Here is a 461373-nt window from a genome sequence, read left to right as displayed (position 1 = left end):
TGTAAATTCAGTTAGTAAGAATGGTATGTCTACTAAATATGCTCGTAAAGGATTAGTATTATCTTTCTTTGCAAAGCCAGACGTAAGTTATTATGGCGGTAGTGAAGAAGAATACATTAGGATTTGTGAACCTTTAGGGGCGGCAAGTGTTGCCGGTACTTCCTATGCTGCACCTTGGATTGCAAGAAAATTATCCTATTTAATTGATGTATTAGGGCTTAACAGGGAAGTCGCAAAAGCTATGATTATTGATGCAGCGAGAGGTTGGGATGAAAAACCAACTCCTGAAGAAGTTGCCTTATATGGGCATGGAATTGTACCCATTCATATAAATGAAATTATTCAAACAAAAGATGATGAAATAAAATTTGTGGTATCAGATATTAGTGAAAAATGGAATACTTATAATTATGATTTTCCTGTTCCTCTAAAGGATAATAAGTACCCCTATATTGCAAAGGCTACAATGTGCTATTTTCCACTGTGTGATAGATTGCAGGGGGTGGACTATACAAATACGGAATTGAATTTGCACTTTGGTCGAATAGGAGATGATAAAAAAATTAAGGATATTAAAGGTGATAAACAGAATACAGAAGACACATTAGATGGAGAAAGAAATTATCTTGTGGAAGGTGAAGCAAGAAAGCAGTTTAGAAAATGGGATAATGTAAAGTATATTGCAGAGAGTGCTACAAAAAGAATGATACCAAAAGATTCTTATAGAAATAAGAATTGGGGCATGGAAATAAAAACAAATAACCGATTAGCTCCTCAAGATGGCGTAGGAGTTAGGTTTGGTGTTGTTGTAACACTCAAAGAAATGAATGGAGTTAATAGAATTGATGAATTTATCAGAAGTTGTACATTGAATGGTTGGCTAGTAAATGTAATTGATATTGTTAATAGAGTAGATATTCACCAAAAAGTGAATGAAGAAATTGAGTGGGAGTAATAATGAAAGTGTGGGGATATAAGTGTTAGAAAATATAGGAACTAATTTGATTAGCAGTGGAATTTGGTTTTTGATTGGTATATTTGCAGCTAATTATAGAAGAATAGGGTTGTTTGTAAAATCGTTGATACATTGGAGCGAAGATATTAGGTTTAGTATTGCGTATTTATATAAAATAAAAATAGATGATAAATATCTTTTAATTAAGGGAAGTAAAATAGAACAACTGCAACCTGTTGGTGGAGTATATAAGGTTTGTAGTTCGTTTAGTACTATTGAAAGGAAATTGAATATTATTTTTGAAAATGAACGAGGTTTTTATGAAAAAGAAGATTTAAGATTTTGTATAAAAGGAAAAAATATTAGCAAAGTTCTAAATTGGTTTGATAGTAGAAAAAATAGGGAAGTGGCGGTATATAGAGAGTTTTATGAAGAAATTATAAAAAATAACATATTGCCTATAGAAGTCTTAAGTAGCATGAGAATAGAGTTTTTAAAGCAAATAAAACCTAAAATGGCTTATTCTAAGCATTTTAAAAAGAATGAGATATTATTATTTGATATTTACGAGATTCATTTACCAGATGAATATACTGATATGATACGTAAATATGTAAAAGAAGAGAATGATTTAATTAAGCTTGTAGATAGAGAAGACATTGAAAAGGAATGTGTTGATATAAGAGGAAAATCATTTAAAATAGGAGCTCATTCGCAATATATTATTTAATAAGAGAGGGGGAATAAAATGAAAAAATTTGAAATGTCGAAGGAGATAAAAGAGCTTATTAATGAAATTGATGTTTCTGAATCAAATTACGAAAAAGCATCAAACAGGTATAAGGCAATTGCAAACTATATAAAAGAATCTGACCTAGCAGAATATAGTCCGGATATTTACTTACAAGGTTCTATTAAATTAGGAACAGCAATTAAACCTCTTACTGAAGACGGGGCGTATGATATAGATATTGTTTGTAATATGACGAAAAAAAGAAGAAATCACCAGACTCAAAGAGAATTAAAAGACGAACTTGGAAAAGTAGTTAAAAATTACTCGTTAAAGCATAGTATGGAAAATTTTCCAAAAGAAAGCAATAGGTGTTGGACATTAAATTATGTAGATGAATCAAATTTTCATATAGATATTTTACCTGCTGTTCCTTGGAATGATACGGATGATGGAAATATTGCAATTTCAGATAAAAGAAGTGATAACTATGATGATATAACATTTGACTGGGAAGTTAGTAGTCCTAAAGTATATTCCGATTGGTTCAAAAAACAAAGCGATTTTCAAATTATAAAAGAATCCTATGCTAAACGATTTTATGCAAATATAGAAGAAATTCCAGATTATAAAATAAAAACTCCATTACAAAGAATTGTGCAATTATTAAAGAGACATGCAGAAGTTATGTTTGAAGATGATATGGAACAAAAACCGTCTTCCATTATAATTACTACTTTGGTTGCAAAAATTTATCCTGAAAGTATGATTATTAGTGATGATTTTAAAACATTATTATTGAATGTAGTCAAAAATCTTTTGAGTGGAGTTGAATATGAAAATGAAAATCCTTGTATTTATAATCCGGTTAATAGAAAAGAAAAATTATCTTTGAAATGGGATAAGGATGGAAAATACTTTGAAAATTTTTTGAAGTGGTATGATCAACTTAAAGTTGACTTTAGCATAGATAATAAAGCAATGTCTTTAAATGAGAGTTTGTTTTATATGCAGAGAAGTTTGCGTAAAAATACTAATGAAATTGGAATCTCGTTAAATTCTTTAAGTTATCATCAAAAACCTAAATGGAAATTATCAAGTATTGCTAAGACTAACGTAGAGATAAAAGCATATTACAGTTGGCGTGGTTTCAGATTTAAGCAAATAAAAAGTGGTGAAGCTTTGAATAAAAAAGGAAAACTTAGATTTGAAGTCAATGCACTTACACTTAATATAAAAGACTATGATATATACTGGCAAATAACCAATACTGGTTACGAAGCAATAAATGCGAATTGCTTAAGAGGAGACTTTTATAATTCTAAGCTTGAACAAGGAAAAAGAATAAGAACAGAAGAAACTTGCTATGTAGGTAGACATTATGTTGAGGCGTATTTGGTAAAAAATGGTATTTGTTATGGGAAAAGTAAACCTTTTGAAGTTAATATAATTGATGGTATTACTTTTGAGTGGTTTAATACCAAAAAACTCGGAGGGTAGTGTATGTCTGATACAATTATATATTGGTTATGGTAAAAACAATACCTGAAGATATTATTAAGGGACTAATAGCATCATTTGTAATTTTACTTATAATAAAACTTGTTAACAAAGTTAAATTTTTAAATTTTAAATTGCAATATGAAATTGAACAGTATCCAAATCTACAATTCTATTAACTTCTTCAAGAAAGACATCCAAGGGGGTTCTATAATTTAGAAGCTTGCGTGGCAAATTATTACACCATTGAAGTGTTCGTTGAATTGTTTCCTCTGAAACGGCTTTTATTGGCATTCCTTTCGGTATACATCTACGAAGTAAACCATTATGCCTTTCGTTTGATCCACGTTCCCAAGCAGAATAAGGTCTAGCAAAATAAATAGACAAGGTTTCATTTTCTAAATTAGATATCTCTGAAAACTCTAAACCGTTATCTGCAGTTATTGTTTTACATAAGCAAGCTAGATTAACATCTTTAAACGTATTTAACCATGCATGCAGTGTTTCTTTTACATCAGTAGCACGCGCTGAGGGACATCGTAAAGCCACATACAATCTGCTTTTACGCTCAAGTAAAGAGATTAAAATATGGTCTGTCTTATCTTTTGTTCCACGGACGGTATCTAATTCCCAATGTCCGAATTCCTCGCGCGTTTCAATAGTAGGATCGCGAAGTTCTATGGATTTACCAAGTTCTCGCTTATGTTTTCTAGAAATAGATTTTCGTTGGGAACGCCGTACTACCAATGGTAAATCAATTGCTTTTATACCTAATACACCTTTGTGAAGATAGTTATATAAAGTTTTAGTACAAACCATTTCATTACGCACAAACAACCCCTTATGTTTAGCATATCCAACAGCAGCATCAAATGACCAACGATCAGCTAGAGTCTTGCTTTCAATCTAATTTATAAAAGATTCTATAGCACCAATTCTCATGGTATTAAAGGAGCCAACACGTTGTCATTCATATGTTGCTTGTCCAGAATCAGCTAAATATACAAGTTGAGATTTACCATGTCGAATTTGAATTACAGTACCACGTTTTAATTCTGTATAAATAGTTGTTCTAGAACGGCCCAGTGCACGTGAAATTGCAGCAATACTATCTCCTAGAACGATTCTCTTTTCTAAATAAAATCGTTCTTCGAAGTTTAAGTGTTTGTTTGTGTGTAATGTCGTGTTATGATTATTGTAGTCCATAGTGATTACCTCGGTTATATTTTGATTAGTCACCTAAATCATAACACAAGGTTCACTATGGATTTTTTATGTGTTCAATTTCATTCTACAATTAAGCAAAAAAATAAATATCTGATATTATCCAAAAAAGTGGTTGAAGTTTTTAATATCCATAAAGAGCAACAGGAGCATATTGAAAAAGCCATTTTTTCAGTTTTAAGAAACTATAGTGAGGAGGACCTTCAAATGGTTATGAAACTGACGGATGATGTTGAACAGGTATGGCGAGAATTACCGTGGTAAAAATCACGGTAATTTTAAAAACACATTGTTAATAGCATTAACAAAAAGAGGAAGATATGACTATACAAATTGAACTTATCTCAGAGTCTGAGTTAGCAGACGAATCTTTCAATATTGTCATCAATGGCTTAAAACCAAGAGAAACATATCGAGTCGAGATGTACCTAACTGATTATTATTGTATCAATGCTCCCATGCTTTTAGCTCATGATGTTTTATGGAGATCAACAGGGACTTTTGTATCAGATAAGAATGGCATTATTGATATTTCACAAACTCCATCTTGTTCTGGCTCTTATGAAGGCATTTCAACAATGGGACTATTTTTTAATGCTAAGCCCTTGACCAATAAGAAAAAGAAACTCCCAAGTTCTCTTTCTAAAATTCCTTTACTGGATCAATTTTTTGTGAAAATCAAAATTATGCAAGGAAATACTGTTATTGCAGAGAGAACCTTCTCAAGACGTTACATGAGTTCGCAAATTAGTCATCAAGATATTTACGGGGAACATTTTCAAGGGAGACTATTTTATGATAAAAAGTCACTAAAAGCACCGGCATTGATTATTGTGAGCGGTAGTGAAGGAAGAATTGAAAAGGCACAGAATATGGCTCAGCTTCTATCTTCCAGAGGTTATATTTGCTTAGCAGTTGCCTACTTTGGTTTAGAGGGGTTACCAAAACATTTGGAACGTATTCCTTTAGAGTGCCTTGTGGGAGCAAAGGATTATCTACGTCAGCATCCTCAAGTAGATAGTGAAAGCATTGGAATCTATGGACGGTCTAAGGGAGCAGAATTCGTTTTAGCTGAGGAGAGCCTTTTTAATGACGTTCAATGCTTGGTACTAAATTCCCCCTCTGATGTGGTGTATGAAGGAATAAAAGGAAAATGGAACTCTCATACTTCCTCTTGGACGCATTTGCAAAAAGAACTTTCCTATCAAAAGTTTCGACTTAGAGATTATCTGTTCAGTAAACTTTTTAGAAAAACCTTCCCTAAAGATTGCTCTGCTAGAATAGATGTTGGTCAAATTCATTCACCAATCTTATTGCTCGGAAGTACTGTTGATGAAATATGGGATGCTTCGTCAGCAATTGATGATATTGTCTCCCATTATAAAGGACACTACATTATATTTAAAAAATATCATGAAACAGGTCACATGTTGACGGTGGCCTATCAACCAAATCATCGTTATCGAAAAGATTGGCGTTTACTGATGAAAGAGAGCAAGGATTCTTGGTTGGCTACGATTCATTTTTTTGATAGGCATTTGAAGAAGCAATAAAAATAGATTATAAATATGCTATAATAGTCCTAACTAAGATAAAAACACAGTTCTGGTTGGTAGTCCAGACGTAGGCAAGCCTATCAGTAACCTTCCTCCTTGGTTGTCCATTCTTAGGGATAGATTTAAGGAGGTGCTGTCGTGGAAACAATTTCAATTAGATTGACAGTTTATTTTGAAGATGGATTTTGGCATGGATTGTTTGAACAAGCGTATCAGGAAACTTATCAAGTTTGTCGTGTGACATTTGGTCAGGAACCGAAAGATGATGAAATTCTTGAGATTTTACAAACTCAGTTTGCTCGCTTATCTTTTAGTTCAGAGTCAACAGTCAAACAGTATGTGAAGATTAAGAATCCGAAACGCCTACAACGTGTTGTAAAGAAGCAGGTAAAGCAGAAAGTTTCTTCTAAGTCGAAAGAACTATTGCAGTTGCAGTATGAGGAAAGGAAAAAGATTTCAAAACATCAATCTAGTGTCCAAAAGCAATTCCTCAAACAAGAGAAATTTGAACGCAAGCAGCAAAAACGTAGAGAGAAGCACAAAGGTCACTAGTGACTTTCTCTTTCATAAAATAGAACAGCTCTTTTCGTATAAAAAGAGCTGTTTTTACTTGTACGCCGAATAGGCATAACTAAATCCCCAGTTAAACTGGGGTCAGTAAAAATTCTTAGAGAAAAGGAAAGAACCTCCTAGTGCTAGAATGGAGTTGGTCTGGCAACCACAACATTTCAACATAGGAGGTTCACTGTCAATGAATGACGTAAAAAGCTTATCACATAGTAAATGGAGATGTAAATATCATATTGTTTTTGCTCCAAAATATAGAAGATAAATAATTTATGGTCGGATAAAAGCTGATGTAGGTAAAATTCTAAGAGATTTATGTAAGAGAAAAAATGTAGAAATTATCGAGGCAGAATGCTGTCCAGATCATATCCATATGCTAGTAACGATTCCACCACATTTAAGTATATCGAGTTTTATGGGATATTTAAAAAGCAAAAGTAGCCTCATGATATTCGATAGACACGCAAATTTAAAATATACGTATGGAAATAGACATTTCTGGTGTAGAGGATATTATGTGGATACGGTGGGACGATATGAAGGAGCGATAAAAAGTATGTTCGCAATCAACTACAAGAGGATATAGCACAAGATACATTAAACTTTAAAGAATATACCGACCCGTTTACGGGTGAGCCAGTAAAATAGGCAAAATAAAAGCCCCCGAGTAGGGGGTAGCCAGTGGTAATAGAGTGGTTGTCAGATCATTCTATGCCCTCTTTAGAGGGCCACCATTAGAGAAAGACCCTTATAGGGTCAGAGCAAACCACCCGTTCTACGGGTGGTTATGATTGTGTTGGAAATTCCTTTTGTATATGATGAATTGCAATAAGTAATGCGACAAAATTAAATCAATTTTTTAATCTCATGTTTAAACATGTCAAATGGTGTTTTAAACCTAAGGCATTTTCTAGGTCGATTATTAATCAGCACTAGTGCTTCTGTTAGTTTATCTAGTGTTACTTTAGCTAAATCGGTTTTCTTAGGAAAAAGCTCTCGAAGTAAACCATTACTATTTTCATTAGAGCCACGTTGCCATGCTGCATAGGCATCAGCAAAATACATTGGTATCCCAAACTCGTTTTCAACCTGTTCAAAGCACGCAAATTCTTTACCACGGTCCACTGTAAAGGTTTTAAGTAATTTACTTGTTAATGTGTTGTATAGGGAACTAATAGCTAAAAACATAGAATCCTTAGTTCGGTCATCCATTTTTATTGCTACATAAAATCGAGTTTTACGTTCAACAAATGTAGCTAAACAACCTTTACTTTGACCTCTAGAAGACACCATTGTATCTAGTTCCCAATGACCAAAAGTCTTACGGTTTTCAACTTCTTGAGGTCGGTCCTTAATGGTCTTTTTCACATTGAACCGTCCACGTTTTTCTTGTGTACCAGGCTTTTTGCCTTTCCGGCGAAGTACTGTTTCTGTTACAGCAAGAAAACCACGATGGATCCAAGAATAAATTGTTTTAAAGCTTAGAACTCCAACTAATTCAGCACCAACTATTTCTTCTGGAGACCAAGTTTGTTGTAACCTGGATTCAATTAAAGCCGCTAATTGAGGTGTTAACTTTGTTGGTCTGCCTTTATTAGCAGACTCACTAATTGCTAATTGTTGTGCTTTAATCGCAGAATATTCACCTTCAACGCGATTTAATTCTCTTGCTACAGTAGAATGGTGAACCCCGATTAAGCTAGCAATCCTACGAACAGAGTATCCTTCTCTTCGTAAAACTTCTATTTGACTTCGTTTTTCTATGGTAAGATGTATATAGCTCATATTAGAGACCTCCGTGTCATGTAGTTGTGGTTATTTACATTTTACACGAGATCTCCAATATGAGTCTTTTTATTTGTCGCAATATATTTTACAATTCATCAAATAAATAAAAATACACTATTTTAAGTATAGCATTGGAATATGTATCTGAATATTATCATGTTATGAATGCTACTTATATTAATATGAATTTTACTAATGGGTATGGAGTGATATGTAAGTAGGTTAAAGAGTTTAATTCATCTTTTATTGATTATGTGTTTTTCTAATATATTTGAGGTGATTACTATGGCAGTGTCTAATATGAGAGCTACATTACTATATCCAATAGAAGTAGTGTGGGATACAGTGACGAATCTAAAGGATTTTTCCTGGAGAAGTGATTTAAAAGATGTAAGAATTATAGATGAGAATAACTTTATAGAGATTACCAAGAATGGAGTTGAAACTTATTTTAGAATTACAGAATGTATTAAATACCAGTCATGGATATTTGAGATAGAAAATAAAAATATTAAGGGGGCTTGGGTCGGAAAGTTCTATGTGGAGGATGATAAAACGATTCTAGATTTTACAGAAACTGTTGTCTCTAAAAAACTAATATTTAAGCCATTTATAAGTTTGTATTTGAAACGACAACAAAAAATATATTTTAGAGATTTAAAAGCAAAACTGAATTGTGAAGAGTTTGAAGCTGTTAGATAATATTTATAAGATTAGTTTTATCAAAATAGAAGGTGGTGCGTTTTGTGGCTGAGATTAGATTTGAAAATCTTCGAAAGCTATTAAAGAGCATGATAGAAAAGTGATAAAGAGACTATCTGTCTATTTTCTAAGCGTCATGGTAAATAGACTATCTGTGGAATGCAATTTTTAAATGTGCATGGATTAAAATTTATTAATGTTCTTGTTATTTCGTTATGAAAAAGATAAATTGAGATTTTAGAATTGTATTTGGTATATGATAGCCTTTCGCTTATACGAGGGGCTTTTACTATACACTCATACTTATAAATATAATATAATGTAATTAGTGATAATCATTTAAAAAATATAGTTCATGGGAGAGATATATGATACAGTTAAAAGATTTAGGTACGTTTGAATCTGTGCCTAAAATAGTGACGGATATTATTGAGGGTAATCTACCTGCACTTGTGTCGGCGTTAGCGGCTGGTTGGGATATTCATGAAGTCATAGAAATTGATGAATATAGTGAGCATACACCTTTAGAATTAGCTCTTGTCATGTGTTGCTTGCCAAGTATTCAATGGTTAGTAGAACATGGTGCTAATCTTAATGATGAAGAAAATCCAAGTTTCTTATTAGCGGTACAGTATGGTAATAAAGAGAGTATAGACTATGTTGTGGCTCATGGTGCTAATATTCACGCTTTGAACCGTGTGAAAGTAGATGCTTTTCAAGCTGCTTTATATGGCAAGAAATATGAGAACCTACAAATTATTCATGACTTAGGTCATACGGTACAGAAGTATGGCGGTAAAGCTTTCAGAAATATCATTACAGATAGAAATTATGAGGTTCTAGATTTCTTTATTCATAATGGTGTAGATATTAATTACAATAAGCCTGATTCTGTATATCCCTTTAAGCCAACCCCATTGTGCGTTGCGGCTCGTTATGTGGATTTACAGATGTGCAAATACTTGGTAGAACATAATGCTGACGTTACCATCACAGAAAAGGATGGTATGCGTCCCTATAGCATTGCCGTTGAAAAAGGCGATATGGAAATGGCAGAGTATTTTAAATCCTTAGAGCCTACGGAGTTCCATGATATACAGAATAAAATAGATCAGTTAAAGCCATTTAAATTACCAAAAGCATTAGTGAATTTTTTAGAAGGTGAACATCTTTACTTTGAATTACCAGACTCCGATTTTATATCTATAGAGTTCTTCCCACTTATTGATACAATTCCATTTAAATTAGGTCGCCGTAATCTATTGCGTTTATCTAAAGAACTAGGCGAGTATAACGATTGGCAAATTGTATGGGACACTAAAACTAAGAAGATAAGTTGCTATGATATAGAACATCAAGAGTTACGAGAACTTTGTAAATTTGATGAATTTATGGCGGATATGTCAGGTCAATTAGAAACCTTATTTTAGTCTATATTGTAAAGGAGAGGCGATACATATGACGACAGATTCATTTGAGAAAACATATACAAATTGGTCAATTGATATAGGTACCTATAAATATGAAGGTATTACACTGAATGAAGTTGAGCAAAATCTATATGCTATTCAGGATCAAGAGCAAGATTTTGTGATTGTATCCCCATCAAATAAAATCTCAATAGATAATAAACAGTATAACTTTGTACAAGTTTGCTGTGATGAAGATACTGATTTATTACATATAGAACTTAGTGTAACTAATGATGGCGAGCAGGGCGCTATCATATATGGTAAAAATGAATTGGGCCATCAAGAGGTATTACAGATAATAGAAGATTTTATTGCACATCATAAGGTTCCAGCATTAGATAGCTGGGAAATCGTGTTAGATTTAAGACATAATACGGAAAGCTAGTAAAGGATATTGAAAATGACTAATCCAAGATTTGTATTATTTTGCCGTAGATGGCTGATATATTCTTAATGTTTTCCCCATTATGACGTATATGTGGAGCATATCATGTTATACAGACCGAATAACCTCTTATATAAGTATATTCGCTATCGATTTAGACGGATTCAGATTCAATACAATATGGTATATGATGTAACACCAGAGGAAGAAGATGCGATTTGCCGTGAGCTATTAAAAAAGAGAGCGAAGATATTGATTCCAGTTGGTATATTATATTGTCTGATCTTTGCTGTAAGTTTTGTTTGGCTATTAGGAACTAGTGAAGAATTAAACTCCTTAATGCAATGGGAGATAAAAGTCTTTGACTATGTCACACCAATTTTAAATACCATTGATTTTAAATGGTATGCATATTCCCTTGACTTATTGAGAGTAGCACTTATTTTAGCCCCTATAGCGATTATAAATGTATCTCCTTATATCATTTTTTCCTATATGGTTGATACCATTTTGATACGACGCAGGGTAAAAGCTTTAATTAAAGAATATTACAGTGATGAGAAACCATTTGGTTAAAATAATCTATTAACTAGGAGCGAGTATTATGAGTAATCTAAAAGACTTTGATTGGACCGGATTTTGGAACGATGTTGATTATGCATTTGAATCCTATATAGGTAAACCTGTTACCGATAAGGATATTAAAGATGCTGAAACTGAGCTAGGCTATACATTACCTGCAGCATATATTGAATTACTTAACAATCATAATGGCGGTGTATTGAATAAGAACTGCTTTATTAATAATGATGGTGAGTGTGTATATGTGACAGGCATATATGGCATTGATAGAGATAAAAAGAAATCTATTTTTGGAGAATTTGGCAACGAATTTTGGATGTCTAAATGGGAATATCCTCCTATTGGTGTCGTGGTGGCGGATACGATTTCTGGCGGTCACGATATGATTTTTCTCGATTATCGTGAGTGTGGTCCTACAGATGAGCCTAAGGTAGTCCGAGTAGACCAAGAAGGGGATTACTCTATCACTCTTTTAGCAGATAGTTTTGGGGATTTTATTAAGCAATTATATATAAGCATAGAAGACATTACGGATGAAGAGTTTCAAGCGTTAAGTGATGAGGATAAGGTAAAACTTATTAATGAACAAGAGGACCTAGATATTGATCGTGCTATGGAACTTTTAACTAATATAGGCATCGATAATTTATCTCCTATATTGTTAAGTACCTTAGGACGTATCTACAACAATAATGACCGTGCAGCAGAGGCTGTTGAGTTATTTGAACGTATTGATGAGTCTTACCGTGATTGGTCTTGGTATTATCGTAAGGGTTATGCGCATGCCTCTTTAGCACATGGTGAAAGTTATCATTCTGAACATGTGCAGCAAGCTTTACAGTTAATTGAAACTGCTATGAAAAAGACAAAAGAAGCACACTTAGAAAAACAATTGAGCTGGTGCTGTGAAGTGGTAGAATATATTTTATCTTTTATAAAGCCAAGTGAGTATGAAAAGGATTATCCTATGATTTTTGAAACGATTAAAACGTTCGTTAATAAGAGCCAAAATGCTGAAATTAATAAACTTGACGCAGAGCAACTTGAAATATCAGAGGATAACTATCCTTCTTACAGTGCAGTGCATTGGGTATTCAATAAAAAATCATATACTAAAGAGAATTTTTCTAAAGAGTTTAATCAAATATTAGAGGAGTATGCTGAGTATGGCGCTAAGGAAAGTGCATTAGCGCTATTAGAAGAGCCTGAAATTTTAGTGACTTATGAAGCATGGATAGAAAGTGAAAATCAGCTTCATAATAATGAACGTTTAAACGGTGAAGAGTTACTAGAAGAAGAAAAAGAAGATAACATGTGGCAAGTAGAAATCATGGCCCATATTACTGCTGATAATGGTAAATATTTTACGGGAGAAGAACTTACCTTTAAGTTACAAAATTTAATGGCCAATAAAGAATTAGGCGATCATATATTCTATGAAGGCATAGAATACGAGGGACATGAGTGCGAGGGACATGGCCTCATCGATAATGAAGATGGTATCCCTGTCTTTTATGTATGTTGTGGCAGCTAAGTAAATAACCCATCTTATAAATCAATCACCATTAAGTAAAGTTTATTGTTTTGTGTGTTGGTTAATATTACTACTTTAGAATGATTTCATATACATATTAATTGGGATGAAGGGATGCGTATTGTATGTCGTTAAGTGTTGAACGTTTTTTATCTTTTTCTGAAGAGGCGCAATTACAAACTATTAAAGATCTTAATGATATAGGACAAGAGGAGCTGATTATTGAGACATTAACTGGTGTGGGCATCGAGAATCTACCTGTACCTTTATTAGGTGAGCTTGGTAGAGCGTATAACAATAATGATAAACCGGAAGAAGCTATCAAGGTATTAAACTCTATAGATGAAGAGTATAGAGATGCTGTGTGGTATTATCGCTGTGCTTACTCCTATGGCGCTATTGTTTCTAATAATCATGAGGTTTATACATCCAATAATATGCAACATATGCTAGCACTTGTAGATAATGGTATACGCCTAGCTGTTAGTGAGAATCGAAATAATATAACAGGATATTTTTTTGAGATTATTGATATGTGTTATATGCAGATAGATTTTGAAAGGTGTGAGTCTGATTACCCAGAATTGTGTTCTGCTTATAGTAAATACGTAGCCGAAAAACAGAAGAATAGGAGAGGTGTATCTCAGCATCGGACTATAACTGTTGAAGAAATTAAAGAAACTGATGATATGTGGACTATTAATGAACCTGCATATTGGACCATAAATATTTATGGCTCTTATGATGATTATATAGAAACATCTAAAGAGTTTACATTAGAGCAACGATATCTTAATGCAATATGTTGGTATTTTGCTGAGGTCAATAATGGTGGTCATCACCAGTTTTTCTATAACTCTACAGGTATCGTATGGGAAGATACTTTAGTGGGGTTGCGTCTATTCAATATGAAAGAGTTGGCAGATAATTTCCAATCAGTACTAGATTTCTTTGGTGGTACTGTACCATTTGATAGAGCGGAACGATGGTACTTATTACAACAATCTGAGAATAATCCAGAATTCTTTGATTTTCTCGATGAAAAAGATGATGCAGTATATACATATGATGGTATCTTTGAAGATGTATTTGTACATGAGAACCCTCATTTATTTGTATTTGATGGAACCTATACGATTCCAAACTAATTTTGGAGATATATTTAGCTAGATATAATAGATACTTTCATTATGCTAGTTACTTTCACAAAGAATAACCGATGTATTAGAGGTATTACATGTTAGATAAACAAGGCGTATATGATTGTTTGCGTGACCATCATATCGATTTTGAAATTACAGATCACGCACCATTATTTAGTATGGACGATAAGCCAAATGTGCAGTTGCCATATCCTGATTGGGATGCGAAGAATTTATTTATACGAGATCATAAACGAGAGCATTACTATTTAATTACTGTTCGTGGATCAAAGCGTGTAGATTTAAAACAATTTCGTAAGGACCACAAACTTAAAAAAATTTCCTTTGGTTCTGAAGAAGAACTATGGGATATATTGAAGATTAAACCAGGTCACGTATCTCCATTTTGCTTGCTCCATGATGAGGACCGTAAGGTCCATTATTATATTGATGCGGACTACGAAAATAATGTAATCGGCATACATCCGAACCAAAATGATGCGACTGTGTGGCTTCAAGGCAAAGAACTAGTTAAACTTATTGAAGAGCATGGTACAACTATTGAATATATAACAATATAAGCTTAACATCCTATTTGTTGGAACTAATATTACTCAATATAGTTTTAATAGATAGGATGTTTTTATATGCAAAAGGACTCATAATCTTTTATAATAATGTAAAAGCATTTGTTATATAAGAGGTTTTATATGAAAGTTAAATTGATTCAACCACGTATGTTGAAGCGTCCTATGGATACAGATTTAAAAATACGTATGTCCCCACATTTAGGGTTATTAACTGTGGCTAATATTATTCGGCATGAGTGTGAGGTCACAATTGAAAATGAAAATATTAGAGAACTAGATTTTAATGATGTACCTGATTTAGTAGGTATTGCGGTGACTGTTGATGTATTGCCTAGAGCAATTGAAATTGCAGCTATATATAGAAAGAAAGGGGCTAAGGTGATTGCTGGTGGTATACATATTACGACAGCATTCGATACCGTACCTAAGGAGGCATTTGATAGTCTTTGTATAGGTTTCGCAGAAAATACATGGCCTCAAATTATAGAAGATGCTAAACATGGTCGGTTGCAATCTCAATATGTTTCTGCGCCTTTAGAATCTGGAGATGATATTGCATCACCTGCATATGACTTGATAGATAAGACCGATTACTTATGGTATAACGTTGTTTCTACTAGTAGAAGTTGTCCTCATAAGTGCGATTTTTGCTATAATAGCTCTGGAACACACCAATATATTAATCGCAATATAGAGGATGTGTTGGGAGATATCAAACGATTAGGTACAAAACATATTATGTTTATTGATGATAATTTTATTGGTAATATTTCTTGGACTAAACAGTTTTTAGAACGTATTAAACCTTTGAAGTTAAACTGGAATGCAGCGGTTACTATGAAAATAGGGCAACACCCTGAATTGATGGATTTAATGAAAGAAACTGGTTGTCAGAGTTTATTTATTGGTTTTGAAAGTATCAGCCCTCAATCTTTATCTAGCGTTCATAAAATGCAGAATAATCGTGAAGAGTTTGAACGACTTATTAACGAATTACATAAGCGTGGTATTATGGTTAATGCTAGCTTTGTATTTGGCTTAGATGGAGATACACCAGAGACTTTTAAAAATACGTTAGATTGGATTATTAGCCAGAAAATTGATACAATTACATCACATATTGTCACACCATACCCAGGTACTGAATTCTACAAGAGAATGGAAGCTCAAAATAGAATTTTTGATTATGATTTATCAAAATATAATACGTCTCACGTAGTTGTATCACCGTTAGGTATGTCTAAAGAAGAATTAGAAAAAGGCTATCTTTGGATCTATAAAGAGTTATATTCCATAAAAAATATATTTCGTCGCTTGCCTAAAACTATCAGTACAATACCAGCATATCTAACTTTTAATTTCTTTTACCGTAGATTTGGACAATTTACATCAAGAGTATGTGAGTTGTTAACTTATAAGCGTATTGGTTTGTTTGCCGAGAAGTTATCAAGATATATGTAAAGGAGTATATATGAATAAAAATTTATTAAAACGTATTGTACTAACATCTGCTATTGCCGTATTAGGTGTAAGTACATCTTTTGCAGCTCTTGTTATGGAACGGGATCAATCTGTAGATACAGCACCTAGCGTAGGTATGTATCGTTTCGAAGTACCTGTAGAGTTACAAGGCACTTATAATAGTGCAGGTGTAGCTAATCTGACAGCATCTATGGAAAAAGAACCTAATACATTGTCCATGAATGTGGCGCATGTAAAAGGTAATCCTTCGGAGTCTTATGTAGTTGAAATCTATAAAGATTTAGCTGCTATTGAAACACATCGCAAATCTGACCATTATCAAACATTTGTTAATGAAGTCGGTTCTAAATTAACAAATCGTAAGATGTACGATGTGCAGTCTGTACTTTTATTTGAAAAGAAAGAAGCATTATCCATTGTAAATGATGGTAAGGCAGTAGTGACCTTAACTGAGTTTACTGTTGATAGCAATGAAATCGATACGGTACAACGACAATATCAACTAGATATGGAACGTGCCGTTCGAGATGATGCGGGTTATAAAGCTGGTTATGTGCTTCGTGAAAGAAACGCAAAAAATCGCTGGTACGTCATTCAGATCTATAGCGATCAGGAAGCCCTTACTAAACACTTGAACAGTCCAGGCTATCGCTTTATGATGAGCCAAATCCAAGGCAGTCTACAAGGGGTTACTACTAAAGTATTAGATGGGGATATCCTCGTTAACCATGGTGGACAAGCTTTTGTAAGACCTTAGTTTTTGATACAATACTAATCAGTAAAGTTACTGCTAGCATATTAAGTGCTAGCAGTTTTTTGCTATATAATAGGTTATAATCTAGTTAATTCTATTCAGGAGTTATATATGACACAGCAAGAACGATTACGTTATATTTTAGAGGGATTAGTAGCAGAATATAAAGAGAAACATAACGAACATATAGATATTCCAGTAAATGAAGAAGAACAATTTACTCTATTTAGAGCACTATGTAATATTCGTCCTGCAGGAGCCATGCCCGCTGAGTGGATGAAGGTAGAGGATGAATATTTAAATACATTGGCTCATGAAAAAGGCATCGTTACGATTAATGATATGGAAGAACGAGAACCACAAATTTATTTGTGGCAAGGTGATATAACGCGTCTAGCGGTAAAGGCTATAGTCAATGCAGCTAATGAGCAGTTTCTCGGTTGTTTTCTACCGAATCACAAATGTATTGATAATGCCATTCATACTTTTGCTGGTATTGAGTTACGTATGGCCTGTGCTAGGATGACTGAGTATATGGATATGCCTGAAAAGACAGGTGTAGCTCGTATGACCTATGGTTTTAATTTACCTGCCAGTCATGTTATCCATACGGTAGGGCCTATTGTTTATGATACTGTTACAGACTTAGAAAAAGAACAATTGTCATCGTGCTATAGATCTTGCTTGGAGCTAGCTAATGCTTATAGTTTGAAGTCCATTGCATTTTGCTGCATTTCTACAGGTGAGTTTAGATTTCCTAATGAATTGGCGGCCCAAATTGCTATCGATACGGTACGTAGGTATTTAAAAGAAACAAATAGTAAAATCCAAGTGGTATTTAACGTATTTAAGGATATAGATTATGACATCTACAACAAATTATTGGGATAATATAGAACGTGTAAAAGAATTTTTGAATACTGCTGATGCGGTACTCGTTGGTATCGGGGCAGGTATGTCTACTGCAGCGGGTCTGACCTATAGTGGTGAGCGTTTTCATAAATACTTTGATGACTTTCACAAAAAGTATGGTATTACAGATATGTATTCTGGTGGATTCTATTCATTTGAAAGCATGGAAGAATATTGGGCATGGTGGAGCCGTCATATCTACTATAATCGCTATGATATTTCAGCAGGTGAACCTTATATTCGGTTGATGGAGTTGTTACAAAATAAGAATTACTTTGTGATTACCACTAATGTAGATCATCAAATGCAATTTGCTGGAGTGGATAAAAATAGATTTTATTACATGCAAGGTGATTATGGCTTGTGGCAATGCTCTAAGCCATGTCATCAAAAGACTTATGATAATGAAGAACAAGTGCGTCGTATGGTGAAAGAACAAAAGGATATGAAAATTCCCACAGAATTAATTCCTCACTGTCCTAGATGTGGCGAACTAATGACGATGAATTTACGGGTCGACGGTGCCTTTGTGCAAGACGAAGGTTGGTATGCGGCTCAAAAACGATATGCAAGTTTTATAGAGAATTATAAAGATAAGAAAACTGTATTGTTAGAACTTGGTGTTGGCTATAATACGCCGATGATTATCAAATATCCATTTATGCGGATGGCACATGACAATATAGACACACTATATGTACCAGTTAATATTGAAAAACAATCGATTCCATTTGATATTCAGCAAAATACAGTATCATTTAATAATGACATACAAAAGGTATTGAATGATTTGTTATCTTAAGAAGGAGTTAATGTACTATGAATTATAAATACACCTATGAAAGCCCATTAGGAACTATGGTTATGCTTGGTACATTATCATACTTAACAGATTTATTTTTTATTGATGAAGCTCATGCACCTAGTTATGATGATGCGGAGTATATAGAGCAACTAACAGGTCCATTTGAAGTAACAATTATGTGGCTAAATCAATACTTTAATGGTAAAAATCCCTTTATTACACCTCCTATCCAGTTAGAAGGTACTGAGTTCCGTAAATCCGTATGGTCTATATTACAGACAATTCCTTATGGTGAAACTACAACATATGGAGATATTGGTAAACAAATTGCACAGCAACAAGGTAAAGAGAAATTTTCTGCTCAAGCCGTAGGAGGGGCTGTAGGGCATAATCCAATTTCTATCATCGTTCCTTGTCACCGTGTTATTGGTAGTAATGGCCAGTTAACAGGATATGCAGGGGGCATTGAACGCAAGAAATATATGCTAGACCTAGAGTCGGAGCATAAATAAAGTAATAGTAAATATAAAACATAGATAATAATAAAAGAGATTACTTCTATGTATAGTTAGACATATATAGAAGTAATCTTTTTTTGTGTTTAGATATATTTAGTTGTAATGTAAATAGATATCGTAATAATTAGAATATGAGCAAATACAATACTTTTACAATGTACTTATTTTAAATAAATTTGTTTTCTAAGGTACCAATACCGCTTATGGAAACTGTAACAATATCTCCTGGTTTTAACCAAGAATACTTACTTTCATTTTTACCTAATACTACACCACTAGGCGTACCTGTAAAGATAATGTCACCTTCTTGGAGTGTCATATATGTTGATAAGAAGGCAATAATGTTATAAGGCTTAAAAATCATTTGTTCTAGCTTTGCTTGTTGACGTATTTCACCATTTACTGTTGTCGTAATAGTAGCACTTTCAAAGTCAAAATCATCAGGAGATACAATATTAGGACCAATAGGAGCAAAGTGATCAAGCGATTTGCCAAGGATCCATTGAGAACCTCTAAACTGTAATGTACGGGCACATACGTCGTTACCAATGGTATAGCCTAAGATATGTTCCATTGCCTTTTCAGGAGATATGTTTTTACCAGATTTACCGATGATGATAACTAATTCTCCTTCATAATCGTAATGGAAAGTTTCGTCTTCAATAGTAATTGTATCATGATTACCTGCAAGAGCATTTGATGTTTTCATAAAGATTTCTGGAAAATCATGTGTAGCTAGACTAGTTTCAGCAATATGATCAGCATAGTTAAGGCCGATACAAATGATACTTTTAGGATTAGGAATTAAAAAATTTTTATTTTCGTTCATAATAGGGACCTCTAGTAAAATAAGATAATGTATATCTGAAATTATTATAATATAAATAGGGCGGTAGCTATACTGTAAAAAACAATTTTTATATTCAACGATAGTATAGCTAGGGGCCTATTTGATAATATACATATCTATTAATATGTTACCTATATATAGATGATATATCTTAATAGATACTATATCTGTATATATAATTTATCATCTCTATAGAATCTATTGAAAATACAAGATGATAGTGATAAGATTAAGTGTATATCAATATAAATGGAGGTTATTGTTATGAGCAAGAATATCGATTGGGATAATCTCGGTTTTGGTTATGTAGAAACCGACTACCGTTATTTGACTACATATAAAGATGGTAAATGGGACGAAGGTGGTCTAATTACTGATGCTAACGTTGTCCTTAATGAATGTGCTGGTGTATTCCAATACGCTCAAACTGTTTTTGAAGGTTTGAAAGCATACTATACAAAAGATGGTCACATCGTATGCTTCCGTCCAGATTTGAATGCAGAACGTTTGAATCAATCCTGTGAACGCCTTGTAATGCCTACATTACCTGAAGGTCGTTTCCTCGAAGCTGTAAAAGAAGTTGTAAAAGCAAATAAAGACTTTGTTCCTCCATATGGTCATGGTGCAAGCCTTTATATTCGTCCTTACATGATGGGTACAAACTCCGTTATCGGTGTAAAACCTGCTGATGAATATCAATTCCGTGTGTTTACAACACCAGTAGGCCCTTACTTTAAAGGTGGTGCTAAACCAATCAAAATTCGTATTACTGATTTTGATCGTGCAGCTCCTCATGGTACTGGCCATATTAAAGCTGGTTTGAATTATGCTATGAGTTTGTATGCTATCACTGATGCTCATAATGAAGGCTATGCAGAAAATATGTATCTTGATGCGGCTACTCGTACACATGTAGAAGAAACTGGTGGTGCTAACTTCATCTTTATTACTAAAGATGGTAAATTAGTTACACCTAAATCTGATAGTATCTTGCCATCCATTACACGTCGTTCTTTGATGTATGTAGCAGAACACTACCTTGGTATGACTGTAGAACATCGTCCTGTTCATAAAGATGAATTAAAAGACTTTGCTGAAATTGGTCTTTGTGGTACAGCGGCTGTTATTTCTCCAGTAGGTCAAATCGATACTCCAGAAGGCACTATTAATGTTCCTGCTGGCATGGATGATATGGGTCCTATCACTAAAAAATTATATGACACATTACTTGGCATTCAACATGGTGAAATCGAAGCTCCTGAAGGCTGGGTAGTTAAAATTTGCTAATTATTTAACTATGCAAATATGATTTAATTATGCAAACATGAAAGTATATAAAAACGGCATCTACCGTATGATAGATGCCGTTTTTTATTCTGCTAAAGATATTAGTAAACTAATGATTTTGATTGATAAATATTCTAGCTATATTTAGTTAGCGTTTGCTCTACTATGCACTTTAGCCATAAATTTTTCGTTGTTAATGACAAAGCGTTCATGTGTACCACGACCGATAATACCAATGCCATCAGAAGCTTCGATATCGAATGTGATTTTGCGACCTTCTACGGCGCTTACAATAGCTTTTGCTGTTACTGTTGCACCAAGTGGAGTAGGGGCTTCATGGGTGATGGATAAAGCAATACCTACAGTGCCTTCACCTTCTTCTAAGTATGGTTGTACTGCTGCTTGAGCCGCTTCTTCCATTAAAGCGCACATGGCTGGTGTGGCAAAGACATCTAAAGAACCAGATTTCATTGTTTTAGCAATATTAGATTCTGTAACTGTTACAGTAGCCGTAGCTGTTTGACCTGCTGATACCATATTATACCTTCTTTCATTAAGAAAATTCTCGTTATAATAGTATTATACATCTTTCGATAATTTTTATGCTAATGTAATGATACATATTTTATAGATATATGTATACACCTCTAATGCTATATCGGTTATCAATTTTAAATATATTAAAAAAGCTATTCAAATTAAAGAAATGTAACTAGTTATAACTGTTCTATAGAATACGTGATATAATGAAGCTAGTCTTTTTTATACGAGGTATATATGAGTAAAAGAAATTTAAAACCTTCTGGTGAAGGTTGGGTACAGTTAATAGCAGGCATAGGTTTTATTGTTTTATTAATTATTATAAATATTGTAGATCCTACATTTTATCCGACCATGTGGCACTTAGCAACAAGTGGCTCTATGGAAGAGGTAGCGGAGTATATTCAAAGTTTTGGCCCTATGGCCATGTTGGTGAGTATGGTCCTCGATATTTTTGTTAACGCCGTAGGCTTTTTACCGTCAATTTTCATATCTACAGCTAATGGTTTAGTATTTGGTATGTGGCCAGGGATTATTATTTCTTGGTTGGCTGAAACAATTGGTGTAGTCATTAGCTTTTATATTATGCGTTACTTCTTACGTGATACAGCGGACAAGTTGATTGCTAAGAGTACGGTATTGATGAAAGTAGATGATTTTTCCGGTAAAAATGGTTTTGTGGTCATGTTATTTGCACGATCCTTACCGTATTTTCCATCTGGAGTCATTACCGCCTTAGGGGCCATTAGTAAAATCAAACCTAGAGATTATATATTGGCAAACTTGATTGGTAAATTTCCATCTACGGCTTTAGAAGTAGCTATTGGTACAGATATTGTAAATTTCCAAGAAAATATGGGACGATTAGGAATTATTGTTCTTGTTGCAGGTGTTGTATACTTCATTCTTTGGAAAGTATATAAGAACTATATTAATAAGAAAAATGCGGAACAAGAGCATGATCCTAATGCGTAATATAAAGTCTAATTAGGTAAGCCATTACAAAATAACTAATTAACTATAGGCTGCTTACGTTTTAATAATGTAATATTCTTAATTCTTGATGTTAGTAATATTTTCTACTTAGAAGTGTTTTCTACATAGTATATATGAAAGAGGCGATAGTATGAGCTTTTCTCTTCCTGAACGTGTAACCTTAAAAGGTCCTAATTTTATTCGTGAAGTATTTGAACGTGGTGTAGGCGTGGAAGGCTTTATTAGCTTTGGTATTGGTAATCCTGCGCCAGAAGCGATACCGGTAGAGGTCATCGAAAGGGCTTTTGATGAAGTTGTGCATTCTAATCCTATGAGCCTTTTACAATATGGTCCAATGCAAGGTGATGCACATTTAGCAGAACTTACGTTAGAACGTTTAGTACAAACTCATAAGATGAATTCGGAAGGACAAGGTCTCATTATTTCCAATGGTGCAGGTCAATTATTAGGTCTTGTACCAATTACAGTTTTAGAACCAGGCGATGAAGTGTATATGGATGAATTTACTTTCACCAGTGCTATTAACTCTGTGCGCAACATGGGCGGTAAAGCAATAGGTATTAAAACTGACGAGTACGGTATGATTCCGGGTGAGTTAGAAAAAGCGGCTCAATCTGGTAAAGGTAAATATATTTATCTAATTCCCAACTTCCAGAATCCAACAGGCATTACTATGCCTTTAGAGCGCCGTAAGGAGATTTATGCTATTGCATCTAAATATGATTTATTTATCTATGAAGATGATCCATATGGTGAAATTCGTTTCGCCGGAGAATATATTCCAACGTTCAAATCCTTCGACACAGAAGATCGTGTTCTGTATGCAGGTTCTTATTCTAAAACATTATCTGCAGGCTTGCGTGTAGGCTTCTTATTTGGCCCAACTAAAGTTATTGAAGCTATCCAAGCATTAAAAAATAATACGGCCGGTCAAATGCCATTAGTAACTCAAAAGGTGGTAGCGAAGGTTCTTGATACCATTGATTACGATGCTCATTTAGATAATGTACGAAAAGTATATAAAATGAAATGTGAAGCTTTACTTAACGCTTTTAAAAAGTATGCGAGTTCTAAAGTTCATTTGACACAACCTACAGGTGGTATGTTTGCATGGATGACGATGCCTGAGGATGTAGATTGTGATGTATTCTTTGAAACTTGTATGGACCGCAATGTTGGGATTATTAAATGTGGTGCCTTTGCAGCAGATGGAGCAGGAGCAGGTCATGCATTTCGTTTGAGCTATACGGTACCAACAGTAGAGGAAATTACAAAGGGGATGGAAATTCTCGGCGGGTTAACTAAAGAATTTTGTGGTGAGTAATATATTGATAATTTTTGATATAACGTGATACAATGTAGGCGTAGATACATTGTGTTTACCATATAAAAAAGTTTTTAATATAGATGTGAGGTATAGCCTCAAAGAAAGTAGGTGTTTACTATGGGTTGTGGTAGCAGCAGTGATTGTGGCGGATGCCCATCTCAATCTTCTGGTTGCGGTGGTGGCGCGTCTCAACAACCTCAAGATCTTACAGCTCAATTACACGAGCTTAGTTCTGTTAAACATGTAATTGGTGTAGTATCTGGCAAAGGTGGCGTAGGTAAATCCTCCGTTACCAGCTTGATGGCCATTACAATGGCGCGTAAAGGTTACAAAGTAGGTATCCTCGATGCGGATATTACAGGTCCTTCTATTCCTAAGATGTTTGGCATTAAGGAAAAGGCATATGCTGACGAAATCGGTATGTATCCTGTAAAATCTAAAGGCGGTATTGACGTTATGTCTGTTAACCTCCTTTTGGAAAACGATACAGATCCTGTTTTATGGCGTGGTCCTATTTTAGGTAATGTAGTAAAACAATTTTATACAGATGTTATTTGGAAAGACATCGATTATTTATTTGTTGATATGCCACCGGGAACAGGTGACGTAGCGATTACTGTATATCAATCCTTGAAATTGGACGGTATTATTATCGTTACATCTCCTCAAGACTTGGTATCCATGATTGTTGAAAAAGCAGTTAAAATGGCTGATTTAATGCAAGTGCCTATTATTGGTGTGGTGGAAAACTACTCTTACTTCCATTGCCCAGATAACGGTAAGGATTATCAAATTTTTGGTGAAAGCCACATCGAAGAAATCCTTCAAAAATACGGTCTATTATTGTTGAACCGTTTACCAATTGACCCAACTATTGCAAACCTTTGCGATAAAGGTGATATTGAGTCTATCGAAAAAACAAATTTAGAGGACGTATCTCTACCTGAATAGGATTCATATGATGATGAAAGCTGTGTATTTATAAATGCACAGCTTTTTATCACATCTTTTTATGGTGAATTATGTTATATTTATGGTAGGAAGATAGAATTATATCTTTAATTCTCTTACTACAGATATGCTGAACATAGTTAGTATAGATTTTTATTTTTCTTAACATGATACTATAGGGTGTATTGGCATATATTGGTTTAATTTTAATGTTTTCCTATGTAGGATGTATGTGTATGAAAAAACTATTGAACTGGATCATTCCAGCAGCCTTTGGTTTAGGTCTGTGGTTTGTTCCAACTCCAGAGGGATTAACTCCTCAGTCATGGCATTTATTTGCAATCTTTGTAGCTACTATCGTAGGCTTCATTACTCAGCCGTTACCGATTGGTGGCGTATCTATCGTTGTTATTACTGTTGCTGCATTGACAGGCACATTAAAGATTAGTGAAGGTATTTCAGGTTTTGCTAACTCTGCAATCTGGCTAATTGTAGGTGCTTTCTTATTCTCTCGTGGCTTTATTAAAACTGGTTTGGGGAAACGTATTGCTTATAATTTGATTTCTGCTTTTGGTAGTAGCTCCTTGCGTTTGGCCTATGCATTGGCTTTGTCTGATTTGATTTTAGCTCCCGCAACACCATCTAACACAGCTCGTGTAGGCGGTGTAATCATGCCAATTACAACTAGCTTAGCAAAAGCTTTCGGTTCTGAACCACAAGATGGACCTCGTAAAATTGGTTCTTTCTTGATGCAATCAATTTACCAAGTAAATACGATTACATCTGCGATGTTCCAAACATCCATGGCTGGTAATACATTGGTTGCAGCATTAGCGCTTCAATCTTTTGGTATTGGTATTACATGGGGCGACTGGGCTATGGCAGCTATCGTACCTGGTATTATTGCATTGATTATTATGCCGTATTTCATTTATAAAGTATATCCACCGGAAATCAAAGATGCTCGTGAAGCTCAACAAATGATTCGTGAAGAGTTAAAAGGTCTTGGCAAGATTTCTTTCCAAGAATGGGTAATGCTTGGCGTATTTATTTTAGCATTAGTATTGTGGGCTACGTCTCAATTTACAAAACTTGATGCTACAACTGTTGCATTCTTAGGTATTTCTATTTTACTTGCTACAGGCGTTCTAATTTGGGACGATGTTAAGAGTGAAAAGGGTGCTTGGGATACATTGGTTTGGATGGGTACATTGATGGGCTTTGCCGGATTCCTTTCCAAATTGGGCTTTATCAAATGGGCTACAGTTCAAGTGGGTGGTTATATTCCAGAAGGCTCTTGGGTAATTGCCTTTGTTGTAGCTGTTCTTGTTAATACATATGCTCACTATGTATTTGCATCCTTAACAGCGCATATTTCTGCGATGTTCGTAGCATTCTCTGCAATCGCTATTTCTGCAGGTGCCCCACCTATGTTGACATTGTTGATGATTGCATTCACATCTAACTTGTGTATGTCTTTGACTCACTATGCAGCAGGTCCATCTCCAGTAATCTTTAATACTGGTTATGTTCCTCAAAATATATGGTGGAAACTTGGTTTCTTCACATCTGTAATCAACTTAATTATCTTCATGGGTCTTGGCTCTGTATGGATGAAGTTGATTGGTATGTGGTAAAATTTAGTACTGACAATTTTATAGGATTGTAATGGCATGTACTTTAAACCTATTAGACTTAGTGTACTATGCATTTACATCGTATATAAAAAGCCGTCCCGATAGGGGCGGCTTTTTGTGATAAAATATGAGTAGTTAATAGATAATTAATGTAAATATTGTAAAATAATATACATAATAAATTATTCAAGCTAATTGTACAAATTTTATATGATTTGTGCATAGGAGGGATCTATGAAGTTTGATAATGAACAATTATTAAAGTATATTGGCGCTTGTACATCTCCGTATCACACAGTAGATACAAGTTTACAAATGCTATTGGACTCAGGATTTACAGAGCTCAGTTTAGAAGATGAGTGGCAGTTAGACTCTGGTTCTTATGTAGTTAACGTGTTCGGCACCACCTTATTTGCCTTTCATATAGGGAAGAAACCAGAACATACATTACGTATTGCGTCGGCTCATACAGATTTTCCTGCTATTCGTGTTAAACCAAACCCTATAACCTCTATGAAAGGATACACAAAGTTAAATGTAGAAATGTATGGCGGTCTTATAGAAAATACATGGCTTGATCGTCCATTAGGTGCAGCAGGTACGGTTGTGTTAAAAGGAAAAAATGCCTTTGACGTAGATTCTGTTCTAGTCGATACAAAACGGCCTATCGCTATTGTTCCAAACCTAGCTATTCATATGAATCGCTCTGTTAATGATGGGGTTAAACTAAATCGTCAAAAAGAAATGCTTCCTATATTGATGATGGAACGTAATAATGAAGATAATCCTACAAAACCTTTAAATAATAGAAATAATCCAAGTTTATTTTCAGAATCAGATACTCAATACGATGAGTGGACAAAGTTTTTAGCTGATGAAGTAGATTGCGATCCTTCCGAAATATTATCTTATGAAATGACTTTATATCCTACGGAACAAGGCTGTGTACTCGGTACGGAAGGTGATTTCATTAGCTCACCTCGTTTAGATAATTTAACATCTTGCTTTAGTGTATTATCTGGTATTATTCAAGCCAAAAAAATGAATGTTAATGGTGTTCGCTGTGCTATACTCTTTGATAACGAAGAGGTGGGCAGTCGTACGAAACAAGGTGGGGCTGGCATGATATTACCAAATCTCGTTAAACGCGTGTATGACGCATTAGGATATTCTAATCAAGAGATGGACAGCTTTATCTCTAAAGGCTTTATGATTTCCTCCGATGTAGCACACGGATTACACCCAAACTATCCAGAGAAAAATGACATTACGAATATTCCTGTACTTAATAAAGGGCTATCCCTTAAGATTGCATGTAGCCAATCTTACGCTGGGGATGCTAAGGCCATTGCTATCGTTAAAGGCCTTTGTGAAGAAGCGGATGCACAGTATCAGATTTATGTAAATCGTTCGGATATTCCAGGTGGATCTACAGTAGGTTCCATTTCATCAGCTATGTTACCAATGCGTACTATTGATGTAGGCTTGCCTCTTTTAGCAATGCATTCAGCTAGAGAATTGATGGGGGCAGCTGATCAAGAGCAATTAAATCGATTAATGAATCATTTTCTAGGTGGTAAGTAATATAAAATGGAATTTATTCGATGTGCATTATTGAAAGACATATGATTTTTTGTAATGAACAGTAAAAAATATATTTTATACTTTCATAATTGGTATAATCCTTTAAATATAATGAAAATATTGTATAATAAGTATATATTATTATGAATATAAAACCTCATCATAAATTTTGATGAGGCTTTCCTCAATATTGATTTATCTATAAGTATAGGAAATATTCATATATTAATAAAAATGAAAGCTGATAGTTCACATTTGTGGAAGCTAGTAGGAGGCAATACATGAGAAAAATTAAATCCGTATTGGTTGCCAACCGTGGAGAAATTGCGATCCGCGTGTTCCGTGCATGTAATGAAATGGGGATTAAAACTGTAGCCATTTACTCTAAAGAGGATACATTATCCTTACACCGTAACCAAGCCGATGAAGCCTATCTCGTAGGGGACGGTAAAAAACCAGTTGACGCATATCTTGATATTGAAGATATCATCCGTATTGCAAAAGAACATGACATCGATGCTATCCATCCAGGTTATGGCTTTTTATCTGAAAATGAAGGCTTTGCTCGTCGTTGTGAAGAAGAAGGAATTATCTTTATCGGGCCTAAAATCAAGCATTTGAATATGTTTGGTGATAAAGTAAATGCTCGTGAGCAAGCTAAATTAGCAAAAATTCCGATGATCCCAGGTTCTGATGGAGCTTTAAAAGATTATACTCAACTAGAAGAATTTGCTGATACACATGGGTTTCCATTGATGATTAAAGCCGTTAATGGCGGCGGCGGTCGTGGTATGCGTGAAGTTCATCATAAAGAAGATCTTAGAGATGCATATGATCGTGCTAAGTCTGAAGCAAAAGCTGCGTTTGGTGATGATGATGTATATGTAGAAAAACTTATTGTAGAGCCTAAACATATTGAAGTTCAAATCTTAGGTGATGAACATGGTAATGTAGTTCATTTGCATGAACGTGATTGCTCTGTTCAACGTCGTCACCAAAAAGTAGTTGAAATGGCGCCAGCCTTTGCGTTATCATTAGAAACTCGTAAAGCTGTATGTGATGCTGCCGTTAAAATCATGAAAAATGTTGGCTACGTGAATGCAGGTACTGTAGAATTTTTGGTAACTGCTGATGGTAGCTTCTACTTTATCGAAGTTAATCCACGTATTCAAGTAGAGCATACTGTAACAGAAATGATTACAGATATTGACATTGTTCATGCTCAAATTAGAATCGCTGAAGGCTTTAGTTTACATAGCCCTGAAGTAGGTATTCCTGAGCAGGATAAAATTCCTTGTAAAGGCACTGCTATCCAATGTCGTATTACCACAGAAGATCCTAAAAACAACTTTATGCCTGATACCGGTAAAATCTTAGCGTACCGTAGCTCTGGTGGTTTTGGTATCCGTCTTGATTCTGGTAATGCTTTTACAGGTGCCGTTGTAACACCTTACTATGACTCCTTGCTTGTGAAAGCGACAGCATTTGGTCCTAACAACGAAGAAACTATTCGTAAAATGCTTCGTTGCTTAAAAGAGTTCCGTATTCGCGGTGTAAAAACAAATATTCACTTCTTGATTAATGTATTGGAACATCCTGAATTCCAAAGTGGTTCTTACAATGTAAACTTCATTGAAGAACATCCTGAATTATTCGAATTGAAACCAGATCGTGACCGTGGTACTAAATTATTACGTTACATTGCTGATGTTACAATTAATGGCTATTCTGGTGCAGGGGCTCAAGAGGTTCCTGACTTTGAACCGATTCAAATGCCATCTACTTTGGATGTAAGTCCAGCATCTGGTACAAAACAAAAATTTGATGAACTTGGACCAGATAAATTCAGTAAATGGTTATCGGAACAAAAACAAGTATTCTTCACTGATACCACTTGGCGTGATGCCCATCAATCCTTGTTTGCTACACGTCTTCGTACAATCGATATGGCTCGCGTAGCTGGTCATGCTGCAAAAGGTGTACCTAACTTATTCTCCTTAGAATGTTGGGGGGGTGCTACTTTTGACGTATCATACCGATTCTTACATGAAGATCCGTGGGAGCGTTTGCGCATGTTCCGTCGTGAAGTGCCAAATACATTGCTTCAAATGCTTCTTCGTGGTGCAAATGCCGTAGGTTACACATCGTATCCAGACAACGTAGTTCGTCAATTCATTCAACGGGCTGCTGCTAATGGTATTGATGTATTCCGCGTATTTGATAGCTTGAATAGTCTTGATAATATGCATGTTGCTATCGATGAAGTGCGTGCACAAAATAAAATAGCTGAAGTTGCATTGTGCTATACTGGCGATATCCTTGATGGTGCTCGTACAAAATACAACTTGGTCTATTATGTAAATATGGCAAAAGAGCTTGAAAAAGCTGGTGCCAATATTATTGCCATTAAAGATATGGCCGGCCTTTTAAAACCACAAGCTTCTTATAACTTGGTATCTGCCTTGAAAGATGCTGTCTCTGTTCCAATTCACTTGCATACTCATGAAGGCTCCGGTAACTCTATCTATACATATGGCCGCGCTGTAGATGCTGGTGTTGATGTAATCGACTTAGCATACTCAGCATTTGCTAATGGTACTTCTCAACCTAGCATGAATTCCATGTACTATGCATTGTCTGGTCATGAACGTCAACCAGAAATGAACATTGATTACATGGAAGAAATGTCTCATTATTTTGGTAGTATCAGACCATATTACAAAGGTGTAGATAAAGCAGAAGCATATCCTAATACTGAAGTATATCAACATGAAATGCCAGGTGGACAATACTCTAACTTGCAACAACAAGCTAAAATGGTAGGGCTTGGTGATCGTTGGACAGATATTAAGAAAATGTACCACCAAGTAAACATGATGTTTGGTGATATCATTAAAGTTACACCATCCTCTAAAGTGGTAGGGGATATGACATTGTACATGGTACAAAACAACTTAACTGAAAAAGATATCTACGAAAAAGGCGATGTATTGGATTTCCCTCAATCCGTAGTTGAATTCTTTGAAGGACGTCTTGGTACTCCATATCAAGGCTTCCCTGAAAAATTACAAAAAATCATCTTGAAAGGTGCTCGCCCAATCACAGTTCGCCCTGGTGCTGTATTACCTCCAACAGATTTTGAACATATTCGTCATGAATTAAGCGAAATGGGAGCCCAAACAACTGATGAAGATATTAGTGCATATTGCTTGTATCCTAAGGTTTACCAAGATTACAATAAATTTGTAAAAGACTTTGGTGATGTATCTGTATTAGATACTCCAACATTCTTCTTTGGTATGAAACGGGGCGAAGAAATTCAAGTAACCATTGAAAAAGGTAAAACACTGATTATCAAGATGAATGGTTTCTCTGAACCTGATGAAGATGGTAATCGCATCGTATTGTTCGAGTTTAATGGTCAACCTCGTAGCATTAAGGTTCATGATAAACATGCTAAGACAACTGGTGTTGTTCGTCGCAAAGCGGATGAATCTAACCCTGGTGAAATTGGTGCTACATTGTCTGGTTCCGTTGTTAAGATCCTTATTAAGAATGGTCAATCTGTAACTAAAGGTGAACCATTGATCGTTACAGAAGCAATGAAAATGGAAACAACAATTACAGCTCCTATCGACGGTATCGTAGAAGAAATCCTTGTACGTGAAGGTAGCCGTATCGAATCTGGTGACTGCTTGCTTCGTATTGAAGATGCTTTAAAACGATAAGCTAACAATCATTTAAAATTAAAAATATTATTTCTCAAATATTTCATAAAATGAAAAATTGAAGAATAATGGAAGAATCCCTAGGAAATCCTAGGGATTCTTTGTATTTTCAAGGGTTTCATGGTACTATATATAGTAGAGAAAATGGGCGTATTATACGTTATTTCAGAATGATTAGTAGAAAAGGAGTAGTAACAGATGAGATGTCCTTATTGCCAACACACAGACACGAAGGTAACAGACTCTAGAACGACTGATGAAGGAAATAGTATTCGCCGTCGCCGTGAATGTATTAATTGTGGCCGTCGCTTTACTACCTATGAAATTATAGAAGAAGTACCACTCATGGTATTGAAGAAAAATGGACGACGTGAATTATTTGACCGTGGTAAATTATTGAATGGTCTATTGCGCTCTTGTGACAAGCGTACAGTTCCTATGTCCGTGATGGAGCAAGTAGTTAATGATGTAGAGCGCGATATTCGGAATGAAATTAACCAAGAGGTTACAACTGATCGCATTGGTGAGCTCGTGTTACAACAACTGAAAGACATAGATCAAGTTGCATATGTTCGTTTTGCCAGTGTATATCGTAAGTTTGATAATATTGATAGCTTTATGGAAGAGTTAAAGGCTCTGAAGAAGTTAGATGCTAAAAAGCCGAAACGCAAACCTGTCGTAGAAGAATAATGGATTTTGTATTACTGATTGGTTATACATGGTTTTGAAATTAGCGATGCGTGAGGCTTTATGATAGATTTACATTGCGATACGATGATGCAACTGCTAGATCATCCTGATAGTGGTGATTTATATCGTAATACTTGGAAAATAGATATAGAAAAATTACAAAAGGCTCATAGCAAGATACAAGACTTTGCGCTCTTTATTAATATTGGTGAAACGAATGATCCTTATGGTCGCTATGAAGAGATGCGTAATTTGTGTGTATCACAAATTCATCACTATGGAGAGCACATACAGCATGTGCTCTCTTATCAAGATATAGAGTCTGTATACAAGTCTGGTAAGATTGGGGCGCTCATGTCTATTGAAGAAGGTGGCGTACTACGTGGCGATTTGAATAAACTTAACCAAGCTTACCAAGATGGGGTTAGACTTATAACACTAACGTGGAATTATCCGAATGGTCTTGGCGAGCCACATTGTGGTGAGCAGCATAAACAATTAACATCTAAAGGTGTTGAATTCGTTGAGGCTATGCAAGATTTAGGGATGATCGTTGACTGCTCACATCTCAATGATGCTGGTACAGAGCAACTAGGAGATATTCTAGATGTTCCTTTTATAGCTTCCCATTCAAATGCACGGGAAGTTAGGGCTCATACGCGAAATTTGCCGGATAATCTTATTAGACTTATCGCTAATAAGGGCGGTATTATAGGACTTAATTTTGCACAGAATTTTCTCGGTACATCGCCAATTAGTCGCATTGAAGATATTGTAAAGCACGGTCTATATCTCATCGACAAGGGCGGTGAAGAGGTAGTGGCGTTGGGAACTGATTTTGATGGGATTCCACCAGATACAGAGATTGCAGATATGTCCCAAATAAGTCGTCTTTATGATGCATTTATAGAGGCAGGCTTATCTGTGGAACAGTGTGAAAAGTTGTTCTGGAAAAATGCAGATAGACTACTAAAGGAGATTTTATAATGACTGATTTAAATCCAATCATTGCTGATCGTTTTACTGAGCATCTCGAAGTGTTTGGTAAGACGATGGAACATATGGATACCATTCAAGAAATCGGATATCGCTGTAAGACAGCGATCGATAATGGTAATAAAATTTTATTCTGTGGTAATGGTGGTTCTGCTGCGGACTCTCAACATTTAGCGGCAGAATTAATCGGTCGTTTCAAAAAAGAACGCCGTTCTTTTGCGGCTGTTGCATTAACGACAGATACATCCGCTTTAACAGCTATTGCCAATGATTATGATTTTGATGCTGTTTTTGCTCGTCAAGTGGAGGGCTTAGGCCGTACAGGTGATGTTCTTATCGGTATTTCCACCTCTGGGAATTCCAAGAATGTTGTGAAAGCGGCTGAAATGGCTCGCTCTATTGGTATGCATACCATTGCTTTCACCGGTGAAGGTGGTGGCAAATTAGCTGAACTATGTGATATTACATTGGCGATTCCCAGTAATGTGACGGCACGCATTCAAGAAATGCATATCTTAGCTGGCCACATTATGTGTGAAATCATTGAAGAAGATTACTAACCACTAGGTTATTAGATATAGGTACATACTATTTCAAACAAAGGTTTTTTATAAATAAGAAGACATGTATATTTGGGTAAGGAATAGGTGGATTATGATAAATACTACCATTAATCAATTTTTAACAAAACAACTACCGAACTTAAAGATTGCCGTTGTAGGTGATGTAATGGTAGATCGTTATGTTTTTGGTGATGTAAGTCGTATTTCTCCAGAAGCACCGGTTCCTGTAAACCGCGTGTCCAATATGAAAGAGGTCCTTGGTGGAGCTGGTAATGTTGCATCTAATTTGTCTAATTTAGACTGTAAGGTGTATCTTGGTGCATTAGCAGGTAATGATGACCATGGCCGTTTATTACAACATTTACTTGATACTGATAAAATCGATACGACTGGTTTAATCACTAGTGATGACCGCTCTACTATTACTAAGATGCGCATCTTAGGTGATCGTCAACAGATGATGCGTCTTGATTTTGAAACGATTACAGATCTAACGTACCAAGAAGAGCAACAACTATCTAGTTGGCTTGAAAATCTATGTAAAGTTGGTATTGATGGTATTGTCGTATCCGATTATGGTAAAGGCGTTTGTACGCCTACCTTTTTGAAGACAATCTTTAGTTTGGCCAAGGAATATGGTGTGCAAACCATTGTAGATCCTAAGGGGGCAGACTGGTCTAAATACAATGGTGCTACATGTATTACACCGAATGTGAAAGAACTCGGTGAATGTGTAGGCCGTAAATTAGAAAATGATGATGCTACTATCGTAGAGGCTGCTAAGTCTGTACTCGCTACTGTAGATTTAGATTATATTGTAGCTACGCGCTCTGCAAAAGGGATTACGGTTATTGCAAAGGATGGTCGTACATGGCATAATCCTGCTACTCAACAAGAAGTATTTGATGTGAGTGGTGCAGGAGATACCGTTGTATCCATGATGATGACCTGTCTTGCAAGTGGTTTGTCGATGCGTTTAGCCTTGCATATCGCCAATGGTGCAGCGGGTATTGTAGTATCTAAGGTTGGTACGTATCCAATACATCGTTCTGAGCTATTAGACTTATGGCATTTCTATAAACATAGTATTCAATCTAAACCATTATATACAAAGGAAGAAATGAAAGAACTCGTTTCACAATGGCAAAGCAAAGGTGAGACAGTAGTGTTCACAAATGGTTGTTTTGACATTCTTCATCGTGGACATATCACGTATTTACAAGAAGCTGCACAACTGGGGGATCATTTAATCATTGGATTAAATTCTGATTCATCTGTTCGACGCTTAAAAGGGAAAACACGGCCCATCGTAAGTGAAGAGGATAGAGCGGCCTTGTTGAGTGCGCTGCGATGCATCGATGGGGTTGTGTTATTCGAAGAAAATACGCCGGCTGAATTACTAGCGTACTTACGTCCCAATATTCTTGTTAAGGGCGGAGATTACAAAATAGAAGATATTATAGGACGGGAGTCCGTTGACAATGTAGAGGTTCTTTCGTTTAAAGAAGGTTACTCTACATCAGATATTGTAGGGAAAATAGCCACTATGGCTAAGGAGGGCGAATTATGATTATCGTAACAGGTGGTGCTGGTTTTATTGGCAGTAATATTGTGAAAGCACTGAATGATCGTGGTCGTACAGATATTCTCATCGTTGATGATCTTACAGATGGTCGTAAGATTCGCAATATTCAAAATTTAGAATTTCTAGATTACATCGATTGTGATGATTTTGATTGTGCTATTGCTGATGGTACATTTGATGTAGGCCCGATTGAAGTCGTATTCCACGAAGGCGCTTGTGCAGATACGATGGAATATAATGGCAAATATATGATGAAGAACAACTATGAAGGTTCTAAAAATCTATTCCATTATTGCCAAGACCGCCGTATTCCATTCATCTATGCATCCTCTGCATCCACATATGGTAATGGTACAAATGGTTTCGTAGAAAAGCCCGAAGCTGAAGAAGCACTTAACCCATATGCGTATTCTAAATTGTTATTCGACCGTTATGTACGTAAATATGAAGGTGAATATACAGCTCAAGTTGTAGGTTTACGTTACTTTAACGTATACGGTCCTAACGAAGCTCATAAAGATAAAATGGCTTCTTTAGTACGTCAAATGTTCTACAAAAATAAAGAAACAGGTATTATTAATCTCTTTGAAGGTACAGATGGCTACGAAGATGGTGGTCAAACACGTGACTTTATTTATGTAAAAGACGTAGTTAATGTAAACTTCTATTTCTGGGAGCATCCTGAAATCTCTGGTACTTTTAACTGTGGTACAGGTAATGCTCATAGCTTTAACCAATTCATGCAAGCTGTTATCGACTACAATGGTCAAGGCAAAATTGAATATGTGCCATTCCCAGAGGTGTTAAAGGGTAAATACCAAAGCTTTACAGAGGCTGATACTACTAAATTGTTAGCCGCTGGCTATGACAAAGGGTTCCATAAAATGGAAGATGCCGTTAAAGAATATTGTGAACTATTAGATAATAACGAAGGATATTTACGCTAATGCGCAAGGTATTATTTTTAGATCGCGATGGTGTTATTAATAAGGATGTTAGTTATCTATACAAAATCAGCGATTTAGAGTGGGTAGATGGTGCAAAAGAGGCCCTTGCTTATGCTCATAGTAAGGGCTATGATCTCATTGTCGTGACAAATCAGAGTGGTGTAGCTCGTGGTTATTATAAAGAATCTGATGTTCAGATTTTACATGACTATATGGCTCATGAACTAGATCGCAGTGGAGCACCGATTTTACATTTCTATTATTGCCCACATCATAAAGAAGGTATTGTTCCTCTCTATGCAGTAGAATGTGAATGTAGAAAGCCTAAACCTGGCATGATTAAGCAAGCTATTAAGGATTATGATGTAAATATATCAGATAGTTTTCTTATCGGTGATAGTCAGCGTGATGTTGATGCAGCTGAGGCTGCTGGCATTAAGGGGTACCTATTTAAAGGCTCTAATCTATTGGATTTCATTAAAACAATAATTTAATCATTTATTCCATTTAGTTTATTTCGGAAGAATATATTTGGGTTTGTTGTGTTGTATTTGGGGAGGCTTTATGAAAGATTACAAGAATATACTCATCATCAAGATGAGTTCCTTAGGTGATGTAATTCACGCATTGCCTACCTTGTACGCTGTGCGCAAGAATTGGCCTAATGCGCGTATTACATGGGCTATTCATGAGCAATTCGCTAGCCTCTTACCTGGTACACCATGGGTTGATGACGTGATTATCATTGACAAAAAACAACTAAAGAAGCCTACGTATTTATATCAATTGCGCAAGGAGCTACATAGTCGTCATTTTGATATGACCTTAGACCTTCAATGCATCGCGAAAAGTGCTATTGTTTCTTTATTATCTGGTGCCCCTGAAAAATATGGCTACTGGGAGCTTCGTGAGGGCAGTAATCTTGTTAATAAAGCATTAGTAGGTGAGCATAAATACGACCATGTTATCGAACGGTATCTTGATACTGTACGTGTACTTGGTGGTGAGGTAGAGGAGATTGAATTTCCTATGCCAGCTTACGTTGAGGCTGAGAAATCCATAAAACAAAAGTTGAAATGCCATGGTGTAGATGATGAATATATTGTAGTTGTACCAGGGGCACGATGGATTGTTAAGGAGTGGCCACTTCTAAATTTTGGAGAACTTTGTATTCGTTTATGTGAATCTGGTAAGAAGGTTGTTATTGCCGGTGCTCCTGATGATGTAGATAAAGGTGCTTTCATAGAAAATTATGTAAAACATAAGAATCTCATCAATTTAGTGGGATCTACAACCATGCCTGAACTCATTGAGTTGATTCGTCATTGTCAGATTTTTATTAGTGCCGATACGGGACCATTGCATATTGCAAATGCTTTGAAGCGTCCTTTGATTGCCATGTTTGGTACAACATCACCTAAGCGTACAGGTCCTTATGGTGGTAGTCATGTACATCTCATTATTTCACCTACTTCTAAGGCTACACCTGAGCAACCACTAGTAGATGATCCAGATTGTATGGCACAAATTCCTGTAGACGCGGTATGGTCAGTGTATGAACAAGTACTTGGAAAGGAACTATAATGGAACTAGATTATAAGCGCATTGTGGTAACCTTTTTAATGCATTTAGGCGATGTTATATTAACGACTCCGTTTTTAGAAGTGCTTCGCAAAGCGGCTCCTCATAGTCATATTACGTATGTAATAGATGAAAAATTACAACAAGTAATGGAATATAATCCAAATATTGATGAACTTATTGTTGTAGATAAAAAAGGGCGCCATAATAGCATCTCAGGTCTCAATGAAGTGGCTCGTGAAATCAATGCTAAGGGAAAACCTGACATTGTCATTAATTTGCATCCTAATGAGCGTACTTCATATTTAGCATGGAAGATTCATGCACCTATTACAACTGGTATGAGCCATTTCCTCTTTAGACCATTCATGACAAAGTATACGCGCTTAGATCGTAAAACTCGTCATGCTGCGGATATGTACATTAATGTACTAGAGCAATTAGGTGTAACAGATACTTCTAACTCTGGTTTACATATTGAAATCTGTGAAGAATGGCGTCGTCAGGCTCGAGAGTTTTATTCTAGTCATGGATTAACTGATACTGATATACTCATTGGATTTAATATCGGTAGCGCCGTTCCTGAGAAACGTTGGCCAGCTGAACGATTTGCGCATGTAGCAGATTACTTTGGTCGTTTAGGTTATAAGACGGTTTTCTTTGGCGGACCTATGGACCTTGAAATGGTGCAGCCTGTAGTAGAACAAATGGAAACAAAGCCTATTGTGGCTACCGGAAAATTCCAGTTAGGTCCTTTGGCAGCGGCTATGAGCCGTTGTAATCTATTAATTACTAATGACTCTGGACCAATGCATGTAGGAATCAGTCAAGGTGTGCCAATTGTGGCACTGTATGGTCCATCAAATCCATTCTTTTATGGACCTTATCAAGCTCATGCTATCGTTTTAGAAACGATGGATTCTTATGAGATTGGTAAAAGCATGAAAAAAATTATTAAAGAAGGAAATTATAAAGGTTTATCTGTAATTTCTGAAGAACAGGTTATTAAAGCAGCGGAAACATTGCTTTTAGAATCGAAATAAACGTATGAACTATATTGTATTTGATTTAGAATGGAACCAACCCTATAGCAATGACATTAGCTTTATGAAGCGCACAAAAATGCCGTTGACAGGGGAAATCATTCAAATCGGAGCGGTAAAACTGAATGAAAAGATGGACATTATAGATCATTTTACGATGTTCATCAAACCTCAATATCTGCCACGGATGCATAAACATGTGCGCGAGTTGACAGGGATAACCACCCATGAGCTCAATCATGGTGTGCCATTCAAGACGGCTATGCAGTACTTTCAAAAATGGTGTGGTGATGAATATATGCTGCTTTCTTGGGGATCAGACGATATTCTTATCCTTCGAGAAAATCTTATGCTTCATAAGATGAAAGCATTATCTTATGATCAATGGGTAGATGCGCAAATGATTTATTCTTATCAACGCTATGGAACAAGTCAACAGTATTCTGTGGCGCATGCTATGGAGGATCTCAATATATCGACGGAGCATTTATCTGCTCATAATGCCTTGCATGATGCAGTTTTTACAGCTCACATTTGTCAGACTTTAGATATTGCACAAGGAATTCTGCATTATGATCTAATTCGCAAGGAAAGTAGTAATCCTTTCCTATATCCTCCTATTCTTACCTTTTTTATGTATGAAAATTTTTCTGAGAAAAAACGTATTGTTCATGATAGAAGAGTACGTATGTCCTTCTGTCCGTACTGTCAAACACGTTTAGAAACGACAAGACCTGAACGATTACAAGGGGATAAGTACCTAGCCATTGGAGTATGTCCTAAACATGGCGATTTTGCGGTGCAACTTAAAGTTGGAAAGTATACGATTAAGTCCGGCAGTAGTAAATTCTATGTTACTAAGGTACTGACCCATTGTACGGATGAAATTCGTTCTCTATATACTCAGAAGTCTGAAATCAATCGCGAAAAAGAGCGAAAATATTTAGAGTATCGTAAGGCGGAACAAGAAAAAGTCCGCCAAAAATAGTTATGTAAATTCAAGTTCGTTTTCTGAACTGTACTATATATTAGGATATGAACTTTTAGAAAGGATAGATTATGGAACGTAAATATGCATGGCATAATTATGATGATGCCACTATGGAAAAGGTATATGCTTTAAGTGATACATATCGTCAATTTTTAGATAATGGTAAAACAGAACGTGAATGCGTTGTGCAAGCTGTAGAATTTGCAGAAGCAAAGGGCTATGTAAATCTAAATGACATTATTAAAAGCAATACGTCAATTAAAGCTGGTGATAAGATTTATTACACACATATGGATAAATCTATTGCTTTATTTAATATTGGTACTGATGATATTGAATTGGGTATGAATATTTTAGGTGCTCATATTGATTCTCCACGCATCGATGTAAAGCAAAATCCACAATATGAGGATAGTAATTTAGTATTTTGGGATACTCATTATTATGGAGGTATTAAAAAATATCATTGGGTAGCTATGCCTCTTGCTATTCATGGCGTTGTGGTAAAAACAGATGGTACTCGTATCAATATTAATATTGGTGATAAGGAAAGCGATCCTGTATTCTGTATTACTGACTTGTTGCCTCATTTGGGACAAGAACAAATGCAAAAAAATGCAGCTAAAGTAATTGAAGGGGAAGCTCTTGATTTACTCATCGGTAGCCGTCCAGTTAAAGACGAAGAAAAAGAAGGGGTTACTAAATTTATTAATAGCCTTCTTGAAAAAGAGTATGGATTTATTGAACGTGACTTATTGTCTGCAGAACTAGAAATTGTACCAGCTGGTAAAGCACGTGATATGGGCTTTGATCGTTCCATGGTAATGGCGTATGGCCAAGATGATCGCGTGTGTGCCTACACATCCTTGGTAGCAATGCTTGAAGTGGATAATGTAAAGCGTACTACTTGTTGCTTACTTGTAGATAAAGAGGAAATTGGTTCTGTAGGTGCTACAGGTATGCAATCACGCTTCTTTGAAAATGCAGTGGCTGAAATTTTAACACTTATGGGTAAACCTAATTCTGTAAGTGTACGTCGTACGTTGGAGAAATCTCGTATGTTATCCTCCGATGTAAGTGCAGGCTATGATCCGCTTTATGCATCGGCGTATGAAAAGAAAAATGCTTCTTACCTTGGTATGGGTGTAGTATTTAATAAATTTACTGGCTCTCGTGGTAAAGCTGGTTCTAATGATGCGAATGCTGAGTATATGGGCTTTATCCGTCGTGTCATGGAATCTAACAATGTAACATACCAAACAGCAGAGCTCGGTAAGGTTGATTTAGGTGGTGGTGGCACCATTGCGTACATCATGGCTCTTTATGGTATGAATGTCATCGACTGTGGTGTAGCCGTTCTTAGCATGCATGCTCCTTGGGAGGTTACATCTAAGGCTGATATTTACGAGGCTAAACAATGCTATGTGGCGTTCTTAAATGCAGCTGATGAATCAATCTAAGATAATGGGGCTTTCACCAATGGTAAAAGTCCATTCTTTGTGAGGTGTATATGAAGCAAACAGAATTAGGCGCAGCTATAGAGTCTGCGAAAGGAGAGGCTACAGAGGTCAAGACTGTAAAGGTAGATATTTTTGACATCCCTGAAACGAAGGTTGAAGAATATATTTCTAATCGTGAAGAGGTAGCAGAAGCAGCAGCGCAGGTTATGAAATCATACTGTGTTACTGTAAAACGTGAAACCTTAGATCCTGAAGAAGGGGAAGCAGTGGTTGGTTACTATATAACGGGTGAAATTCTAATGTGCGTCATATTGGATCCATTTGAAGTGCCTGTTATGAAGGTAGCTCTCGACAAAGGGACTCTTAAGGACTATATTTTGGCAGCTAATGATCTAACAGAAGACATGTTAGCGTCTCTTGAAAAGTAAAAGGATTTCGTATCTTAATGTGTTCTATAAATGGACAAATGTAAAATACTTTAACCTGCTACATTGATGTAGTAAAGAAATTTGTTTATAATAGATGTATTATAGTCATTGCAGATAGGAAGGAAATCCCCATGAACTTGAAAAAAGGTATTGCCCTAGCGCTCACGGCGGCAGCATTGTTGGCGTTTACAGGCTGTGGCTCAAATGGAACTACATCGAATGGTGAATATAAAGTTGGTGTTGTACAGCTGGTAGAACATCCTGCACTAGATGCGGCAAATAAGGGCTTTGTTGATGCGCTAAAAGAAAAAGGTTTGGCAGAAAAGATTACTTTTGATCAACAAAATGCGCAAGCTGATCAATCTAATTTGAATAGTATTGCACAGCGTTTCGTATCCGATCGGAAAAACTTGATTTTAGCAATAGCTACGCCAGCGGCTCAATCCATGGCGAATGCAACTCATGATATTCCAATCTTAGGTACAGCAATTACTGATTACGAGGCAGCTAAACTTGTTAAATCCAATCAAAAACCTGGTGGTAATGTATCTGGTACGTCTGACATGAATCCAGTAGAGCAACAAGTAGATCTAATTTTACGAGTAATGCCAAATGCGAAAACAATTGGTACTATCTATAGCTCAAGCGAAGTAAACTCTCAAATTCAAGTGGAGAAGATGAAAGCTTATGCAGCTACAAAGGGTATTAAAGTTGAAGAAGTTACAGTTTCCAATGTAAACGATATTCAACAAGCGGCACAAAACCTAGTATCTCAACGTGTGGATGCAGTTTATGTGCCAACAGATAATGTGGTAGCTTCTGCGATGAGCAATCTTGTAGCTATTACCGATCCAGCAAAAATTCCTGTGTTTGGCGGTGAAGATAACCACGTAAAAGGTGGGGCAGTTATGTCCTTGTCTGTAGATTACTACAAACTTGGTTACCAGACTGGTTTGATGGCAGCTAAAATTCTAACTGGCGAAGCTAAAGTTGAAGATATGCCTATCGAAATGCAGAAAGAATTTAAATTAGTTGTGGGAAAAGATAAATTAGAAAAATTGGGCATCACCTTACCAGAGGATTTGATGAACAAGGCGACTATGATTTAATACATAACTGGTAAGGAGTTATACATGAACTGGAAAAAAAGTATTGCAGTGGCACTTAGTGCCATCGCTGTTATGGCAATGGTAGTTGGTTGTGGTTCCAATACTGCAACTAATGACCAAAAGAAAATTGGTATTATTCAATTAGTAGAACATCCATCTCTTGATGCTGCTAATAAAGGTTTCGTAGATGGTTTAGCAGCTAAAGGATATAAGGATGGTCAAAACATTAAAATTGACCAACAAAATGCACAGGCCGATCAATCTAATCTAAATAGTATTGCACAACGTTTCGTGTCTGATAAAAAAGATTTAGTATTAGCTATTGCAACGCCTGCGGCTCAGACGATGGCAAATGCTTCTCATGACATGCCAATCATGGGTACAGCTATTACAGATTACGTGACAGCTAAACTCGTTCAATCTAACGAACACCCTGGTGGTAATGTATCTGGTACATCTGATATGACACCTGTTGAAAAAGAGGTTGATCTTATCATAGCATTAGTACCGAATGTAAAGCGTATTGGTGCCATTTATACATCCTCTGAGATCAACTCCCAATTGCAAGTTGAAAAAATGAAAGCGTATGCTGCTACAAAAGGTATTACTGTTGTAGAGGCAACTGTTTCCAATGTAAATGATATCCAACAAGCTGCTACAAATCTTGTTAACCAAGATGTACAAGCTATCTATACGCCAACAGATAATGTATTGGCATCTGCTATGGCTAACTTAGCACAAATTACAGATGCTGCTAAAATTCCAGTATTTGCTGCCGATGAAGGTATGACAATGACTGGTGGTGTAGCAACTTATTCTGTTGATTACTATCAATTGGGTTATCAAACAGGTTTAATGGCTGCTAAAGTTCTTGCAGGAGAAGCAAAAATTGCAGACTTAGCTATTGAGACACAAAAAGAGATTAAGTTAACTGTTAACGAAGAACGTGCTAAAAAATTAGGTATTACGATTCCTGAAGCTCTTCGTAAAGATATGAAACAATAGAGGAGAATTTGATGTTAGATTTAGTGGTAGGCACCATAACCACAGGCCTTTTATGGTCTTTGTTAGCGGTCGGTGTATTCATAACCTTCCGCGTATTAGATGTGGCTGACTTAACCGTGGAAGGTACGTTCCCAATGGGGGCAGCCATTTCTGCTATTTTAATTACAAGTGGTATGAATCCAATCCTTTCCATTTTACTTGCCGGTGTGGGTGGTATGATAGCCGGTGCTGTAACAGGTTGGATTCATACAAAATTAAAAATTCCTGCATTATTGGCCGGTATTTTGACAATGATTGCATTGTACTCTGTAAACCTTCACATCATGGGCAAAGCTAATGTATCTTTGCTTCGAATGGATACAATTTATACGATTCTTGGTGGATTTTTCTATACGCCGAATATGTGGTCTGCAGCCATCGTAGGTATTATCGTTGCTGTAGTAGTATGCTTGCTCTTATTTTGGTTCTTCGGTACCGAAATTGGTACAGCCTTACGTGCTACAGGTGTTAACCCTCAAATGATTCGCGCTCAAGGCGTAAATACTGATAATATGATCGTTCTTGGCCTTTTGATTTCCAATGGTTTTGTTGGTATGTCTGGGGCTCTTATCGGTCAATTCCAAGGCTTTGCTGATGTAGGTATGGGGATTGGTACCATCGTTATTGGTTTGGCTTCTGTAATTATCGGTGAAGTAGTGTTTGGTACGAAATCCTTCGTACGTAGTCTCATCGCCGTAGTACTTGGTTCTATTGTATATCGTATCGTTATTGCTGCAGTTCTCTACATGGGTATGCCACCAAACGATTTGAAATTATTCACTGCAATTCTTGTTGCCATCGCGCTTTCCTTACCTACATTGAAAGCAAAATGGTTGGCTCGTTAAGGAGGACACTATGTTAGAAGTAAAAAATATGGTAAAAACCTTCTTTAAGGGCACAATTAATGAAAAGACTGCATTACAAGGCATTAATCTTCGTCTAGAAGAGGGTGATTTTTGTACTGTCATTGGTGGTAATGGTGCTGGTAAAAGTACTTTGTTAAACTCCATTGCTGGTGTATTTCCAGTAGATGAAGGATCCATTGCAATTAATGAGATTGATGTGACAAAAATGCCAGAATACAAACGTGCTAAATACATTGGTCGTGTATTCCAAGACCCTATGGTTGGTACTGCTGGTAATATGCAAATCGAGGAAAACTTGATTCTTGCTATGCGCCGTGGTAAAAGCTTAGGTCTTAAATGGGCTTTCAAAGATAGTGAACAAGCATTTTTCAAGGAACGGCTTGCATTATTAGGCTTAGGCCTTGAAGATCGTTTATCTGCTCGTATGGGCCTACTATCTGGTGGTCAACGTCAATCTATTACATTGTTAATGGCTACCATGCTTCGTCCAGAACTCTTATTGCTAGATGAGCATACGGCGGCACTTGACCCTAAAACTGCAGAAAATGTATTGCAACTAACTGATAAACTCGTTGCAGAACATAATCTAACAACTCTTATGATTACCCATAATATGCGTGATGCATTGCGATTTGGTAATCGCCTCATCATGATGGACGCTGGTCGAATCATCTACGATGTAAAAGGGGAAGAAAAGAAACAATTAACTGTTGCGGACTTACTTCAAAAGTTCGAGGTAGCTGGTGAAAATGCACTGAGCGACCGCATGGTGCTAGGTGCTAAATAATAGAAGGAAGTTCTAATCTATCTTTTGTTCAATTACTGTATTTTTGCTTTACAAGATAGGGCAGATACTGTATACTAAATTAGGTCGTAAGACATATCGTAAGCGAAGTATTCGATTCTCCAACGGTTACTTAAGCTTATCGGGATTATAATTTTTTAGGAGGTAACATTAATGTTAACTACAGAAGCTAAATTAGCAGTAATTAAAGAATACGCTACTCATGAAGGTGACACTGGTTCTCCAGAAGTACAAGTTGCGATTTTAACAAGTCGCATTCAATACTTAACTGAACACTTGAAAGAGCACAAAAAAGACCATCATTCCCGTCGTGGTTTGTTGAAATTGGTTGGTCAACGCCGTAACATGCTTGACTACCTTCGTCGTAAAGATATCGAACGTTACCGTTCCCTTATCGAACGCCTTGGTCTTCGTAAATAATAAAATTAGCCGTCCTAAAGGACGGCTTTTTTATTTTGAATTGGCTATTTAGCTTTAATTGATATATAATTAGAAGGTATACATATAAGAAGATTTTTAGGAGGAATAGGAATGGAACAATTCCAAATGGACCTAGCTGGTCGTACTCTTACGATTGAGACTGGGGAACTTGCAAAACAAGCTGGCGGTGCCGTAATGGTTGGCTATGGCGATACTCGTGTACTCGTTACTGCTACAGGTTCTAAAGAGGCGAAGGATATCGACTTCTTCCCACTTACAGTAGACTATGAAGAAAAAATGTATGCTGTTGGTCGTTTACCAGGGGGGTTCATTAAACGTGAAGCACGTCCACCTGAGTCTGCGATTTTGAATAGCCGCTTGATTGACCGTCCTATTCGTCCATTATTTAATAAAGGTGTACGTAACGAAGTACACGTAGTAGCAACAGTTATGTCTGTGGACCAAGATTGTGATCCAGCCATTTGTGGTATGATTGGTGCTTCTGCGGCATTGTCTATTTCTGATGTTCCTTGGAATGGTCCTATTGCAGGCGTTCGTATGGGACGTATCAATGGTGAATTTGTTGTAAATCCAACGAAAGCACAATTAGAAGAAACAGATCTTAATATCGTTGTAGCTGGTACTAAAGATGCTATCCTCATGGTTGAAGGTGGCGCTGAAGAAGTACCGGAAGATATCATTCTTGAAGTTATCATGGCAGCTCACGAAGAAATCAAAAAAATCGTAGCATTCCAAGAAGATATGACTGCAAAAGTAGGTAAGGAAAAACGCGTATTTGAATGTAAAGATGTTCCTGCTGAAATTAGTGATGCAGTTCGTGCCTATGGTCATGATAAACTTGATGCTGCAGTTCGTTGTGCAGATAAACAACAACGTGATGCACAAGAAAATGAAGTACGTGCAGATGTATTAGCTCACTTTGAAGAGATCTACCCAGATAACTTGGCTGATGTAAATAAAGCATTTGATGCAATGACAAAAGAAATCGTGCGTCATATGATTACTGTTGAAAAAATCCGTCCAGATGGCCGTCAACTTGATGAAGTTCGTCCAATCTCTTGCCGTACAGGCGTATTACCACGTACACATGGCTCTGGCTTGTTTACACGTGGTCAAACTCAAGTGTTGAATGTCACAACAGTAGCGCCTTTATCCGAAAAACAAACCATTGATGGCCTTGGTGTTGAAACTGAAAAACGTTATATTCATCATTATAATTTCCCATCTTTCTCCGTAGGGGAGACTCGTTCTTCCCGTGGCCCTGGGCGTCGTGAAATCGGTCATGGTGCATTGGCTGAACGCGCGTTGGTGCCTGTGATTCCGAGCGAGGCAGACTTCCCATATGCGTTGCGTTTAGTATCTGAAGTATTGGAATCAAATGGTTCTAGCTCCATGGCTTCCGTATGTGGTTCTACATTGTCTTTGATGGATGCTGGTGTACCTATTAAAGCTCCTGTAGCAGGTATTGCTATGGGTCTTGTAACTCAAGGGGAACATTATACAATTTTAACTGACATTCAAGGCATGGAAGATGCTCTTGGAGATATGGACTTTAAAGTTGCTGGTACAGCTAAAGGCGTAACAGCAATTCAAATGGATATCAAGATTTCCGGATTATCCCGTGAAATCCTTCAAGAAGCATTAGAACAAGCTCACAAAGGCCGCATACATATCATGGGTATCATGCTTGATACAATTGCTGAACCACGTCAAGAAATGTCTCAATACGCTCCACGTATTATTACAATGAAAATTGATCCTGATAAGATCCGTGACGTAATCGGTTCTGGCGGTAAAGTAATCCGCAGTATCATCGAAGAAACAGGCGCTAAAATTGACATTGAAGATGATGGTACAGTATTTATCGCTTCTGTAGAACAAGAAGGGGCTGCGAAAGCTCAAGAAATCATCACTAACCTTACTAAAGAGGTTGAAGTAGGTGAAGTATACCTTGGTAAAGTAACTCGTTTAATGGCCTTTGGCGCATTCGTAGAGGTATTACCAGGTAAAGAAGGTCTTGTACATATTTCCAAACTTGCAAAAGAACGCGTTGAAAATGTAGAAGACGTAGTAAGTGTAGGGGATGAAATCATGGTAAAAGTTATCGAGATCGATAAACAAGGCCGTGTAAACTTGTCCCGTAAAGATTGTTTAAAATAAGAGGTGTTACATGGATATTCGTGGCTTTGAAGTAGTTTCTGCTTTTGAAGAACAAGATATCAACTTACCAACACGTAAAACAACTGAAAGCGCAGGTTATGATATTGAATGTGCTGAAGCTGTTACATTAGAACCAGGCCAAGTAGTGCTCGTTCCGACAGGTATTAAAGCTTTCATGGCATACGATGAATACCTTGCCATTCATATTCGTTCTAGTATGGCTATTAAACGCCATCTAGCACTTGTGAATAGCACAGGTATCATTGATAGTGATTACTACAACAATGAGGACAACGAAGGTCATATTATGATTGCCCTTCTAAACTTTGGCAAAGAACCAGTTACCCTTGAAAAAGGCGAACGCGTTGCTCAAGGTATATTCTCTAAATACCTTATTACAAACGATGATGACGCTACAGGTGTAAGAACTGGTGGCATTGGAAGCACCGGGACTATGTAAATAATTTATGCTTTAGTATAAATTAGTAAAAGCCGCTCAACTTTGTTGGGCGGTTTTTGTGTGTTTATTTCTCTCCTCAGCTGTAATTATTATCAATAATACTATATAATATTTATTATAGTTAGTAGAACAATTCGGGAGGCTTTATGAAACAGGAGTCAAAACAAAAAAAGAATGTAGGTACATCAGTTATGGGGAATGACATTGAGACTACACAAAATACTATGCACGTATTGGATGAGAATAAGGTTCTTAAAAAGAGTTATGAAGATGTAGTATATATTTCTCAACCTTTTGGGGCAACCTCGTTGAACACATTAGCAGCGCGAGCTTTGTTATTTGGATTAAATCCTGTATCTTTAAAAAAGGCGCGTGTCCTTGAGCTTGGATGTTCGTTTGGTGGAAATATTATTTCTCAAGCTTTATACTATCCTGAAGCGTCTTTTACGGGTATTGATTTATCGTCTTCCCAGATTAAGATGGGAAATGAACTGATTGCGTCGATGGGACTTACCAATATACATTTGATTGAGAAGGATATTCTGGATATTGATGAATCGTTCGGTATTTTTGACTATATTATTGTACATGGTATTTGGTCCTGGGTTCCGGATGTGGTAAAAGATAAAATTCTATCTATCTGTAATAAGAATTTATCCGATAACGGTGTAGCTTATGTATCGTATAATACCTATCCTGGATGGAAACGATTAGAGCAGTATCGAGAAATCATGCAATATGCAGAGCAAAAAGAGTTAGAGCTACCGTTGATGGAGAGGACTTTATATACGAAGAATATATTGAAACTTGTAGCTGATACGATGGGGATGGATAATCGGATAAGTCAAAAAGCGAGCTATAAAATTGATAATATCCAAAATGTGTTAAGCTCTAACGATTATTATGTGGCCCATGAATATTTAGAACCTTTTAATGATCCTGTATATGTACATGAATTTATAAAACGTGCCAATGACCAAGGTTGTGCCTATATAGGGGATGTATTTCTTTCACGATCTTTCATAAGTTGGTTACCGGAGGATATTCACGATAATATAGCTCAATTGGCAAATGATGATTATATTGCAAAAGAGCAATATTATGATTACATTTATGATACGCAGTTTAGAATGTCCCTGTTAACGAAAAATAAACATACTAAAAAAATTGTTCGTAATGAACGAGTTAGTATAGATGTATTATCAAAATTATATTATTGCAGCGTTGTCAATACTGGTATTCCTTCTAATATGACGGATAGTATCCATATTGCTATTAAAGAGGTTATGGATCGAGGGGATATATTTACTGTTCAGGATATAGTAGATCATATACATAGAAAGTTGCCTGGTTATACTATCGAAATGGACAGAGTTTATTCTCGTTTACTATATTTGATTATTGTAGATAATCTCGATATGTACGCCGAACCATATGAAAGAGTTGCTTTCGAAGATAATAAGGTGTATATACCTCAACGTTTTATAGATTTTATTTCTACTATAGTAGAAAAAGAAGGCAGCTCCTATATTGGTATAGGAGACATGTACAATAAAGTACAACAAGATATAGATAATGGATTTCTCTTTGTAATAAAGCAAATGGTGGAGCCTACAACAAGAGAAAAGATTCTTGCTATTATGGATGACAATATTACAGTTCAGCGTCATACGCGGGATAATATTGATTTTATTGTTCCTAATAAAGTGTATTTAGAGGAAATTTTACAACGTATAAGAATGCTCGGGTTTTTACATAGAATAGAAGATTAGAGGTATATATGGCAATTAGTAAGGAAATTCAGAAATCCAGCGAAATGAAATTTAATGGTAAGTTGATTCAAGTTACCTATGATATAGCCGATGTGAACGGAAAGGATGCATGGCGTGAGGTTGTGCATCATCCAGGTGCTACAGCGATTGTGGCAGTCACAGGGGATAATAAGATTGTTATGGAACGTCAATTTAGATATGCTTTGCAACAGACGCTACTGGAGGTACCAGCAGGAAAATTGGATCCAAATGAAGAACCGATTGTTTGTGCTAAACGGGAGCTTGCTGAGGAAACCGGCTATCGTGCAGCTCAATGGATTTCGTTAGGGACAATTGCTACGAGTCCTGGTTTCTGCAATGAAGTATTACATTTATATCTTGCGAAGGACCTTACCATGGGGGAAACTAATTGGGATCCTGATGAATATGTAGAGTTAGAATACTACACATTGCCAGAACTATTGGAGGCTATCAAGAATGAGACTATTAAGGATAGCAAATCTTTGGCGGCCCTCATGCTTGCTATGCCATATCTTAAGTAATTTTTAGAAATATTATCTCTCAATATATTATGTATTTTATTAATTCATATTGATGATTTTAATTGTAATATGTTACAAAGTATTTTTACATTATATGAGTAACTAATCTTATATAGATTTAGGAGTACATATGTATAATCGAATTATTCTACTAGTAATGGACAGTGTCGGTGTAGGGCATGCAGCCGATGCGATTAAATTTGGCGATGAAGGTTCGAATACATTAGGACATATCGAAGCTGTAGTAGGACCTATTCGCTGTCCAAATTTAAAATCTCTAGGTTTAGCTAATATTGCTGATATATCAGCGTTTGATGAGCCTGTAATTGGTGCTTATGGTCGTATGTCTGAAACGAGTACTGGCAAAGACACGACAAGTGGTCATTGGGAGATGATGGGGCATCCTGTAACGGTGCCATTTCCGACATTTTATGATGGATTTCCGAAGGAACTGATGGATGCTTTCACAAAAGAAACGGGTTATGGATTTCTTGGTAATGAGGTAGCCTCTGGAACAGAAATTATTGAACGCCTCGGAGAAGAACATATAAGAACTGGTAAGCCAATCGTATATACATCGGCGGATTCGGTTTTTCAAATTGCTGCGCATGAGGATATCATTCCCTTAGAAGATTTGTATCGCATGTGTCAAATTACACGCGATAAGGTATGTGTCGGTGATTATTATGTGGGGCGTATTATAGCTCGGCCTTTTATTGGTACACCAGGTCATTTTGTACGTACCTCAAATCGTCATGATTACAGTCGTATGCCTGAAAAGAAAATGGTGCAACAAGAGTTACAAGACGCAAATATTCCAACAGTGGCAGTTGGCAAAATCGGCGATATTTATGCTCATGTTGGCTGGGATGCATCATATCCGACAAAGTCTAACGCGCATGGTATGAACGTAGTTCCTTATCTATTGGGCCAAAGCTTTGCACGGGGGTTCATGATGGTCAACCTTGTTGAATTTGATAGTCTGTACGGTCATCGGCGTAATGTAGAAGGGTATAAGCGTGCTATTGAAGACTTTGATTACCAATTAGGTGGTTTGTTGGACTTGCTTAAAGATGACGATTTACTTCTCATCACCGCAGATCATGGGAATGATCCGACTTGGAAGGGTACAGATCATACGAGAGAGATGGTGCCTTTGCTCGCTTATAGTCCAAGTATGAGTCATTCAGTAGCTTTGGGTGATAGACACAGTTTTGCGGACATAGGTGAAACAGTATTACAAAACTTTGGATTGAAACAATGGGGGATTGGGACTTCATTTTTAGATTCCCTGAAGGGATAAATCTAGAATTTATATTTATTTAGAGTTGAATAGATTTACATTATTGATTTTATAAATGATTACATATGCGAAATACCGCAGTATATATTTACTTTAATTGAGTTAAATACATACTGCGGTATTTTTTTATAGAGTAGATTTTAATAAAGAACAGGAAATTCTTACTTATATGTGGAAATATATAAGTATAGGAGAATACGCCCATGATTGTAAGTACGAGAGGAGGAATTATTATGAGAGAACAAGTTCAAGGTAGTGTATGGGACAAAGTATTCAAAATATCAGAACGAGGCTCATCCGTATCGAGAGAGTTATTTGCGGGGGCCACTACATTTCTTTGCGTTTCTTATGTATTAGCTGTAAATCCTGCTATTCTTGGCGCTGCCGGTATGGATGTAGGCGCCGTATTCACGGCAACGGCTGTTAGTGCTATCATTATGACATTATTGCTAGCTTTGTATAGCAATATGCCATTCGCCGGCTTATCCGGTATGGGTATCAATGCATTTTTTGCTTACACTATTGTGGTCCAAATGGGACATAGCTTTGCCTTTGCGTTAACGGCTCAATTAATCGCAGGTTTAGCATTTTTACTAATCGCAGTTACACCGTTAAAAGAATATCTGTTTAATGCCATACCTCATACAATTAAATTGGCTGTAACAGCGGGTATCGGCTTGTTTATCGCTCTCATTGGTCTTAGTAGTGCTGGGCTTATTGTCAGCAATCCTGCTACTATTGTGAGCATTGGGGACTTACAGGCACCATCTAGCTTGATATCCATTTTGGGAATCATATTAATCGCCGTTTTTATGGGACGCAATGTAAAAGGAGGAATATTTCTAGCCGTTATCATTGCTGCGGTTGTTGGGTTCTTCTGTGGAATTACAAAGTTGCCGTCGACGATATTTTCTATGCCACCATCGTTGGCACCGATTTGGTTTCATTATGATATGAGCGAACTTTTATCTGTAGATATGGTATTTGTGGCCTTTACGTTCTTGTTCGTTAATTTATTTAATGTAGTGGGCGTATTGATTGGTCTTACGAATCAAGCCGAAGTGCCTCAAGATAAACAGTTGGGTGTACAAAGCTCTTGTATGAAAGTATCTGCATTAGGCACTATCATAGGTAGCGCACTAGGTACATCTCCTCATATCGTAGCTGTTGAATCGGCAGCGGGTATCGCAGAGGGCGGCCGCACGGGCTTGACTGCTTTAACTATTGCGGGACTCTTTATAGCATCTTTATTCCTGGCACCGTTACTCATGGTTATTCCTGTGGCGGCTACAGCGCCGGTACTCATCGTGGTAGGTCTATTTATGATGGCATCCGTTAAGGACATCGATTTCGGTGATATTTCGGAAGGACTACCGGCATTTTTGACCATTATCATGATGCCATTTGCTTACTCCATAGGTGTGGGGATCGAATGGGGTCTCATCAGTTATGTATTGATTAAGGTTTTGACTGGAAAATATCGAGATGTTTCCGGTGTCATGTATTTCTTGGCGCTCATTTTCATTTTGAAAGAAACCTATATGTAAGGAGGATCCTTATATGATACAATTTAATGCAAAAATTTCTCGACAAGCACAGGGGTTGGATAAGGCTCCTGTCGTATTGAAGGGGGCATCTGTTTTAAATGTATTCACCGATGAATGGGTAAAAGCGGATATTGCGATTCATGATGACACGATTATAGGTGTAGGAACATATACAGGTGAAACAGAATATGATTACAGCGGTAAATATATTGTGCCCGGATTTATAGACAGCCATCTCCATCTGGAATCCACCTTGGTGAATCCGAAAGAACTCGTATTTGAGGCCTCTCAAGTGGGAACGTTAGGATTTATTGTAGACCCTCATGAAGCCGGTAATGTAGCGGGTATTGCCGGTGTTGAGTACATGATCAATGAAACTGCGTCGGCTCAAGGTGATGTATATGTTATGGCTCCATCCTGTGTGCCTGCTGTACCAGGTGAAGATAATGGCGCTATTTTAGATGGCGATATGTTACATAAGCTACAAGCTAATCTACGTATCTTAGGATTAGGTGAAGTCATGGACTGTTATAGTGTTATCAATAGTGATCCTTACATGATGAAAAAGTTAGATTACTTTAAAGATACAATTATGGATGGACATATTATTGGACTTTCACCAGAGCAAATAGCAAGCTATCGTTTGGCAGGCATTACTACAAATCACGAATGTATTTCCTACGAAGAAGCAAAAGAGCAAGTTAAAAATGGGATTTATGTATGGATTCGTGAGGGCAGTGCGGCTCATAATCTAGACTCCATTGTGAAAGGGCTTGTAGAAGAGCAAGGAAATACGGAGCGTTATGGTTTCTGTACAGATGATAAGCATATTGAGGATATTCGTTCAGAAGGCCATATTAGCTATAATATTCGTCGTTCGATTGAATTGGGACTGACACCAATCCAAGCTTATAAAATGGCCTCCACTCATCCGGCAGCATGTTACGGATTAAAAGATTTAGGTGCTATTGCTCCCGGCTATAGTGCTAATCTTGTAATCCTCAATGATGAGCAACGCGTAGATATTCACGAAGTGTTTTATAAAGGAAAGCCGATTGAACGCGTTCTTATGAGAGAAGAGAAGGTTGTACCATCTGAATTACTCCATACGATTAATATAGGTACTTTCACAAAGGAAAAATTAGATGTTTCTATTGAAGGTCCACAAGCGATTATTAATATCGTACCTGGGCAAATAGTTACACAAAAAACTGTTGAAGAGGTTCCTGTTGAAAATGGACTGTTCAAGCCTAATGCTGAGTACAATAAAATTACTTGTATCGAGCGGTATAAAGCATCTGGTAGAAATGGTGTCGGTATTTTGAAAGGCTTCAATTTAAAAAATGGTGCTATTGCGTCATCCTTTGCACATGATTCACATAATCTGATTGTTGTTGGCGACAACGATGCAGATATGATGGTTGCTATTGAGCGTATTCGCGAAATTGGCGGCGGATATGTCATTGCTAGTGAAGGCAAAGTAGTAGAGGAACTAGCTCTTGAAGTAATGGGCTTAATCACAAATCGACCTCACGAAGAAGTAGATGCAAAAGTGGCTAAGATGAAAGATATTGCTTACGGTATGGGCGTGCCGAAAGGCCTAGATCCTTTTATTAATTTGAGTTTCCTTGCATTAACTGTAATTCCAGAAATTAGAATTACTACTACAGGTGTGATGGAGTTCTAGTGTTAAGTTTAATGAAAAGCTAATATAAAAAGGGGCTGTAACAGAATGTGGTTTTACTACATTCTAGTTGCAGTCCCTTTTGCTTTTATCCTTAAAACAGGATGAGTTTATTTAATTATAGCAAGCCTTGATTTTCCATCATATCTTTAATATCAAGTATGGTAGACTTACATACCACATCATAATCTAATGAACCAAGGAAGTCTGCAAATTTAGTGTCATCTTCATTTTTACAGTTTCCATATGGAATTTTACCAAATTTTTGATATGGCTCTAGAATGCGATTTCGTCTGTGCTTCCACGTATTATAATAAGGACCTTTGAATTTAGTCATAAAACCATTGCTATCGACTAATACAAAGCCTTCAGATTTATGGAATGAATTTAGCTCCTCATTTATAATGCCTTGGAGCTCCTCCATGGTAGAAACTTGTTGAACTGTTTTAACAATGGAAATCAAGTCAGTGTCATATTTTTGTAAAATTGTATAAAGTTCAGTTAATTTTTCTCTAGAGAATGGGACATCTATATGCTTACCATTTACGTCTAGCGTATTTTGAATTAAATCGAGTACATAGAGATGGTCTTGGTCGTATTTAATGATATGAGTATCCTCTTGGCTAATGACTTCAAATATTATAGAACAATTATTACGTGCTAATAAATCTTTGATTTCTGTTTGTAAGCCTTCAGGCAATCTATGGAATAGGTTTTTAAATAAATCCACATGTATGCTCTCTGTTGTAGATTTAGAGGCAAATACGAATTCTTCGTTGATAACGCCAAGAATGGCAAGGTAACCATTTTCTTTAGTTCGAATTTCGACTGGGAAAGAGAGGGTATTAGCTAAATTATCTAACTCTGTTTCTGGGCGTTCACCAAGATTAAAGAATTTATTATAACTACGTAATTTCACATCTCCTGTAATTCGATCCACAAATAATCCACGAGCTTGTATTGTACTTTCATTCCATAATCGTTTATGAAATACACGAGAGGTAAAGTTCAAGGAATATAGGTTGGGGGAACACTGTTTTACTTTTACTAATTTTGAATTGCCAATAATATTAATATCTTCGTTCTGTGTGAAGATGATGTGTTGTGTCATATTTTGGAATTCATGGCGCATATAATCTTTATCATATACATCGTTTTTTATTCCATTTTTTATGAAAGTATTTGCTGTAATATCGATGTATTTTAGCTCTCCACCAAACTCAACTTCTCCTTCTAAACAGAAGGAGTACTTTCCATCTGGAACGCCACGATGACCGTGAATTTGAATGAAGTCCTGACACATGCCTTGTTCGTAATTAGTATCGTAAATATTAGCGATATTTGTTTCGTAAGCTCCAAAACCATTAATAAATGTTGAGGTGGCTATGAAGGTCATATTAGGCACATAGGAGAGGCCACCATGGGAAACTAAATATTTTTTGCCATGGAAGCTGAATGGATAACATTGACGAAGTGATTTATAAAAGAGTCGTAGTTCTCGTTGGAGTGATTCTACTTCTTTTTTCGTCATATCTTTTACGATAGGTGCTACCACATCTTTCATAAAGCGTTTGGAACGATCTAAATTTGTATGGAATGCAAAGTTTGCAATATGTCGCTCGTGATTACCTTCTAACATAATTGTATTAGGTAATGTGCTGAGACGCATCATTTCGTACATCATTTCTTTGTTTTCAATACCGCGTTCTAAATAGTCACCGCAGAAGATGTATAATGTCTTTTCATCCCATGGTGTAATAGCTTGTTGTAATGCGGTGTAGCAACCGTGAATATCACCGATAATACGTACTCGATTATATTTATTTGTTAGATTAGCCGTGAAGTAATTGTTAATTTCATCAATAGAGTTAATTCTTTTGCAAAAGTTTGGTAATGTGCTTGTTTTAATCGTTTTGTACATATAATGAATAACTTGCTCTGGCACACGTTTGTAATCGGTGCGTGCCGCATTACGGGCCAAGCAATCCTCTAAGGATGTATTAGGTTCATAGTAATATACAGTATATTTATATTTGTTAAGCAATTCTTTGTAAGCATTAATAGCTTTAGAGGTAGTGTGAGTAGCATCTAAGACAACAAAGTCGCCATTGCTCATTCGTTTTTCTAAACAATCTAGTAGGAGCTTCCATGTTGGACCATTATCCTCTTGTGAAATATACCAGCCGTTCTCACCAAGGGAAGGGCTACGTAAAAGCATACGGAAATGATCGGCTTCAAGGGTGTAAGCCTCAAGATTGTTGTCACGAATCCACTGAGACTTACCACTAGCAGGAGCACCACGCATTAATAATAGTGTTCTCATAGTAATAGTCCTCTAATCTGCCCATAGGGCGTAATAAAATATAACTGTATAACAAACGAAAAATTTTTTTATGACTAAATAGAAAAAAGGCATAAAAAAACAGTCTCAACGGATAACCGAGAGACTGTCTTGCTTGCTTTTAAAATTATAAAGCGTTTACTTTAGCTGCAAGGTTAGATTTTTTGCGAGCTGCAGTGTTTTTATGAAGTACACCTTTGGAGGCTGCTTTATCAATTACGCTAGTAGCATGAACAAGTGCTTGTTTTGCTTCTTCTACTGCGCCTGCTTGAACAGCTTCAACGGTTTTACGAGCTGCTGTACGAATTTGAGATTTTACAGCGGCATTTTTCGCACGACGTTCAGCATCCGTTTTTACGCTTCTAATACTGGATTTAATATTTGGCAATTGAGTCACCTCCTTAAAAATCGTTTCTTATACCTGAATGATTATATCATACCAAATATTGATACGCAAGGACTTTTCAGCCCAATATTTTCCTTAATGACATGATTTGTAAAACATTTTCTACTGTTTATTAACAAAAGTATATATGTGGTTTTTAAAATCAAATTACTTACTCATTTTCTAGTGTAACAATATATTAATTTTTATTTATGAAAGTTAAAAGGGTCCTTATGTTATAATGAAGAATAGAATTAAGTGAGGTGTCTTATGAAAAAATTAATGATTATAGATGGCAGCAGTTTGTTATTTCGTGCATTTTTTGCATTACCACCGTTGAAATCCGCTCTGGGAACGCCAACGAATGCAGTATATGGTTTCTTAACAATGCTCATTAAATTGTATGAAGAGATTAATCCTGACTATATTGCCGTAGCTTTTGATAAAGGGCGTCAAACATTCCGAACAGAAATGTATAGCGAGTATAAAGGAAATCGTCCAGATGCACCTGAGGATTTACGTCCGCAGTTTAGTTTAATTCAAGATGTATTAAAAGCATTAGGCATTTGTGTCATCGAAGAAGAAGGTTTTGAAGGGGATGATATTCTCGGATCTTTAAGCAAGAAGTTTGGAGCCCCTGATATGGCTGTTCAAATTATTACAGGAGACCGCGATAATTTACAGCTTGTAACAGAACATAGCCATGTGTTCTTAACTAAAAAAGGTATTTCTGATATGTTAGAGGTTACTCTAGATAATATGGAAGAACTTTATGGCTATGGTCCTGATAAGGTTATCGAAATGAAGGCTCTTATGGGTGACTCTTCCGATAATATTCCAGGTGTACCAGGCGTAGGTGAGAAAACAGCGCTTAAATTAATTACCGAATACGGCAATCTTGAATCTGTATATGATCATATTGAAGATATTTCTGGTAAGAAATTAAAAGAGCGCCTTGTAGAGAATAAAGAGTTAGCCTTCTTGTCTCGTGAGTTGGCTACAATAAAAACAGACATGGAGTTATCTTATAAAGTAGAAGATTTTGTACAAAACTTTCATGCCTCTGAAGTACAACCGTTATTTGAAACTTTAGGTTTTACTAAATTAACACCTCGCATTGCACAAGTAATGGGGTGTGAGGAAGTAGCTCTTGGTGATCCAGGTTCTTTATTTGCACAACAAGAAGAGATTTCTTTAGATGATTTAGCGGATGCTAAATCATTAACCGCTGATTTTTATAAAGATAAAACGGTAGCAGTACATGTTATATTAGATGGTAAAACTCCATTTAGAACGGTAACGAATGCTTATCTATCTAATGGAGATACTATTGTAAAAACAGACGATACTAAAGCTGTTTTAGCTGTATTACAAGGTGCCAAAGCCATCGTTACAACTCAGACCAAGGAGATTATCGAAGCCTTTGGTGCAGATGTGCCCGCTGAAATTTCTTTATTTAATGCTGATAAAACTGCTCGCGTTTACGATATGTCGCTCATTGCGTATTTATTAGATCCTACACGTACTAATTATGGATATCTATATCTAACTGAGCGTTTCTCTGTACCTAGCATTGCTAGCGGTAGTGTAGACGTAGAATGCGTGTCCATGGTGAAAGCATTACTCGCTATGAATGAAGTTGCCTGTGAGTCTGCGCGCCGTGAAGAGTTATGGTCTTTATATGAGACAATTGAGTTACCTTTGATTCATACCTTAGTTGTGATGGAGAAAAATGGTATCTATATCGATACAGAGAAGTTGGCGGAAACAACGGCTCGCTTTAAAGAGGAACTAGCTCAAGTACAAGAAGAGATTTATGAACTAGCCGGAGAAACTTTCAATATTAATTCACCTAAACAATTGGGTGTAATCTTGTTTGAAAAGTTGAATCTGCCAATCATCAAGAAAACTAAGACTGGCTATTCTACAGATGCGGAAGTATTGGATATGCTTCGTCATGAAAGTCCGATTGTTGAAAAAATCTTGGCATACCGTTCTGTTGCTAAATTGGTATCTACCTATTGTGAAGGATTGGCAGTTCTTATCAATGATAAGACACATCGTATTCATACAACTTTCAATCAAATGGTTACAGCTACAGGTCGTTTGAGCTCATCTGATCCGAACTTGCAAAATATTCCGGTTCGCACCGAAAAAGGCCGTGAAATTCGCGCTTTATTTTATCCAGGTACTGGATATGATACATTGGTGAGTGCCGATTACTCTCAAATTGAGTTGCGCATCTTAGCTCATTTGTCTGGCGACGAAGCGTTGATTAAAGCCTTTGTGGAAGGTAAGGATATTCACCGATTTACGGCGGCAGAGGTGCTTGGTAAATCTCAAGATGAGGTAACTAGCGAAGAACGTTCCCATGCGAAGGCTATTAACTTCGGTATTATCTACGGCATTTCTGACTTTGGTTTATCTCGTGACCTTGGTATTACACGAGGTGAAGCTAAAAACTATATTGATCTTTATTTTAGCCGTTATCCTAAGGTTAAAGAGTATATGGATCGAATGGTTCAAGAGGCTCATGAAACTGGCAAAGTTCGCACTATGTTTGGTCGTCAACGCGAGTTACCTGATATTAATAGTCGTAACTTTAACCGTCGTTCCTTTGCTGAGCGGACCGCAATGAATACGCCAATTCAAGGTACCGCCGCAGACATCATTAAGTTAGCTATGAACCAAGTAGAGCAAAAGTTAGAAGAACAAAACTTTACGTCTCGACTCTTATTACAAGTGCATGACGAACTAGTACTTGAAGTGGTGAACTCTGAATTAGAAGCTATAGAAGAGTTACTACGTAGTACAATGCAGTCTGTTGTAGAGTTACAAGTGCCTCTTATTGTAGACGTACACCATGCAGAAAACTGGGCATTAGTAAAGTAATATGTATTTATAATTAATAGAAGGTATATATGTTTAAAATTGGCTTAACTGGTGGCATTGCATCGGGCAAAAGTACAGTTCTTACATATTTTAAGGATAAAGGTATACCATATATCGATGCTGATATTGTGGCTCGTGAAGTTGTTGAACCTGGTACAAAGGGTTTAGAAGCAGTTGTAGATGCATTTGGAACCGATGTATTGCACGATGATAGGACATTAAACCGAGAAGCATTAGGAGCTATTGTCTTTCACAATGCAAAAAAGCGCCAACAATTGAATGGTTGTTTAAAGGAGCATATTCAAAATCGAATTATGGAACTTACAGCTCATTATGAGGAGCTACATACACCAGTTTTACTCTATGATATCCCCTTACTTATCGAGGGAGAATGGTATACCATGATGGACGAGGTGTGGCTCGTATATGTGAATGAGTCGACTCAAATTGAGCGCTTAATGAGCCGCAATGGATTGACTGAGGAGGAGGCATTGGCTCGTATTAATAGTCAAATGCGTCTTGAGGATAAACGGTCTTACGCGGATGTAATCATTGATAATAATGGTACACCTCTGGATTTAAAGGAACAATTAGATATCATTTGGAATGAGCGTATCGAATCAGTTTTATAAGAACTTCAATGATAGTCATTTTATGTGTCAAAATTGGTATATAAAAATTACTATTAAATGGTATAATAAGCCCATAAAACTTCGTATAATATTAACCTAGTATTTTGTTATATTTTATATCTTGGTGACTATGTATAGTTTCTATATAGAAAGGGGGATATATGAAACGTGCAACGGCAACAGCACTATCTTGTGTCGTACTAGGATGGTTTTATTTTACATATCTAGATGACCATTTGGCGCGTCAGATTGCGTATCCCTTTAACTATAAAGAGGAAGTTATAGCTGCAGCTGAGAAAGAGCAGGTACCTCCATCTTTGGTAGCTAGTGTTATCTTAGCAGAAAGCAAGTATAAAAACACAGCGGAGTCTGAAACGGGGGCTCTTGGATTGATGCAACTCATGCCAGATACGGCACGGTGGGTGGCACAGCAAGTGGGGCATGGTAACTATACAGATCGTCAACTTAAAGAGCCTACTATAAATATTGAGTTAGGTACATGGTATTTAGGTCACTTGTTAAAGGAATTTAATGGTGATCAGGTGTTAGCATTAGCTGCTTACAATGCTGGTCGTGGTCATGTGGAATCGTGGCTTCGTGAAAATAACTGGAATGGAATGGTCGATACGATTCCGTTTCCTGAGACCCGTAGCTATGTAAAGGCGGTCTTACAGTATCAAGAAAGATATGAGGCGTTATATGGAAACAATTATTGAAGCTTGTAAAGCCTTAGACTATTCTTGGTTACCTCAAACTGTTGACGGCTTTACGTTAGTTACATCTACTGAAAGTGACTATACAATATTAGCTAATCGTATTAGTGATGGTGAAGACGTATTAAAGGTACCTATTTTCCATTATCAAAATGAATTGGGGTGGCGTTGGTCTGCTTTATATGATAAAGAGGTAGAGGACTATACAGTACATATAGAGATGCCACTATTTTCGTTTGTAGACATTTCCTTTGTGCGAGCCGATTTAGAGTCTTTTTGGACAGGGCTACAAGAACGATGTGTAAAAGGGTTAACCAATATGTTAATAGAACCTGCTAATAATTTTACTTTTACTTATCGTCGCCGAGGGATTCCTGAATGGGACTTCTCACAAGTTATGCCTGAGGAGTTAGAAGGTTTTGTACGCGATATTGATCCAGCCCATGCGATTCGCATGATTAATGGGTCTTTTATCATCGGCGAATACCACAAGATGGATGAGTGTACAGGCTTACTATTGTATTATAATGAATTGCGTGATGAATACTTTGCGGAACTTCGCTATAAAAGCTATCCAGAAATCGACCATCATTTAGATGCAAAAAATCTAGATGATTTAGCAGTGCTATTGCGTGAGCATTTAGGTGCTATACTAAAAGGCTTGAATGAGCGCATTGATTAAAGTTTGGATAGATTTAACTATGCTATTTTTTGTCATTTTTTGTTTTTATAGAATGACTTATGTGGGATTGGTTTCTTTAATACCCATTCAAAAGCGTAGAATTTGTATATACACAGCAAATGTGATATACTATATATGACTTTTATATAATCTTTTAAAAGAGTGGGCTTATGTCCACTCTTTCATTTATGATTAGCTCAATTTTAGAGTATTTAGAATCAAGAGATATATACAAGATGTAGTAAGTAAGGAGGCGATGGCTATGAAAAGAGAAGCAGTGGAGGAGTTTGTATCCTCTGTAGTTGAAGGTATTATAGCCGGCACCGATATGGAACTCGTCGATGTAGACTATGTACGTGAACGGGATTGGTATTTACGTGTCTACCTTGATAAACCAGGTGGTGTAGATTTGGATGACTGTCAGTTGGTGAGCGAAAAATTAAGTGCTGTCCTCGACGAAAAGGATCCAATTACGGAAAATTATTTATTGGAGGTATCTTCTCCTGGCCTTGATCGAGTTCTAAAGAAAGATAAGGATTTAGTTCGGTATAATGGCCGTGATGTAGATATTCAGTTGTTTAAGCCTGTTAATGGCAGTAAACAATTTACTGGTGCATTACAAGGTTTTACGGACACATCTATCGACTTTACTATTAATGGTGAAAGCATAACATTTGAACGTTCTGCTATTGCACAAATTCGATTACATCTTGATTTTTAATATATGGAGGCATACGAGTGAGTCAAGAATTAATTCAAGCGGTAATGGTGCTTACAAAACAAAAAGGTTTTGCTCCTGAGGTTATTTTTGAATCCTTAGAGGCTGCATTACTGCAAGCATATCGCAAAGAACCAACATCTAATCCAGATGCGTACGTTGTGATTGACCGCGAAACAGGTGTTTATAAAGTAATGGCCAAAAAACAAGTTGTGGAAACTGTTGAATTGCCTGAAACAGAAATTAGCTTGTTGGATGCTCGCAAAAAAGATAAGCGTTTTGAGATTGGTGATGTAGTAGAAGTTGATGTAACTCCTGCTAACTTTGGTCGTAGTGCTGCCCATACTGCAAAACAAATGCTTATTCAACGTTTGAAAGAGGCTGAGCGCAGTGTAGTATATGAGGAATACTACAGTCGTGAAGGTGATATCATCACTGGTGTTATTACACGTGTCGAAGGTAAAAATGTGTTTATCGACCTTGGTAAAACAGAAGCAATTTTACCTCCAACAGAGCAAATTGCTACTGAAACATACCGTGAAGGGGATCGTATTAAATGCTATATCGTAGAGGTTAAGAAAACTACGAAAGGCCCTCAAATTATGATTTCTCGTACACATCCAGGTCTATTAAAACGTCTATTTGAATTAGAGGTTCCAGAAATCTTTGAAGGCGTAGTAGAGCTTAAGTCTGTAGCTCGTGAACCGGGGATGCGTTCTAAAATCGCCGTATATAGTCGTGATGAAAATATTGATCCTGTAGGTGCTTGCGTAGGTCCTAAAGGGCAACGTGTACAACATATTGTTGATGAATTACACGATGAAAAAATAGACATTGTTAAATGGGATGAAGATCCAGCAATTTATATTGCTAACTCCTTAAGCCCTGCGAAGGTTGTATCGGTAGATGTAAGCGAAGAAGAAAAAGCTTCTTATGTAGTCGTACCTGATTATCAATTATCTTTAGCTATTGGTAAGGCTGGTCAAAATGCTCGTTTAGCTGCTAAGTTGACTAACTGGAAAATTGATATTAAAAGCGAAACTCAAGCTGCTGAAGAACCTTTCACAGGTTTTGGCAATGCTGAGGATGGTGAATAGTCATGAAACCAAAATCCCAACCTATGCGTACTTGCGTAGGATGTGGTGAACCTAAGGCAAAACGAGAGTTGATTCGCGTAGCCTTGAGTCCAGACGGCAATATCACTATTGATCGCAGCGGTAAAGCACCAGGACGTGGAGCTTATTTATGTGAGTCTATGTCGTGTTTTGAGCAGGCTTATAAGGCAAAACGATTAGAACGATCATTAAAACATAGTGTATCTAAAGAGATATACGAAGCATTACAACGTGATTTACAAGAGAATGAGTAATCACTGATATACATGAATGAAGATAAAATTTTGAATCTCTTAGGCTTAGCACAACGAGCAGGAAAAGTTATTTCTGGTGATTTTATCGTAGAAAAAGCTATAAAGAGAAAGGAACCGAAATTGGTACTTCTCGCTGGTGACTGTGCAGCCAATAATGAAAAGAAATATACTCAATTAGCAGAAACCCATCACATTCCACTTCACAGTATTGCCAATAAAGAGGCTTTAGGAACGGCCATTGGTAAGGAAGTTAGGGTAGTAGTTGCCGTACTAGATGATGGATTTGCAAAGGCATTACTTAAAGAGATTGATCGATAATAAGGGGGTATGTAGATGTCCAAAAAGCGCGTTCATGAAATCGCCAAAGAGTTCGGCGTAGAAAGTAAGCAGGTCATTTCTATCTTGCAACAAAATAATATCAATGTTACGAAAGCAGTTAATTCTGTAGATGATTCAGGTTATGAAATTGTAAAAAAACAATTAGGTAAAAAATCTGAAGCTCCTAAAGTAGCACAAAAAATAGAAAAAAAGGTAGAACAAAAGTCTGCTCCTGCAGCTCATAAACAAGAAGTTGCGTCACATAAACAACATCCAAATCGTTCTAACGAACAGAAAAAAGATAAACATAAACAATCTGGTCAAAAACAAGACGATCAATCTAAACAAAAGGACCATAAAAAAGGCAATGTACGTCATGTACAAATCTCTGAGCCTACACGCAAATCCGATGGTAACCAACATGGTGGAGACCGCGCTAACAATCGCCCTAATAATACCCGCAATAATGATAACCGTAATAACGTTCGTTCTAATGATGCGCGTAATAATGATAATCGCAACAACGATAATCGTAATAACGACAACCGCAATAACGATAACCGCAATTCTAATAATGATCGCCGTAACAAGAAAAATAAAAAAGGTGGCAATAACCGCCCTCAATCCTTGTTATCTACATCTATGCAAAAAAAGAAGAATCGCGTAAAACATCGTAACGAGCAGTACTTACAGCAAAAAGCAGAAGCTGAACGTAAAGCTGAAGCAGCAATTGCTACAGAAATTGAATTGAGCGGTCCTTTAACTGTTAAAGAATTAGCTGAAAAAATGGGTCGTGAAGTATCTGAAATCATCAAGAAATTGATGCTTTTAGGTGTTATGGCCAGCATTAACCAAGAGGTTGATGTAGATACAGCTACTATTGTAGCTGAAGAGTTCGGTGTAACTGTAACTGAAGTAGAACCAGAAGAAGATCCTACAGATGTTATCGAAATTGAAGATGCACCAGAAACGTTAAAACCACGTCCTCCTGTAGTAACTATTATGGGTCACGTTGACCATGGTAAAACATCTTTGTTGGACGTAATTCGTCAAACTAATGTAACAGCTGGCGAAGCTGGTGGTATCACTCAACATATCGGTGCGTACCAAGTTCGCTACAAGGATAATAAAATCACATTCCTTGACACACCTGGTCATGAAGCGTTTACTGCTATGCGTTTACGTGGTGCAAAATCTACAGATATCGCAGTTCTCGTAGTAGCTGCTGACGATGGAGTAATGCCACAAACTATCGAGGCCATTAATCATGCGAAGTCTGCAGATGTACCTATTATTGTAGCCATCAACAAAATGGATAAACCAGGTGCTAACCCAGACCATGTTAAACAACAATTGTCTGAACATGGTCTTTTACCAGAAGAATGGGGCGGCGATGTCATCATGGTTCCTGTATCTGCTAAACAAAAACAAGGTATTGATGACTTACTTGAAAATATTTTGCTTGTAGCAGAGGTTATGGAATTGAAAGCGAACCCTAACCGTAAGGCATATGGCGTAGTTATCGAGGCTCAACTTGATAAAGGTCGTGGTGCTGTATGTACTGTCTTGGTACAAAAAGGTTCTCTTCGTGTAGGTGATACAGTACTTGCTGGTACTGCATACGGTAAAGTACGTGCCATGACAAATGAGCGCGGTGAAAAAGTAAAAGTTGCTCGTCCGTCTATGCCGGTAGAAATTTTGGGCTTCTCCGAAGTTCCACAAGCCGGTGAAATTATAAATGGTATGGATGACAACGAAGCACGTGCAATTGCTGAAAAACGTATTGCTAAGCAACGGGTTCAAGAATTGCAAGCTACACATAAAGTTACATTAGATGATATTTTCAACCAAATTCAACAAGGCGAGTTGAAGGATCTTAATATTATCATCAAAGCCGATGTTCAAGGTTCTGTAGAAGCATTGCGTCAATCTTTAGAAGGCATCAAAAACCCTGAGGTTCGTATTGTTATTGTTCATGCTGCAGTAGGTGCCATTAATGAATCGGATATCATGTTGGCATCTGCATCTAATGCGATTGTAATGGGCTTTAATGTACGCCCTGATGCTAATGTTCGACGTGCAGCGGAACAAGAAAAGGTTGACTTGCGTACATATCGTGTAATTTATGATGCTATCAATGACGTTGAATCTGCTATGCGCGGTATGTTGGCGCCTCAATTTAAAGAGGTTGTCGTAGGTCGTGCAGAAGTGCGTCAGGTTATTTCCACACCAAAGGCTATTGTAGCTGGCTCTTATGTAACAGAAGGTCGTATTACTAACGACTCTGAAGTTCGTTTAATTCGTGACGGCATCGTTGTATTTGAAGGTAAGGTTGATTCTTTACGTCGATTTAAAGATGAAGTTAAGGAAGTTAAAACATCCTTTGAATGTGGTATCTCCTTAGAAGGATACCGCGACATCAAGGAAGGCGACGTTATTGAAGCTTACTTGATGGAAGAAATTGCACCTCAATTATAGGAGGTTTATATGAGTGATGTTCGTGTCAGAAAATTACAAGAATTTATCAAACAAGAGGTAAGTCAAATGTTGATGCGCGGATTGAAAGATCCGCGTATCGGCTTCACTACTATTACCGATGTTCATGTAACAGGTGATTTACGTGAAGCTACGATTTATGTCTCCTTGTTTGGTTCCGATAAGGAAAAAGAAGATACCCTTATCGCATTAAAGCATGCAGCAGGTCATATTCGTACAGAGCTTGGTAAAGTACTTAAATTACGCCATATTCCTTCCATCACCTTTGATAAGGATACGTCTTTAGACTATAGCATGCATATTGAATCCCTTTTGAATGAAATCAAAAAGGATGAAGAAATAAATTAACAAAAAGGATACAGAACATGAGTAAGATTACTATTAATCAATTACATATGGCTCTGTGTGAAGCTAATTCTATTATGCTAACCGTCCATATTAGACCTGATGGTGATGCTATTGGGTCCATGGTAGCCTTTTACGAAGCCCTTGTAGGACAAGGTAAAACTGTATATATGGTAGTGGATGATGTAGTTCCTGAGAAGTACACATTCTTACGATATACGGACCACATTCATGATGTAGCGTATTTTGAAACTAATCCAGTTGATATTGATATGCTTATGGTTTTGGATGCTAGCACGTATGAGCGAATTGGCAAAGTAGGTGCACTTTGGAGTGCACCTATTTTTAATATAGATCACCATATTTCTAATACAGAATTCGCGGACCATCTATATTTAAAGCCTGACTTTGCTGCTACTGGTGAAATTGTTACCGACTTATGTACAAAATGGAATTGGCCTATCACTGAATCTATGGGTACTGCATTATATATGGCGATTGCTACAGATTGTGGTTTCTTTAAATTTAGCAATACTACAGCAAATACTCTTGAGATGGCTGCCAAATGTGTAGCTGCAGGGGCTAGACCAAATGTTATTTCTGAAACCATAGAAGTCGTATCTGCCAGTCGTTTAGAATTAACAAAACAAGTTATGCAAACTATCGAGTTTTACAAGAATGATACGATTGCTACCATCGAGTTGAATCGTGAGGCTATGACTATTCTTGGCGATGATACAGATGGTTTTGTAGATATTATTAGAAATGTTGATACTGTAGACGTGGCAATTTTATTAAAAGCAGAAGCTGATGATATAACACGTGTAAGTTTACGTTCCAAAGGTATTGATGTGAACGTTGTAGCAAGCCATTTTGGTGGTGGTGGTCATATTCGTGCTGCAGGTTGCACTATTAATCTACCATTAGAAGAGGCAAAACAAGCTCTCATTGAGGTAATTTAATAATGGATGGGATATTACCATTTTTAAAACCACCTGGCATTACAAGCCATGATGCCGTTGCTATTTGTCGTCGTATTCTAAAGGAAAAGCGCATTGGTCATAGCGGTACATTGGATCCTATGGCTTATGGTGTATTGCCTGTGTTTCTTGGTAAGGCTACGCGCCTTATAGAATACACGGATGAATTTGATAAAACCTATGTAGCAGAATGTAAATTGGGTACTTTTACAGATACTGAAGATAGCTCAGGACAACCTGTATTGCCAGATAATGATATGCTATTGCGAGATGGTATTGTATTGAATCGAGCTATTCAATCTACAGAAATCTCGACAACGATGGTTAAACCAGGCTTTGAAGAATTGGTTAGTATTTTGAGAAAATTTGCTGGCGTTCAGGACCAAAGGCCGTCTAAGTATTCTGCCATTAAAGTAAATGGTATTCGAGCTTATGAATATGCTCGTAAAGGTATTCCTGTAGAGCTACCATTACGTCAAATTCATATTAAAAATATTGAGCTCATTGCTTATGGATTCCCTTTTTTCACGGTTCGTGTGACATGCTCAGGGGGGACTTATATTCGCTCGTTATTACGCGATATTTGTATTGCTTTAGGTATTCCTGGCGCTATGACTTCTTTGGCACGTACTCAAGTAGGCCCTTTTGATATCGGCTCTGCTAAGATGGCCGAAGAATTGATGCTACATGGTGAAAGTCTGTTGTTGCCAACAGATACGGCTGTTTCTCATCTTTCAAAAGTAACTGTAAATAGTGTACAATTAAGAATGATGATAGAAGGCAAGCAGTTACCGATTGGTAAAGAATTTGCTTTCACAGAAATAGGTCAGCTCTATAGAGCTTATGGACCGAATGGTTTTATTGGTATTATGAAACGAAACAACCACACATTAAAAGTGGAAAAAAATATTTTTATTGAAGGATAAGTATGAAGCAACTACATTCGTTTGATGAACTACGTCAAATCAAAGATACAAAAGTATATGCCCTTGGTACCTTTGATGGCATTCATCGAGGTCATCAACGAGTTATACATAAGGCTGTTGAAGAGGCTATATCAGTCGATGGGGTTAGTATCATCATTACCTTCGAGCATCATCCATTGACTATATTACATCCAGAACGAGTACCTAAACGAGTGATTCAAGAAGAGATTATGGATACTGTGCTAGAAGAACTCAAAGTTGACTATATTTTGCGGTTACCTATGACTGAAGCATTATTAAAAATGACTGCAGATGAATTCTTACATGAACTCTGCAATGATATGAATGTGGAAGCTATTGTAATCGGTGAGAACTTTACATTTGGTGCAAAGGGGCTTGGTAATCCAGAATATATGAAACAAGTGGTAGCGGATAAGAATATACGAGTTCTTGTACAGCCTTTATTACCTTGTGATGGTAGTAGTACACCTATTTCTAGTACAGAAATTAGAAAAGCTATTCATGAAGGGCATTTGGAGGATGCAAATCATTGGCTAGGTAGGCCATTCCAGTTTAAAGGAACTGTGATTAAAGGTGATCAACGGGGACGCACATTAGGATTTCCTACATTAAATCTATTACTTCCTAATGAAATGGCTACACCTCCAGACGGAGTCTATGCTAATCGTGTATGTATTGATGGTATTTGGTATGATGGGGTAGGCAATATTGGAGATAATCCAACCTTTAGAAATCAGTACCATAGATGTGAAGTACACGTTTTTAACTTTGACCAAGATATATATGGAAAAGAAGTAATTGTACAGTTCATTTCTTATATTAGAGGGGAAGTTAAATTTAATAATTTACAAGATCTTATCGATCAAATGAAGGTAGATGAAGAACAGGCTCTAGCTATTTTGGCTAATGCATAAAAGGGGGTTCTCATGGATATTAAAGAAGCTCGAAAACAGATAGATAGTATTGATTCTGTATTAGTTACGGAGTTTGAGAAGCGACTCACACTGATTAAAGAAATTGGTAAATATAAGGATGAACATCACTTACCACTTATTGATGAAGAACGGGATGAAAGTATCATTGCTTTACATACTCAAAATTGTAAAGATAAAGTTTTAGCACCTTATGTTGAAAATTATATAAAAACCGTCGTTTCTATGAGTAATGAGTTCTTAAAGGAGCATATGCATAAGCATATTTTTCTCATTGGTATGCCTGGCGCAGGTAAAACTACTGTTGGTAAGGTTCTAGCAAAAGAGTTAGGCCGCGACTTTTTCGATCTAGACCAAACGATTCAAGACAAGGTAGGTAAATCCGTTCAAAATATTTATATTTACGATGGTAAAGATGCTTTCAGTGAATATGAATATAGTACAATCAAAGAATTAATTCACAATAAACCATCTGTCATTGCTACAGGTGGCGGCACTGTTACCTATGATAAAACTGTTAAATTGATGCGCAATAATGGTCTTGTTGTATTTGTTAACCGCGATGTAAATCATATTTTAGATGATTTGGATCTAGAGATTCGTCCGCTTGTAAAAGAAAGTATCGAATATATTTTTAATGTATATGAAGAACGTTATCCTTTATATGAAGAAGTAGCACATATTAAAATTGGTAACGAAGGCAGTATTACCGATGCAGTGCAAGAAATTATTGAAGCTTTGCCGAATACGGAGAAATAATGGACGCCATACGAGGATTTGTATACCGAACTATATATGAGAATACACAACGTACATATTGCGTGTTTATCCTAAAAGATTATAATGAGGAATACATTACTTGTACTGGCAAATTTGAGTCTCCTAAAGAAGGGGAAGACATCGAAGTACGGGGCCGCTATGTAGAACATGAAAAGTACGGCCGCCAATTTGATGCGAGCAGTGTTGAAAAGTTAAAACCTGATAATATGGGTGCTGCCAAGACTTATTTGTTGAATCTAGGAATAAAAGGTTTTGGTGAAAAATCCGTAGAGAAGGTACTAGAATATTTCGGTATTCGTATTTTAGAAATTTTACGGGAAGAACGTCCAGAAGAGATTAAAGATGTTCCAGGTCTCCGAAAGAGTGTTAAGGATGAGCTATTCAATACCTTACTTGGCGAAGGTATTTTATCTGATTTAAATCATTTTTTTGAAAGTCATCACATTTCATCGAAATGGAGTCGTATTGTATATACCTATTATGGTGTGCAGTCTGTCGCAGTTATAGAGGATAATCCTTATACATTATTACGTGTAGCACCGGATATGCTTTTTGGTACGGCCGATACACTAGCAGAGCATCTTGGTATTAATGGTAGTGATACACGCCGTTTAGAGGCTGGTTTAGAATGGATTCTACGTAGTCTAGATAATCAAGGTCATACATGTTTACCAGTAGACCAACTTATCGGTCGACTTGACGATTTATTACAAACTGATGTAGATGATATTGCGAACTTTATTGAAAGCCTGCTGGAACAAGGTGCACTGTATAGTACGTATTATGAAGATATCTTATATATCTATCCGCCAGAGATGTATGTTTCTGAAGTGGAAGGTGTCCACTATACTCGTGAGTTTCTATTAGAAGCTGATCCAATAGCATTAGATATTTCTAGTTTTATTGAAAAGTTTGAACGAGACAACTACATTATCTTTGGTGATGCTCAAAAAGAAGCTATACAGCTCTCATTTTTTGAAAAGTTTTCTCTTATAACTGGTGGTCCTGGTACAGGTAAAACAACTATCATCAAGGCACTAGTAAAAGGTTTCCAACTCGGTGGATTGGGGCGCATTATACTTTGTGCTCCTACGGGACGTGCTGCAAAGCGTCTGACCGAGGCCACTGAGTTTGAAGCTACTACAATTCATCGTCTATTGGTACCTGTTCAAGGTAGTGACTCCTATGACTTTACAAAGAATGAAGATGATCCTCTAGATATAGATGTTATTATCATCGATGAAGCATCTATGCTTAATGTGCGTTTATTCTATTCTTTGATGGCTGCTATTCCAAAGGAAGCCCATGTCATTATTGTGGGTGACGTAGATCAATTACCACCTATAGGTGCTGGGTTCGTATTAAAAGATTTATTAGATAGTGATTGTGTGCCCTATACACGACTTAATCAGATTTATCGTCAAAGCTCTGGTAATACTATCGTTGAAAGTGCTTACGCAATTAACCGTGGTGAAATGCCTAACCTGGAAGGTGTGAGCGAAGAGTTTTCTTTTATTCCTGTTAAATCTTATGATATGATGATGAAAGCCATCATTGATGTATATAAACGTGAACAAGAGACGATAGAGGATGAATTAGATATTCAAATTATTTCTCCTATGCGCCGTGGTGAAGCAGGTAGTACATTGATTTCACAATATGTACAACAAGCCGTAAACCCTCCAGACAGCTATAAGGGAGAAGTTCGTGTCAATGGTATTACGTATCGCGTTGGGGATAAGGTTATTCAAATTCTCAATGATTATGAGTTAGAAGTGTTTAATGGCGAAATTGGCGTTATCTATGCTATTACGCGGACCGATATTTGTATCCGATTTATCCATAAAGAGGTCCGTCTACCTATCGATGAAGCACATATGATTATGCCTGCTTATGCTATTACAGTTCATAAGAGTCAAGGTAGTGAGTATGGTGTAGTTATTATTCCATTTGTTCCACGTTATGGTGGTATGTTACAACGTAATTTGTTGTATACTGCTGTTACACGGGCAAAGCGTAAAGTAATCATCGTTGGTACTACGAGCGCAGTTGAACGTGCTGTGCGTACTGTTAATGCCGATGAACGTTACACATTGTTTAAAGAACGACTACAAGGGAGATGTGATTCGTAATGAGTCTTTGGGATTTCCTATTTCCACCTGTATGCCCTCACTGTGGTGCTCCTGTGGCAACACAAGGGGATTGGTGTAAAGCTTGTTTTACAGATCTATTACATATTCGTCATGTACCACATAAATTTTTACACTATGTAGATGATGTATGTGTGTTGGCCGAATATCGTGGTGGTCTAAAGTCTATGATTTACGATGTAAAATTTAATGAAAAAAAGGAGCAGTCCAAAGGGGCCGCTCCTTTTTTAGTATCGTACAACTTTTACATGAAATATAATGAGTCTAATATTGTGAATAGTAATTGTAAAATTATGTATGATTATATTGTTCCTGTACCGTCTAGCGAAAAGAAAAAAGCTAAGAGAGGATATAATCAAGTAGATTTATTCTTTTTTGAATGGGCTCATTCTTTATGGGAAATAGATAGAAAAAACTTTAAATGGTTAGATTGTATATACAAGTTTGATACTTCTCGAGATATGTGGGGATTAACAAATAAAGAAAGACATCAAAATATTGATGATGCCTTTGTTATATGTGCTGATTATAAGGATATTGATTTTACCAATAAGAATATATTAATTGTTGATGATATATATACTACAGGTGCCACAATTGAAGCTGTAGCAAAAGTCTTACAAAAGCATAAAGCGCTACGCGTTGATGCCCTTACGCTGGCTAGTGGTAGTTTCTAATCTTTATTACTAAATGTAGGAATATAATATTTGATTTCATATTAGCCAAGTACATCAATAAATGCTTTGACAACATCTGGATCAAAAAGGGAACCAGACGCACTAAAGAGTTCTTCTTTTGCTTTAGCTTTTGTTTTCGCCCAAAATTCAGTAGAAGGATTAACTGTTGTATCATAGTAATCTGCTACAGCAATAATTCGAGCTCCCAATGGAATATTCGCACCACGTAAATGTTTAGGATAACCAGAGCCATCCCATTTTTCATGATGGTAACGAATATAAGGCAAAATTTGTTGGCAGCAAGGATAGTTTTCAATCATATTGGCACCACTTGCAGCATGTTGTTTATACTTAGACATTTCTTGCTTATTAAGATATGGAGATTTTTGGATTAATGCATTAGGAACCATTAATAGACCCACGTCATGAAGTAAAGCTGCGTGACGAATCTGTTCAATTTCATTTAATGGTAAACCCATTTTAGCTGCGATGCTAACAGCATAGTTTGAAACCTGAATAGAATGTGTATAGAGATGATAGCTTTTCATTTGTATCATCTGTAAAAGTTGTGCGCTTATGGCTTCTAAACTGTCTTTCTCCAGTTCATACAAACCTGATGGTTGCATCAATGATAACATAAACATAATAAACCCCTCTAACTAACAAACTGAACATATGGTACAACCCCTCGTACTTATGTTCATATCGTACAACTTTAGGCCGTTCTAATTTAACAGTATACAAATTATACACCATAAATAATTTTTTGTGTATGATACGTATGTTCTTACAAATATGTTGTATTCATATTTGGCATACAAAAACTAATTGACAATTTAAGAATCCACTAGATATGGTACTTAAAAAATGTGATTTTAGAAATATTAAAATATTATGAAGAATATTTTAGGTTTTCTATTCCAATTTTCTATACATCAACAAATAGGGGTTGCAAAATTTATTCTCATTGTTCTAAGAATTATGCGATAATATGTTTGGTAAAAATTATGTTTGGCTACTTAACTATATAATCAAAAATTTTTTAAAATAATAGTAAAACTAGACATGAATACTGTTATTCTTTATAATACGTCTATACGGGTCTGTGGTTGAAAGTCGAGGCTAGTCGCAGGCAAAACGATCCACATAAGCAGCCCAAAGGGTTGTGAGCATGGTGCGGCTTAGGTGTAAGTCCTGCCGATAAAATCGAGAGAGGTAGTAGTGGGGAGTCTTGGACTTATGAGCGAACCTTCCAGCAGGCGAGTGTGGGGGCAAAGACCAGGTCAGCCGTATAGGGGCACATGAGGCTTTTCTCATGTGCTTTTTTTATACAGTTGTATATTATAAAATCTATAGAAAACCACTAACTATGGGAAAGTTTTTATACATAACCGTAATATTTATACAAACAATGTATAAAATTAAAATATAAATATAGCGATTTTGCGATTGTATCTAAAATTATATACAAAATTATTGACATAATTATACTGAATCTATATACTATTATAAAGTAGTAGTAAGTTAAAATAATGAGGTTGATAATATGTTAAATAGCAAAGTAAAAAAAATAATTCTTGGCGGTTGTATGTTAGTGATGGCGGCTTCTTTAGTTGGTGGATGTGGTTCCTCTAATCAACTTACATCTAATAAACTTGTCGTTGGCACTAATGCTACATTTGTTCCATTTGAGTTTAAAGATGAAAAAACTCAAGATTATACAGGTTTTGATATTGAATTGATTCGTGCGATCGGTAAACGTATTAATAAAGATGTGGAGCTAAAAAATGTAGCTTTTGATGCTTTGATTCCAGCTTTGAACACACATGATATTGATGTTGCTGCATCTGGTATGACTATTACAAAAGCAAGAAGTGAAAAAGTATTATTTTCTTCTCCTTATTATGAAAATGCCTTAGCAGTAGTATATAAAGATGGAACGGCTATGAATTCTCTTGATGACTTAAAGGGTAAAAAAATTGCAGCCCAATTAGGTACTACTGGTGCAGATTTAGCTCATAAAATTGAAGGTACTACTGTAAAAGAATTTGACCATAGTAATGAAGCTTTGTTAGAATTACAGAATGGTGGAGTAGATGCAACTGTAATCGATTTACCTGTAGCTCAATATTACAGTACTAAGCATCCTGACCAACATATTAAATTTATGGCATATCCAAATACTAAAGAATATTTGGGCTTAGCAATTAATAAAGATAACAAAGCATTGCAAGAAGAAATCAATAAAGCAATTGCTGATATGAAGGCTGATGGTGAATTTAATACATTATATAAAAAATGGTTTAATGTAGATGCACCTGCTGATATGCCAGTAGTTTTAGAATTTAAATAATAGGAGAGATTATGAGTTTTAATTGGGGGTTAATTGCGGATAATTTACCGCTCTTGTTACAAGGTGCTTTAGTGACTGTAGAAATTACAGCCATGTCTGTAGGTTGTGGCTTTTTTATCGGTCTTTTAGTATCTTTAGCAAATTTATCTAAATTTAGATTAGTTAGATTGCTTGCAAAATGTTATGTAGATATCATTCGTGGTACACCATTACTGGTGCAAATTTTCCTAATCTATTTTGCCTTGCCTATGATTACAGGTCAACGGATTGATCCATATATTGCGGCTGTTACCGCATGTAGTATTAACTCTGGTGCTTATGTATCTGAAATTTTTCGTGCGGGTATTCAATCTATTGATAAAGGTCAAATGGAGGCCGGTCGTTCTCTTGGTTTAACTTGGGGACAAACCATGCGTTACATCATTATGCCTCAAGCTTTTAAAGCAATTATTCCTCCTTTAGGGAACGAATTTATTGCCATGTTGAAAGATTCCTCTTTAGTTTCTGTTATCGGTTTCGAGGAGTTGACACGTCGTGGTCAATTAATCATTGCTAAAACCTATGCATCCTTTGAAATCTGGGGTACGGTTGCTGTGATTTACCTTATTATGACAGTGACTATCTCACAATTAGTTGGATATCTTGAAAGGAAATATAGCATTAAATGATTAAATTAGAAAATGTACATAAATCTTTTGGTAAAAATGAAGTACTAAAAGGTATTAATTTACATATTGAACAAGGTCAAGTAGTTGTAATCATCGGCCCTTCTGGTTCTGGTAAAAGTACGGTACTGCGCACTATGAACTATTTAGAGGAACCTACATCTGGTAAGGTTATCGTAGATGGCATGGATCTTTCTGATAAGAAAAAGTTAAATGACGTTCGTGCTGAAGTAGGAATGGTATTCCAAAACTTTAATTTGTTCCCGCATATGACGGTTATGGAAAACCTTACCTTAGCTCAAACTAAGGTTCGTAAAACATCTATGGAAGAGGCTAAGAAGATAGGTCAAGCTTTACTTGATCGAGTAGGCTTGGCGGATAAAGCCAATGCATACCCTGATTCTTTGTCAGGCGGTCAAAAGCAGCGTGTTGCTATTGCTCGCGCTTTAGCTATGAAACCAAAAGTAATGCTTTTTGATGAACCTACTTCAGCTCTTGATCCTGAAATGGTTAGTGAAGTGCTAGATGTTATGAAGTCTTTAGCTGAGGAAGGTATGACGATGGTCATCGTTACTCATGAAATGGGCTTTGCGAAAAAGGTAGCGGATAGAGTGTTATTTGTTGATGGTGGCTTGATTTTAGAAGATAATACACCTGAACGCGTATTTGATGCACCTACCAATGAAAGAACAAAATCATTCTTAGATAAAATTTTGTTAGATTAAATAATATAATCATAACCACCCGTAGAACGGGTGGTTTGCCCTGACCCTATAAGGGTCTTTCTCTAGTGGTGGCCCTCTAAAGAGGGCATTGAATGATCTGACAACCACTCTATTACCACTGGCTGCCCCCTACTCGGGGGCTTTTATTTTGCCTATTTTACCGGCTCACCCGTAAACGGGTCGGTATATTCTTTAAAGTTTAATGTATCTTGTGCTATATCTTCTTGTAACTGATTGCGAATATACTCTTTTATCGCTCCTTCATATCTTCCCACCGTATCCACATAATATCCTCTACACCAAAAATGTCTATTTCCATACTTATATTTTAAATTTGCGTGTTTATCGAATATCATGAGGCTACTTTTGCTTTTTAAATATCCCATAAAACTTGATACGCTTAAATGTGGTGGAATTGTTACTAGCATATGTATATGATCCGGACAGCATTCTGCCTCGATAATTTCTACATTTTTTCTCTTACATAAATCTCTTAGAATTTTACCTACATCAGCTTTTATCCGACCATAAATTATTTGCCTTCTATACTTTGGAGCAAAAACAATATGATATTTACATCTCCATTTACTATGTGATAAGCTTTTTACGTCATTCATTGACATTGAACCTCCTATGTTGAAATGTTGTGGTTGCCAGACCAACTCCATTTTAGCACTAGGAGGTTCTTTCCTTTTCTCTAAGAAATTTTACTGACCCCCAGTTTAACTGGGGGTTTAGTCATGCCTATTCGGCGTACAATTATAGGAAGCAAATTCTAGAATTAGAAATTGCTTCCTGTTTTTTTACATTAAATTTAACCTATCAATTTATATTAATTTTTATTATATATGTATAGCTTAATATCTATTAATATATTTGATAACTTTTAGACTGAATTTATTAATTATAAAGAGTTTGTATAAAGCTTTACAGGGTAGATTAATCTGAAAAACACGATTATTGCTATAAATATTTGTGATATAACAATAATTTATACAGTCATTTTTAAAAATAATAATTTTTAATTCACATATTTTTATGATTATAAAAATATACAATTAATTTATAGGGCGTATATAATTATTTATAACATGTATAGATATAGGGATTGTTAAGATTTACAGCAAATGATATTCTTGTTTCTGGTGTTTGTATATTCATTAAAAATGTAAATATTGTTGTTTGATATTTTATACATGCTGTGTTATGATACACATATAGAGCAAGACAGCAAGACAATATATATATTTTTAGGAGGATGTTACCATGTTAGGTAAAGTAAAATGGTTCAGCGCAGAAAAAGGTTATGGTTTTATTGAACGTGAAGACGGTAGCGATGTATTTGTACACTACTCTGCAATCCAAGACGAAGGTTTCAAATCTTTGACTGAAGGTCAAAATGTAGAATTTGAGATTGTTGATGGAAACCGTGGACCTCAAGCCGCTAACGTTGTTAAAGCGTAACTACATACCAAAAAAATTATAAAACAATATATAATTGGACCCCGATAGTATATACTATCGGGGTTTTTGGATTTTCTATATACATTTTATACATAATTCTACAAAAAATATAAAATTTTTACATAAAAAAGAAGGAGTTTTACAGTTGGATGTAGAAATACTAAATATAACACGAGAGATAAGGTTATATAATACCACACACTCGCATCTCGTGGATGATTTTTAGAAAGGGTGTTGACTTATGAAAGTAGCAATTAGAGGAAAAAACATTGAAGTGACAGATGCCTTAAGAGCATATATCGAAAAAAGATTGAGTAAATTGACTCGTTACTTCGATGATGAGTTAAATGCACAAGCGGTTTTATCCGTTGTAAAAGATAAATCTACAATTGAACTTACATGCTTTGTTGATAAAATCGTTCTTCGTGGTGTGGAAACCAACGATGATATGTACGCAGCTATTGATTTAGTAGTGGATAAAATTGTTCGCCAAATCCATAAGTATAAAACTCGTTTGGCTAAACGTTTCAAAAAACAAGAAGCTTTCCATCCTGAAGCTTTGGCAACTCCTGTGGAAGAAGAAACTATTGAAGTTGTAAAACGCAAACATTTTGTTGTGCGTCCTATGGATGTTGAAGAAGCGATTTTACAAATGAATCTTATTGGTCATGATTTCTTTATGTTCTTCAATGCTGAAACTGAATCGATGAACGTTGTATATCGTAGACATGATGGTTTCTATGGTTTGATCGAGCCAGAACTTCAATAATATATAATGTCGGCTGAACTTAATCCTAACTCCTTTCTACTTTAAATCAGCCGATTATTATATTAAGGTGGATGACTTAAAATAGTCATCCACCTTTTTTGCCAAAATAATATTATAAATAATCTTGAAATGCCTTGAATTCTTTGACTATTCAAGGCTTTTTCGTTATAATAAGTTAGATAAAATAATGTAAGATGTCCCGTAGAGGAGTGATTTGTTTGTTAAGCTTTTTACAAAGGCTATTAGGCAATAATAACGCAAAAGAAATTAAAAAAATGCGTGCTATTGCAGATCATATTAATGAAATTGAACCTAATTATATTAAATTAAGTGATGCTAACTTAGTGGCAAAAACTGATGAGTTTAAACGTCGTTTGCAAAAAGGGGAAACGTTAGACGACCTATTGCCAGAAGCATTCGCTGTAGTTCGTGAAGCATCTAAACGCGTTTTAGGCATGCGTCATTTCGATGTACAGTTAATGGGGGGCATTTGCCTTCATAATGGTAATATCGCGGAGATGCGTACTGGTGAAGGTAAAACATTAGTAGCTACATTGCCCGTATATTTGAATGCATTGACCGGTAAGGGTGTACACGTTGTAACAGTAAATGATTATTTGGCGACTCGTGATAGCGAGCAAATGGGACGTTTATATAATTTCTTAGGACTTTCCACGGGTCTTATTGTGGCTAATCTTGACTTTAATCAACGTAAAGAAGCCTATGCGTGTGATATTACATATGGTACAAATAATGAGTTTGGTTTTGACTATTTACGCGATAACATGGTAACCGATGTTGTTCAAATGGTACAACGACCATTGAATTATGCCATTGTGGATGAAGTAGACTCCATTCTTATTGATGAAGCAAGAACACCATTAATTATCTCAGGCCCTGGTCAACGTTCCACTGATAATTATTATAAATTGGCTAAAATTGTTCCTCACCTTATAAAAGATGAAGACTATGTTATCGATGAAAAACAAAAAACTATTGCCCCTACAGATTCTGGTATCGCAAAGGTTGAAAAAATGCTTGGTGTTGAAAACCTATATGATGCAGAAAATATCGAGTTGAATCATTTGCTTGGTGCTTCTTTGCGTGCCTATGCTATGATGCATCGTGATACAGACTATGTGGTTAAAGATGGTGAAGTTGTTATCGTCGATGAATTTACGGGCCGTTTGATGTTTGGACGCCGTTACTCTGATGGTTTGCATCAGGCTATTGAGGCTAAAGAAGGTTTGAAAGTTGAACGCGAAAGCCAAACCTTAGCATCTGTTACATTCCAGAACTATTTCCGTATGTATGATAAATTATCAGGCATGACAGGTACTGCTAAAACAGAGGAAAAAGAATTTATTGATATTTATGGATTAGAGGTTATACCAATTCCACCAAATAAGCCTTTAATCCGGATGGATTTGCCTGATCAAATTTTTAAAACTAAAGCTGCTAAATATCGTGCTGTAGTACGAAATGCAGTAGAACGCCACCAAATAGGGCAACCTATTCTGATTGGTACTACATCTATTACACAGTCTGAAGAACTTTCAGACATGTTGTTGCGTGCAGGTGTACCTCATAAAGTATTGAATGCTAAACATCATGAACAAGAAGCAGAAATCGTTGCAGCTGCTGGACAAATGGGAATGGTAACAATCGCTACTAATATGGCTGGTCGCGGTACAGATATTACTCTTGGAGAAGGTGTGCCAGAACTAGGTGGTTTAGCAATTTTGGGGACAGAACGCCATGAAAGCCGACGTATCGATAATCAATTACGTGGCCGTGCTGGTCGTCAAGGGGATCCTGGTTCTTCTCAATTCTTCTTATCATTAGAAGATGACTTAATGCGTATCTTTGGTGCTGACAATATTACAGGTATCATGGATAAACTTGGTATGGAAGAGGATGAACCTATCGAGCATTCTTTGATTACTAAATCTATTGAACGTGCTCAAAAGAAAGTAGAGGATCATAACTATAACATTCGTAAATATGTACTCGAGTATGATGATGTTATGAATCAACAACGTGAAGTATTATACGAACAACGACGTCGTATTTTACGTAACGAATCCTTGCGTGAAACAATTAATGAAATGATTGACAAGCTTGTTACCGAATCTGTAGATGCTTATGCTGATGAAAAGCTCTATCCAGAAGAATGGGATTATGAAGGTCTCTATAAACATTTAAGTCAATATTTCTTAACAGAGGAGATTATGTCTTCTCAAGATATGGAAGAATATAGTCGTCAAGACTTATTAGAACGCTTATTAGAAATTGCTCATGAAGAGTATCAAGATCGCGTTGATATGCTTGGAGAGGCTATGTTTAGTCAACTTGAAAAGGCGATTATGTTGCGCGTTGTTGATAATAAATGGATGGAACATTTGGATAATATGGATATGCTACGAGAAGGTATTGGCCTCCGTGCATATGGTCAAAAGAATCCGTTGGTAGAATATAAGTTTGAAGCTTTCGATATGTTCCAAAACATGATTGCAGCTATTCAAGATGAGACAATCATGGCATTATATAAAATTCGTGCACAATTGATTCAAGAAATCGAAGAACCAGTTGATCACTTAGAAGGTGCACAATCCCATCATGAAGATGTGTTGGAGCCACAAAACATAGATTAAGATTTGTGAATGGCACGTTGCTCAAAGGGATTTCCACTGGGCAACGGCCATTTTTCTATTTTGTTAAGGTAATAGTTTATTGATGTAATAGGCTAATTAACTAAAGGTGGTGAACATAAATTGTTAGAAGATTTAAAACCGATTATTTCTAATCTAGAAGAACGTATTTATGGGATGAGGGATTCACTTTAACATCGCTCAGAAGGAAGACCGAATATTTACACTTGATGTACAGATGAGTGATCCTACATTTTGGGATAATCCAGATAAAGCTCGTGAGATTTCTCAAGAGGCCACACAACTAAAAAATGCTGTAGAAAGCTATAAGCAACTTGTTAGTGATATTGAAGATGCTAATATGATGCTTGAAATGGCTATAGATGAAGATGACCTCTCCATGGAGAGTGAAATCAAGGAATATGTTAAGCAAATAGAAGAAACCTTGGAAAAGCAAGAAGTACTTTTATTGTTAAGTGGTGAATATGATGCAAATAATGCTATTTTAACATTTCATGCTGGTGCTGGTGGGACGGAGGCACAAGATTGGTGTTCTATGTTAATTCGCATGTACTTGCGCTGGGCTGAAAAATCTGGCTTCTCCATCGAGTTAATGGATGAACAACCTGGTGATGAAGCAGGGATAAAATCTGCTACATTCCTTGTTAAAGGTGAAAATGCCTTTGGTTACTTGAAGTCTGAGAAAGGTGTGCATCGTCTCGTTCGTATTTCACCATTTGATGCCGCGGCTCGACGTCATACATCATTTGCTGCTGTCGATGTAATGCCTGAAATCGATGATACTGTAGAAATTAATATCGATATGAAAGACGTTCAAGTTGATACATATCGTGCTAGTGGCGCTGGTGGTCAGCATATTAATAAAACCGATTCTGCTGTTCGTATGACCCATAAGCCAACAGGTATTGTAGTACAATGCCAAACACAACGTTCTCAAATGCAGAATAGAGAACAAGCTTTACGTTTGTTACGGGCGAAACTATTTGAGTTAGAGCTCGAAAAGCAAGCTGAACTTAAAGAACAGATTGGAGGTACCTACCAAGCAATTGAGTGGGGGAGTCAAATTCGTTCCTATGTATTCCATCCATATAATCTTGTTAAGGATCATCGTACTAGTGTAGAAACTGGTAATGTTCAAGCTGTTATGGATGGCAACTTAGACCCATTTATCGAAGGTTTCTTAAAAAAAGAGGCTAACTTAACAATTTAGGAGATACTATGAAAAAGTTTTTACTATTCCTATTAGTACTAATTATTGCTCTTGTAGTGGCATCCCAATTTTTATTACCATCTTTTATTGGCTCTCGTATTGAAAGTCAATTAAATGAAACATTGAAACCAACGGCTCAAACAGTAAATGTTGAGGCTCAACCTGCTTTCAAAATTTTATATGGTGAGGTGGATCGTGTTTATGGCACTTTGGAGAATATTAAACTGGGTAAATTGAATTTTGCTAGCTTCCGATTTGATGCTAAACAAATTTTTGTTAATCCAATTTCTTTATTAGCTAGTCAACAAATTGATATCGTTAGTGTTGGGAATGCTAGTATTGATGGGACTATTAATAAAGCTGATTTAGGGACTTTCTTAAGTAATGAAGCAGGTAGTGATATTCAAGACGTACAAGTTGACATTAGTAAAGATAATATCAGCCTAACCGGTAAAATGAATGTAGGCATGGTGTTTAAAGGGGATGTTAAATTAGATGGGAATTTAGAGTTAAAGGGCAATACATTATTGTTTTCACCTAAAAAGTTCACCATAAATGGTGCTACAATTCCTGGTATGACATCTAATGTGTTAGAAAGTACTCAAATTTATGACTTTAACAATTTTCCAATTCCTGTAAAAGCGGAAAGTTTAACTGTTGATAATGGTGAAATTCTCATTAAAGTTAAACCTGTACTCAACTAGAAAGGATTTGTCGTGAATCATCGGAACGCACAAAAAAGTAAGTACTCATGGATTCTTATACTTTGTATTATTATAGGTCTTTTATCTTCCTTATACTTAGTATTTGAACGCCATCAGATTGAGAAATCTCAAAATCATATTGAAAATATTGTAGACTATGATGCAGTTTTACGAGCCAGCGCCTTTGAAAAGCGTAGTCAACAAGAAGCTTTTGATGCATTACGTAATGCTGGTGTGACTGCTTTTGCTATTTATGATCGCACGTTAGAAAAAGCAAAAGATGCGGGCCAAGTTAAAGTATTAAGCTCTGAAGAGATGGACTCTGTTCGTGTTAATGGCGCTGCGATTAAACCTGGGGCGACTTATGTGGCATTAATTTCAGGTAAAGAAGGTTATTATAAAGAAATTCGAGAGGATTTATACCACCGTATTGGCAAGGACAAGGTGAAAGAGCTTAATACAAGTATTGGTCCTGTTCTTGAATTGTATGGTGCAACAGCAGATAGCTATGCAAAGATGAATCTTGGTATTTCAAAGTTGCAAGCACAAGAGGTTGTAGATCGTGGTTTCAATGTTATCGTTCGTCCAACAAACTATAGAAACGTAACATCTGAAGATATTCAATATGTATTTAAACGACTTGAAGGCATTCCTCATGTAACAGGGATGATTTTTGCTGGTAAAGAAGCTCTAGGTGCACCTAATTTAACGGATGAAACATTAGCATTACTAAATAAAAACCATATTCCACTAGTTGGTATCGAAGCTGTAAATCAGTTGCAGTATGAGCCACAACAAGGTTTCTTGGAAATGGCGGCCAAAAATAATTATAGTGTAGGTCGTGTGTATACTATCGCTAAAGAGGAGTTAAAGAAAATTACCCCTGAAGAAGCGGCACAACGCTTTTACATTAGTGATATAGAGCGAAATATTCGTTTTAACTTGTTTCCGATGTATGAAACAGGTATAAATAATGAAACTGTATTACAGACTACAATCAACTATATTAACATAGCTACAGAGAAATTGGCTGTAAAAGGTTATGAATTTGGTCCAGCGGATATTTATCCTGCTTATACACCAAATCCATTATTAGTAGTTATTACAATGATCGGGGCTATAGCACTTTTTGTATATGTTCTACAAATGATGTTACCAATGTCTAAGCATACGCAACTTGTGGCCTTTTTTGGAATTTCTTTGGCATCCATTGTTGTATTTATTCTTACAAGTGGTACCTTAATTACTCAAATATGGGCTCTATCTAGTGCTATTATGGCTCCTGTAGGTGCTATGATACGCTTGATGGAAGAGTGGCGCCGTTATGATGGTGCACGTCCATTAGGTGCCATTAAGTCTACGATTCTTGCCTTATTATATCTTGTAATTGCTGCATTATTTGCTGCTATTGGCGGAATGTATATCGCATCTTTATTGGGCAATACGAAATTCTTTATGGAGTTTGCTCTCTTTAGAGGTGTTAAGTTGACCTTTGTTCTGCCAATTATTTTAGTTATTATTGCGTACCTTCAACGATTCCCATTGTGGAACGGCCGCATGATTAATTCCAAAGAAGAAGCGAAAACATTTGTAGTGGAATTCTTAACTATGGATGTTAAATTATATGTATTCTTTATAATAGCAGCACTTGGTGGTGCAGTATGGGTATTTGTTGGCCGTAGTGGACACACTGCAGGTGTTCCTGTACCAGGCTTTGAACTTATGCTACGTCGTTTTCTTGAAAATACAATGTATGCGAGACCGCGTGAAAAAGAGTTCATTATTGGTCATCCTGCTTTAATGCTAGCTACCTTTGCGTTCATGCGTAAGTGGCCTACAGTAATTCATTTCTTGTTAACTCTAGCTGGTGTTATTGGCATTGCTTCGATGGTTGAAACCTTCTGTCATCTTAGAACGCCAGTGTTCATGTCCATCATGCGTGGTTATGATGGTTTGTTAATTGGCGCCCTTTTTGGAGTGCTTCTTATCATCGCAGTACGGTTTATGATGTACGTAACACAATGGTTCCAAGCTAGGGAGGTTGACCATGAGTAATATTGTTATCTCTGGTTATTATGGCTTTGGTAATGCTGGTGATGAGGCCATGCTTTGTGCTATTATCGATGCTATTCGTAAAGAAGAGGCTGATGCACATATTACTGTAATTTCTGGTAATCCTAAAGAGACTAGTAAAAAGCATAATATTAATGCTGTAGGTACATTCTCTGCATTGGGTATCTTAAAAGCAATTGCTCATTCGGATCTTGTTATTAGTGGTGGTGGTAGTTTATTACAAGATGCTACTAGTATTCGCAATACTTACTATTACTTAAGTATTATGGCGTTAGCAAAGTTGCTTGGGAAAAAAGTAATGCTATACTCCCAAGGTATTGGTCCTTTAAATCGTTCATCAACACGTCGTGCCGTTGGATTTGTATTGCGTTTTGTAGATACTATTACAGTTAGAGATTCTATTTCAAAGGATGAACTAGTTTCTTTGGGAATTGAAGATGTAGAAGTTACTGCAGATGCGGTATTGGCCATGCAACCAGCAGATCTTTCAATTGGCTCTCATATTCTGAAAGGATATATTTCTAAAATATCTGAAGCAGATGAACAACGTAAACGAATTGGTGTAGCGGTTCGTAGTTGGAAAGAGGATACTGAGTATAGAGAATCCTTAGCTAATGTATTGAGCAGATTACAAGAACAAGATAATGTGGAAATTATCTTTATTCCTATGTCACATCCTGAGGATACAAAAGAGGCTAAGATCATTGCCAGCTATATGCCGAATGGCGCTATTGTGCTAGAAGGTCCGTTCTCTACAGAGCAACAAGTGTCATTATCTGGAAATGTGGACCTCATGATTGGTATACGTCTTCACGCTTTAGTTTTTAGTTCTTTAATGGGAAAACCAGTTATTGGTATTTCCTATGATCCTAAAATTACAAGCTTTTTACATATGATTGGTCAAGAGCCTATTGGCACAATGACTCATTTGCGTGAAGAAGCCTTATATCAATGGTGTCATAAATTGTTGAATTCTCGTGAGGAGTATCAAGCATCTTATGACCGCATTGAATCATTGCGTGTAGATTCCCAACGCAATGCAGAAATTGCTATTTCATTACTTAAAGATTATTAATATATTGGATTTTATCCAGAAAGTGAGGTCTCTATGGCTACATTAACACAAGATGTTAAACAATTAGTTCAAGAGAAGGCAAAAGCTATTCGCGTTGGTATTGTACAGTCTGTAACGGCAGCGAAATCCGGTCACCCAGGTGGTTCATTATCTATCGCCGATGTGATGGCCTTGTTGTACTATGTTGAGATGAATGTAGATCCAGCAAATCCAAAAGCTCCTAATAGAGATCGTTTTGTCCTTTCTAAAGGTCATGCAGCGCCTGCACTATACGCTACATTGGCTGAAAAAGGTTATTTCCCTAAAGAAGAACTCTTGAACTTACGTAAAATTAATCATATGTTACAAGGCCATCCTGATATGAAACACACACCAGGTGTAGATATGTCTACAGGTTCTTTAGGACAAGGCATTTCTGCGGCTTGTGGTATGGCATTGGCAGGCAAAATTGATAATGCAGATTACCGTGTATACTCTATTCTTGGTGATGGTGAGCTTGAAGAAGGTCAAGTGTGGGAAGCTGCAATGTTTGCTGGCTTTTATAAACTGAATAATTTGACAGCTTTTGTCGATTTTAACGGTCTTCAAATTGATGGTGATATTACTAAAGTTCTTTCTCCATTACCAATTCCAGAAAAGTTCAAAGCTTTCAATTGGAATGTTATTGAAGTTAATGGTCATGACCTTGATGAGCTTCATAATGCTATTGAAACTGCGAAAGCTTTCACAGAAGGCCCAACATGTATTATCATGCATACTGTAAAGGGTAAAGGCGTTGAAGAGATGGAAGGTCAAGCAGGCTGGCATGGTAAAGCACCAAGTGAAGAGCAAGGTGTAGCCTTTGTTAATGAAATTATGGGGGTGCAATAATGGGTAAAGCAACACGTGAAGCATATGGTAATGCGCTAGCTCGCATTGGTAAAGAGAATACTAATATTATCGTACTAGATGCGGATTTATCCAAATCTACTAAAACAGATACATTTAAAGCTGTGTGCCCGGAACGTTTCTTTAACGTAGGTATTGCAGAGCAAAACTTGATTTCTGTTGGTGCTGGACTTGCAGCGGCAGGTAAGATTCCATTTGTATCATCTTTCTCCATGTTTGCTACAGGACGTGCATTTGAACAAATTCGCAATGCTGTATGCTATCCTAAATTAAACGTGAAAGTATGTGCTACACATGCGGGCATTACTGTTGGTGAGGATGGTGCAACGCACCAAAGTTTAGAGGATATTTCCTGTATGCGTACATTGCCAAATATGACTGTAGTGGTGCCTGCTGATGAGCGTGAAACAGAGGCTGTTATCGAATGGGCTGCATCTTATAACGGCCCAGTATACGTTCGTTTGGGGCGTGCTGGTGTAGATGATGTAACAACAGAAGGCTACTCATTTGTGCCAGGTAAATCTACTATTTTGGTAGATGGTTCTGATGTTACAATTATTGCTTGTGGTGCATTAGTTGGACCTGCTGTAGAGGCATCTAAAACTTTATCTGAATCTAATATATCTGCACGTGTTATTAATATGGCATCTATTAAACCTATTGATGCTGAAGCAATTATAAAAGCCGCTGCGGAAACTGGTGCTATCGTTACAGCTGAAGAACATAATATTATTGGTGGCCTCGGTTCTGCTGTATCTGAAGTAGTAGTATCTAATAAGCCTGTACCTATGGAATTCGTTGGTGTCCAAGATACATTTGGGGAGAGTGGAACACCAAAAGAACTAATGGCAAAGTATGGCTTAACTGCCAATGATATTGTAGAAGCCGTAAAACGTGTAATCGCTCGTAAATAATCAAAGGGGATCCCATGATTGAATTTAAGAATGTTAGTAAAGTCTATGATAATGGTTCTGTTGCATTAGACGATGTGTGTTTAACCATTAACGATGGTGAATTTGTTCTCGTTTGTGGTCACAGTGGTGCAGGGAAATCAACATTATTTAAGTTATTAACACATGAGGTAGTGCCAGATGCTGGTACTGTCATTGTTGATGACTTTGATGTTACGCGTATGAAGCGCAGTAAAATTCCTAAATTGCGGAGAAAGCTTGGCGTTGTATTCCAAGACTTCCGATTATTGCCTAATAAAACGGTAGCAGAGAATATTGCTTTTGCTCTTGAAGTTATTGAAGAAAAACCAAAAATTATTAAAGAAAAGGTGAGTCATGTATTAGACCTTGTTGGTTTATCTGAGAAGGCTAATGATTTACCAGAGGATCTTTCTGGCGGGGAACAACAACGTGTTGCTATTGCGCGTGCAATTGTTAATCGCCCAACAGTATTAATTGCTGATGAACCTACTGGTAACCTTGATCCTGATACTAGTAAGGATATTGTTGAATTGTTTAAGCATATTAACAATTTCGGCACTACCGTTATTATGGTTACCCATAATATGGATCTTGTTTCATACTTGAATAAACGCGTTATTCGTTTAAAAGACGGCCGTGTTCAAAGTGATAATATGAGAGGTGCAGAAATTAATGAAGCCTAGAACGATAAAATACTATTTTAAAGAAGCACTGAAGTCTATGAAACGTAATGGACTTATGACATTAGCGTCCATTTCTACAGTGGCTTTATCCTTATTTATGCTCGGTGTATTCCTTTGTGGTGTCATTAATTTGAATAACATGGCATCCAGTCTAGAAAATCAAGTACAGTTAAGTATTTACTTAAAGGATGGCTTAACAACTGATCAAATTATGGCAGTAGGAAAGCAAATTAAGGCTATACCTAACTTAAAGCATTTAGAATTTGTTAATAAAGAGCAAGCTATGAAGGAGTTCAAAGAACGCCTTGGTGATCAGCAACAATTGGTGAATGCTTTAGGTGATGTAAATCCGTTGCCTAACTCATATGTGTTAACCTTTGATAATCCTAGCGATGTAAAAGCAACTGCAAAATTAGCTACGACATTCCAAGGCGTAGAAAGTACACACTATGGTCAAGATATTGTAGAAGAGCTTTTCCGCATTACGCAAGTAATTCGTATTGGTGGGATTGTATTGATTGCTTTCCTAGCAGCTGCAACACTATTCATCATTTCAAATACAATTCGGTTGACTGTATTCGCACGTCGTAAAGAAATTGCAATCATGAAATATGTAGGTGCTACTAATGGATTTATTCGTTGGCCATTTTTGATTGAAGGCATGTTGTTAGGCTTAATTGGTGCTATCATTGCCGTTCTTTGCGTTGGTGAATTTTATCACTTCATCACAATGGAAGTTTCTGAATCATTAGCATTCTTCCCTTTAGTACCAATGTTCCCATTCTTCTATGATGTAGCCCTTTATATCTTAGGTGGCGGCATAGTAGTAGGTGCTATTGGTAGTACTATTTCTTTGAAACAATACATGAAGGTGTAATGTTTATGAATAATAGTATATTTAAATCTCGCTTCGTAGCGGCAATTTTGACTGGTATAGTGGTATTGGGAACACCATTATACATCGTTGCAGAGGACGAAGATTTAACAAATCAACTTGATTCAATTCAACAACAAGTTAATCAACAAAATGCTAAAAAGGCAGATGCTGAAACTGTAATAGTCAGTGTATCCGAACAGTTACGTCAAATCGAAGAACAATTACGTCAGGCTCAGCAACAATTGGATTCTATTCAACAACAACGTATAGCTGTTGAAAATGATATTACAGTGAATGAAAAATTACTTGCTGAAGCACAAAAGCGACTAGAAGGGCGAGAAGCCGTATTTTATAAGCGTGTACGTGATATTTATATTAATGGTCGTTTAAGTTACTTAGATGTAGTTATTGGATCTAAAGATTTTACAGACTTTGCTAATCGTTTAGAAATTTTAAAACGAATTATTGATTCTGATATTAAATTAATTGAGGAAATCAAAAAAGAGCGCGCTGAAATAGCGGCTCGAAAGCAAGCACTAGAACAGTCTCGCGCAAAACTAGTTGAGCTTGAAAAAGCAGCTGCGGCAAAACGAGCTGAAATAGAGCAAAAGAAGAAAGAACGTGAGGTAGTTCTTCAAAAGGCTCAAAATGATCGTGCTACAGCAATGCAAGCAGTAGAAGAATTAAATGCATCTTCTGCACAGATTACAGCGTTATTGAAAGCACGTCAAGCAGAGCGTGCCGCTGCTCGTGCTGCAGCAGCGGCTCAACAATCTTCACCAACTTACTCTTGGGTACAAGGGTCTGGTCAACTTGGGTGGCCTGTAAGTGGTGAAATTACCTCTCCATATGGCTATCGTACACATCCGATTTGGGGCACTACAATTTATCATTCTGGCATTGATATTGGTGTTGATGAAGGTACACCTGTTCATGCTGCAGATGGTGGTACTGTTGCTTGGTCGGGTTGGATGGGTGGCTATGGTTATGCCGTAGTTATCGATCATGGTAATGGCATGTCTACTCTTTATGGACATAATTCTGAACTTGCTGTCTCTGAAGGGCAAGATGTAGGTAAGGGTCAAGTTATTGCCTATGCTGGTAGCACAGGTAATAGTACAGGGCCACATGTACATTTTGAAGTTCGTATAAGTGGGGATCCTGTGGATCCTATGGGATATTTATAATATGAAATTTGATACACGTACAGTGTTATGGAGTCTATTGAAATATATAGGCTCTGGCATTGTTATTATGTGGCTTACATTTTGGTATCTTTCCGGTTCATTCTGGGGGCTACCAAGATTATTTATAGCCTATTATACTGCGAGTCAAGTTTTTATGACACCTATGGCTAAAACTACCCTTTATGATGGTATGCTAAAGGGGTTAATTGACTCTTTGGGAGAACCGCATAGTGTTTATTTAAATGCAGAAGAATATAAATCTATGAAAATGCAAACATCTGCAACATATGCTGGTGTTGGTATGGTCCTTGGTACTGATGATAAAGGTCTATATGCAGTTAGCGTAATGGAAGACCAACCAGCTTTTAAAGCTGGAATTAAACCTGGAGACCACATTATTGCTATCGATGGACAATCCACTACTGAAATTCCGGTAGAGGAAGCATCTTCTCGTATTCGTGGCGAAGCTGGTACTACTGTATCTCTAGATATTGAACGTAATGGTGAAAAGTTGCATTTTGATATCACTCGTGAATCCATAGTTTTGCCTACTGTTAAAAGTAAAATGCTTACTAGCACAGTTGGATATATTCGTATTAGTCAGTTTGCAGAAAATACCGCAGAAGATTTTGCCACTCAATATAAAGAGCTTCAATCTCAAGGTATGAAGGCTCTTGTCTTGGACCTACGAGATAATCCAGGCGGTTTATTATCTACTACTGAAAAGATATCTAACTATATTATGCCTCCAGGTACACTCGTAACAGTACAAAATCGATCAGGTAAAAAGGATACTTATAAGTCAGATGGACCTGATGTAGCTATGCCATTGGTTGTTTTAGTTAATAAGGGCTCTGCTAGTGCATCAGAAATCATAGCAGGGGCTGTTCAAGATCGTAAATTAGGCACTATCGTAGGTACTAATACATATGGTAAAGGTACCGTTCAAACTATTTTCCCTAGTTTAGATGATGAAGGAATTAAAGTAACTATTGCTAAGTACCACACGCCAAGTGATCGTGTTATTGATGGAACAGGTATTAAACCTGATGTAGAAATCGATTTACCAAAAGGTGTACATCCATCTAGTACATTAGATGATATTCAAATTAAAAAAGCATTAGAGCTATTACAGCAATAATGCATAGGAGTTAAATTATGTTTATAGATAGAGCGCGCGTCTTTGTTAAAGCTGGTGACGGTGGGGATGGTATGTCCAGCTTCCGTCGAGAAAAATACGTTCCAAATGGCGGCCCTAGTGGTGGTGATGGTGGTAAAGGTGCGGATGTTGTTTTTAAAGCTGACAAGAATATTAATACGCTTGTAGACTTTAGATATAAACGTCAGTTTAAGGCACCAGCTGGCGGTAATGGTGAAAGCTCTAATAAGCACGGTCGAGGTTCCGATCCTCTTATCATTCCAGTTCCATTGGGTACAGTAATTAAAGATGAGGAAACAGGAAAAATCTTTTGCGATCTTGTCAACGATGGCGATACCTTTGTTATTGCCAAAGGTGGTCGTGGCGGCCGTGGCAATGCTCGATTCCAAACTAGTGCTAACCGTGCACCAACCTTTGCAGAAAAGGGTGAACCTGGTGAAGAATTCTGGTTACAATTAGAGCTTAAAGTATTAGCTGATGTAGGTTTATTAGGTTATCCATCTGTTGGTAAATCTAGTATTTTGCGAAAAGTATCTAAAGCTCAACCAGAGGTGGCAGCATATCACTTTACTACACTAACACCAGTACTTGGGGTAGTTACAATTTCTGGAGATCGTAGCTTTGTTTTGGCCGATATTCCGGGCCTTATTGAAGGGGCTAGTGAAGGTGTAGGTTTAGGTCACAATTTTCTACGTCATGTTGAACGTACGAATATTTTAATTCATGTTCTAGATGTATCTGGTATGGAAGGCCGAGACCCTAAGGTCGACTTTGATGCGATTAATGAAGAGTTACGTAAATACTCTGAAAAATTGGCTAATAAGAAACAAATTGTAGCTCTCAATAAGATCGATATGGTCTTTGATGACACGACGATTCCCGAAACAAAAAAATATTTTGAAGATAAAGGCTATGAAGTATTTCTCATTAACGCCTTAAGTGGTGAAGGTTTGTCAGAGCTTATGGAACGAGCTTACTACTATGTAGAAAACTACGAACCAGAGCCTGAAGCAAATGATGACACAGTTGTATACGAAGCAAAACAAGATGTAGAATTTGTCATTACTCGTGGTGATGATGCTGCTTTCTACATTACTGGTAAACGTATTGAACGATTAGTAGCTATGACAAATCTTGACGATGATCAATCTCTTCGTAGATTTCAACGCATTTGGCGCTTTATGGAGCTTGATGCAAAATTGAAGGAAAAAGGCTGTAAAGACGGTGATGAAGTTGTAATCGGCGATCAGCGCTTTACTTTCCAAGAGTAGGAGTAATAATGACAGGAAAACAAAAACGGTATTTACGTTCATTGGCGGCTACAATACCACCGGTTGTCCAAATTGGTAAAAATGGTTTAGAGGATAGCGTTATAGATAGTGCTCGTGCAGCGATTACAGCACGTGAGCTTATTAAGGTTAAATTACATAATAATAGTCCTGAAGATAAGACAATTTTTCAAGACTTAGCAGATATGCTTGGCGCTGAACTAGTTCAAGTGATTGGTTTTAATGGTGTTTTATATAAAGCTAAAAAAGAACCTAAAATCATTTTGCCAAAATAATTTTATATCTAGTAGATCATAAAAATTTGTATACATCGTAGTTAAGAATTTCAACCTTAGGAGGTTAGTCTATGCGCAGCGCCATCGTTAATGCAAAACGAATTGTAGTCAAAGTTGGTAGCAGTACGCTTTGTTACACTAACGGACATTTAAATTTGGAGCGTATTGAAAGATTAGTGCGCCAATTATCAGATTTGGCTAACCAAGGTAAAGAGATTATTCTTGTTTCCTCTGGTGCTACTGGTGCAGGTCTTGCCCCTTTAGGCTTTAAAGAAAAGCCTAGAGATCTCGTATTAAAACAAGCAGCTGCTGCAGTAGGTCAAGGTATTCTCATTCATATGTACGAGCGCATGTTTCGAGAATATGGTCGAACCGTAGGGCAAATTCTTTTAACGAAAGAGGATAGTACTGGACGACATAGTTATCTTAACTTGCGTAATACATTACATACTTTATTGCAACTTAACGTTATTCCTATTATTAATGAAAATGACGTGGTTGCTATCGAAGAATTTAAAATCGGTGATAACGATACATTATCTGCTACTGTTGCAGGTATTGTAGATGCAGATTTACTTATCATTTTGTCAGATATTGAAGGCTTATATACAGCTAACCCAGCCACTAATCCAGATGCTACTTTGATAGAAACTGTTTCTGAAATTAACGATGAAACCTATGCTATTGCAGGTGGTGCTGGTTCTAATATGGGAACGGGTGGTATGTATACAAAAATTAAAGCTGCTCATATGGCAACAAATTCTGGTGTACCAATGGTTATTACCTCAGGTGAAGTAGAGGATTCTGTTCGTCGTGTATGTAAGGGTGAACAAATTGGGACACTCTTTGAAGCCCATGATGCAAGTTTATCTGGTAAACATCATTGGTTAGCTTTTGGTAAACGATTAAAAGGCTCCATTACGATTGATGACGGGTGTGCTCGCGCTGTTTTAGATAAGGGTGCTAGCATTCTGCCCGCTGGTATTATTGAAGTAGAGGGGACTTTTGGACCTGGTGATACAATTTCCATTTATCATGATCATAAGGAAATTGGTCGTGGACTTATTAATTATAGTATTGATGATATGAAGGCGATTAAAGGTCACAATACAAATGATATAGCCGAGATTCTGGGTATTAATACGACCTATGATGAGGCTGTACATCGTAATAATCTAGTTTTATTACACTGAGGAAATCCTATGAACCAGTATGAAAAAATTTGTAAAGATATGGGCCAGAGAGCTAAAACGGCATCTTTTGAATTAGCCCAACTCGACCAAGAAACTTTAGATTCTGCATTGTTAGCAATTGCTGATGCTGTAGAAGCACAAACAGATGAAATTATGGCGGCTAATGAGTTAGACCTAGAAAAATCTGTTGACTATAATTTACCTCGAACTATGATAGATCGATTGACTTTGACACCTAGTCGCATTGCTTTAATGGCAGAAGGGGTGCGTCAAGTGGCTGCTCTTGAAAGTCCTGTAGGTTCCATTATAGAAACAATCACTCGTCCTAATGGTTTGATTATTGAAAAGCGATCCGTACCTTTTGGTGTAATTGGTATTATCTTTGAAGCCCGTCCTAATGTAACCATAGATGCAGGTGTTCTTTGTTTAAAGACAGCAAATGCTACAATTTTACGAGGTGGTAAGGAGGCATTTCACACGAATCAAATCATCGTGTCTATCATGCGGAATACCTTAGAGTCGTTAGGTATTAATGGTGACTCTATTCAACTCGTTGAGGTGCTTGATCGAGATCTGGTTGGAGTACTTTTACAACAACGGGAATATATTGATGTAATCATTCCACGTGGGGGTGCTGGACTTATTCGTCGTGTTGTAGAAGATAGTAGTATCCCTGTTATTGAAACTGGTAGCGGTGTATGTCATACCTTTGTTGATGAATTTGCTGATTTAGAGATGGCTTTAGAAATTGCAGTCAATGCTAAAGTCCAACGTCCATCTGTATGTAACTCTATGGAAACCTTACTAGTTCATCAAGCTGTGGCTAGAGAGTTTTTACCACGCCTTAATATAGCACTACTAGAATATGGTGTTCGTATTCATGGTGATGAGGCTGTAGCTCAATATATGGTAAATACAATTCCTCTAACAGAAGAGTCTTTCAGCACAGAATACAATGATATGGACTTAAATGTGCGTATCGTTGAAAATCTTGAAGAAGCTATTGATCATGTGAATCGGTATACTACACATCACTCTGAGGCTATTATCACAGATGAACCTATGCGTGCTAATGTGTTTATGAATTTAGTGGATTGCTCTACTGTGTATCATAATGCATCTACACGTTTTACAGATGGCTTTGAGTTTGGCTTTGGTGCTGAGATTGGCATTAGTACACAAAAACTCCATGCTCGAGGTCCTATGGGGTTACAGGCTCTAACATCTTATAAATATTTTGTATTTGGAGAAGGCCAAGTACGGACGTGAAGAAATTATATTATTTTTTAAGGGCATACTATAGATACATTCAAACACCAAAGGGACGATATGAATGGATATCCTATATAAAAGCATTGCTCATATTCATCATTATTTGTGTCATTGTCATTAAGGGAGTGACCACATTATGGTAGATAAACGTCGTATAGGTATAATTGGTGGAACATTTAATCCCATTCATTTAGGTCATCTAATGATTGCAGAGGTGGCTTGTGAAAGCTTTAATTTAGAAAAGGTTATCTTTGTACCTGCTCGTATTCCACCACATAAGCAACATGATGTGATTGATAGTCATCATCGCTATGCTATGACGGCGGCCGCAGTTTCGGATAATCCAACTTTTGAAATTTCTGATGTAGAGATGCGCCGAGAAGGCCCTTCGTATACCGTTGATACGATTCAATATTTTAAAAAACTATATGGTCCTACTGTTGAATTTTACTTTATTGCAGGGACTGATACTATTCGTGCATTACCGACTTGGAAATTTATAGATGAACTTATAGATGAGGTTCATTTTATTGGAGCTACTAGGCCAGATGGATCAAGTGCTATTGATTCTACTTTGGATGAGTTAGGATCTAAAGCACGTGAAAAAATACATGTTATGGAAGTGCCTGAAATGAAATTGTCTGCTACGTATTTACGAGAGCGCTTACGGTCTGGAAAGACCGTTCGTTATATGTTGCCTAAATGTGTAGTGGATTATATAGAAGAAAACCATATATATGGGAAGGAATAAATGATGTTATCGTTTGATGAAATACAACATAGGGTAAGCCAATGGATGGGGAAAAAACGTTTTAAGCATACTCTAGGTGTTGTTGAATCCGCAACTCAGTTGGCTAAACTTTATAATGTTGATGTAGAAAAAGCACGATTAGCGGCATTGCTACATGATTGTGCTAAAGAAATGCCTTTGAAAGAGATGCAAGATTTGGTGAAGGAGAATAATTACAAAGCTGATGAAAAATTATTAGCCAATGGTAATCTTTTACATGGATTAGCAGGTATGATTCGAGCTAAACTTGAGTTCTCTATAACCGATTCAGAGATTTTAGAAGCTATTCGTGTTCATACAACTGGTAAGGTGGGAATGTCTAAATTAGATAAAGTTATATTCTTAGCAGATTATATTGAACCCAATCGTGATTTTCCAGGTGTTGATGAACTTCGAAATGTGGCTAAAAAAGATCTAAATAAGGCTGTATTGCTTGGTTTTGACAATACTATTAACCACCTTATTGAGCAACATCTTTCAATTTATCCTTTGACCATTCTTGGTCGTAATGATGTATTAAAATCTTGTAAATAATGGAGTTTTTATATGGACGAACGTGAACGTGCAAGAGCTCGCCGACGTAGAAAAAGACGTCAACAAAAGCCATCTGTGAAGTGGCCTAGAGTTATTTTGGCTATTGTTGTAGTTTTCACTTTGCTCGGTGGGATAGGGTATGGCATATATAGTGGTGTATCTTATGCATATAGAGCAATTGTAGGAACTACTGAAGCTACTGAAGCCGTGACAGATAGTGGAAATAAACAGGACGCAAATACTGTATCAGTAGAGCAAAAAGGCTTAGATAAACCTTTATATATTTTGGTTATCGGCACTGATGACAATAATCCTAGTCAAGGTGATAGTCTATTCCTATTATCTGTAAACCTTGATCAAAAAACGATGGACGTTATCGGCATTCCAAGTAATAGTAAAATCGATAATCGTGATCAAACCGATGCGACTATGTTAAATAGTATTTATGAAAAAGGAGGCATTGAACTTACTAAAGCTGTTATTGAGGATATGTTCCATATTTCAATCCCGTACTATGTAGTAGTTAATCAAACTGCCTTCAAGAAAACTAATGATGTGTTAGGAAATCAGCAAATTTATGTAGAACAACCGATGGAACATATTGATGCAGAAGGCAATATAGATATTGATTTGCGACGTGGTTACCAAACTTTAGATAGTAATAATGCCTTAGCGTATTTACGATATTCAGATCCTAAACACGATACCTTTACTCGTGTGCAACGACAAGAAAGATTCCTAAAATTGTGGGTGGAACAAGAACATAATGCATTTTTCTTAACAAATGCATGGCATATTTGGCGTATTTGGGATCATTATGATAGTAATATTTCTACTTTAGATGCTATTAAGTTGGTATACAATGCGAGCAAAATTAATAAGGAAGAAATTCATTTCTATATTCTTCCTGGAGAAAAAGAGCTTATAGGTGAAACGACTTATTGGAAGGTAAACCCTACGGAAGCTCAACGTTTAGTAGGGATAACAATGGGTAATTTGCCAGCTAATGAAATGACACAATTTATATCTGCACCAACTAATAGTACGTCGAAGGTTGCACCTGAATCAGAACATAATGGTGGCACTATTACAAAGCCAACAGAACCTGGTGAGGAGAGCGGTAGTAAGCGATAAGATAAGAGGCTAAATAATGAAAAAGAAAGAAGATATTAAACAAATCGTATTAGAGCTTGCACAAGCTGCATTTGATAAAAAGGGGAGAGATATTGAGATTCTTGATTTAGAAGGAATTTCTATGTTAGGCGACTATTTCTTAATTGTTAGTGCAAATAATAGTAAGCAATCTCAAAGTATTGCTGATGAAATGGAAGATAAAGCAGCCGAATTAGGTATAACAGTACAGCATAGAGAAGGTTATCGTGAAGGTGAATGGATCTTATTGGATTTTGGCGATATAATTTGTCATGTCTTTGGTGGTGATGAATTGCGTGAATTCTACAGTCTAGAAGAATTGTGGAATGATGCTGGTCGAGTTCCATTTGAAGGAGTATAATATGGCTACAGAATTGTTGGAAAATACAATTGCCACATTAAAAGTGTTGCGTACTAGTGATCAAGGTGCTTTTTTAGATGGTCAAACTGGCAATACTAATGATGATATATTGCTTCATAAAGATCAACAAATTGCTCCTGTGGCTATCGGAGATGAAGTCGAGGTTTTTTTATATCGAGATCCAAAAGGTCGTTTAACTGCCTCTATGCGTCTACCAGCCATGAAGGTTGGCCAAATTGGTTATGTTGAGGTTATCAATACTACAAATTTTGGTTGTTTTGTTGAGGTAGGTACAGAACGTGGTATCTTTATGCCTCATGCGGAGATGCGTGGTAGACCTCAGGTAGGTGAAAAAGTATGGGTTCGTCTATATACTGATAAATCCGGTCGTTTGGCGGTATCCATGGATGTAGATGATGAAATGCGTCGTGCTTCTAAAGCTGCAACAGAAGCTATGGTAGGACAACTTGTAAAGGGGGCAATCTATAATTTAACTAGTGAGGGGGCTTTTTTTATTACCCCTGAGCGTTGGATTGCCTTTTTGCATCGTTCCGAAATGACGAGAAAGTTAAAAGTAGGGGAAATGATTGAAGGCCGTATTACTTTCAAACGTGATGATGGTCGCGTTAATGTCTCTATGCGTCCTACAAAGGAAAAGGCTCTTGTTTCAGATGGAGATATTATCATGGGGTACCTGTTAAATCGTGGGGGTAAGATGCCTTATAGTGATGAATCTTCTGCTATGTTGATTAAAGATAAATTTAACATTAGCAAATCTGCCTTCAAACGTGCTTTGGGGCATTTAATGAAAGAGAAAAAGATTGTTCAAGAGGAGGGGTGGACATTACTTACCGACATAGGTCGGCAGTGGACACCGCCTGCTAATAATGAGTCCCAAGATGAGGAATAAAGTCAATGAAAATAGTCATTGTAGGTGCTGGTAAGGTTGGTTATTCATTAGCACAACGACTTATTCAAGATGATCATGATGTATATGTCATCGACCGTTCTCCAGAACGCATTCATAATCTTGAAAATACGTTAGATGTTAGTCTAGTTCTAGGGAATGGCAGTGATGTTCAATTATTGAATGAAATCGATATGTCTGATGTTGGTATGTTTATTGCTGTTACTGATTCAGATGAGGTTAATATGCTATCCTGTTCGGTAGCAAAAATAAAAGGTGTTCCTACGACTATTGCACGCGTTCGCGATAATAGTGTGGCGGAACATATGGATGAGGAGATACGAGCTCAATTAGGTGTTGATCTCTTCATCAATCCTGAAATGGTTACAGCTCAAGAGTTATTACGAATTTTAGAAACACCATCAGCTATAGATGTTGAGGAGTTCGGACAGGGTGCTGTGCGCCTTATGGAATTCAAATTGAATAATGAATTTCCTCTATTAGGACAGCCATTAAAAGAGATTCGCTTTCCTGAAGGTGTTCTGTTAGTTGGTATTTTACGCTATGGTGAAATGATTATTCCTCATGGTGAAAGTCGATTACAGGCTGATGATAGTGTATTTTTCCTAGGTTTGAAAGAGTCCGTTTCTGAAGTGGAGAACCTTTGGTTCCATAATTATAATACATTCTATAAACGGGCTGTCATTATTGGGGCAGGTCTCTTAGGTCGGAACTTAACTGTATTACTAGAAAAAGCTGGTTTTTCTGTGAAGGTTATTGAAAAAGACTTTGACCGTTGTGAGAACCTGGCAAATCAAGTGGATAAAGCTATGGTTATCAATGGAGATGGCACTGATTTTGATTTGCTTGAAGCTGAGGAAATTGCTGATAGTGATGTAATTATTGCTCTAACTGATGACGATAAACTTAATTTACTAGTAGCACTCGTAGGTAAGCATATGGGCATCCCAAAAACCGTTGTTCGTGTGGGACGGCCAGAATATATTATGCTGATGGAGCAAGTAGGTATTGACGTTGTATTTTCTCCACGTTTATTAACAGCAAGTCAAATTTTGCGCTTTGTACGAAGTGGAGAAGGGGTTGTATCTATTTCCACCTTTGAAGGTGGTAAAGCCGAATCTATCGAAATTGAAATTACCAATGAATCGCCTGTGGCAGGTAAACAATTGAAAGATATACGTTTACCTGGGAAGGCCTTAGTAGGTGTAATTTTACGGGAAAATGAAGCTATCGTACCTCGTGGTAATACTCAAATTTTAGATGGTGATCATATCGTTCTCTTTACATTACCTGAATCGGTAAGCAAATTGCTTAAATATCTTACTTAGTAAGGAGGGGCTATGCGAATTCAAATCGTTATGTCCTTAGTGGGTCGACTACTCTATATATTTGGGGTTTTTACTTTAATCCCTTTTATATACAGTGTTGTATTTGAAACTGCATATTGGTCATTCCTTATAACTACAAGCCTTTCTTTAGTTTTGGGGACGCTTTTATCTTATTACGGTTGTGAAAGTCAAAGCTTTAGTATTCGTGATGGGTTCTTAGTTGTATCCTCTACTTGGATATTCACGGTTATTTTGGGGGCTTTACCTTTTTTGGGGAGTGGCATATTGACTAATGTTTTTGATGCTTTATTTGAAGCCACTTCGGGTATTACTGCAACTGGTGCAACTATTATTTATAGTGTTGATGCGTTACCAAACACATTTGTATTGTGGCGTGGTCTTATGCACTGGGTTGGAGGGATGGGGATCATCGTCCTTATCTTATCATTTTTAAAGAATTTAGGAGCAGATGCAGCACATTTCTTTAATGCAGAGGCATCTGTACCAAAGCCTGGCGTTGTAATGCCACGTATTCAATCAATGGCCACCAAGCTTTGGCAGTTGTATATTGCCTTTACTGCTCTTTGCTTTCTTATGCTGTGGGCTGGCGGCATTGAACCTTTTGATGCGTTAAACTATGCCTTTTCTATTATTGCCACAGGTGGATTTGCACCGACATCAGCAGGGGCTTTTATTTATGAACAAAGTAATTATATTTGTTTCGTATTTATATTCTTTATGTTTCTTGCTGGTGGCAATTTCTCTGTGTATTACAATGCACTTCAAAAAGGAATTCGCGTTTTAATTAATGATTTTGAAACACGTATGTACTGGCTTGTAGTGTTTATTGGTATTGCTATTGTATCAATATCTCTAGCATTACAATCTAGCTATTCTAGTCCTTTAGAGATTGTTAGAAATGCTGCCTTTAATTTAGTTTCGCTTCAAACTGGTAGTGGTTTTGCTATTAGTGATTATGATTTGTGGCCTGCTGCAGCACAGATGATGTTATTTATTTGTACATTTTTTGGTGGTTGTAGTGGTTCTACAACGGGCGGTGTAAAAATTATACGACTTATTATTTTGATTAAGAGTTCTATAATTTATCTGCGAAAATCAATTCATCCTGATATGGTTCAAGTAGTACGTATTAATGGCAAACCGATGCCTACTAAATGGATCCAGATGACACATCAATTTTTATTTTTATATTTAATGATTTATGTGATATCTGTTTTTCTAATGACTTGTACTGGTCTTAATACATATGATTCTATGCAAGTGGTTACGGCCTTTCTTAGCAATGTAGGACTAGGGTTTGGTGGCTTTGGTCCTACTGATTCCTTTAATGTTATGCCGGATACTGCTAAATGTATTGCTATTGTAGACATGTTACTAGGTCGTTTGGAGTTATTTACGATTTTAGTTATGCTTCACCCTCAGTTTTGGGAAGGGTATTTTATTAAAAAAGAGGTTCCTAAACGATATCGTATTCTATAGGAGGGCGGGAACTATATGGAAGTTATAAAACGTCCTCTAGGGCTTTATAAAGCAAATTGTTATGTGCTTATCAAAGAGGGAAAATCTATAATTATTGATCCGGGCTTTCATTGTAACCATATTATTGATATGGTTGCAGATTCTGAACCCATAGCAGTTTTATTGACACATGGTCATTGTGATCATGTGTCAGCCTTGGATGAAGTGTGTACACATTATAATATTCCCGCTTATTTACATCCTTTAGATCAAGAGTTGTTACAGTTAATTCGACGGAGACCAAGTGTATATAAGAAAAAAATGTATACACATTGTAATGATTTAGTAGAGGGGCAATTAAATTTAGATCCTTTTGATATATTAGTTCATCATACACCTGGGCATAGTGCGGGATCGGTTTGTTTAGAAATTGAAGGGTATCTATTTACTGGTGATACCTTATTTAAGCAAAATGTGGGAAATACAGATAATTATAAAAGTGATCCAGCTGATTTGATTAAGAGTTTGAAATATCTTTTAACTTTGTCCAAGGATTTGATTGTTGAGCCAGGACATAGGGAATCTACCATATTAAAAAATGAGGAAGAATTTATTAAAAATATTGTAGTATAGTGTTGACAAAAGTCCTGATAACCGATATACTAAGCAAGTACTTTGGTTACGGCCCCGTGGTGTAGCGGTTAACATGTCGCCCTGTCACGGCGAAGATCGTCAGTTCAAATCTGATCGGGGTCGCCATTTATGCCTCGGTAGCTCAGTTGGTAGAGCAACGGACTGAAAATCCGTGTGTCGACAGTTCGATTCTGTCCTGAGGCACCATTTATATGCGGGAATAGCTCAGCGGTAGAGCACCGCCTTGCCAAGGCGGGGGTCGCGAGTTCGAATCTCGTTTCCCGCTCCAATTTTATATGGCGGCATAGCCAAGCGGTAAGGCAGAGGTCTGCAAAACCTTTATTCCCCAGTTCGATTCTGGGTGCCGCCTCCACAATCGTTACCCATGCCGGGGTGGCGGAACAGGCAGACGCAACGGACTTAAAATCCGTCGGTTGGAAACAACCGTACCGGTTCGATTCCGGTCCTCGGCACCAATTAAGACTAACTTAGGGTTAGTCTTTTTTCTTATATACAATTAAAACGATTTGTGAAAATTATTACTATAAGTTACGTATAAATATATAAGAGATAGATAAATCTATGAATAAGAAACCTAAGTTATTAATTAGTGAATGCCTATTTGGTGTACCTTGTCGATATGATGGCAAAGACAATTATATAGAAACGATAGAGGCTCTAAAGGAATATTATGAATTAGTACCTGTATGTCCGGAAGTGTTAGGGGGACTTAGTACGCCTCGTGATCCTGCGGAGCGGCAGGGTGAACGTATATGTACTGTTAATGGAGCTGATGTTACCGATGAGTTTGTAAGAGGTGCTCAATTAACAGTTGATATTGCACTAAAATATGGTTGCAAGCAAGCTTTGATGAAGGCGAAAAGTCCTAGCTGTGGATATAAGCGCATTTATGATGGAACTTTTACTAGAACAATGAAAAATGGCCATGGATGTACTGTAGAGGCTCTACTTGAAAAGAATATAACAATTTATACTGAAAATGATATAGAGCTTTTACTTGCAAAAAAAAAGAGATGAGTTTAACTCATCTCTTTTTGATTATATCAAGTTATTTTACTAGTAAAATAACTCAATATAATAGAAAAATAATGGCTACAATATTAATTAAAGACTACTTGTTTGCATTAACAGGATCATTTGCTAATGGTTGTTCACCAAGTAATGTAGTTAAGTTATGTAGATTAAATCGATATTGAGCATTACTAAAATCTCGTGTTGCATCATATCGTTGACTTGGAGCATGCATGAGACCAACTAATGTATCGTATAGCAAATCATTAGTAAAGAATTGATGCTCGTGTTTTGCAAGTACCTCAGCAGTCTGTGGATAGGTTGAGCGATATTGTGGAGATAGGTATACCCAGAATGGAATATGTGTCATAACAAAATCAAATGTATCAGGGTTATGCGATTTGTCTAAACTTTCACCGTGATCGGAGAAATACACCATGGCTTGTAAGTTTAATTTGTCTTTGCCATAATTGTAAATTTGTTGTAATAACCAGTCTGTGTATAATTGGCTGTTAGCATATGCTTCTTGACCATCAGGATACGGACCTTGTTTCCACTTGCTAAATTCATGAGGGTAACGGTCATTGTAATAAATATGACTACCCATAATATGTATAACGATAAAGTTGTTTTTGGTAGGATCTACAGTTTCTAATAATGGCAATAGAGCTTCATCATATCGATCTGAGAATGCATAAGATTCATGGGCCCATTTTGTTGTGTCTGCAGTCTTAGCCATTAATGAAATAGCTGTATCATATTCACCGAATACACCTTGATTGCTAAACCAAGAAGTCGTGTATCCCGCTTTTTTAGCAATATCTAAGATATTGGCTGAATCAAGAAATGGTTTATCATCATATTGATTTCGTTCAGATAGTGCACGCTCCAAGGTTGGTACTGTTTGTACGTACGATGAATAGGCATTATCAAAGAAGACAAAGTCTTTATTGTCCGAACGCATATTGCCTTGCCATGGAGTATCGTCATATGGGAAGTTTGGATTATATACTTTCATATAATCTCGAGAACTAGATTCTCCAATGACTAGAATAATAGTACCAGGTGTTTTGTTCACCGCTGTTTCCTTTGTGTCTAAATTAAAGGAATCAAATACTAAGTGGTGATTATCATTATATTGTTGCATTTGTTTTACATAATCGCCTGCAGCAATCCAGTTCGCCACAATACAGGTTTGTGGGAACAAAAAGAATGGTACATATACTAAAAAAGCTACAAGGGATGCGATAAGCATAGCTGAGCGCATAGGGCGTGTAGTATTTAAGTTTACTACTGCTTTCATCCCTAAGTTAGACCAGTACAATAAATAAGTCCATAAGATAAGACCAATACTTATTGTTATAAGACCAGGTATTCCAGCTGCATTCTTTAAAAAACCAAATGCTTCTTCTGGATTGGTCATATATACGGCTAGCAGACTGGCTGGCGTTAAGCAATGCCAAGTAGTCATGTAATAGCCAATTTGTAAGAATGGTATTAAGCTCAAGATCATGGAAATGATAGCCATGATTAAGGATGTTGTTTTATGGAAGCGATTTGTTTGGTTCAGTAAAAACTGAATGCCTGATAATCCCATGAAAATTAATAAGCCAAATAAAAAATCATTAGCAAATTCATAGAAGTATAATGGCTTCACATAGGACCAATGGAATAAAAGAGGAAAGGTAAGTGCCCATAAGATTCCGACTAGGCCATACCCTAAAAAAGGCCTGTGGAAAACGGTACACCCCATAAAATATTGAAATAAAAAGGTACCTACAATTGTTGGTACAGCTAAAATCGTAATATCCTCTACATCAAGCCCTAAGGTTATGGGCTCATAAATTAAAAATAAGATGATATATAAAACAATACCTATAATACCAAAGCGAAAAATTGGATTTCGCCCAATTTGCCTCACACTCGATGACATAATAAATCCTCTCTAAAAGGAATACACAATAACGTATCTTTTTTTAATATAAAATAATTACAATAATAAAGATAGCAGATGAGTGTAAAAAAAACAATTATTTGAAAGTACTACTATAAATGCTTTATAATTATATAGTTAAAAACATTTTTTCTGAGGATTGGGTTTTATGGGAGATTATAACTACAAGTTGGACGTTTTTGAAGGTCCCCTTGATCTGCTCTTGCATCTCATTGAAAAACATAAAATAGAAATTACCGATATTCCTATCGTTGAAATAACGAGTCAATACTTGGCATATCTAGACAATTGGAACCATTTTGATATTCATTATAGTAGTGAATTTCTTGTTATGGCATCTACCTTATTACAGATTAAATCACGCATGTTATTACCTAAGGCTGAACCTGAGCCTGATGAAGCAGAGGATCCACGTGACGAGTTGGTAGCAAAATTAGTAGAATTTAAGAAAATTAAGGATATTACATCTCTATTAATGGAGCGTACCGCTGTATCTGCGAATATATTTAGTCGTCCTGAAGAAACGAGTGTGCTTGGATTAGATAGTGTATATAATTTGGAACTTTCACAGTTATATCAAATTTTTTATCAAACTATAAAACGGGCTAAAGAGTTACCAGAAGAAGAGACAATTCGTGAGGTAAAGGTTGAAAAGGATACGTATAGTTTAGAGGACATGATTATATCCTTGTCTAGTCGTATACATCGTGGCGAATGTCTATATTTTAGGGAGTTATTAGTAGCAATTGATACGAAAAGTGGTATGGTAACTATCTTTATGGCTGTTTTAGAATTATTAAAACAACAAGTTATGGAAATGCGCTATGAAGATGATGATATTATATTCACTGCTACCTTAGAGAGGGCCGTGTAGAAAGGGGGCCATATGAGCTTACCAACGATGCATTTAGAAGCCGTTTTGTTTTCATCGGCAAAGCCTATATCGATAGATATGTTAGCAGAAGTGTTTGGGCTTTCCACAGAGGCGACACAAAAATATATAGAAGAATTACAACGAGAACTAGAAGAACAGAATCGAGGTATTCGAATACGTATATCTGGAGCTGGTGTTGAATTAGTAAGCGCTGTTGAATGTGCTGATTATGTTGGGCATATTCGTAAAAGAGAAGATAAATTATCTAATGCGGCTATGGAAACATTAGCTGTTATCGCCTATAAGCAGCCTATTACAAAGGCTGAAATCGAAGAGGTGCGCGGTGTAAATAGCGATAAAATTATAAAACAATTATTAACTCGATCTCTTATAGCTGAATTAGGTCATAAGGATACTGTAGGTAGACCGATTCTATATGGCACGACTGATGAATTTTTGAGAAGTGCTGGTGTAGAATCGATAGAAGCCTTACATCAAGAAGTTTCGGAAACAGAAGGATAGCATGGAACGATTACAAAAATATATTGCCAGTTGTGGTATTGCATCACGGCGTAAGGCAGAAGAACTAATTACAGAAGGTAAAGTACAGGTCAATGGTCGCAAGGTAACCGAATTAGGGGTCAAAATTAATCCACAAAAAGATAAGGTTAAGGTTAATGGCCAATTATTGGCTCAAGAGAAACCAGTATATTATTTGTTAAATAAACCAAAGGGTGTCATTACATCTGTGTCTGACCCTCAAGGTCGAGAAACAGTTTTAGATTATATAAAAAATGAAACGAAACGAATTTACCCTATTGGTCGTCTCGATTTATATACAGAAGGTTTGTTACTGCTTACGAATGATGGAGAGTTGGCACAAAATCTAACGCACCCATCTAAAGGCGTGGAAAAGACTTATGAAGTTCGCATCAAAGGTCGTGTTCGCGATGATGATTTACAAATTATTGCAAATGGTGTAGAGCTTGAAGATGGTATAACTGCACCTGCGACAATTGTAGATTTAGGTTTTGATGATCATAATGGTGTACATGAAGTAGAAATTACAATTCATGAAGGTCGTAATCGTCAAGTTCGTCGTATGTTTGAACACTTTGGCTATCGTATTCATAATTTAAAACGTATTGCGTATGCTGGTCTTACTTTAGGTGGTGTGAAACGAGGCGCTTCTCGTCAACTAACAATTCGTGAAGTAAAAGCGCTAAAAGCATTGGGGACAGATAAGGCATGAAGCAAATCATAGTCATTGGCGGTGGTGCGGCAGGTCTAATGGCAGCTGTTATAGCAGGCCGTGAAGGAGCACGCGTCATCTTATTGGAAAAAATGAATATGGTTGGCAAGAAAATGGGCATTACCGGTAAAGGTCGCTGTAATATTACGAATAGTGCAGATATGACCGAATTTATAAAAAATACGCCTGGTAATGGTAAGTTCTTGTACGGTGCCTATGAACGCTTTAGTAATGAAGATCTTCTGGACCTTTTGCATAGCTGGGGGTTAAAAACTAAAGTAGAACGTGGGGGACGAGTGTTTCCTGAATCCGATTCTGCATTAGAAGTTCGCAATATCTTTATGAAAATCCTAAAAAAGTATAATGTTCAAGTTCATTTAAATGAACCTGTTACATCGATTACTGTACAGGAAAATCGTGTAGTTGGTGTTACAACGGATAAGGAACAATATGCTTGTGATGCTGCTATTATTTGTACTGGTGGTGCATCTTATCCATTGACAGGCTCTACTGGTGATGGTTACGTTTTAGCCGAAAAAGTGGGACATACTATTACTGATATTCGTCCATCCTTGGTTCCTATCGTTACAAACGAAACGTGGGTAAAGGAAATTATGGGGCTTAGTCTTCGTAATGTTGAGGTTTCCGTAATTTCTAAAAGTAAGGTACAAGCAAAACAATTTGGGGAAATGATGTTTACTCATTTTGGTCTTACGGGGCCTACAATTTTATCATTAAGTCACACGGTAGGTAAGTTGCTTCGTAAGAAAAATCCTCAAGTTACCATTGAAATTAATCTTAAACCTGCTTTAACTGCAGAAGTATTGGATAAGCGCTTGCAAAAGGATTTTGATTTATACTCTAAAAAACAATTGTCTAATGGGATGAAGGATTTACTACCTGTTAATCTTATTCCCATTGTTATAAAGCTTGCTGAGTTAAATCCGGCTAAACCAATTAATCAAATTACAAAGGAAGAGCGTTTGCGCTTATGCCATGTATTGCAACATATGACAGTAACTGTTAAGGAATTACGACCTGTAGCGGAAGCTATTGTTACAGCAGGTGGTATTTCATTAAAAGAATTTAATCCTAAAACTATGGAGTCTAAATTGATTGGTGGTTTATATGGTGCTGGTGAAGTACTAGACATAGATGCTTTTACAGGAGGCTATAATTTACAAGCTGCCTTTTCCACAGGCTATGTGGCGGCTATGCATGCCGTACACGGTGATAAAGAATAGAGGTTATTATGAACACTAAAAAAATTGCCATTGCTATTGATGGTCCTGCTGGGGCTGGTAAAAGTAGCATTTCTAAAGTAGTGGCCAATGAATTAGGGTATTTATATATCGATACAGGTTCCATGTATCGCGGTGTTACATGGGCAGTTCTTGATAGTCAAATCGATGTTAAGGATCAAGCTGCTGTAGAAGCTTTATTACCTTCTTTAAATTTGACTTTAGAGCCTACTGCAACAGCATGCAAGGTCTATATTAAAGGGAAAGATGTTACATCATTAATTCGCCAGCAGCAAATTAATGATAATGTATCGACTATAGCTTCTTATAAAGGGGTTCGACAATATTTGGTAGAACGCCAACAAGAGATGGCCGCCGTTGGGGGAGTTATATTAGATGGACGTGATATCGGTTCTGTCGTATTACCTAATGCAGAGCTAAAAATTTATTTAACCGCTTCTGTAGATGCGCGTGCAAAACGTAGATGGTTAGAAGTACAAGGTACATCAAACGAGCAAACACTAGATGAAATTAAAAAGAATGTTGTTAGTCGTGATGAAATGGATAAAAATCGTGAAGAGTCTCCACTTGTATGCGTTGAAGATGCAGTAGTTGTAGACTCTAGTAATATGAATTTCGATGAAACTGTGGCATATATATTGAATTTAGTACAGGAGACAATCAATCATGAATAAATTTTCTACCTGGTTATGGCGTACCGCTTTTTGGCTTCGCTATAAGGTAGGGTATGGGTTGAAAGTATATGGTCGCGATAATTTTCCAATGGAAGGGCCTGTTATCGTGGTGCCTAATCATTTAAGTAATAACGATCCCCCTATCTGCGGCTATGCTTTGCCTAGACATGTACACTTTATGGCTAAACAAGAATTATTTGTGAATCCCATTTCACGTTTTTTTTGTACATGGCTTGGTGCATTTCCGTTAAATCGCGGTGCTATTGATAAAGTTGCTATTCGTCATGCCATGGGACTACTTAAAGACAATAAGGTTTTAGGCATATTTGCAGAAGGAAACCGTCAAAAAAGTGGTAAACTTGGTAGATTCCATGATGGTGCAGCATCAATTGCTCTTAGAACAGGTGTTAGCATAGTGCCTGTTGCTATCATTGGCTCTCACAATATGGAACGTAATAAAGTGGCTTGTATTATTGGTAAACCAATCCCAGTTGAAAAAGCTAAAGCGACTCCAGAAGCAATTCAAAAAGTAAATGATAGTGTTAAAAGTGAAATCCAACGAATGATAGATTCTTATCATAACAATTGTATAGAGGAGACTTTATGGAAATAATTTTGGCTGAAAACCATGGTTTTTGCTATGGTGTAAAACGGGCTGTCGAAATGGCAAATGAAGCTGCAAATAGCGATGGTAAAAGCTATACATTAGGACCTATTATTCACAATCCTCAAGTTGTAGGTCGTCTTGAAGATAAAGGGGTAAGCCCTGTTCAAGAAGTGTCTGATATCGCTGAAGGCACAATGATTATTCGCTCTCATGGTGTAGGACCTGCTATTTATGAAGAGGCAGAAGAAAAAGGATTACATGTTGTGGATGCCACATGTCCACATGTAAAAAAGGCACAGCAAGATGCAAAGTCTGTTATAGATGAAGGTATGACTTTGGTGATTTTGGGAGAAAAAAACCATCCTGAGGTCAAAAGCATTAATTTATGGGCAAATAACGAAGGAATAATCATCGAAGATGAAGAATCCGCTCAAAAACTACAAGTTGTGGAAAAAATGGGCGTTGTTGTACAAACAACCTTTTCACAATTCAAATTTAACAGTATAATAGACATATTAGAGAAAAAATCTAAGAATCTTAAGGTTTTCAAAACGATATGCAATGCAACGCAAGAACGACAGAATTCTGCCGTTGATTTAGCACGTAATGTAGATCTTATGATAGTGATAGGCGGTAAGAACAGCGGCAACACAAACCGATTGGCAGAGGTTTGTCGTGACGTTGGATGTACAACGTATCACATTGAAACTTCTACTGAATTACAACTGGAATGGTTTAACCGAGTACAGACGGTAGGAGTAACAGCAGGAGCATCGACTCCCGACTGGATTATTAAGGAGGTCATTGAGACAATGAAAGATTTTGCAGAATTATTAGCAGCCGAAGGTCAAGAAGAATTTAAGAAAGGGAACGTTGTAGAAGGTACAGTAGTTCAAGTCGAAGATGAACGAGCTTATGTATCTTTTGGCTACAAAACTGAAGCCATTTTGAACAGAACTGAAATTTCTTATCCAGCACCAGAATCTGCCAAAGATGTGTTAAAAAATGGTGATGAAATTAAAGCAGTTATCATGAATCACATCAAAGAAGATAATCCTATTTATCTTTCCATGACTCGCTTGGCTAAAGATGAAGATTGGCAATATGTTATCGAAGCACAAGAAAAAGATGAAGCTATCGTATGTAAAGGTATTGATGCTATCCCAGCAGGTTTAGTAGTAACAGTTAAATCTCTTCGTGGTTTCATTCCATTGTCCCAAGGTGATGTTCATTTCGTGAAATCCTTGGACAACTTGGTTGGTACAGAATTTGAAGCTAAAGTACTTGAAATCGATGAAAAGAAAAACCGTTTGGTTCTTTCTCGTCGTGCAGTATTGGAAGTGGAACGTCAAGCTAAATTAGCTGAAGCATTGAAAAATATCAACGTTGGCGAAAACTATAAAGGTATCGTTCGTAAAATTATGCCTTATGGTGCATTCGTAGATATCGGCGGTATTGAAGGTTTACTTCACATTTCCGATATTTCTTGGCAAAAAATCAAAAAAGTGGAAGATGTTCTTTCCGTTGGCCAAGAAATCGAAGTTAAATTACAATCTTTCGACGCTGAAAGCAATAAATTATCCTTGTCCTTAAAAGCTTTATCTAAGAGCCCATGGGACGTTGCTGAAGAAACATTGCATGTTGGCGATGTTATTAAAGGCAAAGTTGTTCGTTTAGTAGCTTACGGTGCATTCGTAGCTGTTAATGACGACATCCAAGGTTTACTTCACATTTCTCAAATTACAAAACAACGTAATGCGAAAGTTGAAGATTACTTGAATCGTGGTCAAGAAGTTGAAGTTAAAATCATTTCTCTTAACAAAGATGAAAAGAAATTGGGTTTGGCTTTGACTGAATTGATGGAATCAAAAGAAACTGCAGAAGACGCTGAATAATTCATTGTCTAATATAAGGCTAGCCAAGGTTTCCTTGGTTAGCCTTTTTGCGTACTTTACTTAGTATATGATAAAATATAGTAATGTATTAGATTAGATAATGAGGTGAAACTATGGCAAAACCATTAGTGGCTGTTGTAGGCCGTCCAAACGTAGGTAAATCTACACTTTTTAATGCCATTGTTAATAAACGTATCTCTATCGTTGAAGATATTCCTGGTGTGACAAGGGACCGTATTTACTTCGATGCAGAGTGGTTAAATCGTGAGTTTACAATGATCGATACTGGTGGTATCGAGTTCATTACTGACAATAGTCATGTTATTCCTAAGATGATGCGACTACAAGCGGAATTAGCAATTGAAGAAGCAGATGTAATTCTATTTGTCGTTGATGGTAAACAAGGTATTGTACCTGCTGATGAAGAGGTCGCAAATATTCTTAGAGCTAGTGGAAAACCTGTTGTACTCGTAGTTAATAAGATTGATAGTGTAAATCAAGAACCGAATATTTATGAATTTTACAATCTTGGTTTGGGGGACCCCATTGGTATTTCCGCTAAAAATCTTATGAATTTAGGTGATCTATTGGATGATACTGTAAAACATTTTCCTCCAGTAGGTACTAATGTAGATGATGAAGATACTATTCATGTTGCTATTATAGGTCGTCCAAATGTGGGTAAATCTTCTTTGACTAACGCATTGTTAGGACAAGATCGTGTAATTGTATCTGATGTAGCAGGTACTACTCGAGACTCTATTGATACGTATTGGACTCATGAGAATCAAAAGTTTGTACTTATTGATACAGCAGGTATGCGTCGTAAGTCTAAAATCGAAGAAGCTGTTGAACGATATAGTATTGTTCGTTCTTTGCGATCAGTAGATCGTGCTGATATTGTAGTTCTTGTACTAGATGCTCAAGATGGTGTTACAGAACAAGATAAAAAAATTGCAGGTTACGCTTACGAAGCGGGTAAAGGCGTAGTCATTGTTGTTAATAAATGGGATCTTGTTGAAAAAGATGATAAAACTACATTGCGTTTTACTGAAGATATTTATGATGAATTAGGTTTCTTGCAGTTTGCACCTATCCTGTTTGCTTCGGCTTTAACTAAGCAACGTATTCATCGATTAGCTGATATGTTGAAGTTCGTATCTGAACAACAATATCGCCGTGTATCTACGGGGACGTTAAACCAATTATTACAAGATGCACAAACTGTAAACCCTGTGCCGTCTCGCAATGGTAGAATTCCAAAAATTTATTATATGACGCAAGCTAGTGTTAAGCCGCCTACATTCATTTTATTTGTAAATGAACCAGAGCTAATTCACTTCTCTTATATGCGTTTCTTAGAGAATCGATTGCGTGAGTCCTTTGGTTTTGAAGGAACACCGATTCGTTTAGTATTACGTGGCAAGAAACGGGATGATGAAGACTAATGGATATTTTGATTATTGTATATGCTGTATTATCATATCTTATCGGTTCGATTCCTAGTGGATTAATTATAGGTAAGTTTTTCTTTAATACAGATGTACGGCAATATGGCTCTAAAAATATTGGCGCTACTAATACATATCGTGTTATAGGTCTTAAAGCAGCCTTACCTGTATTTCTATGTGATGCTTTAAAAGGGGCAGCAGGAGTAGTGCTACTCTCACCCTATGGGTCTATGTTTATGATCTTAGGTGGTATTCTTGGAATGATGGGGCATAACTGGTCTGTTTTTTTGGGCTTTAAAGGTGGTCGTGGCGTTGCTACGGGTTTAGGTGTACTTATTGCTCTTTCACCAATAGTAGCATTGATTTGCTTTTTGGTATGGGGTGTTATCGTATACTTCACTAAACTTGTATCTTTAGGCTCTATCATTGCCGCTGCATTAGTACCAGTACTGATGTATTTCACTGGAGAATCCTTCTGGTTTGTTGGCTTTGGCGGATTAGCAGCTTTGTTTGTCATTGTACGTCACTGGGATAATATTAAGCGTCTACTTGCTGGAAATGAGTTAAAAGTAGAGCGCATTAAAAAGGATTAAAGAATGAATGTTGTTGTTATCGGCTCTGGTAGTTGGGGGACGGCCCTTGCTATTAAATCCGTTTTAGCTGGAAATACTACAACTATATATTGTCGTCGTCCAGAATTTGCAGATAAACTTGCAAAAGACTTAGAGAATAAAGACTATTTACCAGGTGTAAAACTTCCAGAAGAATTACAATATAGTTCTGATTTAGAGGCCTGTATTAGTAATGCCGAAGTGGTATTAATGGTTACTCCTTCTGTACATGTACGTACCAGTTTAGAGGCTATTAAACCGTATGCTCATAAAAATCAAGCCTATATTCTATGTTCAAAAGGTGTAGAACGAACCAGTGGCAAACTTTTGACGACTGTGATGAAAGAGGTTCTTGCTACCATAGGGTGTAATTTAGCGGTTTTGTCTGGACCTAATCATGCAGAAGAGGTTGGTCGCAACTTACCTGCTGCATCTGTGCTGAGTACTGAAAGCCTAGAGGTAGCTACAACATTGCAAAAGGCATTATGTAGTCAAAATTTTAGAATTTATGCAAATACTGATATGATTGGTGTTGAACTAGCAGGAGCCACGAAAAACATCATTGCCCTTGCAGCTGGTATTGCAGATGGTTTAGCTTTAGGGGATAATTGTAAGGCTTTACTATTAACACGTGGTCTTCATGAGATGACTCGCTTTGGGGTGGCCTTAGGGGCCCAAAAAGAAACCTATGCTGGTCTTGCTGGTATGGGGGATTTGATTGCTACTTGTATGAGCCCACATGGTCGTAACCGTGCGGCTGGTCAAAAACTAGCCGAGGGTAAGACTATGGATTTTATTGTTAATCATACTAATATGGTTGTAGAAGGATTTTTCGCAACAGAAATTATTTATACAATGGCTTGTAAACATCAAATTGAAATGCCTATAACGAAGGCTTTATATGAGGTTTTATACGAAAAAAAATCTCCATCCATAGCATTAGCTGAGTTGATGGGGCGTGATATTAAAATTGAAGTATCATAAATAAAAGATACTTTTAATTTGGTTATTTATATACTATAATTAATGAGTATAATCTTGTGAGGGTTGTATGCGAATTATTGGCGGAACTGCTAAGGGACATGCTATAAAAGCACCTAAAGGATTAGATACTAGGCCTACACTTGATCGTGTTCGTGAAAGTGTATTTAATGTATTAGCCAATAAAGGTATATTTGGTTCTGATATACTAGATATATTTTCTGGCACTGGTGCAGTAGCAATTGAAGCCTTAAGTCGTGGTGCAGCACATGCAGTAGCAGTGGACTTTAAAACGGGAAAACTAATTTTAGAGAATGCTAAACATTGTCGTGTGGATGATCGGTTAGAAATTATTCCGAGGAAACTTTCACAATTAAAAAATTATATAGTAGGGCGACAGTTCGATTATATATTTTCTGACCCGCCATATGAAAATGGATTTATACAAGATACCATAGATTTGGTTGTGAACTATGATTTGTTAAAACCTGAAGGTGTTTTATTATTAGAACATCATAAGGATGAGGTTTTTACCTTACCAGAATCATGGGAATGTATAAAAGAACAGAAATTTGGTTATACGTTGGTTTCCTATTTTGTAAAGACAGCCGAAAGGAGCTAAACCTGTGCGTATAGGTGTATGTCCGGGTAGTTTTGACCCAGTTACTAATGGACATGTTGATATTTTTGAACGGGGCAGCCGATTGGTTGATAAATTAATCATTGCTGTCAGCTCAAATCCGAATAAAAATTCCTTATTTTCTATGGAAGAACGGGTTGAGATGATTCGAAATTCTGTCAAACATATTCCTAATGTTGAAATTGATTGTACAGGTGGCTTACTCAATGAGTATGTTAAATCCAAGAATGCTACTATTATTATTCGAGGATTACGTGCATTGAGCGACTTTGAATATGAATTTCAGCGCGCATTATTTGCAAAATATTTGGATGATGACATTGAAACAGTATTTATTATGACAAATAACAAATACTCTTTTGTCAGCTCCACGGGTATTCGTGAACTAGCTAAATTTGGTGGTAAGCTAGATGGTCTTGTTCCGGATGATGTTAAGGAAAAACTTGAAGAACGCTTTAATACGGTCCATAATAAATAGGGGTGAATTGTATGAAAACAGAAAAATTATTAGAAGATTTAGAGGTTCTTATTGAATCTAGCAGCCGTATTCCTATGACTACAAAACGTATGGTTGAGGAAGACGAAATTATGCGTATTATTGATTCTATTCAGGAATCCTTACCTTTGGAACTTGAAGAATCTCGTCGTATTGTAGCAGATAAAGATAAAGTGTTAGCTGATGCTCAACGTCAGGCTGAAACTTTGATTGATCAAGCTAAAGACTACATTGCTAAATTGACAGCTGAAAGTGAACTTGTAAAACAAGCTCAAGAACAAGCGAATCAAATTATTAATGCAGCAAATCAATCCTCTGATGAGTTGAAAGCTAGTTCTATTCAATATGCTGGTGATGTTCTTAAATATGTTGAAAACAACTTGGAAAAAACATTGGAAAGCTTGCGTCAAAATCGTGAAAGTTTGAAACAAACTGAACAACGTACAGAAGAAAACCAATAGTTTAAACAAAGGCTAGATATCATATTATATCTAGCCTCTTTTTTTATATTTAAATTCCATAGAAAACTTAAGATAAGTAATATCAATTTTCAGATCAATATGTAAAAAATAATGTGAGCGAAATAATAAACCAAAAATAAAAGCGAAGGGATACCTTCGCTTTTATCATTCTCTATAGTTTTCTGGCTTTTTCGGCTCCACAATCATAGTTTGATGGGTATTAAAAATAACAAATCCCAAAGGAGATCCAGGTGGCTTTTTGATATTTTTAATGTATGTATAATCTACCGGGACCTTACTAGTATCACGAGCTTTACTGAAGTAGGCTGCATATTGAGCTACTTTAGATAGAATCATATCGTCTGGCTCAACATTGAGTCTTAAAATAAGGTGCGAACCTTGGATATCCTGTGTATGGAACCAAATGTCAGTTGGCTTTGCAAATCGGTGTGTTAAATATTCGTTTTGTTGATTGTTACGACCGATGAATATTTCACCTTCATCAATTGTTAAGTGAATGTAGTTAGATTTGCCAAGCTTGTAAGATAGTGGTTTTTTTGATTTTTTTATGATACCTGCATCCATGCATTCTTTGCGTATTTCTTCTAAGCTTTCACGAGTTGTGGCTAAAGAGATGCTGTACAGAATAGATTGTAAGTATGCTAGTTTTGTAGTACTAGCATTGAGTTGGAACTCGCCACTAACCATACGATTTTTTAGTTTTGTATAAAGCTTATAATACCATTGTGCATTTTCCACAATAGTTAAGTTTGGCTTTAAAGGAATCGTTAACATTTCATTTTCTTCGGAAAGAAGATTTTGTAATTCAATAGAAGGCTCATATTGCACTTGAAGGTGTGCATTTATCATTAGAAGATCACCATATAATTTATAGGTTTCCATTTTCTTAGTATCTTCTAATTCATCTTTGATCTTTTGATGGCGACCTTCTTCCTTTTTGATGGCTGCTGTTAAGATTTTTTCTAACTCTTTATCAGCTGTATAAATTGCCTTTGTATTATGAATAGATTCCTCTAAGGCTTCAGAAATAGTGTTGTATTCTTTTAATACCTTATAGTTATGTAATAAAATACTTGTGTAAGCTTTTTTATTGTTATCGTTGACTAAAGTAAATAAACCTTTGCTATTTTCGAGTTTTACCTTGAGGTCGTACAAGGCTTTAGCAAGTGTATCTAGTTGAGAAGTATCTAAATCAGTTATGATTTCTTCACCACTTAATTTGGAAATATATAAAAGCTCATCCAATAAAGGTTTACCAAAACCGTTAAAGATAGCTCGAATAGATTGCTGCACAGAGCCATTACCAAAGGAAGTAAGTAGATTTTTTATTTCATTATTATCAAAGTCCATTAAACTTACGCGATTAGCATTAGGTGGTAAATCATACTGTATTTTTGGACTAATAATACGTTCACGGTTCATGAGAGGGGAGACGTGAATTAAGGATTCTAAAATAATACCGTCTTGTACGAAGATACAGTTGGAATATTTGCCCATTAATTCAATATAAATATATGTACTCGTAATAGAACCGTCCATTTCTAGTTTATCCGTTTGGATACACATGATACGGTCACCGTTGATTTGTTCCACCTTTACGATGCGGCTACCTTCAATATGCTTTCGTAAGAACATGCAAAGTGAGCTTGGTTCTTTTGGTAGATCTTGAAGTGGTTGGCTAAGATACATTGCTGGTGTGGCACCTACGGTAATAATTAAGTTTTGGTCTTCGTTAAGTGCTCGAACTTTAAATAATAATGTAGTTTTATCTATTTGATATAGTTTTTGTATTTGACCTGTTTGTAGTCGCTCGTTTAATTCTTTAGCGAGTACAGACATGGTAAGTCCGTCTAAATTCATAGTACTCCTTTCAAATATATTTAGAAGTATAGTTTAGTATACCATAGTGTACATATAATTCTTAGTATTTAAACACGGATTGTGTAATTCGTGGTACAATAATAAAAACTACTAAGGAGGATGATTTATGAAAAGTATGACCGGTTTTGGTTCTGGCACAGCAACCAAAGATGGCATTACCTGTACGGTAGAAATTAAGTCCGTAAACGCTCGCTTCTTGGATCTGTTTATTCGTAGTCCAAAACAAATGAATCCTTTTGAAAGTACTATTCGTGGAATGATACAAGATCGTATTACTCGTGGTAAGGTTGAGGTATCAGTTTCTATTTTAGATGCAGGGGAGCGACCTAAAACTTTTACTATTAATAGTGTATTGAGAAAACAAATACAAGAGTTGTTGGTACAAGAAGAATTCTATGATGATTCAAAAAAGGTACCTTTACAAGCTGTAAATTCGATTTCTACCGAATGGGTTCAACAACAAGATACACCAATTGCAGAAGATGTTCTATTAGATATTGTGAAAGAAGCTACGACTCAAGCATTAGATGCTTTAATAGCAATGCGAACTGCGGAAGGTCAACATATCAAGCAGGATTTATTAGATCGTATCGATACACTTGAAAAGATCATTACTAAAATTGACACTAATAAATCTGGTGCTGTAGAAGCATATCGCGAACACATAAAAACTAAAATTCAGGAATATTTAGTTTCTTTAGAAGCGAGTATTAGTGAGGATCGTTTTATACAAGAGATTGCTCTATTAGCTGATAAGACGGATATTACGGAAGAGATTGTCCGATTTACCTCTCATGTGGTACAATTAAGAAATACACTTGCAGATACAAACTCAATCGGTCGTAAGGTCGATTTTATTTTGCAAGAAATGAATCGTGAAGTAAATACAATCGGATCCAAAGCAATGGATTCGATTATTACTGAGCTTGTGGTTCAACTTAAATGTGAGTTAGAGAAAATTAGAGAACAAGTACAGAATGTAGAGTAATAGGAGGTCTATGAATGAGTATTCAATTACTGAATATAGGCTTTGGTAATATGGTATCTGCTAACCGTGTTATGGCTATTATTAGTCCTGAATCCGCCCCTATAAAGCGGATGGTTCAAGATGCTAGAGACAAGGGATTGCTCATTGATGCCACATATGGTCGTAAGACACGTGCTGTATTAGTTATGGATAGTGGTCAAATTGTATTATCTGCAATTCAACCTGAAACCGTAGCACATCGACTTGTGCAACATGATGTGGATGTAGATACAGTGGAATCATAGGAGTGCATATGTCAGACAGAGGATTATTAATCGTTATATCCGGGCCATCTGGCGCAGGTAAGGGTACGATTTGTGCGAATATTCGTAAAGAAATGCCTAATTTAGTTTATTCCGTTTCTATGACAACCCGTGCTCCACGTGTGGGTGAAAAGGAAGGAATTAACTATTTCTTCCGCTCTAAAGAGGAATTTGAGTCTTTACTTAGTGAAGACGCATTCTTAGAATATGCTAAGGTATATGATAATTACTATGGTACTCCAAAACAACATGTAATGGATTTATTAGATGATGGGAAAAGTGTACTATTAGAAATCGATATTCAAGGCGCTATGCAGGTTAAGGAACGTTTTAGCGATGCTGTATTTATTTACATTGTACCGCCGTCACTATCTGAGTTATCTGAACGTTTACATAATCGTGGCACAGATGCTAAAGAAGTCATTGATAAACGATTGTCATTGGCTTGTTCAGAATTGGCCTTAGCTCATCGTTATGACTATATCGTTGTAAATGATGATTTAGCAGAGGCTTCTGAAAAGGTTGCTTCTATCTTGCGAGCTGAGTCTTGTAAGATTAGTCGTAATAAAGAGCAAATTCAATATATTTATAAACAATATCAAGAGTCTAAGGAGAAGTGATAGTATGATGGTAAAACCTCCATTAAAAAAATTGGAAAGCCAAGTAGATAGCAAATATACATTGGTGACTTTAGCGGCTAAACGCGCTCGCGAATTAACAGATGGCGAACCTTGCTTAGCAGAATCTACACATGCGACTGACAAGCCTGTATCTTTGGCATTTTATGAAATTGCTGAAGGTGAAGTGACATATAAACGCACTAAAGAAGGCATTAAATAAAAAATCAATTCCTTGTATCATTGATACAAGGAATTTTTAAAAGGAGAAGAACATGCGCGGAAAACATATCATTGTCGCAGTATCTGCAGGTATTGCAGCGTATAAGGCAATTGAAGTGGTAAGCAGACTTCGTAAAAAAGGGGCTGAAGTAAAGGTTGTAATGACACAAAATGCAACGCATATTGCGTCACCTTTAACATTTGGCGAAATCAGTGGACATCCTGTAGCTCTAGACATGTTTGAACAAGTTCATCAGTGGGATGTAGAACATATTGCACTGGCCACTTGGGCAGATGCATATGTAGTTGTGCCTGCAACAGCAAATGTGATCGGAAAAATTTATGCAGGCATTGCTGATGATATGTTAACTACAACAATTATGGCTACCAAAGCACCTAAGTACCTTTGTCCTGCTATGAATACAGAAATGTATAATAATCCTATTACTCAACGCAATTTAGAAGGATTACGTTCTTTGGGCTACCATATTATGGACCCTGCAGAAGGTTGGTTAGCTTGTGGCATCACTGGTGTAGGACGTTTACCGGAGCCCGAAGCAATTGTGGATTGGCTAGAATCTAAAATGTGCAGCACCAATGAGCTTGAAGGTACTACTATACTTGTTACAGCTGGCGGAACACAGGAGAGTATTGATCCTGTTCGGTATATTGGAAATCGTTCTAGCGGTAAGATGGGATATGCCATTGCAGAACAGGCTGTACGCATGGGGGCTAAAGTGATATTAGTAAGTGCTCCCACATCCTTGCCTATACCAAGTGGCGTAGACTTTATTTCTGTAGATTCTGCGGTATCTATGCAGGAGGCTGTTGAAGCTCGTTATAATGATGTTAATGTAGTTATTATGGCTGCCGCTGTTTCTGATTTTAGAGTCCTTCATAAAGCAGAGCAAAAAATAAAGAAAATGGAGTCTATGACCATAGAACTCGTAAAAAATCCAGATATTCTACAAGGGTTGGGCTCTAAAAAAAATCATCAAATTCTTGTTGGTTTTGCGGCAGAAACAGAACATGTAATCAAGTATGGTCAGGATAAAGTGGCTAGAAAAAATCTAGATATGCTTGTGGCCAATGATGTAAGCAAATCGAATGCAGGTTTTAATGTAGATACGAATGAAGGCTATTTTTTATATCCCGATAAAGAGCCTAAAGAAATGCCTAATATGAAAAAATCTGAACTTGCTCGACATATCCTTAGAGAAGTTATTGATTTAGTAGCAAACAAAGCTGACATAAATTAATTCTTGTGTGTGTTGTTTTAAGAAGGGTGTGTTTTTCTTACATGTTTGCTATACAAAAAGCATATTTAGACGGCTCATTAGGAAAAGGAAAATGGAGTAACAATATTATTGCTGGATTGGTCGTAGGGGTAGTGGCTCTGCCTTTAGCAATGGCCTTTGCTATTGCTAGTGGAGTTACACCGCAAGCGGGCATTTATACGGCAATCATTGCAGGTATATTTGTATCCTTGTTTGGTGGCTCCCCTGTTCAGATTGCGGGCCCTACAGGGGCATTTATCGTTCTATTGAGCAGTATCGTTGTCAATTATGGCTTTGAAGGTTTACAAATTGCGACCATGATGGCAGGGATTATTCTGGTTTTAATGAGCGTTGCAAAGTTAGGGACAGTCATTCGGTTTATACCCACACCTGTTATTATGGGTTTTACAGCAGGTATTGGTGTTACAATTTGGGTAGGGCAATGGCCATATTTCTTTGGATTTCCACCGTTGCCTTATATGGCTCATTTCCATGAAAAATTATGGGCTATGATTCAGTCCTTACCATACTCTGACTTACCTACATTGGGGATTGCGCTCTTAAGCTTAAGTCTACTGTTAGTTTTACCTAAAATCCCATATATTAATAAAGTTCCAGCTCCCATTGTAGCTATGATTGTTGCTACGGTTATTCAAGCTATCTACCAATTTCCTACGGTTTTAACCATTGGTAGTGCATTTGGTGGTATACCTCAAGGTTTGCCAGAATTTTCTATACCAAAATTGAGCTTTGATAAAATCTTATCTTTAATCGGGCCGGCTTTTACAATTGCCATGCTAGGCGCTATTGAATCCTTATTGTCTGCAGTTGTTGCTGATGGTATGAGTGGCACCAAGCATGAATCTAATACTGAATTATTTGGACAAGGATTAGCTAATATATTTGCGCCATTGTTTGGTGGAATTGCATCAACCGGTGCTATTGCGCGAACTGCTACAAATATTCGTCAAGGTGGTAATTCTCCGGTGGCAGGTATTGTTCATGCCATTACATTAGGTGCCATTCTTTTATTTTTAGCCCCATATGCAGTGTATATTCCGTTGGCATCTATGGCAGCCATATTATTTGTAGTAGCCTACAATATGAGTGATGTACCACGTTTTATACGAATGCTTATTCTCGCACCTCGTCCAGATCAAATAATATTATTGCTTACCTTTTTCCTGACTATTTTTACGGATTTAGTAGTAGCTGTAAATGTAGGTGTAGTACTTGCAGTGTTGCAGTTTATGCGCAAAATGGTTAATACAATTGATGTGCATGAAGCAAGTAGTGCCGAATTATCAGCACAGATTAGGCATGAGATTACAATCCATCCAGAAATAATGGTATACACTGTAGAAGGCCCATTATTCTTTGGTGCTATAAGTGCATTTGATAGAGCGTTAAACTCTATACATAAAGATCCTAAATATTTAATCATTCGTTTTGTAAAAGTACCATTTGTAGATTTAACGGGTTTACGTATTTTACGAGGTATTATTGAAGAACTTCAAAAAAGAGGCATAGAAGTTTTGCTTAGTGATGTGAGTTACGATATACGTAGAGAGATGTATAAATCTAATTTCTTGGATATTCTGGGCCGTCATCATATGTATCGTCAGTTTGAAAGTGCCCTTCATAAGGCTGAACATGATTTAGCTTTAAAAGAGGCAAGAGAGGTATAATAATGACTTGCTTTCTCACTGTAAATACACTATAATATTTCTGTAACTCATCAAGAGTAGTGGAGGGATAGGCCCTGTGAAGCTACAGCAACCATTCCAAGCGGAAAAGGTGCTAATTCCTATGACAAATGTCGTTAGATGGGAGGGTCTCTCATGAGTGCATGAGAGACTTTTTTTCGTATTAGGAGGATAAAATGGCTGAAAAACATATGTTTTTTACTTCTGAATCTGTTACTGAAGGCCATCCAGATAAAATAGCTGACCAAATATCTGATGCTGTTTTGGATGCGATTATTGAAAAGGATCCAACTGCTCGTGTGGCTTGTGAAACTTTAGTTACTACTGGTTTAGTTCATGTAGTAGGTGAAATTTCTACTCACACATATGTAGATATTCCTCGCATCGTACGTGATACAATTCGTGAAATTGGTTATACTCGTGCAAAATTTGGTTTTGATTGTGATACTTGTGGTGTACTTGTATCCATCGATGAACAATCTGCGGATATCGCCATGGGTGTTGATGAAGCACTTGAATCAAAAGATGGCAATGGTGAAGTGCTTGATAAAATCGGTGCTGGTGACCAAGGTATGATGTTTGGCTATGCATCTAATGAAACACCTGAACTCATGCCTTTGCCAATTTCCTTGGCACATCGTTTATCTCGTCGACTTACAGAAGTTCGTAAGGATGGGACCTTAACTTACTTACGTCCAGACGGTAAGACTCAAGTTACTGTAGAATATGTTGATGGTAAACCTAAGCGCATTGATACAATTGTTATTTCTACGCAACATAGCCCTGAAGTTACCCAAGAACAAATTAAAGCCGATTTGAAGCGTTATGTAATTGACGCAGCGTTGCCTGCTGAATTCGTTGATGAAAATACTAAATACTTCATCAATCCAACTGGTCGTTTCGTAATTGGAGGACCTCATGGAGATGCTGGTTTAACTGGCCGTAAAATTATTGTAGATACATACGGTGGTATGGCCCGTCATGGTGGCGGTGCATTTTCTGGTAAGGATCCATCTAAGGTGGACCGTTCTGCAGCATACGCAGCGCGTTATGTAGCTAAAAATGTTGTAGCAGCAGGTCTTGCTGATAAATGTGAAGTGCAAGTTGCTTATGCAATTGGGGTTGCTCATCCTGTATCTATTTTAGTTGATACTTTTGGTACAGGTCGCATAGAGGAAACAAAAATTCAAGAGCTTGTTAAAAAACATTTCGACCTTCGTCCAGCAGGAATCATTGAAATGCTTGATTTGTTAAAGCCTCATTATCGCAAAACTGCAGCGTATGGTCACTTTGGTAGAACTGATGTGGATTTACCTTGGGAACGTACAGATAAAGCACAAATTCTAAAAGAAGAAGCTGGCTTATAATACAAAAGGTCTTGGTAGAATTTCTACTGAGACCTTTTATAATAAACGAAAGGAAAAAATGTATGCGCGTAGCACAAGTTATAATTAACAGACCGGCCAAACAACTTCATAAACCTTTGAGCTATTTAATGCCTGAAAAGTTTGGTAATGTCTTACCTGGTACGCGCGTACTCATTCCTTTAGGACATAGTCGTGAAGAAGGCATTCTTATTGGTTACGACGAGTTAGTTGAGCCACCAGAGTTCACTTTACGAAATATTGTGCAAGTATTAGATAGCGAACCTTGGTTTACACCGGAAATGATGGATACGGCCCGCCGTCTAAATGAGTATTATTTATTCTCTTATGGCGATGCATTGCGATTGTTTACAGTGAATAAGACATTAAAATCTTACGAGGCACCAAAGGAAGAATGGTTAGTAGTCATGCCAGAATTTTCGGTGGCACAATTTAGTGAACGAAAAAAGAAGCAACGAGAATTAGCAAAATACTTACTTGAAGTGGGCGGAGCATCTAAGGCATTACTACTAGCTAAAGGCTATTCTCGTATGGTCATTAAACAAGTGAGTGAAGCTAAAGGTATTGTCGTTGAAGCTCGTTTTAAAGCCACAAAAACAACATTTGATGAGCTTTTAACAGAAGAAGTTAATATTCCTCTTACTGAAGCTCAACAAGCTGTATATGGACCAATACAAGATGCAATGAATAGCCATGAACATAAAACCTTTTTACTTCATGGTGTCACTGGTAGTGGTAAGACTCAATTATATTTACGTGCTACAGCAAGATGTATTAGTCAGGATAAGACGGCTATTATTTTAGTACCTGAAATTATATTGACTGATCAAATTGTGAAACGATTTGTAGAAACTTTTGGTGACGAAGTCGTAGTATTTCATAGTAAATTGACGGTACAACAACGGAACAATAATTGGGAGCGTTTGCGCCGTAAGGATAGTCACATTATTATTGGCGCTCGTTCTGCCGTATTTGCGCCAGCTGAGGATATCGGCCTTATTGTGGTCGATGAAGAACATGATCCATCTTATAAACAAGAGGATATGGTTCGGTATCATGCACGTAACGTGGCATTGTGGCGTGCTGAGGCACATGGTTGTCCCGTTATTTTAGGTTCTGCTACACCATCTGTTACTTCGTACTATAAAGCTAAGCAAGGGGAGTATCATTTACTAGAATTGCCAAATCGCATTTTTGAGCAACCTATGCCGAAGGTTACTATAGTAGATATGAAGGAAGAAATTCTTCATGGAAATTACTCCGTTTTTTCTGATGCCATGAGTCGCTTAATTCAACATACATTAGATGAGCATAATCAAATGATTATTCTGTTAAATAGACGCGGTTATAGTACTTTTGTTATGTGCCGGGATTGTGGGGAAACTATTATGTGTCCTCATTGTGATGTAGCTATGGTTTATCACCAAGCTGGTGAAGAATTGCGTTGTCATTATTGTGAACATCATGAACCAATTCCAACTGTTTGTCCCAAATGTAATAGTAAGAGGATTAAGTTTTTTGGTTCAGGCACACAAAAGGTAGAGGAAGAGTTACGTCGTCACTTTAAATCGGCCCGCATTGCTCGTCTTGATCAAGATGTGACAAAAAATAAGCAATTAGCAGAAGATATTTTACATGACTTTGGGGCTCATAAATATGATATTTTGTTGGGAACACAAATGGTATCTAAAGGACATGACTTTAAAGATGTAACAGCTGTTGGTATTTTAACAGCCGATTCAGTTTTGAATATTCCTGTTTATACAGCTTCAGAACGAACTTTTGATTTACTTACTCAAACCTCTGGACGTGCCGGTAGGGGTGAAAAACCGGGTAGCGTTGTAATACAAACATATAATCCTTTAAATTATGCTATAATAAAGAGTAAGGCTCATGATTATATAGGCTTTTACAATGAAGAAATTCAAAACCGTAAAGCTTTAGGATATCCTCCATTTCGCGAAATGATTTATATAGTTGTGCGTCATCAAGATATGAAAACATTAGAGTCTATAGCAAATCGTATTGTCGATGACTTGGAGTCTTATAAAGGAAATCAGGATATTTTGATTAATGGTCCTTATGAAGCGCCTATAAAAAAAGTGCGCGATATGTATCGTTTAGCTATTATGATTCGCGGTACAGATTTAACGAATTTGAAAGAATATATATATAACTCATGGATTTTCACGCAAGAAGGACTGCTGATTGACGTGGATCCCGTGTAGTGTAGGAGTATCAATGGCTGTATTAGATGTTGTGAAAGCAGGTCATCCCGTTTTAAAACAAGTGGCGGAACCTGTAGAACATGTTAATAAAAAACTTAGAGCCCTTATCGATGATATGGCTGAAACTATGTATAAGACTGAAGGGGTTGGTCTTGCAGCACCTCAAGTGGCTGTAGCTAAACGTATTATCGTTGTAGATGACCAATCTGGTAGTGGTCTTATTGCGCTAATTAACCCTGAAATCACTCATGCTGAAGGTTCTCAAGTTGGACCTGAAGGATGCTTAAGTGTGCCAGGATATTTCGGAGATGTGGAACGATTTAATAAAGTCACTGTTAAAGGTATTGATCCACATAATAAGAAGGTAACTATAAAAGCTGAAGGTTTTTTGGCGCGTATTTTCCAACATGAAATTGATCACTTGGAAGGTCATTTGTTTATTGAAAAAGCAACTAACTTACGATTAATTACTGATCATCCAGAGGAGAAAGAAATTGTCTGATAATAAACAATTACGCATCGTTTTTATGGGGACACCAGACTTTTCTGTGCCTACCTTAGAGGCTTTGATTCAAGCTGGTCATTCTATTGTCGGTGTGTATTGCCAGCCTGATAAACAAAAAGGGCGTGGTAAACAAGTTCAAATGCCCCCTGTAAAAGTAGCTGCTTTAGAGCATGACTTGCCTGTATATCAACCAGTCACTTTGCGTGATGAACAAGTGAGAGCCGAATTAGAAGCATTACAACCAGATGTAGTGATTGTTATTGCGTATGGTAAAATATTACCTCCTTGGCTTATTCGATTGCCGCAATATGGTTGTATTAATGTTCATGCCTCTATTTTACCTAGTTATAGAGGCGCTGCGCCAATTCATTATGCAATTCTTAATGGAGACTCTAAAACGGGTGTTACCATAATGCATATGGATGATGGCCTTGATACAGGTGATATCATTGACATTGTGGAGATAGATATTTTACCCGGTGAAACGACAGGACAGTTATTTGAACGTATAGCTGTACTGGGGGGTGAAACTATAGTGCCTGTATTAACTCGTTGGGTTAATGGAGAAATTGTGGCTACACCACAAGATGATTCAATGGCTACACATACTACTAAGATTACAAAGGAAATGGGGCAGATCGACTGGTCTAAGCCGGCTAATGAAATTGCAAATCTCATTAGAGGACTTAATCCAGCACCTGGATGTTATACATATCTCGATGGAAAACGTTTAAAAGTATGGTCTGGAGAAGTGGTTCCCAGTGATACGACTCACTGTTTGATAGATGTCCATGGTAAACATGTACCAATTGCTATATCAGCCACAACTGTGCCTGGTACAATCGTATCTAAAATAGCCGGTTTAGGTGTATTTTGTGGTGATGGAAATATAATTCTATTAACAGAAGTCCAACCAGAAAATAAAAAACGCATTTCTGCAATTGATTTTATAAATGGTCATCAAATAAAGGAAGGTATCGTTTTTGGGGACTCAATATAAGCAGTACGAAACGTATCCGTTATACTTGATTTTATCAACTATTACATGTGCTTTGCTCACAGCAGTACTAGCCTTTCTAATGTATATATTAGAACCAGGACTTTTACAATTGCATCCATTTGCATCAATTATAAGTAGTGTAGTTATATCTATACTTATTGCTATTATATGGATTTTGTGCTTATCTTTAATTGTTGCTAGCACAGGTATTATAAGGTTACATCCTATTGTTTTAAGACTAGCCAATCAGTTTATTTATGGATTATTTCCATTAACTTTGGCGATTGGTAAGGTGAGAGGGGTTACTAAGGATCAACTCCGCCAGTCTATGATTGATTTAATCAATCATTTAGTAATGCTAGATATGTATACGGTAGATCCAGAACGTATATTATTATTAACTCCTCACTGTTTACAAGAAAGTTCGTGTGTTCATAAGGTTACACATGATGTATATAATTGTAAGCAGTGTGGGCGATGCCAGGTTGGTAATTTGTTGCAAGTGGCTAAGGACTATGGTTGTCAATTTATAGTTGTCACTGGAGGCACCTTAGCGCGGATGAAGGTAAAGGAAGCACGCCCAAAAGCTATTGTAGCAATAGCTTGCGAACGAGATTTAGCAAGTGGAATGGCTGATGTATTTCCCATCCCAGTTATTGGGGTATTAAATGAACGTCCTAATGGGCCATGTTGTAATACAACAGTCGATTCTGAACGTGTTCGAGCAGTAGTAGAACAATTGATTGGTAGGAATAGTAATGATAGAGGTAAAGACTAATCAACAACAAAATATTCGATTGCTCGCTGTAAAAGCATTGAGTGAAATTAATCGCAATGGTGCTTATGCAAATATAAAGTTGCAAGAGTATTTACAGAAATATCATCTATCCGATTTAGATCGAAGATTCTTTACTGAACTTGTGTATGGGGTCATTCGTAGAAAAAATTACTTGGATGCTATTATTGTTCACTTTGCAAAGCGACCCTTAAAGAAACTATCTTCTATGGTTGTGGAAATCCTTAGACTTGGTATTTATCAAATTATCTATATGGATAAGGTTCCTGAAAGTGCGGCTGTTAACGAATCTGTTAAACTCGCCAAAAAGCTAACTAGAGGTTTATCTGGTTTTGTAAATGCTGTTTTGCGTTCGGTTTTACGTGAAAGTGATAGCATTTCTATCGGTGAACTAGCTAAGTCCGAAGCTGAAGAAATTTCCTTTATCTACAATCAACCATTATGGCTTGTCAACTTATGGATAAAAGAAATGGGAAAAGATAAGACCGTAGATCTTTGTTCTTGGTTTAATGAACAACCTCGTTTGACGGCTCGCATAAATACAGTGAAAGTATCTATTGAGGATTGTTTAAAAGAATTAGAAGATTTAGATTGGATTGTAGAACAGGATACATATATTCCTGAAGTAGTTTATATTGATGGACATCAAGGTCATTTAGAAAAAGCTAAACCTGTTTTAGAAGGTCATATTACTTTTATGGATAAAGCATCTATGTTAGTAGCCCATGTGGTAGATCCTCAACCAGGAGAGCTTATCTTAGACTGTTGTGCTGCACCAGGTGGCAAGTCTATGCATATGGCAAGTCTTATGAATAATACAGGAGCTATTATGAGTTGTGATATTTACGACCATAAATTAGAACTGATTAATCAAAATGCTGAGCGATTAGGTGTATCTATTATTTCTACTAAGCTTCAAGATGGTCGTTATCTTCCTGATAATTGGAAAGAACAATTTGATCGCGTCTTAGTTGATGCTCCTTGTTCTGGTCTAGGTATATTACAAAAGAAATTAGACATGCGTTGGCGTAAAACAGAGTCTTTACTTATTGAGTTGCCGCCGTTACAACTTGAAATATTAGAAAAAGCTTCTGAAATGGTTAAGGTTAATGGATATTTAGTATATTCCACATGTACTATGAATAGTGGTGAAAATGAAGCTGTTCTAAATAAATTCTTGGCAATTCATAAGAACTTTATCATCGATCCTGTATCATATAAAGGGGCACCACAAGCTATAGATGGTATGATTACAACCTATCCACCGCGAGATCATATGGATGGTTTCTTTATGGCTCGCATGAAACGCTTATCATAATATAAGAAATGGAGCACCATGATAGAATTATTGGGTAAGTCTTTAGAAGAATTACAATCTATCTTTAAGACCCATAATATACAAAAGTTTCGAGCGAAACAGTTAATTGACTATATCTATCATAGATATATTTTTGATTTTGAAGACATGACACAATTTCCGAAAGACTTGCGTCAATGGCTAGGTGATAATTGTGTTATTTCTTTACCTACATTAATTACAGAGTCTATTGCCCCTGATGGAAAGACTCGCAAAATACTTGTAGAGATGTCAGATCAAAGTCGTGTGGAAGCAGTTTTGATGGAGCAACACTATGGGTATTCTGTATGTGTTTCCTCTCAAGTGGGGTGTGCTATGGGATGTGTATTCTGTGCTTCTACACAAGGTGGCTTATACAGAGATTTAACAGTCGCTGAGATTATTGGACAAGTTGTCATATTTGGGGCTCTTACTAAAGAGGAAATACATTCTGTTGTCGTTATGGGCGCAGGGGAGCCGTTACAAAATTATGATAATGTATTACAAGCATTACAACTACTACATGATCCTATGATTTGTAATATTAGTTATCGTAAGATGACGATTTCCACTTGTGGTTGGGTTCCTAATATTTATAAATTAGCTGATGAAGGTTTGCCAATAACCTTAGCACTTTCATTACATGCTACAAATAATGAAGTTCGTCGTAGTATTATGCCCGTTGGGGCACGTTATGAATTGACGGAAGTCTTAGATGCGGTAAAATACTATTATAATACGACACAGCGTCGTGTTACCTTTGAGTATATTCTTATAGATTCTGTAAATGCATCTATGGATGAGGCTCATGCTTTGGGGAAAATCTGTAAAGATTTCCCAAATTGTCATGTTAACTTGATCCCAGTTAATGGCAATGAACATATTGAATTATATAAACCATCTATTACGAATATGAATACATTTAAAGACATCGTCAGTTCCTATGGTGTATCAGTAACGGTACGAAAGGAAATGGGCGATGCAATCCAAGCCGCATGTGGGCAGTTAAAGGCTGCTCATGGTCGGAAAAAGGAGAATCATGAATAATTTTGTTGGTTTAAGTAAAATTGGGCTTGTGCGCCAGCGTAACGAGGACCGTTTCTTCATTGATGGCCATATTTGTGCTGTTACTGATGGCATGGGTGGTTATAGCGGTGGTGAAATTGCAAGTACCTATGCTGTAGATGAAATAAAAGAATATTTGTCCTCCCTTGAAACGATAGGTCAACAAGACTTATGTGATGCTATTATTCACGCTAATCAACGTATTGTAAATCGCGTTGCTTGTGAAGAACGTCTTGCTGGTATGGGTACTACCGCTGTAGTTACAGCTATAAATGGTAATCAACTTTACTGGGCAAGTGTTGGTGATAGTCGTTTGTATGTATATAGAGATGGTCATTTACGACAAATTACTACGGATCATTCTATGGTACAAGAATTATTAACAGCTGGAGAGATTACAAAGGATGAAATGCTAAATCACCCTCAACGGAATTTATTAACTCGCGCAGTTGGTGTTGATGAAATCTTAGAGGTTGATAGTGGCGTAGAATCTATTCTTCCCGGTGATCGTATTTTACTTTGCACTGATGGATTAAGTGGCTATGTATCCGATGATGTAATTGCCTCTGCATTACAATCAACGGATGATGATATGTTGGTTATTGAATCATTGATGGAAGCTGTATATGAAGTCGGAGCAGGAGATAATGTGACCATTGTGGTGGGAACAATCTAATCTAGAAATGGAGAAATAATGAGTACTATGAATATAAAAGGCATACTTCTAGATAACCGCTACCGAATTGTTGATAAAATTGGCGTTGGTGGAATGGCTGATGTATACCTTGGAGAAGATACCTTACTAGGTAGACAAGTAGCAATAAAAGTATTGCATGCTAATTTTGCAAATGATGACGAATTTGTGACTCGATTTAAACGAGAAGCACAAGCGGCAGGTAAATTAAATCATCCAAATATTGTAAATATGTATGATGTAGGTTTTGATCAAAATCTACATTACATTGTCATGGAATATGTAGATGGTGAAACCTTAAAAAAATATATAACTCGTCATGGAAGACTGTCCATAGATGAGGCTGTTAAATTTACTATCGCCATAGCTGAAGGCTTAGAACACGCGCATACAATGGGCATTGTTCATTGTGATATAAAGCCACATAATGTTATTATTACCAATACGGGGCGCGTTAAAGTAACTGACTTTGGTATTGCTCGTGCAATAAATGCAACTAACACAGTTATGTATACGAATTCGATTTTGGGTTCAGCACACTATTTATCACCAGAGCAAGCTAGTGGTAAATCGGTAGACGGCAATACAGATATCTATTCTCTGGGTGTCGTATTGTATGAAATGCTTACAGGTCGTGTACCATTTGAAGGGGAAACGCCAATTGCGGTAGCATTAAAACATGTTCGTGAGAAGGTAGAACCTCCAACACGATATAATCCATCAATTCCTCCGCTTTTAGAAGCTGTTGTTATGAAAGCATTATCTAAAAATCCTGCTGATCGATTTGATTCTATCTCTGATATGATCAGTGATTTGCGATTATCTCAAGGTTTTACGATGGGCAAAACACAACGTCATGAACCATATGACTTTGCTACACAAATGATTCCTGCTGTTGATCCTGAAGCACTTGAAGATCTTAGTACGATTCAAGAAGAACGAAAAGAAGAGGGTAAAAAGAAGAGTATGTTAAGTAATATTGCATCGATTCCACAAAAATACATCGTTCTAGGTGCTGCTGTCATTTTCTTAGTAGCATTTTTAGGTGCTTTCTTAAGCTACGGTAATTTCTGGAGTAATACAACAGTAGATGTACCTAATGTGGTAGGCAAACAAGTTTCTGTAGCAAAAAATATCTTAGAAGATAAACATTTGCGTGTGTCTACAAGTGAAGTCACAAATCCAGATGTGCCAGCTGGTCAAGTTATTTCTCAAACTCCTGGAGCTGGAGAGAAGGTTAAAGAGCAACGAACAATCCATCTTGTGGTTTCTAAAGGTGTAGGCGATATTACGGTGCCAGATTTAACTGATTTAACTGTGGATCAAGCCCGTCAACGACTTAAAGATTTAGGTTTAGTTGTGGGGAAAATAACACAGCAATCTGTAGATGGTAAAAAAGATGGTGTAATCATTGCTCAGAGTCCTTCCGGAGATTCTAAAGTGTCTAAAGGGACAACAATTGATCTCGTTGTAAATAAAGCGAAGGCTAAGAAAGTCAAAGTACCTAATCTTGTTGGTATGACATTAAAAGATGCTCGTGATACATTGAGTAATATTCAACTAGGTGTAAACCAAGTATCTGGATCTGTGGAAGAAAAATCTGTGGTTATAGAGCAAAGCATTAAAGCTGGCGATGAAATTGACGAAGGCTCCACATTAAATCTTACGACTGAGTTCAAAGATGATAAAAAGAAATCTGATAAAAAAGATGGAAACAGTGGTAATAAAACAACTGGTACTATAGATGTTACTGTACCAGCTGGTTCTAAAAATCAAGAACTTAAAATTGTCGTAAAAGATGATGAAGGTTCCGCAGTAATTTATGATGATACCAATAAACCTGGAGATCGTATTGTTCGAAAAGTGTCCGGTGTAGGTAATGTACGTATTGAGGTATACCTCAATGGTGCATTAGTGCAAGAAACTGCATTATAAGAGGTACTATGATTACAGGCATTGTTGTCAAAAATATGAATGGGTACTTTTATGTACAAGATGATACGGGCACCATTCATGAATGTAAGGTTCGTGGCAGACTTAAGAAAGGTCGTTATAGTTTACTTGTGGGTGACCGCGTTACGATTTCGGAGGATGGGTTCGTTGAATCCATCCATGGACGTCATAATTCGATGGTACGTCCAGCAGTAGCTAATATTGACCAAGTTGTATTAGTTGTGGCTGCCCATGAACCAGATATTAATGAGCTATTACTTAATAAAATGCTCGTTATGATTGAACATGCGGATATACCAATCGTGCTATGTATCAATAAATGTGACCTGATGGATTCAGAGACGGAAACTATGGTTGATCTTTATAAATCAATTGGTTATAAGGTTTTGATGACATCCACATATAATATGACAGGCATCGATGATTTACGTCATGTGCTTCAACATAAGGTAACAGCTTTTGCAGGTCCATCTGGTGTTGGTAAGAGTAGTCTTTTAAATGCAGTAGACCCAAAATTCGCCTTCCAGACTGGGGAGGTAAGTGATAAGATTAAACGTGGCAAACACACCACTCGTCACGCTTCTTTATATAGTTTAGATGCAGATTCTTTTATCATGGATACACCTGGATTTAGTGCTATTGAATTTAATGATGTTTCCCTTGAAAGATTGCCTACATTATTCCCAGAATTTGGTGAATATGTTGATACTTGTAAATTTAGTCCTTGCTATCATGAACATGAACCCATTTGTGGGATTAAAGCTGCTCTAGAAGCTGGTCATATTCATCAAGGACGATATGATGCTTATATGTCTATACGTAATGATATAGAAAGTCAACGAAAGAGGTTTTAATATGATAAAAATTGCACCATCTATGCTTTCCGCAAATTTTGCGGTGTTAAGCGAGGAATTAAAATCTATTGAAGCAGCGGGGGCTGATTTATTACATATCGACATCATGGATGGACACTTTGTTCCTAATCTAACCTTTGGTGCTCCCATTGTGAAAGCCATTCGTCCATATACAAAATTACCATTTGATGTGCATTTGATGGTTACTAATCCTGGTGATTATGTAGAAGAATTTGCAAAAATTGGTGTAGAATATTTTACTTTTCATCAAGAAACTGTACCTCATATGCATCGTTTGATTCAACATATCAAGCAGTGTGGGATGAAGGCTGGTGTAGCATTGAATCCTAGTACACCTGTATCTCTACTAGAAGATGTAGCTGCAGATTTAGATATGATTTTAATTATGTCTGTGAATCCAGGATTTGGAGGACAATCTTTTATTAAAAATGCCATAAAAAAAGTTAAACAAGCTAAGATATTGTTAGAAGAAGTAGACAATTCAACGGCAGTCATTGAGGTGGACGGTGGTATTAACGATATTACTTGTGTACCGATTAAAAGAGCGGGGGCTACAGTTTTAGTTGCTGGTTCTGCAGTATTTGGTGCTGAAGATCGTGCAAGTATGATTGAATTCATTCGCAATAATTAAATAAATATTTTCATAATATTCTATAATTCAAATTTGAACATAAGATCGTACATCAATAAGAAAGAGAATGTATTTAAAATAAGGAGTGAGGAATACTTAAAGAATTCCTCACTCCTTGCTTGCTTTTGCCATGATTTTTTGTTAGAATTATTAGGTATGAAAAATATGCACGTCAGTGGACTTCGGTACTGTGCCTAATTTTGGGTGACCCGAAGGATGAAGCGGCGGAGGTTAATTAACAGGAGGTGCCACAATGGCAGTAGTATCAATGAAACAATTATTAGAGGCTGGTGTACACTTTGGTCATCAGACTAGAAGATGGAACCCTAAAATGGCGAAATTCATCTTCACTGAACGCAATGGTATTTATATCATTGATTTGTCTAAAACAGTTAAAAAAGTAGAAGAAGCTTACAATTTCTTGCGTGAAGTTGCTTCCCAAGGCGAAGTAATCTTGTTCGTAGGTACTAAAAAACAAGCTCAAGAAGCTATTAAAGAAGAAGCTATCCGTGCTAACATGTTCTTCGTTAACGAACGTTGGTTGGGCGGTATGTTGACTAATTTCAAAACAATTGAAACTCGTATTAAACGTTTAAAACAATTGGAAGCTATGGCAGAAGACGGTACTTTCGAAGTATTGCCTAAAAAAGAAGTTATCGGTCTTCGTCATGAAATGGATAAATTGGAAAAATACCTTGGCGGTATTAAAGATATGCCTAAAATGCCAGGTGCTCTTTTCGTAGTAGATCCTAAAAAAGAAAAAATCGCTATTGCAGAAGCTAAAAAATTGGGTATTCCTGTAGTTGCAACAGTTGACACTAACTGCGACCCAGACGAAGTTGATTTCCCAATCCCAGCAAATGATGACGCTATTCGCGCTGTTAAATTGTTGGCTGGTAAAATGGCTGACGCTGTTCTTGAAGGTCGTCAAGGCGAATCCTTTGAAGAAGCATTAGATAACATGGTAGCTGATTCCGCAGAAATGGTTCGAGACGGTAAAGCTTAATCGTTGTCGTATTAGCATTTGAAAGATAAATCTATAACATATATAATTGGGGTAAGGACTATATCCTTACCTTAATTAATACTAGGAGGAACAAAATAATGGCAATTACTGCTGCTTTGGTAAAAGAATTGCGCGACATGACTGGCGCAGGTATGATGGACGCTAAAAAAGCATTGGTTGAAACTGACGGTAATATCGATAAAGCGGTTGACCTTCTTCGTGAAAAAGGTTTGGCTGCGGCAGCTAAAAAAGCTGGTCGTATTGCAGCTGAAGGTGTAGTACAATCCTACATTCATGCTGGTGGTCGTATCGGTGTTTTAGTGGAAGTTAACTGTGAAACTGACTTCGTTGCAAAAACTGATGATTTCCAAAATTTAGCACGCGACATCGCAATGCAAATTGCAGCTGTAAATCCTACATACTTGAACCGTGAAGAAGTTCCTACTGAAGTAATTGAACACGAAAAACAAGTATTATTGGAACAAGCTAAAGTAGAAGCTGAAGAAGACGTTAAAGCTGGTCGTAAACCAAAACCTGAAGCTGTTTTAGAAAAAATGGTTGCAGGTCGTATTGAAAAATTCTATAAAGAAAATTGCCTATTAGAACAAGTATTCATTAAAGATGGCGATAAAACTGTTACAGACATCATTAATGAAAGTATTGCAAAAATCGGTGAAAACATCAACGTACGTCGTTTTGTTCGCTATGGTTTAGGTGAAGGCATTGAAAAACGCCAAGATGACTTCGTAGCAGAAGTAATGGCATCTGTTGGTAAATAATTAATAAACAATAAGAGAACACCGTACAGTGTTCTCTTATTTTGCAATAGAGGAGTAAAAATATGGCAAAAAGAAAGTTTCGACGTATTGTTTTAAAGTTGAGTGGTGAAGCATTAGCAGGTGAACAAGGTTTTGGTATTAATCCTGATGTTGTTGAAGAATTTGCAAAAGAAATTGCTGCTTTAGCAAAATCCACTGATTTAGAAATCGCGATTGTTGTTGGTGGCGGTAACCTATGGAGAGGTTTAGCTGGTAGCAATCAAGGTATGGATCGTGCTACTGCTGACTATATGGGGATGCTAGCAACAGTGATGAACTCCTTAGCATTGCAAGATGCATTAGAGCAAGCTGGTGTAGATACACGTGTTCAAACAGCTATTGAAATGCAAGAAATTGCAGAACCTTATATTCGTCGTCGCGCTATTCGTCATTTAGAAAAAAAACGTATCGTTATCTTCGGTGCTGGCCTTGGTAAACCTTACTTCTCTACAGATACAACAGCTGCATTACGGGCCGCTGAAATTGAAGCCGATGCTATTTTAATGGCAAAGAAATTTGCAGATGGCGTATATGATTCTGACCCTAAGACAAATCCTAATGCTGTTAAATTTGATGAATTAACATATAACGAGATTATCACAAAAGAATTAAAAGTAATGGATGCTACATCTACAACTTTATGTAAAGATAACAATATTCCTATTATTGTATTTAGCATGGATATTCCTGGTAATATTACAAAAGCTGCTAAAGGTGAAGAAATAGGGACCATTGTTCGAGGAGAATAATTCATATGGAAATTAAAGAATTGTTACAACAAGCAGAAGACCGCATGAATAAGTCTATTGAGGCTTTAAAACATGAATTCGCATCTATTCGTACAGGCCGTGCTAGTGTAGCACTACTTGATAAAGTAATGGTTGATTACTATGGAAGTCCATCACCCATTAATCAAGTTGCGAATATCTCCGTGCCTGAACCTCGCATGATTGTGATTGCACCTTGGGATAAAACAATGATTGGTGCTATTGAAAAAGCAATTTTACAATCTGATTTAGGTTTGAACCCTGGTAATGATGGTGCACAAATTCGTTTAAGTATTCCTCAATTAACTGAGGAACGTCGTAAAGAAATCGTTAAAGTAGTTCATAAAAAGGCTGAAGATGCAAAAGTTGCAGTGCGCAACATTCGTCGCGATGTAAATGAAGCATTAAAAAAAGAAGAGAAAGCTAAAACGATTACTGAAGATGATGCTAAAGACGGTTTAGATCAAATCCAAAAGCTTACCGATGCTAAAGTTAAGCAAATCGATGAGTTAAAAGTAGTAAAAGAAAAGGACGTATTAGAAGTATAATGTTTGATTCTAATAGCCTTATTGGAATACCATGGCAGCTTGCAAAGTCTCGTTTGCAGGCTGCCCATATTCCTTTTAAGGTAATGATTGGTGGATCCTTTAATCGCTTCTTTGAAATTTCAGATAAAGGATTTTATGTGGCACGTATTACAAAGGTTGATGAGTGCTTACATATACTACTATATAGACCAATGATTGCCAGCGACTTCGGAAATTCTATCGAGGTAGACTATGCTAAAGAAATTATTTAACCGTAAACGTTCTGATACGCCTGTCATTGATCGTAATATAATTCCACAACATGTTGCTATTATTATGGATGGTAATGGACGATGGGCTAAACGCAGAGGCATGCCGCGCTCCATGGGGCATCGTGCTGGTGCAGATGTATTAAAAGAAATTGTTATGGCCGCAGATGAGATCGGAATTAGAGCTCTTACGGTATATGGTTTCTCCACGGAGAACTGGAAACGTCCTGAACAGGAAGTTTCTTTACTTATGTCTCTCATAAAAGAATACTTAAATAATAATGTTAAGTATATGCATGAACATAATGTACGCATTCGATTTATTGGTTTTATTGGAGGGCTTTCAGAAAACCTACAAAAAATCATTCAAGATGCAGAATTATTAACTCAGAATAATACAGGCCTCACATTACAGTTAGCGATTAACTATGGTGGGCGTGATGAAATAGTTAGAACTATCCGCGACATTGTAAAATCCGTTGCGGATGGGGTTATTACAATGGACAAAATTACTGAAGAATATGTAAGTTCTCAATTATTCACTAAAGAGTTTAGTGATGTAGATTTATTAATTCGTCCTAGTAGTGATTTTAGAATTAGTAATTTTTTGTTATGGCAACTAGCGTATGCTGAATTTTGGTTTACCGATTTGCATTGGCCAGATTTTACTAAGGAAACTTTACTTGAAGCTGTGGCGGCATATCAGAAACGAGAACGCCGATTTGGTGGCTTATGTGATGAGGAATAAAAAATGTTAAAAACACGTGTTATTACCGCTGTTATTGGTTTTATTATTGCCTTAGGGGCCATTACATTTGGTGGATTAGTATATGATGTGCTAATTACACTTTTAGCTTTATTAGGGTGGCGTGAGTTTGTATTACTTGGTAAAGCTAAACGTGTTCGGATATCCATTATATGGGGATATATTAGCATTTTATTGCTAATGATTGCTCTTGCATGTCATCAGTATATTATAGCTATAGCTATTTTAGTATTAAGTTTATTTGCCAATTATATGTTGTGTACATTTGGTGAAACTAAGTACTCGATGTCTAGTGTATCCTTTAGTGTATTTGGTTTATTATATATTGGTATGGGTATGACTTCATTACTCTTGATTCGTCATGACTCAATTTACATGGATTTATCAATGCCTTTTGAACTATATAACTGGGGCACTATTACACTTTGGTTATTATTGTTTACTACTTGGGCTAGCGATACCTTTGCATACTTTTCAGGTCGAGCTTTTGGTAAACGTAAAATAGTACCATCCATTAGTCCTAATAAAACACTAGAAGGTTTTATTGGTGGATTTATCGGCTGTATCCTTACAGGTGCAGTATTTTCGTATATCGTTGGCATTCCTTGGTGGATGGGAATCCATGTAGGTATGATTAGCGGTATATTAGCACCATTAGGTGATTTGTTTGAATCAAAGATTAAACGACTATGTAATGTAAAAGATTCTGGTACATTATTACCAGGTCATGGCGGTGTATTGGATCGCTTTGATAGTTTATTATTTGCGGCTCCCATTACATTAGTATATATATTGCTATTTTCGTACTAATTTTATAGAGGTACACTTATGAAATACCTAAGTATTATCGGCAGTACTGGCTCAATCGGTACACAGACGCTTGATGTGGTGTCTCAACATCCAGATCAATTCAAGGTGGTTGCCTTAGTGGCACATCATAATATTGACCTCTTAGAACATCAGATTAAAGAATATAAACCTTTGGTGGCTGGTCTTGTAGATGAAGGTGCTTTTAAAGAATTACAAGCACGCTATACAGGTCCTACAAAATTGATAGGTGGTAAGGAAGCCCTCATTGCAGCAGCTACAATTCAAGAAGCAACAATGATTGTTACTGCTATTGTAGGTGCTGCGGGAATTGAGCCTACAGTGGAAGCTATAAAACAAGGGAAGACTATAGGTCTTGCTAATAAAGAAACTCTTGTTGCTGGAGGTCCATTAATTACGGCTTTAGCTAAAGAACATGGCGTACAAATCCTACCTATCGATAGTGAACATAGTGCTATATTTCAGTGCTTAGAAGGACAGAAACGTGACAATGTTGATTCTTTAATTGTCACTGCTTCTGGTGGACCTTTACGCACATGGGATTCTAGTAAAATTCAAACTGCAACTGCTGCAGATTGTTTGCGACATCCTACCTGGAATATGGGTAATAAAATAACTATAGACTCTGCCTCTTTATTCAATAAAGGCTTAGAGGTAATAGAAGCTCATTGGTTATTTGGTTTTGATTTTGATCATATTGATGTAGTAGTACATCCTCAAAGTATTGTTCATTCTATGATACGTATGAAGGATGGTGCGATATTAGCGCAAATGGGTAATCCAGATATGCGCGAGCCCATTCAATATGCTTTGACGTATCCCAAACGTGAAGTTTTAAGTATGAATCATCTTGATTTTAGTCAAGCACTACAATTGGAGTTTTTACCTCCACGGTATGACGATTTTCCTGCACTTCGACTTGCGTATGAGGTGGGACGTGCTAGTGGATTTAAACCTGCTGTATTTAATGCAGCTAATGAAACGGCAGTATATGCCTTTTTAGAAGATAAAATCGCCTTTGGTGATATTTATAAAGTCGTTACTTTTGTTCTTGAATCTATGGGACCAGAAGATGATTTTACATTAGATAATTTATTATCCATCGATAGATGGGCCCGTGAAAAGGCAACATCGTTGATGTTATAGGAGAATATATGATTACGGCATTAGCCACAATATTTGTATTTGGTTTAATCGTGTTTATTCATGAATTAGGCCATTTTATTACAGCTAAGATGTCAGGTATGCAAGTTGATGAATTTGCTATAGGTTTTGGTCCAGCTATATTTAAAGTACAAAAAGGGGAAACTTTATATTCTATTCGTATAATTCCTCTTGGAGGATTTAATCGTATTGCTGGTATGACACCTGACGAGCCTCTTAATGAGCGCTCCTTTTATAATAAACCTGCGTGGAAAAAATTTATTGTTATTTCTGCAGGGGCTGTATTTAACTTTATATTAGCCATTGTACTTTTCTTTGGCCTAAATGTGACTGTAGGAAATCTTACATATACAAATGAACCTGTAATTGGTAACATTATTGCGGGTAGTTCTGCAGAGCAGGCTCATTTAGAAGCTAACGATAGAATTATTACGATTGATGGTAAAAAAATTAGTACTTGGGATGATATTCGTCCTAGTTTACAAGGCACAGCAAACCATGGTGTAACTGTTGTTGTAGAGCGTGAAGGAAAAACTATAGAGACTACGGTAATACCTAAAATGGAACAAGATAGTCCTAAGATTGGCATCTACCCTAGCTTTACTCGTGAAACTTATAGTATTGGTGAATCTTTGAGCCTTGCTGTTAGTCGGACGGGGCAAACTATTGTTGCTATGGTCAGTGGGATTTATGATATGATTCGTGGCACACAAGCAGCCGAATTATCTGGTCCAGTAGGAATTTCCCAAATGGCAGGTACTATTGCACAATCAGGATTTGCACCACTATTAAGTTTTGCTGCATTCCTTAGTATTAACTTAGGGGTTATTAATCTTTTACCATTACCTGTTTTAGATGGTGGTCACTTGATTATTATCTTGGCGGAAGCTATAACAGGCCGTAGATTACCTGCTAAAGCTCTTATGTATATACAAATGGTTGGGGTTGCCTTAATGGTAGCATTATTCTTATATGTAACAACGCAGGATATTTTCCGTTTACTATAAGACAGATGGGAGATTACAATGATTGTACGTAAACCAACAAATGGTATCTATGTAGGTACAGTTAAAATCGGCGATTATGCACCGGTAAGTATTCAATCTATGATTACTACGGATCCAGTACATACAGAGAAGGCAATTGCAGAAATTAATCATTTAGCAGAGGCTGGTTGTGAACTGGTTCGTGTCGCCGTTCCTACAATGGCATCTGCAAAGGCTTTAAAGGCTGTTAGAGCGGGCATTTCAATTCCTTTGATCGCCGATATTCACTTTGATTATAGATTAGCTTTAGAAGCTATTGAAAATAATGTTGATGGATTGCGCATTAATCCAGGAAATATTGGTGGTGAAGATAAGGTTTTAGCCGTTATTGAAAAGGCAAAACCTAAACAAATCCCAATTCGCATTGGTGTTAATGCAGGCTCTTTACCAAAGCATATTCTCGATGCTCATGGAGGACATCCTACAGCGGATGGTATGGTTGAAACAGCTTTAGAACACGTAAGAATTTTAGAAAAACTCGATTATCGTCAAATGAAATTATCCATTAAAGCCACGGAAGTACCTCTAATGGTGGAAGCATATCGTAAGTTATCTGATAAGATTCCTTATCCGTTACATTTAGGGGTAACAGAAGCTGGTACTATTAAACAAGGCACTATTAAATCTGCTATGGGGATTGGTGCATTATTGCTCGATGGCATTGGTGATACATTACGGGTATCCTTAACTGGAGATCCAATTCACGAAATTGAAGTAGGTAGAAGTATTTTAAGTAGCTTAGGATTAAGAAATTTTGGGGCCACTATGATATCTTGTCCTACATGTGGTCGTTGCCAAGTAAATTTATTTGATATGGCTGGTATTGTAGAAGAACGTCTAGCATCCATAAAAGCGCCTATTAAGGTTGCCGTTATGGGGTGTGTTGTAAATGGTCCGGGGGAAGCGCGTGAGGCCGACTTTGGTATTGCTGGTGGTGATGGTCAAGGTATTATTTTCCGTAAAGGGAAAGTTATTAAGACTGTACCAGAAGCCGAATTAGTAGATACATTGTTTAGAGAAATTGACCAATATTTAGAAAATTTAGATGAGGAGTCTTTATGTTAGCCACTAAATTATATGCACCTACATTGCGTGAGGTTCCATCTGACGCTGATGTAGTAAGCCAACAGCTTATGCTTCGCGCTGGTTTTATGCGTAAAACTGCAAATGGTTTATATAGTTTTTTACCATTAGGTTGGAGAAGTATTAAAAAGATTGAAGCTATTGTACGTGAAGAAATGGATCGTGCTAGTGCTCAAGAAATTATGATGCCAATTTTACAGCCTGCAGAAATTTGGAAAGAGTCTGGCCGTTGGAACGCATATGGCGCAGAAATGATGCGTATCAATGATCGTCATGATAATGAGTTTTGTCTAGGACCAACACATGAAGAGATGATTACAACCCTCGTTAAAAATGAGATTAACTCATATCGTCAATTACCAGTCAACTTATATCAAATTCAAAGTAAATTCCGTGATGAGCGTCGTCCACGTTATGGCTTGATGCGTAGCCGTGAATTCATTATGAAAGATGCTTATTCTTTTGATGTAGATGAAGCGGGTTTAGATGAATCCTATAAATCTATGTACGATGCATATACACGTATTTTTACACGTTGTGGTCTTACATTCCGCCCAGTAGAGGCTGATAGTGGTGCAATCGGTGGTAGTGGTACGCATGAGTTCATGGCCATTGCCGAAGCTGGTGAAGCTGATATCGTATATTGTACTAAGTGTGATTATGCAGCTAACATTGAAATCGGCAAGCCTGGTATCATGAAGCAAGACGAAGAAGTTCTTCATGAGTTATCTGTTGTGGATACACCAAATGCAAGTTCTATTGAAGCTGTGGCAGACATGTTAAATTTACCATTACATAAAACTATCAAAGCGGTAGTATTTTCTATTGATGGTAAAGTGGTATTAGCCATTGTTCGTGGTGACCATGAAGTAAATGAAGTCGCTGTACAACATGCCGTTCTTGGTGCTGTAGAGCCTGAGATGGCCACCCCTGAAGAATTGGAAAAAGTAGGTTTAATAGCTGGTTTCATCAGTCCTATTGGTTTAAAACAAACAGAAGAATTTGCTATTGTTGTTGATGAATCTGTTATGGAAACTTACAATGTTTGTGGTGGTGCTAATAAAAAAGATGCTCACTACGTTAATATCAATCCAAAACGGGACTTTAATGTAGAAGATATTATTGTTGCTCCAATTCGTTTAATCACGAAGGACGATGTGTGTCCTAAATGTGGTGGTGCTTTAGAACATGCTAAAGGCATCGAAGTGGGTCAAGTATTTAAATTGGGTACAAAGTATTCTGAAGCATTACAAGCTACATTCTTAGATCAAAATGGTCGTCCTAATCCAATGATTATGGGTTGCTATGGTATCGGTGTATCTCGTACACTAGCTGCTGCTATTGAGCAATATCACGATGAAAATGGTATTATTTGGCCACGTTCTATCGCTCCATTTGAAGCAGTTATTGTTCCAATTAATGCAAAAGACGAAGCATTAATGTCTACTAGTCAAACTATTTATACTGCATTACAAAATGCTGGTGTAGATGTATTGTTAGATGATCGTAAAGATCGTGCAGGTGTTAAGTTCAAAGATGCTGATTTGATTGGTTATCCACTTCGCATTACAGTAAGTAAAAATACTCTTGAGAATAACGAAGTAGAAATTCAAATCCGTAAGTCTGGAGAAGCTCTTCCATGTGCTATTGATTCTGTATCTGATAAAGTAACAGAATTGCTTCAAAACTTATAATAGAATTGCGATTCTAGTGAATGTTCATTAGGGTCGCAATTTTTCTTTCTAAACTTGAATTAATAGATTAAATAAGTCATAATTAAATGATAGAATATTTGGAATGGAGGTGCTATATGCTTGTAGATTTTCATATGCATTCCATCTTTTCAGATGGTGTTGAAACACCTAAAGATCTATTGCAACATGCCATAGACTGTAATGTATCTATGATGGCTTTAACCGATCATGATGAAATAGACGGCATTCAAGCATTGCGTGCTGCTCAAAAGAAGTTAGATCCTAATGAATCTATTAAAATCGTAAATGGCTGTGAATTTAGTGCTGATTATAAAGATAAGTCAATTCATATTTTAGGATATTGTTTTGATGAAAATAATAAAGATTTAATCGATTTTATTACGTTTTTTAAAGGAAAACGTGAAGAACGTATCGATGAAATTATCCGTCGTTGTAATAATGAAGGATATTATATTACAAAAGAAGAGCTCATTAAACAATTTCCTGATACTAAAGCTTATGGTCGCCCACATATTGGTAAACTTTTAATTGATGGTGGTTATGCCAAGGATATTAATGATGTATTTAAAGGTATTCTTCGAAAAGATAGTCCTTGCTATGTTCCTAAGGTAAAAGTAGAGGTTCCTTATATTATTGATATTATACATAAAGCTGGAGGACTTGCTGTTATGGCTCATCCTAAATTGGTTACTAGTGATGAATATGTGTTGGAAATGTTAAATTATGATTTTGATGGTATGGAGGTATATCACTCAAAGCATAATGATGATGATGTGGAGCGATATAAAGAATTCGCTAAAAAGCATAAGCTATTTATTACTGGTGGTTCTGATTACCATGGTATTGTAGGCAAGAAACCTGATAGATTTGGTGATTACTTAGTATCTGGTAAGGATGTATCAGAATTTATTAGTTTGTTATAAATGACGAGGTAGGCTATGGAAGTCGTTGCTTTTGTAGGTAGTAGTGGCACAGGTAAAAGTCATCGTGCCCTCGTAGTTGCTCATGAAAATAAAATTGAATGTATCATCGATGATGGTATTTTGATTCATGATAATAAAATTGTAGCTGGCTTTTCTGCAAAAAAAGAGTCTAGTCGTTTAAAAGCTGTTCGTCGTGCTATTTTTCAAGACGAAGTACAAGTTAAATCCGTACGAGAACAATTAGATAAGATTAAACCTAATAAGCTTATGATTATCGGCACTTCTGATAATATGGTTAAGAAGATTACTAAAGCTTTAGGCTTACAAGAACCTGATCGATATATTCGTATAGAAGATGTTGCAACACCTAAGGAAATTGAAAAGGCACAACATGCACGTCTTAAAGAGGGTAAACATATAATTCCTGTGCCGACTATGGAATTAAAGCCACACTTTAGGGGGTATTTGATTGATCCAATCAAAACCATGTGGCGCCGCAGGACTTTGAAAAAACAAGATCAAGATACCTTAGGTCAAATTGGTTCTGAAGGATTTGAACGTTCTGTTGTACGGCCTGCTTTTAGCTATTATGGTCGACTCACTTTTGACGATGAAGTAATTATTAAATTGATTAGAAATGGGTTAAAAAAAGTAGCTGGTGTCGATGAGACCAGTATAATTTCTTTTAAAAAAAGCGACAAAGGTCAAAACGGTCTTGTTGTTGATATGGCTGTAGTTATTGAACATGGATATCCTGTTAAACCGTTGATGCAACAGGTACAAAAATCTGTTCGCAATGAAATTGAATATATTACCGGCATGTCTATTGAACGCATGTCCATTAAAGTTAAGAATATTATTGAAACAAAACGTAAGATTGTTAAAGTGTAGGAGTTAGAATGAAGTCTTATTATATTTACACCTATGGTTGTCAAATGAATACCGCCGACTCTGAGCGATTATCGCATCAGCTGGAATCTGTTGGGTATATACCAACAGAGAATGTTGAAACTGCAGATTTAATTCTGCTAAATACTTGTGCAGTGCGTGAAAATGCAGAAACTAAAGTTTATGGGCGTATAGGTGAGCTAAAAAGACTAAAACGTAATAATAAAAACTTGATTATCGCCGTCACAGGATGTATGGCTCAAAAAAATCAAGCAGAAATGTTTAAACGAGCTCCTCATATTGATATTGTATTGGGTACTCATAATATTCAACATATTAACGAGATGATTGAAGAAGTACAACATGGACATACGCATCAAATCAGCGTAGATATGGATAACTCTGTATTGCCTGAATTAGAGGCAAAACCAAATGGCTCTTTTTATGCATGGGTACCTATTATGAATGGCTGTAATAAATTTTGCACCTATTGTATTGTTCCCCATGTACGTGGTAGAGAGATTAGCCGTCCTGTAGAGGCCATTGTTAAAGAGGTTACAGACCTAGGGGTTAAAGGATTTAAAGAGATCACTTTATTGGGGCAAAATGTAAACTCTTATGGCCTAGATTTTAAAGATGGTACAGATTTTGGTACATTAATTGATGCTCTTGATGGTATTCCTGGTATAGAACGTATTCGCTATATGACAAGTCATCCTCAAGATATGAGTAAGTCTATGATTGATGCTCTTGGTAGGTCATCCAATATTGTGACGCATTTACATTTACCTATTCAATCTGGTTCCAATCGTATTTTAAAGAAAATGAATCGTCATTACACGGTAGAGCATTATAAAGAATTACTTTCTTATTGCCGTGAAAAAATAAAAGATGTGGTGGTGACTACGGATATTATTGTAGGTTTCCCAGGAGAAACTGAGGAAGATTTTCAAGCTACATTACAATTATTAAAAGATGTGCGCTATGACATGGCGTATACGTTTATCTACTCTAAGCGATCTGGAACGCCAGCAGCAACTATGGATGATCAAATTCCAGAAGAGATTAAGCGCGTTCGCTTACAAACATTGATGGATGTACAAAATGAAATCTCTTATGAATTAAATAAACCTATGGAAGGACAAGTATTTGATATTATTGTAGAGGGACCAAGTCCTCGTGATGAAGACATGTGGTTCGGTCGTACATCTGGTAATAAAATGGTTTTATTCCCTAAGGATGACTCCCTATCAATTGGTCAAACTGTACCAGCTCATATCGATAAAGCTCAAACATGGGTTTGTTATGGTAGTATTGTAAAATAAACTATTAGAATCAAAAAGAACTCGTCACTATTATGTTAACTCTAAGGTTAGAATTTTTATCTAAAATTAGTTTGCTAAACATGTGGTGGCGATGTTCTTTTTTACCATAGATGCTGATTAGAAATCATATGTGTTATAATAATAAAATAATATAAAAGTTGTATATTGAAGACATTGATAGGTATGAACACCATTTACATTTTGTATTTTTACAAAGAAGGTGTAACTATGAAACTTGATTTAAACGCTGTAGGCGAAACGGCATTATTGACACTATATGCAAGAGCGAAAGATTATGAGTCAGATCAATCTGTATTAAAGGATCAGAAATCCTGGGATATTTTAAAGCATATTGATTATGATTTTGATCAATTTAAAGATGTTAAGATGTCTTATTATGGAATTTTAGGACGAGCAAAAGTAATCGATGAAGAGATACGAAACTTTATATCTCTATATCCAGATTGTATCGTCGTATCATTAGGTGCCGGTTTAGATACTATGTTTTATCGAGTCGACAACGGTTATATTGATTGGTATAATATCGATTTTGCCGGAGTGATTGAAGCACGTACACAATTTTTTGAGCCTCATGAACGAGTCCATAATTTAGTGAGTTCTATAACTGATGAATTGTGGACTAAAAATATTGAGATAAATGGACGAAAACTACTGCTTGTTAGTGAAGGTGTAGTTATGTATCTTACATTGGATGAAATGAAGCAGTTTTTAGGCTTGCTGACTGATTCTTTTGAAGAGTTTACGTTATATCTTGATATGATTTCTCCATATGTGGCGAAACGCACTAAACAACATGATATGCTTAGTAAAATGAATGTTTCTTTTCAGTGGGGAACTAAGGACGGTCATGAAATTGTAGTTATGAATCCTAAGCTTAAACAGACTGGATTGATTAATTTTACAGGAAGTATGTTGTCCTTAGCACCTATTGTTTATAAATTATTATACCCGTTTATATATTTGTTTAATAATCGTATGGGAATATACGAATATAAGCGGAATCTGTGATATGACTCATAATATATGAGGTGAATATGAGTAAAAAGCAAACACCTATGATGGAGCAGTATTTAGATATTAAATCTAGATACTCTGAAGAATTATTGTTCTTTCGATTAGGTGATTTTTATGAATTATTTAATGAGGATGCTTTAGTCGCATCACGTGAACTTAATATTACCTTAACAGGTCGTCCTACAGGAGATGAGGAACGCACACCGATGTGTGGCGTTCCTTTTCATGCGGCTGAAAGCTACATAGAAACGCTTGTAAAAAAAGGATATAAAGTTGCTATCTGTGAACAACTAGAAGATCCTAAAGCAGTTAAAGGCATTGTTAAGCGCGATGTCATTAAAGTTGTTACTCCTGGTACAGTGATGACAGAAAATGGTAACGATGCACGGTCAAATAACTTTTTATCATTATTTTATATGGTAAAAGATACGTGGATTCTTGTGTTTTCTGATGTATCTACAGGGGAAGTTATTTGGCACCGCATTACTGATTGTGAAAAACGCAGTGATATGTACGATGCACTCAGCATGTATAGACCAAGTGAAATCATATTGCCTGAAGGAACGATATTACCGCAAGATATTCAGGATTTTATTGAAAATCAATTTAGTAATGTCGTATTTTCTCCTTTTTCTACATACTATACACAACGTGAAGTAGCTGAAAAAGCTGTAACTCATTTCGGTGATTTAGGCCTTATGGAAGAGGATGTATGGGAAGCATTAGGTTATATGCTTTTATATTTAGAGGATATCATTAAATCTGAAATTTCTCATATCAACTATGTACATCAATTAAGTGTAGGTAATCGCCTTATTCTTGATACATCTTCTTTGCGGCACCTTGAAATTACTCATAATTTACGCGATGGTGGACAAAAAGGTACTTTACTGGATGTACTAGATCGTACGTTGACACCAATGGGGGCACGCCTTTTAAAACAATGGCTTGAAAGTCCATTAACTGATATAAATCAAATACAACGTCGTCAAGCAGCCGTTTCAGAACTTATTACACTCGGTGCTGAACGTTCTCATATTCGTAACTTTTTAGATTGTATTTACGATTTTGAACGCATCGTTGGTCGTGTTGAAACCGGATCTGTGTCTCCCAGAGATTTAACGGCTCTTCGTGAGTCATTAGCAGTTCTACCTGATATTAAGAATGTATTAGGTACATGTTCAAGTCTAGCTTTAACATCTATTAATGAGCGCATGCAAGATCATAAAGATATTTATGACTTATTATGTCGAGCTATTGCAGAGCAACCAGCGTTGACATTAAAAGACGGTCGTGTTATTAAAGATGGATTTAATGCTGATTTAGATGAGCTACGTTCTTTAGCGACTAATAGCGAGCAATGGCTTGCTAAGATGGAAGCGGATATTAAAGAAGCTACAGGGCTTTCAAAAATTAAGACTGGTTATAATAAAGTGTTTGGCTACTATTTCGAGGTATCCCATAGTAAATCAGAACAAGTACCAGACTATTTCATACGAAAACAAACCCTGGCCAATGCTGAACGCTATATTACGCCTGAGTTAAAAGAGTTTGAAATTAAAATTCTCAGCGCAAAAGATAAAATCATCGCTTTAGAGCACGAACTATATCAACAATTGCGTAATGATATTAAACTCGTTATCAAAGATGTGCAAGAAACGGCTCGTGCTCTTGCAGACCTTGATGTATTATGCTCATTAGCATTAGTTGGATACGAAGAAAACTATATTTGTCCAACTATTGTGATGAATGGTCAAATCAATATTCGTGATGGTCGTCATCCAGTTATTGAAAAGTTTTTAAAACGAGAGGTATTTGTACCAAATGATATCGTTCTAAATCATGATGATGAGGAATTCTTACTCATTACAGGCCCTAATATGGCAGGTAAATCTACTTACATGCGTCAAGCGGCTATCTTAATGATTATGGCACAGATTGGTTCCTTTATCCCTGCTCGTGAGGCATCTATCTCACCTGTGGATCGTATTTTTACACGTGTCGGTGCTAGCGACGATATTTCTACTGGTCAAAGCACGTTCATGGTAGAAATGAAAGAGGTAGCGTATATTTTAGAAAATGCTACCCATAATAGTTTAATTATTCTCGATGAAATTGGTCGGGGTACGAGTACCTTTGATGGTTTGAGTATCGCACAAGCCGTAGTGGAACATATTTGTAAGCATATTCATAGCAAGACTTTATTTGCAACGCACTACCATGAATTGATTTGCTTAGAAGAAAGCTATAGTAAATTAAAAAATTATACCGTTGCAGTTAAAGAAAAAGGGAAAGATGTTGCTTTCTTGCGTCGTATCATTAAAGGTGGTGCAGATCGCAGTTATGGTATCCATGTTGCCAGACTGGCGGGCCTACCTAACTCTGTATTAAAACGAGCTGAAGTGATTTTAGAATCCTTGGAAGATCAAAGTCATGATGCAAGTGACTTAAATAATCGAGTTATGGGTGCTCAACTTACTAATGTGGCAAAACCAGCGGTTAAGCAAGTTAGTGATTCTCCACTAGGCAATTTATTTAGCCATTCCGTAGTAGATAGCTTACTGGAAGTCGATGTAATGAGCATGACTCCAATTGAAGCATTAAATAAATTATATGAACTACAAGAGGAGGCTCGTAAAGGAGGCGGGAAATAATGGCAACCATTCACGTATTGGATGAAACGACAATCAATAAGATAGCTGCCGGTGAAGTCGTTGAACGTCCCGCATCAGTTATTAAAGAGCTCATTGAAAACTCTATTGATGCGTCTGCCACTAATATTGAGGTTGAAATTGGTGAAGGCGGTGTGGCCTATATGCGGATTACTGATAATGGTATCGGTATGACGGAGGAAGATGCTCGTTTGGCGATTCTACGTCATGCAACCTCTAAAATTCAACAAGTAGAGGACCTCTTTGATATTGCGTCCCTAGGCTTCCGTGGGGAGGCTTTGGCTAGTATTGCCTCTGTATCTCATTTCTCTTTGACTACTCGTAAAGCAGACTCTGATTTGGGGACTCGTATTACTGTTGATGGCGGCACTTTTACCGATTGCATTCCTTATGGTGCGGCACCTGGTACAACTATCGAAATTAAAGATTTATTTTATAATACGCCGGCTCGTCGTAAATTCTTAAAAACGGAGCGTACAGAAGCCTCTAAAATTCAAGATATTGTAGGGAAATTAGCTCTAAGTAATCCACATATTTCTTTTAAGCTTATCATAGATGATCGGGTAGCTATTATCACACCAGGAAATGGCGATATTAGTGATACTGTAGCTGCGCTATATGGATATAAAACCAAAGATGATATTTTTACTGTTGCTTATGAAAGTGATTCTATCTATATCGATGGCGTAGTGAGTAAGCCCACACTTCTTAAAAGTACAAGGATATGGCAGACCATTATCGTCAATAATCGCGTGATTTCTGATAAAACCATAATGAAGGCTATCGATAATGCATACCATGCACTATTGCCGAAAAATGGTCATCCTTTAGTGGTACTAAATATTACTGTGCCTGCGAGAATGGTTGATATAAACGTACATCCTCGCAAGAGTGAAGTTAAATTCTCAGATGATAAGATTATATTTAAAGCCGTATATCACGGTATCTTAAATGCTTTAAATAATCCACTCCATGAGAGATACGAACGAGAGTCATCATCTTATATGACTGGTACAGTTGCTAACATATCCGATAAATATGGTAATGATATTGCTAGTAATAGTAATAGTGATATTAAGAAGTTTAGTTCTAATAGTACATCCTTAGCTGGTAATACTACTTATGATTCTTATCAAGTACCTACTGTTGTACACGATTCAATGCAGTCTGCTGAACATATAGCAACAGCTATAGATTATGATAAGGTTTTTGGTGGACGCCGTACAAAAGGCTATGAAGTCATGCGCGGTGAAACTTCGCAGTTTGTGGAAAACCTTAAAACAAAGGGGTATACACCACCTGCACCTAAGGCTACTTATGAACAATCCTCTTTTGTAGATAAAAGTTTTGAAGCTGTTCCTACTGCTTACACTAGTTATACTTCGGAAGATGTAGAGAAGTTTAAATCCTTGTCTCACGATATTCGTAACGAAGAGATAGAAGATCGTACAATTCAAAACTCGGGCTTTTTACCAATGGGTCAAGTTGCATCTTGTTATATATTAGCTAAAAAAGGTGATGATCTATATATCATAGATCAACATGCTGCACATGAGCGTGTGCGTTATGATAAGTTGTGTAAGTCTTCTGAATCGATTCCTATGCAATCTATTTTGGTTCCTCAGTATAGTGAGGCCACAGATGATGAAATGAATTTAGTAGAGGAAGAACGAGAAACATTACTTGATCTTGGATTTGATGTAGAGTTAGGTGGTCCTACTAAGATAAAATTAGTAGGGGCTCCAGTAGATTTAGTAGAGTCAAAAGCATTTGAAATTCTGCAATATATATTCTCTTACTTACATGATCATCAACAGCCTACTAAGGCCCAATTACGACATGAAATGTTAGCTTATGCATCTTGTAGAGGGGCCATCAAGGCAGGTCATAATTTAAATATGTATCAAATGACTACCTTAATTGAGGACTTATTTAGTACCGAAAAACCATATGTATGTCCTCATGGTCGTCCTACGATTATCAAATTTACACCTGATGAATTAGGTAAATTATTCTTACGGTCTTAATATGAATATATTAACTACAGCTCAAAAATCTAATGAGGCCATTCAAGAGGAAGCCAAAGCTTTGGCTTCCTCTATGCATATGGCCTATATAAAAAGAGGAAAATTATCTATACCAGCATTATTTAATGCTCATCCATGTGATTTTATTGCTGTTCTTTCTGGTAATGGCTTAACTATTCATTTTCCTGATAATCAGCAACATAGCTTTCATTTATCCATGGCTCAATTACGTATACTACGTTTGCAACGTGGAGAAGGAGATTATTTAATTAATGCTGTTCAGAAAATACTAAGTACTAATGAAATAACTGATAAAGAAGAATTTTCGTTTCTTGATTGTACAATTGGTCTTGGTAGTGACAGTATCGTCGTGAGCTATGCTTTTCTTCAGGCTAAAATAAAAGGTCTAGAAGGTTCTTTACCTATATGGCTTGCTACATCTTATGGTTTAGCTCATTATTCGCATAATGTGAAAAGTGTGACGGACGCATTACGTCGTATTGAGGTAAGTTATGATACCTTTGAAAACTATGTACCTAATCTACCAGATGAAAGTATAGATATTATTTATTTTGATCCTATGTTTGAGGTCCCTGTAGAGGATAGTCCTCAATTTAAACCACTTCGTGGACATACTGTGGAAAGTCGTATTGATGATAAAATTATGGAGGAAGCTATGCGTGTTGCCTCTTATGGTGTTATCATTAAAGAACGACCATTTAGTTCTGTCTTTCAGAAATATCCACCTCACCAATGGGTGGGGGGAAAATATAGCCGTATAGGTTATGGAGTATATATGAAGGAGTTATTGTGAATCCCTTAATAACCATCGTTGGACCTACTGCGGTAGGCAAAACAGATCTTACCTTGGACTTAGCAGAACAGCTACATGCTGAGGTTATTTCTGGTGATGCTTACCAGGTTTATAAACAATTCAATATTGGTACCGCTAAACCATCGGTGGATGAACTTAATCGGGTGAAACATCATCTCATCGATATACTGGAACCCAATGATTCATATTCGGTATCTATTTTTCAAGATCAAGCTAAAGAAATAATTGCAAGATTAAAAGATAGAAATATTCTTCCTATTCTGTCTGGTGGTACAGGACTGTATGTCCAATCATTATTGGAGAACTACAACTTTAATGATGTTAAACCTGACGAATATTTGCGAGCAGAACTTGATGAGCTCTATAGTACAAAAGGTATTGAAGGCTTACGAGACTATGCTTTCACATTAGGTAAAGAGCATAATATAGAGATACAATATAGCGACAAACATCGTTTGTATCGAGCTATTGAGATATTGCATCATGGTGATGTAGATTCGTTGCGAAATCAGACAAAAGATGGTGTATCCTATAAAGGGCCTGTCATCGGTCTCATGAGAGATCGTGATAAATTATATGAACGTATCAATTTACGCGTTGATATGATGTTTGATGTGGGTTTAATTGAAGAGGTGGAACAACTCATAAAATCTGGAGTGAATCCAGATTGCCAAGCTTTTAAAGGTATTGGCTATAAAGAGGTTGTAGACTATATAAATGGCAATATAACATTAGATGAGTGTCGTGACTTAATTAAGAAGAATACACGTCACTTTGCTAAGCGCCAAATTACATGGTATAAACGTATGCCATATATAGAATGGATACATATTGATAGCAATACATCTAAAGATTTTATATTTAATAAAGCTATGGATTTAATCCGTAGAGAAGGATTAGCATGACATTAGAAGAAATACGTAGTAAAGCCCTAGAAATGGCTGAACCAGAATTTAAGAAATTTGAACCTATTGCATTGGCCAATACAAAAAAAGTATTAGAAGCCTTTAAGGAATGCCAAGTATCTGATTATCATTTCACTGGTACTACTGGTTATGGATATAACGACGTAGGGCGTGAGAAATTAGATGAAGTATTTGCCTATGTATTTAAAGGTGAAAAGGCTATCGTTCGTCCTCATTTTGTTTCTGGTACACATGCGTTAGCTACTACATTAATTTCTTTGATGGGAAATGGCTCTAAAGGGACAGAGTTTATCTATGCCGTAGGGGCTCCTTATGATACGATGCAATCTGTTATCGGTGCCGCTCGTGAAGTACGTGGTTCTTTAGTAGAAAAAGGCTTTACCTATACTGAGGTACCATTGAAAGATAATACTTATGATGTTGAAGCTATTGCTAACGCTGTTAACGATAATACGCGGGTAGTAGTCATTCAACGGTCTCGAGGCTATAGCACACGTGAACCTTTATCTATTGCAGATATTAAGGTTATTGTTGATGCTGTAAAAGCTAAAAATTCTAAAACGATTTGTTTCGTAGATAATTGTTACGGTGAATTTACAGAGCTGCAAGAACCATTAGAAGCTGGTGCTGATATTATGGCTGGCTCTCTCATTAAAAATGCAGGTGGCGGTTTAGCACCAACTGGTGGTTATATTGTTGGTAGAGAAAACCTTGTAGAGGATACAGCATATCAATTGACAGCTCCTGGACTTGGCGATCATATGGGTTCATATGCTCCTGGTTATCGCTTGTTCTTCCAAGGTTTATTTATGGCACCTCACGTAGTATTACAAGCTCTTAAAGGTGCTGTATATACGGCTGCTGTAGGTGAGTTACTAGGCTATGATGTATTCCCTAAGGTAAATGCTGATCGCTATGATTTGATTCAAGCCATTAATCTGAAAAATGGGGAAGAAATGGAGCATTTCTGTGTAGGTATGCAAGCCTATTCTCCTGTAGATGCTCACGTACATCCTATTCCTGGGGATATGCCTGGGTACGAAGATAAAATCATCATGGCTGGTGGTACCTTTGTACAAGGTTCCTCTATTGAACTCAGTGCCGATGGTCCTGTACGTCCACCGTATACAATTTTCATGCAGGGTGGCCTAGTGTTTGAACATTCCATGCTTGGTATTTTAGGAGCTGCTGAAGAACTATTAAAACATAGATAATATTTAGAATCTCTTTCTTTTGTGAAAGGGATTCTTTTTATTTCAAATCTTTTCAATATACCTATTTCTAGGCTATAATATAAGTTGCTATAATTTTATAGCAATACTACTCGGACTTTTACACCGAACTAGTGTTTTACACGTCAGGCTTTCACCCTGATTAGTTTTATGATCAAGAGATCATTAAAAGGAGAAAGTATGGAAAAAGTTATCGCTGTAGCTATGAGTGGCGGCGTAGACAGTTCTTTAACTGCTGCAATGCTATTAAAACAAGGCTATAAAGTATTTGGTATTACCCTATGGTTATGGGTGAGTGGTACGCCCTATGATGAGGTGCCTCTTGCCGTAACTGATGCTAAGAAGATGTGTGATTTTCTTGGTATCGAGCATCATGTTATCGATGCTCGTGATGTATTCTACGAAAACGTAGTAGATTACTTTGTAAAAGAATATGCCTATGGTCGTACGCCAAATCCTTGTGTATTTTGTAACAAGAACATCAAGTTTGACTTGATGCTCAATCGTGCTCTTGAATTAGGTGCCACACATATGGTAACTGGTCATTATGCACAAGTAAATTATAATGAAGAAACAGGTCTATATGAGTTACATAAAGGTGTTGATCCTACAAAAGACCAAAGTTATGTTATGTACAATATGAACCAACGTATTTTGAGTCATCTTATGTTCCCATTAGGTGGTCAATGTAAGACTGAAACACGTAAATTAGCTGCTGAATATGATTTGCCAGTCGCTAAAAAACCAGATAGCGTAGATATTTGTTTCTTGCCTCATGGGAACTATCAAAAGCTTGTGGTAGAAGAAATGAAGGGTAAGCCAGAGTCTGGTAATATCGTTACCGAAGATGGTGAGGTATTAGGTAAGCACAACGGCTTATTTAATTATACGATTGGTCAACGTAAAGGCCTTGGTATTGCTTATAAACACCCTTTATATGTTATTGGATTTAATGGGGATCGTAATGAGGTCATCGTGGGTCCTAATGAACGTCTCTTTACAAATCGTATGATTTGTAAGTTCTATAACTTCTTAGATGATACAATTCATAAGGAATTGAAGGCAGAAGGCAAAATTCGCTATGCAGCTAATCCTTCTTCTTGCACAGCACGTATTTTAGATGACGATACAATAGAGGTTATTTTTGAAGAACCACAACGGGCTATTACCCCAGGTCAGTCTGTAGCCTTTTATAATGGCACTCAATTATTGGGAGGTGCTGTTATCGATCGCGTATGTTAGAAAGGAGAATGCAAGTTCTTTGAACTTGTTTACATAGTATGTCAACGAAAAAGATTCGAAACTTCTGTATTATAGCCCATATTGACCATGGTAAATCAACCATTGCCGATAGATTAATTGAATATACTGGTACATTACAAAAACGTGAAATGGAGGCTCAAGTTTTGGACTCCATGGACCTTGAACGTGAACGAGGCATTACTATTAAAGCACAATCTGTTCGCATTTTGTATAAAGCTCAAGACGGTAAAGAATATATTTTGAATCTCATCGATACTCCAGGCCACGTCGATTTCAGCTATGAAGTATCTCGTTCTCTTGCAGCCTGTGAAGGGGCATTACTCGTAGTCGATGCTGCACAAGGTGTGGAAGCACAAACGTTGGCAAATGTATATCTCGCTTTAGAACATGATCTTGAAATCATTCCTGTTATTAACAAGATTGATTTGCCGTCAGCAGATCCTGATCGCGTTAAACAAGAAATTGAAGATATTATTGGTTTAGACGCATCTGATGCTGTATTATGCTCTGCCAAATCAGGTATCGGTATTCCTGATATTTTAGAAGCTATTGTAAATAAAGTTCCTGCACCACCAGATAAATCTGATGAGCCAACAAGAGCTTTGATTTTTGATAGCCGTTTTGACGCGTATAAAGGTGCTATTGCTTATGTCCGCGTAAAAGAAGGGTCTATAAAAGCAAAAGATACAATTCGCATGATGCATGATAAAAAGGACTTTGATGTTACAGAACTCGGTATTTTTACTCCCAATCTTGTACCTGTGCAAGAATTACAATGTGGCTCAGTAGGTTGTATTGCAGCTAGCATCAAAAATGTAAAAGATTGCCATGTAGGCGATACTGTAACATTAGCTAATAATCCTGCAACTGAGCCATTGCCTGGTTATCGTAAGGCTGTATCTATGGTGTACTGTGGCCTTTACCCAACAGAGTCTAAAGACTATGAAAACCTTCGAGATGCATTAGAAAAGTTACAGCTTAATGATGCTGCCTTAGAATATGAAGCAGAAACATCATTGGCATTGGGCTTTGGTTTCCGTTGTGGGTTTCTCGGCCTTTTGCATATGGACGTAATTCAAGAACGTTTAGAACGTGAATATAATTTGACACTTATTACGACGGCTCCATCTGTAAATTACAAAGTGTACAAAACAAATGGGGAAATGCTCGAAGTCGATAATCCTGCTAAATTACCACCTCCAACGGAAATTGATTACATTGAAGAGCCTTATGTAAAGGCTACAACAATTGTACCTAAAGATTTTGTTGGTACTATTATGGAGTTGTCCCAAGATAAACGCGGTGAATATCAATCTATGGAATATTTGGATGAAACACGAGTATCTGTCGTTTATCACTTGCCATTGAGTGAAATCATTTATGATTACTTTGATAAATTAAAATCCGCTACAAAAGGTTATGCATCCCTTGACTACGAATTGATTGGATATAAACAATCTCCAATGGTTAAGATGGATATTCTCTTAAATGGAGATCCTGTGGATGCATTGTCCATTATTGTACACAAAGACCGTGCAGCTGCACGTGGTCGTGCATTAGCTGAGAAATTGAAAGAATTGATTCCTCGTCAAATGTTTGAAATTCCTATTCAAGCGGCGGTAGGTACAAAAATTGTGGCTCGTGAAACTGTAAAAGCTTGGCGTAAGGATGTTTTGGCAAAATGTTACGGTGGCGATATCTCTCGTAAGCGTAAATTACTTGAAAAACAAAAAGCCGGTAAGAAACGTATGAAGTCTGTCGGTTCCGTAGAGATTCCACAAGAAGCATTCATGGCTATTCTCAAGGTTGAGGACTAATAAAATGAAAACAGATTCTGATATTCTGAATCTGTCTACACTGAGGGATATGGGGCTATATGTCCATATCCCTTTTTGTAAACAGAAATGTATGTATTGTGATTTTCCTGCTTACCAAAATTTACAAGATTATTACGAAACCTATGTATATGCTTTAGTTCAAGAAATCGATTTATGGGTCTCTGAACATCCAGAGTCAACATCTAAAGCTATTGATACAATTTATTTTGGTGGAGGTACGCCTACAGAATTATCGATTCAACATCTACAGATGATTCTTGATAAAATCAAAAACACTTTTACAATTACTGACGATTGTCATATGACTATTGAATCGAATCCTGGGGAAGTAAATTTACATTATTTAACGAAATTAGTTAAATTTGGTTTTAATCGTATTAGCTTTGGTGTTCAAACATTTGACGATAAGGCACTTACCATGCTTCATCGCAGTCACAACGGGGAACAGGCAAAACAAGCCGTTTATGATGCTAAAGAGGCGGGCTTTGCTGATATTAATATTGATTTGATTTATGGATTACCAAGACAATCCTTAGACGATATTAAACGTAATTTAGCAGTCGTAGAAGAGTTGCCTATTAATCATATTTCTACTTATGGATTACAAGTAGAAGTGGGGACCTATTTATATCATTTAGTTCAGAAAAATCTTATTTTCATTCCTAGTGAAAGTATAGATGAATCAATGTATGATACAATGATGGCTGGTTTAAAAGAATTGGGTTTTGAACGATATGAGATTTCAAATTTCGCCAAGGCTAATTCCTATAGTCGTCATAATTTAAAATATTGGCACTATATAGATTATTTAGGCTTTGGTGCTGGTGCTCATTCCTTCTATGACGGAGTACGCCGTAGTAATAATCGTAATGTAATGCCCTATATACAATCTGTTGACAGATATATTATGCCTACTATTGATACGGAGACGATTACTTTAGAGCGAGCTCAAGAGGATTTTTCCTTTTTAGCCCTTCGCACTAAATGGGGCCTTGATGAGCAAAAATTCGAAGATAAATTTGGCGTATCTGTCCATGATTTATTTGGTACTGCTTTAGATGATTTAGTTAGTAAAGGTCTATTAGAGTATCAAAATGGAAGTTATCATTTAACCGCTGAAGGTGCCAAGCATGGGAACTATGTATTTAGTCAATTTATTCGTGAGTAATTTCTCACAGTTTCTCAAAATCTAATATGTTAGTATAAATAGGATGATGGTGAATAAGCATGCTAGATTTGAGGAGGAGCGATGAAGACATCTGTAATATTACACGGTTTACATAATGAATTTACTTTAGATCAAATGAAAGCATGCATAGAACTTGCTGAAAAATATGGTGGATCCTTCCGTCATGTTGTAACAGGTATACAAATTACAGGTATTGAAAAAGATGATAAGGAGCAGTTTATTTCTGAATTGCCTGATGGCGTGACCACTGTTATTCATAGAGGTGTTAATTCCTTAATTGCTTGTGTAGGTAAAGGCCATTGTAAAAATGGACAAATGGAAACTAAAGAATTGGCTGATTATGTAGAGAGAAAACATTACGGCCGAAAAACCTCTCACAAGTGCAAAATCGGCATCAGTGGATGTGGACGTAACTGCCCAGATGCAATGGTAAAGGATATTGCCTTTATCGGTACATCTCAAGGTTTTATGTTGGCTGTTGGTGGTAATACAGGCATGAGACCTGAAGCAGGAAAAATTTTAGCAAGAAAACTAACTATTGAGCAATCTAAAAAAGCTGTAGATATTTTGATTGATTGGTATGCTAAATATGGTGAACCTCGTGAACGTATGGGGAAACTGTTAGAGCGTCTTGGCAATCCATTAGAAGGGGTAGAACTATAAATCAATTAGTACATTTTAGTTCTAATTGATTTATAGTTTATAGTCCGTAAATTCTTGGGCCAAAAAAGTATTTTAACTAAGAGTTTATTGACAACTAAATTATTATATATAAACACTTATACTATTTCAGGTTTTAATAATAGAAATTTTATTAGAACTACATATTCTAATCTTTAAATTTTGGGATATGTCATAAATGTAGATAGTATAAGTGTTTTCTTATTGTTGCACTTTGATTTTTTGACTAATTAATCAAAAATATTGATTTGTCTTTTTGACTAAATTGATATTATTTGACTTTTTTGGCATTTTTTAGCTTGACAATTTTTTTTAATATGGTAATATTATACATGCGATTAGCACTCAAAGTTAATGAGTGCTAACAAGAGGTGTCATTATGGATGAAAGAAAACAGCGCATCTTGCGAGTCATAATTGAAGACTATGTTAAGTCCGCAGAACCTGTAGGATCTCGAACAATTGCTAAAAATTATGATCTTGGCATCAGTCCTGCTACGGTGCGGAACGAAATGTCCGATTTAGAGGAATTAGGCTATTTAGAGCAACCTCATACATCGGCTGGACGTATTCCTTCAGCTAAGGGCTATCGCTTATATGTTGATTCTATGCTGAGTCGACAACCTGTTCCATTACAGGATGCTGAAAAAATTGAAATGTTATGGAAGCGTTCCAATGGATCAACGAGTGAACTCTTTCTAAATATGGCTAAACTACTTTCACAGGTAAGTCATAGCATGAGTTTATTCTTAGCACCAGCCCATGATAGAGCATTAATCAAATACATTCATGTATTACCGCTAGATAGTCATCAAGCCATTATGGTAGTTATTACTGAAACAGGAGCACTCGATAATGAGTTGATGTACTTTGGTGAAAGTGTTTCACCAGAGCTTTTACAAAGTCTAGCCATACAATTTAGCAATGCACTACAGAATGTAAGTATTGGTCATGTAACGGCTGAGGCTTTAGGATCTATATTGGTCCATATGGAAGGACCGCAGGGAATTTTATTAATCCTTTCGGAGACATTATTACGAGCTATTAATAAACGTAAGTTGTTCTATTCGGTAGGTACCACAGAGTTGTTAAATCAACCAGAGTTTAAGTCTGTTGAGAAGGTACAACCCTTGCTTTCCTTAGTGGAAGAACAAAATCAATTAGGACAGTTATTAAAAGATGATTCTCCAACACCTGTTAAGGTCAAGATTGGTATTGAGAATGAAACTGAAGCGCTACATTCAATGAGTGTGGTACAAGCTGATTTTACGAATCAAGATCAGCCTATCGGAACTCTTGCTATTCTTGGTCCAACGCGGATGGAATACGGACGTATCATCGGCATGTTGTCCCATATGAAACATATAATGGAAACTATGGTAAAAGAACAAAACAGAAAGGGCAAATAATGGCTGAAGAACAAGACATTAAACAAGAAACAGTGGAGGAAACAGAGGATACTACGAATGTAGAGGAACCAACTGTTGAAAAAACTGAAGAAGCTGTGGCTGATGCTGCTCAAGTGTTAGAAGAACTTAAAGCCGACTTTGATAATCGCTATAAACGGTTACAAGCGGACTTTGAAAATTTCAAACGTCGTACTAACCAGGAAAAAGAGCAACTTGCTGGATATGTAAAAGGGGATGTATTAACGGACCTTCTTCCTGTATTGGATAACTTTGAACGGGCCGTTCAAAGTCCTGCAGAAGGGGAAGCAAAAGTATTCCTCGATGGATTCATTATGATTCATCAAAATTTGATGGCTATGTTATCTAAACATGGTTTAGCTGTTATTGAAGCTATGGGTCAACCATTTGATCCAAATTTCCATCAAGCGATTATGCGTGTACCGTCAGATGAATATGAATCCGATACGGTGTGTGAAGTTTTGCAAACTGGCTATACTGTTGATGGTCGTTGTATACGTCCAGCAATGGTAAAAGTTGTTGAATAGATTATAAAGTTTTAGGAGGTATATATTATGGCAAAGGTAATTGGTATTGATTTAGGGACAACAAACTCTTGTGTTGCTGTTATGGAAGGCGGCGAACCTACGGTTATTACAAATCAAGAAGGTGCACGTACAACTCCTTCCGTTGTTGGGTTTGCAAAAAATGGAGAACGTTTAGTTGGTCAATTGGCTAAACGTCAAGCTGTATCTAACCCAGAAAATACAATCATTTCTATTAAACGTCACATGGGTACAGACTACAAAGTAACTGTAGAAGGTAAATCTTATACTCCTCAAGAAATTTCTGCAATGATTCTTCAAAAAATCAAAGCTGATGCAGAAGCTTACTTGGGCGAACCTGTAAAACAAGCTGTTATTACAGTTCCTGCATACTTTACAGATGCTCAACGTCAAGCTACAAAAGACGCAGGTGCCATTGCAGGTCTTGAAGTACTTCGTATCATCAACGAACCTACAGCAGCTGCTCTTGCATATGGTGTAGATAAAGATGAAGATGGTAAAGTTCTTGTATTTGACCTTGGTGGTGGTACATTCGACGTATCTATCCTTGAACTTGGTGACGGTGTATTTGAAGTATTAGCAACATCTGGTAATAACCACCTTGGTGGGGATGACTTCGACCAACGCATTATGAACTACCTTATTGAAGAGTTCAAAAAAGAAACTGGTATCGATTTATCCAATGATAAATTAGCTGATCAACGTTTAAAAGAAGCTGCTGAAAAAGCAAAAATTGAATTGTCTGGCGTAGCTAGCACAAATATCAACTTGCCATTTATCACAGCTGATGCTACTGGTCCTAAACATTTGGATGTAACATTGACTCGTGCTAAATTTGAAGAATTAACTGCTGATTTGGTACAAGCTACTATAGAACCTACTCGTAAAGCTATGAGTGATGCTGGTTTATCTGCATCCGATATCGATAAAGTATTGTTAGTTGGTGGTTCTAGTCGTATCCCAGCTGTACAAGAAGCTATTAAAAAAGTATTGGGTAAGGAACCAACAAAAAACGTTAACCCTGATGAATGTGTAGCTATCGGTGCTGCTATTCAAGGTGGCGTATTAGTAGGTGAAGTAAAAGACGTATTGTTACTTGACGTAACTCCATTGTCTCTTGGTATCGAAACAATGGGCGGTGTATTCACACGTATTATTGATCGTAATACTACAATTCCTACATCTAAATCTCAAGTATTCTCCACTGCAGCAGATAATCAACCATCTGTAGATATTCATGTATTGCAAGGTGAACGTGAGTTCGCAGCAGATAATAAAACATTGGGTCGTTTCAACTTGGATGGTATCCCAGCTGCTCCTCGTGGGGTTCCTCAAATCGAAGTAACATTTGACATCGATGCTAATGGTATCGTACATGTAAAAGCTAAAGATTTAGGTACTCAAAAGGAACAAAAGATTACTATTACTTCTTCTAGCGGCTTGAAAGAAGAAGAAATTGATCGCATGGTTAAAGAAGCTGAAGCTCATGCAGCGGAAGATAAAGCTAGAAAAGAAGAATTAGATATTAAAAATAATGCGGACTCCCTAGTATATCAAGCTGAGAAAGCATTGAAAGACCTTGAAGGTAAAGGCGACGCTTCTTTGATGAAAGAAGTAGAAGAAGCGAAAGATAAATTGAAAAAATCTATCGAAGCTGGCAATATCGAAGATATCAAAAAAGATAGTGAAGCTTTGGAACAACCATTACATAAATTAGCAGAACAAATGTATGCAGCAGCTCAACAAGCTCAACAAGCAGCTGGCGGTGCTGAACAAGGTCAACAACAAACAAAAGCTGATGACAATGTTGTTGATGCTGATTACACAGTAGTGGATGATGACAAGAAATAAGAAGGGTTGGTAACGAATGGCACGAGATTATTATGACATCCTAGGGGTTAGTAAAAATGCCTCTCAAGATGAAATCAAAAAAGCCTTCCGTAAAAAGGCACGCCAATACCACCCAGATGTAAATAAAGATAATCCAAAGGAAGCGGAAGCAAAGTTTAAAGAAGCTAACGAAGCTTATGAAGTCTTGTCTGATGAAACTAAAAAAGCTCAATATGACCAATTCGGCCACGACGCCTTCAAACAAGGAGGCGGCGCTGGTGCCGGTGGTTTCCAAGGCGGCTTTGGCGGTTTCGGTGGTCAAGCTGGAGGCTTTGGTGATATCTTTGGCGACATTTTTGGTGGCATGTTTGGTGGTGGACGCCAACAACAAGGCCCTCAAAAAGGTAATGACTTGCGTGAAGATATCGATATTTCCTTTGAAGATGCAGCCTTTGGTAAATCTATGGAAATTGAAGTGCATCGTCATGAAGAATGTGATCACTGTCATGGTACTGGTGGTGAACCAGGCTCTCGTGTCGATACTTGTCCAAACTGTCATGGTTCTGGTCAAGAAGCGGTTATTCAAAATACTCCATTTGGACGTATGCAGTCCGTTCGCACTTGTTCCCGCTGTCATGGTACGGGTAAAAGCATTGAAAAACCTTGCTCTAAATGCCGTGGTACTGGCGAAATGTTGGCTAAACGGAAGATTTCCATTAAAATTCCAGCTGGTGTAGATAGCGGATCTCGTTTACGTGTAGCCAATGAAGGGGAACCTGGTATTTTAGGCGGTCCTAAAGGGGATCTCTATGTATATATCTTTGTTCGTCCTCACAAGGAATTTGAACGAAATGGTAATGACGTTATTAGCCGTGTAAATATTAGCTTTGCTCAAGCTGCTCTTGGTGCGACTATACAAGTTAACACTTTAGATGGTAAAGTAGAGTTAAAGATTCCGGAAGGTACTCAAACGGGAACGGCATTCCGCGTAAAGGGCAAAGGTATACCATATTTGCGTAACCCTAACCAAAGGGGTGACCAACACATTGTGGTAACCGTCCAAACGCCTAAGAAGTTGACAGACACTCAACGTGAGCTATTGTTACGCTTTGCAAATGAAAGTAATGAAGATGTAAATAACTTACAAGTGAGCAAAAGTCTCTTTGAAAAAATCAAGGACTGTTTGACTAAATGAACAGCTCATGTGAAGGAATGGTTTGTTCCATCACATTCCCTATAAAGGAGCATATATGCAATGGATAGAAGTATCCATTGTCTGTGAAAGAGTAGCCACCGATGAGGTGACTACTCTTTTTGACGATTATGCAGACAATGGAATTATAGAAGAAGATGTTGAAAATCAGCCTAATTTAATAAAATTAACTATGTATGCTGATATATCACTCGATATGAATATGATTAAGGCGGATTTAGTAAAACGGCTTACTGAGGCCAATATCAAGGTTATATCAATAGATACAGATATTTTTGATGAGTCAACTTGGTTAAACTCTTGGCAACAGTATATTGAACCTACAGAAATTTTACCTAACTTAATCATTAAACCAGCATGGCAGGAATACAATAATGTAGATAATAAAATTATTATTGAAATTGATTCAGATATTTCCTTTGGTACCGGGTCTCATGAGACGACACGGACTTGTGCAGAGCTATTAAAATCCTATAGTAAATCTATGGATCTTGATACAGTTACTTGTTTGGATATTGGTACTGGCACAGGTATTCTTTTATTAGTAGCAGCCCATTTAGGTATTAAAAATTTAGTTGGTATAGATATAGAAGAGTATGCTGCAAATCAAGCTAGAATTAACTGTGAGAATAATCATGTATCTGCTGAAATCATTTGTGGTAATTTGGATAGTGATTTCAATGGTACTGCCCAATTAATTTTAGCTAATCTAACAGTGGATCCCCTTAAAATACTATTACCTCAAATTGGTAAGAAACTGGATGATAGGGGCATTTTGATTATTAGTGGCATTATTGATGATCGTTATGATGAAATCATGCCATATATTGAGGCTCATTGGCATATTATTGAGGAGCGCGTTGCAGGGCCTTGGCATACGTTTGCGCTAGAAAAACGATGAAAAAGATTTTTATTCCTACACCATTAGATGAAATAATAGAATTACCAAAAGATGTAACCCATCATGTACTACATGTATTTCGCCATAATATGGAGAAGCCTATAACTGTAACCGGCAGCGACAATCGTTGTGGTACATATCAAATTACAGCAGAAGTAGATGGTAAAGCTCAAGCAAAACTGATTGAATATGTAGAAGGAAATCTAGCATCGTATCGTACTATTCTAGTTCAATCATTATTAAAAGGTGAAAAGCTAGAATGGGTGTTACAAAAGGCGACGGAGTTAAATGTGGATACAATTTATCTTGTGCCCACAGCTAACTGCGTAGCTAAATATGATGAAAAAAAGCTTCAATCAAAAGTAAATCGTTGGGAAAAAATAATGCTAGAAGCAGCTCAACAATGTGGACGAAATCACTTGCCTACACTAGTAGTAGGAGAGACGCTTTTACAAGCATTAGACATTGAATCTGAGGCGTTGAAATTGGTAGCCTATGAAAATGAAGCAGGTCAGACTATCAAAGATGTACTTAAAACTTTACATTCCGATAAGTCTGTAACTGATGTTTTAATTTGTATAGGTCCTGAAGGGGGCTATCAAGAGAAGGAAATCAATGCTATTATAAAATATGGTGGAAAATCAGTATCGCTGGGAAATACAATTTTACGGGCTGAAACTGCTGCTATTGGATCGTTAGCGATGATTCGATATGAATTAGAATTATAAATTAAATAAGAATAGAGAGGTGCAATGAAAACCGTTGCTTTTACAACCTTAGGGTGTCGCGTAAACCAATATGATACAGATGCCATGAAAGGTTTATTTTTACAAAATAATTACGAAGCGGTAGACTTCGATGAAAAAGCTGATATATATGTAATTAATACCTGTTCTGTAACGAATATGGGGGAAAAGAAATCCCGTCAATTAATCCGCAAGGCAAAGCGTCAAAATGAAGATGCCTATGTTATTGTAACTGGTTGTTATGCTCAGCTTGATCCAGATGCGATTGCCGCTATAGATGGTGTTAATCTCGTTATTGGTACAAATAATCGCTCTAAAATTGTTGAATTAGTAGAGCAATTAGAATCTACAGAACGACAAATTAATGCTGTTCGGGATATCATGAAGGAATCTAACTTCGAGGAAATGCCGTTATATGGTAATGAATCTGACAAAGCTCGTGCGTTCATGAAAATTCAAGAAGGTTGTAATAACTATTGCGCCTTTTGTATCATTCCTTATACTCGAGGAAAATTAAAATCTCGTAAAGTTGATGATATTGTACAAGAGGCAAAACGTTTAGTAGATCATGGATTCCATGAAATCGTATTAACTGGTATACATTTGGGTAATTACGGTGTCGAATTACCAGGTCGTCCAACATTAGCTGATGTGGTAAAAGCTTTATTAGAGATTCCTAATTTATACCGCATTCGTTTCGGGTCCATTGAATCCGTAGAGGTTTCTGATGAGTTAGTAGAATTAATGGCTACCAATAAACGTGTTTGTCCTCATTTACATTTACCATTACAAGCTGGTTCTGATCATGTATTAAAGTTGATGAAACGCCATTATACATTACAAGAATATAAAGATTTAATTACAAGTTTACGTTCTCGTATTAAAGATTTATCAATTACAACTGATATTATTGCTGGTTTCCCTCAAGAAACTGATGAAGACTTCGAAGAAACATTGAATACAGTACGTGAAATTGGATTTACGCACATTCATGCCTTCCCATACTCCATTCGTGAGGGTACACCTGCAGCCACCATGGCGGATCAAGTACCAGAAGCTGTTAAGAAGACTCGTGTAGCACTTTTAAATGGCCTTAGCCAATCTGGTTATGAACGATACGCAAAATCTCGCATTGGTAAGCCTGGTGAGATTCTCATCGAAAAGGAAGAGAATGGATACTATATGGGCTTAACAAATGAATATATAAATGGTAAAGTTAAGTCTGATGGGACACGTAAAATTGGTGATCTCGTTGGTGGAACTGTTGTAGGTTTAGAAGATAATTATTTAATTATTGAGTAAGGAGTTAGATTATGAGTGACTGCATTTTTTGCAAAATTATCAATGGTGAAATTCCGTCTAAAAAAGTGTTAGAAAATGATAAATTCTATGCTTTTTATGATATTCAACCTGTAAAAAAAGTTCATGTATTAATCGTACCTAAAAATCACGTGTCTAATATTGCACATCTTAATGAAAAGAATGCAGATTATGTTGAAGGGTTACTGCCATTTGTTCGTGATGTAGCAAAAGAGCTTGGTATCTCTAAAGATGGATATCGTTTAATTTTTAATACTGGTGAAAAAGCAGGCCAAACTGTATTCCATATGCATGCACACCTTTTAGGTGGAGAAGAAATGGGCTGGCCAGAAGCCTAATTTTGAGTATTATGCATTCTTTTTATAATACTCATTAAAAAACCTATAAAATATACTTGAAAATATTGACAACATCTATACCTATACATATAATATTATATGTGCGTATGTAAATTATCAGCACTTCCCGAGATTATTTTTGGAGGGAGGGATATAGATGTCTGAAATCAAAGTCGGTAAAAACGAAACGCTTGAAAGTGCTCTTCGTCGATTCAAACGCTCCTGCCAAAAAGCGGGTGTTTTGTCTGAAGTAAGAAAACGCGAACACTATGAAAAACCAAGCGTAAAAAGAAAGAAAAAATCTGAAGCAGCAAGAAAACGCAAATTCAGAGCATAAGATGATTACCCTAATTCTGCCTTTTCATGGCTTTATGAAATCCAGAATTAGGGTTTCTTTATTATATACATAAGGAGGAAATATGAGTTTAAAAGATCAATTAAAGGAAGATATGAAAGCAGCTATGAAAGCTCGTGAAGAAGGTAAAACAGCGTTATCTGTAATTCGTATGGTCAATAGTGCCATAAAAAATACAGAAATCAATGACAAAATTGAGTTAGATGATGCTGGCATTCTTGGCATTTTAGCTAAGGAAATGAAAACTCGTCAAGATTCCTTAACAGAATTTGAAAAAGCGGGACGTGAGGACTTAATTAGTCATGTAAAAGAAGAAATGGCTGTATTGCAAAAATACTTACCAGAGCAATTGAAAGAAGATGAAATTCGTACAATTGTACAAGAAGCCATTGCTGCATGTGGTGATAATGTAAATATGGGCAATGTTATGAAACATGTAATGCCAAAAACAAAAGGGCGTGCAGATGGTAAGGTTGTCAATAATATTGTTAAAGAATTACTTGGATAATATATAGTAATATCAACGACCATTCTATATACAGTTATTGATTAAAGTTGATAGTATTGGATGTGTTAGATGTAACTTTAAAAGAATAATGAAATTCTATAGAAAGTTATTGACATATATTTTCAACATATGATAATATGAACTCAATAAAATAATTGGTCAACGAAGACTCCACTTTAGATATATAGATTTATATATTTATTTGTTGGAGTCTTTTTCTTTTGGAGGAACAAATATGTCGACAACTAACGAATTATTATATTACATTCCGGCGGGTCAATATGGGAAAGAAGGCGTTCTTGCATTATTAGAACAACATCCTGAAATCAAGTTCGTATCTCTTGTAGGTATTGACTTAGCAGGTAATGATACTGATGAAAAGATTCCTATGTCAGCATTCTTCGATGACTACGAATCTTTCTTTGAAGGTCGTGCTGTTCAAACAGATGGTTCCTCTGTAGTACTTACAAATATTGCTACATTAAATAATGCTCGTGTAGATATGTGGGGCGATCCAAGTGTAAACTGGTTTGTTGATTACAACTACGAAAATATTGATCCTGTTACAGGCTTACCAACTGGTACACTTCGTATTCCTGCATTCTTGATGCATAACTATCGCTATGTAGATTCTCGTTCTATTTTAAAACGCAGCTGCGACTATGTTCGTGCTGAATTATTGGCTTTGATTAAAGAACATGGCTTACCTGGTATGCCGCATGTGAAAGCTGATGAAGTTGTAGATATCATTTTCACATCTGCAACAGAACTAGAATTCTGGGTAAAAACTCCATCTAGAACAGTTACAAAAAAAGAATTATCCGTATCCCAAAAATTACAAGAACAATACTGGCAACGTACTCATGGTACAGTTCGCACTGCATTAGAACAAGCTGTTGAACGTCTTGATAGATATGGTATGGTTGCTGAAATGGGTCATAAAGAAGTAGGTGGCGTTAAAGCTAAACTTGATGAAGATGGTCATGAAGCAGTTGTATTAGAACAATTAGAAATCGACTGGAAATTCTCAAATAATCCATTACAAACAGCAGATAATGAATTACAAGCTCGTATCATTGTTCGTGAAGTATTCCGTGAAAATGGTCTTGATGTAACATTTAATGCAAAACCAATAATTGGTGTAGCTGGTTCTGGTGAACATACTCATTTTGGTGTTATGGCTAAATTAAAATCTGGTAAAGTTGTTAACTTATTTAGCCCAGAAGATATGCGTAAAGAATCTGCTAGCTCTTTAGGCATTGGTGCAATTATGGGACTTTTAAAACACTATGAAGCCATTAATCCATTCATCAGCTCTACAACAGATTCTTTAAACCGTTTAAAACCTGGGTTTGAAGCGCCAGTATGTATTGTTACATCTTTAGGTACTGATCCATCTGAACCTAGCCGTAACCGTACAATCCTTTGCGGTTTAATTCGAGATATCGATAATCCTATGGCGACACGTTATGAATTGCGTTCTCCAAATCCTTACACCAATACATATACTGCTTTAGCATTGATCTTTATCTCTGCATTTGATGGTATGAAATATGCCATTACATCTGGTAAAACACAAGCTCAATTGGAAGCAGAGCTTTCCAAAGAAGTAGGTGAAACATCTGATTATCTTGCTACAAATCGTGCATACCGTACTGAAAAAGATGTGTTTGATGATTTCACACAAGAAGAACGTAATCAAATGTTTGGTGTTGCTCCAGCTACTGTATGGGAAAACATAAAGGGTTACCAAAATAATCCTGAATTAGTAGAAACATTGGCTCAAGGCAATGCATTTGCTAAAGATTTAATGGACTCCTTTATTGCGTCCATTCTTAAACGTTGGAAACTAGTATTGGCTAATCGCTTAATTCCAAATAATTTGGATACAGTTCGTAGCATGGTTGCAATTCATACTGATAGCCGAAATAGTGTAGATGATAAACGCTTTGCAGAAGTTAATGACTTACGTTTCTACCTTGCTAAAGATAGTGATGATCGTAAATCCTTATTCACTCGTTTAATTGATGCACTTAATGATGGTGAATATGATTTAGCATCCCAATTACAAATTGAAATGAATGATAAAATGGAAGAATTAGAAGCTAAGTACGCTAACTACGCTAAAAATATCTTCTAATAAAATCAATTTATTAATAAAAATGGCCTCTACTACGGTAGAGGCCATTTTTCATTTAGATATATCTAAATGAATTAGATATATTCAAACAAAACGATTCAAATTTTATTCGTTATGTCCAATAAATTTTTCTACTAATACTAAGCTACATACAAGTACAAAAATTGCAACAGACCAAATTAAATTATCAAATGATGATTCATGATTGATAATTAGAAGTCTTACAATTGCAGTTATGCCAATGTATAAAAAGAAGTTAAGCGGAAAGTGGAAGTTATTTTTAAAGTATTTGACGATGAGTGCAATAAACTCAAAGTATAGAAAGAAGGTAATTAGTTCTTCAATCAATAAAGAGTATGTACTATAACCTTGAATATTCGCCCACGTAACATAGACAAGACTAATCAATGTATTAATAAGTGCAATACAAAGTGCAATACCAACGCCTACAAGGGCTATATTTTTTATCGTTAATAATAGTTTAGAAATACGAATCCACATATATAATTCACCTACAATAAAAATCTAAATACTATACTACATAAAAAAGACCGTACACCGTACGGTCTTTTTCGATTACATTGTACTATAATCAAATGAATATTTACAAATTAGATATCAGCTTTAATAGCTTCTAATGCAGCATCGAAGTTAACTGCTTGAGTTACTTCAGGTACATATTCAACATAAGTTACTTTGTTATCTTTGTTGATTACTACAACGCCACGAGTTAAAAGACGAAGCTCTTCAATCAAGAAACCATAGTTTTCACCGAAGGAAGCATCTTTGTGGTCAGACAAAGTAATAACTTTATCTACGCCTGCAGCACCACACCAACGTTTTTGAGCGAATGGTAAGTCCATAGAAATTGTCAATACGACTACATCTTCGGAAAGTGCTGTTGCATCTTGGTTGAACCAACGAGTTTGAGCATCACAAACACCTGTATCAAGGGAAGGAACAACGGAGATAACTTTTACTTTACCTTCGAAGTCTTTTAAAGTTTTAGCTTGCAAGTCATTGCTCAATACAGTGAAGTCTGGAGCTTGTTGACCTACTTTAATTTCTGGGCCAACTAATGTGATAGGGCCACCTGCAAATGTTACTACGCCAGTACGTTTTTCCATGTTGTATTCCTCCTAAGAGTTTTAATTCTAATTATGTAAAATATAATTTCTTTATATGCATAGTATAACATTTACATTACCATAAGTAAACTAAAAAATTCGATATAGTATTAATTAAAAAGATCGTTACGATTGATTACTGTAAAAATTTAAAGAGGCCATTTAACTAATATTAATATTGATGAAATAGAACTACTACTGTAATAAAATATTTAATCTAACTGTTATACGTATAGGTGTATTAATGTATCATAAAAAATGTGTATACTATAAAGAGAAAAGTTAACGTAATAAAATTTGTTGATTTAGCTTTTACAGTATTGATTTAAATTCATTTACAATATAATGATACTAGTAATTATATAGGCAATGATTTTGATTAGACTTAATAGGATATGTTAGAGAGGACCTATGAAACCAATAGATTTATTTATGCAGTTTTTCCGGCGTGAAGGCTGGATTTATGCCATTGGCTTAACTATGTTGATGGCAATTGATGTGGCTTTTTTATTTGTCCCTCAATTTATTGGTAATGCTATAGATACATTGAGCAATAATAAGGAAGGGTTAGTCACTTATATTTTTTATTTCATTTTATTGTTTATTATTATCACTATTTTAAAAGTTATCTCACGTAGAACCCTATTAGGATCTATTCGTCGCATGGAGTATCTTTTTCGTGAGATTTTGTGTAGTAAAGCATTACAAGTAAAAACAACGTACTATGAGGCTAATGGACCTGGTAAGGTTATGGCGCTCATGACTAACGATGTAACATCGCTACGTGTTGCCCTTGGTCTAGGTGTAATGATTATAGTGGATATTATTTTCTATTCCATTGTGGGCTCCATAATTTTAATTCAAAAGATTAATACTGTATTAGCTTTTAAAATTATGACACCTGTATTCTTAATTATTGTGGCTATATTTGTACTAGGCAGAAAGCTACGTATTAAACAACGTAGTGCACAAGCTACTTATAGCGATTTAACAGAGTTTGGACAAGAGTTATTTCAAGGGATGGATGTTATTCGCGCTTTTAATCGTGAAAGCATTATCTCTAATTCTTTTGAAAAAATAAATAAACTTAATTATAAGAAGAATATGGATGTTGCACTACTAGATGCAATATTAACACCGTTGACAAGAATTGCACCCTTTATTTGTATCAGTATTAGTATTTTTATTTGTGGACATTTAGCTGTAGAAGGCAAAATGACTATAGGCGAATTTGTTACCATCAATTCTTTTATCATGTTAATTGTAGGGCCTTTAATAGGCTTTGGGGGACTTATTTCTATTGTACAAAAAGGTCTTGCTTCCTTAGATCGTATTATGGATTTCTTACATTTGCCTACAGAAACAATAGATGATACCGATGAAGTACTGCCGCTTGAGGATATTCATATTCGATACTTAGATTTTACTTATGAAAACTCTAAAGGGCATGCATTATCTCAGTTGACAACGACAATACCAAAAGGTTCTTTTATTGGTTTAGTTGGTAAACCCGGTTCTGGCAAAAGTACATTGTTTAAATTGCTTATTGGATTACAAGAGTGTCCGGAAAAATCTATTTATTTTGGCAGTCAAGATTTAGCTACTGTTTCTTTATCAAAGCTTAGAAACTCAATTGCTTATGTGCCGACACAATCTTACCTATTAAGTACGACCATTGCTGATAATATTAAATTTGGTAAAGATTTATCCATGCATGAAACTGTAGAGTTGGCAGCACAAAAGGCAGACTTATATAGAGATTTAGGCGATTTGTTAAACGATGATTTACATGAGCTTGCTGAAGAAGGTCATGATTTATCAGGTGGACAGAAGCAGCGAATCAATATGGCTCGCGGCTTTTATAAAAATGCGCCATATGTATTACTAGATGATTGTTTTTCCGCTTTAGATGCAGTAACAGTTACAACCATATTAAATTCATTACATAATGTAAAAGATCAGACGATTCTATGTATTTCACAACGATTAGAGGTTGTAGAGAAAGCAGATAAAATACTAGTATTTGATGAGGGGCGTATCGTAGAAGAAGGTACTCATGAAGAATTATTAGGTAACAATGGTTTATACCGTACCTTATATGAAGCGCAGAATGGAGGGGGCCATCATGAAGAAGCGTGATCTAAGAAATGACTGGGCTCTATTCTCCTATATAACTGGCTACATTAAGCCTTATTTAGGTATTCTATTTTTAGCAACGGTTGCGCTCGCAGGAAATTTAGTACTATTACTTTTACGCCCATATTTAACTAAGCAAGTTATCGATCTTGGATTTGCCACTAATGATATCGCTGTTATTGAATACTATGCTTTAATGTATGGCTTTACTATAATTGGTAGTGTATTGTTTATCTTTGTAGAGAATTACTTTTTAAAAAGTTTTGGTCAAAAAATTATCTATAATATTCGTAGTATTATATTCCAAAAGATTCTTAATAAACCACATGATGAGTTCTATAAGTTGCCAATTGGGAATTGGGTAACTCGCATTACTAATGATGTAGAGTCATTACGTACATTATATACAGATGTAATTCTGAATTTGGCAAGTAGCGGTTTAATGATTATTGGTATATTAGGATTTATGTATGCCATTAATGTACCTTTAGCAATAATCATGACAATTTTACTACCTATAATGGGTGGAATTATTTGGGTGTTTCAAAAGTTTTCTCGCAAAGCATTCCGTCAGGTAAGACGTTCTGTAGCTGCTTCTAATGCAAGCATCAAGGAACTGTTAAATTATATTGTAATCGTAAAATCCTATGGTGGCGAAAGAGCAATTGAGGAACGTTATAATACTGTTAATAAAGGTTTCTTAGAAGCAGGTCTTTTTGAGGTTACCACATTTTCTATTTTTAGACCGCTCGTAGATGGTCTATTCTTTGTTGCGTTAATTGTTATTTTTACAACTACGAATTTAATAGACTCCGTAGCTGATGCTGGTACAGTATTTGCCTTTATACAATATATGGACCGATTCTTCCAACCATTAAAGGAAATTGCAGATAAATATAACTCTCTACAAAGCGCATTAGCTGGTGCTGAAAGATTAGTTCCCTTATTAGAGGAAGAAGAGCGTCAGATGGCTAATGAAGTTCCTGATGAATTTAAATATATAGAGACGATTGAATTCGAGCATGTATGGTTTTCCTATGAAAATAACGACGTTTATGCGCTAGAGGACTTTACATTCACTATTAAAGCTGGAGAATTCATAGGTATTGTAGGGCCTTCTGGTAGTGGTAAATCAACACTTTTGTCATTGTTGATGGGAATCTACAAACCAACAAGAGGGGCTATCTATATTAACGGTATAAATATTGCTCAATATGATAGTTCTGTACTTCGTCATTTAATGGGATATGTTTTTCAGCAAGCTTATCTATTTAAGGGTTCCATTAGAGATAATTTAACACTTTTTGATACATCAATTTCTAATGAGGATATGGTCAATGCAGCAAAACAAGTTAACTTGCATTCTATGATTGAACACCTTCCGGAAGGGTATGACACACCGGTTGGTTATTTAGGCTCCTTACTATCTGATGGGCAAAAGCAATTGTTGGCTTTTGGCCGTACCTTGATTAAAAAAACACCTATTCTATTGTTAGATGAAGCAACGGCTAACATTGATAGTCATACGGAGAAGCAAATTCAAGCAAGTATTGAAAATATTCGAGGTAGTAAAACAATTGTAAGTATTGCTCATCGCCTTTCAACAGTAAAAGATGCCAATAAAATAGTGTATATGGAATATGGTAAAATAATAGAAATAGGATCTTTTGATGAACTTATCAACTTAAAAGGGACCTTTTATAATCTCTGGAATAATCAACACAGTGGGAGTTAGTATGGAATGTATCCAATCTAAAGATAATAAGACCATTAAGCGAATTATCTCATTAGGGCAGCGTAAAAATCGCCAAAAATATGGAGAGTACATTGTTGAAGGTATTCGATCTATTCGAGATATTGCAGCTATGGGGGCAGTAAAAACAATTGTTATACGTGAATCTAAAGCGCAAGATAAACATGTATTAGATTTATTAGACTTAGATACTGTTCAATTTGTACCTAAATTTATTGCACAAGATCCAATATTTGATAAGGTGGATAATACCGTAAATGGACAAGGTGTAGTTGCTATTGTATCAAAACCAAAATACGATATGGAAAGCATTCACATTGATGATGGCTTATATATTACATTAGATGGAGTTCAAGATCCTGGCAATCTAGGTACCATAATTCGTACAGCAGTTGCAGCAGGTGTAAAAGGTATATTTTTGATGAAAGGAACTGTGGACCCTTTTAATGACAAGACAGTGCGCAGTACTATGAGCGCCTTACATAAAATACCTTTATATGAGGATATTACCTTATCTCTGTTACATGATATGGTAACTGAGTCTAATATGACTACCTATGTAACTGCTTTAGAACATTCCAATCCTTATCATACTGTACGTTATGCTAAGCGAACTATGCTAGTATTAGGAAACGAAGGGAATGGCGTAACACCAGAGGTTATGAATCTATGTACAAATCGTATTATGATTCCTATGTATGGTGATATGGAATCCTTAAATGTAAGCGTAGCTGCTGCATTATGTATGTATAAAGTACAAGAACAATTGATGCCTTAGTATATATGATAAAAATTTATGACCTTATAAAAAGTCCTCTACTAGTATACAAGTAGAGGGCTTTTGTATTGATTTTTTAGTTGTGTATTTGGTACAATAACATATATCCTTTGTGGGAGAACAAAGTTCTCCCTTTTTTTCATGAAAAGGAAGATAACTATGTCCAAATTAATTGTAAATGCAGACGATTTTGGCCTTCATAGTGCAGTTAATGCTGGTATTATTGATGGTCATCGTAGGGGTATTATTACCAGTACCTCTTTAATGGCAGGAGGAGAAGCTTTTACAGAAGCCGTAAGTATGGCAAAACAAAACCCTAAGTTGGGCATTGGTATTCATATTACCTTGGTAGGTGGGGTGAAACCAGTATGTGATCCATCAGAAGTTTCATCACTTCTCACACCAGAAGGTGTATTTCCAGAGAACTATGTAGAATTTATTAAACGTATTTACTCTGGCAAAATCAATTATAGTGAATTACGTAAAGAGATTCATGGACAAATAGCTCAAATAATGGATACCGGCTTAAGGGTAACTCATATTGATGGACATCAACATATGCATGTTCTACCAACGGTATTGCCAATTGTGATTGAACAGGCAAAATCCTTTGGTATACATGCTATACGTATACCCGATGAGTCTACTGGTTTTATGAATTATATGTATTCCCCAATTCGATTTCTTGGTAAAGTTGGTTTATCAACGGTTGCGGCTAATGCGCGACCAATCATACGAAATAATTGTATGACTACAACCCAATATTTTTGGGGCATGGTAAATGGAGGCCATATAAATCAGAAATCTCTAATGGGTATCCTAAAAGCGGTAAATAAACATTCTGGTACCCATGAATTGATGGTTCACCCAGGTAGTAATAGTAGTATTCTTAGTAAGCTTTATAATTGGGGTTATCATTGGGAAGATGAGTTGCAAGCACTCTGTTCCAGTCATACGCGATTATATATAAGTCAACATGATATAGAGCTCATTAATTATGGAGACTTGGTATGAGTAAAATGATGAAGAGAGGCATCTTTATGTTTCTCTTGTTGTTGGCTGTATCAATTGGTATCATTTACTATACTATTGATTTAGATGCATTGAAAGCCATATCATCTTTTAATAGTATTTCCTTATTATTAGCTGTAGTTGCTTTAGTAGCAGGTATGTATTTTGATGGATTACGACTTCAAAGGCTCGTAAAAATTGGTGGTTACAAGTTATCGATACGAGCAGTGCTACGAGTTATTTTTAGTAATTATTTTATGGCTATGTTGACACCTGGAGCTAGCGGGGGTGCTGTCGCGCAAGTACTGGTGTTGAGAAGTTATGGCGTACCTATATCTAAAGGTACACCGATTGTATTAATACGTACCGTATTTTCCATTATGTTTTTGGTCATTATGCTGCCATTAGTATTCTTACGAGATGCTATTGAAATTCCATATATCTCTCGTGATATGCTTTTGATTTTTGCCGTGCTTGCTGTTATAGCGGCCTTAGTGGGAACTTATATATTACAGACTAAATATATGCGTCAATTTGTCTATAATCTAGCACAACGATTTAAAGCACATAACACTAAAGATTGGCTTTCTAAATTAGAAACATTAAATCAAGGTCTTGGTTTACTTTATAAACAACCTGTCCAATCTTTAATAGTTTTTATTGAATCTGGTTTGAGTTTATTATGCTTATATTGTATTGCACCCGCTTTAATGTATGCTTTCACACCAGATATTCCTATTATCGATATTTTAGATCGCATGATTTTATTAAATCTTATTTTGTATTTTGCACCAACCCCAGGGGGAACAGGCATTGCAGAAGGTCTATTTGTAGTATTATTTAGTGCCTTTGTACCTAATGGAACAGTGGGCATCATCGCTGTAGGATGGCGTGTTGTGGCTGAATATATGCCATTCTTCATCGGTATGTATGCAGTATTAACATTATATGGACGACAATTCGTTGCCCAAGAAACTTCAAGAGAACAATAAGGGAGTGTGCTCTATGTCTAAACCAAAAAAAGATAAATTTTATCTGGTTCAAGAAGATATTTTACCAGAGGCTATAAAAAAGACGATAAAAGTAAAAGAAATTCTAAAACTAGGTGAGGTTAAAACAATTAACGAAGCAGTTGAAAAAATGGATTTAAGTCGATCTGCGTATTATAAATACAAGGATTATGTTTTTCCATTTTTTGAAATTGCTCAAGGGAAAATTGTTAGTATTTATGTTTCTATGTCAAATGAATCTGGTATGTTATCAAGCGTTTTGAAAGCCATTGCTGAACGTAACGGTAGTATTTTAACGATTAATCAAGATATTCCATTACAAGGCATTGCGAATAGTAGCATTTCTTTTGAAACCAAGGATTTACAAGGTTCATTAGAAGATTTATTGCTAGATATTCGCTCTATGAAGGGTATTATCAAGGTAGAAATTTTAGGCCAAGCATAGGCTAATTAAGAGAGTAGGACGATTATGACCACTATAAAAATTGCTTTATTAGGTTTTGGTACTGTTGCACAAGGTACTTTTAACTTATTGCAAGACAATGCTGAATTAATTAAAAATCGTACAGGTGTCAATGTTGAAATTTCAAAAATTTATGTACGAAATCCAGAAAAATATAGTCATATTACATTACCAGAAACAGCTAAATATGTAACTGATATTGATGAAGTGTTAAAAGACGATTCCATCCAAATGGTAGTGGAATTGATGGGTGGTACAAGCTTTGCTAAGGATTGCGTAGAAGGAGCTTTAAAAGCTAAGAAGAATGTGGTAACTGCCAATAAAGACTTATTAGCAGAAGCTGGTCCATACTTATTAGACTTAGCGAGTAAAAATGGGGTAGATTTACGTTTTGAAGCATCTGTTCTAGGTGGTATTCCTATAATCCGCACATTATATGAATCGTTAGCCGGTAATCGTATTACTGAAATCATTGGTATTATGAATGGTACTACAAACTTTATTTTGACTAAAATGTCTGAAGAAGGTTTAAGCTACCAAGATGTATTAAAAGAAGCACAAGATTTAGGATATGCAGAGGCAGATCCTACAGCTGATGTAGAAGGCCTTGATGCAGCTCGTAAATTGGCAATCCTTGCATCTATTAGCTTTAACCGTCGTATTTTCTTTGAAGATGTAACTGTAGAAGGTATTACTTGTATTGATACTGAAGATATAAAATTTGGGAAAGAGTTTGGTTACAATATTAAATTATTAGGTATTGCTAAAGAAACTGCTCAAGGATTATCTTTAAATGTATATCCTGCATTTATTCCTACGACACATCCATTAGCATCTGTTCGAGGATCCTACAATGCAATTTATGTTAAGGGCAATGGTATCGATGATGTCATGCTATATGGTCGTGGTGCAGGTAGCTTACCGACAGGTAGTTCTGTAGTATCTGACATAATGGAAGTGGCAAAGAATGTCTCTTATAATGAAACAGGGCGCTTGAAACCGTTCTATTATGATCAAAAAGATATTTATTCTCCAGGTAAAATCCAATCTAGCTACTACTTGCGTTTAGCAGTGGATAATAAAACAGGTGTTCTAGCAAAAATCTCTGCAAAATTAGCAGAACAAAAAATTTCTGTTTTATCCATCGTTCAACGAAATATGGATCCAGAAACTGCAGTTCTTGCCATTGTTACATCTAAATGCCCAAGATCTTATATTTTAAATCTTATAGACTCTTTTAATAGCTTGCGCTCCGTTAAGGCTGTTAATAGTGTTATTCGTATTATGGAAGCTTAATTATGAATACTGTTCGTGTACAAGTACCTGCCACTAGTGCAAACTGTGGCCCAGGTTTTGATTGCTTAGGATTAGCACTAAATCTTTATAATATATTCAGCTTTACACCAGATGAAAATGCTACAGAATATACATATACTTTTGAAGGTTTTGGTGCAGATATTTTACGCGCTGAAGATCCTAAAAAGAATCTAATTGGTTTCGCTATGGATCAAGTTTTTGCTACTGCTCAAGAACCAATTCGATATGGTCATATAACTTCTGAAACCTTGATTCCTCCCTCTCGTGGACTAGGTAGTAGTAGTACGGCTATAGTAGGGGGACTTTTACTGGCGAACGCATTAGTAAAGCATCCACTTTCAAAAGAAGAGTTACTGGTTATAGCAAATCGTATGGAAGGTCATCCAGATAATGTAGCGCCAGCTATTTACGGAAATTTATGTTGTGCTACAGGTTTAAAAAATAAGGTACTAAACACGGTCATTTCTATTCCTCCGGAGCTACATTTTGCTGTTGTAGTACCAGAAGTCATGGTATCTACTGAGTATGCTCGTTCTGTGCTACCAAATCATATTCCATTCAAAGAAGCTGTACAAAATGTAAGTCATGCTTCATTATTTGTAACAAGCTTAATTACGCATCAATTAAGTAATTTATCTGTTGCCTTAGATGACAACTTGCATGTACCTTATCGTAAGACATTGATTCCTCATTGTGATGAAGTTTTTGAAGCCGCAAAAGTTGCTGGAGCTTACGGTGCAACTATCAGTGGATCGGGTTCTACTCTAATTGCATATGTTGATAAAGCTCATGTACAAGAGGTAGCAAAGGCTATGGGGGCTGTATTCACAGCAAATGAGATTGAAAATAAAATATATTGCTTAGAAGCTGATACAACTGGAGCGTTAATTATATAGTTTATGGTATAATTATAGTGTTAGGCATAGTCCATAACAATAATTGGAGGAAACTATGAACAATATAAAAACAACACTTTTGTTAGCTACGCTAACGGCCATTTTAGTGGTTATTGGTGATATGATTGGCGGCAGAAGCGGTATGATTATGATGTTTGTCATATCCATGGGTATGAATTTTATGTCTTATTGGTACAGCGATAAAATCGTTTTAGCCCAATACAATGCTCAACCTGTTACTGCACAGTCTAATCCAAAACTATATGCAATGGTAGAGAAATTGACTAAAAATGGTAATTTACCAATGCCAAAGGTTTATATCATTCCCAGTGAAGTACCGAATGCATTTGCAACAGGTAGAAATCCTAGTCATGCAGCAGTTGCTGTTACAGAAGGTATCCAACGTCTATTAACTGATGAAGAATTAGAAGGTGTGCTTGCACATGAATTAACACATGTTAAGAATCGAGATACATTGATTAGTACAATTGCAGCTATGATGGCTGGTGCTATTTCTATGATAGCCAATATACTTCAATTCACTGCCATATTTGGGCGCTCCGATGATCGAGAAGGCACTAACCCTTTGGCGCTTCTTGGTACGATCATTATTGCACCTATCGCAGCTGGTCTTATTCAGATGAGTATTTCCCGTACTCGTGAGTTTTTAGCTGATGAGGGAGGCGGAGATATGTGTCGCAACCCATTAGCACTGGCTTCTGCACTTGCAAAAATTGACTACTACTCTAAACATGGTGCATTGCCTAATGCAAGTAATGCTACAGCCCATATGTTTATTATTAACCCTATGATGGGAATTGGTGAAAGCTTGAGCAATCTTTTTAGTACACATCCTCGCACGGAAGAACGTATTCAAAAGTTAAAGAAACAAGCTATGAATCCAAAGTATAAAGAAAAGGTAATATTATAATTAGTATCTACTGGAGGGTATCATGCAAGAAACATTAGTTTTAATTAAACCAGATGCAGTTAAACGTCAATTAAGTGGTGAAATCCTTAGCCGTTATGAACGTAAAGGCCTTGTTATTAAAGCATTAAAACTCTTACAAGTACCTCGTGAATTAGCGGAAGAACACTGTGCAGAACATAAGGAAAAGCCATTCTTTGGTGAATTAGTTGATTTTATTACATCAGGCCCAGTTCTTGCTTTTGTGTTAGCTGGTGAGAACGCAATTGTATCCGTACGTGCTTTAAACGGAGCAACAAATCCTGTAGATGCTGCCCCTGGTAGTATTCGTGGTGACTATGCCCTAACAATGGATGCTAACGTAGTACATGCTTCTGATTCTCCAGAAGCTGCTGCTCGTGAAATTCATCTTTGGTTCCCTGAATACAAATAATCTCAAGGTTGGGATCATTTAGCTTTTATTTCTACATCCATGTATATCTATAGGAGGTAATCATATGGCAAGTAGTGTTTATACAAAAACAGGTGATGCTGGTACAACTGGTTTATACACGGGAGAACGTGTACAGAAATCATCTTTACGCGTAGAAGCTTATGGTACAATCGATGAATTACAAGCTTTTTTAGGATTGGCTCGCGCTTATGCTGAAAATCCACGTGTTGCTGCTGAATTATACGATATTGAGCGAAACTTATGGACATTAATGGCTGATATTGCAAGTTTAAATACTGCTCCGGTAATTACTGAGCAATATGTAAAGCATTTAGAAAAAGTTATTGATCGCTTTGATGCAAAGTTAGAACCTTTATCTAGTTTTGTCATTCCCGGTGAAAAACAATCTTCTGCTTATTTACATGTAGCTAGAACGATTACTCGACGTGCGGAACGCGCTTTATGGCGAGTATTAGACGCTGGTGAAAGTGTTCACGAATCTAATTTAAAATACTTAAATCGTCTATCCGACCTTTGCTTTATCTTGTGTCGTGTAGAGGAAGAACTTGGAGCTGAATAAACAAAAAAAGCTATGTATTTTACATAGCTTTTTGCTCGTTATAGACCTATTGTGAAATTGTTTGGTTTAAAACATCTTGAGGGCTAGGATAGTAAAAGAAGATATGAGGAATTTCATAACGGAATTTTTCTCTTAATAAATTGGCTAATGTTGTTTCAAAGTTTATAATTTTATCAGCGCCGAAATCAAAGTCTTCAACTAATACTAATAGTTGTGCTTCAACTTGCGGTGCATTTTCAGGTAACGCTTCTGGTGGTAGAGGAACATTCACTACTACTCGTGCAGTACCAATATATTTACCTTGTCCGTCATCGATGGCAACACGATATGTATTATCCCATAGCGTAGCCATCATTTTTAGTTTCATATTCATAATTTCCATAGTATCGCTCCTTTGTTATACTTATAATGATACTGAAATTATAAATTCTTGTATAGGTGCATTATGAAATCACAAATTATATTGTGTTCCGGTGGGGCACGCAGTGGAAAAAGTGAATTTGCTGAACGTTTAGCATTGGCTACAAAGGGGCCAAAAGCTTATGTAGCTACGGGCCAAGCTTTTGATGAGGAAATGGTGGATCGCATCAAAAAACATCAAGAGCGACGAGGAAAAATATGGAATAATTTTGAAGTACCTTTACATTTAGCTGATGAATGGGAAAATATCAGTCAATCAGCAGATGTAATTCTTATAGATTGTTTAACCATGTTCACTACCAATCACATGATGGCTTATGGCTCCATTCGTGGTCAAGAAGATGCTAATAGATTAGAACAGACAATACTTTCAGAATTAGACACTTTATTAGACTCGATACAATCATGTGAAGGTAAAACAGTTATATTTGTGACCAATGAAATTGGGTTAGGTATTGTGCCGGATAATAAACTGGCTAGATATTTTAGAGATATTGCTGGTCGTGTGAATCGAGCAGTAGCTTCTGTTGCAGATAAACTCTATTTAACAATTAGTGGTGTTACCATTGAATTGAAATCACAGGAGGTTCATATAAATGGCTAAGAAAATCATGTTTCAAGGAACGAGTTCTAATGTAGGTAAAAGTATTCTTTGTACTGCATTATGCCGTATTTTTTATAGAAAAGGTTTTAAGACCGTTCCTTTTAAAGCACAAAATATGGCCCTCAATTCTTATGTGACAAAATGGGGCGATGAAATTGGCCGTGCTCAAGTCGCTCAAGCCGAAGCCGCTGGTATTGATCCAATTGTTCAAATGAATCCTGTGTTATTAAAACCTACAGGAAATCAATCGTCTCAAGTTGTATTGATGGGGAAACCTGTTGGCGTATATAGTGCCAAAGAATATCATACAAAATATTCACTAACCGCTTTAGATAAGGTTAAAGAATCTATTGATTTCTTAGACTCAAATTTTGATATGATGGTTATCGAAGGTGCCGGTAGTCCTGCAGAAGTTAACTTAAAAGCAAATGATATTGTAAATATGCGTATTGCCAAGATGACTCAAGCTCCAGTTTTTCTCATTGCAGATATTGACCGAGGTGGTGCTATTGCGTCCATTGTTGGTACCTTAGAATTATTAGAACCAGAAGAACGCGATCTTATTAAAGGTATCGTTATCAATAAATTCCGTGGTGATATCAAACTATTAGAACCAGCTCTTACATTTATTGAAGAAAAAACAGGTAAAAAAGTGGTAGGTGTTATTCCTGCCATTGAGAACCTCGATATTGATGAAGAAGATTCTGTTGCATTAGAGAACAAACGCAATAGTGGTACTAAAGATATTCAGGTCGTAGTTATGCAAACACCTAAAATCTCTAATTTTACAGACTTTGATGCACTTAATTATGAGCCAGATGTATCTGTCCGTTTTGTAGGCCCTGGAGATGTTATCGGTACGCCAGATTTAATTATATTACCTGGTTCTAAAAATACATTGGCTGACTTAACATATTTACGTGATACAGGCTTTGCTGATGAAATCAAAAAATTGGCTGCTCAAGGTACACCTATTATCGGTGTTTGTGGCGGTAACCAAATGTTAGGTAAAACTATTTATGATCCGCATCATATGGAAGGTGATATCGAGGAAATTGAAGGACTTGGCCTTGTTGAATCCTCCACGACTATGAAGGCTCAAAAAACTACCCATCAAGTACAATTCAATGTATCTAATTTACAGTTTTTAAATGGTACTTTCAGGGGTGAAAAATTAGTAGGCTATGAAATTCATATGGGGGATACTACGCCACTAGCAGATTCGGTGTCTCGTTGCTTTACAATTACAAGTCGCAGTGAAGAGGCTGTCAATGTTATTGATGGTTTTATTGATGGTAATCATCAAGTAATGGGTACATATATTCACGGTGTATTTGATAATGACGAGTTTAGACGTTTTATTATCAATCAATTACGTGAACGCAAGGGATTACAACCATTAGATGTAGTATTCCATTATTTTGACCATAAAAATGCGGCATATAATCGCTTAGCTGATATTGTGGAGGAACATCTAGATATGGATTATATTATGTCTACCTTGGGATAGTAGAGGAGATATATGGAACATTTAGCAATTTTTCACTGGTTTTCAAAGTATAACTTTGTGTGCATACCAGTTTTAGCATTTTTATTGGATTTAATTATTGGAGATCCCAATAGTAAATATCATCCAGTGGCCATTATTGGACGTATAATATCTTTTTTTGAAGCCGTTCTTTATAAAGACACTGATAATGATACGAAGAAATTGTGGTACGGTGGTATTGCAGTAGGTTTAATTCTTATATCGGTATATATCATAGTATCTTTATTGTTATGGCTAGGTGGAGTAGTAGACGAATGGGTATACTATGCTTTCGAAGTAGTGATCCTCTACATTGCCATTTCTCCACGTTCATTGGCTGGCGCAGGTTTTACCATTAGTCAGTTAATAAAACAAGGTAATATTGTAGATGCTCGCAAACGTTTATCATGGATTGTGGGACGAGATACGGAAGACTTAGATGAAAGCGAAATCACTCGGGCTACAGTAGAAACGATTGCGGAAAATACGGTAGATGGTATTATTGCACCTTTTTTCTTTTTTATTATCGGTGGCCCTATGGGGGCTATTCTTTATAGAACTGCTAATACTATGGATTCTATGTTAGGCTATAAGAATCAAAAGTACTTGTACTTTGGTCGCGTAGCTGCACGCTTTGATGACATATTAAATTGGATTCCTGCCCGAATTACCTTTGTATTATTTGTAATTTCTGCATTCTTTTTACGCTTTGATGCTAAAAAGGCAATAGAAATCGGTTTACGTGATGCAAAAAAACATCCTAGTCCTAATGGGGGGTATGCAGAAGCACCTGTGGCAGGGGCCTTACATATCCGTTTAGGTGGTTACAATCAGTATTTCAAAAAAATGACCTTCCGTGAATATATGGGCGATCCTATTGAAAAGCTAAACCGTAACCATATTACTCGAACAATTTATATGATGTATGTTACGACTATACTAATGGTTATCATTAGTACAGTCATTACCTATGGGATGAATGTATAATGACACCTTTTTTTATAGCACTACAATTTTTAACGCGTTTAAAAATTGTAAATCAAACTGAATGGTCTGTAGAGGACTTTGGTAAATCTGTTGTAGCCTTTCCTTATGTGGGCCTTATTATTGGTCTCATATTAGCTATATTATATGGCGTATTATCGCCATTTATTCCGATTATGCCATTGATGTTAATTATCGTTGTGGCTGAGTTTTTAATAACTGGTGGCCTTCATGCTGATGGTTTGATGGATACAAGCGATGGTTTGTTTTCCGGCCGTGAAAGAGAACGTAAACTAGAAATCATGAAAGATAGTCGTATAGGCTCCTTTGGAGTTGTTGCTTTTGTATTTGTTACACTTTTGAAATGGCAATTATTAGCTTCGATTCCATCGGCTGAATTTATACCTATGGCACTCATTATGATGCCTTTAATGAGCCGTTGGTCTATGGTTTTTAGTATTCGATCCTATCCATATGCTAGAGAACAGGGGATGGGGGCAGCATTTGCTAATTTAGCACCTAAACATGTTATTACTTATAACACCATATCTACGTTCTTTATGCCTATTCTATTACTATTAATCGGTTTAGTATTATATACACTTTTATATGGTGCTTATGCAATTTTTTCAGCACCTGATGTAGGGTATTTAGTAGGATTAGGTGTGTTAGTATATGCTACTATAGGTATTTTCCAAATCAATATTGTTAGCATGATTATTACGTATATTATTAACCGATTATTAAACCGCTATATTGTAAAAGCGTTAGGTGGCACTACTGGTGATACATATGGATTTGTTGTGGAAGTAACTGAAGTATTATTGATATTGGTATATAGCATAATTGTATCTATACAATCAGCTACGGTAGTTAATAATCCAACTATGTTCTAACTCTAAATTTTTGATTTTCAAAGTTTTAATATTTTTAGAACGTATACTTTATTTGATGTGAAAGGAGTTTAATGTGACCTATTATGTAAGAGCCCCAGGTACATGTGGGGAATTTCTACAAGGTTCTATTGATGGTCAGTCATTTTTAGTGACATGTCCAATTAATCGATACTCCTATGCATTGAGTAATGTAATACAACCTTTTTCTAAAGAATTTTGTGCACTTCAACCAAAGTCTGCACAAGCTCGTAAATTAGTACAAGAGTTGGTCCAACAAAAAAATAAAAATCAAATTTGCCCGCCTGTGTATGTAAGATCTGATATTCTACAAGGAAAAGGCATGGCTTCAAGTTCGGCAGATATTTCTGTAACAGCTATGGCTACAGCTTTGGCCATGGACTATGATTTATCATTAAAAGAACTTGAGCAAATTTGTCTATCTGTAGAGCCTACAGATGCCTCTTTTTATCAAGGTGTAACTCAGTTTGATTATATTAAAGGGACTATCTCTAAGCCATTAGGTATGTGCCCACCTTTAAAAATCCTCGTTTTTGACGAAGGCGGTAGCATTGATACAGTTAGCTTTAATAAACAAGCAGATTTACAAAATAAAATTTTAGAAAAAGAATCTATTATACAAGAATCCTTTGATTTGTTTAAACAGGGGCTTACAACGCATGATATAAAGCTTATTGGCCAAGCTGCTACATTGAGTGCCTTTGGCAATCAGCGTATTTTATATAAACCTAATTTATATGACTTTCACGATGTAGGTAATTCTTATAATAGTGTAGGAACAATCATCGCTCATAGCGGAACCATTATGGGACTATTATTCCCCGTTGATTATGGTCGTATTAATGATTGTAAGAATGAGATTTTGCGTAAGTTGCCACAATTATCCTATGTAGATACGGTTGAAACTACGAATGAAGGATTAACTTATATCAAACGATAAAGTATTTCATAGAAAGAGAATAGTATGTCTAAAATACATGGGGGCAATATCTTTCAGTTTGCCCATGAACAACGAATTGAACCATATGAGGTTATTGACTTTAGTGCTAATATCAATCCACTAGGCCCTAGCCAACGTGGCTTATCTGCATTAGAACCTCAATTGCGATATATATCACATTATCCGGATGCTACAAATGATGATATATTAAATGCCATTGCTGATATCTATGGTATGAATAAAAATCAAATTGTAGTTGGCAATGGAGCGGCAGAGCTATTATATGCAATTTGTCGGTTACCTGGCTATACGGGCGCTTTTGTTCCCGCACCAGGTTTTTCTGAATATAAAGCTGCTTTAGAAGCAAGTAGAATTCCAGTACGCGATATTTATTATAGACCACGGGAAGATGAACATGGAAAACCTTATTTTGAGGTTCCTTATTTAGCATTAGAAACTTTTGCAGCCGAGTTAAAAGGGCAAGATGGTCGTATTATTGTATTTCTAGGTAATCCCAATAATCCAGATGGTACGTTACTTGATAAGAACCATATTCGTACTATTGCAAGCATGCTGAAAGATGCTAATAGTTTACTTGTTATAGATGAGTCCTTTATCGATTTTGTTGGTAACGACACATTACAAGATAATGAATACTCCATGCGCTCCCTAGTTAACGAGTTTGATAATATTATCGTGGTTCATTCTTTTACAAAATTCTATGCCGTGCCAGGGCTACGAATTGGTGCTGCTTTCAGCAATCCTCTTATCATTGAGCAACTAAATAGTTTTATTCCAACTTGGTCTGTTAACACATTAGCTCAATCCTATACAGAGGCGGCTTTGAATGATGTAGAGTATGTGAAACGAACAAAACAAGTATTACATGAAGAGCAACTTTTTATGTATAACTCATTAGATACTATAAATGGTATTACTGTATATCCGCCTTCAGCTAATTTTATATTGTTCCACATTGAACAAGAAGGAATAACAGCAGAGTCGATTAATGAAGCGCTTAAAAAATATAATATGATTGTTCGCAACTGTGATTCTTATATGGGATTAAATAATCAATGGGTTCGCGTTGCAATAAAAGATCATGATACTAATGTTAAGTTAGTAGAAAAATTAACAGATATTTTGAAAGTATAGGAAGACTATGAAAACATTGTATATTGTGCGCCATGGTGAAACTGATTGGAACAAAATGGGAAAATACCAAGGCATCACAGATGTTCCACTTAATGAAAATGGTTTAAATCAAGCAAAGGCATGTGGTCAGGCTCTTAAAGATGTTAAATTTGATCGCATATTATCTAGTGATTTGAGTCGTGCTTTAGTTACAGCTGAAGTCATTCGCGGTGAACGTACTACTCCTATTACGGTAGATAAACGCTTACGAGAACTTAATTTTGGTGATTGGGAAGCTATGTTATTTTCAGATATCGAAGATCGTTGGCCTGGTTTGATAGATGAAATGTATTTGCGACCACATCTAGTTAAGGTTCCTAATGGTGAAAGCTTTAAGAATTTACAAGACCGTGCATGGGCAGGTCTAGAGGAATTCATCAATGTTAATAATGAGGAGGAAACACTTCTCATTGCTTGTCATGGTGGAACTATACGAACATTATTGTGTAAATTATTAGATATTTCCATTAGTCATTGTTGGAATTTTAGTCAAGGTAATACAGCAATAAATCGTATATTCTATAATGGCATGGGAGAATTTGATCATAATATTTTAAACTTGCTCAATGATACAGCACACGTAGATGTATTACAAGGTCATGCATAATGCGACTAGATAAATTATTAGCCAATAAAGCTTATGGTAGTCGAAAAGAAGTCCATCAAATCATAAAAGATAGAAGGGTTACCATCAATGGTAGTATAACAACGAAAAAAGATACTCATATTGATATTGATGTTGATATAGTTGCTGTTGATGGTAAGATTGTTAGTACTACTCAACTATATTATGTAAAATTTCATAAGCCAAAGGGCTATGTTACCGCCGTAGAAGATTCTAGTCACCCTGTTGTTATGGATTTACTCCCTCCAGAATTCATAAAAATGGGAGTAGTTCCAGTAGGCAGATTAGATAAGGATACAGAAGGACTTTTACTATTAACTAATGATGGTGTGTGGGGACATTCTATCATCAATGGTAATAAACATGTGCCTAAGGTTTATTACGTAGAATTTGAAGGAACGCTATCTGATGAAGGTATACAACGTATTAAAGAGGGAATTCTTCTTGGAGATGGTACGCAATGTAAACCGGCAGAAATTGAATTTGTATCGTTACATTCAGTACATGTAACAATTGAAGAAGGTAAGTATCATCAAGTTAAGCGCATGATTGGTGCTGCAGGTGGTACTGTAACATATTTGAAACGTCTTACGATTGGTCATATTGATTTAAGTGGCATTGAAGAGGTTGGTTCTGCAATGGAATTGACCGTTGAACAGATAGAGGGCTTTAAAAAATAGCATAAAATTCTATTCAATATAGGTATTTTATGGTAAGATTAATTGTACTTTATAGACTAGGAGCAAGATTATGAATGGATTAAATCTGCTACAACAGTATATTAAAGAGCAAGAATTAACAGGCGTCATTTTAATAAGCCCTATAAATCTACATTATTTTGCAGGCTTTACTGGTACTACAGGCTTTGCTATCATTACTCAAGATAAAGCCTTTATGATTACTGATTTCAGATATACTGAACAAGCAACAAAACAATGTGAAGGGTACACAGTTATTCAATATGAAACAACTGTTATGGATACTCTTGTAGATATATTCAATGAACATCATATTCACGAAGGTTTATTCGGTATAGAAGGCAAACAAATGCCTGTGGATACGTATGAAACTTTATGTGATACATTAGATGAACGCTTTAATTTTACATCTATCAATTTTGCAAAACTACGTGCGGTTAAGCGTGAAGACGAATTAGACTTATTGCGTAAAGCCGCTAAAATTGGTGATGATGCTTTTGCTGCCTTGCTACCACAACTAAAGGTAGAGATGACAGAAAACGAAGCGCGCATTATATTAGAATCAGAAATGTTAAAACGTGGATCAGAGGAACCTTCCTTTGCAACCATTGTTGCTTCTGGTAATCGTTCTAGTATGCCTCATGGTGTAGCCAGTGATAAGGTCATTGAAGCAGGTGATTTTGTTACCTTTGACTTTGGTGCAGTATATAAGGGTTATCATTCTGATATGACTAGAACTATTGTAATGGGGCCTGCCTCTGAATTACAAAAGAAGCTGTATGGTATAGTTTTAGAAGCACAAAAACGTGGCGTAGCTGCAGTTCGGGCTGGTATTACTGGTAAAGAACTTGATGCAGTTTGTCGTGATTATATTAAAGAACATGGATATACCAAGGAATTTAATCATGGTACTGGACATGGCGTAGGTCTTGAGATTCACGAAGAACCAGTAGCCAATACTAAATCCGATACGGTATTTACAGAAAATATGATCATTACGGTAGAACCTGGCATTTATATAACAGGTACTATCGGATTGAGAATAGAGGATAGTGTCATCGTCAAATCTGACGGCTATGAGGTGTTGACACATAGTCCAAAAGAGTTAATTGAAATAGGTATTTAGAAGGAGAAGAGTTAGATGATTTCCAGTAATGATTTTCGTCCAGGTGTAACCGTTGAAATTGACGGTAATGTATGGCAAGTAGTTGATTTCCAACACGTTAAACCAGGTAAAGGTGCTGCATTCGTACGTACTAAAATGAAAAACTTGCAAACTGGTTCTGTAGTTGAGCGTACATTTAATGCAGGTGAAAAAGTGCCTAAAGCACATGTTGATCGTCGTCGTATGCAATACTTATATGAATCTGATGGCTCTTATACATTCATGGATAACGAAACTTATGATCAAGTTGAACTTACCCTTGAACAATTAGGTGATGCTAAAAACTTCCTTCTTGAAAATATGGAAGTATCCATCATGTTCTTCCAAGGTATCGTAATCGGTATTGATTTACCTGTAGCTGTTGAACTTCGCGTAGTTGAAACAGATCCTGGTATCCGTGGCGATACTGCAACTGGTGGTAATAAACCAGCCGTATTAGAAACAGGCTACACTGTAAAAGTACCTCTCTTCATTGAAGTAGATGATGTACTTCGTATTGATACTCGTACAGGACAATACATCGAACGTGCCTAATACTCATTGATATGTATTGGGGCAAGATCTTTTCAAGGAATCTTATTCCCCATATATCGTAACATTTGCACTGTAAGCACTTGTCGTCTATGTAATTATATATAGGGACAGGTGCTTTTTTTGAAAGAGGCCAGTATGACCAAGAAAAATACTGAACTAGAGTCGGGTAAGATTAAGATTAATGATGATGTATATGCTACAATTGTAACAATGACAGCGCTTGACACAAAGGGAATTCATCATATGAGTTCCACCTTTAATGATGGCGTTAACACTTTTTTTAGACGTAAATCCGATCATGAAGGTGTTAAGATATCCTTTAACGATGAAGGAGCAATATCAGTTACACTATATGTGTGCATTCAGTATGGATATCGTATTCCTGATGTTGTTTTACGTCTACAAGAGCGCATTAAAACTGCTTTAGTCTCTTATACAGAAATTGAGGTTCAAACTATTGATGTAGTTGTACAAGACATTATTTTTGATGATTTAGTAACACCTCAACAGCCATAGGAGGTATCTCTATGAGTTCAGATAATCAATTAAATTATGGTTTAGACACGGATACCATTGATATTGCAGATTCTGTCATCATTGATGTAGCAACAAAAACTTTAGGAACCATTCCTGGTATTCATTCTTTAAGCCCACGCTTTTACGATGAGTTGGTAGAGGGTATTACCCATGCTTTTGGTCAGCGTAGCTTACCTGGTATCAATGTAAAGCATCGTAAAGGTTTTATTGAAATTAATATTTATATTAAAGCATTGTATGGATATAATCTCATTGAATTATCGAAACAATTGCAATTAGAAATCAAACAAACCTTAAAAAATATGCTAGATCTTGATCATATTAAGGTTGATGTGCATATTGAAGGTATTGTAAAAGAAAAGGAGCCAGTTTTACATGGTAACTAAGCGAAATCGGCGAGAGGCTCGTCAATACGCATTCCAAATGTTATATGCCAATGAATTTCATACTGATCAAAATGATGTTCAATTTCCCGAAGGAAACATTCATAAAGCAATGGATAAGGCATATGCAAATAGTATTATAGAGGGTGTACTATCAAATGTTGAAGCAATTGATGCTACATTACAGCCATTCTGTAAATCTCGTAAAGTAGCAAATTTAGATAAGGTGGATCGTTCTATCTTACGTATTGCAGTTTGGGAAATGAACAATAAAGTGGAACCTTTAGAGCCATCTATTGCTATTAATGAAGCCATTCAATTAGCTAAAGAGTTTGGCTCTGATGCATCTTATAAATTAATTAATGCAATCTTAGACGCATATAATAAGAGTAAATAATGAAACGATATTACTTAGGCATTGATACGAGTTGTTACACCACAAGTTGTGCCATTGTAGATAGCGACTTTCACATAGTAGGGGAAGCACGTAAAATCTTAGAGGTAAAACTGGGTGAGCGAGGACTACAACAATCAAATATGGTCTTTCAGCATACAAAGGCGTTGCCTAAGTTAATGTCAGAGTTGCCTCAGGTACCAATTAGCGGCATAGGTGTTAGTGGCTTTCCGCGCCGTGAAGAACGCTCTTATATGCCTGCCTTTATGGTCGGGTTAGGACAGGGGCAAACCTTGAGTCATCTTATGAATGTGCCTTTACATATTTTTGCACATCAAGAGAATCATATATTAGCTGCTTTGAGGGATTTAAAAAATATTCCTAATGACCCATTTTTGGCATTACATCTATCAGGTGGCACGACAGAACTATTATATTGCCATTATCAAGGAAACGGTATTTTTGAATCTCATATCGTTGGTGGTTCTAGAGATTTACAAGGGGGACAATATGTTGATCGCATAGGCGTCGCGTTGGGCTTACCATTTCCTGCAGGTAAACATTTAGAGGCATTAGCATTACAAACTACAGAATATGAACCATTGCCATCATCTGTAAAAGACGGATGGATTAGCTTTGCCGGTCCTTGTAGTGCTGCTATGCGGCGTATAAATAACGCTATGAGTGATATAGATAAATCTAAGTTAGCTAGAGCTGTTTTTACTTCCATTGGAAATGCTCTAGAAAAAATGATTACTTATCATACTAAAGAGAAACCTGTACGTGCACTCATTGCTGTAGGTGGTGTGATGAGTAATAGTTTACTTCGTAAGCGGATGGAAACCTATTGTAAACGAAATCATCTCCAATTACATGTGGCGCAACCACAATTCTCTGTTGATAATGCCACAGGTAATGCTTTTGGTGCTGCTTATTTACAAGAATCTAGAGGATAATCGTGAATGTATTAACCATTACACAATTAAACAATCTCATAAAACGTACCTTAGATTGTGAATATCTATTAAAGAATGTATATGTAAGTGGTACCATTATTAATGCAAAACGTCATAGCAGTGGTCATATGTATTTTTCTTTAAAAGATGAGGAATCTGCTATTGATGTGACAATGTGGTCTAGTACCGTCATGCAAAAGGGACTAGCTAATGCCATTCAAAATGGTTTATTAGTAACTGTAAAAGCATCTGTTAACTTTTACAATAAAATGGGCCGTTTAAATCTCATTGCATCAGATATGCAAATAGGTGCTAAAAGTCCGTTACAGCTCGAATTTGACGCTCTAAAACGAGAGTTAACTGCTTTGGGGTACTTTGATGATAGCCATAAAGTAGGTTTACCCTATATGGCGAGTTGCATTGGTATTGTTACATCCCAATCTGGTGCTGTATTACATGATATTCTACATGTTAGTAAACAACGCAATCCACTAGTTCAATTTAAATTGTTTTCCGTTCCTGTACAAGGTAGTACCGCAGGCCCAATTATAGCAAAAGGAATTGCTACGGCAGATGCTGATCCAGATATTGATGTCATCATCGTTGGTCGTGGTGGTGGATCTATGGAGGACTTGTGGTGTTTCAATGATAGAGCTGTTGTAGAGGCAATTTATAATGCTCATACACCGATTATTTCGGCGGTAGGTCATGAAACAGATTACACCTTATGTGATTATGTAGCTGATGTACGTGGTGCTACGCCTAGCCATGCTGCAGAAATGGCAGTACTTCCAATTACTATATTACAAGATCAGTTGACAGAAAAAGAAGAGTATTTACACGAATATATACGCTATACACTACAACAAAAACGTACAGATTTAACATTGCTCTTTAATCGAAAACTTGGCATTCCAGCTCTGCAATTTTTACATAAGCAAAAATCACACTTACAAGAGCTTTCTCAAACTCTAACTAATGCAACTAAAGAACGATGTAATGCAGAGAGACATAGCTTAGCATTATTGGCACAACAGTTAGAGTCACTAAATCCATTACAAATGATGATTAAAGGTTTTGCAAAGGTTGAGCATGATAACAAACCTATTACTTCGGTTGCCCAATTACAACCAAATGACGATATACGAGTTACACTAGCTGATGGTTATATTACTGCTACGGTAAAGGAGGCGCACAAGGATGGCCGCATCACTAAAAAGTTATGAGAAAAAATATAAGGCCTTAGAAGATATTGTTAAGCAATTAGATGATGGGGATATGACCATTTCTGAGCTTTTATCACAATATAAAAAGGGCTTAACTTTGGTAAAAGAATGTGCTGAAATGCTCGATTCTGTTGAAAATGAAGTACAACAAATTATCGAAGAAGTCCGCATCAGCGAATAAGGAGATTCTATGTTCAAAGATTATTTAGCATCTAGCAAACAAAATATTGAACAATGGTTAGGCGAAGTACTTAATAGCCCAAATCAAGAATTTGAACAACTTTATGAATCTATGAATTATAGTTTAATGCAAGGTGGCAAACGAATACGACCTATTTTAACTAAGGCTGTGTTAGAAATGCTTCATAAAGAGCCAGCTGATTATAAGGAATTTCTATGTGCTATGGAGTGTATCCATACGTATTCATTAGTTCATGATGATTTACCAGCTATGGATAATGATGATTATCGCAGAGGTAATTTGACCAATCACAAAGTATACGGTGAGGGACTTGCTATTTTAGCCGGTGATGGGTTATTAACATATGCCTTTCAATTGATGACTTCAAATACAGTTGCTAGTGCACAGCAAAAACTAGATGCTATACAATGTGTTGCTACTGCGGCTGGTCCAGAAGGTATGGTTGGGGGACAAGCCTTTGATTTGCTCAGTGAAGATAAACATATTCCTTTAGAAGAATTAAAGGTTTTACATACTGGTAAAACAGGTGCACTATTTAACGCTTCTGTAGAATTAGGTCTTATTCTTGGATGTGCTAATAATACCACGCGAACATTCCTTATGGAATATTCTAATTGCCTGGGATTATTATTCCAAATTACTGATGATATTTTAGATGTAACCGGTACTATTGAAGAATTAGGGAAAACACCCGGTAGTGATATTCGCCAACATAAATCTACCTATGTATCTTTACTAGGTTTAGAGCAAGCAAAACATCAAGCCTACCTAGTAGGTAGCCAAGCTCATGATGCGTTAAACTTGGTTTCTTATGATACAACTATACTATCAGCATTAATTGATTATCTTTTAGAACGTACGAATTAATGGGTATTACCTGTAGAAGGTATAAACAATGATTGATATATTACCACAAATAGCACATAATTATATCGCACAAGCTGCATTTTGGGGCTGGTTTACGGCTCAAGCTATCAAATTTGTATGGCAACTCTTAAGACATGGTAAATTCCGACCAGAGCGCCTTGTTGGATCTGGTGGTTTTCCAAGTTCACATACATCATTTGTAATTGCTACAACAACAGCGATTTACCTTAAAAATGGTGTAACGGATCTATTTATATTATCCTTAGTATTTTCAATTGTTGTTATGTATGATGCGTCTGGTGTACGATTAGAGGCAGGACGACAAGCTCAAATACTTAATCAAATTGTAGATTATTTTACCAAAAAGAATATACCTGTTGTCATTACACGTAAAGAAGCATTAAAAGAGTTGTTGGGACATACACCTATCGAAGTATTTGGTGGTTTAATTCTCGGTATTCTTGTGGCCTTTATTCAGTTTTATTGTATTTATCATGGTGTAATATGAACAATAAAGAACGATTAGATATACTCCTCGTTAATCGAGGCCTTTTTGAAAGTAGAGAAAAAGCAAAAGCAGCTATTATGGCGGGCCTTATATTTATGGATACTACGCGCATAGATAAAGCAGGCACCAAGATTCCTGCGGATGCTAATATTATTGTAAAAGGCAATACCCTACCTTATGTAAGCCGTGGAGGACTTAAATTAGAAAAGGCTATTCAAACTTACCCTATCGATTTACATGGGGCTGTGATGATTGATATAGGAGCTAGTACAGGTGGTTTTACAGATTGCGCATTACAAAACGGTGCGTCTAAGGTCTTTGCCATCGATGTAGGATATAATCAATTAGCTTGGAAATTACGCCAAGATTCACGTGTAATTAATATGGAGAAGCAAAATATCCGTACTGTTACTGCTGAACAAATAGGTGAACTTGTTGATTTTATTTCTATTGATGTAGCATTTATTTCTTTAGACAAAGTTTTACCAGTAGCTACTAATTTATTAAAAGATACGGGCTCACTTGTGGCCTTAATAAAACCACAATTTGAGGCTGGTAAAGAAAATGTTGGTAAGGGCGGTATAGTGCGAGATAGTGAAATCCATAAAGAAGTATTACATCGTATTCTACATGTTGCGTATGATTGTGGATTGTATACACATGGCTTAACTTTCTCACCAATTAAAGGTATGGAAGGTAATATAGAGTTTTTAGGTTATTTTAAAAAGTACGAAGAAGGGGCCTTAACCATTGATGATACTTTGATTGATACAGTGGTTGCAGAAGCCCATTCATTATAGGAGATTACTATGCGTATCGGATTCTTCCCCAATATGGGGAAAAGCAATATTATGGCAGTTTTAAAAATGGCTGCACATATTTGTAAAGATGAAGGTATCGAAGTATTTTTGCCAGATGATCTCGAATCAGATGCACCTGCACGAGTACTTAAGATTCCTGAAACTCATATTTTAAGTCGCCCAGAAATCTTCAAACAAATAGATATTGCCTTTAGTTTTGGTGGTGATGGTACCATCATCCATCTTGCAAGACAAATTTATCCATATAATGTACCTGTTTGTGGTATTAATCTTGGCGAACTAGGTTTTTTAAATCAAATTGAAATTCATCAAATGCAAAGTCATATTAAACGTATTGCTAATGGTGATTATAATATTGAAAAGCGCGGACATTTATATGCTTATATCGAACGTCATGAGGGTAAAGAGGAAGAACTAGTTCCTATCATTAACGAAATTGTTATCACTCGTGCTGAACCGGCTAAAATGGCTCGAATTAATATGTCCATAAATAATCAACATACGCAAATGTATCCATCGGATGGTTTAATTATTTCCTCTGCTACAGGTTCTACCGGCTATAATCTATCGGCTGGTGGTCCAATCATGAAACCAGATAATCGATCTATCATTGTCACCCCAGTAGCACCACATTTAATTCAAGGTGTAAGCCTTGTTTTAGAGGAACATGATACGATTCAAATTACAATGCCGGAAAGAGAACCACAATTACATATTTGTATTGATGGTACATTTGACTATACTTTTACAAATAAAGAAACCTTACATATAAGCTCTAACCCTGTATATTGTTTATTTGTACGATTCAAGGATCAATGTTTCTTTGGTACACTATTTAAAAAGTTAGCATCTCGTCGAGATGAATTGTTATAACCAAATCTCAAGTGGGGTGGTTTTTTGATTAACATTAACAATGCTGTTCAATTCCAACATTTAATCTGGGATAGATGTATGGAAAATGCCAAAGTGGTAGTAGATGCTACATGTGGTAATGGCCATGATCTTTTATACCTTTCTAAACGGGCACAAAAAGCATGCCATCTATATGGAATTGATATTCAAATGAAAGCTATTAAAACTAGCAAGGAGCTTTTACAATCAAATGATATTGCGCCAGAAGTGAGTTTAACGTTTATTCATGACTCTCATGATTTAGCGGTAGCTCATCAATTAAAGGATGAAGTTATTGATTTAATGATTTTTAACCTAGGATATTTACCTGGAGGAGATCACCAAGTTGTAACAAAACCGCATCAAACCATTGATGCCATAAATGAAGGTTTACACAAACTTTCCAAGTCTGGAGTTATTACAATAGTTGCTTACCCTGGAACAACAGAGGGATTTGAAGAAATGCAGTCTCTTAAATCGTATTTATCAGATTTAGATCAGAAAATATATAATATATGTCATTGGCATCCGATGAACCAAATACATAATCCACCTGAGTTATTTATATTGCAAAAACGATAAAACGAAATATATCTTTATTCATTATGAATAAAACTCATACTCAGTTAGTAAAACCCCCTTTATAGGGGATTTTAATTATACATGTATATTTTTTTATTTTTAAATTATTAATTCCCTATAAATAGATGAACCTTATGAGCTATGAATTTGCACGTTATCAATATATAGAATATTAACAATATTTTAAATATTAATATAATATGCATAAGACGTATAATATATGCGATTTATACCATATATTAATTATGAATATATGGTATAATATTATCAGAAAGATACTATTCTCTTTTATGTGCAAGGTTTAAAAAAGGGAGTTCAAAATGAAACGCTATCGCTATAACAAAATTAAAGAGATCGTGCAGTCCAAGGCGATTGAAACACAAGAGGAATTAGCTGCGGCTTTACTAGAAGAAGGTATTGAAGTTACACAAGCTACAGTTTCTCGTGATATTAAGGAATTAATGTTAATCAAAATTCCTACAGGCGATGGACATTATCGTTATGCATTATCTCCAGAGGAAAATGTAGTTTTATCTCGTAGTCGTATTAACCGACTATTCCAAGATTCTTTGATTAAGGTTGATCACAGTTTAAACCAAGTTGTATTACATACAATCCCTGGTTCTGCTCAATCTGTAGCATTTTCTATCGACCATGCAAAATGGACTGAAATTATTGGTACATTAGCAGGGGACGATACTATTTTGTTAATTGCAAAATCCGACGCTGAAGTTCCAGCAATTTTAGCGAAAATTCAAGATTTAATGAAGGACTAATAATATGTTAACGCAAATGAGCATTCGCAACTTTGCGTTGATTGAGCAAATGAATATTTCATTTAATGATGGCATTACTATCTTTACCGGCGAAACTGGGGCAGGGAAATCCATTCTTATGGATGCCTTTAGTATCCTATTAGGAGAACGCGCAAGTAGCGAGTTTATTCGTCACGGTAAAGATAGTTTTGTTATTGATGGAATATTTGATATTGCTAATCACCAAAGTATTCAAGACCTATTAGAGTCTAAAAATATCATGATAGAAGAAGGCCAGTTAATTCTATCTAGATCCTTTAACCGTAATGGCAAATCTAGTATATTGGCTAATGATCAACCAATACCTTTAAAAGCTTTAAAGGAGATTGGTCAATACTTAGCAGATATTCACGGACAATATAGCAACCAACGTTTACTAGACGCTGATACACATCATGAATATTTAGATACTTTTAATAAAGAAGGAAAAGAAGCCTATAAAGCTTATACTGATGCGTATAAAATGTATAAGCAAGCAAAACAAGATGTAGATCATTTACAAGAAAATATGTCTGAGCGAGCCCGGGAGCTTGATATGCTTAGATACCAAATCGACGAAATTGAAGATGCTGGTCTGAGTGTTGGTGAAGATGTAACTATTGCAGAAGAACTTAAGCGTCTTGACAGTTTTGAACATATCGATAAGGTTTTAGGTTCTTGTTATGATGCCTTTTATAATGGACGTCAACCATTACTTGATACGATTAACTCGATTAAGGTAGAGGTTAATGATCTAGTAAAATATGACAGCGAGTTAAAAGATGTCTCAGAAATGGTGGACTCTGCTTATTTCCAATTAGAAGAAGCTGCACAATCTTTAGATCGTTACAGGGATACTATCAGCTACGATGAAGAGCGTTATAAGTATTGCCAAGACAGAGATACCACAATTTATAGCTTAAAGAAAAAATATGGTGAAACCGTAGAAGATATTCTAGCATACGAAGAAAAGGCGCAATCTCGTTTAGAAGAACTAGAAGGCCTTGTATTTGCTCAAGATGAATTAGAAACTCGTCTTGAAGAAGCAAAAAAGGTAGCAGAAGAAGCGTTAACAGTTTTACACGAGGTACGTCAAAAAAATGCAAAAGATATTGCTACGGCCTTACATCAAGAATTAGTGGATCTAGGGATGCCCAAAGGGGATATTCAATTTCATATTGAAGAGGGGACTGAGTTATCCTCATTAGGTGCAAAGTCTATTGAAATGTTATTCTCTGCGAATAAAGGGGAACAGTTATTACCTCTACATAAAGTAGCATCTGGCGGTGAGTTAGCTCGCATTGCATTAGCCTTTAAATCAGTATTCCGCAGTGACGCTTTTAAAACGATGGTATTTGACGAAATTGACGTTGGTATCAGCGGTGATATAGCACTTAAGGTGGCAGAAAAAATACTTAATTTATCTAGAACAAATCAAGTATTTTGTATTACCCATTTGCCACAAACTGCAAGTATTGCGAAACAACACTATCATCTATCTAAAATCGAGCAAGATGATCGTACAATCTCTACATTAGTAGTCTTAAATGAGGAAGAACGAGTAACACAAATCGCGTCTATGATGTCTGGTAAGGAAATGTCTGCTACAGCACTTGCGGCGGCGAAAGAACTTATTGACCATTTTAATTGACTAAAATCGCATAATTACTTATACTAATAGTATTAAATGAATATGTTGATAGAGGTGCGAGTATTAAGAGTAATCATGAGGAGTAGGCATGCATTGATCCATGATAAAAGGGATGCTTGCCGAAGTTCGATGATTGCGACTCATCGTTCTGGTTGTCTATTTAATAGATAGACAACTGTCATCAATCTTGTATTGGTGGAGTGCTATCATTGAGCTTTTCGTGAGAGTATATATAGCTATATAATCTATAAGGCCAGTGGATGCATCCACTGGCTTTTTTGGAGGTATATATGATTCGAGTAATGGTAAATGGCGCTGGCGGCAAAATGGGTCGTGAAGTGGTCAAAGCAGTACATAACGATCCTGATTTAACATTAGTTGGTGGTATTGATCCGACTAAGGCAGGGGAAGATGTAGGCTCTGTAGCAGGAATCGAACAATTAGGTATCAAAATGAGTGCCTCCATCGATGAGGTATTAGATACAAATAAACCTGATGTGATTGTAGATTTCACTAATCCTGCAGTTATTTATGAAAACGCGAAGAAAATGTTATCCGCTGGTATTCATGTAGTCATCGGTACTACAGGATTGACCGCAGAACAACGTGATGAACTTGATACAATAGGTCGTTCCAATCAAGCGAATTGCTTAGTGGCGCCAAACTTTTCTCTTGGGGCGGTAATGATGATGAAAGTGTCTGCAGAGCTCGCTCCATATTTCCCTAATGTAGAAATTATAGAATTACATCATAATCACAAATACGATGCGCCTTCTGGTACAGCTATTTTAACAGCTAAATTGATTAACGATGCTAAACAAGCTGCTAAGGTAACTGCTGATGAGGATTTGACTCGTGAAAGCTTACCAGGTGCTCGTGGTGCTAAGGTTGACAATGTAACAATTCATAGTGTACGCCTTCCAGGTTATGTGGCTCATCAAGAAGTATTATTTGGTGGTTATGATGAAACATTAACCATACGTCATGATAGCTTAAGCCGTTTATCTTTTATGCCAGGCGTAGTACTAGCATGTAAAAAAATTAGTTCTAAAACTGGCTTAACATACGGTTTAGAACATTATTTATAATATTTGTGCAAGGAGATGTATCAATGAAAAAACCTAATATTGCAATTCTAGGTGCTACTGGTGCAGTAGGTGCTGAATTTATTACACTTATTGAAGAACGTAACTTTCCTTATGAGAACTTAAAACTATTAGCTTCCGCTCGTTCTGCAGGTACAGAACTTACTGTGAATGGTAAAACATATATTGTAGAAGAAGCAAAACCTGAATCTTTTGATAATATTGATATTGCGCTATTCGCAGGTGGCTCTATATCTAAAACATTAGCGCCAGAAGCCGCTAAACGCGGTGCTATTGTAATCGATAACTCTAGTGCATTCCGTATGGATCCTGAAGTTCCACTCGTAGTACCAGAAGTTAACCCAGAAGATATCTTGAAACATAAAGGTATCATTGCAAATCCTAACTGCTCTACAATTATCATGAGTTTAGGATTAAAACCTCTTCATGATATCTCTCCAATTAAACGTGTAGTTGTAAGTACATATCAAGCTGTATCTGGGGCAGGTAAAGAAGGTATTGAAGAACTTGAAAATCAAGTAAAACAATATACTGCAGGCGAAGAAATGACAGCAAATCTGTTACCAACAGGATCTGCTCCTAAACACTATCCTGTAGCATTCAACTTATTGCCACAAATCGATGTATTCTTAGAGAACGATTACACTAAAGAAGAAATGAAGATGGTTCACGAAACACAAAAAATCCTTCATGACGAAACTATTCAAGTAGTTCCTACTACAGTGCGTGTTCCTGTATATCGTTCCCACTCTGAGTCTGTCTTGGTAGAAACAGCGGAGCCTGTATCTGTAGAAGCTTTCAAGGCAGCATGTGAAAAATTCTCTGGTTTACAAGTTAAAGATAATCCTGCTGAACAAATTTACCCTATGCCATTGTATACATCTAATCAAAACGACTGTGAAATTGGTCGTATTCGTAAAGACTTATATAATGACAAAGGTATGAACTTCTGGATTGTAGGGGATCAAATTCGTAAAGGTGCAGCTCTTAACGCGTTGCAAATTGCTGAGTACTTGGTGGAAAAACAAGCATTTTAATCTATCAAGGGGAGGACATATATGAAAACCTTTGGTCGAGTGTTAACAGCTATGGTGACATCCTTTAATAATGATGGAGCCGTAAATATTGAAAATTGTGTTGCTATCGCCAATCATCTGTTAGATAATGGCTCTGATGGTCTTGTGGTTTGTGGTACAACGGGTGAAAACCCAACTATGTCTAGAGACGAAAAATTAGCTCTATTTAATGCGATTGCAAAAGAATGTGGACATAAAGGTTCGATTATTGCCAATGTAGGTAGTAACGATACAATGGCTTCTGCAGAATTTGTAAAGGAAGTTTCTAACATCGATGGTATCGATGGTTTGCTAGTTGTAGTACCTTATTACAATAAACCGAACCAACAAGGTCAATATTTGCATTTTAAAACTATTGCAGAAGCTACTACATTACCAATCATGGTGTATAATGTACCAAGTCGTGTGGGGACAGGTATTTTCCCAACTACCTTAGTTCAACTACATAACGAATATCCACATATTTGTGCTATCAAAGAGGCAAGTGGTAATTTAATGATTGCTTCTGAAATTAAGCGTTTAATGCCTGGAGATGATTTCATGGTATATAGTGGGGACGATGGTCTTACATTACCGATGTTATCTATTGGAGGATGTGGAGTCGTATCTGTAGTATCTCATGTAGCAGGCAAAGATATGAATGCTATGATTCAAGCTTATGAATCTGGCCATAACTACGAAGCGATTCGTATTTATCAAGCTTTATCAGAAATTATAAAAGCGATGTTCATCACCACAAATCCGATTCCTGTTAAATATGCAGCCCGTAAAATTGGCTTACCTGTGGGAAAATTTAATTTACCAATGTGTGAACCAACGGCTGATGAAGCAGCATATATTGATAAAGCATTAGCAGAATATCTAAAATAAAATATCAGTATAAAATAAAAAACCAGTAACTACATTGTAGCTACTGGTTTTTATTTTATACTACAATCTTACTGTTATTTTTGATTAGAGTGACATTATTTGTATTATATTAATTGTATTTTAATGTAAAAATTTATAATTATGGTATAATTTCTCTGGAGATAGTATTTTTAACTATACTCTAGTCTACTGTTAATTCATGATAAACAGACAAATTGTGAAAGTTCGAACCGACCAATATGGCGGGTACATTTAAAACACAAGGAGTTTAGCATGATACTAACAATGTTAAAAGGTAAAATTCACAGAGCTACTGTGACACAAGCAGAGCTTGATTATGTAGGGAGCATTACAATTGATACAGATTTATTGAATGCATCCGGAATACGAGAATATGAACAAGTTCAAATTGTAAATATTAATAATGGAGCACGTTTTAGTACATATACTATTGCCGGAGAAGCAGGTAGTGGTGTTATATGTTTAAATGGTGCTGCTGCACGACATGTGCAAGTACATGATAAGATAATTATCATGTGTTATGCACAGCTTGATGAAAGCGAAGTTGAGAGCCATAATCCTCTCGTTGTATTTGTAGATAATAATAACAAGATAAGTCATATAAAAAACTATGAGAAACATGGTTTATTAGTTGATCAAAAATAATTGTCATTGATCGAATTACAGTAGACTGTATAGGACTATCTTCGTATTTACAATATAACGGAGGAATATAATGGAATTTATAACAACTATCGAAAATGTACGGAATACAGTAAATAGCTGGAGAAAAGAAGGTTACACAATTGGTTTTGTACCAACCATGGGATTCTTACATGAAGGACATGCTGCATTAATAGATCAAGCTAGAAAAAATAACGATAAGGTCATTGTCTCTATATTTGTAAATCCTATTCAATTTGGAGAAAATGAAGACTTGAGTACTTACCCTCGTGATATTAATAGCGATAAAAAGTTATGTGAATCACATGGTGTCGATCTTATTTTTGCTCCAAATCCGGAGGAAATGTACCAAGATAAAAAGGCATTTGTAAACATTGCGGATTTATCTGATACATTGTGTGGTATTCGCAGACCAATTCACTTTAAAGGCGTTTGCACTGTGGTGGCAAAATTCTTTAATATTATTCAACCAACAAATGCGTATTTTGGTGAAAAAGATGCACAGCAATTAGCCATTATACGTAAAATGGTCTTTGATTTAAATTTTCCTGTCAATATTATTGGTGTTCCCATTGTTCGTGAAGAAGATGGTTTAGCAAAATCTTCTCGTAATACATATTTGTCTAGTGAAGAACGGAAAGCCGCTACCATATTGTATAAAGCTATTCAATTGGGAAAACAAACTACACAATATGGTTGCTCTACTAAATGTATCATTGATACTATGACAGACACTATACAAACCGAACCGCTTGCTAAAATAGATTATATTTCAGTTGTTGATGCTAAGACTATGCAACCTGTACAAGAGGTTACTGCCCCAGTATTAGTGGCTATGGCTATATATATTGGTCCTACACGACTTATTGATAACTTCTCATACGATCCAAATTAAGGAGAGAAGTTATGAATCATTTACTTACACTCAACAACGTTCTTTCCAAATACTTAATTTTTACAATCCTAGGCTTTTCATGTATTGCTTATATAGTACCAGAATACTTTACTTGGGCAATCGCTTATACACCTTTTTTACTTGGTATAGCCATGTTTGGAATGGGGCTTACTATTAAGTTTGAAAGCTTATGTAGTATCCTTAGGCATCCAAAAGATATTTGTATTGGTGTACTTGCACAATATACGATAATGCCTCTATTAGCCTGGGGAATTTGCCATATATTCACATTATCACCAGATATTGTTATTGGTGTAATATTAGTAGGTTGTTGTCCTGGCGGGACAGCCAGTAATGTTATAACCTATATTGCCAATGGTGATGTCCCTTTATCTGTAGGAATGACAATTACTTCAACATTAATAGCTCCCATAGTTACACCATTATTAATCTTATATATCGGTGGCGCATGGGTAGATGTTCAAGTACTACCTATGATGATTACTATGGTAAAAGTTATTATTGTGCCAATCTTATTGGGCGCAGTAATCCAATATGTATGTAAATCACATATCAATACTTTAACCAGCATTAGTCCGATCTTCTCTATGATTGCTATTATACTGTTAATAGCAGCCATTATTGCTATCAACAAAGATAAACTATTGATTTCTGGGCTTGAAACACTTATTGTTGTTGGTATACATAATATACTAGGTCTACTACTAGGATTAGGTGTAGGAGCACTGCTTAAATTAAGATATGATAAAACTACAGCGCTAGCAATAGAGGTAGGAATGCAAAATAGTGGTTTAGCCGTAACATTAGCAGCAACAAATTTTGCATTAAATCCATTAGCAACGCTAGTAGGGGCTATTTTTAGTGTATGGCATAATATATCAGGTGCTATTTTTGCTACTCTACGGAGAGAAAATAGTTTACATTAAAAATAAACTTTATACATGCAACAAAAAAAACGGCAACAATATGTTGCCGTTTTTTTTTTGTTGCTTATATTCTATCTCGTACAAGACCGATTACAAGGCCCTCAATATGACAATTATCTACAATGATTGGATCAAAATCATCATTTTCAGGTTGTAAACGAATATGACCATTTTCTTTATAAAAACGTTTTACTGTAGCTTCATCATCAATGCGAGCAACAACAACATCGCCGTTATTAGCAGTATTTTGATGCCGCACGATAAGCATATCACCTTCATACATACCGATATTCATCATAGATTCGCCTTGAACACGTAATAAGAAACAGTCAGAATCACCAGTCAATTGAACTGGCAATGTAAGCGTGGACTCTAGGTTTTCTACTGCAGTAATAGGCATACCTGCTTGTACAGTGCCGATAAGAGGTACTTGTTTAAGTCCAGCACCTAAAAATTCAAAGTTATCAGAGCTAGACGTTTCATTACCGGCTACTGAAATAGACGGTTTAGTATCTTCTAACACAGTAATAGCACGATTTTTATTTGGATCACGTTTAATATAACCAAATTTTTCTAAAGTATTTAAGTGAGATTGAACGGTGGAAGTAGAACTTAGCCCTACATGTGTACAGATTTCACGAACTGTAGGACAACGATATTCATTATGTAATGAATCTTTTATAAATTCTAATATACGGCGCTGTTTTGTATTGATATCTGTAGCAGGGCGTCTCACGATAAACCTCCAAAGCAATCTAATGTAAAAATAATGTTAACATTTCTATGCGTAAAAAATAACTCATATCATACTATATAATAAAAACATAAGGTATTTATTTAACTTATATCCCTATTATAGGAAATTTTGAAAGTTTTTGCAAACATTTGTTCTTAAATGCTTGACCGAACATTCGTTCGTGTGCTATTATAAGCATGTAAACAAACAAATGTTCTCAGATATTATGTTCGATATAAATGTGAGGTATGAGATGAAAAATATATTGATGATGGTAGGAATGTGCTTAACAGTATTATTTGGTTATAATATGTCAAATCCTACAACAGAGGTAAATACACATAATGTACGTGAAGTAAAGGTTCAAGTAGGCGATACGATGTGGGATATTGCAGCACGTACAGCTCATAAAGATATGGATGTTCGTGAAATGGTATATACCATGAAGGAACTTAACAATATTAGTGATTCTGGTGCTCTTGTACCTGGTACGGTTTTAAAAGTACCAACAAAGAAATCTGATAGTCCAGTTAGAGCTTTGGACTATGTGGCTCAAAACTAAATATATATGGGTTATTCCCACACAAAAAGGCAGCTACTCTAATAGAGATAGCTGCCTTTTGTTATCTAAATCGTTTTTCAAAGATCGTTGAAATAGGATTATCTACAAATTTGTTTGCCTCATTAATGTAACGACGAACCATATTTACACTATGATGACGTGTTTGCCTCATAATATTACGTTCTTCAACGCCATAAGCTGCTGCAGTCGTTGCAAAGCCATGACGTAAACTATGGGCGCCATACATGGTCGGATCTAGACCAATAAGAGAAATATATTTTTTTACGATTTCTGAAATCATCTTATCGGATATAGCTGTTTTACGTAAAGACATATTTTTTGTAAACCCTCTAAATACAGGTCCCTCAGTAATACCAGAAGCACGTAACCATTGTTGTAAGGCTCGTACTGCATCTAACGGAGAACCAGATAAATGAGGAATTGCTACTACTGCACCTTGACCCTCTTGGTCGGCCTTAGAGGATGCTACAAAGATTTCAACACCTTGTGGTGAAAATTGAAGATTTTCTACTGTAATAGCCGCAATCTCACTGCGACGGAAGGCACCCATAAAGCCAATCAAAAGAATAGCTTTATCACGCAATAATTGAAGTTCCGGAACATCTAGCTTAGCCATACAGTCTATAATATCTTCAATATCTTCTAATAAAACTGGTGTTTTCCCTTGTTGAAACGTTCCTTTTAACCGTCTAATGCCACGTAAGGCCTGTTTTACAATAGGTGCCATACATGGATTATTTCTTTGACCAGAAGCATTAAAATTTTCAGATATAGCACTTATACGACGTGAAATTGTATTTGCCTTTGCATAATCTGCTAGATCGTTAATATAATTTACTATGGTTTCTGGTGTAGCTGGAAAATAAGATACCTTTTGATAGGTACACCAATCTACAAAATCGTCCCAATCCGATTCGTAAGCATCAACAGTATTCTCGGCCTTAGATAACAATATGCTTTGTTTTGCTTTCATAGACAACTTTGTACTATTCATAAGCGCATCGTTATTGCGCAAATAGAAATGTTTTTGTTGTTTCTTAGACTTTGACATAATTCACCCTTACCCCTAAAATATCAATATAATTGTACCATAGATTAGATCTATATATGCTATAATTAGAGAATATAATAACTTATTCGGGAGAATTTACCAATACATGACGAAGAAATATATATTAGTAGGAACAGTCCTTGTTCTTTTAGGTACAACTGGCTGCTCATACATTCCAACAGAAAACATTTCTTATGGTGTATATTATAATGATACAGATCTATCAAATACACCAAAGAACAAATTACAAGCGCGTTTGCAAGAGTTGAACGATAAGATACCTCAGACTATATCTATCGATATGGGAAATAATAAAAAACAACAAGCTACATATCATGATTTAGGCATTCAATTCGATACAGAGGGTTTGGTAAAAGCTATTTCCACATACGGCTATGAGGATGATATGTGGACAGTACTGTCACATAGATTTAATGGATTATTTTATGGTCATCATTTTAAACCACAATATAAGTTAGACGAAGTAAAGGGGAAAACATATCTCACTGAGTTAGCAAAAACAATAGATACACCTGGTCATGATGCATATCTTACTGTTGAAAATGGACAAGTAGTAATACATCCCGCCAAAGAAGGTAAACGTATTGATATCGATGCCACCCTCAAAAAGCTGAAAGATGATTTACAATCTGGCGATAGTATAAATTCACTTTCTATGGTATTTACTACGCAGAATACAGTAAAAGTTACCGATACTGATCTAAAACCTTTAAATACTGTATTAGCATCTTTCACAACGGAGTATAATCCAGGTAATGAAAGCAGAACACATAATATCCAATTAGCTTCTGATAAGATAAATGGTACACTCATTAAGCCAGGCGCACAATTCTCCTTTAACGATGTTGTAGGCGAACGTACTGCAGAAGCTGGCTATGATGATGCACCTGTTATGATTGATGGCAAATTAGTTCCTGGCATTGGTGGCGGTATTTGCCAAGTAAGTTCTACTATTTTTAATACAGCTTTATTATCCGGAATGAATATTGTTGAACGAACTCCTCACTTTGAACCAGTTGGATATATTCAAGCTGGCAGAGATGCTACTGTAGCTTGGGGCTATTTAGATTTTAAGTTTAGAAATCCATATCAGCATTCTATTTATATCTTAAGCGTTATGAATAATGGAACCTTAACTATTTATATTATTGGTACAGCTCAAGATAAACCAAAAAATGTATCTATCTCTGTAGGCGATTACAGTGAGATTCCTAATAAAACAATAACTAAGGTAGATCCATCTTTAAAAGAAAAAGAGGTACAAGAAGGACATGTAGGCTTGAAAATGAATACATATAGAACCATTACATATGGCAACTGGGTTACTCAAACCGATTCCTTTGAGTCTGTATATGACCCAGTAGATACAATTATTACAATGCCTACTACATCTGAAGCAGCAGTAAAAAAAGGTGACAAAAAGAAAACATAATTATAGTTTTTATGAAATATAGCCTAAACTATTGACCATTAGATATAAATAGTTTAGGCTATAATTTGGGCTGTAAATGAGAAATCATTATAGACGTAAATAAATTAGTATAGATTAATTATTAAAATAAAAAGCATAAGATATTCTCAATAATTATCATTTAGATGAGAGTAGAATAGAAGAGGAATTTATGGACACAATTTTACAATTTGATCACTCTTTAATCTTCTATGTACATGAACATTTTGTATATAGTTTTTTAACACCAATTATGGCATTTATTTCAAAAATCACAAGTAATGGCGCATTATGGATTATAATAGCCTTATTATTAATGCTACAAAAAAAATATCGCGTTTTAGGCGTGGCAATTATTATTGCTTTAGGATTTGTATTTATAATTGGCGACCAAGGTTTAAAACCAAATGTAGCGAGATTAAGACCATTTGTTGATTTTCCAAATGTAACGGTGCCGTTAGAATCTGCACTACCAAAAGCTACAAGCTATTCATTCCCATCAGGTCATAGTTTTGGTTCATTTGCATCATCTATGACCATTTACCTAGGCTTAACTCAAATAGCGCCTCAGAAGCGATATTTAGGGATTTTAGCATTGTTAGGTTCAATAGTAGTAGCGTTCTCTAGAGTTTACTTATTTGCGCATTATCCAACAGATGTATTAACAGGTTTAGTATTAGGGATCATCGTAGGATTTATTGCCTGGAAGTTAGCAAGAATTGGTTGGAACTGGTGGACTAACCGTCATAATGATGTAGAATACGAACCATACACATTTAAACGTAAATAAGCAAAAAACTTGATGAAATAAAGGATTGGGCCATTTAGGCCCAATTTTCTTATATGAATAACTTCCGATAATATATCGTTATCGGAAGTAATTCATATTAAAAATAAAAACTAGCCTATAAGTCTATAAGCTAGTTTATTTTAGTTAATCAAAATAATCAGTAAAAAATTAATTATTTATCATATGAATCTATTTCTTTTATATATTCCGCTAACTCAGGTTCATCAATAGTAACTTTATCAAACTTAGGTTCAATAATTATATTACCGTTATAATCCATTAGGCCATATTTCCCTTTAGATTTATAAACAAATAAAGCTTTATAAAATGATGTTATATCGTCATCATAATGTGGTAATTTAAATAATTTATAACCTGAGTTTGTATCAATTACATATTTTATTTTATCATAAGTTGCTGTAGTAACTTTATTTAATACATAATTAGGCTTTGATGTATCTATACTATCAAAAACATCAGCATAAAATACACCTGAACTAGCATTAAAAATACTATTACCATATGAATCTTTCAAAATAAAGCTACGATCACTTAATCTTTCATAAGAATAGTTATTCGTAGCAACTATAGTTTGATCTAATGAGTCTACAATACCATACCTATTATTTTCATCAGTCACAACAAAGTACTTAAACTCTTTACCTAAATGTTTTATAGATTTATATTTAGGAGGAATAACGATTATATTATCCTTTGTCTTCATACCATATAAAGTATTACCTTTATCATCTACTTCTGAAAATAAATCATAAACATCTGATGGAGCTCTACTATAAAAATTCTCATCAGAATATGAATCACCTCCCGCACCATCATTATTACGTATTTCTATATAATCATTACTGTTAATAAGGTCTATAGCTTCATCAACACTAAGTAAAACACCATTTTCTGTAAGATATTTTGTATAATCATCTATAGTATATAATTTATAAAGATATTTTTTATCTTTTCTAGACCAATATTTGGTAATACTCTCTTTGATACTTCTAATAGGACTATCAATAATTGGATTGCCGCTTACTCTATTATATACATACCAATATTCTCCTTTTTTACCTAATATTATAGTATCACTTAAATCATCATAATCAGTAATAACATCATTAATAGCATATGTACCATCTAAGTTTAATAATTTAAAGCCCCCATTAGTGAAAGCTTTAGCAAATTTATAATAGAACTCATATTCATACCCTACTGGTAAATAGGCTAGTTCAACTAAATTTACATATCGTTTTTGACCATTTTCATAAAATGATCCATATACATAGTTATTATTATATCCTTTTATATACTCCACATGTAAGTTATCATATGGGCCCAATATCCATTGTCCTTTTTCATCAACAATGGTATTGCCAGTTTGGGATTCTAATGTAATATATTCTTTTGCAGCTATTATATTACATGCAACCAATGCTATTGCAAAGCTTAATATAAACTTTCTCATAAAGCACTCCATTACACAACACATCAATAGTTGATTTCATATTAACATATTTATATTCTTTAAATAAACTATACTTTTCATATTCTTAATTATTCTATATGCCAATAAAGTATTATTATTACATAAAATTTATATTGAATTTTTTAGAATCAGATTGTAAAATAGTAATATAAATTATCTGATTTACTCATACTCTTATGGAGGAATTTTATGTGCTGGTGTGATATTGTAAGTAAAGCCAAAATTGGCGGTTTAAAACATTTAGGAAATGGCATGGAGAGTTCTTTAAGATTTCTTGCTGAAATGGTTGTTGGTTTAAGTATTATTCGCGTGTTAGTTAACTGGGTTTTTGGTATCTAATTTCTCAGATGAATATAAACATATTAATAGGCGCTTAGTTATCTAAGCGCCTTATTTTTATATATTTTGATTTATAAAATTAGTTCCTTAACTATACACCCAGTGTATTATTCATATGCTTCGCTACAATCAATGTATTCCATAATAATTTGACAGATTTGACCATCTTTATCAAATGCCCAGTATACTGGATATAAACCATCACCAAATCCAGATTGAATCATCGGTACTGTCAATTCTGTATCAGGAATTGTAAAGTTAATCCAATCACCTTTAGAACGTTGGTATTGTGGATAGGCCATAGCATTTAATTGGAATAAATCACTATAATAGTCATCGTATATATTTTTTTCAGGATAGTTTATATGCCATTGTTCATAAAACTTATTATATGTTTCAATTGTTTGTGCATCTACAATTGTAGCTAAACCCGAATCTACAGGAAATCCAATATAGGTATCTCCATCATCTAAATCGGTTAAGTCCTCTGTCCCTTTTAATGCTAATTCATAGTATACAGGCTCATTGCCACTAAAAACAACTCGACTAGCTACATAACGATACTCATTTGGTTCCATTTCAATTATCTTAGTCTCTAACAAATACGTACCTGGTGTTACCTGTCTAAGATATGTATCTGGTTTGCTTGGCAATGTTACTAGAGGATCACAACACGTAATATAACCTGTTGGAAAATTTACCGTCCACATAGGTAATGTGTGTAACGGAAATCCTTTTAACTCCTTTCGGTTAAATAAATCGTGATATGGTACGGTAGGTTTTAATTTACCTTCAGAACCTAATCTGTTAAAGGTTTGAATCCATTCGCTAGTTAATTTAGATTGTTCCATATTACTCCTCGGCTTCGTATTTACAATGAATATATTCGCCTTCTAATACTTCATAGGCTGCGGTTTTACGAATAATTTGCTTCACTAAGGTATCTAGTTTTGAACCATTAGAATAGTCTGCAGGTGCATAATAACGGATACGATGATGACGCATCATCTTATATACCTTTTCTTTATCCTTCTTAAATGGATCATAAACACCTATAGAATGACCTCCATTAGCGTTCACAAGACTCATACAAGGAATATCTGTATCGCTATCCCCAATATAAATCATGTTACGGAACGGCACACGTTGATTTTCAGGCTTAATGTAATCATTAACACCAGTATCATTAATATCGAGAATTCCTTTTTGAATGCGGAACAAAAATTGTGTCTTATTCGTATAGTTAATGGCTTGTGCGGGCCAAACAGCTACACCTTTATCATCGAACATAAATGCACTGGCATAGATTTTGGTGAAAGCCCCCTCTTTTGCCATTTCAGTGCCTTCGATCATTTCTTTTAAGCCAGACGAAATAATATAATGTTCAATCTTAACGCCTTGTTCTAAGCCATATTGACAAATGCGTTCAAACCAAGTCCGTACCCCTTCGTATAATTCTACTTGATTGCCGTATTCCATGAGCTTATCTTTTGTTACATAGAAATGGCCTACTGCTTCTTGAATCATTTTGTACATATAGGCTAAGTTATTATCCATATCATGTTTTTTAGCCAATTGATTTGATTCATGCCAAAATTGTTTGATTTGCTCTTCGTTATAGCCTACCGATTGAATAAAACCTTGTGCCTGCATATCGTCAGGGGTTAATGTCTTATCAAAGTCATAACACATTGCTAACACGGGCATAGACGAGTCAGGTGATAGTAAATTATCTTTACTATCTTTCTTATACGTTATCATAAATGCACCTCCTTTTAAACTAAACAAAAAATACATTTACACTCTCTTATATTCCTGAGATACCTGCTTGACAACCCCTTTGGTATCTATTTTACACGATAAGTCAATTCATTTAATTTAGTAATTCCTCGTAATTCTCTCTAAAATAAGCTATCCTGTGTTACAGTTTCGTTTATAATCCAGCTCTTTTCCGTACTTTCTTTAATAATTTCTCTTTTTGAAAGTCTTCCAATAAGTAAACTAGAATTTGGATCATGATGTAAACGATTATATCGAACCACCGCTCGATTAGTATTAGCATAACAATAACGACAAAAGTGGCTACAGCTATCGTAGGCACCAATATCACCATGTAAATAACAATTACATTCTGGTCGTGCTGGCGCGCGTTTAGGTGCTTTTAATTTTATATTCCAGGCACTTTCATAACAATCTAAGGTTAAACACCCCTCTGTATCAGCACCAAGCTCTTTAAAGATAACTCCTTCTCCACAGGTTTTAAGATTCATATGATTGGAATGAGCTATGGAAACAAATTCTTTAATGATCTTAGTTTGAATATCTAAACTTGGTCTATATCCTTCTGGAAAATTCTGAACCACCTTATCAAATATATCTAAAAAGCTAACAACAACTGTATCTGTATAACCTTTAAGGGCTTGAGCCATTTTGTAAAAGCTTTCACAATGAAAATCAACGGTATATTCATTAGTTAAAATGATAGGATCATAGCGCCACACCATAGATTGAGAATTAAGCTGTTTAGAAATATGTTTAAATCCTTCTATAACAGACGCATAAGTTGGCACGTAGGGTTCAATATCGGTTCCATAAGGCGTTATAGTCATATGCCAGTATTGTCTGTAATCAACAATTTCATTTAGTAGTGGAATAAACGGTAAAGGATTCTTTGTACAGAATGCAATACCATCTACCACCTCTTGATTAATTGGATACCGTGTCACCTGTAGGGGATTATAAGGGTTACGAACATCTACAAATCCTTCACGTATACGATTGATTAGCCATTGCCCATAAAAAGCAGGAATATCTGTACGTTGTCCAGTCTGTAATATCATAGCCCCTGCCCTTTCAGTAAAATAAAAACATAGGAGTATTATATCATATCTAATAGTAAGTATTTATGGAGTTAATGTGATTTTTGCTGTATAGTTCATTATTATTTTATGGTACTATACATACTATAGAATATGAGGAGAACTAAATTATGAATGATACTTTTGAACGCAACCATCCTATGAAGGATGATAAAGAATTTATTACAGCCTATTGGGCAGATCGATCTCACGATTTTGGCGCTTTACGTGCAAAAGAATTAGAAAGTCCCAAACTAAAATTATGGAGAGAAGAATTAACTTGTCATATATTTGATTCTGATAGATCTTTACGAATATTGGATATTGGATGTGGAGCCGGCTTTTTTAGTATTATACTATCTCAGCTTGGTCATACAGTGCATGGCATTGATATTACACCTAATATGATAGATGAGGCAAATCAACTAGCAGAGTCCCTCGATTGTGATGCAACCTTTTCTGTGATGGATGCAGAGAATCTAGGATTTGATACTAATACCTTTGATATCGTTGTGGCCAGAAATGTAACGTGGAATTTACCCCATCCTGACAAAGCCTATGCCGAATGGTTTCGCGTCATTCGCCCAGGCGGTTTGATTTTAAACTATGATGCGGAACATGCTCGTAATCATCATAATGTACCACAATCTGTTCATCATGCCCATGAACATGTAAGCAACGAATTAAAAGAACGGTGTCATACCATTTATCATATGCTCGACATTTCGTCTTATACACGACCTCAATGGGATAAAGAACTACTTACTAAATTAGGTGCTAGTTCTGTTACCATTGATCTTACTGTAGGTCCGCGCATTTACAATGAGGAAGACGAGTTTTATATTCCTGTACCCATGTTTTTGGTGAAAGCAATTAAATAAATCTATATAGTATATAACACAAAACCCACTCTATGATTATCATGAGTGGGTTTTGTGTTTAGATTAACTGCTAATTACTAAAATATACTTGAGCTTTATCAATCTCTGCCCGTAGTTTTTCTTCATCAATTGTAAGCAGTTCTTTGTCTTTCATAAGAACTTTACCACCCACAATTGTAGTATTTACATCGGAGCTATTAGCAGAGTATACAAGAGCTGCTAAATCATTGTAACGAGGCATCCAGTGCATACCAGATACATCATATAGCACGATATCTGCACGATAGCCTTTATCTAATACACCAAGATCTGTATATCCCAATGCTTTTGCACCTTCTACAGTGCCCATGTTCCATGCGGCTTGAGCAGGAATAGCCTTTGGATCATAAAGACGTGCTTTATGTAATGTTGCTGCAAGACGTACTTCTTCAAGCATATCAGCATTATTATTAGAAGCGGAGCCATCTGTACCAAGACCAACCGTAATACCTTTGGCAATCATTTCAGGTACTGGTGCAATACCGCTAGCTAATTTTAAATTAGATTGTGGGTTATGAGCTACGGCTACATTATTTTCAGACATAATAGCCATATCTTCGTCTGTCACATGAACGCAGTGTGCGGCTAAGGTAGTATTCCAGAATAAACCTAAATCATGCATATGCGCAATTGGTGTCTTACCAGTAGCTTTCATAACAGTCTCCACTTCTCCTTTTGTTTCGGACAAGTGCATATGAATACCACAATTTAATTCATGAGATAAGGCAATCACCTTTTCCATATAATCATCAGGGCAAGTATATGGTGCATGTGGTCCAAGCAATACTTTGATGCGGTCATTATCAAAGCCGTTCCAAGTGCGGAATAAGTCAGCATTTTCAACTAATGCTTGATCTGCTGTTGGGGATACACCGGCTAAGCCACGTGACAATACAGAGCGAATACCTGTTTCTTTTACCACCTCAGCAGTAGTATTCATAAAGAAATACATGTCGCTAAATGTAGTGGTACCAGTGCGCAACATTTCAGCAATACCAAGTTGTGTGCCGTACCGTACATAATCGTCATTTAATTTTGCTTCTGTTGGCCAAATAGCCGTTTCAAGCCATTCCATAAGCTCAAGATCATCTGCATAGTTTCTAAATAGACCCATCGCAATATGAGTATGTGTATTTACAAGACCTGGCGTAGCCAATTGACCTTTACCGTCTAGTACTTCCTTAGCAGAGTCTTTTACCTTTTCAGCTTCACTATCGTTTAAAATAGCTGTAACATAACCATTTTTAATTTCAATGGCATGATTTTTTAGAACCCCCTCATCGGTGAGGACGTCTACATGAGTAATCAATAAATCAGACATAGTCTTCCCTCATAGGTATAACCGAGCCATGATAACTCGGTTATATTTGTTTAATTTGAAAGTTAGTATAGTTTAGATACAAAATGTATTACAGAAACCATTATATTTCAATACAGTATTAGTTTACTTTTGTTAGATAATCGATTTGTTCTTGTGTTAAAGAATCTAAGTCATAGCCCATGGAGTTCAACTTAAGTTTAGCGATTTCCACATCTAATTCATGAGGCAATACGTATACTTTTGGATCCATTTCTTTACCGTTTTTCAAGATATACTCTGCAGCAAGGGCTTGCATAGCAAATGACAAGTCCATAATTTCTGCAGGGTGACCATCGCCAGCTGCAAGGTTTACTAGACGGCCTTCAGCCAATACATAGAGTTTACGACCATCAGACATAGTATAGCCTTCAATATTTTGACGAACTCGTTCGTGGCTTACAGCAAGTTCAGTAAGATCAGAAACGTTCACTTCGCAATCAAAGTGACCAGCATTACATAAGATAGCTTTATCTTTCATCACTTTGTAATGCTCTTTTACAATAACATCTTTACAACCTGTTACAGTACAGAAGATATCCCCAACCTTAGCGGCTTCAATCATAGGCAATACCTTGAAACCATCAAATACAGCCTCTATAGCTTTAATTGGATCTACTTCAGTTACATATACGTGTGCACCAAGGCCTTTTGCACGCATCGCAACGCCTTTACCACACCAGCCATAACCAGCAACAACAACGTTCTTACCTGTTACAGTCAAGTTCGTAGTGCGCATGATACCATCCCAAACGGACTGACCTGTACCATAGCGATTATCGAAAAGATATTTACAGTAAGAGTCATTGACAGCAATCATAGGGAATGTTAATTGTTTAGCGTTCTCTAATGCATATAAACGATGTACACCTGTTGTAGTTTCTTCACTCCCCCCTAACAAACGTTCTTTTGCATCTTGACGTGTAGTATGCAATAGATTTACTAAATCACCACCATCATCAATGATAATATGTGGTTTGTGATCAAGTGCTTTATGGAGGAAGTTAAAATATTCTTCATCAGTACAATCGTACCAAGCATATACAGTAATGCCCATATCTACAAGACCTGCAGCTACATCGTCTTGTGTAGATAACGGATTGGAGCCCGTTACAATTACATCTGCACCACCGCGTTTTAATACAGTCGCAAGGTATGCTGTTTTTGCTTCCAAGTGAACACTAACAACAATTGTTTGGCCTTTGAAAGTTTGTTCTGCTTCAAAACGGTCACCTAATGTGTTTAATGTAGGCATAAAGTTAGAAACCCAATCAATTTTTTTGCGACCTTCTGTTGCTAAATTTATATCTCTAATTAAAGATTGCATAATATCTCCTTTTACTCATACAAGTAGATACAATAAAATAAATAGTTGATAGTAAATCTACTTAGATTTATTGATACTATATAATTTTGTTAATATCGTTGTAGATACTTACTTATATAGATAATATATTGCTTATATAGAATGCTTAATAAGCTAATCATTAAGATAATAGACTATTTAGATTCTACAATCTGGCGTAGCTTACCGATTGACTCTTCATAGTTTGGAGTCAATACTCCCTCTTCGGTGATAATCGCTGTTACAAGTTCATGAGGTGTTACATCGAATGCAGGATTAAGTACATCAATACCACTAGGGGCTGTTTGAACACCGTGTAAAGCGATTACTTCATCATCATTGCGCATCTCAATAGGAATATCTCCACCATTTTCCAGAGTAAAGTCAAATGTACTATAAGGAGCGGCTACATAGAACGGAATATTGTGGAATTTAGCTAGTACAGCCACACCATAGGTACCAATTTTATTGGCTACATCTCCTTTTGTAGTGATGCGGTCAGCACCGACGATAACAGCATCAATTAACCCATGTTGCATCGCATAGGCGGCCATATTATCAGTTTCAAGAGTAATAGGAATACCATCCTCGTGAAGTTCAAAGGCTGTAAGTCGAGCACCTTGTAATAATGGACGTGTTTCATCAGCATATACGCGTTCTAATTGACCGTTTTCATGTAATTTTCGAACAACACCAAGAGCTGTTCCTAGGCCACCTGTAGCTAGTGCACCAGCATTACAATGAGTTAAGATGCGAATATTCTTTTTACCTTCAAATAATGTAGCCCCTGCTTCGGCCATACGTCTATTCAAAGATACATCTTCTTCGTGAATGATAATAGCCTCTTTTGTAATGAGGTCTACTACTTCACTCATTGAGGACATACTGTCAACATTAGTTTTCACAAGAGAAATGACACGATCTACAGCCCAAGCTAAGTTGATTGCTGTAGGGCGAGTTTCTTTTAAGGTCTCACTAAACTCATATAAGTTTGTAAGTTGTTCACTAAATGGCGCCTCTAAACGTCCTGCTTCCATAGCAGCTAAAATGAGACCATAACTAGCAGCTACGCCAATAGCAGGTGCTCCACGAACGCGAAGCATTTTAATAGCTTCGGCCACTTGGCGCCAATCTGTACAGTGAACGTATGTAATTTCAGTAGGCAATTTAGTTTGATCTAATAGTGCCAGCGTATCTTTACGCCATTCAATATTAATCATAACTTCTCCTTCGATGAACTATTGTGTATCATTATGAGTTGATTATAGTTTAAAACCACCATATTCATGCATGCGATTATGAGCATCATAACGAGCATCCACATCGATTGCATCAATAGCTCCTAAGATAAGAGATTTTAGTTGAGCCGCCATATTGCCCATCATTTCTACAACTTCCGCATGTGTCAAAGCAGATTCAGAAATACCTGCTGCATAGTTGGTAATCATAGAGATCGTAGCATATGCCATTTCAGCTTCATTCGCTAAATTTACTTCCGGTACATTTGTCATACCTACTGTATCGCCACCGAGCATGTGGAACATTTTGATTTCTGCAGGAGTCTCAAAACGAGGGCCTTCAGTACATACATAGGTACCGCCATTGTGTATCGTAAGGCCTTGTTCCGTACCTACCTTTTGAAGAATATTACGCAATTCAGGGCAGTATGGATTTGTTACATCAAGATGTGCCACTGGACGGTCCCCACCTTCATAAAACGTAGTGATGCGGTTCTTTGTGAAATCTAAGAATTGATCAGTCAACACAAAATGACCTGGCTTAAAGTTCTCATTTAAAGAACCTACTGCTGTCGTGGAGATAATAAATGTAACGCCTAGTTTTTTGAGGCCCCAAATATTAGCACGATAGTTAATTTTGTGTGGAGGAATTGTATGATCTTTGCCGTGACGAGCTACAAAGATTACAGTTTTCCCGTGGTATGTACCTTGTACATAATCTATTTCACCATATGGTGTCACTAAGGATTCTTCATGAATATTTTCAAAGATGGACGGATCATAAACACCAGTACCACCAATTACGCCAATTGCACTCATTGTGACCTCCTATTATTAATAACTCTATCTTTTATTTTCTCATAGAATAGAAAAACAGGCTATAGGAAAAACCTAGTAGCCTGTATTTTTTCTACATATTATAAAGTTTTTATTGAATTAGACCTTTTGGGATGAACATATTTTGTAACTCTTCACGTGTGAAATGATATTTTTCATTACAATAATGGCAAACAAGCTCTGTTACGTCATCTTCCAAAATAGCATTCTTATCTTCTTCACGTAATGTCATTAGCACACTGGCAAAGCGATCACGACCACAACGGCATTGGAAATGAATTGGTTCATTATATACTTCATTCACAGTTAAACCATCGAGAACGCGTTCCATAAGACCTTTACCATCTGGATTTGCTTTCAAATATTCTGTAATAGGACCAAGTTCATTAATATTCTTTTCTACTTGTGCTAATGCTTCATCTGTAGCATCCGGTAAGGCTTGTACGATAAAACCTCCAGCTACAACTGTATGGTAATCTGGATCTACTAATACACCTAAACTAATCGTAGACGGTACTTGTTCAGATGCATATAAATAATATGCCAAATCCTCTGCCACTTCACCACTTTGAATCGGGCTTGTAGAAGTATAGTCTTGCGCTAACTGCGTGAAACGAGTCACTTGTACTTCCCCATTATGACCTACGGCAGCACCAACATCAAGCTTACCAGCATGCTTTAAAGGTACATCAACATGTGGCTCATCTACATAGCCTCGAACCGTATTATCAGAGAATGCATCTACGTGAACTACACCTAGTGGACCATCACCTTTAATACGAAGACTTACGTTTTCATGGTTTTTAAAATCACCAGCTAATAAAATAGCTCCCGTCATAGCACGACCTAAAGCAGCTGTTGCTACAGGCCATAAATCATGACGTACACGAGCTGTTTCAACTGTATCGGTTGTTACAGCTAAAGACATACGAACCCCTTCTCGGGTTGTAAAACGTTTTATATAATCCATTCTATCATTCCTTATTTCTACTGATTTTATTAAGGTATTACTTTTATATTGCTTATATAGTATATCATGTCAAATATTTAACTTTCAATAATAGAGAATATATGTTCGTCTAGTCTTATTTAAATTTAAAAGAACATATTTTCGATGATATAAAAACACCCAGTACCATAAGATACTGAGTGTTATATATACAATTCTTAGATTTGATCGATAAGGTTAACCATTTCGATTGCACCCATCGCACAATCATAACCTTTATTACCCGCTTTTGTACCTGCGCGTTCGATAGCTTGCTCAATGTTTTCAGTAGTTACTACACCAAACATAACAGGAATACCAGTTTCCAAAGATACATGTGCGATACCTTTAGCTACTTCGTTGCATACATAATCATAATGAGTAGTGGCCCCACGAATAACAGCACCTACACAAATAACTGCATCATAACGACCAGATAAAGCTGCTTTCTTAGCAATCAAAGGAATCTCATAAGCACCTGGAACCCAAATTACTGTAATATCCTCTTGTTTAACATCGTGACGAAGTAAACAATCTTCAGCGCCTCCGATTAATTTAGATGTAATGAACTCGTTGAAACGAGAACCGATAATAGCAAATTTCTTACCAGTACCTAATAAGTTACCTTCTTGAACCATCATTATGTTGACCTCCTCTATTCCATCTAAGGAAATATATATGTAACGACCGAGTTATATGGTGAAAGTTAATTAGTCTTCCAACATATGACCCATTTTTTCTTCTTTTGTTTTTAAATAGCCTGCATTAAATTTATTTGCAGCAATGATGAGTGGTACACGGCTAGTTACATTGATTCCCCAATGTTCTAAGCCATGACGCTTTTCGGGATTGTTAGTTAATAAGCGGATGCTTTTAATACCCAAGAAACGGATAATTTGAGCCGCTAAGGAATATTCACGCATATCTGCAGGGAAGCCTAATTGTTCATTTGCTTCTACTGTATCAAGGCCCTGTTCTTGTAATGCATAGGCTTTAATTTTATTGGTCAAACCAATGCCACGGCCCTCTTGACGCATGTATACTACAACGCCTTTGCCTTCTTTTTCAATAGCACGCAATGCATTGTCTAATTGTTCGCCACAATCACAGCGCTTAGAACCAAATACATCGCCTGTTAAACATTCAGAATGAATACGTACAAGCACATCGCTACAATCTTGAACATTGCCCTTTACGATAGCTAAATGCTCTTTATGATCTAATTCATTTTTAAATACAAAGATATTAAAATCACCAAATTTAGTAGGCAACTTAGAACAAGCACCAAGCTCAACCATATCTTCATGTTGTTTACGATATTCTATAAGTTCTGCTACAGAAGCAATTTTCAAGTCATGCTCCTTAGCAAATTTCATAAGATCTGGCAAACGGGCCATATCGCCATCGTCTTTAGTAATTTCACAAATAACGGCAGCCTCTTGTAACCCTGCTAGGCGACAAAGGTCGATAGATGCCTCAGTATGACCTTGACGTACCAATACGCCACCCTCTTTATATACAAGTGGAAATACGTGACCTGGACGACGGAAATCTTGAGGTTTCGCATTAGGATCTAATAGTTTTTGAATTGTAAAAGCACGCTCTGCAGGAGATACGCCTGTTGTAGTATCTACATGATCCACAGTCACAGTAAAAGCAGTTTCATGGTTATCAGTATTTTTGGTAACCATTGCAGGAATGCCAAGTTTTTCTAACGCTTCGCGGCGCATAGGCGTACATACGATACCGCGAGCGTATTTAACCATGAAGTTAATGTTTTCTTGCGTCGCAAACTCTGCAGCAATGATAAGATCACCTTCGTTTTCACGGCTTTCATCATCAACGATAATAACAGGTTTACCAGTTTTAAGGTCTTGTAAGACTTCATTAATAGAATGTAATTGTTCGCTCATAGGAACGCTCCTTACTTATATAAATCCATTCTCTACTAAGAGGGATTGCATAGATTTTTTAGGCTTTTCTTCGGTAGGTTCACTACCAAGATTCATAAAATGACGAATATATCGTCCAGCAATATCCGTTTCTAAATTGACCTCTGTTCCAATATGAGTAAAACCTAAAATAGTTTCACTCAAAGTGTGAGGAATGATAGAGACGGAAAAACTACTTTCTGTTCGTCGCATAATTGTGAGGCTAATTCCATCGATGGTAATGGAGCCCTTATAGATAACATAATCCATAACGGATTTTGGAGCCTCGATAGTAAAGATAATGGCATTATCCGTTTGTTCACGATTAATAATACGACCTGTACCATCTACATGGCCTGCCACAATGTGACCACCAAATCTACCATTAGCAAGCATAGCTCGCTCTAAGTTGACTGGTTGATGGACTTTCAAATTAGTAAACGTAGTCATCTTAATGGATTCTGGCATCACATCCGCTGTAAATATACTATTGCCAATCGTTGTGGCCGTCAAGCACACCCCATTAACAGCTACGGAATCACCAACTTTTAAATCGCTAAAAATTTTTTCTCCTCGAATTGTTATGGTTAAGGATTTAGGGCCCTTTTTAATGTTCTCGACGCGGCCAATTTCTTCAACGATTCCCGTGAACATAAGCGCCCCTCCTTCCTTGACGATACGCTTCAATGCGAATGTTATTATCTAATACTTTAATCTTGGTGAAAGTTAGTTGTGGCGAAGCCTTTAAACTTTCAAAACCTCGACCTCCTACAGCTGGTGTTGCATCGTTACCACCAATAATGGTATTTCCAATATATGTTACGACCTTATCAAAGTTCTTCGTTTCCACAAAGGAACTGATAATTGCAGATCCACCTTCAACAAGAATAGATGTGTAACCTAGTTCACCTAGTTTTGTAAGAATATCATCGATAGATAATTTCTTAATATCGATAACAACGTCAGTACTCTTACTTTTACGTGTAGAAATAGATTCTACTACGGTAACAATGGCACCTACGTTTTCTAAAGCCTGAATTCGCTCTTTTGGACAACCTTTAGATACTAAGATATGCACCTTGCGATTTTCTACGTCAAAAACCTGACTGGTAGTAGGCGTTCTACCTAGACTATCCAAGATAATTACATCTGGTTGATGAATCGTAATCGGTTCACCAAGTATGCTTTTATCTAATAACGCATCTGATAATTCACTATCCGTTAAACGACAATTTAACTGTGGATTATCTGCCAAAATTGTACCAATTCCAACGAGCATGGCATCATGCGTGGCACGCAACACATGTCCATCACGACGAGAGGACTCATTTGTAATCCATTGAGATTGTCCAGTAGATGTAGCAATTTTCCCATCTAGTGACATAGCACTTTTTAGAGTGACAAAAGGCTTACCTGTCTGTATATAGGTAAAGAAATGCTCATTTAGTTCAGCACATTCATCACTACATACGGGGCAAACAACCTCAATACCTGCTTCACGAAGTAACTCCATTCCTTTTCCAGAAACTAGTGGATTTGGATCCGTACTACCTACTATTACTTTAGCTATACCAGCCTCAATGATACGAAGCGCACAAGGTGGTGTTTTTCCATAATGGGAACATGGCTCTAATGTTACGTATAAAGTAGCACCTTTGGCATTATCACCTGCTTGATTTAGTGCATGCACCTCAGCATGAGCTGTACCAGCTTTATGGTGATAACCTTCACCGATTATTGTATTATCTTTTACCACAACAGCACCAACCAAAGGATTTGGTGAGGTGTGACCTGTGGCTAATTTTGCCAGTTCAATGGCGCGCTTCATATATACTACGTCATCCACCATATCACCTCAATAAAAAAAGGACTATTACATAGTCCTTGGGTCATCATAAATGCGCACAACAAACGTGCCTCGTCTTTTCTCATCCAGACTCTACTGTCGGTATCGGAATTGCACCGATTCATACCAAAAAGGTTCGCGGACTTTACCGCCGGTAAGGAATTTCACCTATCCCCAAAGACTTATCTATTTTGTTTATGAATTAATAGTAACACTTTTATTAATGTTATGCAAGAATAATAGTTTTGTATTGAGAAAGAATATTAAATAATTTAATTAAAATATAATTTTTAGAACACAAATACTAGAACAATATAAATAATAATATATATTTACTTTTAATATAAACATATATAAACTATGTATACAGTAAATAGTAACTTTTATCACATAATTACAAGTTAAACAAGTCTAATATAGTATATATGGTTTGGATAACCATATTTTAATGATAGTAATTATTAAATATAGGTGATAATATGGCAAAAAAACGAATTTCTGATGTACTTATAGAAGTCTTAGCCAATGCGGGCATCGAACGCATTTACGGTATCACTGGAGATAGTCTAAACTCTGTAAATGATAGTTTACGCCGCAATGGTAAAATTGCTTTTGAACATGTACGACATGAAGAAACAGCAGCCTTTGCTGCCGGTGCAGAAGCATCCCTAACTCATAAACTAACTGTATGTGCTGGTAGCTCTGGTCCTGGCAACTTACACTTAATTAATGGTCTCTTCGACTGCCATCGCAATCGTGTTCCAGTATTGGCCATTGCTTCTCACATTCCTCAATCTGAAGTAGGTTTGAACTATTTCCAAGAAACACATCCAGAAAACTTATTTAAAGAATGTTCTTGTTTCTGCGAACTTGTATCCAATCCTAAACAAATGCCGGAAATTCTATTCCGTGCTATGAACGCTGCTGTTGGTAACCAAGATGTTGCTGTTATCGTTCTTCCTGGGGACGTTGCAGTTATGGAAATGGAAATTGATGAATTACCTGTGTGGAACCCACCTCGTTTACCTCATATCGTTCCACAACGAGAAGATATTGAAGAAATGGCGGCTCATTTAGAAACAGGCAAACGTATTACCCTATTCTGTGGTGCCGGCTGTGAAGGTGCTCATGACGAAGTAGTAGAATTAGCAAAACGCTTACAAGCACCGGTTGTACATGCTTTCAGAGGTAAAGAATGGGTTGAATGGGATAATCCATATGATGTAGGTATGACTGGCCTATTAGGCTATACATCTGGCTACCGTGCTATTGAACAATGTGATACATTGGTAATGCTTGGTACAGACTTCCCTTATCGTCCATTCTATCCAGAAAATGCGAAAGTAATACAAGTAGATAGAGATCCTAGTGCTTTAGGTCGTCGCGTACCTCTTACACAAGGTATCATTGGTACTGTAAAAGATACGTTAAAAGAATTATTACCTCTTGTAGGCCAACGTGGTGATACTGAATTTATTGATACTGTACGTAAAGCATATACAAAATTTAGAGCTGATTTAGATAGTTATGCCGTAGCTGAACCAGATGGTGTAGCAATTCACCCTCAATACTTCGTAAATCGCCTCAATAAACTAGCAGCAGAAGACGCAATCTTTACCTTTGACGTAGGTACTCCAGTTATTTGGACTGCTCGTCACTTAAAAACAAATGGTAAACGTCGCATCTTAGGTTCCTATAACCATGGGTCTATGGCGAATGCTATGATGCATGCTATTGGTGCTCAAAATGCATGTCCTAACCGTCAAGTCATCTCCCTCTCTGGTGATGGTGGCTTTACAATGATGATGGGCGAAATGTTAACATTAAAACAACTTAACTTACCAGTTAAAATCTTTGTATTCAATAACGAAGAACTTAGCTTTATCGCTATGGAAATGAAAGCTTCTGGTTATCTAGACTACGCTACAGACTTTGTAAATCCAGATTTCGGTAAACTTGCTGAAGCTGCTGGTATCAAAGGTGTGAGCATTCATAACTCTAGCGAAGTTGATGAAAAAATCATGGAAGCCCTTAACCATAATGGCCCAGTCATCGTTAATGTTCGCGTAGATAAACAAGAACTTGCTATGCCTCCTAAAATTGCATATCAACAAGCTAAGGGCTTCAGCAAATACTTGATCAATGCAATCCTTGATGGCCGTGGTACAGAGCTTAAAGAAATGGCCAAAACAAACTGGATGAAATATAAATCCCTATACTAATATTGCCAATTTACAAAATCTGCCAAAATAAATAAACTGCAAAACTTTCAAAAAGAGGCGTCATCAAATGATGACACCTCTTTTATTGCATAATTTTAATCATATACTGTTATAAAACCTTCAGTCCAGCCCCTTAAATTGAGAGTAATTGTATCAATTCCTAAACAATCTAAACCATATACATTAAATATATCCCAGGTCTTATACCAATCTAATGCTTTCTCTGCATATTCTAAAGTGCTAAATAAACCTATGTATCCAGAACTGGAATAATATGGATCTATATCGTAATCATACCAAACACCATAAATTTTGTTATTTACTATTTCATAGTTAATATCATCACCTATATGAGTACAATCATTTAAATAGTGAGTTTTTATAGAAAAGGAATCATCATTTAACTTAGAAAATCCAGACAATATTTTAGATTCAACTAGAGCCTCTTCAGCTAATGATATATCAGAAAAAAATCCTAATCCAAAATATTCTGTATAAGGTAGCTCTTCATTTTTTTTATAGTGTGCTAAAGCTTCATATATTGGAACTCTCATAATTCACCAACTTACTTTAATATAATAACAAGATAAAAATTACACTTTAATTATTTCTATCTATAATAGTCATCCTCGTAATCCTCTTTATACCGTATCGCATCGACCTCTGATGGAGATAATATATTCCCCTCTTCATCTACATATTCCAGGAATTCATTAAAGTATACACCTGGAATATCTGATTCTTCTAGTACTGGTGTATCCTCAGACTCAATATCCCAAAATTCTAGTTCAACATCGTGATTTTGCACTTCCTCAGTGATGTTAGATTCACTATTATTACCTTCCAAATTTATTTTGGGTTCTTTATAATCATTACAATCCGATGAGTTGATTCCTAAAACTTTTAATACCCCACTTATCATTACATAACACTCCCTTGCACCAATGATATATATTAATTATATTGTAGCAAACTACATAAAAATAAGCACTATATCAACATTTGGTATATAGTGCTTACTTTGTATTTAAGTCTTATCTTATATTTTATTATGCTCCAAACAGTGACATTTGTTCGTCTTCAGGAAGTTCACCACAGCATTTGAGGTCTTTCATAAGATCAATGATGGTATTTGATACTTTACAACGGCGTTGTAAGTCTTTTAGAGATGTAAATGGACGTTCATTTCTTTCCTCGACGATAGCATCAGCCACTGTTTCACCTAGAGAATCAATGGCTAAGAATGGTGGCAATAAAGCGCCATCCTTAATACTAAAGCGTCTAGCTTCGGAATGTTGAATATCTACATTAATAAAACGATAGCCCCGTTGATACATCTCCATAGATACTTCCAAGGCACTCATAAGGTCCTTATCTTTAGGACTGGCAGCACGATCAAGAGCCTTGATACGGTTAAACTCGGTCAATTGTGTTTTGAGGTCCCCTGTCATGATCCGTAAATCGAAGGCTTTCGCACGAATGGAGAAGTAAGCTGCATAAAATGCCAATGGATGATATACCTTAAACCAAGCAATACGGAAAGCCATCATTACGTAAGCTACCGCATGGGCCCGTGGGAATAGATAGGAAATCTTTTTACAAGATTCAATAAACCATTCAGGAATATTATTTTCACGCATTTCTGCTTCAAATTCCGTCGTAGCTTGCCCTTGTTTATTTCGTTTTTCAATACCCTTACCTTTACGAACGTTTTCCATTACGAAGAAACTATGTTTTCTATCCATACCACGATGAATCAAGAAGTTCATTACGTCGTCACGTGTTGAAATGGCTTCATTCAACTTACAAGTACCATTTTTAATGAGATCTTGCGCATTGTCAAGCCATACGTTTGTACCATGTGAAAAGCCAGAAATACGAACTAAATCAGAGAATGTTTGGGGACGAGAGTCTTCAAGCATGCCCCGTACGAATTTCGTGCCACATTCTGGAACAGCCAAGCTAGCTACTTGGTCACCTTGCAATTGCTCAGGTGTTAAACCAATCCCCTCTGTAGAGGAGAACAAGCTTAATGTCTTTGGATCATCAAATGGTATTGTCTTAGCATCGATACCAGTCAAATCCTCTAACATACGAATAATGGTCGGATCATCATGGCCCAGAATATCAAGCTTAGTCATACGACCTTCAATGGAGTGATAATCAAAGTGTGTCGTTAATACGCCACTTTCCTTTTTATTAGCTGGATGTTGAATTGGCGTAAAGTGATGCACATCCATATCTCGAGGACATACCATAATACCACCAGGATGTTGGCCTGTAGTATTCTTCACATTTGTAAAGCCCTTTGCTAAATGTTCAAAAAAACCATTACGAGCTTGAATGTCTCTAATTTCGGCGTACTTTTTAACATAACCAAAAGCAGTTTTATCTGCTATAGTGCCGATTGTACCTGCTTTAAATACATTATCACGGCCAAATAGTTCTTCCGTATATTTGTGAGCTTTTGCTTGGTAATCACCAGAGAAGTTAAGGTCAATATCTGGAACCTTATCACCTTCGAAACCAAGGAAAATAGCAAATGGAATATCGTGACCATTTGTTTGTAAAGCATGACCGCATTCAGGACAGTCTTTACGAGGCAAGTCAAAGCCCCCTGCATATTCACCCTTTTCAAAGAATTCTGAATATTTACAGTTAGGGCATACATAATGAGGCGGTAATGGGTTTACCTCTGTAATCTCAGACATGGTAGCGGCAAAGGATGACCCTACGGAACCACGGGAACCTACGAGATACCCATCATCAAGAGATTTTTTTACCAGCTTATGAGCGATGTAATACAATACGCCGTAACCATTGGAAATAATACAATCCAATTCATAATCGAGACGTTCTTGTACGACACGAGGCAATAGATCACCATAAATAGCCTTCGCATTTCTATAGCACATTTCTGTGAAAGCTTCGTCAGCACCTTCAATCTTAGGTGAATATGTACCATCAGGCACTGGCTTAATATCTTCAATGCTATCATTAATAGCACGTGTATTAGTAACGACTACTTCGTATGCTTTCTCTTCGCTTAAATAAGGGAAGGACGCAAGCATTTCATCTGTAGTACGTAAATGTAAATCTGGCTGTTCGTCTGCATCTGGATAACCACATGCAGTTAACATGATTTCACGATAAATTTTTTCTTCTGGTGTCAGGTAGTGAACGTCACAAGTAGCACATACAGGTTTGTTTAAGGCTTCTCCTAATTCGATAACGGTCTTATTCATATCAATAAGTGCCTGCTCGTCGGGCATGAGACCTTTACGAACCAAAAACGTATTGTTAGTATGTGGTTGAATCTCAAGATAATCGTAGAAGGATGCTACTTCCAAAAGCTCTTCTTTTGTAGCTCCACGAACAATGGATTGCATAAGCTCCCCTGCTTCACAGGCAGAACCGATGATAATACCTTCACGATGTTCTTCAATAACGGAGCGAGGCAAACGCGGACGAACTTTGTAATGTTCAAGGTGAGAAATGGAAATCATTTTATATAAATTACGCAAACCAACCATATTCTTAGCTAATAAAATAATATGGTACCGTTTATCTTTTTCTTTCTTTTTCTTTTTATCTAGTACAGGCTCTTCATCTTTTATTACCGTTTCATCTTCGATGAGGTAACCTTCTACACCATAGATAACTTTAACACCTAACTCCTTACCAAGAGCTTGCGCTTCTGGGAAGGCTTGTACTACGCCATGGTCCGTAATAGCCACCGCAGGATGGCCCCATTTTTTAATTGTTTTAAACAAGTCTTTTACAGATACAAGAGCATCTTTATCACTCATCTTGGTATGTAAGTGGAGTTCCACACGAGAGTCCGGACGATTTTCAGTTCGTTCCACACTAGTAGTTTCTATTGCTTCAATACTGCGAATAGAAAGAATATAATCCTTGTCAAAACGATCATCAAAGCTAACACTACCTTGTACGCGAACCCGTTGTAAGCCTTTTAGTTGTTTTAGTAATTCATCCCCTTCTTCAGGACTGTTCGTAAACTTGATAAATTTAATGCTATTTGTATCATCTACAATGCTGCCGTTAACGATACTTTTACCCGTCTTAGTATCACGTTTATCTAAACCAACAAAGACACCTTCAAAAATTACACTAGGTGTATCCAAGGTGCCCATGATTTTAGATGTGACCCCTTCAATTTTAGGTCCTAAAATCATGCCTTCATCAGTAGGTGCATCCTTTGGTACACGACGAGGATATTTACCATCCCCTTCACTTCCTTTAGCCGTAGATTTTGTAGTTTTTTTAGGTCCAAAGCCTTTGCTTGCTTTAGGTGTACTGCTCACAGATGCGATAGTATCACTACTGCTAGATTCGGCAGCCGTATGATTAGAACGAGACACAACAACTGGACTATTGTTGAAATAGCCTAATTCAATAGCTTCTACAAATGGGGCAAAATCATCTTCGTCTACATCATCATATTCATGTTGTTGGTCATAACCCGCAAAAGACTTGCCTCTAGGTTCTTGATTTTTAGCCTCTTCAGCTTCACGTTGTGCTTCAGCCGCTTCAATCCATTCACCAGCACCACAGCCACCGCCATAATAATAGGTATCTAACCCTTCACCCGTTTCAGTATCTACTTTCCAAGCAAAGCAACAAGCTGTATCTGTATTTGTTGGAATATCATCAAAAGAGATATTTTTTTCCTTATACCATGCAGACAACCTTTCACGTAGACTAAGCAATGTGGAAAATGCAGAGTCTGCTGCTTGAATCGTCACATGTTGGCTATGACAGTTCACATAGAAGGATGATTTCTTATTCTGTTTTGGTACAACACGATAACGTACTTTCATTTTTATCCCTTATACCCACAGTAGGTAATACATAAATCTCTAAATCGCCAAATATCGCCCTTGCTGCTACGGCTATCTAATATAATCTCATAAAGCCCTTTTAATAAAGCTCGCAAGGCCTTAACTGAAATTCTAGGACTTGCTTCGTAAGCTAGCTTAATCGGATATGGTTTAAATGACGAATCATGATCCTTACATAAGTTTTGTATGGCTTGAACAGACATACCCACTTGGCGACATTCGCTAACTAGCAACTGTAAACGTAATTGCCCCTCAATATAGCTCATAGCACGGTCTAATTCTTTATAGCCGAACATAAATGGAAATAGTTCAAGTAATGTATCGATATCTCTTTTTAATAGAGCCTCTTTAAAAGTAAAAATGTTTTTGGCTCCATAGTCACTACCGTTTTCTTCGAGAAATTCTTTGGTAATAACCTTTTCCCCAGTAATCTGTAAAAAATATCGGTCAAACTCAGTTCTCATAAAAGAAACAGGTACCTCTTGCCACAAATCAATGAGATGAGCCACATATTCCTGTGCATCAGGCGTCATTTTAAAGCCGTTAGACGTACAGTACTGACGTATCCACATCACGAGGTCTGCCCCTTCAAGACGCTTACATTGATGATTTGGTATTTTTTCTAAAATCTCTTTATTCTGCTTAATACGTTTATCAATCATATCATGATAAATCAAAACGATAGGATTATCTCCATTATATTCCAAGAGGAGTTCATACAATGGAATCCAAGCATCACTATTTTTGCCACTTTTACGAATGATAGGCAAATTAACTAAACAGAAGACCTTTTGATCGCCAAAAAGTGAATCTTCACATAGTTTTTCACTTATTTTTTGTGGGCCCACCTCATCATCTAATACAGTCACTGGAAGGTCTGGATAGGCACTTAAAAATTTACGTTTTTCTTCTTCAATTAATTGTGGTTCGTCGCCATAGATGAGTTGAATATGTGCCATGTTCCCTCCTTTCACAGATAGATATCTTTAATAAAGCTGTATCCCATTATATACATATGTTCTGATGATGGATCCACATCGCGTAAAGCACCATGAGGACTACTAAACAAAACAGTACTACGCGGTGAAATACGATCAATTTCATGCATTACACTAAATCGACTCGTTATAAATAAAACATTAACCTTATCATTTAATTTTAGATTTTTTTCTCTACTTTGTCCATTATATACGACTATTTGGTTCATACCATTTTTATATATTACCCTTGCCGAACCGTTACTGTGAAAGTACTTAACTTTTACCATTCTAGGATTCATGCCATATGCCCTAATAGTTTGATTAATTAGACTTTCATTAGGCATTGTTTTAATATAATCTGGTGCATCGATTAACAAATATGCCTGTTCATGGTTTGGTGCTATACACAGCAGCACATTACACTGTTTCATAGGAATATAATGGATTAACGTATTCTTGTGATGATGAGTCACATAGTATGAAACACCATAGGCTGCAACCATGCATAATAAGGACATTACTACATATACAGTATACTTCTTCTTATGTGTCAAAAAGTACGTAAACAGACCTAGTAAAGTATAATATACATAAACACAATAAAGATGCATCATACCAAGCCAAAGTAAACTACCACTACTCCCTAAGACATGATTTAAATATAACGATATGCGTAATAGTACATCTATCAAAGACCATGGAAAAGATATAGACATTACATAGCTAATAACAGTGCTTATAAAGATTAAAATGATGGATATATCTAATATAGGTGCTACTATGCAAGCTGCTAATAAACTAGCAATACTAATATAGTGAAAGTAATACAGCTGTAGCGGCAAGATGAGCAACTGTGCTGACACACATAAAACAAGGGGTGTTTTAATCCATTTTGGTAGCCATTGTATCCGTTCATATAGTACCTTCCCCCATATAAGTAAACCATAGGTTGCACCAAAGGATAGTTGAAAGCTTACATCAAACAAAGAAAAAGGATCATATACAAGACATAGTATAGCGCATATACATAAAGCCTGTTTAGCTTGATATAATCGTCCTTTTACATAAGCCATGCACATGAGTATACTCATCATCGTTGCACGTATAACAGGTGCATCTCCACCAACGATACAGCAATATATACAAGCTACTAATATACCTAAAATTAAGCATGTGCGCTTCCCTAATTTAACGAGTCTTCCTAAACCGTAAATTAAGGCTAATAGCAGTGCAATATGTGAGCCAGAGATAGATAAAATATGGATGAGACCCGTATAAGCAAAATCTTTCATTCGCTTTTCCCCTAGCTCACTATAATGACCACCCAAGCATAAGGCTTGTGCTAATACCTTTTGTGGACCATCTAGATTACTAGCAATATTTTTTTCAATAGATTCTCGTATTTGACCACATAAATATAAACTTTTTCCATATAGTTTTTCAGAAAATGTTTCTTTAAAGTGGAATGCTTGTAAATCTTTATTAGTAGCAGATCGATATACACCATCATAGATTCGACCTCTTGTATTAGAGCTCATATATCTGCCTCTAAGATTAATGCGTCCTTCCTCTTCAATGAGAAATAAGCTTTTTGGTGTACCTTCAATTATTGCTTGTTCCCCTAGCCGTATTGTATACTTTGTAGCAGATACCTTTGAGTAAATCTGTAATCGACCCTGTGCCTTAATATAGTCATTTTTAGCAGAATCTTTATAGGGATGTAATCCATGTAACTCTACATTATATTTGTAATATTCCTGTCCATCTAGATTTACTATTTCAGGAGATGATACAACAGTACCTAGATATTCTCCTTCTTGCTGTAAATAGTATGATGTATAGCTACTATAATTAATAATTTGTAAGTCTGTATGATAATAGGATAATCCCATTGCAGCAAAAACTAATATTAATAAATTGGCATATAAACGCCACCTACAATAAGATTGCATTATTTTAATAACAGTTACACCAATAATAGCTAAGGCAATCGCAAAAATATAATGCATTTGACTAAGTACGGGATAATATTTACCATATCCTAATATAGTGCCAATTATTATAGATCCCAATATAGTATGTGCCCATTGGCTATAAGTTATAAATGGCTTTGTATTAACTAAAACTTGAGTATTGAAGATTGATTCCTCAAACGCTCGTTCTGTATTCCTAAATTTAGATTGTAATTTTATCTTTAATCTTCTTAAATACGCCATCACCGATGCCCTTCACCCCCTTGATACCTTCAACGGATGTAAAGGGTCCTTTTTGTGAACGATACTCTTCAATTCTTTTTGCCATAGCGGGTCCTATGCCTGGTAATGCATCAAGATCTTTTGCAGAAGCTGTATTGATATTAATTTTGTTACCGCGCAATAAAACCTCTGGATTACCGTGGAAGTTAAATACTATGTGGATATGATCTCCCGCATTAACCGACTTTGCCATATTGACTGATTCTACATCAGCATAAGGTAATAGCCCACCTGCTAACTGAACTACATCACCTACAGTAGCACTACTTTCAAACTCATATAAACCAGGTGAAACTACGGCGCCCGTAATATAAGCTATAGGTTTGTTGGATGTTTGTTCAACAGTTGATATAGAAGAATTTCCATCTATTGCTCCTTCAACTAAGACAGAATCGCTTTCATCTGTTATAATAGGCCATAGGAAATAAATTCCTACTAAAATACATAGGATTAATATAATTGTCATATATGGCTTCAATTTTACTTTCATAGTGCACCTCCTACTGAAAGAATTCCCTATGAAAAAGTAAACTCCTACCGTTGACTCTATTGGTCACACCAGCAGGAGTTTCATAATTGATGTCGAATATAAGGAGATACAATGAATCAAGAAATATTAAAAAAATATGCACATACCTTGTTAAAATATGGCGTAAATTTACAAGAAGATCAAACTCTTGTTATTTCTGTAGATGTGGAAAACAAAGACTTTGCAGTTATCGTCACAGAAGAAGCATATGAATTAGGTGCCAAAGAGGTTGTCCTCAACTGGAGATGTTCTCCAATCGCTCGTCAACGTTTATTACATGCTAAGGAATCTGTATTAGAAAGACCGGCTAACTGGATACCTGAATTCTACAAGCAATACATCGATGATAAGGCCGCTTTCTTATCTTTGATTAGTGCGAACCCAAAAGCGTTAGAAGGTATTCCAACAAATCGTATTTCACTACAATCTCGTAACTTAAATAAAGCTTTATCCTTCTACCATACAGCGATTATGAACTCCTCTGTTACATGGTGCGTTGCTTCTGTACCAACGGTTCTATGGGCAGATTTACTTGGCTATGAAGGTACAGATGAAGAGAAAATTGAACAACTATGGGCTACCCTATTAAAACTTTGCCGCATTGAAGGTGTAGAACCGAAAGACACATATCGTCATCACATGGCAAAATTGCGTCACCGCTGTGAAGCATTGAATAAATTAGACTTAAAGGCATTGCGTTATACTTGTAAAAATGGTACTGACCTCTTATTAGAATTACCAGAAGGTCATATATGGCTAGGTGGTGAAGAATCTTCAAAGGATGGCACTATTTTTAATGCCAATATTCCTACAGAGGAAGTTTTCTCCGCACCCCAATATAATGGTGTTAATGGTATTGTATACAGCACAAAACCTTTAATTTACCATGGCAATACTATTTCTGATTTCTCCTTTACTTTCAAAGAAGGTAAAATCGTTGATTATACTGCAAAAGAAGGTTATGAAGTATTAAAAGAGTTAATAGAAACCGATGAAGGCTCCCACTACCTCGGCGAAGTTGCTTTGGTGGACCACTTCAGCCCAATTAGCCAATCTAACCAAATTTTCTACGAAACATTGTTTGATGAAAATGCATCCTGCCATTTAGCGATTGGTGCATCTTATCCTACATGCCTCAAAAATAGTGATGGTTTATCTGAAGAAGAATTAAAAGAACGTGGCCTTAACTACTCCTTAACACATGTAGACTTTATGATTGGTCATGAACATATGAATATTAAAGGCTACACTCGTGATGGCCAAAAAGTAGACATTATGATTGATGGCCGTTTACAAGTATAAACATGACTACAGTGTAATCCTACATTGGATGATAGTAAAAACTGTACGTTCAATCTAACGGATCTGGTTGATATCAATTTATAATAGAAAACTACATATAAAAGAGCCCCTATATACGCTTGTATATAGGGGTTCTTATAAGTGGTAAAAAATTATTATATCACAATGTAATATTCAATGTGCGGCCTGTAGATTTGTATTCAATAATGTCTACACCTGCGGTTTTCAACATCCGTTTGGATGCTTTTACTTCTTTTGTATCCTTATAGAGATCATCGCGATAGATAACGGCTTTAATACCACTTTGAATGATGGCTTTCGCACATTCATTACATGGGAAAAGCGTTACATATATTTTAGAGCCCTCTAGAGAACCGCCACGATAATTTAAGATTGCATTGAGTTCGCTATGTACAGTATAGAAATATTTGTTATCATCAGCTGTATCACGTTCCCATGTGAAATCATCATCACTGCAATTCAAAGGCATACCATTATAACCAATGGACAAGATTTTATTATCATTACTAACAATACATGCACCAACTTGTGTATTTGGATCCTTAGAACGTTGTGCTGCCAAAATGGCAACACCCATGAAGTATTCATCCCAGGAAATATAATCGCTACGTTTTGCCATAATTACCTCACTTAAAATAAGCCCCCTTCTACCTATGTAGTTGGGGGCTTACAATATTAAACAAATAGAATATCCTTATTTAACAACGATATTTACAAGTTTACCAGGTACGTAAATAACTTTTACGATATACTTACGTTCTATAAATTCTTGAACACGGCTAGATTCTTTGGCCAATGTTTCTAATTCTTCTTTTGTAATATTTACGGAAACAGTAAGTTTATCACGAACTTTACCATTTACTTGCAAGACTACTTCTACTTCGTCTACAACGAGAGCGGATTCTTCATATACAGGCCATTTTTCTGTGTGAATGGATGTAGTTTCACCCAATTCATGCCACAATTCTTCTGTAATATGAGGCACAAATGGCGCTAAAAGAAGCAATAAGGAATGTGTCAATTCATTAGCTAATGCACTATTGATTGTTTCTACTTTATCCTTATGAGCATACATAGCATTTACAAGTTCCATGATGGCAGAAATCGCTGTATTAAAGTTGAAATTATTATCTAAGTCTTCCGTAACCTTTTTGATAACACGGTGTAATTCACGACGCAATCCGAATTCGTCTTTTGTAAGATCACCAGTTACATTTTTCTTAGACTCTTCGTTGTACGCATCAACAATACGCCATACACGGCCTAAGAAACGATAGGAACCTTCAACACCTTGGTCAGACCAATCAAGGTCACGATCTACAGGAGCTGCAAATAGAATGAACAAGCGAGCAGTATCAGCACCATAGGTATTGATAATTTCTTCAGGAGAAACTACATTACCTTTGGATTTAGACATTTTACTGCCTTCTTTAAGAACCATACCCTGTGTCAACAAGCCACGGAATGGTTCATTTGCATCGATAAGGCCTAAATCGTGAATAACTTTCACAAAGAATCGAGAGTACAATAAATGCAAGATAGCATGTTCAATACCGCCGATGTATTGGTCAACATTCATCCAGTAATTAGCAATTTTTTTATCGAATGAAGCTTGGTCATTTTTAGCATCTGTATAGCGCAAGAAGTACCAAGAGGAATCGATAAATGTGTCCATCGTGTCTGTTTCACGACGTGCAGGGCCACCACACTTAGGACATGTAGTATTTAGGAAGCTTTCAGATGTAGCTAATGGAGATACGGCACCAGATTCAAATTTAACATTCTCTGGCAAGCGTACTGGCAACTCTTCTTCAGGAACGAGTTGTTCACCACATTTTTCACAATATACTACAGGAATTGGCACGCCCCAGTAACGTTGACGAGAAATCAACCAGTCACGAAGGCGGAAGTTTACTTTACCTTCACCAATACCGCGTTCATTAAGAGCAGCTGTAATATTTTTACGAGCCTCTGCAGATGTTTGGCCGTTATAATCGCCAGAGTTAACTAGAATGCCATCTTCATGGTACCATTCTTGCCATTTTTCAAGGCTATATTCTTCGCCTTCACAAGCTACAACCTGTTTAATTGGCAAATCGTATTTATGAGCAAATTCCCAGTCACGTTCATCATGTGCAGGAGAACCCATTACAGCGCCTGTACCGTAGTCTACTAATACATAGTTAGCAATCCAAACCGGTACTTGTTCGCCAGACATAGGGTTTACTGCATAAGAGCCGGTGAACATACCTTCTTTAGGTGCCTCTGTAGATGTACGGTCGATATCGCTCATATTCCGCATACGTGTAATAAAAGCTTCTAATTCAGCTTTATTAGGAGCGTTTTCAATAATGCGTTCTACATATGGATGTTCAGGAGCCAGTACTACATAGCTTACGCCATAAATTGTATCTACACGGGTCGTATACACAGATACACGTTCATTAATAGACGGTACTTCAAAGGAAAACTCCGTACCTTCTGAGCGGCCAATCCAATTCTTTTGCATCAATTTAACGCGTTGTGGCCAGTGATCAAGAGTATCCAAATCAGTTAACAAGCGATCTGCATATTCAGTGATGCGCAAGAACCATTGAGACAAGTCTTTTTTCTCAACTGGGTTATCACAGCGCCAGCAAGCACCATCGATGACTTGTTCGTTTGCCAAAACAGTATGACAAGTTTCACACCAGTTTACTTTAGCTTCTTTTTTGTACGCTAAGCCTTTTTTATAAAATTGTTGGAAGAACCATTGAGTCCATTTATAGTAATCTTCTTTGCAAGTCGCTACTTCACGGTCCCAATCGTAGGACAAACCAAGAGCTTTTTGTTGTAATTTCATGTTCTCGATATTATCAAGAGTCCATGTTTTAGGTGCAATACCATGTTTGATAGCCGCATTTTCAGCAGGCATACCAAAGGAGTCCCAGCCCATTGGATGCAACACGTTGAAGCCCTTCATTTTTTTGAAACGAGCTACTACGTCACCGATGGAATAGTTACGCACGTGACCCATGTGTAAGTTACCAGATGGGTACGGGAACATTTCTAATACATAGTATTTTTCTTTAGATTCATCATATTCTGTTTTAAATGTATGGTTATCTTCCCAATACTGTTGCCACTTTTTTTCAATATCTTGGGCTACATACTTTTCGTTCATGTAGGGGCCTCCTCATATGGTCAACCTCATAGGTTGCCATTTTATAATTAATATTTTTATTTTACTACGTACTGTAAAAGCAGTCAAACACTAGCGTTTTACGACTTGAATAGTTTTTATTAAATCATTTTTAGGGCTTGTATTTTGATCAGAACTATGACTAGTATATAAATCATTTTGCTCTTTAACAGTTTGTTTATTGTGTTCTTTTCTAGCTTTAGCCTCTTCTTCTAAGCGTTTTTTCTCAGCTTTTACTTTTTCAACTTCTTCTTTTGCTTTGCGTTTAGCAGCTTCTTTCTCTTCTTTAGCTTTCCGTTTTGCTTCCGCTTTAGCTGCTTTTTCTTTTTCTTTTTCTTCTAAGCGTAATTTGTATTGTTCAAGCTTTGTTAATGGTTTAGCTTCTTGAACTACAGGTTCAGGAACAACTGCTGTAGGAGATTTAGGAATACCACGTCCTAAGTCTTTTTCTTGAATCATAGTAATCGTAGAAATATCTTCAAACCCTTTACGCCATGCTGCAAACCCACCAAGGTGTAATTCTTTTACCAGATCAAGTTTTAAGCCTAACGATGTATTATCTTCAAACCAAATACGATCTGAACCAGAAGCTGTTGGAATAGATAAATAGTATAACTTTAATCGATCGTCCCAAGTCATTTTATCTCTGTAATTAGCAAAGTAATTACTTGTATTCTTCATAGCCAATGTCTCGCTTTTTGCATAACCATTCGTTTCATGCCATAAGCGCATATAGAATGGTACGCCTAATATTAACTTTTGAGAAGGAACTTCAGATAGCATTCTTTCTGTATGGCTACGGACCCAAGGATAACTTGCAACAGGACCTGCAGTAGTACTCTTAGCCCAAGTTTCGTCATACGCCATAAGAACTACATAATCTACTGTATCTGCCAAAGCTTTACGGTTATACACTAATGACCATTCTGGACTATCAGAATAGCCAGTCACATCGATAGAAGTTTTAATATTATACTGATGTAAATGATTAGACAAATATGCTACAAATGTTGTTAAACGATCACGATCAGCATAATTAATGTTTTCAAAGTCAAAGTTATAACCATCAAACCCATATATATAGGCATATTGAACAAGGTTATGAGCAAATTTCTTCCATACCGATTGATCCGACAAAATACCACTTGTAAAATTAGAGTCAAACCGATTAGTAATTAACGGCCAAATATGATAGCCTTTATCCTTATACGCTTTCACATAATCAATATTTACATTTGAACTTGCTTCTAAACCTAAGCTATGCAATTTAAACCAACTTGGAGAAATAATATTATCACCACTCGTATTGAGTTTTGCCTGATACGGAATTCCCTCTGTTGTCCATGGATCAAAAGCCCAAGCCAATGGTGTTTGCAATGTATAAGGTGCTTTCACCGTAGATGCTTCTGGTGCAGGTCCTAAAATAAGTTGACCATTATTTTTTGTATAACTAACACCCAGCATAGCTGGCTCAGACTCAATATCTACATAGGATATACCATCTTTTTTGGTAATGGGCAATTTAACAGGTTCACCTACGGCTGCAGGATTTAAAATAACCGTATCACCTTGTAATTCACTTTGTGGAATATATACTGTATATGCTGTTTTATATTGATTTGCTTCGTAATGACGTGTAGTAGTGGCTAAAAATTGATCTAATGGTACCAATACCTCTGCTTGTACGATTGTACTAGATAATGCAGACATTACTAAAGCTGTTAATGATTTTATAATAGTAGATTTACGAATCATGTACTCTCCTAATTCTAGGTCCCATACTGGGATACAATACCAATCTCTATATTATACCATATTATATATAGTTCATCTCTTTTCTTGCATGAAGGATATATGTAATTTATAATTTAATTTATGTACTAATAAAAAATTATCACATAAGGAGTTTTGTATGCATCAATATTTATTTTTCATAGGGGACTTCCCTATTAGAGCCTATGGTACCATGTTAGCTTTGGCTATCATTTGTGGTGCCTCTGTTGCCTATGTACTTTTGAAAAAGGATGGCCGCGGTTGGCATGAACACATCATCGACTTTTCCATTACTGTAGCCGTAGCTGGTCTCATCGGTGCTCGTCTATGGGACGTATTCTTCTTTGATTGGGATTATTACGGTAATCATTTATTAGAAATTCCCTTTGTTTGGCAAGGAGGTATGGCCATTCAAGGTGGCGTGGTACTAGGCACAATTGCTGGCTATTGGTATCTTCGTAAAAACAAAATTGACTTTTGGGCTTTTGCCGATTTATTTGCCCCTGCATTGATTTTAGCTCAATCGGTAGGCCGTATGGCAAACCTTTTAAACGGTGATGCTTTCGGTCATCCTACGGGTGGTAATTATGGTATTATCTATCCTGAAAGTACCCTTGCCTATCGCACCTACGGTAATCAGCCGCTTTGGCCTGCCGAAGTATGGGAAGGTCAAATTGATATTCTCATCTTTGTAGCCCTTCTATTATTTGGATCTTTCAAACATGCTAAGGGCCAAGTGTTCGTACTATATGCCATTCTCTATTCTACGGCTCGCTTCTTCTTAGAGTTCTTACGTGGCGATTACGTAAACTTAACGCTAGGTTTAAAATCTGCTCAAATGACGAGTTTAATAGCCATCATTGTAGGTATCTGTGTATTCATTTATCTAGGCTATCTTGAAAAGAAAAATCAAGCTGTTATAGTAGCTACAGAATCAACAACAAAAACTAAAAAACGTAAATAATAAATACAAAAATACTTAACAAAAAAGTCCTACACTCATGGGTTTTACCTATGAATGTAGGACTTTTACTATTTTTTGAAATAAAACTATTTCTTAAAAGGCTATTTCTTATAAATTTTCTTTAGCTTTTAGAGCATCCAGTTCTTCTAAAGCACGATTTGCAATCAGTGCATTTTTTTCTTTTTTCTTGCGTACTTTTTGAGGCCATGGATCCATGATGCCAAAGTTGACATTCATCGGTTGGAAGTTAGAGCCTTCGTAGTTAGAAATATAGTGACTAAGGGAACCGATAGCCGTCGTCTTAGGAAACTCAATAAATGGTTGTTCCTCTAAGTAACGGTCTACTTGTAGGCCTACCATTAGACCACTAGCAGCAGATTCTAAATAACCTTCAACTCCAGTCATTTGACCAGCAAAGAATAAACGCGGTTCCTTTTTAAGCTGGAATGCATGATTCAATAACTCAGGAGAATTGATATACGTATTGCGATGCATAACACCATAACGAATAAAATCGGCATTTTCAAGGCCTGGAATCATACCGAATACACGCTTTTGCTCGCCCCATTTTAAATGAGTTTGAAAGCCTACCAAATTAAACATGGTACCTTCTTTATTCTCCTTACGCAATTGCACAACTGCATAAGATTCCTCATCGGTGCGTTTATCCACTAAGCCCACAGGCTTTAAGGGCCCATAACGCAATGTATCTTCCCCACGGCTCGCCATAATTTCTACGGGCATACAGCCTTCAAAGTAGATTTCCTTTTCAAAATCTTTTGGTTGTACGGCTTCAGCCGTTGTAAGCTCATGCCAGAACGCTTTATATTCTTCTTCGGTCATAGGACAGTTAAGATAATCCGCATCGCCCTTATCATAACGTGAGGCAGCAAAAACTTTATCATAGTTTAAGGATTCAGCCGTTACAATAGGTGCAGCAGCATCGTAGAAGTAAAAGCCTGTTTCACCAGTTAAGGCCTTAATCTTATCTCCTAATGCTTCAGATGTAAGCGGACCAGATGCAAAAATAACAGTTGCTTCTGTAGGAAGTTCAGTGACCTCTTCTAGATGAACTGTAATATTAGGATGACCTTTTACTTTTTTCGTCACCATTTCACTAAATAAATGACGATCAACGGCTAAAGCACCACCTGCAGGAACAGCAGTTGCATCAGCACATTCCATAATGATGGAACCGAGACGACGCATTTCTTCTTTCAAAAGACCTACCGCATTTTCAATATTACCAGCGCGCAACGAGTTACTACATACGAGCTCTGCAAATTGATCTGTTTGGTGCGCAGGAGAACTCTTAACAGGACGCATTTCATATAAGTCTACATGAATGCCTCGGTTAGCAAGCTGCCAAGCTGCTTCGGATCCTGCAAGGCCTGCACCAATAACGATAACATTTTTATGATTCAATTGTAGTTTCCTCTTTTTTAGCTTTGCTAGACTTTTTAGATTCTTTTACAGTTTCTTCACTAGCTTCGCTTTTTTTCTTTCTTGTTTTCTTTGGTGGCCTAGTAGGACAAGTTTCATTGGAACAGAACTTTTTAACTGTACCATTTTTATATGTCTTTTCAACCATTATAGAACCACATGTTTCACAGAAATCATGAGTTGGCTTATCCCATAATGTAAAGTCGCATTGTGGGTATCGATTACAGCCATAGAAAATACGCCCACGACGAGACTTGCGTTCTACGATTTCCCCTTCTTTACATTTAGGACATGTTACACCAGTTCCTACTGTAATAGGTTTAGTATTTTTACATTCCGGGAAGTTAGAACATGCTAAGAACTTACCGTAGCGACCAAATTTATATACCATTGGGCTATTGCAAAGTTCACAGATTTCATCACTTTCCATAGATGCAATTTCAATGCGGTCTACGTCACTTGCATCTTCTAGCTCTTGCGCAAAGACCTCGTAGAAATCAGATAATACTTTTACATACGTATCCTTGCCAGACGCAATAGCATCTAGTTCTTGTTCTAGATCACGGGTAAAGCCAGTATTGATGATTTTTTCAAAGTATGCAATCAAGAAATCTACCACCACAAAGCCTAGCTCTGTAGGCACGAATTGTTTATTCGTATTTTCCACATAGTTACGGCTTACGATAGTATCTAGAATTGGTGCGTATGTACTAGGGCGACCAATGCCGAGTTCTTCTAATGTCTTGATAAGACTCGCCTCGGAGTAACGTGGAGGTGGTTGTGTGAAATGTTGTTCAGGCAATACCTCTACCGTATGGGCAGCATCATTCTTTTTTAAAACAGGTAATTGAGGTACATCCTCTTTTTTTGCATCTTCATAAACGGTACTGAAACCTGGGAAGATAACACGAGAGCCAGTCGCTTTAAATGTATAGTCATCTTTTACATTCAACTCTATCGTTGTGGATTCATTTAGTTGCGGCGCCATTTGGCTAGCCATAAAACGATTCCAAATCAACGTATATAGCTTAAGTTCATCACGACTCAAGAATGGTTCCACCATTTTAGGTGTTAACTCGAGAGATGTAGGACGAATAGCCTCATGCGCATCTTGTGCAGAACCCTTAGAGCCGTACACATTTGGTTTAGACGGATAATAGTCTTCCCCATAATTGCGAAGAATAAAGTCCTTAGCCATAGCTTGCATCTCTTTAGAGATACGCGTAGAGTCTGTACGCATATATGTAATCAAACCTACGTGGCCATAGGAGCCAATTTCTAAACCTTCATATAAATGTTGGGCGATCATCATCGTACGCTTAGCACCAAAGTTCAATTTACGCACGCCGTCTTGTTGCAACGTAGATGTTGTAAACGGAGGTGCCGCTTTACGAGAACGTTTGCGCTTTTCAATATTTGTCACTACTGCATCTTCACCGCCAATAGCATCAACCACGGCTTGTGCATCACTTTCAGTAGTAATATCGATTTTCTCGCCTTTAATATGTGTCAACTCCGCTGTGAAAGATTCTTTTTTAGGTGTTTCAAAATTACCTTTAATGGTCCAATATTCTTGTGGTTCGAAGGCTTGGATTTCGCGCTCTCGTTCACAGATAAGTCGAACTGCTACAGATTGTACACGACCAGCGCTGAGTCCTTTACATACTTTTTTCCAAAGTAATGGACTCAATTTATAACCTACGATACGATCTAATACACGGCGCGCTTGTTGAGCATCTACCATATTCATATCGATGGTACGTGGAGCCTCCAAAGCCTCTGCTACGGCATTTTTAGTGATTTCATTAAACGTAATACGACAGGTAGACTTAGGATCTACATTGAGAATGTACGCTAAGTGCCAAGAAATGGCTTCCCCTTCGCGGTCAGGGTCAGTTGCAAGCAATACGGCGCTGCTTTCATCAGCATAGGAAACGAGTTCATCTATAACCTTTTTACGAGTTACAAGATTGCTGTAGCGCGGTGTAAAGCCATGCTCTATATCGATGCCCATTTGAGATTTAGGCAAGTCTCGTAGATGGCCCATACTTGCTTTTACCACATAGTTAGGACCTAAGAATTTTTCAATTGTTTTAGATTTAGCAGGAGATTCTACAATAACCAAGACTTTGCCGTCCGGATTATATACGCGAGGTTCCCGTTGCTCCGGTGGCACGGAAGTTTGTAGTACAGATTTATCCCGTACAATCCCCATTGGAGTAAGGGCTTCTTTAGTAACCTTACGCTTTATAGTAGTACTCTCTTTCTTAGTATTTTTCTTTTCTGTATCTTTACTAGTACTAGCTGCTTTCGGCTCGCCAATAACGATAGATCGTTTAATGGACAAGTATATCACTCCTAGTCATATTAATATAGCCTCTCGGCGGATGATTCTCTATAGCCCCTTCCATTTCTAATGTTAGTAATAAGGGCTGTAGTTGTTGTAATGGAATACGAGTCGCTTTCAAAATATCACTAACCGTAATACATCGATCATGAGGTATTTCATTCAATATTACACTCCTATCCACATTAAAGCTTAACATAGAGCACCCTTTTCTATCAACACTTTGACTATGATTTCCTATTTGAACGCTAGCTTTTACGCCTTTATTACCTTTATTATTTGTTGGTAAAAGTTTATGTTCACTAGAAAAATATTCCCGCATTGTTAAATGGTATTGTTCAACTATATCCTCATAACCAGTAAGTACATATGCACCATTTTTCATTAAGAATTTATTTCCGTCTGCCGTATGGTCTAATAGATTACATGGTACCACAAATACATCTCGACCTTCACTAACCGCCATATCTGCCGTAATCAAAGAACCACTACTAGACTTGGCCTCCACTACGATAACACCTCTGCATAATCCACTAATGATACGATTCCGTGCTGGGAAATGTTTTGCGGACGGCGGTGTACCTGGCGGGTATTCGGATAGAAGTAACCCATTATTTTGTAACATACGATCAAATAATTTTGCATTTTCTCGAGGATAGGTAATATCTAAACCACAACCCATAACAATGATTCCATACCCCTGACTAGCCAGAAGGCCTTCATGACCATGTGAGTCTATACCACGGGCCCCACCGCTAACAATAATGGTACTGTATTTACCTAATTCTTTGCCGAGCATTCTCGCCACATTCCGGCCATATAAGGAGCAACTCCTTGCTCCAACAATAGCAATGCGATTTAATCGTCCATCTAAGAGTGCCTGATTACCTCTCATAAATAAAATGGCTGGCGGATTGTATATATGATTTAAGATAGACGGAAAGTCTTTGTCTAAAAAGGTAGTAAAATCCATCTGGTATTCGTCTACTTTATGGATAATATAATCTAATTTTTCATCTTTAGCCGATGCTGAAATGGCACGTTTATCAGATGCAGAAATATGTGTATAAGATTTTAAGTTTTCTACATTCTTAATAGCTTGCCACGCATCATAAGGGGATCCAAAATCCTCTATAAATCGCCTTACATATGTGGCTCCAACATTGTATAAGCTTTGTAATCCTGCAATATAAATATTGTCATCGTATCTAATCATATAAACACCTAGTAATTCTTTCTAAGTATATAATCATTAATTTTATATAGAATCAAACAACTACTTTTGGCAAATAAACAACTACTAAATTTATGAGATACTTACTTTATTTGCCAGTTCTAAATAACATTGCTTCAGAAATATGATGTGGTTCTACTTTTGGATTTTCTTCTAAATCAGCAATTGTACGAGCCACCTTTAATATGCGATCAAAAGCTCGCCCACTTAAATGAAAATGGTCAAATATATTGACTAAAACACTCCAAGCCTTATCTGTAATATTGCATAGTTCACTAATTGCCTTATGAGGAACTGCTCCATTCGAATTAAAGTCAAAACCTTCATATCGTTTCTGTTGCATAGCAGTGGCCATGATAACTTGTTGTCTCATACTTTCACTCGTCATATTTGAAGATGATGTATCTAACAGCTGTTCAAGGGTCGGTCTCTCAACGGGAATATGCAAATCAATACGATCCATAATCGGCCCTGATAACCGTTGCTGATAGTTTTTAACCATCGTTTCTGTACAGACACATTCCTTATGAGGATCATGGTAATACCCACAAGGACAAGGATTGGCCGCAAGAATACAAATAAAATTAGCTGGATATATATAATTTCCTTGAGACCGATTTATAGTAATCGTTCTAGACTCTAAAGGCTGTCGTAATGCATCGATTACTTGGTGTTGAAACTCAGGCGCTTCATCCATAAATAATACACCTCCGTGAGCTAATGTTACCTCTCCAGGACGTCCCTGAATTCCTCCACCGACTATACTAGCCAAAGTAGCCGTATGATGAGGATGTCTAAAAGGTCTAGATGTAACTAGCCCATTATCGCCCAGCAAACCTATTACATCTTGTATACGACTCACTTCAACAATTTCATTCCAAGTCATAGGAGGCAATATGGTCGGCAATCGTTCTGCCATCATCGTTTTACCCCCACCTGGAGGCCCTATCATAATACAATGATGATGACCTGCAGCACTAATGAGCATGGCTCGTTTGCCTAACTCTTGACCTTGTACATCGCCAAAATCAACTGTATATAGTTGATTAGTCTTTATAGTTATACTTTCATCCGTAACAGACGTATCAACACAATTATTACTAATCATAGTTACTTGTGATTTACTGATTGTATATAGATTTTCATTGCTTCCGGTTAATGGCATAGACTCTAAAGACCCTGGAATTGATTTATTGGCATTGTGTTTATTTACTTTTTCTTTTTTGATACTTATTTGTTTATTTTTATCAACTACCTTTGGCTTAATTTGTTCCTCTAAAATAGTAATAATTTCTTGTAGTGATGATCCACCATATATGGTTAAATTAGGAATAGACTGTAGCACTTTACCATTTGCAATACTTGTATAAACTGTTGAATAGTTAGCATCTAATCCTGCTAGCGACATAGCTAAAGTCCCAAAGGTTGGTAATAGCGAACCATCTAACGCTAACTCTCCCATAAACAAACTCTTATCAAATAAAGTCGAAATCTTTGCTTTACGCCCCTTTATCTGTCCTGATGCAAGCAGAACCCCTAAAGCGATAGCTAAATCGAGTCCAGCGCTACTTTTACGAATTGTAGCCGGAGCTAAATTGACTACGATGCGTCTCATTGGAAATTCGTATCCACTATTTTTAATGGCCGCTCGTACCCGTTCACGAGCCTCTTTAACCGATTGATTAGGTAGTCCAACGATATCAAAAACCGGCAAACCTTGTGATATATCGACCTCTACAGTAATGATGCATCCATCAATGCCGTGCAAGGTGGCTCCATATAATTTTGCGTACATAAACTGACCTCACTAAAAGCACTGTGGTAAATAATGAATAGAACTTTGAAAGTCTTCGTGTAAATACACCTCTATTACATCAAAGGATATTTCCTTCCAACGGCGCTTTTTTTGATTTAGATCATATAGAAACAACATGGCAGCTCGTTTAATATGCTTTTGTTTTTTCTTGGTAACTGCCTCACGTGCTAGTCCATGTTGCATACCTCGGCGAGCTTTAATTTCAATAAAATGATAGACTAAATCACGTTTAGCAATGATGTCAATTTCTCCTAACCGCGTTCGATAATTTGTATCTACTACTGTAAGTCCTATTTTTTCAATATAGTTAGTGGCTACTCGTTCTCCCCATTTGCCCAGTTCTTTTGAATCGAGTTCATTAAATGCTTTACCAGTACTAATCGTTTTCATATATACCTCCTAATAAGGTGTATCTGCAACAATAACTCATAGAATTTTAATATCTACACTATATTAATCTTTCAACAGGTAATACTTACTTGTAGAGTAAGATACGTAAGATGTAAAAGTAAATACAAAAGAGGTTCCTAATAGTCACATAGGTGACTATTAGGAACCTCTTTACAGTTATGAACTATATGCAATTTATAATGTGATAATACGAATAAAACTAATACAACTATAGGACTTAACTTGATAGTCTAATTATAAAATAAATTTATTATCCATAATAAATACTTAGAAATTACTCAGGTTTAACCCAACGAACGATAGATTTAATAGGTTCAAAGCTCTTTCGATGTAGTGGTGTTACCCCTTGTTGCTCGATAGCTTCTTTATGTAATTCCGTATAGTAACCTTTATGAATACCAAAGCCATAGCCAGGGAACTCATCATCAAGACTCTTCATATATCGATCTCGCGTAACCTTTGCAATGATGGATGCAGCAGCAATATTAGCGCTTTTGCTATCACCTTTAATGATGGATTCAACGGGAATCCTCAAATCAGGCAATTTCATAGCATCGGCTACTACTGCTTCAGCTGGTACGCTGAGCGTACGAATAGCCTCATACATCGCTTGTCGCGTTGCTTCATAAATATTGAGTTCATCAATCTTTTCTGGGCCGTAGGAAATACAGCTAACAGCAACGGCTTCGTCCATGATGATATCATAGAGCGCTTCACGCTTTTCTTCGGTTAGTTTTTTAGAGTCATTAAGGCCTGGAATTAATGTCATAGGTGGCAAGATAACAGCAGCTACCGTGACAGGCCCCGCAATAGGACCACGCCCCACTTCATCAACACCAGCCACATGATAGATACCTTGATCATAGAACATGCCTTCATAGTCATACATACCCATAAGACGTTGCTGTTCTTTTAACTCTTTTTCTTGACGCTTAATATAAGAAGCAGCCAATTTCTGTACAGAACTACGAGTATCCTCTTGAGCAAAAGACAAAATCTCTAAGGCTTGTTCAGTTTCAAAGAGAGCTTTAATATCTGCTACTTTTAACTTAGAAAATACATCCTTATCCATTATGACTCTCCTCACCATCTGCAGGGTAGTACGGTTCTTCATCAACTTGATCGAGAGTAATTGTACCTAACTTAGTATTGCGGTAGTCTTGCAAGATAATACGGCGAGCCTTGTCAAAATCTACAATGCCACCACTTACAAGACAACCTCGACGACGCCCGATGCTTTCAAGAATCGTATCAACATCGGTCATCTCTTCTTCCTTTAATTTATAACGCTCTACCAAAATATTTGGCGTGTTCGTCAATAAGTAATTTAATAGCTGTTTTATAACATGCTCTAAATCATAAACATCATCGGAAATGGCACCTGTCATAGCGAGGCGAGCCGCTGCACGTTGGTCCTCTAATTTTGGCCATAATACACCTGGTGTATCAAGCAATTCAAGATTTTTACCGATTTTAACCCACTGTTGACCACGTGTATGACCTGCCTTATTAGCTGTACGCGTTGCAGCAGAACCAGCTAAAGAGTTAATCAATGTAGATTTACCAACATTAGGAATGCCTAAGATGATAGTCCTAACAGAACGACTGCGAATACCTTTCGCTACCCAACGATCAATGATAGGTTTACTTAGACGTTCTATGGTAGATAATAATTTTTTATTGCCTTTGCCAGATTTAGAATCGATAGCCAATACTGTAATGCCTTGTTTAGTAAAGAATTCAGTCCATTCCTTTGTGGATTTAGGATCAGCTAAGTCAACTTTATTTAACAGTACAATATGTGGTTTTTGACCAACGAGTTCAAGGATTACAGGATTCGCACTAGAGCGAGGAATACGCGCATCTAATAACTCGATAACAACATCTACCTTCTTGATGTACTCTGTAATCATACGAGTAGCTTTCGCCATATGCCCAGGGAACCAATGTACGATAGGTGAATCTGCCATTTTATATCCTTTCTACATACTTTATATACATCTCATAGAGATACTTAGTATATTTTATATTTATCTTTTTACAGCTCTATATTCCTCTATTATAACTCTTTAATTCATAGAATAATAAAATAGAACTATTCATATCTAATCTTAGCAAAAATAAAAGGCTGCCAACGGCAGCCTTTTATGAACATTAGCGTTTTTCGCGAATACGAGCAGCTTTACCAGTAAGGTTACGTAAGTAGTACAATTTAGCACGACGAACAACACCACGACGCATAACTTCGATTTTAGCTAAACGTGGGCTGTGAAGTGGGAATGTACGTTCTACACCTACACCGGATGCAATACGACGAACTGTAAAAGTTTCACGTACGCCACCGTTTTGACGTTTGATTACCAAACCTTCGAACACTTGGATACGTTCACGAGTACCTTCCACTACTTTTACGTGTACGCGAACTGTGTCACCAGCGCGGAAAGTAGGGATGTCTGTACGAAGTTGTTCTTGTTCAAGTACGTTAATAATGTTCATTGTTTCCTCCTGTTTGCAGACATTCAATACCTACACCTTATAGGCAGCGGACTGTCTCAAATTAACAGCAATATAGTATCATAAATCACGTACTGTTAGCAAGTATTTTCTATATTATTTTAATAATCCAAATATTTACGTATTATTTACGCATAATTGGTCGTTTTAACTTACCTAATAAGCGGTATAAATTCTCCTGTTCTTCATCCGATAAATCAGAGAACATTACATTAAGAAATTCGTTATATGTATGTAAAAGAGTTTTGCCTAACCGTTTCCCCTCATATGTTAAAGTAACTACAGATATACGTTTATCCATATAATCAATATGTTTTGTAACATATCCCAATTCAATGAGAATATCTGTCTGCTCCGACACAGTAGCGGGACGCATATTTAGAGCATCTACTAACTGCTTCTGTGATGCTCCTTGAGAACGCATATATAATTCAATAATAATTCTATCACGAGACTTTTCTTTGCCGCTTGGCACCTTACATAAGGCTTTATATAATTCATCATGATTCATAATCATCTATCTCCTCATACAACTTTGTATATTATAAAGTATTCTCCATAGTCTCTAAAAATCCTGCATAAAATTTGCATATTCTTCGTAAAAGCAAAAAAGAGGTACGCACGGTACCTCTTCTCCTGTATATCATTGTAAAAAATTTAACTTTTACTGAAATATGTTATTTTAATGCGCTAATATCGCCGATAATGGCCATTACACTGTATGCTAAACGAACGAGTTGTAAACGGTTAGCTTTAATTGCTTCATCTTTATCCATAACCATTACATCTTCAAAGAATTTGTTGATGGCTGGAACTAAAGTAGCTGGAACTGCCACAACTGCATCATAATCGCCAGCTTCCCAAGCAGCACTACTCGCTTCAGATGCTTTAGTAGCAGCTTCAAACAATGCTTTTTCAGCATCTTCTTTCAACAAATCGCTATTAACACCAGTATATTCCACATCTTTTACAAGATTGTACATACGAGTATAAGCTTGAACAAGTTCAACGTTTTCATCGATGCGGTTAGCTAACAATGCATTTACAAGACCTTCAGCATCAGCAACGGACAATTCGTTGTTGGACAACAACAAGTCAATTACATGATGAGGAACTTCGCGATCAAGGAAGATATTTTTCAAACGAAGTGTGAAGAATTCTTCTACTTGACCAAGCAATTCGTCTTGTTTTTCAGCTGGCACATTAAGTAATTCCATAGATGCTTTGAAAATTGGACGCAAGCTGATATTCCACTCACTACCAAGTAAGATGTTCAATATACCAATAGTTTGACGACGCAATGCATATGGATCTTGAGAGCCTGTAGGAATTAAACCACGGCTGAAAGTAGCAACGATGTTATCTACTTTATCGATAATGGACAATACTTTACCTGCTTCAGTTTGAGGCAATACATCACCTGCAAAACGTGGTAAATATTGTTCGAAAATAGCTTCTGCTACTTCAGGAGATTCACCATCAAGTAAAGCGTATTCTTTACCCATTACACCTTGTAATTCAGTGAACTCTGTAACCATACCTGTTGTAAGGTCAGTTTTAGCGAGCTCTGTAGCACGTTCTAACACAACAGCTGCATCTTCATGTAAACCACATTCTTCACCAAATACACGGCCCAATTTAAGTAAACGTTCAGTTTTATCCGCTAAGTTACCAAGACCTTCTTGGAATACAATTTTAGTTAAACCATCTTGACGGTCGATAAGAGGTTTCTTGCGGTCTTCGTTAAAGAAAAATTTAGCATCATCAAGACGTGCACGCAATACACGTTCATTACCAGCTTGAACCACTTCGATAGAATGATCGGAGCCGTTACGAACTGTTAAGAACATTGGCAACAATTTGCCGTCTTGGTCAACCAATGGGAAGTAGCGTTGATGGTCTTTCATAGGTGTAATGATGGCTGCATCTGGAAGTGCCAAGTAGGATTCTTCGAATCCACCACACAATGCTGTAGGCCATTCAACAAGATAGTTAATTTCTTCTAACAAATCATCATCCCAAACGATGGATGCATTTTTAGAAGCTGCAATGTCATGTAATTGTTTGGAAATCAATTCACGACGTGCGTCTTGATCAACCATAACAAAGTTTTCTTTTAATGTGTCTACATAGGATGATGCATTTTTGATAGTGATTTCATCAGCACCTAAGAATCGATGACCACGTGTTACATTACCAGATTTAACAGTAGCAAATTCTACAGGAATTACTTCTTCATCAAGTAAAGCTACAAGCCAACGTACAGGACGTACGAACTTAGCATCTAAATTACCCCAATGCATGGATTTAGGGAAGTTAAGACCTGTAATCAATTGTGGCAACATGTCTGTGACGATATCTTTTGCAGGTACGCCTGCAGTTTTAGTTTCAGCGTAAATATAGCCGTCTTCTACAACGAGATCAGCTACATCAAGACCTTTACCACGAGCAAAGCCGATAGCTGCTTTTGTTGCATTGCCATCAGCATCATAGGCGATGGATGCAGAAGGACCTTTATGACGTTCGCTGATTTCAGCAGATGTATCAGCAAGACCTTTCACGATAAGAGCCAAACGACGTGGTGTGCCGTATGTTGCGATGCTTTCAAAAGGAAGATGGGCATCATTTAATTTTGTTTCAGCCAATTGTTTCAATTGACCTAAGATATTTGGCATAAAGCCGGCAGGAATTTCTTCTGCACCGATTTCAAATAATAAATCTTTTGCCATCTTATTTATCTCCTTTCAAAAGTGGGAAACCTAATTCTTCGCGTTTAGCAAGGTATTGTTGTGCACAAATACGAGCCAATGCACGTACGCGGCCGATGAAAGCAGTACGTTCGCTGATGGAAATAGCACCACGGGAATCAAGCAAGTTGAATGTGTGGGAACATTTCAATACATAGTCATAAGCTGGTAATACATAACCTGCTTCACAAACGCGTTTTGCTTCTGCTTCGTACATATCAAACAATTTAAAGAGCATATCTGTATCAGCTAATTCAAAGTTGTAAACAGACTGTTCAACTTCGTTAGCATGCCAAACGTCACCGTATGTAACGTTTTCATTCCATTTAAGGTCATATACGTTTTCTACGCCTTGAATGTACATAGCCAAACGTTCTAAACCGTATGTAATTTCTACGGAAACTGGTTTACAGTCGATGGAACCAACTTGTTGGAAATATGTGAATTGAGTTACTTCCATACCATCGAGCCATACTTCCCAACCAAGGCCCCAAGCGCCCAATGTTGGAGATTCCCAGTTATCCTCTACGAAACGGATATCGTGATCTTCAGCATGAATACCAAGAGTTGCCAAGGATTGTAAGTACAATTCTTGGATATTATCTGGAGATGGTTTCACGATAACTTGGAATTGATGATGTTGGAACAAACGATTAGGGTTATCACCATAACGACCGTCTGCTGGACGACGAGAAGGCTCTACATAACATACAGCCCATGGTTCAGGACCAATAGCATGCAAGAATGTAGCAGGGTTCATTGTGCCTGCGCCCTTTTCGATGTCATATGGATTTTGAACGATACAACCTTGATCGCTCCAGAATTTTTGTAGATTTAAAATAATCTCTTGAAATGTCATTGCTGCCTCCACTTTACACAACCGACATAAAATCAACCATTTCGTTACAAACAAAAAAGTCCCTGTAACGAAAAACGTTACAGGGACGAGTATACCCGCGGTTCCACCCTATTTGGCTTGCGCCCTCTTTTTTCTATGTTGGCCTTTACTAACAGATACCTGCGTTCCTGCCAATGCTCTACAGCGCCTTCAACCAAATGTGAGCTTACACCATCCTCACTCGCTAGAGAGGTTTACTACTCTGCTTCATCGCATATATTATAGACAATATTGTAGCAATACAGAGGGATGAATGTCAACACAAGTAAATATATCAACTATATAAGAATGAAATCAAAGATTATTAATAAAACTAATGATTAACATTCTATTACTCGATTTCTTTATAATGTATCAACGAATCAATATCTCTTTCTAAATCTTTTTTCTTCACTAAGCTAAAATCTAAACAATCGATAGCTATATCCATAAATGCAAAGTTAATAGTAAACTCATAGCCTACTGCTGTAGCATAACCTTTATCAACATGTCTATTTTTTATAACACCTCTTGATCGAACGTCTTTAGTCTCTATAGAAATATCTTGAATAAAAAGACTAGATTTACCAGTTTTAAATCTAGGTAAAAAAAGTGTGTTCATTAAATCATTATCTATATTAATTTGAGTACAATACTTAAATTCTAGATAAAATGTCTCTGCCACTAAAACAGCTCTATTACCTAAATCAGTAACTAAAAAGTCCAACATTTGTTCATCAGCATACTGCAATGAAATTAATTCAGATTCTATAATTTGTATTTTATCCATAAATATCCTCAAAAATTTTAACTATTATCTATCAAAATATAAGAAAATATTTTTAATCAAATAAAATATAAAAAATATCAACTTAAAATAATCATTATTGTAAGATTAATATTACAAGTTATTTAATCGCTCAAGTATAAAGATCTCTTTTCTATAAAAATACCTAAAATCAGGAGACTTACCAATCCAAAAATTACTAACTCTATAACGAAGACTATAATTATTTTCAGAGGTAATATTTCTACTATTTTATCTCCAGATTAGAACTCAATATATTATTACACTAAATATATATCCCATAAATATACTCCATAAATATAAATATTAAAGCAAATACTAATACAGCTAAGACAAATAATGCTAAGAAAGTACGAGTCAGAATCCATCCTCTTTTTTCATACTCCGTTAGTGTTCCAGCTTTATTTTTACGCCATAAGATATAAATACCTACCATACCTATTCCAAGCATAAATAGTGCATTAAAGTCCTCAATGAATTTAGGCAAACCAAAATACGATTCTATTAAAATACTGATTAAGAAATAGTTGCCAATTAGTGTTAAAATTGTAACCTTCCGAGTACCCCAAGATTTAATCATATAATAATTAAAACTTAAAAGTAAAAATATATTTACTATTTGTTTTTCCACACGTTTCCCCCTGAGGAAATATTCTAGCCATAAAAAATGTATTCTAATAACATAATTTAGTTAATGCAATACAATCCATAAAATAAACATAACTACAATTATATATATATATAATTTTCAATTACATAGAGAATAAGATAGCCATTAAAAATAACAATATTGTAAAAAAAGAAAATAGGTAATAAGTCCTTTTATTGTCACTATTTTTATAAATTAGTGAAAACAGGTATGTACTAAATGATAGCAATAAAAACTCAATTAGGTATTTAAATTCTTTATTTATAGTATCCAAGAACTTTAAATCCGTAAACATTACAAATAAAAATATGCCAAAACTAATCAATCTATATTTTTCATTTATGTCTTCATTAGATCTTCGGATATATTGAATTACACTATAGGCAAATGCTAAAAATAAGGATATAGTAGCAAAATAATATATAAAGTTCATTGATTTAATTACTCCTCATTTTTACTTCTTCATCCTCCAGAATATTTTCACATGGCTTATTTAGTAAATATACTATCCTCTTTATAAAAGAATCTAATACGATATAACAAATATATAAGCCCTAAAATTGTTACTATCTCGAACATAATTTATTCTCCAAATTAATTTAAGAGCATACTTACCTTAAATTAGTATGATCTAGTAACCCAAGTATCACAATCATATCGTGGTTTTGAGTCCTTCTTAGTTATCTCAGATATAATCTTTCTTTCATCTTCTGAAAATTGATCAATACTGTCTAAAATTATAAGTTCATCCCCATATGCTTTTTGCAAATACTGTAAATTACTATCTGCTGGAGATTCAAATGTTTTACTAAAGCCTTTATGATTTGGAATAATTCGTACTGTTCCATAGGGTAATACGTTAACAACAACTATACCGAAATCACCATTAGAATATATATAGGGAAAATCTGTAGCAAAACCAGTCATATTTTTATTGAGCCCTGTTTGTTTGCCATAATCTACAAGAGAGTTTATAAATATTTGATATTCGTATATTCTAATTCCAACAAAAAGTAGAATAATTACTAGTAACGATAAAACTACTGTACAAGTTATCTTTATAAGCTTTCTAATGGGCATAAAAACTCCTTAATTCTTCTGAGGTAAATACAAAAGGTATATTAGTAACTTTATTATTATAAGGTTGCTTCAATCCTAATTATACTAATTTACAAGTTTTGCTCTAAAGCTAATAAATCTACATTATTATATACTAAAGTCAATAACTTATAGTTTTGATCTATTGAAAATTTTCCTTTAAGGCCACCTGCATCAACAAATGAGTAGGTATTATCATTAATTTTATAGAATTCACTTTCTAAGGGTACAAAATATTTATCTAATGCTAGACCAACTTTCTCTGCCTCTTTTTCAGAGCACTGTAAAGTTTCTTGTACGCGTTTAAAGAATGGTTTGTGTACATTTTCTATTCTGTCTTCTATTGTTTTATTAACTTTCTTATAAGTCTTATATCTATAAATTAGATACAAGATGGCTAGTAGTAAAGCAATATTCTCTTTCATAATCGCCTCTAACATATACTAAATATACTTATATAATATATAAGAACATAGACTTAAATGAATCATTATAGTTATATAAATAAATTGTAAACCACCTACCAAAGATAATCAATTTATCTTCGATAGGTGGTTTATTTTATTCACCCTTAGCAATACGATCTAAGAGTTCAATATAGCTTTGTTTATTTAAGGCTGGTGTAAAGTGGTCTAATACATCTTTAGCGCCCGCTGCATCATCGTATAGTAAGTCTACAATAGTCATAGCCAAGGCTTGTGCTGTTTTAATGTACGCTACATCAGGTACAGAGATTTCATATTCCGCACTGTGTAGTACACCACTGATACAACCAACCCATGGATGGATGACCGGCATTAAGTGAGATACGTCCCCCATGTCTGTACTAGCTGTTATATGTGGGCCTTGGTATACATTGGCTTCACCAAAGATAGGGTTTGAATTTTCTCGTAATAGAGCATTCATACGTTCATCATTACGCATCGGTAAATAGCCTGGTAGGTCATTGATAACACATGTTGCCCCTACTGCATCCCCACCAGCTTTTAAGGCTCTGTTAACACGATGGTTACCATCTACAATAGCTTCAATATTAGAAGCACGCACGTAACTTTCAACTTGAACATAATCAGGCACACAGTTTACCAATGTACCGCCTTGATTAATGATGGGATGGAATCTGAAATAATCGCTTTCTTTGAAAGTTTCACGAATGGAGTTAACCCCCATAACGCCCATCAAAGCAGCATTAAGAGCATTGATGCCTTCATGAGGTGCCTGAGCCGCATGAGCTACCTTACCGTGATATTCAATCAGCTTAGATACAAAACCATTAGAGGTACTACCAAGCCCCATTTCACCAGCTGGAGTTTTGGCTGTCTCCACATGCATTTGCATAGCCATATCGATATCGTCAAAAGCACCTTCATAGATGAGCTGTTGCTTGCCACCCATATACTTAAGTTTGCCTTGCTCACGCAATTTATTGCGGTAATCAATCTCAATCATTTCCTCTGCCGGAACAGCAAATAGCACAACATCGCCTGCTAATTCGTCCATCACTGCTTGTAGGCCTATAGCTACGGCAAACATATTAGTAATTTGCACATTATGACCACAGCAATGAGCAGCCCCTGTTAAATCATCGGCACGAGGATGGCGAGGACAGAGAATGGCATCTAATTCCCCAACCATGGCAACCGTATATTTACTATCTCGGCCTTTCATTCTACCTTTTACACCTGTCAGTGCATGACCTGTAGTATAAGAAATGCCAAGTTCATCAAACATAGCTTGAACCTTTTTAGATGTTTTCACCTCTTTAAAACCTAGCTCAGGTTCAGCCATAATAGATTCTGCTAATTCTCGTAAACGCGGTTGTGCATCAACAATAGCTTTACAAACACGTTGTTTTACTTCTTCCTTTGTCATACGGCTCATAATATCTCCTTTATAAAATCGACCGTATAAAATACGGTCGATCATGGAATCATAATGTATAGATATCTTATAAAATATAAATCTATATGTATATCTTAACATAGTTTAGACATCTAACATTATGATTTAGTATTAAATTAAACCTTCTAAATGAAGTACTAATTGTGCTAATGCTGTTGCACAGATGAAGGTACCTGCTGTTACAGCTAGTGCAACAGGAATAATACGCCAAGATAATCGACGGAATGCACCAAGGTCTTTACCTAAGGATAAACCTGCATAAGCAAGTACAGGTGTTGTTGTTGCAAGGAATGTAACTTGGCTAGTTTTAGCAATAATCCATTCTTGGCCAGGCATACCAGGTAAGGATGCAATAACACCAACTAAAGATACCCAGAATACCATAGGCAATTTATTAGCATATGGCAAGTTAGAGATCAAAGCGCCAATTGTAGCAAGGACTGCCAAGATAGCTACGCCAACTAAACTATCACTAAATAGATGTTTGCCATCCATTACATTACCTACTGCAGTGATGATAGCAGCAATACAGATAACGATGACAAATTGTGTTAATTTTTCGCTTTTACTCATGACTTGCTGCCTCCTCTGCTAAATCTTGTTCACGGGTACGACCTGTAAAGAAGTTGTATGTTTTTTCCATAACAGGTAAAGAAACAAATAGACCAAAGTATACGCCTAGAACGGTAGTTAACAAGTTTGCAGCCCCAGCAAGAGCCATAATTTGTTGTTCATAATCTGGATATACTGCAATGATCGGAGCTGTAGCAGCAGCCATCATACTAGCACTACCTACGCCAGCGCCCATAGCCAATGCCAATGGATGGAACCAACCAGATTGTGCCAACATCCCCGCCAATACTGAAGACCACATAGCGCCAATAAGAACGCCACAAATGTACATGCCCATAACACCACGGCCCTCAGGAGAGCTAAAGCCAAATTTGTCGATAATAATTGCTACGTTCGGCTCACGGTCTACAGAGTAACATGCACCTACTGCTTCTCGACGCATACCTACTAGCAAAGCTACCGGTAAACCGAATACAATAGTACCAAAGAAGTGACCAAGCTCTTGTAATAACAATGCCCAGCCAGCACTTGTAAGAATGCCAAGATTTGGACCGATACCAAGTCCTACTTTTACCATCAAGATCATGACGGCAATACCGATATAATCAGCTGATTTTTCCATCTGTTTAATTGTAAGAATTTTAAACTTAGGAATAGAAATTAATAAGCCTAGAATCAATGTGTACAATAAAGGCAACAATACAACAGGACCTAGTTTTTTTATGCCTATAAATTCAGCGACTACAGTTAATACGAGCGCTAGAAAATGTATTTTGAGATTTCCCAAAAGCTGCATAATGACCTCCTATAAAAATATACTATAAATATTATTTCATTATATATAATCTATATTTATAGAGTCAACATTATATGTATATCTATGTATAAAACTAAACTTTTTTAATTAGAACAATTTTTAATATGCTCTAATTCTCTCATTAAGTAAATATTTAAAACTCTCTTTTAAATAAAATATATTAATTTTACTTTATATAGTTCTTAGAATTCTAATTGAATAAATCATTATAATTATATAGATAAAAATATAAACCACCTACAAAAGATAGGTGGTTTATAAATTAACCTCTAAAATACAATCTAATAATTCAATCTACTGATGTAAATCAAGATTTTACTACAACAGATACACCATCAGGAATGACTGTAATGCTTGCATCTTTACCTTTTAATGTCAAAGCTTTATTCAATGCTTCATCGAATGTATCAGCATGTTGCAAATGCATATCTGTAAGCATCTTAGGATCACATTGGTCTGTTACAACAATAACTGTAAATTGATCTAAAATACGAGCCAAGATTTGCATTTCCCATTGGTCTGGAATTGTTTCATTACGAGGAACCTTAGCAATGCGATCTAGTAATTCACGAGGTGTTTTCGCATTTTTAAGATTTTCGTATAGAGATTCCCCACCATGTCCATCATTACATGCGGCAATCATGATAATAATACCATCTTTTTTACAAGATGCTTCAGCGGCGGTCATACCTTTTACAGCTTGATATACGTTTTGATCTAATGGGTAACCACCATTTGTAGTGATGACGATATCTGCTGGTACAGCTTTTACACTTGCTAATTCAGACACAAAAGCACAACCAGTTTCATGAGCGTCTTCCATATCCCCAGCAAAGGCATTGATAATATGTTTTTCTGCATCAATGACTACATTTAAAATAAATGCTAATTTCGCAGTACGACCAGCATATACCATATCCTTATGAATTGGATTATTTTCGATAATACCTGTACGAGCATAAGGACTGTTAATAAATTCAGCACAGTGATTTGCCATTACAGTCACTTCGGAAGCAATTCCTGGTAATACGCTTTTTCTACCACCAGAGAAACCAGCAAAGAAATGTGGCTCAATAAAACCTTCAGAAATTAATAGCTCAGTTTCTACAGCTAGTTTATTGATAATACACTCCCCACCGGATGGCAATACACCAATTTTTGCCATTTGACTAGCATCGCCAGAAATATGATTTACAATCTTTTCATTCGCTACAATTTCAGGGCCAAATTTATCTACCATTTCTTCGTGAGTAGTAGGACGATGGAAACCAGTTGCCAATAAAATGGTAATATCGATAGATGGATTGGCTTCACGAATACGACGAAGTAGAATTGGCATCGTAATTTTACTAGGTACTGGACGCGTATGGTCACTTGTAATAATGACCATGTTGGATTTCCCCTTAACCAACTCTTCTAATCGTTGGCTACCAATAGGATTATCTAGCGCATGTTCTACTAATGCTTCTTGTGATAGCTCAGCCTTATAAGAATGTGCTTTAGATTCTAATATACCTACTATATTTTGATCAGAAATATTGATATCTACAAAGCCTTTTGAATAGGGTACTTTAAATGTTTTCATGAAAATCACTCCTTAACTAAAAACTACAAAACTATAAATAGATCACTACGACAAATCAATCCTCCTTCTTACCCAATTGTCGTTTAAGGTCTAATAAACTCATATCATTACTCTTAGCAATAGCAGCTAATGAATCATATTCATATTTATTTCTTATTACACCAAAGCCACTGCTTTTTTTGAAAGCAATCGTATTACCTTCCCATTCTATTTCTCCTATAGACCTATTCAAAATATATCGTTCACATCGATAGTATCGAATACCAAGGCTAGTAGTATGCTTGAAAATTAAATTTCGTATGATCTCAATATCTTCAATCTTACATAGAACAGTTAGCATTGTGCCTGGACGTTGTTTTTTCATCATAATCGGTGTTGTAAACACTTCTAGTGCTGGTGAAAGTAGTAACTGTTCTATACAAAAACCAATTTCTTCTGGTGTCATATCGTCGAGATTACAAGACAGTTCAATGATTGAATCTTCTGAATCATTTATCATTTCTACAAAGGCGCGAATACAATTAGGTCTTTCAAATTGTTTAGTACCAAATCCATAAGAAACCATCGTTGGTGTCATAACAGGCATTATACTAAATGATGTACCAAAATACTTTGCTAATGCAGCGCCTGTAGGCGTGCATAACTCACCCTTAATCTGATAATCTGCGTACATTGGAATGCCAGCTAATAACTTTATCGTTGCTGGTGCAGGTACAGGTAGTTCTCCATGAGCACAATGAACAGTTCCAGTGCCTACATGTATAGGCGATATAATAATCTCATCAAACTTCAATTTCTCTAAGAGTACACAAACGGCCACAATATCTGCAATAGCATCGAGCATGCCCAACTCATGGAAATGAATTTGTGTCACTGTCGATTTATGAACCTTGGCCTCCGCTTGAGCTACTAAATGATATACGTTTATAGCATTTTGTTTACAAACATCAGAAATAGATAAACTATTAATTATATTTGTTACCTCCTGTAGACCTCTACCATGAATATGCTTTTCACTATGTACATGGTGCAGAACATGTTCATTATGCGTATGTTTCTCAGTATGTTTGTCGTCTTTATAATGAGTACCATGAAGGTAATAATCATTATGATGATTACTATGATACTGATCATTAGAACTACCTTTATGGTTTTCAGATTCTTCTATACCATTAATGGTAACCACGACGCGATAGCCTTCTACTCCCTTATCTTCTTTAGATATTAGTGAGTAAGTAACATCAGGTATTCCCATTTGATTAAGTTGATTTATCCATGTTTGAGGATTATCTACTAAACCTAGTAATGTAGCGGTCAGCATATCTCCTGCAATGCCCATTTGGCAATCTAAAAATAATCGTTTCATTTATTTTCACCTATATGATTAATCATGTTTGCCGTATAAGCAGCACCAAATCCATTGTCTATATTGACAACTGTTACGCCACTCGCACAGGAATTTAGCATTGATAGTAGCGCAGTAACACCACCGAAGGCTGTTCCATACCCAACACTAGTAGGCACCGCGATGACAGGCACATCCACAAGTCCCCCAACTACACTAGCTAAGGCCCCCTCCATGCCTGCAATGACAACTATAACTTTTGCAGACATAATAGTATTTAGATGTTGTAATAATCGATGAATACCCGCAACGCCTACGTCATAAATTCGATAAACCGTATTACCGTAAAACTCTGCTGTAATAGCACATTCTTCGGCAACCTTATAGTCACTTGTACCACCAGTAATAACTGCTATAGCGGATTCAGTTTTTTGACTTGGAAGATCTCCAATATAACCAATATGAGCAGCATTTATATAGGTCAATTGATGCTGTTCTTGAACCTCTGCAGCCACATTCGGTGCTAAACGTGTAAGCAATATTTGCTCTTGCCCATAAGATAACATAGAGGAGATAATGGCAATTATTTGTTCTGTAGTTTTACCGGCACCATATATAACCTCTGGCACACCTTGTCGTATTTGACGATGAAGATCAATATGCGCAAACCCTAAGTCTTCTATAGGTTTTATTTTTAGCTTTAATAAGGCTGCATCCACATCTACCTGTCCGTTTTTTACTTGCTCTAAAAGAGCTCTAATATTGTCACTCATGAACGCACCTCTAAATCTAATACAACATCATCAAACATAGATTTAAAATATGTGAGGATCTCACTTCTTTTATTAATAACTATAGTTATTTGATTTTCTGGAACTTGGATTTTGGCATTATTTCCCATCAAACGAACCCGAAAATCAGATAATCCTAGCGAGAAAAGATATCCCTCAGCTCGTTCTATATGAATCAAATCATTAAAAGTAATTCGTTGTCCTAATTGAAATCTTGTAGCCAAGCAAGCATAAGATGGTTTATCCCAAGTAAACAAATCAGCTTTATGAGCTAATTTTCGGATCATAGTCTTAGTTAGATTACATTCTCGCAGAGGTGATTTAACAGATAGCTCTGCAATAGCTTTCATTCCTGGTCGATCATCTACATCATCACTAGCATTAGTGCCATCACATAAAATAGTAAAACCATCACGTCTAGCATGTTCACTTATAGTTGAAAACACATGATGTTTACAGTAATAGCATCGATTACTTGGATTACTCGTTATATCGTCATATTCAAGTACATCAATATCTATTATTTTTAAGGGAATATCTATTAATTCTGCGACTTTCTTAGCATCTTCTATTTCAAATTGTGGCACAAATTGAGATTTTACAGTATATGCTTTGCATAAAACTCCAGATTGTTTGGCTGCATATGCTAAATAAGTTGAATCAACACCGCCCGATAGGGCGATTGCAATATTACCAAGACCCATTAAATACTCTACTAAATTCATAACTTGTATAACCTTTATTAATTTTCTATACTCTATAGTATTATTTATAAAAACAAAAATAGAGTCTCAAACAAAGACTCTATCAACACACTTTCTTTTAAATTCAATAAAACAACTTACTTCTGTATGTAGTATATGCTTTTTGATTTAATATTTCTAACGCATAAATAAGATAAATATGTATATATCAAATTGTTTTTTTTCTATATAAGAAAACCACCTACTCCAAAAAGGTTTCTAAGACATTTTTAGGGTGGGTGGTTATTTATTAAGAAAAAAATATTATAAGTTAACTATATTTTCATAATTTCCAAATATATTTGATTTTTATATACTCATTAAAAACTTTACGCTTTGCAACGGCTTACCAATTTCTTGCTCGCAGTATGCAAATAGTAGCTTTTCAAGTTCCTTCCAAATTGTTTTGGGAAATTCTAAAAGCGTATCTTCGCCCCACTGGTAAGCTAGAATCTGAGGTAATGCGGCTTTCACAGAACGAGAAATGCTAAGATTTGTTGTTTCTTTCACCTGCATCCAGAATGGCTCAATTCCGTCTTGATGGTTAAAAGCATTAGCACTAGGGACAACCCCTGCGAGAGATAATAGTTGCCATCCAAGCATTATCGTTCCCAATTGTACATTGCGACGTCGAATTTGCTTGGAATAGTTTACAACAGTATCAAAGACCTTGCGATCTACGTCATACATGGCAAATAACTCTTGAATGAGCTCACTCGCTACTGCTGCATAAACAATATTATCGAGGTTTACATCTAAGGATTCCACCACATAAGAGCCATCAATTTGCGTAACATTTACATATTCCCCATCGGGTACAACTGTAATATACATGGCACTAAATGGACGTAAATAGGAGCTGTTGCGCATCGTCATCATTCGCTTATGTGGAATCGATGCTTTAATAAGCCCCAAGCTAGGCGTAATAAACGTAAATACGGAATACAACTTATACTTTTTTCGACTTATGACGATGGCTGGCGTATTAAAACCACCATTAAGCTTCTTCATTTTCTTCTTCCGTTGGTTCCTCTACTGGTATAGGTGTTACTTTAATGCGAGAGATACGATATCCTTGCATTTGAGTAACTTCAAAGATGTAACCATGAGCATCCACCGTATCACCTACGATTGGTGTACGTTCTAATAAACCAAAGACATAGCCACCTATTGTATCAGAATCAGAATTATCAATTTCAATATTCATAATTTCTTCTACTTCGTCTACGAGGACCTTGCCATCAAACTCGAAGGAACCATCTGCATAGGACATCGTAGCTGGTAAATGCGGCTCATGCTCGTCTTGTATATCTCCAACTAGCTCTTCTATAATATCTTCTAAGCCTACAAGACCTACCATGCCACCATATTCATCTACTACTACAGCTAGATAAATACGGCGCGTTCTCATATATTGCAATAATGTAGATAATTTCATTACCTCTGGAACAGTAAGAATATCTCGTTTAATATTGCGCAAATCCTTACGGGCTTGATTAGGGCGTTCCATTAAATCTTTAATATGAACGAGGCCAATAATGTGGTCCTTATCCTCTACACAGAGTGGATAACGTGTATGTACTTTAGAGCGGATAACCTTCATAGCTTCATCGTAACCATCTTCTACGAATACGCAGTCTACGTCTTGACGAGGCACCATAACCTCTTTCGCCATGCGATCTACGAAATTAAAAACATTATCGATTAACTCAGACTCTACTTGGTCCAGTTGCCCTTCCTCGTGACTTCGAGAAATCATCATGCGAATTTCTTCTTCTGAGTACACAAGGTCAAGCTCTGTTAAATATTTTGTTTTGTAAAAGCCTAAAATAACATTGGAGATTTTACTAGCTATCCAAATAAATGGATACACCAATTTACCTGCAGCCACGACGATACGGCTATAGGTATTTACATATTTTGTAGGGAAGGATAAGCCCAATGCTTTAGGTACAATTTCACCAAAAATTAGGACGATTAAGCTAATTAATAGTAATAGAATAATATCTAACACTAAATGCATCCAAGTACTATGGATATTAAGAACCGCCACTATACGATCAACAATATTATCGAATACAAAAGTACCTGTGCCTGCAAGGGCCAAAATAAAGAATAGAATCAAAAACTGTGTAGTATTTAAAAAATACTCAGGATTTTGATAAAGCTTTAATAAAAATTCTCTATCCTTCTCCAAGAGGATGTCCATATCCTCTACATGTTCTTTACGAAGGCGTGCAAAGGAGAACTTTGCAACCACAAAAAAGTTAATTAAAAAAATACATAACAGACCAAACCCTATGGGTAACAGGCCATCTACACTATCCATCTTTATTCCTTTCATATGAATATGGAAACACTTATTTCTTTTTATTATATCAAATTATTTTCTATAACCAAGTTCAGATAACATACCAGATTTATTTCGCCAATCCTTTTTTACTTTAACCCAAAGGTCCAAGTACACCTTAGTAGCTAACAGCTTTTGAATATCTGCGCGCGCTTCAGCGCCAAGTTGTTTTAACAAAGCACCTTTTTTACCAATAATAATGCCCTTTTGAGAGTCTCTTTCACAGTAGATTGTGGCGCGGATATAGGTAGTACCATCATCACGTGTTTTCATTTCATCTACGTCTACAGCGATAGCATGAGGAATCTCATCTCGTGTAGCTAACAAGATTTTTTCACGAACAATATCGGAAATAATAAGGCGTTCCGGTTGATCCGTAATCATATCTTCTGGGAAATATTGCGGACCTTCCGGCAATGTTTCTTCTAGAACCTTAAGAATTTCAGATAAGTTCTCTTTATCTTTTGCAGAAATAGGAATGACCCCTGCAAAAGGATATGCATCTTGATAAGAAACGATTGCTTCTAAAAGTTCTTCTTTTTTGAGTGTATCAATTTTGTTGACTACCAAAAATACAGGAACTTTTACACGTTTCAATTGTTCAATAATAAAATTATCCCCAGGACCACATTTTTCATTGCCTGCTACGACAAATAAAACAGCTTCCGTTTCTTTTAAGGACTCGATAGCAGCATCTACCATGAATTCGCCTAACTTGTGCTTAGGTTTATGCACACCAGGTGTATCCATAAATACGATTTGTTTGGATTCATCCGTATATACGCAGATGATACGGTTACGCGTTGTTTGAGCCTTATCGGATACGATAGCAATCTTATCGCCAATAAGAGCGTTGATTAAGGTAGATTTACCCACATTAGGGCGTCCTACAACGGCAACAAAGCCTGATTTAAAATGTTCGTTCTTATTCATTATATGGTGCATCCTCCCGCACATAACCCAGATTACCTAGGATAAATTCTTCCTCTGTGCGCATCTCTTTTTTATCTTCCTCGTTCATATGGTCATAGCCTAAGATATGTAAGCAACTGTGAGTCGTTAAATATGCTAATTCCCGTTCAAAACTATGTCCATATTCAATAGCTTGTTCACGGGTACGCTCTAAGGAAATAATCATATCACCAAGTAAGTGATGTTCCTCTTCACTACCTTCGTAATCATCCCCTTCATTGAGGGCAAAAGATAATACATCTGTAGGTCTATCGATGCCTCGATATTCCTTATTAAGCTCGTGAATTTTTGCATTATTGCAGAGTAAAATACTCATTTCATCTTCTTCGAGGCCATATACGCGACTCACTTCATCGCAGACCTTGCGTATAACAGCCTCAATATTAGAATCCTCTTGAATTCCTTCATCATAGCTAATGTGTATATACATGTTTATCCTTTCGCTACATTCTCTTTGGATACTGCGTTAGATTCTGTAGTCTCACCAGCTAACTTACGTTCGTGATATGCATCGTAAGCTTTTACAATACGACCTACTAAATCGTGACGAACAACGTCTTGATCGCTAAAGTACACCATATTAATACCAGGCACATGACGCAATACCTTTTCAGCCTCGCCGAGGCCAGACACAACACGTGGAGGTAAGTCAATTTGTGTCTTATCACCGTTGACTACCATTTTAGAGTTGTTACCTAGACGAGTTAGGAACATTTTCATCTGTTCTGCCGTCGTATTTTGAGCCTCATCGAGAATGACGAAGGCATTTTCCAATGTACGGCCACGCATATACGCTAGTGGTGCTACCTCGATAGTACCACGTTCCATAAAGCGTTGTACTTGCTCGATACCAAACATTTCATGTAATGCATCATAAAGAGGTCTTAAATAAGGATCTACCTTATCCTGTAATTCACCAGGTAGGAAGCCTAACCGTTCACCTGCCTCTACAGCAGGGCGTGTCAAAATAATTTTATCTACATTGCGGTTTTTTAAATAGAATGCAGCTAAAGCTACGGCCAGGAATGTTTTACCTGTACCAGCAGGACCAATACCAAAAGTAATGGTATTTTTTCGGATACTATCTACATAGTATTTTTGACCTTCCGTTTTAGGCGTAATATTTTTACCGCGCATATTAACGGATAAAGTATCCTCAAACATAGTATGTACGGCATCAGCTTTACCATTAGCCACGAGTTTGGCTGCAATACGCACTTGAGACTCAGTTATGGTACTACCTTCACGGTAAAGAAATACTAGTTCTTCTAAAGTGCGATAAAGAGCTTCTACTTGTTTTTCATCACCCTTTATAACTACCGTATCACCACGTGCCACTACATCTGCAGAGATGACTTCAAGCATCATATGCAGATATCGATTATGTTGACCTAGTATGGATTGTGCTAGGTCATATGTAGGAAATGTAAATACTTGTTCGCTCATACAACCTCCTAATCTATAAATTTACGAACTGCTTTACCATTTAGGTAATCACAGAGATCACCTTGATGAGCATCTAGTTCGTCTAGTTTATCATCAATTAAATCTTGTACGCGCCACCAACCCATGGACCAGTTTGTAAAAAGCGTATTATCTTCAGGCGCTCTCCCTACAAGACGCTGTAAAACAATATCAGGGTGTAAATGACGTACAAAATTAACAACCCGATCAGCATATTCTTCCGCACTAATTAAAGTAAACTGCCCCTCTTGATACCACTTGGCCATTAATGTATTTTTTACAATATACAAAGCATGCAGTTTCACTTGATCAACACCGAGTGCAGATAAAATACGAGCCCCTTCGATTGTATCCTTCATTGTATCCCATGGTAAATTAACTATCATATGAGTAGTTATGTTAAATCCATATCGTTTAATCCGTAATACGGCATCAATAAACTGGGCTAAATCATGACCACGATTAATTTTCTCTAATGTATCATAGTTAACCGTTTGAAGACCTAGCTCAATATAGATATCCTTATGAAAGCGATCCCTAATATCAGCTAATATTTCAAGATATTCATCGGCAATACAATCGGGTCTTGTTGCAATAGCAATGCCCACGGCTTCATCGATGCATCCTTGTTCAATATAGTTTTTAAAATCATCAAGATTCAAGTAGGTATTACTAAAGTTTTGGTAATAAGGGATGAACTTCTTTGCTTTATATTTAGGGCCTATGTGAGCAATGTTTTCCTCTAGCTGCATGCGCACCGTCATCCAAGCAGGACGATTTTCGTAGCCTGCGCCGATTTCACCACAAAAGGTACATCCTCCAACACCAGCTGAACCATCTCGGTTTGGACAGGTCAAGGGTAGTGCTACAGGTAATTTATAAACCTTTTCCCCATATGTTTCTTTATAATATTTAGATACCATGCGGTATCGTTTTGGTCTCGTTGTATCGGTCATAACACTCCTATTAAACTAACCAATCATCGCTTATTATGTAATATTTCAACTATCATAAATTCTCTAATCTTTTGATTATAAAAAATTAGATAAACTATTTTTATATTACTAACAAGCCTCTACATCAGGACGTATAAAAGGTTTTACCTCTTTATTTACGTCGATTACAACTGTAAAAGGTACATTTGGTACATTCTCTATACCTAACACTTTAGCCGTATCTTCAGACATAGGCATTTCTACATATTGTTGGCGAATTTTGCGCCACTCTTTAAATGTATAGTTAGGGATATACTGAGATGCAATTTCTTCATTGCGCCAGAATGCTTCCCCTTCTTGTAAAAGTTCTTTTGTCTGTTTTGGTAAACCTACGGCTTCACTGCGGACCTTACCACGATAGCTAACGAGTGTATCATATTGTAATAATTCGGCAGCTACTGTATCACCTTTAGACAAGAAAAAATTGTACAAGAACTCTATTTGATCTATATCTTTCAAATTAATCTTATGATTACCTGCATCGAGCCAAGCCTGTGTCATGTCACAAAAATAGGAAAAGGCATCGTTTTTTGTCTCCACTTTAGAAGAATCATACTTTTTCATAGGTGGTACATGATTAGTTTCTGTATCTTCCCCAGTTATAGATGTATCAGTATGTTCTTTTATAAGCTTACTACCAATATAACCAAACACAGTTCTAAATCGTTCACTATTATAAAAGCGTTCAAAGACATCTTCAAAGTGTTTTAAGAAACGTATATCTCTATAAGGGAGCACGTGAGTACTTAATACCTCATATGGCGCTAAGGGATCACTAATGTATTGATACTCCTCCATACGGCGCACACCAGAACCTTTTAACAGTTTTAAAAATCCAATTTGTAACGCATGTGGCTGTAAACTAAAAAGATCATTAAAGGATAATCCAAACCGCTGTTTATTCTCGTAAGGCAGGCCTACAATTAAATCCATGTGCACATGAGTTCGGCCTGCTTCAATAATAGGGCGAATAGCCTTTTGAATATACGGCCAATCATTATATCGATTAATAGCATCTAAGGTTTTCTTATGTGTACTTTGAACTCCTACCTCAATTTGAATACGGCCTGGTGGTGTTTCACAGAGAATATTTGTTTCCCATTCCGTCATTAGCTCTGGTTCCATTTCTAGATGGAAATTCGTCTCCGTATCGGCATCACGCATTAATTCCATCATAGGTCGATGATGATGTGGCGCACAGTTAAAAGTTCTATCAACAAATTTAACTTGTTTTACCTTATGATCGATAAACCACTGTAGTTCTTTAAAAGTTCTTTCCTGCGGAAAAAAGCGAACTGTATTTTTATTGCCAGATAAACAGTACTGACAAGAGAATGGGCACCCTCGAGAGGATTCATAGTAGATGATTTTATGTTCTAAATCTGTCATATCCTCTTCTACATATGGGAATGGTATAGTACTCAGATCTTTTACCTCCACCGTATCAGTAGAGCCCAGGAGTCGGCCAGAAATGTGTCGACCACGTACGCCAGGAATCTGCTCTTCTAAGCCATCCTTGCCAGCGATTAGTGCACTAATAAGTTGATAAAAAGCTTCTTCCCCCTCACCTTGTACGACATAGTCCACAGCAGCACAACGATTTAAGATTTCATCGGCTGTGAAAGACACCTCCGGCCCACCTAAAATAATTTTAATATCTGGTCGCACAGCTTTCACCATGTCTACTACATGTAAAGTCATCTCAATATTCCAGATATAGCAAGCAAAGCCCAATACATCTATATTGCGCTCTGTAATATCGCTAAGAATATGTAAAACAGGCATATTAATAGTATATTCTACTATATCGTATGCCTGTCCGTGAGCCTGCCCATACGCTTTGAGATAACGCAAAGCCAGAGAAGAATGTATAAATTTTGAGTTTAATGTGGATAAAACTACGTTCATAGGTCCCCTTTAAATCATCGAATGGCTCAGCCACCGTCTAGTCATAATATATGTATTATACCATTAAAAGAGACTAAATATAATAGAAATAATAGCACCCACTAAAATAACAACAGATGCGACAGTGAGAATGATACTGCCAAAGAATACAACAGCAGCCAAAATAATCCCTAAGACAATGAACAATATAATTCGACTAAGCCAGCTTGTACTATTAAAGCTATACACCTTAACTTTCGGTTCATATTGATTGTTTTCATCGTAATATTGTTGCTCGTCATTGATATTGGTTGGCGTTGAATCTACATGGACAGAATCGCCTACCTCTTCAATAGTTACACCATCAAATTCTCGTCTCTCATCATCGGATAATACGCGTGTATTAGGTTCACCAGAATAAGTACTGCGACTATAAGCATCATCTGATTGACCATTTCTATATGTATTTTGATTATTGTTTATATTGTGTTGATCATTCATATGTATTTCCTTTATATGAACAAATACTAATTGATTTTATACAATTTATTATACCATATTTTACCAACATAATGGCAAATAGAAATCCCTTCAGATATAAAGCCATATATCTGAAGGGATTATTTTTTATATTGCTTAATGCTAATATATGTTAACACTCATATCAGTCATTTAAGAATTTTTTAAGTAATTCATTTACCATACCAGGATTAGCTCGGCCTTTAGATTCCTTCATAACTTGACCAACTAAGAAGCCTATAGCCTTACCATTACCACTCTTGAAGTCTGCTACTGGTTGTGGATTATTAGCAATAACTTGCTTAACAATTTCTTCAATAGCACCAGTATCTGTGATTTGAACTAGACCTTCCTCTTTTACAATAGTATCAGCATCCTTGCCGGATTCCCACATGGATACGATAACTTTTTTCGCAATTTTGCCGGAAATTGTACCTTTATCGATAAGAGCAATCATACCAGCCAAGTTTTCAGGATTTACCTTGGATTCAGCAAATGTTAAACCGCTTTCATTAATCATCTTGGACAAGTCACCAAGCATCCAGTTAGCCACAGTTTTAGGATCTGCACCTGCTTTTACAGTAGCATCTAAGAAGTCTGCAGTCTTACGAGATACTGTGAGAATTGTAGCATCCTCACGAGACAAGCCATATTCAGATACAAAGCGTTCAATCTTAGCATCTTGTAATTCTGGCAATGCACGACGTACTTCTTCGATTTTTTCATCTGTAATTACGATTGGTACCAAATCTGGTTCTGGGAAGTAACGGTAATCGTTTTCTTCGTCTTTTTTACGCATTCCAAGCGTGATACCTTGTGCATCATCCCAAGTACGTGTTTCTTGATCTACTTTGCCGCCAGCTTCGATTAACTTAGCTTGACGCAAAGCTTCATATTCAACAACTTTTTGAATTGCAGTTAAAGAGTTAACATTTTTAGTTTCTGTACGTGTACCAAATTCTGTAGTGCCACGTAAACGTACGGATACGTTACAGTCACCACGTAAAGAACCTTCTTCCATACGACCGTCAGATACTTCTAAATATTGCAAAATAGAACGTAATTTTTCAACGTATGCTCTCGCTTCTGCACCGGAACGAATATCTGGTTCAGATACGATTTCAAGAAGAGGTACACCCGTACGGTTGTAGTCAACATTAGAAGATTTAGAGTCGGAAATAGTGTTGCCACTATGAACGAGTTTGCCTGCATCTTCTTCCATATGAATACGGGTAATACCAATGCGTTTAGTTTCACCATTAACCTCAATATCTAAATGACCATTCAAGCAAATTGGTAAATCATATTGAGATGTTTGATAGTTTTTAGGCAAATCAGGATAATAGTAGTTTTTACGGTCAAATTTGTTAAAGTTAAGGATTTCACAATTCAATGCTAAACCTACTTTAATAGCAAATTCTACTACTTGTTTATTTAACACAGGCATTGCACCAGGTAAGCCAAGGCACACTGGGCATACATGTGTATTTTGATCACCGCCGAATTCAGTGGTACAACCACAGAAGATTTTAGACTTAGTCTTAAGCTCTGTATGAACCTCTAAACCAACGACTGTTTCGTATTTACTACTCATATAGAAACCTCCCCAGTTGGTGCTACTAATTGACAGTCTGGACGTGCTTGTTCAAATGTGAAAGCGGCACGTAACAATGTTTCTTCACCCATAGCAGGACCGAGCAATTGCAAGCCAATTGGCAAATTGCTGCTGCTCATACCTGCTGGAATGCTAATACCTGGAATACCTGCAAGGTTTGCTGGTACTGTACAGATATCTTCTAAGTACATTGCCAATGGATCATTTGCTTTTTCACCAAATTTATAAGACGTATTAGGTGCAGTTGGTGTTAAGATCAAATCCACTTTGGAGAATGCTTCATCAAATTCATTTTTAATGAGGCGGCGAACTTTTAATGCTTTCAAATAGTAAGCATCGTAGTAACCAGCACTCAATACATATGTACCTAACAAGATACGACGTTGTACTTCTGGACCAAAGCCTTCTGTACGAGTTTTAGTAGACATTTCTACTAAATTATCCGCCGGTACGCGCATACCATAGCTTACACCGTCATAACGAGCCAAGTTAGAGCTTGCCTCTGCTAATGCGATGATATAATACGCCGATAATGCATATTTAGAGTTAGGCAAGGAAACCTCAACGATTTCAGCACCTAATTTTTTATACGTTTCGATGGCCTCTTCCATAGCTTTGCGAACTTCGCTATTAAGACCTTCGCCAAAGAATTCTTTTGGCACACCGATTTTAAGATTTTGTACATCATTTACAAGAGCTGTAGTGTAATCTACGCGAGCCCCTGGAATCGATGTGGAATCTTTTGCATCGTAACCAGAAATAGCATTCAATACCAATGCAGCATCCGTTACATCCCGTGTAACAGGTCCGATTTGATCTAAAGAAGATGCAAAAGCAATAAGGCCGTAACGGGATACATTACCATAGGTTGGTTTTAAACCTACTACGCCACAGAAAGAGGCTGGTTGACGAATGGAGCCACCTGTATCAGAACCGAGAGCCCAAATTGCAGAACCACTAGAAACAGCAGCTGCACTACCACCAGAAGAACCACCCGGCACACAGTCAATATTCCATGGATTAGTCGTTTTTGCTAATGCAGAATTCTCTGTAGAACCACCCATAGCAAATTCATCCATATTAAGTTTACCAAGGCTAATATAATGATTGTCTTGTAATCGCTCGATAACAGACGCATTATATGGAGGCACAAAGTTTTCTAACATTTTAGACGCACAAGTTGCGGGTTCGTCTTTGATACAAATATTATCTTTAATTGCACCAGGAATACCAGCTAGTGGAGAAATCGCTTCACCTTTAGCAATTGCTTCATCTACAACCTTAGCTATAGTTAAAGCACGGTCATGAGAATCGGACAAGTACGCATGCACAGTCGGTTCCACTTTAGCTTTATGAGCAATAACAGCATTCGTCAATTCAACGGCACTGATTTCTTTATTCACAAGTTTTTTATGTAATTCATGAATTGTCGGCACAGCAAAATCTCCTATTCTTGTACAACACGAGGCACTTTAAAGTACCCATCTTCTGCTTCTGGAGCATTGGATAAAGCTAACTCATGATCAAGGGATGGTTTCTTTTCATCCTCTCTAAATACATTGTGTAAAGGTACAGCATGAGCCATTGGTTCAACACCATCTAGTTCTAATGCATCTAGTTCAGCAACATAGGTCAAGATGTCGGACAACTCTTTTTCTACATGTGCCATATGTTCTTCTTTAACTTCCAAACGTGAAAGCAAGGCGATTTTTTTTATTTCCTCTTGGCTGATTTTCATCGGAACACATCCTTTCATAATTACTTATTATAAAGCATAGATGTATTATTTTCAAAGAAATTACTATACCTGTACAGCGACTTTACGTAGGACGGAGCAAGCAGGTATAGCAATTTCTTTTTTACTAATTAATGCTAATAAAACGGGACCCCATCAAAAATTAAATATCTTCTCCGAGTTCTTTTAATAGCTCTACGAACTCTTCTTCGTTTATCACACGAATACCCAATTCATTTGCTTTAGTGAGTTTACTACCACTATCTTCACCAGCTATAACAAGTGTTGTCTTCTTAGAAACGGAACCAGTAACCTTAGCCCCATGAGCTTCAAGGATTTTACCCGCTTCAGTGCGTCCCATCACCTCAAGCTTGCCTGTGAGAACGACGATTTCGCCTTCCAATTGATTGCCTGCAGCTTCTACTACATCTACAGTCATCTTAAGACCTGCTTGGGTTAAGCCTTCAATAATTGCCACATGTGCTGGATCTTGACGATATTCAATAATGCTATCTGCCATTGTGGGACCGATTTCTTCAACCGCAACTAGCTCATCCTTAGTAATAGTCATGAACCGTTCCATAGATTTGACCACATTAGCTATAGTGGTAGCAGCCTTAGAGCCAATTAAACGGATTCCTAAACCATATAAGACTCGATCCAAACCGCGTGATTTAGAATCATTAATAGCCTTCACCAAATTTTCTGCAGATTTTTTACCCATACGCTCCATTGTAACAAGTTGATCCACAGTTAAGTGATATAAATCAACCACATTTGTAATTAACTTGTTATTAATCAAATTTTCTACGATACTAGGACCAAGGCCATCAATATTCATAGCGTCACGAGAGGCAAAGTGAATAATTTGTTCCTTTTCAATGGCAGGACAATGTTTATTCGTACATCGAACTGCCGCTTCTCCTTCACGACGAACTGCAGGAGATTCACATACAGGACATGTATTAGGAATTGTAAAAGGAATTTCAGAACCATTTCGCTTTTCAGGAACAACACGGATAACCTCCGGAATGATTTCCGCCGCCTTGTGAATGATAACGTGGTCCCCAATACGAATATCCTTTTCATCGATAAAATCTTGGTTGTGTAATGTGACTCGGCTTACGTTCGTACCAGATACAAATACGGATTCAAGCTCACCAGTAGGAGTTAGAACCCCTGTGCGACCTACATTAATGGTAATATCTTTAAGGATTGTTTCCACTTCTTCAGGTGGATACTTGTACGCAGTGGCCCATTTAGGATCCTTTGCAGTGCTACCAAGAACCTCTTGATCATCAAAGCTATTTACCTTAATAACCATTCCATCTGTATCATATGGAAGTTCATGGCGCTTATCACCCCAATAATTAATGGCTTCAATTACTTCATCAATTGTTTTACATACACGATAATGAGGATTTACAGAGAACTTAAAGTTCTCTAAGCTCTTAAGCAATTCCTCTTGGCTATGAATATTGGCTCCCACTTCAGAACCTATAGCATATGCGAAAAATGCTAAATTCCGGTTAGCAGTAATAGCTGGGTCTTGTTGGCGTAAGGAACCTGCTGCAGCATTTCGGGGATTTACAAAGGTTGGGAGACCTTCTTCATCACGCTCTTCATTAATACGTTTAAATTCACTATGAGGCATATATGCTTCACCGCGAACTTCAATAAACTCAGGTGCATTATCTAAAAATAATGGAATAGATTTAATGGTACGTACATTAGCTGTTACATCTTCGCCAATGCGACCATCACCACGCGTAACAGCACGGACAAACATACCATTTTCATAATGTAAATTAACCGCTAAGCCATCGATTTTAAGTTCTACCACATACGCAGAAGGCTTATGGCCAAGTTCCTTTTCTACACGATTTCCAAATGCTCGTACTTCATCAGCATTAAATACATTACTAAGGCTTAACATAGGACGTCCATGAACGACCTTTTCAAAGGAGCCTTCCACCTTCATACCAACCCGTTGTGTTGGAGAAGATGGCACAATATATTCAGGATGAGCTGTTTCTAACTCCACAAGCTCACGATATTTTTTATCATATTCAAAGTCGCTCATAGTAGGAGCATCCTTTACGTAGTATAAGTACTGCGCATGAGTGAGTTCCTGTTGCAACTCTTTAATTCTATCTTTCGGATCCATTTTATATCCTTTTTTACAGAAATATAGCTATTTAAATAATTGTATATGTTCCCCATTTATCCATATACATAATTAGGATAATCATCCCTTTTTAACTGGTGCAAATTTTGCCATTACAACGCGCACACCTTGTGTAGGAAACTCAATGGTCAATTTCATACCAGCACCTTCACCAGTTACGTTGATTACTTTGCCATTCCCCCATTTACTATGAATCGCCGTATCGCCCACCTTCCAGTCAGCAATTACTTCATTGCGTACGATTGGCTTCGTCACGGGGCGGCTAGTAACACTCATATGTTGAGGTACATGACGTTTAATATCATCAGGCACTTTACGCTTAGCACGTAAGCCATCTACTAATTCTTCGGGAATTTCATCGATAAATCGAGATGGTAAATAACTACTAGTACGGCCAAATACTGTTCTAGTAGTGGCATTAGAAATATATAATTCCTTTTCAGCACGCGTAATGCCTACATACGCAAGACGACGTTCCTCTTCAATTTCTTCAGGGTTCATCAAGGTACGACTATGAGGAAATAAACCTTCTTCCAAACCACATAAGAATACGATAGGAAATTCTAGACCCTTTGCGGCATGTAATGTCATCAATGTCACCTTAGACTCTTCTTGCTCAAAAGAATCTACATCATTGACAAGCGCGACTTGCTCTAAAAAGTCCTCTACAGTACCAGATGGATTTGTATCTTGGAAGTCTTTTGCCACAGATAAAAGCTCACCAATATTCTCAGCACGAGCTTGATCCTGTGGGTCTGTACTCTCTTCTAATTGTGCCAAATAACCTGTTCTATCTAGAATAGATTCCAAGATATCTAGTACAGTTCGATTCTCCATTTCAGATACAAGAGTAAAGATGAGAATACCAAATTCTTCTAACTTTTCCTTAGTTTTTCCTTTAATAGAATCAATTAAATGTAATTGCGTAAGCGTCATAAATAAAGATGTACCATTCGCACGAGCATATTCTTGTAGCTTAGCAACCGTAGTGGCCCCAATACTCCGTTTAGGAACATTGATAATACGCAACAAGCTCAAATCATCAAAAGGATTATATAATACACGTAGATATGCTAAAACATCTTTAATTTCCTTACGATCATAGAACTTTGTGCCCCCTACCATCGTATAAGGTAAGGCCCGCTTAATGAGTGCTTCCTCAAGGACACGAGACTGGGCATTTGTACGATATAAAATGGCCATATCCCCATATGGAACATCGTGAATATCATGTTTCTTTGCGATTGTGTCACCGATAAAAGCAGCTTCCTCATGTTCAGATTGAGCCGTAAAATGCTGAATTTTCGCACCTTCCGTCTTATCGGTCCAAAGATTTTTCTCTGGACGTCCCTCATTATTATCGATAACAGCATTGGCTGCATCGAGAATAATTTTAGTTGAGCGATAGTTTTGCTCCAATTTTATAGATGTGCAATTAGGATAATCTTTTTCAAAATCTAAGATGTTTTGAATATCTGCACCACGCCAAGCGTAAATACTTTGGTCAGCATCCCCTACGACGGCAATATTCTTCCAATGTGAAGCTAATAATTTCGCCAATAAATATTGTGCATGGTTCGTATCTTGATACTCGTCAATCATAACATAACGGAAACGATGACTATATTTATCAAGAACAGCTGCATTAGACTGTAATAATTTAACGGCTACTAATAAAAGATCATCAAAGTCTAATGCATTATTCTTGCGCAACTCTCGCTCATAATACTCATAAACATCGGCAACCTTTTGTTGGTAAAAGTCTCGCGCTTGTTTTCTAAAATCAGAAGCAAAAAGCAATTGATTCTTAGCATCTGATATGGTGGCTATCATAGCCCCTACTGGATAGTATTTATCATCCAAATTTAATGCTTTCAATGCGGCCTTAATAACAGCTTGAGAATCAGATGTGTCATAGATAGTAAAATTGCTGTTATACCCTAAGAAACTATCGATTTCAAAGCGTAAAAACTTAGCACAAAAACTATGGAATGTACTGAGCCATATACGATTTGCCACATCGCCAACAAGACCTTCTACACGGCTTTTCATTTCTTTCGCCGCTTTATTGGTGAAAGTAATGGCCAATATTTCATAAGGATTAACACCTTGTGCCAATAAATGTGCAATACGAACCGTTAAGACCTTTGTTTTACCAGATCCAGCACCGGCTAAAATCAATAAAGGGCCTTCCGTATGCTGGACAGCTTGTTGTTGTTCTTTATTTAAACCTGTTAATAATGAATTCATCGGAATACACCTATTGCCCTTACATATACAACATAAACTCCAAATATACATAAATAATCTTTAATAAGCTGTGAAACAAGTATGTATAGTTAAAAGCTAAATTGTTATAACTAAATAAACACATCTATAATAGCAATTACAATATACATGCAATATACTTGAAGCCCTATAAATAGAGAAGAAGAACGTTGCGAGCAACGTTCTTTTTTAGTTTGTATACTATTTCATGGCACCAAGAATTGGTGGTACAATTTGTTTTTTACGAGACATAGTATTAGGTAAGAATACACCATTATCCTTTATTTCTTTTTCAAATGCTTTAGTAACTACGGCCTCTACATCTCCACTAAACAACAATGTAGTACTTTCATCGAGAATATTTGTAATCATGATGTAAGATGCATCATAGTTATTAGCATTGCGAAGCGCTTCTAAGGCTTGTACTAGTTCGCCTTGTTTAGCCAATACATCAGTTGTATCCATAACAGAAATTTGACCGATAGAAATAGTCTTACCTGCTTCAGAGAACTCTTTCATGTCTGTACGAACGATATCATCATTAGTTAAATCAGAAATATCTGCTCCCGCTTTCAACATATCTAGCCCATAGGACTCAATATCTACGCCAGCGATTTCAGCTAATTTATGAGCCATTTCTTTATCTGTTTCTGTACATGTTGGAGAACGGAATAATACAGTATCAGAAATGATAGCAGATAACATCAAACCTGCAATGCCTTTAGGAATTTCTTGATTATTCTCCATGTACAATTTAGTAATGATTGTATTGGAGCAACCAACTGGTTCTAAACGCATGAATACAGGTCCATCAGTTTCAAAATCACCAATACGATGATGATCTACAACACCACACATATTCATGGATTTGTAACCATCAATAATTTGTTTGGATTCATTATGGTCTGTTAAATACAAGTTGCCGCCTTCTGGAGCAAATTCTTCCCAGTTCTTAACGATTTGTGGGTGTTCAAAGCCAAAATGATTCAAAATATATGTTGTTTCTTTGTTAGCTTCACCTGCACAGACTGGAGTTGCTGGTGTTCCCATTTGTGTTAGTAAGTTAGCAAAGGAAATAGCAGAACAAATTGAATCCGTATCAGGGCTTTTATGACCTGCTACATATGTTTTTACATCACTCATAATATACCTCTTTTATATTAATTTCATACTTAATATCGACTTACGTCAATCCGATTTTTAACTATATCATTATAACATAAATCATATAAAAAAACACGCCACTACTAAGTAGTGACGTGTTTTTAACATTCTACAAAATATCTAATGTAAATGATTAGTCGTGATTTTTTTTGCGGTTTGTTAACAAACCAGGTCCAAGTGTTTCAATAATGATAAACAACATTGGAATGATAAAGATACCAAACAATGTAGCTGTTGTCATCCCTGCTACTACTGTAACCCCCATGGAAGTACGTGCACCAGAACCAGCACCAGTAGATACTGCCAATGGTAATACACCAAGAATAAATGCAAAGGATGTCATCAAAATTGGACGCAAACGAATTTTTGCAGCTTCGATAGCGGCATCAACCACGTTCATACCACGCTCGTCAACGCGAATCTTAGCATATTCGATAATCAGAATCGCATTTTTTGCAGCCAAGCCAACCAAGGTTAAAAGACCAATTTGCATATAAATATCATTTGCCAAAGAGTATCTGCCTGTAAAGTTCAATAAGAATGGTACTAAAGAAGCACCAATCATACCAGATGGTACGGAGAACAATACGGCAAATGGAACCTTCCAAGACTCATATAAGGCAGCCAAGATTAAGAATACAAAGACAAGGCCTAAACCTAGAATCAACATAGATTGAGAACCGGCTTTTAACTCTTCACGAGATTGCCCTGCCCAATCATATGTATAACCAGCAGGTAATGTTTTAGCGGCGGCCTCTTTTAATGCATTGATAGCATCACCAGAGGAATATCCTCTAGCTTGAGAACCACCAATTTGTACGGCCATCGCATTATCAAAGCGAGTAATGCTAGATGGTGTACCTGTTTGTTCCTTTGTAATATAGTTAGAAACAGGAACCATTTGGCCATTGCTATTTCTAACAGCTAACATATTAAGCTGATCCGCATTTTGACGATATGCGTCTTCCGCTTGGACTACAACCTTATAGTTTTTACCATAAGTAGTAAAGTCGTTAACTTGAATACTACCATAGAACCCTTGCAAAGTGGTAAAGATATCAGCTAATGCTACACCATCTTGAGCCGCTTTTTCACGATTTACATTAAATTGTAATGTCGGCGTAGATGTATCAAAAGTAGTATAAATAGATTGAATTGCTGGGCTCTTACGAGCTTCCGCAATAAATTCATTAGTACGGTCAGCCATAACTTGTGGACTATCGCCAGCTTTGTTAATGATGTACATACTAAAACCACCAGTAGTACCAAGACCTGGAATAGATGGTGGATTCATAGCAATAACTGTTGCTTCAGGTACACCTTGAGCGGCAAAACCAAAGGTTTGACCAACCATTGCATTGATAGAAGTTGCAGCAGTAGTACGATATTTCCAGTCAGACATAGTAGCAAAAATTACACCCGCACTAGACTTTTGACCACCACCTAAGAGGTCAAAACCAGCGACAGTAAATACTTCTTGGAATAATTGTTCGTCCTTAGGTTTTTCAGGATCATTTTTTTCTTCCAAGAAAGATGCAATTTTTTCAAGTGTAGCCATAGTACGTTCCGACGTAGCACCAGGTGGCTCATTAATAGCAATCATGTAGTAACCACTATCTTCAGCTGGTACGAAAGAAGTTGGTAAGAAGTGAAATACTAAGGCTGTACCACCTGCAAAGACTAGCAATGCAATAACAGTTAAACTCAAACGATGGCTTAAACGCGCTAATTGGATGCCATACCAATTACTGAATCGTTCTAGAGCAGCATTAAACTTATTTAATTGGCGATGTAACCAGTCTTCACGCTCTTTAGATATATGTGGTTTCAACATAGTAGCACATAATGCTGGTGTCAACACAAGCGCGATAATAGCTGAAATTACAACGGAAACGGCAATCGTTAATGCGAACTGTTTGTAAAGGATGCCTGTTATACCACCCATGAAAGCAACTGGTACAAATACAGCAGTCAATACAAAGGCAATACCAATTACTGGTCCTTGCACATTTTCCATCGCTTTAATAGCCGCCTCTTTTGGAGGTAAACCATTATATTTTAACTCATATTCAACAGCTTCTACTACGACGATAGCATCATCAACAACAAGGCCGATAGCCAAAACCATGGCAAAAAGCGTCAAAGTGTTAATAGAGAAATCTAATAAAATGAAAGCGCCAAATGTACCAAGCAAAGATACTGGCACAGCAATCATAGGAATGATTGTGGATCGCCAAGATTGTAAGAACACATATACTACAACTAAAACAAGGAGCAATGCCTCTACAAATGTATGCTCAACCTCATTAATAGATGCACTTACGAATTTAGTATTATCTACAACTACGTTATATTGCATATCTGGTGGGAAGGATTTAGATTGCTCATCTAGAACTTTCTTAACATTAGCAATTGTTTCTAATGCATTAGCATCATTTTGTAGGGAAATAGCAAAACCGGCAACCTCTTTATGAGCAGATTTTGCAATGAAGTCATATCCTTCAGCCCCAATTTGAATACGGGAGACATCTTTTAGATGTAACACCTTACCATTAGTGCTTTTAATAGCAATATTACCAAATTGTTCAGGTGTTACGAGACGTCCATCAATTTTGATAGGATATTGGAATGCTTGTTCACCATTTGTAGGATTTTTCCCTACTGTACCTGCTGCGGCTTGTAAGTTTTGACCTTTAATAGCCGCCGTAACTTCAGAGATAGTAACACCAAGTTTTTGCATCTTTGCAGGATCCAACCAAATGCGCATAGAATAATCAGATCCGAACTCCTGTACAGAACCAACACCCTTAATGGATTTGATAGTATCCATCATATAATTGGTACCATAGTTCTTTAAGAATGTTGCATCATATGTGCCATTTGGTGAACTCAAAGAGAATATAAGTGCCATATCACCAGAAGATTTAGTAGTTGTAACACCTACAGCTTGTACTTCTGAAGGCAATTGTGCAAGTGCTGCTTGAACACGGTTTTGCGTATTAACCGCATCCATATCAGCATCTGTACCTTGATTGAACTGAACAGTCAACGAATAGCTACCGTTACTGGAACTATTAGAAGTCATATAGTCCATATCTTGTACGCCTACAATCTGCGTTTCAATAACACTGGCTACCGTATCATTAACAACTTGAGCAGTTGCACCAGTATAGGCAGTATTAACGCGAACTGTAGGTGGAGAAATTTGTGGATATCGAGCTACCGGAAGGTTCATCATGGAGATAAGCCCTACCAACGTAATAACAATGGCTATTACGATGGCAAAGATAGGTCGATTAATAAAGAATTTCGACACGATCTATCCTCCTTTTATTTTGTAGCTTTCAACTGTTCTTTAGTTAGTAGTTTACCATTTACTTTTACGCCATTCTTCACCTTAGTTAAGCCGTCAACGATGATTGTATCACCAGCAGCCAAACCAGATTTAATGATTGTTTCATTACCTTTAGTACCACCAACCTCTACTGTCTTTTGTTCTACTACACCAGCTGCATTTACAACATAAACAAAGTTTTTGTCCATGATTTGTAAAATAGCACGACTTGGTACAAGGATTGCATTTTTAATCTTTTCACCAGGAGAAACAACAGTGGCATACATATTAGGTAATAATAAATGATTAGGATTTGGGAAGGACGCTTTCAATACAAGCTTACCCGTAGATTGATCTAAACTCTTAGCCGCTTGAACGATAGAACCAAGTTCATTATACGTTTCGCCATCAGCAAGTTTTAATTGAATATTTGGACCATTAGAATCATCCGTTGTAGGATTCTTCATGAAGTCGAGATATTCTTGCTCAGTCATACTAAACTCAACAAAGATTGGGTCAATAGAATCGATTGTAACCAATGTAGTAGAGCCAGCCTGAACGTAAGTGCCTGTATCTACGTCATCCATGCGTAATGTACCAGAATATGGTGCATATACCATTGTATCCCCCATGTTATCTTGAGCAATTTTTACAGATGCTTCATACGCTTCATACATAGCCTTAGCTTGCTCTGTAGCACTACGTTGCGTATCTACACGTTGTTGAGCAATCGCATCTTGTGATGCCAAAGTTTCATAACGTTGAAGATCCACTTCTGCATTTTTCAAGTTTGCATTAGCTTGAGCTGCTTGTGCTTCTGCATTGGCAAGACTCGCTTCATATTGACGGGAATCAATTCGATATAGTGGTTGTCCAGCTACTACTTGTTCGCCACCTTTTACAAACTTCTCAACAATATAGCCACTTACACGAGCATGTACAGCTACAGAGTTTTCCGCAACTACAGTACCAGCAAATGTTTGATCAACTTGTGTATCACTTGCTGTAAGTTTATATGTATTAACATTAATCTCACCAGCTTGCTGTTGATTGTTGCCACACCCTGCAATCATCACAGCAGACATTACGAGAGCTGCTAACATACGGGAATAACGATACTTCATTATCTGTACTCCTTTTCAGAAACTAATCATTCATGTCACATAATTACATAAATATCTTTATATATTTTACAGGATTCTATAGATAAAGTCAATTTTTCTGATACCCCTCTACCTTTGTAGAACATAGATAAAATCTAAATGGATTCATATTCATTGTATACAACAAAAGCGATAAAAATTATTGATTGTAAATATTCAAATATGAACACTTATAACTTTAAAAATATAAAGTTATAAAACACTAGTTTACTTTTTTACTTTCAAATAATACCGTATAACCATTATTATCCACTAAAACCGCTTCATTATTGTTGATCGGCACTAAATGTATCTTATCTTGATATGTATCTAATGTTTTCTGAGCAGTCTCTTCAAATGGATACTCCCCTAAATGAGGCACAACATAATGATCAAATACATTTACACCCGTATAATCATCTAATTCAGATACTATACTTTTATCATCCATTATCTGATTATATTCAATATTTTCAGACATAATAATTGCGCCAGCAGATTCACCAATATAAAATAAGCCTTCTTTGATTCTTTCATAAAGTAGGCCTATAAGATTTTTCTTTTTCAGCTCTTGTAATAGATAAAATGTGTTACCACCAAATATACAGATACATTCAGTCTTTGAAAATTTATCCTTTAAATAATCTTTATCATATTTAGAAATATCAATAATTTCCAATTTATATCCTAAAGATTTTAACATCTCAACACCTTCATCAATATATCCAGTATATGGTTCAACATTTCCAGCAGTAGGAATAAAAACTATTTTATTCGAAATCATTTTTGAAAGATACTTTTTTGTTATATTTTTTGTTCCTGCTAAATATGACATAAGTAAAATTTCCATGCTTTATCACCTCAAAGATTCTTTATTTAAATTAATTTAAAAGTTTTATTATTAATATACAAAAAACCGCCTAAGAATCTACCTAGACGGTTTTAAAACCATTTAATCGGCTGTTCTATATCAATTATAGCCGAATAATCACAAATTTATCTGTAAGCGCAGACTTATTTCTTAAAGTGTACGCTTCTATTTTGGTGGAGATGAGGGGAGTCGAACCCCTGTCCAAGAGTGTTGCCATATAGACTTCTCCGAGTATAGTCTATGATTTAAGTCTCAGGTTGCTATCGCTCACAGACAAGCTACACAACCCCAGTTCATATTGTCTCGCCTAATTCATATGAACAACTAAATTAGACCAGCCTACTGTTTGACGTCCATTCACACTTGGTAGGCACAAGTATGAGGGACGTAGCTTATGCAGCTAATGCAAAATTTTCTTCTGCGTTTAAATGTTTTCCCACCGTTTAACGGCCTCATGGAACGCCGACTCGCTATCTATACCACACGCACCCCTGTCGAAACCTTTACATCCCCGTGCGTCGGTTTAATAATTATAAGCCTATTTGGTATTACTGTCAATTGTATGAAACCTTTACAGTTCAGATATATTCACTCTTCTTAGACTACTCGATTTATCTAATATAGACTAATTAACCAATCAATTTAGGATTCTTTTAATACTGTCTTTATTTAGATATATTATCTACTATCATGAGTCTAATTGCTTCAAAGCATTATGCAGTGATTGGCACACATAATCAATTTGTTCTTTATTATGAGCAGCTGTAACGGTTAAACGAATTCTACTTTCACCAACAGGAACTGTAGGCGGACGTATCGCTGTACCTATAATTCCAGCATTGTATAAATAATTTGATACTGTTAGAGTATCCTCATTACTACCGATAAGTATTGGGAAAATTGGAGTATCATTCGTAGCATATATTCCTATAGAATTTAAGCAATCTGCCATATAGTTCACAGTATTTTGTAGTCGCCTTAAAACAGATGTATCAGACTCAAGAACATATAATGCAGCCAGGGCTGCCCCTATGTCAGCAGGAGATAATGCAGTGGAGAATATAAAGCTACGACTCATATTCACAAGATAATCAATGATGGTGCTATTAGCAGCTACATAGCCGCCAACAGAACCTAACGATTTGCTCAATGTACCTAGCTGAATATCCACTTCTTTTTCAAGACCATAATAAGCAGCCGTTCCATGACCGCTACCAATGGTACCCGTCGCATGAGCATCGTCTACCATAAGTAAAGCATTATACTCACGGCTAAGCTCGTAGAGCTTATCCAATGGAGCTATATCGCCATCCATGCTAAATACACCATCTGTGACAATTAGCTTTCTTGTATTTCGTTCTACTTCTTTCAATAAATACTTTAATTCGTCTACATCACAATGGTTATAAGCCTTTACAGATCCTCTACTCAGTCTACAACCATCTATAATACTAGCATGATTTAAAGCATCGCTAAAAATAATAGTATTCTTATCTGCTATGGCAGAAATGGTTCCTACATTTGCCATGTAACCCGTATTAAATACGAGGGCTTTTTCTGTATTCTTAAATTTTGCTAGTTCTCTTTCAAGATCTGTAAACAAGGGAAATGTACCGGATACTAGACGCGATCCACCTGATCCAGTACCATATTGTTGAGCCCCTTTAATGGCCCCTTCTATTACACGTTCATCAAAAGTAAGCCCTAAATAGTTATTTGATGCCATCATCAAATATTCTTTATCATCTCTTCTAACCCGTACTGCGTCTATAGGGCAATATTCCGTTAATGTGCGCAAATTTAGGTTATTGATTTTATTATCTAATTGCTCTTGGAAGAATTTATACATACAATCACCGCTGAACAAGTACTGGTGCTTTTTCCAAATACTTGATTACACAGTCCACATCAGTATTTGTTTTAACAAAAAATACACGCCCTCCTAGATTAGATCCAAATTCTTTCATGCTAGGAATTCGATGGTAAATATCATTGCAAGCCACATAGCCTACTGTGTAATCAGGATCATCAGACCAACATAATTCACCTACAATCCCTTCAGCAGATTGTACTTTAGAGGCCAATACTAAGGCCTCTCTCATATGTTCATTATCCCCTAGTTTTTCAGAATCAAAGGAGTCCATATGACTCACGCGAACACCACGGTTACCAGAATCTATGCGCTCACCAGAAATTGCGTCAACCAACATAGCACCTCGCATAGATGAATCTAAACCTTCTAATAGATAAATAGCATGTTTAACAGCAGTTTCACTAATATCAGCGCCCTGTAAAAGTTCAACAGCTAATTGATGCGCCTCAGCAACAGTATTAGCAAAATGTTCATTTACTTTTAAGCATTCTATATATGTAATTGTTTCTGAAGGAATCAAGTCCACTGTAATATTGATAAAATCAGCTGTCCCCTTACTATGATGTAGTGCTCGTTCGGCTAAAGACTGAGCGATAGCTCCAACTTGATTTAAGGTCACAATGCGTTCTGCGCCAGAAATATGGTGGCCCCCGTTTTCATGGGGACCACCTTGAGCCGCGCGCATACGCACACTATATAATTCGTCCATTATGATACCTTACCTTTAACTACATTACTTTGAGGTACTTGGTTGTGAATTTTATGGAATACTTTCACAAATACTGGTGCCATAATTACTGTAAAGATCATACCTGGAACTGCGAGAGCTATCATCGGTAATGCAGCCTTACCAACGTATAAAGACAAGGATAATCGCGCTAAAGCAGATGCAATTGGACCAGAAACCATAATACCTATCATGTGATTATGGCAAATCCAAAGGATTAGTCCCACAATGAGCCGGAATTGCATAGCAATCATAACATTTAAAATAGTTTGAGTACCTAATGCTAAGCCTATTAGACTAGATAAACAACCACTTATAATATACTTTTTAAATCCGAATACGGCACATATCGCTACCGCCAACGGGGCTGATAGTTGAAACTCTATACCTGGAATGACATTAGGTATTTTAATAGCCCCTAATACAGTAATCATGGCAGTTAAAATAGCAACCTCTGTAATGTACCGAATGTTCTGATTCATAATATATCTCCTCTACTTAGAAAATGTCAACTACAAACACCTCTTATTGTTTACATTATAAATTCTCACTGTATTTTTATCAACCACTAAAAATAATATAGTTAACAAATATATAAAAAAAGAACCAAGCCATATCGACTTGATTCCTTATGACTCTTAATATTTTTGTTGTTCTTTGATTCGCTTAGCAATATCGCGCTTGGCATCACGTTCCGCCATATCTTGACGCTTGTCATAAAGTTTCTTACCAGTTACTAGACCTACAGTAACCTTTACATAACCGTGACTGAAATGAAAGTTTAGCGGCACTAAAGAAAATCCTTTTTCCTTAACTTGAGCATGTAACTTATTGATTTCAGATTTATGCATCAACAACTTGCGTGTCCGCTCCGGTTCATGGTTAAAACGATTACCTTGTTCATACGGACTGATATGTACACCATACAATAAAATTTCCCCTTTATCTATACGACAAAAGCTGTCCTTAAGATTAAGCTTACCTTGACGAATAGACTTTATTTCAGTTCCTGTTAAAGCAATACCAGCTTCATAGGTTTCATGAATATGAAAATCATGACGCGCCTTACGATTGTCAGCAATAAGCGATGGGCTAGATTTCTTTGCCATATTCTCCTCTATCGTTTACGTTTACTTTTAGATTTTTTAGATTGACTACGTTTTGTAGCTTTATTTGACTTCTTGCGACTCGATTTACCTTTTTTAGATTTTTTACTGAAAGCATCATATCTAGAACGCCCAGCTTTTGAATCATCTCGTTTAGAAGTTTTTCTACCGTTTTTTCGGGATGACTTTCGCCCCTTTAGATTTCCAAAACCATCACGACTAGTAGCATGGTCAGAGCCACTACTCAATTGTTCTTGGATAGCCATCAGATTATCTACTTCACCAAGAACAAAATCGATTTGTTTCTTTTCTACATCGGCTTTTACAAGTGTAACAGTAACCTTTTCACCTAAGTGATAGGTTTTACCTGTCCGCTTACCAACAAGAACAAAATGTTCTTCGTCAAAGAAATAATAATCGTCGTTCATCATGCTAATATGCACGAGACCGTCGATACCATTCTCTAACTCTACGAACATGCCAAAGGAGGTTATGCTCGCAATAGTGCCTTCAAAAACTTCACCTACAAATGGAACCATGTATTGAGTCTTCTTTAGATCCGTAGTTTCTCGTTCTGCCTCGGTTGCCACTTGTTCTTGTATGGAAGAATGTTCCACAGCACCAGCTAAGAAAGCTTCATCTACATCTCGTTTAGAGTATCCACCCTTCCAGTGCATATCCGCTTTTAAAAGTCGATGTACCATCAAATCCGGATAACGTCTAATGGGAGATGTAAAATGCGTATAGCAAGTGGATGCTAACCCAAAATGGCCGACGTTTTCAATGCTATATTTCGCTTGCTGCATAGAACGTAAGGTCATAATTTGAGCCACTTGCTCGATATCTTGTCCCTTCACTACATCAAGGATTTTTTGGAAATCTCGTGGTGTTACACCATCAGCACTAAGGACAAGAGTTTGACCTAAATAATGTAATACCTTTTGGAATAAATCCAATTTTTCTTCACTAGGATGTTCATGAATACGATATACCGATGTACGTTGAGTATCCTTTAAATGCGTAGCTACCGTCTCATTAGCAATGAGCATACATTCTTCGATAAGCCGCTCTGCCATAGTTCGATCGCGTTTTACGATACGCAACGGTGTACCATCGAGATCAAGTAATACCTTATATTCCGAAAAATCAAAGTCTAATGCCCCTCTACGACGACGCATACGATTTAAAATCTTAGAAATTTCTGCTAAGTCACGAAGCATAGGAATAAAATCTACTAAATCGTCAGGAACAATATTTTCCTCTAACGCTTTATAAACTTCTTTATAGCTGCAACGACGTCCTACATGGATAATAGACGGACGAATACGATAATTAACAACTGTACCTGAATCATCAATTTCCATCATACACGTCATAGCATAGCGATCTTCATGGGCATTTAAACTACAAATACCATTCGATAATACCTCTGGTAACATTGGTACTACGCGGTCCACTAAGTAAACTGAAGTCCCCCGCTTGTATGCTTCATTATCAATAGGCTGGCCTGAAGTAACATAATGACTAACATCCGCAATGTGTACGCCTAGTTCATAATTACCATTTGGTAATTTACGACCACTTACAGCATCGTCAAGATCTTTTGCATCTTCTCCATCGATAGTTACCATTTGTAAGTCTCTAAGATCCCACCGCTTCGGATCTTCATGAACAATAGTATCTATCTTCTCACTTGCCTCAATTACCTCTTTAGGGAATGCAAAAGGAATCTTATGATTAGCCATAATACAGTTAATGTCTAGGCCTACATCCCCCTTATAGCCTAAAATTTCTGTTATAATTCCTTCAGGTTTTTTATTGCCTTCAGGCCATTTTGTAATTTTTACTAGTACCTTAGCTCCACTCCGAGCATCTAAAGTATCTTTTAAATCTACAAAAATATCTGTTCCAATACGTTCATCATCTGGTACAACAAAGCCGAAGTGTTGTTGTCTGTCGTAAGTACCAACTATGGTTTCATTAGCACGCTCAATAACATCAACGATGATGCCTTCACGTTTATGCTTTGTATAATCTGATGGTACAATACGAACACGTACCTTATCATTATGCATAGTAGTTCCTTTATTTTGTTCTGCTACATAAATATCTTCATCATTTAGCATAATAACAAATCCATAAGATTTACGATATCCTTTGTAGATACCTTCATATTCTTCATGCTGTTGATCTTCATATCGGTATACATCTGGTCGAGATGAAGTTAATACGCCTTCACGGGCGAGCATTTTCGCAGATCGAATAAACATTTCAAGATCTTTGCCACCTCGAATACGATTATCCATTGCTGCATCCTCAATATGGTATGCATGTGGTTGTATAGATTTATAAAAGTCCAATACCTTCTTCTTCAAATCTGCACCCCCTTATTAGGATGAAAAAAGAAAAAGCCTGCAAAGCAGGCTTTCATCATTAGAATTGATTAATCATTGCCCCTAACACTAAGCTCAACACAGCAAAGATAATCCCCAATATAATCGTACATTTAGATAAGAAAGCATCTAAACCGCGTTGCTTACCACCAAAAGAAGAGTCTGCCGCACCAGAAACAGCACCGCCCATGCCTGCATTTTTGCTATTTTGTGCAACAACTACTACAATTAATAAAATAGATACGATTACTTCTACAATCATTAAGAAATTTGTCACGACTGTCATCCTTCCTGTGATGCTCGATGCGAGCCCAATACACGATGTTCTAAATACTTCTCTAATTTACGTTTTACCCTTTGTAGCGCATTATCAATAGATTTAACACTACGATCTGTGACCTCAGCCATTTCTTGATAGGAACGTCCATCAAGGTATCCTTCCAAGACTTCCCATTCGAGATCACTTAAAATATGACCAATATTGCGCTCAATATCATCTAGTTCCTCTTGACTGATAATGAGGTCTTCAGGATTTGTAATCTTTGTTGAAGATAGCATTTCAATCAATGTACGCTCAGAGTCCTCTGTATACACCGGTTTATTTAAGGATATATAGGAGTTCAAAGGCGCATGTTTTTGTCTTGTAGCCGATTTAATAGCTGTAATAATTTGTCTAGTTATACAAAGTTCCGCAAAGGCTCTAAAAGACGCTAATTTATCATGTTTAAAATCTCGCGTCGCCTTATAGAGTCCAATCATCCCTTCTTGGATGATATCCTCTCGGTCGGCACCTACCAAAAAATAGGAGCGAGCCTTAGCTCTTACAAAGTTCTTATATTTATTAACAATATAATCGATTGCAAACTCATTTTGCTCTTCCTGAGCTATGACCACAACTTGCTCATCGGTCATTTCCTTGAAATTGTAATCGGACTTGCGTGTATGAATCATTTTCATAAGCTCCTCCTTACAATTGAGCGAGAAAAACCAATATATTTATTATACTGGAACGGTATATGATTTTCAACTATCAATGACCTCGACGCAATTTCTCGAGCTTTTCAGCAACTTCAGGAGATAATAAACCTCCCACTTCATTACGACGCACTGAGAATTGATCACGTCTATGTTCATGAGCATATTGAAGTCGTTCTTCTTCCTTAGCAATACGAATCATATTTTGCAACTCACGAGCAGGAATGCGCAACCCGCCAGAGCCTAGAATTTGATTCTGTTCTGCCCCATCGGAGGTTACAACATATACATTAGTATATTTGCCTTTACGTAAAAATACCTCTCGTTCAATAAAGGAATCCGCCGTTTCTCCATCCTCAGTATACACTTCGATAAATCCACTTGTAATAGATTCAATGGAACCTCCAGATTTTGTATACTTACCATCAAATACAAGGATTACTTCGTAACCCTTAAATTTACCATAGTTCAACAATCTATCTCGAAGCTCCATTCTCGCATGTTCTAAAGACTCATGAGCCAATTTTTTCAAATGAGTCCAAGCAAAAATAACATTATAGCCGTCTACAATTAAAATATCTTTTAGCATGATTATTTCGCCTGGCGTTGACGTACCGCCTCATACATAAGAACTGCAGCTGCAACAGATGCATTCAAAGAATTCAAATTTCCATACATAGGAATTGTTACAAGGAAATCACAAGCTTCTTTTACAACGCGACTAATCCCCTTACCTTCATTACCAATGACTATAACCGTAGGAATTGTCATATCTGCTTCATACAAGGTACGATCACCTTCCATATGAGCCCCCATTACCCAAAATCCTTGTTTTTGAAGTTGTTTAATGGTTTGCACTACATTGCCAATTTGTACAAGTGGAATTTGTTCAATAGCTCCAGCAGATGTCTTTGCAACAGTAGCATTAATAGGCGCATTATGTCGTTTAGGAATGAGTACAGCCGTAGCTCCCGCACATTCAGCAGTACGAATGATAGCTCCCATATTATGTGGGTCTTCAACCCCATCCGTTAAGATGAGTAAAGGAACCTCATGTGTCGTTTCTTGTAATACCTCTCCCAATTCTTTAAATTGAACGGCCGATACAAGAGCTATAACCCCTTGATGTGGTACCTCCAAATCGTACTTATTCATCTGTTTAACTGGTGTAGGTCTAACTTCAATTCCTTGAGATTTAGCAAGGCCTACAATATCAGCTAACCCTGTTTTTACCTTATCTTCACTGACCAGAATACGTTGAATAGAACGGCCACTTTTAAGGGCTTCTTTAACCGCATTGCGACCTACAATATAATTATCCATACTACATACCTCGTAGAGTTATAGAAAAGGCTTGCCCCAAGATATGCTGTAAGCGGTCTTCTTGGCGCGTTTCATAAAGAAATCCTAGTACTGCTTCAAAGGCCGTACTACTGCGATATTCTTGAACAGTACTACTTTTAGGCACGTTTACATTACTATTTCTAGCACGGCGTGCAATAGCTTGTTCCTCTTCTGTGAAAGCATCTTCTATTTCTAGCAATACTTTCGCCTGTGATTTAGCACAAATAAATTCAGTAACAATTGTATGCAATACCTGTACCTTTGTGATATTCATTTGCACTACTCGTTCGCGTACATACATGGAGTATACTGCATCGCCGATATAAGCTAGCATAACTGCATCAGCACTTAGGCACTCTTCTATAGTCCGATTACGCAAACGAAGCGGCTCTTCTTCAAGAGCCGTCAGTTTTTTTATCGCTTCATTCTTTAAGAATTGAAATTGTTTAAACTTCACGTTTTTTCCACCGTGCACCTTGAGGGGAGTCCTCAATAGTAATACCAATCTCAGCTAATCGATCGCGAATACAATCAGCTAATGCCCATTGCTTTTGGTCCCGACAAGCTTGACGTACAGAAAGAATAACTTGCATTAATTCTTCGTATTCAGCAGCATTAGCACCCGTATTGCCTTCCCAAGCTTTTTCAAGAACACCAATAACATCTGTCATAAATTTGAAGATTCGTTTCACTTCAGCAATTGCCTCTTGGCAAACAACGCCTTCTCTACTTGTTACAGCTTGATAGTAGATATTAATTTCTTTTGCAAGACCGAACATACTAGAAGTTGCTAGAGCAGTGTTGAAATCATCACTCATAGCATCCTCAAATTCTTCTTCGTATGCTTTCGCTTTTTCTAATAAGCGTTGAGCTTCATCACATGAGCCTGGCTCACATTTTTCAAGGTAAAGAAGGTTTTCAATAGCTGTGCTTAACCGTTCCAAAGATTTATTAGCTTCTTCTAGACGCTCATCAGAGAAATCTAATGGGCTACGGTAATGCGTGCTCAATAAGAAATAACGCAATGCATCAGGACTATATTGTTCTAAAATATCTTTTACCAAGAAGAAATTATTCAAGGACTTAGACATTTTTTCAGAGTTAATAGTGATAAAACCATTGTGCAACCAGTAGCGCACTGCTGGATGTTGACCAGAGCAACCTTCTGATTGAGCAATTTCATTTTCATGATGAGGGAAAATCAAATCGCTACCACCACCGTGGAAGTCAAATTCTGTGCCTAAATATTTTTGGCTCATAGCAGAACATTCAATGTGCCAGCCTGGACGACCATTCCCCCATGGGCTTTCCCAATAAGGTTCACCAGGTTTTGCTGCTTTCCACAAAGCAAAGTCCATAGGATTCTTCTTACGACCATCTACTTCAATACGTGCGCCTGCCTCCATATCGTCTAATGTACGACCAGATAACTCACCGTAATGTTCAAATTTCTCCACACTATAATATACATCGCCATCGAGTTCATAGGCGTAGCCCTTGTCAATCAATGTTTTAATCATAGCAATGATATCATCAATATGCGTAGATACACGTGGATACATATCAGCCCGTTGTACACCTAATGCATCCATTACTTCAAAATAACTATCGATATAACGATTTGCAATGGTATCCCAAGAGACGCCTTCACCATTAGAAGTATTGATGATTTTATCATCCACATCAGTAAAGTTTTGTACATAGGTTACTTTATAGCCTACATGTTTCATATAGCGACGAATTACGTCCCAAGTCACAAAAGGACGAGCATTGCCAATATGAGGATGATTGTATGGTGTGACACCACATACGTACATTTTTGCCTCACCTGGTGTTACAGGATTAAAAACCTCTTTTTGGCGCGTCATAGTATTATAAACAGTAATTTCTCTCATCGTTACCGATGCCTCCAATTTTGTAAAATAAAAAAGACCTCTCATCTCATACAGAGACGATGGTCCGCGGTTCCACTCTGTTAGGTACCAATAGCGATACCCACTCATCGCATAACGGTGCGTCGCCGGACAAACCTACCTATAATCGGAGTGTCAGCTCGTGAATGCATTTCATCTACCTATCCATGAACCCTCCCACCATCGGTTCTCGCTAAAAAGTTAGTTGTAGAGTACTTCTTTCAGTCTCAGCTATTATTATATAATCTATATTTATATATAAAAATATTTTACCAATAAAGCTATAGAATGTCAATATTTACAAGAAAAATCCCCATCTTTCATAGGCAGCTATTCACATATCATACATAGGTATTTTAAATAGCTTAATTAGAAAGATGAGGATATATAATCAGAATATTAAATTACTATTATCATTCATAACAATAGCTTTTATAGCACACAAGTAATAATAATGTCATTACATCAAATCAATTAATATTAAGCATTTTCTAATTTATCTTGATCATCGTGTTTACGGCAAATACCTGCAAAAATAGATCCTGTAAAGTTATGAATGATGGAGAATACTGCACCTGCTACCGCAGCTTGTGGTGTAAAGTGTTTTAGTGCTAAAGATACGGATAATGCAGAATTTTGCATAGCCACTTCGATTTGCATAGCACGACGAGAAGACACATCAATACTGAGAGCTTTACATACAAAGTATGTCACAACATAACCACTCAAATTTTGTACTAAACACGCTACAAAAATAATGAAACCAGTTTCGGCAATTTGCTTTTGGTTAACTGCAGTTACAGCTGCCAAGATAAGCAATACCGCGATAGCTGCAATGGTTGGACATACAGATTTTACAAGTTCAATTTTTGTGCCAATAAAGTAATTCAATACAATCCCCAAAATAATTGGTACTAACACAATTTTTACAATGGATATAAACATTGGCATAAATTGAATTTCAATAGAAGATGTTGCACCAGCATATAATACGACAAATAAAGGCGTTAAAATAGGTGCCAATAATGTGGATACAGTTGTTGCTGATACGGATAAGGGAACATTACCATTTGCAAGGAAGGTCATTACATTAGAAGCAGTACCACCAGGACATGCACCCAACAAGATAAAACCAATCCCAACTTCTGGAGGAAAATTAAATGCTAAGGCTACTAAGAAACCTGCCAATGGCATCCATAAGAATTGGATTACGGATACGAGAATAACCTTCATTGGTTGCTTAAATACATCAATAAAGACTTGAGCCGTTAATGTTAACCCCATCGCAAACATAACAAACTGTAGCATGTAAGCAATATAAGGAGTCATCCAAGAAAATACTGCAGGTAGCATATATGCTAAAACAGCCATCAATAGTACTATCCAGGATAGATAACTATTGAATAAGTGATTAATAGAACGAATAACACTCATAAAAACACTCGCTTTCATAATAAATCAAAATTTAATACGCCGATTATTATAGCATTTCTATAGAATATTAACAACACATACAAAAGGAGTTCACATAACACCTGTTACGTGAACTCCTTTGATTAATTGATCAAATTTATTTTGTTAATGCACCTACATTATCTAAACGATGTAAGCACTTTTCTTTACCAAGTAATGTGACAATATTATTCAAATCTGGACCATGCATTTGACCTGTTAAAGCTACACGAATTGGCATAAATACGAATTTACCTTTTAAAGAGGTTTCTTTCATTACGGCCTTGATTGTTGCTTTTACAACTTCAGGTGTAATTTCATCAAGTTCAGCCAATGCATTCCGGAAAGCGCCGAGAACTGTTGGAGCTGTTTCTTCATTCAATACAGCACGCAATTCTTCTTCATGGTCCTCTTCAAGGAATACTGTTTCGCCCATAAACAAGCCTACATGATCTTTGATTTGAGCACCATAGCTAATATGATCACGGAATGTAGAGCATAATAATGTCAACCAATCAATATCAGCTTGATTCAAGCTATCTGGAGCTAAACCAACCTCTTTCAAATGCGGCAAACAAAGGTGGAATAATTCTTCATCGCTCAAATTCTTCATGTAGTGGAAATTTATATGGTTCAATTTATCAATATCAAACACAGCAGGATTTTTCGCTACCCGATCCATAGAGAAAGCCTGAATTAATTCATCTTGTGTGAAGAATTCTTCTTCACCTTCAGGAGCCCAACCAAGAAGTGCCAAGAAGTTTACAAGTGCTTCTGGCAAGTAGCCTAATTGTTTATATTGTTCAACAGAGGTAGCACCATGACGTTTGGACATTTTCTTGTAATCTTTACCAAGAATCAAAGAAATATGACCAAATGTAGGAATGTCCCACCCAAGCGCTTCGTAAATAGCCATTTGGCGTGGTGTATTAGATAAATGTTCCTCTGCGCGAATAACATGAGTAATGCCCATCATGTGATCGTCCATTACTACCGCAAAGTTATATACAGGAATACCATCGGATTTAACGATAACAAAGTCACCTACACCGTTGGATTCAAAGGATACACGACCACGAACCATATCATCGAAAGTATATGTTTTATTCAAAGGTACACGCAAACGAATTGTAGGTTTACGACCTTCAGCAATGTATTTAGCCTTTGTCTCTTCATCTAAGTGTTCACAATGACCGTTGTATTTTGGTGTTTCCCCACGATCCATTTGATCTTGACGCACCGCATCTAACTCTTCAGGTGTGCAATAACACTCATAAGCTTTACCTTCATCCAATAAACGTTGTGTTACTTCTTTATATAAATCAAGACGTTCTATTTGACGGTAAGGACCATTATTACCACCTACATCAATGCCTTCATCCCAGTTCATGCCAAGCCATTGTAAGGAAGCTTTAATATTCTCTTCACTTTCACGTGTAGAACGAGCTAAATCTGTATCTTCAATGCGCAATACAAATGTGCCTTTTTCCTTACGTGCTAATAACCAGTTAAATAAAGCAGAACGAGCACCACCAATATGGAATGGACCCGTAGGGCTTGGAGCAAAACGAACTTTCATGGAACTCATGATTAAATCTCTCCTTCATATACAGAAACGACAGCTTGTGCAGCAATGCCTTCGCGGCGACCAATAGCCCCTAGCATTTCATTTGTTGTCGCTTTAATACTAATACGATCTAATGGTATCTCTAAAATAGACTGTAAATTAGACTTCATCATATCGATGTGAGGTTTTAATTTAGGTGTCTCAGAAATAACCATAATATCAATATTATAGGCTTGTAACCCACGTTCTTTCAATAAGAAATTTACTTTTTCTAGTAAAAGCATGCTAGAAATCCCTTTATACTGGTCGTCTTCAGGTGGAAAATAGTATCCAATATCCCGTAAACCAGCGGCACCTAGCATGGCATCCATCAATGCATGAATGAGAACATCTGCATCGGAGTGACCATCAGGACCAAGGTCAGACTCGATATGAACACCACCTAAGATACAAGGACGCCCTGCTTTTAATTGATGAATATCATAACCAAATCCAACGCGCATACGCTTATCCTCAATTCCTAAATATCGTTTTGCTACTGCAATATCATTAGGTGTGGTCACCTTAATATTACAATAGTCTCCACTTACTATATGTACAGGCTTACCTAAATACTCGACGAGGGACACATCATCAGTGCCTAAATATTTTTCGTCATGAGCCTTTTGATGGGCCTCTTTAAATAGATCTTTTTGAAAGCCTTGTGGTGTTTGAATTTGGTATAACTCACTGCGTTTCAAGGTTTCTATTACGGTATGCTCTGTATTAACCCGTTTAATCGTATCCGTAGCAGGGACACCTACAGTAGCAGCTCTATATTCTATTGCGGCCCTAACAACAGAATCAAACAGTTTAGTTGATGCTAATGGACGCGCTCCATCATGAACTAGCACAATATTACTATCTTCTGATACAGCTTTGAGACCATATGCCACAGAATCTTGACGTTCTCTTCCACCAAATACTATCTTTACAGGAATATGCAAATCCAACCCTTGAATATGGTTAGACATATATTCTTGTTCGCCTTCAGCTACAACAAGAATAATTTCTTTTAAACCTTCAATCTTTTCTACATTTTGTATGGTACGTTGAATAATAGAATGTCCCCCTAAAGGAATAAATATCTTATTTTCTTTGTATCCCATACGGCGACCAGCACCTGCAGCGAGAACGATACAACTAATTGCCTTGCCCATTTTGTCCTCCATCTACACGAGCAAAAATCATCCGTCCTGCACTCGTTTGTAATATGGATGTAACCATAACCTCTACATTTTGACCAACATAAGGCTTACCATCCTCTACGACAATCATCGTGCCATCGTCGAGATAAGCCACACCTTGGTGTACTTCCTTACCTTCTTTCATGATTTGAACGCGAATCCATTCTCCAGCGATTAGAGCAGGTTTTAATACATTTGCCAATTCATTAAGGTTAAGCACTTCAATACCTTGTACACGAGCCACCTTATTCAAGTTAAAGTCATTAGTCATCAATTTCCACTGCTTATCTAAAGCAAGTCGCATAAGTTTTGAATCAACCTCTACAAGATCATCATAATCATCTTCAACAACTTCTATAGCTACCTTATTGGCATCTTGCATATCCTTCAAAATATCAAGGCCACGTCGACCACGGTTGCGTTTCGTAGCATCCGCAGAGTCAGAAATTACCTGTAACTCATTTAATACAAATAGTGGCACCATAAGAGGGCCTTCAATGAAGCCCGTAGCACATAGTTCTTTGATACGACCGTCAATGATAACTGAAGTATCTAGTAATTTTGGCGTACTAGAGGATTTATCTAATTTATGAGTTGAAAACATTTTAAAACGACTTGTTTTTTTAGTGCTATCTCCTCCCCATTGTTGTACGTAATTATTGTACATTTCGGGGCCTTTACGAGCCATGATTTTAAGTCCACTATATCCAAAAATAGCACTCAAAATTATAGGAATATAAGGTCCTATAATAGGTACTTGATTGAATGCAACACCAATTAGATTTGCAATAATAAACCGATGGTGCCTGCAATCAATTCTTGATTTGGAATATGAGTAAGAATACGCTCTAATCTTTTAGCAATTACTAAACCTTGTTTCAGAATAAATGATGAAATCAGATAACCAATAACAAGGCCTAATAGAGTACCTACGATTAATACTGCAATACGTGCAATTGTTAACGACATGTCCCCAAAAGATTCAAATTGAGAAACCAAATATGGGTCAATAATAGGTGCTAAGCTATCCATTCCCACGTAGGCTGCTGTACCTACTAAAATGGCTATTACATAGCGTAAAATCCGATAAATCATGAAATCACCTCCTAATTATAAAAATACGAGTTGCATCGCCTCTTGTATAGATTTGACACCTTTAATTTTGATAGAACTATCATTATCCTTAATTTGTTTATAGTTGCCTTCAGGAATAATAAACTTTTTAAAACCTAATTTCTTGGCTTCATTTATACGCTGTTCAATGCGAGGAATACTGCGAACATTACCAGTTAAGCCTACTTCACCTAAAATTACCATATCTGTTGGAACGATTCGATTTTTCAGATTTGACACAATGGCAACCGCCATAGATAAATCACAAGCAGGTTCATTTACCTTGAGACCACCGATAACATTTACATACACGTCTTTATTACCTAATGTAAAGCCACAGCGTTTTTCTAAGACTGCTAATAATACGATTAACCGGTTAAGATCATAACCAATCGCCGTACGTCTAGGCATACCAAAAGCCGTAGTAACGACCAAGCTTTGTACCTCTACCAAGATGGGGCGAACCCCTTCAAGGTAAATCATAACAGCACTGCCGCTTTCTTCATCGGAACGCTCGGCTAAAAGAGAAGCAGACGGATTGGACAATTCCTGTAACCCTTCCTCTACCATAGCAAAAATGCCTGTTTCTGATGTAGATCCAAAACGGTTTTTAATGGACCGTAATATACGGAATTGATAAGAACGCTCCCCTTCAAAGTAAAGCACTACATCTACCATATGCTCTAACATACGAGGCCCTGCAATATTGCCTTCCTTTGTTACATGGCCAATGATTACAGTAGGTATATTTCGTTCTTTACAGAAGCGAAGTAGGCGAGATGTGCATTCACGAACTTGACTAACACTGCCTGGCGCAGCATCTATATCTCCAGTATACATAGTTTGTATAGAGTCAATGACTAGTAAGGAAGGAGTCATTGCTTCAGCTTGCTCCAATATATGATCTAGATCAGTATCTGCAATAACTTGTAACCGTTCACTATTAATATGCAGTCGTTCTGCTCGAAGTTTAAGTTGTAACTGAGACTCTTCACCAGATGCATAAAGAACTGCTCCTACTGTATCGGCTACCTTCTGGGATACTTGTAGTAACAGAGTAGATTTACCAATACCAGGATCACCACCTAAAAGCATTAGAGCACCAGGCACTATGCCCCCACCTAATACACGGTCAATTTCACCAAAGGTTGTAGATACGCGTGCAATAGAAGAAATTTCGATATCTGGCAAGGCGGTAGGCTTCGCCGTTTGATTTCCAACACCTCGAGAAGGTGTTCGACTATGTTTAGTTTCTTTAATTATTTCTTCAACTAATGTATTCCATTCTCCACATTGTGGACAACGGCCCATCCACTTAGAGGATTCAGCCCCACAATTTTGACAAAAGAATACAGATTTTGCTTTTGCCATAACACCTCAATACATTTAAAAAGAAAGGTCATGAATGATAACCATTCATGACCTTTTATGCATAATTTTACTACATGGTTAACTATCATCATTTTATAGTATACCATTTAACTTATATTTTTTATATGAAAGGTAGTCATCAACTGTATAATTTGTATTTTTATCATATTGATACAACAAGATCGTTATCCTTTGCATCTGCTTTAATAATTTTACCTTCTTTTGCATCTCCTTTCAAAATAAGATCGGACACTGGGTCCTCAATTAAACGTTGAATAGCACGTTTTAATGGTCGAGCCCCCATTGTGAAATCAGAGCCCTCCTTAACAAGTAAATGCATAGCCTCAGGAGAGATTTCTAATTGTAAATCACGCGCTTCAAGGCGTTTTGTAACATCACTCATCAAGATAGTTACAATTTCTTTTAAGTCCTCTTCTGTTAATGGATGGAATACAATCATTTCATCAATACGGTTTAAAAACTCAGGTCTAAAATGACGTTTCACCGCATCCATTACTGACTTCTTAGCCTCTTTAAACTCAATTTCTTTATTTTCATCTACATTGAAATCAGATTTTTTAGCCGCTAAGAAACCAAGTTCTGGAGAGTTTTTATGTAAAGCTTTAGCACCTAAGTTACTTGTCATAATAATAACTGTATTTCTGAAATCTACAGTTCTTCCTTGACTATCAGTAAGACGACCATCATCAAGAACTTGTAACAAAATATTAAAGAAATCTGCATGTGCCTTTTCCACTTCATCGAGGAGGATAACGCTATATGGTTTGCGACGTACCGCATCTGTTAATTGTCCACCTTCTTCATAGCCTACGTAACCTGGAGGGGCACCGACTAAGCGAGACACAGTATGTTTTTCCATATATTCAGACATATCAAGTCGAATCATAGCAGATTCATCGCCGAACAAGGAGGATGCAAGCGCTCTTGCTAGCTCAGTTTTCCCTACACCAGTTGGCCCAAGGAACAAGAATGAACCAATAGGCCGTTTTGGGTCTTTTAATCCAGCCCTTGCACGGCGTACAGCTTTAGCTACAGCAGTAACAGCCTCATCTTGACCTACTACGCGTTTATGAAGTTCTTCTTCCAAATGTAGTAAGGTTGCAGACTCTTCTTCTGCAATTTTAGCCACTGGAATGCCTGTCCATTGCGCTACTACAGCAGCTATGTCTTCCTCTGTTACTATTAACTTTTGATCGCTTTTTTCTTTAGCAATAGATTTTTTATCACCAATTTCTTTTAATAGTAATTGTTCTTCATCGCGAAGCTTTGCAGCCTTTTCGAAATCTTGAGACGTAACCGCAGCTTCTTTTTCTTTCTTAACTGTATTGAGGCGATCCTCTAATGCTTTAACATCAGGTGCTGAAGAAAATACTTTCATACGAACCTTAGATGCAGCTTCATCGACTACATCGATAGCCTTATCAGGTAAGAATCGATCTGTAATATATCGGCTAGATAAAGACACAGCTGCTGTTAATGCCTCATCTGTAATCTTAGCCTTATGGAAAGCTTCATACCGATCTCTTAATCCCTTTAAAATTTCAAGAGCATCCTCTTCGTTAGGCTCTCCTACTTGAACGGGTTGAAAACGACGCTCTAAAGCAGCATCTTTTTCTATATATTTCTTATATTCATCAAGTGTTGTGGCACCGATAACTTGGAATTCACCTCGTGCCAAAGCAGGCTTTAAGATATTAGCTGCATCCATAGCGCCTTCAGTAGCACCTGCCCCAACCAATGTATGAATTTCATCTATAAAGATAATCATATCATCATGTTGTTGTACTTCATCAATGGCTTTTTTCAACCGTTCTTCAAATTCACCACGGTACTTGGCACCCGCTAACATAGAACCAATACTAAGAGAAATAATGCGTTTATTACGTAAAATCTCCGGTACATTATCAGTCACAATACGCTGTGCCAAGCCTTCGGCAATAGCTGTTTTACCTACACCTGGTTCACCAATAAGAACAGGATTATTTTTAGTTCTACGGCTGAGAATTTGAATGACTCGTTGAATCTCCGTATCGCGGCCAATAACAGGATCAATCTTACCTTGTTTAGCAGACTCATTAAGATCAGTTGCAAAATCTGACAGCTCACCTAAATCATTATTGCTATTTATTCCCTCTTGACCACCATTATTGCTACCTTTATTCGAGCCAAGAATACTACGAATTGCTTCTACTACATCATTACTACGTATATTCATAGCTCGTAAAATAGCAACTGCAACACCGCTACCATCGCTAAGTAGGCCCAATAGAATATGCTCAGTACCAACGTAATTGTGATTCATTTGATTTGCTACTTGAATGGCAAGCTCAAGTACATGTTTAACGCGAGGTGTCATATATATTGACGTTGCCTTTTTATTACCACGTCCTACATGTTCTTCTACAGCTTCAAAAATATCTTCTGTAACAAGGCCAAGCTCTTCTAAAGCTTTAGCTGCTACACCATTTTTAACCTTTGTAAGGCCAATGAGTACGTGTTCAGTACCAACATAGTCATGTCCTAACTCCAAAGCAGCCTCTTGAGCTAACGAAAGAACACGCTGTGCATCGTCTGTAAACCGTTGCATCATAATATCACCTCATCTATCTATGTAAATTGTAATTATTTCTTTTCAAATATATATAAACAATGGTGAAATAACCATTGGAATATCAAAAATATTATTAAACTCTATTAATCTATTATGCTATCTAGTATTAATATTTACTATTTTTTACAAATCTCTTAACGGTAAACTAAGAAAATTATATAAATCAATCTATACAAAATAAATAATCATGCATTAATTATTTATGTATTTATATTAATTTGAAAGTTTTTGACGTATCACCTTTGCACGATAGCTGTCGCGATCGGTATCTGTCAAATTTTCACTACCTAAGTATTTAGAGAGGAAGTTTGGTCTAGTTATAGCAACAAGCTCATTAAAAGTATCTTTACCCCAGAATGGTAATATTTCTAAATCTACACCTAATTGAATGTCGCTAAGCTTACTAAGTGCCTCTTTACCGCTTACACGTCGTGCATATTGTAAAATTCCATAGGATCGCCAAAGTATATCTTCCAAACCTTCTTTATCGTTGTGTAATAAAGATTGCCGAGACTTTCGTTCTTCTGCAATAATTCCTTCTACGATTTTAATCAATTGCTCAATAGTTGCTTCTTCACTAATACCCATCGTTCGTTGATTAGAAATCTGGTAAATACAACCTAAAGCTTCGGAACCTTCCCCATACAACCCTCGTACAGAGTAACCTAGTTGTATTATGTTACGAATGAGTCTCGTAATACGACCAGATAACGTCAATGCGGGTAAATGTAACATAACAGAGGCCCGTAAACCTGTACCCACATTAGTGGGGCAAGCAGTTAAATAACCAAATCGCTCATCAAAGGCATAAGGGTATTTTGCTTCGATAGCTTTATCAATTTGAACCGCATGATTATAAGCTTGTTGCAATTTAAGTCCTGGAGCCATAGATTGAATACGTAAATGATCTTCTTCATTTACCATAATTGCGATAGAAGCATCATCAGATACGATCAAATTACGATACGGTAATTGTTCCTCTAAAGCAGGACTCATTAAATGCTTTTCAACTAAGACAGCACGTTCACATTGACTTAATTGCTCAAGGCTAATATTTGTATATTGGTGCTCATCAGCCTTTTTTAATATTGGCAATAGGCCTCGAGAGATTGTATTCACTTTTTCTAAGGAAACTGTATCTTCACGATTCGTAAACAATATATCATCAAAATTTCTCGCCAATCGTATACGGCTTGAAATTACAATGTGGTCTGTCGCCTCTGTATCCTGACACAGCCACTGACTTAGCGGAGAGTCCAATATAGTATCTAACATAAGAACCTCCTATTCGTTATCACCATCAATGATAACTTCTAGATTTTTAATTTTATCTCTCAAAATTGCAGCTTCTTCAAAGTTTTCAGCTTGAATAGCTGTATCTAATTGACGGCGCAATTGCTTTACTTCATACTTTGCTTTAAAAACATTAGTACCACGACTAGGTATAGTCCCTTCATACTCAGAACTACCTTGTATTCGTTCTAATAATGGATTTATTTCACTATTAAAAGTCTCATAACATTGACCACAGCCAAACTTACCTACCCGATTGAATTCATCATAAGTAATACCACACTGAGGGCATCTCTTAGATTGATGAGCTTTTAATAAGTTATCTGGATACACCATATTCTTAAAAAAATCATTAGTAAAAAAGTTATTATCCCACATATCATTCATAAAAGAACTATAAGGAGATAATTTCCCAGCTTGTTGTAACTCGGTGGCACAAGTACTGCAAAGATGTTGCTCAGTCTTTTGATTATTTATGATATTAGTCATATGGATAGTAGCTTCATTTTTATGGCAATGATCACATAACACAAATCATCACTCCTTCCGCAAAGTGTCCACCATTGATGCATATAATTGACGAACAGCATCATTACGTTCTTCTACGTCTACATTTTCAATTAATGTAGCAAAAGAATTATGCATCAATTGAGCTTCACGACGGGTAATCTTTTCAGATTGTAATAATTGAAATAATGATTGATCTACATCTCGCATATCAATTAATCGTTCTACCGTATTTGGACCTTCATAAATCCGATAAGTTGTAACAGCAGGTAAAGAATCTGAACTTTCTGGGTTAATTTTTTTGATTCGAATATATCCACCCAAGCCACGTCTTGACTCAACATCGAAACCGCGCTCATTAGAAAAACGCGTACTTAATACGTAACTAATTTGGGATGGCGCACAATCTAATTCATCAGCCAATTCATTACGCTTTAAAATTAGCTTTTCTTGTTCTTCACGCATACGGTCTAATATAAATTTTTCTATTTTATCAGCTATCATACTCATAAAAAACACCCCTTTAAAGTTTATTTACTATAGTTTTGACTATTTGTTCTTTAGCATAATTCTATTATATTTGACTTTTTGACTTTAGTCAATATAAAAGTCAAATTTCATAAAAATAACGTTTGACTTTTAATGTATTCTCATATAATTGGACTTAATCCTTAAATCTATGTATAATAAATGAGATATTATTTTCTGAAGGAAGGTGTTGTTATGGCAGAAGCATTAGGACAAGAACTGTTAATTGATTTATATTCCTGCGATGAAGATGCAATCTCATCCGCTACAGCTGTACAAGAAAGTGTAGCAACCGCATTTGATTTAGCTGACCTTGATGTTGATGAAATCAGTTGTCAAGTTATGGACGAGGAGATCGCCCTCCTATCTGTTGCACCAGGCTTTCACTTTACATTGCACACGTATCCTGCTCTAGGCTATGTGGCTGTTGATTTGTATTCTTTTGAGCAATCCTTACCGCTCACATTAATTATGAAAGCGTTGCGTAAATCTTTCAGAGCAGAAAAGGTAAAAGCAACAAGTGTACAACGTGGCGACTTTGGTAACGAGCGCGATATGAAGCCACGTCGCAAAACAAAGATTACTACACTTGGTCGTGTTTCTCGTACACGTATTCAACTCAAACAAACAGGCGGCAAATTGAAAAAACAAAGTGCTAAGGTTATCAAAACATTAGCTAAAAAAAGCGGCCTAAAAAAATAATACAAAGGACTAACCTTATTGGTTAGTCCTTTTATTAGATAGATACAAAAAGGCTAGAGGAAATTCCTCTAGCCTTTTTAAGGTTAATATTTTATTTATAAGAGCTTATCTACGAACCATCATTTCTTCAAGATCGAGAACATCAGCAATTTCATCAACATCATCACAGATGTACTCTGCATCGGCTTCTTTTAGTTCAGCTTCTGTACCATAACCATAAGTAACACCGATAGAAATACAACCAAGTTCGTTAGCCGCCTCTACATCATACTTACGATCGCCTACCATAAAGGCCAAACGACGACCATTTTCATCAGTTAAAGGATTGCCACAAAGTTTAAGAGCTTTTTCAAGAATCTCTTTCTTATGCAATAAACCACTTTCATAATTAGCACCTACAATTACATCAAAGTAAGGTGTTAATTCAAAGTGATCTAAAATATCCTTAGCATAATGCTCAGGCTTTGCTGTAGCAACGGCAATAGTATATTGTTCTGTTTTGCATTTAGCCAACAAGTCTACAATATTCGGATACACTTGATTTTCAAATTTACCGATTGTACCATATCGTTCGCGGAATTTAAAGTACGTTTCTTCCGCTTGGTCAAAGGTCATGCCACAATGCTCTTGAAAAGCATCTACCAATGGTGGTCCTAAAAATAATTGCAATGTTTCTTCATCAGGAACATCATAGCCAAAATGTTCCAATGCAAATTTAATACTTTTAAGAATACCTTCTTGAGAATCTGTTAAAGTTCCATCTAAATCAAATAATATTGTTTTCTTCATATTATTTCTTTAAAGCCTCTTTTAATGTATGCCATGCAAGAACCGCACACTTAACACGCGCTGGCATGTTAGAAATATTTTGCAATGCCATAGCATCTTCTAATTCTTCTAACTCATTTTCATCAGTAATTTCTTTTTTGATCATACCTAAGAAAATTTCTACCAAGCGAAGAGCTTCTTCAACAGATTTACCCTTAATAATATCAATCATCATAGATGCAGACGCTTGACTAATAGCACAACCAGAGCCGGTGTAAGCAGCATCTTTGATAATGCCATCTTCTACGTTGAGTTGTAATGTTAGATCATCACCACAACTAGGGTTATGGCCATGTTCAGAATTTGTAAAATGAGCTAACTCATGTTTATTACGCTTATCTTGGTTATGTTCCAAAATAAGTTCTGTATATAATTGATCCATTTCCATTGATGGTAAATCTCCTAATCTTTAAAACCCATTACTGAACGAACTGTCTTTAATACTTCAAGGAATGCATCTAGATCTTCCTTACGAGTATATAAGTACATGCTTAGACGAGTAGATGCAGATACATTATAGAATGCACCTAATGGTTGTGCACAATGATGTCCAGAACGAACACAAATGCCTTTAGAATCTAAAATTGTAGCTACATCATGAGGATGTACATCATCTACAGTGAACGCGATTACGCCATGTTTTTCCTTAGGATTTTGGGAGCCAATCACGTGAACATGTGGCAATGCAACAATTTTAGGAAGAATATACGCTACTAATTCTTCTTCATAAGCTTCAATAGCATCCATGCCAAAGGATTCTAAATAATCAATTGCGGCGTGCAAAGAAACGGCACCGTCAGCATTTGGTGTACCTGCTTCGAACTTATATGGAAGCTCATTGAATGTAGCAGTTTGTTCTTTTACATATTCAATCATATCCCCACCCAATAGGAAAGGTGGCATAGCTTCTAATAACTCACGTTTACCATAAAGTACACCAATACCTTGAGATGCACACATTTTATGACCAGAGAATACGAAGAAATCACAATCTAATTCTTGAACATCAATTTTTTTATGAGGTGTAGATTGAGCACCATCGAGAACTACTACAGCACCTACGGAATGCGCTTTTTCAGTTAATTCTTTTACAGGGAATTCCATACCAAGCACGTTACTAACATGAGCAAAGGCAACAATTTTAGTGTTCTCATCAATTTTATTGATTTCACCATCTTTTAAGTGCCCATGTTCATCAAGGTACATATATTCTAAGGTTGCCCCTGTTTGTTCTGCTACATATTGCCATGTTACAAGATTGGCATGATGTTCCGCAACAGTAATGACAATCTTGTCACCTTTCTTCACATTATGAAGACCATAGCTATGAGCAATCAAGTTCATAGATTCTGTACTATTACGTGTAAATACAACTTCTTCACGTTCACGAGCATTGATAAATTCAACTACGCGATCACGTGCATTTTCATAGTCTTCAGATGCTTCAATAGCTAAAATATGAGAACCACGATGTGGATTACCATTACGTTGTGTCATATGTTCCACAACACGATCAATTACGGATTGTGGAATTTGTGCAGTAGCACCGCTATCTAAATAGATAACGCGGTGCCCATTATGCTCTTTATGTAGTATAGGAAAGTCTTTGTATGCTTCTGCAATTGGTCTCATAAAAACGCCTCTTTAAATTTTATTACGTACAGCTGCTAACGCTGCTTCTTCAATCGTTTCATCACCAATGCGATCAATAATAGGTCGAATCATAGATTCTACAATGATATGTTTTGCTTCTACTTCACTAAAGCCACGGCTCATGATATAGAACAATTTATTATGATCAATTTGGCCTGCACTCGCTGCATGATTGCCCACTACATTATCTTCTTTACATAATAATAGAGGTAAAGAAACAGATTTTACAGTTGGATCTAACAATAAGCAAGTATCTTCTTCCGCACCTTCAGAAGCTGTTGCACCATGAAGGAAATCAAGAGTACCACGGAAAGATTTTTTAGAATTGCCACTAAGAGCACCTAATGTATGAATATCACTGAAGGATTTTTTACCACCATGACTCATAATCATGGAGATATCAAATTTTTGTTCTTCGTTACCAAGATAAGCAATATCATGAACCATACGAGATTCTTGACCTACTAAATCATGATAGTAGTTCAAAATATTTTCGCTACCACCAAGTTCAATGTTAATGTATTCTACATCTGCTTTATCTTCCAATTTTGTATAACGATGTTCGATATGTTGTACATGTTCAGGTAAAAGATTTACCTTTTTCACTACAACTTTACCGCCTTCTTTTACATCGTATTCATTTAGATAACTAACATTTGTTAAAGCTTCACCAGCGCCAGTTACATAGAATTGTACCTCTAGTTCTGCCCCTTCACCAACGATGAATTGGAAACGGTTAGCTACACGTGCATTAGCATCAATGCGGATGCCTACAACTTCTTTTTCCTTAGCAGGAACATTGATAGCATAACCTTCTGCATTGTCCACCAATGCTTGAACAGCATCCTTATTAGCACCTTCATATTTAGCATTTAACAGTGCTGTTCCTGTAGGCAATGGTGAAAGTATATTTTGATTCGCTTCTACAGCGATGGATTGTACAGATGTATCTTCTCCAGCTAGAGAACTTACAGTATGGTTAACACGCAACCATCTGAATGTCGGTCTAGGGAGTTCATTAAATAATAATTCGCTCATAATTCCTCCTTAACCGATAGAACCTTCTAATTCAAGATTGATTAGATTGTTCATTTCTACAGCATACTCAAGTGGTAATTCTTTGGAGATTGGCTCAACGAAACCACGAACGAGCATTGCACGAGCTTCTTCTTCACTAATACCACGTGTCATGAGATAGAAAATCGCTTCGTCGGAAATACGACCGATTTTAGCTTCATGACCTAAATCTACATTATCGTTTTCTACGATAATAGCTGGAATTGTATCAGATTGAGACTCTGCATCAAGCATCAAGGATTCACAAGATACAGTCGCTTTGGAATGTTCTGCTTTAGGGCCAATTTTCAAAAGGCCACGGTAAATAGCAGCACCACCGGATTTGGAAATAGATTTAGAGTTTACATTACTAGTTGTGTAAGGAGCATTATGAACTACCTTACAACCAGTATCAAGGAATTGTCCTTCGCCAGCAAATGTTACACCTGTGAATTCAGCATGTGCACCTTCACCATTAAGGATACTCATTGGATACAAGCAAGATACTTTGGAACCGAAGGAACCAGATACCCACTCAATAGTACCACCTTTACCAACTACACAACGTTTTGTGTTAAGGTTGTACATGTTTTTGGACCAGTTTTCAATTGTAGAATAACGCAATGTAGCATTATCCTTTACAAACAATTCAACGGCACCGGCATGAAGGTTAGATACGTCGTATTTAGGAGCAGAACAACCTTCGATGAAGTGCAATTTAGCCCCTTCTTCTACGATGATCATAGTATGTTCAAACTGACCAGCACCTGGTGCATTCAAGCGGAAATAGGATTGCAATGGAATCTCTACTTGTACACCTGCTGGAACATATACGAAGGAACCACCAGACCAAACGGCACCATGAAGAGCAGCCCATTTATGATCTGTAGGTGGAATCAATGTCATCCAGTATTTTTTTACGATTTCTTCATGCTCATGAAGCGCAGTTTCGATATCAGTATAGATAACGCCTTGTTTAACAAGATCTTCTTGGATACTGTGGTATACAACTTCAGAGTCATATTGAGCACCAACACCTGCAAGAGATGTTTTTTCCGCTTCTGGAATACCTAAGCGGTCAAAAGTACTTTTAATTTCTTCTGGAACTTCGTCCCAGTTTTCTTTCATATCTACTTTTGGCTTAACATAAGTATGGATATTTGCCATATCTAAGCCAGAAATATCAGGAATCCAATTTGGAATCCCCATGCGATTGTAGATTTCTAAAGATTTCAAACGGAAGTCAAGCATCCATTCAGGTTCATTTTTATTAGACCAAATTTCACGGATAATATCTTCTGTTAAACCAGCATCAGAAATATAAGAATATTCAAAGTCATTCTTAATATCGTAGACACCACGGTCCATATCCGCGACTTGGGTTTTCTTTCTTTCTTCCATTGTGCCTCCTATGCTAATGCTTTGTATGCGTCGTAACCTTTTTCTTCGATTTCACGTACAAGAGAAGCATCACCAGTTTTAACGATCTTACCATTGATCAATACATGAACGAAATCAGGTTTTAATTTTTGCAAGATTTGGTTATGGTGAGTGATGATCAATACAGCATTTTCTTCGTTGTGGAAACGTTGTACACCTTCAGATACGATACGAACTGCATCTACGTCAAGGCCGGAGTCTGTTTCATCAAGAATAGCCAATTTAGGATTTAAAATGGACATTTGAAGAATTTCATTTTTCTTGCGTTCACCACCGGAGAAGCCTTCATTTACATAACGTTGTGCATAAGATACATCGAAGGATAATTCATCCATTTTTTCTTTCAATTCTTTTTTGAAAGATAAAGCACGTACATTTTCACCAGTAATTGTAGATTTCGCAGTACGGATGAAGTTTTCTACTGTAATGCCAGGAATAGAAATTGGATTTTGGAAGGACATAAAGATACCTGCTTTCGCACGATCATTTACTGCATCTTCCGTAATATCTTTACCATCAAAAATAATAGAGCCGCTATCTACAGTATATGTAGTGTTACCCATAATAGCATTAGCAAGTGTAGATTTACCTGCACCATTTGTACCCATTACAACATGGATTTCACCTTTATTAATTGTTAAGTTGATACCTTTTAAGATTTGTTTACCTTCAACGGATACCTTTAAATCTTTTATCTGAAGTAATTCAGCCAAAATGTTCACTCCTTCTCATAATGTATGTATTAATAAGAAACATACAAGCATTATATGTAAAACGTATATATTGACACATATAAAAAGGCGGTACGCACTAACGTGAATACCGCCGTAATTCTCGCCAACTTAGCAAGTATGTGCATAACAATCTATAATCATTATACATTCTTATCTAAATGATAGCAAGATATTCCTACTAAAATATACAGGAATTAAAAGAATATCATATATTACATATATTGATAGGTTTTTATTAATATTCATTCTCATCCTATTCGATTCTCAATATTAAATTATAGGTTAGAGAAATCGAGGGTGCCAAACAAATCATCATATGTTTCAGCACGACGAATTTGTGTAACAGAACCATCTTTATGTAATAACAACTCAGCAGAGCGCAATTTGCCATTATAGTTGAAGCCCATGGAGTGACCATGCGCACCAGCATCATGAATGATGATACGATCGCCAATACCGATTTTTGGCAACTCACGTTGAATAGCAAATTTATCATTGTTTTCACATAAAGAACCAGTTACATCGTACACGTGATCCTTAGGTGCATTTTCTTTACCCATTACAGTAATATGGTGGTAAGAACCATATAAAGCTGGACGCATAAGGTTTGCCATACAGGAATCTAAACCGATGTAGTGACGATAAATATCCTTTTTGTGAATTGCTGTAGAAACTAAGTAACCAAATGGACCTGTAACCATACGGCCACATTCATAAGCCAATGCTACATCACCAAGGCCATTAGCTACTAGAATTCTATTATAGGCCTCTTCTACACCTTTACTAAGTGCATTGAAATCTACTGGTGTTTGTTCTGGTTTATAAGCAACACCTACACCACCGCCAAGATCGATAAACTCAACATTGATGCCTAGTTCATTTTTAATATCTACTGCTAGATTGAAGCAAAGTTCAGCAGTGCCAACTAAGCCATCAATATCAAGCTCGTTAGATACAACCATTGTATGGATACCAAAGTGTTTTACACCTTTAGCTTGCAACTGTTTATAAGCTTCAAGAATCTGTTCACGTGTCATACCATATTTAGCTTCTTCAGGAAGGCCGATAATTGTATTGCCGCCTTCTTTTAAGGAGCCTGGGTTATAACGTACGCAGAATGTATCAGGCAAAGAACCATGATTTTTTTCCAAATATTCAATATGAGTAATATCATCAAGATTGATGATAGCACCTAATTCAAGTGCTTTTTTATATTCCACATATGGTGTGTCATTAGATGTGAACATAATATCATGACCTGTAATACCCACTTTTTCACATAGCATTAACTCTGCTAAGGAAGAACAATCTGCACCAACGCCAAGTTTTTGCAATACACGCATAATATATGGATTTGGTGTCGCTTTTACAGCAAAATATTGTTTGAACCCTTTATTCCAAGAAAATGCATTGATGAATGCTTTCATATTTTCAATGATACCTTCTTCATCATAAATATGAAATGGTGTTGGGTATTGGGCAATAATATTTTCCAATTGTTCGGCTGTAAACGGAACTGTTTTTGTATTCATAATAACCTCGCTATACAAATAAAAGACCCATCAAACGATGAGTCTATTATCCTAATTATTATTTAAATAAAGCTTTATCAAGACTATAGCGGCCTGCGCCAGCGAAGAATAACATAAGAGCACCAAATCCCATTTGAGATGGATAGTCCCAACTAAAGAAACTACCACTAAGATTTAATATCGTTGCTATTGCTAGTGTACCTATAAGTAGCAAAGATCCAATTCTTGTAAATAGACCAAGTACTATAAGTACGCCACCTATCATTTCTGCATATGCTGCCATAGTGCCTAATATTTCATAACCACTAGGTACACCTAATGGTGCCAACATAGCTCCAACTTTATAAAGGCCTTCAGCACCGCTCAAATACTTTAAATATCCATGATAAAACATGGAAATACCAAGTGCCAAACGGTAGATTAAGAGGCCAAAATTAACATAATTAGGTTTACTTTTAAAAATAAAGTTCAACATAGTGATCCTTCTTTCAATTCAAATATAACAAATCGAATAAATTCGATACACTAATTATACTATTAGAGAATAACTATGTCAATAAGACTCACTATTAAATTCTATAGAATTATATCATACATTGTATACAAAATCAATTTTATCGATGTAATCAACATAATCTAGTCACTTTAAATCTGGTCAGCTTGAATATAATAATATCTTATTTAAAATATTACACCCTTACAATAGATTAATTTATTAGTAAAAAATAATCCTAATGAATATGAAAAATGTAATTCACAATTCATTAGGATTATTATATTTCTTATAAAATTAATTCTAAGCAGCTGATTACATCATACCGCCCATACCACCCATTGGAGGCATTGCAGGAACTGCTGCATTTTCATCTACCTTATCAGCTACGATTGTTTCAGTAGTTAATACAAGAGATGCGATAGATGCGGCATTTTGAAGGGCAGAACGAGTAACTTTTGCAGGATCAACAATACCAGCTTTAACCATATCGATGTATTCTTCAGTCAAGGCATTAAAACCTACACCAGCTTCAGTATTTTTAACTTTTTCTACTACTACAGAACCTTCGAGACCTGCGTTGTATGCGATTTGACGAAGTGGTTCTTCTACAGCGCGTTTTACAAGGTTAATACCAGTTTGAACGTCACCAGTAGCTTCCAATGTATTCAATGCAGGGATGATATCGATGAATGTAGTACCACCACCAGCTACAATACCTTCTTCAACAGCTGCACGAGTTGCATTCAATGCATCTTCAATGCGAAGTTTCTTATCTTTCATTTCAACTTCTGTAGCAGCACCTACTTCGATAACTGCAACACCACCGGACAATTTAGCTAGACGTTCTTGTAATTTTTCACGGTCGAAATCAGAAGATGTTTCTTCAACTTGTGCACGGATTTGGTTAACGCGTTTAGCAATTACATCTTTATCACCTGCGCCATCGATGATTGTAGTTTCATCTTTAGTGATGCGAACTTGACGAGCTGTACCAAGATCTTCAAGCTCTACAGAATCAAGCTTGCGACCCATATCTTCAGTAATAACAGTACCGCCTGTTAAGATAGCGATATCTTCAAGCATAGCTTTACGACGATCACCAAAGCCAGGAGCTTTAACAGCTACAGCTTTGAATGTACCACGCAAACGGTTTACTACTAATGTAGCCAATGCTTCCCCTTCTACATCTTCAGCGATAATAAGAAGTTCTTTGCCTACTTTTACTACTTTTTCAAGTGTTGGCAACATATCTGCGATGGCACTGATTTTACGATCAGTGATCAAGATATATGGGTTATCCATAACAGCTTCCATACGATCAGGGTCAGTTACCATATAAGGGGAAATGTAACCACGATCAAATTGCATACCTTCTACTACATTTAATGCAGTTTGCAAACCTTTGGATTCTTCAACAGTAATAACACCGTCATTACCAACCTTTTCCATAGCTTCAGCAATTAAACCACCGATTTCTTCGTCAGCAGCGGATACGCTTGCAACTTGAGCAATTTCAGCTTTACCAGAAACTTTGATGGAGCGTTTTTTAATTTCTTCAACCAAAGTTTTTACTGCTGTTTCAATGCCTTTTTTCAAAATCATTGGGTTTGCACCGGCTGCTACATTGCGCATACCTTCTTGAATCATAGCTTGCGCCAATACTGTTGCGGTAGTAGTACCATCACCTGCTACGTCGTTAGTTTTAGTAGCAACTTCTTTTACTAATTGAGCACCCATGTTTTCAAATGGATCTGGAAGTTCAATATCGCGAGCAATGGTTACACCATCATTTGTAATTGTTGGGGAACCAAATTTTTTATCCAACACAACATTACGACCTTTTGGACCTAATGTAACTTTTACAGCATTTGCTAATTGATCGACGCCACGGCCTAAAGCGCGACGAGCTTCTTCATTAAACAAGATTTCTTTTGCCATATGTATTACCTCCTAAATAGTAACACTATCCAATGTAACGAAATATATGTGCCCTTAGGCAATATAGAATGTATCATCAGTTTTTATAGTCATATAGACTATAAATCAGCGATTATAATACTGCTAAAATATCGCGTTCGCTAATAATCAAATGAGTAGCGCCATCGATTTCTAATTCGCTACCAGCATATTTTGCAAACATAACAGTGTCGCCAACTTTAACTTCTGGAGCTACACGTTGACCATTGTCATATACTTTACCAGCACCTACAGCTACAACTACACCTTCTTGAGGCTTTTCTTTAGCTGTATCAGGAAGGAAGATACCACTTTTAGTTTTTTCTTCTTTTGCTTCTAGACGGATAAGAACGCGGTCAGCTAATGGTTTTAACATATAATGTCACTCCTTTTTACTAGTTAATCTCCATAATTTATTAGCACTCTAACTCATTGAGTGCTAATCACAAGTATTATTATAACCGAAGTTAAAATAATTGCAAGTACTAATTTTGATTTTTTGACTTTTTAGATATTATTTGACTTATTAGACTGTTTAATGATGAGATTACATGTTTCTATAATAGATATTTGTTTATTCATACTTAAAGTGCGGATCCGATTATACGCTTCCACTTCAGATATAGAATATAGTTCCATTAATATACCAGTTCCCTTTTGAATGATTTTACGATCTTCTAATGACTGTTCTAGCTCAGCCATCTTTTCTCGCAACTGAGCATCACTTTTATAGCGACCTAAAGCCATCTCTAAGGTAGGAACTAACTGTTCCTCCCGTACTGGTTTAATTAAATAGCCATATACACCAGAATCTCGAGCCTTATCGATTAAATCTTGCTGGCTATAACTTGTTAATAATACTACAGGTGCTTCATGGTGAAAGCCAATTTGACGTGCAGCCTCAATACCATCTAATTCTGGCATCTTAACATCCATCAATATAATATCTGGCTTATGTTTTTTACAAAGTGCTAAAGCTTCAACACCATTTGTACCTTCTGCAACGACTTCATGACCACAAGACTCAATAATATCTCGTAAATCCATACGTATTAGGGATTCATCATCCACGATTAAAACGCGCATTTATGCCTCCTTTTTCATATATATCGTCACCAATACACCTGTTCCAGTATTTTCTATGGATAAACTTCCTTTTAATTCATGAGTAACTAAATTATTAATAATTGTTAAACCTAACCGTTTATTAGAAGAAACAGAGAAATCACTAGGCAATCCTTTTCCGTTATCTGTAAAAGCCAATTTAATTGTACTACCTGCATCAGTAACTGCTAGATGAACATTTCCACGATTCCCGTCTAACCCATGTTCTAAGCTATTCGTAATCAATTCATTAATTATAAGAGATACATAACTCGCCATATGAGAAGAAATTAGCATATCTTCGCCACTGTAAGTAAAAGTAACCTCTTGATCTTGTCGCACCATACTCATACGCAACAAACGACATAATTCATCGTAAATTGATCGGATACCAATATAATCCTCATCGTAATGAGACACTATATCGTGAACTAGAGCCATGCTCTCGATACGATTAATCCCCTCTTGGAGTGCTTGCTTTACATCTGGCAAGCTAGAGCGTCTCGCCTCCATACGCAATAACCCTGCTACAGTTTGTAAGTTATTTTTTACACGATGATGAACCTCTTTGATAATGGAATTTTTAACCAATAATTCTTGTTGCTGTTTACTTTCACGAGTACAATCATGAAGAACTAAAAAGCACCTCGTTTCATTGCGCCCCATAGCAATAGGAATCATGTGCTGACGAATTACCATATCTTGATAGATTTCTTCATTTGTACGTATACTTCTATCTAATAATACCTGCTGTATAGCGGACATCTTTAAGGTACTGCTAAAAATTGATGAACCTACCAAGCGACGATCAAAGCCTAATACATCTACTAACTTCATAGCTGCATCGTTAGCATACAGTATTTTATAAGTGTCGTCGAAAATAATTAAACCATCAAAATAGGACATAGGTTCGTAAGACACTATTTGTTCATCAATAGCCGTCAGCATAAGACGTTGCATCGTATCAGACAAAAGGTATTCTTGCTCATATTGTTCTGCCTTAATAGATGGTGATAATGTAAAAGATATACCCCCAATAATACGACCTCCGTTGTCTACGATAGGAAAGACATGTTGACGCTGTTTGTCATCTAACCCGATAAGTGGTTGACCATCTTTCATCATAGCATGCCACGTATGACTGCCTTTTAATTGACGTGTAGTAATCCCTTGATCACTGCGTTCTATACATAGCATATCTGCACATTGTTGTGATCTCTCACCTTGTCCTGTCTCTAGTAGGGGTGTAAAAATCTGTATCCTTTGACGAGTTAAAGACTCGCCAAAGGATATGAGTTTACTAATATGCTCAAGTAATGAGGTTTGTAATGGTCCTAATGGTGTTCTATTTAAAATATCTTGACCAATATCCACGATTAATCCTCTTTCCAAGATACGTATCCAATTTCAACACTAGGCTTTGCATTCAATGTTAAATCGCCAAATTTTCCAGCCTGCGCCATATAATAAGCTCGACATCCAATCATGGCAGCATTGTCAGTAGACAATATTTTATGTGGTTTGTAATAAGTAAAGCCTTCTTCTACACACATAGCTTCTAAAGCCTTTTGTAATCCTTTATTAGCTGATACACCGCCAGCAATAGTAATACGACTTTCACCTAAAGTATGTGCGGCATCTTTCGTCTTTTCTACTAACACATCTACGATGGCCTTTTGAAACGATGCAGCCACATCAGCTTGATTGATAGGCTCATTCTTTTGTTGCTTACTATTTAAATAGTTTAAAACTGCGGATTTCAAACCACTAAAGCTAAATTCAAAATTACCTGGTTCACTTAAAGCCTTTGGAAATTCAATAGCCTCTGGATTCCCTTCAACGGCAAGGGCATCGATATGAGGGCCCCCTGGATAAGGGAATCCCATAACCCGTGCAATCTTATCAAAAGCTTCGCCAGCTGCGTCATCTCGTGTTTGACCAAGAACATCAAATTCTTCATATCCTTTTACATGTACTAACATGGTATGACCACCAGATACAACGAGACTTAAAAACGGAGGCTCCAGTTCTGGATTAGCTAAAAAGTTAGCAAAAATATGACCTTCCATATGGTGCACTGGCACCAAGGGAATCCCTGTAGCAAAGGATAACCCTTTTGCAGCAGCTACACCAACTAATAAAGCCCCTACAAGACCTGGCCCATACGTAACACCAATATGATTGATATCTTGTAGAGTCACATTCGCATCACGTAATGCTTGGTCTATAACAGGTATAACTTGTTCTATATGATGACGTGATGCAATTTCAGGTACAACGCCACCAAATTTTCTATGTATTGGTACTTGGCTTGAAATAACATTAGACAAAACGGTGCGCCCGTCCTTAAGGACAGAAGCAGAGGTTTCATCACAGCTACTTTCCAAGGCTAATGTGTATATACTCATTCTATTTCCTCTGAAACGAGAGACATAATATAAGCATCTTCCGTAGGCTCTGAATAATAATCTTTACGAATTCCTTTTACAGAAAATCCTAAATTTCTATACATAGCCAATGCTGCTAAATTAGATATGCGCACCTCTAAGAAAATTTCTTTCATACCTCTCGTAAGACATTCATCTATTAATTGCTTGGTAAGTTTTGATCCATATCCCTTACCTCGTGCGGAAGGAATAATAGCGATATTCGTGATTTGACCTTCATCGTATACAAGCCAAGCACCTGCATATCCAACAATTTTGTTCTCCTCACAAATTACCATATATAATTTATTTGATGCCCCTTCTAACTCAACGAGAACAGATTCTAAACTCCAAGGAACAGAAAAAGACTGTTGTTCAATAGCATAGATAGCTTGAGCATCATCTATTGTAGCCAAACGAATCTCCATTATTCGACTCCCGCTGCCTCAGTAACTATAACTGTAGGATTTTGGTTCAACATTTCAGGATTATCCTTATGGCGTTCTTCCCATAACACTTCTGCTTCTGAGCGTCGAATATAATAAGGAACCATATCCATAGGGTCAGAACTCTCTTCAGAGACTACGAATCTACGGCCAGCCAGTAATAGAGAACTAGCTTTTGGAATACGTTGCGATATATCTAAAATCGTTAAATTTGTATCACTTTCATCTAATAGCTTTTCTATTCGCTTAACGCCATCCCCAAGGAACACTACATGTTCTTCAGATACTCTGAGTTGATCTAATAAATCATTAGCAGCAATGACAAAAGGTTCCTCTTTACAAACCAATTCATTATCATCATATTTGTAGATACCTGCATAAACATGTTTTTTCTGAGCATCGATAATAGTACAAATCGTGCGGTCCGTATAAGCCACATTACGAGCTAAACTATCCATGGTCATTACACCATATAAAGGAATTTGTAAGGCATAAGCCATAGCTTTTGCTGTCCCCATACCAATCCGTAGCCCTGTAAAAGAACCGGGTCCAATGCTAACCATAATCCCTTTTAATTCACTTTTTTCAACTTGACAGGTCCGTAATAACATATCAATATGAGGTACCAACTGCTCAGAATGAGTCAATCCAGCTTGAATGGTCAATTCCCCAATTAGGCAACTTTCATCCATTAAAGCCACACTCGACACAAGTGAGCTCGTCTCAATTCCCAACCACATATGGGCCTCCTATTTCTACTAAATCATCCGCTGTAAGGTAATCACTAACTAATGTAATGGATCGGCTTGTATCATCAATGCGCGTTAAATAAATCCATAGTGTTTCATCAGGAAATTCATGAGGGAATTTATCAGCCCATTCTACAATGGATACGCAATCTTCTGTATACTCATAAAAGCCAATATTTTCCAGTTCACTAATATCTTCCAAGCGATATACGTCAAAATGATATAAATGAGTTCGATTCACATCATAGGTATTCATGATGGCAAAGGTAGGACTTGTAATTTCTTCAGTAACCCCAAAGCCTTTTGCAATTCCTTGCGACAAATGTGTTTTTCCTGTCCCCAAGTCACCAACTAGTGCTATACAAAGAGGATTTCCATTCTGTTTAACCCATGCACCTAATAATTTACCAAATTGTTGTGTATCTTCTACTGTATAAGTCTTTAAATGAACCTGTACCTTATCCTTCATGAAAATGATTATATCCTTTCGCTTCTACAGTCTTAATCGTTTTATCAGGTGTTACCATTTGAACCCGTGGTGGGCCAGATAAAACTTCTCCAATCAACGTAATGCCTGATAGCTTTTCCAATTCCGAAAGTAGTGATTTTGGCGCCGTAAAGACTAACTGAAAGTCTTCTCCACCATACAAAGCATAATCTATTGGATTAGTTTGTAAATGCTTAGCTAATTCGTAAGTCTCCTCGTGTAGAGGGATTACTTGTTCTTCAAATACAATGGAAACATTACTAGCTACAGCGATTTCATTCAATTCACTTCCTAGTCCATCGCTAATATCATTCATACTATGGATACCAAGTCGTCGCAATTTTTGCCCCAATTCAATCTGTGGTTCGGGACGTTGATGCCCCACTTTGGTCATATCATATCCTACTAAATTATATGACAATGCTCCTAAACCTGTAGCTGCATAACCTACATAGTTTGTAACACCTACAACATCTCCTACTTTCGCACCACTTCGCATAACCGCAGTGCCTTTAGGAACCTCTCCGATAATTGTTACAGTCCAAACCATGGGCCCTTCTGTACGTACCGTATCTCCACCCAATATATTGAGTTGATATCGCATACATTGATCTTTAATTCCCCTATAAATTTCATCAAGAATGACTGTATCAACATGGTCTGGTGCGGCTACGGATAATACAATTTGTCTAGGAATGCCACCCATAGCCGCAATATCACTTAAATTAGCCGTCATAAGGCGATACCCTACATCATAGGGCATCATATAGTGAAAGCTAAAATGAACACCTTCCACCATTGTGTCAGTGCTTATCAATTGCTCTGTATTTTGTTCTGCTTTATAAATAGCACAATCATCACCAATACCATACACTACAGTATTAGGATTATATATTGTGTTATCTTGAATTTGGCGAATGAAATTAAATTCCCCTACATCTTTTAATTGCATCTGATCACCTAGTTTCCGTTTATTACTTATTGTATTGTAACATATATAAAAGACAACAAAAATAGCAGATAGTTGATATAACAACTATCTGCTATAAATGTCTTTAAAAGAATTATTTTTTAATTAGATTCGTCATTCTCTTAACAGGTTCTTTAGTATCAAAGGAACCTACAGTTGGCACCTTTTTACCATTATTGACAAATAGAACACCATTAATATTATCAAAGGATGTCAATGTATTTACAATAGCAGCCATTTGTAATTTAACAGTTAAGTCTCCGCCATTACCCTTTACGAATGCATCATTTACTTCAACAGAAGCAATACCATCTTTTACAGTAACAGATGTAATTTCAATATCCTTAGAGAAGACTGGATATTTTTGTGCTCTATCGGCATTTAACATTGCTAAAAGAGCTGCTTTAGGCGTAACTTTATTCGCCTCTATCTCAACGGTAGTTTGTTTTACCCCAGAACCATCCTCTGTAGGAACAAAGAAGGCCATCTTAACCTTTTCTTGAGATACTTTACTTGTTTCTGCATCCTTATTGACTTTCGTCTCTTGCGTAGGTTCACTTTTACCTGTTGTAGGAGCTTGTTCATGTGTACAACCCACTACAAATGCCAGCATACCTACACAGAGAATCGATAGAACTTGTTTACGTAATTTCATCGATTAACCTCCAAAGTAATTAGCAATACCATTTGCAATGCGGTTAGCAAAGTCTTCTTGAGTTTGAGGAGATTGTAGAACACGTTCCTCATTAGGGTTAGAAATAAAACCAAGCTCTACAAGAATTGCAGGCATATTAGAATGTCTCAACACGTATAAGTTACCTTCTTGAATGCCACGATCACCATTGAAACCAGGTGTGTCAGCAATTTGAGATTGTACCTTTTGTGCTAATCGAGCATCGTTACCGGTTTTGCTATAGTAATATGTTGCAATACCACCAACGCTAGGATTATTAAATGCGTTGATATGAACGCTTACAAGAGCATCAGAATTACTACGGTTAGCCACGTTAACACGAGCCCCCAATTCATCAACACCGCTTGCATTAGGGCCATATACATCTACATCAGTAGTACGAGTCATAAGCACTTTAGCACCACGATTTTCTAGAGATTTTTTCAAATACATAGAAATCGGTAGTGTAATGTTTTTCTCTTGTACACCGTGAGGTCCAATAGCACCAGAATCACTACCACCATGTCCTGGGTCAATAGTAATTGTTTTGCCAGATAAACCGCCACTAGTAGAGTATTTACCAGATCCTGTAGGTACATTTTTTGCTGGATGTGCAGATTGAGATGGCTTTTTACCATAGTAAGCAGGCTTAGCTATAGCACCTTTTTTCTGAACATCAACAACGATACGATACGGTTTCTTATTAACCGTATCTTTTTTCAAGGAAAAAACCTTTACATCACTAGTATCAATAGATGAAGGTGTCTTGATTGTTACTTTAACGTCTCTGCCATCTTGTGAAAGTTTAGCAGAGTTAGCAATAGCTGAGTCCATAGAAATGTTCTCTTTAGCCGTCTTTAGCTTTGTATTCTTTAAAGTAACAGTCGTAGTTTTCCCATCTTTGCTAATTGATGCAGATGCCTTTATAGGTGCCGATAAGTCCATAACAATACGAACATATGGTACAGGTGCATCTGTTCTAGTCACCCATCGAGCATCTTCCAAATTAGCTGCCTTTGCTTGAGTCAATAATAAAGGTATCGCCATCAAGACTGCAAGGCACATTAAAAATAGTTTACGCAATACATTCACTCCAATCTAACTGACATACATAGTGTCCAAACCATAGAGATGAGTCGATGATATTTTTATCTATCAAAATCTCATCGTTCCAATCTATCCATAAACTAATGTTAGATTATAAATAGATTATTTCATACAAACATGAAGATTAGTATGCCGATTACACATATTACTATATAAAGACCTTATACAGAATACACAAGAAACAGTTTCATAAAAATAATTTTTTGTATAAGTAATCAAAACTAACGTTCAGTTGTAATTTGCCATTCATTCCCATCCGTACTAATATGAATACGTCCCATCGTATCTGTACGGTAAATAGCAATATTATTTTCCTGTAAGCGACGTAATGTCACATCGTGAGGATGACCATACTTATTATACATGCCATTTGAAATTAATGCACTTTCAGGCTTAATAGATTTCAAAAAATCTTCAGAGCTACTTGTACGAGAACCGTGATGACCTACCTTAAGAATACGAGCAAACAATCTGGAATTCTGCTCTTTTATAAGTTTTTTCTCTTCTTGCCATTCAGCATCACCCGTGAAGAGCATAGAGAATTTACCGAAGATTAATTTACCTACAATAGAATTATTATTAAGATCTGTCTCTCCTTTTTTATCAGTTAAAGGTTCAACCCAAGGAGCATATACTACAAAGACAGCACCATGTCCAAAATCAACTACATCTCCACTTCTCAAAGTAATTCGTTGAATTTTATTTTTCTCAATCCACTTTTCATAAGTTTTGTACATATTATTATCAACGGCAATACCATCATCATATACATGTTCAATAGGCATAGCCTTTGCAATAGCATAGAAACCACCCATATGATCAGCATGAGGATGCGTGATAATAATATTTTTTAACTTTGTTACACCCATAGTTTTAAGTTGAGCTACAATATTTTCACGATGCTCTATGTCACCAGTATCGATCATGCTATACTCATCACCTACCTTAAGTAATATAGCATCCCCCTGACCAATATCTAGCATATATACATCTAGCTTACCTTCAGGGGTAGTCGTTTTAGTATCGATCGAGTAAGTTCCATTAGCGTTAGTAGTTAATTGATTTGCTGCGTTTGCTACATCATTATTTGTGCATCCTGCAATGGCGAAGATAGGAATACATAGTACTAACAAGAAAGCTATAAAGCGTTGTATTCTATTTGTCATTCATAATCTCCCAATAATTCACTAACCACGAAGCCTAAAGAAGCACTGACATCACTCGGAGTATAACCCCAACTCTTTGTTTCATTCAGAATATCTGCACTACGACTATGTACATATACACCGAGAATAGCACTATCTTGTAGTGAATAACCCTGACTTATAAAACCAGCAATTACACCGGTCAGCACATCTCCCATACCACCAGTACCCATGCCCGCATTACCGATAGTATTTACATACACTGTTCCATCAGGTAATGCCACAATTGAAGGAATCCCTTTTAGTACAAGAATAACTTGATGAGCCTTAGCAAATGCTCTAGCCAACGTGATATAATGACGCTCAATCCATTTAATAGGTAAATCAATAAGTCTACTAAATTCACCTAAATGCGGTGTCATGACACAATATGGAAGTTCTCTTTCCACTGTATATGCAGACTCAATATCACCATCTCGCAAAGCATCTTTATTAACACAACCAACATGTCCCAATGCATACAAAGCATCAGCATCTAGTACTAATGCTCCTTCGTAAGCTTCTAAGATATGATCCACTAAATCACAGATTTCACGAGTGCGACCTAAACCAGGTCCCATAGCAACAACTTGACGACAATCAAAAAGTTCTTTATTAGTCTCTGTGGAAGTAACCATCACCTCAGGTATGACACGGCTTTGTACAATCTGTTTAATTATTTTGGGTACAGCTAATGTTACTTTACCAGCACCACTATGAACTGCCGCTTCAGCAGCCAAAATAGGGGCTCCTATCATATCATTTGAACCACCAATAATTAAAGTGTTTCCATTGACACCTTTATGCGCCATTGGGGTACGATAGTTGATAATTTTTTCGGCTAAATCAGAATCAATGGTTATAGTTCTAACACGTTCACCCAGTACCTGCTGCCAAGGAGCACCCAATGGAGCAACCACAGCGGTTCCTCCAACAGCCTTTCCGGGATATAATAACAAACCTTGTTTGATAGCTCCAAAAGTAACAGTATAATCATAGGTCAGTGTGCCTTCTGCTACATGACCAGTAGTAGCATCCAAACCTGCAGGTACATCAATAGCCCACAAATCAAAATTATACTGACTACGCATAGTATCAATATCATTCAATATATCGATGGTCACCTCTCTTAACCTTCCAGTAAAGCCCGTTCCCATGATGCCTTCCACAGCGATGGCTACGTTGGACCAATCATTGAATTCATCATACATATCGATGCTACAGCCCATAGCTTTGCAGCGCTCAATTTGCACTGCAAAAAGATCACTATACTTGTTTATATCTCCTACTAGTACAATTTGTGCTGGTACGCCTTGCTCCATAAAATGGCGAGCCGCTACAAGGCCATCTGCCCCATTATTACCCGTACCACATATAAATAAAACAAAACTATTTATGGAACGGCCATTATTCAAGGAAAATAAATCGTACTCTCCCCATAAGGCATCTACGATACCACGTCCAGCATTTTCCATGAGGATTTCTAAAGAAATTCCTAATTGCTTAGGAACCTCTCGATCTATAAATCGAGCATCTTCTGTAGTTAAAATATTCATCTTATACTCCTTCAAGTATAACTGTACTCATTGCATAATCCTTGCAATGACTAATCGATACATGAATATCAGTATAACCTGATGTTTCGTAAATATCTTTGAAAGTATCTTGTAAACGAATTAAGGGTGCGCCCCATTCATCATGATAAATCTCTATATCTTGCCATGATCCATGCCTCATCCCTGTACCTAAAGCTTTAATAAAAGCCTCTTTTGCAGCATATATACCGGCAAAGGATTCGTAGCATCCTTTATTCCGACTTTTACAATATTCAATCTCATGAATCGTATAAACGCGCGCTTTAAATGAACTTGATTTCTCTATAGCTTGACGTATACGGTCAATCTCTATAATATCATTCCCTAATTTCATAATAGCTCCTAAAATACTCTAATACTATTATTATACACTCATAAAGGGGATTAAAACATAGGTAGTATCTAGACATTTACCGAAAATGGTAGGCTAGACAAACTATATATTTCAACTTTACCTTTGCGATTGACCGCCATATACATTTGACCATTTCGACAATCCATGTCTTCTACTTCCATTCCAGAAGCATAAGGGCTAATATTTTTAACAACTCCCTCTTCATCGACGTATACAAAGGTTGTCAACGTCGTAAATAAAGTATTTCCATTAGTTGCGTAAGCACCGTTATTATTTAAGTTTGTATGATTAGCATCAATTTTATAAGAACGAATACGATTAAAATTGGAGTCGTAATAATTAATTGTCCGTTCAGAGTTTGTTAAAGGCACAATTGATACATATTCATTGCGTACTTTATCATATGCAAAATTAAAAACTTTCTCTTTTAGTTTAATCGGTGCTTCAACAATCATGCTATCCGCTTCAATAGGAGTAAGGTTATATCCATTTACAACAGCATTTGTTGTATAGTAACGATTATTGACAGAATTATAAGTTAAGGTATTCATATGACCTAATAAACTTTTATAACTATACTCATATTTTGCAACAACAGTAAAAGTTTTTGGATTAATTTCATAAATAATTTGCTTCGTATTATCTGAATTAATACAAGCTAAAGCAAAAACGTCTTTTTTGGAATTATAACAAAATCCTTGGCACTGATTTACAGATCCATCTAATGGTATTTCTGCCAAGCGAGATAATGGCAATGGCATCTGTACAGCGCTAACCTGTTGAGTAAGTTTAGGAATATCAAAGATATTTGTAATATAATCAATTACACCTTGATCCATACTGTCACCTCATGAAATTAATAATGTATATTATAGTATATAAATTCATAAATATAAAAATAGGCGGTAAGACAAAAGTCTTACCGCCTAATGTTGGTGCCGGAGGTGGGACTTGAACCCACACGGTGTTACCCGCTTGATTTTGAGTCAAGTGCGTCTGCCATTCCGCCACTCCGGCGTATCGGAACATTTGTTATTATACAGACATCCCTAAGCAATGTCAACATATTTTTTATATTTCATCTAAAATATTTTGAACCCTTTTCATATCCGTATCACATTGTTGTTTCCATGTAAGTGCGACACCTGTAATATAGCCTTTACGGGCAAATTCTACATCTGTAGGAACACTTTCAGCACCATAGTCTAGCTCGCCAGCTAACCAATAATAATCCTGTCCTCTTGAATTAATGCGAGCTTCAATAATATTACTGTAGGTTTGTAAGCCTTGGCTCACCATTTTAAAATGGTCCCAATCACATGTACCACGTAATGGGAAGTTCACATTTAGTAAACCGCTAAACTGGCCCGCCACATAAATTTTCTCAATCAATTCATGTATAAATGGATGCATCTCGTCTCCCCGTTCAACAGAATATCTCTCAACAGATAATGCTAAACCGGGAATACCGTAAAACCCACTTTCCATAGCTGCCGAAACAGTGCCGGAATACAATACATCAGAGCCTAAATTAAATCCATGATTAATTCCAGAAATTACAAGATCTGGCATATCATCAGTCAATAAATAACTGAGACCGAACTTCATGCAATCGGACGGCGTTCCCGTTAGAGCATAAAGGCGAGGATTTTCATCCTCGCCTTTGCAAGCATCTAATTTCAATGGAACCTCGGTTGTCAATGCATGGGATTTAGCACTTTGCTCATTAGCAGGTGCTACAACGGTAATTCTATAATATTGACTTAAATACGATGCAAGATGACGTAAACCATCTGCTAAAATGCCATCGTCATTACACATTAAAATATGCATAGTCACTCCTACAGATTCTATTTTTCATTCTTATTCATATTGCCCATACGTGTTAATTTAACATCATCTAAGCCCACAGCTCTCGTATGGACTGTATGAGACCATACCTTATTATGACGGCGGAACCACCCTAAAATATTTACTGGAATCCAAGAGTAAACAAATAATGGATATAGTAAATAGTAGAACCAAATCTTTGGTGGTACCTTGATTTTCAACAATACAATTAATGGGAATAGATATTGACCAACACCTATAATTGTCCATACAGACATAGGCATAATTTGATACAAAATATTTGTATAAATTGGAGTATACGCATTGATGTAGGATAACACCAAGTATACGGTTGTCAACAATAAGAAATAAGGTTGACTCACTTGGAATATACCATCCAAAATCATAATATTCCCTGTTTTGATACCAATAGCAAATAATTTAGGAATATATCGACCCGCACAGTCAAATTGCCCCTGAGCCCATCGTAAACGCTGTCTGCAAGAAGCCATCATAGTCGTAACCTTTTCATCATATACGATAGCATCATGCCCCCAACAAGTACGGATACCATGAGTCAATAGTTTCATGGAAAATTCCATATCTTCGGTTAAGCTATTGCAATCCCAACCGTATTCGCGAATAATAGATGTACGAATACACATGCCTGTACCACCTAAGGCCGTAGATAATCCAAGACGATATTTTGCTAAATGCCACATATGGTTAACCATCCAAAAGGCTATGGAGAACGTACCGGCTACCCAAGAGTCAGTTGGATTTTTAGAGTTCAAGTAACCTTGAATTACAGACTCACCTTTTTCAAGATGATCATTCATTTCTAACATAAATTGAGGGTGTACTAAATTATCGGCATCAAAAATCAGGAATGCATCATATTTCCGATCCATTTGTTCTACCCGATCAAACATCCACCCCATGGCATAACCTTTACCTATTTCTTGTTTATTTTCACGTACATGTACATTAGCGCCAGCAGCACTTGCTACTTCCGCAGTCTTATCTGTACAGTTATCGGCAACTACAAAAATATCGTATAGATCATCAGGATAATCTAGGCCACGTAAGTTTTTAACTAACTCACCAACAACAGCTTCCTCATTATGAGCGCATACAACGATGGCAAAGGAATTTTTAGGGGTATAATTTTTATGTACTCGCGATCGCCACATACCTACGACAGCGAGTATAAAATAATAAACCGTATAAATTACGATTATTACCTGCATAGGAATCAGTAATAGATCCAGTAGGTAATTCATACTATTCTCCTCCACACATCTATTTACGCACTATATTTAAAGCCCCGTTAATAAGCCCAAACATTACATAGCCAGCAAAAATCATAACGGCCCATGTATGCCAATCATACACGAGACAAGCTATAACAAATATGGCTGTGAGTACAATAGAAAGTTTATTGATATAAATCTCACTTTTACCTTTAAAATCGGGATATTTAACTTCACTAACCATAAGGAGACCTATACCAATCATACAAACTACCAACACAAATTGAGGTACCGATACGCCACACAATACGTAAGTCGCCGCTAAACATCCAGCGGCTGGAATTGGTAAACCTTCAAAATAGCCATGAACTTCGTCAGTTTTAATATTAAATCGCGCTAAACGAAATGCACCAAGCACTGCAAAAGCTAATAGTGGCACATATGCAATCCATCCTAAACCATTTAATTCTTTCATATAAAGCATATAGGCAGGCGCTACACCAAATCCCACTACATCAGACAGAGAATCAAGTTCCCGGCCCATTGGTCCTGCAACGTTTAAAGCTCTTGCTACACGACCATCTAACCCATCTGCTACTAGAGACAATAATATACATATAGCTGCGCAGAAGGTATTATTTGTAGCAGACAACGTAATACCAAGAACACCAAATGCTAAATTTGCACTAGTAAATAAATTTGGAATAATAGATTTATTCATGTCGTAACCTCCCGATAACAGTATCACCGCCTGTAATATGTTGACCTTTTTCCACGAACAACTCTACATCCTTATCCATATAGAGCTCAGTACAGGAACCGAACTTAATCATCCCGTACAACTGACCGCGTTCAAGTACACTATCTAGGTCTGTCCAAGATACGATACGTCTTGCTAAAAGGCCCGCAATTTGCGTTACTAATACGGAAGTACGATCATTTTCAATACAAATAGTATGACGTTCATTTTCAAAACCTACATCATCTTTGAATGCTGGTAGGAAACTACCCATCGTATAGTGACGGTACGTAATTTTACCATCAATAGGCGCACGATTAGCATGCACGTCAAAAACAGATAAGAAAATAGTTACTTTTTTACACTCTTTATGTAAGTAAATATCTTCGTATACATCAGAAATATCCATGATTTTACCGTCCGCTGGGGATAAAATCAAATCTGGATCTTGAGGGATTACACGTTTAGGATTTCTAAAGAAATTGACGAAAAATAATGCCAGAATAAATGAAATAATCGCAATTACATAATGTCCTAAATATCCTAACACCACAGTGATAATGAGCATAGCTCCTATCAGAGGAAACCCTTCCTTAATTATTGGTCCTGTAGGCACGATTCAACACTCCTCTATTTATTTCTAATAACGGTCCACATAAACTTTGGAATAGCCAACATACGGCCAATCCGTTGAGGTTCTAAATATAATCGATACAACCATTCAAGTCGATTTCGTTGCATCCATTCTGGGGCCCGAGGAATATTACCTGCCAAGACATCAAAGGAACCACCAATTCCAATGGCAACTACGCCATCGAGGTGACTCAACTTTTCTGCAATCCATTGTTCTTGCTTTGGCACACCTAAGGCAACAAATACCAATTTTGCCTTAGATTCAGCTATAGATTTAATGATTTCTTGTTCCTCTGCACTATCAAAGAATCCGTCATGAATTCCTGCTATATTTAATGCACCTACCTGAGCAGATACATTACCAATCGCTCGTTGAGCAACACCAGGTGCCGCCCCCAAGCAGTATACAGGAATTTGATGAGTCGCCGCAACTTTAAACAATTCCATAGTTACGTCTACACCTGTTACGCGTTCAGGCACATGTTCTCCTTGACGCTCTGCAGCCCACAAAATGCCAGCCCCATCGGGAACAACGAGACTAGCATTATTCAATATGGAGTGCAATGTAGGATTTTCATTAGCCAACATAACCATTTCTGCATTAGCCGTTGCTACTAAATGTAGCCCCGGCTGTTCAGTTAATTGTAAAATACGTTGGACTGCCTCATCCATTGTGACACAATCGATAGGCACAGATAAAACAGAAATACGTTTATTCAATGTAATACTCCATTATCAACCACTATAATTTGGTGCTTCAACGGTAATGCTTACATCATGCGGATGACTTTCTTTCAAACCAGCCGCTGTAATTTGAATGAATTGAGTGTTTTCAATCATTTCTTGGATGTTATGACATCCACAATACCCCATACTTGCACGCAAACCACCAACCATTTGGAAAATTGTATCGGCCAGCATACCTTTATATGGTACACGACCTTCTATACCTTCAGGAACTAATTTCTTAGCTTCTGTTTGGAAATATCGATCTTTACTACCGAGTTTCATAGCCCCTAGACTACCCATGCCTCGATATACTTTATAAGAACGGCCTTGATAAATCACTGTTTCTCCAGGGCTTTCATCAGTACCCGCTAAAATATTACCCATCATAACTACATTAGCACCAGCCGCAATAGCTTTAGCAATATCTCCAGAATATTTAATCCCCCCATCAGCAATGATAGGAACTCCATAGCGACGCCCCACTTGAGCAGACTCATAGACTGCTGTGATTTGAGGTACCCCAATGCCAGCAATGACACGAGTTGTACAAATAGAACCAGGTCCTATACCAACCTTAACTGCATCAGCTCCGGCTTCGATAAGAGCCTCAGTGCCTGCTGCAGTTGCCACATTACCTGCAATTACAGGAATGTGAGGATACGCTTGTTTAATGTCCTTCAACGTACGAAGAACACCTGCAGAATGCCCATGGGCAGTATCAACAATAATTACGTCAGCTTTAGCAGATACAAGCGCATCAAGTCTATCATACAAATCTTGAGAAACACCTACTGCAGCACCAACTAATAATCGGCCACTACCATCCTTTGCTGCATTTGGATATTTAGTCGCTTTTTCAATATCTTTAATCGTAATTAAGCCTTTTAAGTTACCGTCGCCATCTACAAGAGGTAATTTTTCAATACGATGTTCGCTTAAGATAGCTTTCGCCGCTTCAAGAGATGTACCTTCCGGTGCAGTAACTAGGGAATCTTTTGTCATACATTCCCCAATTTGTCGGCTTAAATCAGTTTCAAAACGCATATCGCGATTTGTTATGATCCCTACTAGTTTACCATGTTCTGTGATAGGTACACCAGAAATTTTATATTTTTCCATAAGTTCTGCTGCATCGGATAGTAAATTTTGAGGGCTTAAGAAAATAGGATCAACGATAACACCGTGTTCAGAGCGTTTTACCTTGTCAACTTCATGAGCTTGCTCTTCAATAGACATATTTTTGTGGATAACGCCAAGACCTCCTTCACGAGCCATAGCAATCGCCATCCGTGATTCAGTAACCGTATCCATCCCAGAACTAATCATAGGAATATTTAATGTAATGTCACGAGTTAATTGAGTTTTTAACTCTACTTGATTAGGCAGTATATCAGAAGCTGCTGGTATTAATAATACATCATCAAAAGTTAGTCCACGCATACCGAATTTATCGTCTCTCATATTTCTTTCCTTTCCGTATAATAAAACAAAACTACGACCCGCCTAGTCCCTATGGACTAGGCGGTCAGTCGTAGCCTTAGCGTTCAGACCGCAAAATGCCGCCTTCCATATAATCGTCTTTTTTCATATCTACGAAGATAACTTTTACTGCATCAGCAGGAACATTTACGATATCAACCGCAGCTTTTGTAATTGCTTCACCTAATTGTTTCTTTTGTTCTTTTGTACGCCCTTCGACGAGCTCTACATGAATAATTGGCATATTAACCTCCATAGATGAAAAAATGAAATAAATTGTTTGTTCTATTATACGGTATGAAGGACATATAAACAAGGAAAAAAGCCAGATAAAATCTAATATTATCGATGCTTATATACTTATTAATCCTACCTCTTAATTATACAATATTCTTAGAAATTTTTCACCAAATCTTTTTTCTAATTCTTCTTTCATGATAGATTCTAATTTTTCTATTCCGAATTGATTTGCAAAATCTAGTACATCTTTACGAGCCTCTACTAAAATTTCAATATCTTTGATAATATTAGCAACACGCAAATCAGGTAGTCCTGATTGAGCTAATCCAAACAATTGACCTGAACCGCGAAGCAATAAATCTTGCTCTGCAAGCTCAAATCCATCCTGGATTTGTTCCATCAACTTTAAACGCTCTTGACTTACATCATTTTTAGAATCACTAACAAGAATACAATAGGACTGATGAGCGCCACGACCTACACGGCCCCGCAGCTGATGTAGCTGAGACAGACCAAATCGTTCTGCCCCTTCAACGCACATAATGGTCGCATTTGGCACATTAACCCCCACTTCGATAACTGTTGTAGAAACAAGTAATAAAATTTCACCCCTATGGAAGGCATTCATCACTTCATCTTTTTCACTCGGTTTCATACGACCGTGAACGAGGCCCACTTCATAGGCCTTATAAAAGTACTCTTTTAATTCTAGATACAATTCCTCAGCGGCTTGCAAGTCTAATTTTTCGGATTCTTCTACAAGAGGGCACACCACATAGACCTGACGCCCTTCCGCCATTTCCTTACCAAAGAAAGTGCGTAATCTCTCTTTATAAGAACTATCTACAGCATATGTTTTAACAGGTTTTCGCCCTGGTGGCATTTCTTTAATTAAAGATACTGCTAAATCTCCATATACGGATAATGTCATGGTACGAGGGATTGGTGTAGCCGTCATGATAAGTACATGAGGATATGTTCCCTTCTGTTGCAATCTCGCCCGTTGATCTACACCAAAGCGATGTTGCTCATCAATGATAACAAGGCCTAAATTATGGAAATTAACCCCCTCTTGGATAAGAGCATGCGTTCCAATGATCATTTGGATTCTGCCATCTGCTAAGCCCTCATAGATGCATTCTTTCTCTTTTTTCGTAGAGGAGCCAGTTAATAGTTCTATAGTAATACCTAAATTAGCACATACAGTTCGTATCCCTTCGTAATGTTGAGCCGCTAGAATCTCCGTAGGGGCCATCAATGCCCCCTGATACCCATTTTCAATGGCTTTTAATAAACTCAAGGTAGCCACAATAGTTTTACCAGAGCCTACATCTCCTTGCAACAAACGTTGCATAGGTCGTTCATCTTCCATATCAATACGAATATCCTCTAACGCTCGTTGTTGATCACCTGTTAAGGAAAACGGTAAATTCTCTATACACTGAGCCATTAGTTCCCCATTTGGTCCCATTTTAGGCCCTCTATGGCATTGTTCTTTATTTCGCAACAAAGCTAGGCCAGCTTGCATGACGAACAACTCTTCATAGGCCAATTGATAACGAGCCTTTTCATAGAGCTCTGAGGAGTCTGGGAAATGCATCATCTTAAAAGCATCATAGCGACTCATATAATGATGATCTTCACGAACCTCCACAGGTAAAATCTCTGGTAATTCATGGTTAGCTGCGAACCAATTGCGTACAGTTGAACGAACCACAAACTGAGATACCCCATCAGCAAGCGCATAAATAGGAACAATACCTCGATCTGGTTCACCACCATCTCCTAAATTTTCCATTTGCGGTGTATTCATTTGCATGGAACCATATTGAAACTCAGCCTTACCATATGCATATATACACTGTCCTTTTTTGTAAAAGTTCTTTTTATACCCTTGATTGAACAAAACAATCTTCAAAGGTCCTGTGCCATCTGCAATGACTACCTCTAAAATAGACAATCGAGGGCGAGGTCGTTTCTCTTGTACAGCAATAACAGTACCTACCACACCACCTGTCATACCTGATTTTAAATCACCAATTCTATAAATCGTACGCCGGTCTTCATAGGTTCTGGGAAAGTAAGTCAATAAGGATGTAACATTGGTAATTCCCAATTTATGCAATTGTTTCTCACGACCAGGACCAATTCCCTTTATAGTCGTCAATCGTTCATCCATAAGAACTCCTTTAAATATACGATAAACACATGAGATATATCCAATTTTTGTATATCCTTGTGTAAAAGTCCATTTATATCTTAGAATATGATATATAGTATACCTTATATTGTAGTATATTTCATAAAAAGAGCAATATGTACGACAAAAATACTTGCTTTAAGCTATTCTTTATGATAATATACTTTTGTTATGTTATAGATTAAGCTTGGAGGTGGAAACTATGGCAAACCTTTGCGAAGTATGTGGTAAATCCACATCTAGCGGTATGAACGTGAGTCATTCTCACATTCGCACAAGAAAAACTTGGAAACCGAACATTCAAAGAGTACGGGCGGTTGTAGACGGTGCTACAAAAAAAGTAAACGTATGCACTCGCTGCCTTCGTTCTAATAAAGTTACACGCGCGTAAAATAAAAAGTACATGTACTCTTTGGGGTTCTAGAGCCCCAAAAAAAGCAGTTAGTTCAAAATGAACTAACTGCTTTTTTTGTTATTTATAATGTAATATTGGGAATATAATATTGCTTAAATAACTTAATAGCATATTGATCTGTTAAGCCTGCTACATAATCAACTACATCACGTGTAGAGTAAAACGCTTTACCTGTTTCACAGCCTTCCATATCATTAGGGTGTTCCATGAAGTGAGTAAATAGATTTTTCACCACATGGGATGCCTTTTTGCGATCTGGAATTAAAGCTGGTGCCAAATATACATGTTTAAACATAAATTGACGGAATAGATTCATCGTCATTTCCACATCAGCAGACATAGATATAGCTGGCTTATCCAAGGATTCGCGTACCATATCCTCTACCATTGCAGTAATCATACTGGATGGAGTCATACCAAAATGTTCGCGCACTTCAAAAGGCAACGCCTCTGCCGTCAACATACCTGCTCGCTGTGCATCATCAAAATCATGGCACAAATACGCAATACGGTCTACAATACGAATAATTTGACCTTCTAAGGTCACAGGAATTGTAGCCCCTGTATGACCTACGATGCCATCACGTACAGCAGTTGTTAAATTAAGACCTTGATGGTCACCATGCTTTTCTAAAACCTCAACCATACGCAAACTTTGTTCATTATGATTAAAGTGACCAACCATATCACGTAACGCATATTCACCTACATGACCAAATGGGGTATGTCCCACATCATGACCCATAGCGATAGCTTCTACTAAATCTTCATTGAGTCGCAACGCACGAGCCACTGTACGACCTATTTGTCCTACCTCAAGGGTATGGGTCATACGCGTCCGATAATGGTCACCTGGCGCAATATAAACTTGTGTCTTATGCTTTAACCGCCTAAAACATTTACTGTGAATAATGCGGTCCCGATCACGTTGAAAGGCAGTTCTAAGTGGATCGGGTGCTTCCTCTAAATCACGGATGGCATCACGGCTTTTAGCTGCATAGGGAGAGAGGAGTAAAACCTCCCTCTCCTCTATTTGTTCCCGTATATTCATTTACCCTCCGATGCACGGTTTTTATCGATCAATTGCATAACTAGAGATGCTGTTTCTTCGATAGATTTATTAGAAACATCTAGCACTTGGCAATGTAAACGACGCATAATAGCTTTTGCATATTCTAATTCAGATTGAATACGCTCAATAGATGCGTAGTTTGCTTCGTCTTCAAGACCGATAGCACGCAAACGTTCACTACGAATATTATTTAATTTGAATGGGTCAATAATAAGGCCCACGATTTTCTTTGCTGGAATTTTAAATAATTCCTCTGGTAATGGTACCTCAGGTACTAATGGCAAATTGGCAGCTTTAATCTTTTTGTAGGCCAAGAACATAGACAATGGTGTCTTACTTGTTCTAGATACACCAATAATAACTACATCGGCCTTTTCAAAGCCAGATGGATTTTTACCATCGTCATATTTTACGGCAAATTCAATGGCTTCTACCTTTTTGAAGTATTCTTGGTCAAGCTTATGAACCATACCAGCTGTCATACGAGGCTTTGTGGATGCAACAGTACCTACAGCATCGAGAACTGGGCCCATAATATCGACAGCAGGAATATTGTATTCCGCCACTTTTTCATGAAGATATTTACGTAAAGTCTCAGATACGATGGTATGACAAATAACATGATTACCACGTTTTGCATCTGCTATAACTTCATCAATTTGGCTTTCACTATCAATATAAGGAATACGAACAATTTCAATTTGTTCCTTATCATATTGACTCGCCGTAGCTCTTGCTACAGCCTCTGCGGTCTCCCCAAGGGAGTCCGATATTGCATAAATAATTTTTTCTGCCATTCTATCAACCTCAATGTATGCTACATTCTAAAAATACTTTCGCTACCGTCGTTTTAGATACACGGCCTACAACCTTTAGACGTTTCTTGTTTTCCACATCCTCGCGAACGACAACAGGTAAACAATCCACTTCATAATCTATCATCTTCTGTGCAGCCTCTACTAATGTATCAGTAGGCTCCACAGTTATAACCTTGCTCACAGGGGTCATAATCATAGATATAGGCATTGTGTGCGAATCTGTTTGCCCCATAGAGGCACGCAACAAGTCCTTACGAGATACTACACCTACTAAATAGGAATCATCACACACTAGAATAGTCCCTACATCTTCAGTAAATATAGTAACAATCGTATCATACAAACTTGTATCCCCATTGACCACGACGGCTTGAGATAATACATCACTTACCAGAAATGATTTTAATCGCTCCGCCGTTTGTGTTTCTTTTGAAAGTCCCACATAGTAGTAACCTACATTCGGACGCGCATCTAAAACACCTAGCATAGTTAACACCGATAAATCTGAACGCAATGCAGATCTAGTAACCTCTAAATGTTCAGCAATAGCACTGCCCGTTACAGGCCCTTCTTCACGAACGATTTGAGCAATTTGTTCTTGTCGTTTCGACAGTTTCACACGGTAACCCCCTTTCATCTCTGTTTGTATTATATCCTAAGTTACCATTCAGAAAAAGAGGAGACCAACGGGCCTCCTCTTTCAATACCACTATATGATTACCAAGTTAAGTCATCAGTTTCTTGACGACCACGACCAGTCATAGCATCGAGCATAATTCGTTGTTCGATTTGAGCCACCATTTTCTTAGTGTTCACAACCGCATCTGGATTAACAGAAATAGAGTCGATACCACTCTTCACGAGGAATTCGCAAAGTTCAGGATACACACTTGGCGCTTGGCCACAGATGGATACAGTTTTACCATCTTTGTGAGCCACTTCGATGAGATGGCGAATCGCTCTGCGAACTGCTAGATTCCGTTCATCATAGATATGTTGAACTGTTTCATTATCACGGTCACAGCCAAGAACGAGCATAGTCAAATCGTTAGAACCGATGGAATAACCATCTACATATTTATTGAATTGATCAGCTAAGATAATATTTGCTGGAATTTCAGCCATAAGCCAGATTTTGAAATCTTTACCGCGTACAAGGCCTTCTTGAGCCATTAAGTTAGTAACAAGTTCAGCTTCCTCTACAGTACGGCAGAATGGAATCATAACTTGTAAGTTTTTGAAACCAAATTCGTTACGTACTTTTTTGATTGCTTCTAATTCTAATTTGAAAGCAGGTGTATATTTTGGATCATAGTAGCGAGCTGCACCACGCCAGCCAAGTAATGCACTGGATTCATGTGGTTCATATTTGTCGCCACCGTTGAGATCACGGTATTCGCTAGATTTGAAGTCGCTCAAACGAACTACTACTTGGCGAGGAGCTAATGCTTGACACACTTTACGCATACCTTCTGCCAATGTATTAACCGCAAAGTCACTGCGACCAGTTTCAATAAGGTGTAATGGGTGTTCGTGAATGAAAGTAGTCCAAATGAACTCTTCACGCATTAGACCAATACCATCACATGGTAATACACCATGTTTTTCAGCTAAATCAGGATTGCCTAAATTCATGTAAATCTTAGTGCCTGTTACAGGAACATATTCAGTGGCAACACTTGCAGTAGCTTGTGCTTCTGGCTTTTTAACGATATCTTCTAATACGCCATCATATACGATACCATTTGTAGCATCAACAGTAATCATTTGACCATCTTTAATGGATGTTGTTGCTTCATGGCTACGACTCTTAGTACCTACGATACAAGGAATACCAAGCTCACGGCTAACGATAGACGCGTGACAAGTCATACCACCAGCATCAGTAACGATTGCTTTTGCCTTTTTCATTGCTGGTACCCAGTCAGGAGCTGTCATAGCTGTGACAAGGATTTCGCCTTCTTTGAATTCATCAATGTCCTCAGGATTGATGATAACATGAGCTTTACCGGCTGCATTACCAGGGGAAGCTGGCAAACCTTTTACAATAATTTCACGATTACCTGCATCTAATGTGCTAGGTTTTTCAGTTATTTTTGGTTTTTCTTTACGGGACCAAACTGTTTCTGGGCGAGCTTGTAAAATCCAAATTTTACCGTCTCGTTCATCTACGCCCCACTCCATATCCATGTAACAACCATAATGTTTTTCGATTGCTTTTGCGTATTTAGCAAGCTCCAAAACTTGGGCATCTGTAATAACTTGTTGTTTAGCTTCATCTGCTGGAACAACTTCTTCAACGCAATCGCCGTCAGCTTTACGAACTAAGCGGATATGTTTGTCATTAATCATGCGGTCTGTAATTTCCATTTTCTCTTTATCTACATGGAAATTATCTGGTGTAACTGTACCTTGTACAACGTACTCACCAAGCCCCCAAGAACCTTCGATAAGGATGTTGTTATCGTTGCCTGTTACAAGGTCAACAGTGAACATTACGCCAGCGGCTTTAGAGAATACCATCATTTGAACGGCAGCACTCAATGCTACTGTCATATGATCGAAACCTTGTTTTACACGGTAGTATGTTGCACGGTCTGTGAAAGTAGATGCGTAGCATTCTTTTACTTTCTCGATGATAACGTCAGCGCCACGTACATTTAAATATGTATCTTGTTGGCCTGCAAAGCTTGCGTCTGGCAAGTCTTCTGCTGTTGCACTAGAACGAACTGCTACGAATGGATTTTCTTCGTTTACTTTTTTACCAAGTTCTTCATAAGCATGACGGATAGCATCTGCCAATTCTTTTGGCATTTCTTCTTCGCAAATCATGCGGCGAATTTTAGCACATACTTCACGCAATAATGCAGAATTTTCTACATCATCTAACGCATCAAGTTCAGCGCGGATTTTATCTTCCAAACCTGTTGCTTTCATAAACTCACGATAACCATGAGCAGTTGTAGCAAAACCGTAAGGTACAGGTACATTAGTGGAGGATGTCAATTCCCCTAAGGAAGAAGACTTACCACCAACTAAATTAACATCTTCACGTTGTAATTCATCAAACCAAAGTACGTATGCTGTTTCGCGATTCATGTGAGAACCTCCTAGTCAATTAGTGCAACACATTAAACCTTTTACACATAAATAGTATACCTTAATTTGTAATCTGTCAATTTATATAAGGATTATTATGCAAATAAATCTCCTTATATATATCTAAAAAGTTTTTTAGCACTCGCCCCGTTAGTCCCCATATGGTGTATTGTTTATAGGGATAGAAATAAACGGAGTAGTTTTGTCTAATTTTCCAGTCTATGTTGTAGCCTTCTAATAAATGGAATGGAAAATCTTTCAATGGTCTTGTAGCTATATCTAGATGACCTACAGTTGGCTCCATCTCTAATAGATATTGTAATGGAACGGTGAATACCTCTCCTACTTCATCAGGATTTGGTTTTAAATCACTTGTATGTAGGCGTACGGCTACGGCATATAGTTTTACCCCTATAGCAGATACCAAGCAGTCTAAATTACCAAGTAATTCTATTTTGTCTAAATCTATACCTAGTTCTTCAGAGCACTCACGCATGGCAGCATGAGCACCACTTTTATCATTAGGTTCACAGTGGCCACCAGGAAAGCTAATTTCACCAGGCTGACGGCGGAGTTTGTTACTGCGCACAGTAAAGACTACATGATCTTCCCCATCGATATCTAATAATGGAACCGCTACTGCCGCAGTTATAATATCGATATCTGTAAGAACAGTATGTTCTCGTTTTTCTAGGAAATTAGATAGTTTCTTGTCCATATATGGTCCTCTTACTTTATAGTAAAATTAATATAATATCTGTATAAATGTTTTATGTATCAAGTTAGTATTTTATATTTATCTGTTATATTCATTATACATTAACTTGTACCTAAATTTTGGAGTTACTATTAATAGATACAATAGAGGAAAATCTTATAAAGAAAATGGACAAAAAAACTGTGATGAGGTTTCTACCCCATCACAGTTTTATATTAGTTAAATTTAATTTTTATAAATTTACGTTTACCTACTTGAACGATCATGCCCTCTTCAAGGGTAAGGTTTTCTTCTGTATATTTTTCTCCATTTACTTTAAAAGCACCAGCTTTAATGGAGCGACGTGCTTCGCCATTAGAGGCAGTTAACCCAGCATCTGTACAGAATTGTGGTACAAAGATTGGTTCTGTTGGCGCATCTATAGCGTATTCAGGAATATCTGTAGGCAACGCGCGTTGTTGGAATACGCGTTTGAATTCTTCTTCTGCTTCGAGAGCAGCTTCTTCACCATGGTACAAACGAACGATGGTACGAGCTAATTGCATTTTAGCATCACGTGGATGTAATTCACCACTTTCAAGACGTTTTTCCATATCTTCTTGCTCTTCGATTGGCATATCTGTAACGAGCATGAAATAGCGCATCATCAATTCATCAGGAATGGACATTGCTTTACCGTACATTTCTTTAGGCTCTTCGTCAATACCGATGTAGTTACCTAAAGATTTACTCATTTTTTGAACACCGTCAAGGCCTTCAAGCAATGGCATTGTGATAACAACTTGTGGTTCTTGACCTTCTAATTCTTGTAAATGACGACCCATTAACAAGTTGAAAGTTTGGTCTGTACCACCAAATTCAACGTCAGCATGTAAAGCAACGGAATCATGACCTTGCATCAACGGATACATAAATTCATGAACACCGATTGCACGACCTTCTTTGAAACGTTTATTGAAATCATCACGTTCCATCATACGCGCTACAGTGTAAGAACTTGCCAAGCGAAGTACATCAGCAAAGTTCATGGATTCAAGCCATTCACTGTTGTCACGAACGATAGTTTTTTCAGGATCCAACACTTTGAAGATTTGAGTTTTATATGTTTCAGCATTTTTCAATACTTCTTCTTTTGTAAGTGGTGGACGAGTAACGCTTTTACCAGTAGGATCACCAATACGAGCAGTGAAACCACCGATAACGATTACGACTTGATGACCAAATTCTTGGAACAAACGTAGTTTACGAAGTGGTACTGTATGGCCTAAATGAATATCTGGCGCTGTTGGGTCCAAACCCAATTTTACAACTAAAGGTTTATTTTCCTTAATGGATTTTTCTATTTTCTTTACAAGATCTTGTTCGTTAATTAAATCTGCTACGCCGTGTTTAATTTGGCGCACTTGTTCTTGAGCACTAACCATGATAATCCTCCTCGAAATACTATTGTTTTAGTATACCATTATCTAAAAACTTTCACAATTATATATATAGTATTGGTTTTAAGCCTTTTATGATATAATATTTATAACTGCGTAATAGAATTTACGTTATATTTACTAACAAAAGAAAAAAGAGGTGACTCTATGAGTAATAACTCAAATGCGAGAAGCAGCCGCCGTTCTAATGGTAGCGGCTCTACACCGAAGAAAACAAGTCCGAAGCGTCTATTTTGGATTTGTGCCCTTCTCCTTATACTCATCGTAGCCGGAGGTGGCTGTGGTTTTATCAGTGCCACACTGTCTAACCTACCAGATGTATCCAATGTACGTCCTTCCGCATCGTCTCAAATTTACGATGTCCATGGTAATCTCATCACAACGGTTCATTCCACAGAGAATCGATTACCAGTACCTTTAAAAGATGTACCAAAGGATTTACAAAATGCCTTTGTTGCTACTGAGGACTCTCGCTTCTATTCCCATCACGGTATCGACCCTGTTGGTATCTTGCGTGCTGTATGGGTTAACATTGTTCATAGTGGCGTATCTGAAGGTGGTTCTACAATCACTCAACAGTTAGCGCGTAATGCATTCTTATCTCAAGACAGAACATTTAAACGTAAAATTTCTGAAGCATTGCTAGCACTTAAAATTGAACAACATTACACTAAAGATGAAATCCTTGAAATGTACATGAACCAAATTTACTTTGGCCAAGGTGCATACGGTGTACAATCTGCAGCTCATGTATACTTTGGTAAGGATGCTAGCCAATTAACGCTAGCTCAAGCAGCACTCATTGCAGGCTTACCACAAAGTCCTAACTACTACTCTCCATTCAATGATTTGGAAGCTAGTAAAAAACGTCAAGCTGTTGTATTAGGCCAAATGGTTAAATACGGTTACATTACACAAGAGCAAGCTGATGAAGCACGTCAAGCAGATTTAGGCTTAGTGGCAAAACAAGAACAAACGCATGAAAAATCTAATGCATCTTACTTCATCAACTATGTTATTGCACAAGTTTCTGAGAAATATGGCGATGATGCAATCTATAAAGATGGTTTAAAAATTTATACAACTCTTGATATGGATGCACAAAATGCAGCTGTAGCAGCAATGCAAAACTTGCCTAATTACTACACTGATAGCAATGGTTTACATCAACCACAAGGTGCTATCGTAGCTATGAACCCTCATAATGGTTACATTATGGCTATGGTTGGTGGCCGCGGTGATGATGCATTTAACCGTGCTACACAAGCAGAACGTCAACCAGGTTCCAGTATGAAGCCATTTGTATATTTAGCAGCTATTCAATCTGGTAAAACTCCTGGTTCTATTGTAGATGATAGCCCTGTTACATTTGGTAACTGGAGCCCTAAAAACTATGAAAATGACTTTGTAGGTAATATTACATATCGCTATGCATTACAACATTCTCGTAACGTAGCTGCCGTAAAAGTTGCTGATGAAGTAGGCATGTCTAAGATTATTAAACTTGCCAAAGAAATGGGTATCACTACCCTTACAGATCAAGATAATAACTTGTCTACTGCACTTGGTGGTTTAACTCATGGTGTAACACCTCTTGAAATGGTTCAAGCTTATGGTGTACTCGCTAATGGTGGTATCAAGGTTCAACCTACGGCAATCGTTAAAATTGTTGATCGCAACGGCCAAGTGGTGGAGGAAAACTCCATCCAAGAAAAACGCGTTGTAGACGAAAAAGATGCAGCAATCATTACAAATATGCTAGAATCCGTTATAAATGGCGGTACTGGTGGTAATGCCGCAATCGGTCGTCCTGCAGCAGGTAAAACTGGTACAACAGATGATTCCAAGGATGCTTGGTTCGTTGGTTACACGCCTGATTTAGTAGCTGCCGTTTGGATTGGTGATGACTATGGCTCGGAAACATTACGAGGCATGACCGGTGGTGACACACCTGCTATTATGTGGGGCCAATTCATGGCAAATGCTCTTGCCAATACCCCTGCTTCTGACTTCCCTGTTCCTTCTAGTGCTCAATCAGCAATCGCTGAAGGTTATTTCAATCCTGTGAAAGTACAGCCGAAAAAAGAAGCTGCTAAGGACGAAAAAGCAGACAAAAAAGACGATAAAGACAAATCGAAAGATGAAGCTGTAAAAGATGACAGTGGCTCAAAAGATGATGCAACTGAACAGAAATCTAATTCATCCAAAAGTAAAAAGTCTAGTAAAAAAGATCGTTAATCTCATACGTTAAAGGAGTGGAACATGTGTTCCGCTCCTTTCTTTTACGTAAAAAAAGGTAGTAAGTTCAAAGAACTTACTACCTTTTCTATTTCTATATATGTATATAGCTATACCCCATAATCAATTTGATAGACGATAATAATTTACTGTATTATCTATAACTATATCACTATTGAGTAGCTTTATTTCAGAACTACATTAGTAGCTCCTGCACCACCTTCATCATAGCCTGCTGTTTCAAAGTGGGCTACATGCGGTAAGGTACGCAAATATTGATGAACACCTTCTCGTAATGCACCAGTTCCCTTACCATGGATAATACGTACTTGGCTAACACCACCCAGCAAGGCTTGGTCAATAAATCTACCAACAGATACTGTCGCTTCATCTACGGTTTGACCGAGAATATTGATTTCAGTGCGAACCTCTTTTTGGCGTTGTACAGCAGAACCACCCATACGTTTTCGTGTCTTAGGCATGGATGCCTTTTGTTCACGAGCCAGCTTATTGCCTTCTTCACGTGTAGTAGATTGTAATTCGCTAACCTTAACTGTAGCTGTTAATCCATTAATATCTACATTCACTCGATTACCATTGATAGACAATACAGTACCTAATGAGCGCAATGACGTAACATACACAGCTTGGCCCACCTTAATAGCATCTGCTGTCAAGGACTTACGATCATCATCTACTGGAGCTTCCGGTACATGTACATTAGAAATGCCCTTACGTGCAGCATTAATAGCAGATTGACGCTTATCCTTATTTGTTTCGGAGAATTGCGATTTCAATTGCTTGATAATCGCTTCCCCTTCTACGCGTAAACTACGTTTTATAGCTTCTGCATCTGCTTGAGCCTTGGCTAAGATTTGTTTACGTTTTTCATTAAACTGTTTCTTTTCCTTCTCTAATTGGCCGCGCATGCGACGTGTTTCGTCCAGCTCTTTCTTTAATGCTCTTTCACGTTCAGAGGCTTTACGAAGTTGTTCATTTAAGTCGGAAAGAACTTCTTCCATTTCATGACTGCCAAATTGAGATTTATACTCTGCAGCACGTGTTACGATGTCTTTTGGTAAGCCTAAACGAGCCACAATACTCAACGCATGGCTACTACCAGCTACACCGATATGAAGTCGATACGTAGGCTTTAATGTACGCTCATCAAACTCTACGTGGCCATTTTCAATCCCTTCTGTATGGTACGCATAATTTTTAAGCTCATTATAATGGGTACTTACCATCATAAGGGCGCCTTTTTTACGGAAGAACTCAAGGATAGATACAGCAAGTGCACTACCTTCCTCTGGATCTGTACCAGAACCTAGCTCATCAAGCAACACCAAATCATTAGGTCCACAATGTTTAATGATAGAAATAACTTGTGTCATATGAGCAGAAAACGTACTAAGGCTTGCTTCAATACTTTGTTCATCCCCAATATCGGCAAAGATATTATGGAATATTGGCAACATAGAGCCGTGATCAGCAGGAATAAATAAACCACATTGGTTCATTAAACTCAATAACCCTAATGTTTTAAGGGAGACTGTTTTACCGCCTGTATTAGAACCAGTAATCAATAAAATACGGTAAGATGTACCTAATTGAATATTTGTAGGCACTACCACATTCGGTGGGATTAATGGGTGCCGAGCTCTCATGAGATTGACAGTTCTATCAGTACTCAAGATGGCCGGTACACCCTTATAAGCAATAGCAAGGCTCGCCTTACCATATACAAATTCGATGTGTGATACCTTTTCACAGGCATCCATCAAATCATTACTATGTTGTTTTACAAGGGCTGATAACTCACGGTAAATACGCAATACCTCTTGCTCTTCACCAATCAACGCCTCTTGTAATTCATTATTTAGATTCACCAAGCGCATCGGTTCAATATAGAGTGTTTGACCCGTTGCAGAACGGTCGTGAATAAGACCATCAAAGTATTGGCGATACTCCTGTTTTACAGGTATTACGTAGCGATTATTACGCTGCGTAATAATCATTTCTTGGAAATACTTTTGATTATCCTTGTCGTGCAAGATAGCTTGAATGTCATTTTTAATCTTTTCACGTGTTTTAATAATCGTATTTCTAAGGCTCGCTAATTTAGGAGATGCTGTATCAAGCAATTCCCCTTTTTCATCAAAAACGCGTTTAAAACGGTTTTCAATGCGATCTGTATTCGGCATATCCTGTACCCATAGGGATAGCAATGGATATTCCATATATTTTGTTCTAAAGAACTTTGTCATCCGCTTATAAGCACCAATGGTCAAGTAAATATCCCACAATGCTTCACGAGTAAGGACAAAGTCTTTGCGACTCTTTTTACAGGATTCGCGAATATCTCGCGTACCACCTAACGGTTGTTCTACCTCAGTTTGTAAAGAACGCATGGCTTCTGCTGTTTCATCAAGGTTCTCTTGAATAGCTTTAGCATCTGTCATAGGTTCGATGTGCATGGCTAATTCTTTAGCAATGGTAGAACTACAATGTTGTTGTAATTGTTCTTTTATATGGTGAAAGTCTAATACATCTTCGTTAAACAATGTACTACCTCTTTTATAAAATACCTCTAAAATAGTGGCCCCTTGTAATAGGCGTATCATCCTTGCCTACACTTTTAGGAGGAGCCTCTTTTGTTCCATTTTGAATGGATACATAATCTGCTACGATAGTACGTAATCTCTTTGGATCCATATGACGTCCATCGATGCGCAAAATATGTAGCCCTTTTCGATGTAACTCTGGCACATACGCGCGCATATCCATTTCATGACTATTCATGATGTGCATACGGCAATACGGATCCGTACGAAGTGGGAACACTTCCCCTTTACGGTCCCTCAATGCGTAATCTTCCTTTACACACGGCATAGGACAGTTTTCCTTTTTACCAGTCCCTACAAAGCTAGCGATGGCACAGTATTCAGAAATCATCATTTCCGTATACCCATGAACCATAACCTCTAATGGCAAATTAGTAGATTTTTGTAAGCTTACGAGTTGCGTCAATGTTAACTCTAAGGATGGTGCTACGCTACTCATATGTAAATCTTCCCATACTTGTAAGGCGGAGCCATTAAATATGTTAAGACCTGTATCGGCTTCAATAGCACCTGTATACCCTAAGTCACGAAGCCATAATAACGCTTGAGGGACGTGAATAGAAATACTATCTGGTTTCGCCTCAACTATGGCCTTAAGGGTATTCATATACGCCTCAACTTCATCATCTTTCACAACCCGAGGCGTAGCAAATACACAAAGTACATTATGGTCTTTACAAAGCTTAGCCACCTGCTCGTAGATGCTAAGTTCATAAGGCTTACGTTGTAAACGGTCACCACCGAAGATAATCTTCTTAGCGCCCCCTTCAATAGCTGCTTTCACAGCCTCTAGTTCATCAACGCGAGCACTCACCATAGGCTCAGAATATTGAACCTTATCCTTAGCAACCATAGATGACATATCTTGAGGTTCTATAGCCAGCTCAGCCCAAGCCGTTTCATGGTCTGTAATCAATAAATTTTCTAGTGATTCTACAGCATCTCGGCGCAATGCATTTAACACACTAGCTGGCCACATATAAGGTCCATCAGGAATAGACATAGAGCCAAGCGTAAACAATGTATTGCCTAATCTACCTACTTGGTCTGTCACCTTCTCTAATGTAGTCGGTTTGTTATTAGCATAAACAGGTTCAAACTCATTAGATACTGTCACAGTACGACCATCATTTAATACAAAGGTAAGGTCTGTGCAAGGTTGTTCTCGGTCTGTATTAATAGATAGATAACCATGTACCTCTAATTTAGCACTAAAATCTTGTAAGCCTCGTTGCTTTTGAGATTTTGGCGTAGATGCTAAAAATACTTGTCCCGCTGCAAACCCTTCATCAGGTTTGCCTACAAAATGCTTTTCATCCATTAAGGACCAATTCTGATCTATTTGATAATACGTAATACTACCAGAATCTTGCATTACCTTTAAAAGTGATCCTTTTTCAATCGGTTCTGTTAGGAATAAATGAACTTGTCCCTTTTTGACCTCTGCTTTACCAATTAATTTGCCTTGATTATTTGGAGCTACAACAGTCATCATAGATTTCCCTACATGGTCTGTTAAATAATCTGTAGAGAAGCCACGATTAAACCCAGATGCCAATGCATCGGCATCAGCAGCATCCATATGAGCTGTATCTAAAATATGACGATAAGTCCCAATGACTTGGCGCACATAGGAAACCTTTTTCATACGCCCTTCTACCTTAAAGGACGTAACACCGGCCGCCACAAGTTCATTCATATATTCACTATAGTTAAGATCCTTTGGACTTAATAGATAGGCTTCGTGTTTTGGCAACAAGCTAGTACCTGAAGAATCCAATAGCTCATAAGGCAACCGACAAGGCTGTGCACAAGCACCACGGTTACCACTGCGACCACCGATGAAAGAACTCATTAAGCATTGACCAGAATAACATACGCACAACGCACCGTGTACAAAGACTTCGATTTCAGCTGTACAGTTCTTGCAAATATGTTCAATTTCAGCGAGGCTTAATTCACGAGCTAAAACGACACGTGTAAAACCGAGACTTTCATAAAAACGAACCGCATCGAGCGTAGCTGCAGTCATTTGTGTACTGCCATGTAAGTGTAATTTAGGAGCCACTCGCTGCGCCAATTTAGCCACTGCTAAATCTTGAACGATGATAGCATCCACGCCGATGCGCTCTAAGTCCTTTAAATATGCCTCAAGAGCAGATAATTCGGAGTCACCTATGAGAATATTTACCGTTACATATACAGACACATCTAGAATATGGGCCAAGCGAATAGCCTCGGTTAATTCCTCAATTCCAAAGTTTGCTGCATGAGCTCGGGCATTAAAACCTTTGCCACCAAGATAAATGGCATCTGCTCCAGATTCTAAAGCGGCTATAAAGTTTTCCATCGTACCGGCAGGAGCCAATAATTCCATGGACAGTCCTTTCTACCTAACTAAAGGCATAACTATAGTACTAAAAGGGTTTACCATACGGTAAACCCTTTCAATATACTGCTTAAAATTAACGTAATCTGCAGTTAATTTCTGCTAATACATCAATAATAGCTTGAATATTACCGTCAATATCCTCATCATTCAACGTACCTTCCATAGAGCGGAATTGTAAGTTGTATGCGAGACTGCGGTAACCTGCTTCGATATGTTCACCTTCATAAACATCAAAGATAGATGCACTTTCTAAATATTCTCCACCATGTTCTTTAATGATAGATAAAATTTCACCACTGAATACGGACACAGGTGCAACGATGGCAAGGTCACGGCTAGTGCCTGGGAATTTACTGAAGGATGTATAACGGAACGGTGGAATCGTTAAGGATAATACGGCTTCCAAATCGATTTCAAACATATATACTTTGCCAGGTAAGTCAAAGTTTTTGCTCACTTGTGGATGTAATTCACCATATTGAGCAATCATTTTACCATCAACTACGTATTGAGCGCTTACACCTGGGTGAAAGTATGGCTCAGTGCCACGATTTATTTCATAGCTTGTAACGCCTAGCTCAGCTAACAACGCATCTACAATACCCTTTACATCATAGAAATCTGTAGTACGTTCTGCTTGATTCCAACCAGCTTGGTTTGCCTTCCCCATCAAAATACCACAAGCCATAGGGCGTTCATGAGGTACTTCTGTTAAAGGTAACGTTTTTGGTTCATATACATTAGCTGTTTCAAATAACCAAAGATCCTTATTTTGTTGCGCAATATTGCGTTTTGCTGCTTCAATAACAGCCGGTACCAATGTTGTACGCATATAAGGGAATTCTTCGGAAATAGGGTTCAAGATTGGAATGGCTGTATAACGGCTATCCCCTTCAGGAAGCATCATATTGGAAAGACCATCTTTATGCATGAAGCTAAACGTAATGATTTGAGTCATACCCAATTTAGCCAATGCATGAGTTACCTCTTTAGTAAGAGCTTTCTTAGGTGTCATACCACCAGAGGATAATACGGCTACCGGAATTGTAGGCGCAATATTATCGTAGTTGTAAATACGAGCTACTTCTTCAGCGATATCAGGCATCACCGTTACATCGCCACGCCATGTTGGAACGAGGGCAGACAATTTGTCTCCTTCTTCGGTTACAACGAACTCAAGGGCAGTCAAAATACGAACCATTTCGTCTTTTTCAATATTTGTACCCAAGTAATCGTTGATTTGTTCTGCTGTAAAAGTAACTGTATGTTGTTCTACAGGGTTTTTATATACATCGATAACGCCTACATCAACTTTACAAGTAGGACAGATTTGTTGTAATAATTGAGCTGCTCTGTCGATAGCATAGGCAGTGTATTTATGATTTACACCACGTTCGAAACGTCCAGATGCTTCAGAACGCATGCCGAGAGCTTTAGCTGTACGGCGAATAGATGGACCATTAAATACAGCAGCTTCAAACATAACTGTGGTCGTTTCGTTTGTCACTTCACTATCAAAGCCACCCATGATACCTGCTACACCTACTGGACGTTCAGCATCAGCAATGATAAGCATGGAGTCATTCAATTCGCGTTCAGAACCATCAAGTGTAACAAGCACTTCACCATTTTTAGCACGTCTCGCCACTAATTTATGACCTTTTACATGATCATAATCATAGGCATGCATAGGTTGACCAAGTTCTAACATAACGTAGTTTGTTACGTCTACTACATTATTAATAGGACGAATGCCGCTATTACGTAAACGGTTTTGCATCCACAATGGAGATGGCTCAACCTTAACATCAGTTACTACACGAGCTGTAAAACGCGTACAAAGATCATCAGCTTCGATAGATACAGATGCTTTGCCTTCAATGGATTCGCCATTCTCGTTAACCATGATAACAGGGAATAAAGCTTTTTGATTTGTCATGACTCCAAATTCACGGGACAAACCAACCATGGAAAAGCAATCTGCTCGGTTAGCAGTCAATTCAAATTCATATACTGTATCATTTAAGCCTAAAACCTCTTTTACATCAAGACCAATTGGTGTATTTTCCGGGAAAATGTAAATGCCTTGAGCTTCTTCTGGCAATACTAAGTCGCTAGAGATACCAAATTCTGCAACGGAACAGAACATGCCTTCAGAAACAACGCCACGCAATTTACCTTTTTTAATCTCTGTACCATCAGCTAAGCGAGATTTATGGTATGCTACAGGCACGATTTGGCCTACTGCAACATTTGTAGCAGCCGTTACGATTTGTTTTGTAACAGGTTCACCTTCTTCTGTAAGGCATTCAACTTGGCATACTTGTAATTTATCTGCATCTGGATGTTTTGTAATCTCCACGATTTTGCCCGTATAAATTTTCTTAATGCCATTATCCATAGCAATGACATCTTCTACAGGAATACCAGCTTGTGTTAATTCATCGGCCAATTCTTGTGCAGGACGATTCATATCCACAGGCACGTATTCATTCATCCACTGTAAACTTGCTTTCATGAGTTCCTCCTAAAATTGTTCCAAGAATCGTACATCATCTTCAAAGAATAGACGTAAATCGTTAATGCCATATAAAAGCATAGCAATACGTTCTACGCCCATGCCAAAGGCGAAGCCTTTAACCTTTTCAGGATCGTACCCATTAATACGCAATACATCGGGATGAACCATACCGCAGCCCAAAATTTCAAGCCAACCTGTATGAGAACATACACGGCAACCTTCACCACCACACATTACACAAGAAATATCTACCTCTGCAGATGGCTCTGTGAATGGGAAGAAGCTTGTACGGAAACGTACCTTTGTGTCATCACCATACATGTGACGTAAGAAGGACTCTAATGTGCCTTTTAAGTCAGCAAATGTAATATGCTCATCGATGATGAGACCTTCCACTTGATGGAATACAGGGGAATGAGTCGCATCATAGTCCCAACGGTAAACCTTACCAGGCGCAATCATACGGATTGGGCTATTAGGTTCATGACGTTGCATTGTACGAGCTTGTACTGGAGATGTATGCGTGCGTAATAAGAAGTTTTCTGTAATATAGAAGGAATCTTGCATATCACGTGCAGGATGATCTTTAGGCAAGTTTAAGCATTCAAAGTTATAGTAATCTTGTTCTACTTCTGGACCTTCTTCAACGGTATACCCCATTTTCATGAAGAAGTCTTCAATCATTTCATTAACCTTTGTTAATGGATGGATATGACCAGCTTTTTGTGCACGGCCAGGCAATGTAATATCGATGCGCTCTTTTTCTAAACGAGCATTTAACTCTGCAGTTTCCATACGAGCTTTAACTGTATCAATTTCAGCCTCTAACGCTTCACGAACAGCATTAACAAGGGCCCCCGCTTTAGGACGTTCTTCTGGAGATAATTTACCAAGACCTTTTAATAAAGCCGTTACCTCGCCTTTTTTACCTAAATATTTAACACGTATATCTTGCAACGCTTGTTGATTAGCAGCGCCTTTGATGGCATCAAGGGCTTCTGCCTTAATACGTTGTAATTCTTGTTCCATTCAAGCATCCTCCTATTTGTAAAAGTCTAACTTATATTATACCAAATCAGGGTTATCTTCTTCAATAAAACGCCATGGTAAATCAGGTAATGGCTTCTCTTCTAGTACAAAAAATGTACCCCGTGCTAAATGAACAAGTTCACCTAATTCATTATAAATACGAGCTGTCGCAACCATGGTAGTTTTACCATTATGCTCTACATTAGCTACCCCACGCAATACAGCACCGCCCTTAACAGCTTTCACATAGTTACCATTAAGATCAATGGTGCTAACAGATTTTCCCAATGTAAAACAAGCAGTCCCCATCACACTATCTGCTAAGCCAATACATACAGCACCATGCAAATCTCCTCTAAAATTACAGTAATCTGTTTCATTAGTTTGCAATGTCATTTCCGCATGACCTGATTCAACAGCTGTAATCTCAGAATCTTTTACCCAAGAAAATGGATTCTGATCTCGTAATTCGTTGAAATATTCTAACAATGTTGTAGCCATAAGGTTCTCCATTCTATATACATACCCCATAGATTAACTAATCTAAATACTAAATCTATTACATTACCTGTATGAAAATCTTTATAGTTATATGTCAAAATTCAATACAAACATATAAAAATGGTGCGTTACATCATACATATTGTATCATGCAACGCACCATATGCGAATAACTCTATCTAATTATATGGTATGTTCTTAAGAAAACACATTTATAAATTCAAAACTATTCATAATGCAATGCATCGATTGGATTGAGCTTAGCCGCTTTACGGGCTGGGTATATACCAAAAATCAAACCAATAGCCATGGAAAAGGCAAAGGACATTATGATTGTTGGAACAGATACAATTGTACTCATTCCAGATACCATTCCGATTACTTTTGAGGCTCCTATACCGAAAGCAATACCAATAAAGCCCCCCATCAAACTGATTACAACAGCTTCTATTAAGAATTGCGTAACAATTACGCTATACGTAGCCCCCAAAGCTTTACGCACACCAATTTCTCGAGTCCGTTCCGTTACAGATACAAGCATGATGTTCATAATACCAATGCCACCTACAACTAGAGAAATCGCAGCAACAGCCCCCAGGAATAACGTAAATGTTCCCGTCGTCTGAGCCACTGTTTCCATAATAGATTTCATATTTTGAATATTGAAATCATCCAAATTTGTATCTTTAATATTATGACGAACACGCAACAAGTTCTCTATATCTGCCTGCAAACGATCGATACTCTCATCATCCTTAGCCACAACATACACCCTGCGAAGATAGTCAATGCCCTCTACGCGCTCCATCGATGTTGTATATGGAATTAACACCGTATCGTCTTGGTCATTACCCATGGTTCCGTTCCCTTTACTTTTGAGAACACCAATGACACGGAATGGAATATTTTTAACACGGATTTCCTTGCCTACAGGATCTTCATCAGCAAACAAATTTTTTACTACCGTTTGTCCCACAACCGCTACACGTTCTCGGTTCTGAACATTTTTATCGGAGAAAAATCGACCAGATGTCATAGTCCAATTATTTACGTCCTGAAAGTTAGAATTAACCCCCGCAACAGATGTAGTCCAGTTTTTATTTTGATAAATCACCACATAAGAGCCATTTGTCATAGGACTGGCGGCTTTTACACCTTCTAACTTAGCAATAGCTTCATAGTCAGATATTTTCAACGATTTCATGGACCCCTGCGAAGGTCTAGCACCTGGCGTCCGCGGCGCCCCTGGCAGAACTACCAACAAGTTAGAGCCTAAGCTAGAAATAGAATCCTCAATATCTTGCTTCACCCCATTACCGATAGATACCAAGGCAATAACAGCTGCTACACCGATAATGATACCTAACATGGTCAAAAGGGAGCGCAATTTATTAGCAATCAAGGAAGCCCATGCCATTAGAAAACTTTCTTTATACATTAGGCACCTCCTTTATAGGAGTCATATTAGAATTGATCGAATCCTCTACGATTATCCCATCTTTCAAGACTACATTACGACTCGCGTATGTAGCAATATCCGGTTCATGTGTAACTAGAAGAATCGTACGGCCTTCATCATGAAGGCCTCGAAAGATGTTCATAACGTCAATGGTTGACTTGGAGTCAAGATTCCCTGTCGGTTCATCAGCCATGATAATAGCAGGATTATTTGCCAATGCACGAGCAATCGCCACACGTTGACGTTGCCCACCAGACAACTCGGATGGCAAATGGTCCATACGCTCGCCCAAGCCGACAGACTGTAATAATTGAGTGGCCCGTTCAATACGCATCTTTTTATTTACACCGGCATAAATCATAGGAAGCGCTACATTTTCTAGGGCTGTCAATTTTGTCAACAAATTAAAGCTTTGAAATACAAAACCTATCTGTTTGTTACGTACATACGCGAGTTCATCATCAGATAAGGTAGCAACCTCGTCTCCATTGAGTCGATAAGAACCAGTTGTAGGTCGGTCCAAACATCCGAGAATATTCATAAAGGTTGATTTACCAGATCCAGATGGCCCCATAATGGATACAAATTCACCCTTATTGACAACTAAATCAATGCCATGTAGAACAGGTACTGATAATTTGCCATTCACATAGGTTTTTGTAATTCCTTGTATGTCAATTACTGTTTGGTTCATAAGCACCTACCCTTAGAATGGTCCAGCTACATTATTTTTTGGTGCATTCACATCACCACTTACGATAATTTCATCACCTTCAGATAAACCTTTTAAGATTTGAACATTAGTATCCCCAGTTACACCTGTAGAGACAGCGGTTCGTACTGGTTGACCATCTTTTATAACATATACATACTCACCTTGTTTGTCCGTACGTACAGCAGTAAGAGGAACTACCAATGTATTTTTAATATCTTCACCAAAGATTGTGGCACGAGCCGTCATAGTTGGTAAGAAATTACCTGCAATATTTTCAGGAATTTGAACCTTAACAGTATAGTACACAACACTACTACTTGTAGTGCCCATATTACCCTTTGTACCTTTTGCAATTTCAGAAACGTAACCTGTGAAAGTTTCACCTGGCTTAGAATCTACAGTAAACTCTACCTTAGCACCTTGTTTAATATTGCCAATATCGGTTTCGTCTACAGTAAGATAAATCTCTAAATTTTTTAAATCTGCAATGGTAGCAATGATCATTTGTGTGGAAATTCCAGTACTAATAGTTTGACCGGCTTTTAGCGGTGTACCAACAACAGTACCAGACATTGGAGCTGTAATAGTAGCATCACTTAAATCTGCAGCCGCACGTTCATAAGTAGATTTAGCACGTTCATAAGATGTTACAGAATCATCATATGTTTGTTGTGCAATAGCATCTTGAGCCGCCAAAGATTTATAACGATTCATATCAAGTTCTGCTTTGGCTAACGCCGCACGAGCATCATCAACAGATGCTTGTAATTGACGTGTATCAATATAAGCGATAACTTGACCGGCCGTAACTTGATCATTCTCTTTAACTAAAACTTTTTCAAGTTTACCAGCAACATTTGTAGAAACATCTACATAATTTACAGGGTTAATAGTACCTGTGGCACTGATACTAGTTTTTACATCACCCTTTTCAACCTTGCCAGTAGTGTATAACGTTTGTGCTTGATTTGCATTTAGACTATCCATGTAGTAATATGTGCCGCCACCAAGAACACAAAGAACAACAGCACCAGTCACTATGCGTTTACGATGCTTTTGTAAGAACTCTTTCATTATGATCTCCTTTTTTTAAGATGAAGATATATTAAAAAGACATTTATTCTATATCAACACATATAGTATTTTTAAATTATACAGCACCAATTGCTTTTACGCAATATAATTTCATTAATGAATAAATTATGATATATAAAAAATGGCCCTTACGGGCCATTAACTACTCAATATTGACAATAATCTATAATCCTTCTCATCGATTGGAAATTCAAGACGTTCTGCCTCTTCATAAGATAGCGCACGGATATGACCATCTATATAGCCCACTAATCGGTTAGCGACACCACTCATCAATAGATTAATACAGACTTCACTCATGCGAGCCGCTAAAATAGCATCAAATGCCGATGGACCACCGCCACGTTGTAAGTAGCCTAACACAGTTAGGCTAGGATCAAATTCTGTATGCTCCTTGATAAAAGCTTTCACCTCACCGCTGTTATAGGCACCTTCTGCAACAAGGATAACACTATATTCTTTACCCCGAATTTGTGTTTCCTTTAAATGACGACAAACCGCATGTAAAGGCATGGGATTTTCAGGAACCAAAACTATTTCTGCCCCACAAGCTAGGCCTGCCTTTAATGCAATATGTCCAGCTTTGCGCCCCATAACCTCCACAATAGCTACACGTTCATGGGAGTTTGATGTATCACGAATACGCCCAACCGCATCAACTACCGTATTGAGAGCCGTATCATAGCCTATCGTATATTGTGTGCCACCCATGTCATTATCAATCGTACATGGAATGGTCATAGTAGACATACCAAGTTTAGATAAACTTGTAGCACCACGCATGGAGCCATCACCACCGATAACGACTAGATGGTCAATGTCATAAGCTTTCAAAATATTATAAGCTTTGCGTTGAATTTCTTCATTTTGAAATTCTGGAAAACGTGCTGTTTTCAGCATCGTACCACCTTGTGTTATGATGCCACCAACGTCTCGATTCGATAAGGGAAATATCTTTTCCTCAATAATACCTAAATAGCCACGTTCAATGCCAAATACTTCAAAACCTTCATGTATAGCTTTTCTAGTTAGCGCTCTTATGGCGGCGTTCATTCCAGGTGCGTCTCCGCCGCTTGTTAGTATTGCGATTCTTCTCATATCCATTACCCCCTTGTGGTGTACGTTGTTTGGATATACTATGTGCCTTACCTTTTTTATTCGTTTGATTAGAAGTCTTTTGTTTATACCTTTTATCATAACGAATTTTATTAGACATTGCTCTTTTTGATACTGCTTCAGAAATCTCTTTTTTCCTACTTTGGTGATTATTAAATTGTATATCTTCAGATGCTTCTTTAGCATCTACATCGTTTGTATCATTGGGTTGACGTCTTGCTTTAAATTGCACATCTGAGGCATCTAATTCATCCTCAATACGCTGTATAAAATCATAGGTCCGGCCATTTGTTGTATCTAGTACAAAATCGCACTGCTTATACACGGGCTTCCACGATTGTATCATAGCATGTACAAAGGCATTCACATTACTATAGTCCATGGTAGGCCGTTTCCCAACACGGCGATTCACGCGACTGACAATACGGAATTGTGCAGCTCGGATACCAATAATATAGGAATATTTTTTTAATACCTTTAAGGTGCGATGTTCAATAGGAAAATTCCCCCCCACAGAAATCACTGCTTCATGGTATAAGCAAACCTTTTTTAGTACATCCATTTCGGCGCGGCGGAATGCTTTTTCTCCTATCTTTTTAAAAATCTCAGCAATGGGCAACCCAAAACGACTTTCTAATACGCGATCGGTATCTACAAATTGCCAACCCTTGCGTTCTGCAAGGTTCCGTCCAAAGTGACTTTTGCCACTTCCCATAGAACCGATGAGCATAATATTCCGTTTTATTATCATCTATTATGTGCCCCTTATCATTACATATCCTTCATTGTACTATAAAATGGTCCAAAAACAAAGACAGACTATAGACATAAAATCTATAATCTGTCTCTATACAGTACACCCGATTTTCATTAAGGTTTTATAATCGATTTAATTGCACAATGCACATAAACTACATTACCTTTACGTTCTATATCTTCTATTTCTATACGGCGTGAAGGATCCTTTTCTTCAACAGTATTTATCCAGTTAATCATACGCTCTGTACTACCTAATACTGTTAATTCTAGTATACCTTCATGCTCATCAGTACTGACAATCATTAATGGTTCTCCTTGCAAGGAATCAAAAATATTTGTATTAGAACTCGTATTAGATGTCTTGTTCCGTGTAAAAGATTCTAATAGTTTTGCTTCATTAGACACTATATAATCTGACTCAGCATTCATTTGTATATTATAATTTTCTTGTTGATTTTTTAAGCTATTATTTTTGTCTTCAAAATAGATAAGCCCATACATAGAAAGGCTAATGAGCATCCCCCACAACACTAGGCCCGTTAATATTCTCTCGACCTGATACGTTGTGCTCTCTTTTAGATCCGTCCATATGGAATGTATAAACACCTTTATCTGCTTTAACTGTTCCATGACACTCCATCCCTAGTAATTTTTGTTGGAGAATAGCAATAAATTTACGACACATTTCGTCACTCGTACCTATACCATCTATACTGATACGCCCATCCTTAATGCTAAGATGCTGTAGACTAATATGTTCTGACATAGCGGCATCAAGAATATATACGACCATTGTATTGGGTAATATATCTGTTTGATTCTTAAGGATTTTATTCTTTATTATTTTATTTCTTATTTCCATTAATTCACCATATTGTTGATGTATTTCTTGATACTGAGCATTTGCTTGCAATCGCACAAAGTCTATCTTTCGATTTTCATAGCTACGATAGCTTGACCAACAACTATATATAGTAACAAGCCCTACTATAATGTATATAAGACTTATCCCATAAAGAAGGTATCGATAGGTATGCCATAAACTATGCCATCGTAACGAGCGAGGCATTAAATTAATACATCTGTCCTTACCAGCCCAATCCAATCCATTTAAGCCCCCTTGCCGCCATACCAATAGCCATGTCCCAATCTAATTGCCCTTGCTTGCAACGATTACGGCCACGACCTAAGAATAATAATGGAATATATTCAGTTTCTCCATACATGGAAATTATACCTTCCATATCTGTCCGTTCTTCATTTGTTATAGATTCTAACCCATACATCCGAATTCCCTGTATCTCATCTATACCAAAGTCTTGTAATCTCACTCCTAACTTATCCATAGCTTCAGCTACATCGCTACTAGTAATAGGTACAATACACTCTTGAATACATATATCATTCCACCAAAGCCATAAATGCATGGCGCCTTCTTCCACAACACCTGTTACAGTACCGCTGCGCCGCATCAAGCAATAACAAATAGGAATAGGCCAAAAATCAATAACATCAACAGGTGCATAAGTATCTCGTATACCTTGCTTCAAAAGCTCTAGTGAATGCCGATCTACAGCCACCATAAACATATGATAATTGTGTCGTGGATATTCCCGGCGACAAGCATCCATTTGGAAACTATCCCCCTCAAAACTAAAGTAGTCCTCTATATTCCACTTTATAAACTCCTTCATATCAAAATCATGAGGATCATAAGGTGCTACATGCATTTGTGTATCAATATTAGCAACAATACTATAGGCCCCTTCATCTAAATCATACGTTTCTATAAATTTTGTAACGTCTTCATCAATAGGTCCTGTACGCTTCATTTCTAACGCATCAGTAATGACCATTGTTTTATTTTCTATATGAGCGGTAACACATACAATATGTTCGTCAGTTATACATACTCCAGAATGTATTCTCTTTTTTCGTTTCATAGAATCACCTCAATAAGGTTTTACCTTTATAACATGCATATGTTTTTCTTTATCTACGGTCACATACATATGTACACGACTCACGATTTCACTATTTTTCAATTTTCCATAACTCATAATATGACGCGGATTGTCTGTTGATTGGTCCGCTTCAATAGTAATCTCTACATTTTCATCATCTATCACAACTAGTTTATTTTGAAAGTCCCATACATTTCCTAATTTACAATAGCCTACAAACCAATGGGCACCTCTCTGTGCCGCGTAATGGGCCTCTTCCAAGTGCAATTCGTCTACCACATTACTTTCACATATTTGTCCTATACGAAGCCCCATAAAAGCTAATAGTAATAAAAAAGACATCGTAAGTATCGCTATATATGTAATAAATCCCGCGTTATGGGCTCCTATGTTCATGACTTGTGTCCTCTTTACTTGTATACCAATCATAAATAGCACTCTGTCCAATAGAAACCTCATATATGGATAATCCTCCATAACCACTTGTGTATTTTTTATCATTAACAAAACGATTATTAATGTACCAGCGTAAATACACGGTCCCATTAGTATCTACACTAAAAGGGTATTCTTGTGTATAGCCCACATTTCGTTTATCTGTAGTTCCCACGATGCGACTACCACTGACAGGCTGCAAGCTGCCATCTGTTAATTTCCTGTATAGTGCATGACGTTGTACAGTTAAGGTTGTACGCTTTGTATCGTGAATATATAAACTTGTGTTATGGTCTTCTACAGTAACCTTCACAGGATTCCATATCATATGAGCCACAACCATACGCCGTGTATATCGACCATCCTCCATCATAGCTACACTATCAAGTAATTTAGCATCCCACATAACTGCATAGAATACGATACCTAACAATAAGGTAAGGACTATGATAGAAATCATCATACTAATAAGCGTAGAATACAAAATAAAACCCATATCATTTCTATTTTTATTTCTATCTGTTATGGGATTCTGCTTGTATTCTTTATTCTTCCCAATTACCGTTTCTATATCCTCGCCCTTCAATGTATCCCCTCCAAATCAACTGATAGAGAATAGACAACAGATTGATTGTCGATGGCATCTACTGTTAATCGTTGTAAAGATACACCTTCTATCACTACAGGCTTTATATGTGTTTTATAGGTAATTTTTTCACTGGGACTCATTGTAAATTGAGAATTATATACACCAGTTTCTATTGTTCCATTCTTATAATAAGAAGCTTTAGCCACTTCTAAATACGTTATGGTATCTTGCAATATATGATCCCAATAATACGCCTTATATACCGTAAGAGTAGCCATCCAAAATATAGATAATATAATCGGTAAAATGAACATGATTATAGCGGCTGATATTAAAGCGTCACCATACATAAATCCTTCAGTGCACTTCTTCCCATCTAATTCGCCCCGTTTGTACAGATATCCATATACGATTTTTCTCACCACTTTCACGATCTTTCAAAATAATTTCTGTCCCATCATAAGGTAAACCTAAGGCTGAAAAAGAAATAATTGTCATAGACCGTTCGTTCTCAATATTTTGCGGTAATGATATGTTTACCGTATGATGATTAACATCTTCCTCTAAGGTATAACTGTCCTTATTTAAAATAAAAAGCATTCTCCCTTTACCATTAGATTTATGCCCTAACATAGACCACAGTTGAACTTTCTTGAGCATATACGCCACCTCTTGCGTAGCACCATTTAAAGTATAACGACTAGGTGTTGTCACAATAGGTAAGGCAATAGAAATAAGCAATAAGATTAAACCAATAGTAATAATCCATTCCGCCAATAAAGATCCACTTTGACGATTTATAAGTTGCACCTTAACCATTGATAAAGCACCTCCATATAGGAACCACCATGTAAGGCACACCATCCGCCAAAGCATAGAAAGGGACCAAATGGGATATATCGATTACGATAACCGGTGAGTAAGAGATAGAGAGAACCAACACAAAAAGTTACGTAAAAGAAACATATAATTTCCCATGGAGTTAGCCATATTGCAATAGCAGAAAACCATTTAATATCGCCTATGCCAAAGCCTTTATGGCTAATCAAACGAAGTCCATATGTAATAGTACCTACGCTGATAACACTTAATAAGGTTACTAACATAGATTGATCATTTATATAGCTATATATAATGCCACCTATTACAAGAACTAATGCCCCTTCATCAGGCAATATATAGTAATGCATATCGATGGTAGCACCTGCTATGATGATGAGTGAAAACACAGCATACAAAGCAATGTGAGTATAAGATATTGCTTTTGATGAAACTATAACAGGTAGCAATATAGATGCTATATATACAAAAAGTCCTATTACATAATTGGTCCCTTTCATACCTTGTCCTTTCATATAACTAACGTATGTAATTCATAATCTATACAAGTTAATTAAGGCTCATTAGGTGCTTTAACAACAACAGATTTTGAAGTCCCACCACTGACAACTTCATAAGTAATAGTGTATTCTTTTCCTTTTGCAGTCTTAACATGTTCAGTAAGATATCCTTCCTTATATAGATTTTCTACTGTTGGAGGTGTATCGACATTTTTGTCAATCATATACAATTGAGTAGCATTTTTTATAATTTGAATATCTGCTGTTTCCTTAGCGTTTCGAGCTTTATCCGCAGCAGATAAGAATTGTGGCATCGCAATAGCCGCTAATATAGCGATAACCGCTACTACAACCATTAATTCAACGAGAGTAAATCCGCCTTTTCTCGATTTTTTAAACCCTTCTCGAACACGAGAAATATGTAATCGATCTACGACCCATTGACCGCACATTTCTAATCGATGATTCACTCCATGAATCATATGCATAACAGACTTCATAATATTCTCCTTTTAATAGTTAAGTAATAACATTATCTATTGCCCTCCTAAGTTGGCAATGGACGTAAATAAGGGATACATAACAGATACAACTAATACGGCTACACCGATTCCCATTATGGTTAGTAAAATCGGTTCCAATAATCGTTCTAAACGAGCAATATATTTTGAAAGTATAGATTCATAGTAGCAGCCACAGTGGTTTAACATTTTTACTAATTCACCACTCTCTTCTCCAATGGACACCATTTGCCATATAAAAGCGTTTCCTATCTGACCACTACGTAAACTTTCTTCCAGTGAGTGTCCTGATAATAATCTTGCTTCCACTTGTTTACTACATTCAACACCATATATATTCCCCCACAAAGGGCGAGTAATATTCATGGTTTGAATGATAGAAATACCAGAATCTAGTAAAAGAGCCCAAACTTTTAACATACTTGTATAATACACACAAGTACTCCATTGGTATCGGTGAGCCAACAGCCAAAGCCAACGATGTACTTTACACTTTATACTATGCTGTTTATAAGCAAATGCTAAGGAACCTATTACAACACAATGTATAGCTATTACCATTAGAGGATGCGATTTTAACCCTTGTCCTAATGCAAAAAGAGCTCGCGTCATCAAAGGTAATGTAATATGCATAGTAGTAAATACCTTTTCAAACGAAGGAATAATAAACAAAATGGTAACTATAAAAAATATATTCATCATTAAAAGAAGAAATAAAGGGTAGGAAATAGCACTCATAACCTTTTGTTTCAGCTGCCTCTCCCAATCATAGTGACGGGATATATATTGTAAACTCTCACCCAAAGTGCCCGCTGCTTCACCACTTTCTAGTAAAGCCAAAGCAATAGGAGGACATCCTTCACTTCGTAAAGCCTGTGATAAAGTCTGACCACGCTCTATGGATTCATATAAAGCTGTATAGAGTAGTCCTCGTTTCCCCTGGCAGAGCAACTGTAAGGCTCGCCGTAATGGAACACCAGATTCAATGAGTAGACCTAATTGATAAGTCACATCTACCACCATAGTATGATTCCATTTATGTTTCTTTCTTTTATCCTGCAACGATATTTTATAAATTCTATAACCATCTCGTTTTAACCGTATTGCAATTTCTTGTTCTGAATCCCCCCACATCAAACCTTTTTCTGTTTCATTTTGATTATTTTTTACGACATATTCATAAGCCTCCATATATTCACCTACGATAATTGTTGATCAAGCAAGGTATGCAATTGCTGTTGGGCTCCATATTGTGCCTTTACATCTCGCACAGCCATTTCTAATGTTTTCATCGGTAGTTGCGTTTCTTGAATAGATATGATTTGTGGTTCCTTACGGGTCCGTATCAAATTTGCTACTGCATGGGTATTTAGCAAAATATCACGAATGGTAATGAACTTTTTATTCCATCGAAGTAAACGCTGACATATAACGGCTCGTAACACTTGAGATATTTGATTACGTATCTCTTCTTGCTGCTCCCCAGGAAATAGAGAAATCATGCGATGAACCGCCATCACTGCACGCTGTGTATGCATAGTCGCCATTACAAGGTGACCAGTCTCTGCCGCATGAAGTGCCGCTTCAAGGGTTTCACGATCTCGAAGTTCGCCTACCATAATGACATCCGGATCCTCTCGTAAAGCATCTCGAATACCATCTGACATAGTATTAATATCAGCACCTAATTGTCGTTGATGTATTAAAGACTTTTTAGATACAAACTCAAATTCGATAGGGTCTTCTAAGGTAATAATGTGACGCTCCATAGTCTGATTTATATAATCAATACAACAAGCTAAGGTAAAACTTTTACCACTGCCTGTAGGGCCACAAACAAGCAATAGACCATCATGTGCTTCACATAGCTTTTGTAATAACTGACCTTCACTATTATCATCTAACTTAAGTTGCTGATGACAAAGTAATCGCAATGTACCGCATATGGTCTGATTAGCTCGATATAGATGAACACGGATACGCACACCACAACAGGAACAAGCCTCATCAAGAGACTGCCATTCATAGGATGCTATACCGCAACGGCGCAATATATCCTCGATTAATTCTGTAGTACACATAAATGAAGTAGCCTTTAATCCATCACCATGTCGCAAATAGATAGGCTGACCACATTGTAGATGAATATCTGTTGATGATAGTTGTATTGCATTTTCTACAATAGTTTCTAAACTTTCACTCTTACAGCATGAGTCCACAACGATGCACCTCCTCTATAGATGTAACATGCTGAGATACGGCCTTACGAGCAGACTCTTCTAATGACAATAATAAATGTGTTTCTAATTCGTCCCAATGAGCTGAATTAGCTGGTATTTCTAAGTATTCAAATAGAGCAGTCCGTCCCTGATATTCTGTACCATCGAATTTTCGTACTAGCCGTTGTGCAATAGCCCCCATTAAAGTAGCCCGTATTAAGTACGGCTCTACGCCCATATCCATGAGTCGCGTTACAACGCCTATAGCTGTATTGGTATGTATAGTAGATAATACGCGATGCCCCGTTAAAGCAGACTTAACGGCTAACTCTGCGGTCTCCTTATCCCTAATTTCACCAATCATAATCGTATCTGGATCTTGCCGTAATACAGAGCGAAGACCTTTGGCAAAGGTAAATCCAATCTTTTCATTAATACCAATTTGTATAGCCCCTTTGATTTCGGCTTCTACAGGATCTTCAAGACAGATAAGCTTAGTTTCGTCTAAATTTAACATGCGAAGCATGGCATATAAAGTAGCTGTCTTACCACTGCCTGTAGGTCCACAGATAAGTAATAATCCATAAGGACGTTTTAATAATTGTTCAATGTGCTCAAAGATATCCGGCTGCATGCCTAATTCTTTTAAGTCTTTATGACTCCCTTCATTTCCCATAAGGCGACATACTAAGGTTTCTCCGTATAAGCTGGGCAATGTAGATACACGCATCGTTACAGACTTATTTTTATGACTCCAAGACCAACGCCCATCTTGTGGTAAACGCTTCTCGCTAATATCTAGAGAGCTACAAACCTTAATACGGTTGATAATGAGTTCAGCTTCTTCAAATGATACAGTCATGTAATGTTGCAGCAGTCCATCTTGTCGCAACCGAACATGAGCACCCCTTTCAACGGGATCAAAGTGGATATCACTTACATGGTGCTCTAAGGCATACAAGATAATATCGTCTAATGTTACGTCTACATACATGGTCACCTCCAATACCTTGCGGTATGTTTTTACCTCACACTAGCGTATGGCGTTATAGGTTTCGACATCAACCCCTAAATCCCTCTTTTATTTTTAAAAATCCACGAAGCGAAAACTTTTCTTTTTTAGACATACAAAAAAGGCGCCCCAAAGGGCGCCCTTATTGGACTATTAGATATAACGTATCCTATTTTAAGTTATAAAAAACGTCATTACCTTTATATTGAGCTGTTTCGTATAACATTTCTTCAATGCGAAGTAATTGATTATATTTTGCTACACGTTCAGAACGAGCCGGTGCACCAGTCTTGATTTGACCAGCATTTACAGCTACAGCGATATCAGCAATGAATGTATCTTCAGTTTCACCAGAACGGTGAGATACCACGCAAGTATAACCAGCGCGTTTAGCAAGTTCCATAGCATCGAATGCTTCAGTGAGAGTACCGATTTGGTTAACTTTTACAAGAATAGAATTACCTACACCAAGCTCAATACCACGAGCCAAACGTTTTGTGTTAGTTACAAATAAATCATCACCAACAAGTTGTACGCGGTCACCAAGGCGGTCTGTCAACAATTTCCAGCCTTCCCAATCTTCTTCAGCAAGACCATCTTCGATGGATACGATTGGATATTTACCTACTAGGTATTCGTAAAAGTCTACCATTTCAGCAGCTGTTTTAACTTTGCCTTCGCCAGCTAGATTGTATTTACCATCTTCGTAGAATTCAGAAGATGCAGAATCAAGTGCCAATTTGAAATCTTTTCCTGGTTCATAACCAGCAGCTTTAATAGCTTCACAGATTACTTCTAATGCTTCTTCATTAGATGACAAGTTAGGTGCGAAACCACCTTCGTCGCCTACTGCAGTGCTAAGACCTTTACTGTGAAGTACGGATTTCAAGGTGTGATATACTTCTGCACAGCTACGAAGAGCTTCTGCAAAAGATTTTGCGCCTACAGGCATGATCATGAATTCTTGAATATCTACGTTGTTATCTGCATGTGCGCCACCATTCAAGATATTCATCATAGGAACTGGCAACTCTTTAGCATTGAAGCCACCAAGATATACAAATAATGGCAAGTCCAAAGATTCAGCCGCCGCACGAGCTACTGCCATGGATACGCCAAGAATTGCATTTGCACCAAGGTTAGATTTATTGTCTGTACCGTCAAGTTGCAACATCAAGTTATCGATTGCCACTTGTTCTGTAGCGTCATAACCGATAAGTGCAGGACCAATTTTAGCATTTACATTATCGATAGCTTTTAAAACACCTTTACCGGAGTAACGGGATTTATCTCCATCCCGTAATTCTACGGCTTCAAACATACCTGTGGAAGCACCAGATGGAACAGCTGCTGTCGCAATAGTACCATCTTCTAAACATACTTCAACTTCAACTGTTGGATTACCGCGGGAATCTAAAATCTCTCTTGCAATGACTTGTTCAATTACTGCCATTTTTTCACCTCATATAATCTAATGGAATAACTGCCATCTGACAGCCATTATATATATTGAGCTAAACCTTATAGGCTTATAACTCTAATTAACTACTAATATAGTGAAAGCTCCATATTATGCTTTATGTACCAAGCTGTGACCTGTCATAGCTTTTGGTTGTTGTATCCCAGCTAAATCTAATAATGTAGGAGCAATGTCACATAATTTACCAGCTTCTAATGTAGCTGTTTTTAAACTGTCGCTCATTAAAATTAAAGGAACCAAGTTCGTTGTATGTGCCGTATGTACCTTACCTGTTTCATGGTTAACCATAAGCTCTGCATTACCATGATCTGCTGTAACTAACAGATGACCTTTCTTGCTACGAATAGCCTCCACGATACGACCTAAACAAGTATCTACTGCTTGAACCGCTTTAACGGCAGCTTCAAAGCTACCAGTATGACCAACCATATCTGGATTTGCAAAGTTCAAGATGATCATGTCATATGTTTCATCTTGTATTGCTTGTACAACCTTATCGGTCACTTCATAAGCGCTCATTTCTGGTTGTAAATCATAGGTGGCCACTTGAGGGGATTTTACGAGAATGCGGTCCTCCCCTTCAAAGGGTTCCTCTTCACCGCCATTAAAGAAATATGTAACATGAGCATACTTTTCTGTTTCCGCGATGCGCAATTGGCGATAACCACCTGTACTTAGAACTTCACCTAATGTTTCAGATAATGTATCCTTTTGATACACAATATGTACGGGCAAACCATCCTCGTATTTTGTCATAGTTGCCATATATATAGATAGTGGCTCCCGTTTAAAGCCATCAAAATCAGGTAACACTAGTGCCTTTGTAAGTTCACGACCACGGTCTGGGCGGAAGTTACAGAATATAACCGCATCTCCATCTTTGATAGTCCCTGCAGCATCAATCACCGTAGGAAGTACAAACTCATCTGCCGCATCTTTATCATAAGACTGTTGCACTGCTTCACATGCAGATGTAGCTATTTCACCTTGACCATGTACGATGGCATTATATGCCAATTCAACGCGGTCCCAACGATTATCGCGGTCCATTGCATAATAGCGACCACTAACTGTAGCAATTTTACCACAATTGAGATCAGCCATATACGTTTCTAAGTCCTTTAAATAGCCTTGTGCACATTGTGGAGCTACATCACGACCATCGAGCAAAGCATGGACATACACATGCTCGATTCCATTATCATGAGCCCCCTTGATGACTGCCTTAATATGATCTAAGGAGCAATGCACATTGCCATCTGAAACTAGGCCTATAAGATGTAAGCTTTGCTTCTTAGCTACTTCGTATAGTTCCTTCATAACAGGGCGATTATAAAACTCACCAGACTCGACATCTTTAGTAATACGAGTCAAATCTTGATACACTATGCGACCAGAGCCAAGATTTAAATGGCCAACTTCAGAATTTCCCATTTGACCTTCTGGAAGGCCTACCGCAAGCCCTGATGCTTCTAATGTTGTATGTGGATACATATCCCATAATCGATTAAAACAGAGCGGCTTCGCCTGTACTACAGCATTGGTTGTGTCTGATTTATCCCCCAAGCCAAAGCCATCTAGGATGACTAGCATTACGGGAGCCTCTAATTTAGCCATTTGTAACCTCATATTAAGCGCTTACTTGGTTTGCAGCTTTAATAATATCAATAAATTCATCGACCACAAGTGATGCACCACCTACGAGAGCACCGTCAATATTAGGCTCTCCAAGGATTTCTAGTGCATTTTCTGATTTAACGCTACCACCATACTGGATGCGTACTGCATCGGCAGTTTCATTATCATATAAAGATCGAATGTAATTGCGGATTTCTTTGCATACCTCTTCAGCTTGATCAGCCGTTGCTGTCTTGCCCGTACCGATAGCCCAAATTGGTTCGTACGCAATGATTAATTGACTGACTTGTTCTTTCGGAATATCAGCCAAAGCCCCTTTTAGTTGAGACGTAATCCAATCAAGTGTATGACCCGTTTCACGATGTTCTAAACTTTCACCAACACAGACAATAGGATTCAAATTATGATGAAATGCACTTTTAATTTTTGCATTAACGGTCTCATCTGTTTCGCCATAATATTCACGGCGCTCAGAGTGACCGATGATTACATAATTAACGCCTACTTCTGTAAGCATAAGTGGTGAAATCTCACCAGTAAACGCACCAGCATCATGATAATCCATAGTTTGTGCACCTACTTCAATAGCTGTATTTTTCGTCAATACTACAGCACGTTCGATAGCTGTAAAAGGCGGACATACAACTACATCACAGGACAATTCCATATCTTGTAACACGCTGTTAAACGCTTCGATCAGAATTGATCCAGATGCAATGGTGCCATTCATTTTCCAATTCCCTGCAATAATGGGTTTTCTCATATTATGCCTCGGACAATGCAGCAATACCCGGTAGGATTTTGCCTTCTAAGAATTCTAAAGATGCACCGCCACCTGTGGAGATGTGGCTAATTTTATCTGCTAAACCACTTTTTTCAATGGCTGCTACAGAGTCGCCACCACCAACGATAGTCATCGCATCAGATTCAGCTACAGCTTTCGCTACTGCATTTGTACCAGCTGCAAAGTTTTCCATTTCAAATACGCCCATAGGACCATTCCAAATAATAGTCTTCATTGGCGCCAATGCTTCTACATAAAGTTCGCGGGTTTTAGGCCCAATATCTAATATCATCCAGCCATCTTCGATTTGATCAACATCAGCGATTTTAGTATTAGCATCGTTGCTGAAAGCATCTGCTACTACAGCATCAATAGGTGTTAGTAATTTAGCACCTGCTACACGAGCTTCCATAACAAGGTCTGTAGCGATAACTTCTTGACCTTCTTCAAATAAGGAGCTACCAATATTGCAACCTTGCGCTTTAATGAACGCATTAGCCATACCACCGCCGATGATCATTACATCAACTTTAGGCAATAAGTTAGAAATAACGGAGATTTTATCTGTAACTTTCGCGCCACCAATAATAGCTGCCATAGGTGTTTTGGGATGTACTATAGCTGCACTTAATGCGTCAATTTCTTTTTTGAGCAAGAAACCTGCTGCCATAGGGATATAATCAGCAATACCGACTACAGATGCCGCATTACGGTGAGATACACCAAACGCATCATTGATAGCAACATCTGCAAGAGATGCCAATTGCTTAGCAAACTCAGGGTCATTTTTAGTTTCTTCATTGTGGTAACGCAAATTTTCAAGCATCAATACATCACCAGATTGTAATGCTTTTACAGCTTCTTCAACTTTAGGACCAATACAGTCATCTACGAATGCTACAGGCTTGTTGATAAGGTCAGATAAATGCTTAGCACATGGTGCCAAAGACATTTCTGGTTTGCGTTCTCCCTTAGGACGACCAAAGTGAGAAGCAAGGATAACCTTTGCCCCTTTTTCGATTAAGTAATTGATAGTAGGTAATGCACTACGAATACGAGTGTCATCAGTGATGACACCATCTTTCATAGGAACATTAAAATCAACACGAACAAATACTGTTTTATTAGCTACTTGTAAACCTTCAATTGTTTGTTTCATCAAAGCCTCCTGATTATAAGCCTTTGCTTGCTACAAATGCGGCCATGTCGATAAGACGTTCGGAGTAACCCCATTCGTTGTCATACCAAGAAACAACTTTTACCATGTTGCCATCCATAACCATTGTCAAATCAGCATCAACAATGGAGCTACGAGGATCAGAGCTGAAATCACAGGATACCAATGGTACATCAGATACACCAAGAATACCTTTTAATTCACCGGCTGCTGCTTTGCGAAATGCTTCGTTGATTTCTTCTTTAGTAGCCGGTTTTTCAAGTTCGCAAACAAGATCTGTAGCAGATACGTCTGGAGTAGGAACGCGCAATGCAAAACCATCTAATTTACCTTTTAATTGAGGCAATACTTTAGCAACAGCTTTCGCTGCACCAGTTGTTGTAGGAATGATGGACATTGCTGCAGCACGAGCACGGCGAGGGTCTTTATGACGTGCATCAAGAATTTTTTGGTCATTAGTGTAGGAATGAATTGTAGTCATCATACCGCGTTTGATACCGAATTCATCACATAATACTTTAGCAAATGGAGCCAAGCAATTTGTTGTACAAGATGCATTAGAGATAATGTGATGTTTTGCAGGATCATACATATCTTGGTTAACACCCATAACCATAGTTAAGTCTTCGTTTTTACCAGGTGCAGAGATTAATACTTTTTTTACAGTAGGTTGATTCAAATGAACCTTTGCTTCCTCTGCATCACGGTATTTACCAGTACATTCCATAACAATTTCTACGCCTTCTTCAGACCATGGTAATTTAGAAGCGTCGCGGTCATGGAATACACGGATTTTTTTACCATCAACGTAGATATTTTCTTCATCAAATGTTACTTCATTAGGAATTGTACCGTGTACGGAATCGTATTTTAACAATAATGCAGTACCTTCATTATCACCAGTTGCATTAATTGCCACTACATCCACATCAGGATTATTAATCGCTGCGCGAACTACACATTTACCAATACGACCAAATCCGTTAATACCAACTTTTACTGCCATTGTTAGATCCTCCTAATAACAAAAATTCTAACCAAATTCAAACTAAAATTTATAACTACTAATTCGCCTATAAGGCAGAAATTTGTAACAATTGACGCATACCTTCGGCTGCTTGCTCATCAATGATAAGTATACCTTTCTGACAAGCTCGCATCACACCTATAATAGCGCTCGCTTTTTCTTGTCCACCAGCTACAGCAATAACATTGGGAACCTTTACTACATCGGGAAGTGATAAACCAATATTATTGGTAGAATAAATTAACTTACCCTCAATGTCACAATATTGACCAAGTGCTTCACCTACCGCATGATTATCTACCAACTGCTTACGCACATCATCGGCAATATGGCGCTGATCCGCCATGCGCATTGCAGTACCAATACCAAATAATAGTACGTCAGTCCTACTAATGAGGTCTCCAATTTCTTTAATTTGTGGTTCACAAGTCATGAGCATATGTAATGAGTCTTGTGAAAGTCCATCAGGTAAATGGAGCATCTTATAGGAACCACTTAGTCGTTCAGCAAGCACCGAAGCAATTACATTAGCTTGGTATTCCACTACTTCACCAACGCCACCACGGGCTGGTACCACAGTAGGATTGAAAGGTAAGATAGGCATTTCTTCAGCTATTGCTGCCATGGTGCTACCGCCACTGATGGCTACTACTGCATTAGGTTTCAATAGGTCTTGCAATAACTTTGCCGCTGTAAAACCTAACTTTTTAACCATCAAGGTTCCTTCTGTAGGTGTAATAACAACTCTATCGATATGAAGTGCTTCAGTCAATCGATGTTCTAGCTCGTTAATACGATCTAGCTCATTTAAAAAATTTCGTAACTTCGGAACAATTGCATGTCCCTCATCAGTGAGAAAAATCCCTGGTTTATAAATGTCTACAAGACCATTAGCACGCATTAACTCAATATGACTTCGTACGGTTCGCTCTGGAAGATCCGTTGCGGTAGCTAATGTTCTACGGCCTATAGGCTCTTCATAAACAAGGTGGTTTAGTATTTTGTATCGCTCCTTCAATACACTAACAATTTCAGGAACAATACGTTCACATATCATTAGAAATTCGTTCATCGGGTCCCTCCTTTACCCGTTGGGATTACATGAATCGTTTTTCGTCCCATGTGAACAAAATCCGTCCCACCTAAAATAAAAAAATACTTTTACACTTGTATTGTATACCTTATGTAATTTTTATTCAACCCTAAATAAGAGAAAACGACATACGCCTTAGATAATTTGTTATTATTTCAAATCTAATAATATGTCGCCATGTCCCCTTATTATATTCTAATATGTCGTTTTATTGTATTTTATTTTGTACCGAAGATACGGTCACCAGCATCCCCTAAGCCAGGCAAGATGTAACCATGATCATTAAGCTTTTCATCAAGTGCTGCTACATAAATAGGAACATCAGGATGTTCTTTATTTACTGCTTCTACCCCTTCAGGAGCAGCTACTAAGCACATTAATTTAATATGTTTAGCACCTTTTTCTTTTAGCAATGTAATCGCTGCGGCTGCACTACCACCAGTAGCAAGCATTGGATCAGTTACGATGAAGTCGCGTTCCCCTACGTCAGATGGTAGTTTACAGTAGTATTCTACTGGTTTCAAAGTTTCAGGATCACGGTACAAACCAATATGACCAACTTTTGCAGTTGGAATTAAACTAAGCATACCATTTACCATACCTAGACCAGCGCGAAGAATTGGAATAATACCCAGTTTTTTACCTGCAATTCGTTTGCCAGTCATTTTAGTTAGTGGTGTTTCTACCTCCACATCCTCAAGTGGTAAGTTGCGTGTAATTTCATACCCCATCAACATAGTAATTTCATCAAGTAGTTCTCTGAAATCTTTAGAGCCTGTTTGTACGTCACGCATCAATGTAACTTTGTGTTGAATCAATGGATGTGTCATAACATTAACTTTCATGACTGTCCTCCTATAAAACAATATACATATCCCATTCTAGCGATTAACTATCATATTTACTCTATCACAGATTAGAAAATCATGCCATAAAAATATTGAAAGGGATGTGCCGATGGCACACCCCTTTTACACTACCTATAAACTTATAGGACTATAAATATATATTTAATATTAATACAATCGATTAGTACAATGGATACGCTTCACAAAGTGCAGCAACACGTTTACTAGCTTCTTCATGGACCGATTTATCCTCAGGATTTTTAAGAACCACTGCAATAATATCGGCAATTTCTTCCATATCTTTCACTTGCAAACCACGTGTTGTAAGAGCTGGCGTACCAAGACGAATACCGCTTGTTACAAATGGGCTAGCTGGATCAAATGGAATTGTATTTTTATTACATGTAATACCTACTTCATCGAGTAAGTGTTCAGCTTCTTTACCAGTTAAACCAGTATTACGAACATCTACAAGCATAACATGAGTATCTGTACCGCCAGAAACAATTGTTAAGCCCTTTTCTTGTAATGCTGCAGCCAACGCTTTTGCATTGTCGATGACTTGTTGTGCATATACTTTGAACTCAGGTTGTAAAGCTTCACCAAATGCTACAGCTTTAGCAGCGATAACATGCATCAAAGGACCACCTTGGATGCCAGGGAAGATGGCTTTATCGATTGCTTTAGCATACTTTTCTTTGCAAAGAATCATACCACCACGAGGGCCACGCAATGTTTTATGAGTTGTTGTAGTAACGATATCTGCATATTCCACAGGGTTTGGATGTAAACCAGCTGCTACAAGTCCAGCAAAGTGAGCCATATCTACCATGAAAATAGCATCTACTTCGTGTGCCACTTCAGCCATTTTCTTAAAGTCGATTTGACGGCTATAAGCACTACCACCAGCGATAATCAACTTAGGTTTTGCTTCTAATACAATTTTACGGAACTCATCGTAGTCGATTTGTTGTGTTTCAACATCTACACCATAAGGTACTACATTGAAATATGTACCAGATACGTTAACTGGAGAACCATGAGTCAAATGACCGCCGTGGGACAAGTTCATACCCACAATAGTATCACCTGGTTGTAATAATGCGAAATACACGCCAAAGTTTGCTTGAGAACCAGAGTGAGGTTGTACATTAGCATGTTCTGCACCGAACAGGCGTTTTGCACGTTCGATAGCCAATGTTTCAATAACATCAACATTTTCACAACCGCCATAATAGCGTTTGCCAGGATACCCTTCTGCATATTTGTTAGTCAATACGCTACCTTGAGCTTCCATTACAGCTTGAGAAACAAAATTTTCAGAAGCAATCATTTCTAATTTATCGCGTTGGCGTGCTAACTCTTGGTTGATAACAGCTTGAATATTAGGGTCTTGTTTTTCTAAGAAACTCATGAGTATCCTCCTCATATAGAACAACTATCTATAAAGTAATGATGTATTATTTCTCTAATGCTTTTATTTTCTCTACACGGCGTGCGTGACGTCCACCTTCAAATTCTGTTTCCATAAAAATGGTTACAATATCGTTTGCAAGGCCTGGTCCAATAACGCGTTCACCCATAGTAAGGATATTCGCATCATTATGTTCACGACATGCGTGAGCGGAAAATGTATCATGACAAAGAGCAGCGCGAATACCCGCTATCTTATTTGCTGCAATACCAATACCGATACCAGTACCACAAATCAAAATACCGCGATCAGCTTGACCAGATACAACTGCATTTGCTACAGGTACTGCAATATCAGGATAGTCGCAAGACTCAGCTGAATAACAACCAAAATCCTCTACTTCATGTCCCAATGCACTCAATACTTCTTTAACAGATTCCTTAAGATTTAATCCGCCATGATCACAACCGATTGCAACTTTCATAATTTCATCTCCTACGCCTTCTGAGGCACTGATGTAAGACCAGCCTCTACTAAGTGATAAATTTGTTCCGCACATTGATTATATACGGTTTGGTCAGATCCATATGGGTCCGTAACATCACCATCTAGACCACCCCACTCGGAAATTGTTTTAATTTTACCTTCCTCAAAGGGGAATTGGCGAAGTAGTACAGATTTGTGATCTTTCGTCATACCAAGAATAAGATCTGCTGCATTTACGAGTTCCATCGTTAAGGGTCTCGATTCATGGTTGGAAATATCTGCAATGGAACGGACAGCTACTACGGCTTGTTCAGTTGGTTTTGCTCCATAAGCGGCAAATAAACCAGCTGATACAGTTATAACATCCTTATGTTTCTCCGCTGCAAGGGCCCGTGTAATACCTTCAGCCATTGGGCTGCGGCAAGTGTTACCGGTACATACAAATAAAATGTTCATAATAACATCCTTACTCAATCACATTTTGTGATTACTTTATACATTATAGCAAATCTATCCAATATGTAAAGACATTTTTCTATTATCAGTGGACATCTTTATGCTAGTAAATTTACTTATAAATGATATGATGACTCGATGCTTTTTCCATTCGATTCATAATGGCAACACCGAAACCATCATCATCAACACCTTCTGCTAGGATTAGCGTAACATGATTTTCATTAAAATGTAATAGACTTTTATAAAAGTCGTGCCCCAATGCTAACGCATCTCCATGATGGCCAAAACAATGGCACATAAATCGTCCATCCTCTTTAATCAAGTTATACGTTTCATGACTTACCAAACACCCTATGGGACCTTCTATGCCTTCTGAAAGCTCCTTAAACATAGATGCTATGTCCTCTGGATTACCTACAACAACTGTCATAGGTGCATCAGGTGCATAATGCGTATATTTCATCCCGGGAGCCTTTGGCTTAGTGGTAGCATTAACTAGAGCAGTATCATACTCAACTGTAGACACAACACCTTCAAGTTGAGCTTTTGTAATTCCACCAGGTCTCAATATAATGACCTTATCATCATGGACTTCTACTACAGTTGACTCTACACCAATCGTACATGGACCAGCATCTAAAATATAGGAAATACGGCCCTTCATATCATGGTAAACATCTTGTGCTGTTGTAGGACTTGGACGTCCAGATATATTGGCACTAGGAGCCGCTACAGGTACACCGGCACATTCTAATAATGCGCGGCATACCTTATGATCAGGGCAACGCAACGCCACACGAGGTAAGCCACCTGTAGCACGATCTGGCACTAAATCAGATTTAGGCAATGTAATCGTTAATGGTCCTGGCCAGAATGTATCCATTAAGGCTTGCGCCGTAGCAGAAATTTCTGTTACCAAAGGTTTTATGCTTTCACTATTAGGAACATGCAAAATAAGTGGATTATCAGAAGGCCGTCCTTTGGCAGCATAGATTTTATCCATCGCCTCTGGATCTAGACCATTAGCACCTAACCCGTATACAGTTTCGGTTGGTATAGATACCAATTCACCATTGCGCAAAGCACGGGCCAAAGTATCTATATCTTGTTCTGATGGATTTGTAATGATTTTAGTATCCATATTAGCCCTCATATACAGCTGTCACTACGCGGTTATGACCACCGAGGTCAGCTATAAATTGAATATTCGAATATTGACCTGTTTCTTGCAATAAAGCACCTACCTCTTCTGCTTGGTCAAAGCCTACTTCAAACACCACACGGCCATTAGCGTTTAAATAATTTCTACATTCTTTAGCTAAGATTCGATAAAATTGAAGTCCATCCTCTCCACCAAATAATGCAATATGAGGCTCATTTAATACATCTGGAGACAACATCTTTAAATCACCAGTTCGAATGTATGGAGGATTAGAAACAATAAGATCAAATTTTTCCTCTTTTCCATATAAAGTGGAGAACATATCTGATTCCATAAATTGTACTCGGTCAGCTAAATTAAAGGACTCACCATTTTCGCGTGCCACCAGTAAAGCATCTGTGGAGATATCTAAACCAACACCACTAGCATTTGGCAAATAATGTAATAGACTTAATAATATTGTCCCAGGGCCTGTGCATACATCAAGAATACGCACATTACTATCTTTTGGATAAGTACCTAGTACATGCTCAATCAAGGTTTCCGTATCAGGTCGTGGAATCAATACCTTATCATTCACCTTAAAGGTCAACCCCATAAAGTCCTTTTCACCAATGATAGCCGCTACACAATGCCCCTTAGCCCGTTGTTGAACGAGAGGCCTAAAGGCATCGAGCTCGTCTTGAATAAGCGGTTGGTCATAATGGGTATATAGATAAATCCGATCTTTACCTAAAACGTGAGAAAGCAGTACTTCCCCATCAAGTCGAGGTGTATCCATCTCCTTGCTTTGAAAGTACTGCTCTGTCCACTGGAGAATACGACCGATTGTCCAAATCTCCTTATGCATTTGTATTGGCCTCCTGCATTTTTGCCGCTTGGTCTGCAGCATTTAAGGCTTGAATAATTTCATCAAGATCGCCATTTAAAATAGCATCTAATTTATATAATGTTAAGTTAATACGATGATCTGTAACGCGTCCTTGTGGATAGTTATAGGTGCGAATACGTTCACTACGATCACCTGTACCGACTTGACTCTTACGATCTGCAGCCATACTAGAAATGGCCTCTTGTTCAGCTTGATCCTGTAACTTAGCACGTAATACACGCATAGCTTTTTCACGGTTTTGTAATTGAGATCGTTGATCTTGACACGCTACAACGATACCAGATGGTAAGTGTGTAATACGAACAGCAGACTCAGTTTTATTGATATGCTGACCACCGGCACCACTCGCACGATATGTATCAATTTTTAAATCTTTTTCATTAACTTCAATATCAACATCTTCCATCTCTGGCAATACGGCTACTGTAACTGTAGATGTATGTACACGGCCTTGTGTTTCTGTAGCCGGTACACGTTGTACACGATGTACACCAGATTCAAATTTCATCTTAGAGTATACATTTTCACCATCCACAGAGAAAATAACCTCTTTAAAGCCACCAAGCTCTGGTTCATTAGCATCGATAATCTCACAACGCCAGCCTTGGCTTTCCGCATATTTTGTGTACATTCGGAACAAGTCGCCTGCAAATAATGCAGCTTCATCACCGCCAGCGCCCCCGCGAATTTCGATGATAATATTTTTATCATCATTAGGATCCTTAGGCAATAATAGAACTTGCAACTTTTCTTCCAATTCCTCTTTTTGAGGTTTTAACTCTTTCAATTCCTCTTGTGCCATTTCTCGGAATTCTTCGTCCATGGATTTATCTTCAATAACTTCCATAGCTTCATCAATACCAGCTAATACTTTTTTATAAGTACGGAATGTTTCAACTGTTTCAGATAATTGAGCATGTTGACGTGTTAATTTACGCCATTCATCTTGGCGTGCAATCACTTCAGGGTCACTGATGCGCTGCTCCAGGTCCATAAATTTATCTTCAATAACTTGTAATTTATCTACTAACATGTTTATTCCTCTTCATATGCATCACTCTCAGAAGGGCGAACCTCTTCAAGAGCTCGTATAGCGACTTCAATTTGATCATCTTCTGGTTCACGTGTGGTCATGTACTGTAATGCAAGACCTGGTTTGATAAGAGCTTTCACAAAGGAATGCTCACTACGACCAGCAAGACGAATAACCTCGTACGCAATACCTGCCACTACTGGCATGAGAAGTACGCGGCTCAGAATACGTTCTAACAAATTAGGCCAACCTAAAAAAGCAAATACAAAGATACTCACCACCATAACGATGAGTAAGAAGTTTGTACCACATCGAGCATGTAAACGACTTTGTTGACGAACGTTTTCTACTGTAAGAGGCAAATCTAATTCATAGGTATGAATTGTTTTATGCTCTGCCCCATGATATTGGAAAACTCGTTGAATATCCTTCGTAAGACCAATACCCCAAATGTAGAGTAGAAAAAGAACTAAACGAATGACACCTTCAATGAGATTTAATACTACATGATTATCCTGTACACCAGGAATAAATTTTACGATAAATGTAGGCAATGCCAAAAATACAGCTATCGCAAATATGGTGGAAATAACCATAGTAATGGCAATTTCACTATTAGACATTTCTTCCTCTTCATCGCCAGCGGCTTTAGCGGAGAAGGACAATGCCTTCATGCCAATGACTAGAGATTCATAGAGGGCCACACAGCCCCGAAGAAATGGTTTTTTCAAAATTGGATATGTGTCAGCAATAGATTTTGTAGGCTCTTTTTGAACTACAATGGTTCCTGATGGTTCTCGTACAGCTGTTGCTGTAACACCAGGCCCCCTCATCATGACACCTTCGATCACAGCTTGTCCACCGACAAACTTTTTAATACGTTCTGTGTTCACAAGAGCTCCTCTCATAAACAAATAGAGGCAGAGCCCATAGCCCTGCCAATAGATGCTACATTACATGACAAATTATTTGCCGTAACGTTTGTTAAATTGTTCAATACGACCACGAGCTTGAGCTGCGCGTTGTTGACCAGTGAAGAACGGATGGCATTTGGAGCAAACGTCTACACGAAGGTCTTCTTTTACAGAGCCAGTTTTGAATGTGTTGCCACAACCGCAAGTTATTGTAGCTTCTTTATAGTCTGGATGAATACCTTGTTTCATTCTATACACCTCTTTCCGACAATCAATATTATTCTTATAGATTATAGCATGACATATGCACAAATGCAAGTTGCCAATACTATTCCTTGGATGCTTGCTTTTCTTCAATAGACTCAGCTAGGATGGTCTCTAAGTCACTTTCATTAAGGATGTCACGCAATGCGATGAGCTCCTCTAAAGAAAGGGTAATACCCTTTTTCATGCTTGTATATTCACTATCCCAAGCACGAAGGTCAAACTTAGGATTATATTTGCCCCAGCTAGTACATGTTAATTGTTTTTTCCAACCATCTTTATCTTCAGATAAAGTACCAATAACTTTGAAGATTTCAAAATTAATAACAGCCATGAATCCTCCTTTCTTACACATTCGTGTAGTATGTTTCATACCTACTATATTTAGTAGTTTATATTTTTTAGGATACGATATATTTTAAACTAAATATCGGACTTTTACAATTAGTTTTTATAATCGCTATAATCTTCAATATCAATAGATGTTGTTGGTGGCATAACTTGAGCACCTAATTCATCTACTGTAGATTTCCAATCTTCTGTCGCTGCTGTCACAGCCTTGATATACGCTTCATCAGCGGCTTGAACAGATGTGATTAGTTGAGCTTCGTCGTTAACATCTAATACGCGTCGGCGTACGCTGCTAAGCATATAACCGAATGACTCATCTGTTTGAACGAGCATGGAAACTTCTTGAATCAATGTTTGACCAATAGTGCTACAGAAGTATGCATACCACATATAGGCTAATTCAGCATCTGGGAACATCCAATAAATATCCTCTTTTGGTACTTCTGTAGTAATATCTACATCTACATGATCTGCATGACGTTTAAATGTAAGGAAATAAGCGCCATTTTCAACAAGAGCATTACAACCTAATTCAGAAACTCGGCTGTCGATACAGTAAATACCATCTTGTCCTAAGGCTACATCAGTTTGACCGCCTGGTAGCAAAATAGAACGTAAAGACAAGCCATAATTTAATACGGTAAACACTGGCAATTGAGCGAACACACCATGAGGCAATGGAATATAGTTAATCGTTTTCCATTCTTCTCCTACGCGTTCACGTAGACCAACACGCATTTTTTTAACATCATATTTGCCATATACAATTTCGTAAGCCCCTAATGGTGTCCATTCACGAATCGCTTCTACACGCTTTTGATTCAAAAAGAATTGCAATGCCATATTATTCAAGCCCAATTGGTTTTGTGCCATTGTAGCAGGCAAGAATAATTGTGCAGTTCCTTCTGGAACAAGATTATGTAAACCATTAGCCACTTCTTCCACAATATCTTCAGATGATTGGAACATACCAACCGTCCCTGTAAAGATATGATCAAAATAGCTACGATGAGGCCATTGATTAATAATTTGAGCCATCGGATACAAACGTGTCAAAATGCTATAGCATACTGGAGATGCAGTATAAAGCACAACTTTTTTATCTTCATAAGATTGAAGGATTTCTTCAATCATGCCTGCATATTCTTCTACATAAGCATAAAGAACGAGTTCTCCCGTTTTACTATGGGCTTCGATACTTTCACGAACAGGAGTCTCCCAGATAGTACCAACATCTAGACCATCTAAAATACCTGTGTCGCTAATAAAATCAAATAATTCGACTCTAAAGGAAGGGCCATATAGAGCTTGGAATGTATTCAAATCATATGGAACAGGGCCAAAAGATTCTACTGTAGATTTTTCTGCTAACGCATACAAATCATCAGCCGTAACGCCCCACTCACGGGAGCTAGCATTACTAGAAATCAATTGATCTAACACTTTAAAACGCATTAACTCATTTACAATATCAATACCTTCAATACTATGAGTAGCACAAAGGGCAATAAATTCTTCGTTATTTACTTTCATATTAAACCTTTCCAGCTGAAGGACATAAGTGATTTAAAAAACATTCTTCACATAATGGCTTACGAGCCTTACATAGTTTACGACCATGATAAATCAACCAGTGATGAGCAGCCGACCAATCCTCTTTAGGAATTGCCTTCTGCAACTTTAATTCCATCTCTTCTGGTGTTTTAGCAATACCCAGTTTTAATCGGTTAGACACACGGAATACATGAGTATCTACAGCAATCGCTGGCGTACCAAATAATACAGATACTAGCACATTTGCAGTCTTACGACCTACACCAGGTAATTCAACGAGTTGATCAAACTCCCGTGGCACTTCCCCATTGTATTGTTCTACTAGAATCTGACAAGTGGCAATCAAGTTTTTGGCTTTAGATTTATAAAGGCCACAGTCCTTAATCAGAGTTTCTAATTTGGTAACCCCAATTGCTAACATCTTAGCCGGATGATTTAGTTCAGGAAATAACCGTTTAGTAACGATATTAACTCTCTCATCCGTACATTGTGCAGATAATACGACTGCCACTAATAATTCAAATTCATTTGTATACTCAAGGGCAGGTTTTGCATCAAAATAATGCTCTTGCAATAATTTCAATTGCTCTGCCTTTATTGCTTTTGTTACACGCATATAACTCTCCTTTCTCACTTGTGAAAGTACAGACGCGTACAACTTATATCTTACCATACGTATTCATTTAGTTCTATGTTATAATAAATCATGTTATTCTAATATAGAATACAGGAGGTCAATATGAGCAATATTAACGATACATTAAAACGTATAAATGAACTAGCAGCAAAGAAAAAATCTGGGCAACAACTCACACCAGAGGAATTAGCAGAAAAAAAAGAACTTTATGAAATTTACTTAAGCTTCATTCGAGGCCAAATCACAGATACATTGGACCGTGTTGAATTCGTGGATCCTGAAACAGGTGAACGTACAGCTCCTAAACAAGCGCTCGAAAACTTGGCTAAAAAAGCTGACCAAGACATTAAAGAACATAAAGATATCCACTAAAAAAAGCCACTTGATATATATCAAGTGGCTTTTAGTATTAGCAACAGCATAAATTATAATTTGCCGAGTCGTTTCATAGCATTATAAATTTTTTCAGCTAGTCCTGTCATTTGGAATTTAGGAATACCACAGGCAGCTATGCGAATACCGTTAGCTAAAGCGATAACATAGATATGTTCTTTTTTCAACTCTTCACAGATAGCATTAGCAGAATCTGTAGGAATCGTAATAAAGAAACCACCGCGATATGGCAACATAGGAAGGCCAACTCGTGCTGCTTCTTGTTTAAATATATCAGCACGATCGCGAATCAATTGATAATAGCAATTACGTTCATCTTCATAAGCTTTAAACTTAGCTGGATCAGCTACAATATTTGCCATTGTACGCATTGCAGGCCGGCATATATTAGACCATGTAGCACGGCTTGTAGATTTGTTGATTTCTAAGAATTCATCAGCAATTTCTTCATCATCAGAAATACCAATCAAGGCACCTACACGTTGCCCATACATAGTGAAGCCTTTAGACAAGCTATAGCAAACACATGTAAGGATTTCTTTTGGCAAATGACTGAATTTACTAAAGAATGCACGAACCTCTTCTTTTTCACCAGAATAATCAAGGTATGCAACATCAATGCCAATGATTACATTATTACGGCCTATAGCAACGAGTTCTTTCAAGAAGTTAAGGATAGATTCCCAATCTTTGTCCTCTATAGAGTAACCTGTTGGGTTATTACCAGGTGTATTAAACAAAATTACAACATTTGTTTGTTTCGCAGCTAATTCATTTACACGATTTTGGAACGCTTCATGGTTAAAGTTATTATGTTCATCAAATAAAGAATAGGTAACAAGTGTACGACCTACATCGCTACAAAGTATACGATAGGCACCCCAGTACCAATCAGCAGTCAACACCTCATCACCAGGTTCTGTATAGTTATGAACTAAGTGATGAATACCGCCTGTACCACCTGTAGTAGCAATACTACGGATATGACCTTCTGGACGAGATTGTCCAAAGCATTCCGCCTCTGCAGCAGCAAGGAACTCAGGTACACCTGCAATCGGAGCATAACCAATATGTTCAGAATCTGGAAGACTTAAATATTCGTCCTTAACGGTTTTAAGGAATACTAATTTACCATCTTCATCATAAATCGCACCTAATGTACCATTAACAACGTTCTCGCGACCATTTTCTTTAGCATCAGCTTGGGCTTGGCCAGCAGTTACAAAGATTACATCTTTAAGTTTTTTCCCTTTTGCATGCTTTGCAGCAACACTTGTCATAACTTGCACCATCCTATCTAAAATGAATTATTACATATTTATCATACCTAAACTTATTTAATTATACAATGAGTATTTAAAAATATATTGTATACATAAGAAAAAATACTAATTACAATCTGAATTATAAAAAAGCTAAGGTATATAGGATATATACAATATCCTATATAAAATATTTTTATAAATCATATGCTAGTATTTATAAAAAAAAGACCACTCATTAGAGTGGTCTTTGATATCCTTAGAAGGAGTAGCCTACACCAGCGTGTAAACCTTTTGCAGTTTTATCGTTGCTGTTTACGCTATATTTATCATAGCCATAGTATACGTTCAAGTCTACATCAGGGCGAACTTCATATTGAGCACCTACTTGGTAAGTTTGTTTAATATCGTTACCCCAACCAGCTTTAGCAAAGCCGTTTACTTTTTCTGTCAATGGCACATGACCAATAACACCAGCTTGGAAACCTAATTCTGTATCATTTGTACGAATTGCAGTACCAGCACCATATACGTTTACGTTTGGATGCACTTTATAAACTAATGCTAATTGATGATCTTTAATGTCCCCATTTTTTGCATTCAATTTATCATAAGAATATTGAACAGCAGTTTTATTGGAAAGATCGTGTTGCAAAGAAACACCGAAACCGTCGTTGCTATTGCCGCCACCTTTAGATACATGTTGTTTAAACGCATAATCAGCTTGTACTTTAGTGGAACCGTCGCTAATTTTTGTTACAGGTGCCGCTGCAAATGCACTACCTGCCACAACTGTAGCTGCTAGAGTTAATAATACTAATTTCTTCATTTGTACCTCCTATACACATATCTCAAGATATGTCTTACTAAGTTACTTATTTACGAATGTTTTGATTATACACTCTATAAATTAGCGTTTCATGAATACAGGGATATCTGGGATACCGCTGTTAGTTGTTGTTGTAGTGGATGCTGGACGAGATGTAGTAGTTGTTTTACCGAATTCTGGTACGCTTTTAGCGTTATTGCCAAAACCAGTTGCTACAACAGTAACTTGAACTTTATCGCCCAAGCTTTCATCGATAACAGAACCGAAGATGATATTTGCATCAGGGTCTGCTGCATCAGAAATAATTTGAGCAGCTTCGTTTACTTCAAAAATACCCAATTCGGAGCTACCAGAAATATTAAGCAAGATGCCTTTTGCACCATCAATGGAAGTTTCCAACAATGGGCTATTGATAGCCATTTTTGCAGCGTCTGCAGCACGGTTTTCACCTGTACCTTCACCAATACCCATCAAAGCTTCGCCTTGATTAGTCATGATAGTTTTAACGTCTGCAAAGTCAAGATTGATTAAACCAGGAATTTGGATCAAATCGGAAATACCTTTGATACCTTGACGAAGAACTTCATCAGCTTTGCTGAATGCATCAGATACGGAACATTTTTTATCTACAACTTGTAACAATTTGTCATTAGGAATAACGATAATTGTATCAACTTTTTGAGTCAAGAACTCAATGCCTTTTTCTGCCGCAGCACGACGACGTTTGCCTTCGAATGCGAAAGGTTTAGTTACAACGCCAACTGTTAATGCACCAACTTCTTTAGCACATTCAGCTACGATTGGAGCAGCACCAGTACCAGTACCACCGCCCATACCAGCAGTTACGAATACCATATCAGCACCTTCAAGAGCTTTAGTAATTTCTTCACGGCTTTCTTGAGCTGCTTCTTCACCGATTTGTGGGTTAGCACCAGCACCAAGGCCTTTAGTAACTTTTTCACCGATTTGAATTGTTACATCCGCTTTAGACAATTCAAGCACTTGGTTTTCTGTATTAACGGCTAAAAATTGAACACCTTTAATTTGGTTATCAACCATACGATTAACAGCGTTATTACCGCCGCCACCAACACCGATAACTTTAATATTTGCAAAATCAGACATTGAACTTCCTCCTCTTATCGTTATCTATTGTATCAATATACGTCCCAATGTATCGATTTATATACTGACTATCTTATAACAATTACATTTATTTTACACTAAAATTTAAAAACTTTCCACTATATAGAATGTGATTTATTAGAACCGCTTAGTCATAATTATTTTGCGTATAGCGCCTACATTAATAAATACACGTAACCCAAATCCAATAAGGGCCACATAGTATAGGTTAATGCCTATTAAATCACCAACATATACAAGAATAACAGCTAATACCATATTTGAAAAGAACCCAATGACAAAGTTACTGAGATCAAAGGTTCTTTCCAATGCTGCTCGACTGCCACCAAATACTGCATCTAAAGCTGCTAGAACAGCTACCGAAGTATAATTCGAATAACTAGCGGGGATATGAAGTGGTGCTATCCATCCTAAGATAGCCCCTATAATTAGGCCAATGATGGCAAAGATATAGATATTCATTCTTTACCTCCTAACTCATTAGGCTTCATATGTTCTTCTCTAAAAGTACCTGTGAAAGCAGGAATCGCTACATCCTCTTCTTGCTTTATAGTTACCTTTATCCCCCAATGTTTAAGTGAATCTACTACACCACCGCGCATAGTGAGCGCAGAATTTAATGTCTTTGGATCTCCAATAGCTTTCACCGTAAAGGGAGCTCCAAAAACCTTCCCATTTACAGTAATAGTCGGGCCTGAACATCGTATTTCAGACGTTCCTATGAGGCGTTGATCATTAATAGCTATCGCTTCAGCCCCACCAGCCCGTAATTCATTAACAATTCTTAGAATATCTTCATCATGAATTACATATAAATTGGGATTTTCCCCGCTTTGTACAGGCTTTAAGCTATCTTCAATCAACACACTAACGCCCGGCCCTTTAACATTAGTTAAAGCCGCTTTCATCATGAGCTGTTCATCAGCTTTACCACCGCCATTGGCACCAGATTTTTTTAGTGACTCAATTTGCTTTAACAAAGCATCACGTTCACTCTGGGCCTCTCTCAATTGTACCGCCAAATCGCCAGTTCGTTGTAAGCGAATATTTTCTTCTATATTATCTTGAGTCATCTTATATTGGGTAACAACCATGAACCCTAATATACAGCTGACTATGGCAATTGCCCACCGTTCGTGTCTCACGACAATCATCTACCTTTATATTCAACATGACCTTATCTATCTTGTTTTTTATCATCCTTCTTAGTAGATGAATTTTCTGTAGTCGGTGCTCCATTCTGATGCTTTTTAACTTCCGGCATCACATCGGTTTTAATGTACGGCGATGAAACATTAACATCTATATACTGTACATTACCATGTGTCTTTTTAATATCTTGTAACATCGACTGAGTTAGCTCTGCTTTTTTTGCTAAGTCTTTACCATCTCCCAGTCGAATCTGTACACCTGAAACAGTATATGCCATTATCGAATCAGGATCTCCAATATTAACCTCTGCAATATTCTTGAATGTCTCCTCATCGAGTGAGTTCAAATATTCAAGAGCCGCCAATATCGGTTTATCTACTACCGTATCACCTAATAGTATATTTCCAGCTTTCACACCAGAAATCATAGGAACAGATGTGTCTTGTATAGCTGGCTCAGATGCGATCACTTGTCCCTTACTATCAAGGGTTAAGTATCCAAACTGGGCCGGTACAACTGCAACTGCCTTGCGTTCTACTACATTTACCACCATTGTCAGTGGCAACTGATAGCTAATTTGAGCCTCTTCGACACGTAAATCTTTCGATAATCTAGTTTTTAATTTTTCTGTACTAATCTGCAATATATTAACAGGTTCATGAATATCACCAGCTACCATTACATCTTGTACAGTTACCTTATCCGATCCAGTAACTTTTAAGGATCCAAAAGGAATAGGTAGTGTAAACAACCCCACCAACACGAGAGTAACTGCACCACCGATTTTTAACACTCGTTTTCTAAATACAGCCCGTTCATCACGAACAGGTGTAGAAGGCTGCATCTCCCCAGAGTTGGATGGATGGTTTTGCTTATCATCCATAGTTAACTCCTTATCTTCTATTAGCCCTTAAAATTTCCCTATACTAGCTGTTAATAGAATTTTTTCACATAATGTTGGGAAGTCAATTCCCATTTCTTTTGCTGCTTTTGGTACTAAAGATGTTGCTGTCATACCAGGCACAGTATTGTATTCAAGAACATACATATTATCTGCATGGTCTGTCATAACATCAACACGAATTACCCCACTGCCTTGTACTTCACGATACACAAGTTCCCCAATGCGTTGCATTTCAGCAGTCATTTCTGCACTAATAGGCGCTGGTACTAAATACTCAGTAGCACCTACAGTGTACTTACTCTTGTAATCATATTCACCAGAATGTGGACGAATTTCAATAACAGACAATGCTTTACCATCTAAAACAGATACTGTAAATTCACGACCATCAAGAAATTGTTCTACCACAAGAATAGGGTCATATTTTAGAGCTTCCGTTACAGCCTCTTCTAACTGTGCTTCATCGCGAACAATAGTAACCCCAATGCTAGAACCTTGCGTAGCAGACTTCACAACTACTGGAATTGTAAAATCCTTACGAATATGTTCAATAATAGCTTCTGCAGATTCAAGATTACCATTAAAGGACTCGGATGCCGCAGTCGGAATATTGGCACCTTTAAATACATCTTTACTTACTTTTTTATTCATACCTACTGCATGAGCCATAATACCTGACCCAGTGTATGGAATTTCAGCCATTTCTAATAGGCCTTGCAACGCACCATCTTCGCCGTAACGACCATGAATTGCATTAAATACAACCTCGCCACCTAAGTCTTCAATATCTTTTAATACAGTGCGCGGATTGAGTTCTAAAGTTTGGGCATTATAACCTTTGCTTTCAAGTGCTTCTGCAATAGCAGCGCCAGTACGACGAGATACCTCAGCCTCTTTGGAAGGACCACCCATTAATACGATTATTTTTTTATCTTTCATTGTAAGCCTTCCTCCAATATAGCTAATAATTTTGGCCCATATTGATTAATAGAACCTGCACCCATGGTGATAACCAAGTCATTAGGTCTTACTACTTTTGATAATACCTCAGGCAAATCGTCAACAGACTGTACATAATGTACATCTTGACCTGTAGCCGCTTTAATAGCATTTGGAATCGTATTGCCATCAATACCAGGGATTGGATCTTCACCAGAGCTATAAATATCTGTCATATATACTTCATCAGCGCTTGTGAAAGCAGTAGCAAATTCATCCTTTAACAAGCTTGTGCGAGTAAAGCGATGTGGCTGGAATACACAGATAACACGATGTTTTTCCAACTCTTTTGCTGCTTTCAATGTTGCTTTAATTTCTGTAGGATGATGAGCATAGTCATCAACAACCCACACACCTGCTACGTGACCTTTTGTTTCGAAACGACGTTTTGCACCGATAAACTTACCTAAACCTTTAGTAATAATGCGCGTTTCTACACCGCAGCAATCATGAGCAACAACAAAGGCAGCCAACGAATTCAATACATTATGTTCACCAGGAACTCGTAAGCGAATGCGCTCAACATTCACACCATTATGGTATACATCATATACCAAAGTAGAGTCTACATAGTGAATATTTTTAGCTACATAATCATTATTATCACTTAAGCCATATGTAATGAAATTACGATTTACACGGCTCATAACATAACGAATATTCTCATTATCTCCACATACGATCGCTTTGCCAGATTCTGGTAACGTTTCGACAAACTCACAGAAAGCGTTTAACAAGTTATCCATAGTCTTATAATGATCCATATGATCATCTTCAATATTAGTTATAACGATAGTATGTGGACGCAATTTTAAAAATGAACCATCGCTCTCATCCGCTTCCACAACGGAAAAATGTCCTTTCCCAAGACAACTGCTACCTTTGAGATAATCTACTTCGCCACCGATAATTACCGTAGGGTCCGCATTAGCCTCCACTAAAATTTGTCCAATCATTGAAGTTGTAGATGTTTTACCATGCGCACCAGCTACTGCGATACCATCTGTTACATCTAATACAGCCTTTACAATATCAGAACGATGTAAAATGGTAATCCCTTGCTCTTTAGCGGCAACAATTTCAGGATTGTCTTCACGAATCGCTGTAGAACGAACTATGGCATCAACACCATTTACATATTCTTTATTATGACCGATATGCACCGTGGCACCCATATCTCTAAACTTAGAAATCACTGCAGATTCAGCAATATCTGAACCAGATACATCATAACCTTTTTGAATCAAAATATTCGCTATCGCACGCATACCAGATCCACCAATACCGATAAGGTGAATTTTGTGAATACCGTCTAACATAAAACCTCTCCTTGTTACTTTGCAATAGATAAAGCTAATTTTGCAATATCATGAGCCGCATTCGGTTTCCCCAATTGCAATGCTCGGTCTCCCATTTGTGCCAACAAATCACGGTTGGCCATAAACATCTCGATTTCCCCTATTAAATCGTGAGCACTCAACATTTTATCTACAATCATATGAGCCGCCCCTTCTTGTACAAAGATACGTGCATTATAGGTTTGATGATCTTCCGCTGCGTATGGATACGGTATCAATACGGATGGAATACCGCGAACTGCTAATTCTGCTAGACCTATAGCACCAGATCTAAATACTGCTAAATCGGCTGCTGCTAGTGCTTTTGGCATATCATGTAAATACGGCAAAATCAAAGATGAACTACCTAAACCATCCCCATCGGTAATACCCAATTGGGATAAAACAGATTCATATTCTCCGTTTCCCGTAATATGGATTAATTTAATACCTTTCACACCTTGGAAGTGTTTATGTACATCTATCATAGCATTGTTAATAGTTCTCGCCCCTCGAGAACCTCCAGCTATGAGTACTGTAAAAGTATCATCACTTAAGTTGAAATAGTTACGTCCCTCTGTTCTCGAATCAACTAGCACATCTGGACGAACAGGATTCCCTGTATAGACTACGCGCTTTGCTTTAGAAAACGATGCTTCCGCATCCTTATAGCCTAGGGCTACCACATCAACAAAACGGCTCAGAATTTTATTAGTAATACCTGCTATGACATTCTGTTCTTGAATTATAGTAGGAATATTATGTAATGCTGCAGCCAAGAGAACAGGCCCACATACATAACCACCAGTACCAATAACCACATCAGGTTTAAACTTACAAACTATGGCATTAGCTTTTACAATGCCTAAAGCAGTTTTACCTAATGTAACTAATGTACCTAACGATAATTGACGCTGCAAGCCTTGCACAGGAATCGTAGTAAACTCTATCCCCTCTTTAGGAACTAATGTAGCCTCGAGACCTTGCTTGGTACCAACATATAACACCTTTGCATCAGGATTTTGTTTCATAATTTCCTTATATATAGTTATTGCTGGATATATATGTCCACCAGTGCCACCACCTGAAATAATAACACGTTTCATTAATGGTGTCCTCCCTCTTGCAACATATGAACACAACGTTTAAAGTCATCTCCACGCTCTTCAAAACAGCTGTACCAATCAAAGCTTGAGCAAGCCGGAGATAATAGCACAATATCGCCAGTCTCTGCCAATTTATAGCCTTGTTCTACGGCTTCTTTCATGGATAAAGCACGATAAATCGGCTTCACACCAGCCTCTTTTGCAGCCGTCTCAAAACGATCTGCTGCTTCCCCCATGAAAATAACAGCTTTAGTCTTCTCCTTAACTAACTCCATGAAGTCTTCTAAAGGCGTCATTTTATCATGACCACCAGCTAATAGAATAACTTGTTGATCAAAGGATTCTAATGCTTTAACCACAGAATCTACATTAGTCGCTTTAGAATCATTATAAAATGTAATACCATCAATCGTCTTAACGCGTTCTAAACGATGTTCAACGCCATGGAACTCACTAATAATACGATGAATTGTTTCTACAGGTACGCCCAATGCATGAGATAAAGCAATAACGGTCAATATGTTTTCAATATTATGACTGCCTGGAATATGAATATCTTCATTTCCAATAACAAATTTTGCTACCCCATCTTTAGCAATATAACATTGCCCATCAGCATAATAAGCGCCATTCTCTACGGCTTTTTTTTGACTAATTTTTAGAATATGACTAGGCGAACGATGTTCCATATCAGCTACAACGGGATCATCTATATTCAACACTAAATAATCTGTACTTAATTGATTTTCAAAGATGCGTTCCTTCGCAGCAATATAGTTTTCCATCGTCTTATGACGAGCTAAGTGATCTGGAGTAATATTGAGCATAATAGCCCCAATAGGCCTAAAATACTTGATTGTCTCTAATTGATAACTAGATAATTCAGCTACCAAAAAACCGCCTGCAGGCATAGAATACGCCACTTCACTAAGGGAATCCCCAATATTTCCACCGACGTGAACTGGTTTTCCAGAGCCTTCTAGTACTTTAGTTAATAAGGTTGTTGTCGTAGTCTTACCATTTGTACCAGTAACAGCTACGATAGGTGATTTAGATACTTCATAAGCTAATTCTACTTCACTGACCACGTCAATACCACGGGCATGTGCTGCTTTTACAATCGGAATGTCTAAAGAAATACCTGGAGAAATAACGATACGATCCACGCCATCTAGCAAGGATTCATCTTGACGTCCTGTAATAATATTTACCCCTGCCGCAACGAGTCGTTTCTCCTCAGCCGTAGGCAGTGTCATAGGCTTATAATCATTTAACACAACATGCGCACCCACTTGGGCTAATACCCAGGATGCACCTATACCGCTGGCTCCAGCTCCAAGAACAAGTATATGTTTATCTCCATATTCCATCTATATCACCTAAACTATTTATAAAATTAATGTATCCTATCTAATAAGCATACCATTATTTACAACTTCCGTTAAGTATTATCTTATAAAGTTATAGTCGCTAAAAGTACACCAATAATGGCTAAAACAGCTCCACCAAACCAGAAGCGATTAACAACTGTTTGTTCTGCCCATCCGGAAAGTTCAAAATGGTGATGAATAGGACTCATCTTAAAAACACGCACACCACGTGTTTTGAAAGAAATAACTTGAATAATAACAGATAATGCTTCCATAACAAAAATGCCACCAATCACCACAAGTAGCAATTCTGTTTTAGTTAAAATAGCCATTGCTGCAAAGGCACCACCTAATGCCAAAGAGCCCGTATCCCCCATGAATACTTTTGCAGGGTTCACATTATATACCAAAAAGCCAAGACATACAGCTGCTATTATAGCGCCGAAGTACGCAACACTTTCAGCACCAATAGAATTTGTCATCGATGCAGCCATCAGACCAATAACAGAGAATGCTATCGCCGCCACTGCTGATGTACCACCAGCAAGACCATCAAGACCATCGGTTAAATTTACTGCATTTGTAGCTCCTACAATAATCAAAAATGCCAATACATAATAACCCCATCCCAATTGTAATTGTGTATCTACAACAGGAATCCATAATGTGGTAGGAACAACCATAATCTCAGTAATGCAATAACAGAATACAGCAGCCAATATAAATTGTCCAAGTAATTTTTGCTTCGCTGTTAATCCAAGATTGCGTTTTTTTACAGCTTTTACAAAATCATCAAAAAAACCTAATAAACAATGACCCAGTGTTAAAAATAATAACATTCCTGTGCCCACATTCCATGGTGCAAACAATGCCACGCCAATAACAAGGGCCACCATCATGAAAGCACCACCCATTGTTGGCGTACCGGCTTTTGCTTGATGACTTTCAGGGCCTTCTTCACGAATACTTTGTTGTGCGTGCAAAGAACGCAACATAGGAATAGCAATTTTACCTAGCACTACCGTAATGATGAAAGTCGCTACGAAGGCTAATAGAATGTGATTTATCATATGAATCCTCTACTTATTAATAAATAGGACGGCTAGATATAACTAGCCGTTACCTATTATTCTCGATCCTTTAATTCTTCAACAACGCGCTCCATTCGTAAACCACGGGAACCTTTCACAAGGATAACATCCCCTTTTTCACGAATATCACTATATGCGTTGGCCATTTCTAAATGGCTGTTACAACGGAATGTAGTTAAACCCGCTTTTTTTGCTTCCTTTGCAATGAAGGCAGCAGCATCACCAAAGGTGAATACAACACTATAACCCTCTTCAGCAAGCAAATGGCCGATTTCACGATGTGCTTCTTCAGAGAAGTCGCCGAGCTCGAGCATATCGCCTAGCATCGCAATTTTACGCTTACCTTCTAATTGGCCAAGTGCTTTAATAGCTTCTGCCATGGATGAAGGGTTTGCATTATAAGCATCATTTAAGATAACAATATCTTCAAATGGAACGATTTCTTGACGCATTGGAGTTCCACTAAACTCACTCAAACCTTTGCGAATTGTGTTAGATTTAATGCCTAGCACTCGGCCTGCAACAATAGCCGTTAATGCATCATATACATTGTGTTCACCAATCATAGGCAAGAAGATATCAAAAACTTCATCATAACACTTACAAGTGAACTTAATACCGTCTTTTTTATAGCGCAAATGGCTACCAATACAAGTAGCATTCCGTTCAATACCATAGGTAATTGTTTTACCCTTAGCTAAACGATCCATAGCTTTTACATATGGATCATCTTCATTAAGGATAGCCACGCTGTTTTCAGGCAAGCAACGAATCAATTCACCTTTCGCTTCGGCAATGGCTTCTCGAGAACCTAAAAGCTCGATGTGACTAGTACCAACATTAGTAATAATCCCCATCGTTGGTTCTGCAATCAAGGCCAGTTCTTCGATTTGTCCGAGCCCACGCATACCCATTTCAACAACACAGGCTTCATGCTCAGCAGTTAAGCGCAATAGTGTTTTTGGTAAGCCAATTTCATTATTAAAATTTTTCTCAGTTTTTAATACATTAAATTCTGTGCCAAGTACGGCTGCCACCATTTCCTTTGTCGTAGTCTTACCAGAGGAACCAGTAATAGCAACTACAGGAATATCAAAGCGGCGACGATGATATCGTGCTAAGTTTTGATATGCTACCAAAGTATTGTCTACCTCGATGCAAGCAATACCTTCTACAGAACGTCCTTTTTCAACGATAGCCCCTGTAGCACCTTTTTCGATAGCCGCATTGATAAAATCATGGCCATCAAAGGTATCACCTTTTAAGGCTACAAATAAAAAGCCTGATTCAATAGTTCTTGTATCAGTAGACACATCTAAAAACTTAATATTATCGGTATGTGCACTCGTCCCCTTTGTGGCCTCCAGTACTTGAGACAATGTAAATTCTGCCATATTAGATCTCCTTGAGGGCTGCTCGCGCCTCTTCACGATCATCAAAATGGATCGTTTTATCCTTTAAGATTTGGTAATCCTCATGCCCCTTACCTGCAATGAGTACAATATCCCCAGATTTTGCATGTTGTATTGCATGTTGAATCGCTTCTCGACGATCAACGATAACTTCATAGTGAGTTCCTTCTCGAAGGCCGTCTTTAACGCCGACTTCCACATCTTTAACAATTTGTACAGGATCCTCTGTACGCGGATTATCAGATGTAACATACACAACATCACCGTATTGTGCCGCAATGCGTCCCATAATAGGACGTTTGGTTGCATCTCGGTCACCGCCACAACCAAAGACTACAATAATACGATTTGCTTGAATAGCCTTTGCTGTTTGTAAAATATTTTCTAACCCATCTGGTGTATGTGCATAGTCTACAACAACAGCAAATGGTTGACCTTCTTCAATCAATTCAAAACGACCAGGTACAGCACTAAATGTTTTCAACGCTTTATCGATGTCTTCCATGGAAATACCTTCTAATAGGCAGGCACCAATAGCTGCTAATGTATTATACACATTAAACAAGCCAGTCGTATTCATTGCAACTGTATAGTCATGACCATCATAAGATACCGTGTAACGGCTAGACTTTGGCGTCATATCAACGTCATGAGCATTCAATGTGCCGCTACCATCAATACTATAGGTAATGATAGGGGCTGTAGTTTTTTCAACAACCCGATGTCCATAGGCATCATCGATGTTAATGACAGCACCCTTACCAGATTTTACTTGGTTTGGTTTGCTAACCTGTTCAAATAGTTTACATTTAGCTGCCAAGTAATTTTCAAATGTTTTGTGAAAGTCTAAATGATCTTGTGTAAGATTTGTGAATACAGCCGTATCATACTCAACACCAGATACGCGTCCTAAAGCCAACGCATGAGAAGATACTTCCATTACACAATGTGTAACACCCTCTTCTACCATTTGATGCAAAATATGTTGTAAATCTACTACGTCAGGAGTCGTATTATGAATCGGATATGATGTATCACCAATCATGATATGAACAGTACCAATCACACCGACCTTATGACCTTGAGCTTTCAAAATATGACGAATCATATGAGTTGTAGTCGTTTTACCATTAGTACCAGTGACACCAATCATGCGCATGGAATTGGCTGGATAATCAAAAAAGTATGGCACACAGGCCATCATAGCCGCACGTGTATCTTCAACAGTGATAACACAAACGTCACTACTTATCTCAACAGGTTTAGATACTAATACAGCTACTGCCCCAGCCTCAACAGCTTTATTAACATAATCATGTCCATCGACAGTAGCACCATCTAAAGCAATAAATAAACTACCTGCTTTTACAGCACGAGAATCAGCGGTAACATCTAAAATTTCAACAGCTGTATTACCTTCTACATGCGGTGCATGTAAGGTTTTTACTATATCTTGTAAGTGTTTCATATACAATCTCCTTTACACGCAAAGGAAAGCAGCCCAATACGAGCTGCTTCGCCTGCTAGTCTATAATTTGCTGTTTCTCTTGTACATTACGTTCAGTAACAGCGCTTTTTGTGCTATAAACAAAAGAATCAGGCAAAACCATTCCTAGTTGTTCTTCTGCGATTTGTTGGATACGTACAGGAGACTTCAAGGAAGCCACTTCAACGTCCAATGCATCGTTATCTTTTGTTAATTGTACTACAGCTTGCTGTGTTTTAACTACCTCATAGCCCAACTTTGTACTGTATGCATTCATAACCATCATGATAAGTAAGCATGCAACTAATGCAGCAATACCATATACAACTTGCCACATCATAGGGCTTAAATCTAAAGCTACGTTTGCACTACGTCTTCTCCCTTGTGCAATGACCAACATATCACCTTTTACTTGGCCCACAACAGCCTTTCTCGCTAACATAACACTTAACCCCTTCCAAATCTACAACTTTACTGCTACGCGCAATTTAGCGCTTCTAGCTCTCGGATTAACTTCAATCTCCCCTATACTTGGCTCTATAGCCTTATTCTTTGCCTTTACAACTGCCTTGTGATTACAAACACACACAGGCAATTGTGGAGGACATATACATGCAGTACTTAACTCTTTAAAAGTTTGCTTTGTAATTCGATCTTCCAAGGAGTGGAATGTAATAACTCCAATCTTTCCCTTTGGTTTTAACATCGATACAGCATCTACAAAACTATCATGCAAAATTGCTAACTCTCTATTTACTTCAATACGTATGGCCTGAAACGTCCGTTTTGCCGGATGAGGTCCATCTTGTCGCGCTTTTGCAGGTATTGCATTCTTAATAATTCTAACTAACTCGCCAGTAGTAGTAATTCTTTTTTCTTGACGTGCTTCAACAATAAACTCGACAATTCTTTTAGCCCATCGTTCTTCCCCATAATCGCGGATAATTTGTAGTAATTGTTCACTGTCATATTCATTGACAATTTCCTCTGCCGTGAGAGGTGCATCTTTATCCATTCGCATATCAAGAGGTCCATCATTCATATATGAAAAACCTCGTTCAGGAGTATCTAGTTGATAGCTGGATACACCAAGATCAAATATAAAACCATCGACTTCATAAATGCCCGCATTTTGGAGGGCTTCTTTTAAGTTAGAAAAGTTTGTAGGTATTGTTAACACCTGACATTTCAAATCAGATAAACGCTGTCGAGCTACACTCAAAGCATCTTCATCCTGATCTAAACCTATAATCATGCCTTCTGGCTCTAGCATCTCGCCCACTGCATGAGCATGTCCTGCCCCACCAAGGGTACAGTCCACATAAATGCCTTTTGGATTAGTTACGACGGAGTCCACCGTTTCACGTAAGAGTACGCTAGTATGATTAAATTCCATCATAGCCTCCTATAACATAATCCCTTCAAGCCCTTCGACTAATTCTTCCATACTCTCAGCCACTTGCTCATCATAGAAATCGTATTTTTCACGGCTCCAAATTTCAACGTGGTCTCCAGCACCTACAATAACAGCCTGTTTATCAAGGCTTGCATATTCACGTAATGGTACAGGAATGAGGACACGACCTTGTTTATCATATTCAAGTTCAGCGGCACTACCAAAAACAAAACGTTTTAAAGCACGCACGCTAGCTTTAGTGGAGGATTGTGATTGTAAAGCTGTAGAAATTTTTTTCCATGCCTCTTCGGTGTAAATAGCCAAGCAGTTATCTAGGCCTTTTGTAACGATGCACAAATCGCCTAGTTGTTCACGTATTTTAGCAGGTATAATCATCCGCCCTTTTGTATCAATGGTGTGATTATATTCGCCCATGAACATACGTATCACCGCCTTTCACTATTTCTTATCCACCACTATATGGTAAATTCTACCACAATTCCCCACCTTTCACAACAAAAAATCCATTTTTATTCCACTTTTTTATATTTTTCTTGTTTAATCTCTATTTTTCTCCGCTTTTCTACAATACATATGTTCGATTAAATATTTAAAACTAATCAATTTAAACCACTCTCCACCACAATGGTGAAATACCACTCCTTAGATGGACATAACCCCCACTTTAGATGTATTATGTTTAGCAACTCATAAAAGTTAAAGATATTTAGGACTATATTCAAAAAAGCAAAAAAAAACCTCATCAATGTACAACACATACATTGATGAGGTTTTCCTCTATTTATATAGTTTTGATTATAGTATTAGAATTTAGATTCGATAGCCGCTTGAAGATCACCTTTAGGTAAGAAACCAATTTTACGGTCTACTACTTCACCATCTTTTAAGATAACGAATGTAGGCAATACTTCAACTTGTAAATTACGTGCTAATTCTGGTTCTTCATCAGCGTTTACTTTTACAAAGTTAGCTTTACCTTCAAGCTCACCTGCAATTTCTTCAATGATTGGCATCATACGTACGCAATAACCGCACCATGGAGCCCAGAAGTCAACAACAGTAACACCACCTTGGTTTACCAAATCTTGATATTCAGCAGTTTTTAAGTCTTTTAATTCGCTCATTGTACCCTCCTACGGTAATTGAACTAATACACAATCTTGAATGACATGCAGGTCTAAAGCATGTGCTTTTTCAACAACAGATGGTTTATCCGCCCCCGGTTGCAACCACACAATAGAAATGCCAAGTTCTTTGCATTCATCAAGTGCAGCTAATCCCGCTGCTTCTGGCACAACAAAATCTACCACAGCAGGCACAACGGGAAGTGCAGAAAGGCTAGAGTAACAGGTGTCTCCATCTATTTCTGCAATATTAGGATTAACTGGATATACTTCATATCCGTGATCTTTAAGACATTTATAAATCTTATAACCGAACTTTTCGGTTTTATGGGTAGCTCCAATAACGGCCCATACTTTTTGATCTAAAGCTTGTTGAATTGTCATTTCGACCACCTCTTATATACTATTATAAATAAATATCGAACATTGTCAATATATTATATCGAATTATATAGTTAAAGAATTATTCTCTTTTAGCAATCATCCTATAACATAAAGCAATACTATTCTATTACTCTATTCTTTAATTTGTATCTCAATCGTTTTCTGACTAAGACTAGGTAAATTTAAATCAATCTCAATTAATTCAGATAAACTAATTTCTCTACGACTAAATGTATGAGCATCAACTAATCCGCCAGCAATAGCTAGTTCACCTAAAATTCTATTAGGAGACCATTGACTTTCACGTAATTCACGAATAGTAATACTTTTTTGTCGTTTAGATAATCTATGCCCTTCAGAATCAATTAATAATGGAGCATGTCCATAAGAAGGTATTTGTATATTTTTAGATGTAAAACTAGATTGTAATGTTTTATATAAATATATTTGCTGCCCCGTAGTCTCTAGTAAATCGTCTCCACGAATGACCTCCGTTATCCCCATAGCAATATCATCCAGTACGACAGCTAAATTATAGGCATACATACCGTCACCACGACGCAATACATAATCATCTAATTCACCTTCCAAATGAATATGTTGAAAGCCTTGCCAGCGATCTACAAAATCTATATCACAGGAATTAACGGCTAAACGCAAAGATGGTTCCTTAGATGTCATAAACTCTTTTATCAATTTATCCTCTAGATGACGACAGTGTCCATCGTATCGATGAATTATTTCTCCAACGTGGGGCGCCGAAGCAATAGACTGGAGCCTTGTACGATTACAAAAGCAAGGATAAATTAGTTTTTCTAATGCAAGATGTTCTAATATGTCTCTATAATATGTTTGTCGCTCACTTTGCCAATACGTTGATTCTGGTCCACCAACACGAGGCCCTTCATCCCATTCAAATCCTAGCCACTCTAAATCATCTAATAGAGCTTCCCCTAACTCACGTTTAGAGCGTTGGGTGTCTATATCCTCCATTCGCACAACATACTGCCCTTTTTGTTGCTTCGTAGAAACATAAGATAAGAGGGCTATCCACACATTGCCGAGATGGATATATCCTGTGGGGCTTGGAGCAAATCGACCTTTCATGATGCCCTCCTAAAGTACAAAACAAGTGGCATATCCCGTAAATTTACACAGAATATGCCACTATAAATAATATAAAACGATTATCCTAGAGAAATAATGTTATCGAATACCTTACCAGCGTCTTTAATTTTTTGTTCGTTCCCCATTGTACAAATATGATTATCCTTCAATACAGGTTCAACCACATCTGCTAAAGCAACGATATCCTCTGGCTTACAAGCGATAACTTGTTTACGGAAATTCACTTTATCCTCTAGTTTAGCACCGCTAAAATACATGCCCATCGCACGTGGACCACGCAATGCAGGAGTCATTGGTAAATCTAAAGAACTCATAGTACCGATAATATATTTACGCATCTCACGATCAGTCAATGTGAACTCACGAAGGTATTGAGGTAACTCTTTATATACATTTAATGTTTCTACCAAGTTTGGATCGCGATAGCTACAGAAAATCATATTACCATCGTCGTAGAAGTTTGCAAAGGCCCCGTAAGCACCGCCTTGTACACGAATACGAATCCAGAGATATTCATAACGTAAAATTGTTTCCAATACACTCATTGGACCTACATGTTTATACCCATGGTCTATAAAGTTACCACCTTGAGCTACATATTGAACCTTACCAGCTGTAACGATACCATCATTACCAGACAAACGTGTAATCTTTAATGTATCATTACTTAAGTCAGTAGTATCCCAAGTTTCAATCAATGGTTTCATGAGATTTTCAAAGGCTTCTAATTCGCCTTCTTCACCAACGAACATGATATCTACATTATTAGCACGGAAAATCTTACGAGCCACATCAGCTAATTTTTCTGGCAATAATGGTAATGCCGCAGGATTAGAAGCCAATTCGCTAATCTTTTGATAATAACCAAAGTTACCATTATCTCTAAATTTACCAACTGCAGATACTTGTGCCATAACACGTTGACTTACGATGGAATTACCACGACGAAACGCTTCATTATCCCAAATAGCTTTGCTTTCTTGAACAAGTTCAGTCAAGCGTCTATCGTTACTATAATCTGCTTTTTGTACTACTTCGTTAATCAAGCGACATAAGTCAGGTAATTTAGAATGCAAGGCTTTAGCGCGAACAATCATGAGAGGGGTAAATTCATCACGCTTACCATCTTTACTAATAGCCGTAATATCTGAGCTTAAACCGCCAAGATTCATATTGATATCTTTCGCCAATGCTTCGTAGCCACGTTCAGATGTGTCGATACGACCGATAATATCACTTAGAATATCGGCATAGAACAACTCATCTTCTGTAAGACAACTTAAATTAAAGTAAAGACCTACATAGTTGATACCTTTTGTGAAAGTAGGTACAAAATGTACTGTAGTGTTGCCAATTTTACTTTCACGACGCTCTACCTCTTCAATATTAGGATTTAAATCTGATAATTCAAGCAATGGAATCGACGCTAATGCTTCGTCGCTATCTGGAGCTTCTTGACGAAGTTTAAGTCGTTTTGTTTGCTCTACAATCGCTTCGATTTCTTCTGGAGTCATCTTAGCTTTTACAGAAGCTAAATATTCTTTAACCTCTGCATCCTTGCGCTCTTGAAGACCACGTTCAGGATAAATAGAAACAAGCACTTTATGATTGTTATTTAAGATAGATTGACGAATCAAATCTTCAAAGTACGTACCGGATAAGCCCTTGCGAATATTCACTAATGCTTCTTCGTAGTGTAATAGCTCAAGCGGATCATTGTCATATAACCAATTATCCATCATACGGATAACATAAGCTAAACCAATTGGGCGACCACCAAAGTCACTTTCACGAAGAGCAAACTCAATGCTATTCAAGGAAGCTTCTAATAATTCTTTATCTAAACCGTTATCACAAAGTTCTTGCAATGTAGACTCCACAATGCGCTGCAAGTCGGCTTGCTTATCGAGATTAGAACCAGTTGCTTGCACGGTCCACAAAGGTTGACGAATGCTATCAAGATAATAACCACTCACATCAGAGCCGATACCGGCTTTCACCAAAGCCTGTTTAAGAGGAGCCGCAGGAGATGTCAACAATGCATGTGTTAATACCTCAAAAGCCAAGCTATGCTCAGGAGTTACATCAGGTAACACATAGGCAAAGGAATGTAAAGTTCGGTTGTCTGTTGGCTCTTCAGAACCTACGCTATATGGATAACTTACCACTTTACCTTCCGTAAATGGCGTTTGTATACCAACCTCTGTATTAACCTCAATAGCATCAAAATGACTTAAGTACTCATCATTCAAAAATGCCAATTGCTCTTCAATATTCATATCACCATAAAGGAAGATATAACTATTGGACGGATGATAATGAACTCGATAGAACTCTTGGAACTCTTCATAAGTTAAATCTGTAATATGGTCAGGATCCCCACCAGAATCGACACCGTAAGTGGTATCTGGGAAAAGTTCACGCATCATTTGACGTTCTAAAACGGAATCCGGAGAGGAATAAACCCCCTTCATCTCATTGAATACAACACCTTTATAGGTAAGTTCATCTTCCGCATTATCTAGTTCATAATGCCAACCTTCTTGCATCACGATTTCTGCATCATCGCGAACGCGTGGATATAACACAGCATCAAGATATACATCCATCAAGTTGTGGAAGTCTTTATCGTTCTTGCTGGCTACAGGATACATCGTTTTATCAGGATATGTCATAGCGTTTAAGAACGTGTTTAAAGACCCTTTAACAAGCTCAACAAATGGCTCTTTTAAAGGAAACTTACGAGAACCACATAAAACGGAATGTTCCATAATATGTGCTACACCAGTACTATTATGTGGCGTGGTTCTAAAAGCAATATTGAATACTTTATTAGAATCTGGTGAATCAATATAAATTAAACGTGCACCAGACTTTTCGTGTTTCATTTCATAAGCGGTACCATTGATCTCATCAATGCGCTCAATGCGGTCAAGGCGAAAGCCAGAATAAACCTTATTTATTTCCATGCTGTCCCTTCTTTCTATACTAATATAATGATTTCTCTCTGAATAATTTATTATATCATATCGATGACTCTATATATAGATGTTAAGAATAATTATCGAATTACAAAACCCCATAGGCAAGTATACCCATGGGGTTCATATTATTTATTATGTTGCATCTGCCACTTTTGATTGCGACGTAAGGTTAATAAGCCTTCTAACACGGCTTCAAATTGTATAAAGCTCAATGTATATGGTTGATACATATCTGGTACAACCTTGTAAGTAATAGTAACCTCAGACTTATCGTAATCATAGAAGATACCATGTAAATTACTCATTGTTGTATAACCAGTTTGAGCTTGTTCCAATGTTGGAATAGGCTGATTTTTTAGATTTCCTAGTAGATCGCTAATGAAACCTTCCTTACGACCTTGGTCATTGAGCATTTCATCCATAAAACTACGTAGACTATCCATGAAGTAATTAACCTCGTTGATCTAACAATAAGCCATTATGAATTACACGAACAGCATCTTTTACGCGATCTTCAGCAACAAGGCAAGAAATACTAATTTCAGAAGTAGAAATGATTTCAATATTGATACCTTCTTGGCTCAAAATATCAAACATTTGCGCAGCTACACCAGGCTGTCCTAACATACCTGCACCAATAATGGAAACTTTAGCCATTTTTTCATCAATATTAACAGCTTCAATATCTACTGCTTTTTGTAATTCTTCTAATACTTCTCGAGCTAATACCACATCATCCATAGCTACTGTAAAGATAAGATCAGTTTTTGGTTCTCCCACAGAACGAATAGATTGAACAATCATATCTACGTCAACGTTTCTAGCAGCTAATGCTTTGAATACAGTCGCTGCAACGCCTGGTTTATTTTCAACGCCTACAAGGGCTACTTTTGCTGTATTTGTATCATCAGCTACGCCAGTAATTACGTGTTTATTTGCTTCCACAGTATAATCCTCCCGAATAATAGTACCTGGTTTATCACTAAATGTAGAACGTACATGAATAGGTACACCATAACGGAACCCCATTTCTACGGCACGCGGTTGCATTACACCTGCACCAAGGCGTGCCATTTCAAGCATTTCGCCATACGTTACTTCTTCTAATTTGAAAGCTTCCTTCGCCACGCGAGGATCTGTAGAATATACGCCGTCTACATCCGTAAAAATCTCACATACATCCGCTTTCATAGCACCTGCCAATGCAACAGCTGTTGTATCAGAGCCACCACGGCCTAATGTCACCATATCACCATATTCAGTTATACCTTGGAAACCAGCAACTACTACAATTTTACCTTCATCCAAAGCTTCAAACACACGATTAGGATCAACGCCCAAAATGCGACCTTTATTAAACGTATCACTACTTGTAATACCTGCTTGATCACCTGTTAAGGATACAGATTCCTGACCACGTTCGTTAAAAGCCATTGCCATCAATGCAATTGTTACTTGTTCACCGGTAGACAACAAGCGGTCCATTTCGCGACCATACGGCTTGGATGTAACTTGTTTAGCTAAGGCCACCAAGTCATCAGTTGTATCACCCATAGCAGATACAACAAGAACGATTTTATCGTCAGCTTGCTTCTCACGAAGAACGCGATCAACAATATTAAATATTTTTTCTGGTGTAGCTACGGAACTACCACCAAATTTTTTAACGATTAAGGCCACAATAATCCCTCATTTAACTATGTTTACTAAATATCAATATGCATATACTTTACCACAAACAAATAGCACTGTAAAGGGATGTACAGCAATTAATCCACTGGAGTGATACAAAACTCCTTTTTATGCGGACATTAAAAATCAAATAATATGTCTATAATATTATGAATATGCATTAAACAATCCTAACATGTATTAGCCATAATGCCATTAAATATCTACTATTAAAAGTTTAACTTTGCCTCATTATTAAACTATGTGAACACATAGATATACAAAAAGACCAGCCCTAGGACTGGTCTTTATTAGTTGTAATAGTTAATTAAGCAACTACGATATCTTTTTCAGATTCCCACAAACCGTGGATATTGCAGTAAGAAACAGCGATCAATTTACCGGATTTTTTCAAAGCTACTGCTAAAGTACCTTCAGAAACTGCTGCTACAGGACCTTCGTTTGCAGTTGCACCGTCACCATGAACGTTGAACTCGATAGCGCCAACTTCGAATGGTAATTGAGTGCCTTCAGCTACGAAGTACAATTTAATCCAATCAATGTGATGTTCTACAGTGTTTGGATGTGCAATGTCTTTACCTACGGATAAAGTAACGTGGAATGTTTCACCTGCTTTTACAGTGTCAACTGTTTCGATAACAGGAACGTGTTTTTCAGTAGCGAAATCGCCAGATTTAATGTAATCATGTACAGCCATAGTTAACCTCCTGGTTAGTCTTATATACATACTTAATGTCAAGAATATTGAGCACCTCTGTGCTTATGACTATATTATACATTTTCGATATAGTTTTAGCAAGTTCTTTTTCGATTTTTTTCGATTTTTTTGAATTAACTCAAAATTCTATGCCTTTAGCAGCTTTTATGCCCTTTTCATAAGCATGCTTTACTACCTTCATTTCTGTTACAGTATCCGCCATATCAATGATTTCAGGTTTAGCATAACGCCCCGTCAAAACAACATGAAGTCTTTTTGGCTTATTGCTAAGCATTTCCACTACAGAATGCACATCGATAAGCTCATAATTAATGGCATTATTTATTTCATCCATAACAATTAGATCCCATTTATCGGAGTTTACTTCCTCTACTAATGTACGCCAAGCGGCTTGTGCTGCTTCTTTGTGGCGAGCAAGCTCAGCTTCCCCTACTTCATCCCGTTTATAGTAAATAAAGCCTTTTCCCATAGAGCGAATTTCAACTTGATCACCTAGTTTAGCGAGACCTGCCAATTCACCATAGCCATTGCCGCTCTTAATAAATTGTAATATAAGAACCTTAAAACCTTGTCCAACAGCACGTAGAACAACGCCTAATGCTGCTGTTGTTTTACCTTTACCATTCCCTGTATTAACTAGAATTAATCCATGTTCTTCCATAATAGCTCCTTTAATATGAACTGTCCCGCAGAATGTAATTGTGATAACACATAGTCATATAAACCTATTAAATACATCTACACATCTATTACTTTTGGGCTTTATAAGCAGCACATGTATCAACAAAATGTTGTGCCCCTTCATCAGAGCCAGCAAAGTTCAAATGTAAGTAAGAAGCTAATACATTTTTTGTTGCATAGCCTCCGTCATACGATTGAGGTTTACGGCCTCCTTCTAAATGAAAAGCCCATGGAAAGTCATCTATAGTTGGCTCCATTGTAGAGAAATGGAACTCATGACCACGAATAGCTGTATTCATAGCGCCTAATAAAGTATCTCTCTTTGCAGTTGCTGTAACATACCCCACCTTTTGAAGCTTTTGTTGCATCACACAATTGGCAGGTACAATACCTACAGTTTTATATACAGAACCTTCGAAGTCATGAATGCTTTCACAAAGATACATAAGGCCACCACATTCGGCATAAATAGGCATACCTTGTGCATTAGCTTGGCGGATAGATTCCTTCATAGACTCATTGCTAGATAACTGGAATAAAAACATTTCTGGGAAGCCACCCCCAAATACAAGTCCGTCTACATCGGGAATTACCGAATCATTAAGCGGACTAAAGTAAACAAGCTCAGCCCCTTTTTCCTCTAACGCAGAAAGACTAGCTGGATAATAAAAAGAGAATGCCTCATCATAAGCTACACCGATTTTCACACGTTTTTCAATGGATTTAACATCTATAGCATCTGGTAGTTCGATAGTTGGTGCATTGGTAGCAATTTCCAATAGTGCATCGAGATTTACCATCTTCTCAACAGCTTCTCGAATCGTATTAATCGCCTCTGTTGGATCGATTTCAGTAACTGGTGTAAGTCCTAAATGACGTTCTGGAGAATGCATACGATCATCACGATAAATGGCACCAATAACAGGTACACCGATTTTATCCATCCCTTCACGAACCATACGCTCATGATTGGCTGAGCCTAAGCGGTTCAAGATGACACCACCAAAGTTTACCTCTGGGTCATAGTCACGGAAGCCTTTTGCAATAGCAGCTGCACTTTCACCCATAGCCTTGCAATCGATAACAAGTACCACTGGTGCATTTAACTGTTTAGCAATTTGAGCCGTAGAACTAACGCCTTCTCGACCACCATCATAGAGACCCATAACACCTTCAATAATGGCAAGGTCTACATCATGTGCCATTGTAGCAAAGAAAGGAGTCAACTTGTGAGGTGGCACAAGCCACGTATCTAAATTATAGCTGTCACGGCCGGATGCAATTTTATGAAAGCCCGGATCAATATAATCCGGGCCCACTTTAAAAGATTGCACCGTACGTCCACCATTTGCATAAGCAGCCAATAAGCCCGCTACGATAGTCGTTTTACCAACACCAGAGTTGGTACCAGCAATGACAACACGTGGAATCTGTACTGTGTTCATAGATATTACCTCGCAATACGATGTGTTTGTTAACGATCCTTACGTTTTGCAAGAATTGTAGATAAGTAGTTGAGTTTAGTATCTTTTGGTATATTATCTAAACCTACGAATACTTGCTCATCAGGCAAACCTACACGGCTAATCATAACCGCATCATCTGCCATATTATGTTTAATCAAGGTTTCTTGTACTTCATCAAAGTTTTTATATACCTTCATGATAACTGCATCATCTGCAACAGCCAATACAGCATCGATTTTTTCTTTAGGCGCTGTAGCTGGAACGATGGCCAATACCTCTTCCTTCTCTACGATTGGGTATCCAAGGTGAGATCCGATTGCACAGAATGCAGTAACGCCAGGAATTGTTTCAATTTCATGACCTGTATTTTCAATCAAACGGTATACATACATATATGTGCTGTAGAACATAGGATCACCTAATGTTAAAAATACAACACTTTTACCTTCATCTAAGTAAGACAAGATAACGCGTTTAGCCTCTTGCCAGCCTTCCTCCTGTGTAGAATCATCCAATACCATTGGGAATACTACGGGAACGATTTCTGTATGTTCTTGGATATATGGGGATGCGATATCAAGGGCTACGGAACCATCTTTCTTTTCTGTTTTAGGTGTGATGATAATATCTGCTTCACCTACGATGCGAGCAGCTTTCACAGTCATTAATTCAGAATCGCCAGGGCCTACGCCAATACCATATAATTTACCTTTCATGGGTATCTCCTATTCTTATAGTCACACTCTATTTATAATTGCAATATCTTTTATTATAACCAATTTATACAATATATACAAAGATACTATTTAATATTTGGAATTGCAGGACGATGTGGGCTACGTTTGCCATACAAATCATCGATACAATCTTGCACATGTTGACGGAAAATATCATGAATCGCTTCATATTCACCTAGAGCACTATGAATTGGTTTAACCGCATATCCTGCTCCAGAAAGTTCATTAACAACACTATCCTCTTCGTCACCAAATAAATCATTTTGTGCATGATCCCCGAGTACCAATAATAAAGGATGTACATAAATTGTTTTTGGACGTTTACCATCAAGCCATTCCCAAGGCATTGCTACATCTGACACATATGGTGCATTTTCAAGTACAGCAATACGCACATTTGTAAGTCCATTACGGATTAGCTTAAACTGTAAATTACCATATGAAGAATTGCCAGAACCAAGACCTCCATGACCGACCAATAACAAACCATCATCTTTGGAAATATTAAGAGATTTAATGAAACGGTCAATCAAGATTTGGTAATCATCTGGGTGCTCTTCTTGTCCCATATAGTATACGAGAGGTCTACCTACACGCAATACTTCGAGTTGTCCTTCCCCTTCATGAGCAAGGATATTATTTTTCAATTTATCGAACTCTTCACCACCGGTGAAATGAAGTGGCTGCACATATACATGTGTATAACCTTCTCGAATCAGTTTTTCTAACGCCCCTTGTTCAGTAGGAATCTCAATACCACGCTCACGTAAGCGCTTAACGATGATACGAGAGGAAAAAGCTAATTCTACAGTATAATCCGGATACGATTTACGAATATGTTCTACTACGGAATCGATATTATGTTCACGAGCACTGTCCACAGTGGATCCAAAGGCAACAACTAAGATAGCTTGTTTCATGAATGTCTCCTTATATTAACTAATAATGTATCTTAATCATACCATAGACCATTCTATAGGGGCATACCGTGGTACGTATAAAATAGAAATTATTCTTATCTTTCATGGTAAAAGTAAAAATCCTCCTCATTGGATGTCCAACAAGGAGGATTTTTATTAATGTGAAAGAGTGGAGTGTTGTATGTCTAATTATGTAATAACAAATATCAAGAAATCAAACCTTGCGCTTCTAAGCGAGAATTTGTCATGACAGGTTTTACGGATTCTCTAGGCATGGGCCGTTTACGATCAGACATGCGGATAGCTTGACCTAAATGTTTCAAGAATAAATCTTGTACATGTGGATTTTCCCCAAGCCCTTCATTCCAGATATCAACATTGTAGCCTTCCTCAGCGAGTAAAGCATAAATGGAATCGGAGCGTTCACCGCCAAGGTAATCCATTAAATGTGTAGAACCTATGAGAGCCAATGGTACAACTAATAAATCTTTATGCCCCATACGATCCAAGAAAGTAAGAGCTTGTTTAAAAGTAGGGAAACCATTTGTAGTAAATACTACTACATTTGGTGCTGCACCATACATCGCCTTTAATTGCAATGTACTAAACTCTAATTGATTTTGACCATTCGCCATGAGCACAACAGATTTATTAAGTGCTTTTGTATTAACGTGACGAACAATGCTTTCTAATGTTGCTTCATAATCATCGGCATAATTTTTTACACCTAAAGAGGTAAGCAATGGTTTACCAATATTAACCTGACTAAAACCATATTCATTGCTATGTAAAAATTTTAATGCTTGTTTGCGCATTTGTTGGTAACACTGATCTGCCACCAATGTAATAGGTTGAATGTACACCTCATCGATACCCATACGAGCGAAATCTTGCATAGCCTCTGTGAAAGAAGAAATCTTATCTTCGTACTTCTCATTCCACTTCTCTACTAATGCATCAGATAAGAATACGCGGCGTACCTCCATATCACTATACATGGAACGTACTTTTTTCTCTATACTGCCAATGGATTTCTCCACAGCATCTTGGTAAATTGATCCAAAGGATGCAATAATTATGCCTTTCATATGTGACCTCCATATTACTCATACATGAAACAACTTTCACAATTGAAAACTGTTATCAACTACTATGTAATAATAGTACAAGATTAATCTATAGAAGTCAATGAGAAAAAATATCAAAATTAACATTTATAACGATCAATTTGGTTGTAGTAACGTTATGGGCCCCATCAAAATAGTCCTAAATAAAAAGGAAAAATAAAATTACTCACATATTCACATATTCATACCCTTATAACCAACAAGAATATAATTATAAAATGTACTATCATACTATATTCATCACATTAATTTATTAATACTTTCTTATTTCCTCTATACTTCTAGGGGTATAGGGTTTATTGACACTCCTTAGCCCCTCTGCTACGATTGATTTAAAGTTATATATATGCGATAAATCCATAGTTCTCATTATATTAGAACTATGTGAATGATTGCATATTAGTGTAGTTATAGTTATAAATTAGGAGTATAGAAATGAAAAAACAATTAGCTTTAGCATCCGCTATTCTAGGTCTTGCAGTATCCTTTGGTGCACCAGTTGTATCTAATGCTGCATATCAATTAAATGAAGAAGTAAAAGATCCTACACCAGCATTGAAAGAAGCCGCTGCAATTGGTGTTCGTACACATAATACAGAAGCTTTACAAAACTTGCCAAACAAGGATGCTATGGTTGTTATGAGCTTTGGTACAACTTATAAAGATACTCGCGTAAAAACAATCGATGCTACTGTAGATGCTATTAAAGCGGCTCACCCAAATACTAAAGTGATAACTGCTTTCACAAGCCATATTATTCGTGATCGCATCCAACAAAAAGAAGGTATAACATACCCTACACCTGAAGAAGCTTTAGCTGAACTTAAAAAAGATGGTTACACTCGCGTTGCATTGGCATCTCTAGATGTAATTCCTGGTATGGAATATAATTACGATGCAGCAGTATATAATTTATACAAAAATGATTTCAAAAAAATGACACTCGGTACATCTCTTATGTACTGGATGGGTCAAGAAAACCAAACTGACCAAGTTATTGAAACATTAAAAGCTGTTCAATCCCAATTCCCTAAATTAGGTAAAGAAGATGCTCTTCTTATCATGGCTCATGGTACTCCAGATCCTTCCAATGCATACTATTCTGTAATTCAAGACCGCATCCATACTCTTGGTATGAAAAATGTATTCATCTACACAGTAGAAGGTACACCAAATCTTGAACAAGTTATCCCTCAATTGAAATTACATGGTATTAAACATGTTACATTGATGCCTTTCATGATGGTTGCTGGTGACCATGCAAACAACGACATGGCTGGTAACGAACCAGATTCCCACAAATCCGTTCTTGAAAAAGAAGGTTTCAAAGTTGACACTTATATCCATGGTTTAGGTGAAAACCAAAACATCCGTAACTTATTCGTTGAACGTGCTAACGAAGCCTGGGATGCATTAGAAAAATAATCAATATAACTAAGATCGTTATTGCATATATAACATTCATAGGAGTACATCATGAAAAAACTACTACTCGTTAGTATCGCTTTGGTTATGATTGTACTAGCACTAGCTGGGTGTGGTAAAACCACATCCAGCTCTTCTGCTACTACGAAGGAATTGACCTTTAATGGTCAAACCTATACTGTACCAAAGGATCCACAAAAAATTGCTGTATTATCTAATTCTGTTTTATCTATGCTTTATGCTGTCGATGGTAAAGCCATTAGCCGTGCCAATACAACGGATAAACTAGCACCAGAGTTAGAAGCTCTACCAGCTCTTGGTCAAACTGCAAATATCAACATGGAACAATTATTAGGCTTGAAGCCAGATGTAGTATTGGGTTTAGTAAATCAACATAAAAAATATGAATCTCAATTACAAGCTAATAATATTCCAACCGTACTTTTTGATTACGATGGTATTAAAGATAATGTACCAATGTTAACATTTCTTGGCGAATTAACTAATCATCAAGATAAGGCTAAGTCTGTTATTACTACCTATGAAAACAATATTACCAAGGTAAAAGATGCAGTTAAGAATCAACAACCTGCACGTGTTGCCGTGTTACGTGCCACAGGAAAGGGTGTAACTGCCGAAACTGATGAAGCAGTTACTGCATCAATGGTAAAAGAACTAGGTATGACAAATGTTGTCTCCTCTCACCTAGATGGTACAACGAAGGACAAAACGGTCCCTTACTCTCTTGAAACATTGACTGCAGATAACCCTGATATTATCTTTGTTGTTACAATGGGTAAAGAAGAAGAAATTACAAAAGCTATGAAACAAGCTATGACAGATAATCCTGCATGGGCCAATTTAAAAGCCGTACAAAATAACCGCGTAATATACTTACCATCCAAACTATTCCTATTAAACCCAGGTCTACAAACACCTGAAGCTATGGCACGATTAGTTAAAGAAGCATACGGTATTAATGTTACATTCTAATATATTACTTCATACGAAAGAGGGCATCCCCCAAAAGGGAATGCCCTCTTTTTCAATTAGTATCAAACTACTCAACTAGTCCTTTTACGCGCACATATTTTTTATTATCAAAAGTATCAAGTTGTACATCTACAGAGAATACATCTCTAAACAACTCATCCGATATAATTTTACTTGTCTCTCCTGACGTTATTAAATGACCTTCTTTTATAACAGCCATATAATGTGAATATTGAACCGCCTGTGTAAGTTCGTGAAGTACCATGAGAACGGTTAAATCTTGTTCCTTATTTAATCGTTTCAATAACTCCATAATTTCTAACTGGTGATTAATATCTAAATATGTTGTTGGTTCGTCTAATACTAATAATTTTGGTTGCTGTGCTAGCGCCATAGCAATCCAAACGCGTTGCCGTTCGCCACCAGATAGGGATGGAATTAATTGTTCTCTCAAATGATTCGTTTTCGTAATATCTAACGCATAGTCAACGATTTCACGATCTTCTTTAGCCGTGTTTTTCCACCATGTTTGGTATGGATACCGTCCGCAATATACCAATTCTTCTACAGTCATATCCTTTGGCATATTCGGTACTTGTGGCAAAAATGCCATTTGCCGTGCCAGATGATTTTGAGAATATGATTGTAACGGTTTATCAAATATGGTAATACATTCATGAGGACTATGGATATATCCGATCATAGATCGTAAAAGCGTACTTTTACCACAACCATTAGGCCCTATTAATGTCGTAATTTTACCGATAGGGACCGATACATTAATGTCATGTAGAATATGACGATTACCAAGAGTTACGGATAACTGTTTTACATCAATAGCGGTATTCATTAGTTATCCCTCCTCAACAGATACAAGAAGAACGGAGCTCCAAAGAATGCCATAATAATACCCACTGGTACCTCTATAGGGCTCCACATAACACGTCCTATTGTATCACTGACAACAAGAACTAAGGCGCCTAATAATGCGGATCCAGGCAGCAAATATGCATAGTCGTTACCGATTATAAGACGTAACATATGGGGAATAACCAAACCTACAAATCCGATAAGCCCAGCTATACTTACAGCACCAGCCGCTAAAAGAGCAGCCACTGCAGTCATAATAAACCGTGTTTGTTCTACCTTAAGGCCTAGTCCCTTTGCAGTTTCGTCACCTAAACTTAAAATGGTAAGTCGTTTAGCTCCTAAACAAGCAAAAATAAGTCCAACTATAGCATATGGAAACAGCACTTCTACCTGAGGCCAACTGCGTGCAGCGAGTCCTCCTACCATCCAAAGCAATGCCCCTTGTACACGATCACCAAAGAATACAAGTAGTGCTGAAATACCTGATCCTAAAAAGGCTGCGACCGCAACACCAGCTAAGATAATACGACTAGGTCGCACTCCATTTTTCCATGCTAATGCATACACCATGAGTGCTGCAGCCATAGCACCTAAAAAGGCCACTAAAGGAACTATATGATCATACCCAGGAAATAAAATAAATATGATAACACCAGCTAATCCGGCACCAGAGGATACCCCTACAATCTGTGGATCTGCTAGGAGATTTTTCATAACTGCTTGCAAAATTGCACCAGATACAGCTAGACAAGCCCCCACTAACGCAGCTACAATATTGCGAGGCAATCGAATATTCCAAATAATTTGTGAAGATGTATCAGTTAGTTCACTAGACCATAATGTATGCCAAATCTCAGCTAATGATACGGGTGTTGATCCCCAAATAAGAGATATAATCATGCTCATAATAACGGCGATGATTAAGATACAAATCACTGATACACGAAATAATTTTCGTTTATTACTTGATGCCATATGAACCCCCTCTCAAAATTAACTATATTATAAGAAATTTACTATAGTATAATTATCGTGTTTAGCTAATTTATGTTTAGCTAATTATTGTGAAAAATATATACAGTAAAACCCGAATCGCAAAACTACTAAAACACGATTCGGGTTTTATATTATTTAGATTCTTTACCTTCTACAAAGAGCATGTCATTACGTTTTACGTCTGTGTAAAGTAATGCATTACATACGGAGGCAGCGATTGGGCTACCGCCTTTGTTGCCTTTTACAGTGATGTAAGGAACTGGGGATACTTCCATCAAATAGTCTTTAGATTCTGCAGCACCTACGAAGCCTACAGGGATACCAATGATAAGAGCTGGTTTAATGCCTTCTTCAAGAGCAAGGCGCAATACTTCATACAATGCAGTTGGTGCATTGCCGATAGCAACAATTTGTCCTTCTAATTGTTTGCCAAAGGTACGCATAGCTGCAATGGAGCGAGTTACACCTAACTCTTTAGCCATTTTAGCTACGTTTTCATCTTTAATTAAGCAGTGCACTTCATTACCGCGAATTTTAAGAGCTGGCTTAGAAATACCTGTGCGAACCATTTCTACATCTGTATAAATGTCTGCACCATTATCCAATGCTTCAATACCTTTTTGAACAGCATCAGGGCTCATTTTTACGAGTTGAGCATATTCGACATCACCAGACGCATGTACTGTACGAGATACTACGCGCACTTCATCATCTGTTAAGCCTAAATCCTTTACATAATCGTAAATGATTTCCATGCTTTTATCTTCAATAGCTTTAGGATTTTTAACGTAATCCATTAGTGTCCTCCCATAATTTAAAGAATTCATCATTTGATGATACCACGTGACTTTCAAGTTTAACACGCGGACGATCGATAACAATAACATGGATACCAAGATCCATAGCAGCTTGTAATTTTGTATCAGCACCACCTACAAGGCCAGAGTTTTTCATAACTACAACGCTTGCCTGTGTATCGTGGAACATGATGCGGTTCATATCATAAGAAAATGGACCTTGAACAGCAACAATGCGCTTAGGACTCACGTTGAGGTCTTCCATCATTTGTAACACCTCTGCAGTCGGCAAAATACGTGTCCATACTTCACAATCTTGTAAAGCATCAGATTTAGCAAAGATGTGCATTGTCTTACTACCTGTGGTCAAATACACATGTTTGTTATTTTCCTTTGCCAATTTGCCAGCTAAATTTGCGGCCTCTACCTCATCCACTACGATATGTAATTTATCATAATCTGGTAATGGTACCTCTTTACGTTCAAAACGAACAAAAGGAATACCTTTAGCTTTTGCTGCATCTTGAGCCGTAGCTGTAACAATAGCAGCATACGGATGGCTCGCATCGATTAATAAGCGTATGTTGTGTTCCTTAATCAAATTTTGCATAGCCTCTTGGTCAAGGCGGCCAGTATGAACGGTAATTCCCTTATGGGCAGCAAGTTCTGCCCCATACTGACTCACAACAGTAACGAGAACCTCTTCACCTGTCCGTTCTTGAATATCTACCGCTAAGGTACGACCATCTAAGGTACCAGCGATGACCCAAATCATAATTTGTAGCCTCGAGGTGTAATCATGCGACCATTTTCAACATAGGTTTGGCTATTACCGATAATAACAAGTGTTTGCATATCCACTTCTTCGTTTGTGAAATTCTCAAGGTCAGAAATTACCATGTGTTGCCCTGGGCGACCTGCTTTTTGCACGATCCCAACAGGTGTTTTAGGATCGCGGTATTTAAGAACGATTTCACGAACTTCGTCTAAGTGTGTAACACGTTTTTTACTGCGTGGGTTGTACAAGGAGATAACCATGTCACCTTGCGCACAAAGGTCAGCACGTTTTTTAATTAAATCCCATGGAGTCATCAAGTCACTAAGAGAAATGACCGCAAAGTCATGCATCAAAGGTGCGCCTAAAACAGATGCTGCTACGTTTACAGCGCTAAGGCCAGGTACGATATCTACGGAAGGACGTTTTTCTGCTGGTACTTTATTAGCAAGTTCCAACACAAGACCTGCCATACCATATACGCCAGAGTCACCAGAAGACACAACTACGACTTGATGACCTTCTACTGCTAAATCAACAGCTTGTTGGCAACGATCCACTTCTTGCATCATGGCAGTGCCTACAGTCTCTTTACCTTCAATTAGGTCTTTAATCAAGTCAAGATAAGTTAAATAACCTACAACACGGTCAGCTGCCAAAATAGCTTCGCGTGCTTGAGGTGTCATGAACTCTTCATCGCCAGGGCCAATGCCGATTACTTTGATGTTACCTGTGCAATGGCTACCGTTGTTTTGGGATAAATTGTTTTGTGCTGTATTAGTGTTCGGCTCTTGGCCGCTAGTAATGCCGTTGTCTCGCATACGTTTCCTACTCCTATAGTTCCTTTTACAAAATTTGATTCTTCTAATTTTTCTTCTTCAATGAGTGGTGCCATATCGTCCTGCGTATAGAACACGATAGGCCACCCCATAATTTGCATAGCCTCTAAAAGGCCTACTTCATCTTGTTTTACGATGACCGATGCAGCCGTTACGAGGCTCTTTGGTGAAAGCTTATGTACTGCTAGCGATTGTTGAATGGCGTCAAGGATCAATTCCTTTGGTGTGCCTCGACGACAACCAATACCCATCGTATACGTACGAGGGCGCAAAATCAATTGATGAACATATTCGGTAATTACTTTGTCCGTAATGACTACGCGAGAAAAATCCTCTTCAGCACTTTCATTTTTACATGGTGTTTCACCAAGTTGCTCCATAGAAACAACATGAACCGATCCATGTTCGCCAATATGAGCTTTCGCAGCTTGCTCTAAATGTGCTGCATTCGGTAAGCTTTCATCGATATAATAATCAATACACTCTCCCCCAACGATGGCAGAGTTCACATTGATTAAGGTTTGAAAATCATCTACCAACAAATGCTCGTGGCGCGCCAACACGTCAGGCGCAGGCAATCCGTTTACATCCGTTGCGGTTGTAATAACAGGGTCCGCATCGATGGCCAGCGAAATGGACTGCGTCCATTCGTTGGCGCCCCCAAGGTGTCCAGATAATAAACTGATTACATGGTGCCCCACTTCGTCCATTACGACTACCGCAGGATCCTTGGATTTATGCTCAATATATGGTGCAATCATGCGCACTACGATGCCAAGCGCCATAATGCATAATACTTGATCGTAATCCTTGAAAATCTGTCCAATATGATTTTTAAGGGAATCAAAATAAATAGCCTCACCACCAGAGGGACGGTTTTCTTTTTCAAAGCAATCCGCATGAGGTGCCACCAAAGACTTGATGCGTTGACCCAGCTTTGCTCCTCGTTCAGAAACAGAAAGAATAGCCGTTCTATTCTTCTTAGCTTCCGTCGTAGGCACAACAGTTTCTAGATTTTTCATATTACTAGTCCTTAGCACTGCGGTACATGTGAGCAAAGCCTTTGTCATAGAGTTTAGACAATTCGTATTCACTATCTAATACATGACTTACTACAATCATAGCTTGGCGCAATACGCCTTCTTTAGCTACAATATCCGCAATAGTTTCCAATGTGCCACGAATAATGCGTTGGTCTGGCCAAGAAGCTTTTACCACGATAGCCACTGGAGTCGTTTTGTCATAACCACCCTCGATGAGTTCAGCTACAACCTTATCTAACATTTGAACACTAAGGAAAATACACATTGTCGCTTCATGAGATGCTAACATGCGCAATTTTTCCTTTGGAGGCATCGGCGTACGGCCTTCCATACGCGTAATAATAACTGTTTGAGATACATTTGGCAATGTATATTCTTGTTTCAAAGCCGCTGCTGTAGCAAGGAAAGAGCTTACACCTGGCACGACTTCATAAGAAATACCCATGCCAGCCAATGCATCCATTTGCTCTTGAATAGCACCGTAAATAGCAGGATCACCTGTGTGAAGGCGAACTACACGTTTACCAGCCTCAACGGCAGCTTTCATAACAGCTAAAACCTCATCAAGGTTCATCGTAGCACTGTTATGAATTTCACAGCCTGGTTTACAAGCCTCTAAAATGGCAGGGTTTACCAAGGACCCCGCATAAATTACAACATCTGCCTCTTGTACTAAACGATACCCTTTGCGAGTAATTAACTCAGGATCCCCAGGGCCTGCACCTACGATATGTACGTCAACCATATTACTCTCCTTCTGCGATACGCGTTGCAGATACAATGAAAATTGGACTCAATGGGTCTAACAAATGATAGGGACCAGCCTTGCGGTAACGGCTGATGGACATTTGGTAGCCTTCATACGTGAAAGGACGACCTTTCAACTCTTTCAAGATTGTATAACCAGTCTCCATCGTTACAGCAGTTACTACTAGACGGCCGCCTACTTTTAAAAGACGTTGCGCTTCGTCCATGATGCCTGTCATACCACCAGCGCTACCTCCGATGATAACCGCATCAAGCTCAGGCAATTCTTCCATGCCTTCAGGAGCTTTGGATTTGATTACGGTCATATTATTTACATTGAATTTCTTTATATTCTCATTGATAAGGTCGATGCCTTTATCAAAGCGCTCAATTGCATATACATGCCCTTTAGGAGCTGCCAAGGCTGCTTCAATAGAAATAGAGCCCGTACCAGCACCTACGTCAAGGACGATGCTATCCTCCTCGATGCGCGCCTCATTCATAACGGCTTTGCGAATTTCGCACTTTGTCATCGGCACATCGCCGCGGATAAACTCCTCATCAGGAATTCCGAAAAAATGTCTCATCCTAGTACCACCATTACAGAATGACCAAAGCCTTCGAGCTCAGTTAACACCTCTAGCGTAGAGTCTACGATTTTTTCATCATCATAACTCAAGCGTTCAAGGGCCGCCGCTCTCGTTTCTTTTGGCCAACCTGCATCTATTAAAATACGCGCAATATGCGCTGGATTATATTCTGGGTCAGTTAAGAATCCCATCTTTTTACCTGCTTCATATACGAGTTTCTCTGGTGCCGGTTGGCGACCGTGAAAGCTCATTAAATCCGCATCATGCCACACCTCATTGAGTCGAGCAAAGGCAAAGGTCATAGAACTAATGCCTGGTACCACCTCAATAGGATTAGCAGGGAATTTTTTCTTTAAATATGGCAATAAGCTATAATAGCCTGTATCGCCACTAACCATAACTACAACGTCATGGTTGTTGAGCTCACGCTCAATTTGCTCCGCTAATACGCTGAGCTTACCCGTTACAGGATATGTAATTTGGCCAGGCTCTTGAAAGTCCTCTAAGGACCGTTCACTGCCTACCAATACTGTAGCATGTTTAATTAAATTAAGGCCTCTAGGCACCACATAATCAGGATTACCCGGACCAATGCCTACGATATACAAGGTATGTGCCAATGTTCAAGTTCTCCTATCTCTTTTGCATGCTTATCCATTGCCAAGATTTCGCCTTTTAAGGTCGTAATAATGATGCCCACCTCTGCTTCGTTAGCAATATAGCGCTCACTACGTAAAGATGCACGATCTACAACACGTTGGTACACACCAGTCAATCCTTCTCGCTCCAAGATAGGGAATGTAGACTCTGTGGTTTGGCAATTAAATAACTCTTCACACACCTCTTGGGATGCTCCTTCTAAAGCAGCATAGGCCACGATACTTTCCATACGGCCATCACTCATGCGATTATGAGTATGGAAGCTACCACTAGCTAGTTTGATTAACTTACCGATATGACCGATAATTAAGATTCGCTTGAATCCAATCTGTACAGCCTTTTCTAGCATAAATCCGATAAAGTTACTCGTTTCTGCCATTTGGTTCTTATGAATACCTAATACTTGCTCTGCAAGATCTTGACCGATACGCCCCGGTACGAGAACAGCTGTTTCACATCCGTTAGCCTTCATAACTTTCAACTGTGGCACTAACGAGTTCTTAAACCCTTCTTCACTCATAGGCTTAACAATACCGGTAGTACCAATAATGGAAATGCCACCTTCGATACCAAGTGTATGATTTAATGTTTTCTTAGCTAATACCTTACCATTAGGAACACTAACGGTTACCGTCACACCTTGACCATGGACACAATGTTCTTCAAAAACTATTTTCATCATTGCCCGGGGCCCTGGATTGATAGCCGGTTCTCCTGGTGGCATAGCAAGGCCTGGTTTCGTTACAGTACCTACACCAAAACCGGCTCGGAATCGCAGTTCACCAGTATTATCAAGGGTCACTGTCGTTTCCACATCATTGCCATGAGTTACATCAGGATCGTCACCGCCGTCTTTCATGACGGTCACCTTTGCCTCTATATCGGATATAACCTCTATCGCTTTAATAGGAACCTCAATATATTGACCTTGAGGGTTCTCAATGACCACTTGGTCCACAATATTCTTATCTAAGAGGGCCAATAAACCAGCTTTCATACCTGCCGTAGCACATGAACCTGTGGTATATCCACCCTTCATGTCCTCCACTTTCATAAGGTCTCCTACACTGATAGTATTAGCGACTCAAACGAGTCTAACTAACCTATCCTATGGACATATGTTATTAAGAACGGAAGTTAACGAATTGCAATTCAACAGGAATATCCAATTGTTTTAACATTTGGATTACTGCTTGCAAATCATCTTTATCCTTACCAGATACGCGCACTTGGTCCTCTTGGATAGATGCTTGTACCTTAATTTTCATGTTTTTAATTGCTTTTACTACTTCTTTAGCATTTTCTTTAGTAATGCCTTTTTTAATCGTAATGATTTGGCGAACTGTTGCACCTGCTGCTGGTTCAACTTTGCCGTAGTCAAGATTTTTAATCGCTACGTTACGTTTAACCATCTTGCCTTTTAATACATCGATAATGGCATTCAATTTGTATTCATCATCACCGATGATTTTGATAGTGTCGCCTTCAAGACTAATTTCCGCTTTAGAACCACGGAAATCATAGCGCGTACCAATCTCTTTTTTCGCTTGGTTTACCGCATTATCCACTTCCTGCATATCCACTTCGGACACAACGTCAAAGGAACAATCTTTAGCCATTTTATACCTCCTACACCTGAACCTATTGGGCATAAGGTTCATAGCATTACTTTCATCATCCTCATATTCCAAGTGAAAGTGTAAAACTACACCAAATCGGAATACATCTCTATAATTATACCTTAAAATACGCTTATTTTCTAGGTAAATCGATTTTCTTAATTATAATTGTTAGCTATGTATTAATGAAGCTTTTATAAGTATAGTGAAAGTTTTCTAATACGGTTATGCAATACACAAGACAAATAATATAAAAAACTAGCAACATACATAATATATGTACATTGCTAGTTCTATATAACGCTATTCTGTTGTATTTAGTCTATAGCTAAGAACTATAACTAAAAAATACTAATTAAGCCAGAACTAAGGGCAATACAACTTCATAGAGATTCTACAACCAATTATATTATAAAACGTTTACCGCATCATATGTAGGTTGTACAAGCCATTCACCTTTGGAGTTCATGATTCCCCATTTGCCTTTAGACTTAACAGAGCTAAAACCATGGTTAAAGGACTTAGCGTCTTCAATAAGTTTATTTGTATCTCTAAATAAAATATGACCATTATTATCTATGATTGTATAGCCCTCTTTACCAGTATGAACCCATGTTACAGTATCGTTGTTGAACGGTTCAATAGTTGCTTCTGTTTGAGCAGAATACAAGGATTTACCACTATTCATATCGATAAGGTTTTTAACATGATCTTTCACAACTACTAAACGATCAGTCCCTGCAAAAGAAATAGAATCATATTTGAAGGTTACTACTTGCTTACCTGTTGATACATCGAAAATGCCCCATTTCTCAGTCTTATTGTCTCTTAACGCCAATAGACCATTTAATTTATCCATTTCACCTGCATCGTAATCGCCTGGTTGAATAACAACTTCACCTTTACGGTTCACAAAGTATAAGTTACCAGCATCTTTGATTACCGTACCATAAGCTGTGATAGGCCATACTTTATCTTTTTTGCTGTCGATTACAATATTACCAGAACGATCAATATAGCCACGTTTTGCACCATCATAGGCAAAACCACCTACGTGATAATGTTGACCACCTAAAAGCGCACCTCCAAGGATACCGCCCACGATGAAGCCACCTACAAGGCCACCTAAATTAAAGCCACTCACGGAACGACGGTATTCAGCAAGACCATTACGGTATCTATATACCTCTTTAGATGGAGCATTAAATAATTCTTTACCAGTACCATCAATCGCTACAATTTTACCTTTAGCATTTTTAACAAAAGCACGATCTTCGCTAAATCCAGTCACGATTTGACGGAATTGTGGAGCAATCACTACTTTATCATCAGTAGTTTTAAAGCCATATTTGCCTTTTTCTTTAAACTCTACATAAGAATCGCTTGCATACTCTTGAGTTGCTTCTTGTTTTACACGTTCTTTTAAAGCTTCCTCTTCAGAGATTTCTATACCCTTAGGCGTAACCCAAGTGTCTGTTTTCTTATCTACTTGAGCTAACACATTGCCCGTTTTATAATCAACATCTTTAATTTCTTTATATTTAGGCTCAATAGCAACGGTACCATCTGGACGGATAACACCCCATTTACCACCTTGTTTCATAGCTGCCAATACACCATGTTCAAGGACTTCGTCATTTTTGAAAGTAGTGCCTTTACCAGATTTTAAAGATTTAGGAGCATTGCGATAAGGGTTTAATGCGCTCGCCACATCAGCTGCGATATAGCCAGAAAGTGCACTACGCTCTTCAATTTTTTGAGGAGTCATAACTCCTACGCTAGCTTTTGTGCTTTTAGAGGAGCTAGAGCTCTCTGTACGAACAGTAGAAGTTGATGTAGTCGTTGTATGTTCCTCACGAGTTACACGTGTACTAGTAGATGTTGGTGTATCGTGGTTTGTTACCGTTGTGCTACTAGTAGATGTTGTAGTAGATGCCGCAAAAGTTGTTGTAGACATAGCCGCTAACACACATGCGACTAATACAGATTTCTTGTTAATATTCATAAACCTCTCCTTTTATAGAATAAGCTATAACTATACAGTCGTTAACATACATATATAGTTCATAAAATATACTGTTATAACTAAACACACAGTTTTACAGTAAAAAAAGTTCACACATAAATAATGTATAAAATTTAATAATTCAAATTATACTATATGGACCTTCATAAAAACAACGAACTATGAAAAATTCTTCATTTTTATTTTATTTGTTATAATAATACGTATGAAAACAGCAACAATAATCGACTTAATTGTAGATTTTGATGTACACACACAATCTATAAATCATATTATAAAACAACAGCATATCTCCCATCGCATGAGACGACGTTTACGAAGTGATGCCATCATAACAGTTAATGGTAAACCTGCTACCTGGAATACGCTTATTCATGGTCGTGATCATCTCATTATGAAGTTAACACCAGAGCAAGAGTTTAGTTTAAGCCCTATGGAACTAGATATCATATATGAGGACGAATATATTTTAGTCATTAATAAGGCGGCTGGTATTCTTATGCACCCTACGTCTACCGTACGAGATCATACGCTAGCAAATGGTGTACTTCATTACTACCAAGAAACAAATCAGTATTATGATTTCCATCCCGTACACCGATTAGATAAGGATACCTCAGGTATTGTTATCATTGCTAAAACATCAGTGGTCCAACATGCTTTTGATAAAAAACACACCCATTTTTACAAAAGCTACGACGCCATTGTAGAAGGACATCTCCCTTCTGTGCCTATAAGCATTAACTGGCCTATAGGTCGTAAACCAGGCAGTATCATTGAACGTTGTTGTACAGACCAAGGAAAGCCGGCTCGCACGGATATAACAGTAGTTAGTAAAAATATAAGCAAAATTAACTATAGTAAAAACAACTCTGATGATATGATTAATAATAGTAATATATGTCCAGCTGACAACTCTATAATAGCTTATAATCACTTTACTCATGTGCAATGCTTATTACACACAGGGCGCACTCATCAGATTCGAGTTCATTTATCTCAACTAGGGTATCCACTAGCTGGTGATGACTTATACGGTGGTCATCTAGAATCTATTCAACGCCAAGCACTGCATGCATCGCGCATAAGCTTTTACCATCCCATAACAAATGAATGGCTCGAACTGCATGCAGAGATGCCAGAGGATATGAATGTATTGCTGAATGATTGATCTGATATAACACCACTAAATAAATGCTAACACACAGAAATAACCCATATGGGTCACAAAATAAGACGAAATTTATGCATAAGTTATACAAAAAATATTGGCCCTTTATAGTGTTTCTTGATATACTTAACTTGAATTGATATATGATTGCAATAACAGAAATTCATCTAGTTCTTACAAGCTAGAAATATTAGCAGTCACGGTATTAATAACATGATATAACAGGCCCTATGGCCAAGGAGGACAACATGCCATTAGTTACTACTACAGAAATGTTCAAAAAAGCCTATGAAGGCGGCTATGCTGTTGGCGCTTTCAATGTAAACAACATGGAAATCGTACAAGGTATTGTAGATGCAGCAAAAGAGGAACAATCTCCTCTTATCTTGCAAGTATCTGCAGGCGCACGTAAATATGCTAAACATATTTACCTTGTAAAACTTGTGGAAGCCGCTCTTGAAGACAGCAATCTACCAATCGCTCTTCACCTTGACCACGGCGATTCCTTCGAAATTTGTAAAGACTGTGTAGATGGTGGTTTTACATCCGTTATGATTGATGCATCGCATCATGATTTCGATGAAAATGTAAAAATCACAAAACAAGTTGTTGAATATGCTCACGCTCACGGCGTTGTAGTAGAAGCAGAATTGGGCCGTTTAGCAGGCGTTGAAGATGATGTAAACGTATCTGATGCAGATGCTCGCTTCACTGATCCTGAACAAGCTGCTGAGTTTGTCCATCTCACAGGTGTAGACTCCTTAGCAATCGCTATTGGTACTAGCCACGGTGCATACAAATTCAAAGGCAACCCTTACCTCGATTTTGATCGTTTGAAAAAAGTGGGCGAATTATTGCCTAACTTCCCAATCGTATTGCATGGGGCATCCTCCGTATTGCCTGAATTCGTAGCAAAATGTAATGAATTTGGTGGCAACATCCCTGGCGCACAAGGCGTACCTGAAGAAATGCTTCGTAAAGCAGCTCAAATGGCGGTTTGCAAAATCAATATTGATACAGACCTTCGCCTTGCTATGACTGCATCTGTACGTGAATACTTGGCTCAAAACCCATCTGAGTTTGACCCACGTAAATATTTAGGACCTGCTCGTGATGCTATTAAAGGCATGGTAGCTCACAAAATCAAAAATGTATTAGGTTCTTCTAACAAACTATAATCAATGGCTAGTGGATTTTTAAAAGGAACCTTAATTTTAACAATTGCCGGTTTCGTAGTGAAAGCCATCGGTAGTATCAACTGGATTCTTCTATCTCGCATCTTGGGTGGTGAAGGCATCGGTATCTACCAGATGGCCTTTCCTATCTATTTGTTACTATTACAAATTTCGAGCGCAGGTGTGCCGATTGCCATCTCTATTTTGACGGCAGAACGATTAGCCTTACACGACTTTGGTGGTGCTAAGAGAGTATTCAATATTTCTTTTACAATGTTGACTATAACAGGTTTTATCGCCAGTCTTGCCATGTACTTTGGTGCAGATTGGTTAATCTCTAGTGGTCTCATTGCTGAAAGCCGTGCCTACTACTCTATCATCGCGCTCGCTCCGGCAGTATTCTTTGTAACATGGATTTCCTGTTTCCGCGGGTATATCCAAGGCTATGAAATGATGACGCCCACGGCGATTAGCCAAATTGTAGAACAATTACTACGGGTTATCGTTATGCTCGGTGCTGCTGCTATTTTATTACCTTACGGTTTACCAGCCGCAGCAGGTGGCGCTAGCTTGGGTGCAGGTGTAGGTGCTTTTGGGGCCTTCCTGGTGCTGTTGTATTATTACTACAAATTACCTAAGGCTAGTAGTACTGGTGAAAGTTACGATGGTCCTCGTGAATCAGCTAAAGAAATTTTGTCACGACTCTTAACATTGTCCATACCAATTTCCTTAGCAAGTATCATGTTACCGTTGACGGCGAATCTCGATTTACTTATCGTACCACGTCGCTTATTAGATGCTGGATTCCCGATGAACGAAGTAACAGAACTCTTCGGTTACCTTACTGGGATGGCGGTACCGCTCATCAACTTGGCTACCATCATTACCGCAGCCCTTGCGACAAGCATTGTACCAGCTATCTCTCATGCCTTTGCAAAACGCGATCATCAAGGTATATATGATCGCACTGCAGGTTCTATGCGACTAACATTTATGGCAACCGTACCATTTACAGTGCTATTGTATGTACTTGCTGCCCCCACCGTTACACTGATTTACAATGCGCCTAAGGCAGAACTAGCAACGCAGATCACGGCGTTCTCGATATTCTTCCTAGGTGTACATCAAGTAACAACAGGTATCTTACAAGGTCTCAACAGGCCACGTATTCCAGTCATAAATATGGGGATTTCCCTCATAATCAAGGTTATCCTTAACTGGACACTGACTGCTATTCCTTGGCTGGGCATCGGCGGTGCCGCCTGGGCAACCGTTGCTGATATAGGCTTTGCGGCGTTACTCAACTTGATTTATATCAAAAAGTACACAGGCTACTTCCTTGATATTTCCCTTCTTTGGAAAAACGTGGTCAGTGCCGGTGTTATGGGCGTACTCATTTTCATGAGTTACCACTATTTAACAGGTATCTTACCAATGTGGGCTAACTTTATACTCACTGGTATTGAAGGGTTACTACTGTACGTAATTATCATGGTTCTTTTAAAAGGCCTTAATAAAAACGATGGTGCAAGCATGCCACTCGTTGGTAGATTCTTTAGATAAGAGCTGTATATACTTACATAAAAATAGGTTCCTAATAGTCACCTATATGACCATTAGGAACCTATTTTTTATTTACTTATTTTAATCTTCTCCTTATTTTAAGCCTGTATACCTATCATTGTTAAAATTTCCATTATGATTGGAATTACTACAACAAATAGTATGGTACTAATCATGACTAGACCTGTAGCAAATGGCAAATCAGCTTTTGATTCATTCGCTACAATTGGCAATACTGCAATAACAGGTCCTGCTGATTGTACAACAAAGGTAATGATTGCAATTGGTTCTAGAACAATGCCTGCTCCATATTGTAAAGCCGTAATCAAACAGAACATAATAATCGGGGAAATGACAAAGCGTCCTATAATCCCACCGATGGAGTCTTTATTTAAACGCATGCTTTTTAAGCCCGCATCATGAAGTACAATACCTATATAAATCAAGGATAATGGGGTTACCATATCACCTAAGTAATTCAAGGTAGTATGCAAAATTGGAAGTAAAGGAATTTCAAAGAATAAGAAGATTAATGCCACAAAAAAACCTATCAAAGGTGGTGGTAATAACTTCTTCCAATCAAATTTAGGCTTCTTGCTTTTACCTTCAGTAAATACTGAACTATTATGTATACTATCAATCTTATGGGTGTCATTATTAAAATCTACTTCAGAATTTGGCAGTGGATCTAGTTCTATGAGGAATACCCCTACCATCCATACGGAAATAGTGTTACCGATGTAATATAACAAAAAATACGGCAACGCCTCTTGTCCAAAGAGTGCAATTTGCACTGGTAACCCAATAAACAAGCAGTTATCATTTACTACCATATTGATGAAAATACCACGTCGTCCTTTAGGAACTTTCAACATTTTCATCATAATGAACGCTACGATATATGCAATAATATATGTTAGGACAACTACTAACATGCCATATCGTAAATTCCATATATCTGAAGTATGTAGGTGATGTAATACAGATACAAATACTCCCGCTGGTAATGCAACCGACATGATAAATCGCGATAAATTACCACTAAAGGTGGGGTTAAACATGCCCCGCCCTTTTAATATATATCCTAACAAAATAAGTAGCACAATAGGTATGATACTTTGCAAAGATGTTAGAAAAACCATAGTAAACCTCCCGTACAGTTCATTCGTAGTTTATCATATCATGTTTCGCAATAAACTTATACAACTATATCTTGAAAGAAAATATAGTAAAATGTATCAACTTTAACATATTTTCTCTATTATAAGTCTTATAATTATAGCTATTAGTAGTGTTTTTATCCATAAAAATCTGATACACTAACATCAGGTTGTACAGATTTTTACACATATGAGGTGATATTATGACGAAACCATTTATTGGCATATCTGGCAATATCTTACGAGATAATGGTGGTCCTTACGTAGATTTATTGCGTTCTTACGTAAACCAAGACTATCCTCGTTCTATTGAGGAAACTGGTGGCATTCCTGTTATAATTCCATTTACCCAAAATCTTGATGTAGCTCGCGAAACGGTAGCAAAGCTTGACGGCTTGTTATTATCCGGCGGTCATGATGTATACCCTCTTCACTATGGAGAAGAACCTTTGCAAGGTCTTGGCGATGTATTTCCGGAGCGCGATCAATTCGACTTTGCTTTAATCAAAGCAGCAGAAGAAAAACAAATTCCCATCTTTTGTATCTGTCGTGGCTTACAAATCTTAAATGTATATCGTGGTGGTTCTTTATTCCAAGACTTAAAATATGATCAAAACTGTACAATAAAACACTCTCAGAATCAAACGCCTTCTCTTGGCACTCATACGGTAGATATTGAATCAAAATCAAAACTAGCTAGTGCTATAGGTTGCAATACTTGGATTACGAACTCCCATCATCACCAAACAGTAAAAAATGTTGGTAAGGGATTACAGGTTGTAGCAAGAGCTAAGGATGGTACTGTTGAAGGTTTAGAGGATCCAGCCTATCCTTGGTTAGTAGCCTGTCAGTTCCACCCAGAAATGATGTCTACAAATGATGAAAATGCAAAACGTTTATTTACTGCATTCGTAAAAGCAGCTCAAGAAAATATAACTAAATAGTAGGAAGATTGTATCATGAAAGAAACAGGAAAATTTGGCTTTTGGAGTATTGTACTCCTTGGCATCAATGGTATTGTAGGGACAGGTATTTTCCTACTGCCAAATAAAGCATATTCCATAATTGGTTCCGCTAGCTTAGGTGTACTCTTATTTGACGCCGTTATCGCTGGCTGCATCGCCCTTTGTTTTGCTGAAGCAGCTAGCCTATTTACACGTAATGGCGGTCCTTATCTATATGCAAAACATGCATTAGGTGATTTCTGGGCCTTTGAAGTAGGCGTTCTAAAATGGATCGTCACCGTTATTGCCTGGGCGGCTATGGCCGTTGGCTTTGCTACAGCATTAGGTGCTGCAGTACCAGCTTTAAGTGGTGATTTTGCAAAGGACGTCATTTCATTTATCTTAATTGTAGGTCTTACCATTGTAAATATATTTGGTGTTAACGTATCCAAATTCGTTAACAACTTAATCACTATTTCTAAGCTAGTCCCTCTTGCCCTATTTATTGCAATTGGTATTTTCTTTATAAATGGTGCTAACTTTACACCAGTCTTTCCTCAAGACATCTATGTAGATGGATCATTTGCTCAAGCAGCGGTTCTTCTATTCTTTGCCTATACAGGGTTTGAAGTCATTGCCATTGCTGCAGAAGATATGAAAAATCCTAAAAAGAACTTACCACGTGCTATTATCATGTGTATGCTTCTCGTATCCGTTCTGTATATGGCAATCCTTGCTGTATCTATTGGTGTACTTGGTACAGATTTAGCAAATGCTAAGGCTCCAGTACAAGATGCATTCAATGTGATCGTTGGTCCTATTGGCATGTATATCGTATTAGTAGGTACCTTAATCTCTATGGGCGGTATCAACTTTGCTGAAGCTTACTATGCGCCTCGTGTGGCAACATCCATGGCGGAAGATGGTATGCTACCAAGTGCTTTAGCAAAACGCAATCGTTACAATGCACCATATGTAGCAGCGATTGTTACTGCCATTGCCAGTGTATTACTTGCATGGTCTGGTTCCTTTACAACACTAGCAGCCATTAGTGCGGTATCTCGTTTTACACAATATCTACCAACGTGTTTAGCTGTCATTATCTTCCGTCGTAAATGGGCTGACAAAGCTCGGTCTTATACAATCCCTGGTGGCTATTTAATCCCAGTCATTGCTATCGGCACATCCCTATGGATGTTAGCACAAGCTCAAACTAACCAATTATTATGGGGTCTAGGTGGCTGTATCGTAATCTTGCCATTCTACTACTCCTACTGGAAAAAGAAAAAAGCTGGGCTCATTAAAGACCATGACGAAATATAAATAATACAAAAAACTACCAGTTATTCATAATATCTAGTGGCTTATCCTTCCATAGTAGAAGGTCTATTTAAAAGATATATGTTTAACTGGTAGTTTTTATTTTATCTATTAATCGTAATTAAATTAGATATATCAAATGAGTAGTATCGACTAATATAGATCCTCTTCAATAATAGTTTCCTTCGTTAAGTCCTCTTCGATATAACCAACCTCATCAGTCGCTTCATCTTCATCGCGTGTATCGATATAAATACTGATAAGTACTAGTGCACCTTCTTCATTGAGGGTAGCAATGGCACTCATAGGGCCGTAGGTTAAGATTAATCCATCTTCTTCATCGCGAATAATATGAGGCACTGCATCAAAGTGTTGGTTCATTAATTGATCAAAGTAATCCTCTACATCAAGACCGCTTTCAAGGGTAATAGATTCAGCATCACCCTTTTGGAATACAACACGCGTATCTTCATCGATATATTGATAGAAATCATCAATATCTACATTTGCCGTTTCTAACCACATGCTAAGGGCTGTAATCCAGTCTTTCACAGTAGCTGGTGCAGAAATAAAAGCATATTCGCTTTCATCAGCGCCAAAACGAAGATCATCATACTCAATACTATAATTTTCTTGGCTTGAAACGATACGATCTACAAGGCCTTTATCATTTACATCTACAAAAATCATATACACGTAATTATCGTTGTTTTCATAGGAAACGGTTAAACCATGACGACCCTCGTGAAATAGCGCATCCTCCTCATACACATCGGTAATATGCATGACCTTGCACGTAACAGGCACATTATCAGCCTTGATGGACTCAGTCATAGAGGACAAAAACTCAACAGTTTCATTGCGGTTTCGCCCAATAATACCACGACCTGTAGACATATACTCACAATCTTCACTTAACATATGTTCAATACCGTGAATATCTGCGGATTCGAGAATAGATTTTATCAATAAAAGAGCTTGTATTTCAGTCATACTATTTCTCCAAATCTTTTTTAACTATATCTTCAATATTAGCAAGATCAACATTGCCCTTGAATTTCTCAGGAATAGTAACTAACTTAACATCAGTTATCATATTACGAAGTTGTTCTTTAGTATAAGACATATTTCTATTATAAGTCAATATACTAGTTAAAGCTGTCGTTCCATCCTGAATATAAAATACCATTATACCCTCTTTATTAGCTTTCTCTTGTTCCACTAAAATACCTGGTACACCATCATTCCATACAATGCGTTTAGAGAAATGGACAAAGTCTTCAGGCGATTGGACTGCATTCATAATCACCTCATCCATAAAGCTAGCTAGCGCAATAGAATCAGTTCCACGCTCCTTAGCTATGGAATCTATAAAGATAGTTTGTGTTATACCAGAAGGACTTTTATAAAATAAACCACTTTTAAAATCTGCTAAAGTAGCACTAACTTTTGCATCATTAAGAATACGATAAATAAAATTTTCACCGTCTATTTTTGTTGTATGAGAATATACATTGCTATCTGTTAAAGGTTTAATAGATGGTAACACATAATTAACCAGTATGGGACTAATTACCTGCCCCATATCCCGCTTAGCTTCAGTTATACCTACATGATATCGAATAGTCGAATCATTATCAAAAGCAAAGTTTAAATTAGAGTAAAATTGAGCTTTATTATTTTTCTTAATTTTGCCATACAAAGAATCCCAATAGCTATCCATTAAACCAGCATAAGAAAAACTCGCTCCGTGAATATCTTCTGGTTTATAAGAAATCGATTCAAACTCTTTTATGTTTGTAGGTCGTTTATAATCTTTACGTAAATCCTCTTCCGTGATCGAATTAAATGGCTTTCCCATATAATCAGAACTTTGCCAATTCTGCTTATTTTCAACTATTAAGCCTGTTGTCATATTATGAGAGAAAAGTTCATACCCTATATATTTATCAGTTATATTATGTTTCTGCACTTTATAATAACTCATATAAGGTACAAGGAAACGAATCCCTTTTCCACTATGATCAATAACCTCTGTTTGCCCCTCATACAGATTAAGGGGACCTACATAACTTTCTCGAATGACTGTTTCAGCCTCTTTTTCAGATAGGCCATTATCTCTATATAGCTGCTTAGTTTTATCATACTGTTTACTCTTTTGAAAGTCTCTCAAGGCTTCCTCTTGTATATTTCTAATTAAGGAATCATGATGTATATAACTTTCATAAGCATTTGCAGAAATTCTATTATCCGCACCGGGAATATTAACATCAACAGCCCCTACTAAACCAGTAATTAAGCTGATATATACTGAAAATACTATTGTTTTACGAATCATTTATCTCTCCAATTTTAAAATTCCCAACTATAGTACGTTAATTGTAACATAGTCCAATTTTTTATGAAAATTTTCTCCGCCTGTCATATAATAGAATAGTTAATAATTACATTTGGAGGTCCCTATGAAATATACTACCATCGTTTTTGATTGCGACGGCACATTGCTCAATACAGCTACAGATTTAGCCAACGCCGTAAATCATGTTCTACGTACACATAACTTCCCTGAAAAATCTCTAGCAGAGATAAAGGCAGCTCTGGGTAATGCAGTAACCTATTTGATGCGTCAATGTTTACCAAGTTCTGTAGCAGATAACGAATTAGAGCCATACATTGAGGAATTCAAAGCTTACTATGGTGAGCATCTAAAAGATACAACAGCTCCCTACCCAGGCATCCTAGATATGCTTGATGTATTGCGTGAACAAGGTTATAAATTAGCTATCGTATCTAACAAAATCCAAGAAGGTGTAACACCACTTAATAAAGAGTACTTTGGCGATCGTTTGCCTGTTGCCATTGGTGAACGGCCAGGATTACAACGTAAACCTGCTCCAGACATGGTGTTACAAGCGTTAAAAGAACTAAACTCTACATCGGACGAATCTATTTATGTAGGTGACTCTGAAGTTGACGTAGCTACTGCAGAAAACTCCGGCCTACTTTGCATTGGTGTTACATGGGGCTTTAGAGAGGAATCGCTCCATCAAGAACTAGGCGTAACACATATTGCTCGTAAAGCAGAAGATATTCTAAGCATTGTTGAAACCTTGAATAAATAATATATACACCTACTCATGGACCTTATGATAGGATTAGCCATATTCAAGATACTACTCATATATTGAGTATAGTCATTGACATATTCTAAATTCTTGTCAATAATCTATAGCAAATTCATATAAATAAGAGATTTATAATTTAAAATCGTACAAAATTGGGAATTAAAATCTTAAAATTCTCATCTTGTACGGTTTTTCTTTTATTTGCTCAATTTTATTTCATTTTTCACATTATACATTTTACGCATAGCTCCTATTTCAAATCTATTGCCTCAAAAATGTGATATATGTTACATTTATGGGGCAGTGCTTTCACATAGATACGCCGTCAATTCAATAGAGAGTATATTAAACAGGATATGACCGCACAATACCATGTGAATATTCTACTGTATGGTTGTAGTTAGTTGACAGAGAAATGAGGAACAAATGGAAAAGGAAGTAAGAAAAGTTGAAATGAGTGAAAATGTAGCAGATCCTACAGGTCTTGGTCTACTAGGTTTAGCTATTGTATGTTTTGTGGTATCCACGTCCCGCGTAGGCTGGTCTGGCCCAACAACATCCGTTATTATACCTTGGGCTGTTTTATTAGGTTCATTGGCCCAATTAATGGCAAGCTATTTTGATTTCAAGAAAAACAATCCATTTGGATCCGTTGTATTTGGTGCGTACGGTTTATTTTGGTCTGCAATGGCTGGTGTTTGGTTAATCCAAATGGGGTCTTTCGGTCCTGAAATTCAAAAAGGTTTCGATGTAACACAATTAGCATTCGCTTTTGTAGGCTTTTTAATCTTCTCTATCTTTGGTACTATTGCATCTTTGAAAACAAACAAAGTTGTATTCGCTATAATGCTACTTATCTGCTTCCTATTCTTCGGTCTAGCAACAGACCTATTCTTAGGCGGCAAAACAGGCTTCTTCGCTCTTGCAGCATGGTCTGAACTATTCATATCCCTCTTGGGCTTCTACGGTTCTGGTGCTGTACTTGTTAACAAAGTATTCGGTAAAACTATATTTCCTTTAGGTAAAAGCATATTATAATAGTTTGAAAACTATATAAACTCTTGCACAATAAAAGAGGTTCCTAATGGTCACAAGTTGACTCATAGGAACCTCTTTTTAATTTACTTTTACTATACCCGTTCAGCTAAATATTACAGACTGACTAAATACATTAGGATAAACAAATATGGGCGTCTGATCAAATACACCTTATTTATAACTAAACCGCGCATCCATAATCATCTGGCGCAACTGCTCAATGCGAACACCATTTGGTAGCTTGTCTCTATAAAACTGCAACTTATAATAGTAACGAGTATCTTCATAATCAGTAACTAATACCATATCCGTCCTATTATGTAATGGCCAGCCATACATAAATTCGGCTAGTAAACTACGCACACCATCATTATCGACCTCTGTTACATCATACTTAATAGGCAATACCATCTTTGCAGTAGGTTCAGGAACCGTTCTATCTTTAACAATTTTTTCAATCTCTTTATCTAAAGAAATACTTGTATTATCGATAGATCTAGCCTTCACATGCATGAAGACACCATCAGAGGTTCTAAAGGCTCTGCCATCTATATCTTTAGTTTCCCCTTTAGTCTCCACAGAGCCCTTCAATACACGGAACTGATACGGACCAAAAAACTTGGTTTCTGTAATAGCATCTAAACCCTCATCATATTGACCATTATGTATATTCGTAACATGTATTAGAGGTCTAATATCGTTAGCGTTTGAAAGCATTGGTGCCGCTAAACACAAACCTAAATTTAGTAATGTAATACAACGTTTCATAAATATCTCCCCCACTAAACACTAATATTAATTGTATTGTAACATAGTTAATTCGTTTTTATGATAGTAATTACAAAACGAAAGAGGTTCCTATTGGTCACCTAGGTGACTATTAGGAACCTCTAATCTATTTACTTTTATTATTCACAACACTATATTGAACTTGAGGCCTCTAAATGGGTCCAGCCTTTGCTAATCTTCTAGAGATTGGCGGTGATCAATATGAGTACATTCAAAGTGTTATCGCTCATGATTTCCTTTGGCATACTTGTGGCGACCATTATCATGGCAGCAAAGTGATTGACCTCTAGCTAAAAGCTAGCTTTCTAATCGTGGTATGAAAAAAGGCCCGACATTGAGAGTCAGACCGTTTCTTCAACATTAAATTCTAGAAGCGAAGTCTGGCGTCGAAACCATTTATGCCTCACTTTTATATAAATTATATCATATCTAAACACAGAAAGGAATCGAATTGTTTCTTTCCTTCTTTTCTTTTATAAAGCCTTATAGTGCATACGATAGTGACTTATATCACCGACAAGATGTCCTTTCAATTGCTATATTTGTAATATATTCCTACTGGGCTGACGGATACGTAGAATTAACTACATGCACAGTAGCACACATCGTGTAATAGCCGACCGTCTGGGCAAGCTTTTGTTCAGATGGTCTTTTTTATTGCCTTCCCGTAACAAATGCTTCTTTATCTATATCTGAATATCTCACCTATATGAAAGGAGTTTTCTTATGAGAAATCGTTGGTTTATTGCATTAGCAGCCATTGGTCTGCACATATCCATTGGTAGCGTATATGCATGGAGCGTACTCACACGTCCTATTATGGCAGATATGGGTTTTACTTTATCGCAAACAACATGGACATTCTCATTAGCCATTTTAATACTCGGACTATCTGCGGGCTTTCTTGGATCCTTTGCAGAAAAAATTGGTCCTAAGAAAAGTGGACTTCTCGCTATGTTATTCTGGGTAACCGGATTATTGGGTACGGCCTATGCACTTAGCATACACAATCTTACCTTACTCTATCTCTTCTACGGCATCATCGGTGGCATTGGACTAGGCATTGGTTATATAACACCAGTTTCTACACTCGTGAAATACTTTCCAAATCGCCCAGGATTTGCTACTGGTTTAGCTATTATGGGTTTTGGGTTTGCTTCTCTCATTGCAGGGCCTCTTATGCAATACCTTGTAGCTCAGGTTGGATTGGTGGATACTTTCATTATCCTCGGTGTAATCTATCTCGTAATTATGAGCGCCTCTTCGCTATATTTGAAAGCACCTCAACCAAAACACCCAACTCGAACTACGAAAGATAAATCCACCATGTACGTTCATACCCATGGCATGCTAGCCAATGATGCCATGAAAACTTGGCAATTCGGGGCCCTTTGGTGGGTATTCTTTATTAATATTACCTGTGGTATAGGCCTACTATCCTTAGCCTCCCCTATGGCGCAAGAAGCCATTGGTATGACACCTACAGCAGCTGCATCACTGGTTGGTATCATCGGTATCTTCAATGGCGGTGGGCGCATTGCATGGTCTACTATCTCTGATTACCTTGGGCGAGCACAAACTTACATACTATTCTTTATTATACAAATCATCGCATTCTATTTACTCGCCGAAACAAATAGTGTTTTAACATTCCAAATTTTAATCCTTCTTATTATCACCTGCTATGGCGGCGGCTTCTCCTGTATGCCAGCTTATCTTGCGGATCTCTATGGCATACGCCAGCTTTCTACTATTCACGGCCGTATCCTAACCGCTTGGGGATTAGCAGGTATTGCTGGACCTATGCTCGTATCATACTTTCACGAAGCCGGATATGGCTATACTACAGCCTTATTATGCTTTGCTCTTCTATTCGTATTAAATACAATTATTGCTATAATCTTAAAAATATACGGCAAGCGAGGACTGCATAACTGATACTTACTATTTAATATAAAAAACGGTCTGACATAGAAGTCAGACCGTTTTTTCAATAATCATATATGATTATTAGCAAATCCAATTTAATTTACATTCGTAATGAATACTATTATAGTATCGCCTTAAGATTATTAATAAATCTCTCTTCATTTAGTTGAATTTCGTCCACGAAGTCATAGTAATCATTACACCCCTGAGGTATCTCCAGCCCGAGTTTTATAATACTAATATCATTACGGCCCATAACATTTTTTTCATAGGTAGATCCGCTATTTAGCTTTAACTGGAATGACTCCTGATGGTTAATATCAGGATAAAAATAATATCCTTTTTTGGCATCAAATCTGTACATATAGGCTAATACCTGTAGATAATCTTTGTTCTTAATATTTTTTATAGGTTTATACTTTGCATCCGCAATAACCCGTGGCTTATCAACTCTACTAATAAAGTCTGGGTATATTCTTCCCTCATTATTAAACAAATATTGTGCTTCTCTTTGGGATTTATTCATAGGATGGTAAAAAATATCACTAACTAAAATATTTATATATTCTTCCCATAACCAAGCACCATCAAAAAGGATGCCAAAGATTTTCTGACTATTAAAACCAAACTCATGTTTTTGATACCGTAAAATCATTAAACATAATCTTTGTAATGCGGCGTACTCTTTATAATAAGCGTGACGAACGATATTCCTTTCATTACTTTTTATAATGGCTTGTCGATCATAGATTTCATATGTTGGTGTCGCATTAACAATTAGCTTTACTTCATCCTTTATATTAAACAATATATTATGGCCGACTTGGATACCTTTAATAACTTCAATTGTATGCCTTACAAGCTGGATTAGCGAATTATCATATGAAAATAATCTTTCATTATAAGCAATTTTACCTATAAAAGGCGTGTTTTTATTAATATGTCGAGGAATATCGATTATACCTTTTATATTCGAATCATTACTCTTCCTATTAATATACTCTTTATAAAGCCCTTTCCGCATAGCAGCTCTTAAATATTGAGGAAACATGAATAGTAGAAGGTTAAATAACTGTTTGTCTTTATTTGCATCAGTTTCTAAATCTACAATATTAGGTAAGTCGAGTACTCTCTTCAACAAATACTTAAAAAAATAATCGTTTCTATTATTACTAAAGCGAGATTCAATAATTAAACGCTCCGTACCATGGCCTACAACCCCCATAACATTTCCAGTGCGTATAGAATTATTAATAGTTTGTAAAACCAATTGATCTCTTGTCAGATCTTCGGAGTTATTTATATAACGAGGAAAGATAAAAAGTCCCTCATGCTCAAGTTGGTGTAACGTTTTATTCAATATACAGTTAGTAAGATTTTTGCAATTTAACATAATAGAGGAGTTATAAGAAGTATTATCCTTTATTTTCAAAGGTTCCATTGCCATCTCCTATTTTATCCTCTTTATAACCATATGCTTTAGCAAAGGTTGTCATTATTTCAGCTTCATTATATAGACCTTGGATATACTCTTGTAATAATGGCTGTAAATAGTCTTCCCATAATTGATTAAAATCCAATGTTTTTAGTTTTAAAAAGTAAGCTGCACCAATTTGGTAATTTTCATTTAGCCCTTCAACTTCAACGATAGCTTTATTAAGACGTTCCATTCGATTCAGAGCGTCTTCTTTCAAAGTGTCATTTTCTAAACTATCTAAATTTATATTAATGTTAGTTAACCCATCTAACATATCTGTAGTAGAATCAGCTTTAATTTCAATAAATCGGAAACGCCGTCTCATTGCAAAATCAAAACTATCAACAGAGCGATCTATATCATTCATAGTCCCAATAATATAAACATTTTCAGGGATATAGAATTTCTCTTCATTAGAACTCATAGTGGAATATTGAGTAGATATCGCTCCTGCTCTACCACGATAGCCTGGGTCAATAGCAAAGAATAACTCACCAAAGATTTTTGAAATTTCCCCACGATTAATTTCATCAATTATAAAAATATATTTCTTAAGTTTTTCGGATTCTACAGTTGGTTTAATTCGTGCTTTTCTACTTTTTTTAATAGCTTGAAAGATAGCAAAATAATAAGAATATACCTGAACATTAAATGTTTTACCAAAGAATGTTGATATATCTTTAACCTTTTTAAAATCTACTCCAGACTCAAGCATTTTTTTAATGTCAACTATATTAATAGATAGTTTATTTACGATATTATTCTCTGGTATCGTAATATAAATATACTTTCCATCTATACTTGATATATAAAAAGTACTTCCCTTCATAGTCTGAAATTGATCAACCCCAAACTCTACCTCATCTAAAAAGGAAGTAATATCCTCTTGTACTTCGATCTCTTTAGCGATAATTTCAGGTGTTTTTTGGGAGTTCTCATAATTTGCTCTTGCTTTAGCTACAAATTTTTTAAAAATTCCATCTTGTAATTCAAAAAGCATTACCCCCTCATTAATTCTTGGACGTAAGCCTTCAACAAAATCGGAATAATCGTAACTTGGATGAAATTGAACAAACTCAATTTGCTGCTTTTGTTCATCACTAAGCAATTCGTAATTATCATAATAGCCATCACTAATTATATCTGCAGCTATTTGCTTAGCTAAATAGGTTTTTCCTGTGCCAGGAGCGCCTCTAAAAATTATATTTTTAGACTCGATGAGCTTACGTGAATATGGATTTCTATATTCTTTAATTGGTTTTTCCAATTCTTCTTGAACCGTAGCTTCAATTGTGTTCTCTTCACTTTCTATACTATCTTTGTCCCGATAAGTAAGTATAAATTTATCTCCTTCTTGGCCAAAACGCTTTAAACACTCTTGAACAAAAATAATAGTAGAAAATAAGTTCCAACAATAAATGACAAATAATCTACCCTCTCCATAGGAATATTTCATATATTCAATGGAATTGCGATAGCGTTTAAAGGATGCAACACTCGAGTAAATCCCATGCTTTAGTTCACTATCTGGATTATATTTACAGACAGGAAACATTTCTTTTTCTTCTGCAGATAAATTAACAATTTCTTTTTCAAATATTTGAAATGCTAATCTAGGCAAAGTTTGATTCGAGTTTTTTCGTTCGCCTTTATTATAGTTACGTGTGATTATCTCCCCATTACTATTCTCAAATTTCACATCTAACGTTTTGTAATAATCTCCTAAGCCAAGATTATTAATATCGAATCGTGAATCAGTAGATATAACTGTGTTGGCAGTTATTGTAAGTATAAACTTCTCCTTTATAGTATTTTCTGTAGACATAAAATACCTCCCCATAATATAAAGCATATTTTAAAATATATTCTTCATTAAACACTCATTCATTATATTTTCATTTTACTGCAAAGTTACATTAAAATAAATAAGTAACTCTAGTAATATATTAAAATACAACACATCTAATAGTGTTACTAAACGAAAGAGGTTCCTAATAGTCACCTAGGTGACTATTAGGAACCTCTAATCTATTTACTTTTATTATTGACAGCA

438 protein-coding genes, 6 tRNA genes, 1 other RNA gene, 3 pseudogenes, 4 riboswitches and 1 other annotated feature (1 of these 453 only partly in view) are annotated in these 461373 nt (G+C 37.0%); of the genes and pseudogenes, 227 read left to right on the top strand and 221 right to left on the bottom strand.

Annotated elements, in window-relative coordinates; all coding sequences use genetic code 11:
- The 3 genes in view from PK1910_RS03640 to PK1910_RS03630 are tightly spaced (at most 22 nt apart) and all read left to right on the top strand, a layout consistent with a single transcriptional unit that may run on beyond the window.
- Window positions 1-955, top strand: the final stretch of a protein-coding gene (locus tag PK1910_RS03640; protein WP_058948454.1) for a S8 family peptidase. 1280 nt of this gene lie to the left of the window's left edge; 955 of the gene's 2235 nt are visible here — the last part of the coding sequence; the start codon falls outside the window, past its left edge; it ends in the stop codon at window positions 953-955.
- A 22-nt stretch (window positions 956-977) separates the two neighbouring features.
- The gene (locus tag PK1910_RS03635) at window positions 978-1685 is read left to right on the top strand and encodes an SMODS-associated NUDIX domain-containing protein (protein WP_024051168.1); all 708 of its coding nucleotides are present in this window, start codon (window positions 978-980) and stop codon (window positions 1683-1685) included.
- Between the two features lie 18 nt (window positions 1686-1703).
- Window positions 1704-3185: a nucleotidyltransferase gene (locus PK1910_RS03630; RefSeq protein WP_024051167.1), complete on the top strand. Its 1482-nt coding sequence runs from the start codon at window positions 1704-1706 to the stop codon at window positions 3183-3185.
- 129 nt (window positions 3186-3314) lie between these two features.
- On the opposite strand, the pseudogene PK1910_RS03625 reads toward PK1910_RS03630, so the two are convergent.
- Window positions 3315-4391: pseudogene (locus PK1910_RS03625) on the bottom strand (IS30 family transposase).
- Window positions 4392-4448: 57 nt separating this feature from the next.
- Between PK1910_RS03625 and PK1910_RS03620 the strand changes: the two are divergent.
- The 4 genes and pseudogenes from PK1910_RS03620 (at window position 4449) to tnpA (PK1910_RS03605) (ending at window position 7180) form a co-directional block, all read left to right on the top strand.
- Window positions 4449-4673, top strand: coding sequence for a hypothetical protein (locus PK1910_RS03620; RefSeq protein WP_206669384.1), 225 nt, complete (start codon window positions 4449-4451; stop codon window positions 4671-4673).
- Between the two features lie 56 nt (window positions 4674-4729).
- The gene (locus tag PK1910_RS03615; protein WP_058948455.1) at window positions 4730-5962 is read left to right on the top strand and encodes an acyl-CoA thioesterase/bile acid-CoA:amino acid N-acyltransferase family protein; all 1233 of its coding nucleotides are present in this window, start codon (window positions 4730-4732) and stop codon (window positions 5960-5962) included.
- A gap of 141 nt (window positions 5963-6103) precedes the next feature.
- Complete coding sequence (locus PK1910_RS03610) at window positions 6104-6517, top strand: YjdF family protein (protein WP_024062706.1); 414 nt, start codon at window positions 6104-6106, stop codon at window positions 6515-6517.
- A gap of 199 nt (window positions 6518-6716) precedes the next feature.
- Window positions 6717-7180, top strand: a pseudogene (tnpA, locus tag PK1910_RS03605) (IS200/IS605 family transposase).
- Window positions 7181-7378: 198 nt separating this feature from the next.
- On the opposite strand, the gene PK1910_RS03600 reads toward tnpA (PK1910_RS03605), so the two are convergent.
- A complete protein-coding gene (locus PK1910_RS03600; protein WP_058948456.1) occupies window positions 7379-8317 on the bottom strand; it encodes an IS30 family transposase in 939 nt (312 codons plus the stop codon).
- 288 nt (window positions 8318-8605) lie between these two features.
- Between PK1910_RS03600 and PK1910_RS03595 the strand changes: the two genes are divergently transcribed.
- From PK1910_RS03595 to PK1910_RS03540, 12 genes are all read left to right on the top strand, one after another.
- Entirely contained in the window at window positions 8606-9022 is a 417-nt protein-coding gene (locus tag PK1910_RS03595; RefSeq protein ID WP_044117164.1) for a hypothetical protein, read from the top strand.
- 368 nt (window positions 9023-9390) lie between these two features.
- Complete coding sequence (locus PK1910_RS03590; RefSeq protein WP_058948457.1) at window positions 9391-10452, top strand: ankyrin repeat domain-containing protein; 1062 nt, start codon at window positions 9391-9393, stop codon at window positions 10450-10452.
- A gap of 28 nt (window positions 10453-10480) precedes the next feature.
- Window positions 10481-10879: a hypothetical protein gene (locus tag PK1910_RS03585; protein ID WP_024062120.1), complete on the top strand. Its 399-nt coding sequence runs from the start codon at window positions 10481-10483 to the stop codon at window positions 10877-10879.
- A 105-nt stretch (window positions 10880-10984) separates the two neighbouring features.
- Entirely contained in the window at window positions 10985-11455 is a 471-nt protein-coding gene (locus PK1910_RS03580; RefSeq protein WP_024062119.1) for a hypothetical protein, read from the top strand.
- A gap of 28 nt (window positions 11456-11483) precedes the next feature.
- A complete protein-coding gene (locus PK1910_RS03575) occupies window positions 11484-12995 on the top strand; it encodes an SMI1/KNR4 family protein (protein WP_058948458.1) in 1512 nt (503 codons plus the stop codon).
- A 125-nt stretch (window positions 12996-13120) separates the two neighbouring features.
- The gene (locus PK1910_RS03570) at window positions 13121-14143 is read left to right on the top strand and encodes a DMP19 family protein (RefSeq protein WP_024062155.1); all 1023 of its coding nucleotides are present in this window, start codon (window positions 13121-13123) and stop codon (window positions 14141-14143) included.
- An 89-nt stretch (window positions 14144-14232) separates the two neighbouring features.
- On the top strand, window positions 14233-14718 hold the full coding sequence (locus PK1910_RS03565) for a prolyl-tRNA synthetase associated domain-containing protein (RefSeq protein WP_058948459.1): 486 nt from the start codon (window positions 14233-14235) through the stop codon (window positions 14716-14718).
- Between the two features lie 129 nt (window positions 14719-14847).
- Entirely contained in the window at window positions 14848-16188 is a 1341-nt protein-coding gene (locus PK1910_RS03560; RefSeq protein ID WP_058948460.1) for a B12-binding domain-containing radical SAM protein, read from the top strand.
- A gap of 10 nt (window positions 16189-16198) precedes the next feature.
- Complete coding sequence (locus PK1910_RS03555; RefSeq protein WP_058948461.1) at window positions 16199-16966, top strand: putative quinol monooxygenase; 768 nt, start codon at window positions 16199-16201, stop codon at window positions 16964-16966.
- 108 nt (window positions 16967-17074) lie between these two features.
- Window positions 17075-17854, top strand: a complete 780-nt coding sequence (locus PK1910_RS03550) for a protein-ADP-ribose hydrolase (RefSeq protein WP_058948462.1) — start codon at window positions 17075-17077, stop codon at window positions 17852-17854.
- Window positions 17826-18677: an SIR2 family NAD-dependent protein deacylase gene (locus PK1910_RS03545; RefSeq protein WP_058948463.1), complete on the top strand. Its 852-nt coding sequence runs from the start codon at window positions 17826-17828 to the stop codon at window positions 18675-18677. The genes PK1910_RS03550 and PK1910_RS03545 overlap by 29 nt, the downstream gene beginning before the upstream one ends.
- 17 nt (window positions 18678-18694) lie before the next feature.
- Complete coding sequence (locus tag PK1910_RS03540) at window positions 18695-19192, top strand: methylated-DNA--[protein]-cysteine S-methyltransferase (RefSeq protein WP_058948464.1); 498 nt, start codon at window positions 18695-18697, stop codon at window positions 19190-19192.
- A gap of 172 nt (window positions 19193-19364) precedes the next feature.
- On the opposite strand, the gene PK1910_RS03535 is transcribed toward PK1910_RS03540, so the two are convergent.
- Window positions 19365-20027, bottom strand: coding sequence for a fumarylacetoacetate hydrolase family protein (locus tag PK1910_RS03535; protein WP_004693512.1), 663 nt, complete (start codon window positions 20025-20027; stop codon window positions 19365-19367).
- Window positions 20028-20312: 285 nt separating this feature from the next.
- On the opposite strand from PK1910_RS03535, the gene PK1910_RS03530 reads away from it, so the two are divergent.
- Window positions 20313-21335: a branched-chain amino acid aminotransferase gene (locus PK1910_RS03530; protein WP_004697304.1), complete on the top strand. Its 1023-nt coding sequence runs from the start codon at window positions 20313-20315 to the stop codon at window positions 21333-21335.
- Between the two features lie 144 nt (window positions 21336-21479).
- Here PK1910_RS03530 and PK1910_RS03525 read toward each other — a convergent pair whose 3' ends face one another.
- Window positions 21480-21872: a thioesterase family protein gene (locus PK1910_RS03525; RefSeq protein WP_004692969.1), complete on the bottom strand. Its 393-nt coding sequence runs from the start codon at window positions 21870-21872 to the stop codon at window positions 21480-21482.
- Window positions 21873-22112: 240 nt separating this feature from the next.
- On the opposite strand from PK1910_RS03525, the gene PK1910_RS03520 reads away from it, so the two are divergent.
- The 29 genes from PK1910_RS03520 to ade all read left to right on the top strand — a co-directional run bounded on the left by PK1910_RS03520 (window position 22113) and on the right by ade (window position 56118).
- The gene (locus PK1910_RS03520; protein WP_004692970.1) at window positions 22113-22850 is read left to right on the top strand and encodes a TVP38/TMEM64 family protein; all 738 of its coding nucleotides are present in this window, start codon (window positions 22113-22115) and stop codon (window positions 22848-22850) included.
- 151 nt (window positions 22851-23001) lie between these two features.
- Window positions 23002-24195, top strand: coding sequence for an aminotransferase-like domain-containing protein (locus PK1910_RS03515; protein ID WP_008600722.1), 1194 nt, complete (start codon window positions 23002-23004; stop codon window positions 24193-24195).
- A 120-nt stretch (window positions 24196-24315) separates the two neighbouring features.
- Window positions 24316-25149, top strand: coding sequence for an Mrp/NBP35 family ATP-binding protein (locus PK1910_RS03510; RefSeq protein ID WP_004697392.1), 834 nt, complete (start codon window positions 24316-24318; stop codon window positions 25147-25149).
- A 236-nt stretch (window positions 25150-25385) separates the two neighbouring features.
- Window positions 25386-26786: an anion permease gene (locus tag PK1910_RS03505; RefSeq protein WP_008600725.1), complete on the top strand. Its 1401-nt coding sequence runs from the start codon at window positions 25386-25388 to the stop codon at window positions 26784-26786.
- Between the two features lie 234 nt (window positions 26787-27020).
- On the top strand, window positions 27021-28370 hold the full coding sequence (locus PK1910_RS03500; protein WP_008600727.1) for a M18 family aminopeptidase: 1350 nt from the start codon (window positions 27021-27023) through the stop codon (window positions 28368-28370).
- Window positions 28371-28651: 281 nt separating this feature from the next.
- Entirely contained in the window at window positions 28652-32098 is a 3447-nt protein-coding gene (locus PK1910_RS03495; protein WP_058948465.1) for a pyruvate carboxylase, read from the top strand.
- Window positions 32099-32296: 198 nt separating this feature from the next.
- Complete coding sequence (gene nrdR / locus PK1910_RS03490) at window positions 32297-32788, top strand: transcriptional regulator NrdR (protein WP_004692976.1); 492 nt, start codon at window positions 32297-32299, stop codon at window positions 32786-32788.
- Window positions 32789-32848: 60 nt separating this feature from the next.
- The gene (locus PK1910_RS03485) at window positions 32849-33775 is read left to right on the top strand and encodes a dipeptidase (RefSeq protein WP_058948466.1); all 927 of its coding nucleotides are present in this window, start codon (window positions 32849-32851) and stop codon (window positions 33773-33775) included.
- Window positions 33775-34344, top strand: a complete 570-nt coding sequence (gene gmhA, locus PK1910_RS03480) for a D-sedoheptulose 7-phosphate isomerase (protein ID WP_058948467.1) — start codon at window positions 33775-33777, stop codon at window positions 34342-34344. Before PK1910_RS03485 ends, gmhA begins: the two co-directional genes overlap by 1 nt.
- A gap of 94 nt (window positions 34345-34438) precedes the next feature.
- Entirely contained in the window at window positions 34439-35917 is a 1479-nt protein-coding gene (gene rfaE1, locus PK1910_RS03475; protein WP_058948468.1) for a D-glycero-beta-D-manno-heptose-7-phosphate kinase, read from the top strand.
- Window positions 35914-36879, top strand: coding sequence for an ADP-glyceromanno-heptose 6-epimerase (gene rfaD / locus PK1910_RS03470; protein WP_008713773.1), 966 nt, complete (start codon window positions 35914-35916; stop codon window positions 36877-36879). The genes rfaE1 and rfaD overlap by 4 nt, the downstream gene beginning before the upstream one ends.
- Complete coding sequence (locus tag PK1910_RS03465; RefSeq protein ID WP_004692981.1) at window positions 36879-37373, top strand: D-glycero-alpha-D-manno-heptose-1,7-bisphosphate 7-phosphatase; 495 nt, start codon at window positions 36879-36881, stop codon at window positions 37371-37373. The genes rfaD and PK1910_RS03465 overlap by 1 nt, the downstream gene beginning before the upstream one ends.
- Window positions 37374-37443: 70 nt before the next feature.
- On the top strand, window positions 37444-38463 hold the full coding sequence (locus PK1910_RS03460) for a glycosyltransferase family 9 protein (protein ID WP_004692982.1): 1020 nt from the start codon (window positions 37444-37446) through the stop codon (window positions 38461-38463).
- Window positions 38463-39503 carry a glycosyltransferase family 9 protein gene (locus tag PK1910_RS03455; protein WP_004692983.1) on the top strand — a complete coding sequence of 347 codons (1041 nt, stop codon included), beginning with the start codon at window positions 38463-38465 and terminating at the stop codon, window positions 39501-39503. Before PK1910_RS03460 ends, PK1910_RS03455 begins: the two co-directional genes overlap by 1 nt.
- Before the next feature lie 4 nt (window positions 39504-39507).
- Window positions 39508-40491, top strand: a complete 984-nt coding sequence (locus tag PK1910_RS03450; RefSeq protein ID WP_058948469.1) for a 3'-5' exonuclease — start codon at window positions 39508-39510, stop codon at window positions 40489-40491.
- Window positions 40492-40562: 71 nt separating this feature from the next.
- Window positions 40563-41954: an aminopeptidase gene (locus PK1910_RS03445; protein ID WP_004697029.1), complete on the top strand. Its 1392-nt coding sequence runs from the start codon at window positions 40563-40565 to the stop codon at window positions 41952-41954.
- A gap of 50 nt (window positions 41955-42004) precedes the next feature.
- Window positions 42005-42382: a hypothetical protein gene (locus tag PK1910_RS03440; RefSeq protein ID WP_038125344.1), complete on the top strand. Its 378-nt coding sequence runs from the start codon at window positions 42005-42007 to the stop codon at window positions 42380-42382.
- A gap of 131 nt (window positions 42383-42513) precedes the next feature.
- Window positions 42514-43491, top strand: coding sequence for an ABC transporter substrate-binding protein (locus PK1910_RS03435; protein ID WP_008713786.1), 978 nt, complete (start codon window positions 42514-42516; stop codon window positions 43489-43491).
- 24 nt (window positions 43492-43515) lie between these two features.
- Window positions 43516-44496 (top strand): ABC transporter substrate-binding protein, encoded by a 981-nt coding sequence (locus PK1910_RS03430; protein WP_058948470.1) that lies wholly within the window; start codon window positions 43516-43518, stop codon window positions 44494-44496.
- Window positions 44497-44507: 11 nt separating this feature from the next.
- Window positions 44508-45380, top strand: coding sequence for an ABC transporter permease (locus PK1910_RS03425; RefSeq protein WP_058948471.1), 873 nt, complete (start codon window positions 44508-44510; stop codon window positions 45378-45380).
- A gap of 10 nt (window positions 45381-45390) precedes the next feature.
- Window positions 45391-46188, top strand: a complete 798-nt coding sequence (locus PK1910_RS03420) for an ABC transporter ATP-binding protein (RefSeq protein ID WP_058948472.1) — start codon at window positions 45391-45393, stop codon at window positions 46186-46188.
- A 171-nt stretch (window positions 46189-46359) separates the two neighbouring features.
- Window positions 46360-46626, top strand: a complete 267-nt coding sequence (gene rpsO, locus PK1910_RS03415) for a 30S ribosomal protein S15 (RefSeq protein ID WP_004692991.1) — start codon at window positions 46360-46362, stop codon at window positions 46624-46626.
- Window positions 46627-46737: 111 nt separating this feature from the next.
- Window positions 46738-48807 carry a polyribonucleotide nucleotidyltransferase gene (locus tag PK1910_RS03410; RefSeq protein WP_058948473.1) on the top strand — a complete coding sequence of 690 codons (2070 nt, stop codon included), beginning with the start codon at window positions 46738-46740 and terminating at the stop codon, window positions 48805-48807.
- A 10-nt stretch (window positions 48808-48817) separates the two neighbouring features.
- Window positions 48818-49267: a dUTP diphosphatase gene (dut, locus tag PK1910_RS03405; RefSeq protein WP_021148054.1), complete on the top strand. Its 450-nt coding sequence runs from the start codon at window positions 48818-48820 to the stop codon at window positions 49265-49267.
- A 146-nt stretch (window positions 49268-49413) separates the two neighbouring features.
- Window positions 49414-51039, top strand: coding sequence for a class I SAM-dependent methyltransferase (locus PK1910_RS03400; RefSeq protein WP_058948474.1), 1626 nt, complete (start codon window positions 49414-49416; stop codon window positions 51037-51039).
- A gap of 8 nt (window positions 51040-51047) precedes the next feature.
- Window positions 51048-51581, top strand: a complete 534-nt coding sequence (locus PK1910_RS03395) for an NUDIX hydrolase (RefSeq protein ID WP_058948475.1) — start codon at window positions 51048-51050, stop codon at window positions 51579-51581.
- 130 nt (window positions 51582-51711) lie between these two features.
- Window positions 51712-52884: a phosphopentomutase gene (locus PK1910_RS03390; protein ID WP_058948476.1), complete on the top strand. Its 1173-nt coding sequence runs from the start codon at window positions 51712-51714 to the stop codon at window positions 52882-52884.
- Between the two features lie 233 nt (window positions 52885-53117).
- Window positions 53118-54431 carry an NCS2 family permease gene (locus PK1910_RS03385; RefSeq protein ID WP_072210716.1) on the top strand — a complete coding sequence of 438 codons (1314 nt, stop codon included), beginning with the start codon at window positions 53118-53120 and terminating at the stop codon, window positions 54429-54431.
- A 13-nt stretch (window positions 54432-54444) separates the two neighbouring features.
- On the top strand, window positions 54445-56118 hold the full coding sequence (gene ade / locus PK1910_RS03380) for an adenine deaminase (protein WP_058948478.1): 1674 nt from the start codon (window positions 54445-54447) through the stop codon (window positions 56116-56118).
- A 115-nt stretch (window positions 56119-56233) separates the two neighbouring features.
- Here ade and PK1910_RS03375 read toward each other — a convergent pair whose 3' ends face one another.
- Window positions 56234-58438, bottom strand: a complete 2205-nt coding sequence (locus PK1910_RS03375; protein ID WP_058948479.1) for an RNA ligase — start codon at window positions 58436-58438, stop codon at window positions 56234-56236.
- Window positions 58439-58583: 145 nt separating this feature from the next.
- Window positions 58584-58844 (bottom strand): 30S ribosomal protein S20, encoded by a 261-nt coding sequence (gene rpsT, locus PK1910_RS03370; protein ID WP_004692998.1) that lies wholly within the window; start codon window positions 58842-58844, stop codon window positions 58584-58586.
- A gap of 267 nt (window positions 58845-59111) precedes the next feature.
- On the opposite strand from rpsT, the gene polA reads away from it, so the two are divergent.
- From polA to PK1910_RS03290, 16 genes are all read left to right on the top strand, one after another.
- Window positions 59112-61733: a DNA polymerase I gene (gene polA, locus PK1910_RS03365; protein WP_058948480.1), complete on the top strand. Its 2622-nt coding sequence runs from the start codon at window positions 59112-59114 to the stop codon at window positions 61731-61733.
- Between the two features lie 29 nt (window positions 61734-61762).
- Window positions 61763-62365, top strand: coding sequence for a dephospho-CoA kinase (coaE, locus tag PK1910_RS03360; protein ID WP_058948481.1), 603 nt, complete (start codon window positions 61763-61765; stop codon window positions 62363-62365).
- A 161-nt stretch (window positions 62366-62526) separates the two neighbouring features.
- Window positions 62527-63081: a lytic transglycosylase domain-containing protein gene (locus PK1910_RS03355; protein WP_004693001.1), complete on the top strand. Its 555-nt coding sequence runs from the start codon at window positions 62527-62529 to the stop codon at window positions 63079-63081.
- Window positions 63065-63760, top strand: a complete 696-nt coding sequence (locus PK1910_RS03350) for a hypothetical protein (protein WP_058948482.1) — start codon at window positions 63065-63067, stop codon at window positions 63758-63760. Before PK1910_RS03355 ends, PK1910_RS03350 begins: the two co-directional genes overlap by 17 nt.
- 262 nt (window positions 63761-64022) lie before the next feature.
- Window positions 64023-64481, top strand: coding sequence for a ribosome maturation factor RimP (locus PK1910_RS03345; protein WP_004693003.1), 459 nt, complete (start codon window positions 64023-64025; stop codon window positions 64479-64481).
- 17 nt (window positions 64482-64498) lie between these two features.
- On the top strand, window positions 64499-65575 hold the full coding sequence (gene nusA / locus PK1910_RS03340) for a transcription termination factor NusA (RefSeq protein ID WP_004693004.1): 1077 nt from the start codon (window positions 64499-64501) through the stop codon (window positions 65573-65575).
- Window positions 65576-65577: 2 nt separating this feature from the next.
- Window positions 65578-65847: an RNase P modulator RnpM gene (rnpM, locus tag PK1910_RS03335; protein WP_004693005.1), complete on the top strand. Its 270-nt coding sequence runs from the start codon at window positions 65578-65580 to the stop codon at window positions 65845-65847.
- Window positions 65848-65859: 12 nt separating this feature from the next.
- The gene (locus PK1910_RS03330) at window positions 65860-66165 is read left to right on the top strand and encodes a L7Ae/L30e/S12e/Gadd45 family ribosomal protein (protein WP_004693007.1); all 306 of its coding nucleotides are present in this window, start codon (window positions 65860-65862) and stop codon (window positions 66163-66165) included.
- Between the two features lie 15 nt (window positions 66166-66180).
- Window positions 66181-68643 carry a translation initiation factor IF-2 gene (infB, locus tag PK1910_RS03325; RefSeq protein ID WP_004693008.1) on the top strand — a complete coding sequence of 821 codons (2463 nt, stop codon included), beginning with the start codon at window positions 66181-66183 and terminating at the stop codon, window positions 68641-68643.
- Between the two features lie 9 nt (window positions 68644-68652).
- Window positions 68653-69009 (top strand): 30S ribosome-binding factor RbfA, encoded by a 357-nt coding sequence (rbfA, locus tag PK1910_RS03320; RefSeq protein WP_004693011.1) that lies wholly within the window; start codon window positions 68653-68655, stop codon window positions 69007-69009.
- A 17-nt stretch (window positions 69010-69026) separates the two neighbouring features.
- Window positions 69027-69968: a DHH family phosphoesterase gene (locus PK1910_RS03315; RefSeq protein WP_058948484.1), complete on the top strand. Its 942-nt coding sequence runs from the start codon at window positions 69027-69029 to the stop codon at window positions 69966-69968.
- 2 nt (window positions 69969-69970) lie between these two features.
- Window positions 69971-70912 carry a tRNA pseudouridine synthase B gene (locus tag PK1910_RS03310; protein WP_004693015.1) on the top strand — a complete coding sequence of 314 codons (942 nt, stop codon included), beginning with the start codon at window positions 69971-69973 and terminating at the stop codon, window positions 70910-70912.
- Between the two features lie 2 nt (window positions 70913-70914).
- Entirely contained in the window at window positions 70915-71847 is a 933-nt protein-coding gene (locus PK1910_RS03305; RefSeq protein ID WP_004693017.1) for a bifunctional riboflavin kinase/FAD synthetase, read from the top strand.
- 12 nt (window positions 71848-71859) lie between these two features.
- On the top strand, window positions 71860-72624 hold the full coding sequence (locus tag PK1910_RS03300) for a shikimate kinase (protein WP_004693019.1): 765 nt from the start codon (window positions 71860-71862) through the stop codon (window positions 72622-72624).
- Window positions 72624-74777, top strand: coding sequence for an SF1B family DNA helicase RecD2 (gene recD2 / locus PK1910_RS03295; RefSeq protein ID WP_004693020.1), 2154 nt, complete (start codon window positions 72624-72626; stop codon window positions 74775-74777). Before PK1910_RS03300 ends, recD2 begins: the two co-directional genes overlap by 1 nt.
- Window positions 74777-75472, top strand: a complete 696-nt coding sequence (locus PK1910_RS03290; RefSeq protein WP_058948485.1) for a ComF family protein — start codon at window positions 74777-74779, stop codon at window positions 75470-75472. Before recD2 ends, PK1910_RS03290 begins: the two co-directional genes overlap by 1 nt.
- A gap of 41 nt (window positions 75473-75513) precedes the next feature.
- On the opposite strand, the gene PK1910_RS03285 is transcribed toward PK1910_RS03290, so the two are convergent.
- Window positions 75514-76116, bottom strand: coding sequence for an HD-GYP domain-containing protein (locus PK1910_RS03285; RefSeq protein WP_004693025.1), 603 nt, complete (start codon window positions 76114-76116; stop codon window positions 75514-75516).
- 902 nt (window positions 76117-77018) lie between these two features.
- Here PK1910_RS03285 and PK1910_RS03280 point away from each other — a divergent pair.
- From PK1910_RS03280 to PK1910_RS03270, 3 genes are read left to right on the top strand one after another with little or no spacing between them, the layout of a single operon-like run.
- Window positions 77019-77825, top strand: a complete 807-nt coding sequence (locus PK1910_RS03280) for a basic amino acid ABC transporter substrate-binding protein (protein WP_058948486.1) — start codon at window positions 77019-77021, stop codon at window positions 77823-77825.
- An 11-nt stretch (window positions 77826-77836) separates the two neighbouring features.
- A complete protein-coding gene (locus tag PK1910_RS03275; protein ID WP_004693053.1) occupies window positions 77837-78493 on the top strand; it encodes an amino acid ABC transporter permease in 657 nt (218 codons plus the stop codon).
- Complete coding sequence (locus tag PK1910_RS03270) at window positions 78490-79215, top strand: amino acid ABC transporter ATP-binding protein (protein WP_012864269.1); 726 nt, start codon at window positions 78490-78492, stop codon at window positions 79213-79215. Before PK1910_RS03275 ends, PK1910_RS03270 begins: the two co-directional genes overlap by 4 nt.
- 152 nt (window positions 79216-79367) lie before the next feature.
- Here PK1910_RS03270 and tnpA (PK1910_RS03265) read toward each other — a convergent pair whose 3' ends face one another.
- A complete protein-coding gene (tnpA, locus tag PK1910_RS03265) occupies window positions 79368-79832 on the bottom strand; it encodes an IS200/IS605 family transposase (protein WP_038125930.1) in 465 nt (154 codons plus the stop codon).
- 649 nt (window positions 79833-80481) lie between these two features.
- Between tnpA (PK1910_RS03265) and PK1910_RS03260 the strand changes: the two genes are divergently transcribed.
- From PK1910_RS03260 to PK1910_RS03110, 31 genes are all read left to right on the top strand, one after another.
- Window positions 80482-80679: a cold shock domain-containing protein gene (locus tag PK1910_RS03260; RefSeq protein ID WP_004693056.1), complete on the top strand. Its 198-nt coding sequence runs from the start codon at window positions 80482-80484 to the stop codon at window positions 80677-80679.
- A gap of 241 nt (window positions 80680-80920) precedes the next feature.
- Window positions 80921-81448: a ribosome hibernation-promoting factor, HPF/YfiA family gene (gene hpf, locus PK1910_RS03255; protein ID WP_008600782.1), complete on the top strand. Its 528-nt coding sequence runs from the start codon at window positions 80921-80923 to the stop codon at window positions 81446-81448.
- Between the two features lie 218 nt (window positions 81449-81666).
- Window positions 81667-84102: a preprotein translocase subunit SecA gene (secA, locus tag PK1910_RS03250; RefSeq protein ID WP_004693148.1), complete on the top strand. Its 2436-nt coding sequence runs from the start codon at window positions 81667-81669 to the stop codon at window positions 84100-84102.
- Between the two features lie 120 nt (window positions 84103-84222).
- Window positions 84223-85330 (top strand): peptide chain release factor 2 gene (prfB, locus tag PK1910_RS03245; protein WP_206669385.1). Its coding sequence is split into 2 segments (ribosomal slippage): window positions 84223-84279 and window positions 84281-85330, totalling 1107 coding nucleotides; the frame shifts between segments, so codons are not numbered across the junction.
- Between the two features lie 8 nt (window positions 85331-85338).
- Window positions 85339-86034, top strand: a complete 696-nt coding sequence (locus PK1910_RS03240) for an LmeA family phospholipid-binding protein (RefSeq protein WP_004697145.1) — start codon at window positions 85339-85341, stop codon at window positions 86032-86034.
- Between the two features lie 12 nt (window positions 86035-86046).
- Window positions 86047-88089 (top strand): DUF5693 family protein, encoded by a 2043-nt coding sequence (locus PK1910_RS03235; protein ID WP_120054738.1) that lies wholly within the window; start codon window positions 86047-86049, stop codon window positions 88087-88089.
- Window positions 88082-89182, top strand: coding sequence for a polysaccharide pyruvyl transferase CsaB (gene csaB / locus PK1910_RS03230; protein ID WP_004693157.1), 1101 nt, complete (start codon window positions 88082-88084; stop codon window positions 89180-89182). The genes PK1910_RS03235 and csaB overlap by 8 nt, the downstream gene beginning before the upstream one ends.
- Window positions 89183-89215: 33 nt before the next feature.
- Window positions 89216-90052, top strand: a complete 837-nt coding sequence (locus PK1910_RS03225) for a transketolase (RefSeq protein WP_012864276.1) — start codon at window positions 89216-89218, stop codon at window positions 90050-90052.
- Window positions 90052-90984, top strand: coding sequence for a transketolase family protein (locus tag PK1910_RS03220; RefSeq protein ID WP_004697368.1), 933 nt, complete (start codon window positions 90052-90054; stop codon window positions 90982-90984). Before PK1910_RS03225 ends, PK1910_RS03220 begins: the two co-directional genes overlap by 1 nt.
- 14 nt (window positions 90985-90998) lie before the next feature.
- The gene (ftsE, locus tag PK1910_RS03215) at window positions 90999-91685 is read left to right on the top strand and encodes a cell division ATP-binding protein FtsE (RefSeq protein ID WP_004693165.1); all 687 of its coding nucleotides are present in this window, start codon (window positions 90999-91001) and stop codon (window positions 91683-91685) included.
- Window positions 91675-92562, top strand: a complete 888-nt coding sequence (gene ftsX / locus PK1910_RS03210; protein ID WP_004693167.1) for a permease-like cell division protein FtsX — start codon at window positions 91675-91677, stop codon at window positions 92560-92562. The genes ftsE and ftsX overlap by 11 nt, the downstream gene beginning before the upstream one ends.
- Before the next feature lie 5 nt (window positions 92563-92567).
- On the top strand, window positions 92568-93749 hold the full coding sequence (locus PK1910_RS03205) for a murein hydrolase activator EnvC family protein (RefSeq protein WP_004693169.1): 1182 nt from the start codon (window positions 92568-92570) through the stop codon (window positions 93747-93749).
- A 1-nt stretch (window position 93750) separates the two neighbouring features.
- Window positions 93751-94890, top strand: coding sequence for a S41 family peptidase (locus PK1910_RS03200; protein WP_008600791.1), 1140 nt, complete (start codon window positions 93751-93753; stop codon window positions 94888-94890).
- 17 nt (window positions 94891-94907) lie between these two features.
- Window positions 94908-96179 (top strand): GTPase ObgE, encoded by a 1272-nt coding sequence (gene obgE, locus PK1910_RS03195; protein WP_004693173.1) that lies wholly within the window; start codon window positions 94908-94910, stop codon window positions 96177-96179.
- Window positions 96180-96187: 8 nt separating this feature from the next.
- Window positions 96188-96472, top strand: a complete 285-nt coding sequence (yhbY, locus tag PK1910_RS03190) for a ribosome assembly RNA-binding protein YhbY (RefSeq protein WP_004693176.1) — start codon at window positions 96188-96190, stop codon at window positions 96470-96472.
- Window positions 96473-96543: 71 nt separating this feature from the next.
- Window positions 96544-97665 carry a glutamate 5-kinase gene (proB, locus tag PK1910_RS03185; RefSeq protein WP_004693178.1) on the top strand — a complete coding sequence of 374 codons (1122 nt, stop codon included), beginning with the start codon at window positions 96544-96546 and terminating at the stop codon, window positions 97663-97665.
- A gap of 9 nt (window positions 97666-97674) precedes the next feature.
- On the top strand, window positions 97675-98934 hold the full coding sequence (locus PK1910_RS03180) for a glutamate-5-semialdehyde dehydrogenase (RefSeq protein WP_004697040.1): 1260 nt from the start codon (window positions 97675-97677) through the stop codon (window positions 98932-98934).
- Between the two features lie 139 nt (window positions 98935-99073).
- Window positions 99074-99688, top strand: a complete 615-nt coding sequence (nadD, locus tag PK1910_RS03175) for a nicotinate-nucleotide adenylyltransferase (RefSeq protein ID WP_331299430.1) — start codon at window positions 99074-99076, stop codon at window positions 99686-99688.
- Between the two features lie 3 nt (window positions 99689-99691).
- Complete coding sequence (gene yqeK / locus PK1910_RS03170) at window positions 99692-100261, top strand: bis(5'-nucleosyl)-tetraphosphatase (symmetrical) YqeK (protein WP_287511239.1); 570 nt, start codon at window positions 99692-99694, stop codon at window positions 100259-100261.
- Window positions 100262-100273: 12 nt separating this feature from the next.
- On the top strand, window positions 100274-101395 hold the full coding sequence (locus PK1910_RS03165) for an LCP family protein (protein ID WP_021148082.1): 1122 nt from the start codon (window positions 100274-100276) through the stop codon (window positions 101393-101395).
- Between the two features lie 16 nt (window positions 101396-101411).
- Window positions 101412-101774: a ribosome silencing factor gene (rsfS, locus tag PK1910_RS03160; RefSeq protein ID WP_021148083.1), complete on the top strand. Its 363-nt coding sequence runs from the start codon at window positions 101412-101414 to the stop codon at window positions 101772-101774.
- Window position 101775: 1 nt separating this feature from the next.
- Window positions 101776-102684, top strand: a complete 909-nt coding sequence (locus tag PK1910_RS03155; RefSeq protein WP_024061794.1) for a CvfB family protein — start codon at window positions 101776-101778, stop codon at window positions 102682-102684.
- A gap of 5 nt (window positions 102685-102689) precedes the next feature.
- A complete protein-coding gene (gene trkA, locus PK1910_RS03150; protein ID WP_008713810.1) occupies window positions 102690-104030 on the top strand; it encodes a Trk system potassium transporter TrkA in 1341 nt (446 codons plus the stop codon).
- A 12-nt stretch (window positions 104031-104042) separates the two neighbouring features.
- Window positions 104043-105530, top strand: a complete 1488-nt coding sequence (locus PK1910_RS03145) for a TrkH family potassium uptake protein (protein ID WP_120054740.1) — start codon at window positions 104043-104045, stop codon at window positions 105528-105530.
- Window positions 105531-105545: 15 nt separating this feature from the next.
- A complete protein-coding gene (locus PK1910_RS03140; protein ID WP_021148086.1) occupies window positions 105546-106142 on the top strand; it encodes an MBL fold metallo-hydrolase in 597 nt (198 codons plus the stop codon).
- 50 nt (window positions 106143-106192) lie between these two features.
- Window positions 106193-106268 (top strand) — tRNA-Asp (locus PK1910_RS03135).
- A 5-nt stretch (window positions 106269-106273) separates the two neighbouring features.
- Window positions 106274-106349: transfer RNA gene (locus PK1910_RS03130), tRNA-Phe, on the top strand.
- Window positions 106350-106356: 7 nt separating this feature from the next.
- Window positions 106357-106431: transfer RNA gene (locus tag PK1910_RS03125), tRNA-Gly, on the top strand.
- A 9-nt stretch (window positions 106432-106440) separates the two neighbouring features.
- A tRNA-Cys gene (locus PK1910_RS03120) sits at window positions 106441-106515 on the top strand.
- Between the two features lie 14 nt (window positions 106516-106529).
- A tRNA-Leu gene (locus PK1910_RS03115) sits at window positions 106530-106618 on the top strand.
- Window positions 106619-106724: 106 nt separating this feature from the next.
- Window positions 106725-107180 carry a 2-thiouracil desulfurase family protein gene (locus PK1910_RS03110; protein WP_120054741.1) on the top strand — a complete coding sequence of 152 codons (456 nt, stop codon included), beginning with the start codon at window positions 106725-106727 and terminating at the stop codon, window positions 107178-107180.
- Window positions 107181-107274: 94 nt separating this feature from the next.
- Here the strand turns inward: PK1910_RS03110 and PK1910_RS03105 are convergent, their stop codons facing one another.
- Entirely contained in the window at window positions 107275-109107 is a 1833-nt protein-coding gene (locus PK1910_RS03105) for a phosphoethanolamine transferase (RefSeq protein ID WP_024061797.1), read from the bottom strand.
- Window positions 109108-109276: 169 nt separating this feature from the next.
- Between PK1910_RS03105 and PK1910_RS03100 the strand changes: the two genes are divergently transcribed.
- The 13 genes from PK1910_RS03100 (at window position 109277) to PK1910_RS03040 (ending at window position 120332) form a co-directional block, all read left to right on the top strand.
- On the top strand, window positions 109277-110002 hold the full coding sequence (locus PK1910_RS03100) for a segregation and condensation protein A (protein ID WP_024061798.1): 726 nt from the start codon (window positions 109277-109279) through the stop codon (window positions 110000-110002).
- A 12-nt stretch (window positions 110003-110014) separates the two neighbouring features.
- Entirely contained in the window at window positions 110015-110524 is a 510-nt protein-coding gene (gene scpB / locus PK1910_RS03095) for an SMC-Scp complex subunit ScpB (RefSeq protein WP_004693207.1), read from the top strand.
- Window position 110525: 1 nt separating this feature from the next.
- Complete coding sequence (locus tag PK1910_RS03090; protein WP_004697430.1) at window positions 110526-111254, top strand: pseudouridine synthase; 729 nt, start codon at window positions 110526-110528, stop codon at window positions 111252-111254.
- Entirely contained in the window at window positions 111251-112498 is a 1248-nt protein-coding gene (locus tag PK1910_RS03085) for a BaiN/RdsA family NAD(P)/FAD-dependent oxidoreductase (RefSeq protein WP_024061799.1), read from the top strand. Before PK1910_RS03090 ends, PK1910_RS03085 begins: the two co-directional genes overlap by 4 nt.
- An 8-nt stretch (window positions 112499-112506) precedes the next feature.
- The gene (cmk, locus tag PK1910_RS03080) at window positions 112507-113190 is read left to right on the top strand and encodes a (d)CMP kinase (RefSeq protein ID WP_004693214.1); all 684 of its coding nucleotides are present in this window, start codon (window positions 112507-112509) and stop codon (window positions 113188-113190) included.
- Complete coding sequence (locus tag PK1910_RS03075) at window positions 113183-113803, top strand: lysophospholipid acyltransferase family protein (RefSeq protein WP_008600814.1); 621 nt, start codon at window positions 113183-113185, stop codon at window positions 113801-113803. The genes cmk and PK1910_RS03075 overlap by 8 nt, the downstream gene beginning before the upstream one ends.
- The gene (locus tag PK1910_RS03070) at window positions 113794-115692 is read left to right on the top strand and encodes a bifunctional 4-hydroxy-3-methylbut-2-enyl diphosphate reductase/30S ribosomal protein S1 (RefSeq protein ID WP_008600816.1); all 1899 of its coding nucleotides are present in this window, start codon (window positions 113794-113796) and stop codon (window positions 115690-115692) included. Before PK1910_RS03075 ends, PK1910_RS03070 begins: the two co-directional genes overlap by 10 nt.
- 113 nt (window positions 115693-115805) lie before the next feature.
- The gene (gene der, locus PK1910_RS03065; RefSeq protein WP_008600817.1) at window positions 115806-117140 is read left to right on the top strand and encodes a ribosome biogenesis GTPase Der; all 1335 of its coding nucleotides are present in this window, start codon (window positions 115806-115808) and stop codon (window positions 117138-117140) included.
- The gene (plsY, locus tag PK1910_RS03060) at window positions 117140-117736 is read left to right on the top strand and encodes a glycerol-3-phosphate 1-O-acyltransferase PlsY (RefSeq protein ID WP_331299418.1); all 597 of its coding nucleotides are present in this window, start codon (window positions 117140-117142) and stop codon (window positions 117734-117736) included. The genes der and plsY overlap by 1 nt, the downstream gene beginning before the upstream one ends.
- 3 nt (window positions 117737-117739) lie before the next feature.
- Window positions 117740-118738: an NAD(P)H-dependent glycerol-3-phosphate dehydrogenase gene (locus tag PK1910_RS03055; protein ID WP_004693223.1), complete on the top strand. Its 999-nt coding sequence runs from the start codon at window positions 117740-117742 to the stop codon at window positions 118736-118738.
- 67 nt (window positions 118739-118805) lie between these two features.
- The gene (gene rsmD, locus PK1910_RS03050; RefSeq protein WP_004693225.1) at window positions 118806-119357 is read left to right on the top strand and encodes a 16S rRNA (guanine(966)-N(2))-methyltransferase RsmD; all 552 of its coding nucleotides are present in this window, start codon (window positions 118806-118808) and stop codon (window positions 119355-119357) included.
- A gap of 4 nt (window positions 119358-119361) precedes the next feature.
- Window positions 119362-119853 (top strand): pantetheine-phosphate adenylyltransferase, encoded by a 492-nt coding sequence (coaD, locus tag PK1910_RS03045; protein ID WP_004693226.1) that lies wholly within the window; start codon window positions 119362-119364, stop codon window positions 119851-119853.
- An 11-nt stretch (window positions 119854-119864) separates the two neighbouring features.
- On the top strand, window positions 119865-120332 hold the full coding sequence (locus PK1910_RS03040; RefSeq protein ID WP_004693228.1) for a hypothetical protein: 468 nt from the start codon (window positions 119865-119867) through the stop codon (window positions 120330-120332).
- Between the two features lie 165 nt (window positions 120333-120497).
- Here the strand turns inward: PK1910_RS03040 and PK1910_RS03035 are convergent, their stop codons facing one another.
- Entirely contained in the window at window positions 120498-122213 is a 1716-nt protein-coding gene (locus PK1910_RS03035; RefSeq protein ID WP_205112393.1) for an Rqc2 family fibronectin-binding protein, read from the bottom strand.
- A 127-nt stretch (window positions 122214-122340) separates the two neighbouring features.
- Between PK1910_RS03035 and PK1910_RS03030 the strand changes: the two genes are divergently transcribed.
- The 52 genes from PK1910_RS03030 (at window position 122341) to PK1910_RS02775 (ending at window position 177959) form a co-directional block, all read left to right on the top strand.
- On the top strand, window positions 122341-123222 hold the full coding sequence (locus tag PK1910_RS03030) for a YicC/YloC family endoribonuclease (RefSeq protein WP_008600822.1): 882 nt from the start codon (window positions 122341-122343) through the stop codon (window positions 123220-123222).
- A 14-nt stretch (window positions 123223-123236) separates the two neighbouring features.
- On the top strand, window positions 123237-123506 hold the full coding sequence (remA, locus tag PK1910_RS03025) for an extracellular matrix/biofilm regulator RemA (RefSeq protein WP_004695657.1): 270 nt from the start codon (window positions 123237-123239) through the stop codon (window positions 123504-123506).
- An 8-nt stretch (window positions 123507-123514) separates the two neighbouring features.
- A complete protein-coding gene (gene gmk, locus PK1910_RS03020) occupies window positions 123515-124144 on the top strand; it encodes a guanylate kinase (protein WP_004695659.1) in 630 nt (209 codons plus the stop codon).
- Between the two features lie 4 nt (window positions 124145-124148).
- Window positions 124149-124364 carry a DNA-directed RNA polymerase subunit omega gene (rpoZ, locus tag PK1910_RS03015; RefSeq protein ID WP_004695660.1) on the top strand — a complete coding sequence of 72 codons (216 nt, stop codon included), beginning with the start codon at window positions 124149-124151 and terminating at the stop codon, window positions 124362-124364.
- Between the two features lie 52 nt (window positions 124365-124416).
- Entirely contained in the window at window positions 124417-125622 is a 1206-nt protein-coding gene (gene coaBC, locus PK1910_RS03010; protein WP_004695662.1) for a bifunctional phosphopantothenoylcysteine decarboxylase/phosphopantothenate--cysteine ligase CoaBC, read from the top strand.
- A gap of 41 nt (window positions 125623-125663) precedes the next feature.
- Window positions 125664-127328: a SulP family inorganic anion transporter gene (locus tag PK1910_RS03005; RefSeq protein WP_195213233.1), complete on the top strand. Its 1665-nt coding sequence runs from the start codon at window positions 125664-125666 to the stop codon at window positions 127326-127328.
- A 44-nt stretch (window positions 127329-127372) separates the two neighbouring features.
- A riboswitch (SAM riboswitch) is annotated at window positions 127373-127473 on the top strand.
- Between the two features lie 49 nt (window positions 127474-127522).
- Window positions 127523-128713 carry a methionine adenosyltransferase gene (gene metK / locus PK1910_RS03000; RefSeq protein ID WP_004695665.1) on the top strand — a complete coding sequence of 397 codons (1191 nt, stop codon included), beginning with the start codon at window positions 127523-127525 and terminating at the stop codon, window positions 128711-128713.
- A gap of 62 nt (window positions 128714-128775) precedes the next feature.
- Window positions 128776-130959: a replication restart helicase PriA gene (gene priA, locus PK1910_RS02995; RefSeq protein WP_331299408.1), complete on the top strand. Its 2184-nt coding sequence runs from the start codon at window positions 128776-128778 to the stop codon at window positions 130957-130959.
- A 13-nt stretch (window positions 130960-130972) separates the two neighbouring features.
- Window positions 130973-131461: a peptide deformylase gene (gene def / locus PK1910_RS02990; RefSeq protein WP_004695669.1), complete on the top strand. Its 489-nt coding sequence runs from the start codon at window positions 130973-130975 to the stop codon at window positions 131459-131461.
- Window positions 131454-132464, top strand: a complete 1011-nt coding sequence (gene fmt / locus PK1910_RS02985) for a methionyl-tRNA formyltransferase (RefSeq protein ID WP_004695671.1) — start codon at window positions 131454-131456, stop codon at window positions 132462-132464. The genes def and fmt overlap by 8 nt, the downstream gene beginning before the upstream one ends.
- Window positions 132448-133242 carry a DUF116 domain-containing protein gene (locus tag PK1910_RS02980; RefSeq protein WP_004695673.1) on the top strand — a complete coding sequence of 265 codons (795 nt, stop codon included), beginning with the start codon at window positions 132448-132450 and terminating at the stop codon, window positions 133240-133242. Before fmt ends, PK1910_RS02980 begins: the two co-directional genes overlap by 17 nt.
- Window positions 133223-134578: a 16S rRNA (cytosine(967)-C(5))-methyltransferase RsmB gene (gene rsmB / locus PK1910_RS02975; RefSeq protein WP_004695675.1), complete on the top strand. Its 1356-nt coding sequence runs from the start codon at window positions 133223-133225 to the stop codon at window positions 134576-134578. Before PK1910_RS02980 ends, rsmB begins: the two co-directional genes overlap by 20 nt.
- A gap of 18 nt (window positions 134579-134596) precedes the next feature.
- The gene (gene rlmN, locus PK1910_RS02970) at window positions 134597-135643 is read left to right on the top strand and encodes a dual-specificity RNA methyltransferase RlmN (RefSeq protein WP_021148108.1); all 1047 of its coding nucleotides are present in this window, start codon (window positions 134597-134599) and stop codon (window positions 135641-135643) included.
- Window positions 135636-136337, top strand: a complete 702-nt coding sequence (locus tag PK1910_RS02965) for a Stp1/IreP family PP2C-type Ser/Thr phosphatase (protein WP_004697417.1) — start codon at window positions 135636-135638, stop codon at window positions 136335-136337. Before rlmN ends, PK1910_RS02965 begins: the two co-directional genes overlap by 8 nt.
- Before the next feature lie 27 nt (window positions 136338-136364).
- Complete coding sequence (pknB, locus tag PK1910_RS02960) at window positions 136365-138290, top strand: Stk1 family PASTA domain-containing Ser/Thr kinase (protein WP_331299609.1); 1926 nt, start codon at window positions 136365-136367, stop codon at window positions 138288-138290.
- An 8-nt stretch (window positions 138291-138298) separates the two neighbouring features.
- Window positions 138299-139162: a ribosome small subunit-dependent GTPase A gene (rsgA, locus tag PK1910_RS02955; protein ID WP_012864314.1), complete on the top strand. Its 864-nt coding sequence runs from the start codon at window positions 138299-138301 to the stop codon at window positions 139160-139162.
- A gap of 1 nt (window position 139163) precedes the next feature.
- A complete protein-coding gene (gene rpe / locus PK1910_RS02950; RefSeq protein WP_008713843.1) occupies window positions 139164-139814 on the top strand; it encodes a ribulose-phosphate 3-epimerase in 651 nt (216 codons plus the stop codon).
- Window positions 139815-140067: 253 nt separating this feature from the next.
- Complete coding sequence (rpsB, locus tag PK1910_RS02945) at window positions 140068-140820, top strand: 30S ribosomal protein S2 (protein ID WP_004695687.1); 753 nt, start codon at window positions 140068-140070, stop codon at window positions 140818-140820.
- 98 nt (window positions 140821-140918) lie between these two features.
- On the top strand, window positions 140919-141599 hold the full coding sequence (gene tsf, locus PK1910_RS02940) for a translation elongation factor Ts (RefSeq protein ID WP_004695689.1): 681 nt from the start codon (window positions 140919-140921) through the stop codon (window positions 141597-141599).
- A gap of 62 nt (window positions 141600-141661) precedes the next feature.
- On the top strand, window positions 141662-142387 hold the full coding sequence (gene pyrH / locus PK1910_RS02935) for a UMP kinase (protein WP_008713845.1): 726 nt from the start codon (window positions 141662-141664) through the stop codon (window positions 142385-142387).
- Between the two features lie 5 nt (window positions 142388-142392).
- A complete protein-coding gene (gene frr, locus PK1910_RS02930; RefSeq protein WP_008713847.1) occupies window positions 142393-142953 on the top strand; it encodes a ribosome recycling factor in 561 nt (186 codons plus the stop codon).
- Window positions 142953-143204: a hypothetical protein gene (locus PK1910_RS02925; protein ID WP_004697100.1), complete on the top strand. Its 252-nt coding sequence runs from the start codon at window positions 142953-142955 to the stop codon at window positions 143202-143204. Before frr ends, PK1910_RS02925 begins: the two co-directional genes overlap by 1 nt.
- Window positions 143185-143949 (top strand): isoprenyl transferase, encoded by a 765-nt coding sequence (locus PK1910_RS02920; RefSeq protein ID WP_008713849.1) that lies wholly within the window; start codon window positions 143185-143187, stop codon window positions 143947-143949. The genes PK1910_RS02925 and PK1910_RS02920 overlap by 20 nt, the downstream gene beginning before the upstream one ends.
- 3 nt (window positions 143950-143952) lie before the next feature.
- Window positions 143953-144777: a phosphatidate cytidylyltransferase gene (locus tag PK1910_RS02915; protein ID WP_008713850.1), complete on the top strand. Its 825-nt coding sequence runs from the start codon at window positions 143953-143955 to the stop codon at window positions 144775-144777.
- 18 nt (window positions 144778-144795) lie between these two features.
- Window positions 144796-145941 carry a 1-deoxy-D-xylulose-5-phosphate reductoisomerase gene (locus PK1910_RS02910; protein ID WP_278617529.1) on the top strand — a complete coding sequence of 382 codons (1146 nt, stop codon included), beginning with the start codon at window positions 144796-144798 and terminating at the stop codon, window positions 145939-145941.
- An 8-nt stretch (window positions 145942-145949) separates the two neighbouring features.
- Window positions 145950-146966 (top strand): RIP metalloprotease RseP, encoded by a 1017-nt coding sequence (gene rseP / locus PK1910_RS02905; RefSeq protein ID WP_077708387.1) that lies wholly within the window; start codon window positions 145950-145952, stop codon window positions 146964-146966.
- An 18-nt stretch (window positions 146967-146984) separates the two neighbouring features.
- Window positions 146985-148070: a flavodoxin-dependent (E)-4-hydroxy-3-methylbut-2-enyl-diphosphate synthase gene (ispG, locus tag PK1910_RS02900; RefSeq protein WP_004695704.1), complete on the top strand. Its 1086-nt coding sequence runs from the start codon at window positions 146985-146987 to the stop codon at window positions 148068-148070.
- On the top strand, window positions 148064-149782 hold the full coding sequence (locus PK1910_RS02895) for a proline--tRNA ligase (RefSeq protein ID WP_008600855.1): 1719 nt from the start codon (window positions 148064-148066) through the stop codon (window positions 149780-149782). The genes ispG and PK1910_RS02895 overlap by 7 nt, the downstream gene beginning before the upstream one ends.
- A gap of 116 nt (window positions 149783-149898) precedes the next feature.
- A complete protein-coding gene (locus tag PK1910_RS02890) occupies window positions 149899-150726 on the top strand; it encodes a PHP domain-containing protein (protein ID WP_004695708.1) in 828 nt (275 codons plus the stop codon).
- Between the two features lie 15 nt (window positions 150727-150741).
- Window positions 150742-151617, top strand: coding sequence for an Asp23/Gls24 family envelope stress response protein (locus PK1910_RS02885; protein ID WP_004695710.1), 876 nt, complete (start codon window positions 150742-150744; stop codon window positions 151615-151617).
- Window positions 151618-151625: 8 nt separating this feature from the next.
- Window positions 151626-152939, top strand: a complete 1314-nt coding sequence (gene miaB, locus PK1910_RS02880; protein ID WP_004697437.1) for a tRNA (N6-isopentenyl adenosine(37)-C2)-methylthiotransferase MiaB — start codon at window positions 151626-151628, stop codon at window positions 152937-152939.
- A 228-nt stretch (window positions 152940-153167) separates the two neighbouring features.
- Window positions 153168-153968 carry a class I SAM-dependent methyltransferase gene (locus tag PK1910_RS02875; protein ID WP_004697379.1) on the top strand — a complete coding sequence of 267 codons (801 nt, stop codon included), beginning with the start codon at window positions 153168-153170 and terminating at the stop codon, window positions 153966-153968.
- 26 nt (window positions 153969-153994) lie between these two features.
- Window positions 153995-156628 carry a DNA mismatch repair protein MutS gene (gene mutS, locus PK1910_RS02870; protein WP_331299389.1) on the top strand — a complete coding sequence of 878 codons (2634 nt, stop codon included), beginning with the start codon at window positions 153995-153997 and terminating at the stop codon, window positions 156626-156628.
- A complete protein-coding gene (mutL, locus tag PK1910_RS02865) occupies window positions 156628-158673 on the top strand; it encodes a DNA mismatch repair endonuclease MutL (protein ID WP_215675683.1) in 2046 nt (681 codons plus the stop codon). Before mutS ends, mutL begins: the two co-directional genes overlap by 1 nt.
- Before the next feature lies 1 nt (window position 158674).
- Window positions 158675-159487: a class I SAM-dependent methyltransferase gene (locus PK1910_RS02860; RefSeq protein WP_024061694.1), complete on the top strand. Its 813-nt coding sequence runs from the start codon at window positions 158675-158677 to the stop codon at window positions 159485-159487.
- Window positions 159484-160413, top strand: coding sequence for a tRNA (adenosine(37)-N6)-dimethylallyltransferase MiaA (gene miaA, locus PK1910_RS02855; RefSeq protein ID WP_060919776.1), 930 nt, complete (start codon window positions 159484-159486; stop codon window positions 160411-160413). Before PK1910_RS02860 ends, miaA begins: the two co-directional genes overlap by 4 nt.
- On the top strand, window positions 160410-161648 hold the full coding sequence (locus tag PK1910_RS02850) for a methionine gamma-lyase family protein (protein ID WP_287511214.1): 1239 nt from the start codon (window positions 160410-160412) through the stop codon (window positions 161646-161648). Before miaA ends, PK1910_RS02850 begins: the two co-directional genes overlap by 4 nt.
- 198 nt (window positions 161649-161846) lie before the next feature.
- Window positions 161847-162908 carry a tRNA 2-thiouridine(34) synthase MnmA gene (mnmA, locus tag PK1910_RS02845; protein WP_287511213.1) on the top strand — a complete coding sequence of 354 codons (1062 nt, stop codon included), beginning with the start codon at window positions 161847-161849 and terminating at the stop codon, window positions 162906-162908.
- Window positions 162909-162946: 38 nt separating this feature from the next.
- The gene (gene lepA, locus PK1910_RS02840; protein ID WP_287511211.1) at window positions 162947-164746 is read left to right on the top strand and encodes a translation elongation factor 4; all 1800 of its coding nucleotides are present in this window, start codon (window positions 162947-162949) and stop codon (window positions 164744-164746) included.
- A 4-nt stretch (window positions 164747-164750) separates the two neighbouring features.
- Window positions 164751-165935 (top strand): radical SAM family heme chaperone HemW, encoded by a 1185-nt coding sequence (gene hemW, locus PK1910_RS02835; protein WP_118091432.1) that lies wholly within the window; start codon window positions 164751-164753, stop codon window positions 165933-165935.
- An 81-nt stretch (window positions 165936-166016) separates the two neighbouring features.
- Window positions 166017-166619: a nitrite/sulfite reductase domain-containing protein gene (locus tag PK1910_RS02830; RefSeq protein WP_024061690.1), complete on the top strand. Its 603-nt coding sequence runs from the start codon at window positions 166017-166019 to the stop codon at window positions 166617-166619.
- Window positions 166620-167016: 397 nt separating this feature from the next.
- Complete coding sequence (gene hrcA, locus PK1910_RS02825; protein ID WP_101928258.1) at window positions 167017-168045, top strand: heat-inducible transcriptional repressor HrcA; 1029 nt, start codon at window positions 167017-167019, stop codon at window positions 168043-168045.
- Window positions 168045-168590, top strand: a complete 546-nt coding sequence (grpE, locus tag PK1910_RS02820; protein ID WP_024061688.1) for a nucleotide exchange factor GrpE — start codon at window positions 168045-168047, stop codon at window positions 168588-168590. Before hrcA ends, grpE begins: the two co-directional genes overlap by 1 nt.
- A gap of 27 nt (window positions 168591-168617) precedes the next feature.
- Window positions 168618-170459, top strand: a complete 1842-nt coding sequence (gene dnaK, locus PK1910_RS02815) for a molecular chaperone DnaK (protein ID WP_060919781.1) — start codon at window positions 168618-168620, stop codon at window positions 170457-170459.
- 16 nt (window positions 170460-170475) lie between these two features.
- The gene (gene dnaJ, locus PK1910_RS02810) at window positions 170476-171633 is read left to right on the top strand and encodes a molecular chaperone DnaJ (RefSeq protein ID WP_004695739.1); all 1158 of its coding nucleotides are present in this window, start codon (window positions 170476-170478) and stop codon (window positions 171631-171633) included.
- 55 nt (window positions 171634-171688) lie between these two features.
- Complete coding sequence (locus tag PK1910_RS02805) at window positions 171689-172552, top strand: 50S ribosomal protein L11 methyltransferase (protein ID WP_101928260.1); 864 nt, start codon at window positions 171689-171691, stop codon at window positions 172550-172552.
- Window positions 172549-173280 (top strand): RsmE family RNA methyltransferase, encoded by a 732-nt coding sequence (locus PK1910_RS02800; RefSeq protein WP_004695742.1) that lies wholly within the window; start codon window positions 172549-172551, stop codon window positions 173278-173280. Before PK1910_RS02805 ends, PK1910_RS02800 begins: the two co-directional genes overlap by 4 nt.
- A 24-nt stretch (window positions 173281-173304) precedes the next feature.
- Window positions 173305-174600, top strand: coding sequence for a tRNA (N(6)-L-threonylcarbamoyladenosine(37)-C(2))-methylthiotransferase MtaB (gene mtaB, locus PK1910_RS02795; protein ID WP_004695745.1), 1296 nt, complete (start codon window positions 173305-173307; stop codon window positions 174598-174600).
- Between the two features lie 11 nt (window positions 174601-174611).
- A complete protein-coding gene (locus PK1910_RS02790; protein WP_004695748.1) occupies window positions 174612-174956 on the top strand; it encodes a histidine triad nucleotide-binding protein in 345 nt (114 codons plus the stop codon).
- Window positions 174957-175113: 157 nt separating this feature from the next.
- Entirely contained in the window at window positions 175114-175293 is a 180-nt protein-coding gene (gene rpsU, locus PK1910_RS02785; RefSeq protein WP_004695751.1) for a 30S ribosomal protein S21, read from the top strand.
- A gap of 82 nt (window positions 175294-175375) precedes the next feature.
- Window positions 175376-175819, top strand: coding sequence for a GatB/YqeY domain-containing protein (locus tag PK1910_RS02780; RefSeq protein ID WP_004695753.1), 444 nt, complete (start codon window positions 175376-175378; stop codon window positions 175817-175819).
- Between the two features lie 235 nt (window positions 175820-176054).
- On the top strand, window positions 176055-177959 hold the full coding sequence (locus PK1910_RS02775) for a type I glutamate--ammonia ligase (RefSeq protein WP_004695754.1): 1905 nt from the start codon (window positions 176055-176057) through the stop codon (window positions 177957-177959).
- 105 nt (window positions 177960-178064) lie between these two features.
- On the opposite strand, the gene PK1910_RS02770 is transcribed toward PK1910_RS02775, so the two are convergent.
- Together PK1910_RS02770 and tpx are read right to left on the bottom strand one after the other, a co-directional pair.
- Window positions 178065-178460, bottom strand: a complete 396-nt coding sequence (locus tag PK1910_RS02770; RefSeq protein WP_004695756.1) for a phosphate-starvation-inducible protein PsiE — start codon at window positions 178458-178460, stop codon at window positions 178065-178067.
- Window positions 178461-178570: 110 nt separating this feature from the next.
- Window positions 178571-179086, bottom strand: a complete 516-nt coding sequence (gene tpx, locus PK1910_RS02765) for a thiol peroxidase (protein ID WP_008600893.1) — start codon at window positions 179084-179086, stop codon at window positions 178571-178573.
- Between the two features lie 411 nt (window positions 179087-179497).
- Between tpx and PK1910_RS02760 the strand changes: the two genes are divergently transcribed.
- The 11 genes from PK1910_RS02760 (at window position 179498) to PK1910_RS02710 (ending at window position 190391) form a co-directional block, all read left to right on the top strand.
- A complete protein-coding gene (locus PK1910_RS02760; RefSeq protein WP_004695760.1) occupies window positions 179498-181225 on the top strand; it encodes an ABC transporter ATP-binding protein in 1728 nt (575 codons plus the stop codon).
- The gene (locus PK1910_RS02755) at window positions 181212-182957 is read left to right on the top strand and encodes an ABC transporter ATP-binding protein (RefSeq protein WP_004695761.1); all 1746 of its coding nucleotides are present in this window, start codon (window positions 181212-181214) and stop codon (window positions 182955-182957) included. Before PK1910_RS02760 ends, PK1910_RS02755 begins: the two co-directional genes overlap by 14 nt.
- 1 nt (window position 182958) lies before the next feature.
- A complete protein-coding gene (locus PK1910_RS02750; RefSeq protein ID WP_004695763.1) occupies window positions 182959-183753 on the top strand; it encodes a TrmH family RNA methyltransferase in 795 nt (264 codons plus the stop codon).
- A gap of 159 nt (window positions 183754-183912) precedes the next feature.
- Window positions 183913-184767 (top strand): ChbG/HpnK family deacetylase, encoded by an 855-nt coding sequence (locus PK1910_RS02745; RefSeq protein WP_004695765.1) that lies wholly within the window; start codon window positions 183913-183915, stop codon window positions 184765-184767.
- Entirely contained in the window at window positions 184764-185756 is a 993-nt protein-coding gene (locus tag PK1910_RS02740) for a lysylphosphatidylglycerol synthase transmembrane domain-containing protein (RefSeq protein WP_004695768.1), read from the top strand. Before PK1910_RS02745 ends, PK1910_RS02740 begins: the two co-directional genes overlap by 4 nt.
- Window positions 185757-185769: 13 nt before the next feature.
- Window positions 185770-186219: an ACT domain-containing protein gene (locus PK1910_RS02735; protein WP_004695770.1), complete on the top strand. Its 450-nt coding sequence runs from the start codon at window positions 185770-185772 to the stop codon at window positions 186217-186219.
- A gap of 24 nt (window positions 186220-186243) precedes the next feature.
- Window positions 186244-187533: a homoserine dehydrogenase gene (locus PK1910_RS02730; protein ID WP_004695772.1), complete on the top strand. Its 1290-nt coding sequence runs from the start codon at window positions 186244-186246 to the stop codon at window positions 187531-187533.
- Between the two features lie 2 nt (window positions 187534-187535).
- Window positions 187536-188450, top strand: a complete 915-nt coding sequence (gene thrB, locus PK1910_RS02725; protein ID WP_004695774.1) for a homoserine kinase — start codon at window positions 187536-187538, stop codon at window positions 188448-188450.
- Window positions 188451-188505: 55 nt separating this feature from the next.
- Window positions 188506-189381, top strand: a complete 876-nt coding sequence (gene htpX, locus PK1910_RS02720; protein WP_004695776.1) for a zinc metalloprotease HtpX — start codon at window positions 188506-188508, stop codon at window positions 189379-189381.
- 22 nt (window positions 189382-189403) lie between these two features.
- On the top strand, window positions 189404-189811 hold the full coding sequence (gene ndk / locus PK1910_RS02715; RefSeq protein WP_287511210.1) for a nucleoside-diphosphate kinase: 408 nt from the start codon (window positions 189404-189406) through the stop codon (window positions 189809-189811).
- A gap of 64 nt (window positions 189812-189875) precedes the next feature.
- Window positions 189876-190391, top strand: a complete 516-nt coding sequence (locus PK1910_RS02710; RefSeq protein ID WP_004695779.1) for a cob(I)yrinic acid a,c-diamide adenosyltransferase — start codon at window positions 189876-189878, stop codon at window positions 190389-190391.
- A 46-nt stretch (window positions 190392-190437) separates the two neighbouring features.
- Here the strand turns inward: PK1910_RS02710 and PK1910_RS02705 are convergent, their stop codons facing one another.
- Window positions 190438-190773: a hypothetical protein gene (locus PK1910_RS02705; RefSeq protein ID WP_004695781.1), complete on the bottom strand. Its 336-nt coding sequence runs from the start codon at window positions 190771-190773 to the stop codon at window positions 190438-190440.
- 63 nt (window positions 190774-190836) lie between these two features.
- Between PK1910_RS02705 and cobU the strand changes: the two genes are divergently transcribed.
- The 29 genes from cobU (at window position 190837) to PK1910_RS02560 (ending at window position 215387) form a co-directional block, all read left to right on the top strand.
- Window positions 190837-191415: a bifunctional adenosylcobinamide kinase/adenosylcobinamide-phosphate guanylyltransferase gene (gene cobU / locus PK1910_RS02700; RefSeq protein WP_004695782.1), complete on the top strand. Its 579-nt coding sequence runs from the start codon at window positions 190837-190839 to the stop codon at window positions 191413-191415.
- Window positions 191408-192925 (top strand): cobyric acid synthase, encoded by a 1518-nt coding sequence (locus tag PK1910_RS02695; protein WP_004695784.1) that lies wholly within the window; start codon window positions 191408-191410, stop codon window positions 192923-192925. The genes cobU and PK1910_RS02695 overlap by 8 nt, the downstream gene beginning before the upstream one ends.
- A 12-nt stretch (window positions 192926-192937) precedes the next feature.
- Window positions 192938-193930, top strand: coding sequence for an adenosylcobinamide-phosphate synthase CbiB (gene cbiB / locus PK1910_RS02690; RefSeq protein ID WP_004695785.1), 993 nt, complete (start codon window positions 192938-192940; stop codon window positions 193928-193930).
- Window positions 193930-194823, top strand: coding sequence for an adenosylcobinamide-GDP ribazoletransferase (gene cobS / locus PK1910_RS02685; RefSeq protein WP_105086511.1), 894 nt, complete (start codon window positions 193930-193932; stop codon window positions 194821-194823). The genes cbiB and cobS overlap by 1 nt, the downstream gene beginning before the upstream one ends.
- 73 nt (window positions 194824-194896) lie before the next feature.
- Entirely contained in the window at window positions 194897-195781 is an 885-nt protein-coding gene (locus PK1910_RS02680) for a GHMP family kinase ATP-binding protein (RefSeq protein ID WP_008713891.1), read from the top strand.
- A 24-nt stretch (window positions 195782-195805) separates the two neighbouring features.
- On the top strand, window positions 195806-196936 hold the full coding sequence (locus PK1910_RS02675; protein WP_008713893.1) for a pyridoxal phosphate-dependent aminotransferase: 1131 nt from the start codon (window positions 195806-195808) through the stop codon (window positions 196934-196936).
- A gap of 7 nt (window positions 196937-196943) precedes the next feature.
- Complete coding sequence (cobC, locus tag PK1910_RS02670; RefSeq protein WP_004697091.1) at window positions 196944-197582, top strand: alpha-ribazole phosphatase; 639 nt, start codon at window positions 196944-196946, stop codon at window positions 197580-197582.
- Window positions 197582-198280, top strand: coding sequence for a pseudouridine synthase (locus PK1910_RS02665; protein ID WP_008713895.1), 699 nt, complete (start codon window positions 197582-197584; stop codon window positions 198278-198280). Before cobC ends, PK1910_RS02665 begins: the two co-directional genes overlap by 1 nt.
- 70 nt (window positions 198281-198350) lie before the next feature.
- Window positions 198351-199424 carry a M24 family metallopeptidase gene (locus tag PK1910_RS02660; protein ID WP_008713897.1) on the top strand — a complete coding sequence of 358 codons (1074 nt, stop codon included), beginning with the start codon at window positions 198351-198353 and terminating at the stop codon, window positions 199422-199424.
- A 15-nt stretch (window positions 199425-199439) separates the two neighbouring features.
- Window positions 199440-199997 (top strand): elongation factor P, encoded by a 558-nt coding sequence (efp, locus tag PK1910_RS02655; protein ID WP_004695799.1) that lies wholly within the window; start codon window positions 199440-199442, stop codon window positions 199995-199997.
- A gap of 135 nt (window positions 199998-200132) precedes the next feature.
- On the top strand, window positions 200133-200513 hold the full coding sequence (locus tag PK1910_RS02650; RefSeq protein ID WP_004695801.1) for an Asp23/Gls24 family envelope stress response protein: 381 nt from the start codon (window positions 200133-200135) through the stop codon (window positions 200511-200513).
- An 11-nt stretch (window positions 200514-200524) separates the two neighbouring features.
- Complete coding sequence (locus tag PK1910_RS02645; RefSeq protein ID WP_004695803.1) at window positions 200525-200920, top strand: Asp23/Gls24 family envelope stress response protein; 396 nt, start codon at window positions 200525-200527, stop codon at window positions 200918-200920.
- On the top strand, window positions 200910-201314 hold the full coding sequence (gene nusB / locus PK1910_RS02640; protein ID WP_008713900.1) for a transcription antitermination factor NusB: 405 nt from the start codon (window positions 200910-200912) through the stop codon (window positions 201312-201314). Before PK1910_RS02645 ends, nusB begins: the two co-directional genes overlap by 11 nt.
- Complete coding sequence (locus PK1910_RS02635) at window positions 201314-202267, top strand: Kae1-like domain-containing protein (RefSeq protein ID WP_008713902.1); 954 nt, start codon at window positions 201314-201316, stop codon at window positions 202265-202267. The genes nusB and PK1910_RS02635 overlap by 1 nt, the downstream gene beginning before the upstream one ends.
- Window positions 202268-202269: 2 nt before the next feature.
- Window positions 202270-203493 (top strand): exodeoxyribonuclease VII large subunit, encoded by a 1224-nt coding sequence (gene xseA / locus PK1910_RS02630; RefSeq protein ID WP_287511206.1) that lies wholly within the window; start codon window positions 202270-202272, stop codon window positions 203491-203493.
- Entirely contained in the window at window positions 203468-203674 is a 207-nt protein-coding gene (gene xseB, locus PK1910_RS02625; protein WP_008713906.1) for an exodeoxyribonuclease VII small subunit, read from the top strand. The genes xseA and xseB overlap by 26 nt, the downstream gene beginning before the upstream one ends.
- Window positions 203675-203683: 9 nt before the next feature.
- Window positions 203684-204562, top strand: a complete 879-nt coding sequence (locus PK1910_RS02620) for a polyprenyl synthetase family protein (RefSeq protein ID WP_008713907.1) — start codon at window positions 203684-203686, stop codon at window positions 204560-204562.
- Window positions 204563-204590: 28 nt separating this feature from the next.
- Window positions 204591-205070 carry a divergent PAP2 family protein gene (locus PK1910_RS02615; RefSeq protein WP_004695814.1) on the top strand — a complete coding sequence of 160 codons (480 nt, stop codon included), beginning with the start codon at window positions 204591-204593 and terminating at the stop codon, window positions 205068-205070.
- Window positions 205067-205870: a TlyA family RNA methyltransferase gene (locus PK1910_RS02610; protein ID WP_008713910.1), complete on the top strand. Its 804-nt coding sequence runs from the start codon at window positions 205067-205069 to the stop codon at window positions 205868-205870. The genes PK1910_RS02615 and PK1910_RS02610 overlap by 4 nt, the downstream gene beginning before the upstream one ends.
- Window positions 205871-205879: 9 nt before the next feature.
- Window positions 205880-206764: an NAD(+)/NADH kinase gene (locus tag PK1910_RS02605; protein WP_024061669.1), complete on the top strand. Its 885-nt coding sequence runs from the start codon at window positions 205880-205882 to the stop codon at window positions 206762-206764.
- Between the two features lie 24 nt (window positions 206765-206788).
- Complete coding sequence (gene mnmM, locus PK1910_RS02600; protein WP_331299360.1) at window positions 206789-207364, top strand: tRNA 5-(aminomethyl)-2-thiouridylate-methyltransferase MnmM; 576 nt, start codon at window positions 206789-206791, stop codon at window positions 207362-207364.
- A gap of 320 nt (window positions 207365-207684) precedes the next feature.
- On the top strand, window positions 207685-208140 hold the full coding sequence (argR, locus tag PK1910_RS02595) for an arginine repressor (RefSeq protein WP_105086507.1): 456 nt from the start codon (window positions 207685-207687) through the stop codon (window positions 208138-208140).
- 4 nt (window positions 208141-208144) lie between these two features.
- The gene (gene recN, locus PK1910_RS02590) at window positions 208145-209809 is read left to right on the top strand and encodes a DNA repair protein RecN (protein WP_004697380.1); all 1665 of its coding nucleotides are present in this window, start codon (window positions 208145-208147) and stop codon (window positions 209807-209809) included.
- Between the two features lie 41 nt (window positions 209810-209850).
- A riboswitch (Lysine riboswitch) is annotated at window positions 209851-210023 on the top strand.
- Window positions 210024-210099: 76 nt separating this feature from the next.
- Window positions 210100-210897, top strand: coding sequence for a 4-hydroxy-tetrahydrodipicolinate reductase (gene dapB / locus PK1910_RS02585; protein WP_287511202.1), 798 nt, complete (start codon window positions 210100-210102; stop codon window positions 210895-210897).
- Window positions 210898-210920: 23 nt separating this feature from the next.
- Complete coding sequence (locus PK1910_RS02580) at window positions 210921-211952, top strand: aspartate-semialdehyde dehydrogenase (protein WP_287511201.1); 1032 nt, start codon at window positions 210921-210923, stop codon at window positions 211950-211952.
- Window positions 211953-211973: 21 nt separating this feature from the next.
- On the top strand, window positions 211974-212861 hold the full coding sequence (dapA, locus tag PK1910_RS02575; RefSeq protein WP_287511200.1) for a 4-hydroxy-tetrahydrodipicolinate synthase: 888 nt from the start codon (window positions 211974-211976) through the stop codon (window positions 212859-212861).
- 273 nt (window positions 212862-213134) lie between these two features.
- Window positions 213135-213527 carry an aspartate 1-decarboxylase gene (panD, locus tag PK1910_RS02570; protein ID WP_004695834.1) on the top strand — a complete coding sequence of 131 codons (393 nt, stop codon included), beginning with the start codon at window positions 213135-213137 and terminating at the stop codon, window positions 213525-213527.
- Window positions 213528-213597: 70 nt separating this feature from the next.
- The gene (gene panC, locus PK1910_RS02565) at window positions 213598-214440 is read left to right on the top strand and encodes a pantoate--beta-alanine ligase (RefSeq protein WP_008600948.1); all 843 of its coding nucleotides are present in this window, start codon (window positions 213598-213600) and stop codon (window positions 214438-214440) included.
- A gap of 11 nt (window positions 214441-214451) precedes the next feature.
- A complete protein-coding gene (locus PK1910_RS02560) occupies window positions 214452-215387 on the top strand; it encodes a bile acid:sodium symporter family protein (protein WP_008600949.1) in 936 nt (311 codons plus the stop codon).
- 64 nt (window positions 215388-215451) lie between these two features.
- Here the strand turns inward: PK1910_RS02560 and lexA are convergent, their stop codons facing one another.
- A complete protein-coding gene (gene lexA, locus PK1910_RS02555; RefSeq protein ID WP_287511199.1) occupies window positions 215452-216123 on the bottom strand; it encodes a transcriptional repressor LexA in 672 nt (223 codons plus the stop codon).
- Between the two features lie 253 nt (window positions 216124-216376).
- Between lexA and PK1910_RS02550 the strand changes: the two genes are divergently transcribed.
- Complete coding sequence (locus PK1910_RS02550; RefSeq protein ID WP_004695842.1) at window positions 216377-216685, top strand: LysM peptidoglycan-binding domain-containing protein; 309 nt, start codon at window positions 216377-216379, stop codon at window positions 216683-216685.
- A gap of 61 nt (window positions 216686-216746) precedes the next feature.
- Here PK1910_RS02550 and PK1910_RS02545 read toward each other — a convergent pair whose 3' ends face one another.
- Entirely contained in the window at window positions 216747-217757 is a 1011-nt protein-coding gene (locus PK1910_RS02545; protein ID WP_119562962.1) for a site-specific integrase, read from the bottom strand.
- A gap of 106 nt (window positions 217758-217863) precedes the next feature.
- Here PK1910_RS02545 and PK1910_RS02540 point away from each other — a divergent pair, with 106 nt between their 5' ends.
- A complete protein-coding gene (locus tag PK1910_RS02540; protein WP_004695846.1) occupies window positions 217864-219210 on the top strand; it encodes a VanW family protein in 1347 nt (448 codons plus the stop codon).
- A gap of 190 nt (window positions 219211-219400) precedes the next feature.
- Window positions 219401-220018, top strand: a complete 618-nt coding sequence (locus tag PK1910_RS02535) for a phosphatase PAP2 family protein (protein WP_004695848.1) — start codon at window positions 219401-219403, stop codon at window positions 220016-220018.
- A 172-nt stretch (window positions 220019-220190) separates the two neighbouring features.
- On the opposite strand, the gene PK1910_RS02530 is transcribed toward PK1910_RS02535, so the two are convergent.
- Entirely contained in the window at window positions 220191-221492 is a 1302-nt protein-coding gene (locus tag PK1910_RS02530; RefSeq protein ID WP_004697133.1) for a hypothetical protein, read from the bottom strand.
- Between the two features lie 210 nt (window positions 221493-221702).
- Here PK1910_RS02530 and PK1910_RS02525 point away from each other — a divergent pair, with 210 nt between their 5' ends.
- On the top strand, window positions 221703-221852 hold the full coding sequence (locus PK1910_RS02525) for a hypothetical protein (protein ID WP_004695850.1): 150 nt from the start codon (window positions 221703-221705) through the stop codon (window positions 221850-221852).
- A gap of 107 nt (window positions 221853-221959) precedes the next feature.
- Here PK1910_RS02525 and PK1910_RS02520 read toward each other — a convergent pair whose 3' ends face one another.
- The 3 genes from PK1910_RS02520 to PK1910_RS02510 form a co-directional block, all read right to left on the bottom strand.
- Window positions 221960-222703, bottom strand: a complete 744-nt coding sequence (locus tag PK1910_RS02520) for a DUF4241 domain-containing protein (RefSeq protein ID WP_004697361.1) — start codon at window positions 222701-222703, stop codon at window positions 221960-221962.
- 1 nt (window position 222704) lies between these two features.
- Window positions 222705-223613: an HAD family hydrolase gene (locus PK1910_RS02515; protein ID WP_004697132.1), complete on the bottom strand. Its 909-nt coding sequence runs from the start codon at window positions 223611-223613 to the stop codon at window positions 222705-222707.
- Between the two features lie 140 nt (window positions 223614-223753).
- Window positions 223754-224692: a DUF1848 domain-containing protein gene (locus tag PK1910_RS02510; RefSeq protein ID WP_004697023.1), complete on the bottom strand. Its 939-nt coding sequence runs from the start codon at window positions 224690-224692 to the stop codon at window positions 223754-223756.
- Between the two features lie 149 nt (window positions 224693-224841).
- Here PK1910_RS02510 and PK1910_RS02505 point away from each other — a divergent pair, with 149 nt between their 5' ends.
- Window positions 224842-225591, top strand: a complete 750-nt coding sequence (locus tag PK1910_RS02505; protein WP_004697068.1) for a class I SAM-dependent methyltransferase — start codon at window positions 224842-224844, stop codon at window positions 225589-225591.
- Between the two features lie 70 nt (window positions 225592-225661).
- On the opposite strand, the gene PK1910_RS02500 is transcribed toward PK1910_RS02505, so the two are convergent.
- The 9 genes from PK1910_RS02500 to ribD form a co-directional block, all read right to left on the bottom strand.
- On the bottom strand, window positions 225662-226951 hold the full coding sequence (locus tag PK1910_RS02500) for an amidohydrolase (RefSeq protein ID WP_287511196.1): 1290 nt from the start codon (window positions 226949-226951) through the stop codon (window positions 225662-225664).
- A 118-nt stretch (window positions 226952-227069) separates the two neighbouring features.
- Complete coding sequence (locus tag PK1910_RS02495; RefSeq protein WP_004697218.1) at window positions 227070-228314, bottom strand: adenosylhomocysteinase; 1245 nt, start codon at window positions 228312-228314, stop codon at window positions 227070-227072.
- Window positions 228315-228487: 173 nt separating this feature from the next.
- Window positions 228488-229552 (bottom strand): S-methyl-5-thioribose-1-phosphate isomerase, encoded by a 1065-nt coding sequence (gene mtnA, locus PK1910_RS02490; RefSeq protein ID WP_331299347.1) that lies wholly within the window; start codon window positions 229550-229552, stop codon window positions 228488-228490.
- Between the two features lie 42 nt (window positions 229553-229594).
- Window positions 229595-230389, bottom strand: coding sequence for an S-methyl-5'-thioadenosine phosphorylase (gene mtnP, locus PK1910_RS02485; protein WP_004695866.1), 795 nt, complete (start codon window positions 230387-230389; stop codon window positions 229595-229597).
- 109 nt (window positions 230390-230498) lie between these two features.
- A complete protein-coding gene (hslO, locus tag PK1910_RS02480; protein ID WP_004695868.1) occupies window positions 230499-231377 on the bottom strand; it encodes an Hsp33 family molecular chaperone HslO in 879 nt (292 codons plus the stop codon).
- 197 nt (window positions 231378-231574) lie between these two features.
- A complete protein-coding gene (gene ribH / locus PK1910_RS02475) occupies window positions 231575-232036 on the bottom strand; it encodes a 6,7-dimethyl-8-ribityllumazine synthase (protein WP_004697404.1) in 462 nt (153 codons plus the stop codon).
- Window positions 232037-232105: 69 nt separating this feature from the next.
- On the bottom strand, window positions 232106-233308 hold the full coding sequence (locus PK1910_RS02470; protein WP_287511194.1) for a bifunctional 3,4-dihydroxy-2-butanone-4-phosphate synthase/GTP cyclohydrolase II: 1203 nt from the start codon (window positions 233306-233308) through the stop codon (window positions 232106-232108).
- A 15-nt stretch (window positions 233309-233323) separates the two neighbouring features.
- Complete coding sequence (locus tag PK1910_RS02465; RefSeq protein WP_012864388.1) at window positions 233324-233980, bottom strand: riboflavin synthase; 657 nt, start codon at window positions 233978-233980, stop codon at window positions 233324-233326.
- On the bottom strand, window positions 233961-235175 hold the full coding sequence (ribD, locus tag PK1910_RS02460; RefSeq protein WP_287511192.1) for a bifunctional diaminohydroxyphosphoribosylaminopyrimidine deaminase/5-amino-6-(5-phosphoribosylamino)uracil reductase RibD: 1215 nt from the start codon (window positions 235173-235175) through the stop codon (window positions 233961-233963). Before ribD ends, PK1910_RS02465 begins: the two co-directional genes overlap by 20 nt.
- A gap of 67 nt (window positions 235176-235242) precedes the next feature.
- A riboswitch (FMN riboswitch) is annotated at window positions 235243-235358 on the bottom strand.
- Window positions 235359-235651: 293 nt separating this feature from the next.
- Here ribD and poxB point away from each other — a divergent pair.
- A complete protein-coding gene (poxB, locus tag PK1910_RS02455) occupies window positions 235652-237394 on the top strand; it encodes a ubiquinone-dependent pyruvate dehydrogenase (protein WP_119562969.1) in 1743 nt (580 codons plus the stop codon).
- 95 nt (window positions 237395-237489) lie between these two features.
- Here poxB and PK1910_RS02450 read toward each other — a convergent pair whose 3' ends face one another.
- From PK1910_RS02450 to PK1910_RS02425, 6 genes are all read right to left on the bottom strand, one after another.
- A complete protein-coding gene (locus PK1910_RS02450) occupies window positions 237490-237948 on the bottom strand; it encodes a hypothetical protein (protein ID WP_119562970.1) in 459 nt (152 codons plus the stop codon).
- A gap of 56 nt (window positions 237949-238004) precedes the next feature.
- Window positions 238005-238241 carry a hypothetical protein gene (locus tag PK1910_RS02445; protein WP_155086313.1) on the bottom strand — a complete coding sequence of 79 codons (237 nt, stop codon included), beginning with the start codon at window positions 238239-238241 and terminating at the stop codon, window positions 238005-238007.
- Window positions 238242-238443: 202 nt separating this feature from the next.
- A complete protein-coding gene (locus PK1910_RS02440; RefSeq protein WP_287511189.1) occupies window positions 238444-242235 on the bottom strand; it encodes a PolC-type DNA polymerase III in 3792 nt (1263 codons plus the stop codon).
- A 2-nt stretch (window positions 242236-242237) separates the two neighbouring features.
- Window positions 242238-243215, bottom strand: coding sequence for a DNA polymerase III subunit delta (holA, locus tag PK1910_RS02435; RefSeq protein WP_287511188.1), 978 nt, complete (start codon window positions 243213-243215; stop codon window positions 242238-242240).
- An 11-nt stretch (window positions 243216-243226) separates the two neighbouring features.
- The gene (locus PK1910_RS02430) at window positions 243227-245455 is read right to left on the bottom strand and encodes a ComEC/Rec2 family competence protein (protein ID WP_331299342.1); all 2229 of its coding nucleotides are present in this window, start codon (window positions 245453-245455) and stop codon (window positions 243227-243229) included.
- Entirely contained in the window at window positions 245412-245981 is a 570-nt protein-coding gene (locus tag PK1910_RS02425; RefSeq protein ID WP_021148170.1) for a helix-hairpin-helix domain-containing protein, read from the bottom strand. The genes PK1910_RS02430 and PK1910_RS02425 overlap by 44 nt, the downstream gene beginning before the upstream one ends.
- A gap of 111 nt (window positions 245982-246092) precedes the next feature.
- On the opposite strand from PK1910_RS02425, the gene PK1910_RS02420 reads away from it, so the two are divergent.
- The gene (locus PK1910_RS02420; protein WP_287511187.1) at window positions 246093-247322 is read left to right on the top strand and encodes an aminopeptidase; all 1230 of its coding nucleotides are present in this window, start codon (window positions 246093-246095) and stop codon (window positions 247320-247322) included.
- A gap of 160 nt (window positions 247323-247482) precedes the next feature.
- On the opposite strand, the gene PK1910_RS02415 is transcribed toward PK1910_RS02420, so the two are convergent.
- The 3 genes from PK1910_RS02415 to PK1910_RS02405 form a co-directional block, all read right to left on the bottom strand.
- Entirely contained in the window at window positions 247483-247962 is a 480-nt protein-coding gene (locus PK1910_RS02415; protein ID WP_004695896.1) for a deoxycytidylate deaminase, read from the bottom strand.
- Window positions 247963-248037: 75 nt separating this feature from the next.
- The gene (leuS, locus tag PK1910_RS02410; protein WP_287511186.1) at window positions 248038-250506 is read right to left on the bottom strand and encodes a leucine--tRNA ligase; all 2469 of its coding nucleotides are present in this window, start codon (window positions 250504-250506) and stop codon (window positions 248038-248040) included.
- Between the two features lie 90 nt (window positions 250507-250596).
- Window positions 250597-252279, bottom strand: coding sequence for a glycosyl hydrolase family 18 protein (locus tag PK1910_RS02405; RefSeq protein ID WP_060919823.1), 1683 nt, complete (start codon window positions 252277-252279; stop codon window positions 250597-250599).
- 157 nt (window positions 252280-252436) lie between these two features.
- On the opposite strand from PK1910_RS02405, the gene lgt reads away from it, so the two are divergent.
- Window positions 252437-253261, top strand: coding sequence for a prolipoprotein diacylglyceryl transferase (lgt, locus tag PK1910_RS02400; protein ID WP_008713970.1), 825 nt, complete (start codon window positions 252437-252439; stop codon window positions 253259-253261).
- A 108-nt stretch (window positions 253262-253369) separates the two neighbouring features.
- On the opposite strand, the gene trmFO is transcribed toward lgt, so the two are convergent.
- The 60 genes and pseudogenes from trmFO to PK1910_RS02100 form a co-directional block, all read right to left on the bottom strand.
- On the bottom strand, window positions 253370-254686 hold the full coding sequence (gene trmFO, locus PK1910_RS02395) for a methylenetetrahydrofolate--tRNA-(uracil(54)-C(5))-methyltransferase (FADH(2)-oxidizing) TrmFO (protein ID WP_008713971.1): 1317 nt from the start codon (window positions 254684-254686) through the stop codon (window positions 253370-253372).
- Complete coding sequence (topA, locus tag PK1910_RS02390; RefSeq protein WP_287511185.1) at window positions 254676-257051, bottom strand: type I DNA topoisomerase; 2376 nt, start codon at window positions 257049-257051, stop codon at window positions 254676-254678. Before topA ends, trmFO begins: the two co-directional genes overlap by 11 nt.
- Complete coding sequence (gene dprA, locus PK1910_RS02385; RefSeq protein WP_270278705.1) at window positions 257041-258267, bottom strand: DNA-processing protein DprA; 1227 nt, start codon at window positions 258265-258267, stop codon at window positions 257041-257043. Before dprA ends, topA begins: the two co-directional genes overlap by 11 nt.
- 106 nt (window positions 258268-258373) lie before the next feature.
- Entirely contained in the window at window positions 258374-260080 is a 1707-nt protein-coding gene (locus PK1910_RS02380) for a YifB family Mg chelatase-like AAA ATPase (RefSeq protein WP_287511183.1), read from the bottom strand.
- A 12-nt stretch (window positions 260081-260092) separates the two neighbouring features.
- Entirely contained in the window at window positions 260093-260491 is a 399-nt protein-coding gene (locus PK1910_RS02375) for a YraN family protein (RefSeq protein WP_004695915.1), read from the bottom strand.
- A 295-nt stretch (window positions 260492-260786) separates the two neighbouring features.
- Entirely contained in the window at window positions 260787-261584 is a 798-nt protein-coding gene (locus PK1910_RS02370) for a ribonuclease HII (RefSeq protein ID WP_039964961.1), read from the bottom strand.
- Window positions 261577-262482: a ribosome biogenesis GTPase YlqF gene (ylqF, locus tag PK1910_RS02365; protein ID WP_287511182.1), complete on the bottom strand. Its 906-nt coding sequence runs from the start codon at window positions 262480-262482 to the stop codon at window positions 261577-261579. Before ylqF ends, PK1910_RS02370 begins: the two co-directional genes overlap by 8 nt.
- 184 nt (window positions 262483-262666) lie before the next feature.
- The gene (gene rplS, locus PK1910_RS02360) at window positions 262667-263008 is read right to left on the bottom strand and encodes a 50S ribosomal protein L19 (protein ID WP_004695921.1); all 342 of its coding nucleotides are present in this window, start codon (window positions 263006-263008) and stop codon (window positions 262667-262669) included.
- 142 nt (window positions 263009-263150) lie between these two features.
- Window positions 263151-263537, bottom strand: a complete 387-nt coding sequence (locus PK1910_RS02355; protein WP_101928418.1) for a MarR family winged helix-turn-helix transcriptional regulator — start codon at window positions 263535-263537, stop codon at window positions 263151-263153.
- A 166-nt stretch (window positions 263538-263703) separates the two neighbouring features.
- Window positions 263704-265755 carry a glycine--tRNA ligase subunit beta gene (gene glyS / locus PK1910_RS02350; protein ID WP_287511181.1) on the bottom strand — a complete coding sequence of 684 codons (2052 nt, stop codon included), beginning with the start codon at window positions 265753-265755 and terminating at the stop codon, window positions 263704-263706.
- A 1-nt stretch (window position 265756) separates the two neighbouring features.
- A complete protein-coding gene (glyQ, locus tag PK1910_RS02345; RefSeq protein WP_039969172.1) occupies window positions 265757-266632 on the bottom strand; it encodes a glycine--tRNA ligase subunit alpha in 876 nt (291 codons plus the stop codon).
- Between the two features lie 370 nt (window positions 266633-267002).
- Window positions 267003-267440 (bottom strand): hypothetical protein, encoded by a 438-nt coding sequence (locus PK1910_RS02340; RefSeq protein WP_101928302.1) that lies wholly within the window; start codon window positions 267438-267440, stop codon window positions 267003-267005.
- Window positions 267441-267723: 283 nt separating this feature from the next.
- Complete coding sequence (locus PK1910_RS02335) at window positions 267724-268089, bottom strand: hypothetical protein (RefSeq protein WP_287511180.1); 366 nt, start codon at window positions 268087-268089, stop codon at window positions 267724-267726.
- 639 nt (window positions 268090-268728) lie between these two features.
- Entirely contained in the window at window positions 268729-269187 is a 459-nt protein-coding gene (locus PK1910_RS02330) for a hypothetical protein (RefSeq protein WP_257876753.1), read from the bottom strand.
- 89 nt (window positions 269188-269276) lie between these two features.
- Window positions 269277-269630, bottom strand: a complete 354-nt coding sequence (locus PK1910_RS02325; protein WP_257876754.1) for a hypothetical protein — start codon at window positions 269628-269630, stop codon at window positions 269277-269279.
- Window positions 269631-269766: 136 nt separating this feature from the next.
- The gene (locus PK1910_RS02320; RefSeq protein ID WP_101928305.1) at window positions 269767-271086 is read right to left on the bottom strand and encodes an amidohydrolase; all 1320 of its coding nucleotides are present in this window, start codon (window positions 271084-271086) and stop codon (window positions 269767-269769) included.
- A gap of 132 nt (window positions 271087-271218) precedes the next feature.
- The gene (locus tag PK1910_RS02315) at window positions 271219-271680 is read right to left on the bottom strand and encodes a hypothetical protein (protein WP_004695934.1); all 462 of its coding nucleotides are present in this window, start codon (window positions 271678-271680) and stop codon (window positions 271219-271221) included.
- The gene (locus tag PK1910_RS02310) at window positions 271673-272476 is read right to left on the bottom strand and encodes a DUF3100 domain-containing protein (protein ID WP_118091262.1); all 804 of its coding nucleotides are present in this window, start codon (window positions 272474-272476) and stop codon (window positions 271673-271675) included. The genes PK1910_RS02315 and PK1910_RS02310 overlap by 8 nt, the downstream gene beginning before the upstream one ends.
- Window positions 272477-272804: 328 nt before the next feature.
- Entirely contained in the window at window positions 272805-274082 is a 1278-nt protein-coding gene (gene larA, locus PK1910_RS02305) for a nickel-dependent lactate racemase (protein ID WP_287511178.1), read from the bottom strand.
- Between the two features lie 55 nt (window positions 274083-274137).
- A complete protein-coding gene (gene larC / locus PK1910_RS02300; RefSeq protein ID WP_287511177.1) occupies window positions 274138-275448 on the bottom strand; it encodes a nickel pincer cofactor biosynthesis protein LarC in 1311 nt (436 codons plus the stop codon).
- Window positions 275445-276200 (bottom strand): nickel pincer cofactor biosynthesis protein LarB, encoded by a 756-nt coding sequence (gene larB, locus PK1910_RS02295; protein ID WP_331299329.1) that lies wholly within the window; start codon window positions 276198-276200, stop codon window positions 275445-275447. Before larB ends, larC begins: the two co-directional genes overlap by 4 nt.
- The gene (gene larE / locus PK1910_RS02290) at window positions 276197-276943 is read right to left on the bottom strand and encodes an ATP-dependent sacrificial sulfur transferase LarE (protein WP_287511174.1); all 747 of its coding nucleotides are present in this window, start codon (window positions 276941-276943) and stop codon (window positions 276197-276199) included. The genes larB and larE overlap by 4 nt, the downstream gene beginning before the upstream one ends.
- Window positions 276944-277270: 327 nt before the next feature.
- Window positions 277271-277972: a DNA repair protein RecO gene (gene recO / locus PK1910_RS02285; protein ID WP_287511173.1), complete on the bottom strand. Its 702-nt coding sequence runs from the start codon at window positions 277970-277972 to the stop codon at window positions 277271-277273.
- Window positions 277959-279290 carry a hemolysin family protein gene (locus PK1910_RS02280; protein WP_287511172.1) on the bottom strand — a complete coding sequence of 444 codons (1332 nt, stop codon included), beginning with the start codon at window positions 279288-279290 and terminating at the stop codon, window positions 277959-277961. The genes recO and PK1910_RS02280 overlap by 14 nt, the downstream gene beginning before the upstream one ends.
- 54 nt (window positions 279291-279344) lie before the next feature.
- Window positions 279345-280244, bottom strand: a complete 900-nt coding sequence (era, locus tag PK1910_RS02275; RefSeq protein ID WP_287511170.1) for a GTPase Era — start codon at window positions 280242-280244, stop codon at window positions 279345-279347.
- Window positions 280237-280713, bottom strand: coding sequence for an rRNA maturation RNase YbeY (gene ybeY, locus PK1910_RS02270; RefSeq protein ID WP_287511168.1), 477 nt, complete (start codon window positions 280711-280713; stop codon window positions 280237-280239). Before ybeY ends, era begins: the two co-directional genes overlap by 8 nt.
- A 2-nt stretch (window positions 280714-280715) precedes the next feature.
- On the bottom strand, window positions 280716-281729 hold the full coding sequence (locus PK1910_RS02265) for a PhoH family protein (protein ID WP_024061834.1): 1014 nt from the start codon (window positions 281727-281729) through the stop codon (window positions 280716-280718).
- A gap of 8 nt (window positions 281730-281737) precedes the next feature.
- Window positions 281738-282703 (bottom strand): tRNA modification radical SAM protein MnmL/YtqA, encoded by a 966-nt coding sequence (gene mnmL / locus PK1910_RS02260; RefSeq protein ID WP_287511166.1) that lies wholly within the window; start codon window positions 282701-282703, stop codon window positions 281738-281740.
- Between the two features lie 108 nt (window positions 282704-282811).
- Window positions 282812-284650, bottom strand: a complete 1839-nt coding sequence (locus tag PK1910_RS02255; protein WP_287511164.1) for a B12-binding domain-containing radical SAM protein — start codon at window positions 284648-284650, stop codon at window positions 282812-282814.
- Window positions 284651-284713: 63 nt separating this feature from the next.
- The gene (locus tag PK1910_RS02250; protein ID WP_331299321.1) at window positions 284714-285130 is read right to left on the bottom strand and encodes a DUF308 domain-containing protein; all 417 of its coding nucleotides are present in this window, start codon (window positions 285128-285130) and stop codon (window positions 284714-284716) included.
- Between the two features lie 163 nt (window positions 285131-285293).
- A complete protein-coding gene (gatB, locus tag PK1910_RS02245) occupies window positions 285294-286742 on the bottom strand; it encodes an Asp-tRNA(Asn)/Glu-tRNA(Gln) amidotransferase subunit GatB (RefSeq protein WP_331299319.1) in 1449 nt (482 codons plus the stop codon).
- Window positions 286739-288199 carry an Asp-tRNA(Asn)/Glu-tRNA(Gln) amidotransferase subunit GatA gene (gatA, locus tag PK1910_RS02240; RefSeq protein WP_173014528.1) on the bottom strand — a complete coding sequence of 487 codons (1461 nt, stop codon included), beginning with the start codon at window positions 288197-288199 and terminating at the stop codon, window positions 286739-286741. Before gatA ends, gatB begins: the two co-directional genes overlap by 4 nt.
- An 11-nt stretch (window positions 288200-288210) precedes the next feature.
- The gene (gene gatC, locus PK1910_RS02235) at window positions 288211-288501 is read right to left on the bottom strand and encodes an Asp-tRNA(Asn)/Glu-tRNA(Gln) amidotransferase subunit GatC (protein WP_004695967.1); all 291 of its coding nucleotides are present in this window, start codon (window positions 288499-288501) and stop codon (window positions 288211-288213) included.
- Between the two features lie 160 nt (window positions 288502-288661).
- Complete coding sequence (gene ligA / locus PK1910_RS02230) at window positions 288662-290665, bottom strand: NAD-dependent DNA ligase LigA (RefSeq protein WP_287511162.1); 2004 nt, start codon at window positions 290663-290665, stop codon at window positions 288662-288664.
- 81 nt (window positions 290666-290746) lie between these two features.
- On the bottom strand, window positions 290747-292936 hold the full coding sequence (gene pcrA, locus PK1910_RS02225) for a DNA helicase PcrA (protein WP_287511160.1): 2190 nt from the start codon (window positions 292934-292936) through the stop codon (window positions 290747-290749).
- A 219-nt stretch (window positions 292937-293155) separates the two neighbouring features.
- Window positions 293156-294097, bottom strand: a complete 942-nt coding sequence (locus PK1910_RS02220) for a manganese-dependent inorganic pyrophosphatase (RefSeq protein WP_128114073.1) — start codon at window positions 294095-294097, stop codon at window positions 293156-293158.
- 154 nt (window positions 294098-294251) lie between these two features.
- Window positions 294252-297434 carry an efflux RND transporter permease subunit gene (locus PK1910_RS02215; RefSeq protein WP_287511158.1) on the bottom strand — a complete coding sequence of 1061 codons (3183 nt, stop codon included), beginning with the start codon at window positions 297432-297434 and terminating at the stop codon, window positions 294252-294254.
- A 14-nt stretch (window positions 297435-297448) separates the two neighbouring features.
- Window positions 297449-298576 carry an efflux RND transporter periplasmic adaptor subunit gene (locus PK1910_RS02210; RefSeq protein ID WP_281782961.1) on the bottom strand — a complete coding sequence of 376 codons (1128 nt, stop codon included), beginning with the start codon at window positions 298574-298576 and terminating at the stop codon, window positions 297449-297451.
- A 241-nt stretch (window positions 298577-298817) separates the two neighbouring features.
- Window positions 298818-299444: a Type 1 glutamine amidotransferase-like domain-containing protein gene (locus PK1910_RS02205; protein WP_287511156.1), complete on the bottom strand. Its 627-nt coding sequence runs from the start codon at window positions 299442-299444 to the stop codon at window positions 298818-298820.
- A 192-nt stretch (window positions 299445-299636) separates the two neighbouring features.
- Window positions 299637-299978: a transfer-messenger RNA gene (gene ssrA, locus PK1910_RS02200) on the bottom strand.
- 175 nt (window positions 299979-300153) lie between these two features.
- Complete coding sequence (gene bioF, locus PK1910_RS02195) at window positions 300154-301314, bottom strand: 8-amino-7-oxononanoate synthase (RefSeq protein ID WP_287511154.1); 1161 nt, start codon at window positions 301312-301314, stop codon at window positions 300154-300156.
- A 4-nt stretch (window positions 301315-301318) separates the two neighbouring features.
- Window positions 301319-302047, bottom strand: coding sequence for a 6-carboxyhexanoate--CoA ligase (locus tag PK1910_RS02190; RefSeq protein WP_101928322.1), 729 nt, complete (start codon window positions 302045-302047; stop codon window positions 301319-301321).
- Window positions 302047-302547: a hypothetical protein gene (locus PK1910_RS02185; protein ID WP_101928323.1), complete on the bottom strand. Its 501-nt coding sequence runs from the start codon at window positions 302545-302547 to the stop codon at window positions 302047-302049. Before PK1910_RS02185 ends, PK1910_RS02190 begins: the two co-directional genes overlap by 1 nt.
- Before the next feature lie 156 nt (window positions 302548-302703).
- Window positions 302704-303174 carry an SsrA-binding protein SmpB gene (gene smpB, locus PK1910_RS02180; RefSeq protein WP_004695987.1) on the bottom strand — a complete coding sequence of 157 codons (471 nt, stop codon included), beginning with the start codon at window positions 303172-303174 and terminating at the stop codon, window positions 302704-302706.
- Between the two features lie 8 nt (window positions 303175-303182).
- Window positions 303183-305546: a ribonuclease R gene (rnr, locus tag PK1910_RS02175; protein ID WP_123137911.1), complete on the bottom strand. Its 2364-nt coding sequence runs from the start codon at window positions 305544-305546 to the stop codon at window positions 303183-303185.
- A gap of 58 nt (window positions 305547-305604) precedes the next feature.
- Window positions 305605-305841: a preprotein translocase subunit SecG gene (gene secG, locus PK1910_RS02170; protein ID WP_004695991.1), complete on the bottom strand. Its 237-nt coding sequence runs from the start codon at window positions 305839-305841 to the stop codon at window positions 305605-305607.
- A gap of 5 nt (window positions 305842-305846) precedes the next feature.
- Window positions 305847-306521, bottom strand: a complete 675-nt coding sequence (gene sigH / locus PK1910_RS02165) for an RNA polymerase sporulation sigma factor SigH (protein WP_119563007.1) — start codon at window positions 306519-306521, stop codon at window positions 305847-305849.
- A 73-nt stretch (window positions 306522-306594) separates the two neighbouring features.
- Window positions 306595-307128, bottom strand: coding sequence for an NYN domain-containing protein (locus tag PK1910_RS02160; protein WP_004695995.1), 534 nt, complete (start codon window positions 307126-307128; stop codon window positions 306595-306597).
- A gap of 2 nt (window positions 307129-307130) precedes the next feature.
- Window positions 307131-307862, bottom strand: coding sequence for a 23S rRNA (guanosine(2251)-2'-O)-methyltransferase RlmB (rlmB, locus tag PK1910_RS02155; protein ID WP_024061847.1), 732 nt, complete (start codon window positions 307860-307862; stop codon window positions 307131-307133).
- 1 nt (window position 307863) lies between these two features.
- Entirely contained in the window at window positions 307864-308340 is a 477-nt protein-coding gene (locus tag PK1910_RS02150) for a Mini-ribonuclease 3 (RefSeq protein ID WP_123137910.1), read from the bottom strand.
- A complete protein-coding gene (gene cysS, locus PK1910_RS02145) occupies window positions 308330-309778 on the bottom strand; it encodes a cysteine--tRNA ligase (protein WP_123137909.1) in 1449 nt (482 codons plus the stop codon). Before cysS ends, PK1910_RS02150 begins: the two co-directional genes overlap by 11 nt.
- A gap of 49 nt (window positions 309779-309827) precedes the next feature.
- Window positions 309828-310034: a binding site (T-box leader), on the bottom strand.
- A gap of 242 nt (window positions 310035-310276) precedes the next feature.
- A complete protein-coding gene (locus PK1910_RS02140; protein WP_287511150.1) occupies window positions 310277-311230 on the bottom strand; it encodes a bile acid:sodium symporter family protein in 954 nt (317 codons plus the stop codon).
- Window positions 311231-311366: 136 nt separating this feature from the next.
- Complete coding sequence (gltX, locus tag PK1910_RS02135) at window positions 311367-312836, bottom strand: glutamate--tRNA ligase (protein ID WP_287511148.1); 1470 nt, start codon at window positions 312834-312836, stop codon at window positions 311367-311369.
- Between the two features lie 2 nt (window positions 312837-312838).
- On the bottom strand, window positions 312839-314014 hold the full coding sequence (locus tag PK1910_RS02130; protein WP_077708469.1) for a bifunctional 2-C-methyl-D-erythritol 4-phosphate cytidylyltransferase/2-C-methyl-D-erythritol 2,4-cyclodiphosphate synthase: 1176 nt from the start codon (window positions 314012-314014) through the stop codon (window positions 312839-312841).
- Window positions 313998-315136 (bottom strand): annotated as a pseudogene (locus tag PK1910_RS02125) (TRAM domain-containing protein). The gene PK1910_RS02130 and the pseudogene PK1910_RS02125 overlap by 17 nt, the downstream one beginning before the upstream one ends.
- Before the next feature lie 15 nt (window positions 315137-315151).
- Complete coding sequence (radA, locus tag PK1910_RS02120; protein WP_287511146.1) at window positions 315152-316525, bottom strand: DNA repair protein RadA; 1374 nt, start codon at window positions 316523-316525, stop codon at window positions 315152-315154.
- Between the two features lie 163 nt (window positions 316526-316688).
- Window positions 316689-319136, bottom strand: coding sequence for an ATP-dependent Clp protease ATP-binding subunit (locus PK1910_RS02115; protein WP_123137907.1), 2448 nt, complete (start codon window positions 319134-319136; stop codon window positions 316689-316691).
- A 234-nt stretch (window positions 319137-319370) separates the two neighbouring features.
- Window positions 319371-320432, bottom strand: coding sequence for a protein arginine kinase (locus tag PK1910_RS02110; protein ID WP_021148220.1), 1062 nt, complete (start codon window positions 320430-320432; stop codon window positions 319371-319373).
- A 9-nt stretch (window positions 320433-320441) separates the two neighbouring features.
- Window positions 320442-320939: a UvrB/UvrC motif-containing protein gene (locus PK1910_RS02105; RefSeq protein ID WP_222617495.1), complete on the bottom strand. Its 498-nt coding sequence runs from the start codon at window positions 320937-320939 to the stop codon at window positions 320442-320444.
- A 48-nt stretch (window positions 320940-320987) separates the two neighbouring features.
- Entirely contained in the window at window positions 320988-321467 is a 480-nt protein-coding gene (locus tag PK1910_RS02100; RefSeq protein WP_004696020.1) for a CtsR family transcriptional regulator, read from the bottom strand.
- Window positions 321468-321680: 213 nt separating this feature from the next.
- Between PK1910_RS02100 and PK1910_RS02095 the strand changes: the two genes are divergently transcribed.
- Entirely contained in the window at window positions 321681-322187 is a 507-nt protein-coding gene (locus tag PK1910_RS02095; protein ID WP_005386379.1) for an S-adenosylmethionine decarboxylase family protein, read from the top strand.
- A 105-nt stretch (window positions 322188-322292) separates the two neighbouring features.
- On the opposite strand, the gene PK1910_RS02090 is transcribed toward PK1910_RS02095, so the two are convergent.
- The 32 genes from PK1910_RS02090 to recG form a co-directional block, all read right to left on the bottom strand.
- A complete protein-coding gene (locus PK1910_RS02090; RefSeq protein ID WP_119208029.1) occupies window positions 322293-322976 on the bottom strand; it encodes an HAD hydrolase-like protein in 684 nt (227 codons plus the stop codon).
- Between the two features lies 1 nt (window position 322977).
- A complete protein-coding gene (gene sufU, locus PK1910_RS02085; protein ID WP_024066921.1) occupies window positions 322978-323403 on the bottom strand; it encodes a Fe-S cluster assembly sulfur transfer protein SufU in 426 nt (141 codons plus the stop codon).
- 14 nt (window positions 323404-323417) lie between these two features.
- Window positions 323418-324647 (bottom strand): SufS family cysteine desulfurase, encoded by a 1230-nt coding sequence (locus PK1910_RS02080; protein ID WP_060924276.1) that lies wholly within the window; start codon window positions 324645-324647, stop codon window positions 323418-323420.
- 12 nt (window positions 324648-324659) lie between these two features.
- Complete coding sequence (locus PK1910_RS02075; protein WP_331299308.1) at window positions 324660-325706, bottom strand: SufB/SufD family protein; 1047 nt, start codon at window positions 325704-325706, stop codon at window positions 324660-324662.
- A 9-nt stretch (window positions 325707-325715) separates the two neighbouring features.
- Window positions 325716-327125: a Fe-S cluster assembly protein SufB gene (gene sufB, locus PK1910_RS02070; RefSeq protein WP_060924274.1), complete on the bottom strand. Its 1410-nt coding sequence runs from the start codon at window positions 327123-327125 to the stop codon at window positions 325716-325718.
- An 8-nt stretch (window positions 327126-327133) separates the two neighbouring features.
- Entirely contained in the window at window positions 327134-327877 is a 744-nt protein-coding gene (gene sufC, locus PK1910_RS02065; RefSeq protein ID WP_060924273.1) for a Fe-S cluster assembly ATPase SufC, read from the bottom strand.
- Between the two features lie 296 nt (window positions 327878-328173).
- A complete protein-coding gene (locus PK1910_RS02060; RefSeq protein ID WP_331299304.1) occupies window positions 328174-329430 on the bottom strand; it encodes a diaminopimelate decarboxylase family protein in 1257 nt (418 codons plus the stop codon).
- 58 nt (window positions 329431-329488) lie between these two features.
- Window positions 329489-329905: a DoxX family protein gene (locus PK1910_RS02055; protein ID WP_331299302.1), complete on the bottom strand. Its 417-nt coding sequence runs from the start codon at window positions 329903-329905 to the stop codon at window positions 329489-329491.
- Between the two features lie 333 nt (window positions 329906-330238).
- On the bottom strand, window positions 330239-331864 hold the full coding sequence (gene groL / locus PK1910_RS02050; RefSeq protein ID WP_004696042.1) for a chaperonin GroEL: 1626 nt from the start codon (window positions 331862-331864) through the stop codon (window positions 330239-330241).
- Window positions 331865-331976: 112 nt separating this feature from the next.
- Window positions 331977-332258 carry a co-chaperone GroES gene (groES, locus tag PK1910_RS02045; protein ID WP_004696047.1) on the bottom strand — a complete coding sequence of 94 codons (282 nt, stop codon included), beginning with the start codon at window positions 332256-332258 and terminating at the stop codon, window positions 331977-331979.
- A gap of 131 nt (window positions 332259-332389) precedes the next feature.
- On the bottom strand, window positions 332390-332968 hold the full coding sequence (locus tag PK1910_RS02040; RefSeq protein WP_004696048.1) for an ANTAR domain-containing response regulator: 579 nt from the start codon (window positions 332966-332968) through the stop codon (window positions 332390-332392).
- Window positions 332969-334360: a sensor histidine kinase gene (locus PK1910_RS02035; RefSeq protein WP_004696050.1), complete on the bottom strand. Its 1392-nt coding sequence runs from the start codon at window positions 334358-334360 to the stop codon at window positions 332969-332971.
- A gap of 2 nt (window positions 334361-334362) precedes the next feature.
- Window positions 334363-335394, bottom strand: a complete 1032-nt coding sequence (gene tsaD, locus PK1910_RS02030) for a tRNA (adenosine(37)-N6)-threonylcarbamoyltransferase complex transferase subunit TsaD (RefSeq protein WP_004696053.1) — start codon at window positions 335392-335394, stop codon at window positions 334363-334365.
- Entirely contained in the window at window positions 335391-335840 is a 450-nt protein-coding gene (gene rimI / locus PK1910_RS02025) for a ribosomal protein S18-alanine N-acetyltransferase (RefSeq protein WP_004696055.1), read from the bottom strand. Before rimI ends, tsaD begins: the two co-directional genes overlap by 4 nt.
- On the bottom strand, window positions 335840-336598 hold the full coding sequence (gene tsaB / locus PK1910_RS02020; protein ID WP_287511141.1) for a tRNA (adenosine(37)-N6)-threonylcarbamoyltransferase complex dimerization subunit type 1 TsaB: 759 nt from the start codon (window positions 336596-336598) through the stop codon (window positions 335840-335842). The genes rimI and tsaB overlap by 1 nt, the downstream gene beginning before the upstream one ends.
- Window positions 336582-337076, bottom strand: a complete 495-nt coding sequence (tsaE, locus tag PK1910_RS02015) for a tRNA (adenosine(37)-N6)-threonylcarbamoyltransferase complex ATPase subunit type 1 TsaE (RefSeq protein ID WP_024061858.1) — start codon at window positions 337074-337076, stop codon at window positions 336582-336584. Before tsaE ends, tsaB begins: the two co-directional genes overlap by 17 nt.
- Window positions 337066-338046, bottom strand: coding sequence for a thiamine-phosphate kinase (gene thiL / locus PK1910_RS02010; RefSeq protein WP_024061859.1), 981 nt, complete (start codon window positions 338044-338046; stop codon window positions 337066-337068). Before thiL ends, tsaE begins: the two co-directional genes overlap by 11 nt.
- A gap of 112 nt (window positions 338047-338158) precedes the next feature.
- On the bottom strand, window positions 338159-338719 hold the full coding sequence (locus PK1910_RS02005; RefSeq protein WP_004696063.1) for a GerMN domain-containing protein: 561 nt from the start codon (window positions 338717-338719) through the stop codon (window positions 338159-338161).
- A 3-nt stretch (window positions 338720-338722) separates the two neighbouring features.
- Window positions 338723-339820 (bottom strand): N-acetylmuramoyl-L-alanine amidase family protein, encoded by a 1098-nt coding sequence (locus PK1910_RS02000; RefSeq protein ID WP_004696065.1) that lies wholly within the window; start codon window positions 339818-339820, stop codon window positions 338723-338725.
- A 245-nt stretch (window positions 339821-340065) separates the two neighbouring features.
- Window positions 340066-341010: a ComEC/Rec2 family competence protein gene (locus PK1910_RS01995; RefSeq protein WP_004696066.1), complete on the bottom strand. Its 945-nt coding sequence runs from the start codon at window positions 341008-341010 to the stop codon at window positions 340066-340068.
- A complete protein-coding gene (locus PK1910_RS01990; protein ID WP_287511139.1) occupies window positions 341007-342584 on the bottom strand; it encodes an NAD(P)H-hydrate dehydratase in 1578 nt (525 codons plus the stop codon). The genes PK1910_RS01995 and PK1910_RS01990 overlap by 4 nt, the downstream gene beginning before the upstream one ends.
- Before the next feature lies 1 nt (window position 342585).
- Window positions 342586-342957 (bottom strand): holo-ACP synthase, encoded by a 372-nt coding sequence (gene acpS, locus PK1910_RS01985; RefSeq protein WP_287511137.1) that lies wholly within the window; start codon window positions 342955-342957, stop codon window positions 342586-342588.
- A 68-nt stretch (window positions 342958-343025) separates the two neighbouring features.
- Window positions 343026-343817, bottom strand: a complete 792-nt coding sequence (locus PK1910_RS01980; RefSeq protein ID WP_008601125.1) for a hypothetical protein — start codon at window positions 343815-343817, stop codon at window positions 343026-343028.
- A 94-nt stretch (window positions 343818-343911) separates the two neighbouring features.
- Window positions 343912-343995: transfer RNA gene (locus PK1910_RS01975), tRNA-Leu, on the bottom strand.
- A gap of 54 nt (window positions 343996-344049) precedes the next feature.
- Window positions 344050-344811, bottom strand: a complete 762-nt coding sequence (gene surE / locus PK1910_RS01970; protein WP_287511135.1) for a 5'/3'-nucleotidase SurE — start codon at window positions 344809-344811, stop codon at window positions 344050-344052.
- 17 nt (window positions 344812-344828) lie between these two features.
- Complete coding sequence (locus tag PK1910_RS01965; protein ID WP_004697272.1) at window positions 344829-346091, bottom strand: glycosyltransferase family 2 protein; 1263 nt, start codon at window positions 346089-346091, stop codon at window positions 344829-344831.
- A 19-nt stretch (window positions 346092-346110) separates the two neighbouring features.
- Window positions 346111-346782 (bottom strand): CDP-diacylglycerol--serine O-phosphatidyltransferase, encoded by a 672-nt coding sequence (gene pssA, locus PK1910_RS01960; RefSeq protein WP_039964980.1) that lies wholly within the window; start codon window positions 346780-346782, stop codon window positions 346111-346113.
- Complete coding sequence (locus PK1910_RS01955; protein WP_004696080.1) at window positions 346775-347416, bottom strand: phosphatidylserine decarboxylase family protein; 642 nt, start codon at window positions 347414-347416, stop codon at window positions 346775-346777. The genes pssA and PK1910_RS01955 overlap by 8 nt, the downstream gene beginning before the upstream one ends.
- Window positions 347417-347430: 14 nt before the next feature.
- Window positions 347431-348153 carry a WecB/TagA/CpsF family glycosyltransferase gene (locus PK1910_RS01950; protein ID WP_008714075.1) on the bottom strand — a complete coding sequence of 241 codons (723 nt, stop codon included), beginning with the start codon at window positions 348151-348153 and terminating at the stop codon, window positions 347431-347433.
- Between the two features lie 15 nt (window positions 348154-348168).
- The gene (gene guaB, locus PK1910_RS01945; RefSeq protein WP_004696085.1) at window positions 348169-349623 is read right to left on the bottom strand and encodes an IMP dehydrogenase; all 1455 of its coding nucleotides are present in this window, start codon (window positions 349621-349623) and stop codon (window positions 348169-348171) included.
- A gap of 76 nt (window positions 349624-349699) precedes the next feature.
- Window positions 349700-349885, bottom strand: coding sequence for a 4-oxalocrotonate tautomerase (locus PK1910_RS01940; RefSeq protein ID WP_004696087.1), 186 nt, complete (start codon window positions 349883-349885; stop codon window positions 349700-349702).
- A 132-nt stretch (window positions 349886-350017) separates the two neighbouring features.
- A complete protein-coding gene (gene recG, locus PK1910_RS01935; protein WP_287511132.1) occupies window positions 350018-352060 on the bottom strand; it encodes an ATP-dependent DNA helicase RecG in 2043 nt (680 codons plus the stop codon).
- A gap of 223 nt (window positions 352061-352283) precedes the next feature.
- Between recG and rpmB the strand changes: the two genes are divergently transcribed.
- Window positions 352284-352472 carry a 50S ribosomal protein L28 gene (rpmB, locus tag PK1910_RS01930; RefSeq protein ID WP_008601135.1) on the top strand — a complete coding sequence of 63 codons (189 nt, stop codon included), beginning with the start codon at window positions 352284-352286 and terminating at the stop codon, window positions 352470-352472.
- An 85-nt stretch (window positions 352473-352557) separates the two neighbouring features.
- On the opposite strand, the gene PK1910_RS01925 is transcribed toward rpmB, so the two are convergent.
- From PK1910_RS01925 to tyrS, 6 genes are all read right to left on the bottom strand, one after another.
- Window positions 352558-353547, bottom strand: a complete 990-nt coding sequence (locus PK1910_RS01925; RefSeq protein WP_287511130.1) for a deoxyguanosinetriphosphate triphosphohydrolase — start codon at window positions 353545-353547, stop codon at window positions 352558-352560.
- On the bottom strand, window positions 353544-354365 hold the full coding sequence (locus PK1910_RS01920; protein WP_005386331.1) for a pyruvate, water dikinase regulatory protein: 822 nt from the start codon (window positions 354363-354365) through the stop codon (window positions 353544-353546). The genes PK1910_RS01925 and PK1910_RS01920 overlap by 4 nt, the downstream gene beginning before the upstream one ends.
- Window positions 354366-354375: 10 nt before the next feature.
- The gene (locus tag PK1910_RS01915) at window positions 354376-355005 is read right to left on the bottom strand and encodes a helix-turn-helix transcriptional regulator (protein ID WP_174683254.1); all 630 of its coding nucleotides are present in this window, start codon (window positions 355003-355005) and stop codon (window positions 354376-354378) included.
- Window positions 355006-355103: 98 nt separating this feature from the next.
- The gene (gene ppsA, locus PK1910_RS01910) at window positions 355104-357485 is read right to left on the bottom strand and encodes a phosphoenolpyruvate synthase (RefSeq protein ID WP_287511126.1); all 2382 of its coding nucleotides are present in this window, start codon (window positions 357483-357485) and stop codon (window positions 355104-355106) included.
- Window positions 357486-357561: 76 nt separating this feature from the next.
- Window positions 357562-358203 carry an NUDIX hydrolase gene (locus PK1910_RS01905; protein WP_287511124.1) on the bottom strand — a complete coding sequence of 214 codons (642 nt, stop codon included), beginning with the start codon at window positions 358201-358203 and terminating at the stop codon, window positions 357562-357564.
- Between the two features lie 215 nt (window positions 358204-358418).
- A complete protein-coding gene (gene tyrS / locus PK1910_RS01900; RefSeq protein WP_287511123.1) occupies window positions 358419-359627 on the bottom strand; it encodes a tyrosine--tRNA ligase in 1209 nt (402 codons plus the stop codon).
- A 162-nt stretch (window positions 359628-359789) separates the two neighbouring features.
- Between tyrS and PK1910_RS01895 the strand changes: the two genes are divergently transcribed.
- Window positions 359790-361880, top strand: a complete 2091-nt coding sequence (locus PK1910_RS01895; protein WP_287511121.1) for a transglycosylase domain-containing protein — start codon at window positions 359790-359792, stop codon at window positions 361878-361880.
- A 185-nt stretch (window positions 361881-362065) separates the two neighbouring features.
- On the opposite strand, the gene PK1910_RS01890 is transcribed toward PK1910_RS01895, so the two are convergent.
- The 40 genes from PK1910_RS01890 to nth form a co-directional block, all read right to left on the bottom strand.
- Window positions 362066-364444 carry an endonuclease MutS2 gene (locus tag PK1910_RS01890; RefSeq protein ID WP_414617156.1) on the bottom strand — a complete coding sequence of 793 codons (2379 nt, stop codon included), beginning with the start codon at window positions 364442-364444 and terminating at the stop codon, window positions 362066-362068.
- A 13-nt stretch (window positions 364445-364457) separates the two neighbouring features.
- Window positions 364458-366881 (bottom strand): DUF3656 domain-containing U32 family peptidase, encoded by a 2424-nt coding sequence (locus tag PK1910_RS01885; protein ID WP_287511117.1) that lies wholly within the window; start codon window positions 366879-366881, stop codon window positions 364458-364460.
- Between the two features lie 88 nt (window positions 366882-366969).
- Complete coding sequence (pheT, locus tag PK1910_RS01880) at window positions 366970-369414, bottom strand: phenylalanine--tRNA ligase subunit beta (RefSeq protein WP_123137887.1); 2445 nt, start codon at window positions 369412-369414, stop codon at window positions 366970-366972.
- A 9-nt stretch (window positions 369415-369423) separates the two neighbouring features.
- Complete coding sequence (pheS, locus tag PK1910_RS01875) at window positions 369424-370446, bottom strand: phenylalanine--tRNA ligase subunit alpha (protein WP_101928347.1); 1023 nt, start codon at window positions 370444-370446, stop codon at window positions 369424-369426.
- A gap of 36 nt (window positions 370447-370482) precedes the next feature.
- A complete protein-coding gene (locus PK1910_RS01870) occupies window positions 370483-370947 on the bottom strand; it encodes a PaaI family thioesterase (RefSeq protein ID WP_101928348.1) in 465 nt (154 codons plus the stop codon).
- A gap of 226 nt (window positions 370948-371173) precedes the next feature.
- Window positions 371174-372385, bottom strand: a complete 1212-nt coding sequence (locus PK1910_RS01865) for an ABC transporter permease (RefSeq protein WP_195395100.1) — start codon at window positions 372383-372385, stop codon at window positions 371174-371176.
- Window positions 372378-373100, bottom strand: a complete 723-nt coding sequence (locus PK1910_RS01860) for an ABC transporter ATP-binding protein (protein WP_004696122.1) — start codon at window positions 373098-373100, stop codon at window positions 372378-372380. Before PK1910_RS01860 ends, PK1910_RS01865 begins: the two co-directional genes overlap by 8 nt.
- Window positions 373101-373112: 12 nt before the next feature.
- Complete coding sequence (locus PK1910_RS01855; RefSeq protein ID WP_004696124.1) at window positions 373113-374195, bottom strand: efflux RND transporter periplasmic adaptor subunit; 1083 nt, start codon at window positions 374193-374195, stop codon at window positions 373113-373115.
- Between the two features lie 159 nt (window positions 374196-374354).
- Window positions 374355-375269: an ATP-dependent 6-phosphofructokinase gene (locus tag PK1910_RS01850; protein ID WP_038125407.1), complete on the bottom strand. Its 915-nt coding sequence runs from the start codon at window positions 375267-375269 to the stop codon at window positions 374355-374357.
- Window positions 375241-376083 carry a shikimate kinase gene (locus PK1910_RS01845; RefSeq protein WP_038125409.1) on the bottom strand — a complete coding sequence of 281 codons (843 nt, stop codon included), beginning with the start codon at window positions 376081-376083 and terminating at the stop codon, window positions 375241-375243. The genes PK1910_RS01850 and PK1910_RS01845 overlap by 29 nt, the downstream gene beginning before the upstream one ends.
- A 119-nt stretch (window positions 376084-376202) precedes the next feature.
- Complete coding sequence (locus PK1910_RS01840) at window positions 376203-376592, bottom strand: hypothetical protein (protein WP_050756198.1); 390 nt, start codon at window positions 376590-376592, stop codon at window positions 376203-376205.
- 7 nt (window positions 376593-376599) lie between these two features.
- Window positions 376600-376857 (bottom strand): hypothetical protein, encoded by a 258-nt coding sequence (locus PK1910_RS01835; protein WP_232055008.1) that lies wholly within the window; start codon window positions 376855-376857, stop codon window positions 376600-376602.
- A gap of 322 nt (window positions 376858-377179) precedes the next feature.
- On the bottom strand, window positions 377180-378034 hold the full coding sequence (locus PK1910_RS01830; protein WP_008714110.1) for a hypothetical protein: 855 nt from the start codon (window positions 378032-378034) through the stop codon (window positions 377180-377182).
- A 9-nt stretch (window positions 378035-378043) separates the two neighbouring features.
- Window positions 378044-378397 (bottom strand): hypothetical protein, encoded by a 354-nt coding sequence (locus tag PK1910_RS01825; protein WP_287511113.1) that lies wholly within the window; start codon window positions 378395-378397, stop codon window positions 378044-378046.
- A 34-nt stretch (window positions 378398-378431) separates the two neighbouring features.
- Complete coding sequence (locus tag PK1910_RS01820; RefSeq protein WP_287511111.1) at window positions 378432-379076, bottom strand: hypothetical protein; 645 nt, start codon at window positions 379074-379076, stop codon at window positions 378432-378434.
- Window positions 379073-379357, bottom strand: coding sequence for a hypothetical protein (locus tag PK1910_RS01815; RefSeq protein ID WP_316591404.1), 285 nt, complete (start codon window positions 379355-379357; stop codon window positions 379073-379075). The genes PK1910_RS01820 and PK1910_RS01815 overlap by 4 nt, the downstream gene beginning before the upstream one ends.
- Before the next feature lie 79 nt (window positions 379358-379436).
- Entirely contained in the window at window positions 379437-379898 is a 462-nt protein-coding gene (locus PK1910_RS01810; RefSeq protein WP_024061885.1) for a hypothetical protein, read from the bottom strand.
- A complete protein-coding gene (locus PK1910_RS01805; protein WP_004697033.1) occupies window positions 379877-380419 on the bottom strand; it encodes a prepilin peptidase in 543 nt (180 codons plus the stop codon). The genes PK1910_RS01810 and PK1910_RS01805 overlap by 22 nt, the downstream gene beginning before the upstream one ends.
- 53 nt (window positions 380420-380472) lie before the next feature.
- Window positions 380473-380919 (bottom strand): competence type IV pilus major pilin ComGC, encoded by a 447-nt coding sequence (locus tag PK1910_RS01800; RefSeq protein WP_004697182.1) that lies wholly within the window; start codon window positions 380917-380919, stop codon window positions 380473-380475.
- A gap of 36 nt (window positions 380920-380955) precedes the next feature.
- Window positions 380956-382131, bottom strand: a complete 1176-nt coding sequence (locus PK1910_RS01795; RefSeq protein WP_287511110.1) for a type II secretion system F family protein — start codon at window positions 382129-382131, stop codon at window positions 380956-380958.
- Between the two features lie 8 nt (window positions 382132-382139).
- On the bottom strand, window positions 382140-383159 hold the full coding sequence (locus tag PK1910_RS01790) for a type IV pilus twitching motility protein PilT (RefSeq protein WP_287507669.1): 1020 nt from the start codon (window positions 383157-383159) through the stop codon (window positions 382140-382142).
- Window positions 383143-384153, bottom strand: coding sequence for a GspE/PulE family protein (locus PK1910_RS01785; protein ID WP_287511108.1), 1011 nt, complete (start codon window positions 384151-384153; stop codon window positions 383143-383145). Before PK1910_RS01785 ends, PK1910_RS01790 begins: the two co-directional genes overlap by 17 nt.
- A gap of 187 nt (window positions 384154-384340) precedes the next feature.
- On the bottom strand, window positions 384341-385624 hold the full coding sequence (gene eno / locus PK1910_RS01780; protein WP_287511107.1) for a phosphopyruvate hydratase: 1284 nt from the start codon (window positions 385622-385624) through the stop codon (window positions 384341-384343).
- Between the two features lie 117 nt (window positions 385625-385741).
- The gene (gene gpmI, locus PK1910_RS01775; RefSeq protein WP_021148262.1) at window positions 385742-387268 is read right to left on the bottom strand and encodes a 2,3-bisphosphoglycerate-independent phosphoglycerate mutase; all 1527 of its coding nucleotides are present in this window, start codon (window positions 387266-387268) and stop codon (window positions 385742-385744) included.
- A gap of 13 nt (window positions 387269-387281) precedes the next feature.
- The gene (gene tpiA / locus PK1910_RS01770) at window positions 387282-388052 is read right to left on the bottom strand and encodes a triose-phosphate isomerase (protein ID WP_024061891.1); all 771 of its coding nucleotides are present in this window, start codon (window positions 388050-388052) and stop codon (window positions 387282-387284) included.
- A 1-nt stretch (window position 388053) separates the two neighbouring features.
- On the bottom strand, window positions 388054-389232 hold the full coding sequence (locus tag PK1910_RS01765) for a phosphoglycerate kinase (protein WP_021148264.1): 1179 nt from the start codon (window positions 389230-389232) through the stop codon (window positions 388054-388056).
- 13 nt (window positions 389233-389245) lie between these two features.
- Complete coding sequence (gap, locus tag PK1910_RS01760; RefSeq protein WP_004697289.1) at window positions 389246-390256, bottom strand: type I glyceraldehyde-3-phosphate dehydrogenase; 1011 nt, start codon at window positions 390254-390256, stop codon at window positions 389246-389248.
- 67 nt (window positions 390257-390323) lie between these two features.
- Window positions 390324-391349 (bottom strand): sugar-binding transcriptional regulator, encoded by a 1026-nt coding sequence (locus PK1910_RS01755; protein ID WP_008714121.1) that lies wholly within the window; start codon window positions 391347-391349, stop codon window positions 390324-390326.
- 239 nt (window positions 391350-391588) lie between these two features.
- Window positions 391589-392215 (bottom strand): uracil phosphoribosyltransferase, encoded by a 627-nt coding sequence (upp, locus tag PK1910_RS01750; protein WP_008601199.1) that lies wholly within the window; start codon window positions 392213-392215, stop codon window positions 391589-391591.
- A 184-nt stretch (window positions 392216-392399) separates the two neighbouring features.
- Window positions 392400-393632 carry a serine hydroxymethyltransferase gene (locus tag PK1910_RS01745; protein ID WP_287511104.1) on the bottom strand — a complete coding sequence of 411 codons (1233 nt, stop codon included), beginning with the start codon at window positions 393630-393632 and terminating at the stop codon, window positions 392400-392402.
- 46 nt (window positions 393633-393678) lie between these two features.
- The gene (rpiB, locus tag PK1910_RS01740; protein WP_004696955.1) at window positions 393679-394116 is read right to left on the bottom strand and encodes a ribose 5-phosphate isomerase B; all 438 of its coding nucleotides are present in this window, start codon (window positions 394114-394116) and stop codon (window positions 393679-393681) included.
- An 11-nt stretch (window positions 394117-394127) separates the two neighbouring features.
- On the bottom strand, window positions 394128-394574 hold the full coding sequence (locus PK1910_RS01735; protein WP_287511103.1) for a low molecular weight protein arginine phosphatase: 447 nt from the start codon (window positions 394572-394574) through the stop codon (window positions 394128-394130).
- 112 nt (window positions 394575-394686) lie between these two features.
- The gene (locus PK1910_RS01730) at window positions 394687-395718 is read right to left on the bottom strand and encodes an L-threonylcarbamoyladenylate synthase (protein ID WP_287511101.1); all 1032 of its coding nucleotides are present in this window, start codon (window positions 395716-395718) and stop codon (window positions 394687-394689) included.
- Window position 395719: 1 nt separating this feature from the next.
- On the bottom strand, window positions 395720-396589 hold the full coding sequence (prmC, locus tag PK1910_RS01725; RefSeq protein WP_287511100.1) for a peptide chain release factor N(5)-glutamine methyltransferase: 870 nt from the start codon (window positions 396587-396589) through the stop codon (window positions 395720-395722).
- Entirely contained in the window at window positions 396582-397664 is a 1083-nt protein-coding gene (gene prfA, locus PK1910_RS01720; protein ID WP_331299262.1) for a peptide chain release factor 1, read from the bottom strand. The genes prmC and prfA overlap by 8 nt, the downstream gene beginning before the upstream one ends.
- A gap of 2 nt (window positions 397665-397666) precedes the next feature.
- Window positions 397667-398572: a DUF1385 domain-containing protein gene (locus PK1910_RS01715; protein ID WP_213467919.1), complete on the bottom strand. Its 906-nt coding sequence runs from the start codon at window positions 398570-398572 to the stop codon at window positions 397667-397669.
- 57 nt (window positions 398573-398629) lie between these two features.
- Window positions 398630-398827 carry a 50S ribosomal protein L31 gene (gene rpmE / locus PK1910_RS01710; protein WP_331299261.1) on the bottom strand — a complete coding sequence of 66 codons (198 nt, stop codon included), beginning with the start codon at window positions 398825-398827 and terminating at the stop codon, window positions 398630-398632.
- A gap of 79 nt (window positions 398828-398906) precedes the next feature.
- Window positions 398907-399176 (bottom strand): YdbC family protein, encoded by a 270-nt coding sequence (locus PK1910_RS01705; RefSeq protein WP_005386267.1) that lies wholly within the window; start codon window positions 399174-399176, stop codon window positions 398907-398909.
- A 110-nt stretch (window positions 399177-399286) separates the two neighbouring features.
- Complete coding sequence (locus PK1910_RS01700) at window positions 399287-400726, bottom strand: hypothetical protein (RefSeq protein ID WP_331299260.1); 1440 nt, start codon at window positions 400724-400726, stop codon at window positions 399287-399289.
- 1 nt (window position 400727) lies between these two features.
- The gene (gene nth, locus PK1910_RS01695) at window positions 400728-401363 is read right to left on the bottom strand and encodes an endonuclease III (RefSeq protein ID WP_155086722.1); all 636 of its coding nucleotides are present in this window, start codon (window positions 401361-401363) and stop codon (window positions 400728-400730) included.
- A 123-nt stretch (window positions 401364-401486) separates the two neighbouring features.
- Here nth and PK1910_RS01690 point away from each other — a divergent pair, with 123 nt between their 5' ends.
- Complete coding sequence (locus tag PK1910_RS01690) at window positions 401487-401756, top strand: DUF896 domain-containing protein (protein WP_105098329.1); 270 nt, start codon at window positions 401487-401489, stop codon at window positions 401754-401756.
- A gap of 53 nt (window positions 401757-401809) precedes the next feature.
- On the opposite strand, the gene PK1910_RS01685 is transcribed toward PK1910_RS01690, so the two are convergent.
- The 28 genes from PK1910_RS01685 to PK1910_RS01550 form a co-directional block, all read right to left on the bottom strand.
- Complete coding sequence (locus PK1910_RS01685; RefSeq protein ID WP_213467922.1) at window positions 401810-403057, bottom strand: aminotransferase class I/II-fold pyridoxal phosphate-dependent enzyme; 1248 nt, start codon at window positions 403055-403057, stop codon at window positions 401810-401812.
- Between the two features lie 241 nt (window positions 403058-403298).
- On the bottom strand, window positions 403299-403868 hold the full coding sequence (locus PK1910_RS01680; protein ID WP_024064722.1) for an outer membrane beta-barrel protein: 570 nt from the start codon (window positions 403866-403868) through the stop codon (window positions 403299-403301).
- An 81-nt stretch (window positions 403869-403949) separates the two neighbouring features.
- Entirely contained in the window at window positions 403950-404993 is a 1044-nt protein-coding gene (gene ftsZ, locus PK1910_RS01675; protein WP_129823114.1) for a cell division protein FtsZ, read from the bottom strand.
- A 138-nt stretch (window positions 404994-405131) separates the two neighbouring features.
- Window positions 405132-405476: a small basic family protein gene (locus tag PK1910_RS01670; RefSeq protein WP_005386246.1), complete on the bottom strand. Its 345-nt coding sequence runs from the start codon at window positions 405474-405476 to the stop codon at window positions 405132-405134.
- Entirely contained in the window at window positions 405473-406168 is a 696-nt protein-coding gene (locus PK1910_RS01665) for a DUF881 domain-containing protein (protein WP_024065456.1), read from the bottom strand. The genes PK1910_RS01670 and PK1910_RS01665 overlap by 4 nt, the downstream gene beginning before the upstream one ends.
- Before the next feature lie 23 nt (window positions 406169-406191).
- A complete protein-coding gene (locus tag PK1910_RS01660; protein WP_331299256.1) occupies window positions 406192-407049 on the bottom strand; it encodes a cell division protein FtsQ/DivIB in 858 nt (285 codons plus the stop codon).
- A gap of 27 nt (window positions 407050-407076) precedes the next feature.
- On the bottom strand, window positions 407077-408009 hold the full coding sequence (locus tag PK1910_RS01655) for a D-alanine--D-alanine ligase family protein (RefSeq protein ID WP_024065458.1): 933 nt from the start codon (window positions 408007-408009) through the stop codon (window positions 407077-407079).
- The gene (murC, locus tag PK1910_RS01650) at window positions 408006-409388 is read right to left on the bottom strand and encodes a UDP-N-acetylmuramate--L-alanine ligase (protein ID WP_331299255.1); all 1383 of its coding nucleotides are present in this window, start codon (window positions 409386-409388) and stop codon (window positions 408006-408008) included. Before murC ends, PK1910_RS01655 begins: the two co-directional genes overlap by 4 nt.
- A gap of 14 nt (window positions 409389-409402) precedes the next feature.
- The gene (murG, locus tag PK1910_RS01645) at window positions 409403-410512 is read right to left on the bottom strand and encodes an undecaprenyldiphospho-muramoylpentapeptide beta-N-acetylglucosaminyltransferase (protein ID WP_004696212.1); all 1110 of its coding nucleotides are present in this window, start codon (window positions 410510-410512) and stop codon (window positions 409403-409405) included.
- Complete coding sequence (gene murD, locus PK1910_RS01640) at window positions 410512-411882, bottom strand: UDP-N-acetylmuramoyl-L-alanine--D-glutamate ligase (protein WP_004697412.1); 1371 nt, start codon at window positions 411880-411882, stop codon at window positions 410512-410514. The genes murG and murD overlap by 1 nt, the downstream gene beginning before the upstream one ends.
- 83 nt (window positions 411883-411965) lie before the next feature.
- Entirely contained in the window at window positions 411966-412952 is a 987-nt protein-coding gene (mraY, locus tag PK1910_RS01635) for a phospho-N-acetylmuramoyl-pentapeptide-transferase (protein WP_004697364.1), read from the bottom strand.
- A gap of 56 nt (window positions 412953-413008) precedes the next feature.
- Window positions 413009-414367, bottom strand: coding sequence for a UDP-N-acetylmuramoyl-tripeptide--D-alanyl-D-alanine ligase (locus tag PK1910_RS01630; RefSeq protein WP_287511096.1), 1359 nt, complete (start codon window positions 414365-414367; stop codon window positions 413009-413011).
- Window position 414368: 1 nt separating this feature from the next.
- Window positions 414369-415853 (bottom strand): UDP-N-acetylmuramoyl-L-alanyl-D-glutamate--2,6-diaminopimelate ligase, encoded by a 1485-nt coding sequence (locus PK1910_RS01625; protein WP_287511095.1) that lies wholly within the window; start codon window positions 415851-415853, stop codon window positions 414369-414371.
- Between the two features lie 55 nt (window positions 415854-415908).
- Entirely contained in the window at window positions 415909-416313 is a 405-nt protein-coding gene (ftsL, locus tag PK1910_RS01620; protein WP_004697156.1) for a cell division protein FtsL, read from the bottom strand.
- Window positions 416314-416334: 21 nt separating this feature from the next.
- A complete protein-coding gene (rsmH, locus tag PK1910_RS01615) occupies window positions 416335-417267 on the bottom strand; it encodes a 16S rRNA (cytosine(1402)-N(4))-methyltransferase RsmH (protein WP_287511093.1) in 933 nt (310 codons plus the stop codon).
- 9 nt (window positions 417268-417276) lie between these two features.
- Window positions 417277-417708 (bottom strand): division/cell wall cluster transcriptional repressor MraZ, encoded by a 432-nt coding sequence (gene mraZ, locus PK1910_RS01610; protein ID WP_004696227.1) that lies wholly within the window; start codon window positions 417706-417708, stop codon window positions 417277-417279.
- A 383-nt stretch (window positions 417709-418091) separates the two neighbouring features.
- Entirely contained in the window at window positions 418092-418412 is a 321-nt protein-coding gene (gene trxA, locus PK1910_RS01605) for a thioredoxin (protein ID WP_004696229.1), read from the bottom strand.
- A 9-nt stretch (window positions 418413-418421) separates the two neighbouring features.
- Window positions 418422-418796 (bottom strand): CoA-binding protein, encoded by a 375-nt coding sequence (locus tag PK1910_RS01600; RefSeq protein ID WP_101928366.1) that lies wholly within the window; start codon window positions 418794-418796, stop codon window positions 418422-418424.
- Between the two features lie 132 nt (window positions 418797-418928).
- On the bottom strand, window positions 418929-419903 hold the full coding sequence (gene gluQRS, locus PK1910_RS01595; RefSeq protein WP_270278626.1) for a tRNA glutamyl-Q(34) synthetase GluQRS: 975 nt from the start codon (window positions 419901-419903) through the stop codon (window positions 418929-418931).
- A gap of 80 nt (window positions 419904-419983) precedes the next feature.
- Window positions 419984-422893, bottom strand: a complete 2910-nt coding sequence (locus PK1910_RS01590; protein ID WP_331299247.1) for an insulinase family protein — start codon at window positions 422891-422893, stop codon at window positions 419984-419986.
- A gap of 140 nt (window positions 422894-423033) precedes the next feature.
- Entirely contained in the window at window positions 423034-423351 is a 318-nt protein-coding gene (locus PK1910_RS01585; RefSeq protein WP_004696238.1) for a hypothetical protein, read from the bottom strand.
- A 7-nt stretch (window positions 423352-423358) separates the two neighbouring features.
- On the bottom strand, window positions 423359-424588 hold the full coding sequence (locus PK1910_RS01580) for an aspartate kinase (protein ID WP_004696945.1): 1230 nt from the start codon (window positions 424586-424588) through the stop codon (window positions 423359-423361).
- 319 nt (window positions 424589-424907) lie between these two features.
- Entirely contained in the window at window positions 424908-425297 is a 390-nt protein-coding gene (locus tag PK1910_RS01575; protein ID WP_004696242.1) for a class II SORL domain-containing protein, read from the bottom strand.
- Between the two features lie 139 nt (window positions 425298-425436).
- Window positions 425437-425979 carry a cob(I)yrinic acid a,c-diamide adenosyltransferase gene (gene cobO, locus PK1910_RS01570; protein WP_270278621.1) on the bottom strand — a complete coding sequence of 181 codons (543 nt, stop codon included), beginning with the start codon at window positions 425977-425979 and terminating at the stop codon, window positions 425437-425439.
- Window positions 425980-426067: 88 nt separating this feature from the next.
- A complete protein-coding gene (locus PK1910_RS01565) occupies window positions 426068-427444 on the bottom strand; it encodes a cobyrinate a,c-diamide synthase (protein ID WP_287511088.1) in 1377 nt (458 codons plus the stop codon).
- 29 nt (window positions 427445-427473) lie between these two features.
- Window positions 427474-428181, bottom strand: a complete 708-nt coding sequence (cobI, locus tag PK1910_RS01560) for a precorrin-2 C(20)-methyltransferase (RefSeq protein ID WP_004696248.1) — start codon at window positions 428179-428181, stop codon at window positions 427474-427476.
- 86 nt (window positions 428182-428267) lie between these two features.
- On the bottom strand, window positions 428268-429122 hold the full coding sequence (locus PK1910_RS01555; RefSeq protein ID WP_024061918.1) for a sirohydrochlorin cobaltochelatase: 855 nt from the start codon (window positions 429120-429122) through the stop codon (window positions 428268-428270).
- Window positions 429123-429328: 206 nt separating this feature from the next.
- On the bottom strand, window positions 429329-430210 hold the full coding sequence (locus PK1910_RS01550; RefSeq protein WP_004696252.1) for a sirohydrochlorin cobaltochelatase: 882 nt from the start codon (window positions 430208-430210) through the stop codon (window positions 429329-429331).
- A 474-nt stretch (window positions 430211-430684) separates the two neighbouring features.
- On the opposite strand from PK1910_RS01550, the gene PK1910_RS01545 reads away from it, so the two are divergent.
- Both PK1910_RS01545 and PK1910_RS01540 read left to right on the top strand, forming a co-directional pair.
- The gene (locus PK1910_RS01545) at window positions 430685-431674 is read left to right on the top strand and encodes a sirohydrochlorin cobaltochelatase (RefSeq protein ID WP_187002540.1); all 990 of its coding nucleotides are present in this window, start codon (window positions 430685-430687) and stop codon (window positions 431672-431674) included.
- 51 nt (window positions 431675-431725) lie between these two features.
- A complete protein-coding gene (locus tag PK1910_RS01540; RefSeq protein WP_187002541.1) occupies window positions 431726-432667 on the top strand; it encodes an ABC transporter substrate-binding protein in 942 nt (313 codons plus the stop codon).
- 67 nt (window positions 432668-432734) lie between these two features.
- Here the strand turns inward: PK1910_RS01540 and PK1910_RS01535 are convergent, their stop codons facing one another.
- The 12 genes from PK1910_RS01535 to PK1910_RS01480 all read right to left on the bottom strand — a co-directional run bounded on the left by PK1910_RS01535 (window position 432735) and on the right by PK1910_RS01480 (window position 443608).
- Entirely contained in the window at window positions 432735-433517 is a 783-nt protein-coding gene (locus PK1910_RS01535; protein ID WP_004696257.1) for an ABC transporter ATP-binding protein, read from the bottom strand.
- Window positions 433517-434512, bottom strand: a complete 996-nt coding sequence (locus tag PK1910_RS01530) for a FecCD family ABC transporter permease (protein ID WP_287511086.1) — start codon at window positions 434510-434512, stop codon at window positions 433517-433519. The genes PK1910_RS01535 and PK1910_RS01530 overlap by 1 nt, the downstream gene beginning before the upstream one ends.
- 152 nt (window positions 434513-434664) lie before the next feature.
- On the bottom strand, window positions 434665-435330 hold the full coding sequence (locus PK1910_RS01525; RefSeq protein ID WP_004696261.1) for a precorrin-8X methylmutase: 666 nt from the start codon (window positions 435328-435330) through the stop codon (window positions 434665-434667).
- Window positions 435317-436105, bottom strand: coding sequence for a precorrin-6A reductase (gene cobK / locus PK1910_RS01520; protein WP_004696263.1), 789 nt, complete (start codon window positions 436103-436105; stop codon window positions 435317-435319). Before cobK ends, PK1910_RS01525 begins: the two co-directional genes overlap by 14 nt.
- Window positions 436102-436791 carry a precorrin-3B C(17)-methyltransferase gene (gene cobJ / locus PK1910_RS01515; protein ID WP_004696265.1) on the bottom strand — a complete coding sequence of 230 codons (690 nt, stop codon included), beginning with the start codon at window positions 436789-436791 and terminating at the stop codon, window positions 436102-436104. The genes cobK and cobJ overlap by 4 nt, the downstream gene beginning before the upstream one ends.
- A gap of 29 nt (window positions 436792-436820) precedes the next feature.
- On the bottom strand, window positions 436821-437966 hold the full coding sequence (locus tag PK1910_RS01510; protein ID WP_287511084.1) for a cobalt-precorrin 5A hydrolase: 1146 nt from the start codon (window positions 437964-437966) through the stop codon (window positions 436821-436823).
- A 4-nt stretch (window positions 437967-437970) separates the two neighbouring features.
- Window positions 437971-438732 carry a precorrin-4 C(11)-methyltransferase gene (gene cobM, locus PK1910_RS01505; protein ID WP_004696269.1) on the bottom strand — a complete coding sequence of 254 codons (762 nt, stop codon included), beginning with the start codon at window positions 438730-438732 and terminating at the stop codon, window positions 437971-437973.
- Window position 438733: 1 nt separating this feature from the next.
- Window positions 438734-439321 carry a precorrin-6Y C5,15-methyltransferase (decarboxylating) subunit CbiT gene (gene cbiT, locus PK1910_RS01500; protein ID WP_004697307.1) on the bottom strand — a complete coding sequence of 196 codons (588 nt, stop codon included), beginning with the start codon at window positions 439319-439321 and terminating at the stop codon, window positions 438734-438736.
- A complete protein-coding gene (gene cbiE / locus PK1910_RS01495) occupies window positions 439318-439944 on the bottom strand; it encodes a precorrin-6y C5,15-methyltransferase (decarboxylating) subunit CbiE (protein WP_024061920.1) in 627 nt (208 codons plus the stop codon). The genes cbiT and cbiE overlap by 4 nt, the downstream gene beginning before the upstream one ends.
- Window positions 439920-441038 carry a cobalt-precorrin-5B (C(1))-methyltransferase CbiD gene (gene cbiD / locus PK1910_RS01490; protein ID WP_004696275.1) on the bottom strand — a complete coding sequence of 373 codons (1119 nt, stop codon included), beginning with the start codon at window positions 441036-441038 and terminating at the stop codon, window positions 439920-439922. Before cbiD ends, cbiE begins: the two co-directional genes overlap by 25 nt.
- A 70-nt stretch (window positions 441039-441108) precedes the next feature.
- Complete coding sequence (locus PK1910_RS01485) at window positions 441109-441603, bottom strand: YajQ family cyclic di-GMP-binding protein (protein ID WP_004696277.1); 495 nt, start codon at window positions 441601-441603, stop codon at window positions 441109-441111.
- 409 nt (window positions 441604-442012) lie between these two features.
- Window positions 442013-443608, bottom strand: coding sequence for a WG repeat-containing protein (locus tag PK1910_RS01480; protein ID WP_004696279.1), 1596 nt, complete (start codon window positions 443606-443608; stop codon window positions 442013-442015).
- A gap of 226 nt (window positions 443609-443834) precedes the next feature.
- Here PK1910_RS01480 and PK1910_RS01475 point away from each other — a divergent pair, with 226 nt between their 5' ends.
- From PK1910_RS01475 to PK1910_RS01465, 3 genes are all read left to right on the top strand, one after another.
- Entirely contained in the window at window positions 443835-444800 is a 966-nt protein-coding gene (locus tag PK1910_RS01475; RefSeq protein WP_287511081.1) for an RluA family pseudouridine synthase, read from the top strand.
- Between the two features lie 248 nt (window positions 444801-445048).
- Window positions 445049-445978 (top strand): class II fructose-1,6-bisphosphate aldolase, encoded by a 930-nt coding sequence (gene fba / locus PK1910_RS01470; RefSeq protein WP_004696283.1) that lies wholly within the window; start codon window positions 445049-445051, stop codon window positions 445976-445978.
- A gap of 3 nt (window positions 445979-445981) precedes the next feature.
- Complete coding sequence (locus PK1910_RS01465; RefSeq protein ID WP_119563164.1) at window positions 445982-447538, top strand: putative polysaccharide biosynthesis protein; 1557 nt, start codon at window positions 445982-445984, stop codon at window positions 447536-447538.
- A 98-nt stretch (window positions 447539-447636) separates the two neighbouring features.
- Here the strand turns inward: PK1910_RS01465 and PK1910_RS01460 are convergent, their stop codons facing one another.
- Window positions 447637-448680, bottom strand: coding sequence for an AEC family transporter (locus PK1910_RS01460; RefSeq protein ID WP_287511077.1), 1044 nt, complete (start codon window positions 448678-448680; stop codon window positions 447637-447639).
- Between the two features lie 221 nt (window positions 448681-448901).
- On the opposite strand from PK1910_RS01460, the gene PK1910_RS01455 reads away from it, so the two are divergent.
- Together PK1910_RS01455 and PK1910_RS01450 are read left to right on the top strand one after the other, a co-directional pair.
- Window positions 448902-449642 carry a gamma-glutamyl-gamma-aminobutyrate hydrolase family protein gene (locus tag PK1910_RS01455; protein ID WP_278460629.1) on the top strand — a complete coding sequence of 247 codons (741 nt, stop codon included), beginning with the start codon at window positions 448902-448904 and terminating at the stop codon, window positions 449640-449642.
- Between the two features lie 15 nt (window positions 449643-449657).
- Window positions 449658-450965, top strand: a complete 1308-nt coding sequence (locus PK1910_RS01450) for an APC family permease (RefSeq protein WP_287511075.1) — start codon at window positions 449658-449660, stop codon at window positions 450963-450965.
- A gap of 150 nt (window positions 450966-451115) precedes the next feature.
- On the opposite strand, the gene PK1910_RS01445 is transcribed toward PK1910_RS01450, so the two are convergent.
- Together PK1910_RS01445 and PK1910_RS01440 are read right to left on the bottom strand one after the other, a co-directional pair.
- Complete coding sequence (locus PK1910_RS01445) at window positions 451116-451955, bottom strand: hypothetical protein (RefSeq protein ID WP_287511073.1); 840 nt, start codon at window positions 451953-451955, stop codon at window positions 451116-451118.
- A 1-nt stretch (window position 451956) separates the two neighbouring features.
- Window positions 451957-453300: a hypothetical protein gene (locus tag PK1910_RS01440; protein ID WP_331299221.1), complete on the bottom strand. Its 1344-nt coding sequence runs from the start codon at window positions 453298-453300 to the stop codon at window positions 451957-451959.
- 124 nt (window positions 453301-453424) lie between these two features.
- Here PK1910_RS01440 and PK1910_RS01435 point away from each other — a divergent pair, with 124 nt between their 5' ends.
- Both PK1910_RS01435 and PK1910_RS01430 read left to right on the top strand, forming a co-directional pair.
- Complete coding sequence (locus PK1910_RS01435) at window positions 453425-454084, top strand: HAD family hydrolase (RefSeq protein WP_077708532.1); 660 nt, start codon at window positions 453425-453427, stop codon at window positions 454082-454084.
- Between the two features lie 429 nt (window positions 454085-454513).
- Entirely contained in the window at window positions 454514-455125 is a 612-nt protein-coding gene (locus PK1910_RS01430; RefSeq protein ID WP_077708533.1) for an acetate uptake transporter, read from the top strand.
- Between the two features lie 171 nt (window positions 455126-455296).
- Here PK1910_RS01430 and PK1910_RS01425 read toward each other — a convergent pair whose 3' ends face one another.
- Window positions 455297-455893: a hypothetical protein gene (locus tag PK1910_RS01425; protein ID WP_287511069.1), complete on the bottom strand. Its 597-nt coding sequence runs from the start codon at window positions 455891-455893 to the stop codon at window positions 455297-455299.
- A 176-nt stretch (window positions 455894-456069) separates the two neighbouring features.
- On the opposite strand from PK1910_RS01425, the gene PK1910_RS10320 reads away from it, so the two are divergent.
- Both PK1910_RS10320 and PK1910_RS01415 read left to right on the top strand, forming a co-directional pair.
- Window positions 456070-456204, top strand: a complete 135-nt coding sequence (locus PK1910_RS10320) for a hypothetical protein (protein ID WP_021148298.1) — start codon at window positions 456070-456072, stop codon at window positions 456202-456204.
- Window positions 456205-456463: 259 nt separating this feature from the next.
- A riboswitch (ZMP/ZTP riboswitch) is annotated at window positions 456464-456551 on the top strand.
- A gap of 89 nt (window positions 456552-456640) precedes the next feature.
- The gene (locus PK1910_RS01415; protein ID WP_287511066.1) at window positions 456641-457852 is read left to right on the top strand and encodes an L-lactate MFS transporter; all 1212 of its coding nucleotides are present in this window, start codon (window positions 456641-456643) and stop codon (window positions 457850-457852) included.
- Window positions 457853-457964: 112 nt separating this feature from the next.
- On the opposite strand, the gene PK1910_RS01410 is transcribed toward PK1910_RS01415, so the two are convergent.
- Together PK1910_RS01410 and PK1910_RS01405 are read right to left on the bottom strand one after the other, a co-directional pair.
- The gene (locus tag PK1910_RS01410) at window positions 457965-459284 is read right to left on the bottom strand and encodes a 5-methylcytosine restriction system specificity protein McrC (protein WP_287511064.1); all 1320 of its coding nucleotides are present in this window, start codon (window positions 459282-459284) and stop codon (window positions 457965-457967) included.
- Complete coding sequence (locus PK1910_RS01405) at window positions 459259-461145, bottom strand: McrB family protein (RefSeq protein WP_021148301.1); 1887 nt, start codon at window positions 461143-461145, stop codon at window positions 459259-459261. The genes PK1910_RS01410 and PK1910_RS01405 overlap by 26 nt, the downstream gene beginning before the upstream one ends.
- Window positions 461146-461373 lie beyond the last annotated feature (228 nt).

The organism is Veillonella parvula (assembly GCF_036456085.1).
Classification (GTDB): domain Bacteria; phylum Bacillota; class Negativicutes; order Veillonellales; family Veillonellaceae; genus Veillonella; species Veillonella parvula_E.
This window is presented reverse-complemented; position numbering and strand designations above follow the sequence as displayed.

Excerpts from the sequence above, each read along its gene's own strand:
- PK1910_RS03630 (WP_024051167.1), top strand. The coding sequence starts at position 1,704 with ATGAAAAAATTTGAAATGTCGAAGGAGATAAAAGAGCTTATTAATGAA.
- PK1910_RS03620 (WP_206669384.1), top strand. The coding sequence starts at position 4,449 with ATGGATTTTTTATGTGTTCAATTTCATTCTACAATTAAGCAAAAAAAT.
- PK1910_RS03615 (WP_058948455.1), top strand. The coding sequence starts at position 4,730 with ATGACTATACAAATTGAACTTATCTCAGAGTCTGAGTTAGCAGACGAA.
- PK1910_RS03600 (WP_058948456.1), bottom strand. The coding sequence starts at position 8,317 with ATGAGCTATATACATCTTACCATAGAAAAACGAAGTCAAATAGAAGTT.
- PK1910_RS03595 (WP_044117164.1), top strand. The coding sequence starts at position 8,606 with ATGGCAGTGTCTAATATGAGAGCTACATTACTATATCCAATAGAAGTA.
- PK1910_RS03590 (WP_058948457.1), top strand. The coding sequence starts at position 9,391 with ATGATACAGTTAAAAGATTTAGGTACGTTTGAATCTGTGCCTAAAATA.
- PK1910_RS03585 (WP_024062120.1), top strand. The coding sequence starts at position 10,481 with ATGACGACAGATTCATTTGAGAAAACATATACAAATTGGTCAATTGAT.
- PK1910_RS03580 (WP_024062119.1), top strand. The coding sequence starts at position 10,985 with ATGTTATACAGACCGAATAACCTCTTATATAAGTATATTCGCTATCGA.
- PK1910_RS03575 (WP_058948458.1), top strand. The coding sequence starts at position 11,484 with ATGAGTAATCTAAAAGACTTTGATTGGACCGGATTTTGGAACGATGTT.
- PK1910_RS03570 (WP_024062155.1), top strand. The coding sequence starts at position 13,121 with ATGTCGTTAAGTGTTGAACGTTTTTTATCTTTTTCTGAAGAGGCGCAA.
- PK1910_RS03565 (WP_058948459.1), top strand. The coding sequence starts at position 14,233 with ATGTTAGATAAACAAGGCGTATATGATTGTTTGCGTGACCATCATATC.
- PK1910_RS03560 (WP_058948460.1), top strand. The coding sequence starts at position 14,848 with ATGAAAGTTAAATTGATTCAACCACGTATGTTGAAGCGTCCTATGGAT.
- PK1910_RS03555 (WP_058948461.1), top strand. The coding sequence starts at position 16,199 with ATGAATAAAAATTTATTAAAACGTATTGTACTAACATCTGCTATTGCC.
- PK1910_RS03550 (WP_058948462.1), top strand. The coding sequence starts at position 17,075 with ATGACACAGCAAGAACGATTACGTTATATTTTAGAGGGATTAGTAGCA.
- PK1910_RS03545 (WP_058948463.1), top strand. The coding sequence starts at position 17,826 with ATGACATCTACAACAAATTATTGGGATAATATAGAACGTGTAAAAGAA.
- PK1910_RS03540 (WP_058948464.1), top strand. The coding sequence starts at position 18,695 with ATGAATTATAAATACACCTATGAAAGCCCATTAGGAACTATGGTTATG.
- PK1910_RS03535 (WP_004693512.1), bottom strand. The coding sequence starts at position 20,027 with ATGAACGAAAATAAAAATTTTTTAATTCCTAATCCTAAAAGTATCATT.
- PK1910_RS03530 (WP_004697304.1), top strand. The coding sequence starts at position 20,313 with ATGAGCAAGAATATCGATTGGGATAATCTCGGTTTTGGTTATGTAGAA.
- PK1910_RS03525 (WP_004692969.1), bottom strand. The coding sequence starts at position 21,872 with ATGGTATCAGCAGGTCAAACAGCTACGGCTACTGTAACAGTTACAGAA.
- PK1910_RS03520 (WP_004692970.1), top strand. The coding sequence starts at position 22,113 with ATGAGTAAAAGAAATTTAAAACCTTCTGGTGAAGGTTGGGTACAGTTA.
- PK1910_RS03515 (WP_008600722.1), top strand. The coding sequence starts at position 23,002 with ATGAGCTTTTCTCTTCCTGAACGTGTAACCTTAAAAGGTCCTAATTTT.
- PK1910_RS03510 (WP_004697392.1), top strand. The coding sequence starts at position 24,316 with ATGGGTTGTGGTAGCAGCAGTGATTGTGGCGGATGCCCATCTCAATCT.
- PK1910_RS03505 (WP_008600725.1), top strand. The coding sequence starts at position 25,386 with ATGAAAAAACTATTGAACTGGATCATTCCAGCAGCCTTTGGTTTAGGT.
- PK1910_RS03500 (WP_008600727.1), top strand. The coding sequence starts at position 27,021 with ATGAAGTTTGATAATGAACAATTATTAAAGTATATTGGCGCTTGTACA.
- PK1910_RS03495 (WP_058948465.1), top strand. The coding sequence starts at position 28,652 with ATGAGAAAAATTAAATCCGTATTGGTTGCCAACCGTGGAGAAATTGCG.
- nrdR (WP_004692976.1), top strand. The coding sequence starts at position 32,297 with ATGAGATGTCCTTATTGCCAACACACAGACACGAAGGTAACAGACTCT.
- PK1910_RS03485 (WP_058948466.1), top strand. The coding sequence starts at position 32,849 with ATGATAGATTTACATTGCGATACGATGATGCAACTGCTAGATCATCCT.
- gmhA (WP_058948467.1), top strand. The coding sequence starts at position 33,775 with ATGACTGATTTAAATCCAATCATTGCTGATCGTTTTACTGAGCATCTC.
- rfaE1 (WP_058948468.1), top strand. The coding sequence starts at position 34,439 with ATGATAAATACTACCATTAATCAATTTTTAACAAAACAACTACCGAAC.
- rfaD (WP_008713773.1), top strand. The coding sequence starts at position 35,914 with ATGATTATCGTAACAGGTGGTGCTGGTTTTATTGGCAGTAATATTGTG.
- PK1910_RS03465 (WP_004692981.1), top strand. The coding sequence starts at position 36,879 with ATGCGCAAGGTATTATTTTTAGATCGCGATGGTGTTATTAATAAGGAT.
- PK1910_RS03460 (WP_004692982.1), top strand. The coding sequence starts at position 37,444 with ATGAAAGATTACAAGAATATACTCATCATCAAGATGAGTTCCTTAGGT.
- PK1910_RS03455 (WP_004692983.1), top strand. The coding sequence starts at position 38,463 with ATGGAACTAGATTATAAGCGCATTGTGGTAACCTTTTTAATGCATTTA.
- PK1910_RS03450 (WP_058948469.1), top strand. The coding sequence starts at position 39,508 with ATGAACTATATTGTATTTGATTTAGAATGGAACCAACCCTATAGCAAT.
- PK1910_RS03445 (WP_004697029.1), top strand. The coding sequence starts at position 40,563 with ATGGAACGTAAATATGCATGGCATAATTATGATGATGCCACTATGGAA.
- PK1910_RS03440 (WP_038125344.1), top strand. The coding sequence starts at position 42,005 with ATGAAGCAAACAGAATTAGGCGCAGCTATAGAGTCTGCGAAAGGAGAG.
- PK1910_RS03435 (WP_008713786.1), top strand. The coding sequence starts at position 42,514 with ATGAACTTGAAAAAAGGTATTGCCCTAGCGCTCACGGCGGCAGCATTG.
- PK1910_RS03430 (WP_058948470.1), top strand. The coding sequence starts at position 43,516 with ATGAACTGGAAAAAAAGTATTGCAGTGGCACTTAGTGCCATCGCTGTT.
- PK1910_RS03425 (WP_058948471.1), top strand. The coding sequence starts at position 44,508 with ATGTTAGATTTAGTGGTAGGCACCATAACCACAGGCCTTTTATGGTCT.
- PK1910_RS03420 (WP_058948472.1), top strand. The coding sequence starts at position 45,391 with ATGTTAGAAGTAAAAAATATGGTAAAAACCTTCTTTAAGGGCACAATT.
- rpsO (WP_004692991.1), top strand. The coding sequence starts at position 46,360 with ATGTTAACTACAGAAGCTAAATTAGCAGTAATTAAAGAATACGCTACT.
- PK1910_RS03410 (WP_058948473.1), top strand. The coding sequence starts at position 46,738 with ATGGAACAATTCCAAATGGACCTAGCTGGTCGTACTCTTACGATTGAG.
- dut (WP_021148054.1), top strand. The coding sequence starts at position 48,818 with ATGGATATTCGTGGCTTTGAAGTAGTTTCTGCTTTTGAAGAACAAGAT.
- PK1910_RS03400 (WP_058948474.1), top strand. The coding sequence starts at position 49,414 with ATGAAACAGGAGTCAAAACAAAAAAAGAATGTAGGTACATCAGTTATG.
- PK1910_RS03395 (WP_058948475.1), top strand. The coding sequence starts at position 51,048 with ATGGCAATTAGTAAGGAAATTCAGAAATCCAGCGAAATGAAATTTAAT.
- PK1910_RS03390 (WP_058948476.1), top strand. The coding sequence starts at position 51,712 with ATGTATAATCGAATTATTCTACTAGTAATGGACAGTGTCGGTGTAGGG.
- PK1910_RS03385 (WP_072210716.1), top strand. The coding sequence starts at position 53,118 with ATGAGAGAACAAGTTCAAGGTAGTGTATGGGACAAAGTATTCAAAATA.
- ade (WP_058948478.1), top strand. The coding sequence starts at position 54,445 with ATGATACAATTTAATGCAAAAATTTCTCGACAAGCACAGGGGTTGGAT.
- PK1910_RS03375 (WP_058948479.1), bottom strand. The coding sequence starts at position 58,438 with ATGAGAACACTATTATTAATGCGTGGTGCTCCTGCTAGTGGTAAGTCT.
- polA (WP_058948480.1), top strand. The coding sequence starts at position 59,112 with ATGAAAAAATTAATGATTATAGATGGCAGCAGTTTGTTATTTCGTGCA.
- coaE (WP_058948481.1), top strand. The coding sequence starts at position 61,763 with ATGTTTAAAATTGGCTTAACTGGTGGCATTGCATCGGGCAAAAGTACA.
- PK1910_RS03355 (WP_004693001.1), top strand. The coding sequence starts at position 62,527 with ATGAAACGTGCAACGGCAACAGCACTATCTTGTGTCGTACTAGGATGG.
- PK1910_RS03350 (WP_058948482.1), top strand. The coding sequence starts at position 63,065 with ATGGAAACAATTATTGAAGCTTGTAAAGCCTTAGACTATTCTTGGTTA.
- PK1910_RS03345 (WP_004693003.1), top strand. The coding sequence starts at position 64,023 with ATGAAAAGAGAAGCAGTGGAGGAGTTTGTATCCTCTGTAGTTGAAGGT.
- rnpM (WP_004693005.1), top strand. The coding sequence starts at position 65,578 with ATGAAACCAAAATCCCAACCTATGCGTACTTGCGTAGGATGTGGTGAA.
- PK1910_RS03330 (WP_004693007.1), top strand. The coding sequence starts at position 65,860 with ATGAATGAAGATAAAATTTTGAATCTCTTAGGCTTAGCACAACGAGCA.
- infB (WP_004693008.1), top strand. The coding sequence starts at position 66,181 with ATGTCCAAAAAGCGCGTTCATGAAATCGCCAAAGAGTTCGGCGTAGAA.
- rbfA (WP_004693011.1), top strand. The coding sequence starts at position 68,653 with ATGAGTGATGTTCGTGTCAGAAAATTACAAGAATTTATCAAACAAGAG.
- PK1910_RS03315 (WP_058948484.1), top strand. The coding sequence starts at position 69,027 with ATGAGTAAGATTACTATTAATCAATTACATATGGCTCTGTGTGAAGCT.
- PK1910_RS03310 (WP_004693015.1), top strand. The coding sequence starts at position 69,971 with ATGGATGGGATATTACCATTTTTAAAACCACCTGGCATTACAAGCCAT.
- PK1910_RS03305 (WP_004693017.1), top strand. The coding sequence starts at position 70,915 with ATGAAGCAACTACATTCGTTTGATGAACTACGTCAAATCAAAGATACA.
- PK1910_RS03300 (WP_004693019.1), top strand. The coding sequence starts at position 71,860 with ATGGATATTAAAGAAGCTCGAAAACAGATAGATAGTATTGATTCTGTA.
- recD2 (WP_004693020.1), top strand. The coding sequence starts at position 72,624 with ATGGACGCCATACGAGGATTTGTATACCGAACTATATATGAGAATACA.
- PK1910_RS03290 (WP_058948485.1), top strand. The coding sequence starts at position 74,777 with ATGAGTCTTTGGGATTTCCTATTTCCACCTGTATGCCCTCACTGTGGT.
- PK1910_RS03285 (WP_004693025.1), bottom strand. The coding sequence starts at position 76,116 with ATGTTTATGTTATCATTGATGCAACCATCAGGTTTGTATGAACTGGAG.
- PK1910_RS03280 (WP_058948486.1), top strand. The coding sequence starts at position 77,019 with ATGTTAAATAGCAAAGTAAAAAAAATAATTCTTGGCGGTTGTATGTTA.
- PK1910_RS03275 (WP_004693053.1), top strand. The coding sequence starts at position 77,837 with ATGAGTTTTAATTGGGGGTTAATTGCGGATAATTTACCGCTCTTGTTA.
- PK1910_RS03270 (WP_012864269.1), top strand. The coding sequence starts at position 78,490 with ATGATTAAATTAGAAAATGTACATAAATCTTTTGGTAAAAATGAAGTA.
- tnpA (WP_038125930.1), bottom strand. The coding sequence starts at position 79,832 with ATGAATGACGTAAAAAGCTTATCACATAGTAAATGGAGATGTAAATAT.
- PK1910_RS03260 (WP_004693056.1), top strand. The coding sequence starts at position 80,482 with ATGTTAGGTAAAGTAAAATGGTTCAGCGCAGAAAAAGGTTATGGTTTT.
- hpf (WP_008600782.1), top strand. The coding sequence starts at position 80,921 with ATGAAAGTAGCAATTAGAGGAAAAAACATTGAAGTGACAGATGCCTTA.
- PK1910_RS03240 (WP_004697145.1), top strand. The coding sequence starts at position 85,339 with ATGAAAAAGTTTTTACTATTCCTATTAGTACTAATTATTGCTCTTGTA.
- csaB (WP_004693157.1), top strand. The coding sequence starts at position 88,082 with ATGAGTAATATTGTTATCTCTGGTTATTATGGCTTTGGTAATGCTGGT.
- PK1910_RS03225 (WP_012864276.1), top strand. The coding sequence starts at position 89,216 with ATGGCTACATTAACACAAGATGTTAAACAATTAGTTCAAGAGAAGGCA.
- PK1910_RS03220 (WP_004697368.1), top strand. The coding sequence starts at position 90,052 with ATGGGTAAAGCAACACGTGAAGCATATGGTAATGCGCTAGCTCGCATT.
- ftsE (WP_004693165.1), top strand. The coding sequence starts at position 90,999 with ATGATTGAATTTAAGAATGTTAGTAAAGTCTATGATAATGGTTCTGTT.
- ftsX (WP_004693167.1), top strand. The coding sequence starts at position 91,675 with ATGAAGCCTAGAACGATAAAATACTATTTTAAAGAAGCACTGAAGTCT.
- PK1910_RS03205 (WP_004693169.1), top strand. The coding sequence starts at position 92,568 with ATGAATAATAGTATATTTAAATCTCGCTTCGTAGCGGCAATTTTGACT.
- PK1910_RS03200 (WP_008600791.1), top strand. The coding sequence starts at position 93,751 with ATGAAATTTGATACACGTACAGTGTTATGGAGTCTATTGAAATATATA.
- obgE (WP_004693173.1), top strand. The coding sequence starts at position 94,908 with ATGTTTATAGATAGAGCGCGCGTCTTTGTTAAAGCTGGTGACGGTGGG.
- yhbY (WP_004693176.1), top strand. The coding sequence starts at position 96,188 with ATGACAGGAAAACAAAAACGGTATTTACGTTCATTGGCGGCTACAATA.
- proB (WP_004693178.1), top strand. The coding sequence starts at position 96,544 with ATGCGCAGCGCCATCGTTAATGCAAAACGAATTGTAGTCAAAGTTGGT.
- PK1910_RS03180 (WP_004697040.1), top strand. The coding sequence starts at position 97,675 with ATGAACCAGTATGAAAAAATTTGTAAAGATATGGGCCAGAGAGCTAAA.
- nadD (WP_331299430.1), top strand. The coding sequence starts at position 99,074 with ATGGTAGATAAACGTCGTATAGGTATAATTGGTGGAACATTTAATCCC.
- yqeK (WP_287511239.1), top strand. The coding sequence starts at position 99,692 with ATGTTATCGTTTGATGAAATACAACATAGGGTAAGCCAATGGATGGGG.
- PK1910_RS03165 (WP_021148082.1), top strand. The coding sequence starts at position 100,274 with ATGGACGAACGTGAACGTGCAAGAGCTCGCCGACGTAGAAAAAGACGT.
- rsfS (WP_021148083.1), top strand. The coding sequence starts at position 101,412 with ATGAAAAAGAAAGAAGATATTAAACAAATCGTATTAGAGCTTGCACAA.
- PK1910_RS03155 (WP_024061794.1), top strand. The coding sequence starts at position 101,776 with ATGGCTACAGAATTGTTGGAAAATACAATTGCCACATTAAAAGTGTTG.
- trkA (WP_008713810.1), top strand. The coding sequence starts at position 102,690 with ATGAAAATAGTCATTGTAGGTGCTGGTAAGGTTGGTTATTCATTAGCA.
- PK1910_RS03145 (WP_120054740.1), top strand. The coding sequence starts at position 104,043 with ATGCGAATTCAAATCGTTATGTCCTTAGTGGGTCGACTACTCTATATA.
- PK1910_RS03140 (WP_021148086.1), top strand. The coding sequence starts at position 105,546 with ATGGAAGTTATAAAACGTCCTCTAGGGCTTTATAAAGCAAATTGTTAT.
- PK1910_RS03110 (WP_120054741.1), top strand. The coding sequence starts at position 106,725 with ATGAATAAGAAACCTAAGTTATTAATTAGTGAATGCCTATTTGGTGTA.
- PK1910_RS03105 (WP_024061797.1), bottom strand. The coding sequence starts at position 109,107 with ATGTCATCGAGTGTGAGGCAAATTGGGCGAAATCCAATTTTTCGCTTT.
- PK1910_RS03100 (WP_024061798.1), top strand. The coding sequence starts at position 109,277 with ATGGGAGATTATAACTACAAGTTGGACGTTTTTGAAGGTCCCCTTGAT.
- scpB (WP_004693207.1), top strand. The coding sequence starts at position 110,015 with ATGAGCTTACCAACGATGCATTTAGAAGCCGTTTTGTTTTCATCGGCA.
- PK1910_RS03090 (WP_004697430.1), top strand. The coding sequence starts at position 110,526 with ATGGAACGATTACAAAAATATATTGCCAGTTGTGGTATTGCATCACGG.
- PK1910_RS03085 (WP_024061799.1), top strand. The coding sequence starts at position 111,251 with ATGAAGCAAATCATAGTCATTGGCGGTGGTGCGGCAGGTCTAATGGCA.
- cmk (WP_004693214.1), top strand. The coding sequence starts at position 112,507 with ATGAACACTAAAAAAATTGCCATTGCTATTGATGGTCCTGCTGGGGCT.
- PK1910_RS03075 (WP_008600814.1), top strand. The coding sequence starts at position 113,183 with ATGAATAAATTTTCTACCTGGTTATGGCGTACCGCTTTTTGGCTTCGC.
- PK1910_RS03070 (WP_008600816.1), top strand. The coding sequence starts at position 113,794 with ATGGAAATAATTTTGGCTGAAAACCATGGTTTTTGCTATGGTGTAAAA.
- der (WP_008600817.1), top strand. The coding sequence starts at position 115,806 with ATGGCAAAACCATTAGTGGCTGTTGTAGGCCGTCCAAACGTAGGTAAA.
- plsY (WP_331299418.1), top strand. The coding sequence starts at position 117,140 with ATGGATATTTTGATTATTGTATATGCTGTATTATCATATCTTATCGGT.
- PK1910_RS03055 (WP_004693223.1), top strand. The coding sequence starts at position 117,740 with ATGAATGTTGTTGTTATCGGCTCTGGTAGTTGGGGGACGGCCCTTGCT.
- rsmD (WP_004693225.1), top strand. The coding sequence starts at position 118,806 with ATGCGAATTATTGGCGGAACTGCTAAGGGACATGCTATAAAAGCACCT.
- PK1910_RS03040 (WP_004693228.1), top strand. The coding sequence starts at position 119,865 with ATGAAAACAGAAAAATTATTAGAAGATTTAGAGGTTCTTATTGAATCT.
- PK1910_RS03035 (WP_205112393.1), bottom strand. The coding sequence starts at position 122,213 with ATGAATTTAGACGGACTTACCATGTCTGTACTCGCTAAAGAATTAAAC.
- PK1910_RS03030 (WP_008600822.1), top strand. The coding sequence starts at position 122,341 with ATGAAAAGTATGACCGGTTTTGGTTCTGGCACAGCAACCAAAGATGGC.
- remA (WP_004695657.1), top strand. The coding sequence starts at position 123,237 with ATGAGTATTCAATTACTGAATATAGGCTTTGGTAATATGGTATCTGCT.
- gmk (WP_004695659.1), top strand. The coding sequence starts at position 123,515 with ATGTCAGACAGAGGATTATTAATCGTTATATCCGGGCCATCTGGCGCA.
- rpoZ (WP_004695660.1), top strand. The coding sequence starts at position 124,149 with ATGATGGTAAAACCTCCATTAAAAAAATTGGAAAGCCAAGTAGATAGC.
- coaBC (WP_004695662.1), top strand. The coding sequence starts at position 124,417 with ATGCGCGGAAAACATATCATTGTCGCAGTATCTGCAGGTATTGCAGCG.
- PK1910_RS03005 (WP_195213233.1), top strand. The coding sequence starts at position 125,664 with ATGTTTGCTATACAAAAAGCATATTTAGACGGCTCATTAGGAAAAGGA.
- metK (WP_004695665.1), top strand. The coding sequence starts at position 127,523 with ATGGCTGAAAAACATATGTTTTTTACTTCTGAATCTGTTACTGAAGGC.
- priA (WP_331299408.1), top strand. The coding sequence starts at position 128,776 with ATGCGCGTAGCACAAGTTATAATTAACAGACCGGCCAAACAACTTCAT.
- def (WP_004695669.1), top strand. The coding sequence starts at position 130,973 with ATGGCTGTATTAGATGTTGTGAAAGCAGGTCATCCCGTTTTAAAACAA.
- rsmB (WP_004695675.1), top strand. The coding sequence starts at position 133,223 with ATGATAGAGGTAAAGACTAATCAACAACAAAATATTCGATTGCTCGCT.
- rlmN (WP_021148108.1), top strand. The coding sequence starts at position 134,597 with ATGATAGAATTATTGGGTAAGTCTTTAGAAGAATTACAATCTATCTTT.
- PK1910_RS02965 (WP_004697417.1), top strand. The coding sequence starts at position 135,636 with ATGAATAATTTTGTTGGTTTAAGTAAAATTGGGCTTGTGCGCCAGCGT.
- pknB (WP_331299609.1), top strand. The coding sequence starts at position 136,365 with ATGAATATAAAAGGCATACTTCTAGATAACCGCTACCGAATTGTTGAT.
- rsgA (WP_012864314.1), top strand. The coding sequence starts at position 138,299 with ATGATTACAGGCATTGTTGTCAAAAATATGAATGGGTACTTTTATGTA.
- rpe (WP_008713843.1), top strand. The coding sequence starts at position 139,164 with ATGATAAAAATTGCACCATCTATGCTTTCCGCAAATTTTGCGGTGTTA.
- rpsB (WP_004695687.1), top strand. The coding sequence starts at position 140,068 with ATGGCAGTAGTATCAATGAAACAATTATTAGAGGCTGGTGTACACTTT.
- tsf (WP_004695689.1), top strand. The coding sequence starts at position 140,919 with ATGGCAATTACTGCTGCTTTGGTAAAAGAATTGCGCGACATGACTGGC.
- pyrH (WP_008713845.1), top strand. The coding sequence starts at position 141,662 with ATGGCAAAAAGAAAGTTTCGACGTATTGTTTTAAAGTTGAGTGGTGAA.
- frr (WP_008713847.1), top strand. The coding sequence starts at position 142,393 with ATGGAAATTAAAGAATTGTTACAACAAGCAGAAGACCGCATGAATAAG.
- PK1910_RS02925 (WP_004697100.1), top strand. The coding sequence starts at position 142,953 with ATGTTTGATTCTAATAGCCTTATTGGAATACCATGGCAGCTTGCAAAG.
- PK1910_RS02920 (WP_008713849.1), top strand. The coding sequence starts at position 143,185 with ATGCTAAAGAAATTATTTAACCGTAAACGTTCTGATACGCCTGTCATT.
- PK1910_RS02915 (WP_008713850.1), top strand. The coding sequence starts at position 143,953 with ATGTTAAAAACACGTGTTATTACCGCTGTTATTGGTTTTATTATTGCC.
- PK1910_RS02910 (WP_278617529.1), top strand. The coding sequence starts at position 144,796 with ATGAAATACCTAAGTATTATCGGCAGTACTGGCTCAATCGGTACACAG.
- rseP (WP_077708387.1), top strand. The coding sequence starts at position 145,950 with ATGATTACGGCATTAGCCACAATATTTGTATTTGGTTTAATCGTGTTT.
- ispG (WP_004695704.1), top strand. The coding sequence starts at position 146,985 with ATGATTGTACGTAAACCAACAAATGGTATCTATGTAGGTACAGTTAAA.
- PK1910_RS02895 (WP_008600855.1), top strand. The coding sequence starts at position 148,064 with ATGTTAGCCACTAAATTATATGCACCTACATTGCGTGAGGTTCCATCT.
- PK1910_RS02890 (WP_004695708.1), top strand. The coding sequence starts at position 149,899 with ATGCTTGTAGATTTTCATATGCATTCCATCTTTTCAGATGGTGTTGAA.
- PK1910_RS02885 (WP_004695710.1), top strand. The coding sequence starts at position 150,742 with ATGGAAGTCGTTGCTTTTGTAGGTAGTAGTGGCACAGGTAAAAGTCAT.
- miaB (WP_004697437.1), top strand. The coding sequence starts at position 151,626 with ATGAAGTCTTATTATATTTACACCTATGGTTGTCAAATGAATACCGCC.
- PK1910_RS02875 (WP_004697379.1), top strand. The coding sequence starts at position 153,168 with ATGAAACTTGATTTAAACGCTGTAGGCGAAACGGCATTATTGACACTA.
- mutS (WP_331299389.1), top strand. The coding sequence starts at position 153,995 with ATGAGTAAAAAGCAAACACCTATGATGGAGCAGTATTTAGATATTAAA.
- mutL (WP_215675683.1), top strand. The coding sequence starts at position 156,628 with ATGGCAACCATTCACGTATTGGATGAAACGACAATCAATAAGATAGCT.
- PK1910_RS02860 (WP_024061694.1), top strand. The coding sequence starts at position 158,675 with ATGAATATATTAACTACAGCTCAAAAATCTAATGAGGCCATTCAAGAG.
- PK1910_RS02850 (WP_287511214.1), top strand. The coding sequence starts at position 160,410 with ATGACATTAGAAGAAATACGTAGTAAAGCCCTAGAAATGGCTGAACCA.
- mnmA (WP_287511213.1), top strand. The coding sequence starts at position 161,847 with ATGGAAAAAGTTATCGCTGTAGCTATGAGTGGCGGCGTAGACAGTTCT.
- lepA (WP_287511211.1), top strand. The coding sequence starts at position 162,947 with ATGTCAACGAAAAAGATTCGAAACTTCTGTATTATAGCCCATATTGAC.
- hemW (WP_118091432.1), top strand. The coding sequence starts at position 164,751 with ATGAAAACAGATTCTGATATTCTGAATCTGTCTACACTGAGGGATATG.
- PK1910_RS02830 (WP_024061690.1), top strand. The coding sequence starts at position 166,017 with ATGAAGACATCTGTAATATTACACGGTTTACATAATGAATTTACTTTA.
- hrcA (WP_101928258.1), top strand. The coding sequence starts at position 167,017 with ATGGATGAAAGAAAACAGCGCATCTTGCGAGTCATAATTGAAGACTAT.
- grpE (WP_024061688.1), top strand. The coding sequence starts at position 168,045 with ATGGCTGAAGAACAAGACATTAAACAAGAAACAGTGGAGGAAACAGAG.
- dnaK (WP_060919781.1), top strand. The coding sequence starts at position 168,618 with ATGGCAAAGGTAATTGGTATTGATTTAGGGACAACAAACTCTTGTGTT.
- dnaJ (WP_004695739.1), top strand. The coding sequence starts at position 170,476 with ATGGCACGAGATTATTATGACATCCTAGGGGTTAGTAAAAATGCCTCT.
- PK1910_RS02805 (WP_101928260.1), top strand. The coding sequence starts at position 171,689 with ATGCAATGGATAGAAGTATCCATTGTCTGTGAAAGAGTAGCCACCGAT.
- PK1910_RS02800 (WP_004695742.1), top strand. The coding sequence starts at position 172,549 with ATGAAAAAGATTTTTATTCCTACACCATTAGATGAAATAATAGAATTA.
- mtaB (WP_004695745.1), top strand. The coding sequence starts at position 173,305 with ATGAAAACCGTTGCTTTTACAACCTTAGGGTGTCGCGTAAACCAATAT.
- PK1910_RS02790 (WP_004695748.1), top strand. The coding sequence starts at position 174,612 with ATGAGTGACTGCATTTTTTGCAAAATTATCAATGGTGAAATTCCGTCT.
- rpsU (WP_004695751.1), top strand. The coding sequence starts at position 175,114 with ATGTCTGAAATCAAAGTCGGTAAAAACGAAACGCTTGAAAGTGCTCTT.
- PK1910_RS02780 (WP_004695753.1), top strand. The coding sequence starts at position 175,376 with ATGAGTTTAAAAGATCAATTAAAGGAAGATATGAAAGCAGCTATGAAA.
- PK1910_RS02775 (WP_004695754.1), top strand. The coding sequence starts at position 176,055 with ATGTCGACAACTAACGAATTATTATATTACATTCCGGCGGGTCAATAT.
- PK1910_RS02770 (WP_004695756.1), bottom strand. The coding sequence starts at position 178,460 with ATGTGGATTCGTATTTCTAAACTATTATTAACGATAAAAAATATAGCC.
- tpx (WP_008600893.1), bottom strand. The coding sequence starts at position 179,086 with ATGGAAAAACGTACTGGCGTAGTAACATTTGCAGGTGGCCCTATCACA.
- PK1910_RS02760 (WP_004695760.1), top strand. The coding sequence starts at position 179,498 with ATGAAACCAATAGATTTATTTATGCAGTTTTTCCGGCGTGAAGGCTGG.
- PK1910_RS02755 (WP_004695761.1), top strand. The coding sequence starts at position 181,212 with ATGAAGAAGCGTGATCTAAGAAATGACTGGGCTCTATTCTCCTATATA.
- PK1910_RS02750 (WP_004695763.1), top strand. The coding sequence starts at position 182,959 with ATGGAATGTATCCAATCTAAAGATAATAAGACCATTAAGCGAATTATC.
- PK1910_RS02745 (WP_004695765.1), top strand. The coding sequence starts at position 183,913 with ATGTCCAAATTAATTGTAAATGCAGACGATTTTGGCCTTCATAGTGCA.
- PK1910_RS02740 (WP_004695768.1), top strand. The coding sequence starts at position 184,764 with ATGAGTAAAATGATGAAGAGAGGCATCTTTATGTTTCTCTTGTTGTTG.
- PK1910_RS02735 (WP_004695770.1), top strand. The coding sequence starts at position 185,770 with ATGTCTAAACCAAAAAAAGATAAATTTTATCTGGTTCAAGAAGATATT.
- PK1910_RS02730 (WP_004695772.1), top strand. The coding sequence starts at position 186,244 with ATGACCACTATAAAAATTGCTTTATTAGGTTTTGGTACTGTTGCACAA.
- thrB (WP_004695774.1), top strand. The coding sequence starts at position 187,536 with ATGAATACTGTTCGTGTACAAGTACCTGCCACTAGTGCAAACTGTGGC.
- htpX (WP_004695776.1), top strand. The coding sequence starts at position 188,506 with ATGAACAATATAAAAACAACACTTTTGTTAGCTACGCTAACGGCCATT.
- ndk (WP_287511210.1), top strand. The coding sequence starts at position 189,404 with ATGCAAGAAACATTAGTTTTAATTAAACCAGATGCAGTTAAACGTCAA.
- PK1910_RS02710 (WP_004695779.1), top strand. The coding sequence starts at position 189,876 with ATGGCAAGTAGTGTTTATACAAAAACAGGTGATGCTGGTACAACTGGT.
- PK1910_RS02705 (WP_004695781.1), bottom strand. The coding sequence starts at position 190,773 with ATGGAAATTATGAATATGAAACTAAAAATGATGGCTACGCTATGGGAT.
- cobU (WP_004695782.1), top strand. The coding sequence starts at position 190,837 with ATGAAATCACAAATTATATTGTGTTCCGGTGGGGCACGCAGTGGAAAA.
- PK1910_RS02695 (WP_004695784.1), top strand. The coding sequence starts at position 191,408 with ATGGCTAAGAAAATCATGTTTCAAGGAACGAGTTCTAATGTAGGTAAA.
- cbiB (WP_004695785.1), top strand. The coding sequence starts at position 192,938 with ATGGAACATTTAGCAATTTTTCACTGGTTTTCAAAGTATAACTTTGTG.
- cobS (WP_105086511.1), top strand. The coding sequence starts at position 193,930 with ATGACACCTTTTTTTATAGCACTACAATTTTTAACGCGTTTAAAAATT.
- PK1910_RS02675 (WP_008713893.1), top strand. The coding sequence starts at position 195,806 with ATGTCTAAAATACATGGGGGCAATATCTTTCAGTTTGCCCATGAACAA.
- cobC (WP_004697091.1), top strand. The coding sequence starts at position 196,944 with ATGAAAACATTGTATATTGTGCGCCATGGTGAAACTGATTGGAACAAA.
- PK1910_RS02665 (WP_008713895.1), top strand. The coding sequence starts at position 197,582 with ATGCGACTAGATAAATTATTAGCCAATAAAGCTTATGGTAGTCGAAAA.
- PK1910_RS02660 (WP_008713897.1), top strand. The coding sequence starts at position 198,351 with ATGAATGGATTAAATCTGCTACAACAGTATATTAAAGAGCAAGAATTA.
- efp (WP_004695799.1), top strand. The coding sequence starts at position 199,440 with ATGATTTCCAGTAATGATTTTCGTCCAGGTGTAACCGTTGAAATTGAC.
- PK1910_RS02650 (WP_004695801.1), top strand. The coding sequence starts at position 200,133 with ATGACCAAGAAAAATACTGAACTAGAGTCGGGTAAGATTAAGATTAAT.
- PK1910_RS02645 (WP_004695803.1), top strand. The coding sequence starts at position 200,525 with ATGAGTTCAGATAATCAATTAAATTATGGTTTAGACACGGATACCATT.
- nusB (WP_008713900.1), top strand. The coding sequence starts at position 200,910 with ATGGTAACTAAGCGAAATCGGCGAGAGGCTCGTCAATACGCATTCCAA.
- PK1910_RS02635 (WP_008713902.1), top strand. The coding sequence starts at position 201,314 with ATGAAACGATATTACTTAGGCATTGATACGAGTTGTTACACCACAAGT.
- xseB (WP_008713906.1), top strand. The coding sequence starts at position 203,468 with ATGGCCGCATCACTAAAAAGTTATGAGAAAAAATATAAGGCCTTAGAA.
- PK1910_RS02620 (WP_008713907.1), top strand. The coding sequence starts at position 203,684 with ATGTTCAAAGATTATTTAGCATCTAGCAAACAAAATATTGAACAATGG.
- PK1910_RS02615 (WP_004695814.1), top strand. The coding sequence starts at position 204,591 with ATGATTGATATATTACCACAAATAGCACATAATTATATCGCACAAGCT.
- PK1910_RS02610 (WP_008713910.1), top strand. The coding sequence starts at position 205,067 with ATGAACAATAAAGAACGATTAGATATACTCCTCGTTAATCGAGGCCTT.
- PK1910_RS02605 (WP_024061669.1), top strand. The coding sequence starts at position 205,880 with ATGCGTATCGGATTCTTCCCCAATATGGGGAAAAGCAATATTATGGCA.
- argR (WP_105086507.1), top strand. The coding sequence starts at position 207,685 with ATGAAACGCTATCGCTATAACAAAATTAAAGAGATCGTGCAGTCCAAG.
- recN (WP_004697380.1), top strand. The coding sequence starts at position 208,145 with ATGTTAACGCAAATGAGCATTCGCAACTTTGCGTTGATTGAGCAAATG.
- dapB (WP_287511202.1), top strand. The coding sequence starts at position 210,100 with ATGATTCGAGTAATGGTAAATGGCGCTGGCGGCAAAATGGGTCGTGAA.
- PK1910_RS02580 (WP_287511201.1), top strand. The coding sequence starts at position 210,921 with ATGAAAAAACCTAATATTGCAATTCTAGGTGCTACTGGTGCAGTAGGT.
- dapA (WP_287511200.1), top strand. The coding sequence starts at position 211,974 with ATGAAAACCTTTGGTCGAGTGTTAACAGCTATGGTGACATCCTTTAAT.
- panD (WP_004695834.1), top strand. The coding sequence starts at position 213,135 with ATGATACTAACAATGTTAAAAGGTAAAATTCACAGAGCTACTGTGACA.
- panC (WP_008600948.1), top strand. The coding sequence starts at position 213,598 with ATGGAATTTATAACAACTATCGAAAATGTACGGAATACAGTAAATAGC.
- PK1910_RS02560 (WP_008600949.1), top strand. The coding sequence starts at position 214,452 with ATGAATCATTTACTTACACTCAACAACGTTCTTTCCAAATACTTAATT.
- PK1910_RS02550 (WP_004695842.1), top strand. The coding sequence starts at position 216,377 with ATGAAAAATATATTGATGATGGTAGGAATGTGCTTAACAGTATTATTT.
- PK1910_RS02545 (WP_119562962.1), bottom strand. The coding sequence starts at position 217,757 with ATGTCAAAGTCTAAGAAACAACAAAAACATTTCTATTTGCGCAATAAC.
- PK1910_RS02540 (WP_004695846.1), top strand. The coding sequence starts at position 217,864 with ATGACGAAGAAATATATATTAGTAGGAACAGTCCTTGTTCTTTTAGGT.
- PK1910_RS02535 (WP_004695848.1), top strand. The coding sequence starts at position 219,401 with ATGGACACAATTTTACAATTTGATCACTCTTTAATCTTCTATGTACAT.
- PK1910_RS02530 (WP_004697133.1), bottom strand. The coding sequence starts at position 221,492 with ATGAGAAAGTTTATATTAAGCTTTGCAATAGCATTGGTTGCATGTAAT.
- PK1910_RS02525 (WP_004695850.1), top strand. The coding sequence starts at position 221,703 with ATGTGCTGGTGTGATATTGTAAGTAAAGCCAAAATTGGCGGTTTAAAA.
- PK1910_RS02520 (WP_004697361.1), bottom strand. The coding sequence starts at position 222,703 with ATGGAACAATCTAAATTAACTAGCGAATGGATTCAAACCTTTAACAGA.
- PK1910_RS02515 (WP_004697132.1), bottom strand. The coding sequence starts at position 223,613 with ATGATAACGTATAAGAAAGATAGTAAAGATAATTTACTATCACCTGAC.
- PK1910_RS02510 (WP_004697023.1), bottom strand. The coding sequence starts at position 224,692 with ATGATATTACAGACTGGACAACGTACAGATATTCCTGCTTTTTATGGG.
- PK1910_RS02505 (WP_004697068.1), top strand. The coding sequence starts at position 224,842 with ATGAATGATACTTTTGAACGCAACCATCCTATGAAGGATGATAAAGAA.
- PK1910_RS02500 (WP_287511196.1), bottom strand. The coding sequence starts at position 226,951 with ATGTCTGATTTATTGATTACTCATGTAGACGTCCTCACCGATGAGGGG.
- PK1910_RS02495 (WP_004697218.1), bottom strand. The coding sequence starts at position 228,314 with ATGCAATCTTTAATTAGAGATATAAATTTAGCAACAGAAGGTCGCAAA.
- mtnA (WP_331299347.1), bottom strand. The coding sequence starts at position 229,552 with ATGATTAATATTGAATGGCGTAAAGATACGCTGGCACTATTAGATCAA.
- mtnP (WP_004695866.1), bottom strand. The coding sequence starts at position 230,389 with ATGAGTGCAATTGGCGTAATTGGTGGTACTGGTGTTTATGATCCGTCC.
- hslO (WP_004695868.1), bottom strand. The coding sequence starts at position 231,377 with ATGGATTATATAAAACGTTTTACAACCCGAGAAGGGGTTCGTATGTCT.
- ribH (WP_004697404.1), bottom strand. The coding sequence starts at position 232,036 with ATGATGGTTCAAGAAGGTAACTTATTAGGTACTGGTAAGAAATTTGCT.
- PK1910_RS02470 (WP_287511194.1), bottom strand. The coding sequence starts at position 233,308 with ATGAGCGAACAATTACATTCTATTAATGAAGTCTTACAAGACCTTAAA.
- PK1910_RS02465 (WP_012864388.1), bottom strand. The coding sequence starts at position 233,980 with ATGTTCACGGGAATCGTTGAAGAAATTGGCCGCGTCGAGAACATTAAA.
- ribD (WP_287511192.1), bottom strand. The coding sequence starts at position 235,175 with ATGGTGGATGACGTAGTATATATGAAGCGCGCCATTGAACTGGCAAAA.
- poxB (WP_119562969.1), top strand. The coding sequence starts at position 235,652 with ATGGCAAAAAAACGAATTTCTGATGTACTTATAGAAGTCTTAGCCAAT.
- PK1910_RS02450 (WP_119562970.1), bottom strand. The coding sequence starts at position 237,948 with ATGAGAGTTCCAATATATGAAGCTTTAGCACACTATAAAAAAAATGAA.
- PK1910_RS02440 (WP_287511189.1), bottom strand. The coding sequence starts at position 242,235 with ATGAAAGTACGTTATCGTGTTGTACCAAAACAGAATAAGAAATCATCC.
- holA (WP_287511188.1), bottom strand. The coding sequence starts at position 243,215 with ATGGCACATATTCAACTCATCTATGGCGACGAACCACAATTAATTGAA.
- PK1910_RS02425 (WP_021148170.1), bottom strand. The coding sequence starts at position 245,981 with ATGAAAGTAAAATTGAAGCCATATATGACAATTATATTAATCCTATGT.
- PK1910_RS02420 (WP_287511187.1), top strand. The coding sequence starts at position 246,093 with ATGAATCAAGAAATATTAAAAAAATATGCACATACCTTGTTAAAATAT.
- PK1910_RS02415 (WP_004695896.1), bottom strand. The coding sequence starts at position 247,962 with ATGGCAAAACGTAGCGATTATATTTCCTGGGATGAATACTTCATGGGT.
- leuS (WP_287511186.1), bottom strand. The coding sequence starts at position 250,506 with ATGAACGAAAAGTATGTAGCCCAAGATATTGAAAAAAAGTGGCAACAG.
- PK1910_RS02405 (WP_060919823.1), bottom strand. The coding sequence starts at position 252,279 with ATGATTCGTAAATCTACTATTATAAAATCATTAACAGCTTTAGTAATG.
- lgt (WP_008713970.1), top strand. The coding sequence starts at position 252,437 with ATGCATCAATATTTATTTTTCATAGGGGACTTCCCTATTAGAGCCTAT.
- dprA (WP_270278705.1), bottom strand. The coding sequence starts at position 258,267 with ATGATTAGATACGATGACAATATTTATATTGCAGGATTACAAAGCTTA.
- PK1910_RS02380 (WP_287511183.1), bottom strand. The coding sequence starts at position 260,080 with ATGTACGCAAAATTATATGGAGCCACCTTGCACGGCATTGATGGATGC.
- PK1910_RS02375 (WP_004695915.1), bottom strand. The coding sequence starts at position 260,491 with ATGAAAACGATTAGTACTGGTAAAGCATTTAATGAACTCGATTCAAAA.
- PK1910_RS02370 (WP_039964961.1), bottom strand. The coding sequence starts at position 261,584 with ATGGATAAGGATGTATTTTCTAAGTTAAAAGTAGCAGATATTAAAGCT.
- ylqF (WP_287511182.1), bottom strand. The coding sequence starts at position 262,482 with ATGGCAGATTCACCTATCGTACATTGGTTCCCTGGGCATATGGCGAAA.
- rplS (WP_004695921.1), bottom strand. The coding sequence starts at position 263,008 with ATGAACATTATTAACGTACTTGAACAAGAACAACTTCGTACAGACATC.
- PK1910_RS02355 (WP_101928418.1), bottom strand. The coding sequence starts at position 263,537 with ATGAATCATGATGAATTATATAAAGCCTTATGTAAGGTGCCAAGCGGC.
- glyS (WP_287511181.1), bottom strand. The coding sequence starts at position 265,755 with ATGGCAAAAGATTTATTATTTGAAATCGGTGCAGAAGAAATTCCTGCC.
- glyQ (WP_039969172.1), bottom strand. The coding sequence starts at position 266,632 with ATGACATTTCAAGAGATTATTTTAAATCTACAAAAATTCTGGAGCGAT.
- PK1910_RS02340 (WP_101928302.1), bottom strand. The coding sequence starts at position 267,440 with ATGGATAAAATACAAATTATAGAATCTGAATTAATTTCATTGCAGTAT.
- PK1910_RS02330 (WP_257876753.1), bottom strand. The coding sequence starts at position 269,187 with ATGCCCATTAGAAAGCTTATAAAGATAACTTGTACAGTAGTTTTATCG.
- PK1910_RS02325 (WP_257876754.1), bottom strand. The coding sequence starts at position 269,630 with ATGAAAGAGAATATTGCTTTACTACTAGCCATCTTGTATCTAATTTAT.
- PK1910_RS02320 (WP_101928305.1), bottom strand. The coding sequence starts at position 271,086 with ATGAGCCGTATGACAAAGGAAGAAGTAAAACAACGTGTTTGTAAAGCT.
- PK1910_RS02315 (WP_004695934.1), bottom strand. The coding sequence starts at position 271,680 with ATGAGTAAAAGCGAAAAATTAACACAATTTGTCATCGTTATCTGTATT.
- PK1910_RS02310 (WP_118091262.1), bottom strand. The coding sequence starts at position 272,476 with ATGCAGCTTTTGGGAAATCTCAAAATACATTTTCTAGCGCTCGTATTA.
- larA (WP_287511178.1), bottom strand. The coding sequence starts at position 274,082 with ATGAAAACATTTAAAGTACCCTATTCAAAAGGCTTTGTAGATATCAAT.
- larC (WP_287511177.1), bottom strand. The coding sequence starts at position 275,448 with ATGAAACGATTATTTTTAGATTGCCAAATGGGCATTGCAGGAGATATG.
- larB (WP_331299329.1), bottom strand. The coding sequence starts at position 276,200 with ATGAGTGACAATATTAGAGCTCTTTTAGAGCAAGTAAAAAACGGACAG.
- larE (WP_287511174.1), bottom strand. The coding sequence starts at position 276,943 with ATGAATTTAGTAGAGTATTTAATGGGTCTTGGTAATATTGCAATCGCC.
- recO (WP_287511173.1), bottom strand. The coding sequence starts at position 277,972 with ATGAAGAAGCTTAATGGTGGTTTTAATACGCCAGCCATCGTCATAAGT.
- PK1910_RS02280 (WP_287511172.1), bottom strand. The coding sequence starts at position 279,290 with ATGGATAGTGTAGATGGCCTGTTACCCATAGGGTTTGGTCTGTTATGT.
- era (WP_287511170.1), bottom strand. The coding sequence starts at position 280,244 with ATGAATAAGAACGAACATTTTAAATCAGGCTTTGTTGCCGTTGTAGGA.
- ybeY (WP_287511168.1), bottom strand. The coding sequence starts at position 280,713 with ATGTATATACACATTAGCTATGATGAAGGAATTCAAGAGGATTCTAAT.
- PK1910_RS02265 (WP_024061834.1), bottom strand. The coding sequence starts at position 281,729 with ATGAGCGAACAAGTATTTACATTTCCTACATATGACCTAGCACAATCC.
- mnmL (WP_287511166.1), bottom strand. The coding sequence starts at position 282,703 with ATGACCGATACAACGAGACCAAAACGATACCGCATGGTATCTAAATAT.
- PK1910_RS02255 (WP_287511164.1), bottom strand. The coding sequence starts at position 284,650 with ATGAACGTAGTTTTATCCACATTAAACTCAAAATTTATACATTCTTCT.
- PK1910_RS02250 (WP_331299321.1), bottom strand. The coding sequence starts at position 285,130 with ATGAATGATCAACACAATATAAACAATAATCAAAATACATATAGAAAT.
- gatB (WP_331299319.1), bottom strand. The coding sequence starts at position 286,742 with ATGAGTAGTAAATACGAAACAGTCGTTGGTTTAGAGGTTCATACAGAG.
- gatC (WP_004695967.1), bottom strand. The coding sequence starts at position 288,501 with ATGAAAATCAGCCAAGAGGAAATAAAAAAAATCGCCTTGCTTTCACGT.
- ligA (WP_287511162.1), bottom strand. The coding sequence starts at position 290,665 with ATGGATCCGAAAGATAGAATTAAAGAGTTGCAACAGGAACTCACTCAT.
- pcrA (WP_287511160.1), bottom strand. The coding sequence starts at position 292,936 with ATGAATTCATTATTAACAGGTTTAAATAAAGAACAACAACAAGCTGTC.
- PK1910_RS02220 (WP_128114073.1), bottom strand. The coding sequence starts at position 294,097 with ATGAGTGATGTAAAAACATATGTAGCAGGTCATAAAAGCCCTGATACG.
- PK1910_RS02210 (WP_281782961.1), bottom strand. The coding sequence starts at position 298,576 with ATGAAGTATCGTTATTCCCGTATGTTAGCAGCTCTCGTAATGTCTGCT.
- PK1910_RS02205 (WP_287511156.1), bottom strand. The coding sequence starts at position 299,444 with ATGGAAATTTTACTTATGTCATATTTAGCAGGAACAAAAAATATAACA.
- bioF (WP_287511154.1), bottom strand. The coding sequence starts at position 301,314 with ATGTATAAATTCTTCCAAGAGCAATTAGATAATAAAATCAATAACCTA.
- PK1910_RS02190 (WP_101928322.1), bottom strand. The coding sequence starts at position 302,047 with ATGGACGAATTATATAGTGTGCGTATGCGCGCGGCTCAAGGTGGTCCC.
- PK1910_RS02185 (WP_101928323.1), bottom strand. The coding sequence starts at position 302,547 with ATGAATCAGAACATTCGGTACATTACAGAGGTTGCTATTTTAACTGCC.
- smpB (WP_004695987.1), bottom strand. The coding sequence starts at position 303,174 with ATGGCAAAGAAATCTAGCCCATCGCTTATTGCTGACAATCGTAAGGCG.
- sigH (WP_119563007.1), bottom strand. The coding sequence starts at position 306,521 with ATGAAAATGATTCATACACGCAAGTCCGATTACAATTTCAAGGAAATG.
- PK1910_RS02160 (WP_004695995.1), bottom strand. The coding sequence starts at position 307,128 with ATGCTAAAAGATATTTTAATTGTAGACGGCTATAATGTTATTTTTGCT.
- rlmB (WP_024061847.1), bottom strand. The coding sequence starts at position 307,862 with ATGGATAATTATATTGTAGGTCGCAATGCGGTTAAAGAAGCCCTTAAA.
- cysS (WP_123137909.1), bottom strand. The coding sequence starts at position 309,778 with ATGAGAGAAATTACTGTTTATAATACTATGACGCGCCAAAAAGAGGTT.
- PK1910_RS02140 (WP_287511150.1), bottom strand. The coding sequence starts at position 311,230 with ATGAGTGTTATTCGTTCTATTAATCACTTATTCAATAGTTATCTATCC.
- gltX (WP_287511148.1), bottom strand. The coding sequence starts at position 312,836 with ATGAGTTCCATGAAAGTTCGTTTTGCTCCAAGCCCTACGGGTCCATTC.
- PK1910_RS02130 (WP_077708469.1), bottom strand. The coding sequence starts at position 314,014 with ATGGGCAAGGCAATTAGTTGTATCGTTCTCGCTGCAGGTGCTGGTCGC.
- radA (WP_287511146.1), bottom strand. The coding sequence starts at position 316,525 with ATGGCAAAAGCAAAATCTGTATTCTTTTGTCAAAATTGTGGGGCTGAA.
- PK1910_RS02115 (WP_123137907.1), bottom strand. The coding sequence starts at position 319,136 with ATGATGCAACGGTTTACAGACGATGCACAGCGTGTTCTTTCGTTAGCT.
- PK1910_RS02110 (WP_021148220.1), bottom strand. The coding sequence starts at position 320,432 with ATGTTAGATACTATATTGGACTCTCCGCTAAGTCAGTGGCTGTGTCAG.
- PK1910_RS02105 (WP_222617495.1), bottom strand. The coding sequence starts at position 320,939 with ATGACTAATATCATAAATAATCAAAAGACTGAGCAACATCTTTGCAGT.
- PK1910_RS02100 (WP_004696020.1), bottom strand. The coding sequence starts at position 321,467 with ATGAGTATGATAGCTGATAAAATAGAAAAATTTATATTAGACCGTATG.
- PK1910_RS02095 (WP_005386379.1), top strand. The coding sequence starts at position 321,681 with ATGGCAGAAGCATTAGGACAAGAACTGTTAATTGATTTATATTCCTGC.
- PK1910_RS02090 (WP_119208029.1), bottom strand. The coding sequence starts at position 322,976 with ATGAAGAAAACAATATTATTTGATTTAGATGGAACTTTAACAGATTCT.
- sufU (WP_024066921.1), bottom strand. The coding sequence starts at position 323,403 with ATGGAAATGGATCAATTATATACAGAACTTATTTTGGAACATAACCAA.
- PK1910_RS02080 (WP_060924276.1), bottom strand. The coding sequence starts at position 324,647 with ATGAGACCAATTGCAGAAGCATACAAAGACTTTCCTATACTACATAAA.
- PK1910_RS02075 (WP_331299308.1), bottom strand. The coding sequence starts at position 325,706 with ATGAGCGAATTATTATTTAATGAACTCCCTAGACCGACATTCAGATGG.
- sufB (WP_060924274.1), bottom strand. The coding sequence starts at position 327,125 with ATGGAAGAAAGAAAGAAAACCCAAGTCGCGGATATGGACCGTGGTGTC.
- PK1910_RS02060 (WP_331299304.1), bottom strand. The coding sequence starts at position 329,430 with ATGAATACAAAAACAGTTCCGTTTACAGCCGAACAATTGGAAAATATT.
- PK1910_RS02055 (WP_331299302.1), bottom strand. The coding sequence starts at position 329,905 with ATGTTGAACTTTATTTTTAAAAGTAAACCTAATTATGTTAATTTTGGC.
- groL (WP_004696042.1), bottom strand. The coding sequence starts at position 331,864 with ATGGCAAAAGAAATCTTGTTTAATGAAGAAGCTCGTCGCGCTTTAGGC.
- groES (WP_004696047.1), bottom strand. The coding sequence starts at position 332,258 with ATGTTAAAACCATTAGCTGACCGCGTTCTTATCCGTCTAGAAGCAAAA.
- PK1910_RS02040 (WP_004696048.1), bottom strand. The coding sequence starts at position 332,968 with ATGCGCGTTTTAATCGTGGATGATGAATCCCTAATACGTATGGATTTA.
- tsaD (WP_004696053.1), bottom strand. The coding sequence starts at position 335,394 with ATGAGTATATACACATTAGCCTTGGAAAGTAGCTGTGATGAAACCTCT.
- rimI (WP_004696055.1), bottom strand. The coding sequence starts at position 335,840 with ATGGAGATTCGTTTGGCTACAATAGATGATGCTCAAGCTATCTATGCT.
- tsaB (WP_287511141.1), bottom strand. The coding sequence starts at position 336,598 with ATGTGGTTGGGAATTGAGACGAGCTCACTTGTGTCGAGTGTGGCTTTA.
- tsaE (WP_024061858.1), bottom strand. The coding sequence starts at position 337,076 with ATGAAGGATAAGGTACAGGTTCATTTAAAGACTTATACAGTAGAAGAT.
- thiL (WP_024061859.1), bottom strand. The coding sequence starts at position 338,046 with ATGCAATTAAAAGATGTAGGGGAATTTAATTTCATTCGCCAAATTCAA.
- PK1910_RS02005 (WP_004696063.1), bottom strand. The coding sequence starts at position 338,719 with ATGAAATTACGTAAACAAGTTCTATCGATTCTCTGTGTAGGTATGCTG.
- PK1910_RS01995 (WP_004696066.1), bottom strand. The coding sequence starts at position 341,010 with ATGACAAATAGAATACAACGCTTTATAGCTTTCTTGTTAGTACTATGT.
- PK1910_RS01990 (WP_287511139.1), bottom strand. The coding sequence starts at position 342,584 with ATGAATATTTTAACTACAGAAGATGCTCGATTTATAGATCGAGAGGTT.
- acpS (WP_287511137.1), bottom strand. The coding sequence starts at position 342,957 with ATGAAATTAGGGAATGATATTATAGAGATTGACCGTATACGTCAAGCT.
- PK1910_RS01980 (WP_008601125.1), bottom strand. The coding sequence starts at position 343,817 with ATGGATCAAGGTGTAATTGATTATATTACAAATATCTTTGATATTCCT.
- surE (WP_287511135.1), bottom strand. The coding sequence starts at position 344,811 with ATGCATATTTTAATGTGTAATGACGATGGCATTTTAGCAGATGGTTTA.
- PK1910_RS01965 (WP_004697272.1), bottom strand. The coding sequence starts at position 346,091 with ATGAATTACCTACTGGATCTATTACTGATTCCTATGCAGGTAATAATC.
- pssA (WP_039964980.1), bottom strand. The coding sequence starts at position 346,782 with ATGAATAAATCTATTATTCCAAATTTATTTACTAGTGCAAATTTAGCA.
- guaB (WP_004696085.1), bottom strand. The coding sequence starts at position 349,623 with ATGAGAGACGATAAATTCGGTATGCGTGGACTAACTTTTGATGATGTA.
- PK1910_RS01940 (WP_004696087.1), bottom strand. The coding sequence starts at position 349,885 with ATGCCAATTATTCATGTAGAGCTCGTCGAAGGGCGTACAAAAGAACAA.
- recG (WP_287511132.1), bottom strand. The coding sequence starts at position 352,060 with ATGGATGAACGATTGACGACTATAAAGGGAATTGGTCCTGGTCGTGAG.
- rpmB (WP_008601135.1), top strand. The coding sequence starts at position 352,284 with ATGGCAAACCTTTGCGAAGTATGTGGTAAATCCACATCTAGCGGTATG.
- PK1910_RS01925 (WP_287511130.1), bottom strand. The coding sequence starts at position 353,547 with ATGAATATACGGGAACAAATAGAGGAGAGGGAGGTTTTACTCCTCTCT.
- PK1910_RS01920 (WP_005386331.1), bottom strand. The coding sequence starts at position 354,365 with ATGGCAGAAAAAATTATTTATGCAATATCGGACTCCCTTGGGGAGACC.
- ppsA (WP_287511126.1), bottom strand. The coding sequence starts at position 357,485 with ATGAATCGCGAAACAGCATACGTACTTTGGTTTGATGAATTACAACGT.
- PK1910_RS01905 (WP_287511124.1), bottom strand. The coding sequence starts at position 358,203 with ATGGACAAGAAACTATCTAATTTCCTAGAAAAACGAGAACATACTGTT.
- tyrS (WP_287511123.1), bottom strand. The coding sequence starts at position 359,627 with ATGGTTAGTGCTCAAGAACAAGTGCGCCAAATTAAACACGGCGTAGCA.
- PK1910_RS01895 (WP_287511121.1), top strand. The coding sequence starts at position 359,790 with ATGAGTAATAACTCAAATGCGAGAAGCAGCCGCCGTTCTAATGGTAGC.
- PK1910_RS01885 (WP_287511117.1), bottom strand. The coding sequence starts at position 366,881 with ATGGAATTATTGGCTCCTGCCGGTACGATGGAAAACTTTATAGCCGCT.
- pheT (WP_123137887.1), bottom strand. The coding sequence starts at position 369,414 with ATGAAAGCAAGTTTACAGTGGATGAATGAATACGTGCCTGTGGATATG.
- pheS (WP_101928347.1), bottom strand. The coding sequence starts at position 370,446 with ATGGAACAAGAATTACAACGTATTAAGGCAGAAGCCCTTGATGCCATC.
- PK1910_RS01870 (WP_101928348.1), bottom strand. The coding sequence starts at position 370,947 with ATGGCTACAACATTGTTAGAATATTTCAACGAATTACGAGATCAGAAT.
- PK1910_RS01865 (WP_195395100.1), bottom strand. The coding sequence starts at position 372,385 with ATGTATAAAGAAAGTTTTCTAATGGCATGGGCTTCCTTGATTGCTAAT.
- PK1910_RS01860 (WP_004696122.1), bottom strand. The coding sequence starts at position 373,100 with ATGAACCAAACAGTAATTGACATACAAGGAATTACAAAAACCTATGTG.
- PK1910_RS01855 (WP_004696124.1), bottom strand. The coding sequence starts at position 374,195 with ATGAAAGAGTTCTTACAAAAGCATCGTAAACGCATAGTGACTGGTGCT.
- PK1910_RS01850 (WP_038125407.1), bottom strand. The coding sequence starts at position 375,269 with ATGAACGCCGCCATAAGAGCGCTAACTAGAAAAGCTATACATGAAGGT.
- PK1910_RS01845 (WP_038125409.1), bottom strand. The coding sequence starts at position 376,083 with ATGATAATAAAACGGAATATTATGCTCATCGGTTCTATGGGAAGTGGC.
- PK1910_RS01840 (WP_050756198.1), bottom strand. The coding sequence starts at position 376,592 with ATGTATGGGCTTATCTATTTTGAAGACAAAAATAATAGCTTAAAAAAT.
- PK1910_RS01835 (WP_232055008.1), bottom strand. The coding sequence starts at position 376,857 with ATGTCAGAACATATTAGTCTACAGCATCTTAGCATTAAGGATGGGCGT.
- PK1910_RS01830 (WP_008714110.1), bottom strand. The coding sequence starts at position 378,034 with ATGAAACGAAAAAAGAGAATACATTCTGGAGTATGTATAACTGACGAA.
- PK1910_RS01825 (WP_287511113.1), bottom strand. The coding sequence starts at position 378,397 with ATGTCTTTTTTATTACTATTAGCTTTTATGGGGCTTCGTATAGGACAA.
- PK1910_RS01815 (WP_316591404.1), bottom strand. The coding sequence starts at position 379,357 with ATGGCTACTCTTACGGTATATAAGGCGTATTATTGGGATCATATATTG.
- PK1910_RS01810 (WP_024061885.1), bottom strand. The coding sequence starts at position 379,898 with ATGGTTAAGGTGCAACTTATAAATCGTCAAAGTGGATCTTTATTGGCG.
- PK1910_RS01805 (WP_004697033.1), bottom strand. The coding sequence starts at position 380,419 with ATGAAAGGGACCAATTATGTAATAGGACTTTTTGTATATATAGCATCT.
- PK1910_RS01800 (WP_004697182.1), bottom strand. The coding sequence starts at position 380,919 with ATGAAGTCTGTTATGCATATGATTCATGGAGTGAATCATCGATTAGAA.
- PK1910_RS01795 (WP_287511110.1), bottom strand. The coding sequence starts at position 382,131 with ATGGAGGCTTATGAATATGTCGTAAAAAATAATCAAAATGAAACAGAA.
- PK1910_RS01785 (WP_287511108.1), bottom strand. The coding sequence starts at position 384,153 with ATGTATGTAGACGTAACATTAGACGATATTATCTTGTATGCCTTAGAG.
- eno (WP_287511107.1), bottom strand. The coding sequence starts at position 385,624 with ATGGCAGTAATTGAACAAGTCATTGCAAGAGAGATTTTAGATTCCCGC.
- gpmI (WP_021148262.1), bottom strand. The coding sequence starts at position 387,268 with ATGGCTAAATTAGAGGCTCCCGTAATGCTAGTCATCCTAGATGGCTTT.
- tpiA (WP_024061891.1), bottom strand. The coding sequence starts at position 388,052 with ATGAGAAAACCCATTATTGCAGGGAATTGGAAAATGAATGGCACCATT.
- PK1910_RS01765 (WP_021148264.1), bottom strand. The coding sequence starts at position 389,232 with ATGAAACAAACAATTGAAGGTTTACAAGTAGCTAATAAAACAGTATTT.
- gap (WP_004697289.1), bottom strand. The coding sequence starts at position 390,256 with ATGGCAGTAAAAGTTGGTATTAACGGATTTGGTCGTATTGGTAAATGT.
- PK1910_RS01755 (WP_008714121.1), bottom strand. The coding sequence starts at position 391,349 with ATGAACGAATTTCTAATGATATGTGAACGTATTGTTCCTGAAATTGTT.
- upp (WP_008601199.1), bottom strand. The coding sequence starts at position 392,215 with ATGAAAGTTAATGTTATGACACATCCATTGATTCAACACAAAGTTACA.
- PK1910_RS01745 (WP_287511104.1), bottom strand. The coding sequence starts at position 393,632 with ATGAGTTTCTTAGAAAAACAAGACCCTAATATTCAAGCTGTTATCAAC.
- rpiB (WP_004696955.1), bottom strand. The coding sequence starts at position 394,116 with ATGAAAGTTGCAATCGGTTGTGATCATGGCGGATTAAATCTTAAGGAA.
- PK1910_RS01735 (WP_287511103.1), bottom strand. The coding sequence starts at position 394,574 with ATGAACATTTTATTTGTATGTACCGGTAACACTTGCCGCAGCCCAATG.
- PK1910_RS01730 (WP_287511101.1), bottom strand. The coding sequence starts at position 395,718 with ATGGATACTAAAATCATTACAAATCCATCAGAACAAGATATAGATACT.
- prmC (WP_287511100.1), bottom strand. The coding sequence starts at position 396,589 with ATGCATAAGGAGATTTGGACAATCGGTCGTATTCTCCAGTGGACAGAG.
- prfA (WP_331299262.1), bottom strand. The coding sequence starts at position 397,664 with ATGTTAGTAGATAAATTACAAGTTATTGAAGATAAATTTATGGACCTG.
- PK1910_RS01715 (WP_213467919.1), bottom strand. The coding sequence starts at position 398,572 with ATGAGAGGAGCTCTTGTGAACACAGAACGTATTAAAAAGTTTGTCGGT.
- rpmE (WP_331299261.1), bottom strand. The coding sequence starts at position 398,827 with ATGAAACAAGGTATTCATCCAGACTATAAAGAAGCTACAATAACTTGC.
- PK1910_RS01705 (WP_005386267.1), bottom strand. The coding sequence starts at position 399,176 with ATGGCTGTTATTAATTTTGAAATCTTCAAAGTTATTGGTACTTTATCT.
- PK1910_RS01700 (WP_331299260.1), bottom strand. The coding sequence starts at position 400,726 with ATGAAAGTAAATAACGAAGAATTTATTGCCCTTTGTGCTACTCATAGT.
- nth (WP_155086722.1), bottom strand. The coding sequence starts at position 401,363 with ATGCGTGTAACAAAAGCAATAAAGGCAGAGCAATTGAAATTATTGCAA.
- PK1910_RS01690 (WP_105098329.1), top strand. The coding sequence starts at position 401,487 with ATGAGCAATATTAACGATACATTAAAACGTATAAATGAACTAGCAGCA.
- PK1910_RS01685 (WP_213467922.1), bottom strand. The coding sequence starts at position 403,057 with ATGACAAGTGTTGCTGCAAAGCATGCAAAAGGGAAAAAACTTAAAGAT.
- PK1910_RS01680 (WP_024064722.1), bottom strand. The coding sequence starts at position 403,868 with ATGAAGAAATTAGTATTATTAACTCTAGCAGCTACAGTTGTGGCAGGT.
- ftsZ (WP_129823114.1), bottom strand. The coding sequence starts at position 404,993 with ATGTCTGATTTTGCAAATATTAAAGTTATCGGTGTTGGTGGCGGCGGT.
- PK1910_RS01670 (WP_005386246.1), bottom strand. The coding sequence starts at position 405,476 with ATGAATATCTATATCTTTGCCATCATTGGCCTAATTATAGGGGCTATC.
- PK1910_RS01665 (WP_024065456.1), bottom strand. The coding sequence starts at position 406,168 with ATGATTGTCGTGAGACACGAACGGTGGGCAATTGCCATAGTCAGCTGT.
- PK1910_RS01660 (WP_331299256.1), bottom strand. The coding sequence starts at position 407,049 with ATGGATGATAAGCAAAACCATCCATCCAACTCTGGGGAGATGCAGCCT.
- PK1910_RS01655 (WP_024065458.1), bottom strand. The coding sequence starts at position 408,009 with ATGAAAGATAAAAAAATAATCGTATTAATGGGTGGTCCTTCCAAAGAG.
- murC (WP_331299255.1), bottom strand. The coding sequence starts at position 409,388 with ATGTTAGACGGTATTCACAAAATTCACCTTATCGGTATTGGTGGATCT.
- murG (WP_004696212.1), bottom strand. The coding sequence starts at position 410,512 with ATGAAACGTGTTATTATTTCAGGTGGTGGCACTGGTGGACATATATAT.
- murD (WP_004697412.1), bottom strand. The coding sequence starts at position 411,882 with ATGGAATATGGAGATAAACATATACTTGTTCTTGGAGCTGGAGCCAGC.
- mraY (WP_004697364.1), bottom strand. The coding sequence starts at position 412,952 with ATGATAAATCACATTCTATTAGCCTTCGTAGCGACTTTCATCATTACG.
- PK1910_RS01630 (WP_287511096.1), bottom strand. The coding sequence starts at position 414,367 with ATGGCAGAATTTACATTGTCTCAAGTACTGGAGGCCACAAAGGGGACG.
- PK1910_RS01625 (WP_287511095.1), bottom strand. The coding sequence starts at position 415,853 with ATGAAACACTTACAAGATATAGTAAAAACCTTACATGCACCGCATGTA.
- ftsL (WP_004697156.1), bottom strand. The coding sequence starts at position 416,313 with ATGTTAGCGAGAAAGGCTGTTGTGGGCCAAGTAAAAGGTGATATGTTG.
- rsmH (WP_287511093.1), bottom strand. The coding sequence starts at position 417,267 with ATGGAATTTAATCATACTAGCGTACTCTTACGTGAAACGGTGGACTCC.
- mraZ (WP_004696227.1), bottom strand. The coding sequence starts at position 417,708 with ATGTTCATGGGCGAATATAATCACACCATTGATACAAAAGGGCGGATG.
- trxA (WP_004696229.1), bottom strand. The coding sequence starts at position 418,412 with ATGAGCGAATTAAAAGACTTAAAAACTGCTGAATATCAAGATTTGGTA.
- PK1910_RS01600 (WP_101928366.1), bottom strand. The coding sequence starts at position 418,796 with ATGACAATTCAACAAGCTTTAGATCAAAAAGTATGGGCCGTTATTGGA.
- gluQRS (WP_270278626.1), bottom strand. The coding sequence starts at position 419,903 with ATGAAAGGTCGATTTGCTCCAAGCCCCACAGGATATATCCATCTCGGC.
- PK1910_RS01590 (WP_331299247.1), bottom strand. The coding sequence starts at position 422,893 with ATGGAAATAAATAAGGTTTATTCTGGCTTTCGCCTTGACCGCATTGAG.
- PK1910_RS01585 (WP_004696238.1), bottom strand. The coding sequence starts at position 423,351 with ATGGATAGTCTACGTAGTTTTATGGATGAAATGCTCAATGACCAAGGT.
- PK1910_RS01575 (WP_004696242.1), bottom strand. The coding sequence starts at position 425,297 with ATGGCTGTACATGATTACATTAAATCTGGCGATTTCGCTACTGAAAAA.
- cobO (WP_270278621.1), bottom strand. The coding sequence starts at position 425,979 with ATGGAAGAACATGGATTAATTCTAGTTAATACAGGGAATGGTAAAGGT.
- PK1910_RS01565 (WP_287511088.1), bottom strand. The coding sequence starts at position 427,444 with ATGAACACAGTACAGATTCCACGTGTTGTCATTGCTGGTACCAACTCT.
- cobI (WP_004696248.1), bottom strand. The coding sequence starts at position 428,181 with ATGAAAGGTAAATTATATGGTATTGGCGTAGGCCCTGGCGATTCTGAA.
- PK1910_RS01555 (WP_024061918.1), bottom strand. The coding sequence starts at position 429,122 with ATGAAACAAGCTATCTTAGTTGTTGCCTTTGGATCCACTGTGGACAGT.
- PK1910_RS01550 (WP_004696252.1), bottom strand. The coding sequence starts at position 430,210 with ATGAAAGGCATAATTATTGCATCCTTTGGATCAATTTACCAAGATGCT.
- PK1910_RS01545 (WP_187002540.1), top strand. The coding sequence starts at position 430,685 with ATGAAAAAACAATTAGCTTTAGCATCCGCTATTCTAGGTCTTGCAGTA.
- PK1910_RS01540 (WP_187002541.1), top strand. The coding sequence starts at position 431,726 with ATGAAAAAACTACTACTCGTTAGTATCGCTTTGGTTATGATTGTACTA.
- PK1910_RS01535 (WP_004696257.1), bottom strand. The coding sequence starts at position 433,517 with ATGAATACCGCTATTGATGTAAAACAGTTATCCGTAACTCTTGGTAAT.
- PK1910_RS01530 (WP_287511086.1), bottom strand. The coding sequence starts at position 434,512 with ATGGCATCAAGTAATAAACGAAAATTATTTCGTGTATCAGTGATTTGT.
- PK1910_RS01525 (WP_004696261.1), bottom strand. The coding sequence starts at position 435,330 with ATGGATTACGTTAAAAATCCTAAAGCTATTGAAGATAAAAGCATGGAA.
- cobK (WP_004696263.1), bottom strand. The coding sequence starts at position 436,105 with ATGATTTGGGTCATCGCTGGTACCTTAGATGGTCGTACCTTAGCGGTA.
- cobJ (WP_004696265.1), bottom strand. The coding sequence starts at position 436,791 with ATGACACCTCAAGCACGCGAAGCTATTTTGGCAGCTGACCGTGTTGTA.
- PK1910_RS01510 (WP_287511084.1), bottom strand. The coding sequence starts at position 437,966 with ATGAAAAATCTAGAAACTGTTGTGCCTACGACGGAAGCTAAGAAGAAT.
- cobM (WP_004696269.1), bottom strand. The coding sequence starts at position 438,732 with ATGGTTGACGTACATATCGTAGGTGCAGGCCCTGGGGATCCTGAGTTA.
- cbiT (WP_004697307.1), bottom strand. The coding sequence starts at position 439,321 with ATGAGACATTTTTTCGGAATTCCTGATGAGGAGTTTATCCGCGGCGAT.
- cbiD (WP_004696275.1), bottom strand. The coding sequence starts at position 441,038 with ATGAAAGTGGAGGACATGAAGGGTGGATATACCACAGGTTCATGTGCT.
- PK1910_RS01485 (WP_004696277.1), bottom strand. The coding sequence starts at position 441,603 with ATGGCTAAAGATTGTTCCTTTGACGTTGTGTCCGAAGTGGATATGCAG.
- PK1910_RS01480 (WP_004696279.1), bottom strand. The coding sequence starts at position 443,608 with ATGAATATTAACAAGAAATCTGTATTAGTCGCATGTGTGTTAGCGGCT.
- PK1910_RS01475 (WP_287511081.1), top strand. The coding sequence starts at position 443,835 with ATGAAAACAGCAACAATAATCGACTTAATTGTAGATTTTGATGTACAC.
- fba (WP_004696283.1), top strand. The coding sequence starts at position 445,049 with ATGCCATTAGTTACTACTACAGAAATGTTCAAAAAAGCCTATGAAGGC.
- PK1910_RS01465 (WP_119563164.1), top strand. The coding sequence starts at position 445,982 with ATGGCTAGTGGATTTTTAAAAGGAACCTTAATTTTAACAATTGCCGGT.
- PK1910_RS01460 (WP_287511077.1), bottom strand. The coding sequence starts at position 448,680 with ATGGTTTTTCTAACATCTTTGCAAAGTATCATACCTATTGTGCTACTT.
- PK1910_RS01455 (WP_278460629.1), top strand. The coding sequence starts at position 448,902 with ATGACGAAACCATTTATTGGCATATCTGGCAATATCTTACGAGATAAT.
- PK1910_RS01450 (WP_287511075.1), top strand. The coding sequence starts at position 449,658 with ATGAAAGAAACAGGAAAATTTGGCTTTTGGAGTATTGTACTCCTTGGC.
- PK1910_RS01445 (WP_287511073.1), bottom strand. The coding sequence starts at position 451,955 with ATGACTGAAATACAAGCTCTTTTATTGATAAAATCTATTCTCGAATCC.
- PK1910_RS01440 (WP_331299221.1), bottom strand. The coding sequence starts at position 453,300 with ATGATTCGTAAAACAATAGTATTTTCAGTATATATCAGCTTAATTACT.
- PK1910_RS01435 (WP_077708532.1), top strand. The coding sequence starts at position 453,425 with ATGAAATATACTACCATCGTTTTTGATTGCGACGGCACATTGCTCAAT.
- PK1910_RS01430 (WP_077708533.1), top strand. The coding sequence starts at position 454,514 with ATGGAAAAGGAAGTAAGAAAAGTTGAAATGAGTGAAAATGTAGCAGAT.
- PK1910_RS01425 (WP_287511069.1), bottom strand. The coding sequence starts at position 455,893 with ATGAAACGTTGTATTACATTACTAAATTTAGGTTTGTGTTTAGCGGCA.
- PK1910_RS10320 (WP_021148298.1), top strand. The coding sequence starts at position 456,070 with ATGGGTCCAGCCTTTGCTAATCTTCTAGAGATTGGCGGTGATCAATAT.
- PK1910_RS01415 (WP_287511066.1), top strand. The coding sequence starts at position 456,641 with ATGAGAAATCGTTGGTTTATTGCATTAGCAGCCATTGGTCTGCACATA.
- PK1910_RS01410 (WP_287511064.1), bottom strand. The coding sequence starts at position 459,284 with ATGGAACCTTTGAAAATAAAGGATAATACTTCTTATAACTCCTCTATT.
- PK1910_RS01405 (WP_021148301.1), bottom strand. The coding sequence starts at position 461,145 with ATGTCTACAGAAAATACTATAAAGGAGAAGTTTATACTTACAATAACT.